Source organism: Candidatus Chlorohelix allophototropha (assembly GCF_030389965.1).
GTDB classification, from domain to species: Bacteria; Chloroflexota; Chloroflexia; order Chloroheliales; family Chloroheliaceae; genus Chlorohelix; species Chlorohelix allophototropha.
This window is the reverse complement of record NZ_CP128400.1, coordinates 288,358-749,730: the sequence shown is the minus strand read 5'-3', so window position 1 is coordinate 749,730 and position 461,373 is coordinate 288,358. Positions and strand designations below refer to the sequence as shown.

Annotated in this window: 366 protein-coding genes, 3 tRNA genes, 3 rRNA genes, 16 pseudogenes and 1 riboswitch (2 of these 389 cut by a window edge); of the genes and pseudogenes, 167 read left to right on the top strand and 221 right to left on the bottom strand. The window is 46.3% G+C overall.

Annotated elements, in window-relative coordinates; translation table 11 throughout:
- On the bottom strand, positions 1-150 hold the 5' portion of the coding sequence (locus tag OZ401_RS15925; protein ID WP_341471439.1) for a ubiquitin-like small modifier protein 1. It extends 129 nt beyond the left edge of the window; the window shows 150 of its 279 coding nt (coding positions 1-150); it begins with the start codon at positions 148-150; its stop codon lies beyond the left edge, outside the window.
- 15 nt (positions 151-165) lie between these two features.
- A complete protein-coding gene (gene moeB, locus OZ401_RS15920; protein WP_341471438.1) occupies positions 166-1,350 on the bottom strand; it encodes a molybdopterin-synthase adenylyltransferase MoeB in 1,185 nt (394 codons plus the stop codon).
- A 292-nt stretch (positions 1,351-1,642) separates the two neighbouring features.
- Between moeB and OZ401_RS15915 the strand changes: the two genes are divergently transcribed.
- Together OZ401_RS15915 and OZ401_RS15910 are read left to right on the top strand one after the other, a co-directional pair.
- Complete coding sequence (locus tag OZ401_RS15915) at positions 1,643-1,963, top strand: DUF5372 family protein (protein ID WP_341471437.1); 321 nt, start codon at positions 1,643-1,645, stop codon at positions 1,961-1,963.
- Between the two features lie 31 nt (positions 1,964-1,994).
- Positions 1,995-3,320 (top strand): recombinase family protein, encoded by a 1,326-nt coding sequence (locus tag OZ401_RS15910; protein WP_341471436.1) that lies wholly within the window; start codon positions 1,995-1,997, stop codon positions 3,318-3,320.
- 60 nt (positions 3,321-3,380) lie between these two features.
- Here OZ401_RS15910 and OZ401_RS15905 read toward each other — a convergent pair whose 3' ends face one another.
- The 6 genes from OZ401_RS15905 to hemG all read right to left on the bottom strand — a co-directional run bounded on the left by OZ401_RS15905 (position 3,381) and on the right by hemG (position 9,433).
- Positions 3,381-4,292 carry an IS982 family transposase gene (locus OZ401_RS15905; RefSeq protein ID WP_341469230.1) on the bottom strand — a complete coding sequence of 304 codons (912 nt, stop codon included), beginning with the start codon at positions 4,290-4,292 and terminating at the stop codon, positions 3,381-3,383.
- 83 nt (positions 4,293-4,375) lie between these two features.
- On the bottom strand, positions 4,376-4,618 hold the full coding sequence (locus OZ401_RS25940) for a transposase (RefSeq protein WP_425607636.1): 243 nt from the start codon (positions 4,616-4,618) through the stop codon (positions 4,376-4,378).
- 7 nt (positions 4,619-4,625) lie between these two features.
- Positions 4,626-5,054, bottom strand: coding sequence for an IS256 family transposase (locus OZ401_RS15900; protein WP_341471435.1), 429 nt, complete (start codon positions 5,052-5,054; stop codon positions 4,626-4,628).
- Between the two features lie 65 nt (positions 5,055-5,119).
- Entirely contained in the window at positions 5,120-5,566 is a 447-nt protein-coding gene (locus OZ401_RS15895) for a transposase (RefSeq protein WP_341471434.1), read from the bottom strand.
- Positions 5,567-5,734: 168 nt separating this feature from the next.
- Positions 5,735-7,732: a WD40/YVTN/BNR-like repeat-containing protein gene (locus tag OZ401_RS15890; RefSeq protein WP_341471433.1), complete on the bottom strand. Its 1,998-nt coding sequence runs from the start codon at positions 7,730-7,732 to the stop codon at positions 5,735-5,737.
- Between the two features lie 267 nt (positions 7,733-7,999).
- Positions 8,000-9,433 (bottom strand): protoporphyrinogen oxidase, encoded by a 1,434-nt coding sequence (gene hemG, locus OZ401_RS15885; RefSeq protein WP_341471432.1) that lies wholly within the window; start codon positions 9,431-9,433, stop codon positions 8,000-8,002.
- A 570-nt stretch (positions 9,434-10,003) separates the two neighbouring features.
- On the opposite strand from hemG, the gene OZ401_RS15880 reads away from it, so the two are divergent.
- Together OZ401_RS15880 and OZ401_RS15875 are read left to right on the top strand one after the other, a co-directional pair.
- Positions 10,004-11,287 carry a (Fe-S)-binding protein gene (locus tag OZ401_RS15880; protein WP_341471431.1) on the top strand — a complete coding sequence of 428 codons (1,284 nt, stop codon included), beginning with the start codon at positions 10,004-10,006 and terminating at the stop codon, positions 11,285-11,287.
- Positions 11,287-12,705 carry an FAD-binding oxidoreductase gene (locus OZ401_RS15875; protein ID WP_341471430.1) on the top strand — a complete coding sequence of 473 codons (1,419 nt, stop codon included), beginning with the start codon at positions 11,287-11,289 and terminating at the stop codon, positions 12,703-12,705. The genes OZ401_RS15880 and OZ401_RS15875 overlap by 1 nt, the downstream gene beginning before the upstream one ends.
- Positions 12,706-12,816: 111 nt before the next feature.
- Here the strand turns inward: OZ401_RS15875 and OZ401_RS15870 are convergent, their stop codons facing one another.
- A complete protein-coding gene (locus tag OZ401_RS15870) occupies positions 12,817-13,773 on the bottom strand; it encodes an aldo/keto reductase (RefSeq protein WP_342399026.1) in 957 nt (318 codons plus the stop codon).
- 45 nt (positions 13,774-13,818) lie between these two features.
- A pseudogene (locus OZ401_RS15860) lies at positions 13,819-14,711 on the bottom strand (IS982 family transposase).
- Between the two features lie 246 nt (positions 14,712-14,957).
- Between OZ401_RS15860 and OZ401_RS15855 the strand changes: the two are divergent.
- A complete protein-coding gene (locus OZ401_RS15855) occupies positions 14,958-15,749 on the top strand; it encodes an acyl-ACP thioesterase domain-containing protein (RefSeq protein WP_341471426.1) in 792 nt (263 codons plus the stop codon).
- A 96-nt stretch (positions 15,750-15,845) separates the two neighbouring features.
- Positions 15,846-16,619, top strand: a complete 774-nt coding sequence (locus OZ401_RS15850) for an SDR family NAD(P)-dependent oxidoreductase (RefSeq protein ID WP_341471828.1) — start codon at positions 15,846-15,848, stop codon at positions 16,617-16,619.
- A 5-nt stretch (positions 16,620-16,624) separates the two neighbouring features.
- On the opposite strand, the gene OZ401_RS15845 is transcribed toward OZ401_RS15850, so the two are convergent.
- The gene (locus tag OZ401_RS15845) at positions 16,625-16,897 is read right to left on the bottom strand and encodes a hypothetical protein (RefSeq protein ID WP_341471425.1); all 273 of its coding nucleotides are present in this window, start codon (positions 16,895-16,897) and stop codon (positions 16,625-16,627) included.
- Positions 16,898-17,084: 187 nt separating this feature from the next.
- Here OZ401_RS15845 and OZ401_RS25935 point away from each other — a divergent pair.
- Together OZ401_RS25935 and OZ401_RS15840 are read left to right on the top strand one after the other, a co-directional pair.
- Positions 17,085-17,147: pseudogene (locus OZ401_RS25935) on the top strand (IS1/IS1595 family N-terminal zinc-binding domain-containing protein); the annotation flags it as partial.
- Between the two features lie 42 nt (positions 17,148-17,189).
- Positions 17,190-17,426 (top strand): helix-turn-helix domain-containing protein, encoded by a 237-nt coding sequence (locus tag OZ401_RS15840; protein WP_341471424.1) that lies wholly within the window; start codon positions 17,190-17,192, stop codon positions 17,424-17,426.
- A gap of 41 nt (positions 17,427-17,467) precedes the next feature.
- Here OZ401_RS15840 and OZ401_RS15835 read toward each other — a convergent pair whose 3' ends face one another.
- From OZ401_RS15835 to bchG, 3 genes are all read right to left on the bottom strand, one after another.
- Entirely contained in the window at positions 17,468-18,037 is a 570-nt protein-coding gene (locus OZ401_RS15835) for a DUF1997 domain-containing protein (RefSeq protein WP_341471423.1), read from the bottom strand.
- 80 nt (positions 18,038-18,117) lie between these two features.
- Positions 18,118-18,348, bottom strand: coding sequence for a hypothetical protein (locus tag OZ401_RS15830; RefSeq protein WP_341471422.1), 231 nt, complete (start codon positions 18,346-18,348; stop codon positions 18,118-18,120).
- Positions 18,349-18,776: 428 nt separating this feature from the next.
- A complete protein-coding gene (gene bchG, locus OZ401_RS15825; protein ID WP_341471421.1) occupies positions 18,777-19,742 on the bottom strand; it encodes a (bacterio)chlorophyll synthase in 966 nt (321 codons plus the stop codon).
- A 514-nt stretch (positions 19,743-20,256) separates the two neighbouring features.
- Here bchG and OZ401_RS15820 point away from each other — a divergent pair.
- From OZ401_RS15820 to OZ401_RS15800, 5 genes are all read left to right on the top strand, one after another.
- The gene (locus tag OZ401_RS15820; RefSeq protein WP_341471420.1) at positions 20,257-21,825 is read left to right on the top strand and encodes an IS701 family transposase; all 1,569 of its coding nucleotides are present in this window, start codon (positions 20,257-20,259) and stop codon (positions 21,823-21,825) included.
- Between the two features lie 118 nt (positions 21,826-21,943).
- Positions 21,944-24,250 (top strand): ATP-binding protein, encoded by a 2,307-nt coding sequence (locus OZ401_RS15815; RefSeq protein ID WP_341471419.1) that lies wholly within the window; start codon positions 21,944-21,946, stop codon positions 24,248-24,250.
- Positions 24,251-24,254: 4 nt separating this feature from the next.
- Positions 24,255-24,722 (top strand): response regulator, encoded by a 468-nt coding sequence (locus OZ401_RS15810; RefSeq protein WP_341471418.1) that lies wholly within the window; start codon positions 24,255-24,257, stop codon positions 24,720-24,722.
- A 235-nt stretch (positions 24,723-24,957) separates the two neighbouring features.
- Positions 24,958-28,407 carry a PAS domain S-box protein gene (locus OZ401_RS15805; RefSeq protein WP_341471417.1) on the top strand — a complete coding sequence of 1,150 codons (3,450 nt, stop codon included), beginning with the start codon at positions 24,958-24,960 and terminating at the stop codon, positions 28,405-28,407.
- A 52-nt stretch (positions 28,408-28,459) separates the two neighbouring features.
- On the top strand, positions 28,460-31,702 hold the full coding sequence (locus OZ401_RS15800; protein ID WP_341471416.1) for a PAS domain S-box protein: 3,243 nt from the start codon (positions 28,460-28,462) through the stop codon (positions 31,700-31,702).
- Positions 31,703-31,831: 129 nt separating this feature from the next.
- Here OZ401_RS15800 and OZ401_RS15795 read toward each other — a convergent pair whose 3' ends face one another.
- The 6 genes from OZ401_RS15795 to OZ401_RS25820 form a co-directional block, all read right to left on the bottom strand.
- The gene (locus OZ401_RS15795; RefSeq protein WP_341471415.1) at positions 31,832-32,746 is read right to left on the bottom strand and encodes an ABC transporter permease; all 915 of its coding nucleotides are present in this window, start codon (positions 32,744-32,746) and stop codon (positions 31,832-31,834) included.
- Complete coding sequence (locus OZ401_RS15790) at positions 32,739-33,692, bottom strand: ABC transporter permease (RefSeq protein ID WP_341471414.1); 954 nt, start codon at positions 33,690-33,692, stop codon at positions 32,739-32,741. The genes OZ401_RS15795 and OZ401_RS15790 overlap by 8 nt, the downstream gene beginning before the upstream one ends.
- A gap of 144 nt (positions 33,693-33,836) precedes the next feature.
- A complete protein-coding gene (locus tag OZ401_RS15785; protein WP_341471413.1) occupies positions 33,837-35,522 on the bottom strand; it encodes an ABC transporter substrate-binding protein in 1,686 nt (561 codons plus the stop codon).
- Between the two features lie 18 nt (positions 35,523-35,540).
- Entirely contained in the window at positions 35,541-36,545 is a 1,005-nt protein-coding gene (locus tag OZ401_RS15780) for a uroporphyrinogen decarboxylase family protein (RefSeq protein WP_341471412.1), read from the bottom strand.
- 257 nt (positions 36,546-36,802) lie between these two features.
- A riboswitch (SAM riboswitch) is annotated at positions 36,803-36,919 on the bottom strand.
- Between the two features lie 275 nt (positions 36,920-37,194).
- The gene (locus OZ401_RS15775; RefSeq protein ID WP_341471411.1) at positions 37,195-37,461 is read right to left on the bottom strand and encodes an integrase core domain-containing protein; all 267 of its coding nucleotides are present in this window, start codon (positions 37,459-37,461) and stop codon (positions 37,195-37,197) included.
- A 15-nt stretch (positions 37,462-37,476) separates the two neighbouring features.
- Positions 37,477-37,680, bottom strand: a complete 204-nt coding sequence (locus OZ401_RS25820) for a transposase (protein WP_425607639.1) — start codon at positions 37,678-37,680, stop codon at positions 37,477-37,479.
- Here OZ401_RS25820 and OZ401_RS15765 point away from each other — a divergent pair.
- The 3 genes and pseudogenes from OZ401_RS15765 to OZ401_RS15755 all read left to right on the top strand — a co-directional run.
- Positions 37,636-38,084, top strand: a pseudogene (locus OZ401_RS15765) (transposase). The gene OZ401_RS25820 and the pseudogene OZ401_RS15765 sit on opposite strands and share 45 nt — an antisense overlap.
- A 56-nt stretch (positions 38,085-38,140) precedes the next feature.
- A protein-coding gene (locus OZ401_RS15760; protein ID WP_341471410.1) for an IS3 family transposase occupies positions 38,141-39,296 on the top strand; the annotation gives its coding sequence in 2 pieces (ribosomal slippage) (positions 38,141-38,416 and positions 38,418-39,296; 1,155 coding nt in all).
- A gap of 376 nt (positions 39,297-39,672) precedes the next feature.
- Positions 39,673-39,972 (top strand): annotated as a pseudogene (locus OZ401_RS15755) (ISKra4 family transposase); the annotation flags it as partial.
- Positions 39,973-40,222: 250 nt separating this feature from the next.
- Here the strand turns inward: OZ401_RS15755 and OZ401_RS15750 are convergent.
- From OZ401_RS15750 to OZ401_RS15720, 7 genes are all read right to left on the bottom strand, one after another.
- Positions 40,223-42,817, bottom strand: a complete 2,595-nt coding sequence (locus OZ401_RS15750) for a hypothetical protein (RefSeq protein ID WP_341471409.1) — start codon at positions 42,815-42,817, stop codon at positions 40,223-40,225.
- A gap of 77 nt (positions 42,818-42,894) precedes the next feature.
- Positions 42,895-43,749, bottom strand: coding sequence for a class I SAM-dependent methyltransferase (locus OZ401_RS15745; RefSeq protein ID WP_341471408.1), 855 nt, complete (start codon positions 43,747-43,749; stop codon positions 42,895-42,897).
- Between the two features lie 40 nt (positions 43,750-43,789).
- Complete coding sequence (locus OZ401_RS15740) at positions 43,790-44,179, bottom strand: DUF2304 domain-containing protein (protein WP_341471407.1); 390 nt, start codon at positions 44,177-44,179, stop codon at positions 43,790-43,792.
- Complete coding sequence (locus OZ401_RS15735) at positions 44,176-44,865, bottom strand: glycosyltransferase family 2 protein (RefSeq protein ID WP_341471406.1); 690 nt, start codon at positions 44,863-44,865, stop codon at positions 44,176-44,178. The genes OZ401_RS15740 and OZ401_RS15735 overlap by 4 nt, the downstream gene beginning before the upstream one ends.
- A gap of 32 nt (positions 44,866-44,897) precedes the next feature.
- Positions 44,898-45,263, bottom strand: a complete 366-nt coding sequence (locus tag OZ401_RS15730) for a DMT family transporter (RefSeq protein WP_341471405.1) — start codon at positions 45,261-45,263, stop codon at positions 44,898-44,900.
- A gap of 148 nt (positions 45,264-45,411) precedes the next feature.
- Positions 45,412-46,317 (bottom strand): IS3 family transposase, encoded by a 906-nt coding sequence (locus tag OZ401_RS15725; RefSeq protein WP_341471404.1) that lies wholly within the window; start codon positions 46,315-46,317, stop codon positions 45,412-45,414.
- Positions 46,314-46,655 (bottom strand): transposase, encoded by a 342-nt coding sequence (locus OZ401_RS15720; protein ID WP_341469227.1) that lies wholly within the window; start codon positions 46,653-46,655, stop codon positions 46,314-46,316. The genes OZ401_RS15725 and OZ401_RS15720 overlap by 4 nt, the downstream gene beginning before the upstream one ends.
- Before the next feature lie 107 nt (positions 46,656-46,762).
- On the opposite strand from OZ401_RS15720, the gene OZ401_RS15715 reads away from it, so the two are divergent.
- The gene (locus OZ401_RS15715) at positions 46,763-47,059 is read left to right on the top strand and encodes a hypothetical protein (protein WP_341471403.1); all 297 of its coding nucleotides are present in this window, start codon (positions 46,763-46,765) and stop codon (positions 47,057-47,059) included.
- A gap of 260 nt (positions 47,060-47,319) precedes the next feature.
- On the opposite strand, the pseudogene OZ401_RS15710 reads toward OZ401_RS15715, so the two are convergent.
- Together OZ401_RS15710 and msrA are read right to left on the bottom strand one after the other, a co-directional pair.
- Positions 47,320-47,925 (bottom strand): annotated as a pseudogene (locus tag OZ401_RS15710) (transposase); the annotation flags it as partial.
- A 161-nt stretch (positions 47,926-48,086) separates the two neighbouring features.
- Complete coding sequence (gene msrA / locus OZ401_RS15705; RefSeq protein WP_341471401.1) at positions 48,087-48,635, bottom strand: peptide-methionine (S)-S-oxide reductase MsrA; 549 nt, start codon at positions 48,633-48,635, stop codon at positions 48,087-48,089.
- Positions 48,636-49,060: 425 nt separating this feature from the next.
- On the opposite strand from msrA, the gene OZ401_RS15700 reads away from it, so the two are divergent.
- Positions 49,061-50,542, top strand: a complete 1,482-nt coding sequence (locus OZ401_RS15700; protein WP_341471400.1) for a phytoene desaturase — start codon at positions 49,061-49,063, stop codon at positions 50,540-50,542.
- Positions 50,543-50,582: 40 nt separating this feature from the next.
- Here the strand turns inward: OZ401_RS15700 and OZ401_RS15695 are convergent, their stop codons facing one another.
- Positions 50,583-51,431, bottom strand: coding sequence for a metallophosphoesterase family protein (locus tag OZ401_RS15695; protein WP_341471399.1), 849 nt, complete (start codon positions 51,429-51,431; stop codon positions 50,583-50,585).
- Between the two features lie 583 nt (positions 51,432-52,014).
- Here OZ401_RS15695 and OZ401_RS15690 point away from each other — a divergent pair.
- Positions 52,015-52,413 carry an RNA recognition motif domain-containing protein gene (locus tag OZ401_RS15690; protein ID WP_341471398.1) on the top strand — a complete coding sequence of 133 codons (399 nt, stop codon included), beginning with the start codon at positions 52,015-52,017 and terminating at the stop codon, positions 52,411-52,413.
- A 57-nt stretch (positions 52,414-52,470) separates the two neighbouring features.
- Here OZ401_RS15690 and OZ401_RS15685 read toward each other — a convergent pair whose 3' ends face one another.
- The 11 genes and pseudogenes from OZ401_RS15685 to OZ401_RS15635 all read right to left on the bottom strand — a co-directional run bounded on the left by OZ401_RS15685 (position 52,471) and on the right by OZ401_RS15635 (position 66,016).
- On the bottom strand, positions 52,471-52,959 hold the full coding sequence (locus OZ401_RS15685) for an NUDIX hydrolase (RefSeq protein ID WP_341471397.1): 489 nt from the start codon (positions 52,957-52,959) through the stop codon (positions 52,471-52,473).
- A gap of 21 nt (positions 52,960-52,980) precedes the next feature.
- Positions 52,981-53,961 carry an NAD(P)H-dependent flavin oxidoreductase gene (locus tag OZ401_RS15680; protein WP_341471396.1) on the bottom strand — a complete coding sequence of 327 codons (981 nt, stop codon included), beginning with the start codon at positions 53,959-53,961 and terminating at the stop codon, positions 52,981-52,983.
- A 77-nt stretch (positions 53,962-54,038) separates the two neighbouring features.
- A pseudogene (locus OZ401_RS15675) lies at positions 54,039-54,242 on the bottom strand (thioredoxin family protein); the annotation flags it as partial.
- A gap of 12 nt (positions 54,243-54,254) precedes the next feature.
- Complete coding sequence (locus OZ401_RS15670) at positions 54,255-54,755, bottom strand: hypothetical protein (protein WP_341471395.1); 501 nt, start codon at positions 54,753-54,755, stop codon at positions 54,255-54,257.
- A gap of 92 nt (positions 54,756-54,847) precedes the next feature.
- Complete coding sequence (locus OZ401_RS15665; RefSeq protein ID WP_341471394.1) at positions 54,848-55,714, bottom strand: PPK2 family polyphosphate kinase; 867 nt, start codon at positions 55,712-55,714, stop codon at positions 54,848-54,850.
- 979 nt (positions 55,715-56,693) lie between these two features.
- Positions 56,694-59,009, bottom strand: a complete 2,316-nt coding sequence (locus OZ401_RS15660; RefSeq protein WP_341471393.1) for a DUF3160 domain-containing protein — start codon at positions 59,007-59,009, stop codon at positions 56,694-56,696.
- 15 nt (positions 59,010-59,024) lie between these two features.
- A complete protein-coding gene (locus tag OZ401_RS15655; protein WP_341471392.1) occupies positions 59,025-60,770 on the bottom strand; it encodes a CapA family protein in 1,746 nt (581 codons plus the stop codon).
- A 361-nt stretch (positions 60,771-61,131) separates the two neighbouring features.
- Entirely contained in the window at positions 61,132-61,740 is a 609-nt protein-coding gene (locus OZ401_RS15650; protein ID WP_341471391.1) for a nitroreductase family protein, read from the bottom strand.
- Between the two features lie 111 nt (positions 61,741-61,851).
- On the bottom strand, positions 61,852-63,453 hold the full coding sequence (locus tag OZ401_RS15645) for a DHA2 family efflux MFS transporter permease subunit (RefSeq protein ID WP_341471390.1): 1,602 nt from the start codon (positions 63,451-63,453) through the stop codon (positions 61,852-61,854).
- 87 nt (positions 63,454-63,540) lie between these two features.
- Entirely contained in the window at positions 63,541-64,164 is a 624-nt protein-coding gene (locus tag OZ401_RS15640; RefSeq protein WP_341471389.1) for a TetR/AcrR family transcriptional regulator, read from the bottom strand.
- A gap of 292 nt (positions 64,165-64,456) precedes the next feature.
- Entirely contained in the window at positions 64,457-66,016 is a 1,560-nt protein-coding gene (locus OZ401_RS15635) for a serine/threonine-protein kinase (protein WP_341471388.1), read from the bottom strand.
- Between the two features lie 435 nt (positions 66,017-66,451).
- On the opposite strand from OZ401_RS15635, the gene OZ401_RS15630 reads away from it, so the two are divergent.
- From OZ401_RS15630 to OZ401_RS15615, 4 genes are all read left to right on the top strand, one after another.
- Positions 66,452-66,853: a transposase gene (locus OZ401_RS15630; RefSeq protein ID WP_341471387.1), complete on the top strand. Its 402-nt coding sequence runs from the start codon at positions 66,452-66,454 to the stop codon at positions 66,851-66,853.
- 242 nt (positions 66,854-67,095) lie between these two features.
- Positions 67,096-67,254: a hypothetical protein gene (locus OZ401_RS15625; RefSeq protein ID WP_341471386.1), complete on the top strand. Its 159-nt coding sequence runs from the start codon at positions 67,096-67,098 to the stop codon at positions 67,252-67,254.
- A gap of 92 nt (positions 67,255-67,346) precedes the next feature.
- Positions 67,347-67,787: a hypothetical protein gene (locus tag OZ401_RS15620; protein WP_341471385.1), complete on the top strand. Its 441-nt coding sequence runs from the start codon at positions 67,347-67,349 to the stop codon at positions 67,785-67,787.
- 544 nt (positions 67,788-68,331) lie between these two features.
- Complete coding sequence (locus tag OZ401_RS15615; protein WP_341471384.1) at positions 68,332-68,751, top strand: thiol-disulfide oxidoreductase DCC family protein; 420 nt, start codon at positions 68,332-68,334, stop codon at positions 68,749-68,751.
- A 6-nt stretch (positions 68,752-68,757) separates the two neighbouring features.
- On the opposite strand, the gene OZ401_RS15610 is transcribed toward OZ401_RS15615, so the two are convergent.
- The 3 genes from OZ401_RS15610 to OZ401_RS15600 are packed head-to-tail and all read right to left on the bottom strand — an operon-like array spanning position 68,758 to position 72,710.
- Positions 68,758-70,605: a MutS-related protein gene (locus OZ401_RS15610; protein WP_341471383.1), complete on the bottom strand. Its 1,848-nt coding sequence runs from the start codon at positions 70,603-70,605 to the stop codon at positions 68,758-68,760.
- Positions 70,602-72,098 carry a 4Fe-4S binding protein gene (locus tag OZ401_RS15605; RefSeq protein WP_341471382.1) on the bottom strand — a complete coding sequence of 499 codons (1,497 nt, stop codon included), beginning with the start codon at positions 72,096-72,098 and terminating at the stop codon, positions 70,602-70,604. Before OZ401_RS15605 ends, OZ401_RS15610 begins: the two co-directional genes overlap by 4 nt.
- A 27-nt stretch (positions 72,099-72,125) precedes the next feature.
- A complete protein-coding gene (locus OZ401_RS15600; RefSeq protein WP_341471381.1) occupies positions 72,126-72,710 on the bottom strand; it encodes a hypothetical protein in 585 nt (194 codons plus the stop codon).
- Positions 72,711-73,183: 473 nt separating this feature from the next.
- Here OZ401_RS15600 and OZ401_RS15595 point away from each other — a divergent pair, with 473 nt between their 5' ends.
- On the top strand, positions 73,184-73,972 hold the full coding sequence (locus OZ401_RS15595) for a type III pantothenate kinase (RefSeq protein ID WP_341471380.1): 789 nt from the start codon (positions 73,184-73,186) through the stop codon (positions 73,970-73,972).
- A gap of 112 nt (positions 73,973-74,084) precedes the next feature.
- Here OZ401_RS15595 and OZ401_RS15590 read toward each other — a convergent pair whose 3' ends face one another.
- From OZ401_RS15590 to OZ401_RS15535, 12 genes and pseudogenes are all read right to left on the bottom strand, one after another.
- A complete protein-coding gene (locus OZ401_RS15590; RefSeq protein WP_341471379.1) occupies positions 74,085-75,815 on the bottom strand; it encodes an alpha-amylase family glycosyl hydrolase in 1,731 nt (576 codons plus the stop codon).
- A gap of 193 nt (positions 75,816-76,008) precedes the next feature.
- Positions 76,009-76,800 (bottom strand): transposase, encoded by a 792-nt coding sequence (locus tag OZ401_RS15585; protein WP_341471378.1) that lies wholly within the window; start codon positions 76,798-76,800, stop codon positions 76,009-76,011.
- Entirely contained in the window at positions 76,742-77,407 is a 666-nt protein-coding gene (locus tag OZ401_RS15580) for an IS110 family transposase (protein ID WP_341471377.1), read from the bottom strand. The genes OZ401_RS15585 and OZ401_RS15580 overlap by 59 nt, the downstream gene beginning before the upstream one ends.
- A 216-nt stretch (positions 77,408-77,623) precedes the next feature.
- Positions 77,624-77,908 (bottom strand): hypothetical protein, encoded by a 285-nt coding sequence (locus OZ401_RS15575; protein WP_341471376.1) that lies wholly within the window; start codon positions 77,906-77,908, stop codon positions 77,624-77,626.
- Positions 77,905-78,318, bottom strand: a complete 414-nt coding sequence (locus OZ401_RS15570) for a hypothetical protein (protein ID WP_341471375.1) — start codon at positions 78,316-78,318, stop codon at positions 77,905-77,907. The genes OZ401_RS15575 and OZ401_RS15570 overlap by 4 nt, the downstream gene beginning before the upstream one ends.
- A gap of 56 nt (positions 78,319-78,374) precedes the next feature.
- Positions 78,375-78,917, bottom strand: coding sequence for a transposase (locus OZ401_RS15565; protein ID WP_341467997.1), 543 nt, complete (start codon positions 78,915-78,917; stop codon positions 78,375-78,377).
- A 75-nt stretch (positions 78,918-78,992) separates the two neighbouring features.
- Complete coding sequence (locus OZ401_RS15560) at positions 78,993-79,418, bottom strand: helix-turn-helix domain-containing protein (RefSeq protein ID WP_341467996.1); 426 nt, start codon at positions 79,416-79,418, stop codon at positions 78,993-78,995.
- A 136-nt stretch (positions 79,419-79,554) separates the two neighbouring features.
- Positions 79,555-81,366 (bottom strand): reverse transcriptase/maturase family protein, encoded by a 1,812-nt coding sequence (locus OZ401_RS15555; RefSeq protein WP_341467995.1) that lies wholly within the window; start codon positions 81,364-81,366, stop codon positions 79,555-79,557.
- A 500-nt stretch (positions 81,367-81,866) separates the two neighbouring features.
- Entirely contained in the window at positions 81,867-82,619 is a 753-nt protein-coding gene (locus tag OZ401_RS15550; protein WP_341471374.1) for an ISL3 family transposase, read from the bottom strand.
- A gap of 409 nt (positions 82,620-83,028) precedes the next feature.
- Entirely contained in the window at positions 83,029-83,925 is an 897-nt protein-coding gene (locus tag OZ401_RS15545; protein ID WP_341471373.1) for an SWIM zinc finger family protein, read from the bottom strand.
- Positions 83,926-83,931: 6 nt separating this feature from the next.
- The gene (locus OZ401_RS15540) at positions 83,932-87,006 is read right to left on the bottom strand and encodes a DEAD/DEAH box helicase (RefSeq protein ID WP_341471372.1); all 3,075 of its coding nucleotides are present in this window, start codon (positions 87,004-87,006) and stop codon (positions 83,932-83,934) included.
- A 320-nt stretch (positions 87,007-87,326) separates the two neighbouring features.
- Positions 87,327-88,118, bottom strand: a pseudogene (locus OZ401_RS15535) (ISAzo13-like element transposase-related protein).
- 370 nt (positions 88,119-88,488) lie between these two features.
- Here OZ401_RS15535 and OZ401_RS15530 point away from each other — a divergent pair.
- Entirely contained in the window at positions 88,489-88,845 is a 357-nt protein-coding gene (locus OZ401_RS15530) for a site-specific integrase (protein WP_341471371.1), read from the top strand.
- A gap of 332 nt (positions 88,846-89,177) precedes the next feature.
- Here OZ401_RS15530 and OZ401_RS15525 read toward each other — a convergent pair whose 3' ends face one another.
- The 3 genes from OZ401_RS15525 to OZ401_RS15515 are packed head-to-tail and all read right to left on the bottom strand — an operon-like array spanning position 89,178 to position 92,812.
- Positions 89,178-89,990 (bottom strand): SDR family NAD(P)-dependent oxidoreductase, encoded by an 813-nt coding sequence (locus tag OZ401_RS15525; RefSeq protein WP_341471370.1) that lies wholly within the window; start codon positions 89,988-89,990, stop codon positions 89,178-89,180.
- Between the two features lie 18 nt (positions 89,991-90,008).
- A complete protein-coding gene (locus OZ401_RS15520; RefSeq protein ID WP_341471369.1) occupies positions 90,009-91,433 on the bottom strand; it encodes an acyl-CoA reductase in 1,425 nt (474 codons plus the stop codon).
- A complete protein-coding gene (locus tag OZ401_RS15515; protein ID WP_341471368.1) occupies positions 91,430-92,812 on the bottom strand; it encodes an acyl-CoA synthetase family protein in 1,383 nt (460 codons plus the stop codon). Before OZ401_RS15515 ends, OZ401_RS15520 begins: the two co-directional genes overlap by 4 nt.
- A gap of 139 nt (positions 92,813-92,951) precedes the next feature.
- Here OZ401_RS15515 and OZ401_RS15510 point away from each other — a divergent pair, with 139 nt between their 5' ends.
- On the top strand, positions 92,952-93,158 hold the full coding sequence (locus OZ401_RS15510; protein WP_341471367.1) for a hypothetical protein: 207 nt from the start codon (positions 92,952-92,954) through the stop codon (positions 93,156-93,158).
- A gap of 455 nt (positions 93,159-93,613) precedes the next feature.
- Here the strand turns inward: OZ401_RS15510 and OZ401_RS15505 are convergent, their stop codons facing one another.
- The 3 genes from OZ401_RS15505 to OZ401_RS15495 all read right to left on the bottom strand — a co-directional run bounded on the left by OZ401_RS15505 (position 93,614) and on the right by OZ401_RS15495 (position 96,728).
- Positions 93,614-94,039: an Hpt domain-containing protein gene (locus OZ401_RS15505; protein WP_341471366.1), complete on the bottom strand. Its 426-nt coding sequence runs from the start codon at positions 94,037-94,039 to the stop codon at positions 93,614-93,616.
- A gap of 449 nt (positions 94,040-94,488) precedes the next feature.
- Positions 94,489-95,589: a hybrid sensor histidine kinase/response regulator gene (locus OZ401_RS15500; protein WP_341471365.1), complete on the bottom strand. Its 1,101-nt coding sequence runs from the start codon at positions 95,587-95,589 to the stop codon at positions 94,489-94,491.
- Between the two features lie 11 nt (positions 95,590-95,600).
- Complete coding sequence (locus OZ401_RS15495; RefSeq protein ID WP_341471364.1) at positions 95,601-96,728, bottom strand: hybrid sensor histidine kinase/response regulator; 1,128 nt, start codon at positions 96,726-96,728, stop codon at positions 95,601-95,603.
- A gap of 295 nt (positions 96,729-97,023) precedes the next feature.
- Here OZ401_RS15495 and OZ401_RS15490 point away from each other — a divergent pair, with 295 nt between their 5' ends.
- The 7 genes from OZ401_RS15490 to cheB (OZ401_RS15460) are packed head-to-tail and all read left to right on the top strand — an operon-like array spanning position 97,024 to position 104,943.
- Positions 97,024-97,410 carry a response regulator transcription factor gene (locus OZ401_RS15490; protein ID WP_341471363.1) on the top strand — a complete coding sequence of 129 codons (387 nt, stop codon included), beginning with the start codon at positions 97,024-97,026 and terminating at the stop codon, positions 97,408-97,410.
- On the top strand, positions 97,403-97,864 hold the full coding sequence (locus tag OZ401_RS15485) for a chemotaxis protein CheW (RefSeq protein WP_341471362.1): 462 nt from the start codon (positions 97,403-97,405) through the stop codon (positions 97,862-97,864). The genes OZ401_RS15490 and OZ401_RS15485 overlap by 8 nt, the downstream gene beginning before the upstream one ends.
- A 17-nt stretch (positions 97,865-97,881) precedes the next feature.
- Entirely contained in the window at positions 97,882-99,192 is a 1,311-nt protein-coding gene (locus tag OZ401_RS15480) for a CheR family methyltransferase (protein ID WP_341471361.1), read from the top strand.
- Between the two features lie 21 nt (positions 99,193-99,213).
- A complete protein-coding gene (locus tag OZ401_RS15475) occupies positions 99,214-99,858 on the top strand; it encodes a chemotaxis protein CheW (RefSeq protein ID WP_341471360.1) in 645 nt (214 codons plus the stop codon).
- 46 nt (positions 99,859-99,904) lie between these two features.
- A complete protein-coding gene (locus OZ401_RS15470) occupies positions 99,905-101,554 on the top strand; it encodes a methyl-accepting chemotaxis protein (protein ID WP_341471359.1) in 1,650 nt (549 codons plus the stop codon).
- Between the two features lie 35 nt (positions 101,555-101,589).
- Positions 101,590-103,908 (top strand): hybrid sensor histidine kinase/response regulator, encoded by a 2,319-nt coding sequence (locus OZ401_RS15465; RefSeq protein WP_341471358.1) that lies wholly within the window; start codon positions 101,590-101,592, stop codon positions 103,906-103,908.
- Between the two features lie 3 nt (positions 103,909-103,911).
- Positions 103,912-104,943 carry a chemotaxis-specific protein-glutamate methyltransferase CheB gene (cheB, locus tag OZ401_RS15460; RefSeq protein WP_341471357.1) on the top strand — a complete coding sequence of 344 codons (1,032 nt, stop codon included), beginning with the start codon at positions 103,912-103,914 and terminating at the stop codon, positions 104,941-104,943.
- A gap of 386 nt (positions 104,944-105,329) precedes the next feature.
- On the opposite strand, the pseudogene OZ401_RS25930 reads toward cheB (OZ401_RS15460), so the two are convergent.
- Positions 105,330-105,435 (bottom strand): annotated as a pseudogene (locus tag OZ401_RS25930) (IS481 family transposase); the annotation flags it as partial.
- Positions 105,404-105,559: pseudogene (locus OZ401_RS15450) on the bottom strand (helix-turn-helix domain-containing protein); the annotation flags it as partial. The pseudogenes OZ401_RS25930 and OZ401_RS15450, both read right to left, overlap by 32 nt.
- 735 nt (positions 105,560-106,294) lie before the next feature.
- On the opposite strand from OZ401_RS15450, the gene OZ401_RS15445 reads away from it, so the two are divergent.
- The 5 genes and pseudogenes from OZ401_RS15445 (at position 106,295) to OZ401_RS15420 (ending at position 115,004) form a co-directional block, all read left to right on the top strand.
- The gene (locus OZ401_RS15445) at positions 106,295-109,720 is read left to right on the top strand and encodes a PAS domain S-box protein (protein ID WP_341471356.1); all 3,426 of its coding nucleotides are present in this window, start codon (positions 106,295-106,297) and stop codon (positions 109,718-109,720) included.
- Between the two features lie 199 nt (positions 109,721-109,919).
- A complete protein-coding gene (locus OZ401_RS15440; RefSeq protein ID WP_425607634.1) occupies positions 109,920-110,264 on the top strand; it encodes a transposase in 345 nt (114 codons plus the stop codon).
- 162 nt (positions 110,265-110,426) lie between these two features.
- Positions 110,427-111,580: pseudogene (locus OZ401_RS25815) on the top strand (IS256 family transposase).
- Between the two features lie 230 nt (positions 111,581-111,810).
- Positions 111,811-113,814: a WD40 repeat domain-containing protein gene (locus tag OZ401_RS15425; RefSeq protein ID WP_341471354.1), complete on the top strand. Its 2,004-nt coding sequence runs from the start codon at positions 111,811-111,813 to the stop codon at positions 113,812-113,814.
- 206 nt (positions 113,815-114,020) lie between these two features.
- Complete coding sequence (locus tag OZ401_RS15420) at positions 114,021-115,004, top strand: ADP-ribosylglycohydrolase family protein (RefSeq protein ID WP_341471353.1); 984 nt, start codon at positions 114,021-114,023, stop codon at positions 115,002-115,004.
- Here OZ401_RS15420 and OZ401_RS15415 read toward each other — a convergent pair.
- On the bottom strand, positions 115,001-116,092 hold the full coding sequence (locus OZ401_RS15415) for an IS4 family transposase (RefSeq protein ID WP_341467879.1): 1,092 nt from the start codon (positions 116,090-116,092) through the stop codon (positions 115,001-115,003). The two genes, OZ401_RS15420 and OZ401_RS15415, sit on opposite strands and share 4 nt — an antisense overlap.
- A 355-nt stretch (positions 116,093-116,447) precedes the next feature.
- On the opposite strand from OZ401_RS15415, the gene OZ401_RS15410 reads away from it, so the two are divergent.
- From OZ401_RS15410 to OZ401_RS15405, 3 genes and pseudogenes are all read left to right on the top strand, one after another.
- The gene (locus OZ401_RS15410) at positions 116,448-116,573 is read left to right on the top strand and encodes a hypothetical protein (protein ID WP_341471352.1); all 126 of its coding nucleotides are present in this window, start codon (positions 116,448-116,450) and stop codon (positions 116,571-116,573) included.
- A gap of 64 nt (positions 116,574-116,637) precedes the next feature.
- Positions 116,638-116,811 (top strand): annotated as a pseudogene (locus OZ401_RS25925) (hypothetical protein); the annotation flags it as partial.
- A 51-nt stretch (positions 116,812-116,862) separates the two neighbouring features.
- Positions 116,863-117,264, top strand: coding sequence for a helix-turn-helix domain-containing protein (locus OZ401_RS15405; protein WP_341471351.1), 402 nt, complete (start codon positions 116,863-116,865; stop codon positions 117,262-117,264).
- A 165-nt stretch (positions 117,265-117,429) separates the two neighbouring features.
- Here OZ401_RS15405 and OZ401_RS15400 read toward each other — a convergent pair whose 3' ends face one another.
- On the bottom strand, positions 117,430-117,990 hold the full coding sequence (locus OZ401_RS15400) for a PadR family transcriptional regulator (RefSeq protein ID WP_341471350.1): 561 nt from the start codon (positions 117,988-117,990) through the stop codon (positions 117,430-117,432).
- A 125-nt stretch (positions 117,991-118,115) separates the two neighbouring features.
- Here OZ401_RS15400 and OZ401_RS15395 point away from each other — a divergent pair, with 125 nt between their 5' ends.
- Positions 118,116-118,991 (top strand): SDR family oxidoreductase, encoded by an 876-nt coding sequence (locus OZ401_RS15395; protein ID WP_341471349.1) that lies wholly within the window; start codon positions 118,116-118,118, stop codon positions 118,989-118,991.
- Positions 118,992-119,242: 251 nt separating this feature from the next.
- On the opposite strand, the gene OZ401_RS15390 is transcribed toward OZ401_RS15395, so the two are convergent.
- A complete protein-coding gene (locus OZ401_RS15390; RefSeq protein ID WP_341471348.1) occupies positions 119,243-120,919 on the bottom strand; it encodes an acetate--CoA ligase in 1,677 nt (558 codons plus the stop codon).
- Between the two features lie 203 nt (positions 120,920-121,122).
- Here OZ401_RS15390 and OZ401_RS15385 point away from each other — a divergent pair, with 203 nt between their 5' ends.
- On the top strand, positions 121,123-121,794 hold the full coding sequence (locus tag OZ401_RS15385) for a hypothetical protein (RefSeq protein ID WP_341471347.1): 672 nt from the start codon (positions 121,123-121,125) through the stop codon (positions 121,792-121,794).
- Positions 121,795-121,841: 47 nt separating this feature from the next.
- On the opposite strand, the gene OZ401_RS15380 is transcribed toward OZ401_RS15385, so the two are convergent.
- From OZ401_RS15380 to OZ401_RS15350, 7 genes are all read right to left on the bottom strand, one after another.
- On the bottom strand, positions 121,842-122,789 hold the full coding sequence (locus OZ401_RS15380) for a uroporphyrinogen decarboxylase family protein (protein ID WP_341471346.1): 948 nt from the start codon (positions 122,787-122,789) through the stop codon (positions 121,842-121,844).
- A 342-nt stretch (positions 122,790-123,131) separates the two neighbouring features.
- The gene (locus OZ401_RS15375; RefSeq protein WP_341471345.1) at positions 123,132-123,542 is read right to left on the bottom strand and encodes a PPOX class F420-dependent oxidoreductase; all 411 of its coding nucleotides are present in this window, start codon (positions 123,540-123,542) and stop codon (positions 123,132-123,134) included.
- A 249-nt stretch (positions 123,543-123,791) separates the two neighbouring features.
- Complete coding sequence (locus OZ401_RS15370; RefSeq protein WP_341471344.1) at positions 123,792-125,450, bottom strand: ABC transporter substrate-binding protein; 1,659 nt, start codon at positions 125,448-125,450, stop codon at positions 123,792-123,794.
- Positions 125,451-125,462: 12 nt separating this feature from the next.
- Positions 125,463-125,687 carry a preprotein translocase subunit SecG gene (gene secG / locus OZ401_RS15365; protein ID WP_341471343.1) on the bottom strand — a complete coding sequence of 75 codons (225 nt, stop codon included), beginning with the start codon at positions 125,685-125,687 and terminating at the stop codon, positions 125,463-125,465.
- Positions 125,688-125,869: 182 nt separating this feature from the next.
- Complete coding sequence (locus OZ401_RS15360; RefSeq protein WP_341471342.1) at positions 125,870-126,871, bottom strand: alkaline phosphatase family protein; 1,002 nt, start codon at positions 126,869-126,871, stop codon at positions 125,870-125,872.
- A gap of 180 nt (positions 126,872-127,051) precedes the next feature.
- Entirely contained in the window at positions 127,052-127,861 is an 810-nt protein-coding gene (locus OZ401_RS15355; protein WP_341471341.1) for a hypothetical protein, read from the bottom strand.
- 115 nt (positions 127,862-127,976) lie between these two features.
- Positions 127,977-129,410 carry a S1C family serine protease gene (locus OZ401_RS15350; RefSeq protein WP_341471340.1) on the bottom strand — a complete coding sequence of 478 codons (1,434 nt, stop codon included), beginning with the start codon at positions 129,408-129,410 and terminating at the stop codon, positions 127,977-127,979.
- 483 nt (positions 129,411-129,893) lie between these two features.
- Between OZ401_RS15350 and OZ401_RS15345 the strand changes: the two genes are divergently transcribed.
- The 4 genes from OZ401_RS15345 (at position 129,894) to OZ401_RS15330 (ending at position 138,478) form a co-directional block, all read left to right on the top strand.
- Positions 129,894-134,246, top strand: a complete 4,353-nt coding sequence (locus OZ401_RS15345; protein WP_341471339.1) for a PAS domain S-box protein — start codon at positions 129,894-129,896, stop codon at positions 134,244-134,246.
- Positions 134,247-134,268: 22 nt separating this feature from the next.
- Positions 134,269-135,393 carry a hybrid sensor histidine kinase/response regulator gene (locus OZ401_RS15340; protein WP_341471338.1) on the top strand — a complete coding sequence of 375 codons (1,125 nt, stop codon included), beginning with the start codon at positions 134,269-134,271 and terminating at the stop codon, positions 135,391-135,393.
- 124 nt (positions 135,394-135,517) lie between these two features.
- Positions 135,518-136,714: a sensor histidine kinase gene (locus tag OZ401_RS15335; RefSeq protein WP_341471337.1), complete on the top strand. Its 1,197-nt coding sequence runs from the start codon at positions 135,518-135,520 to the stop codon at positions 136,712-136,714.
- A 36-nt stretch (positions 136,715-136,750) separates the two neighbouring features.
- Positions 136,751-138,478, top strand: a complete 1,728-nt coding sequence (locus OZ401_RS15330) for an EAL domain-containing response regulator (protein WP_341471336.1) — start codon at positions 136,751-136,753, stop codon at positions 138,476-138,478.
- 95 nt (positions 138,479-138,573) lie between these two features.
- On the opposite strand, the pseudogene OZ401_RS15325 reads toward OZ401_RS15330, so the two are convergent.
- The 3 genes and pseudogenes from OZ401_RS15325 to OZ401_RS15315 form a co-directional block, all read right to left on the bottom strand.
- A pseudogene (locus OZ401_RS15325) lies at positions 138,574-138,677 on the bottom strand (ISAzo13-like element transposase-related protein); the annotation flags it as partial.
- 111 nt (positions 138,678-138,788) lie between these two features.
- Complete coding sequence (locus OZ401_RS15320; protein WP_341471335.1) at positions 138,789-140,165, bottom strand: polysaccharide deacetylase family protein; 1,377 nt, start codon at positions 140,163-140,165, stop codon at positions 138,789-138,791.
- Positions 140,166-140,377: 212 nt separating this feature from the next.
- A complete protein-coding gene (locus tag OZ401_RS15315; protein ID WP_341471334.1) occupies positions 140,378-141,190 on the bottom strand; it encodes a response regulator transcription factor in 813 nt (270 codons plus the stop codon).
- A 371-nt stretch (positions 141,191-141,561) separates the two neighbouring features.
- Between OZ401_RS15315 and OZ401_RS15310 the strand changes: the two genes are divergently transcribed.
- From OZ401_RS15310 to OZ401_RS15300, 3 genes are all read left to right on the top strand, one after another.
- Complete coding sequence (locus OZ401_RS15310; RefSeq protein WP_341471333.1) at positions 141,562-142,434, top strand: hypothetical protein; 873 nt, start codon at positions 141,562-141,564, stop codon at positions 142,432-142,434.
- Between the two features lie 299 nt (positions 142,435-142,733).
- Positions 142,734-143,081: a 2TM domain-containing protein gene (locus OZ401_RS15305; protein ID WP_341471332.1), complete on the top strand. Its 348-nt coding sequence runs from the start codon at positions 142,734-142,736 to the stop codon at positions 143,079-143,081.
- A gap of 31 nt (positions 143,082-143,112) precedes the next feature.
- Complete coding sequence (locus tag OZ401_RS15300) at positions 143,113-144,030, top strand: DUF4097 family beta strand repeat-containing protein (RefSeq protein ID WP_341471331.1); 918 nt, start codon at positions 143,113-143,115, stop codon at positions 144,028-144,030.
- 92 nt (positions 144,031-144,122) lie between these two features.
- On the opposite strand, the gene OZ401_RS15295 is transcribed toward OZ401_RS15300, so the two are convergent.
- From OZ401_RS15295 to OZ401_RS15280, 4 genes are all read right to left on the bottom strand, one after another.
- Positions 144,123-146,552 carry an NHL repeat-containing protein gene (locus OZ401_RS15295; RefSeq protein WP_341471330.1) on the bottom strand — a complete coding sequence of 810 codons (2,430 nt, stop codon included), beginning with the start codon at positions 146,550-146,552 and terminating at the stop codon, positions 144,123-144,125.
- A gap of 29 nt (positions 146,553-146,581) precedes the next feature.
- Positions 146,582-149,002: an NHL repeat-containing protein gene (locus OZ401_RS15290; protein WP_341471329.1), complete on the bottom strand. Its 2,421-nt coding sequence runs from the start codon at positions 149,000-149,002 to the stop codon at positions 146,582-146,584.
- 173 nt (positions 149,003-149,175) lie between these two features.
- Positions 149,176-150,939 (bottom strand): serine/threonine protein kinase, encoded by a 1,764-nt coding sequence (locus tag OZ401_RS15285; RefSeq protein WP_341471328.1) that lies wholly within the window; start codon positions 150,937-150,939, stop codon positions 149,176-149,178.
- Positions 150,940-151,211: 272 nt separating this feature from the next.
- Positions 151,212-151,511: a hypothetical protein gene (locus OZ401_RS15280; protein ID WP_341471327.1), complete on the bottom strand. Its 300-nt coding sequence runs from the start codon at positions 151,509-151,511 to the stop codon at positions 151,212-151,214.
- Between the two features lie 389 nt (positions 151,512-151,900).
- On the opposite strand from OZ401_RS15280, the gene OZ401_RS15275 reads away from it, so the two are divergent.
- The gene (locus tag OZ401_RS15275) at positions 151,901-153,079 is read left to right on the top strand and encodes an aminotransferase class V-fold PLP-dependent enzyme (protein ID WP_341471326.1); all 1,179 of its coding nucleotides are present in this window, start codon (positions 151,901-151,903) and stop codon (positions 153,077-153,079) included.
- 152 nt (positions 153,080-153,231) lie between these two features.
- Positions 153,232-153,999 (top strand): ZIP family metal transporter, encoded by a 768-nt coding sequence (locus tag OZ401_RS15270; RefSeq protein ID WP_341471325.1) that lies wholly within the window; start codon positions 153,232-153,234, stop codon positions 153,997-153,999.
- 56 nt (positions 154,000-154,055) lie between these two features.
- Here the strand turns inward: OZ401_RS15270 and tnpC are convergent, their stop codons facing one another.
- Positions 154,056-155,504: an IS66 family transposase gene (tnpC, locus tag OZ401_RS15265; RefSeq protein ID WP_341471324.1), complete on the bottom strand. Its 1,449-nt coding sequence runs from the start codon at positions 155,502-155,504 to the stop codon at positions 154,056-154,058.
- A gap of 150 nt (positions 155,505-155,654) precedes the next feature.
- Here tnpC and OZ401_RS15260 point away from each other — a divergent pair, with 150 nt between their 5' ends.
- Genes OZ401_RS15260 through hutH form a run of 4 tightly spaced genes read left to right on the top strand, consistent with a single transcriptional unit; the run spans position 155,655 to position 161,096 of the window.
- The gene (locus OZ401_RS15260) at positions 155,655-156,596 is read left to right on the top strand and encodes a formimidoylglutamase (RefSeq protein WP_341471826.1); all 942 of its coding nucleotides are present in this window, start codon (positions 155,655-155,657) and stop codon (positions 156,594-156,596) included.
- Positions 156,597-156,608: 12 nt separating this feature from the next.
- On the top strand, positions 156,609-158,264 hold the full coding sequence (gene hutU, locus OZ401_RS15255) for a urocanate hydratase (protein ID WP_341471323.1): 1,656 nt from the start codon (positions 156,609-156,611) through the stop codon (positions 158,262-158,264).
- A 14-nt stretch (positions 158,265-158,278) separates the two neighbouring features.
- Positions 158,279-159,553, top strand: coding sequence for an imidazolonepropionase (gene hutI, locus OZ401_RS15250; RefSeq protein ID WP_341471322.1), 1,275 nt, complete (start codon positions 158,279-158,281; stop codon positions 159,551-159,553).
- On the top strand, positions 159,546-161,096 hold the full coding sequence (gene hutH / locus OZ401_RS15245; RefSeq protein ID WP_341471321.1) for a histidine ammonia-lyase: 1,551 nt from the start codon (positions 159,546-159,548) through the stop codon (positions 161,094-161,096). The genes hutI and hutH overlap by 8 nt, the downstream gene beginning before the upstream one ends.
- Positions 161,097-161,117: 21 nt before the next feature.
- Here the strand turns inward: hutH and OZ401_RS15240 are convergent, their stop codons facing one another.
- From OZ401_RS15240 to OZ401_RS15200, 9 genes are all read right to left on the bottom strand, one after another.
- A complete protein-coding gene (locus tag OZ401_RS15240; protein ID WP_341471320.1) occupies positions 161,118-161,258 on the bottom strand; it encodes a hypothetical protein in 141 nt (46 codons plus the stop codon).
- Between the two features lie 169 nt (positions 161,259-161,427).
- A complete protein-coding gene (locus OZ401_RS15235; protein WP_341471319.1) occupies positions 161,428-162,171 on the bottom strand; it encodes a 3-oxoacyl-ACP reductase family protein in 744 nt (247 codons plus the stop codon).
- Between the two features lie 97 nt (positions 162,172-162,268).
- Positions 162,269-162,739 carry an acyl-CoA thioesterase gene (locus tag OZ401_RS15230; protein WP_341471318.1) on the bottom strand — a complete coding sequence of 157 codons (471 nt, stop codon included), beginning with the start codon at positions 162,737-162,739 and terminating at the stop codon, positions 162,269-162,271.
- 28 nt (positions 162,740-162,767) lie between these two features.
- Complete coding sequence (locus OZ401_RS15225) at positions 162,768-164,603, bottom strand: PHA/PHB synthase family protein (protein ID WP_341471317.1); 1,836 nt, start codon at positions 164,601-164,603, stop codon at positions 162,768-162,770.
- A gap of 113 nt (positions 164,604-164,716) precedes the next feature.
- A complete protein-coding gene (locus OZ401_RS15220) occupies positions 164,717-165,916 on the bottom strand; it encodes a thiolase family protein (RefSeq protein ID WP_341471316.1) in 1,200 nt (399 codons plus the stop codon).
- A 130-nt stretch (positions 165,917-166,046) separates the two neighbouring features.
- Positions 166,047-166,820, bottom strand: a complete 774-nt coding sequence (scpB, locus tag OZ401_RS15215; protein ID WP_341471315.1) for a methylmalonyl-CoA decarboxylase — start codon at positions 166,818-166,820, stop codon at positions 166,047-166,049.
- Positions 166,821-167,570: 750 nt separating this feature from the next.
- Entirely contained in the window at positions 167,571-169,145 is a 1,575-nt protein-coding gene (locus OZ401_RS15210; protein WP_341471825.1) for a PAS domain S-box protein, read from the bottom strand.
- A gap of 91 nt (positions 169,146-169,236) precedes the next feature.
- Positions 169,237-169,887, bottom strand: a complete 651-nt coding sequence (locus tag OZ401_RS15205; RefSeq protein WP_341471314.1) for a response regulator — start codon at positions 169,885-169,887, stop codon at positions 169,237-169,239.
- Positions 169,888-170,862: 975 nt separating this feature from the next.
- The gene (locus OZ401_RS15200) at positions 170,863-172,059 is read right to left on the bottom strand and encodes a thiolase family protein (protein ID WP_341471313.1); all 1,197 of its coding nucleotides are present in this window, start codon (positions 172,057-172,059) and stop codon (positions 170,863-170,865) included.
- Between the two features lie 168 nt (positions 172,060-172,227).
- Between OZ401_RS15200 and hslU the strand changes: the two genes are divergently transcribed.
- The 15 genes from hslU to OZ401_RS15125 all read left to right on the top strand — a co-directional run bounded on the left by hslU (position 172,228) and on the right by OZ401_RS15125 (position 192,362).
- Positions 172,228-173,727 carry an ATP-dependent protease ATPase subunit HslU gene (hslU, locus tag OZ401_RS15195; protein ID WP_341471312.1) on the top strand — a complete coding sequence of 500 codons (1,500 nt, stop codon included), beginning with the start codon at positions 172,228-172,230 and terminating at the stop codon, positions 173,725-173,727.
- 320 nt (positions 173,728-174,047) lie between these two features.
- Positions 174,048-175,472: a hemolysin family protein gene (locus tag OZ401_RS15190; RefSeq protein ID WP_341471311.1), complete on the top strand. Its 1,425-nt coding sequence runs from the start codon at positions 174,048-174,050 to the stop codon at positions 175,470-175,472.
- A 40-nt stretch (positions 175,473-175,512) separates the two neighbouring features.
- Positions 175,513-176,853: a protein phosphatase 2C domain-containing protein gene (locus OZ401_RS15185; protein ID WP_341471310.1), complete on the top strand. Its 1,341-nt coding sequence runs from the start codon at positions 175,513-175,515 to the stop codon at positions 176,851-176,853.
- A gap of 12 nt (positions 176,854-176,865) precedes the next feature.
- Positions 176,866-179,127 (top strand): protein kinase domain-containing protein, encoded by a 2,262-nt coding sequence (locus OZ401_RS15180; protein WP_341471309.1) that lies wholly within the window; start codon positions 176,866-176,868, stop codon positions 179,125-179,127.
- Between the two features lie 124 nt (positions 179,128-179,251).
- Positions 179,252-180,520: a vWA domain-containing protein gene (locus OZ401_RS15175; protein WP_341471308.1), complete on the top strand. Its 1,269-nt coding sequence runs from the start codon at positions 179,252-179,254 to the stop codon at positions 180,518-180,520.
- Between the two features lie 39 nt (positions 180,521-180,559).
- Positions 180,560-181,366 (top strand): double zinc ribbon and FHA domain-containing protein, encoded by an 807-nt coding sequence (locus OZ401_RS15170; RefSeq protein WP_341471307.1) that lies wholly within the window; start codon positions 180,560-180,562, stop codon positions 181,364-181,366.
- A gap of 3 nt (positions 181,367-181,369) precedes the next feature.
- Positions 181,370-182,581 carry a hypothetical protein gene (locus OZ401_RS15165; RefSeq protein WP_341471306.1) on the top strand — a complete coding sequence of 404 codons (1,212 nt, stop codon included), beginning with the start codon at positions 181,370-181,372 and terminating at the stop codon, positions 182,579-182,581.
- A 162-nt stretch (positions 182,582-182,743) separates the two neighbouring features.
- Positions 182,744-184,615 carry a methyl-accepting chemotaxis protein gene (locus OZ401_RS15160; RefSeq protein ID WP_341471305.1) on the top strand — a complete coding sequence of 624 codons (1,872 nt, stop codon included), beginning with the start codon at positions 182,744-182,746 and terminating at the stop codon, positions 184,613-184,615.
- Positions 184,616-184,626: 11 nt separating this feature from the next.
- A complete protein-coding gene (locus tag OZ401_RS15155) occupies positions 184,627-185,154 on the top strand; it encodes a chemotaxis protein CheW (protein WP_341471824.1) in 528 nt (175 codons plus the stop codon).
- Positions 185,155-185,177: 23 nt separating this feature from the next.
- Positions 185,178-185,885 carry a chemotaxis protein CheW gene (locus OZ401_RS15150; RefSeq protein WP_341471304.1) on the top strand — a complete coding sequence of 236 codons (708 nt, stop codon included), beginning with the start codon at positions 185,178-185,180 and terminating at the stop codon, positions 185,883-185,885.
- Complete coding sequence (locus OZ401_RS15145) at positions 185,882-186,250, top strand: Hpt domain-containing protein (RefSeq protein WP_341471303.1); 369 nt, start codon at positions 185,882-185,884, stop codon at positions 186,248-186,250. Before OZ401_RS15150 ends, OZ401_RS15145 begins: the two co-directional genes overlap by 4 nt.
- Positions 186,237-189,032 (top strand): hybrid sensor histidine kinase/response regulator, encoded by a 2,796-nt coding sequence (locus OZ401_RS15140; RefSeq protein WP_341471302.1) that lies wholly within the window; start codon positions 186,237-186,239, stop codon positions 189,030-189,032. The genes OZ401_RS15145 and OZ401_RS15140 overlap by 14 nt, the downstream gene beginning before the upstream one ends.
- 64 nt (positions 189,033-189,096) lie before the next feature.
- On the top strand, positions 189,097-189,504 hold the full coding sequence (locus OZ401_RS15135) for a response regulator (RefSeq protein WP_341471301.1): 408 nt from the start codon (positions 189,097-189,099) through the stop codon (positions 189,502-189,504).
- Positions 189,505-189,540: 36 nt separating this feature from the next.
- Positions 189,541-190,659: a chemotaxis-specific protein-glutamate methyltransferase CheB gene (gene cheB / locus OZ401_RS15130; RefSeq protein ID WP_341471300.1), complete on the top strand. Its 1,119-nt coding sequence runs from the start codon at positions 189,541-189,543 to the stop codon at positions 190,657-190,659.
- Entirely contained in the window at positions 190,656-192,362 is a 1,707-nt protein-coding gene (locus OZ401_RS15125) for a CheR family methyltransferase (protein WP_341471299.1), read from the top strand. Before cheB (OZ401_RS15130) ends, OZ401_RS15125 begins: the two co-directional genes overlap by 4 nt.
- An 8-nt stretch (positions 192,363-192,370) precedes the next feature.
- Here the strand turns inward: OZ401_RS15125 and OZ401_RS15120 are convergent, their stop codons facing one another.
- A complete protein-coding gene (locus tag OZ401_RS15120) occupies positions 192,371-192,640 on the bottom strand; it encodes a hypothetical protein (protein ID WP_341471298.1) in 270 nt (89 codons plus the stop codon).
- Between the two features lie 505 nt (positions 192,641-193,145).
- Between OZ401_RS15120 and OZ401_RS25805 the strand changes: the two are divergent.
- Positions 193,146-194,310, top strand: a pseudogene (locus OZ401_RS25805) (IS256 family transposase).
- An 18-nt stretch (positions 194,311-194,328) separates the two neighbouring features.
- Here OZ401_RS25805 and OZ401_RS15110 read toward each other — a convergent pair.
- Positions 194,329-194,613: a transposase gene (locus OZ401_RS15110; RefSeq protein ID WP_425607632.1), complete on the bottom strand. Its 285-nt coding sequence runs from the start codon at positions 194,611-194,613 to the stop codon at positions 194,329-194,331.
- 84 nt (positions 194,614-194,697) lie between these two features.
- Positions 194,698-194,996 (bottom strand): annotated as a pseudogene (locus OZ401_RS15105) (transposase); the annotation flags it as partial.
- Positions 194,997-195,023: 27 nt separating this feature from the next.
- Here OZ401_RS15105 and OZ401_RS15100 point away from each other — a divergent pair.
- Positions 195,024-195,365 (top strand): annotated as a pseudogene (locus tag OZ401_RS15100) (transposase); the annotation flags it as partial.
- Between the two features lie 219 nt (positions 195,366-195,584).
- On the opposite strand, the gene OZ401_RS15095 reads toward OZ401_RS15100, so the two are convergent.
- From OZ401_RS15095 to der, 4 genes are all read right to left on the bottom strand, one after another.
- Positions 195,585-196,088 carry a DnaJ family domain-containing protein gene (locus tag OZ401_RS15095; protein ID WP_341471296.1) on the bottom strand — a complete coding sequence of 168 codons (504 nt, stop codon included), beginning with the start codon at positions 196,086-196,088 and terminating at the stop codon, positions 195,585-195,587.
- Between the two features lie 179 nt (positions 196,089-196,267).
- A complete protein-coding gene (locus OZ401_RS15090) occupies positions 196,268-196,798 on the bottom strand; it encodes a gamma carbonic anhydrase family protein (RefSeq protein WP_341471295.1) in 531 nt (176 codons plus the stop codon).
- Between the two features lie 15 nt (positions 196,799-196,813).
- Positions 196,814-197,482 (bottom strand): glycerol-3-phosphate 1-O-acyltransferase PlsY, encoded by a 669-nt coding sequence (plsY, locus tag OZ401_RS15085; RefSeq protein ID WP_341471294.1) that lies wholly within the window; start codon positions 197,480-197,482, stop codon positions 196,814-196,816.
- 19 nt (positions 197,483-197,501) lie between these two features.
- Complete coding sequence (gene der, locus OZ401_RS15080; RefSeq protein WP_341471293.1) at positions 197,502-198,869, bottom strand: ribosome biogenesis GTPase Der; 1,368 nt, start codon at positions 198,867-198,869, stop codon at positions 197,502-197,504.
- 445 nt (positions 198,870-199,314) lie between these two features.
- Here der and OZ401_RS15075 point away from each other — a divergent pair, with 445 nt between their 5' ends.
- The 4 genes from OZ401_RS15075 to OZ401_RS15060 all read left to right on the top strand — a co-directional run bounded on the left by OZ401_RS15075 (position 199,315) and on the right by OZ401_RS15060 (position 204,163).
- Positions 199,315-200,634, top strand: coding sequence for a transposase (locus tag OZ401_RS15075; protein WP_341467900.1), 1,320 nt, complete (start codon positions 199,315-199,317; stop codon positions 200,632-200,634).
- Between the two features lie 524 nt (positions 200,635-201,158).
- Positions 201,159-201,968, top strand: coding sequence for an RIO1 family regulatory kinase/ATPase domain-containing protein (locus OZ401_RS15070; protein WP_341471292.1), 810 nt, complete (start codon positions 201,159-201,161; stop codon positions 201,966-201,968).
- 700 nt (positions 201,969-202,668) lie between these two features.
- Positions 202,669-203,334: an SRPBCC family protein gene (locus OZ401_RS15065; RefSeq protein WP_341471291.1), complete on the top strand. Its 666-nt coding sequence runs from the start codon at positions 202,669-202,671 to the stop codon at positions 203,332-203,334.
- An 82-nt stretch (positions 203,335-203,416) separates the two neighbouring features.
- On the top strand, positions 203,417-204,163 hold the full coding sequence (locus tag OZ401_RS15060; RefSeq protein WP_341471290.1) for a DUF364 domain-containing protein: 747 nt from the start codon (positions 203,417-203,419) through the stop codon (positions 204,161-204,163).
- 261 nt (positions 204,164-204,424) lie between these two features.
- Here OZ401_RS15060 and OZ401_RS15055 read toward each other — a convergent pair whose 3' ends face one another.
- A complete protein-coding gene (locus tag OZ401_RS15055; protein ID WP_341471289.1) occupies positions 204,425-205,813 on the bottom strand; it encodes an IS110 family RNA-guided transposase in 1,389 nt (462 codons plus the stop codon).
- Between the two features lie 447 nt (positions 205,814-206,260).
- On the opposite strand from OZ401_RS15055, the gene OZ401_RS15050 reads away from it, so the two are divergent.
- Both OZ401_RS15050 and OZ401_RS15045 read left to right on the top strand, forming a co-directional pair.
- Positions 206,261-207,397: a LysM peptidoglycan-binding domain-containing protein gene (locus OZ401_RS15050; protein WP_341471288.1), complete on the top strand. Its 1,137-nt coding sequence runs from the start codon at positions 206,261-206,263 to the stop codon at positions 207,395-207,397.
- Positions 207,398-207,424: 27 nt separating this feature from the next.
- Positions 207,425-207,787 carry a roadblock/LC7 domain-containing protein gene (locus OZ401_RS15045; protein WP_341471287.1) on the top strand — a complete coding sequence of 121 codons (363 nt, stop codon included), beginning with the start codon at positions 207,425-207,427 and terminating at the stop codon, positions 207,785-207,787.
- A gap of 65 nt (positions 207,788-207,852) precedes the next feature.
- On the opposite strand, the gene OZ401_RS15040 is transcribed toward OZ401_RS15045, so the two are convergent.
- The 21 genes from OZ401_RS15040 to OZ401_RS14940 all read right to left on the bottom strand — a co-directional run bounded on the left by OZ401_RS15040 (position 207,853) and on the right by OZ401_RS14940 (position 231,913).
- The gene (locus tag OZ401_RS15040) at positions 207,853-208,518 is read right to left on the bottom strand and encodes a DUF4230 domain-containing protein (protein WP_341471286.1); all 666 of its coding nucleotides are present in this window, start codon (positions 208,516-208,518) and stop codon (positions 207,853-207,855) included.
- 310 nt (positions 208,519-208,828) lie between these two features.
- A complete protein-coding gene (locus OZ401_RS15035; RefSeq protein ID WP_341471285.1) occupies positions 208,829-209,725 on the bottom strand; it encodes an NAD(P)-dependent oxidoreductase in 897 nt (298 codons plus the stop codon).
- 20 nt (positions 209,726-209,745) lie between these two features.
- The gene (locus tag OZ401_RS15030; RefSeq protein WP_341471284.1) at positions 209,746-211,080 is read right to left on the bottom strand and encodes a (Fe-S)-binding protein; all 1,335 of its coding nucleotides are present in this window, start codon (positions 211,078-211,080) and stop codon (positions 209,746-209,748) included.
- Positions 211,081-211,111: 31 nt separating this feature from the next.
- Positions 211,112-212,326, bottom strand: coding sequence for an FAD-binding oxidoreductase (locus tag OZ401_RS15025; protein ID WP_341471283.1), 1,215 nt, complete (start codon positions 212,324-212,326; stop codon positions 211,112-211,114).
- A gap of 9 nt (positions 212,327-212,335) precedes the next feature.
- The gene (locus tag OZ401_RS15020) at positions 212,336-213,823 is read right to left on the bottom strand and encodes an FAD-linked oxidase C-terminal domain-containing protein (RefSeq protein ID WP_341471282.1); all 1,488 of its coding nucleotides are present in this window, start codon (positions 213,821-213,823) and stop codon (positions 212,336-212,338) included.
- Positions 213,824-213,846: 23 nt separating this feature from the next.
- Complete coding sequence (locus tag OZ401_RS15015; RefSeq protein ID WP_341471281.1) at positions 213,847-214,788, bottom strand: HpcH/HpaI aldolase/citrate lyase family protein; 942 nt, start codon at positions 214,786-214,788, stop codon at positions 213,847-213,849.
- A 172-nt stretch (positions 214,789-214,960) separates the two neighbouring features.
- On the bottom strand, positions 214,961-216,145 hold the full coding sequence (locus OZ401_RS15010) for a class I SAM-dependent rRNA methyltransferase (RefSeq protein WP_341471280.1): 1,185 nt from the start codon (positions 216,143-216,145) through the stop codon (positions 214,961-214,963).
- The gene (locus tag OZ401_RS15005; RefSeq protein ID WP_341471279.1) at positions 216,142-216,807 is read right to left on the bottom strand and encodes a hypothetical protein; all 666 of its coding nucleotides are present in this window, start codon (positions 216,805-216,807) and stop codon (positions 216,142-216,144) included. The genes OZ401_RS15010 and OZ401_RS15005 overlap by 4 nt, the downstream gene beginning before the upstream one ends.
- Before the next feature lie 56 nt (positions 216,808-216,863).
- The gene (locus OZ401_RS15000; RefSeq protein WP_341471278.1) at positions 216,864-218,387 is read right to left on the bottom strand and encodes an aldehyde dehydrogenase family protein; all 1,524 of its coding nucleotides are present in this window, start codon (positions 218,385-218,387) and stop codon (positions 216,864-216,866) included.
- A gap of 145 nt (positions 218,388-218,532) precedes the next feature.
- Complete coding sequence (locus tag OZ401_RS14995; RefSeq protein WP_341471277.1) at positions 218,533-219,480, bottom strand: bifunctional riboflavin kinase/FAD synthetase; 948 nt, start codon at positions 219,478-219,480, stop codon at positions 218,533-218,535.
- A 31-nt stretch (positions 219,481-219,511) separates the two neighbouring features.
- On the bottom strand, positions 219,512-220,432 hold the full coding sequence (gene truB, locus OZ401_RS14990; RefSeq protein ID WP_341471276.1) for a tRNA pseudouridine(55) synthase TruB: 921 nt from the start codon (positions 220,430-220,432) through the stop codon (positions 219,512-219,514).
- Positions 220,433-220,562: 130 nt separating this feature from the next.
- Positions 220,563-220,934: a Rieske (2Fe-2S) protein gene (locus OZ401_RS14985; protein WP_341471275.1), complete on the bottom strand. Its 372-nt coding sequence runs from the start codon at positions 220,932-220,934 to the stop codon at positions 220,563-220,565.
- A gap of 102 nt (positions 220,935-221,036) precedes the next feature.
- Entirely contained in the window at positions 221,037-222,368 is a 1,332-nt protein-coding gene (locus tag OZ401_RS14980) for an IS4 family transposase (RefSeq protein ID WP_341471274.1), read from the bottom strand.
- A 194-nt stretch (positions 222,369-222,562) separates the two neighbouring features.
- Positions 222,563-223,582 (bottom strand): aminoglycoside phosphotransferase family protein, encoded by a 1,020-nt coding sequence (locus OZ401_RS14975; protein WP_341471273.1) that lies wholly within the window; start codon positions 223,580-223,582, stop codon positions 222,563-222,565.
- Positions 223,583-223,663: 81 nt separating this feature from the next.
- Positions 223,664-224,329, bottom strand: coding sequence for a PAQR family membrane homeostasis protein TrhA (trhA, locus tag OZ401_RS14970; protein WP_341471272.1), 666 nt, complete (start codon positions 224,327-224,329; stop codon positions 223,664-223,666).
- A gap of 13 nt (positions 224,330-224,342) precedes the next feature.
- Positions 224,343-224,891 carry a dTDP-4-dehydrorhamnose 3,5-epimerase family protein gene (locus tag OZ401_RS14965; protein ID WP_341471271.1) on the bottom strand — a complete coding sequence of 183 codons (549 nt, stop codon included), beginning with the start codon at positions 224,889-224,891 and terminating at the stop codon, positions 224,343-224,345.
- 4 nt (positions 224,892-224,895) lie between these two features.
- Positions 224,896-226,146, bottom strand: a complete 1,251-nt coding sequence (gene rho, locus OZ401_RS14960; protein WP_341471270.1) for a transcription termination factor Rho — start codon at positions 226,144-226,146, stop codon at positions 224,896-224,898.
- 540 nt (positions 226,147-226,686) lie between these two features.
- Positions 226,687-227,076 carry a DUF309 domain-containing protein gene (locus OZ401_RS14955; protein WP_341471269.1) on the bottom strand — a complete coding sequence of 130 codons (390 nt, stop codon included), beginning with the start codon at positions 227,074-227,076 and terminating at the stop codon, positions 226,687-226,689.
- A gap of 8 nt (positions 227,077-227,084) precedes the next feature.
- A complete protein-coding gene (locus OZ401_RS14950; RefSeq protein ID WP_341471268.1) occupies positions 227,085-228,215 on the bottom strand; it encodes a hypothetical protein in 1,131 nt (376 codons plus the stop codon).
- A gap of 57 nt (positions 228,216-228,272) precedes the next feature.
- The gene (gene uvrA, locus OZ401_RS14945; protein ID WP_341471267.1) at positions 228,273-231,164 is read right to left on the bottom strand and encodes an excinuclease ABC subunit UvrA; all 2,892 of its coding nucleotides are present in this window, start codon (positions 231,162-231,164) and stop codon (positions 228,273-228,275) included.
- 89 nt (positions 231,165-231,253) lie between these two features.
- Positions 231,254-231,913, bottom strand: coding sequence for an HAD family hydrolase (locus OZ401_RS14940; protein ID WP_341471266.1), 660 nt, complete (start codon positions 231,911-231,913; stop codon positions 231,254-231,256).
- Positions 231,914-232,035: 122 nt separating this feature from the next.
- Between OZ401_RS14940 and OZ401_RS14935 the strand changes: the two genes are divergently transcribed.
- Positions 232,036-232,902, top strand: a complete 867-nt coding sequence (locus tag OZ401_RS14935; protein ID WP_341471265.1) for an MOSC domain-containing protein — start codon at positions 232,036-232,038, stop codon at positions 232,900-232,902.
- 90 nt (positions 232,903-232,992) lie between these two features.
- Complete coding sequence (locus tag OZ401_RS14930) at positions 232,993-234,294, top strand: MFS transporter (RefSeq protein WP_341471264.1); 1,302 nt, start codon at positions 232,993-232,995, stop codon at positions 234,292-234,294.
- A gap of 65 nt (positions 234,295-234,359) precedes the next feature.
- On the opposite strand, the gene OZ401_RS14925 is transcribed toward OZ401_RS14930, so the two are convergent.
- From OZ401_RS14925 to folP, 7 genes are all read right to left on the bottom strand, one after another.
- Positions 234,360-234,575: a hypothetical protein gene (locus OZ401_RS14925; RefSeq protein WP_341471263.1), complete on the bottom strand. Its 216-nt coding sequence runs from the start codon at positions 234,573-234,575 to the stop codon at positions 234,360-234,362.
- Positions 234,576-234,917: 342 nt separating this feature from the next.
- The gene (locus OZ401_RS14920; RefSeq protein WP_341471262.1) at positions 234,918-235,379 is read right to left on the bottom strand and encodes a hypothetical protein; all 462 of its coding nucleotides are present in this window, start codon (positions 235,377-235,379) and stop codon (positions 234,918-234,920) included.
- A 2-nt stretch (positions 235,380-235,381) separates the two neighbouring features.
- Positions 235,382-235,630, bottom strand: a complete 249-nt coding sequence (locus tag OZ401_RS14915) for a hypothetical protein (protein ID WP_341471261.1) — start codon at positions 235,628-235,630, stop codon at positions 235,382-235,384.
- Positions 235,631-235,793: 163 nt separating this feature from the next.
- On the bottom strand, positions 235,794-236,621 hold the full coding sequence (locus OZ401_RS14910) for a hypothetical protein (protein ID WP_341471260.1): 828 nt from the start codon (positions 236,619-236,621) through the stop codon (positions 235,794-235,796).
- Entirely contained in the window at positions 236,618-236,866 is a 249-nt protein-coding gene (locus OZ401_RS14905; protein WP_341471259.1) for a hypothetical protein, read from the bottom strand. The genes OZ401_RS14910 and OZ401_RS14905 overlap by 4 nt, the downstream gene beginning before the upstream one ends.
- A 144-nt stretch (positions 236,867-237,010) precedes the next feature.
- A complete protein-coding gene (locus tag OZ401_RS14900; RefSeq protein ID WP_341471258.1) occupies positions 237,011-237,493 on the bottom strand; it encodes a 2TM domain-containing protein in 483 nt (160 codons plus the stop codon).
- A gap of 77 nt (positions 237,494-237,570) precedes the next feature.
- On the bottom strand, positions 237,571-238,431 hold the full coding sequence (folP, locus tag OZ401_RS14895) for a dihydropteroate synthase (RefSeq protein WP_341471257.1): 861 nt from the start codon (positions 238,429-238,431) through the stop codon (positions 237,571-237,573).
- Positions 238,432-238,566: 135 nt separating this feature from the next.
- Between folP and OZ401_RS14890 the strand changes: the two genes are divergently transcribed.
- Positions 238,567-238,872 carry a hypothetical protein gene (locus tag OZ401_RS14890; protein WP_341471256.1) on the top strand — a complete coding sequence of 102 codons (306 nt, stop codon included), beginning with the start codon at positions 238,567-238,569 and terminating at the stop codon, positions 238,870-238,872.
- Here the strand turns inward: OZ401_RS14890 and OZ401_RS14885 are convergent.
- The 3 genes from OZ401_RS14885 to OZ401_RS14875 form a co-directional block, all read right to left on the bottom strand.
- Positions 238,861-239,064, bottom strand: a complete 204-nt coding sequence (locus OZ401_RS14885) for a hypothetical protein (protein ID WP_341471255.1) — start codon at positions 239,062-239,064, stop codon at positions 238,861-238,863. The genes OZ401_RS14890 and OZ401_RS14885 overlap by 12 nt on opposite strands.
- Before the next feature lie 34 nt (positions 239,065-239,098).
- Positions 239,099-239,482 (bottom strand): ribosome silencing factor, encoded by a 384-nt coding sequence (gene rsfS, locus OZ401_RS14880; protein WP_341471254.1) that lies wholly within the window; start codon positions 239,480-239,482, stop codon positions 239,099-239,101.
- A gap of 84 nt (positions 239,483-239,566) precedes the next feature.
- Positions 239,567-240,166: a ferritin-like domain-containing protein gene (locus tag OZ401_RS14875; protein WP_341471253.1), complete on the bottom strand. Its 600-nt coding sequence runs from the start codon at positions 240,164-240,166 to the stop codon at positions 239,567-239,569.
- Positions 240,167-240,415: 249 nt separating this feature from the next.
- Between OZ401_RS14875 and galK the strand changes: the two genes are divergently transcribed.
- From galK to OZ401_RS14850, 5 genes are all read left to right on the top strand, one after another.
- The gene (gene galK / locus OZ401_RS14870) at positions 240,416-241,630 is read left to right on the top strand and encodes a galactokinase (RefSeq protein WP_341471252.1); all 1,215 of its coding nucleotides are present in this window, start codon (positions 240,416-240,418) and stop codon (positions 241,628-241,630) included.
- A 4-nt stretch (positions 241,631-241,634) separates the two neighbouring features.
- Positions 241,635-242,234 carry a guanylate kinase gene (locus OZ401_RS14865; protein WP_341471821.1) on the top strand — a complete coding sequence of 200 codons (600 nt, stop codon included), beginning with the start codon at positions 241,635-241,637 and terminating at the stop codon, positions 242,232-242,234.
- Positions 242,235-242,306: 72 nt separating this feature from the next.
- Entirely contained in the window at positions 242,307-243,221 is a 915-nt protein-coding gene (locus tag OZ401_RS14860) for a MurR/RpiR family transcriptional regulator (RefSeq protein ID WP_341471251.1), read from the top strand.
- A 39-nt stretch (positions 243,222-243,260) separates the two neighbouring features.
- Positions 243,261-243,950 (top strand): nucleoside/nucleotide kinase family protein, encoded by a 690-nt coding sequence (locus OZ401_RS14855; RefSeq protein ID WP_341471250.1) that lies wholly within the window; start codon positions 243,261-243,263, stop codon positions 243,948-243,950.
- Positions 243,951-243,969: 19 nt separating this feature from the next.
- Positions 243,970-244,548, top strand: a complete 579-nt coding sequence (locus tag OZ401_RS14850) for a Uma2 family endonuclease (RefSeq protein ID WP_341471249.1) — start codon at positions 243,970-243,972, stop codon at positions 244,546-244,548.
- A 3-nt stretch (positions 244,549-244,551) separates the two neighbouring features.
- Here the strand turns inward: OZ401_RS14850 and uvrB are convergent, their stop codons facing one another.
- Positions 244,552-246,591: an excinuclease ABC subunit UvrB gene (gene uvrB, locus OZ401_RS14845; RefSeq protein WP_341471248.1), complete on the bottom strand. Its 2,040-nt coding sequence runs from the start codon at positions 246,589-246,591 to the stop codon at positions 244,552-244,554.
- A 353-nt stretch (positions 246,592-246,944) separates the two neighbouring features.
- On the opposite strand from uvrB, the gene tssD reads away from it, so the two are divergent.
- Entirely contained in the window at positions 246,945-247,637 is a 693-nt protein-coding gene (gene tssD, locus OZ401_RS14840) for a type VI secretion system tube protein TssD (RefSeq protein ID WP_341471247.1), read from the top strand.
- A gap of 55 nt (positions 247,638-247,692) precedes the next feature.
- Here the strand turns inward: tssD and OZ401_RS14835 are convergent, their stop codons facing one another.
- Positions 247,693-248,949: an MFS transporter gene (locus OZ401_RS14835; RefSeq protein ID WP_341471246.1), complete on the bottom strand. Its 1,257-nt coding sequence runs from the start codon at positions 248,947-248,949 to the stop codon at positions 247,693-247,695.
- A gap of 190 nt (positions 248,950-249,139) precedes the next feature.
- Here OZ401_RS14835 and OZ401_RS14830 point away from each other — a divergent pair, with 190 nt between their 5' ends.
- From OZ401_RS14830 to OZ401_RS14815, 4 genes are all read left to right on the top strand, one after another.
- Positions 249,140-249,889: a metallophosphoesterase family protein gene (locus OZ401_RS14830; RefSeq protein WP_341471245.1), complete on the top strand. Its 750-nt coding sequence runs from the start codon at positions 249,140-249,142 to the stop codon at positions 249,887-249,889.
- A gap of 84 nt (positions 249,890-249,973) precedes the next feature.
- On the top strand, positions 249,974-250,426 hold the full coding sequence (locus OZ401_RS14825; RefSeq protein ID WP_341471244.1) for a universal stress protein: 453 nt from the start codon (positions 249,974-249,976) through the stop codon (positions 250,424-250,426).
- A 15-nt stretch (positions 250,427-250,441) separates the two neighbouring features.
- Complete coding sequence (locus tag OZ401_RS14820; RefSeq protein WP_341471243.1) at positions 250,442-250,852, top strand: potassium channel family protein; 411 nt, start codon at positions 250,442-250,444, stop codon at positions 250,850-250,852.
- Positions 250,853-250,866: 14 nt separating this feature from the next.
- A complete protein-coding gene (locus OZ401_RS14815; protein ID WP_341471242.1) occupies positions 250,867-251,535 on the top strand; it encodes a potassium channel family protein in 669 nt (222 codons plus the stop codon).
- Between the two features lie 64 nt (positions 251,536-251,599).
- Here OZ401_RS14815 and OZ401_RS14810 read toward each other — a convergent pair whose 3' ends face one another.
- The gene (locus tag OZ401_RS14810) at positions 251,600-252,553 is read right to left on the bottom strand and encodes an SGNH/GDSL hydrolase family protein (protein ID WP_341471241.1); all 954 of its coding nucleotides are present in this window, start codon (positions 252,551-252,553) and stop codon (positions 251,600-251,602) included.
- A 266-nt stretch (positions 252,554-252,819) separates the two neighbouring features.
- Between OZ401_RS14810 and carB the strand changes: the two genes are divergently transcribed.
- Together carB and OZ401_RS14800 are read left to right on the top strand one after the other, a co-directional pair.
- Positions 252,820-256,089 (top strand): carbamoyl-phosphate synthase large subunit, encoded by a 3,270-nt coding sequence (carB, locus tag OZ401_RS14805; protein ID WP_341471240.1) that lies wholly within the window; start codon positions 252,820-252,822, stop codon positions 256,087-256,089.
- A gap of 200 nt (positions 256,090-256,289) precedes the next feature.
- Complete coding sequence (locus OZ401_RS14800) at positions 256,290-257,699, top strand: tetratricopeptide repeat protein (protein ID WP_341471239.1); 1,410 nt, start codon at positions 256,290-256,292, stop codon at positions 257,697-257,699.
- Between the two features lies 1 nt (position 257,700).
- On the opposite strand, the gene OZ401_RS14795 is transcribed toward OZ401_RS14800, so the two are convergent.
- From OZ401_RS14795 to OZ401_RS14785, 3 genes are all read right to left on the bottom strand, one after another.
- Entirely contained in the window at positions 257,701-258,207 is a 507-nt protein-coding gene (locus OZ401_RS14795; protein ID WP_341471238.1) for a DUF1648 domain-containing protein, read from the bottom strand.
- A gap of 220 nt (positions 258,208-258,427) precedes the next feature.
- On the bottom strand, positions 258,428-261,343 hold the full coding sequence (gene ppc, locus OZ401_RS14790; RefSeq protein ID WP_341471237.1) for a phosphoenolpyruvate carboxylase: 2,916 nt from the start codon (positions 261,341-261,343) through the stop codon (positions 258,428-258,430).
- Between the two features lie 146 nt (positions 261,344-261,489).
- Positions 261,490-262,476, bottom strand: a complete 987-nt coding sequence (locus tag OZ401_RS14785; protein ID WP_341471236.1) for a threonine ammonia-lyase — start codon at positions 262,474-262,476, stop codon at positions 261,490-261,492.
- Between the two features lie 100 nt (positions 262,477-262,576).
- On the opposite strand from OZ401_RS14785, the gene OZ401_RS14780 reads away from it, so the two are divergent.
- The 4 genes from OZ401_RS14780 to OZ401_RS14765 all read left to right on the top strand — a co-directional run bounded on the left by OZ401_RS14780 (position 262,577) and on the right by OZ401_RS14765 (position 266,548).
- A complete protein-coding gene (locus tag OZ401_RS14780; RefSeq protein WP_341471235.1) occupies positions 262,577-263,347 on the top strand; it encodes a hypothetical protein in 771 nt (256 codons plus the stop codon).
- A 19-nt stretch (positions 263,348-263,366) separates the two neighbouring features.
- Entirely contained in the window at positions 263,367-263,795 is a 429-nt protein-coding gene (locus OZ401_RS14775; RefSeq protein WP_341471234.1) for a c-type cytochrome, read from the top strand.
- Positions 263,796-263,952: 157 nt separating this feature from the next.
- Positions 263,953-264,312, top strand: a complete 360-nt coding sequence (locus tag OZ401_RS14770) for a hypothetical protein (RefSeq protein ID WP_341471233.1) — start codon at positions 263,953-263,955, stop codon at positions 264,310-264,312.
- A 196-nt stretch (positions 264,313-264,508) separates the two neighbouring features.
- Positions 264,509-266,548 carry a hypothetical protein gene (locus OZ401_RS14765; RefSeq protein ID WP_341471232.1) on the top strand — a complete coding sequence of 680 codons (2,040 nt, stop codon included), beginning with the start codon at positions 264,509-264,511 and terminating at the stop codon, positions 266,546-266,548.
- 95 nt (positions 266,549-266,643) lie between these two features.
- Here the strand turns inward: OZ401_RS14765 and OZ401_RS14760 are convergent, their stop codons facing one another.
- A complete protein-coding gene (locus tag OZ401_RS14760) occupies positions 266,644-267,603 on the bottom strand; it encodes a universal stress protein (RefSeq protein ID WP_341471231.1) in 960 nt (319 codons plus the stop codon).
- A 234-nt stretch (positions 267,604-267,837) separates the two neighbouring features.
- Here OZ401_RS14760 and OZ401_RS14755 point away from each other — a divergent pair, with 234 nt between their 5' ends.
- The 3 genes from OZ401_RS14755 (at position 267,838) to OZ401_RS14745 (ending at position 273,301) form a co-directional block, all read left to right on the top strand.
- Positions 267,838-270,249 carry an ArnT family glycosyltransferase gene (locus tag OZ401_RS14755; RefSeq protein ID WP_341471230.1) on the top strand — a complete coding sequence of 804 codons (2,412 nt, stop codon included), beginning with the start codon at positions 267,838-267,840 and terminating at the stop codon, positions 270,247-270,249.
- A gap of 170 nt (positions 270,250-270,419) precedes the next feature.
- A complete protein-coding gene (gene cysS / locus OZ401_RS14750) occupies positions 270,420-272,807 on the top strand; it encodes a cysteine--tRNA ligase (RefSeq protein ID WP_341471229.1) in 2,388 nt (795 codons plus the stop codon).
- Between the two features lie 38 nt (positions 272,808-272,845).
- Complete coding sequence (locus OZ401_RS14745) at positions 272,846-273,301, top strand: Fur family transcriptional regulator (RefSeq protein ID WP_341471228.1); 456 nt, start codon at positions 272,846-272,848, stop codon at positions 273,299-273,301.
- On the opposite strand, the gene OZ401_RS14740 is transcribed toward OZ401_RS14745, so the two are convergent.
- From OZ401_RS14740 to OZ401_RS14720, 5 genes are all read right to left on the bottom strand, one after another.
- Positions 273,298-273,984 carry a Type 1 glutamine amidotransferase-like domain-containing protein gene (locus OZ401_RS14740; RefSeq protein ID WP_341471227.1) on the bottom strand — a complete coding sequence of 229 codons (687 nt, stop codon included), beginning with the start codon at positions 273,982-273,984 and terminating at the stop codon, positions 273,298-273,300. The genes OZ401_RS14745 and OZ401_RS14740 overlap by 4 nt on opposite strands.
- A gap of 27 nt (positions 273,985-274,011) precedes the next feature.
- Positions 274,012-274,809, bottom strand: coding sequence for an energy-coupling factor ABC transporter ATP-binding protein (locus OZ401_RS14735; protein ID WP_341471226.1), 798 nt, complete (start codon positions 274,807-274,809; stop codon positions 274,012-274,014).
- Positions 274,810-274,825: 16 nt separating this feature from the next.
- Entirely contained in the window at positions 274,826-275,695 is an 870-nt protein-coding gene (gene cbiQ / locus OZ401_RS14730; RefSeq protein ID WP_341471225.1) for a cobalt ECF transporter T component CbiQ, read from the bottom strand.
- Complete coding sequence (gene cbiM / locus OZ401_RS14725) at positions 275,692-276,996, bottom strand: cobalt transporter CbiM (protein WP_341471224.1); 1,305 nt, start codon at positions 276,994-276,996, stop codon at positions 275,692-275,694. The genes cbiQ and cbiM overlap by 4 nt, the downstream gene beginning before the upstream one ends.
- A gap of 164 nt (positions 276,997-277,160) precedes the next feature.
- Complete coding sequence (locus OZ401_RS14720; RefSeq protein WP_341471223.1) at positions 277,161-277,352, bottom strand: hypothetical protein; 192 nt, start codon at positions 277,350-277,352, stop codon at positions 277,161-277,163.
- Between the two features lie 174 nt (positions 277,353-277,526).
- Here OZ401_RS14720 and OZ401_RS14715 point away from each other — a divergent pair, with 174 nt between their 5' ends.
- Positions 277,527-278,000 carry an acyl-CoA thioesterase gene (locus OZ401_RS14715; RefSeq protein ID WP_341471222.1) on the top strand — a complete coding sequence of 158 codons (474 nt, stop codon included), beginning with the start codon at positions 277,527-277,529 and terminating at the stop codon, positions 277,998-278,000.
- Positions 278,001-278,100: 100 nt separating this feature from the next.
- Positions 278,101-279,516, top strand: a complete 1,416-nt coding sequence (locus OZ401_RS14710) for an AlbA family DNA-binding domain-containing protein (RefSeq protein WP_341471221.1) — start codon at positions 278,101-278,103, stop codon at positions 279,514-279,516.
- Here OZ401_RS14710 and OZ401_RS14705 read toward each other — a convergent pair.
- The 7 genes from OZ401_RS14705 to OZ401_RS14675 all read right to left on the bottom strand — a co-directional run bounded on the left by OZ401_RS14705 (position 279,513) and on the right by OZ401_RS14675 (position 291,129).
- Positions 279,513-281,120, bottom strand: a complete 1,608-nt coding sequence (locus OZ401_RS14705) for an alpha/beta hydrolase (protein ID WP_341471220.1) — start codon at positions 281,118-281,120, stop codon at positions 279,513-279,515. The genes OZ401_RS14710 and OZ401_RS14705 overlap by 4 nt on opposite strands.
- Before the next feature lie 370 nt (positions 281,121-281,490).
- On the bottom strand, positions 281,491-283,167 hold the full coding sequence (locus tag OZ401_RS14700) for a S8 family peptidase (RefSeq protein WP_341471219.1): 1,677 nt from the start codon (positions 283,165-283,167) through the stop codon (positions 281,491-281,493).
- 23 nt (positions 283,168-283,190) lie between these two features.
- A complete protein-coding gene (locus OZ401_RS14695; protein ID WP_341471218.1) occupies positions 283,191-286,097 on the bottom strand; it encodes a CHAT domain-containing protein in 2,907 nt (968 codons plus the stop codon).
- A gap of 293 nt (positions 286,098-286,390) precedes the next feature.
- Positions 286,391-287,275, bottom strand: coding sequence for a helix-turn-helix domain-containing protein (locus tag OZ401_RS14690; RefSeq protein WP_341471217.1), 885 nt, complete (start codon positions 287,273-287,275; stop codon positions 286,391-286,393).
- A 463-nt stretch (positions 287,276-287,738) separates the two neighbouring features.
- On the bottom strand, positions 287,739-289,310 hold the full coding sequence (locus OZ401_RS14685; protein WP_341471216.1) for a helix-turn-helix domain-containing protein: 1,572 nt from the start codon (positions 289,308-289,310) through the stop codon (positions 287,739-287,741).
- Positions 289,311-289,321: 11 nt separating this feature from the next.
- Positions 289,322-290,290, bottom strand: a complete 969-nt coding sequence (locus OZ401_RS14680; protein ID WP_341471215.1) for a ParB/RepB/Spo0J family partition protein — start codon at positions 290,288-290,290, stop codon at positions 289,322-289,324.
- Positions 290,291-290,295: 5 nt separating this feature from the next.
- Positions 290,296-291,129 carry a ParA family protein gene (locus OZ401_RS14675; RefSeq protein WP_341471214.1) on the bottom strand — a complete coding sequence of 278 codons (834 nt, stop codon included), beginning with the start codon at positions 291,127-291,129 and terminating at the stop codon, positions 290,296-290,298.
- A gap of 393 nt (positions 291,130-291,522) precedes the next feature.
- Here OZ401_RS14675 and OZ401_RS14670 point away from each other — a divergent pair, with 393 nt between their 5' ends.
- The 5 genes from OZ401_RS14670 (at position 291,523) to OZ401_RS14650 (ending at position 303,650) form a co-directional block, all read left to right on the top strand.
- Positions 291,523-292,509 (top strand): N-acetylmuramoyl-L-alanine amidase, encoded by a 987-nt coding sequence (locus OZ401_RS14670; RefSeq protein ID WP_341471213.1) that lies wholly within the window; start codon positions 291,523-291,525, stop codon positions 292,507-292,509.
- 318 nt (positions 292,510-292,827) lie between these two features.
- Positions 292,828-293,133: a hypothetical protein gene (locus tag OZ401_RS14665; protein ID WP_341471212.1), complete on the top strand. Its 306-nt coding sequence runs from the start codon at positions 292,828-292,830 to the stop codon at positions 293,131-293,133.
- 10 nt (positions 293,134-293,143) lie between these two features.
- Positions 293,144-299,620 carry a tetratricopeptide repeat protein gene (locus OZ401_RS14660; RefSeq protein WP_341471211.1) on the top strand — a complete coding sequence of 2,159 codons (6,477 nt, stop codon included), beginning with the start codon at positions 293,144-293,146 and terminating at the stop codon, positions 299,618-299,620.
- A 199-nt stretch (positions 299,621-299,819) separates the two neighbouring features.
- On the top strand, positions 299,820-300,545 hold the full coding sequence (locus tag OZ401_RS14655; protein ID WP_341471210.1) for a tetratricopeptide repeat protein: 726 nt from the start codon (positions 299,820-299,822) through the stop codon (positions 300,543-300,545).
- Positions 300,546-300,563: 18 nt separating this feature from the next.
- Entirely contained in the window at positions 300,564-303,650 is a 3,087-nt protein-coding gene (locus OZ401_RS14650; RefSeq protein WP_341471209.1) for a hypothetical protein, read from the top strand.
- Between the two features lie 22 nt (positions 303,651-303,672).
- On the opposite strand, the gene OZ401_RS14645 is transcribed toward OZ401_RS14650, so the two are convergent.
- The 4 genes from OZ401_RS14645 to OZ401_RS14630 all read right to left on the bottom strand — a co-directional run bounded on the left by OZ401_RS14645 (position 303,673) and on the right by OZ401_RS14630 (position 308,170).
- Complete coding sequence (locus OZ401_RS14645) at positions 303,673-304,089, bottom strand: YccF domain-containing protein (protein WP_341471208.1); 417 nt, start codon at positions 304,087-304,089, stop codon at positions 303,673-303,675.
- A 3-nt stretch (positions 304,090-304,092) separates the two neighbouring features.
- Positions 304,093-306,738 (bottom strand): ATP-dependent chaperone ClpB, encoded by a 2,646-nt coding sequence (gene clpB, locus OZ401_RS14640; RefSeq protein ID WP_341471207.1) that lies wholly within the window; start codon positions 306,736-306,738, stop codon positions 304,093-304,095.
- A gap of 74 nt (positions 306,739-306,812) precedes the next feature.
- Positions 306,813-307,262, bottom strand: coding sequence for a riboflavin biosynthesis intermediates N-glycosidase (ybiA, locus tag OZ401_RS14635; protein WP_341471206.1), 450 nt, complete (start codon positions 307,260-307,262; stop codon positions 306,813-306,815).
- Positions 307,263-307,450: 188 nt separating this feature from the next.
- The gene (locus OZ401_RS14630) at positions 307,451-308,170 is read right to left on the bottom strand and encodes a hypothetical protein (RefSeq protein WP_341471205.1); all 720 of its coding nucleotides are present in this window, start codon (positions 308,168-308,170) and stop codon (positions 307,451-307,453) included.
- Between the two features lie 196 nt (positions 308,171-308,366).
- On the opposite strand from OZ401_RS14630, the gene OZ401_RS14625 reads away from it, so the two are divergent.
- The 9 genes from OZ401_RS14625 (at position 308,367) to OZ401_RS14585 (ending at position 319,114) form a co-directional block, all read left to right on the top strand.
- On the top strand, positions 308,367-309,278 hold the full coding sequence (locus tag OZ401_RS14625) for an NAD-dependent epimerase/dehydratase family protein (RefSeq protein ID WP_341471204.1): 912 nt from the start codon (positions 308,367-308,369) through the stop codon (positions 309,276-309,278).
- A gap of 3 nt (positions 309,279-309,281) precedes the next feature.
- Positions 309,282-310,226 carry a lipoyl synthase gene (gene lipA, locus OZ401_RS14620; protein WP_341471203.1) on the top strand — a complete coding sequence of 315 codons (945 nt, stop codon included), beginning with the start codon at positions 309,282-309,284 and terminating at the stop codon, positions 310,224-310,226.
- Positions 310,227-310,235: 9 nt separating this feature from the next.
- Positions 310,236-310,790 (top strand): hypothetical protein, encoded by a 555-nt coding sequence (locus tag OZ401_RS14615; protein ID WP_341471202.1) that lies wholly within the window; start codon positions 310,236-310,238, stop codon positions 310,788-310,790.
- The gene (locus tag OZ401_RS14610) at positions 310,787-311,377 is read left to right on the top strand and encodes a hypothetical protein (RefSeq protein ID WP_341471201.1); all 591 of its coding nucleotides are present in this window, start codon (positions 310,787-310,789) and stop codon (positions 311,375-311,377) included. The genes OZ401_RS14615 and OZ401_RS14610 overlap by 4 nt, the downstream gene beginning before the upstream one ends.
- A gap of 21 nt (positions 311,378-311,398) precedes the next feature.
- Positions 311,399-311,677, top strand: a complete 279-nt coding sequence (locus OZ401_RS14605; RefSeq protein ID WP_341471200.1) for an Lrp/AsnC family transcriptional regulator — start codon at positions 311,399-311,401, stop codon at positions 311,675-311,677.
- Between the two features lie 5 nt (positions 311,678-311,682).
- A complete protein-coding gene (locus OZ401_RS14600) occupies positions 311,683-312,972 on the top strand; it encodes an O-acetylhomoserine aminocarboxypropyltransferase/cysteine synthase family protein (RefSeq protein WP_341471199.1) in 1,290 nt (429 codons plus the stop codon).
- A gap of 205 nt (positions 312,973-313,177) precedes the next feature.
- Positions 313,178-314,335 (top strand): L,D-transpeptidase, encoded by a 1,158-nt coding sequence (locus OZ401_RS14595; RefSeq protein WP_341471198.1) that lies wholly within the window; start codon positions 313,178-313,180, stop codon positions 314,333-314,335.
- 138 nt (positions 314,336-314,473) lie between these two features.
- Positions 314,474-316,117: a protein translocase subunit SecD gene (gene secD / locus OZ401_RS14590; protein ID WP_341471197.1), complete on the top strand. Its 1,644-nt coding sequence runs from the start codon at positions 314,474-314,476 to the stop codon at positions 316,115-316,117.
- Between the two features lie 111 nt (positions 316,118-316,228).
- On the top strand, positions 316,229-319,114 hold the full coding sequence (locus OZ401_RS14585) for a DNA polymerase III subunit alpha (RefSeq protein WP_341471196.1): 2,886 nt from the start codon (positions 316,229-316,231) through the stop codon (positions 319,112-319,114).
- On the opposite strand, the gene OZ401_RS14580 is transcribed toward OZ401_RS14585, so the two are convergent.
- Positions 319,046-320,308, bottom strand: coding sequence for a threonine/serine exporter family protein (locus OZ401_RS14580; RefSeq protein WP_341471195.1), 1,263 nt, complete (start codon positions 320,306-320,308; stop codon positions 319,046-319,048). The two genes, OZ401_RS14585 and OZ401_RS14580, sit on opposite strands and share 69 nt — an antisense overlap.
- Positions 320,309-320,384: 76 nt before the next feature.
- Positions 320,385-322,241, bottom strand: a complete 1,857-nt coding sequence (locus tag OZ401_RS14575) for a peptidoglycan DD-metalloendopeptidase family protein (RefSeq protein ID WP_341471194.1) — start codon at positions 322,239-322,241, stop codon at positions 320,385-320,387.
- Positions 322,242-322,636: 395 nt separating this feature from the next.
- Between OZ401_RS14575 and OZ401_RS14570 the strand changes: the two genes are divergently transcribed.
- Complete coding sequence (locus OZ401_RS14570) at positions 322,637-323,863, top strand: hypothetical protein (RefSeq protein ID WP_341471193.1); 1,227 nt, start codon at positions 322,637-322,639, stop codon at positions 323,861-323,863.
- A gap of 97 nt (positions 323,864-323,960) precedes the next feature.
- Here OZ401_RS14570 and OZ401_RS14565 read toward each other — a convergent pair whose 3' ends face one another.
- A complete protein-coding gene (locus OZ401_RS14565) occupies positions 323,961-326,087 on the bottom strand; it encodes an ATP-binding protein (RefSeq protein ID WP_341471192.1) in 2,127 nt (708 codons plus the stop codon).
- 348 nt (positions 326,088-326,435) lie between these two features.
- Here OZ401_RS14565 and cobO point away from each other — a divergent pair, with 348 nt between their 5' ends.
- The 4 genes from cobO to bchD all read left to right on the top strand — a co-directional run bounded on the left by cobO (position 326,436) and on the right by bchD (position 331,308).
- Positions 326,436-327,104 (top strand): cob(I)yrinic acid a,c-diamide adenosyltransferase, encoded by a 669-nt coding sequence (cobO, locus tag OZ401_RS14560; RefSeq protein WP_341471191.1) that lies wholly within the window; start codon positions 326,436-326,438, stop codon positions 327,102-327,104.
- Positions 327,105-327,174: 70 nt separating this feature from the next.
- Entirely contained in the window at positions 327,175-328,485 is a 1,311-nt protein-coding gene (argB, locus tag OZ401_RS14555; RefSeq protein ID WP_341471190.1) for an acetylglutamate kinase, read from the top strand.
- Between the two features lie 11 nt (positions 328,486-328,496).
- Positions 328,497-329,150 carry a hypothetical protein gene (locus tag OZ401_RS14550; RefSeq protein WP_341471189.1) on the top strand — a complete coding sequence of 218 codons (654 nt, stop codon included), beginning with the start codon at positions 328,497-328,499 and terminating at the stop codon, positions 329,148-329,150.
- A gap of 133 nt (positions 329,151-329,283) precedes the next feature.
- The gene (bchD, locus tag OZ401_RS14545) at positions 329,284-331,308 is read left to right on the top strand and encodes a magnesium chelatase ATPase subunit D (protein WP_341471188.1); all 2,025 of its coding nucleotides are present in this window, start codon (positions 329,284-329,286) and stop codon (positions 331,306-331,308) included.
- A gap of 124 nt (positions 331,309-331,432) precedes the next feature.
- On the opposite strand, the gene OZ401_RS14540 is transcribed toward bchD, so the two are convergent.
- Positions 331,433-332,227 (bottom strand): class I SAM-dependent methyltransferase, encoded by a 795-nt coding sequence (locus tag OZ401_RS14540; RefSeq protein WP_341471187.1) that lies wholly within the window; start codon positions 332,225-332,227, stop codon positions 331,433-331,435.
- Between the two features lie 423 nt (positions 332,228-332,650).
- Between OZ401_RS14540 and OZ401_RS14535 the strand changes: the two genes are divergently transcribed.
- Complete coding sequence (locus tag OZ401_RS14535) at positions 332,651-334,867, top strand: glutamine synthetase III family protein (protein ID WP_341471186.1); 2,217 nt, start codon at positions 332,651-332,653, stop codon at positions 334,865-334,867.
- Positions 334,868-335,199: 332 nt separating this feature from the next.
- Positions 335,200-335,553 carry a hypothetical protein gene (locus OZ401_RS14530; RefSeq protein WP_341471185.1) on the top strand — a complete coding sequence of 118 codons (354 nt, stop codon included), beginning with the start codon at positions 335,200-335,202 and terminating at the stop codon, positions 335,551-335,553.
- 112 nt (positions 335,554-335,665) lie between these two features.
- On the opposite strand, the gene hypF is transcribed toward OZ401_RS14530, so the two are convergent.
- The 7 genes from hypF to rpmH form a co-directional block, all read right to left on the bottom strand.
- On the bottom strand, positions 335,666-337,975 hold the full coding sequence (gene hypF / locus OZ401_RS14525) for a carbamoyltransferase HypF (protein ID WP_341471184.1): 2,310 nt from the start codon (positions 337,973-337,975) through the stop codon (positions 335,666-335,668).
- Between the two features lie 31 nt (positions 337,976-338,006).
- On the bottom strand, positions 338,007-338,864 hold the full coding sequence (locus OZ401_RS14520; RefSeq protein ID WP_341471183.1) for a PfkB family carbohydrate kinase: 858 nt from the start codon (positions 338,862-338,864) through the stop codon (positions 338,007-338,009).
- 52 nt (positions 338,865-338,916) lie between these two features.
- Positions 338,917-339,690, bottom strand: coding sequence for an RNA-binding cell elongation regulator Jag/EloR (gene jag / locus OZ401_RS14515; protein ID WP_341471182.1), 774 nt, complete (start codon positions 339,688-339,690; stop codon positions 338,917-338,919).
- A gap of 83 nt (positions 339,691-339,773) precedes the next feature.
- Complete coding sequence (locus OZ401_RS14510; protein WP_341471181.1) at positions 339,774-340,910, bottom strand: YidC/Oxa1 family membrane protein insertase; 1,137 nt, start codon at positions 340,908-340,910, stop codon at positions 339,774-339,776.
- A 50-nt stretch (positions 340,911-340,960) separates the two neighbouring features.
- Complete coding sequence (gene yidD / locus OZ401_RS14505) at positions 340,961-341,173, bottom strand: membrane protein insertion efficiency factor YidD (protein WP_341471180.1); 213 nt, start codon at positions 341,171-341,173, stop codon at positions 340,961-340,963.
- Positions 341,174-341,254: 81 nt separating this feature from the next.
- Positions 341,255-341,656 (bottom strand): ribonuclease P protein component, encoded by a 402-nt coding sequence (gene rnpA, locus OZ401_RS14500; RefSeq protein WP_341471179.1) that lies wholly within the window; start codon positions 341,654-341,656, stop codon positions 341,255-341,257.
- Between the two features lie 123 nt (positions 341,657-341,779).
- Entirely contained in the window at positions 341,780-341,941 is a 162-nt protein-coding gene (gene rpmH, locus OZ401_RS14495; protein ID WP_341471178.1) for a 50S ribosomal protein L34, read from the bottom strand.
- Between the two features lie 386 nt (positions 341,942-342,327).
- On the opposite strand from rpmH, the gene OZ401_RS14490 reads away from it, so the two are divergent.
- Positions 342,328-343,956 (top strand): L,D-transpeptidase, encoded by a 1,629-nt coding sequence (locus OZ401_RS14490; RefSeq protein WP_341471177.1) that lies wholly within the window; start codon positions 342,328-342,330, stop codon positions 343,954-343,956.
- 253 nt (positions 343,957-344,209) lie between these two features.
- A complete protein-coding gene (locus OZ401_RS14485) occupies positions 344,210-344,779 on the top strand; it encodes an EXPERA domain-containing protein (RefSeq protein WP_341471176.1) in 570 nt (189 codons plus the stop codon).
- A gap of 6 nt (positions 344,780-344,785) precedes the next feature.
- Here OZ401_RS14485 and OZ401_RS14480 read toward each other — a convergent pair whose 3' ends face one another.
- From OZ401_RS14480 to OZ401_RS14470, 3 genes are all read right to left on the bottom strand, one after another.
- Positions 344,786-346,081: an MDR family MFS transporter gene (locus OZ401_RS14480; protein ID WP_341471175.1), complete on the bottom strand. Its 1,296-nt coding sequence runs from the start codon at positions 346,079-346,081 to the stop codon at positions 344,786-344,788.
- 376 nt (positions 346,082-346,457) lie between these two features.
- Positions 346,458-347,066, bottom strand: a complete 609-nt coding sequence (locus OZ401_RS14475) for a hypothetical protein (protein WP_341471174.1) — start codon at positions 347,064-347,066, stop codon at positions 346,458-346,460.
- A 296-nt stretch (positions 347,067-347,362) separates the two neighbouring features.
- Entirely contained in the window at positions 347,363-348,316 is a 954-nt protein-coding gene (locus OZ401_RS14470; RefSeq protein WP_341471173.1) for a CPBP family intramembrane glutamic endopeptidase, read from the bottom strand.
- Positions 348,317-348,542: 226 nt separating this feature from the next.
- On the opposite strand from OZ401_RS14470, the gene OZ401_RS14465 reads away from it, so the two are divergent.
- Positions 348,543-349,952, top strand: coding sequence for an MFS transporter (locus tag OZ401_RS14465; protein WP_341471172.1), 1,410 nt, complete (start codon positions 348,543-348,545; stop codon positions 349,950-349,952).
- A gap of 344 nt (positions 349,953-350,296) precedes the next feature.
- Positions 350,297-351,151 (top strand): PHP domain-containing protein, encoded by an 855-nt coding sequence (locus tag OZ401_RS14460; protein WP_341471171.1) that lies wholly within the window; start codon positions 350,297-350,299, stop codon positions 351,149-351,151.
- A gap of 185 nt (positions 351,152-351,336) precedes the next feature.
- Here OZ401_RS14460 and OZ401_RS14455 read toward each other — a convergent pair whose 3' ends face one another.
- The 5 genes from OZ401_RS14455 to OZ401_RS14435 form a co-directional block, all read right to left on the bottom strand.
- Positions 351,337-353,253: an ABC transporter ATP-binding protein gene (locus OZ401_RS14455; RefSeq protein WP_341471170.1), complete on the bottom strand. Its 1,917-nt coding sequence runs from the start codon at positions 353,251-353,253 to the stop codon at positions 351,337-351,339.
- Positions 353,250-355,163 carry an ABC transporter ATP-binding protein gene (locus OZ401_RS14450; RefSeq protein WP_341471169.1) on the bottom strand — a complete coding sequence of 638 codons (1,914 nt, stop codon included), beginning with the start codon at positions 355,161-355,163 and terminating at the stop codon, positions 353,250-353,252. The genes OZ401_RS14455 and OZ401_RS14450 overlap by 4 nt, the downstream gene beginning before the upstream one ends.
- Positions 355,164-355,369: 206 nt before the next feature.
- On the bottom strand, positions 355,370-356,254 hold the full coding sequence (locus OZ401_RS14445) for a carbohydrate ABC transporter permease (protein ID WP_341471168.1): 885 nt from the start codon (positions 356,252-356,254) through the stop codon (positions 355,370-355,372).
- On the bottom strand, positions 356,251-357,204 hold the full coding sequence (locus tag OZ401_RS14440; protein ID WP_341471167.1) for a carbohydrate ABC transporter permease: 954 nt from the start codon (positions 357,202-357,204) through the stop codon (positions 356,251-356,253). Before OZ401_RS14440 ends, OZ401_RS14445 begins: the two co-directional genes overlap by 4 nt.
- Positions 357,205-357,325: 121 nt before the next feature.
- Entirely contained in the window at positions 357,326-358,774 is a 1,449-nt protein-coding gene (locus OZ401_RS14435) for an ABC transporter substrate-binding protein (RefSeq protein WP_341471166.1), read from the bottom strand.
- Positions 358,775-359,334: 560 nt separating this feature from the next.
- Here OZ401_RS14435 and OZ401_RS14430 point away from each other — a divergent pair.
- Positions 359,335-362,205 (top strand): DUF2961 domain-containing protein, encoded by a 2,871-nt coding sequence (locus OZ401_RS14430; protein ID WP_341471165.1) that lies wholly within the window; start codon positions 359,335-359,337, stop codon positions 362,203-362,205.
- Positions 362,206-362,282: 77 nt separating this feature from the next.
- Here the strand turns inward: OZ401_RS14430 and OZ401_RS14425 are convergent, their stop codons facing one another.
- On the bottom strand, positions 362,283-363,209 hold the full coding sequence (locus OZ401_RS14425) for a lysophospholipid acyltransferase family protein (RefSeq protein WP_341471164.1): 927 nt from the start codon (positions 363,207-363,209) through the stop codon (positions 362,283-362,285).
- The gene (locus OZ401_RS14420) at positions 363,209-364,213 is read right to left on the bottom strand and encodes an NADP-dependent oxidoreductase (protein WP_341471163.1); all 1,005 of its coding nucleotides are present in this window, start codon (positions 364,211-364,213) and stop codon (positions 363,209-363,211) included. The genes OZ401_RS14425 and OZ401_RS14420 overlap by 1 nt, the downstream gene beginning before the upstream one ends.
- Positions 364,214-364,411: 198 nt before the next feature.
- On the opposite strand from OZ401_RS14420, the gene OZ401_RS14415 reads away from it, so the two are divergent.
- Positions 364,412-364,774 (top strand): hydrogenase maturation nickel metallochaperone HypA/HybF, encoded by a 363-nt coding sequence (locus tag OZ401_RS14415; protein WP_341471820.1) that lies wholly within the window; start codon positions 364,412-364,414, stop codon positions 364,772-364,774.
- A gap of 19 nt (positions 364,775-364,793) precedes the next feature.
- Here the strand turns inward: OZ401_RS14415 and OZ401_RS14410 are convergent, their stop codons facing one another.
- A complete protein-coding gene (locus OZ401_RS14410) occupies positions 364,794-365,825 on the bottom strand; it encodes a bifunctional lysylphosphatidylglycerol flippase/synthetase MprF (protein ID WP_341471162.1) in 1,032 nt (343 codons plus the stop codon).
- A 146-nt stretch (positions 365,826-365,971) separates the two neighbouring features.
- Here OZ401_RS14410 and xth point away from each other — a divergent pair, with 146 nt between their 5' ends.
- Positions 365,972-366,757: an exodeoxyribonuclease III gene (gene xth, locus OZ401_RS14405; protein ID WP_341471161.1), complete on the top strand. Its 786-nt coding sequence runs from the start codon at positions 365,972-365,974 to the stop codon at positions 366,755-366,757.
- Positions 366,758-366,827: 70 nt separating this feature from the next.
- Here the strand turns inward: xth and OZ401_RS14400 are convergent, their stop codons facing one another.
- From OZ401_RS14400 to OZ401_RS14385, 4 genes are all read right to left on the bottom strand, one after another.
- Complete coding sequence (locus OZ401_RS14400; RefSeq protein ID WP_341471160.1) at positions 366,828-367,760, bottom strand: sugar ABC transporter permease; 933 nt, start codon at positions 367,758-367,760, stop codon at positions 366,828-366,830.
- Between the two features lie 15 nt (positions 367,761-367,775).
- The gene (locus OZ401_RS14395; RefSeq protein ID WP_341471159.1) at positions 367,776-368,807 is read right to left on the bottom strand and encodes a carbohydrate ABC transporter permease; all 1,032 of its coding nucleotides are present in this window, start codon (positions 368,805-368,807) and stop codon (positions 367,776-367,778) included.
- Positions 368,808-369,045: 238 nt separating this feature from the next.
- Positions 369,046-370,413 (bottom strand): sugar ABC transporter substrate-binding protein, encoded by a 1,368-nt coding sequence (locus tag OZ401_RS14390; RefSeq protein ID WP_341471158.1) that lies wholly within the window; start codon positions 370,411-370,413, stop codon positions 369,046-369,048.
- A 284-nt stretch (positions 370,414-370,697) separates the two neighbouring features.
- Positions 370,698-371,969 (bottom strand): ROK family transcriptional regulator, encoded by a 1,272-nt coding sequence (locus tag OZ401_RS14385; protein ID WP_341471157.1) that lies wholly within the window; start codon positions 371,967-371,969, stop codon positions 370,698-370,700.
- A gap of 263 nt (positions 371,970-372,232) precedes the next feature.
- On the opposite strand from OZ401_RS14385, the gene OZ401_RS14380 reads away from it, so the two are divergent.
- The 3 genes from OZ401_RS14380 to OZ401_RS14370 all read left to right on the top strand — a co-directional run bounded on the left by OZ401_RS14380 (position 372,233) and on the right by OZ401_RS14370 (position 374,412).
- The gene (locus OZ401_RS14380; RefSeq protein ID WP_341471156.1) at positions 372,233-372,985 is read left to right on the top strand and encodes an alpha/beta hydrolase; all 753 of its coding nucleotides are present in this window, start codon (positions 372,233-372,235) and stop codon (positions 372,983-372,985) included.
- 163 nt (positions 372,986-373,148) lie between these two features.
- A complete protein-coding gene (locus OZ401_RS14375) occupies positions 373,149-373,490 on the top strand; it encodes a hypothetical protein (protein WP_341471155.1) in 342 nt (113 codons plus the stop codon).
- A 214-nt stretch (positions 373,491-373,704) separates the two neighbouring features.
- Positions 373,705-374,412 carry a C39 family peptidase gene (locus tag OZ401_RS14370; protein ID WP_341471154.1) on the top strand — a complete coding sequence of 236 codons (708 nt, stop codon included), beginning with the start codon at positions 373,705-373,707 and terminating at the stop codon, positions 374,410-374,412.
- Here the strand turns inward: OZ401_RS14370 and OZ401_RS14365 are convergent.
- Positions 374,409-375,296 (bottom strand): alpha/beta fold hydrolase, encoded by an 888-nt coding sequence (locus OZ401_RS14365; protein ID WP_341471153.1) that lies wholly within the window; start codon positions 375,294-375,296, stop codon positions 374,409-374,411. The two genes, OZ401_RS14370 and OZ401_RS14365, sit on opposite strands and share 4 nt — an antisense overlap.
- 95 nt (positions 375,297-375,391) lie before the next feature.
- On the opposite strand from OZ401_RS14365, the gene OZ401_RS14360 reads away from it, so the two are divergent.
- Entirely contained in the window at positions 375,392-375,610 is a 219-nt protein-coding gene (locus OZ401_RS14360) for a hypothetical protein (RefSeq protein ID WP_341471152.1), read from the top strand.
- A 5-nt stretch (positions 375,611-375,615) separates the two neighbouring features.
- Here the strand turns inward: OZ401_RS14360 and rimM are convergent, their stop codons facing one another.
- From rimM to rpsP, 3 genes are read right to left on the bottom strand one after another with little or no spacing between them, the layout of a single operon-like run.
- Positions 375,616-376,311, bottom strand: coding sequence for a ribosome maturation factor RimM (gene rimM / locus OZ401_RS14355; protein WP_341471151.1), 696 nt, complete (start codon positions 376,309-376,311; stop codon positions 375,616-375,618).
- 18 nt (positions 376,312-376,329) lie between these two features.
- The gene (locus OZ401_RS14350) at positions 376,330-376,560 is read right to left on the bottom strand and encodes a KH domain-containing protein (protein WP_341471150.1); all 231 of its coding nucleotides are present in this window, start codon (positions 376,558-376,560) and stop codon (positions 376,330-376,332) included.
- Positions 376,561-376,592: 32 nt separating this feature from the next.
- Positions 376,593-376,877 carry a 30S ribosomal protein S16 gene (gene rpsP / locus OZ401_RS14345; protein ID WP_341471149.1) on the bottom strand — a complete coding sequence of 95 codons (285 nt, stop codon included), beginning with the start codon at positions 376,875-376,877 and terminating at the stop codon, positions 376,593-376,595.
- 229 nt (positions 376,878-377,106) lie between these two features.
- Between rpsP and OZ401_RS14340 the strand changes: the two genes are divergently transcribed.
- Positions 377,107-378,132, top strand: a complete 1,026-nt coding sequence (locus OZ401_RS14340; protein WP_341471148.1) for a DnaJ domain-containing protein — start codon at positions 377,107-377,109, stop codon at positions 378,130-378,132.
- A gap of 13 nt (positions 378,133-378,145) precedes the next feature.
- Here OZ401_RS14340 and OZ401_RS14335 read toward each other — a convergent pair.
- Positions 378,146-378,219 (bottom strand) — tRNA-Pro (locus tag OZ401_RS14335).
- A 182-nt stretch (positions 378,220-378,401) separates the two neighbouring features.
- Here OZ401_RS14335 and OZ401_RS14330 point away from each other — a divergent pair.
- Entirely contained in the window at positions 378,402-380,675 is a 2,274-nt protein-coding gene (locus OZ401_RS14330; protein ID WP_341471147.1) for a hypothetical protein, read from the top strand.
- Position 380,676: 1 nt separating this feature from the next.
- Here OZ401_RS14330 and OZ401_RS14325 read toward each other — a convergent pair whose 3' ends face one another.
- The 9 genes and pseudogenes from OZ401_RS14325 to OZ401_RS14285 form a co-directional block, all read right to left on the bottom strand.
- Positions 380,677-382,926, bottom strand: coding sequence for a glycosyltransferase family 87 protein (locus OZ401_RS14325; protein WP_341471146.1), 2,250 nt, complete (start codon positions 382,924-382,926; stop codon positions 380,677-380,679).
- A gap of 351 nt (positions 382,927-383,277) precedes the next feature.
- Positions 383,278-384,192: a hypothetical protein gene (locus tag OZ401_RS14320; protein WP_341471145.1), complete on the bottom strand. Its 915-nt coding sequence runs from the start codon at positions 384,190-384,192 to the stop codon at positions 383,278-383,280.
- A gap of 91 nt (positions 384,193-384,283) precedes the next feature.
- Positions 384,284-385,510: a CaiB/BaiF CoA transferase family protein gene (locus OZ401_RS14315; RefSeq protein WP_341471144.1), complete on the bottom strand. Its 1,227-nt coding sequence runs from the start codon at positions 385,508-385,510 to the stop codon at positions 384,284-384,286.
- Positions 385,511-385,529: 19 nt separating this feature from the next.
- Entirely contained in the window at positions 385,530-386,240 is a 711-nt protein-coding gene (locus OZ401_RS14310) for a tetratricopeptide repeat protein (RefSeq protein ID WP_341471143.1), read from the bottom strand.
- Positions 386,241-386,363: 123 nt separating this feature from the next.
- Positions 386,364-386,648, bottom strand: a pseudogene (locus OZ401_RS14305) (TlpA family protein disulfide reductase); the annotation flags it as partial.
- A 12-nt stretch (positions 386,649-386,660) separates the two neighbouring features.
- A complete protein-coding gene (locus OZ401_RS14300; RefSeq protein WP_341471142.1) occupies positions 386,661-386,942 on the bottom strand; it encodes a thioredoxin domain-containing protein in 282 nt (93 codons plus the stop codon).
- A gap of 23 nt (positions 386,943-386,965) precedes the next feature.
- Positions 386,966-387,853, bottom strand: coding sequence for a cytochrome c biogenesis CcdA family protein (locus OZ401_RS14295; RefSeq protein WP_341471141.1), 888 nt, complete (start codon positions 387,851-387,853; stop codon positions 386,966-386,968).
- A gap of 200 nt (positions 387,854-388,053) precedes the next feature.
- On the bottom strand, positions 388,054-388,818 hold the full coding sequence (locus OZ401_RS14290; RefSeq protein ID WP_341471140.1) for an SIMPL domain-containing protein: 765 nt from the start codon (positions 388,816-388,818) through the stop codon (positions 388,054-388,056).
- Between the two features lie 91 nt (positions 388,819-388,909).
- A complete protein-coding gene (locus tag OZ401_RS14285; RefSeq protein WP_341471139.1) occupies positions 388,910-393,079 on the bottom strand; it encodes an adenylate/guanylate cyclase domain-containing protein in 4,170 nt (1,389 codons plus the stop codon).
- 212 nt (positions 393,080-393,291) lie between these two features.
- Between OZ401_RS14285 and OZ401_RS14280 the strand changes: the two genes are divergently transcribed.
- The 5 genes from OZ401_RS14280 (at position 393,292) to OZ401_RS14260 (ending at position 396,665) form a co-directional block, all read left to right on the top strand.
- On the top strand, positions 393,292-393,669 hold the full coding sequence (locus tag OZ401_RS14280) for a response regulator (RefSeq protein WP_341471138.1): 378 nt from the start codon (positions 393,292-393,294) through the stop codon (positions 393,667-393,669).
- A gap of 51 nt (positions 393,670-393,720) precedes the next feature.
- A tRNA-Met gene (locus OZ401_RS14275) sits at positions 393,721-393,792 on the top strand.
- Positions 393,793-393,831: 39 nt separating this feature from the next.
- Positions 393,832-395,427 carry a tRNA lysidine(34) synthetase TilS gene (gene tilS, locus OZ401_RS14270; protein WP_341471137.1) on the top strand — a complete coding sequence of 532 codons (1,596 nt, stop codon included), beginning with the start codon at positions 393,832-393,834 and terminating at the stop codon, positions 395,425-395,427.
- A 22-nt stretch (positions 395,428-395,449) separates the two neighbouring features.
- Positions 395,450-396,028, top strand: a complete 579-nt coding sequence (hpt, locus tag OZ401_RS14265; RefSeq protein WP_341471136.1) for a hypoxanthine phosphoribosyltransferase — start codon at positions 395,450-395,452, stop codon at positions 396,026-396,028.
- A gap of 22 nt (positions 396,029-396,050) precedes the next feature.
- Complete coding sequence (locus OZ401_RS14260; RefSeq protein ID WP_341471135.1) at positions 396,051-396,665, top strand: HAD family hydrolase; 615 nt, start codon at positions 396,051-396,053, stop codon at positions 396,663-396,665.
- A 61-nt stretch (positions 396,666-396,726) separates the two neighbouring features.
- Here OZ401_RS14260 and sucD read toward each other — a convergent pair whose 3' ends face one another.
- Both sucD and sucC read right to left on the bottom strand, forming a co-directional pair.
- Positions 396,727-397,581 carry a succinate--CoA ligase subunit alpha gene (gene sucD / locus OZ401_RS14255; protein ID WP_341471134.1) on the bottom strand — a complete coding sequence of 285 codons (855 nt, stop codon included), beginning with the start codon at positions 397,579-397,581 and terminating at the stop codon, positions 396,727-396,729.
- The gene (gene sucC, locus OZ401_RS14250; protein ID WP_341471133.1) at positions 397,578-398,729 is read right to left on the bottom strand and encodes an ADP-forming succinate--CoA ligase subunit beta; all 1,152 of its coding nucleotides are present in this window, start codon (positions 398,727-398,729) and stop codon (positions 397,578-397,580) included. The genes sucD and sucC overlap by 4 nt, the downstream gene beginning before the upstream one ends.
- A 314-nt stretch (positions 398,730-399,043) precedes the next feature.
- Between sucC and OZ401_RS14245 the strand changes: the two genes are divergently transcribed.
- The 4 genes from OZ401_RS14245 to OZ401_RS14230 are packed head-to-tail and all read left to right on the top strand — an operon-like array spanning position 399,044 to position 401,466.
- Positions 399,044-399,688: an L-threonylcarbamoyladenylate synthase gene (locus OZ401_RS14245; RefSeq protein WP_341471132.1), complete on the top strand. Its 645-nt coding sequence runs from the start codon at positions 399,044-399,046 to the stop codon at positions 399,686-399,688.
- Between the two features lie 3 nt (positions 399,689-399,691).
- A complete protein-coding gene (locus tag OZ401_RS14240; protein ID WP_341471131.1) occupies positions 399,692-400,546 on the top strand; it encodes a DUF5656 family protein in 855 nt (284 codons plus the stop codon).
- A complete protein-coding gene (locus OZ401_RS14235) occupies positions 400,547-401,158 on the top strand; it encodes a ribonuclease FAU-1 family protein (protein WP_341471130.1) in 612 nt (203 codons plus the stop codon).
- The gene (locus OZ401_RS14230; protein ID WP_341471129.1) at positions 401,155-401,466 is read left to right on the top strand and encodes a hypothetical protein; all 312 of its coding nucleotides are present in this window, start codon (positions 401,155-401,157) and stop codon (positions 401,464-401,466) included. Before OZ401_RS14235 ends, OZ401_RS14230 begins: the two co-directional genes overlap by 4 nt.
- A gap of 2 nt (positions 401,467-401,468) precedes the next feature.
- Here the strand turns inward: OZ401_RS14230 and OZ401_RS14225 are convergent, their stop codons facing one another.
- From OZ401_RS14225 to OZ401_RS14190, 8 genes are all read right to left on the bottom strand, one after another.
- Positions 401,469-403,613, bottom strand: coding sequence for a glycosyltransferase family protein (locus OZ401_RS14225; protein ID WP_341471128.1), 2,145 nt, complete (start codon positions 403,611-403,613; stop codon positions 401,469-401,471).
- Positions 403,614-403,636: 23 nt separating this feature from the next.
- Positions 403,637-404,461: an NAD(+)/NADH kinase gene (locus OZ401_RS14220; RefSeq protein WP_341471127.1), complete on the bottom strand. Its 825-nt coding sequence runs from the start codon at positions 404,459-404,461 to the stop codon at positions 403,637-403,639.
- A 5-nt stretch (positions 404,462-404,466) separates the two neighbouring features.
- Entirely contained in the window at positions 404,467-405,351 is an 885-nt protein-coding gene (locus OZ401_RS14215; RefSeq protein WP_341471126.1) for a TlyA family RNA methyltransferase, read from the bottom strand.
- The gene (ruvC, locus tag OZ401_RS14210) at positions 405,344-405,871 is read right to left on the bottom strand and encodes a crossover junction endodeoxyribonuclease RuvC (protein ID WP_341471125.1); all 528 of its coding nucleotides are present in this window, start codon (positions 405,869-405,871) and stop codon (positions 405,344-405,346) included. Before ruvC ends, OZ401_RS14215 begins: the two co-directional genes overlap by 8 nt.
- A 10-nt stretch (positions 405,872-405,881) precedes the next feature.
- The gene (locus tag OZ401_RS14205) at positions 405,882-406,646 is read right to left on the bottom strand and encodes a YebC/PmpR family DNA-binding transcriptional regulator (protein WP_341471124.1); all 765 of its coding nucleotides are present in this window, start codon (positions 406,644-406,646) and stop codon (positions 405,882-405,884) included.
- 80 nt (positions 406,647-406,726) lie between these two features.
- Entirely contained in the window at positions 406,727-407,659 is a 933-nt protein-coding gene (locus OZ401_RS14200; protein WP_341471123.1) for a GNAT family N-acetyltransferase, read from the bottom strand.
- The gene (locus OZ401_RS14195; protein ID WP_341471122.1) at positions 407,659-407,976 is read right to left on the bottom strand and encodes a chorismate mutase; all 318 of its coding nucleotides are present in this window, start codon (positions 407,974-407,976) and stop codon (positions 407,659-407,661) included. Before OZ401_RS14195 ends, OZ401_RS14200 begins: the two co-directional genes overlap by 1 nt.
- A gap of 36 nt (positions 407,977-408,012) precedes the next feature.
- Positions 408,013-408,867 (bottom strand): 3-hydroxyacyl-CoA dehydrogenase family protein, encoded by an 855-nt coding sequence (locus tag OZ401_RS14190; RefSeq protein ID WP_341471121.1) that lies wholly within the window; start codon positions 408,865-408,867, stop codon positions 408,013-408,015.
- A 297-nt stretch (positions 408,868-409,164) separates the two neighbouring features.
- Here OZ401_RS14190 and OZ401_RS14185 point away from each other — a divergent pair, with 297 nt between their 5' ends.
- Positions 409,165-410,463, top strand: coding sequence for a glycosyltransferase 87 family protein (locus OZ401_RS14185; protein WP_341471120.1), 1,299 nt, complete (start codon positions 409,165-409,167; stop codon positions 410,461-410,463).
- A 135-nt stretch (positions 410,464-410,598) separates the two neighbouring features.
- Here the strand turns inward: OZ401_RS14185 and OZ401_RS14180 are convergent, their stop codons facing one another.
- From OZ401_RS14180 to OZ401_RS14165, 4 genes are all read right to left on the bottom strand, one after another.
- A complete protein-coding gene (locus tag OZ401_RS14180; RefSeq protein ID WP_341471119.1) occupies positions 410,599-414,498 on the bottom strand; it encodes a hypothetical protein in 3,900 nt (1,299 codons plus the stop codon).
- A gap of 369 nt (positions 414,499-414,867) precedes the next feature.
- Positions 414,868-418,026, bottom strand: a complete 3,159-nt coding sequence (locus OZ401_RS14175) for an efflux RND transporter permease subunit (protein ID WP_341471118.1) — start codon at positions 418,024-418,026, stop codon at positions 414,868-414,870.
- Positions 418,027-418,037: 11 nt separating this feature from the next.
- On the bottom strand, positions 418,038-418,529 hold the full coding sequence (locus OZ401_RS14170; protein ID WP_341471117.1) for a MarR family winged helix-turn-helix transcriptional regulator: 492 nt from the start codon (positions 418,527-418,529) through the stop codon (positions 418,038-418,040).
- A gap of 203 nt (positions 418,530-418,732) precedes the next feature.
- Entirely contained in the window at positions 418,733-419,443 is a 711-nt protein-coding gene (locus OZ401_RS14165; RefSeq protein WP_341471116.1) for a hypothetical protein, read from the bottom strand.
- Positions 419,444-419,763: 320 nt separating this feature from the next.
- On the opposite strand from OZ401_RS14165, the gene OZ401_RS14160 reads away from it, so the two are divergent.
- The 4 genes from OZ401_RS14160 (at position 419,764) to OZ401_RS14145 (ending at position 423,542) form a co-directional block, all read left to right on the top strand.
- Positions 419,764-420,279: a GNAT family N-acetyltransferase gene (locus OZ401_RS14160; protein ID WP_341471115.1), complete on the top strand. Its 516-nt coding sequence runs from the start codon at positions 419,764-419,766 to the stop codon at positions 420,277-420,279.
- Positions 420,280-420,288: 9 nt separating this feature from the next.
- A complete protein-coding gene (locus tag OZ401_RS14155) occupies positions 420,289-422,445 on the top strand; it encodes a molybdopterin oxidoreductase family protein (protein ID WP_341471114.1) in 2,157 nt (718 codons plus the stop codon).
- Between the two features lie 465 nt (positions 422,446-422,910).
- Entirely contained in the window at positions 422,911-423,102 is a 192-nt protein-coding gene (locus OZ401_RS14150; RefSeq protein ID WP_341471113.1) for a hypothetical protein, read from the top strand.
- An 83-nt stretch (positions 423,103-423,185) separates the two neighbouring features.
- Positions 423,186-423,542 carry a hypothetical protein gene (locus tag OZ401_RS14145; RefSeq protein WP_341471112.1) on the top strand — a complete coding sequence of 119 codons (357 nt, stop codon included), beginning with the start codon at positions 423,186-423,188 and terminating at the stop codon, positions 423,540-423,542.
- A 183-nt stretch (positions 423,543-423,725) separates the two neighbouring features.
- On the opposite strand, the gene OZ401_RS14140 is transcribed toward OZ401_RS14145, so the two are convergent.
- Both OZ401_RS14140 and OZ401_RS14135 read right to left on the bottom strand, forming a co-directional pair.
- The gene (locus OZ401_RS14140) at positions 423,726-425,063 is read right to left on the bottom strand and encodes an alpha/beta hydrolase (RefSeq protein WP_341471111.1); all 1,338 of its coding nucleotides are present in this window, start codon (positions 425,061-425,063) and stop codon (positions 423,726-423,728) included.
- 242 nt (positions 425,064-425,305) lie between these two features.
- Positions 425,306-425,557 carry a hypothetical protein gene (locus OZ401_RS14135; protein WP_341471110.1) on the bottom strand — a complete coding sequence of 84 codons (252 nt, stop codon included), beginning with the start codon at positions 425,555-425,557 and terminating at the stop codon, positions 425,306-425,308.
- Positions 425,558-425,892: 335 nt separating this feature from the next.
- Here OZ401_RS14135 and OZ401_RS14130 point away from each other — a divergent pair, with 335 nt between their 5' ends.
- The 4 genes from OZ401_RS14130 to rrf all read left to right on the top strand — a co-directional run bounded on the left by OZ401_RS14130 (position 425,893) and on the right by rrf (position 431,426).
- Positions 425,893-426,081 carry a hypothetical protein gene (locus OZ401_RS14130; RefSeq protein WP_341471109.1) on the top strand — a complete coding sequence of 63 codons (189 nt, stop codon included), beginning with the start codon at positions 425,893-425,895 and terminating at the stop codon, positions 426,079-426,081.
- 325 nt (positions 426,082-426,406) lie between these two features.
- A 16S ribosomal RNA gene (locus OZ401_RS14125) occupies positions 426,407-427,882 on the top strand.
- A gap of 376 nt (positions 427,883-428,258) precedes the next feature.
- A 23S ribosomal RNA gene (locus OZ401_RS14120) occupies positions 428,259-431,126 on the top strand.
- 183 nt (positions 431,127-431,309) lie between these two features.
- Positions 431,310-431,426, top strand: a 5S ribosomal RNA gene (gene rrf, locus OZ401_RS14115).
- Together the 16S, 23S and 5S rRNA genes form the textbook arrangement of a ribosomal RNA operon.
- A 467-nt stretch (positions 431,427-431,893) precedes the next feature.
- On the opposite strand, the gene OZ401_RS14110 is transcribed toward rrf, so the two are convergent.
- Positions 431,894-432,895 (bottom strand): ferritin-like domain-containing protein, encoded by a 1,002-nt coding sequence (locus OZ401_RS14110; RefSeq protein WP_341471108.1) that lies wholly within the window; start codon positions 432,893-432,895, stop codon positions 431,894-431,896.
- A 426-nt stretch (positions 432,896-433,321) separates the two neighbouring features.
- On the opposite strand from OZ401_RS14110, the gene OZ401_RS14105 reads away from it, so the two are divergent.
- The 4 genes from OZ401_RS14105 to OZ401_RS14090 all read left to right on the top strand — a co-directional run bounded on the left by OZ401_RS14105 (position 433,322) and on the right by OZ401_RS14090 (position 438,294).
- Complete coding sequence (locus OZ401_RS14105) at positions 433,322-433,615, top strand: hypothetical protein (RefSeq protein ID WP_341471107.1); 294 nt, start codon at positions 433,322-433,324, stop codon at positions 433,613-433,615.
- Between the two features lie 45 nt (positions 433,616-433,660).
- Entirely contained in the window at positions 433,661-434,086 is a 426-nt protein-coding gene (locus tag OZ401_RS14100; protein WP_341471106.1) for a hypothetical protein, read from the top strand.
- Between the two features lie 284 nt (positions 434,087-434,370).
- Positions 434,371-436,308 carry an McrB family protein gene (locus OZ401_RS14095; RefSeq protein ID WP_341471105.1) on the top strand — a complete coding sequence of 646 codons (1,938 nt, stop codon included), beginning with the start codon at positions 434,371-434,373 and terminating at the stop codon, positions 436,306-436,308.
- Positions 436,309-436,311: 3 nt separating this feature from the next.
- On the top strand, positions 436,312-438,294 hold the full coding sequence (locus OZ401_RS14090) for a DUF2357 domain-containing protein (protein ID WP_341471104.1): 1,983 nt from the start codon (positions 436,312-436,314) through the stop codon (positions 438,292-438,294).
- Positions 438,295-438,353: 59 nt separating this feature from the next.
- Here OZ401_RS14090 and OZ401_RS14085 read toward each other — a convergent pair whose 3' ends face one another.
- From OZ401_RS14085 to OZ401_RS14045, 9 genes are all read right to left on the bottom strand, one after another.
- The gene (locus tag OZ401_RS14085; protein ID WP_341471103.1) at positions 438,354-439,793 is read right to left on the bottom strand and encodes an MFS transporter; all 1,440 of its coding nucleotides are present in this window, start codon (positions 439,791-439,793) and stop codon (positions 438,354-438,356) included.
- 425 nt (positions 439,794-440,218) lie between these two features.
- Positions 440,219-441,058, bottom strand: a complete 840-nt coding sequence (locus OZ401_RS14080) for a class I fructose-bisphosphate aldolase (RefSeq protein ID WP_341471102.1) — start codon at positions 441,056-441,058, stop codon at positions 440,219-440,221.
- A gap of 20 nt (positions 441,059-441,078) precedes the next feature.
- The gene (locus OZ401_RS14075; protein WP_341471101.1) at positions 441,079-441,621 is read right to left on the bottom strand and encodes a D-lyxose/D-mannose family sugar isomerase; all 543 of its coding nucleotides are present in this window, start codon (positions 441,619-441,621) and stop codon (positions 441,079-441,081) included.
- Positions 441,622-441,708: 87 nt separating this feature from the next.
- Positions 441,709-442,875: a carbohydrate kinase family protein gene (locus OZ401_RS14070; protein WP_341471100.1), complete on the bottom strand. Its 1,167-nt coding sequence runs from the start codon at positions 442,873-442,875 to the stop codon at positions 441,709-441,711.
- Between the two features lie 83 nt (positions 442,876-442,958).
- Positions 442,959-443,897 carry a DICT sensory domain-containing protein gene (locus OZ401_RS14065; RefSeq protein ID WP_341471099.1) on the bottom strand — a complete coding sequence of 313 codons (939 nt, stop codon included), beginning with the start codon at positions 443,895-443,897 and terminating at the stop codon, positions 442,959-442,961.
- Between the two features lie 482 nt (positions 443,898-444,379).
- Positions 444,380-448,504, bottom strand: a complete 4,125-nt coding sequence (locus OZ401_RS14060; RefSeq protein WP_341471098.1) for a magnesium chelatase subunit H — start codon at positions 448,502-448,504, stop codon at positions 444,380-444,382.
- 2 nt (positions 448,505-448,506) lie between these two features.
- The gene (bchM, locus tag OZ401_RS14055) at positions 448,507-449,229 is read right to left on the bottom strand and encodes a magnesium protoporphyrin IX methyltransferase (protein WP_341471097.1); all 723 of its coding nucleotides are present in this window, start codon (positions 449,227-449,229) and stop codon (positions 448,507-448,509) included.
- A 240-nt stretch (positions 449,230-449,469) separates the two neighbouring features.
- Entirely contained in the window at positions 449,470-451,017 is a 1,548-nt protein-coding gene (locus tag OZ401_RS14050) for a glycosyltransferase family 39 protein (RefSeq protein ID WP_341471096.1), read from the bottom strand.
- A gap of 154 nt (positions 451,018-451,171) precedes the next feature.
- Positions 451,172-452,182, bottom strand: a complete 1,011-nt coding sequence (locus tag OZ401_RS14045) for a CHAD domain-containing protein (RefSeq protein WP_341471095.1) — start codon at positions 452,180-452,182, stop codon at positions 451,172-451,174.
- 258 nt (positions 452,183-452,440) lie between these two features.
- On the opposite strand from OZ401_RS14045, the gene OZ401_RS14040 reads away from it, so the two are divergent.
- From OZ401_RS14040 to OZ401_RS14005, 8 genes are all read left to right on the top strand, one after another.
- Positions 452,441-452,514 (top strand) — tRNA-Pro (locus OZ401_RS14040).
- 202 nt (positions 452,515-452,716) lie between these two features.
- The gene (locus tag OZ401_RS14035; protein WP_341471094.1) at positions 452,717-453,781 is read left to right on the top strand and encodes a molybdopterin-binding domain-containing protein; all 1,065 of its coding nucleotides are present in this window, start codon (positions 452,717-452,719) and stop codon (positions 453,779-453,781) included.
- A gap of 50 nt (positions 453,782-453,831) precedes the next feature.
- Positions 453,832-454,299 carry an SRPBCC family protein gene (locus OZ401_RS14030; RefSeq protein ID WP_341471093.1) on the top strand — a complete coding sequence of 156 codons (468 nt, stop codon included), beginning with the start codon at positions 453,832-453,834 and terminating at the stop codon, positions 454,297-454,299.
- Between the two features lie 56 nt (positions 454,300-454,355).
- Positions 454,356-454,850 carry an SRPBCC family protein gene (locus OZ401_RS14025; protein ID WP_341471092.1) on the top strand — a complete coding sequence of 165 codons (495 nt, stop codon included), beginning with the start codon at positions 454,356-454,358 and terminating at the stop codon, positions 454,848-454,850.
- 21 nt (positions 454,851-454,871) lie between these two features.
- Positions 454,872-455,351 (top strand): (2Fe-2S)-binding protein, encoded by a 480-nt coding sequence (locus OZ401_RS14020; RefSeq protein ID WP_341471091.1) that lies wholly within the window; start codon positions 454,872-454,874, stop codon positions 455,349-455,351.
- A 54-nt stretch (positions 455,352-455,405) separates the two neighbouring features.
- On the top strand, positions 455,406-457,733 hold the full coding sequence (locus OZ401_RS14015; protein ID WP_341471090.1) for a xanthine dehydrogenase family protein molybdopterin-binding subunit: 2,328 nt from the start codon (positions 455,406-455,408) through the stop codon (positions 457,731-457,733).
- A 12-nt stretch (positions 457,734-457,745) separates the two neighbouring features.
- Positions 457,746-458,606, top strand: coding sequence for an FAD binding domain-containing protein (locus OZ401_RS14010; protein ID WP_341471089.1), 861 nt, complete (start codon positions 457,746-457,748; stop codon positions 458,604-458,606).
- Positions 458,607-459,158: 552 nt separating this feature from the next.
- Positions 459,159-459,470: a DUF4258 domain-containing protein gene (locus OZ401_RS14005; RefSeq protein ID WP_341471088.1), complete on the top strand. Its 312-nt coding sequence runs from the start codon at positions 459,159-459,161 to the stop codon at positions 459,468-459,470.
- A gap of 309 nt (positions 459,471-459,779) precedes the next feature.
- Here OZ401_RS14005 and OZ401_RS14000 read toward each other — a convergent pair whose 3' ends face one another.
- Both OZ401_RS14000 and OZ401_RS13995 read right to left on the bottom strand, forming a co-directional pair.
- The gene (locus tag OZ401_RS14000; protein WP_341471087.1) at positions 459,780-460,937 is read right to left on the bottom strand and encodes a hypothetical protein; all 1,158 of its coding nucleotides are present in this window, start codon (positions 460,935-460,937) and stop codon (positions 459,780-459,782) included.
- A gap of 63 nt (positions 460,938-461,000) precedes the next feature.
- A protein-coding gene (locus OZ401_RS13995) for a tetratricopeptide repeat protein (protein ID WP_341471086.1) crosses the window boundary here: on the bottom strand, positions 461,001-461,373 show its 3' end. 509 nt of this gene lie beyond the right edge of the window; only the last 373 of its 882 coding nucleotides appear in the window; its start codon lies off the right edge, out of view; its stop codon occupies positions 461,001-461,003.

Here is a 461,373-nt window from a genome sequence, read left to right as displayed (position 1 = left end):
CCCATCTTCGGTTAAAAGCTGGTTTTTTATGGTGGGATACTTGCGGTCAAGGTTGTCCAGCAATTCGCCGACAGTCGCCCCTTCTACTTGCACTTCCTTTACGCCACCAGACAACTTTCGCAAAACCGGCGGTAGCTTAATGTTTGACATCAGTTCTATCCTCTCCTAACGAATATTGCAAGCGGGAATCAATACATCGCCGCGCCTGTGCTGTTCTAGCAAATCATCAATATCGGCATGCTCACCACAAGCAACACATTTGGGGTCACGCCGCAACTTCAAACTGGTGAACTCGGCTTCCAGCGCATCGAAAAGCAGGAAACGCCCTGAGAGGGTTTCGCCGATACCAAGCGCTAGTTTTAACGCTTCATTCGCCTGTAACAAGCCAATTACGCCCGGTAGAACGCCAAGCACGCCCGCTTCGCTGCAATTAGGTGCCATCGCGGCAGGAGGTGGGTCGGGATAGATGCACCGATAGCAAGGACCTTCAAAGGGAATCAAAGTAGTTAGCTGCCCGTTGAACGATAAAATACTGGCATGCACTACGGGTTTGCGATATTTTACCGCAAAGTCGTTCACCAGATAGCGCGTCTCAAAATTATCCGTTCCATCTACCACCAAATCGTACAGGGGCAAAATGTGCTCGATATTCTCGGCAGTCAAACGCTCTTTGTAAACCACCACACGCACATCCGGGTTCAGGTCGGCGATTGCTTGCGCCGCGCTATCGGCTTTATACTGCCCTACCCGCCCTTGGGTATGGATAATCTGGCGTTGCAAGTTGCTCTCTTCCACCACATCATTATCAATGATGCCAAGCGTACCGATACCGGCGGCAGCGAGATAGAAGGCGTTGGGCGCACCCAAACCGCCCGCCCCGATGAGCAGCACTTTGGTATCCAGCAATTTAATTTGACCCTTTTCACCTACTTCGGGCAGTAGGAAATGGCGACTGTAGCGTTTTTGCTGTTCTTTGGTAAGATTGCGGGGTTTGGTAATGGGATAACCGGCATTTTTCCAAGCATTATAACCGCCAATCATCGAACTGACGTTAGTGTAACCCAATTCATTCAGGGTTTTAGCGGCAAAAGCGCTACGAACACCACCCGCGCAATACAAAATAACCGGAGCATTTTTATCAGAAACAGTTTCTTCTATTTTACTTTCCAAAAAACCCCGCGCTACATGAAGTGCGCCAGGAATATAACCTTCATCCCATTCGTACTTTTCGCGCACGTCCACCAGCCATACCGATTTGTCAGCCTTGACTACTTCGGAGGTTTGGGCAACGGTAGTTTCGCGGATTTGCGCTTTAGTGCGCTTTAGCAATTCATTATAAGAATTTGCCATGCTGTAATTCCTTTAAATATTTGTGAACTAAGTTTATCAGGTTTTATAATATAGCACCGTGCTACAGCATAGTCAAGAAGTTTTCTATTGCTACTGTCAATTCTCTTGTAACTGCGAAACTGTCAAGTAGCGGGTAGAAACGGCTCTTAATCACTTTTGATGATCCAAATTAGCAAACCTTAAGCAGTACGCTGATATAGTACTCTGTGGCTCAGTAAATCGAGCTTCGCCCTACCAAACATGGCTCTTTTCAACCATTTTAAACGATTAACCTGACCTTCTGTCTGACCATTTGAACGGGTCGCCAAATATACCCAATCAACTCAATGAAGATGAATATTTTCAGGTTACCCATCCTTTTCACCCATTGACTGGTCAACGCTTCGTGCTTCTTTCTAAAACTAACACTTACGGTGAAAGCCGGGTTTTCTTCCTTGACCCTTCCTCGGCTAAACTTCGTTCGTTACCCGCCGCCTGGACTGACCAGGCGCCACTTGACCCTTTTACCCGTTTAACTGGCGGTCAAGCTCTTCTCCGCCTTAGTGACCTGCGGAAACTGGTTCAATTTCTTGAAAACTGGGATAATCACTTCCCCAAACCCCAATTTGAGTAGGTTTGCCACAAGGTTCTTCAGGAGGTAGGTTATGAACGCCCAGGAAATTAAACCGCGCCAGTTACAAAGGTTAGCTTGTTTGTATGTCCGCCAGAGTACTCTGCAGCAAGTCCTTGAAAATCGCGAAAGTACGGCCAGGCAATATGCCTTGCGTGACCGTGCTATCGCACTTGGTTGGATTGCCGAACGGATTGTGGTGCTGGATCAAGATTTAGGTCATTCTGGCACTTCTGCCAGTGACCGGGTAGGCTTTCAACGACTGGTAGCGGAAGTCGGTTTAGGTAAAGTTGGGCTGGTTCTCGGTCTGGAAGTATCACGGTTGGCACGCAGTTCAAGTGATTGGCATCATCTCCTTGAAATTTGTGCCCTGACTGGCACACTCATTCTCGATGAAGATGGCTTGTATGACCCAGCTACTTTCAATGACCGGCTTCTACTGGGACTAAAAGGCACCATGAGTGAAGCCGAGTTGTATATCTTGCGAGCACGCTTACTCGGTGGTATCTTAAATAAAGCCAGGCGGGCTGAACTAAAACTGCATTTGCCAATCGGTTTTTGCTATACTGAAGATAATCGGGTGGTGCTTGACCCCGACAAGCAAGCCCAGGCGACTATTAAACTCCTTTTCCAGACTTTCCGACGTACCGGCACTGCCAGTGCGACTGTGCGTGCTTTCCGCCAACAAAACCTTGCTTTCCCGCGCCGTTTAAGTAAAGGCGTGCATAAGGGGGAACTGGTCTGGAATGATATGAGACACGATGATGTATTGCGAGTGCTGCATAATCCGGTTTACGCCGGGGCTTTTGTCTTTGGTCGTACCAGAACCAACAAAACTGCTGATGGCAAAATTCATATTGTGGCTTTAGCACAAGAGGAGTGGCAGGTAATGATCAAGGATGCCCATCCGGCTTACATTAGTTGGGAAGAATACGAGGGTCATTTAAGCCAACTACGCGCTAACAGCCAGGCGTATACTCCCAAGCGCTTAAATCCACCTAGGGAAGGACCAGCCCTATTGCAAGGGCTGGTAATTTGTGGGCAGTGCGGTGAGCGGATGACGGTACGCTATCACCAGCGCGGTGGGCAGCGGGTCGTACCAGACTATGTTTGCCAAAAAGCCGGGATTAGTGCAGGAACGGCACCCTGCCAGAGGTTTTTAGGACGCGATTTAGATGCGGCAATTGGTCAAGTTTTGCTGGAAATGTTGACACCAGCTTTGGTTAATCAAGTTTTGCAGTGGCACGCGGAACTATGCAGTCAGTTGAGCGAAGCTGAACATTTGCGCCAAATGGAGGTAGAACGGGCACAATACGCGGCTGATTTGGCTGGCAGACGTTTTATGCGGGTAGACCCATAGGCGTATAGTTAAGCCTTTCACAAGTTAAAATCAGGCAACTTTGCATATTAAGCCCTTGTGCTAGATAGGGAAAGCCAGGGCTTTGATCTTCAAACAATCTGGCTTTCCTAATAAACGGTTTAGATAAATCGATAAGGTATGACCAGCTAACTTGCTGTATAACCGACTACACAAACCCCAGAAACTATGCGCCCGGTTAATCTCAAGCTTGAATTGCTGCGCTAACTGCCCATTGACCGTTTCAATTATTTGCCGAAAATGATTGATTAGCTTCGCTCGTTCAGCAGGCTGTTCCACTTTTTGATTTTGTCGAGGGTTAGTCAACAATTTTATTCCCTGCTCCTGTTCCAAGTGCTGCTGTTCAGACTGGCTGATATAAGCTTTATCCCCTACCACTGTTAAACCTGGGTGGTTTTCCAGTAATTCTAGCCCCACCCTTAAATCAGGCTGGTTCGCTCCCGCTAACTCAAAGTCTACTATCACACCATTGAAGGTCACCAGCAACTGCAACTTGTAGCCAAAAATAGTTTGTTTCTTAGTGGCGACCTTACCATAACGAGCTCCCTGACTGCTCCAATAAGAGCGTGCAGGCGAAAAATGAGCCTGCCTAAACTCGATAACCGGTAAGGGTAGACTATCCAGCACAGTTTGCTGATCCTGTGCCAGGTCCAGTAAAGCTAACAGAGACTGACGAATACTATTGATTGCTCCCATCAGATTACGTCTGCGTCGGTTGAAGCGGCTACGCTCTGGTATATGCGGGAACAAGTACTGATAGTTTCGCCAGTTGCTAATCAGTTCTGTTTCCTGATCCCAGCCTTTACACTCACCCACCACAGCCAGGGTAATAAGCTCACTATCAGAGCATGCTGGTTGTGGTCCAGTGCGTGTAAAGGCTGGGCTTAGCTCTTTCCACAGATCATCAATAATAACGAAAGCCCAAGTGCAAAAATCTTCGAAATTGGTTATCATGTTTTTATCCCTCCGATTGGTATAGGTTGATTCGCACCTTCTATACGTTTCGGAGGGTATTTTGTTTTATCTAGCACAAGGGCTCAATTAGGTATCGGCATGGTCCAATCGCTGGTAATATCACAATTTGCCAGGTAAAATAACTTCTTTACTGACTCCGCGGAGGGAAAAGCCCCCTTGGTTTTGATCACTTTACGCAATTGGCGATGGTAGCCCTCGACGGAATTCGTGGTGTAGATCAGCCGCCGGATATCAGGTGGATAGTTGGACAGCTCCGCCCAATTTTCTCCCAGCTCTTTACCGCAATGGCATACTTCCCACCCCATTTATCGGTCAGATATTTAGCAGGTTGAGTTCGGCTTCTTCCCGAGTAGCCGCCTTGTAAACCGTTTTCAAGTCAGCCATAAAGGCTTTCTGATCCTTCCAGACCACATAGCGCAGGCTGGTGCGGATTTGGTGAATGATGCAGCGCTGAACCTCGGTGTAGGGAAAGACAGCAGCAATCGCCTCGCTAAATCCGTCCACGCAGGCAATGAAAATCTCTCTTACTCCTCGGACCTTGACTTCTCCTAACACACTCAGCCAGAATTTGGCTCCTTCGCCGGTGCCTTCCCCAATCCAGTGACCTAAAATGTCGCGCCGTCCTTCCAGGTCTACTCCCAGGGCATTGTACACAGCCACATTTTCGACCTTATCTTCTCGCCGCAACTTGATGAAAATGGCATCCAGGTAGATGATGGTATGAAAGGCCGGTTCTGCCATTCTTCCACCAGAGGTCACACCTTGTCGGTGATGGTGCTAATGGTCGCTGCACTGACATCCATGCCCTACATCTCGACCAGGCTCTCCTGGATGTCACGAGTGGAAAGACCCCTGGCATAGCAGCCCAAAATCTTCTCTTCGAGCTCGTTGGTATTGTGAGCGTACTTTTTAAGAAGCTTCGGTTCGATCTCCCCGTTACGGTCTCTGGGCACGGCTATTTCGGTTTCACCGGCGCTGGAGCGGTTGATTTTGCCGTTGCGCGAGTTGCCACTGTTTCGACCTGCCGCTTCGTATTTGTCGTAGCCGAGGTGGTCAGTGAGTTCAGCTTCCAACAATTTTTCGAGGGTATGGCCGAAAACCCGGCAAAGGATGCCTTCTTTGCCGAAGAAATCGTCCATACTTTTGGCACTGCCCAACTGTTGTTGGATTAACTCCATGGGTGGTAAGGATGCCTGAATAATCTCCTGGGTCTGCTTCTTTTTTGAATTCGAGTTCTGGTTGCTGTCTGGCATAAATGGTTTTCTCCTTATTAGCTGGTTTTAATTGCTTTATTGTAGCAGCAGCTTTTTCCATTTACACACACTAATGTACACCCTCATGGATTGGTTTGGTGCCTTTCCTTCCGTTGCTTTGAATTTACTTGTCAAAAATATTATTCTCTGCAACGCCCTGAACCCTTCTTAAGGATTCTTCAATTCATCGGCGTTGGTTAAGATAAAGCTGGAACTATCATTTGAGAACTTAAATCCAACTAGAAAACAATAATCAGGAGTTGGGCAACTAACCTTTGAAATAATATAACCTACCCCAGGAAGTTGTTTTGTCCAAGATTTTCCGCCGTCATTAGTAAAAGACACCGTGCCGTCCTGATTAGCGGAATAACAAATCTGGGTAGTGGCGCATGTGATGTTGCTTGGACCGTTGGTTTCGGTTACTTTATCCCAAGATTTTCCGCTATCTTCGCTTTTAAAAAGCGTGACCCTCCACGGAAAGGCATCACTTTTTATGGAATTAGCAGCAAAACAAGTAGTTGTGGAAGGACAGCTAATCGAAATAAATTCTTGCCCTACCGGAGTAGTGGTGGCGCTCCAAGTTTTACCACCATCATCGGTGCTAACCAGTACTCCCTTATGCTTGTCATTTTTCCAATAATCTGTACCTTGTGCCCCTACCACATAGCAATTTAAAACACTTGGGCAGCTAATACTACTCAAACTGATAGTAGTACCCGTATTTTGTGTTACCCAACTTTTGCCGCTGTCAATGGTAGCAGAAACCTCACCTTTATCGCTTGTTGCAAAGCAAGTATTGGGGGAAAGGCAGGAAATATCATTAATTACGCCGTTTGCCGTTATGGTTTGCTCAATCCAAGTATCTCCACCATCGCGAGTAATAAAAACCGTCCCTTTATCGCCACTGGCAAAGCAATTGGTTGTAGTCAAACAGGCAATTTGCTTGATGCTTTTAGCTGTTATTTTTTGCTCATTCCAGTTTCTGCCACCATCGGTTGTTGCTAATATTGCACTGTACCAACCGCCAGCATAACAGACGTTTTTGGTAGGGCAAGTAATTGTTTTAAGGGATTCGACATTCTGTTTTCTTGGAGAGTCCCAGTTGGTACCACCGTCTTGAGTAACTAGGAATGTTCCACTTTCACCTACAACCACACAATTTTTAGCAGTTGTGCAGCCTATGCCTGTTACATCCACCCGTCCTCCAGACTTTTCCAATGGGGAAATTAGTTGCACCCAGTTTTTACCCCCATTGTTGGTTGCTATTATTGTTTTATCCCAACCAACCGCGTAGCAGGTAGCCTGACCGATGCAAGTAATCTTAGTTAACCGTGCAAGCCCTCCTAGGGTTATTTGGATATTCCAATTCTTACCGCCATCGGTAGTGGCTACAATAGTACCAATCTGACCGATAGCGAAGCAGGTTTTTTCAGTGGGGCAAGTAATATCAAAAAGATTATAGTCGACTGGAGAGTTAAGTTTATTCCAGATGTTTCCACCGTCTGTGGTGTTAAAAATCTCACCCTGACTACTTGTAGCAAAACAAGTATTGATCGACTTACAAAAAAGAGCACTTAGCTCTGACACTGCACCTTTGCCGAATGGTTGCCACGAAACCCCCGCATCTCTGGTTATTGACACGCTGCCATGCCCTACTACGATACACACTTTGGCTTCTGGGCAGGTTATACCATCAATTCTGTATCCTGACCCATCGGGGTAGGTAGTCCATTTACTTCCGCCATTCTCGGTAGCTACAAATGCTCCCAATAGCCCTGTTGCATAGCAATTTTGGGGAGTGGGGCAAATTAACTGATCTAAATTCTGATTGGTGCTGGAAACTTGCCCCTGCCAGTTTTTGCCGCCATCGTTGCTAAAAAGGATAACACCCAGTTCGCCTACCGCAAAACAGGCATCTGAGGCCGGGCAATTCACCGCGCTGAGTGTGGTAGATGGAGTGGCGGGATAGAGCCAGACCCAAGAACCATCGCCAGTACGCTGAACTTTAGGTATAGTTGCAAGGGCTGTGCTTGTAGGATTGACAACGGGGTTTTGCTTTACCGCAACTGAGGTTTCTAGGAGCTTACTGGCAATACTAAAAATGATTAAGGCTAAAACGGCAAGGAGACCAATCGCTCCGATAGTTATAATAACAAGCTTCCTCATTCGAAACGAAGATGCGTTTTTCTCATTCCGAAAATTGTCTGGGTTTTTCGACGGCATAGCAGAATCCTTTCACTTGCATCAAATAGCATTATTGCTTCCCGCTTAAATTCTGCCGTAAATTCGAATAGCTGACTTTCCTTTCATTTATCAATCGTAAGATATTATAACAAGGAATGAACCCAGATTAAAACAAGGGGCGTAAGCCCCTTGCCTCAGCAATCCTCTTTTAAGTAACCCATCTACTTTTATAGGTCTTGCTGGATACTTCTATTTCACCAGCGTTTTTGCCTTTTCCGCGATTAGTTGCGCTACCCGTTTACCATCAGCAATGCAATCGGGAACGCCGACCCCTCGGAAGGCTGCTCCTGCCATGTATAAGCCTTCGTGCTGTGTAGTTAACCGATCGATTTCGGCTACTCTCTCTTCGTGTCCCACATCATATTGTGGATTTCCCTTACGCCAGCGAAATACTTTGTTTAATATCGGAGTAGCATTAATGCCAAGCGAGTCGCGCATTTCTTCCCGCACCATTTGCAACAAACTCGCTTCATCTTGCTCTGCCAGTTCTTCCGCTGAAGCGCCACCAACAAAGGCACGAACCAGTACATAGCCTTCCGGCGCGCGCCAGTTGAATTTGGTAGATGACCATGCGCAAGCAATGATTTTGCGCTTTTCGCTACGTGGCACTACGAAGCCAAAGCCACTCAAGGAATGTTCTACTTCTCTACGACGGTAACCAAGCGAAACAGTAGCGGTCGAAACATAGCGAATCGTTTTCAGCTTTTCTGACAGCTTCGAATCCAACCCTTTCACAATGTCGGAAGTGACATATGTAGGAGTGGCGAATACTACCGCATCTGCCTTTATATGGGAACCATCATCCAAAGTAAGATCGTAAGTCGTGCCCTCGCGCCGGATCGTTTCGACCTTACGGTTTAGGAGCAACGACCGGGGATTGAGCTTTTCCACAAGGGCTTCGGGCAATCGCTGCAAGCCACCGCGCAAAGTTAAGAAGTTTGAATTAGGCGCTTTACCGGGAGTGTTGAGGCTATCTTTCTCTTTTTTCTTGCTACGGGCTGTTTCTAGCTTTTGTGTGATAATTCCCCGCAACAGGCTACCGTATTTTTTTTCCATCTCTAAAAAACGCGGAAAGGTGCTTTTTAGGCTCATATGATCGGCATCCGCCACATAAATACCTGCTACCATCGGACCCGCAATACGATCAAGCGCTTCTTTGCCCAAGCGACGGCGCACGAAATCCGCCAAACTGACATCGGAATCGTCCTTGCGTCGAGGTATAAACAAATCTAGCCCCATACGCAGTTTTCCGGGCCACGAAATCAAACCCGATTTCAAGAAAGGAGTGATTTTGGTAGGGATGATGAGCATAACGCCTTCGGGCATACGGCGAAGTTTGCCGCGACTCCATACGAAAACCTTGCGCGCCTCGGTGTTTGTCCCGATTAATTCTTCGTCCAGATTTAGGGCGCGGCACAAGTCAACTGCTGCCGTTTTTAAAGCATGGAACGAATCCGGTCCACCCTCAACCACAAAATTACTCTCGCGTATCGTACTTACCTTGCCTCCAAATTGCGACGAACTTTCGATAAGCACATAGTCTATCGCGCCCTGACCGAGTTGTTGCAGATAATAAGTGGCAGATAACCCTGCCATTCCTCCGCCTATAATTGCTACTTTCATCGCCTAACCTCGTATATTTGCTCTTTGAAGCGGGCAACATGACTGCAATGACGGAGTTGAATGACTATATGCAGTTCCGGTGCTTCAAGTTTCAGGTTCAACACAAAAAGTAATACACACTCTATACTACCTGAAAGCTGTATTCCTTTACAGTATTCATGACTACAATCTTAAGGATTTAATTTCTAAAGCGGCGCATATGCAAATGATAGTGTAATGCCATTTAAAACTCAAAATGAATTATACAGCGAAAGCCTTTCGCCCGGTACACTAGTCAATCTGCTAACCCAGTGTCATGCTGAACCAGAAAAGCTACCAAAGAGCAGGGTTTGGCAGCTATAACCCTTCTCCCCAAGTGGGTTGGTCTAATGGTAAGGAATGGCAAAGTGCAACAAAAGGTTTCAGGCTGTTTTCACAGTCAGGTGAGCGCCTGTTACTTTTGCCGATCATTCCATCCTTCCCAACCTACTCGTCTGAGATGTTACCTATTTTGTGATAAACTAAACCTATCAAGTTACCCCAACTAATAAGCGTTCCGCCTTGTAGCGGTAGATAACTAAAAAACAAAAAATGGCTGACAATATTTTTGACCAGAAAATAATCGATAATTGTGTACGTTGCGGACTTTGCCTAGCCTCTTGCCCCACCTATGTGGTTAAGGGCGTAGAAACCAGTTCACCACGTGGACGTATCTCCATACTTAACGCCGTCAACAAAGGCAACCTGCACCTAATGGATGCTGGCGTAGTTTCCCAAATTTACGAATGCCTCGATTGTCGCGCCTGTGAAGCAGTGTGTCCGAGCGGGGTGCAATACGGCAAATTGGTTGAAAGCGCGCGCGATCTAATTGAAAAAGAACGTGCGCCCCGTTACAGCTTGCAAGTGCGCTTGATAAGAGCAATTGCCTTACGCGGTCTGTTTTTCCGACGCTGGCTTTTTGTAGCTTTTGCCTTCCTGATGCTGCTATACCAGCGTAGCGGTTTACAATGGCTAGCACGCAAATCGGGTATTCTCAAACTCCTGCGCCTTGCCGCTATGGAAGAAATGCTGCCGCATATTGATTTTCCCTTCGTGCGTCCCGGTCAAAAAGGCTGGCAAGCGCAAGGCGTGGAAAAGCATAAAGTCGCACTTTTCGCAGGTTGTATAATGAGTACCGCCTTCTCCGGTATCGACAGTGCCACCGGACGAGTGCTGGCGAAAAACGGCACAACCGTTGAAGTACCAAAAGAACAATGGTGTTGTGGCGCATTGCAAATACATTCCGGCGATACAGCCGGGGCGCAAGATTTAGCCCGTCGAAACATCGCTGCTTTCGAGCAAAGTGACACAGAATATGTCATTATAAATGCAGCGGGTTGTGGGGCAGCGCTCAAAGAATACGACCATTTGTTGCATGATGACCCGGAGTGGCGCGAACGTGCCATTACATTTTCCCGCAAAGTGCGGGATGTGAGCGAATATCTGGCAGAAACCGGCTTTACCCCACCCACCGCAAACCTTGACCTAGAAGTAACCTACCAAGAACCCTGCCACTTGGCGCACGCGCAGCGCATTACCAGCCAACCGCGCCGCTTACTCAAAGCTATTCCCGGTTTGCGCCTCAAGGAAATGGAAGACTCCTCGCTTTGTTGTGGTAGCGCCGGAGTGTACAACCTGCTCAACCCGACCATCGCCAATGAATTGGTAGATCGCAAACTCAATAATGCCCTTGCCACCGGCGCAGAAGTGCTATGTACTGCTAATCCGGGTTGCCATATCCAGCTTGAAGCCGGGTTGAAGCGGCAAAAGAAGAGCATGAAAGTGCGCCATATCGTGCAGCTTCTGGACGAGGCGTACCGCAAGGAGGAAAATTAATGATAGAGGGAAAACCCAAGACTTTGCCGCCCGAAGTTATTGCGGCTCTACAAGCTATCACCGGAACGGAGCGCACCCTTACCTCGCCTGAAGACATGGTAGCCTATTCCTATGATGCCACTTGGATCGAAAGCCCCCCGCAGGTGGTAGTATTGCCAAAAAACGCAACAGAAATATCGGAAGTTCTGAAATTGGCGAACCGCTATAAAATCCCGGTTGCCCCACGCGGCGCTGGTAGCGGCTTGTCCGGCGGTTCAGTGCCGCAACAGGGTGGTATTGCCCTCGCGCTCACCCTGATGAATCGCATTTTGGAAATAGATACCGAAAATAGCGTGGCAGTAGTAGAACCGGGCGTCATCACCTTTGCCCTTCAAAAAGCGGTTGAGAAAGTGGGGTTATTTTACCCGCCCGACCCTTCTAGTCTCAAGCAATCGGCTATTGGCGGCAATATTGCCGAGAATGCAGGCGGCGCACGCTGCCTAAAATACGGTGTTACCAGCGATTACGTGCGCGCTTTGGAAGTGGTATTGCCTACCGGAGAAATAATCCATACCGGCGGCAAAATGGTAAAAATTGCTACCGGCTACAACTTGCGCCATCTCTTTGTGGGGGCGGAAGGTACGCTTGGCATTGTTACCCGTATTACTCTCAAGCTCATTCCACTGCCCAAATACAAACGCACTGCTCTTGCCACTTTCCCGACGGTAGAAAGCGCCAGCGTAGCCGTCACTCAAATCATGGAAAGCGGCTTGTTACCCGCCTCCATTGAATTGATGGACAACCTTACTATTCGGTGCGTGGAAGAATTTAAACCAGCGGGATTACCCCTCGATGCCGGAGCGTTGTTGCTGTTTGCACTGGATAGCAATTACGAGCAAATTCTGCTTTCCGAAACTGAAGCGGTGGCGCAAATCTGCCGCGAGTGTGGGGCAACCTCTGTGCGAGTAGCGGCAGATGACAGCGAAAATGACAAGCTGTGGGAAGCGCGGCGGGCAATCTCTCCGGCATTGGCGCGCCGCCGCCCCAACAAACTAGGCGAGGATATTTCAGTGCCACGCAGCGCCCTGCCCGAATTGGTACGCGGTATCGGCGAAATCTCCGAACGATATAAACTGCCTATTCCTGTTTTCGGACATGCCGGAGATGGCAATCTGCATCCCAATATGCTCTGTGATCGGCGCGACCCGCAAGAAATGGAAAGAGTGCATGCTGCTGCCACCGAAATCTTCCGACTAGCAATACGGTTGGGCGGTACTCTCTCCGGCGAACACGGCATTGGTTTGCTCAAAAAAGAGTTTATGCTAGAAGCTTTGGGCGCAGAACAGGTAGAACTTATGCGCCGTCTCAAATCAATTTTCGACCCGAACGGTATCCTGAACAGTGGCAAACTCTTTCCCACCGGAGAGAATAGCTGGTAATCTTTCCTGAAGATTTGCGCTTAGTGGTTTTGCAACTAGCGTATGCCTTTGCACAAGCTATCGGCATCTGGACAAAGAGATCGCCGATAGCTGTATAGCTTAGGAAAAAGCTTACTTCCACGCACTGGCAGCATTTAGTTCTGCCAAATCTTCTTTTTCTAACTTAATGGAAACTGCACCCATCAATTCACGGGTTTGCTCAACAGTTGTGGCGCTGGCAATCGGAGCAGTAATTACAGGGCGCGCCAATAACCATGCCAAAGCAATTTGAGCAAGGGTGGCATTGTGGCTTTCCGCTATTTTATCCATCTTTTCCAGCAAGGCAAAGCCTTTCTCATTCATATAACGAGCCTGGATATTGACAGCACGTGGCGTTTTTGGTAAGTCTTTCCCAAGTCGGTATTTTCCGGTCAAAAAGCCGCTTGCCAATGAGGAATAGTTGATTACGCCGACTTGCTGATCAAGACAGAGCGGTTCCAATTCTCGCTCAAACTCTGCCCGATTCATAAGGTGATAAACCGGCTGTAAGCAATCATAGCGAGCATACTCATGCTTATCGCTCTCCCAAAGTGCGCGAGTTAACCGCCAAGAGGAGTAATTAGAAGCCCCAAGATAGCGTACCTTGCCTTGTGTTACCAAGTCATCATAGGCACGTAAGCTTTCATTGAGCGGCGTATCAGTATCGTCAATATGTGATTGGTAAAGGTCGATGTAATCGGTTTGGAGACGTTTTAAAGATTCTTCTACCGCTTCGATAATACGTCGTCTGGAAAGACCGCGTCTATTTGGGTCTTTACCCATTGGATTGCCAACTTTGGTAGCAATTATGAGCTTATCGCGATTATTGTGGGCTTTCATCCAATTACCCAGAATAACTTCAGACTCGCCGCCGCTATTGCCGGGCACCCAAGCCGAATAAACATCGGCAGTATCAATGAAATTGCCACCCTCTTCTACATAAGTATCAAGTACCTTAAAGGAAGTAGCTTCATCAATCGTCCAGCCAAACACATTGCCGCCAAGGCAAATAGGCGCAACCTTTAACCCGGTGCGCCCCAATTTTCGCATTTCCAAGTTGGTTATCCTTTCATTTATTTTTATTAAGCCCTTGTGCTAGATAGGGAAAGCCAGGGCTTTGATCTTCAAACAATCTGGCTTTCCTAATAAACGGTTTAGATAAATCGATAAGGTATGACCAGCTAACTTGCTGTATAACCGACTACACAAACCCCAGAAACTATGCGCCCGGTTAATCTCAAGCTTGAATTGCTGCGCTAACTGCCCATTGACCGTTTCAATTATTTGCCGAAAATGATTGATTAGCTTCGCTCGTTCAGCAGGCTGTTCCACTTTTTGATTTTGTCGAGGGTTAGTCAACAATTTTATTCCCTGCTCCTGTTCCAAGTGCTGCTATTCAGACTGGCTGATATAAGCTTTATCCCCGTTAAACCTGGGTGGTTTTCCAGTAATTCTAGCCCCATCCTTAAATCAGGCTGGTTCGCTCCCGCTAACTCAAAGTCTACTATTACACCATTGAAGGTCACCAGCAACTGCAACTTGTAGCCAAAAATAGTTTGTTTCTTACCATAACGAGCTCCCTGACTGCTCCAATAAGAGCGTGCAGGCGAAAAATGAGCGTGCCTAAACTCGATAACCGGTAAGGGTAGACTATCCAGCACAGTTTGCTGATCCTGTGCCAGGTCCAGTAAAGCTAACAGAGACTGCCGAATACAATTGATTGCTCCCATCAGATTACGTCTGCGTCGGTTGAAGCGACTACGTTCTGGGATATGCGGGAACAAGTACTGATAGTTTCGCCAGTTGCTAATCAGTTCTGTTTCCTGATCCCAGCCTTTACACTCACCCACCACAGCCAGGGTAATAAGCTCACTATCAGAGCATGCTGGTTGTGGTCCAGTGCGTGTAAAGGCTGGGCTTAGCTCTTTCCACAGATCATCAATAATAACGAAAGCCCAAGTGCAAAAATCTTCGAAATTGGTTATCATGTTTTTATCCCTCCGATTGGTATAGGTTGATTCGCACCTTCTATACGTTTCGGAGGGTATTTTGTTTTATCTAGCACAAGACCCTTGTTTAATAATAACCTACTCTCCAGAATCCCTACTAAATTGGTAGTCTTAATTATTGTGACCTAGAACTTACCGTATTTTCCTGACACCCCTAACTGCCGCGTGATCTACTAGGGTGTGTAATATTTTGCGAAGAGGTCTCCAGCATGCGATAATACAGGTATGGAACAAAATGAAATCAAAACCAGAAGATTTGATTTTACCTATTCGGTGCGCTTCGATGAGGTGGATATGTTTGGCTACCTCACGCCTGCTTCCGCCTCGCGTTATATGCAGGATATTGCGCGACGTGATGCCGCTGAGGTGGAGTTACCGGCAGGGTTTAACTGGTTAGCCAAACGTACTTTGATAGATTTTAATTGTCCCATTCCGGCGTGTTCTAACTTTCAAACTGTCACTTTCCCGATAGGCTTCAGCCGGGTTACTGCTCAACGCGCTTACGAATTTAGGCTGGAAAGCGATAACGCCACTTTACCGGCTATAAAAGCTCGTACTTTATGGGTTTATGTTGATGCTAAGGGACACCCGGCGCGAATACCACCTGAAGCGGCTACAATCTGGCTGCACAACGGCGCACAACCGCAATTGAATGACCCGATGTGGTTACCATTCCCGACAACTGCGCCGCTTGAAACTACGGGGTCTGTACCTTTTTCCCGACTGGATATTCTGGCACATATGAATAATACCGCTTATTTTGAGGTGCTAGATGATGCAGGTTGGGGCGCGTTACTGACAGCTGGTATTAATCCGCTAAACCCACCCGGCGCATTGCTGCCATTACATTATGATATTGAGTACATGGGTATTGCTGAATTTGGAGACGCTTTAACCTTTTTGAACTGGTTTTCTCCCAACCCCGCATACTCAACTGAATTTGAGAGATTGCAACAGATACGGCGCGGAGATGTTTTGGTAGCGCGCGCTCGTTCGCGCTGGCGTTGGCTGAAATAGGGTTGAGCAGCTTTTTTACAGATTGTGGTAGTAGTAACGTTATACCGAAAGTTTTAGGATGGCTTTTAACTATTGGGAGGGGCGATTTTGAAAAGTGTGGTTATAACCGGTAGCACCAAGGGCATCGGTTTAGGAATGGCGCACGAATTTTTAAAGCGCGGACACCGGGTGATGATTTCTGGTAGTAATCAGGAAACGCTAAATCAGGCGTTGCAAAAACTAACGGCGCAATTCGGCAAAGAAAAAGTGCAGGGGCAAACTTGCGATGTGCGCTCTTATGAGCAGGTACAGGCAATATGGGATGCTTCTATCAAAGCTTTTGGCAAGGTGGACATTTGGATAAATAATGCCGGGGTTGGCGCTTCTCGCATACCCTTCTGGGAAATCAGCTTTGATAGAATCGAGCAGGTAGTACATACCAACGCGCTGGGAATGATGTACGGTTCAAAGATTGCTTTGCAAGGTATGATTAAGCAAGGCTCAGGTCAAATCTACAATATGGAGGGAGAGGGTAGCACGGGCGGAGTGCGGGAAGGGTTGATTCTTTATGGTTCGACCAAAGCGACGCTTACCTATCTAACCAAAGGCTTGATTAAAGAAGCCGCTAATACGCCAGTTCAGGTGTGCTATCTCAGCCCCGGTATGGTTATAACTGACCTGCTGATGGGCGATACCAAACCTGAAGATATGGAAAGAGTAAAGCGTATTTTTAATATACTCGCGGATACAGTAGAAACGGTTACGCCTTGGTTAGTAGAGCAAGTATTGGCGAATAACAAACATGGGATACGCATAGCATGGCTCACCAAGCGCAAGGCAATGTGGCGTTTTGCTAGTGCCCGCTTTAATAAACGCGATCTATTTGCCTGATAGTTTTAGTAACCGGACGGGGGTTTTTCCATCCAACTGGCTTCCTTACCCAATACCCCGTCCTTCCACCAATTTACCTGTTCCACCTGAAAGCCTGCATTTTGCAAGTGATTTATAGCTTGCTCTAATTCGCCGCTACTCATCATTCTGTGCGCGTCTTTTACGACCTCAGGAATATCTTCCGCTTTTGAACTGGTGCCGATATTACCAACCAACCCATGATTTATAATGTACTTGTGAGAACCATCTTCTAGCCATGCGGTTATAGAAACGTCCATTTTTAATTTTACTCCTGTTAAATACTGTTTTAGTCAATCTTTTCTTTGAAGCATAACAAAAACATGTTAAATCCAACCCATCTAATTGTAAATAGGGAGTAAAAAATGGGAGTGTCTAAGAAGCAAGATGTGGTAAAGTAAGAGAATGAACAAACCGAATTGTCCGCATTGCTAGCACAATGATAGAGTTGTTAAAGCTGGTTTCAATCCTAGTGGCTCACAACGCTTTCGCTGCCACAACTGCCGTAAATATTTTACAGCCAACCCCAGTCCACGTGGCTTGGAGCCAGCTTTGCAAAAGCAAGCCCTAAAACTTTACCTAGAAGGCACTTCTTTTCGGGTGATTGGTCGCTTGTTAAATGTGCATCATCAAAGTGTTATTAACTGGATTAACGCCCAAGCCACCAACTTGCCGCCCCAAGTCAGTGAAACTCAAGCCACTCACACTATTGAAATTGACGAACTGTTCACTTTTCCAACTTTAATTTCAAAAGTAAGTTGTGTCTTGCTTTTTAGACACTCCCAGTAATGATGGGCTGCAAATCCCTCCACTGCTCTTGAGGCACTTAATTATTTTTGGTTCCCTAACTGTTGCCTTTGCCGCAACCAAACTGGAAAATCATTTACCAGTTTGCGGACATAATTCTTGCTGGTTTGATCAACAAATTCTTGTAGCATTCTTTGTCCGGCTGACTCAAGAATGATAGGTGGTAGCAGTTTGAACATATCAATCTGGCTGGAGTCAAATCCAAGAATTAGCTGGCTGGAGATACTGGTATCGCCGTTCTCTTTAGGCGTTATATCAAGGTTAGCTCCGAAAGTTCCTACAATATAACCATGCGGCAAAGTGTCAATTAATTTAGTGGGCTTGAAAAATGAAATTGTACGAGTGGCGGAGTCAATTCTACTTTCAACATCCACCACTACATTCATTTTGAAAGCTAATACCGGCATGCTACAAAACAGGCGTGCTTGTCCGCTATTCTTACGCACTTGCACACGGCTAATATGTGGAATATTGACCAATAACATTTTTATATCACTGAGATATTCAAAAACATAGTCAGTTTTCGCGTTTATGGCGTAAGAATGTCTAACCTCGCTTCTTACCAGAAATTTGTTTCCATCGGGAGAAAACATAGCCTGTTTATCCTTCCTAACATGGATTAAAAGTGAGATTTGTTATATTGTAAGAACCGAATACCTAAACTTATTGGTTATTATGCCAAAACCAATTCTGGAACCTTTAATTTTTGGGGAACTACCTTCCAGTCAATTTTGTTGCTAGTCAGAATAGTCTGGAGCATTTCAAAATCATGACCTTCCTTTGCAGTTACTATTACATTTATAGTTGGAACGTAGCCAAACTGCGACAGCGCATGCACCAATTGCCCTGCGGTATTTGCGTCTATTGAAGGTAAATCTGTGCCAAGTTGGATAATAATCTCCATAACTTCACCCCCATCTTACTTAATGGAACTCGATCTAACATCAGGATTACGTAGTTAGTAAAAATATCTACAACGCCATTTATTAAACTAAATGTAGTATAGATAAGATATCCTACTTATAATTAGTATACCATTGCGCTTCAATAAAGTAAACAATAATACAAAATAATTAATAAAATCAATCTTAAATATAACATATGTAGTTATAGCTATTAAACATGTATGGATTTCAACTTGGGATAGGTGCGATACTTTATATAAGTAGCATTGTAGAAATAGAATGTGTTTTACGATATAAAGGTCGATTAGTAGTTTTTTTGATCTTAATTATATTTAATATTGAGCACTACAAACACACTTGCAGATTGCAAAAAAGGTAGCTATTGTACAAGCTACCTTCGCGCAAATTTTTGGTTTCTAATTAGAGATTACAGTGAATTAAACGGAGTGTATCCGCCAAAACTAAGCGCTGCTAGAAGAGATATAACGGTGATTAAGCCGTTCCCGGTTAGAAGATATTTCTTGTATTGGCTATGGGTGGGGGTAGTATAAAGGTCGCGTTGCGCTTTGAGTTGTACCAGCAAAGCAACCACCTGTATAAGACCAATCCAGAAATGACCAGTTGTAATCAAATAAATGGCAAAGAAGATTTGTACGCTATCTATAAAAGCATAGGAGATTTTCAGAGCATTATGCACACCGTAATTTACGGGTAGTGTATGTAAGCCCAGCTTTCGATCGCCCTCAATACTTTTAATATCGTTCAATATCAATAGCCCAGCAGAAATAGAAACGTTTACAAGTGCCGTAATCAGCACTTCCGTTTTGAAAGGTCCAAAAATGAGTAAGCCTGATAACCAAGTCAACAGGGTATAGCCAAACCCGACAGAAAGGGGACCAATCAAACCATTACGCTTAAATTCTACGGGTGGCATACTATATAAAACGCCCAGCAGCAACCCCAAAACTGTCATGATAACTAATATCGGACCACTTTTACTGGTAAGAGCCAATCCTACCGAGAGCAAAATTGCAAGTGCCCCTACTAAGCTGAAGTTAAGAATGGCTCCTCTTAAGGTAACCAAACCCGCCGGTATTGGTCTAGTTGGTTCGTTTATCGCATCAACATCGCGGTCAAAGAAATCGTTGATGGATTGGCTGAAACCGATAGTTAAAGGACCTACCAACACCAAACCGACAAATGCCAACCAGAAAGTTTGCCAGTCCCAGAGCATAGCGCCACTGGCAAGCGCACCACTGATAAATCCTTGCGGACCGGAAACCCAAGTAACAGGGTCGAGAAGGTCAATATGTCCACGAAGAGTAGAGCGGACATTCTTAGGTAAAATAGTTTGTGCCCGGCTATTTTTGGAGAGAGATTCTGATTGTCTCATCTTTACTTTAAATCCTATCTAATACTTTAAGAAGATTTATTTTGGTACTACGAATATCATCCGGGTATTCGTACTTTGGAATAATCTTTCGAGGATAAATATGAGCAATTCCTAGACCCTTATATACTTATAAACTCACTTAAAATGAATGTCGCCTAAGGTGTAACACCATTATTCACATATTATAACATATTGTCCAATTTTGAGTGGAAGAAGCTTGAAATATATATATAGATAATTAAATACCACTAAGTGGTATAATAAACTTTGATTAGCTTAGAAGTTGAGTTAAAATGCAGGTATAGTTCTAGTGTTAAGTGTAGTTGTAGGTGTATTTAAATATGAAAACCTTGTTTGCATATTGAAATTCGCTTGCAAATACACTTGGACAAAGGTAATATCCTAGTAAAAGGACTGATAATGTAATAATGAGGTTACCATGTGTAATACTCTCCCATAAAATCGTTTTAATAATCGTATTTTTGAGTTAGAAGAAGTTGAGTGTGGGTTAAGTATGGAAAGATATTCTCCCTCCCAAAGTATTTTAGTAGTAGAAGATAGTGATGAAGATTATGAGGCTATTTTATGGGCTTTTAAAAAGCTAGCCGCGCCTCAAACTGTTCGTCGTTGTGAAGATGGTGATGAAGCGTTGGATTATTTGCACAGACGTGGCAAGTATTCAGAAGAAGTAGACCCTAGCCTAATCCTTCTCGACCTGAATCTTCCCGGTACTGATGGCAGGGAAGTGTTACAGCAAATTAAGCAAGACCCCAAACTCAGGATGTTGCCGGTAGTAGTGCTGACTTCTTCTTCAAACCCGCAGGATATTGATCGCTGTTATATAGAAGGCGCGAATAGCTATTTGCACAAACCGGTTAATCTGGAAGGCTTTGTTAAATCCCTCAAGGTTGTGCTGGATTATTGGTTTGGGGCAATGGAGCGGGTGTTTGAAGGGTATAAGAATTATCGGGTCGAACAACAGCCAGTCTTTACAGACCCTATGTTAATCGAGTTACATTCCAGAATATCCAAATATTTTCTTCGTTCCGAAACACGCGCGCAGGTGCTTGCTTATATTAAGGCATTGCTAAGCGATGCCAAGCGTAAGAATTGCTGGCAACTTGCCGCACAGGCAGGCGATAGTAACCCTGCCAAGATGCAACGTTTACTGAGCCATGCGCAATGGGATGCCGACTTAGTGAGGAATCAATTACGTGAATATATGGTTGAGCGGTTGGGACATCCCAATTCGGTTTTGGTCATAGATGAAGTCAGCTTTCCCAAGAAAGGTAGTAAATCGGCGGGTGTAGCTCGTCAGATAAGCTATCAAACAGGTACCATTGAGAATTGTCAGAAAGGGATTTTTCTGACTTATAACAGTCCTTTAGGAAATGTTATTCTCGATCGCGAACTTTATCTACCCCAAGAATGGATTAATGATACCCAGAATCGCAGTTTTGCTATGATTCCTGAAAATATGAAACATCGTAGCAGACCTGAATTCGCGCGCCATATGCTTGAAAGTACTGTAGCGGCTGGTGTACCCTTTCGGTGGGTTGCCGGTAATATAATTTACGGCAATGATCGAACTTTGCGCCAATGGCTGGAAGAAAAATCTATACCATTCCTCTTCGAAATAAATCCTGAAATGATAGAGTGGCAGGGTATTCTGTCCAAAATTGCTGCAAAAGATATAGATAATTACCTTTCTGCGCTAGATTCTTCAACTTGGACACAGGTTAACTCCAAGCAAAAGCTCTTTGGCTATGATTATTACGATTGGAACCTTATAAGAGTTGACGGACTACAAAAGACTAATGGCTGGTGCACTTGGCTGTTAATTCGGCGCAAAGCTGGAACTCAAAATGAATACCGCTATTATTTGGTATTTGGTCCATCCTCTACTTCTCTACCTGATATGGTTCAAGTTGAGGGACAGTATCGGCTTAATGAGAAAATCTGGAAGATGGCTAAAAACGAAGTAGGGTTGGATCAATATGAGGTAAGATATTGGCATGGCTGGTATCGACATATTACTCTGGCGATGGCTGCTTACGTCTACCATATATCCGCTAACAGCTAAACGAGCTTCACCTTGAGCGAAAGTAATATATTTGAATTTTACAATAGGAGATTTAAAACTCACTATTGTAGAACCATCTTAAATTAATTGGGTATTTGCATAGAAAATATACGTGATTATGGATAATGAATCTAGTCTAGAATCTCTAATAACCAGCGATAATGTTGATTTAACCAACTGTGATCGCGAACCGATACATATACCGGGGAATATTCAACCCCATGGGGTTTTACTGGTAATTAAAGAGCCTGAATTAACTATTATTCAGATCAGTAGTAATAGTTACCAACATCTTGGTCTTCATCCTGAAGAATTGCTGAATAAGCCTATTGGCACTATTCTCAAAAAAACTCAACTTGACTATCTAAAAGCTAGTTTGAAACGGGAGAACTTCGAAAATAATCCCCTTTATATCTTTACGCTTAAGGTGCAGGGACGAGTTTTCGATAGTTTGGTTCATCGAATTCATGGCGTAATGGTATTAGAACTGGAACCTTCTAAGTTTGTGAAAGCGGGTAATTCCCCCGACGTATATAGTCGCATCAAATCTATGTTTTCCAATTTGTCCAGTGCCATGAATGTGCGCGAATTTTGTCAGGTAGTAACCGAGCATGTACAAAACCTAACCGGATTTGACCGCGTAGTAGTGTATAAATTTGATGAGGAAGGGCGCGGAGAAGTTTTGTCAGAATCTATCGGTGAGGGTATAAGCTCTTTTCTGGGATTGCACTATCCTGCCTCAGATATTCCTAAACAAGCCAGAGCGCTTTATATGTTGAGTTGGCTGCGCCTTATATGTGACGTTGAATATACGCCAGCGCCCTTAACTCCAACCTTGAACCCGGTAACGGCTAAGCCGCTTGATATGAGTTATTCGGTATTACGCAGCGTCTCGCCGATTCACATTGAGTATTTGAAGAATATGGGCGTAAAAGCCTCGATGTCCATTTCTTTAATTCAAAATAACCGCTTATGGGGCTTAATTGCCTGCCATCATGAGTCTCCAAAATTTGTACCTTACGAACTGCGTACCGCCTGTGAATTAATGGGGCAAATCATCTCACTCCAACTCTCTACCAGAGAGGAAAATGAGGATTTTGAATACAGGCTTCAAATTAAAGCGGTACACGCCCGGCTTATAGAGCACATATCAATGCAAGAGAATTATATTGAAGGGTTGCTTAACTATAATCCAAACTTAGCCAATCTTATTAAAGCAGGGGGAATAGCAGTTTGCGTTGATGGCGCTATTTCTAAATTGGGAGAAACTCCTCATAATACTCAAATTGCCAATTTAATTAATTGGCTTTCTGAGAGTGTTACCGATGATATTTTTTCTTCTAATTGTCTGTCTAAAGAATATCCGATGGCGCTGGAATTTAAAGAAGTTGCAAGTGGCTTATTATCAGTTGCTATTGTTCGTTCACAGAAACATTTTATTTTGTGGTTTCGCCCGGAGGTTATTCAAACAGTGAATTGGGGTGGCAATCCCAACAAACCAATGGAAGTATCTGACGATGGCGAGCGTTTGTTGCCGCGCAAATCTTTCGAGTTGTGGAAAGAAACTGTTCAACTGACTTCTCATCCCTGGATTGCCTACGAAATAAATGCAGCGCGCGAACTAAAAGATGCTATTGTCGATATTATTTTACTACGACAAGCTAATGAACTGGCGCGACTCAATCGCGATCTTGAGCAAAGTAATATCGAGCTAGATGCTTTTTCCTATATTGCCTCGCATGACTTAAAAGAACCTTTGCGGGGCATGCATAATTATTCCAATATTCTGCTGGCAGACTATGCCGACCAAATTGATCAGGACGGTAAGGATAAACTTAAGACACTAGCACGTCTTACCCAGCGCATGGAAGGGCTTCTAGATTCTTTGTTGTATTTTTCAAGAGTGGGAAGGATCGATTTCTCGGTAAGTGTTATAAATCTGGATGAAGCAGTACAGCAAGCTTTGGATATACTAAGTGCGCGATTGGAACAGGATAAGGTCGAAGTGCGTTTGCCCCGTCCTTTGCCCATGATCAAATGCGATAAAGTAAGATTAGGCGAAGTATATAATAATTTAATAAGTAACGCTATCAAATATAACAATAAGCCGAAAAAATGGATTGAAATCGGTTATTTTGCGCCGGGTGAGCCTACTACTTCAAACCAAAAACTGGCTGGTTTCGAGAATACTTATATATTCTATGTAAAAGATAACGGCATTGGCATCCGTTCAAAACACTTGGAATCTATCTTCCAAATTTTCAAGCGACTACATGCTAGAGATCAGTTTGGCGGTGGGACGGGTGCGGGGCTTACAATTACTAAGAAAATTATTGAGCGACATGGTGGCGAAATTTGGGCAGAGTCAGAATACGGTGAAGGCAGTATCTTTTATTTCACTTTGCATTCAAGGAAACTAAAGTAACCAAATGTACCCAAACGAAATAACACCAGTCTTTCATTCTATACTGTTGGTTGAGGATAGCGAGGAAGATTACCAGACTATTCTATGGGTATTTAAGAAACTGGAGATTTCTTATCCGGTTCATCGGGTTTTAGATGGAGAGGAAGCGTTAGATTTTCTCAACCACAACGGCAAATATAGTGTCCAGCCACGCTTACATTTACCTTCGATTATCTTGCTTGATTTAAATTTACCGGGTACTGACGGGCGTGATATTCTCTATTCCCTCAAGCATAATGAAAAATTCAAATTAATTCCGGTAATAGTGCTTACTACCACCAATAGCCCAAAGGATGTAGAGACCTGCTACAGAAGCGGAGCGAACAGTTACATCCTCAAGCCTGTAAATCTTGACAGGTTTTTGCAAATGCTGAAACTTATGATTGATTACTGGTTTGAAACTATAATTTTACCGGGCGAAGATTCTATCTAGCCATAAAATGGTTGTTTCCCGCTTCGCGGACTGCCAAGAGCCTGCCCTTCCTCGCTGTAATTATTCTTTGCATTCTTTTAATAATTTTAGTTGTTTAAGCACTGTTTTAAGAACCAATCGGTTATATAATTTTATAGTATGCGCTAAAAAAGATAAGGTCTCTATCTTTATAACTGCTGACTACAATTTTGAAGTTATACATGAATCACGATAGCACTTACCACCGGGAGGTAATATGGACACTGTGGTGTCAAACAACTCCTATACTGTTCTAATCATCGAGGACTCTGTAGAGGATAGAACCATCGTTAAGAGATTTTTGAACCAAGACCCCTACCACTCTTACCGATTTGAAGAAACCGATATGGGGGAAACCGGGCTTGAGCTTTGCCTATCTCGGCATCCTGATTTAATACTGCTGGACTACAGCCTCCCCGATTTTACCGGGCTGGAATTTCTGAAGGATTTGAACGAACGAATGAAGGAACTGCCTTGCCCAGTAATAGTGTTCACCGGGGTAGGCAACGCAACTATCGCTACCGAATGTATGAAATACGGCGCGCAGGATTATTTAGTTAAAGGCGCATTCACCCCCGAAAATCTTCAGCTAGCTATACAAACCAGCTACCAAACCTATAGACGCAAACTACAAGAGCGTTACCTACTGTCAACTTCCATTCTTGAAAGCATTAGCGAGGCCTTTTGTGCACTGGACGCGGAAGAACGCTTTACCTATGTGAACCACAAAGCAGAAGAACTGTGGAATATCCATCAAGAAGAGCTACAAGGCAAAAAATTTGAGGAAATATTTCCCCAGATGGCAAGCATACCAGAGTACCAATACTTGCGTCAGGCAATAGTCGATCAAACTCCGGTTAAATTTGAAAGGTATATACATGCCATCCAACGCTGGATAAAAATCAAAGTTTACCCGGCTGGAAGTGGGGTTTCGGTTTATTTCGAGGATATATCGGTACAGAAGCAAGCCGAAGAACAAATGAGACGCTGGAATGAAGAACTGGAAAGGAAGGTAGAAGAGCGTACCGCCGCACTAACCACCGAGATTGAAGGGCGTAAGCGGTCGGAGGAAGCCTTGAGCAAGAGCGAAGAGCGTTATCGCTTCCTGACTGAGAACCTCACCGACACGATTAGTCGTTTGTCGCCGGATGGGGTTTTCGAGTATGTGTCTCCGTCTTGCCAAAAAATCTTAGGCTTTACGCCGGAAGAACTAGTGGGGCATCACCTCCTAGAATTTATCCATCCCGATGACCACCTCAAGCTTCTAAAGCTCCAAGCAAATTGGCATGGGCAAAATAATTTATTAGTAACCTACCGCAGCCGCTGTAAAAGTGGTCAATATCTCTGGGTGGAAATCAGCGCTCACTTCACAATTGATTCTGATACCGGACAAGCGATTAATATCATCACCGTAACCCGCGATATAAGTGTGCGCAAACAGGCTGAAAAGGTACTACAACGCTACCAGCTACTTTCAGAAAATACTCTCGAAATCATTCTGTTTATCCGACCAGATGGAACACTGCTGGAAGCTAACCACGCAGCGGTGTTAGCCTACGGCTATAGCATAGAAGAGTTGCAGTCCTTAAATATTCGGGACTTACGAGCAGAAGAAACTCGCAGCTTGGTAATTTCCCAGATGCAAGAAGCTGGTAACAAGGGAGTAGTGTTTGAAACGTTACACCGTCGGAGGGATGGAAGTGTATTTCCGGTGGAAGTAAGTTCTCGTGGTATCGAACTAGATGATGAGATAGTATTGTTGAGTTTAATACGTGACATTTCAGAGCGCAAACAAGCAGAAACAGCTTTGCATGACAGTGAAGAACGCTTCCGGGCATTTATGGATAATAGCCCGACGGCAGCATGGATTATAGATTATGAGGGCAGGCTCCAATACATGAACCGGGCTTCTGCCCATAGTATGAAAATCGAGCTTGAAAACGCTGGCAGTAAGAATTTGACAGATTATATCCCACCAGAATTCGTCGATCTAATCTTGGCGAACATCCAAAAAACCTATGATACTGCTCAGGCTACATTAGTTATCGAACCTTTCCCCGGGGCTGTAGGAACTAAGCGACAGGCATTAGTCTCATTGTTTCCAATTCCTGACCCGTCCGGTCAGCGCCTGATAGGTGGAATAGCCACTGATATTACCGAGCGGGTAAGGATGGAAGAAGCTCTGCGCCAGAGCGAAAATAGATTCCGTTCGGTGGTTAATAATATTAAAGAAGTGTTTTTCCAAACTGATGCAGAAGGTCTTTGGTCATTTCTAAATCCAGCTTGGACGGAGGTGACCGGCTTTACAGTAGAAGAAAGTCTTGGTCAGAATTTCCTCAATTATGTTTATCCCGATGACCGTCAGCGCAATCTAGAGTTGTTTACCCCGCTGATCGAGCGAAAAAAAGAGTACTGTCGCCATACCATCCGTTACCTGACCAAGGCAGGCACACCTCGTTGGATTGAAGTTTATGCCCGCTTAACGTTCGATGAACACGATGTTGTACTAGGCACTTCTGGCACTCTCCGCGATGTTCACGAACAACGTCTAGCGGAAGCAGCGTTACGTGAGAGTGAAGAACGTTATCGCTTCCTTGCTGAGAACAGCACCGACACGATCAGCCGACTGTCATATGCGGGAGTTTTCGAGTATGTCTCCCCCGCTTGCCAGAAATTCATCGGCTTTGCCACTGAAGAATTGCGGGGTCATACCTTCCTAGACTTTGTCCATCCCGATGACCACGAACAGTTTCTAAAGCTTCTTTCAAATTGGCAGGGGCAAAACAACTTTTTAGTGACCTACCGTGCTCGCTGCAAAAGTGGTCACTACATCTGGGTGGAAGCCAGCGTGCATCTCACGAGCAATCCTAATACCGGACAAGTACTAAATGTCATCATGGTAACCCGCGACATCACCGAGCGACTAAAAATGGAAGAGGCTTTGAATGCTGAGAAACTGAAGGCTCAAAACCTTGAGTCGTTGGGAGTGCTGGCGGGGGGAATTGCCCATAGCTTTAATAATGCCCTGGTCGGAGTGACCGGCTATATGTCCCTCGCCAAGCTCGAACTAGAAGAAACCAGTGATGCTTATGCCTGTTTGGAGGAAGCCGAAAAATCCACTCAGCGCCTTACAGAATTGGCGCAACGGTTGGTGCCCTTTGCCAGTGGGGGCGCGCCTATTAAACAAAAAGTCAAGCTCGAAAACATAATCAAAAACGCCACCAGTTTTATGAACCAAAACTCTAACCTACGCTACCACTTTGATTTGCCTCCCGATCTCTGGCTTGTGCCTGCCGAACCTGCCCAGATTAGGGAAGCGCTCCAGAACCTGATCAAGAATGCGCTGGAAGCGATGCCGGAAGGTGGGATTATCGAGGTTAAAGCCGCTAATGTTACGCTGGAAGCAAATCAGGTTTTCTTACTTAATCCGGGTAGGTATGTAAAGGTGACAGTGCAGGATCAAGGCTGTGGGATTAGGTCGGAAGAATTAGCGCGGATATTCGACCCCTATTACACCAGCAAATTTATGGGTAATGGCTTGGGACTTACGCTAAGCTACTCCATAATCAGGCGGCACGGAGGTCAGCTAGTGGTGGAAAGCGAGTGGGGCAAGGGCACTACCATACACTTTTACCTACCTGCCCTCCCCGAAGAAGCAGGAGTTTGAGTTTTGAGGTTTGTCTACCATAAATTCACACCAACGAGGCTATCACTTTATTATGATTGAACCCAACATTCCAAATAACGAAGCGGAGCGCTTGAAGAGTCTCCAAGCTTTAAACATACTAGATACCTCTGCCGAAGAGCGGTTTGATCGAATAATAAAAATAGCCGTCGGTTTATTCAAGGTTCCAATTGCGCTGATCAGCTTGGTAGACGAACATCGGCAATGGTTTAAGTCCTGTTTCGGTCTAGGGCTTAACGAGACACCCCGGAATATTTCTTTTTGCAACTATGCCATTCAGGAAGATACAATCTTTCTGGTAGAAGATGCACTACAAGACCCCCGCTTCCAAGACAACCCATTAGTTACCGGAGAACCCTTTATCAGGTTTTATGCTGGTTGCCCCTTGAAGGGTCCCGGAGATTACCGGATTGGCACTCTATGCCTTATAGACCGAGTGCCCCGCCGGTTAAGCGCCGAAGAGTTAGAAAACCTCCGTAGTCTAGCGGTGCTGGTTCAAAGCGAGCTTAATTCGGTTGAAGTGAACAGGATAATGCAAGAAAAAAAGGCTGTGGAAGCAGCATTACAGGAAAATGCCGGTTTTCTTGAGCGTTACCGCCTACTCTCCGAGAATGCTCTAGAAATTATGCTGTTTATGAAACCAAACGGTAGCATCGTAGAAGCCAATAAAGCGGCAACTTTGGCTTATGGCTATAACGCGGCAGAACTACAGACGCTTAGCATTTTTGATTTGCGCGCACCCCATACCTATGCCCAAATTAACAGCCAGTTACAGGCTGCCCTACTAAGTGATGTGTTTTTCGAAACCTACCACCGCCGCAGGGATGGTACAACTTTTCCAGTAGAAGTCAGTTCGCGCAGTATCGGCATAAACCAAGAGTTGCTAATATTGAGCATTATTCGGGATATTTCCGAGCGTAAACAGGCGGAGAAAGCTTTGTACCAATCCGGGCAACGCTTCGCCAAGATTTTTGAGGCAAGCCCGATAGCAATGGCTATTTCTACCCTAGCGGATGGGCGGTATCGGGAGGTCAACGGCAGCGTTTTAAAGCTATTGGGTTATAGCCGTGAGGAAATGCTAGGGCGAACCTCCACAGAGATGGGTCTTTGGGCGAGAGAGAGCGATCGGGAAAAGATGCTTCGGCAACTTCGAGAGCAAGGCTACGTTAGAGATTTGGAGATAAAAGTCCAGAAACCCGGTGGTGAGATCATCGATTGCCTTGCCTATGGCGAGTTGATAGATTTTGACGGCGAAAGCTATCTGCTAACGATGATGAATGACATCACCAAACGCAAGCAGGCGGAAGAGGCGCTGGCAACCGAGCGAGATTTTGCCTCGCAGGTTATGAACTCATTGGGGCAAGGTCTGTGCGTAACTTCGATGGACGGCTTGATCGAGTTTGTCAACCCGGCTTTTGCGGCAATAGTGGCTCGAAAACCGGAAGAATTGGTTGGTTTGCGACCACTAGATTTATTTTACCAAGAAGAGGCTCCTAAATATTGGGAGGCTCTTTCAAAAAGAAAACTAGGCGAAACCGCTAATCACGAAGTCCGCTTGAAAAGCGCCGATGGCAAAGACCCCTATGTGTTGGTCAGCATGATGCCGCGTCGTCACAACGACCAAATAATCGGCTCGGTAGCGGTTGTCACCGATTTAACCGAACGAAAGCAAATGGAAGAAGCGTTGGCGCAAGCCCGTGATCAGGCATTAGAAGCCAGTCGCCTAAAGTCAGAATTTCTTGCCACCATGAGCCATGAAATCCGAACTCCTATGAACAGTATCATTGGGGTAACGGAACTGCTGCTGGAAACGCCTCTGGATGGAGAACAGCGGGAGTTTGCGGAGATAGTGCAGGATTCCGCCCAAAACCTACTCACCATCATCAACGATGTTTTGGACTATTCCAAAATAGAAGCGGGCAAACTAATTTTGGAGAAAATACCGCTTTCGACTTTGGAAGAAGTAGAGAACGCGGCAGAGGCATTGGCACCGCTTACCCACAAAAAGAGCCTTTCGCTGCTGACTTTTGTTGACCAGAATGTACCGGAAAGAGTAATCGGTGACCCGGTCAGGTTGCGCCAGATATTGCTAAACTTGATCAGCAACGCCATAAAATTTACTTCGGAGGGGGAAATTCTCGTAAAGGTACGCGCAGAATCAACCGAGAATAACACAGCGCTTTTGCATTTTTCGGTTTCAGACACCGGCATCGGAATCGCTGAAGCCGATGCCCAGCGTTTATTCCAGTCCTTTACCCAAGCGGACGGTTCAACTACTCGTAAATATGGTGGAACCGGGCTTGGGCTTGCCATCTGTAAGCGTTTAGTAGAACATATGGATGGGACAATTGGAGTGGAAAGCACTCCCGGCAAAGGCTCAATCTTCTGGTTTACCGCCCGGTTTGAGATTGCTGGAACACCTTTGGCAAAGGCAGCGGTTTCAGAGTTAGATTTAAGTGGTACTCTGGTTCTGGTGGTGGATGATCTGCCTTCCCACCTACAAATTATCCGGCAATATCTGGAATCTTGGGGTATTCAGAGTCAGGTAGCTACCAGCGGACAAAAAGCGCTGACCCTTTTACAGGAAGCCGCTGCCAAAGAGCCGTTTGACCTAGCCATTTTGGATATGGTTTTGCCGGATATGGATGGCTTTGCACTGGCGCGCACCATCCAAAAAAACCCTATTCTGAAAGATCTCCCTCTGGTAATGCTCACCGCTTTCGATGAAAGCGGCCAGGCTGAGCAGGCAATAAATGCCAAATTTTCAGCCTATTTGACCAAACCTCTCAAAAAAGCGCAGTTGTTGGAGACGCTTGAGCGCGTGCTTTCAGAAAGAAAAGCTCGTTTGGAGAAAGAAGGACGTAAGCGGTTACAAACACAGCCGCTAAAACCGGGCGTTGTGGTACTTGTGGCAGAAGATAATCCCCTCAACCAACGTTTGATAAAGACCCAGTTGACCAAGCTTGGGTATGCTTGCCGGGTGGTGGAGAACGGACAGGAGGCGCTTGAAGCTTTTGCGAAAGGTGGCTACAGCCTGATTCTGATGGATTGCCAGATGCCGGTGATGGACGGCTATACTACGACAGAACGCATCCGCCGTTTAGAGAAAGCTGGAAAGGGGCGGATACCCATCGTAGCCGTGACGGCAAATGCTATGCCGGAAGAACGGAAACACTGCTTCGAGGCAGGGATGGACGAATATCTGAGCAAGCCAGTGAAGCTGGAAACGCTGCGCCAAACCCTCGAAAACTGGTTGCCGAAGAAAATAGGAGAATAGAGCAACGCTTACCGCATAAAAACATTGCTTGGACACAAAACTGAGCGAGTCTGAGTATTAACGCCTTAAGCGTCGTGGCAGCGCCCTTGCTTACCACATCAGACAAGGCTTTACTCAAGCAGCAAAATTTCAGGCAACCCTTTCTTTCTTTTTAAGTCGAGGAGTAGCTACCAACGAACGAAAGTTACCAACTACCAATAGGGTGATACTTAAGGCAAAGCCCGGCGCTAACGCCAACCAAGGCGCAGTCAGCAAATAAACTTGGGCGCTGGTTAACATGTTTCCCCAACTCGCATTGGGTAATAGTATTCCCGCTCCCAAGAAACTAGCAGTTGCTTCCAAGATTACCGCTCGCCTTAGCTCAGAAACACCTGCAATAAATAGCACCGGACCGAGCGCCGGCATTATACCGCGAATCAAAATCCGGGACGAAGAAGCCCCTATCGATTGACTAGCTTCTACCCAGAGCATCTCTTTTAGCTCACGTACCTGACCACGCGCCAATCGGGCAACGGGCATCCAACCGGTAAGCCCGATGGTTAGAATAAGCTGGAATTCTCCTGCACCGTACACAGCCGCTACTAAAAGTATGATTATTATAGTAGGCACTGCCAAGCTGAAATCTACAAAACGCATTATGAGGTTATCCAGCCAACCGCCTCGATATCCTGCGAAACTGCCAAAGGCAGTGCCAAGAATCAGGGAAATTGCTGCCGAACTGAAACCGATTATTAGTGAAACCCGCGCTCCTGCCAACACCCGCGCCAAAACATCTCGCCCGTTTTCGTCGGTGCCAAGCAGCGCGTTGAGGCTAGGAGGCTCTACAAAACGATACAAGTCAATGCGATTGGGGTCAATGCGAATAAACAATGGGCCTGTAATGAGTAACACAAACCACAGTAACCCTAAAATAACCGGGATAGAAATACGGCGTTTTAGCAATCGGTTTGTCAGGGGCAACCTAATTTTAACCGCTTTACTATTACCCGGTAATATACGCAACAATGGGGCAGGACTTTCATTTCTTTCGTCAATTTCAACCATACTTAATCCTTGGGTCGGCTAGATGATACAAAACATCGGATAACCAGCTACAAAACAGCACAGTAACGGCTGCCAGCATACTTATTGCTAACACTACCGGATAATCGCGCCGCCCGAAGCTATCCACCATAAGTTGCCCTATTCCGGGCCAAGCAAATACTGCCTCCACCACTGCCGACCCACCTAGCAAATCCGGCAGCGCCATCCCACCAAGGCTGATTATGGGTATCAGGGCATTGCGAATAGCGTGTCGATATACCACCCAATTCTCACTCAAGCCCTTTGCTCTGGCGGTACGGATATAATCTGCCGACAGTGTTTCTGCCACTACTTCACGGGTGTTAAGCGCAAAAGTGGCGATATACCCCGCACTTAGGCTGAGAGATGGAAGTATCAAGTGGACGAGATGATCCAAAATGTTACCGGAATTGCCTAGAGTTTCCTGACCTGCCGAGGGTAATATCTTCAAAGTAGCGGCAAAAATCACGATGAGCAATAAGCCCATCCACACACTCGGCACTGCTAGAATAATTAGAGCGGTATTGCAGACGAGTTTGTCAAAAAGGCTTCCTGAAAAGTAAGCTGCCAGCGCACCCGCTCCAACCCCTACTACAATTGCTAAGGTAAAACAAACCAGCGCCAATTCTAGGGTGGCAGGAAACCGCTCGGAGATAACTGTCAATGTATCCTGTCGATGAAAGTAGGAATAGCCAAAATCTCCCTTTGCCATATTACCCAACCAACGCCAGAGTTGTATCGGCAGCGGCTGATCCAGCCCAAGATTCTTAGCAATAGCCGCTTCCCGCTCACGATTGGATTGATCTGGTCCCATCAGAAATGCCACCGGACCACCGGGTGCTATTCTTAGTGCAAAAAAGACCACTATTCCCAAAACAGCCAGAGTTAGCGTTGCATAGAAAAAACGTTTAACGGTGAATAAAAACATTTCAATTCCTGATATTAAGCTGGCGGAAGTTCTTCCCCTAGCTTACTTACAAATGAGCGGGAAAGCCTTTCTTTTTCCTTTTTAGGATTGCGCAAAGACTTCCCGCCTGATTTAATTAAAACTCTGCCTTTTCAAGCTACTAACCTATTTTTGAAACTGCCACTCCCGTAGGTTCCAGAAGATGTTAACCGGGTGAGTTTTAGGTCCGTTCAGGTTTACGTTAAAGGCGTGCAATTCGTTCTCGCTGTAGAGCCAGAGCTTGGCTACATCGTTGTCCAGCACTACCTGCAAATCAGCATAGAGCTTCTTGCGGGCTGCTTGGTCGGTAGTGTTGAGCGTGGCTGCGGCAAGGCGGTCAGCTTCAGGATTGCTGTAGCCGTAGAAATTGCCGGTTTTAACCAACGCAGCGTATTGGTCAGGGTCATAAACCGGGTTCCAAGCGCGACTAAGTCCGTCAAAGTCTTTTGCTTTGCGTTTGGCGCCAAAAACGGCGGCATCAACCGGGCTGACGGTGAGATCAATCCCTATATCCTTGAGATTTTGCTGAGCTACGGTCAGTGCCTGTATCAAGGCGGTATCGTAAGTATTGACCAAGAAAGAAATCTTAAAGGGCTTGCCGTCTTTTACCAGTATGCCATCCGAACCGGTGGTAAAGCCTGCTTCAGTCAGCAATTGCTTGGCTTTGGCAGGGTCGTAGGGATGCTTGGGCGCTTCTGAATTGTATGCCCAAGAAGCAGGGGTCGCGTTCGAGTCGATAACTACTCCATGACCTAGCAGCACTTTATCTACAATGCCCTGGCGGTCAATCGCGAACAATATTGCCTGACGCACTTTCACATCTTGCAGGAAGAAGTTCTGGTGATTGGGCGCAATGTCATAGAAGCGCGGCGTTGGGTTTTCCAGCACTTTAGAGCCGGGAATACTTTCAATTGTCTTCAGGTCGCGGGGCGTTACCGGGGCGTAATTAATCTCACCGCTTCTAAGTTGGGTTAGCAACACATTCTGGTTAGGCAGGATTTTAATAATCACCTTGCCAATGTTCGGAGCACCCAAGAAGTAATTAGTGTTGGCTTCTAGCACATAGCTGCTGCCCTGTTGCCACGATACCAACTTGTAAGGACCACTACCTACCGGCTTGCGTCCAAAGTCGGTCTTATTCAAATCCTGACCCTTCAAAATATGCTGTGGGACAATCCCGCGAGAGCAGCCTCTCGAAAGAAAAGTGGGGTCGGACTGGCTCAAGGTAATTTTGACGGTCTGCGCGTCAATAACCGTCGTAGATACTACCGCTTCAGCCCCTTCATTGCTACTGCCCGTATTGGCATCTATAAGAGAGTCGTAAGTGAATTTAACATCATCCGCAGTCACCGGCTGTCCATCCCACCAAGTAGCTTTGGGGTTTAGCTTAAAAGTGTATTCCTTGCCGTCCTTGCTAATTTCCCAACTACTGGCGAGACGCGGACCTATGGTGCTATCCGGCAAAAACTGAGTAAGTCCATCGAACAAAAGCGTTTGCGGAGCATGTTCCGGGAAATGATCTGCCAGAGTTGTTAGCGGGTTAAGGTTAGCTAACTCTACCAGCGTGCCGATGATAAGCTGAGAATTAGCCGGATTAGTAGCGGCAGCGGTAGTATTACCCGTTGCGGTAGTTGCGCCATTTGTCGCACCAATAGTATTACTGCTCGAGGTAGTCGCGGCAGTAGTAGCGCTACTGGATGTAGTAGTGACGGTAGCATCGCCGCAGGCTGCCAGTAATGCGGCAATCATCAACCCGATCAAGGTTAAGGCATAGCGGCGGGGGGTTTTGGTACTAAAACTTTTCTTGGACATAAAAATAAATCTCTCCTCTTAAGCCAGGGCTAACCGACCCTGTATAGTTTCTTTAACAGCCAGCAAATTCTCTTCTGGGGCGTTCACCGGGAAGCCACAGCCGGGAGTCAACAACAAGCCGCGACCTTCTAACTGATTAACCGCATCATTTACTTCAGCAGCGACCTCTGCCGGGGTTCCATTGGGTAAAGTTTCGCGGTTATTAAGTCCACCGGCTAACGTCTTGTTGGTAAAACGACGAGCTTCTTTCAAAGAAGGACCACCCCCACGGTCATGCCAGTTCAGAGCGTGGTAGGAATAATTCACAATCTCTTCAAAAGCGATAGTCTCACCATGCGCGTGCAGGAAGAAGAATCCGGTTGAGGGGAAGAGTTTTTCCAATACAGGGCGGTCAAAAAGGTCGCCCAAATTAGGTTGACCATCACCTGATGTTAAAATGCGTCCCGGTTCTTGAATGGCATAAAAGAGACCATCTGCTCCATTCTTTAAGGTAGCTTCACCAAATTTAAGAACCGTTTCAGCAATCGCAGAGAGTCCGGCTTTCACCGCTTCCGGGTCAGCTTTGAGATGTTCAGCCAGCCCTTCTTCCCCTGCCAACTTGAGACCAATCATCGAAGGCGAAAAAATAGTGGAAAGAATCGGGGCATCGCCCTCCAATTCCTTCGCCAATTTCTGCAACACGATAAGTTGCTCGCCCAATGTCCCATGTGTGGGGTCAAGCAATTCAAGCTTCCGCCAATCTTGGGGTGTTTTGATAACATAATCGGTAATCAGTAAATTACCAGCGGTAGGGTGGTAACCGTTAGGGCGAAATCCCCAATCCTCGGTGGTAAAGGAACTGCGAAACATTACCTTTACAAAATCCTGCTCGAACTTGCGGTGCAGTTCTGCCGTAGCCTTGACCAATTCATCTGGATTCTGATCAATAACCGGGAAGTGCCGCCAGAAAGCGTACGGTACGCGATCAGGTTGTCCGCCGGATAAGGCAGTTTCTACTCGTTTCCACTTTTCAGACGTAGCCATAACTCCTCCTGAGAGTCTTTTCTAATAAATTAGTTGCTAACCATATTTCTGGCAATACCTAACCAGACCCCACCTAGGCGCAAAGACCTACAGGGTTTTTTTGCAATACTCATAGAACCGGGGCATATGCTAAGCCACGGCTAATTCGATTGGTTACGGCTTAATAACGTGGGATAATAAAAACCCACTTATCAAGTTTAGATAAGGGGGCGGAAATTCCATTATTCTCTGCGTTTGTACGCTTTTTGAACAGGACTCCCTTATCTTGCGACCACCTGATGAACAGGTAGCGCCGGAATTGGCACCTTACGCTTACATTGCGCGGGTTGCCGGGCTTCACAGGGCCTTATACCCTCCACCTCTCTGGATAAGAGCAATTTTCAATTTTTGTAATCCGTTCAGATTACATGCTAAAGATAATCTAGTTTATTAACATTGTCAAGTTTAAATTTGGTAAACAAATCCGGTGGGAGTTGCTGCGCTATGAGTAGTAAATCAGCAATGGCGCTACCCTAATTGGGTTTGGAATTACCAAAAGATGGAGATTTTCGACCAAAGGTTGGTGGTATAGTCGGACTATCATTTTTTGTAATATCACACAAGCGGGTAGGAACACTGCTTGATACTCTTCTGAAAATTGGAATGCACCCTATATAACCAGACCACATTCTAGCCGCTTTTGAGCCAACCAATTATGTTCAAATTCTATCGGCGCTAAGTAACCCAAAGACGAATGTAAGCGACCTTCATTATAAATCCGTTCTAGCCAATCTTCCAAACCCACTGCTACCTCTGCCAAATTCTGAAATTCTTCTAAATAGAGTTTCTCATAACTAACCGTCTTGGTAAAGCTTTCAGCCATCCCGTCCGGGCATGTCAATAGTTTTGTGTAAATGGAATTGATTGCTGAATTCAAATAGTTACTCTTTCCTTAAAAACAGATCGAAAGCTGGTTCAAAATACATGCCCAATTAGGTATCGGCATGGTCCAATCGCTGGTAATATCACAATTTGCTAGGTAAAATAACTTCCTTACTGACTCCGCGGAGGGAAAAGCCCCCTTGGTTTTGATCACTTTACGCAATTGGCGATGGTAGCTCTCGACGGAATTCGTGGTGTAGATCAGCCGCCGGATATCAGGTGGATAGTCGAAATAGGTGGACAGCTCCGCCCAATTGTTCTCCCAGCTCTTTACCGCAATGGCGAGTTCGAACCCACCCTACTCAAAAAGTACGGTCATAACACCAACGAACTGGAAGAAAAGATCCTGGGTCTGTATGGCAAAGGGCTCTCTATCCGAGACTTGCAGGAGACTTTACAGGATCTGTATGGGGTGGAAATCTCGCCCGCTACCATCAGCGCCATGATCTGGCCGATGGTAGAAGCCTGGCAGAACCGGTCACTGGCCCGATCATCTATCTGGACGCCATCTTTGTGAAAATGCGCCGGGAAGGCAAAGTCGAGAATATGGCAGTTTACAATGTGTTGGGGGTCGATCTGGAAGGGCGGCGGGATATTCTGGGTCATTGGGGAATATAATGAACCAGAAGAACTGAACAACTAAAAAGGGTTTGGTAAGGTGTATACTTAAAAACATGACAACACCTAGAAAAAAGTATTCACCCACATTTAAGTCTCAAAGAGTGCAAGAAGTGCTGGAAGGTAATAAAACCGTTACCCAGATAGCTTCTGAATATGGTATTCATCCGAATATGCTCACTAAATGGAAACAACTGGCTCTAAAAGGTCTGCCACAATCCTTTGATGAGCGTACTCAGAAGCAAATCGCGCTGCTGACCGCACAGTACGAACAAGAAAAAGAACAACTTTACGCCGAAATAGGTCGCCTGACTACACCGCTCAGGTGGTTAGGAAAAAAAAGTGAAGCAGGCTTTGCCCAGGTCGGTCAGATTAAGCCTAATCGAAACCCAAAAAGCTGAACTCTCACTCTCAAAACAAAGTGAGTTGCTAGGAATTAGCCGTTCCAGTTTGTACTACCGCTCAGTAGCACCAACCGAACGAGAAATTGAGCTCAAACACCGAATTGATGAGATTTACACCGTTTACCCTTTTTATGGATATCGGCGAATTCATCAACAATTACTGCGGGAAGGCAAGCACCTCAACCGCAAAACGGTGCAAAACTATATGCGGGAGATGGGGCTAGAAGCAATCTATCCTGGTCCTAATCTTTCGAAACGAGATCAAAAGCAGCGGGTATATCCCTATCTCTTAAGGAACCTGGCTATAACCAGACCCGCTCAGGTATTCGGTACCGACATCACATATATCAAGCTCAAACACGGTTGGCTTTATCTGGTGGCTGTCATCGACTGGTACAGCAGATATGTGGTAAGTTGGGAATTATCTGATACTTTGGAAATCGATTTTGTGCTTAGAACTACCAAGCGAGCGTTGGCGAAAATAAAACCGGAGATCTTTAACAGTGACCAAGGTAGTCATTTTACTAGTCCCAAATACACTGCTTTGATATTGGGCGCAGGTGTAAAGTTAAGTATGGATGGACGTGGGCGAGCACTAGATAATGTTTTCACCGAAAGGCTCTGGCGTTCCTTAAAATATGAGTGTGTTTATTTAGCACAATTTGAGAACCCCAAAGAAGCAAAGCTAGGGATTGGTGAGTATTTCGATTTCTACAATAATACTCGACCTCATCAGGCTTTGAAATATCAGACACCGGCTCAGGTTTATTTCAATACCGTGACACCAGTAATTATGTTAAAGAGCTAAAAAGAGTTACTAGCTATTTAACATTATTAGTTCTATAGAAAGGACTGTATCACTCCTTAACCAAGCTTTTATTTTTGTCTTGACAAACTGGGTCATTTCACAAATGCACTATTGAACTTACGGGACACCCAACCATTCAGCGCGTGCGTAAGCTTATCGCGGATAGCCAGTCGCATAACTGCGCTGTAACAAGCCTAATTGCCGCTACTAGCGCTAATGGTCGGGGAACAGTCTTTGCAAGTCGGTCTTCTCCACTGCTATCCAGTTATGAAGCCGTAAGTCGAGACCTCGGTTCTCCCGTTACCATCAGTCTATTAGCTTTTGAGTACTTTGCTGTAGTCTAAGCTCTTCTTTGTTCAAAACTATTATATAAGGAGTGCGGGAAATGTCTGGCTACTTGAAAGCTAATCGGAACTACCTGGTTAATTACGGTGAACGGTATCGTAATGGGGAAAGGATTTCGACTGGGTTTGTAGAATCAACCATAAATCAATTAATTAGCCGAAGGTTTGTGAAGAAGCAACAAATGAAATGGCGACCTAGAGGAGCGCATTTGTTGTTACAGGTCAGGGTTAAAGTGATTGATGATGAATTGCACCAAAGATTTTGTGAATGGTATCCAGGGATGCAACCACTCAACACCGAAACGGTGGAGAAAGTAAAGCAAGCGGCCTAGCACACATTTGTTCTAAAAACCGCCCCCAGTTTGGAACGGTCTCCTTATAGTGCTCATTTTATAACCTTCGTTTGAAATTGCGGTAATGTTAGTAGCTTCACTTCTTGGTAGCGTACTGAATTTTAGACCTTTCTTATATTTTGTCAATCTGAATATAGCAGCTATCGGTGCGCAGCCCTGTATTCTAGCACATGCTGAGCTACTGAAATGGTCGGAGCGTACCGCTTAAGGTAAATTCCCCCGTAAAAGTTTATCCTTCTGGAGTTATATATCTATAAGTTTTTAAGTATAGTTGGTATTGAATATAGCTCTGACTTTTTATAGCACCATATAAATTTTTATACCCTTTAAGCAAATACCATGTGGCTCTACTTATAGCATCTTCCTTACCAGACCCATTCTTTAAACCTAGCATTCGATCTCCTGAATACACATAAATAAGTGCAGTTATATAATCTTTAGTCCCAACCAGCGTGTAGAAATCGGCGTAATTTGGTATTGAGCGTATATCCTTAAAGCCTTTTTGCTGTAGTAGTAAGGTTAAATCTCTAACAACCTTATCATAGGGGTCACTTGAGCTATAGTAATAATTTTGAGGATTAGTATAGCTAGAGCTCCCATTCAATTGGACTGCGCTAGGATATAGAGGTACTCCAGCTACTGTGTCAATATCATATTTTTCTGGGATTGCTACTACTTTTGGTGATACAGTAGCTGTTAGCATGTCTGACGGGTAATTTATTTTAAAGAGAAGTTCTCCAGTTCCTTCTTTATTAAAATAAACTTGCTGTAGATATTGGTTAATTGGGAATAATTGTAATGCGGGATACTGAGCTGCATATATAGCAATATGTGTAATATTAGTATCATGTAGATATTGTAGTGCATCTTCCTGAAAAATACTCCAATGTTGTAGACCAGTAGGTCCCATATAACTTAATCCATCAAATGCTTCGACTTTGCAGTAAAGATAGTAAGGTATAACTATACCTCCAGCATCATAAACCTTATCGGTATTTGGAGAAAGATTTGCATTTATATACCTAATTAATGGGATCCATCTTAATTGAACATTTTCTTCGGGATCTCCATGATATAAGTATTCCCAAGATATTTGTATCTTGGAAGCAGTTACTCCCGGCTCGGAATACTTTTGGAGTGGTAGAATAAGTTGACTATTTAATGTTGTTACTGCTAACAATACAACTAGTAAGCTAACTTGAAAAAATCTTCCTTCCCAACCTGTCCACTTAAAAGTTAATGCACAAAAACTGATTGCTATGGCAGCAATTGGGAGCACTGGAACCGCATATCGGCTCACCTGTGCCCCGGAAATAAACCATAATGCCATCCAGAGAGTGCAAAATATTCCCAATCCAAAGAATAATCTATTTTTAGGATTCTTCTTAATTATTAGATAAGCTGATAGCATAACTATAATCGGTAAAAAAATCAGAAATCCAGGTCCAATTAAGGTTTGAAACTTAATTCCCTGCGTAACTAATGACCAAGGCAGTATAAGGAAGTCTTGAAAGGATCGTCCAGTTCCATAGCCCTGATAAATAACTGAGACAAAGTTCTCTACATAGCTATTCCAATAGGGAGATTTGAAAATATTATTTAAGAAAGGGTATGTTGGGTTACCTGTTATTGCATAACTTCTAGTAAGCCATGGTAAAGCCCCTATAATAACTGCCAAACCAATTATACCTAAGGCAGGACATAAATTATAAATAACCTTCTTAAGATTAAGGGGTTTCTTATTCAAATCTAAAATAGACAAGGTAATAGTGCCTATAATTATTGCAAGAGTAAATGCCCCAAATGTTTTAATTCCTAAAGTATAGCCCCCTAAAATCCCGATCAAGAAAAGCCAATTAAGTGTTCTATTACCAGCTTTCCACCTCAAAAAAGCGTGTACAATTAATAGTCCATAAAACGCTAATGGCAAGTCATTGTAGCCAGTGGCAGAAAGCCAACTAACAACAGGTACGTTGATAAAAATAAGCGCAGCCAGAATACCTTGTAGAATAGACCCAAAGTAGGTGCGACAAAAATATATAATTGTTAGAACTGTAAGTACAGCCTGCCCCCAGTGGAGTAATTTTGCACCGATCACACCAAATAACTTAACAAGAGCGGTATAAAGTATCTCTTGATAAGGTGATAAGGCTGCTGCACCAAGCCCAGTTGTTTTCATTGGATCATAAATTCGCTCTTGGAGGGCGTAATGAGCAGGTGGTCCAAGATGGTAATATCGTGCATCCCAATTTATTTCTGGACCGAGAGCACCCAATAAAGCTATATATAAGTTAAATAGTAATAATAACCCAAGACCAAGTCCGATCCAAATCTTCCACTTGCTATGAAAGGTTTGTTCTCTTTGCTTAATTCTATTTTTAAGAGACCGGAATACCTTGAAGATGTACCACAAACTAGATAAAAAAGCTAGGACAAGCAAAGGAATCAAAAGCCCCAAGTTTAATAGACCTAAAACTCCAATTACTAATGTCACGAATGTAAAAATTATAAGACCTAGAGCCAATGAAAATAGAGTCTCCTCAAGAGGATCCCGCCAATTTAAATGCACAGGCTTGAGAAGCATATTGCCTGGACCAATTGCAGAAAAGAGAAAAAAAATAAGAGCCAATAGTAAATGAAGGTTAAGTGGTAGTCTGGTTATAATATCAGGATAATATTTAGCATCTGCTTTGATAGCTTCCCAAGCACTTGGGTTATTAGAGTAAATACTTTCTTTGAAGACATAAATACTCCACCCGACAAATAATATACCCAGAGGTAGTAGTAATAGACGTGCTTTAATCCAACCCAATTTACTATTCAAAGTAGCTATACTCCTTATAGGATGTTGTTAGAGTGTTGTGCTAGTTAGGAAAATCTACCGATTATGTCCCGCCACAATTAGTTTGCTACTTTCCTAGCTATCGTATAGGTGATATCAAACAAATTAAAATATAAGGGTAAATTGGTTAAGCCAATTTTCATAATAGACGAATATAGATCTGGTTTGTTATAACCTAAGACTAATAAATTATGAGCGGCATGTTGGATGCTTCGATAATTACCGCAATACTGGTTGTATGTTACTTCATAGCCGTAATTTGAAAGCATTTTTTGAAGAGTTTTTCTAGAAAAATAATGAAGATGGGTCGGAGGGTGGATTAAACGCCACTTTTCTCTTCTAAAGCGCGAGTTAAAGCTATCTAAGTCTCCTGTAGTTATTGCTAACAAACCTCCTTTTGGCATATTTTTAGCAAATTTTTCGATATATAAATGTGGATTACGAAGGTGCTCAATAGTATCCCACATACAAACTACATCAAAACTTTGTTCATTTATCGGATGCGTTAAGAAATCTGCTTGGATACAGTCAAGCTTAAGTACATCATGTGCATATTTGACGCCGTCTTCCGTAATATCTATACCCTTAGCAATTTCAAAGTAGGGTTGTGCAATTTCTAAGAAGAATCCATAAGCGCAACCGATTTCTAATAGGCTCTTATGTCTTTCTGCTTGAAGAAACCGCTGTAGAGTTTTAAATCTCAGACGAAAATTTCTTTGGAATAGTTTTCTATCACCCAAGTAATCGCTATATTCTTCCCCAAAAAAATAATTCTTCTTGTATATCGTGAATAACTCTTCATCGCTTAATTCCATGTCTGCCGTACTATGCCCACATTCTTCGCATTTGACAACCCCTTTGTATAAAGGAGAAAATTGTCGGTTTTTACATACAATGCATTCGAGGTTTCCCAATGGTGCACTCCTTACAGATTGATGGTTTGTGTCCTCTAGTTTAATGCTCGCTGCTATCTGAATCCTTAAATTCACCGTCTTCCATCAAAACTTGAGCGGTTATTTTATCTGATATGCCTTCCATAGGATTACTGATAGCTTGGTTCCTAATTAGCGAGGTTATTTGAGCTTCCATTTTTTTATAATGAGAGGCTTGATTAAACATTTGAAATAAGCTGAAAATTATAAAAGAATAAAAGATTAAATCAGCACCCCGTCCTATTTCCAACTTTTTTGCTATTGCTGTTGTCAACTCCGGATAGATAACTGCAATAATTCCAACCAATAAAATACTTAGATAGATAATTCTATCAGTCAATAGGCTCCTGAATCGAAACACATAAATTAGTAAAATGAGCAACCCGCTCAAAAAAACAAACTGACTGATCATTTGAGATTACCTCGTACTAAATCCCAGATAATGTTAATACTATTTAAGAGACTCTGTCCTTTAGCTTTAGAATAATCAGTATAAATTATGGTCACTGGTATTTCACAGTATTTAAGCTTATGGTCACTAATTTGAGATAATATTTCGGAGGCATGCGCCATTCGATTTTGTTTAATAGAAATTTTTGAGGCAGCTCTAGTAGTAAAGGCTCGAAGACCATTATGCGTATCTGTTAATTTTAGATGTGTGCTAAAGCGACTGAAAGCTAGGGCTAAGTGAAGCATTATTCTCTTGCTAAGAGGAAGATTAATAGTCCCATTTTTTTCTAGGAAGCGCGAACCTAGAGTTACTTCATGAGTACCGCTTCTTAGAGGATTAAGTAATTTTTCTATATCTTGCACTTGGTGCTGACCATCAGAATCGAAAGTAACAATATACTTTGTTGTGGAGAAGGTTAGTGCGTAGCTGATTCCTGTTTGTAAAGCGGCACCTTGCCCTAGGTTATAACAATGGCGTAGCAGGGTAACAGGGTATTTGAGGACTTCTTTTGCCGTATTATCATTTGAACCGTCGTCAACTACGACCACCCGATACCCTGTTTGCATCAAGTTTTGAAGTACCAACCCAATTACTGCTTCTTCTTTGTACGCCGGGACTACAATCCAGACATCTTCTTTATCGCCCATAAAACCCCTTTTAAGTTCAAGTATGGCTTTGTTTATCGGCTGCCCATCAATGCTACTCCTAAGCAAATAAAACCCACTGCTAATCCTTGCTGGAAAGTCACATCTTCTCTCAAAATAAATTTTGCTCCTAATAGGGTTACAACATAGGTCAGACTAATAAATGGGTATATATAGCTCAGATCAAAGCGCGATAGGAGATAAAACCAAACTAGCATTGAAATCCCATAAAAAATACAACCCACCAGAAAAGTGTAGTTAGTAAATAAATGGAAAAGGGAAATCCAAATGGATTCCCCATCTTTTAGGATTCCACCCGATTGGTCAATGCCTTTTTTCCACAATATTTGCCCACCAGCAAGAGCTAATATTTCAAGCCCGATGATAAGAAAAGTGAACAAGTAACTTAAGACCTCCTATGTATAAAAAACACTCCATTCAGTGCTTTTGGTTATATAATACCATCCGTTGGCTCACTTTGCGAAGGTGACAATTCCGTCAACAGGGGTTATGGGTTTAGTTTAAAAGAAGGGGTTCCTGGAATGCCCCCTATATGACCAGACCACATTCTAGCTGCTTTTGAGCCAACCAGTTATGTTCAAATTCTACTGGGGCTAAGTAACCCAAAGACGAATGTAAGCGACCTTCATTATAAATCCGTTCTAGCCAATGTTCCAAACCCACTGCTACCTCTGCCAAATTCTGAAATTCTTCTAAATAGAGTTTCTCATAACTAACCGTCTTGTTAAAGCTCTCCGCCATCCCGTTCTGCTGCGGTCGCCCCGGTTGGCTGTGGCTTACTACCGCCCCGATTGCAGTTAACTGCTCACGATACTCTCGACTGGTGTAGTTCGAGCCCTTGTCGGTGTGATGGATCAAACCTGCTTCTGGTCGCCTCTGCCCTATTGCCATTTGCAAGGCCCGCAGGGTCAACTGAGTATCATTGTGACGGCTCACTGCCCAGCCTACCACTTTCCGGCTGAACCCATCCAATAAAGTTGCTAGGTAACCTTCCTCTTTTTTGGTGGCTACGAACAACACATCCCCTACCCAAGCCCGATTCGGGGCGTTGATCTCCCCAGCTTGTTTAGCCGTCACCAACCGATTTGCCTCTCTGGCAGCTTTAGGATCATTGACACTGGTCAGTGGTTTTCTCCTTTTCCACCGTTTCCAGCTTAAACCCCATTTCTTCAGCAAGCGCCTCACTCGCTTGTGGTTGATCTTTTCCCCACCCTTCTGTAAGGCTTTGGTTACGCGCCGATAGCCATAGCCGCTGTAAGTACCTAGTATTTGCTCCACCCGTTGCTTCAGGCTTTCCTCCTCCGGGTTGGCTTTTTCCACCTTATTTTGGCGTTGGTAATACCAAGCCCGATTGACCCTAAACAGGTGACATAATTTCCTCAGAGAATAGCCCAGTCCTTGCTTTTGGCTGAGCCGGTATAACCCACCGATCATTTCACACCGTTGGGCGACGCTGAGGTATTCAGCATCTCCGAGACTTTTTTTAAGATAGAAATTTCAAGAGCCTGCTGACCAGCCAGCCGTTCCAGTTCTGCTACCCGCTGCCTGAGAGCGGTTATCTCCTGCTGCTCAGTGGTAGCAGGGGTAGTACGGGATTGGGTAGCAGTTGTGAAGGCGACTTCTCCCTTTTCCCGGTATAATTTCTTCCAGTTATGGATCAGGCTCTCACTCAGATTATGCTCTCGGCACACTTGGATTACGGTTTTCTCCCCGCTCAGTACTGCTCTCACTATTTTTAGCTTAAACTCGGGATTAAAGCTTCTTCCCTGCATTTTTCCAGTCCTTTCTCAAACTAAGCTCCTTCTATTCTACCCATTTCTTCTTAGTTTGTGGTCTGGTATTCCAGGGTTCACTCCAGTGGATAAAAAGCTGTCACGGCTTGAGATACCTGCGCAAAGCCGATCATAAGGGGACAGTTCGAGTAGATAAACACCACTACTATGTAGGAAAAGAACTGGCGGGGAAGTATGTGCAGGCGGAAGTGGACGGCGTACAAGGACAATTGGTGTTTTGGAATGAACAGCGTGAAGTGAAACGGGTAGCAATCAAGGGCTTGATCGGACAAGAGTTAGGTTATGAGGAATTTCTGAAGTTACGGTTGAAGGAAGCAAAGAGTGAGCGGCGGCTAGCGGGAATGAGAACCAGAGCGAGGCAGGGCATCGCCTTCGATAGCTAGCCGGAATAGCTGAAAAGGGAGAAAGGCAGCACGCCAGCCGGAAAGCCGGAAGGTTAGAGGTGTACTTTTGCGGTCTGGAAGCGGAAGAGGAGTGGTATGTACGGTGGGGAGTGTAATTGAAGAAGGCAAAAGAAGTGGAAAACGAATTTCCAGACAAATACCAGGGGGAAATAGCCTGATGGGAAGGAGCTATTGCTCTCTCAGGGGGGCTACGAAGTGTCGAAGAATAGTAGAGGGTGTTGCTACGGGTAAACAGTACACTGGCTGATATAAGCTTTATCCCGTACCACTGTTAAACCTGGGTGGTTTTCTAGTAATTCTAGCCCCACCCTTAAATCAGGCTGGTTCGCCCCCGCTAACTCAAAGTCTACTATTACACCATTGAAGGTCACCAGCAACTGCAACTTGTAGCCAAAAATAGTTTGTTTCTTAGTGGCGACCTTACCATAACGAGCTCCCTGACTGCTCCAATAAGAGCGTGCAGGCGAAAAATGAGCGTGCCTAAACTCGATAATCGGTAAAGGTAGACTATCCAGCACAGTTTGCTGTTCCTGTGCCAGGTCCAGTAAAGCTAACAGAGACTGCCGAATACAATTGATTGCTCCCATCAGATTACGTCTGCGTCGGTTGAAGCGACTACGTTCTGGGATATGTAGGAACAAGTACTGGTAGTTTCGCCAGTTGCTAATCAGTTCTGTTTCCTGATCCCAGCCTTTACACTCACCCACCACAGCCAGGGTAATAAGCTCACTATCAGAGCATGCTGGTTGTGGTCCAGTGCGTGTAAAAGCTGGGCTTAGCTCTTTCCACAGATCATCAATGATAACGAAAGCCCAAGTGCAAAAATCTTCGAAATTGGTTATCATGTTTTTATCCCTCCGATTGGTATAGGTTGATTCGCACCTTCTATACGTTTCGGAGGGTATTTTGTTTTATCTAGCACAAGACCCTTATTAGAACAAGCACATATGGTAGTGTGTATTCTAGCAGATTCAAGCTGAGAGGATATTCGCCAAGAGGCTAAAACCTACTTCTTGAGCTTATCAAGGTAATATTTGCGGAATTTGGCAACTTTAGGCGCTACTACCGCCCTGCAATAAGGCTGTTGAGAATTATTGGCGTAATATTCCTGATGGTAATCCTCTGCCGGATAATATTCTGATATAGGTACTACTTCTGTAACAATCGGCGCATCCCATATTTTGGAACTATTCTGTTCGGCAATGACTCTTTCGGCAATAACCCTTTGCTCGTCACTATGGTAGAAAATCGCCGAACGGTATTGAGTACCTACATCATGCCCTTGTCGATTCAAAGTGGTTGGGTCATGGATGGTGAAAAAGACCTGCAAAAGTTCCTCAAAGGAAACTACCGCTGGGTTGAAAGTAAGCTGAACTACTTCGGCATGCCCGGTGGTTCCGGCACAAACCTGTTTGTAAGTTGGGTTTTTAACCTTCCCACCTGCGTAGCCTGATACAACGTCCTCAACGCCTTTTAGCTCATCGTAAACCGCTTCCAAACACCAAAAGCAACCGCCCGCAAGGGTTGCCAATTCTTTTTTATTTCCATTTTGCATATATATTTCTATCCTTTAGCTTGATTAAGTTGCCATTCAGGCGAATAGCATAAGTTCTCCAAATTTTGTTGTCTAGGCATTATATTGAAGTAGGGCGCTTATGGCTATATGCCAGCGCTTTGTAACTTGGAAGTTGTAAGACCTCCACCGCTAAAGCTACCAAATTTCACTTGAATTGAAAGTTGCTTCCAACCGCTAGAATTTCATTTTGATATAAAATCAGTAAGGTCAGGCTGGTTTCAATGAACCGAACTGACTTTTCTGTTACTATGCAGTTCGCATACTGAAGTATGCTCTAAAATCACTTGTATATATTTTCACGATTTGTAAGTCTTGCTACCTTATCGCAATGAGATTTACATTACTATAAATCGAAAGCACTATAGGTGTTTTCCTAATTTGTCTAAAAGACCTAGGGGAATTTTATGAAAAAACGGATAATAGTCATTGGCAGTGGATTCGGCGGTCTGGCAGCGGCTATTCGCCTTGCTGCACAAGGACACGAAGTCGAGATTTTTGAAAAAAGAGATAAACCCGGTGGGCGGGCTTACGTTTTCGAAAAAGATGGTTTCAAGTTCGATGCTGGACCAACCGTAATTACCGCGCCATTCATGCTCGATGACCTTTGGAAGGCTGCCGGGAAAAAACGCGAGGACTATTTTGAACTAGTTTTATGCAATCCCTATTACCGTATCTTTGACCATATTGGCAGACATTTTGATTACACCAGTAATGAAGAAGATGTATTAAGGGAAATCGCTAAAATAAGCCCGGCTGATCGAGATGCCTATGCGCCTTTCATGAAATCATCTTACGCTATTTTCAAGAAAGGTTTTCTGGAACTATCGGATAAACCCTTTCTAAAATTTACCGATATGCTCAAGGTCGCGCCCGATCTCATCAAGCTAAAATCCTACCTAAGTGTTTATACCTATGTATCCAAGTTCTTCAAGGATGAATTTATACGGCGTTGCTTTTCATTCCATCCGCTTTTGATTGGCGGCAACCCTTTTGTAGCTTCTTCGATCTATGCGCTGGTGGATTACCTTGAGCAAGAATGGGGTATTCTTTATGCAATGGGCGGTACAAACGCTATCGTCTCTGCTATGGTCAAGCTTTTTGAAGAACTAGGCGGCAAGTTAAACTTAAATAGCGAAGTGCAACAGATACTGGTGCAGAATGGAAAGGCTACCGGAATAATGCTGCGCGGTGGTACGATTCACCACTCCGACATCGTTGTTTCAAATGGAGATGTGGCAAATACATATCGTGAATTGATAGCACCGCAAGCTAGAAAAAAGAATACCAACCAGCGTTATGAGCGGCGAACATCTTATAGCATGTCGCTAATGGTGATATATTTCGGGACAAACAAGCGCTATAACGATGGCAAGCTGGCGCATCACAATATCATTCTGGACGAAAGTTATAGAGGCTTGATACAAGACATCTTCAAGACCAAGAAGCTTTCCAAAAACTTTTCCCTGTACCTACACATGCCTACCAAAACCGACCCAAGCGTTGCGCCGGAAGGGCATGAAACCTTTTACGTACTTTCACCCGTACCTAACCAACGTTCCGGTATAGATTGGAGTACTCAGGCAAAGCCCTATAGGGATGCAATCATGAATTTCCTTGAAAAGAATTACTTGCCCGATTTGAGCAAGCATATTGTTATGGAACACATGGTAGACCCGCGCTATTTTGAAAACGAGCTTAATAGTTATCTGGGAACGGGCTTCTCAGTGCAACCGACCTTGCTCCAATCGGCGTGGTTCAGACCGCATAATCGTTCTGAAGATATTTCGAACCTGTATATTGTAGGGGCTGGTACTCATCCGGGTGCTGGTATTCCGGGGGTGCTTTCCTCGGCGGTAGTAACATCAAATCTCATAGGACCTGCCTAATAATAAGCAGCGGGGCGGTGGAGTTATTCCACCGCTTTTTTTACCACTCAATCATTATTTTTTTATGATATTCCGGGATGTCGCGACGAGGAGAAAATCCGGTGATATGATATTGCACCAGAGCAAGTAATCTGCTCATACGTGCCGTCTCGTCACCACCTTCTATGCGGGCGAAACTGATCTGAACCTCATTGTTATTAACCTCTATCACTGGAAAGTTCAGGCTGTTAAGGGGTGCGTTTAACTGAAGTAAAAACCAATTATTCTGGCGCACTAACTTATGAGTGTGGGTATGACCACAGAAATAAAAGCCGGGACCTTTATTCCAACCTTCGAGTATTTCCAATACTTCACTACTGTTGGTAATGTGGAAATCAGGAATGCGTGTGCGCTGTAATAATTCGTTTAAAGGGTGATGGGCAATAATAAAAACAGGACCACTTGAGGTGTTATCAAGTTGCTGCGATAACCAGTTTAGCTGCTCTGGGTCAACTATGCCCCTTGTATCGGTGCGATGTCTGGGAGTGGAGGTGTCCAGCACCAAAAACTTACTGACTTTACTTCCTTCTGTATTTGCCTCTATCTCATAATAACTGGGGGATGGATTAGAAGTATAATAAGCTACTTCGCGACGGCTCATTTTCCAGAGGTCATGATTGCCATTGGCTAGATATAGCTGCTCAATACCGGCACGGCGGGCACATGTTCGCAGACCATCAAACTCATCCGGGTGACTATTATTTGAAGCGTCTCCGGCAAGGAAAACCAGTTCCGGTTCGAACTTTTTGACTGTGCGAAAAAGACGTAAATAAAACTCATCTCGCAACTGTCTTAGCGAACCCAGCGAGTATTCAGAAAAATGCAAATCCGGCAATACGACGAAACGCAATTCTATCAACCTATTTTCTAGACATTATTTTAGCTCAGTATAGCATAGTAGGCAGAAAATGTTTGTAGCCAGAGTTAAAATACTTATAAAAACGGTAACACTCAAACTCTCGTAAAGATTGAAAGTTTAATCATCTATTAGATTAAAAAAGTTAAATAATATGGGCAACTGAATTTTAAAAAATTCAATCCAAAGTATTTGACAGACCGTATTCCTTTGCTATAATGTAGGTGGGGCGTGTACGCTCCACGTGGTTAAACCGCGTATTATTATTTTACCGCGTACCGAAGGATAGTTGGTTAGTAGAGTTCCATCCTCAAAAATTCAAGAGCAAGCCTGGCACTCGAACCTCGAATCTGATTCGTGTCCACCTCCCGGAAAACAGTGGGGCTTTCTGTATTACCGTCCCGCAAACAGGTTTAAGCCGGATCGAACCCGTTTTGAGTATGAGCTTATCCGGACTTGGTAGTAAAGTCTAGGTAAGGCTGTGAAAATGACACAGCCTGATATGCTTGTAGCTGTATATGGTATATTTTTTGTTATCACTTCCCTTTGGGGAAAGAAAGTGAAGGTTAGTTTTAGTATGACGGTTAAACTGTTTGTCGGCAACTTGTCTTTTAAAGCGACCGAGGACTCTCTGCAACAACTGTTTGAGCAGGCAGGTGAAGTTATCTCTACTCGCATCGTGACTGATCGCGATACCCAACGTCCACGCGGCTTTGGCTTTGTAGAAATGAACACTAAAGAAGATGCCACCAAAGCAATCCAGATGTTCGATGGTTATATGCTTATGGGTCGTCCTATTGCAGTAAACGAAGCTCGCCCTCGTGAAGAAGGCGCACCTCGCGGTGGCGGTGGTAATCGCGGCGGCGGTGGTCGCGGCGGTTACGGCGGCGGCGGCGGTTACGGCGGCGGTGGTGACCGTGGCGGTGACCGCGGTGGTTACGGCGGTGGTGACCGTGGCGGTCGCGATCGTTACTAGAAAATAAAAAAAGAGGAGGGTGTTTAGAACCCTCCTTTTTTAATTCACAATTTATGGTTAATCTAGCGCTATTTGGCGGTCGCCTGTGGCAAAATGGTGTATTATTTTGCCATCAAAGGGGAAAGCCAGCTCAGGTAAAGCATCCAAACTGAAGAAAGCCAGTTCACTTACTTCCTCAGGTTCAGGAGTCATATCAAGAATACTACCCTTTACCTCAGCCCGGTAAACTATCAAAATATTCGGGTTGCTAGTATCGCTGTAAACACCCAATAAAGCTGTTAGGGTTACATCAAGGTTGGTTTCTTCTTTTACTTCACGGAGGGCAGCTTCTTCTACTTTTTCGCAGCGATCAACAAAGCCGCTGAGAAAACTCCATTTACCTAAACCGGGATTGATATTGCGCTTGCCCAGCAAAACTTTACCCTCATATTCTACCAACACCACCGCTACTACTTTTGGGTCTTGAAATACTATATAACCGCACATTGGACAGGTGGGACGGATTGTCCCGAAATTCAACAGGGCTTTCAGTGGAGTAGCACACATCGGGCAAAATTTCATGGTAGCCTACGCTTTGGGTTGCACTACATTTTTAGCCAAATTGCTCAAAATTTCTTCAGCGCCATTAGCCATTCGTTCCAATAACTCTTGTACGGTGGGTATATCATTTATCAATCCGGCAATTTGTCCCGCCCACACAAAGCCTGCATCCATTTCGCCGGATACTGCCGCTTGTTTATTGACTTCCCCGGAAATAAAGGGTAATAACTGCTCAAGGCTAGGATTGGTTGCTTCCAATTTTATAATATCTTGGGATACCTTACCCCTTAACGCCCTGCCCGGTCGCCCGATAGAACGTTCAATAATTTCGGTGTCAGTTTCGCGAGCAGCCACAAGCGCTTCTTTGTAGTTCTGATGAGCAATACACTCGCGGGTAGCAACAAAACGAGTCCCCATCTCAATGCCAGACGCGCCAAGCGCCAACGCCGCCGCCAAACCTCGCGCATCACCGATACCGCCGCTTGCCAGCACCGGAATTTTCACTGCATCCAATATTCTTGGAACCAGCACTAATGTACCTATATCATCGCGTCCTAAATGCCCGCCGCCCTCGTAACCTACCGCAATTACACAATGTGCCCCAAGGCTTTCGGCTTTCTGCGCAGCACGAATACCTGCCACCAGCACTAGAATTTTTACTTCCTCTGCAAGCCCGGCATTACGCACATGCTGAATCATTGTATCGGGATTTCCGGCGGTGATACTGATACAACGCACCCCTTCTTCCAATGCCACATCAAGAAGATCAAACATCGGGCGATGTCCAAGCGCAAAGTTTATAGCAAAAGGCTTATCGGTAAGGCTCTTACATAGGCGTACTTCCTCCCTGAAAGAAATCGGGTCGGGAAAAGCCGCCGCGGTTATTTGTCCCAATCCCCCCGCGTTAGAAACGGCGGCGGCAAGTTTGGCAAGCGCAAGATGCTGCAACCCACCCTGTACTATAGGTCTCTCAACTCCAAAAAGCTCTGTAAATCGTGTTTTCAACATATATTCTCCGGCAATATTAAAAGGCGCAGACATTTTCTACGCCCTTACTTTACAGTATTCTGGCAGCCTTTTTCAAATCAGCTAGTGGCTTGCACTATATAATTCATAAAAGCCGATTCGGGTACAGACCCCTCAAATTGAAGCAGATTGTTTACTACGGTTTTTGGTACGCCAAAAACATAGTATTGCTGCGAAAATTCCATAAATTCGTTAGCTTCGACCACTTCCGCCTTAAAATGGGGATTCAACATTGCCATCTGATGCGCCATACTGGCGACGGGGGGGCAATGCGGTCAGGTAGGGGTTACGAAAACCAGCAAAGAAACAGATTTATTCATGTGCTGTAGCTGTTCCTGTGCCTTCTGGCTCAACTCGGCTTTTCCACTGGATAGCGATATTAGATTATCAATCATTGTGCCAAACTCGTAGCCGCTTGGCAGCCCATAATAATGCGACTTACCCTTGAGGCTGGTGGCTTTATAAGCCAGCGCAGGTAACATACCCGGATTAATTCCTTCCAGATTAGCGGTTGCGACACCTTCAGGAGTTTCCATATCATGCATTACTAATTGTATTTTTCCTTCGGACACATCAGAAAGCTCGGCTAATAATTGGCGAGTTAGCCGACAGGCTTCCTCTTCTACTACCTCGAATTCTTCGCCATCATTGGTAACTTCCTCATCCGAGGTATGGTACTTCCCAAGCGTGTAAAGCTCTATATTCACCGGGTCTATTAGCTCTTCGGAAAAGCGTTTTGTAAGAAAAGCCCGATTCTCTTCTGATATAAGCTTCATCTTATATGAGACCTTTCTTGTATATGTAAGGTTTATATTATCCGACTAATAATAAGGCAGGAAAGGCTATATCGCAAGCAAATCCTTAAATTTCAAGAATGGTTATTATTAATCTCGCCTCTCGCGCGTGCCGCTTGCAATTCCTTTATAGCAGCCTGCCCACGTTCGTCCAGAGCTTTCTTCCATTTGTCGCGATACGGTCTCAAATGTTCCACCAATGTTTCGGCAACTGCTAAGTTCCGATACCACTTGGCATCAGCAGGTACAATCCACCAAGGGGCATGACTGGTACTACAACGGCTCAAGGCTTCTCCATAATAGCGTTGGTACGTGTCCCATAACTCGCGCTCTTTGTAATCCGCTACCGACATTTTCCATCTTTTTGAAGGATTCAATTCACGTTCTTTAAGACGCGCCAGTTGTTCTTTCTTTGAAATATGCAGGAAGAATTTAAGAATTATCGTACCAGAATCGGCAAGTAATCGCTCGAAATTGTTGATGTGGTCGTAATATCTTTCAACATCTTCTTCAGGCTTAAGCCCATGCACCGGCACTACCAACACATCTTCGTAATGGCTGCGATTGAAAATCCCAATTACGCCTTTTTGTGGAGTTTCCAGATGAATTCGCCACAGAAAATCATGTGCCTGCTCATTAGCGGTAGGCACTTTAAAACTGGTCACGCGGCAGCCTTGCGGATTCAAGGTACTCATAACATGGCGTATAGTGCCATCCTTACCACTGGTATCCATGCCTTGTAAAACTACCAACACACTATGCGAACCGCTGGCAATCAATAATTCCTGAAGCTCTTCCAGTTCTGCGCTATATTTGGCGAAATGGGCAGCGGCATCTTCCTTTTTCAAACCGGAGGTAAAATTCGGGTCGTATTCATGTAACTTGATTTTCTCGCCCGCCTTAACCTTGAAAGCATAATCGATCTGATTATTATTTCCCATTGATTTGCACTCCGCAAGCTATAGTCACTGTCAATAATTCCAATTATACCTGTTTTGTCTATAACCATAGAAGATCAATAAATGCTTGTTATCACTTATGTAAAGTTCACTGGAATTGAAAACCTCTCCCCGTAATAACGGAGAGAGGCTAAACTAGTGCGCTCGATTAGCGCTACACCCGGATTAATTTCCGGGGCAGCCATTTTTGCACTCGATTGCCCTATGCAGAAGCTCTAAGACGTAGTGGCTTACAGTTGCCGCAATGCCAGGATCGAGTATAAAGATCGCCAGAACGAACGCGAGGAAGAAGGCGACTTTCCACCCTAAAGGAAGGCGGAATTCATTTCTCTCCATTTTGCGATCCTGCATTTTTTTGCATCCTTTCTGCTAAGGCGAGCCTAATAAACCGGTAAAAAGATTAGCCCGGAAAGTAAGAAAATTAAATTGGCTAGTGGTGAAAATTCCCAGTTAAGGCTACTTCAGGAAATTGTGCTAACTTCCCCGTTTATATATCTTCAACTTGAGATTTTTGTGCCAGATTTGCTTAAAATTGCCTGCAAAATCCCAATACAAGTGGTATCAGACGCAAAGCACATTAAACAAACGCTTAAAATAAAGCACAAATAGCCAAATTATTGGATTGTAAGTTCGCGCTAAAATTAAAGGTTCTGGGTTATTTACCGGACGTAAGAGGCTGAACTGAAACAGGTAAAGTCAACCGATTTGCCCGGATTTTCGATATAACCCCACAACCGCATTGGAAAACGCGATTCGAGATATTTTTTTGTACTACCGAAATGGGTCAAAGTAGTTTCCTTCCTGCCTAAAGAGGTGTTGGAAAATACAAACAGGCACACATTTTTAGCTGACCAATCTTGTTTGATTAGCCGAATGTAGTATACGATAACTCCGGCACTTTGTCAAGCCTATTTTGAAGCTTTCAAAATGCCGGAGCTAAAATAGTTAACAGCTATTAGTATTAGGGTGCAGGTTGCACCGCTACACCGGGCGCAGTGTAGCTCTTCTTCCAATCCTCCAAAGCTGGAGCTTTGCCATCATTGAGGCGTTGCTGCCATGCTTCATCGGTTAAACGTTCGTTAGGTTTTACCGTGAACTCATACTGGCTATAAACCGCCCCTTTGGTCAATATGACTTTACCGTTTATCGGCACAGCCACATAAATGAGATTTACACGTCCGGTTGCTTCGGTCAATACCTTATCTATACCAGTAGCTACATCGGCTACCAACGCCGCATCTTGCTTGTCGATATACTTGCGACCGGAAGAATCCGCATCGGCTGCTTCAAGGGTGTAACTCTCAATGGTAGCGCCCCAATACGCGATAAAGGTCTTTTCTTCATCGGTAAGCTTCTGGTTGGTTAACTCTTTCTCAGCAATCGTTTTGAGAGTTAGAGCAGTTTTTTCCAACCTTTGCAAAACATCCGAATTGGACTTATCAATCAGGTTGCGCTGTTCGAGTCCGGTGCGGGTCAGTTGCGCCAACGCCGCTATACGTGCGTAGAAGGTTGGTTCTGGCTCTACAAATCCAGTTGGTAAATCTTCTGGGCCACCGCCGCGTTCCGCATAAACTTGCTTGGCATAAAGGATAGTATCGTGCTTTAATTCCGTCCAGCTTGCCAACCCGGTTACAAGTTGTTTGCGCTGCCACAGTTCGTTTTGCATATATTTCGGATAACCATCGCTGCGCTTTTCTGCCAACGGCTTGAGATTATACAACCAACCCCAATAAAGGTTCTGAGTCCAAGTGTCGTTGCTGATAGCAGCAACTTGCGTTTTTACCTTATCCAATTGGGTAGAGAAATTGGCATAATTGGTTTCGCCTTTTTGCTGCAAAAGTTTCTGCGCCTGATCACTGCCAAAAGCGGCAAACACATCCAAACCCGTAGGTAGGTCACGCGGTTTTTCCAAAGTGCCTACCCTGCGCCAGATGAGGTTCTGGAAAATATAGGCATCCAGCGTAAAGCGTTGCCCCATCAACCGCATACCCTTAATCTGGGTTTCCTGACTTTCGGTTATCAGAGTGTACATCGAATTAATCTTGGGAGGCGGCAGCGTATCCGCCGATTTTTTGAATTGAGCGAACTTTGTAGCATCGGCTAGAGTTTTAAGGTCTTTCAAACCGTTCTCACCCCAGATTGCATTTGCCAGATTCGCATAATCTAGGTAGGTCAAATCATCCGAAGAACCCACAAAGAAAGCGGTTGGCTCATATAGCAGTAGCCAAAGGTCTTTGGCTTTCTGATTGCCAAACTTACCATTTAAAATTGCTTGTGATAGCAACAAAGCGGATTGAGTTTCGCTGTCATTCTTGAGCCTGAAATTCATGCGCCCGATCCACATCATCCCCCTAAAATAATTCTTCAAATCATCCGATATAGTGTAATGTCCACGAGGGATATACTGGCTGTAATCTTCCTGATAGTCACTACCCATGATAGGGCTGAGAGCAAAGCCGCTCGTGCCACTGATCAGCTTCATTTCAGCATCCACTAACTTAGCGGCGGTGGCAGGAAGCGAATTCAAATCGGCTTTAGGGTCTGCCAGTTTGCGCGCTACCGCCGTAAAAGCTACATTCCGGGTGACAGCGCCATCTAACGCCGTTCCCTTGAGGTCGTTATATTGCGCCAGCGAAGCATCATATAGCGCGGTGGTAAGTCCAACCAAGTCTTTGGTTAGAAAGTTTCGTTCGGTATCGCGTAATAGCTTATCAAATAGCAGGTGGTAAACATGGGTTACGCTGTCGGTAGAAATGTAAGTTGGAATCTGGTCATACCGGAAACTCTCATAAGCCTGAAAAAATTGCTTAAATTGAGCCGGTTCCACTGCAAAATAATTCTGTTCGAGTAATTTCTTCTGAGCATCGCTCAATTTAAAGTCCGCAAGGTTAGATACATTCGACAGCCCGGAATTTACCGTGTAGGCAGGAAAGTTCGGTTTAATAGTCGAGGGCTGTTCTTTGTAGGTAGCAAAATTCGGGTTATAGCGCTGGATTGCAACCGGAGTAGCCGCTGCGGTTGTGGTAGTGGCAACGGTAGTAACCTGACCCACCGTAGTAGCAAGCGAGGTAGCCGCCGTGATAGCCTGTGTCGTAGCCACCACCGCCGTGGTAGGAGTGGCTGTTTTGTTTTGTAAAAACGGAATCCCGCCTCCGGTCTGGCTTACACCCGAAGGGGTAGCGGTAGCATCGCCGCATGCTGCCAGCAACAAATTTAACGTTAGAGCTACCAACCCAATTATTCCATAAATTTTTAGCCATTTGACTCGATCACTCATTAGCTTCTAGTCCTTTCAATTATGCCTGAAAAATACATATGGTTGACCCGGAAGTTCTGATAAAGCCGTATAGCTACCGGCTTCACTTCGGTATAACAACTCATAGCCCCAACCCATCCAACGCCAGATTGTAAAGTAACGCGCCGGGGTAGTGCGTTCATCCGAATATTTTCCCTCAAGCACTACCAGTTCGTTACCGCCATCGTCGGCAAGGTCGGTCAGCGCAAATTCCCTGATGGGGTCTGTTAGGGCTGAACCTGCCCAAACAGGACGAAAAGCATCCCTTCGCCAACCATAAACAAACGGATGGCTGCGATATTGCCCTGCGTCATCCCAACCATCGTTTTTCCACATGCTGAACATCAACTCAGGTCTGCCGTCCGCGTCTGCATCTCCAAAATCAAATTGCTCTACTTGCCAGCCCGCCTTAGTTTCCCAGATCAATTTCCAGCTTGCGCTATTCAAGTCAAACCGCCAAATTCGCAACGTACCGTTCTTCAACTCAATCCGTTCGGCCGTTTGCAATTCCTTGCTGAAATCTTCAACGGCGCGTCCGGTGGTATAGCCGCCCTTATCTGCCACAATATCCCTGACTTGAACGGTTCTAGAAACGGGCAAGCTTACGCTATCCGCTTTCGACTCACGCATATAGGCAAGCGCGGGAGTAGTTCGCCACTCGCTACCATTCCAGAATGCTGCTTCGGTGGGTGGTAAGTTAAGCGAGTGTCCCGAAAGAGCAGTAAAAGCGGTTTCAAGCTCACTCGGTTTATAATAATCTGGGCGGTTTGCTTCAATCTTTAGCGGTACGGCTGACACGGCGGATACTCCGCGTTTATCCAGCTTTATGTAAAGTCCTACACTTTGGCGGGTTTCTGGCGGGAAGCGACTATCAAACACAAAATTACCGAGACTGTATGCTACAAAGGTGTGATTCATAATCTCAAAATCACCGACCACATGCGAATGTGCGCCTATTATAAGGTCTGCCCCTGCTTCGGAAGCCTGTGTAGCAAAATCACGTTGGGCTGTAGAAGCCGCCGAATTATACTCATCGCCCCAATGCAAAGCTACAATTACCGCATCTGCTTGTGTACGCGCTTGCCGAATCGCTTCAAGAATCTTTTTGGGTTCAAATAGCGCGACCGGAGAACTAGCCGCCTGCAGTTCATCCAACCCGGAAGGATAGACCGAAGTAGCCGCAATAAACGCCAGCTTCAAACCGTTCCGCTCTATATACACTACCTGATTTGCCGTTGCTGCATCATCACCAGCCCCAACATACGCCACCCCCGCAAACTTCAGATTGCTTAGAGTATCACGCAACCCTGCGATTCCATAATCAAGGCTGTGATTGTTTGCAAGCGTTACTATATCAAAGCCGTTTCGTTTTAACGCTCCCGCCGATTCATGGTCAGCCGGGAAAAGATAGCCGCCTGAACTGGCATTTGCGCGGTTCACAGGTGCGACTATGGGCGATTCAAGATCCCCGAATATCAGGTCAGCGCCTTTCCGCAGTTTGGACATGACCGCAAAGGGATAATCACTTTTCTCAGGCGCAGCAGCAGAAGATAACGCTACATCTCTACCCAACATTACATCACCCACCGCTAACAAAGTAACCTGTGCATCAGGTTGCGGTATGAGCGGGTTAGCCTGCTCTTTTGGATGGGAAAGGCTGAACCACAACGCAAGCCCTGCCAGCAAGTATATCAGCAGCGATACAAAGCCTATTCCCGCTTTTTTCAAAATGCCATTACTCATAAAATTTGTTTATCCGGTACAATTTACCCTCTTATTTCTATCTTACATCAATAAAAACGAAATAAGTCTGGAAAGTTCTCTTTTTGTTTCTCGCTAACGAACAACCGTACAAAAAAAGGGTGGAATCCCGAAAAGGGTGTGGGAGGAAAGCTTAATGAACCCAATATACGCAGAAGTAGGCAGGAAAAGGCGGAACAATCGCCAAAATGCTGGCAGTAATGGGAATCAACGATAGTTTAGTTTTGGACGGCATTGCCAATGGTTCTCTAAAAAAGACTTTCGTCTTAGAAATGTTTCAGATTCATCCTTAACATTCCAGACGAAAGTCCTTTAATAATTAGAAGGGCTGGAAAGAATCTCCCTAAATCTCAGTTTCCGGTAGCTTCAATGGTTGATTCCAGCTTCCTTTAAATACAAACTCCGAAAGAGATTTGCGAGTGCGCGGCGCTAGTTCGCGTTCCCGAAGAGGTTCAGACAATTGGTCAGCATCGCCGGGATAGCCGATTGCAATTGCGGTTACTGCCTCATACCCTTCCGGTATCTGGAAAACTTGCCGGGCTTTTTCAGGGTCGAACCCTGCCATTTGATGGACATACAAGCCTAAAGCTCCTGCTTGAACCGTCAGGTGTGCCACCGCCTGACCAACATCGTACAAAGCCCAGCGATAGGGCTTTTCGGGTTGGAGAGCCATTTTTGCCACCGACAACACCAGCACTGGAACGTTTTTATTCCAAAGCTGATTTCCGGGAACTAAAACATCAAAAATCTTTTGGTGCGTTTCCGGGTCACTTTCAGTACCGACAATGAAAGACCACGGCTGACTGTTCCCGCCGGAAGGCGACCAACGTGCCGCTTCAAAAAGACTCAGAAGTTTTTCCTCTTCCACCGGTTGGCTGGAAAAGGCGCGGGGACTCCAGCGATTTGCGAGAAGTTCGTGAATTGCATAACTTGTTTCTGCAAGTTTGGTCATTGGTTTTTCTCTTTTCTAGTTAATAACTATATATCTGCTTCACAACTTGCATTCTTCTAACTACGCTGTTCCATAGAATAACAAGCTTAAGACTAAAATTCATTTGGGTTATTATCCTATATGAATAGGCGCAACTTCCAGACTACCGTGCAATCGCTCGGCTTCTTCCTCCATCGCAATGACATTCTTGCGACTGGGTAGGGCAAAGGAGAGCAAGAACACCAGAACTGTACCGATTGCCAGATAGATAAAGACATCGTTAATGCCGTTGGTTCCCGCCTGTGCGCCTAGTTGCTGCATCGCTTGCGCATATTGCGGGTCTGCCGGATTCGGAGTGGGTGCGCCTGCCGGTAGATTCTTGATAGCATCAGCCTGCAACAAATTAAAGTGATAAGTAGTTTGTTGACCCAGCAGAGTAATTGTAATTGCTGTAGCCACCGAACCGGCTATTTGACGGGTGACATTAAGCAGCGAACTGGCTTTGGTCAGAGCCGTTCCTCGCAACGAAAGGAAAGCCAACGTTTGCGAAGGTATAAAGGTCAGACCAAGCCCCATCCCAAGTAAGAAGTTCCAAGGAGTCATCGCCCAACCATCGGTAGTAGGTGTGAGATTACCGAATTGCCATAGCGCAATTATTACAAAAATTGCACCTGCTCCGGTTATAATGCGTCCGCCTAGCTTATTGAATAAGGGTCCGCCCAACCCTGCTCCGATTAATGAACCTATTCCCTGCGGAATCAATGCCAATCCGGTATCTAGCGCAGTAAGATGAGGCGTACGAATTTGTTGCAGGAATACGGGCAGCAGTAGCAATGCCCCAAACACTGTGCCACTGATAACGCAGGAAACAATCGTAGCAATAGTGAAACTATATTTCTTAAACATTCTTAAATCCAGCATCGGGTCTGGTCTGCGCAACTCGTAAAGGCAGAAAGCAGCAACCAGCGCCGTTCCAACCCCCACCAACGTCCACACCAGCCAGTAACCCCAACCATAGGCTATACCAGAAGGGTTAAGTTGGGTGCGGGTAGCCGGGTCAACTTCATTTACCAGCGAAAAGCCATATACTATGCCCAACACACCCATAGTGGAAAGCACCAACCCCACATAGTCGAACTGCTTGCTCTTAGCCAGTTCTTCGGGGGTACGATGATGATCGTGGGGCATAACTCGCCAAGTCAGGAAAACGGTTATAAAACCGATTGGCACATTAATCAGGAATAGGTATTGCCATCCAAAGCTATCGTTCAACCAACCACCCAGAATTGGTCCCAATATCGGTCCCAACAGGATAGGAATTACCAGCAAAGACATTGCGGCGGGTCTTTCGTGTGGCTCGAAAGGGTCGAGAGCAAGCGCCTGACCCAACGGGAAGAGCGCACCCGCGCCGATACCTTGCAGCACGCGGAAAGTGATCAGCATTGTAGGGTCTTGTGTAACGCCACATAATAGCGAGCCAAGGGTGAATATCGCTACAGACCCCATGAATATGCGCCGACTGCCGAAACGATTTCCCAAATATCCGGCTACCGGGATTACTGCTGCTTGCGCCAAGAAGTAACCGGTCACCAGCCACTGCACAGTGCTGAGATCAATCTTTAGCTCCTTAGCAATCGGCACCAGCGCGATATTCACAATTGTATTATCGAGTATGCCCATTATTAAACCTAACGCAGCAGTTAGGGCGATGGCATACTTTCTCCCTTTTGTCATCAAAAATGATCCTTTCGATATTCAATTAGATATCATTTATTTGAGTAAACTGACTTACAGTTAAGTCAGTTTTAAAGCCGCGAATAATTAGGTAGTACAACGAGCAATTATGCCCTCGAACCAAAGCTCAAGCAGTTTATCGGCTAACTCTTCCACAGTATCAGGAAATTTATTGGCAAATTCCTGAGGAAGTAATTGACGTATAACCGGCAATTTTTCAACCTGATGGCATAAACCTGTAAAGCTGATAAATACAATGTTAGGGTCAACCTGCCGTAACTCTCCCTTGCAAATACCTTCCTCGATTACACCGGTAATTATTCGGTTAATCGAGATAATAAACAGGTGCATCTGTTCCTGTGCTTGCTGATTAAGATGGCATAGTTGCGCTTGGGCTATTTCTTTATCATCGGGAAGAGGTAAGAGCGTAACTCCGTACATGATATGCTTTAAGCGAGTTCTGACATCTTCATTTTCTCGAATTGCGGTTTCCACCTGCTTGATTACTTCTTCACCCCAAGATTTTATAACCTCAATTATGAGTTGGTCTTTGCCGCCCGGAAAATGAAAATAAAGAGCAGGACGGGTAATCTTGAGAGTTCTGGCAATATGATCCATATTCAGATAGCTATAACCGCCAAGCTGATAAAGCCGCAGTGCTTCGGCAATTACCCGCTCTTTCGTATCCGTAGTTCTTAAATCAGATTTCATAGGTTCTGGACAGCTCCAATAATTTAGCTAACTAACACGTAAGTTAATATCATTTATTTGTTCCATTGTCAAGTTTGAACTTGAAATTAAGATGCACGGCAGTTTTTCGCGTTTAGTTATGCTGGGTTAGGGAAATATAAAGCTCGACATTCTACGATCTAGGAAAACACATATATAGTTGACCAAAATGGGGTTTCAGAGACTTTTGGAATTATTTTTCACTGCAAGTTAGGAATTCTGTAACCCCCAAAAACGTCAAATGAAGCTAATCTCCAAAATTTACATCGAATAATTAAGAGATTATATCTCCACAACCGGCATTATAAGTCGGTGTACCCGTTTCATTATGGACATTCAGATACAAACCGCCCCTGGTAACTTCGGCGAAACTGGCGGAAACAACTGTGACAGTTTGTGCTTTGCCGCTCGAATCTGCTTGTAAAGGGTTCAGCGCATATTCGATTGGACCGAGATTTGCGCAAGAACCACTATGAATGTGAGAATTATGCGCACCGGGTTCTAGTCCGGTAATATTCATTTCAACTCGAACCTGTCCATTGCCCATATCCGTAATTACACCAAAACCTGAAACTTTAGTGCCACTAGCAGGATTAATTTGCACCTTTAAAGAAGGGGCGTTACCTGCCACAGTTGTCACTACCGTCACATTGCTATTACTGGCAGTTTTGGCAGTAGAATTGCCGAGGAAAACAAACAATAGTAGCGCAGTAACAGCCACCAATAACATTGCCGCTACACCACCTATGATAAGCGGCATAGAAGATTTTTTAGCAGGGGCAGGTGGTGGAGTAGGAGTGGGATAAGGCGGTACCGCCGCGCCATAATTTACATTTGGTTGCAACCCGGTAGGAATACCGCCTGAATTCGCCGGATAATAGGTGGCGGGATGATTGGGTGTAGGCGTTAACGGTATTGTATAAACATTAGCAGGGTTGGAATATTGTGGTGCGGAAGAAGGAGTCGCTATCGCCCCTTGCGCTTGCCTTACAGGTCTAACCTGCAAATCGGCAGAAGTGACTCGGCGGGCAGCTTCATGAAACGCAGTTTCCATCTCTTGTGCGCTTGCAAAACGTCCTTCGGGACGCTTGTGCAAAGCACGAGTAAGAAATTGCTCTAACGGGAGCGGCACCATCTGGTCGGGCAGTGGTAAAGCATCGCTGAAATGCTTTGTGGCAATTTCCCACGAAGTAGTACCGGAATATACTACCCTGCCAGTGAGAAGCTGAAACAGAATAACACCCATCGAATAGAGGTCACTGCGATAATCGGCTTGCCCCATAAATTGTTCTGGTGCCATATATAGCGGTGAACCTACCGCTGAACCCGTTTGGGTAAGATTGACATTTTCTCCCAGTGTTTTAGCAACCCCAAAATCGGCGATCACGGCGCGTCGTTCATCATATAGCAGTATATTAGCGGGCTTAAGATCACGATGAATTATTCCGCGAGAGTGGGCATAAGTCAACCCGCTCAAAACTTGCCCGAAAATCTCGAAAGCCTGCACGCGGGTTAGTGTCTCGCGCTTGATACGTTCCTGCAAACTACCACCACGTAGGTAAGGCATCACCAAATAGAGATACTCATCAGTGTTACCGAAATCAATCACAGGCAGGATAGCAGGGTGGTCAAGACGAGCAATAGCACGTGCTTCACGTTCGAAACGAGCGGTAATATTAAGCTCGTCATTGGTATCATTACGATTGGGAATAATTTTTATGGCGACTTCACGATTCAAATTAAGTTGATTTGCTAGCCATACTTCAGCCATTCCACCCCGACCTACGGGGGAAAGTAACCGATATGCACCAAGCTGAGTATTTTCTAAAGGCATAAGACCCCGCTTTCCGACGCTACCCATTGTCGTAAATAAAGGTTAAAATCTAGTAAAAATATTATACAATTAATTCACAGTATTAAAATACCCTTTTAGGGTTAAAGTTCAGTCATGCTAAAGCTTTTAACCGCTACTCTGGACTTAATATGCTATGCTATTCTCAGAAATAAAAGCGGAAACTCGCGCTCAAACGCTCTAATTTGAAGGTGGTGCAGCGGTGGCAGAAAACTTTATTCAAAAGACTCTTCATCGCGACTAGTTTAGTATAAGACTAATAATAATTGCGGTTGTTTCAAATGATTTATCTCACAATTCTACTCTGTCTAAGCTCGAGTTTGAACAAAAATAGGACTTTAACAAGCAAATAAAAAGGAAGGAACAGAGCTCTGCTAAGATAGTAATCACCAAACCACTATCGAAAGCGAGGAGAAAATGTTCCTTCCAACTGAAATTATAACCGTGTTGGGGCATTTCCGCCCACATTTTACCCGCCCTACTTTTCAGAAAATGCTGTTGTTGTTTTCCGGGGTAATATTAACCAGGGGTCGGCATACGGTTAGCGCGGCTCTGCGTTACCTGGGATTAGCCAATAACCCTAATTATGCCAAATTCCACCATCTGCTCAACCAGGCACGTTATTCTACCCTTTTGCTTAGCCGTACCTTATTGGCAGTCCTGCTGCAACAGTTTGTAGGTTCTGACCAGGAAGTTACCCTGGTAATTGATGAAACGTTAGAACGGCGTTGGGGTCGCAAACTAAGCAAACGAGGTCATTGGCGGGATAGCCTGCTTTCCAGTGGTGGACTTAATATAACCAATAGTGGTCTGCGATAGCCCTAGCGGTAAAAGTGCCCTGGAGCGCTTTGTACTGGGCTTTACCTTTTTTAACTGCTACCGTTCTTACCCCTAAAACCAGCCAGAAATTAGGGGTGCGGCATAAGACAGTATTGGAGGTAGCGGCTCAACTACTCAGGGTAATGAGACGGTGGTAGCCCAAGCTAAAACTGAAACTGGTGGGCGATAGCGCTTACAGTGCCCTTAAATTTGGGCACCAGTGCCGGGAGCTTGATATTACATTGATTGCCCCGCTTAGACTGGATGCTAGGCTATTCGACCCGGTGGGAGATTTGCGAGCCTGGACGGGCAGACCAAGAGTGGTAGGCAAGCGGCAACCAAATCTAAACGAACGCCTGACAGATGCAACCACCAGTTGGCAATTTAATTTAGCCAATTAGAATGGTATGGAGGAAAGCTCAAAAGGTTAGAACTGAGTAGCGGAACTGCATTATGGTATCACACCGGGGAGACCCCACTACCGATCAGGTGGGTGTTGGTACGAGACCCGGAGAAAGAAGAGCAGGTTCGAGCCTTTTTCTCTACCGATCTGGGGCAACCAACCGGGGAAATAGTAGTTGAATTTGTGAAAAGGTGGTCACTGGAAGTAACATTTGAAGAAAGCCGAGCCCATTTAGGCTTTGAAACCCAGCGGTACTGGAGTGACAGGGCGAGTGAGCGAAGCACTCCATTACTATTAGGGCTATACAACCTGGTAGCATTGATAGGCGAGAAGCTGTATCAGGCAGGGAAATTAAAACCAGCGCAGAGTGCCTGGTATCGCAAGGAGCATTTGACTTTCGGTGATCTTTTAGCCGGGGTAAGAAGGGGATTGTGGAGGGAATTTAGTTTTCAGACATCCCCTTCTTACCCAGAAATCTGTTTAGTTACCCGGGCTGAACTTGAACGGCTAGCTTTTGCCGCTTGTTATTAACCTGTTTTGTTCAATCTCGAGCTAAGCTCGAGATTGTAAAGTAAAAACGCTCAGCCCTAACAATAAAAAGAATTATTACACATCAGGGTAAGCGAATTTAAATAAATTCACTAGGTGTGGAAACCTTTCAAATGCATAGAAGTTAGTTGGTTTTATTTCAATACTTCTGAGAAAAAAAACTTGCCGACTAAGCAGTTATTGGAGATTTTGAGTTCAAAATACTTTTTTCGCAGTTATGAGAGAATCTCATACTTTTTCGCAGTTATAAAAAATTATTTCGCAATTGGAATGTTATTTTAGGATTCGTTTGAGCCTATTTCATTTCGCAGTTACAAGAGAATTGACATTACCTTCTTTATTCCTCACCGCAATGCTCAAAAAGTCATTGAGTTTGAAACAGCGCCCAGAGGTTTTGAACCAACGGAAGATATTGGACGGTGGGGTAGTAGGGAAACGATTTTTATCAATAGTTCTGACCTGTTCACTCACTATAATGATTGACATCAATTCCGATGGCTGCTAGCATTAGAGCGAGGTATATAAAATGAGTATTATTAAAAAGCCCCCGGCGTTATTGCTATACGATGCCACCTGTCGCTTTTGCACCGCCAGCAGTCAACAGGCTTTGAAGCTGGCTCCAAAGGGTAGTATAAAGCCACTTGACATAAATAACCCTGAAATTCAAGCGCGTTACCATATCAAAGCAAAAGCGGCGCAACGTGAAATGCACATTGTGACCCCTGAAGGCAAAATTATCAAAGGGGCGCAAGCAGTTCGCTATATTTTGTATTTAAATAAGGGGCTTAAACCGCTATCCTATCTCTGGAAAGTGCCGGGTTTCGATGTGTTGGCGCAATCGGCTTATTTGCTGGTAGCCGACAATCGCTATTTGCTGATGGGCAAGCAAGAAGTGGCATGTCAGGATGATGCTTGTGAGGTTTATCTGGGGAAGTCGAAGAGTTGATGCCGTTCAATCTTCTCCAACCGGAAGACCCTCTAAACGCATTATCAACAAAGCATTAGTGGTGGGGCAGGGTCCCGACCTGAGCTTGAAATCGAACAACATTTTACCCTCGCGAACATCTTCTTTGAAATGGTAATTCTTGAGCAAGGCGGCTTCGGTTTCGAGTTTAACCAATTCGAGATCGTGTGTAGCAACCAAGCCCATGCAATTCTCGGTGAGTAGTGTTTGGAGGTAAGCTCGACTACCCACTAACCGTTCGCGGTTGTTTGTGCCTCGGAAGATTTCATCAATTAAATAGAAAAGCGGTTGTGCTGAGGCAGCACGCGCAGATTCCAGCAAACTTTTCAAGCGCCGCACTTCCGCATAGAAATAAGAAAAGCCGTCTGTCACCGAGTCGCTTACTCGGATGCAACTGTAAAGCCGGAAAAGCGAGGTGGTAAAGTTGGCGGCGTTTACCGGCGCACCGGCGTAAGCGAGGCTCAAATTTACGCCCACTGCTCTCAGGAAAGAGCTTTTGCCTGCCATATTCGACCCCGTTATCAAGGCAAGTTGTGTATGCTGCCAACGCATCGAAAAGTCATTGCAAACTTTGGCATCCGGGGCAATCAAAGGATGTCCTAAACCCTCCGTTTTGATTATTGGCTCACCGGAGTCCTTTATTTCGGGGAAAGTATATTCAGGATTCAGATAGCAAAAGCTTGCCAGTGAATTGAGCGCTTCCAGTTCATACCATACTTCCAGCCAACCCGGTAAATCCGCCAGAATTTCGGCTTGAATTTTGCCAAGTAATAAAGTGGCATAGTATCGCCAAGGTATAACTGCATTCAAAGCTAACCAAATAACCCCATTTCTTTGGAGCGCTATTCCGGTTACTATGCGATTAAGTCTTTTGATTAAAGCGGAGGGGCGCTTTTTGCTTTCCAGCAAGGGTTGGCATAACTCATACAATGCTTTATGATGCCCGTAACGGTATTTTTCCAGATATAGTAACACTTCTTTGAGGTTACTCAGCCCGTCCAGAAGGCTATAAGCTTCCTCGTATATGCCTCTGGTTTCCAGACCTTTCAGGTTATAAATGATTATATAGAGTACGAAAGTGGTTAGCCACAACGCCGGAACTAACTGAATTACAAACAATCCCAGTAGCAATAGGTTGAGGAAAGCTAATCCGCTCAGAATTAAGGTGACAGGGACAAGTGATTTTGAGACTACATGGCGTTGTAGCCATTCCAGCAAACGACGACCATTCCAAACCTCAGAGAGATTATTGGCATTCAAACTCGTAATCAGTTGTAACTTGCCACGAAAAAGAGTGAGTTGCGCCAGTTCGGTTACTAATTTCTGACGTTTCTGGATTTCTTCTATGCAAGGGTTGGTTTGTAAAAGCCAATCACGCAAGCGCAAACTGCCTTCCTGAGTATAGGCAGTGTTAATTAATTGATGTAGCGAAAAATCGCCACAAATATCGAGGTCTCTATCAAAAGGATGGTCAAAGCCGGAGAGAGCCGGAATTTTAAAGGAGGGGATACCAGACCAAGCAAGGCGGATTCGGGCTATATCCTGTCGGGTAAGGCGCATCCAGCCGTTATAGCGTTCGATTGACTTATCAAATCGTTGGTTTATTCGCACAATCAAGACGAAGGGTATCAGTGACAGCGCTAAAACTGACAATGCCAGCCAAATACCCCAACTATACCCGGCAATACTTGCCAACAGGATTGATCCGAAAAAAAGGAGCGTGCGTATCCACAAAAAACGCTCATTTGCAGCTTTGAGTCTTTTAATTTTTAGTTCCAACCGAATGGTTTTGTTCTGAAGCGCTTCTAATCGCGCCTGTTTCGCGGGCGCTATCATGCTCCGAAAGTACCGCGTGCCTGCATCGGCTGTAGCAAAATGAGGATTCCGAATACCGCAATTAGCAATGTTAAAAATAAGAAAGGTAACGCTGCCTTACCGGCTACCTTGCGCTTATACATTTTATGGCTGATTTGCCAAATACTAACCCCACTGACCATAAAACCTACGTAAACAATCAGCACTTGCATTGGGGTGATTGCCCCTAGCCAGTCGCGGGGAATTACAGTTGAGATTGCCCAATCGGGTTGCCCGAAGACAGGTATTCCCATCTTTACAAAAAAATTCTGGAAAGCGGGTATGATACCCAAGCCACCGATTAGAAAGTGATAAAGATAATGTGCAATCCACATCCCGAAACTTACCGGAAAAAGTCCTAGCGCGTAGCGTTTGAAGATGTTGTGCAAGGTATCGTTAGTATTAGCCAACGTTCTAGTGAGCAGGCTTGCCAACCATCCCAGAGTTAAAGGTACTACCACCAAACCAAACAAGAACATCAAGGTATAGGTTATAATCGTATCTTTCAAACCGAGAGTTTCAGCAAAGGAGCGTTCAAACTCCTGTACCGGTGCAATCATTCCTGCTGCGTTGAACAGCGAGGCAAACGAGATTAGTAACGCCATCACTGCTAGAGAAAAGTCCCGCTTTTTGAGATTTCCCTTTAGCTCTTGGGTAACCGGACGCACCTGTAGAGCAATATTGTCGTGAGGGCAAGCCCGAATACAGTCCAGACAATAGCTACAATCCATATTACTGGTCTTTGTACCAAGATACAGAAAAGTTTGGCAACCGGTGATTTGCTTGCCGCTATTGCCGTTTATACATTCCTTACCTTTGCAATGGTCGTGGCAAAAGGTGAAAGATTTGCTCTTGACTTCGGTGGGGGCTACCATCGAATATGCCTGAGTAAATAAACCTAACGGGCAGACGTATTTGCAAAAGGCGTTGCCTTTATAAACGCTATCCACCGCAACCGCCCCACCAAAATATACCAGTGTCACAACTGCCGTCAATAATGGATTGCTCCACAAGCTGAAAACCTCGTAGCAATAGAGAATAAGCAACAGCAAGATGGTGGGAAGCCATTTGTTTCGCAGGAAGTGAGGAAAGGGCAGATTACGCCCGATTCGCTTTTGTATCTGGCGACTTACCAGCACAAAAGGGCAACTCATGCAAAAAACCCCGCCGATTACCAATACACTCAGCGCCAAAATCATGCGGTAATCAATCCAACTCAGGGTAGTGGCGACATTTTTGGGGGCAAATTGTTCACCTAGGAAGCCATCCAGAATAATCATAACCGAAAAAAGTAATAGAACGGTCTGAAAAACGCTGCGGGTGTGTTTCCACAGCATTATTTTCCGCAACCAGCGAATTCCAAGTAGGTCAAAACCGTGATTTTCCTTATCAGGTTCACCTCTTCGAGGATGTGCATTACTAATATCGGTGGAATCAAAGATGGGTTGAAGTTGAATAACTCTTTTATTTGCCACTGAGATTTCCTTCCCAGTTTAAATAGGTTAGCGTTTTTTACTTTCGGGTGTCGGCTCAGAAATTGTCTTTTCCTCGTCTTCATCGTCCGAAGAAGTTTTACGGAAAAGAAGGAACCATGTCACGCCCGCCATTATAGGTAAGCCTACCAGAATCGCAATGATAATAATCCAAGGTGCGTCGGCTTTCTCAACTTTGTCTTTCACGGGAAAATTACTTTCGCCTAGTTGAGGGCTGATAACCTGAATATTATAAGTCCACTGCCCTTCCATGTTCACCGGAATATCCACATCATAGGTGTTTTCGGTTTGACCGCGATAAGCTCGAACCGGAGTCACACCCGGCATATCCATACCCGGCATAGCTGGATTTACAATAACAGTGGCATCTGTAACTTTCTGGGGATTGCTGGCTTTGGTAATGAGAATGCTCAAATGTACAGAAGCGCCAATGGTAGGCGGAGTAGGGCTGCGAGATACGATAACGTTAAATGGTCCCACATCCTGCGCAAAGATGATGGTACCGCCATTGGCGAAAACAGTGTTCGCACCGAAGATGAAAAGGCAGATAGTTAAAATAAAACTGGATGCAATTTTTAGTAGTTTATTCTCCATAATTATTAAGTATTATAGCATCATAATGGTCTATTTAAATCTTATAATTTTGTTAAATAATTCTCTGAAAATAGAATAATGTTAGCAATCCTTCGGTGATAAATGTATGGCTTTTCGTCAGTAATGCATTCTTTGTTATGATTCAGAAAGTTAAAAACGGATGATATCAATTAGATTGACTTTCGTTAAAAACTCGTTAAAAAATGACACAACCGTAATTACGCTAGCCGCCTTTGTAATGGAATTTACAAGCTCATACGGTAAAGTAGTATTAGCACGAACTGGCTTGTGCTGATAACCCTGTTCTAAACCAACACTGACCGTAAAGACCGACAGGCTTGCCTGCTTAGTCTTCACGGTCTTTTTTTTATTCCTGAACTGATGCGGATATAACCTGCTTCAATGCCGCAGAGTATTGTATAATTGAGCATACATTTTCCAAAATATTCTGTGAGCCAATAGGAGGAGATAACGTGCTGCTGGCAATTGATGTGGGTAACACCAATGTAGTAGTCGGTGTTTTCATCGGTGATGAGCTTAAAGCTAGCTGGCGTGTCCAAACTGAACGTCGGCGTATGCCGGATGAATGGGGCTTGATGTTTTTAACTCTGCTGGAGCATCGTGGTATAAATCCTAAAGAAGTGCACTCGGTTGTAATCAGTAGCGTAGTACCACCTTTGACAAATGCTCTGGTTGAAATGGCGGAAACCTATTTTAAGGATAAAGCGTTGGTGGTTGAACCGGGTATCAAAACCGGAGTGGCGGTGCGCTATGAGAATCCACGTGAGGTCGGCGCAGACCGCATTGTAAACGCGGTGGCGGCATTCCATTACTACGGTGGTCCTGCGGTGGTGATTGATTTTGGTACTGCCACTACCTTTGATGCGCTTTCAGCCAACGGTGAATATTTAGGCGGCGCAATTGCGCCCGGTATTGGTATTGCTGCCGAAGCCTTATTTCAGTTAGCCAGCCGACTTTATCGGGTGGAATTGATTCCTCCAGCCAATGCTATTGGTAAAAATACGACCGCCAGCATGCAATCTGGCATAATGTATGGCTATATCGGCTTGGTAGAAGGGTTAGTGCGCCGTTTTCGAACCGAGTTAGAAGAATTATACAATCCAAATGAAACCAGAGTAAAAGTGATTGCTACCGGTGGTCTGGCAGAGATTGTTTCAGATGGTGCGCCCGGTGTAATTGATGTAGTAGATCAGGATTTGACACTGCAAGGCTTGCGTCTGATACACGAATTGAACAATTAGAAAGTTGCCGCGTCTTTACAAGGCGCGGTTATACTAAGTTCGACTAAATGATTTGGAGGCAAACCCGCAGCCGGGGGTTTGCCTATTTTGATGCTTATGCAAGGCTCTCAATTTATTTGAGCTTGATGATATAACCGCTGGTTGCGGGAATATTTGCCAATGGGGCATACCCAACGATTGCACCGTTCGCTTGAACGGTGAGCGGCGCAAGGGCAGGATTAGTGCCATCCAGACTCATTAGTAAGGTGGGGCTATACTGACCAGAGGCAAGACTGGATTTATCTATATCTAGCTTCAGGTCGGTGATAGGTTGGTCACTCATATTCAGCACTACTAGCACATCGCTATTCTCGGCGTGACGTAAATAGGTAGCTACTTTGTAATAATTAGAGTTGAGCGGGGTATAATCGCCCTGCGCTACTGCTGGAGTTGTTCGCCTAATTTGAATCAGCTTGCGGTAGAGGTTTAGTAACGAAGTGGAATCGCTATCCTGCGTCTGTACATTGACCTTCGCTACATCCGGGTTGAGCGGTTCCCAGGGTGTACCGGTGCTAAACCCGCCTTTTGAATCGCCACTCCATTGCATAGGCGTGCGAATTTGCTCATCCGGCTTTGTCCCAAGCATCCCGATTTCCTCTCCGTAATAGATAAAGGGCAAACCTGTTGAAGTTAGATAAGCGGTAGCTGCCAACTTCATCATCGCCATATCATTTCCCAGCGCATCCATAATACGTGGCTGGTCATGATTGGTAAGAAAACTACCATAGCGTTGGTTAGGCCAGTTCTTATTGGCATCTTTAATCAGGTTTACAAAGGAAGCTTGCCCACGCTTGGCGCTATTTACAAAACTTAAAGCCAGCGAAAATTCGAAATAGCTGTCCAGTTGGTCAGGATAGTAACCAAGTAGCGATGACCCTGCGGAAATCTCACCGATGGTATAAAAATCAGGCTTGAGCGAGAGGTAGTATTTGCGATAATCACGCAACCATTGGTGAGTTTGCGGGGTATCCACTTGCTTCTGCCCATCCTCGATAAAATGCTTGATTGCATCCATACGGAAGCCATCTACACCCATCTCTTTAATCCAAAATTCGGTTACTTTGTAAAGCTCTTTAGTAACATCCGGGTTGGTCAGATTTAAATCGGGTAGGTTTGAATCAAACACACCGTAGTAATAGCCCTCGCCTAATGGATTTTTATGCCATGCTTGACCTAATGGACCCGGATAACCCGGATCGGTATCGCTGAAAATGTACCAGTTACGGTAAGGAGATTTGGGGTCGGCTGCTGCTTGTTGGAACCAAGGATGCTTTATCGAGGTATGATTGAACACCATGTCCACCAGAACATTGATGCCGCGCTTATGCGCTTCCTGTACCAACTTCTTAAAATCATCGTTTGTGCCGTAGTCCGGGTTAATTTTGTAATAATCGGTGGTGTCGTAGCCATGATAAGTAGGTGATTCTGTTACCGGCAATAGCCAGATGCAATTGACTCCCAGACTTTTGGAAGAACCGGATTTGCCATCATTCAGATAATCCAGCTTTGCTATAACACCTTGCAAATCCCCGTTGCCATCCCCGTTACTATCAAAAAAACTGCGCACAAATAGTGAATAACAAACCCCGTCTTGCGTCCATGCCGCTGCGGGTGCCGCGTTGGTTGTGGTAGTGACAGTCGTATTAGTGTTGGTAGTTACAGGTGTTGTTATAATAGTCGTAGCCGCAGTAGTTGTGGCTAGAGGAGAGGGGGTCGCGGTATTGTTATCACCACATGCGCCAAGCAACATCAGAACTAATAAAAAATTTGCTGCCAGCGCACCGAGTCTCTTTATCTTTGGCATCGCTTTTTATTCCTCCTGTTTTTTAATTGTTGTATTATAGCGCACAACCGAAACATATGCCCTTAGACAGAGTTTGAACAAAAATAGGACTTTAACAAGCAAATAAAAAGGAAGGAACAGATCTCTGCTAAGCTCGACTTATATAATAGTTTTAGGTAGTAACAGTTAGGTACAAAGAAGCCATCGTAGTTTGTCAAGCCACCTGAGCAACCAATGGTAACTCTTTGGCCACAAACTTAGCACCGATCCAGACTTTTTTCGGGTCGAAGGTGCTGTCGTTCTTTAACAAAGAGTAAGCTGTGATTAACATCTTACGCATAACCGCCATCAATGCACTGCGCCCATTCATGCCACGCTTCCTTAATTCGCGGTAATAGTCCCCAAAGGCAGATACTTTAAGACGCAAACTGACTAATGCCACCATGTATAACAGGCGCCGCAACCGACCACTGCCACGCTTGGAAAGTTTCACCTTGCCTTTCCATTTTCCGCTTTCCTTCACGGTTAAATCTAGCCCAGCGTAGGCCACCACCTGATTACAATTGGTAAAACGTCCAACTTCGCCTAGCTCTGCCCGTAACCCTGCGATGGTTTTTGGTCCAAATTCGGGGATTTCAGCCAACTTCTTGGCTGCTTCATCTTTTTGCAGTAGTTGAGCAATTTCACTTTCTAAAATCTCAAGGTTAGCCTGGGTATGTAGCAATTGGTCGCACAAAATCACTAAGCCATGGGCACGGGCATTACTGGCAAGCCCACTACTGGCAGATTTTTTACTCAATGTAAGTAGCCGTTCAGCGGTTTTCAAACCATAATGACCGTTACTTAATTCAATGAGTTTAGCACTTAGAATTCCTATAGGAACTTCTGCAATTGCTTGACGGCTAGGATATAGCTTTAATAAGGACAGGGCAGTGGGGCGGCAGGGGTCAGCAAAGACCTGAGTATATTCTGGAATATATAACAAAAAGTAAGGCGTGAATTTCATTTCGATAGCGACCAATTTCATCGGCTAGGTTGGAATGAAGCCGAACTAATTCGCGATAGGTCGCCACCAAATCACCTGGCACATAAGCTGGTCGAGCCTCATCGCTTAGGACTACCCTGGCAATCGTTCCAGCATCCAAGGCATCAGTTTTAGCCCGTAAACCACGACGTTGTGCGAACTGATGGGTTTGGACCGGATGTAAAAGAATTAAATTATAACCCAATCTGGCTAGATAGTGATACAAGTTTTCCCAGTAACGTCCAGTCGCTTCCAAGCCGATGGTGATTTGAGCTGGTATTACCCCTAAACTTTCGAGCTTAGTCAGCACAAAAGCATAACCTTGCGCGTCATTAGTAAATTCGAGAGGCTTGATGACTACTGTTTTGTCAGGGCGAAGTACACTTATACTACACTTCTCACAACCTACATCAATACCCACGGCAAACAGCCGACCTATTGAGGCTTGCTTTGGGGTTTCACATGGAGGAGTAATCATTTTTTGCACCTTAGTCCAGCTAAAAGGGCTGCTACACAATACACTATTGAACTTACGGGACACCCAACCATTCAGCGCGTGCGTAAGCTTATCGCGGATAGCCAGTCGCATAACTGCGCTGTAACAAGCCTAATTGCCGCTACTAGCGCTAATGGTCGGGGAACAGTCTTTGCAAGTCGGTCTTCTCCACTGCTATCCAGTTATGAAGCCGTAAGTCGAGACCTCGGTTCTCCCGTTACCATCAGTCTATTAGCTTTTGAGTACTTTGCTGTAGTCTAAGCTTTTCTTTGTTCAAAACTATTATATAAGCCGAGCTTAGTGTTTCAATTAAATATTGGAATAGAGTGGTGGCAGGATGGAACCTTGGGCAATACCTCTGGTGCGTTCTAAACTCAACCGACCCTCTTCCTGTGGCGTGGCGCTTAAAGAGTCTTTGGCGTTACGGTAGCTCTGCCGATTTTTCCAGATCCGATGCGCCAGTAGCCCTAACGAGCCAACAGTTCCCAGCGCTGCGCTAGCGCAGGCTACCTTACCCAGCGCCCCACCATGCCGCACGAACCTTTTTGCCAACCACAATCCGGTCAAAGCTCCTTCCATTCCCAGACGTTTCAAGGCTTCCTGCCCGGTATGCCCTTCGGAGCGTTGCCGCGTGGGCGTGCGCCACTCGTCTCCCTCTTCGTCCCGAAACCAGCCGAAGCGCGGTAGTACCCGGAATTTGAACCCGCCTGTCCACTGCTCAAGGCGGAAATGCCCCAGTCCAGCCCCCCCTCTAAGGCCAACCGGGTGAATTCAGCCAACCGATCAACCAAATTCCCTTCCGGTTGTGACGGTGTAAGTTCTGAAGTTGGGGTTGGCGCAAGACCCGGCTTGTGTGGGGCAGGTTGGGACGGCATTTCCGGTTCTCGGTTAAGTTGCCGGGGGTTGTTGAGCCAGAGTTTTAACAACTGTACCAGAACAGGGTCTGAGATTTTCTCCTTGAGTAGGTGCACCAACCGCCCCCGCTCGATATTTATTTTTGTCAAGGGAAAAAGGGTTCTGGCGCACTTTGCGTGAAAATATGGGCGATAACCCAGATTAGTTAAGCCGCAGTAGGACGTAATACCCTCGCCCTTAGCAACGTGAATCTAGCGCGACCGAACATTGTTTTCTTAATCGTTTTCAATCGATTAACCTGACCCTCTACCTGACCTTGGCTGAACTCCAAGGTTAGACCAGCTTTCACTGCTGCCTGGTCTTGCCTTATCCCATTCGCAAAACTTCCCAATTCCTGTAATTGTGCCAGCCCCACCTGCTGTTCCACCTTTTTCAGCCACTCTTCTAAATTCTGACCTTGCCGCCCTCGCAGCATTTTCACAAATTCCTGACTGAGTTGGTAAGCTGTCTCTATTTCACTATCAAAGGTTCGTAGATGGATCAACAACTCCTGCTGCTTTTCGGTTAAATCCTCTGTATTCTTCAACATTACAAAACTGGCTTTTCTGGCACTTAGCAGTGGTTGTGGTTTTAGCTTAGGGAGCGCCTTACCTTCTGCACTACTTGCTCCAGGTGGTCTTCCACGACCAGTTTTCAGTGGTTTTGGCGGAGGATGATTCAATCGGTATTTTGCCAGATATTGAGCCATAAGTGCCCACGACCCGGTGTAACCACGCTCTTTAATCTCAAGGAAAAGTTGTACCCCTTTGTAAACTCCTTCTGCCTATCTCAGTGCAATATAAGGTTTGTACAAATCCAATATACTTGGCCCGGAGGCACGGGGAGTGTAACGTGGTACTTGTTCGGCTATCAAATATTTCTTTACAGTTTGCCTGCTAATTCTTAATTCCCTGGCAATTCTGCGTTGGGTTAAGCCCTCCTCACATAGTGCCTTAATATGTTCAAATAAATAATCTTTGCGACTAATTGGTATGGTTAGTGGCGTTTCTTCAGCAGAAATTTCCTTATCTTCATTTTCTAGGGTGGTTAAAGCAGTCTCAAGTTTTAGCCCTACCTTCCTTCTTTGTTCGTTCTCTGAAAGAATTACAGGCTCAAATTCTTGGTTTTCAACTTGTTCTACCCGGCTACATTCCAGTTGCTCCGTCTTAACTTGCCTGGGGAGTAAACAAGCACTTTTACGCTCAAACATAGTTTTGAGATGGTCTCCCAGATTCACGTGAGATGGGCCGCCAGCGAGTTACTCTTCCAAAGAAAAGCACTTTTCCAACGGCCTTCTCCCAAACGGTGCGGGCATCTTTCAATGCACACCGCTTTCCAGCATCGGTCTAGCCTGTCGCGGACTTCGGTACTCGTCGAAATGGTCGTCCATAGGTTACATCTTGATGGCAACTTTCACATAAAACTAAAGTTTTGCGCTTTCTTGCCGCCATTACTTTGACCCAGCCTGGCTTCTCTCGCCCAGGGTATCGCTCAAGCTCTTTTAACGCTCTAATGTGATGGACTTGTATTCGCTCAGCTTTTCCGCTGGCTCCACAATTTTCACATTTGTCCGCTAAAAGTCGTTTGACCAATTCCGTTCGAGGTGGCCAGTTGAAAACTTTCTTCTCGTCTTCAATCGAGGCTTTAATATCCCACTTCAGTGAAATATCGCCCCAGCGTGCTACCAACGGTTTCTTCCCTGGTCTTTCAATGGTTTCTTCCAAGACTTTGTAACGTTTTCCTTCTAACTCATATTCTGTCTGGTATTTCTGGTAGATTTTAGGTACCGACAATTTGAGTTTTGCCGCTATTGTTTTGGTTAAGGAAGTTTCCATTACCCCATCTAATCGGGTAAACGTGTGGAGGTTGTAGGCTAGTCGGTAGTATTCGACTAACCCTCGAAACTCATAACGATACAGATTTATGATGGTGAAAACGCTATCGTTAATTAGTTCCGTTCTTTGTAAAACTTTGCGGCTGTGTTGTTTGTAACGCTGGCATTTACTTTTCACAACCTCCTTTGGCACTCTGAGGCCAATGTTTCCATTGACACAACGACGACCAGTTGTATCGCGCCGACTGTTTTCGTGGATTGTGTGTATCTCGTAATTGAGAAAGTTGGCTTTTTGGGTTTTGGCATGCGTGATCAACGTTTTAGCCTCGGATAATTTTAATTCCAATTTCTGGCTTAAAAACTCTCCGATTTTTCGCTTAATCTCTTCTGCTTCCGCCTTAGAGCCAATAAAACCTAATAGAAAGTCGTCGCAATACCGAATGTATCTTAAACGTCGGTAGTTTGGATCATCAGGGTCTTGCGAAGGCAGTTTTTGAACCTGTTTCCATAGTTCGCGTCCTATTTCCGTTCGCCCTTTGGAAGTTTGGTAATAGGCACTGTGCTTGATCTTCTCGTATTGTGGATTAAGTCTTCTTCGTTCGCCCCTGGTGTATTCTGGAATAAGTGTAGTTTCGACCCATTTGTCCAGTTGGTCTAAAAGTAGGTTCGACAAAAGGGGGCTAAGAATTGAACCCTGCGGTGCTCCGCTATAGGTGGCATTCCATCGCCAATTTTCCAGGTAGCCTGCTTTTAGCAATTGGCTGATGAGCCGAACAAACCTCTCATCTTTAATATCCTCTCTGAGCCTGGCCTCAATCTTTTCATGAGACAGACTCTCGAAGCATTTTGAGATATCTCCTTCTATAAACCAAACTGTGCCAACCCAATTATGATAGATTTGTTGTAAAGCGGTATGACAACCTCGTTTTGGTCGAAATCCATGTGAGAAGTTGCTGAAACTTTGCTCATAGTAAGCTTCAAGAATGAGGCGAATTACTTCTTGTAACAGTTTATCCGACCAAGATTGTAGACCGAGCGGTCTCTGTTTGCCATCTTTGCGTGGAATGTAAACTCGTTTGGCTGGTTTCCAATGGTATTTCTCCTGACGTAATTTCTCGATGATAGCTTCAATTTTAGTCAGGCTCATCCCATCAGCGGTTTCTTTATCCGCTCCTGCCGTCATGGCTCCTTTGTTCCGATATATCTTACCGTAAGCCATTAGGTAGAGATTAGGATTGTAGAGAAGGCGATACACTCTTTCTAGTGGTAAGTTTTGAGTACCGCGCTTTTGGATGAGTTCGAGGATATTACGGGCTTCACGCATCACGCGCCCCTTTCTATACTCAACTCGCCGACACCTACCCTGCTGACCTTTGTCAAAGGGTCAACTCTGGCCTTCTTTCAAAGGCTGCCCCTTCGCCATGTACTGAGTTTTCCTCAGCCCGGACTACTATGGGGGTTCCGTGACCGTAGGTCTCGCGACCCGTAGGTCATCCCGCATCCCACTTGTTAGACGTTCTAGCTCGCCTTAGGTGCCCTTTCATCTCCTTGAATGGGTTCATTACCCATCACTCACCGAAGAGAGTGTTTTGCATCCCTCGTAATCTGATGCATATTTCGGTGACAGCGCGATAAACGTTATTAACGCTGAGTGTTCCTTACCACCGTTGGTAGATTAGGTTCGGCAATTCAGCTTCACCATAGCGAGCAGGACACCCTCAACCAGACCTAAACGTCTTCAGTCTGCTGAGGTTTTGTGGCATGCTACTGTCCTGTCTGGGTTTTCCCCATCGAGTAAGCCACCGTCCTAACGGTCTGTTACTCTCAACCGCTCCTTTCTCTAAAAGGTATCCAACAAGCGTCTATACGGCGCACCAAGAGGTGAAATCTATCAGCCACCTGAATCGCTTCTGGTGCTCCTCGCCTGGCACCATCAGCATAAGCACTGGCACGATCCCTACTGATTACCTCCACCCCTGGATGTTCCTCCAGCCATTTAGCTAATGTGTCGGCTTTTCGGTCAGCTAGTAAATCTACCGGGCAATGTTGCTCTAAATCGATCAAGATCGTGCCGTATTCGACCCCTTTCTTGTAACTCCAATCGTCCACTCCTAGAATTCGAGGAGTAGGTTGTAAAGGGATCGGCGTTTTTCGAATAATGCGTAATAGAGTATCACGGCTTACTTTTACACCCTCTTTAGCAGCTTGCCGAACACCCGGTCTACCTCCCAGCGCAAAAGCCAGATTTTCGAGCAAATGATATTGGCGAATGGTACGCCTGGCTTTTCTTTCGAGCAGAATTGGTACTTGTTCCGCAAAAGTGCGACGCGGGCAACCAGAATTATCACAAAAGAAACGGCGTATGGTTAAACTCAAGCTTACTTGTTGCCCGATTAACGGCAAGTCTGTCGGTTGTCTTTTGTAACGGCTATGCACCCGCTCCGCCGTAAATCTACAACTCGGACATTGTGTAGTCTGGTATGTTAAATGTGCTTCGAGAAGCAGGGTACTGCCTTCTTCTTTACAGGCATCAAGCTGAATTTCCCAGCGTGTAGGTAAAACAATTTCTTCTAACATAGGCTAGCTATTTCTAGGAATTAGAACACAATTACTACCCCCCTAAATTATACCAATAATAGCTAGCTACCCTTTCCACCGATTCACGCATAGTGCGCCAGAACCATTTTTAAATTATCATAAACATAAATGTGACCTATTATCACAAACTGAGACCAAATGAATGGGTACAACGAGTTTATACGGGCTTGGGAGAAGTAGTAGTTCTTGAAAGTCTACAAATCGAAGTATCGCTAGAGCGCATCTACGCTAAAGTAGAATTTGACCCCGAACCACGACTTTTACGGGAGTAGCGCTAATCCACTTGGGTTCTATCCAATGGTGCTGTTCTGTTTCATCTGACTCCAGTTTTGACGCACCTCTCGGCATTTCCTGTTTCTTAATATTTCTCAGCAGAAAGCTGCCAGTTTCAACGGTTGGCTTTGTGTAAGGCAGCCTCCGCTATAAGGGCGTAACCTTTAGCCAGTAGTGTCAGTACATCCGGGGTTTTCTCGGCAAAGCTAGGTGTTCCCAAGCGTTTTAACAAAGCTGCGTTTATCGGTGGCGCTTCAATCGAGAGCCGAAATTCGGACAGACTCTCCCCCATCAGCCAAAATGTAGGCAATCTGTCTTCAAGTGGCAAGCTTTCTGCTATGGCTTCAGTCTCGGAGATGCCCGTTTCTGACCCAAGTTCGGGGTTACCTACCTCTGCTACTACCGCCCGTTTCTCTCTAAGCGCCTGGATTATTTCCTCTTTCTCTCGCCCCCTCAGTTTGAAGATGAGGAAGGGGTCTTCATCGAATTGCTCTGCCAACAGATAATATACGGCTGCCAGATGTTTGCAGGGATTAGACCAATCCGGGCAGGAACATTTAGTATCTAAATCGTCCAATTCTTGGGGAAAGAGTGAAACCCCCGCGACTGCAAAGGCTTCCTCAATATTCTGGGGCATCTCCCCTGCCAGCAACTTAGCTGCAAAGATGGCTTGCTCTGCCATAGCCACAATTACCCGCTCCCATTCCTGCGGGTTCAGGGGAGTCAGTTTTATCGTGACGTTATAAGGTTTAGGTTGCGAACCCTGTACTTTTGCCTTTACCTGCCCCTTTTCCAATAAAAGAGAAACCACCTGCCCCTTGCGAGCATAACTGCGCCCGCGCGTTAGACGATTGCCCAGTTCAAAAGATTCTAACACTTCCACCCAGCGTTTTGACCACCAACTTTCCCCGATAGCCCCTCGCTCGCTTTTCGCCTTTATACCGCCCACTACCGGGCGTGGTCCGCTGCCATAATCGTAGTAATCCCCCCAACCTCTCCTATTACGCGGCATAAATCTTTACTCTCCTATCGCTTCCCGGCTGAGTGCAAAAAGTTCCCGCAACTGCATCGTACTGAATTCGGTAATCCAGCCCTCGCCACTATTCACAATGCTGTCAGCCAACTCCTTTTTCTGTTCGATCATCATATCGATGCGCTCTTCCAGAGTTCCGGCACACACAAATTTATGCACCTGCACATTCTTTTGCTGCCCGATGCGAAAAGCCCGGTCGGTAGCCTGATTCTCCACCGCCGGATTCCACCAACGATCGAAATGGAAAACATGATTGGCAGCGGTCAGATTCAAACCAACGCCACCCGCTTTAAGCGAGAGTAGGAAGATGGGCGGAGCATGTTTATCCTCCTGAAAGCGTTGCACCATCTCGTCACGTTGTTTCTTGGTGCTGCCCCCGTGTAGAAAGAGAATTTCACAACCCAACGTCTCCTGTAAATAGCCCCGCAATAGCCCTCCGAACTCGCTGAACTGAGTGAAAACTAAGGCACGATCTCCCTCCGCCAACACCTCTTCCAGCATTTCTTCCAACCGCGCCAGTTTGCCGGAACGTCCCGGTAAGGGGCTACCATCTTGGGCGAAATGCGCCGGATGATTGCATACCTGCTTCAGTTTCATCAAAGTGGACAGCACCAAACCCTTGCGCTGGATACCTTCTTCCGCCTGCTCAATCTGTTCAAGCATATCTTTGACCACCGCTTCATACAGAGTAGCTTGCTCACGGGTCAGGTTGCAGAACACTTTCATTTCCAACTTGTCGGGCAAATCGCTGATAATACTTTTGTCGGTCTTGACCCGTCTCAGCACAAAGGGCTGTATCAGCTTTTTCAGGGTTTCGGCTTTATCCCGGTCACGGAACTTTTCGATGGATAGCGAATAGCGATTGCGGAATTCGGTAGCCGAACCAAGATAGCCCGGATTCAGGAAATCCATAATTGACCATAGTTCTGAAAGACGATTTTCCACGGGAGTGCCGGTAAGGGCTACCCGGTAGCGAGCAGTTAGCTTTCTGATAGCCAGACTTTGTTTTGAAGCCGAGTTCTTTATATTCTGCGCTTCGTCCAACGCTACCCGTTCCCATTCCACCGCAGTAAGGGTCTCGGTGTCGCGATGCACCAGCGAGTAGGTGGAAATCACCAAATCGTGTTGCAACGCTTCGGTTTTGAAATCCTCTCCCGACAAACGCTCGCTGCCATAATGCACCATTACTTTGAGAGATGGCGCGAAGCGGGACAATTCCCGCTGCCAGTTGCCCACAATCGACATTGGGCAAACTAGCAGAGTTGTTCCGGGAGTATTGCCTTTTTTATTATGCTCGCGTTCGTATAGCAAGAGGGAGATTAACTGGGCTGATTTACCCAACCCCATATCATCTGCCAAAATCCCGCCCAAGCCGTATTGTCTGAGGAAGGCAAGCCACGCCACCCCCTTTAACTGGTAGGGACGGAGTTGCCCCTTGAAAGAGACGGGTTGTTTTATCGCCTTTATCTGCGCTTTTCCGTTGAGCTTTTGAAGTAGTTCGCCAATCCAGCCTTCCCCTGCTACTTCCACTACCCGAAAGGTATCACCCTCCTGCCCCAACCCCCACCTGAGCGCCTCTCCCAAAGATAGTTCGCCGCGCTGCTGTTTCTCGAAAAAAGCAATGGCGGCTTCAATATCCTCCGGTCTTAGCTCGACCCACTGACCGCGCACCTGTACCAGCGGCACTTTCATTTGCGCAAGGCGGGCGAATTCTTCAAGCGAGAGGGTTTGGTCACCTACCGCCGCTTGCCAGTCATAAGCCACAATTCCGTCCAGACCCAGCAAGCCGGAGGTAGTTTTGCCGCTGTCCTTCAATTTCATCTTGACCGCCACTTTAGCTTTGGCTTTTTGCCACCAAGGCGGTAAAAACACCCCGAAACCGCTCTGCTCCAAAAGCGGCGCACCTTGCCGCAGAAATTCGTATGCGCCAGCCGTATCGAGGGTTAATTCCACCGGACGGGCGGTGGTCATACTGCGGTCTAGCGGTGGGAAAAGGCGCGAGGCTTTCCCCAAATCTGCCAATAGCCGTTCTTGCGGGTTTTCAAAGCGGCGTTTAAGGAAGGTCAAGGCGCTACCGCGTGTTTTCCAGACTTGTTCAGCGGGAACCAGCAAACTTCGGTCATCATTGGCTTGTAAATGGAAGTTGAGCGACCATATTGGATTACTGCTGGTTTCCGGGGGAGGGTCGAGACGAAAACAAGTTCGAAAAGCTGCGGGGTCTGGTTTCAATTGTTCCAGCCATCCCGTTACGGTTTTGGCGAATTGCTTCAACTCGGAAGGGGAGGCATCGAGGTTAGCGGAAACAGGTGAAGCCAAGCCGTTGAGCCATTGCCGATAGAGAGAGGGCTTACCCCGTGTGGCAGGTAGTAACCGGCTATCTTGCAGCGTTTGTCGCACCAAAGTATCTACCGTGCGGCGCAGGAAATCTTTCAGGAGTAAGGTGGGAGAGCAGGTTGCGCCTGTAAGAGCTTGGCATACCGGCGGCATAGCTTTTGCCAATATTTGTAGTTGCTTCTCTAACTCTTCTTCCAGATGCGGTTCCCAGATAGCGCGGTAACTGCTACCTTTACCCGCTTGCCTTTCTTCCAGAGAAGGTACAAAATGCTGCCCGGCTAAAATTACCAGCGCCAATTTTGCCGCTTCTTCCCAGAAAATTAGGGAAGCACCTGTTCCAAGCCACAGCGGGGGGTTATCCGGTAAGCCAACAAGTAAATCCAGCGCCGAAGAAGGGGTAAAGGTTAGGGCTGGAACTTGCCATTCTCCCAGTTTCTGGGGTGTTTCCTCAACCCGGTTCGGTAGTCGCAGTTCAGGGGAGGGCAAGGGGTGTTTGCCACCGGTGGGCAATCTGAGCTTGATTATTTTCGGTTCACCACACTCGACCAATAGGCTACCGCAAAGTTCGCCTAGCGCTTCTTTTAAACGAGCGGTAGTCAGGGCGTAGGGATGCAACGACAACGCCTTTTTGCTTTTTACCGCAGCTTCAAAGAAAGCAGCCTCTTCTCCCCATAGAAGTAAACTGCCCTTATCTATGCTATCCCAGAGGGCGTGAAGTGTAATCATTCCTTGCCTGTTAGTTTCACTGAGCTTTTACACTACTAAATACGACGGATTGCTTCGGTGGCAGACCAAGTTTGAAATAAAGAGACAAGCTTCAAGCTTCTGATTGCATAGAAGTTCCTATTCTTATTCCAAGTACATATTTTAGTATACACCTAGAAGATAAGCATATAATGGGAACCAAAAATAATTAAGTATTCGGATCAAGAACAGGGCAAGGAATGGTAACAAACCAATTAGGCAAAGTAGGCAGGCGAACCAGAAACCCTTCCACTGTAGCCATAGCTTCCCTAGAAAGCTTAACCCCCGCTTGATACAGCTTGTCAATAAGGGAACTTGCCCTTCCAAGACATACTCTGAGCAAATCTTTTCACTGTTTCCAGGCAGTCTGGGATGTCGCCATTCCAATGCTGTTCCAGAATACCCCAGCATCTTTCCACCGGATTGCACTTGCTATGATAGGGTGGATAGTAAGCCAGCGTGATGGTTAAACCCTCTCGTTTACCGAACTCCACCAGCCGATACATAAATTGAGTTCTCCGGCTGTTGTTCTCGGGACCATTATCCAGGTTCAGCACTATTTCACCTACCTCTGGGAACCGTGCTTTTACCTGCTCCCACCACTGTTCCAAAATATCTACCAGGCAGTCACTCGTCACTTTGGAAAGTACCAGATAAAGAAACAATTCTCCCAAACCAGGTAAGAGCAGTCCTACCGGGGTAACGGTGCCTTCCGGCTTAAAATCGTGATCTAGCGTTTTTACTGCTACCCGGTTCTTGCCTCCTCGGCTGAAATCCCCTAATTTGACTACTGCTTTGGCATCCAGTGAGACCCGCAACTGGCTGGGGGCATTATCCGCCCTGGTGGATTTCCTCGAAAATATCGTCAGTTTGGGCTATCTTTTTTTCGGTTTACTTTTCTGCACTCGATTGGGATGATACCCCATTTTATTTAGCTTGTAGCCAATCGCAGTAGCGGTGGGCAAGTCCTCCTCCAGGTAACCCTTTTGGGCGATCAATTGTCGCCTTACTTCTGCCGCACTCAAGCGAGTATAAAGCCGGTTACTCTTGAATTGAGGGTCAGTTTGGCTTTGCTTATCCACTATTTCCTGCATATCTGTCAATAGGTTTGGCAAATGTTCCTCAGCCCGTTTACGCCCTCTAGCTTGGTAATTATCCACAATAGGCACCCCACTTTCTAATTCTTTGGTGCCTTTTCTTAAGGTTTTACGGTTCCAACCCAACTCTTTTTCAGCCTTGGTTTGACCCCCTGCTCCTAATTCTCTGGTAATCCGGGCCATAAATATTCGTCGGTCACTACCCTTTAGTTGCTTAGCCGTTGTGATAAATGTTTCTTTTAAGCTTTCGGTTAATTCCACTTTTCTTCTCCCAATCTCTTTACCGGAAGAAGATTATACCAGTTCCTCAGGATACCTTTTTCTTTTTAATTCCCTTAGAGGAGCCAAGGGCGGCAAAGACCGGCTGGTGTATGTCAAAGGTGGAGCCGCTAAATCTCTGGCAGTCTGGTTAGGACAACGGGGTGACACTGCCGGGGCGCTCTTCTGCCCATTGCATAAAAGTGGCAAGGTCAGAGTGGAAATTATGACCGATCAGTCGGTAATGAAGGTATTAAAAAAGCGTGGTTTAGCCAACCGTAGCTACCTTCGTAGAGGCTCAAGCTGCTTGCGGGGAAACTCGCACGAGCAGATTCACGGGGTCGGGAGAGCAGTAATGCTCTCTTGCTACCCGGAAGTAAAACCTGGTCGATTAGTACTAGCAGGCGATCGAGATGCAAACCGGTTGAAGCCGGTAATAAAAATTCAAAAGGATTCAAAGGTATAAATTTAGCTCCTTATCATTTGGTTTAGGTTCCTTGAGAGATTTATCTAATATACGTTTAGCTCCGCCAAAAGTTCCCACATAAAATTCGGATGAAACCCACACAAAGTGCGGATGAACCACTTCTTCCCGTTTCCGGTAAGTAACCCCTAGTGAGAAGATAATCGCTGTTTTGCTTTTTCGGGTAGGATAAAACACTTCAAATAGTTTTGGATCGTTCAAGTCATATTAGAAAGGTGAGCTTCTGATAATAAGCAGTAGCATCATTTCAAGCTTACCGCCCAAAATTATTCCAATGTTGTACGGAAGGTCATATGGTGCAGTTTTATCCGCAACTACCGCCTTTTCCCATTAGGTTTGTAGATGAAAACGGTCATAAAATGCACAACCCGACTCATCAAGGTGCGTGGCAGAATTCTCGTAGAAAGTGCCGTTGCTTTGGTAAACCAGCCTACCAACTTATAGGGCTTTCCTTTTTCGAAAGCTTTTAGACCGACCTTTACTACTCTTTCCGGTTTATCCATTAGCCCCATAAAATTCAGCTTTGCATCTGCCCCCATCACCTCGAAGAAACCGGTAGCTACCGGACCGGGACATAGCGCAAACACCCGTATTCCACGCTTCCGATAGTCTGACCACAGCGCTTGGCTCAGGGAAAATACAAAAGCTTTGGTGGCGGCATAAGTCGCTTGTCTGCCGCCCCCTACGAAACTCAGCACCGAAGCCATGTTTATAATAGCCCCTTCGCCCTGTTCTAGCATGTCAGGAATATAGGCGTGGGTTAAATCCAACAAAGCTGCGATATTCACCATCACGCACTGTTGTTCCAACTCAGGCGGTATAGTTTCAAATGCCCCAAGCGTAGAAAAACCGGCATTATTCACCAATAAATCTACCCGCCACCCGGCATCGCGGGTAGTTTGGCGAACACTTTGCGCCGCTCCGGGATTTCCCAAGTCTATCGAAAGCACCTCCACGTTAACCCTATATTGGCTGCCCAATTCCTGTGCCAAAGCTCTCAGTTTACTTTCGGTACGTGCAACCAATATAAGGTTCATTCCACGCTTCGCCAACGCTCTGGCAAAAACTTCCCCGATACCGGAAGAGGCTCCGGTGATTAACGCAGTTTTTCCGACGTAGTGGTACATTTATTTCTCCATTCTCTATTATGCCTCTATCTCATTTACAATCCACTTACAGGCTCGCCGCATCGGCTCTATCGCATCGCTGGGAACACCGATACCGCCCTCAGTGGCTTTGCCCAACGAAACGAAGCGTTGCACTCCCTGTGCTACCAGCGAATCCATTAACGCCTCTTTCAAAGGTTCAGGATAAATCCCCACACATTGGGTAGCAACCGTTATATGCGGTAAAATCTCGGTTATTTCGTTAAAGGGTATTACATTTACGACCTTGCAGGAGGGGAAGAAATCTACCGGGTCACCGGTGAGACTGGTGACAACCGCCCCTTCACCCTTTTCGCCCCCCGCCACATGGTAAAAATCATACATATAGCGCAAACTTTCCAGATTCTCTCGCAAGTGCGCGGGAAAGTGCTTGGGGCGAGTGCTTATGGATGGGTGCAGTTCCTGTAATGCTTGATAGAGCAACTCACCGTAGCGAGCCGCCTTTTCTGGGGTGGTTTGTACAAATTGGGTGCGGGAATTGACACATGCTTCTTGATTAAAAGTGCCAGCATCTAACGCCGCCCGCCCTGCCGCTTGTCGCATCACATCTTCCGAGGTGAAGGCTTCTGCACCAATGACGGATATGCTGAATTTGGGGTCAAGTGTAATCAGGTCGATGCCCGGTCCAACTAGATTCTTGATATGCTTGACCGAATTGTGACCGCCCCACGCAATGATTTTTTCCAGATGTTGTGGTGTAATAAGAGGACGCTCAACCCGACTATCTCCGCCCTTCCAGTAAACCGAAACAAAATGTTTGACCAGCGGATGACCGGGGTCAAACTCGTGCATGGTAGTGAGAATAGCGGTAGCGGTAAGCGGGTCGTTGGAAGGGAGTTTGATAATATTATCCGCTTTGATTAATGCCCCCCGAATGACACTAATTGCTGCAATCAGCGGTACATTCCCGGCGATAATGTGCAGGGTTTTCGCACCATAAGCCCTCACTTTAGCACGTCCCAACGGTACAGGCACTTCCACCCAACCATCTAAAAAGTTGATGCCTACTTCATTTTCCACGAGGCTTTCTAACGCCGGGCGCGAGAAAACTAGTGGAATCCGGCGATAACAACCTTCAAGGATAGAAGGGGTTAGACCGCTAAAGAGTGTGGAAACACGGCACGCTTCTTGCATCAAGGGGTTGCGGTCAAACTCCAACTTTTCCCCCAACGCTACCAGAAAATCAACAATATCAGAGGTTTTCAAACCTTTAAAATCGCTCACCATCGATTGGGGGTCGCGCAGAACTATCCGATTCAGGAGTTTGGACGGGTTGGCGGAAACGAAAGTTGTCTCTCCTCCTCTGCCGGAAAATTCTAACTCGGCACCTTCAATCAATTCGCCCCGTATGAAAAACTTGACCGGGATGGGTTTGGCGCTGGCTTCCGCCAGCACCTCTTTCATACTCCCAACTCCATTTCTACATTGACGTAGTATGCCATTTCGGTAGAGCAGGATAATTTATCGTCGTCAGGAGCGTCAGGCAGATCGGAATAACGGGCAATCTCTAGTATTTGCGGACCTTCCCGACCGCATGGACAACGCTCAAAGCTGACCTTAACCTGATCCCCAGTGGTTACGCCGCCCCAATGGGATTGCGCTACTAGGTCAACAAAGGCATACCGACCCACAATTACCTCGCCGGAACCAAACTCAGGATTCAGAAGCTTTTCCCCTTCCCGATCGAGGATAAGCGGAATTTCCCAAGGCGCAACATGATTGCGTCCGTACTGGCAAAAGAGGGAGGCAGAGCCTTTTTCGGACATGGCATAAAAGTTAACCACGTTTTGCAGCGGAACACCAAAGAAACGCGCCATCTGTTCTTGATAATCCGGGGGCAGTTTAAATCCTTTTGCGCCACCTGCATGCATAATAATTGAGTCGGGGGCGAAGAAATTTTCCAGCCCTAACGCCAGGCCATTAGCTGCCATCTGATACATCACCGAGGTTTGCGCCAGCAAAAAGATTCTTTTACCCTTATTAACCATCACCTTCTGGATGAATTGCTGGAATACTGCCCCTCTGATCGCTTTTTGCTCTTCTGCCAATTTCTCAAAAGCTGCTACTTCGTCGGGTGAAAGTTTCCCTTCCGCAATCATTCTACGCATTTTAATTTCTTGACGAATAGTGGTAGGAGAAAGACGACCATCAAAAGCAAAAGTCACTCCCCAATCTGGCAGTTGCCTTAGCAATTCATTGGCAAACAGGTTCAAGACGTGCCATCCCTCTCGGAAGAAACCTAGCAGAATGGGTATTTGCACACCTTCATCAAAACCCTGTCCGAGTTTGGGCATGGTAATGAAACTGCGGAAGAAAAGAGGCCCATCCTCGGCTCTTCGAGGAATAAAGGAGGGTTTGCCACTGGTACCAGACGAGACGCTCATAGCAAAGCCCTGCGCTTCCACCGCTGACAACCAATCGTCCAGTCCCGAAATTCCTTCGGTATTCATCTGTTTTAATTTGTCGCCATGCACCGTTAAAGTAGCCAGCCAAAGGTTCAGCTTATCCCACTGTCCCTTCTCCAAAAAAGATTCCGGGTAAGTCTTATAGGTGGAATGCGAGAAAAGCAAGGGAATGGCATCTTCGGCTTTCTCGATACGTGTAATGCCCTTGCGGTCGGCGGCTCTTTGTAAAACAGGAATCTGCCGATAATTCTGGTCGAACCATTTTTGCAAGAGTTTCAAACGCAAGGCTTGCAACTCTGCGTAGGGGATGCTATAGGGGTCGGGGTGGTTAATTAGCTCAGATACATGCTCAATTTCAGTCGCACTATTTCCAGACATATTACCTCCTCTACTGCAACTAAAGTTTAGAGAAATCTACACCGAAGTATCTTTATTGTAGCAAAAATTGTGCTTGAGAACGGTAGTATTCTATTCTGAGCTTTGCTATCGTACAGAAAAGAAGTTCTAGGAAGAGGAGGTGATTGGCAATCCGGAATTGGTAGCCCGCAAACTAATGAACTGGGGTGCCAAATTGAAATTGGAAGGGCGAGGTCGGTTGACTACTCGAGAATTCCTGCTCCAAAAGCTTCAATGTTTGAAGTTGGAGGATAAAATAAGCAGTTTCAACTGGAATGGGCAAGCTTACACCCTGGTAGCAGCGCGAGCCACGGAAGTAGCTGGTTAGCGCTGAGAACAATCTAAACGTAAAGCTGGCTGGTTGTGTTACTTTCAACCAGGTTTGTTTTGTGTATGCTTAAAAAAAGAAAAGCGGCGCTTATTCAGCACCGCGCCTGCGTCCGTGAAACAGTCGGTGGGGAGGGGCTAACGTAGATAGAAGCAATGGGCTGTTTCACTCCCTCGGCGTTATAATTTTTCAAAATCCAGGCCCTGACCCCTTGACAATTTAACTCATCGGTACACGTATCCTGTTCCTAGGTGATATTGGGCACCAACCCGGTAAAACTAGCATTGGTGGTGAGGATTTCTAAAAATTGATATAGATGTTCAGAAAAGGTTTTTGAAAAATACGGCGATGGTTAAGCACAAAACCTGCCAGAAGATTCCAAAACCAAACCTGAAGATCTATAGCTTAGCATCTCTTTTTGCTCAAAAGTTTGTGATTTTTCCTTAGCGTCGCTTTTACCCGAAAGATTGTAAGTATCCCAAAATAGGCATCAGGTTATTTACTTCCAAAACGTCTTTCACTCTTTCAAATTCCAGTTTTAGGCGGTTACAGATCGGCTCAATTCCGGTTAAATCCCCGGCACTTAGCTGGTTTTCAATCTCGGTACATTGCGCAATAACCGCAAGCGCCCCGACATTCCCGGAACTACCCTTGATGGTATGTATATTAAACTTAAGGGCTTTGGCATCATGCTCTATCAAATTATGATCTATCTCTTTGAGTAACTTTGCCGTGTCTTCCAAATATAGCTCGACAATTGATAGTACAAATTCTTCGCTACCGTCTGCCAGTTTTAACAAATTTGATAGCATGGTGAAATCCATATTGGTATTGCTGCTATCTGTCACCGCCGCGTTCACATTTAATTTATTCTCGTCCATTTTTTACACTCTCTTAGTGAGGCTATGTGCTATTAACCGGTTAGTGCTAAGACCATAGTTGACAACTTAAGGTTCCACTGAAGTTGTCAAGCTGATTACGATGATACTCAAAGTGGTCAATCTTCGGTAAAAATAATTGTTTGGCAACAAAAAGCCTGTATTTTGTCCGAGTAGTAATTGCCAAAGCAGTCACATTTGAGAAACTTAAGAACATATCAGCCAAAATTGGTATGAAATTCAGGTTCTGGTGCATTTTGCGTGAATCGGTGGAAAGGGTAAGGGTAGTGTGAACTAATATTAGTTAAATACGCTACTAACTTGGAAAATTTTCATACCCTGTGCACCAGAACCGAAATTCGGCTAAATATTCCTGATTTTGTACTTGACAAGTCCGTCAAATCCTTAAGTTGTCACCTATGTGCTAAGACGAATACTCCACCGGAGGATTATTAAAGCGGCAACCGGGCTGCTACCACAGTTTGCCTTCCTGAAAGGTAGTCTATAATCAGATCCCCGTTGTAAAGTTCGAGAATGCGTTTGACTACTGTTAAGCCCAGACATTTTGCATCATCAGAGTCTTTAAAAATGCCGCCGCCTGAAAATTTGGTTGAGATTTCTCGATCAAACTCTTTACCGTAGTTATAAACTGCGAAAATATAACGGTCGCGCCGCTGGTTGTAACCGCTCACCACTGTAATTGCGGAACCTGCTCTGGAGAACTTAAAGGCATTTTCTACCAGTTCCTCTGCGATTCTCTTTAGATGTTCTTCCGAGATATGCACCGCCGCCGGGTTTAACTGCAAGTCAAGGTCGGTCATGCGGTGGTGCTGGCGCGCCTTTTCCTTCAGCATCGTTGTGAACCTGCCGTTGACCGCCGCCATAGTGACTTCATTAATTTGCAGGCTGCGCAATAAATTGACTTTTGCAGGCTCTTTTGCCAGCAGTTCAAGTTTGGAAATCAGCAAACGGTTCTGGATCATACGATTCAGGCGGGTGGCGGTACGATTAATGTTTTGACCCAACTCTTCCAACTGACCAGCCTTCATCGTATCGGCGTGCTTGATCAAAATCTCAGAAGACATCATAATCACCGAGAGCGGTTCAACGAATTCTTCGGGTAAACTGTCACTTAATTTGCCGAGCAATTCTTTAAACTGCTTTTGATTGGCTTCGCTGATGGCGGCTTGCTTGTTCAAGCGCGTTTGGATTGCGCGTAGTAATTCATCGCTATCTACCGGTTTGGTGAGATAATCATCTGCTCCCAGATTCATGCCCTGCCGCAGGTGATCCTTGTCGACCATTGCTGTCAGAAAAATAAAAGGGATTAGCTGCGTTTCTGGTGTTTTCCGCAACTCTTCCAGCACTCCGTAGCCGTCCAATACGGGCATGGTGATGTCGCAAATAATCAAATCCGGCAGTTTGAGGCGGGCAGTAGTAACCCCAACCGCGCCGTTTTCGGCAGCGGTGGTTTCAAAACCCTCCGCCTCCAGCAAATCCAGAATATCGTCCCGGATTGCCTCTTCGTCTTCAATTACCAGAATTCTTGTCATAAATATACTTTCTAACCTTGCGCTACCACCGCCGGGCTTGAAGCAGGGATACGCGGCAGTGTCACAATAAAGGTAGTGCCAACCCCTACCTGACTTTCCAGCGTAATGCTGCCCTGATGCAAATCCACACAACGTTTCACAATTGAAAGACCAAGACCGGTACCGGAGATATTGCCGACATTTTTTGCGCGGTGGAAACTCTCAAACATGCGCACCTGATCCGCTTCCGGTATTCCAATTCCCTGATCTATTACTTTCAGCACCACATTATCGCGCTGATAATCGAGCGCAAGCGTAACCTTTCCGGCTTGTGGCGTATATTTGATGGCATTAGAAAGCAGGTTGCCGAGGATATGGTGCAGTAATTTTTTATCACCGCTGAAATCGTTGTAATTGACGGCGTGCTTTAGTTCCAATTGCAGGCTGTATTGTGCCCCCGCTCTTTCCTGAAATTCCTCGATTAAATCGCGGCAGTATTCGCTCAAATCCAACGGCTCAGCTAAGAAATCGAGCTTGCCTGCCTCAGCCTTACCCACCAGCAAAACCTCATCCAGCAGTTCTATCATGCTCTTTACCGAATCTTCGATGCGCACCTGATGTTTCAATTTTTTATCGGCGCTGGCGGTTGTTTCGTAACGTTGCAAATACTGTGCCGAAAATAAAATACTGCTAAGCGGTGTTCGGAACTCATGACTGACAATTGAAACAAACTCGTTTTTTAGTTGATTTAATCGCTTTAGTTCTTCGGCTTGTTGTGCTAGCTTGCGGTGTAGTTCAGTAATCCGCGCGGCTACATGGAGTCGAATCTTTAATTCTTCAGCATCGAGCGGTTTAGCTAAATAATCGTCTGCCCCTGCATTAATACCGTCCAACAACTGGCTTTTGTTATCCATCGAAGTGAGGAAAATGAAATAGGTATAAATGCTTCGGGGTAAAGAGCGGACGCGTGTGCAAAGCTCGATGCCGTCTATTCCCGGCATCATTCTGTCGCTGATAATTACATCTACCTCGTTGCCCTGAAACAACTCCCAGGCGGTAAAGCCGTTATCTGCTTCATAAATCTGGTGTCCGGCTTTTTGTAGGACAGTTTTAAGTATCAGGCGTGAGACATTATTATCTTCAGCGATAAGAACACGCATATTAGTTCCTTTGCCTTCTCTGGATTAATGCCTGTATTTCTAGGTTGCTTGTTATTGAGCAGTATGTAAATCAGATTATCGCAGCCGAGTGAGTGCGGCTGATAATGAAACCCATATTCAATATTATTTTATCATTTAACACAAGAGTTATTTGATATTTAATCAATATTATTAAATTATTTTTATAAATATGTGAAATTATTTTTATATATTATTTACATATATAATATACTAATAGTGAGGACAGGCTCAATTTCAAGAACGCTGGCATATATCGAAAGGCTCGTACCGAATTATGCTAAATATTCTACTCATTGATGATAGTTCTTTCTTCCTGAAACTGGCGGGAATGCAATTTGTACCTCCTACCTACTCGCTTGATACCGAAACGAGCGGTAGCGCTGGGCTGGAAAAAGCCTTGAATTCTCAATATGACCTAGTTATTACCGACCTAAATTTGCCCGACCTGAACGGTCTCGAATTGATTCGGAAGTTGCACGCACATAATCAGGACCTGCCGATAATTTTGAACACTACCAAAGATAGCCTTGAAGCTCTCAATATAGCCGATCTGGATAGTAAAGTATATTTATGTGACAAGCAACTCACCACCCTTGTGGCGAGGGTTGGAGCAATAATGGCGCAGCAAAAGCGGAATCGTAAAAATAAAACCGATGCTTAATTTGATGACTTTTGAAATTGGGAATAAATTTTACGCTCTCGAAACGGGGATTCTGGTGGAAATCATTCAAGCAGTGCAAATTACCAATGTGCCGGGTTCGAGCGAATCGATTTGTGGCGTTATCAACTATCGTGGAAACTTGCTCCCGGTCATTAGCGGCAGCAAGGTACTTGGCGTAGATTTCGGGATCCCCTTGATCCAACAACATATGCTGATTTTAAGTAACGGTACAGATTTAATTGTACCGCAGCTTTGCCTGCTAGTAGATCAGGTGCTAAAGTTCGAAAGCCCTAATGAAGTTAAAAATATCTCAGAGGTGATAACAGATACGCAGGATAACGAAATTATTGAGTTTATCGCAAAACTGGAGATTGGACTCGTGCCTGTTCTGAATAATGCAGCATTGATAAGAAGATTCAATACTAATGCTTTTACTAATATGACCGCAAATTGACGAATTGACAAATTGATATGAAGCTGAACAACGAACAAGTAAAAGCTCTGGTAAACATAATTAGGCATTATACCGGCTTTAAATTCCCGGATGGTCTAAATGCCGAGTTACTCTCGCACCTTGAGAGCGGTTTTGCGCATATAAATAAAGACCCTGAAGAATTGATTGGGCTGGTCGAGCGTTTTTCATTTAACCCTTCCAGAGTGCTGGAACTGATTCAGCCGATTCTGGATGAAGTGCTTATCGGCGAAACCTACTTCTTCCGGGATTATGAAGCTTATGATCTGCTGGCGGCAGAGGTATTGCCGGAACTGGTCAAGCAGTTTGGCTCGTATAAGCGTAGCCTGCGAGTTTGGAGCGCCGGTTGTTCCAGCGGCGAAGAAGCGTACTCCCTCTCTATTTTTCTCAATAAATATTTCGCGGGCAAGGATTGGCAAATAGATATTCTGGGCACCGATTTAAACAAAAGCCGTTTGGAAAAGGCGCGGCAGGCAGTGTATGGCTTGAATAGTTTCAGGCATCAAAGCAGATTCAAGGAGGCTTTTACCCCGGTAGAAGGCAGGGGAAATTTACAGGTTAAAGAAGAATACAGGCGCAATGTGCAGTTTAAATTCCTTAACCTGCTGGAAAACACTTCCCAACCCCTAAAAACTGACCTTTACATGTACGACCTCATTTTTTGTAGGAATGTATTTATCTATTTTGATCAAAAAACTATCAAAGCGGTAGCAAAACGGTTGTACCAGACCCTTGCGCCGGGCGGTTTTTTGGTAATCACCCCAAGCGAATATTCAAAAGAACTTTTCGCAGATTTTGAGATAATCGATACGGTAAACTACAGAATTTTACGCCGCCCACTGCTGGTTAAAAATGAATTTCCGGTTTCGCCCAAAATTTCGCACATAAAGGCGGAAAAGGTGCAGGCACATATGAGCATTAACCCTACTTCGCAGCCTGAAATAATTTCTGAAATCAGCCCTTTTGAAGAAAAGCTGGTAAAAGACCCGCTGAACTCCGCGCTATATTTGCACCTTGTCGCTTTGTATCAGGAGCAAAACGCCCCCGTCAAAGCGCTGGAAATGGCGAGAAAGTACGTATATCTGGAACCGCACAAACCGGAAGGCTATTTTTACCTTATCAACCTTGAAGCACAAGCCGGAAATAAACAACGTCAGGCGCGCGCTTACAACCGCATAATTTCTATCCTCGAAAATTCAAATCCTGCCGAGCACAGCCCTAATCTGCCCAGTATTACCTACGGTGAACTGCTGAATCTGGTACGCGCGGGGTTAAAAGAAATTCAGTATCAGACGGAGTTTGAAAATTAATAGATACAGGTTATAGAAATCATGAATCCCAATCTAAATTCAATCGCCGCTACCCAATACCGTTTGCAGCAATATCTTGCGCAACATAATTCACGAAAGTTGGATTCAACCGCGCCTGAGGTTGAGGCTAAGCTGACCGATGCAGAACAAGTAGAGAAAACACTATTAGAGCGCGCCCGCGAGATAGCCAAAGCCATTGATCTCCCCTATTCTGACCAGAACAAATATATGCTGGTCATTTTGAACCAGGCTCATTGCCGAATCGGTATAAATGTATTGGAAGTAAAGGCAATAATCCCGCTCGAATCGCTCACCATCGTACCCGGTGTGCCCGCCCATATCGCAGGTGTTATCAATATGCGCGGGAAAATTCTAACGCTGGTAAATCTTGAGAAATTTATTCAAAAGAAGGCTGTTTCCCAGCCTGATAATTATGACAGGGATTGTACGGTAGTTATAACTGAAATATCGGGGATGGAATTTGGTTTGTTATCTTATGGATACCCGCTGATTAGCCACTACAGCCCGGATAATTTTACGCAGGCGCTTGATATGATTTTGGACTACCATAATGAATATATCTCAGGGATTGATCTGACCGGGATTATACGGGTAGATTTGCTGGCAATTACTAACAGTAATACCTTTACAGTTAATCAAAATTAGTGGGGATTTCAAAAGGTCGGCAGACACTAAAAAGAAGGATAAAAGGATGTTAAACCACCGCTCACTTACAATCAAGAAAAAATTCGGGCTGTCAGGTTTTGTCATTCTAACCTTGGTTATCTTGATAGGAACGCTGGCTATCATCGGCACCAGTGCCATGAAAGATAATCTGGACAAGTTGAATAGCGAGCAAATTACCAGCCTGAACCTGCTTAATGCCAGCCTTGAAAGCTTGCAATCGGTACGGGTAGCCGTCAGGCAAGCAATGCTTGAACCGAATCAGATTAAAGTTCAAGTTTTACTCAATAGTACTAAGAAGGATTTGCAGGATTTCTCCGCCAGTTGGGAAGCATACAAAAAATTCTCTATAAGCGCAGATTACCGGATTGTGATAATGGAAGTTGATAAAGAGTGGCTGAGTTGGAGCGGCTTTGAGCAGGAGTTGATAACTCTGATTTCAAGTAATGACCCCACCTCCAAACAAAAGGCTATTCAAGCCATCAGCATGACAAACCAGAGCGATTCTATTATAGACTTGCTGAACAAGTTAAATTTTAACGAGCAACAAGAAGGACAGCAGATTTTGGCGCAAGGGCGAGATTTATACTCAAACCTGTTTTGGTCTATTCTGGGTGGTTCGTCGCTGCTGGTAGTAATTATCCTGCTGGTGGGCTACATGCTCTCCAATTCGATTGTGCGCTCTATCAAAAGGTTGCGCTTGGTCACTAAAGCAGTGCTGGCGGGCGACCTCACCCAGACCATTGAGTCCAATCGTGGCGACGAAATCGGCGACCTCGCGCGCGATTTCAAGGAGATGGTGAATAATTTAATACAGCTTAACCTTGAAATCAATAAATCCGGCAGTGAACTGAAAATCTCGGCGGAACAATTGGCTGAGTTGGTCAACTTGCAAAATTCAGGCGCAACTGAACAGTCCGCCGCTATTCATGAAACCGCCTCAACTGTAAACGAAGTAAGGGCGACCATTGAACAGACCAGCAAACGGGCAATGGCGATTTCGGAAAGCGCTCAACAATTTTCGGTGGTAGCGGAAGATGGGCAGAAGGTGGTGGCAGATACCATCGAAGGCATGAGCCAAATCAAAGAGAAAGTGCAGATTATTGCCGAGAATATTCTTGTGCTTTCGGAACAAACCCAGCAAATTGGCGAGATTATCACCACTGTGAATGACCTCGCCGAGCAATCCAACTTGCTGGCTTTGAACGCAACCGTAGAAGCCGCGCGCGCCGGAGAACACGGCAGGGGCTTTTCGGTGGTGGCTAACGAGATTCGGGTGCTGGCGGAACGCTCTAAACAGGCAACCGCGCAAATTCGTACCATCCTGTTCGACATTCAGAAAGCTACCAATGCAGTGGTAATGGTTACCGAAGAAGGCACCAAAGGGGTAGAAAACGGGGTTAAACTTGCCAATCGCACTGGAGGAGCTATTAGCCAGTTGAATGAAGTTTTGAAAGAAAACATCGGCAACACCCAACAGATACAGGTGATGGTACAGCAACAAACAATTGGGATTGAACAAATTTCGCAAGCGATCTTCAATATCAATGAAGTCACTACTCAGGGTGCAGTCGGTACGCGCCAGATTCAACAAAGCGTGGAAAGCCTCAAACTTATTGCGACCCGCTTTAATGCGCTCAACCAACGCTTCAACCTGTCTAACGGTTATTATCAATAGCAACACAGGGCATGCTAAGTACAAGCAGGTGGTAAATGTCGTTTGAAGCAGAGTTGCAAAAATCCATGCAGGAGAATTTTCGCCAGGAAATGAACGAGCGCATCCTGGCTATTTCCCAGCATCTAAGCTCTTTAGAAGAATCCTTCCAGGCTCCCACTTCTCTATCTGAGGGGCTGCCAGCCGAGTCTTATAAAGCTTTGCTACGCGAACTGCACAACCTGAAAGGCGCTGCCAGAGTTCTTTCCTATACCCAAATCGAACAACTGACCCATGCCCTTGAAGCGCTGCTGCTGCCTTTCAAAGCTGCCGCTTCCAAACCGGATTTTTCTATGGATGGTTGGTCGTGGGCGATAGATCGCCTTTACGATGGGGTGAACTGGCTCGACCAACTGCTCAACCGCCTTACGCTGGGGCAACCGCCTGAAATCAACACCTTGCTGGATTTCATTGCCGAGCTTGAGCAGAATAAAAAGCCCGGAGATGCGAAAAAGGAGAGCAAGAACGGCGCAACTTCTCCAGAACAAATCAAGGCTGAGACCACCAAAAGCGTAGCCCGCCCGGTTACAACGGCGGTTGGGGTGGATACCTCCATCCAGATTAACGGCGCAAAACTGGATGATTTACTGGCGGTTTCAACCGAACTATTGGTAGCGCATCTGCGCGTCAGTAATCACCAGCAAGACCTTGCCGAAATAAAAAATCAACTACGCAACTGGTCAAAACTATGGCGCGGTATGCGCGGGGCATATACACGCACGCTTCAGGGTCACTCGACCAGCCCTGCCAAAAAAGAAGAAGACCTTTTAAATCTGCTGCACTTCCTTGAACAAAACCAGCAGCAACTTAAGGAACTGGAAACTCGCGTTAACAATTTCAGCGAGCATTTTGAGCGCAGTGTGGATCACCTCGCCCAAACTTCCCGGCAAATCCAGTTTGAAACTCGCCGCTTGCGCCTTGTCCCGCTAAACCTACTGGTGGAAGAGTTAGAAAGAGTGATAAGGCAGCTTTCGCACTCTCTTGGAAAGCAAGCTTATCTGGTGGTTAGCGGGGCGGAACTGGAGTTGGATAAAAAACTTTTGGGTGAGCTGCGGGTGGTGCTGTTGCACCTGATCCGCAACGCGCTGGATCACGGAATTGAAAGCCCTTCGCAGCGCATCTTCAAGGGCAAATCGCCCGAAGGACAATTAAAGCTGGTATTTCGGCAGCAAGGGCACCGGATCGAGTTTGAGCTTAGCGATGACGGCGCGGGCATTGATAGAGAACAGATAAAGCAGGTCGCCGTCAAACGTGGTTTGATAACTCAGGAGGAAATCGACACCCTGAGCGATAATGAGATTATTCGGTTCATTTTTAACTCCGGCTTTTCCACCAGAAGCACTGCAAACGAGATTTCAGGGCGTGGGGTGGGCATGGATGTGGTGCAAGAAATTGCCACCCATCTGTCGGGAAGCATTGATGTGGAAAGCGAGAAGGATAAAGGCACGAGCTTTATTTTCTCGATTCCAAATTTCCTGTTTACTACCGAGGGGATTTTGGCTAAATCCGGCGAGCAACTTTTTATTTTCCCGGTTGACAGCGTGGTTCATGCTTACCGGGTCAGCGATGTAAATCTGGTTAATATAGGCAGCCGCCAATATTTATTGTATAGTGGGATAAAAGTTCCCGTAATTTCTATGGCGCAAGTACTGGGTTTAAAAAGCAGCGGTAAAAATAATATTATTCTGGTACTATATAATCGGAATCATTATGGCGCAATTTATCTGGACGACTTGTTGGGAAATCAGGAAGTGGTGGTTAAAAACTTCAGCAAGCCTTTAATGCAAGTGCGATATATGGCAGGAGCTACCGTTCTGCCCGATAAAACCGTTGCCCTGATTGTAAATACCGCCGACCTAATGAAGATTTTTATGGAGGATGATTTAGCGCCTGCCGTCTCGCTTAAGGCTAATGCACCGGAGACACAGGAGCCAAAAGTTGCCAGCCAATTTCAAAAAAACCATATTTTAGTGGTGGATGACTCGATTACCACCCGCACCCTTGAAAAAAATATCCTTGAGGTGGCAGGCTTTTCTGTACAAACTGCCCGCGATGGGCTAGAAGCGCTGGAATTTCTCAAGCATGACCATTTTGACCTAGTTATCACCGATGTTGAGATGCCGATAATGGACGGTTACCAACTCACGCGCGAAATTAAACAAAACCCGCATCTGGCAGAACTGCCAGTAGTAGTGGTTACATCTCTGGGATCAGACGAAGATAAAGCCAAAGGATTGCAAGCCGGAGCAGATGCTTATATTGTTAAAAACAGCTTTGACCAGCAGAGTTTACTTACTACCATCAGGCAGTTGGTGTAAAAAATGATCAAGGTATTGCTTTGTGATGATTCGCCTGTATTTTGCCGCTACATGTTTGAAATATTCAAAACCGACCCCCAATTATTTGTGGTAGGGGTAGCGGGCAACGGTCAGGAAGCCATACAACTCAACCAGAAATTCCATCCTGATATTATCGTGATGGATATTCAGATGCCGATAATGGATGGTATAGAAGCCACCCGCTCAATTATGTCCGATATGCCAGTTCCAATTGTCATTTTATCTGGGCTGCTGCAAGAAGAGGTCAATTTGGGGATGCTTGCACTGGAAGCAGGCGCTTTAACGGTAGTGCCAAAATCGGGAGCATTAAGCGGGACGGGCGCGGAAAATGCCGCCCGGATATTGATTAACACTGTAAAGTTAATGTCCGAGGTCAAAGTTGTCAGGCGTAACCTGCTAAATCGCATCAATACTAACCAGTTGAACTTTAGTGTCCCAAAACCGGGTAACAAACCCCCCGGCTTGATTGCTATAGCGGGCAGTACCGGGGGGCCTCCGGCGCTTCAAAAAATCTTGAAAGCCCTGCCGCCCAATTTTAAAATACCCATCCTGATTACCCAGCACATTCTGCCCGGCTTCCTCGAACAATTGGTGGTGTGGTTGCGCCAAACCACCGGGCGAGATATTGCATGCGTCCGTAACGGCGCATTCCTAGAGTTTAATTCCGGAAAAATCTGGTTTGCCCCGGATAATGCCCATCTGGTTTTGAATCCTGGTTTTAAACTTACGTTGGACGAATCCCCCGGTCTTAATGCGCACAAACCTTCCGCAGACGTGATGTTTGAATCCGTTGCCAGAACCGCCAGGGCAGATGCGCTTGGCATAATTCTGACCGGAATGGGGAATGACGGCGCGCGCGGTTTGAAAAAGCTGCATGATGCGGGTGCAGTTACGGTAGCGCAGGATGAATCCACTTCGGTTGTTTTTGGTATGCCCAAAGCTGCCATAGACCTGAAAGCTGCTACCCTGGTACTTTCGCTAGAGCAAATCTCATCATATTTAAAACATCTTTAACATACAACACCTAGCAGCTTGTCGGAGTAATCGAAATGCCTACCACTTATAGACAAGTCTGCTAGAATTTTACTATCAGTGGTAGTGTCTACGCCAAAATAAGGCTTTCTCCGACAAACTTCTAGGAACAGGATACGTGTCCAATGTGTTAAATTGTCAAGGGGTTTGATACCTTTGACGTTCTTGTGAAAATAGCCACCTACCAGTAGGTGGAGAGTGGTATTCGATTAGTAATTAAGAAAAGATCAGGGTCTGCGTAAAATTTAGTGGTAACGCGGGAAAAATGTAGTAGACAGGACTAGATCGGATACTAGCGACTTAACTGACAAGAGGGGTAGTAACCGCCTGACTTCTGGTGGCGGTAGTTTCTAACAGTTTATCCAATCGTTTCTGATCTGCCAAGTGCTTGCTATCTCGAAAAGTTTGTAAAGGGGTCTTGCCGTAACAATACCGCCCAATATGCGCGCGCTCCCGATTGTAATACTCCAACCATGTAGCGGTAGAAAGTATCGCGGGAATAGCCCAGGACTTTGCAGGCCTGGCTGACATTGCCTAACTCCTCGGCTAGCTTCAGCAGTCCTACTCGCCCTTTGATGATTTTTCGTTCGACTGACATCGGACACTCCTTCTGATAATGCTTGTGTTGATTTTACCATACGTGTCCGATCTAGTCCTAATCATTACATTTTATAATTTCAACACTGGGAGTGTTCGAAGTAATTCGTGACCGTTTAGTTCGCCCGAATAAGCCACAAGCTTAAAATACCTGCATCATTTTAGGGCACGCTAAAACTGGACTGTACCCAAGCCCTAGATATGTGCCTGGCGTTTGCACACGCAGACCAGACCCGCCGGCGCTATCCTGCCGCCTTCTCCTCGGACGTGAAACCGTAATCGCACGACATTTCTGGAAGCAAGCTCAACCCGTTTTAAGGATTGCGCCCTCTGAAGGTTAGACAGGTCATCGGAACACACCACCAACCGAAACCCAATATTGTTGTTACTGTTGTTAGGGTTGTTGTTGCTGTGGTACACACAGGACACATTAGCTTCATTGTTGTTGAAAGAACCGCCCCGCAGCACCTACCCAGTAGCCTGACCGGGCTAATAAACCCCGCAAACCCATTATATTACGAGCCAATAGGCTGACTACCACTTTTTAGGGCGGCGCTTCGCGCTTTCGGAATTCTCTTTACGCCTTACCCCATCTCCACATTTCTTCGTGGGACTTCTCCTAGCCTTTACTTTTTCCAGCCGGAAGTATTCCAATAGGAAGTATAATTGTAAGTAGGGCATCCAAATAACTGCTTAGTCGTAATACAAATTTGCTAGGTTTTCAAAAGGTATGACCATGCGCCATTCAAAGGTTGTAGAACCCGAAAAAAACAATATTCTCCTTATCACTGATTCCCCGTCCGATGTTGACTACTTGGTTGTATTACTCAGAGATTCTGCGAAAATCAACTTCGAATATCGCCTTGTCCTAAATGCCCTTGAGCTTGAAATAGCCCTCAAAGAGCGCGAGTGGGACTTAGTTTTGTGCAATTTTGTATTAGCTACGCTAAGCTCGGTCGATGTGATTAAGTTAGTCAAACACTCCCAACCCACCACCCCAATTATCCTTGTTTCAGAAGGGGCAACGGTGCAGGTCGCAGTAGATATGATGCGTCTGGGGGCAAGCGGGTTCGTTGAAAAGACGGATTACCTTCGTCTTATAGAATTTGTCAGACAAGCGCTTGAAACGAGGCATTTAACAAAAGAATCGGATGAATCGTATTACGAGAGCATTATCAAATATCAGACAGAGCTTATCTGTCGTTATGATGCCGATTTTCGGCTGACCTTTGCCAACCGCGCCTACAGCGAATGGTACGAGCAGCCTATTGAAGCTCTATTGGGTAGTAATATTCTGGATAATATTCCGGCAGAGTATCGAGAGCGGGCAATTGCCCATGTCAAAACCTTAACATTTGATAGTCCCGTTGCAAAATTGGTATATCAAGATAGCCTACCCGGGCAGAAACTTCGCTGGATTGAATGGACAAACCGGGCTATATTCGATAAAAGTGGTCGCTTTATCGAATATCAAAGTGTCGGACGCGACATCACCGAACACAAAAGAATTGAAGAAAAGCTACTCTACAGCGAAGCTCAACAGAAAGCTTTACTTTCGGCGAACCCTGATTTATTGTTTCGTATAACGCCTGAAGGAATATTTGTAGAATTTCATGGTCCCCAAACCGATTTGCTAGTTCCGCCGGAAGCTTTTATCGGCAAACATATTCAGGACATTTTACCCTCGTGGGTTGCGAACCGCTCGCTGGAGGCAATCAAGCAGGTTGACCTCACGAGACAACCTGTAATTTTCGAATATGAGCTGTTCTTTCAAGCAGATATGCATTTCTTTGAAGCGCGGTTTGCACCGTTAGATAATACTGAGGAAGTGCTGGCAATTATTCGCGATATAACCGCTCGCAAAAGAGCGGAAGCAGCCTTGCGAGACAGCGAAGAAAAGTATCGCAGCCTGATTGAAAGCTCGGATGGTGCATTTTCGATGGTTGATTCCACCGGACGTTATTTGTATTTGAATAGAATCGCTGCCGTTCCTTTTGGTGTAGAGCCTGAGCAACTGATGGGCAAGACCGTGCATGACTTATTCCCGCCCTCACAAGCCAACAATATAATGGCTGATATAAATCGGGTTATAACCCTCGAAAAAGGCTTAGTCCTTGAACCTGAAGTGACTCTTGCCGGGAAATCAGTTTGGTTTCGTACTAGCCTGCAACCGATACGGGATAGCACGGGAAAGCCTTATGCGGCGCTGATTTACGCCAGCGAAATTACCGATAAGAAAATGGCAGAACGAGAAATCCTTATGCAGAATGAGTTATTGCGCCAGTCAAGAAATCTCATCGCAATGAGTAATCTGGAAGGACAAATTACCTTTATGAACCGGGGTGGCGCAATTATGCTCGGTTACGACCAACCGGAAATGTTTATAGGTAAGCAAATCGCCGATTTTCACTTGCCGGAAGATGCAGAACGCGCCCTTAATGAATATTTGCCGTATGCCTTAAAAAACGGACAATGGAGTGGAGAAAACCGTCTTAAAACCCCGGATGGTCGGCTAATTGATGTGGAACAGACCATCTTCCCTATTCTCAATGACAGCGGGAATATTCTACAAGCGGCTACCATTATGGTGGACATCACCCAGCGCAAGCATGGAGAAGAAGCTTTGCGCCAAAGCGAAACCCGTTTTAAGGCGCTGGTGGAAAACTCTCCAGACTTTATCGTCAGACATAATATAGAATTTGAGTTGCTCTATGCTAATCCGGCAGCAGCTCAATTATATGGTGAGTCGGCAGAGTCTTTAATTGGAAAAACTCCAGAGAAGCTTGCAATAGACCAAAATGTTTTGCAACCTTGGCAGGAATTTGCCCTAAAAGTAATCGAAACCGGGCAAGAGCAGGTGCTAGATTATGAAATCACTTTATTTGGGCAAGTGTTTTATCTCCAAACCCGCATAGTCCCAGAATTTAACACCAAAAAGCAGTTAGTATCCTTACTTTCTATTACTCGCGATTTAACCTCGCTCAAACAAGCGCAAAATGAGGTAATCAGGAGCAAAGAACAACTTTTCCATTCTCAGAAAATGGAGATGGTGGGCAGGTTGGCAGGGGGCGTGGCACACGATTTTAATAATCTGCTGACCGTAATCCAAGCTTACGCCGAAATAATAGCTAACGGTTTGCATTCACAAGACCCGCTGCTTGAAAATGCGCAGGAAATCAAGAAGGCAGGGGAAAAAGCTGCCGCTTTAACCAAGCAACTGCTGGCTTTCAGCCGTCGTCAGAGGCTTCAACCAAAGGTGCTAAACCTCAATAATACGATTCTGGATATTGAGAAAATGTTGAAGCGTTTGATTGGGGATAATGTTGAGATAATGTGTGAACTTGACCGCAACCTAGGTATGGTGATGGCTGACCCGGTTCAGGTAGAGCTAATTATAATAAACCTAGCGGTTAATGCTAGGGATGCAATGCGCGGAGTCGGTAGCTTTAAGCTGAAAACTTCCAATGTGCAGTTAGATGAGGGACACACCGGCTACTTCCAGACTATAAAACCAGGACAATATGTTTTGCTAGAAGCAAGCGATACAGGCTGCGGAATGGATAATGAAACGCTAAGCCATATCTTTGAGCCTTTCTTTACTACTAAAGAACCTGGAAAGGGCACTGGTCTGGGGCTTGCCACTGTGTACGGGATAATCCAGCAAAGCCAAAGTTATATTTCTGTTTACAGTGAACCGGGATTGGGTTCTGTTTTCAAAATCTACTTACCAAAACTGGAAGGGATTTCAACTCCTGAAGTGGTTGAGCAACCAGTCGTAAACCTGCCCACGAGCGGTTCCGAAACGATACTCTTAGTGGAAGATGAAAACCTCATCCGAAAATTAGCTAGAGCGCTACTGAGAAAAAACGGCTACACGGTTCTGGAAGCAGAAAACGGTCATGAAGCTCTAGAAATGTATCGGAATTACGGAGGTAAAATCGACCTGCTGATAAGTGATATGGTGATGCCCCGAATGGGTGGGAAAGAACTTTCTGTAGAACTGGCAAAACATTTCCCCGACCTGAAAATACTTTTAATGTCAGGTTATTCGGAAGACATGTTTTACGATGATAGCATTCTCCTATCAACGGATTTTATCCAGAAACCTTTTTCGTCTATAGAGCTTGTTAGGAAAGTGCGCTTGCTACTGGATAGGGTATAGAATCTATGGTGTTATCTGACCACCAAAGCCATTATCTGGTCGGACAGAAGAAGCTACTAGGGCTTCGTGGTGTATCCCGATTACCGAAGGCTGAAGCGGCGCAACACCGTAAATGAGGGTGTACATTAGTGTGTGTAAATGGAAAAAGCTGCTGCTACAATAAAGCAATTAAAACCAGCTAATAAGGAGAAAACCATTTATGCCAGACAGCAACCAGAACTCGAATTCAAAAAAGAAGCAGATCCAGGAGATTATTCAGGCATCCTTACCACCCATGGAGTTAATCCAACAACAGTTGGGCAGTGCCAAAAGTATGGACGATTTCTTCGGCAAAGAAGGCATCCTTTGCAGGGTTTTCGGCCATACCCTCGAAAAATTGTTGGAAGCTGAAATCACCGACCACCTCGGCTACGACAAATACGAAGCGGCGGGTCGAAACAGTGGCAACTCGCGCAACGGCAAAATCAACCGCTCCAGCGTCGGTGAAACCGAAATAGCCGTGCCCAGAGACCGTAACGGGGAGATTGGAATGCCCCCTATATGACCAGACCACATTCTAGCTGCTTTTGAGCCGAGAGTGTATCCTAACGTGTGTAAAAGGAAAAAGCTGATGGTAAGATAGCCGAAAATAAAAACAGCTATTAAGGAGAAAACCAGTGGCGGCTAACAACAAACTAGCAAATCCAGCAATTTGCCATCAGTAGAAGTGGTCCAGCAAGAACTGGACAAGGCTAGCTCCATCGAAGATTTCTTTGGTCGGGAAGGGATCTTCGCCAAACTGTTCGCTCGCACCCTGGAGCAAATGCTGGAGGCGGAACTGACCGACCATCTGGGTTATGAGAAATATGAGGCTAAAGGTCGTAATAGTGGTAATAGCCGAAACGGCAAAGTTACTCGCCAGCTAAATTCCTCAGCCGGTAGCACCACCATCCAGGTGCCAAGGGATCGCAATGACGAGTTCGAACCCACCCTACTCAAAAAGTACGGTCATAACACCAACGAACTGGAAGAAAAGATCCTGGGTCTGTATGGCAAAGGGCTCTCTACCCGAGACTTGCAGGAGACTTTACAGGATCTGTATGGGGTGGAAATCTCGCCCGCTACCATCAGCGCCATGATCTGGCCGATGGTAGAAGCCTGGCAGAACCGGCCACTGGCAGCTATTTACCCGATCATCTATCTGGACACCATCTTTGTGAAAATGCGCCGGGAAGGCAAAGTCGAGAATATGGCAGTTTACAATGTGTTGGGGGTCGATCTGGAAGGGCGGCGCGATATTCTGGGTCATTGGGGAAGGAGCTAAATTCTGGCTGGGAGTGATCAGTGCTCTGAAAGGGCGTGGGGTCGAGGATATTTTTATCGCTTGCGTGGACGGGCTAAGCGGTTTCAGTGAGGCGATCCAGGCGGTCTTTCCCTACGCCCAGGTTCAGCGCTGCATTATTCATCAAATCCGCACCAGCCTGCTCTATGTGGTCTGGAAGGATCAGAAAGCCTTTATGGCTGACTTGACAAGGCGGCTACTCGGGAAGAAGCCGAACTCAACCTGCTAAATCTGACCGATAAATGGGTGGGAAGTATGCCATTGCGGTAAAGAGCTGGGAGAACAATTGGGCGGAGCTGTCCACCTATCCACCTGATATCCGGCGGCTGATCTACACCACGAATTCCGTCGAGGGCTACCATCGCCAATTGCGTAAAGTGATCAAAACCAAGGGGGCTTTTCCCTCCGCGGAGTCAGTAAGGAAGTTATTTTACCTGGCAAATTGTGATATTACCAGCGATTGGACCATGCCGATACCTAATTGGGCATGTATTTTGAACCAGCTTTCGATCTGTTTTAAGCAAAGAGTAACTATTTGAATTCAGCAATCAATTCCATTTACACAAAACTATTGACATACCCGGAACGGATTTATAATGAAGGTCGCTTACATTCGTCTTTGGGCTACTTATCGCCGATAGATTTTGAACATAATTGGTTGGCTCAAAAGCGGCTAGAATGTAGTCTGGTCTTATAGGGCGCATTCCAAACACCCCGAAATGGTGTACTGCTACAAGAGACCTAGCACAACGAAAGGAACGTTTGTTTTATGAAGAGGTTTCGCTTATCTCTACTAGCTTTAGTGTTATTGGTTTCAACCTTACTGGTAGCGTGTGACGATACTACTGCTACCACCATCGCCCCTACTGCTACCGCTCGCCCAACCGTAGCTAAAACCGCACGGGCTACTGCCTCATCAACCGTTACTGCTCGCCCAACCGTAGCTAAAACCGCCACTGTAGCAGTATCTGGTACACCGGCGGCTAGTAATCTGCCCGCTCTGAAGCTCCGCTACTCTACGCCTTCCCTTCCCGGTCACTCTGCCGGGGTCAGTTCGGTAGCGTACAGCCCGGATGGGAAGACGCTCGCCAGTGGGAGTTGGGATAAAACTATTAAGCTGTGGGAAGTTGATTCTGGTAATGAGCTTAGCACTTTTTCTGGGCATTCTGCCGCTGTTACTTCGGTAGCTTTCAGCCCGGACGGGAAGACCCTTGTCAGTGGGAGTAATGATAAAACTATCAAGCTGTGGGAAGTTGATTCTGGTAATGAGCTTAACACTCTCAAGGGGCATTCTGACGTTGTTGCGGCGGTAGCGTTCAGCTCGGACGGGAAGACAATTGCCAGCGGGAGTAATGATAGAACTATCAAGCTGTGGGACGTGGCTTCGGGCAAGGAACTTAACACCCTCAATGGGCATGCTGGCTATGTCGTAGCGCTAGCGTTCAGCCCGGACGGGAAGACCCTTGTCTCCGGGAGTTATGATAATAACCTCAAGCTGTGGGATGTGGCTTCCGGTAAAATGCTCAACACCCTTAAGGGGCATGCTGCTAGGGTTATTTCGGTAGCGTACAGCCCAGATGGAAAGACAATTGCCAGCGGCAGTTATGATAAAAATATCAGGCTGTGGGAGGCGGCTTCTGGCAAGGAAATACGCACCCTCAAGGGGCATACTGACTATGTTACAGCAATAGCCTTCAGCCCGGACGGGAAGATGCTGGCTAGCGCTAGTCGGGACACTAGCGTGAAGCTGTGGGAAGTGGCTTCCGGCAAGGAGATTGATACTCTGACAGGGCATACTGACATGGTCTTTTCGGTAGCGTTCAGCCCGGATGGCAAGACCCTTGCCAGCGGGAGTTGGGATAAAGATATCAAGCTGTGGGATGCGAATTCTAGTGAAGAGATAGGTACACTCTCTGGACATTCCATTGGAGTTACAGCGGTAGCATACAGCCCGGATGGCAAGACCCTTGCCAGCGGGAGTTGGGATGCTAGTATCGAGCTGTGGGAGGCGGCTTCTGGCAAGGAAATACGCACTTTGACGGGGCATGCTGACTATATTACAGCAATAGCCTTCAGCCCAGACGGGAAAACTATTGCCAGCGGGAGTTGGGATAAAAATATCAAACTGTGGGATGCCGCTTCTGGCAAGGAAATACGCACCCTGGCGGGTCATTCTGACTATGTTACAGCGGTAGCGTTTAGTCCGGATGGGAAAACTATTGCCAGCGGGAGTTGGGATAAAACTATCAAGCTGTGGGATGCCGCTTCTGGCAATCTGCTCAACACTCTCTCTAGCCATTCTGCCTATGTTACAGCGGTAGCGTATAGCCCGGACGGCAAGACCCTTGCTAGCGCTAGTTGGGATGCTACTATCAAGTTGTGGGAGGCGGCTTCGGGCAAGGAGCTTAACACTCTCAGGGGTCATGCTGACTATGTCAATGCGGTAGCCTTCAGCCCGGATGGCAAGACCCTTGCCAGCGGGAGTAAAGACAAAAGCGTGAAGCTGTGGGAGGTGGCTTCTGGCAAGGAACTTGGCACTCTCATGGGGCATTCTAGCTATGTTACAGCGGTAGCGTTCAGCCCAAATGGAAAGACGATTGCCAGCATAAGCGCTGATAGCAGTGTCAAGCTATGGAGTATGGCTTCGGGCAAGGAGCTTAGCAACACTGTCGCTGACCTAGTTTCTGCGCTTACTCTCTCGCCGGATGGTAAGCTTTTGGTGACAGGTCATGAGGATGGTTCTATCAAGCTATGGGAAATTTTGGGGCTTTAAGCTGCCATACCGGGAGACAGAAGTTTCCTCTCACAAAATCCCTTGTGGGAGGTTACTCTTATAGAAAGCTAGCTATATCTTACCTTCAGGAAGAGCTAGGGAAAAGACGAAGGGGCGAATAAGATGTTCAATAAATTTGAGTTCATGATTAAAATTGAAGGACACCTCGTTGACGCTGACCCTATTGCCGGAAAGAAGGTAAAATAATGCTAACTTCCCAGACAAATTTAGAATATCGGTTTTTAGGCTGCTTGCTAGGTGGCGCAGTAGGTGACGCTCTTGGCTTTACCACCGAAAATTTAAGCCCTCAACGAATAAAAACAAAATATGGCCGCCTGACCGAATATAAGGTAAGACCTGGCCGAGGCTACTTCACCGACGATACCCAGTTAACGATTGCCCTTGCTGAAACCCTGCTCGAAGGTCAGGGTTTCCAGTCCAGGATTTTCAAGCGGAAATTAGCCCGCTGGTGGTTGGTGCCACCCCGCTTGAGTGGACGTAGCATCAAAAATGCTTCTTTTAAATGCTTACTGGGTTTGAAAAATACCGGTAGCAACCGACCGGGCAGCGGAAGCGCGATGCGCTCGGCCCCTCTCGCCCTATACTACTATAATCAGGAGTCTACCCTTTTTGATATGACGGTTGAATGCAGCCGCATCACTCACACTCACCCCGCCGCTATCGCTGGCGCGCTGGTAAGTACCTTCTCCATTGCCTACTGTCTCACCCATAGCCAATTAAACAGGCAAGAATATCTTCATAAAATCGCCGGAGTGGCAGAGCAATTCGATAAAACTATGAGCAAGAATCTGCTGGCTCTAGAAGAAATGCTGGGTCAGCCCGAAGAAGAAGCGCTAAAAGAGTTACTAAAGAATAGCCGAGCCACCGGTAGCCCGGTTGGTGATGTAATGATGACGGCTGTCTACGCCTTTCTAAAACACCCGACAGATTTCGAACAAAGTGTGCTATTGTGCGTAAATGCGGGGTGGGATACCGACACAATGGCGGCGATTAACGGCAATATATCAGGGGCCTTTAACGGAGTTAAAAGCATACCTGAAAGCTGGGTAAAAGGATTGGAAAACGGCTATAAGGGTCGGGATTACCTACTGGAGTTGGGTAAAAGCCTTCATTCGCACACCTCTCAGGTAAAAAAACCAAATCTTTTATTTGCTACCGTACACAATTAGAAATCCTCTAAAAGAAAAGGGATAAAGGCGACTGGTAAGGGTAAATGTTCATTCAAAAAATGCTCAAGCAGGTTCAAACCTAAATTGAACAGGCTCAAATCCAGTCGTTCGGTGCGATGAATGACCCGGTTCCAGCCTTCAGCTAAAGCTATCGTACCCAGATGTACAATCCAAAGATAAGCCAGACAAGCCGCTAACAATAACCTTTCTAGCCGTTTAGGGTCATCCAAATGGCTCTTGTCCAGCCGAAACCCTCGGCTCTTGCTATCGGAAAAGAAGGTTTCAATCCTAAACCTCTTTTTGTAGTACCGGATTGCTTCCTGGGCTAGAGCCAAATTACTCACCAGATAAAGTGGCTCACGGTAAGGCTTTTGCCAGACCGCTATGACCAGTACTGGTCCGTACTCGTGTTTGCTGAATGCTACGCCGCTCTGACTCACTACCTGACCAGGCTGAACCCCTAACTTACTGATGGCATAATGAGCTTGTTCATCCAACCAGACCTGGCTATTTTTAGCAGTACGACAGACATACTGCCAACCGTAATAATCTAACCGTCTTAACAAACGACAGCCATCGAATTCACCATCACCCAAAAAGACTACTTGGCTACCAGACGGAACCAACGAGTGAACTTGCTTTAACAATCTGATGTGCAAAGCTTGAGCTAAATGTCCCTTTTTAGCCTTAACCACCAACCAACCCAAAGGTAAAGCCCGCCCCTGATATACTACACTGATTACTAAGCCCATTCCACCAGCACCAACCTGACTGCCATCTATCACCAGTACCAGTGGACAATGACACAGGCTACTCAGCAATTGTTTGGCGAAAGGAGCATACACCACTTTTTGGTTAAAGTTATCATTTTTGAGCAATCGGCGCATTCGGATGATGCGGCTTTCCCGTTTAGTTTTATCTGGCACTTTGGCGGCGATATTAGGCAACGCACTATGCCGACTACCTACAATCCCACTGATCACCATCGCTAGAATTGTTAAATATTGTAATTCGCGCCCCTGCGCTTGTGGGTGGAGTTGCAACAATTGCTGTTTTATGGCACGATGTCGGCGAAGGTTGTCACTCATTTTGGTATCCTTTTGCTTTCTACTTTGGTCGGTAAGAAAACTACAGTTTACCACTCTGCCTCAACCTTCTCCTCCTTTTCCTCTCCTTTATATCTGTACGGTAGCAAAGTCAGATTTAGAAATAATCCCTACCAATCAAAAAAGCGTGAACCTATAGTAGCAAAGGAGGCATTCTGATGGATGGGTTAAGACCCATTTGAGACGGTAAATGCAGAACTTAAGGCTGCCCTAATGGCGGAACCTGGGCGAACAGCCAAATCGTTGTTTGTTGAGTTGCAAGAGCGTTACCCTGGTCAATACCGCGATGTGTTGCAAAGAACTTTACGGCGGGCGGGTACACGAATGGCGGGTGAGTATGCTAGTCGAGTTTGATGATGGCTGGATAGAAGATGAAGTAATCTCGGTAAAAACATTACCGAAACCATTGCGGGGGAAATTTACCGAAGCAGTGCCAGAAGAAGCCAGCTTACCGGACAAGTAGATTGACACCTGGGTGGGTATGATCTTAAATGATGCAACAAGGGCAAATCGGGTTACATTTTTAGATGATGCAATACGCCCTTCTTTCTTATTATCCGTCAACAACATTCTTGACTGCCTCAAAATTCCTAGAGGGTAGCTTATCTCCTCATCTCCGTTTTTGCCCCTTCTGTTTAGAGCAATATAATTATTATAAACTTGTTTGGCGTTACAACCAGAATATCGGTTGCGCTGAGCATCACTGTCAGCTATTAGAGGGTTGTGGTCATTGTAATCGTGAAATTCCTCTGTTGACCAACCCCCTCACCCTTGGCAAATGTCCCTACTGTAAAAAGGAATTGAAAAGTAGTGTCGTCAAGAAATTGGCTGAAAGCGAAAACATAATTAAGCTGGAGACAATAAATAATGATCTTGAATTTCTGCTCTCACCTCATTCAAATGAAGAAGAAGGGGAGAAGGTAATAATTGAACTAGGAGAAGAACTCAGAAGGAGAAGGGTAGCGAGGGGTGAGACAATAAAGGAAGTTGCAGATAAGTTAGCGCTGAAGAGTTCTGAAATATTCTTTGTGGAAGAAGGAAGAATAAAGAATGGAACCGCGCCGTTTAGAGCGTACGTGGAGTATACATATTATAATGGAATAAGTATCAAAGAGATGTATTTATTGGTAGAAAAAAGAGAAGAGAATATCTAGCGACAAGCTAAATGAATTGATTTAAATTCAGTCAGCTTGAAAGTCTCCAAAAAGAGGCGTTTTTATTTTCCGCTATAGCGATGGAAAATTAAGAAAGCACTTATACTTTTTCCGCGATAGCGATGGAACTGACAACAGTAAAGAAGCCAATCCCACTGGATATTGCTAGAAGAAATCGGGCTTTTCCAATTGCTCAATAACCCAGCGACACCACTCGGCATATTCGCGTTCATGACCAATACCTCGCGCTAGGCTTAGATACTTGCCAAACAAAGAGCTATGCTTACTGCGTTGCTCCCTTTGCAGATTTTCTTCTCCCCAAATATATAATTGCTCATAGTGAGCTAGTTGCTGACGATGGCGAAGCTCTTCTTGTTTGAACAGTTCAATTGCTTTCTCAGGTTCGGCTAACCAAATACAATACGCTTTTAATATCAGTTCATCCCGCACCGGGGCTGATTCAGCCGGAGTAGTTACCCAATTTCGCAAAATTTCTAAGCCTGCTGGCGTAATATGATAGAGCTTTTTATGCGGACGGTCTTGCTGCTCAATTACCTCAAAAGCTACCAGACCTTCGCTTTCCAAGCGGGCGAGTTCAGGATATATCTGGCTATGCTTAGCGCTCCAGAAATATCCAACCTGTTGTTTCATTAGCTGAGCCAAATCATAGCCCGTTCGAGATTCATCCGCCAGCATACCCAACAAAGCATAACCTAAATTTGTCATTTTCTATCCTTATGTAATAATTTACATATAAAAGCATTGACATATTAAATGATATGTAATAATATACATATGTAAAATGATATATATAATTCTATGTCTTGTCAAGAACAAAAGGAGTTAAAATCATGGCAGAAAAAATATTGGTTATTGGAGCAACAGGGCTGTTGGGCGAACCGGTGGCACGCAAATTAAAAGCGGATGGTTATACAGTTCGTATTTTAAGCCGCTCTGTGGAAAAAGCCAAAGCGAAATACGGCGCTAATTTCGAAATTGCCGTTGGTGATGTTGAAGATACCCGCACACTCGAAGCGGCTTTGCGTAATTGTGATGGGGTTCATATCAATTTGGACGGTGGGCAAGACCCTGATTTGGAAAGGCGCGGCGTTATCAATATCGTCGAGGCAGCAAAAAAAGTTGGTGTAAAGCGACTAACATATTTGTCCGGCGCAAGTGTTTGCGAGGAAAATCGTTGGTTTGCCGGTACAAATGCAAAGTATCAGGCTGAAGCGGCTATAACCTCATCAGGTTTAGCTTATACCATCTTTAAAGCCACTTTCTTTATAGAATCACTTCCCCGCTTTGTTCAGGGAAAGCGAGCCAGTGTAATCGGTAAGCAACCCTCTAGCTGGCATTGGGTGAGCGCAGTTGATTATGCCGAGATGGTTTCCAAAGCATATAGAAGTTCTGAAGTTGCTGGAAAAGCTATTTATGTGCTAGGTCCAGAAGCTTACACTTTGGAAAATGCCCTGAAAATCTATTGTGGAACGTTTAGCCCGAATACAGCTGTTTCGAATCTTCCGATGGGAATGGCACGACTCATTGCCCTAATGAGCGGTAACAAGGAACTAAAACAGGTGCTTCCATTTTTCAACTATACTGGGAAGGTGCGCGAAAACGGCGATAGTAACGCGGCAAAAGCTCTTCTTGGCAGACCCTTCATTACCCTAGAAGAATGGTGCAAAGCCCGCTCCGGTGAACTTGCCGCCAGTATAAAAGCATAAAGCAATCGCCAAAACTTGATGGTGTGCGCCCTGTTTTTTACGCTCATTGATTTGTGCATAAATACGGGTGGTGGGCATGGTTGGTATGTCCTAGCAAGTCCTGTGTAGGGGCTAAATCGCCCGTAACTGTCATTTATGAGGTTATATGGAGATTTCTAGCTTCACAAACGTATCCCTTCAAATACAGGATGAATAGGATAAGAACCATTTTAATTCCACCCTGTATTTGAATAAAAATTGAAACCGACTTATTAATTGGCGGTTTCCCTACGTAGCAAAAACCGCTGAATTTTCCCGCTAGGTGTTTTTGGAAGCGCATCTGTGAAAATAATTTGGCGAGGGAAAGCATGCTTACCGACGTTTTTCCGTACAACCTGCTGCAATTCTTCTACTAGTTTTTCACTTCCCTCACTTCCGGTTTTTAGAGTCACATAGGCTTTAATGATTTCGCCGCGCTGCTGATCGGGCACACCGATAACCGCCGCTTCTGCTACAGCCGGATGTTCCAGCAAGGCGCTTTCTATTTCAAACGGTCCTACCCGATAGCCGCTAGTATTGATCAGGTCATCCGACCGTCCTTCAAACCAAAAATAGCCATCCTCATCTCGGCGCGCCATATCTCCGGTTAAATGCCAATCCCCTGCGTATAGCGCTTCGGTTTTTTCAGGCTCTTTCAGGTAACCCTTAAAGACATAACCCAAACAGGTTTTATTTAGAGCAATTTGCCCAACAGACCCGGTAGGCACAATATTGCCCTTCTCATCAACCAATTCAACCTCAAAACCGGGCATTGGGCGACCCATCGAACCCGGACGAATTGGGTCACTGAAAGCATGGTAATTATTTACAATCATCAGCAATTCGCTTTGCCCGTAATGGTCATAAATCGGTACATTTAACTCACGTTGGAACCAATCAATTACTTCAGGGTTGAGTGGTTCACCCGCGCTGCTGGCAACTCTTACGCTTGGCTTATACTTACGAGCAATATCCGCGCCTGCCGCTGCCAACGCCCGGTAAGCGGTCGGGGCGTAGGCGATATTTGTAACCCCATAGCGCTCTGCCACTTGCCAGAATAGTTCAGCGCTAAAGGTCGGTTCAATCATTGTAGCAGCGTTTCCGATCAACAATGGTCCAAGCAAGCAGATAATCAAGCCATAAGCCCAACCGGGATCCGCACCACCCCAGAAAACATCATCTTCACGCACACCCATTGCATAAAGCACATAGGGCAGGATAGACAGACCAATTTTATGTGAAATCATTGCGCCTTTTGCTTGTCCGGTTGAGCCACTGGTATATTGGATTTCTGCCAGATCATCCAGTTTCGTTTCTACTATGGCAAATTCAGTGGAAGCTCCATTAACTGTTGCCCAGAAGTTAGTTATACCCACACCCGAATATGCCTCTTCATCCCCGATTACCAGAATATTCTTTAACAGCGGTAACCCTTCCGCTTCATTTAGCCCCTCCTGTATTTTGGGAAAATTTGTGACATCGGTAATTACAGCGCTTGCCTCGCTATGGCGAAGGCGGTAGGCTACGGCAGGTCCCGCAAAAGCGGTAAATAGCGGTACATAAACGGCACCCATTTTCCAAATTCCAATTACAGTCGGCAAAATAGCCGGTGTTTTTGGCAACAAACCCGCTACCCTATCCCCTTTTTTGACACCAAGCGCAGTCAGCGTATTAGCTACTCGATTGGAGAGATCGCGTAACTGGCGATAGGTGTAATTTCCATGCGTGCCATCCTTTAACTCGAAACGCAAAGCTGTCGAATCGGCTTTTGCCGGGTCTTCTGCCCAACGATCACAAACTTCGTAGCCAAGGTTATAACGTTCACGCGGATTCCAACCACAACGCGCCATTAGTAAATCCCATGTGAAATTATCGACAAAATCATGATACAGGGGGCGAGTATCTGCCATCTTCTTCCTCCAGAATATATTTTTCGGGTGGTATAAAATTACTTGTCAGGATTATACGTACAGCCAATAATCCGGTCAAACTAATCTGGTAACTTCAAATTTCTTAAAATATATAGTAGCCTAAAATTTTTCTGGTATTATTGTAGTAGCAGTATCATTTTATGCTCAGTCAGCAGTAGATATGATTTAACCGGGAGGTTAACATGTCCCAAGAAAATCCCATCCAAACTACAACAAAAGCTGTGAAGTCCTTTAATCCGGACAAAACTGTAAAGGAATTGGTAGAACAAATCCGGGAACTAGCCGGAGAACGGAACGCCGGTACTTTTAAAGCGCTAGGCGAAAATGCCAAGAGACGATTTGGTACAAAGGAAGGAAGCGATCTTAAAACCCCTCTGAGCTTGCTCAAACTTAAAGTGGTGGACTTGGCAACTATTGCTGGCGTAGTGATATATCTCGATAGTGCGGGAGTAGGCAACAAGACCCTGAACATACTGTTAGCCGAACAAGGTTTGGGGAGAATTGATGGGCAACTTAACTTCACCCGCTATGCCTCTCAAGTAAGCATTCAAAATCGCGAGAAAAAACTAACTACCGTAAAATCCACCGCAAGGGAAGTACCGACAGTAGCGAAACCGGCTGAACCAAAAATACAAAAGCCAGTCGCCAAATCGGTTGAACCGAGAATGCAAAAACCTCCCACTAAGTCGGTTGAACCGAGAATACAAAAGCCTCCCACTAAGTCGGTTGATGCGGAAAAGCCAAAAACCCCCGCAAAGCATTCTGCTGGTGGTATTTTATCAAAGGCTGTAAAGCGTTTTTCCTCGGCAGAGACTAAGGATGAAAAAGCCCCTGCTGAGGCTAAAACTAAGTGATTTAAATAATTGAACAAATCCGGGTGTAGTTATGCCCGGATTTATCTTTAGCTGCTCCGCCTGTAATTGTGCGCTAGGTCAATTACGTATTTTAAGTTATCCCATGAGACATCGGAAGGCACTGTGCAATCGGCTGCCAGAATAAAGCGTTCCGGCGCTTCCTCAATAACCTTTTCAACATTCTGGCGGATTTGGTCGGGTGTACCGTTGGTAATAATCCCCTTGCGCTCCAAACCACCCATATAGGGTCGTTTGAAAAATTGTGCGGCTTCTTTAGGAGTCAATTCTTTATTTCCTACATTTAGTGGCGCGTTTACCACCGTACCGGGATAATCCACGAACTTCCCAAAATCATCATAATCGAGGTGGTAATCACAAACATGCAGAATATTGAACAGGCATTCCCGGTTTGCTTCTTCCATTAAAACCAAATCATAGGGTTTGATATATTTATCGAAAACGGTTGGGTCGTTAAAGCGTCCGATTTCACCGCCCTGAGTTGAGGTATAGAAGCCGTCCACTCCTAACTTAATACACTCGCGCACGAACAGCAAAAGGCTTTCGGTAATTGTTTCCAGAGCTTTCTTGATTAATTCAGGCTCGTTATTTAAAGCCTTACTGACAATAGCATCGCTGGTAGAATGCACTGCACACATAAAGGGGGAGTAGAGGGTAACTACTACCACTGCCTCATGTTTAATAGTTTTAACCAACCCCTCTATTGCTTCCAATTGTCCCTCATAAAACTCTCGACCATAGTAAGGCATTTTAAGCCAATCGGCAGGAGACTGGATTTCTGGAAGCGTAGGATATTTACCCTCATATTGTATTTTTAGCAAGTCCATACCCGTATAGCGGAAATACTCTAGATGCTTTTCAACTGCTGCACGTCCAGCGTGAAATTCATCCGGAAAGTGCAGAAAAAATGCAGCGGGGATGTAGGAGAACGGTTTGCTACTATCGACCACACTCAAAATTGCATCGCGTTTGTTCATGTTAATCCCTTTCTGAAAATTTGGCTCAGGTAAATTCTAGCGCATACTAATGCTAGAAGTAACCCGAAATTTAAGATTATGCTACTCTCATTATCGATTGATAAACTGTGGTGCGTACCCGTTGCTAGAGTCTTCTTTACACTAAAACTTTCAATGTTGTTCCACTCTTGAAGAAATTATTTATTTGATCAAAACCATTGCAAAATCTCGAAGCGCTTTCAAATCTCTGAATCCTCGAATCAGCTAATATCTTACAGTCAATGGCTTGTTAGGGTAAAGTTTATATACAGCTTACCATAAATAATAACAAACTTGCCAAACTACCCTCATTCCCGACAAAACCTAACCCACACCAACAGATGAAGCCTTTTCGATGCTCAAGCGTACCGTGTAGTGGTGTTTGTCCCCACCACCCAAGAACTCAGCCTGTTTCAAGCCTTCTACCGTTCCATAATAGCGTGTACCAAGCCGCACTAAATCGTTCCAGCCCTGGTCAAAATCCTCGATAATTGTTACAGTACCCTTGACTGACACAAAGCGACCACCGTTAGGAATACTCGCCGCGCAGCGTGGGTCTCGCAACAGGTTTCTAATTTTAAGGCTATCTGCTTCTAGGCTAAAAAGTAATTCATCGCCCTCTAGTTCAAACCAAACAGTGCTGAGTTGGGGAGTGCCATCTTTATTGATAGTTGCCAGCACGCAATAATGCGGGTAAGCAAGGTAAACCCGATGACTATCCGATAGTATCGTCATTGTTTATCTACCTTTATGATTATTTTCCTGTATAGCGGAGATGAAATACTAATTTGGCTATAAATTTATGCTTGCGGAGATAATTTGTCAACGTTGTGGGATAGACGTAAATAAAAAGAGGGTGGCTTGTTTGCTGCTAACCGAAAGGAAATCCGCACTTTTGGGACTATGCCGAAAGCACTATTTTAAACAGCTTACCGTTTATTTCCTTTTCCGTCTGAATTTCCGCGAACCATGATTTACAAGGGTTTAATTGCCAAACCTTGTATTACTAAGCACATAACGATTGGCTATATCTTTTAGACGATCGCTGGTTTCATTAACTACCTTTAGTTTGGTACTATCCAACCCTTGTACACGATCGCTGACAGCGTAGGTATATAATTGGTAATATAATGGCACGGCGGGTAAATCCTCTATCCACAAATCTTGCCACTGGTCGTAGCGTTTCTTGCGCTCGTCCTGTGCCAAAATCTGACGAGCTTCTTCTAGCAAGCGATCGGCTTTATCATTTTTCCAGTTGCTGTAATTGAATACCCCTGAGCTAGACCAAATCTGGAATACATCGGGGTCATTAGTTACCCCTTTTGTTGCCAGCATAACAGCATCATAGCGTCTTTTATCAAGATCATTAATAAATTCACGAGGGCTTGCCGAGAGCCGTACCGCCGCTACAATTCCAACATCACGCAGATTTGATACTAGTCGTTCGGCTATCACTTGTTCATCGGCACTGCCAATAAGCAAAGTAAAAGTTAGGGTTTGCCCGTCTTTTACCCTGATGTTTTCTTGATTTAGTTTCCAGCCTGCTTGATCCAACAAGTTTCGTGCGGCACTAGGGTTAAAATCGAAGGTTTTTATATCGGCTTTATAAGCCCACAAAAAGCTGAGGATAGGTGAGTTACTAACGACTGCTTGCCCTGCAAATTCTTCCTTCACCAGCGTATTTCGATCAATTGATTGAGTTATTGCTTGCCTGACCTCTTTCTGCCCGAAAAGGTCAGTCCGATTAAGGTTGAAGAAAAGGAAAGTATTGGCAGCATAGGGCGCGGTTAGTTCGCGTATATCGGTACGATTGAGTATTTTTGCTTGATCTTCGGGTGAGACCGAAGAAATACCATCTACTTGATTGGATTCAAGCGCAGTTAACGCTGCCCTTGCACTAGGATAGAAACGAAACCAAATCTTTTCCAGATAAGGTTTTTGACCGTAGTATAGAGGATTTACTTGCAAAGAAACACTATCCGGTGAAATACCGTCTTTCTGAAGGCGATAAGGTCCTGTACCGATTGGGGTCAGGTTAAAATCGGCTCGCCGTAATTCTGTTACTGGTACTGATCTTAATTGATGCTCTGGCAATAGTCCAACGCTAGTGTAATTCAGAAAAGGAGTCCAAACACTTCGGGTCAGGCGGAAGCGTACCGCGTAATCACCCAAACGGTCAACTTCTATATCTTTCCAAATATCGTGGAGCGCACGGGCGGAGGGGCTAAAAGTGGCAAAATCATCGCTTTTAAGCACATTTACAGTGAAAATTACATCTTTGGATGTGACAGGGAAACCATCTTGCCAGTAAACATCATGGCGAAGGTAAAATTCCCAAACCTTGCCACCTTCGAGGTCGTAATGAGCTTCGGCTATATCATCCTTAACTGTACCATCTGCCTCATTGCGTGTTAGACCGGTAAACACCAATGAAGAAATATCACGGCTAAGATCGTTAATCTGTAAGAGCGGGTTAATAGCAACTTCAGGAATGCCCTCTACCACCAACCCTTCAACATATGTTCCACCTTGAGCGGGTGTAGAAAAACGTGGCACTGCCAACAAGAAGTAAGCCAGCGACAATGCAATAGCAAGGAAGCCGACTCCAGCTACAAAAACCTGAAGCCGTAGTCGATTAACCAAATGCCAGTTCCTTTATTGCTTAATCAAGCTGTTTGACAGCGCAACCAATGCAAAAATAATCGAAAATAATATGGTAAATTGGAAAAGTCGCAACTCAAAGCCACGGCGTGAGCTGAAAATTTTGCTGCTATCAGCCGCTGACGAGCTAGTAATGCCACTACCCTTGCTTTGAAGCAATATCAGCACGATTATAAAAATAGCCAAGATAAGCTGAATTACGTTTAGAAATCCGCCCAAAATTATACTCCTGTGAATAAGAATCTTATGTCTGACAAAGTGCGATTATACCAACCTCTGAGTACAGATGCAAATAGGTAACTGTCCGGTAGCTGTAATGGTTTTTGGGTTGGTAATTCTTGGTTTTTATCATCACAATACCTTAAATCCAACCCATAGTCATCCATACGCTATCCTATTAACTAACGGGCAATATTCCAAATACCACTTATCGGAGTAGCAGTGGCATCCTCACGCCCCAAATTCCCCAACTGGAAATTATCTTCAATTGTGCGCAGCAAATCGTAATGAGTATAGCGTTTGTCGCTGCTACTCCCCGCTTTTACCATATCACCCGCTAGTACGGTATAAACTTGATTTGAGCTACCCGCTAGCCCTTCATCAAAAGTAACTACAAATAGCGTGCCTTGACTGACCTGTGGGTTATTCAGCATGGGAGGCAAGAAGCCTTGCAACCAAGTTGAAGTGTATTTTGGTCCCGTATCGTGCCCATCATTTTTTTGGTCCGGCACATACAGGATATAGTGGGCGAGGCTATTTGCTGTTATATCAGACTGCAAACGGCTGGCAGGTACAATGTTGGCACAGCGATTCGGATTATTCTGCACATTCAGGAAAGATACAAAAGGTTCGTGCTTACGGGCATAATCACCGGAAAGCACACCCTTATAGCAGGGTGTAGTGGGCAAACCTTCCGCATAAACTTTCCAGCTAATCCCGGCAGCATCCATTAAATCCGCCAAATTGCTTTTATCAAGGTCGGTTTGACCATCGCTGGTAACTCCAAAAGTGCTGCCACCTACTAACGCCAAATAATTTGGGTACGAAGGGTGCGTTACAGCAAAATAGTTTTTCAGCAAAGCGCCTTTACCCGCCAGTTGCCCCAAATAGGTTTGTCGTATCGCTTCGGAATAATCGGTATTTTCCAGAATAATAAGAAATACCCTCTTGAAAGCTTTAGGCGAAAACTCACTGGAAAAAACCGGAGAAGTTGCCGGAATGGGAGTTGGGGTAATGGTGCTCACGATTGGCAAAGTGGTGGGAATAAGCGTAGTTGCTGGAATAGTTGTTTGCACCTGAATTTGAGTAGGCGTAACAGCTATTGGGGTAGCGGTAGCATCTCCACAAGCTGCCAGTATCATTAGAATAGCTGCGATCAAGCACACCGATATTATTTTTTTCACAAGTATAATATTTAATCCTCACAACAAATCAGTTTCACATCGCCACTAGAAACATATTATAGCAGTATGATTGCTGGCATGTTTGTGATTCTATTCAAATAATTATGTAAAGTACATGGTAATAAAGAAAGGTCTGGCGGCACACACGTACTTCCAGACCTAAAAATGTATGAAAAGAAATTATTCTATAACGATAGCAACCGCAGTGATTGTACTGCTTTGACTCGTTACATAATTTACGCTAACTGTCACACCTGCTTTAAGCTCGTCGGTTGTTCCGGCAGCCCGTTTCAACACAGTGGTTGTAGCGCTCAGGTTAACAGTAATAGCTTGTCCGGCGAAGTCAGTACCGGTAAGCTTATTGCCAGATACAACCGCGTTCTGGACTACGATACCGGGAAAGCCTGCTCGTTGACTCCCATTACCGAACGTACCATTGGGAGTGCCGTTACCATTATTAGGGACATTATTACCGGGCGTGCCAGTGCCAACAGGACGTTGTAGTCTGCCCGCTGCGCCACCGTTACCACCTACAGCGTTGGGGTCTAATACTGTCAACTGAGTGGCATTGTAACTACCATCGCTGGCTTTATCACCCGTTACCTGAATTGTTTCGTTTGCCACAGCAAGTTTAGTCAATTCATCAAGGCTAATCTTATCGGTTTTGGTGAGGCGCACATTAGAAACATCAAATTTCTGAATTGTGCCGTCCGCCGCTTTTACAGTCAAAGTTTTGGCTGTTGCGTCATAGCTATCGACTGTGCCACTGATAGAAGGATTGAAATTGCCCTGTCTAAAACCAGCGCCCGGAGTTTGTCCGGCAGGTGAGAGGTTGTTGTTACCTGAAACAGCGGCAGTAGTTGCATTGTTGGCGGGAACCGGAGTGCTGGTAGGTGCATCGCCACAAGCTACCAGAGCAATAGTTAACAACAAAAGAAACATTAAACCTACAAAACTCTTTTTTCTAAAAACCATAGAACCTATACTCACAGACAAATCTCCTTAAGCTACTTGAAATAATAAATTTTATTTATCCAAAGACCGGTCGCCCTAGATATTTTCCAGAGATACCGGTCTTTAGAAGAGAGAAAAGAAGGTTAGGAAGTTAAGCTGAATTTCGCAATCCTAGGGTCACTTCTACAGTCCGTGACTGTGAGTTACTGCCGATGATTTCGAGCTTTACTTTATCGCCCGGTTTGTGCTGGCTGATAATCTCGCCCAAAGTCGATTCACCGATTATTTTCTGACCATCTATCGAGATGATTACATCTCCGTTGCTAATTCCTGCTTGAGCTGCCGGTGAACCACTTTGTACTTGCATCACAACCGACCCACCCTGACCCGTAGCAAGACTAAGCTTTTTAGCTTCCGCCGGGGTTAGAGGTTGGAACGAGATGCCTAGAAAGGCATGATCTACCTTGCCCGTTGCTACCAGTTGATCAATTATTAGCTTCGCCTGATTGATAGAGATGGCAAAGCCGATTCCCTCTGCCTGATAACCAGCTTCTGCCTGACCAGCTACCAGTGTATTGATACCGATTACTTTACCCTGCATATCTAGCAAAGCGCCACCACTGTTGCCGGGATTGATAGCGGCATCAGTTTGAATTAAGTCATAAAGTTGGGGACCACTGGCAGTATTACTTCGCAGGCTATTACCACCGGATGTACTTGGTTCAGTTACGCTACGGTCAAGCGCACTAACCACGCCAGCGGTAACGGTAGGACCACCCGGCAAAGCTAAGGCATTACCAATTGCCACTACACCATCGCCGACTTTAAGCTGTGAAGAGTCGCCAAGCTCAGCTACCGGTAAGCTTGCGCCACCAGCATCAATCTTGACCACGGCAAGGTCAGTTATCATATCTTTACCAACCACTGTTCCATCAAAAGAACGCCCGTCCGGTAGCGATACGAGTAGCGAATCCGCTCCGTTCACCACATGGTAATTGGTAAGAATATAGCCAGAGGCATCATAGATAACACCAGAGCCAACGCCAGTTTGTATAGGACTTGAGCTTGAGTTTCCACTGAAGGGACTAACTCGAGATGAGGTGCTAGCGTTTTGCATTGTAGTAATCTGCACTACAGCAGGGCGATTCTTTTCTGCGTTTTGTGTAACGGTTAATTGTCCTGCCGCAGTAGTGGAAAGACTTGCCGGAACTACTTTTGCCGGGATATTATTGTTTATAGTGGCTACTGACCCTGCGGGTTTAGAACTATTATTTACGTTCAAAAACATGTTTGAAGCTACCATACCAAATATCAACGCCAGCAAGAACAGTGCAGGAAACATGACAAAACGTAGCACTTTTCCGGCTTTGCGAGGCGCACGATTGTATGGTGCAGTTGGATTCTGGAAATTTTCTGGTGTAGGGTTATACCAATTAGCAGTTTGCTGCGTGTAGCCATAATAAGCCTGACTCGTATTGCCTATGCCAGTGGTTGGCTGTGGTATTTCGTTAGTATTATACTCTTCTGGATAAGGCGAGAAGCTTTCGTTTCCTTCCTGGGATGGAATTTCATTATTATAATTCATACTAATTGCCCTTCATTTTAGATTGATTAAACCTCGTTCGAGCACACTGCTCGTATTCCTTTACAGTTCTATCTTAACTAATAGATATTTCAAAAGATTTGGCATTTTGTAAAAAGGTATTATCCAATTGCAAAGAAAGTATTATTTTCATAACAATTGAGCGGAAATCCGAATGTGTGGCGGTCTAATCAGGAGGGTTTGGAACGTTTAAGTGAGGATTTATATTGATTAGCATCTATTCCGATTTCGATTTCTGCTTTTAGTAGACTATTTTCTTCTTGGGATGTCATTTCTAAAGTTTACCAAATCAGTTTGATCTCAAGATATTTTGGGCATTAAAATATATATACACTACCCACATAATATAGTTTGATGTATATAATTGTTGAAGGTAATCCTAATCATTCTGGATTTATTGAATTATTTAACTTTCGCATATTATTTCTTTGTTAATAATTTCCCTTGTAAAAAGAAATATAGCATATGGACAAAACAGTTAGGGTATTACTAGTTCAAAGTAACATTGATGACCAAGCGGCAATTGAAAATTTCATTTCACAAGAAATGCTACCTTATAACTATTGGATAGCCTCATCGGTGGTAGAGGCTCTAATTCTACTTCAAGCGCATTCCTTTGAGCTAATTATAACCGCGGATTTGTTAAAAGATGGCACTGTCTTTGATATACTTCGGCTAACCGGAGATATTCCAGCTATTTTTATCACCGAATCTGGTAATGAGGAATTAGTGCTCAAAGCTTTAAGAGAGGGCGCAGCCGATTTTTTGATAAAAGGGCTGGATAATTCTTATTTAAAACTTCTTCCCTATATTGTGGGTAAAAACCTACGGCAAAAAAGTAATGATGCCCAGTTAAAATTGCTAGAATATATTGTTGGAACATCAAACGATCTTTCCGAACAAAAAGAGGCTGAAAGCGCTTTGAAAAAAAGCGAAGAGCGACTACGACTAATTACCCGCTCTTCTAATGATGCCCTTTATGATATCGACCTCGCTAACCGACTGGTATGGACAAATGATGCTTTCAAGCTTCTATTTGGAGAAATCAGTTTTGATGCCCCTTTGATTAACCTGCTCATCCAACCTGAAGAAGCTTTACCAAACTCTCGGCATTACGAAGGGCATAGTGAAAATGAATGGTCTAGAGAAATGCTAATGCAGGATATAAAAGGTGAATCCATTTATATTCTGGGTCGGGGTTTTATTGAATGGAATGAAGCTGGGGTTATGATTCGGGTGGCAGGCGCGCTAACCAACGTTACCGATTATCGAAATGCCTTGAAAGATATAGAAGAAAATGAACGCAAGTTTAGGATTCTAACAGAAAAAGCCAATGCAATTTTGTGGGAAGCAGATTTTGTTGAGAAGCGCATTGTTTATATTGGTCCACAGGCAGTATCCATATTTGGATATACTCGTAGAGAGTGGCTTAATAACTATTTTTGGGAGAATCATTTACATCCTGAAGATAGAACCCCTACCATCAATTTAATGAACGAGATGATGTACAAAAACTCTGATTACGAGCATGAGTACCGTTTCATAGCGGCAGATGGCAGAATTGTCTGGATTTACGATACGGTACATATATTAGAAGATGAACAGGGTGGCAATCGTCATCAAATCGGCTTCATGATTGATATAACCAAGCGTAAAATTGCAGAGGAGGCGCAGATTATAACCGCTAAGCGCCTTGAAGGATTACATAATCTTGATCGCTCTATACTTGGTGAGCATTCTCCGCAAATAATAACTAAAAAAGCGTTGGCACATATAAAAGAATTTGCAAACTGCCAGAACGCAGGTGTAATCGGTTTTGACCTGAAAAGATCAGAAGCTTCTATTCTTGGTTATCAAAGCGACTGGCTGAATAATATTGTGATAGGAAGCCAAATACCGCTAAATATATTTGATATTGAGAATTTAAGCGAAGGTTCAGATTTACTTTTAGATGATATAAATTCTATCAAAGATAGAAATACTATTCTCTATCCTAAAGACGTGCGCTCAGTTCTTCAAGTGCCCTTGATCCGACAAGATGAATTGTTAGGTGTTTTATGGATTAGTTCGTCAGTTCCGTTTTCTATTTCCCCTTATGACCAACAAATAGTTCACGAAGTAGCTGATTTGCTAGCAATTGCAATTTCACAGGCAAGCTTACACGAACAAATAGTAACTTATTCACAGGAACTGGAAAATAGGGTTCTTGAGCGCACTAATGAACTTAAACGCTCAAAAGAACGGCTAGAACTCATATTTCATAATAGTAGTGATGCAATATTTCTGGAATACATTGGGAAAGGGATTGCACAGATAAATCAAGCCTTCATCACAATTTTTGGCTGTAGTGAAAGAAACTGTATCGGCAAGAATTTTATTGAGCTGGCTAGCGCTGAATCACAAGCTCAACTTCAATTAATAATGCAAGAAGTGTTGGTAAATGGAATAACACAGCAACTTGAGTTTAAAGCCACACGTATGAGTGGTGATTTTTTCGAAGCCGAACTTTCCATATCATCAATAACCGATGAATCCGGCGAAAACGGTGTAGTTGGCATTGTGCGGGACATTACTCAGCGCAAGCAGTGGGAGCAGCAAATGCTCTACCACGCCAGTTTGCAAAATAACGTTCAAGAAGCGGTGGTTGCTACGGATGCAAGCTTTAAAATTCGCAGTTGGAATAAAGCTGCTGAGCGTATATTCGGTTTAAAGGCGGAACATGCAATAAGCCGCGACTTTTTTGAAGTATTCGGTGAAAAATCCGAATTATTATTACGTCGTTACGAGATTCTGCAACAACTCGAAGATAAAGGTAATTGGAATGAAGAAATCTGTTACATGCGAGCAGATGAAATAGAAATAAACCTGTTGTCTTCAATAGAAGTGCTGGAAAATGATGAAGGTGAACATATCGGCGCAGTATGTGTAAGCCGTGATATTACTGCTCGCAAACGTTACCAAGAAACCTTGCGCAAAACTACCGACCAATTGCAAGCAATAATGGATAATTCCAGTGCAATTATCTATGTGACTGATTACGATGGCAATATGCTGCTGCTAAACCGTAGATATGAGGAACTATTTATAAAAGATCGTTCCTTTTCTGGAAAGATTAATCTTTTCGATATATATCAGACTGAAAATGCTCGCCAATATTTAGAAAATAACCGGAAAGTGATGGAATTAAGAAAACCAATTCAGTTTGAGGAAATAGTGCCGCAACCGGACGGGATTCATATCTACCTATCTATTAAGTCGCCGCTATTTGATTTGGATGGAAAAGCCTATGCCATTTGTGGTGTTTCCACTGATATTACCGAGCGTAAGTTGATGGAAGAACAACTGCGAGAAAATGAAGCAGTTCTTGCGGAAGCTCAACGTATGGCAAGCATTGGAAACTGGTCTTTGGATTGGGAGCAAAAAAAGTTTAACTGGTCAGAACAGGCGCACCGAGTGCTAGGATACGAACAGGCAATAGACATCCCTGATTTTAACGCTTTAATCAATTCATGCCATTCAGAGGATCGCCAATTACTAATAAATGCATTTGAGGATGTTGCTACCAATCAAGTGAACTTTGATGGGGAAATTCGCTTTATAAATCCGCAAGGCGATGGAATTTATCTCTACAATAGAATCAAGCCAATTATCAAGAATGGAAAAGTAACCCATTTATTTGGAACATTCCAGGATATAACCGAGCAAAAAGCGGTAGAGCAAGCGTTACGCGAAAGTGAAGAACGTTTTAAAGTATTGTTTGAATATTCGCCAGACCCTTTGATGCTTTCCACTATGGATGGCATAGTGTTGGATGTTAATAATGCTTTTACCGAACTGAGTGGTTATAGTCGTTTTGAAGCAGTGGAACAACCGATTGTGCAACTTGCCATTGTTTCTGAAGATGATATGCAGCTAATTAGAGCATTGTTCCAAAAAATGGAAGGAACTATTGCGATACCAACGCTTGAGGTTAATTTCAAGAGAAAAGATGGCGTAAAGCTGGTAGTTGAAATACGCGCTTATAAAATACATACACGTGATAATAACTATATTTTTGGTTCGCTCTATGATATTACACAGCGTAAAGAAGCTGAAGTAAGCTTACGCCAAGCACTGGAAAAGCAAAAGGAATTAACCGAATTAAAATCCCGTTTTGTATCAACCGCTTCACACGAATTTAGAACTCCTCTTGCCACCATTCAAGCTGCCAGCGATGCGCTGCAAGATTATATAGAACGAATGAATATTGAACAGGTTCATAGACGTGTGGATAAAATCCATAACGCAGTAAAGCATATGACCCAATTATTGGATGACGTTTTATCAATAAGCCGGATTCAAGAAGAACGTGTACCGTTTAACCCGGTGCTGGATGACTTGAGATTGTTCTGCTTGGATATAGTAGATGAAATAATTACGCTTGATGAAAACCGCCATAATTTTTCTTTTAACGCATATGATGAAAGCTTAGTAACTCTTTTTGACCGTAAGCTAATGCGGCAGGTAATAAATAACTTGATGACCAATGCCTGTAAGTATTCACCCGTAGGTAGTAATATTATCTTTGAATTGGCAAGGGTAAATAGTAATATAATAATTAAAGTTAAAGATTTTGGCATAGGAATACCCGAAAAGGATAAATCGTTGCTCTTTGATGCTTTCCATAGGGCAGCAAATGTCGGCTCTGTGGCAGGAACCGGATTGGGCTTAACAATTACGCTTAACGCCGTTGAGCAACACTATGGCACAATTTCTTTTGAAAGTCAGGTAGGGGAAGGCTCTACCTTCATTGTTGAATTACCAGCATTTCAGGTTTGAGCATTATTTGGAGATTTAGCGCATGACTTGCATTTTAGTAATTGATGATGAAGCTCCTCTATTAGAAGAGGTCTCAGAGAATCTGAGATTCGAAGGCTATGTGGTGCTTAGCGCTTCGGATGGGCAGCAAGGACTCGAATTAGCAATAGGCGAAGTTCCTGATCTAATTATTTGTGATGTGCTGATGCCTAAACTAGATGGATATGGAGTTTTATTAGGCGTTCGCGCTGAACCCAAACTGGTAAATGTACCATTTATATTTCTTACGGCTAGAACCGAAAAAAACGATATTCGGCGGGGGATGGCGTTGGGTGCAGATGACTATCTCACCAAACCTTTTACTCTCTCGGAATTATTGGAATCAATAAAAGCGCGGTTGGAAAAAAAGCAGATTCTGGAAAGAGATTATGAGCAAAAACTTGAGGATTTGAGTCAGTCTCTAATACAAGCTGAAGAACGCTTCAAAATAAAATCAAAATTTATATCTATGTTTTCTCATGAATTTCGAACTCCCCTAACTGTAATAATTTCTTCTATAAATTTAATACGAGATTATAGTGATAAATTAACGCTAGAAGAGCATCAAATCTATTTAAAACATGCAGAATCCGCTGCTTTGCGTTTATCACAGGCTTTAGATGATATATTGCTAATAGGGCAGCTTGAGACTTCACGCTTTAATTTTAGACCAGAATTAATAGATATTTCAAACTATGCTGAAAGTATTATAAGTGAGATGCGCCTTACAATGGGAGCAAAGCATAAAGTAGTTTTTGCAAGTAATTTTCATGGGGTGCTACTAGCAGATCTCAAATTAATCAGACAAATATTCTCTAATCTAATCTCAAATGCCATTAAATATTCCTCATTCGGTAGTAAAGTGCTAATCGAAATAGTTGCTGAAGGTGATAATTGTGTAATCAAAGTTAAAGATGAGGGTATCGGAATCCCGCCTGAAGATCAGGCTAACTTATTTGAGCCATTTCATCGTGCTAATAATGTTGGAGAGATAACCGGTACAGGCTTGGGTTTATTGATTACCAAACAGGCTGTAGAGATGCATAAGGGTGTAATAACATTTGAGAGTACCTCCGGTATCGGTACAACTTTCTATATATCGATTCCATGCAATACCACAAGTAATTAAAATATTGCTGATTTGATTACCCGCGAAATGTAGTAAAATTGTATATGAAAGCATTAATTATGAATCTGGTAAAAATTGGATTATTGCTTTGCAGCATCGAAACCGATCCATTGAGGGCTAAGTGATGAGCTATTTCGAGCAGGAAAAAAATACAAATTATACTGCTAAAGCAATATCGGAGAATTTGGATGAAACCAGATTGCTTTTGCAAGAGGCGTTAAGGGAAAAGGAGCGGTTAGAAGAGGCTTTAAAGTTACAGGCATATCAAAATAAAACTTTGATTCAGAATATGCCTTTTGAACTAGTGGCATTACTGGATAATAACCTGATTTATACTATGGTTGAAGGTAGATTTGTTACCCAAAATGAACCTTTAGCCGAGTTACATGTAGTTGGAAAGCACATTAGAGAAACTTTACCATCAGAAATTTATTCTAAAATAGAAACATATTTATCAGATATATTTATTAGAATAGAATCTATAATCGAATTTCACTATGAGAATAAATCTTATATAATGAAACTTATTCCATTATTAGATCAATCAGGTTATCAGTTAGGGACTATTGAATTCATTTTTAAGGGCACAGATCATAAAATATTTGAAGTATCAAACTCGTTACAGGAAACTGAGAAAGAGCTTACTGAACTTAGAAACAGGTTTATATCGTTGGTTTCCCATGAATTTCGCACTCCGTTAACCACTATTTTATCTTCAGCTGAATTAATGGAGTTTTATGGAGAGAAATGGGCGTGGGAGAAAGTTTTAAAACACATTGGATTTATCAAGTCAAGTGTAACAAGCATGACGACTTTGCTTAATGATATACTTATTATCGGGAAAGCAGAATCTGATAAACTAAGCTTTGATCCTTATGAATTCGATATTGCAGCTTTCGGCTTAAAACTTGTTGAAGAGGTGCAATTTGCAGATGAGACAAGCCACAAGATAAATTTCAGTCAGGAAGGTTCGGATTTTAATGTATTTGCCGATTGGAAATTGATACGCAATATACTTTGGAACCTGTTGACTAATGCTACAAAATATTCTGCACAGGACACTATCGTTGAATTCGAGTTAAAACGTGAGCCTGATAAGATTGTTTTCACTATCAAAGACCAAGGTATTGGCATCCCACAAAATGATCGTTCCCGCTTGTTTGAACCTTTTCATCGTGGCAACAATGTGGGTAATATTCCGGGTACAGGTTTAGGTCTAGCCATTGTCAAGCGCTGCATTGACCGACATTTGGGAGAAATTAATATTTCCAGTATCGAAGGGGTTGGAACAACTATTCAAGTGGTTATCCCTCTTACATAAAGTTCTAGCATACGTTAACAAGGCTTAAAGGTAACTATGGTTAAAATACTGGTAATCGAAGATGAAAAACACGTCCGAGCAAACCTCGTTGAACTCTTACTGGCAGAAGGTTATGAGGCTTTTGATGCAGAAAATGGACGGTTTGGGGTTGAAAAAGCCAAACAAGAACTGCCTGATTTGATCATTTGTGATGTGATGATGCCCGAATTGGACGGTTATGGGGTTTTAACCACCCTTAGAAATGATGCCACTACAGATACAATTCCTTTCCTTTTCCTGACAGCTCGCGCTTCTAAAGCCGATTTCAGGCAGGGAATGAGCCTTGGCGCGGAAGATTATCTAACCAAACCTTTTACTCGTATTGAAGTGCTAGACGCTATCCGAACCCAACTTTCCAAGCAACAGACTCGCAAACAAAAATATCAAGCAGAAATAAAAGAAGAAATGGATCGCCTGTTGCTTTTCGATAATCTGACAGGGTTACCCAATAGTCGCCAGATGTACAGTCGTTTCAGAGATGCTGTGGCAAACCTAATTGATCTTGACCTGCTCTCATTGCCAGTTTTAGTATTAAGTATCGAAAGGCTGAATGAAATAAACAGCAGCTTAGGTCAGGAAGCTAGTGATACCATAGTTCGAACTGTGGTGGAACGATTGAACGATTTGCTTGATCAGAATCAAACTCTTGCCCGTGTCGATAATGATAAATTTGCGGTCTTATTTAGCTCATTGCCCCAACCAAAAGACTTTATGGAGGAGTTCTCCACAATTATTGCCGAAACGGTTTTCAAACCATGCCAACTAAAGGATCAAGAAGTTTATATTAATACCAATATAGGCTTTGCATTTTATCCAGAAGATGGCGATGATTTTGATATTGTGCTGAGACGGGCGGAAGAAGCTTTGCTGGAAGCCAGAAAATTAGGCGCAAACCGAAGCCAGTTTTATAGCCCATTTATACATAATAAATCTATTGAAAGCCTTAAGCTCGAAGCTTCAATGCATCGGGCTTTGGAGAGGAACGAGTTTGAGGTTTATTTTCAGCCTCAAATAAATCTGAAAACAGGAAAAATCGTGGGTGCGGAAGCTTTGATACGCTGGTTACACCCAGAAGAGGGGATAATTTCCCCAGCTAAATTTATACCTATCGCCGAAGATACCGGCTTGATTATCCCATTGGGGGATTATATTTTTCGGGTCTCCTGTTTGAAAGCAAAAGAATGGTGCGATAAGTATTTCTCCGATTTTCGAATTGCCGTCAATATCTCAGCCCGCCAATTTTCTGACCCTCTATTGAGCCAGAAAATCAGAGATACCCTTGAAGAAAGTTCCCTCAATCCCCATAACCTTGAATTAGAATTAACTGAAAGTATTCTGGTTAAGGATTTTAGTACGGTCAGTCGGATACTTAGTGAGCTTAAAATGTTGGGTATTGAATTGGCAATTGACGATTTTGGAACCGGTTATTCCTCTCTGTCATATTTAAGGCAACTGCCTTTCGATATACTCAAAATCGATCGCTCCTTTGTAATACATTTATCTCAAGACCTTGAGGCGCAATCGATCGCTAAATCGATTATCCAATTAGGACATAACCTAGGGTTAAAGATAGTAGCTGAGGGAGTCGAAAACGAATCTGAAGCACGCTTCTTGTCGCAACAGAACTGCGATGAGATGCAAGGCTACTTGTTTAGCCGTCCAGTGCCAGCCGCAGATTTCGAAGTATTATTGCAAAGTGAAAAAACACTAGTTTTATCCGAGTAAAGTTACAAAACGCAGGGGTCGTAAAAAAACAACTTCCCGTTTTCTCCTAAAGCAGCTTCTTCAGGATGGACAGATTAGATCAACCCTTCCTGACCGAAATCATGGACATTTACATACTCTGGCTTTTGCTGCATGTTTGTCCACTTTTCTTGAAGTTACCGATCAACTCCTTTTTCTTGCTGTCCACACTGAGGAGCGGTCAACCCGCTGTTAGCGATTCCAGCAGCTTTTTTCTTTGTAAATCTAAATCTTTTTAGTGGATAAATGTGGGATAATTATTCCTGTGGAAAGTTGGTGTGACTGCGGTAAATCAACGGGTTCCGGCTTTTACTTTATTGATAAAGTCCTGCATAGTATCGTCTCCGGTTACGCTAATCGTGGGTTGCTTGTACATATTATTCAAGAGGAAGTTATAGCCGCCATCGGTGGAAACCGCCATTTCAATCCCGCTATCGGTAGTGGCTTTAATAATAGCATCGCTGTATTTGCCATAGGGGTAAGCAAAAGTGCGGGTTGGATGCCCCAACATCTCTTCGAGGTCTTGTTTGCTACCGCTTATTTCCGCGTTTAGATCGCGCACTGTCCGCAAATCTGGGTGAGTACGGGTATGCGGTGCAACCTCAAAACCATCTTGGTCAATTTGTCGCCATTGTTCCGGCAACAACTCAAGCCGTTGGGTGATTACATAAAAGGTAGCAGTCATGCCGCGCTCTTTTAAAGCGAGGTAGGCAGTCCACATATCAGCATGTCCGTCATCGAAACGTAGGTTAATCGCTTTTTCAGGCAGTTGCACTCCATATTTAAGCGCATCCATAACTTGCGCGAGCGTTACAGTATGGTAGCCATTCTCCTTGAGCCAGTCCAGATATTTACCAAAAGTTTCGGGAGTTACCGAAAGGCGATACCCAAGCAAATCTTTCTTTCGATCTACCGTTCTAACATAATGGAACATCAGCGAGGGTATTCTTACCTGACGCTGTTCAGTCAGACGTGCCAAAGGAGCAGTAGCAAAAAGCTGTGAGTCAAGCTCAGACTCTGCTCTCTTTAACCCGGAATGGGCAATTTGAATCCCTTCCGAGTCGGCGTGATATTCGAGCTTGGCATACTCAAAATATTGTACCAGCAATTTAGAATCGTCAGGTTGAGTTTCTTCGAAGGGTTCGCTCAGTGGCAGACCAAGAGATTGACGCTCTCCATTATTCCGCCAGAATGACAGGAATTCTCCCGACACACTATGGGAAGTTTCTGGGAAATACCAGCGATCAGCTGTGCTTTCAAAAGCTTGAACCGTAGCTTTATCACCGATATTATCGGCTCCAAATAAAGATACTGGGGCAACTTCTTGGGGAGTACCGCTGTAATCTGGGTAAAACTCTAGCACACTTCGCTCAAAATATTGGACGTAATGACCATCGCGCAAAAGGAGTTCAGTAATAGGATAGCCATGACGGGTAATTCCACCGGTACTGCGGTAATATCTCAATAGCGGTCCGCTTACACTATGCCCCGTTTGATTATAATATTGGAATTGACGAGGGTTTCGAACATTAACGGCTGCTGCAACTTCTGCGAGGTAGGAAAATCCGTTTTCAGGGCTTGCGGCGGTTACAGGTAATAGGGTTGCAGAGAAAAGCAATATAATAGCAAGGCTGACCCCAACTACAATATTTTTCGGCTTTCTCTTCACTTATATAATCCGTATCACTAGAATGTTTGGTATAACGTTAGTAGATAAACAATAATTTAGCGCATATTTCTGCTCAATGAAATAATGCGCACAGCGATGTTCGCAAATCGAGGGCATTATACCATATTTATTTAATTTAGCATAAGTTAAAACACCGGATATTTGTATTGCAACATTGCCGGTGCTTAGAAACGCATGCTGATTCTTAATAATCAATCAGACTCGCGTATTAGTTTATAACCAAGCCCATAACAAGTGACAATCAATTCAGGATTAGGTAGTTTGTTGCGCAGATTTGAGATGTGAACTGAGATTACTCTAGATTCTATCGCATGATCTAACCCATAAATTGCCTCAGCCAATTCATTAGAAGAATAGATTCTACCCGGATACCGTGCCAATTGTACGAGCAATTCAAATTCCATTTTGGTCAAGGTTGTTATTTGCTGGCGTAGATAAAGCACTTCCCGGTTCTGAAGATTTATAGAAAGCTTACCGATTTTTAGTATTTTTGATTCGGAGAAATGATCAACTGAAACGTGCTCTAATGATTTTTCGGTTACCCCTCTTTCATAACGACGTATAATTAACCGGATTCGTGCCATCAACTCACGGGGACTAAATGGTTTGGTAAGATAATCATCCGCCCCTGTCTCTAGCGCCAGTATTTTATCTACTTCCTCATGACGTGCCGAAATGACTATTATGGGTATTTCACTGGCATTTCGAATTCGACGACAGACCTCTAAGCCGCCAAGCCGCGGAAGAACGAGGTCGAGCAATATCATTGAGGGTTGCAACGACTCAAACATCTCAAGCCCTTGCTCACCACTATTTGCTCTTTCTACGTAATAGCCCTCCTTTTCACAATAAGGTGTAATAAAATCGGTAATATCAGCCTGATCTTCTATTATTAATATTTTCTTTAATTGCTGCGACTTTTCAATAATTTCAGGTTGAAATATTCTCTCACTCGGCTTTGCTATATCAGCCTTTACACCGAGATTAATCCATCTCAAGACCATAGCATTTTAACCCTACCAAACTATTTTACTTTTTTACAAAGTGCTTGTGCTTTTTACATTGATTTTGCAGAAATGTGTGCGCCTCAAAATCATTTTAAGGTAAAAATAATATGAAAAAACTAAGTAAATGCAAAGACAATTCAAATTTTCTGAGCAAATTTAATATTTACTAGATGGTTCTAACTCCCCTGTAGGCTCAAAAACCCCACATAAAAGTAAAAATACTCCCGATTATATTAAAAAAGTTTTTATTAAATCTTGTCGGTTACTTAGCAAATTCTGACCGAAATCTTAAAACTACAGGGTTATATTGATCTTGGCAATAGCCAAGCAGTAACGAACACTAAAGAATATACGAAAGGAGCAATTTAATGTTTTCAAGCCAAATTTCCCGTAGGCGTACTACCTTACAAATGGGGCTGGCGGTATTGTTAATGCTAGGAATGATTTTTTATTCGCTAGGTGCTTTTACAGCGCATGCTGCCAGTAATGCATCAACTGGATTGGAAGGAAGTGTCTTTACACTGAAGGGGAGCGGGTTTACACCCTTCGAGAAGGTAGACCTCTGGACTACCGACCCTTCTGGGGCTGCACTTTCTGCTAGTTATGTTCTAGCAGATCAAACTGGGAGTTTTCTAATAAAGGCACAAACTTCTGACCCTGACGGCTTAGCACAAGCTTTAGGAGGTAACTACACCCGCTTATTTACTGATTTTGACGTAAACGGGGTCGTGGTTGATACCTACCTGCAACTAATTCTCTTCAAACCATCTGTTGGTACTTGGAGTGTAACCGGACACGGCGAACTTAGCAGTGTACAGCAAGTTATGAATTTCCAAGTGCTTGGTGGCGAAAAGAGTAGCAGCACCATTATCGCTACACCTGCCACTGGCGCACTTGGTACTATCTTTACCATGAAAGGTAGTGGCTATGGCGCAGGCGAACGTGTTAGTTTGTGGACAACTGATCCCAAGAACGCAGCGTTAGATGCCAGTTACATTACGGCTGATGACAATGGCAACATCCAAGTACGTGTACAAACTACCGACCCTGAAGGCTTGGCTCAGACTTTCGGCGGCAACTATACCCGCTTGATTACCGAGTATGATACAAGTGGTAATGCAGTTGATACCTATCTACTGGTTATCCTTTACAAACCCTCAGTTGGTAACTGGAGTTTAAGCACTATGGGTAATCTGACCGGTACTTCGCAGATATTTGGTTTCGCTACTACCGCGGACTAATAACTAGGAATTGGCTACACAATGTTGTGAGCTAAACCCAAAGGCAAGAGTTGTAATCAATGCAACTCTTGCTTTTTGTTATTCTGGTTTTAACTCGCTCAATAAACGTTCACTGACTCTTTGGTAGGCAGTCTTATTCTTTACCCTACATTTAAGTAATCCCAAAGACCTAGATTCGGTTCACCCCTCTTCCCTACTTAACCCAAGCTTCAAGACTGATGTAAAACCTTACAATCTCTAATAAGATAAATATGTGAGCAGTAGTATAAAAATAATCAGAAATCAAAAGGAGAAATTTTATGTACAATTACGATCCTACACGAGTACAGTATGAAACAGCTTATCGCCAAGCTGAGCGCCGCGTCAAAGCTAAAGTCGGTTTTTACTGGCATCTCGCCTCTTACTTGGTAGTAAATGGGCTTTTAATTGGGATTTATCTCTTGACCGCCCTAGCCGCGAGTGGACTCTACTACCCTTGGTTTATCTGGCCCTTAGCCGGTTGGGGTATCGGATTAGTTTTCAATTTCTTGGCAGTATTTATCTTCGGTGATGGCACTTACAACACCAACCGAATGATCGATGAAGAAATGCGCAAAATGGGTGTAACCAATTATCCGACCTATCAAACACCTACTGATCAGAAATAAATAAACTTCTAAAATTGAAAGGTTTAAAACGATGCGTAAGGCAGGCATTTTATTAGGTATTGCCCTAGTAGTGTTGGTAAGTGTCGCGCTAATAATTGTTGCACTCGCTCCCGGCAGTTTTGGTAGCTTAATTAGCGGTCTTGGGCCTGAACAAAGGCAAGATGTTAATAAAACCTTCGAAGTAAACGGGAAAGGTCAAATAGTAATTGAAAACGATAACGGCAAGATTGATGTAAACGGCGTACCCGGTACTACTGTAGTTACAATAAACGCCGTTAAAATCGTCAATGGTACAGACGCTACAGCGATAGATCGTCTTACTTTTACCGCAGAGCAACAGGGTGATAATATTATTATTAAAGCGGGTAAGGCGCAGGGTTTTGAAAATTGGTTTATCGGCAACGCTAGAGTTGAAATCAGCGTAAGTTTGCCTCAAACGATGGCTGCCAACCTGACATCTAGTAATGGTGCCATCACTCTGCGGAATTTTAACAACAGCGAAGCTACAAATTATCTTAAAACCAGCAATGGCACAATTCGGATTGAGCAAGTTAAAGCGAAAGTTTTGGAGCTTCATTCCAGTAACGGCGCTCAAACTATCAATAATTCAACCGCTTCGTTAAAAGCTTCTACCAGTAATGGCAGAATCGAAGCCAATAACAGCAACCTGAACCTTGAACGGGTCAGTACCTCCAACGGTCAGGTTGATATAAACGGTACGTTGGTACAGACTTCAGCCGGAATGATAGAAACCAGCAACGGTTCAATCCAATTGAACTTGGACAAAACAAATGCCGTAATATTTGATGCTACTACGGGTAATGGCAATATAGATTTTCAACTGAGCGGCGTTAACTTCGAAATCAAGGATAAACGCCATGTTCTAACCACCGCCGATGGACCTACCTTACGAATTAGCGCCGGTAACGGTAGCGTAACGATAAAATAGATTTCCAGCTTTCCTCGCAAGCCCTGCCTTTTACAAGGTAGGGCTTTTCATGTACGCTACTTTATATCACGATGAAGATATTGCCGATTTTATTACCTCAAAACTAGCTTTTGAACACGTTCACTATAATCGCCTACGAACAAATGCCCGGCGGTATCTATAGCTATACTTCGAGAGAAAAAACTTCCATCTGCCGATTCTATGGAATAATCATCTGTTGTTTTGATGTTAATAATTAGGTTACCGTTGCTGTCATATTTTTGTAAATAGCCTGCAACTTCTACATACACCTGACTTTTATTATCAACGATCAAATTGTTTGGAGTCATATCTTCACGTTTATAATCCGGTGGTATGAATAAGGACCATTGCGCCAGAAATTTACCTGTGCTATCAAATTTCTGGATTCGGTAATTACCCAAGTCAGTAACATAGCAATTGCCCTGTTCATCCAAAGCAATTTGCGGTATATAACCCGAACCTGTACCATCAGGGTTAATAATTTTAAATTTGAATTGCCCATCACCACTGCCGTAGCTGCCCCACTCTGCCAGCAACTTGCCGGTTGAGTCAAATTTCTGAATACAATCCTTTTGCTGCCCCGGATAACTCGAACCCGGGTCGTAGGAATAAAGGAAATATAGATCTCCCTGACGATCTACACCGGAGAAACGTTGCCCACCATAAGAATAGCTTTTACAAGGCTGGTTTTTTATCGAGAACTGAGAGATTTGACCCCCCGTAGTATTAAGTACCGTAACTCGTTCATATGGCTGGGTATCGGTATCTCGAAGTTCCTCGCTATAATAGAACTTGTCATTACCGTCAAAATAAACTGCCCAAGTTTGACTAGGAGGATTCCACGCCTGCAAGAAATGACCTTTATTGTCGAACTTCCGCATAGTTTGATTATCAATAATGTATAAATTGTCCTGACGGTCAAGCCATAAATGATTAATAAAATCAAAACGGGTATTGGGGTCTGTGCTGTTTCCCCATGAAAGTAGTAGTTGCCCATCGGTAGAATATTTTGATACCAATTTGGTTTTGTAACTACCTATATATAAATTCCCATTCCGAACGGTAATAACCGAACTGTTGTTGTTTTGATTATTCAATTGCACCGTTAACAGCACAGTGCCGTTGCTATCCAGTTTCAACAGGGAATAGTTGAAATTGGTAGAATTTAAGACGATGTAAGTAGTTAGATAAAGCTGACCTTGTTCATCTACCGCAAGTGAGTCTGCTCTTCCAAGATCGATACCGGAAACTTTAGTGATTTTTCTTAGAAAATTCCCGTTATTATCGAAAATCTGAATTCTGCTGTTAACCGGGTCAAGCACATATAAATTTCCTTGAGCATCACAACCCAAACCATTGATAAAATTATAGCCGTATTTGGAAAAACCGAACTGCCCATCTCCAGCCCCTTCTCCACCAATCGTAAGAAGAAAATTACCTTCTCCATCAAACTTATGAACCTGCGCAGTATCGGGATCGGCAACAAACAGGTTGTCATACGGATCTATTGCAATAACACCGAGTTGGATATTACTTCTATAGTTACTATTATTAATCGCATATAAATATTTTTGGTAAAGTAAACTACCATTCGAGTCATATTTGGCTATTTGCGCTGCCGAACGTCTAGCTACGAATAAATTATCGCGACTGTCTATTGCCAGCGCTGAAGGACCGTCCACCGACCACCTTGCTTGAAACTGTCCATTACTGCCGTATTTGAATACCCGCTTGCCAGTAATATCTACCACATAAACATTGTCGCTTTTATCAATTGCCAACGCATCCGGCCTTCTAAAATTATTGGCAGATGCGCCGATCTTCCACATAAATTCCAACTTGTTTTGAACCGGATTCTTGATTTGTTTGCCAAGCAAGCCGAGCAGAACATCATAGGGACGCTGGTTTTCAGGGTGGTATTCAAAACGCGCCCGTTCAAACCACTGCATCACGTAGCTTTTACCTGTTTCAGGGTCAACCTCGCGATGTTCCTCACTGATGGGATATCCAAAACGCTCCAGACCGCCGTTAGCCATCCAGTATTCCAGAAAACGGAAACGCAGATTATGCCCGGTTTGCTCAAAATACCATTGCTGCTCTTTAGGCTGAAGCACGTTATATAGAACATCGGCTCGTTTAAAATCGGGGTCAACCTCTAAAGCCTCGCGCCGCAAGTCTTTTCCCAAAAGCCCGGTGAGTATCTCAAAGGGAGTGCCGGCTTTTTCTGGATGCAATTCGAAGCGATGTCGTTCAAACCATTGCGTCAGATAAACCTGTCCATCTTCGGGATTCACTTCCATTTGGGCTTCTGTAATGGGATAGCCAAAAACCGATAACCCACCGTTTGAATGCCAATATTGCAGAAACTTGCCGCTTACAGTTTTTCCGGTTGCCTCAAAATATTCGCTATCGTCAGCCAAGGCGGGGGTTAAAGCCGACACAAATAAACCCAACATCAGTAGTACGCTAAAGAACACTCCTGCAAATTTAATGCGGTTCATTGACTTTCCTCTGCCTGCTAATAGTTTGGTTAACGTATTCTGAACTTTTGAATTGCCGTATATGTTTTAACAAAAATAGCGCCGTTAGAGGTGGCAACAATATTGCCATAGGGAACCCCGAAAATGTCACCTTGGTCGGTATTCTTCGGATCATTGACTTGCCAGAAAGCCTGCAATTGCCCGTCAAAAGATAATTTTATTATTCCCTCTACGATACCAGAACTCTGGTCATAACTTCTGGCAGTCAAATACAGAGAATTTTTGTGGTCACTTACTAATGAAAAACTTGGTGAAGCGGTAGAAGGCGCATGTATTGCGGCTGCCAAATCCCATTTGCCCAGCACATTGCCATTGCCATTATATTTGGTGATAGTACCTCTATCAGTACCTTTATCTGCATCAGAGTGTGAAAGGATGTACAGATTCCCTTGCGGGTCAGTAGTCAGATTTAACCCGATATATGAAAAAGGTACTAGCCATTTTGCCATGAAATTTCCACGGTTATCAAAGGCTTGAACGCGAAGTAGGTTAATAGTGGAGCTGTAATTGTGGTTAGCATCATAATTGTAGTAATCTATCAAATAGAAATTGCCGTTGCCGCCCACTTCGAAATCATAGATTTGGTCTATCTTGCCATCCTCCCAACCGCAACAACTACCCAAAGTCCATTTGTTGAGGGAATGTCCTGCGCTATCAAAAACTTGCAAGTATTTTGTTGACTCTGTATTACCCAGTAGCACATAAATGTTCCCGTTATTATCAAAACTAAACCTACCAATTGACTGGTTGAACTGCCCACTCGTGAGGCTTGCAAAATCAACTCGCTGGGTTTCTCTTAAGTTTTCGTCCAACCAAACAATGCTGGAATTATCAGGATAGTACAAATTCCCGGTATAATCCGCGCTGATGTTATACCAATTATTTATTAGACTTGATTGAGAATTTTGAGCGCCCCATTTGAGAATGAAATTCCCGCTGCTGTCATACTTATAAACCATTTCACCTGAAAGATATAGATTTCCTACACCATCAGTCGCACTGTTACTGATACCACCCAATGGAGTCCATTTTTTTAAGATAGTTAAATTGGAATCCACCACATAAACCATATTATTAATCCCATAATATAAGGAAAAATACCCTTCAGGGGTAATTTGTAGGAGCGTAAGCCGTGAAAAAGGGACTTTATCTGTATAAGTTGGAAAAGACAACTCAAAAGCCGTACCTTGCCATTTTTGCAGAGCATTCCCCTCCTTATCAAACTTTTGAAGCGAGTCTCCCGCCTGCACAAAAAGATTCCCCTGAGAGTCCAGCTTAAATCTTTCAGGGTACTGCTGGAAGTTACTATCCTGAGTACCTAGCCCGCCAAATTTCTTGAGATATTTACCGTTACTGTCAAACTTCTTGATAAAGTATTTTGATCGTTCTATTATGAATATATTACCTTGTGGGTCTATCACCATTTGAGTCGGCGTATCCAATACAGCGTCATAGCTACCTACCGCACCGAATTTAAGCAAGAAGGTTCCATCACTGCTAAATTTTTGCACTCGGTTGGTTTCAAGCACATATACATTATTTTTGCTATCTATAGCTAGGGAATTAATACCATTGAATTGCCCATCCAAGAGACCTGCCGTACCCCAACGCGCTAAAAAGTGTCCATCCCCATCGTATTTTTGAATACGTGTACCACTATCCGCAACATAAACGCTACCATCCGGTCCGACTGCAATAGGTCCGGGCGCGCGCAAATCGTTTTGAGCAGCGCCAATTTTCCAAAGGTAATTTAGGTCGCCCGGTTTTGCATTTTTTATCTGTTTTCCCAACAAACCAAGCAAAACATCGTAAGGTCGCTGATTTTCAGGGTGATATTCAAAACGCGCCCGCTCGAACCATTGCACGATATATACGTTCCCGGTCTCAGGGTCAACCTCTTTATATTCCTCACTAATGGGATAGCCAAAGCGCTCTAAACCACCGTTAGCCATCCAATATTCGAGAAAACGAAAGCGGAGATTGTGTTTGGTCTGGTCAAAATACCATTGCTGCTCTTTAGGCTGTGCAGTGTTATACAATACAGCCGCCGGTAAAAAATCGGGGTCAATGGAAAGTCCTTCCCGCTTTAAATCCTTACCAAGTAATCCCGTCAAAATTTCAAAGGGTGTACCCGCTTTCTCTGGATGTAATTCAAAGCGATGGCGTTCAAACCATTGTGTCAGATAAACCTGCCCATCTTCCGGGTTCACTTCCATTTGAGCTTCGGTAATTGGATAGCCAAAGACGGGTAACCCGCCGTTTTTGTCCCAATACTCAAGAAATTTCCCGCTTACGGTTTTATCGGTTTGCGAAAAATAACGGCTATCCTCGGTAGCATTCGCCGTTCCAATAGAAGTAAAAATGGAGAATAAAATCCCAAGTATTATTAAGATATTTGCAGGTTTTCGCATGTACATTACCCTTCCAAAATTGATGGGGAGTTATTGAGAATTGTTAAAGCAGAATGACAGATAGAATTATACTAATTTAAAAATAATAATGCATTGGAAAATTGCATAAATACGCCTTACAAATTCAGAATTTCACAATGTGTTTACTAAATAATAGAAAGTGAGTTGGTGGGTTAACATTGCCCCGGTGGGCAGACAGTTTTAGTAGTTGGCGCAGGTATAGGCGCAGTTGTACGGGGTGTAGGTGCTGTAGTAGTTTGAAGCGGTTGCTGGTTTACAGGGCGCTGAGTTGGGATTGCTACAGTAGTGGGTGGCGCTACCACTTTAAACTGAGGTTGATTTGGTAATAACTGCCCATTGTAGCGCAATTCGATTCGATAAGAACCGAGTTCCAATTTTCCAAGCGACAAAATCTGGAATCCAGATTTTTTGGTAATTGTTATAGTAATGGGAGTTCGTGTAACCGAATCCGAAATTATGGACAGTTCCACTTTATCCAAATCCGGTCTGCCGCCATCGAAATTTATATAGCCAAAGGCTTCACTTCCAAGCGTAAAAGTATCGGTAGCATCGGCAGGTTGGACTGTTTCAACATCACCTCGTTGAGTTGTGCCAACCCCAAATATAATCAATGAAGGTCCAGGAGTGGGTGTGCTAGGGATTTCAGTCGCTGTAACGGAATCGGTCAAGGGCATTGTGGCTACAGTATTAATATTTGAAATGGATAAAGTTGTATTATCCGTAACAGTTGAAGTGGTTTTTGAAGTTGATTCTACTGCTGCCGCAATAGTTGCAGTTAAATTGTTGTTATTTTGACCATTACCCGCCAATAAAACGCCGACTATTCCTAGAAATAGAATAACTGCTGTAATTGCGCCTACCCATATAAAGTTTGGTCTGCGTTTGTCGGTAGTCGGTAAAGCGGTAGGCTGTTTTGATAAAGCAATTGTCTCAGTCAGAGTTTCAGGTAGTTTTTTATCAGATATATCAATTGTAGGAAGTTCATTGTTTACTGCCCCTTCTAGTGGGGTAGTCCGTATTGCTTCTATCGGAGGGGTTACTGGCGCAGAACTATGCGGTATTATTCTGAATTTTTCTAATTCAGGTATATTTTCCAGCAATAGGTGGCTTATTTCTTCGGCTTTCTGCAAGCGCTCTTCTGGCAGAATACTAAGTAGGCGGGTTACTAAGTCATCCAACCATGCTGGAACTTCAGGATTAACCGAACTTGGGGGCATGCGTTTGTATTTGGCATACAGCATACCGGTCAGCATTTCATAAATAATCAAGCCTAGAGAATAAAGATCAGAGGTTGGCGAAAGATAGCTATATTCCTTAGCCTGTTCGGGCGACATATAGGGTAATGAACCCGGATGTCGTGCGCCAATCGTAGTGCGTTGGCTTTCGTGACCGACCTGCGCGATTCCAAAATCTGCTATAAGCGCCTGCCCATTTTTTCGTAGAAGGATATTACTGGGCTTTAAATCACGGTGTACAATATCGGCAGGATGATTGTGAATATCAACTAACGCCCTAGAAAGATCGAGTGTAACTGCGCAGGTTTCTTCGATAGTTAATTTTTTATTATTACGGATATAATCGGTTAGGGAACCACCCTCGACAAACTCAAGGATTAGGTAATAATCCCCATCTTCGTCTTCTTCCAGACCATAAACCGTGATAATATTGGGATTTTGAGTAAAGTAGCTACTGACGGTTGCTTCTCGTTGGAAACGACTCAGGAATTCTTCAAATGCCCCGACTCCATAACGATTATCCAGCCTACTCTGCGTATAGAGTAGAGTTTTTATAGCAGCCCAACGTTTGAGTTTTAGGTCATAAGCCTTATAGACTGCACCAAATCCTCCAGTACCAATGATGGAGTCGATAAGATACTTATTTAATATGGTAGAGCCTAATTTTAACTGATCTGACATCGAATTTTGAGCAGTATTTTGAAGTAGCTGACGAAATATTCAAACCGCATTATAAGCGCAAACCGCATTAAGAGCAAAGAGTCATAACACGAGAATCAGACCCTAGCTGGTTGGGCATTTCACATACTAAAAAAAGAAAACCCGACCCAGAGATATTAGCTCAGGTCAGGTTTATCTTAATCCCGCATTATCAGCTTATTACGACAACAAGGGGCAATAACTACTTTTATGGTACTCGTCTAGTCTTACCTAGCTAAAATACCAAAAACAAATTAATCGTGACCCTCTTTTTCATTTTTATCATCGTCTTCACTTTCATGAGATGCCTTTTTAGTGACGACAGGGGTAGTGACAGTGGAAGCATCGGGCGTACTATTGATCACCTCCGGTTGTGTGGTGGTAACCACAGGGTCAGCCGAGATTCCTCCAGAGTTCGGAACTACCACCGTCGAGGCAGGCGCAGAAGTGGCATTACTTGTGTTGCCATTATTTAGGAGGGCGATACCAAAAAAGAAGGCTACTACAAAGATTACTCCCAATATTAAGCCTGGTATCAAGTTTTTCATGGTCATTTTTGCTCATTCTCCTTAACATTTTTATTTAGTTAGCTATGAATAGACTAACAAGTTTTTATTGGAATACTATTAGAAGTTTCTAATAATTGGATTAATTTCCGCAACTACTGTTAAGCTTAGCTGTAGCATTCTAAAATGGGCAGCGGAAACAAATCGCTATGTTCTAAAACAAACGAGGATAGGATGTGCTATGATTCGATCAGTCGAAATCTTTCCAAGTCCCGGAACAACCGCTAATATTGAGCCTACATTCGGGATAGCTGGATTTATTTCCAACCTCAGCCGAAAATAGAAATCGCATTAAGCCGAATCTTGGTTTGGCGTGTTTTTTTGTTTTCTTGGCTAATTTGGTTCTATCAAGTTCTTGAAGGGCAGGAGTTATAGAAATGGATGCCGAAAAAATCGAGCAAATAAGGGCGAATTTTCCAGCCGTTCTAGCCAAGGCGTATTTGAATACCGGCACTAATGGTCCATTCCCTGAGTGTGGTCATAAAGCTACGCTTGAATATGCGCAGAAACAATACGAAAGTGGCAGAATCGGCTTTGAGTCTTTTACTGAGATGTTTCGCGAATTTACCCTTGCTACCAAAGCAGTGGCTACCTTGCTTGGGTGCGATTCCGAAGAAATAGTCTTGACTCACAATACCACCGAGGGGATGAATATTGCCCTGATGGGGATGGATTGGAGCAAAGGCGATGAGATAATTACCGCTACTACCGAACATCCCGGCGGTCTTTATCCCGCCTATCTGCTCAAGCAACGCTACGGCGTGAAAATTCGACAGACCAGTATAGGAAAACCCGGTGTAAACCCAATTACGGAATTAAAACGAGTATTGAATAGCAGAACTAAGGCGGTGGTGCTTTCGCATGTTTCGTGGAGCAGTGGCATGGTATTGCCCATACGTGAAATTGCCGACTTAGTGCATCAAACCGATGCGCTGCTGATTTGCGATGCCGCCCAATCCTGCGGGATGGTTCCCAGCAACGTTTACGAACTAGGCGTGGATGCTTACGCTATATCAGGTCAAAAGTGGCTTTGCGGTCCTGATGGAACAGGCGCGTTGTTCATTCGTAAAAACCTTATCGGGAGTTTGGCACAAACTTTTGTTGGGTATTTTGGAATAAAAGCCAGTGATTACTCCGGTAACTTTGTACCAAACGATGGCGCAAAACGCTACATGGCTGCAACCCTATACCCTCCCTCGGTCAAGGCTTGGCGTGTCACGCTGGAATGGCTTGAGCAGGAGGTGGGCTGGGACTGGATTTACAAGCGTATAGCTGAATTAGGACAGTATTGCTACGAACAAATCTCAGAGCTTCCGGGTGTCTCAATGTACACTCCCAAAGAAAGTATGGCGGGTTTGGTTCATTTCTCTTTTGAGCAAATAACCGCGCCTGACCTAAGCACAAAACTGGCTGAAAAGGGCATACAGGTAAGACCAACTCCAGACCCGGTATTAGTCAGAGCCTCTACGGGATTTTACAATTCGGTAGAAGATATTGACCGCTTGGTTAAGGGTATTGCAGAGGTTATTGCCGAAACTGCTACCGCAAAAGCATGATATATTAATGCGAGATTCCTCATTTTAGGCTCTTTAAAATTCAACCTACCACATAGATAGTGCAGTACAAACAAAGGGGCTTTCTGTATAAGTTAGCCCCTCTTAGAGAATTGCAAACACCTAACCTTAGCTAAGTTTGAGAGGAGCCAAAATTGCAGGCTAATATTCTGACAAGCGTGATGGCGCAAGCAGTGGAACACACCCCGATTACCGAAGTGCTGCTATACGTACTGATTCCGATGGCAGCGATTGTGGGGGGTGGCATTCTTGCCAGTTTTATGATACCGGGTCCGGTATTTACAAGCACGGTACAACATTTTGCTGCCGGAGTAGTGTTTTTTGCGGTAGCGGTGGAATTATTGCCAAAAATGATGCGGGAGAAAGAGCCGATCGCTATTATCATCGGCTTTTCGGTTGGCGTAATTTTGATGCTGATAATCAAAAAGTTTGCGGAAGGCGCGGAAGGAATAGAAGAAGGGACGAAGCAACCCACTAGCTTGTTTATCACCGTAGCAATTGATGTTTCGATTGATGGCTTGTTGGTTGGATTGGGTTTTGCGGCTGGTGGACGTGAAGGTATTTTGCTAACCGTTGCGCTCGGCATCGAAATATTCTTCCTAGGTTTGGCTACATCTAGCGCAATGAGCAGAGCTAAAGTATCAAGACAAAAAACTATTCTGCTACATTTTGGATTGGCATTATTGATAGGTATAGGGGGTGTACTCGGCGCAACCTTACTTGGCGGGCTATCGGGAGCAGTGCTTGAAGTCTTTCTGGCTTTCGGGGTTGCCGCGCTTATGTTTCTGGTCACCGAGGAACTGCTGGTGGAAGCCCACAAAGAGCATGATACGATTTTCGGCACTGCAATGTTCTTTGTCGGTTTTATGCTCTTTTTATTGATAAGCCTTGCCTCTAGCTAAAAAGCCGACTTTCGTTTAAATAGCTTTCGGGGATTGGGTAAAACATTTGTAACAGTTCAGACCAAAAGCTTGGGAAGGGGAGGTTGCCCACAAAAAGTGTCAAGGAGCGCAACCAACAAATTTTCACCTTGCTTTTTCATGGTGGAAAGGTAGCCTCTTATCCGACAAAAGAAGCTGGCACCTTCCTGGCTGCGAAAACAACCTGAAACCTTTTGTTGCACTTTAACCATCCGAATATCACGCTCGGCCAGATTGTTATCAAAAGGCACATCAAAACGGTAGGCAAACAGCAGCACTTGATGACGCTGTTTATCCAGCCGATCCAGTAAGTTCTTAGGCTTGCTCTGCCGGGGCTTGCCCCGTTTTCCACAAGGCCAGCCACCCTGGGGAGGAGGATTAGCTGCCAGACCCTGTGCGATCAATTGCTGGTAGCGCTCTTCGAAATGCGCTAACCGTGCACTGCTTAAACTGGTTTCAGACCTAGCCCTGGCGACTTCCACTTCTTCTTTCAAGTCCACAAGAAGGGTGGTGAACTCAGCCGCCCACGCCTGCTTGAGTTGTTCGTGGACAAAAGCAAGTTCCCTGAGATGATGGGCGTTACACAGACCGTGGGTACAGGCATAGCGCAGATAGTTAGACCAACCATCGTGGATCGCTGCGCCCTGGAAAGCCGGTAAAATCCCAATCTCGTCTGTGGCTTTACTACCTCGCCGTAAATGGTGAGCATAGTGGGTTAAATGTGGTGTGCTGGCTACGTGCAACCAGTGGCGCTTGCCTTCTACGTACAACCCGGTTTCATCGCAATGTAACACTTTGACCTGGGTAAGCGCTGTCTTGATGGTTTTTTCTGGCTCAGCCAATTGCTCGTAGCACTCCGCTATCATATTGACCAAACTGCCGGGTGAAAGACTTTCGCTGTAGATTTCATTAAGTAGCTCGCACACCCGGGCATAAGGCAGCAGTTGATAAGTGATCAGGTAAACTGCCAGAGCCCGAAACCCAGGTCCGTATTGCACCCAATTCTTGACGGACTGCGGGAATTTGGCTTTGGTAACAGTCTGACAAGTAGGACACTTTTTGCTGTAAGTGCGGTGTTCGGTGACGTGCAGTTTGAGTTGAGTAGGCAGCTCAAAAACCTGACGAGGCTCGAAGTGAGGTAGCGCTGCTTCTTTGGTTAAGTCAGTCTGGCACTTTTCACAGGTGGTGGGCAGATGCGCAATCACTGTATCCGGGTTTTCGCTTTGTTTAAGAGCCTGACCCTCGTGACCAGGTTGACCACCCGGTTTCTTACCGCTGGATTTGCGCAAGCTGCGTTTTTTGGGCGAGCGCTTAAACCCGTCGGAAGAAGGCGGTTTGGAAGAATTATGGCTATCTTGAGAGAGCCGGGCTTCAAGGGTTTGAATTCGCTCTATCAGTTGGGCAATCAAAGCTGCCTGTGAAGCGGCTTTAGCTTCAAGTTGGGCGTAATCGTTTTGAAGTTGGGCTAATTGCTCTTCTAATGTCATTTTATTAGTCTACCAGCCTCGTCAACTGACCCTGGCTGAATTGTTACAAACATTTACCCTTCCCCTCTTCTCAAGCATAGCGTAATAAGCTATGCTGAACACAGCGAAGTTTCACCTCTGATTTTTGATTGTGGAGTTTGCAGCGTGGCAATGCTCAATATTTTTGATTTAACCCTCAGACCGGACGAACAAATTCTATATAAACGCAATGACCCAAACGACCCGCGCTTCGGCGAAGTAACGCTTACCAAACGGGACTCCTATAGGGCTGCCAATCTGGTAATTTTGGGCTGCCCACAGGATGAGGGCGTAACGCGCAATAAAGGGCGACCCGGCGCAAGATTAGCCCCTGACGAAATCCGGCGTTGCTTTTACAAGTTGCCTATCCCTAATAGTTTCAAACTTAACCTTTTCGATTTAGGGAATCTCATAATCGCGCCTACGCTGGAAGAGACCCACGCCCTTCAGCAAAGTATCATAGAACAGGTTTTGGGCGATGGGAAGCGACTGATAGTGTTGGGCGGAGGCAACGATATTTCTTATCCCGATTGTGCTGCTGTTTCGGTTGTTTTTCAGGAAGTAATGGTATTTAATATTGACGCTCATTATGATGTGCGTGCCGATATACCCCGCAATAGCGGCACGCCCTATCGCCAACTGCTGGAAGAAGAATATCTACAACCGTCAAAATTCTATGAAATTGGCAACCAGCCGTTCAGTAATTCGGCAATCTATCACCGCTACTTAGAAGCAAAAGGGGTGAATATCCACGCTCTTGAGGAGCTAAAATCCATAGGCGTGGAAAAGCTAATTCGTTCGCTACTCTCTCAGCAAACGGCAAAGGCTATTTTCTGGGGGTTTGATGTGGATGCAGTAAACGTAGCGGCTGCGCCCGGCGTAAGTGCGCCTAACTCGTTGGGTTTGAGCGCGGAAGAATTTTGCGCCATCGCTCGGATAGCGGGACAGGATAATCGCACTAGGTTGGTAGAATTCAGCGAAGTAAACCCACTTTTCGACCTTGATTTGCGCACCAGCCGTTTGGTGGCAACCGCAATATATTTTTATTTAACGGCTTTAAATAGCGTGGTTTGAGAGGAGTCAGCTATGCACCGGGAAATACATGCGCCACGAGGCACGCAGCTTAGCTGCAAAAACTGGACTATCGAAGCGGCATATCGCATGCTCCAGAACAACCTTGACCCGCAAGTGGCTTTCGACCCCGATAACCTGATTGTATATGGGGGGCGGGGCAAAGCTGCCCGCAACTGGCAATCCTATGATGCTATCCTTAAATGCTTACGTGAACTTGAGCCGGACGAAACGCTGTTGGTACAATCCGGCAAGCCCGTAGCCATTTTCAGGACACATACCGATGCCCCTAGAGTGCTAATCGCCAACTCCAACATCGTACCGGCATGGGCTACCCAAAAGAATTTCGACAAGTGGGAAGCGGAAGGGTTGATAATGTACGGTCAGATGACCGCCGGGAGTTGGATTTATATCGGTACGCAAGGGATTTTGCAAGGCACTTACGAAACATTTGGCGCATTAGCGCGCAAACACGGCTGGGCGGATTTGAAAGGGAAATTCGTGGTAACTGCTGGGTTGGGTGAAATGGGTGGGGCGCAACCGTTGTCGGTAACTATGAACGGTGGGGTGGGTCTTTTCGTGGAAGTTGACCCTTGGAGAGCGGAACGGCGCAAGTCCATGCGTCAAGTGGATGTGGTTTATGCTAACCTCGATGAAGCGTTGGAAGTAGCGCAGGAATATCTGGATGTAAAACGACCGCGCTCAATTGCGGTAATCGGCAACGCTGCCGAAGTGCTGCCCGAACTGGTCAGGCGCGGAGTCGTACCCGATATTGTTACCGACCAAACCGCCGCGCATGATATACGCTATGGCTATATTCCGGCTGGCTTGAGCCTTGATGCTGCAAAAGCCCTGCGCGAAAGTGACCCTGACAGCTACGATAAGCGCGTAATGGATTCGATTACGCAGCATGTGCAGGCGATGCTGGATTGGCAAGCTAAAGGCAGCATCGTTTTTGACTACGGCAACAACCTACGTCAACGTGCTTATGATAATGGCTTGAAAAACGCTTTTGATTATCCCGGCTTTGTACCTGCCTATATTCGTCCGCTTTTCTGCGAAGGAAAAGGCCCGTTTCGTTGGGTGGCATTATCTGGCAACCCGCAAGACATCTATAAAACCGATCGTGCCATAATGGAACTCTTCCCGGATGACAAGCACCTGTGCAACTGGATAGAAATGGCTGCCAAACAGGTGGAATTTCAAGGGTTGCCCGCCCGTATCTGCTGGCTCGGCTACGGCGAGCGAGTGAAAGCTGGCTTGAAATTTAACGAGATGGTGGCTTCTAGCGAACTGGAAGCGCCTATTGTAATAGGACGTGACCATCTCGATTCAGGCTCGGTTGCAAGCCCCAATCGCGAAACCGAAGCGATGCGCGACGGCTCGGATGCTATCGCCGACTGGCCCTTGCTAAACGCCCTGATAAATGCGGTAGGTGGCGCAACGTGGGTTAGCTTGCATCATGGGGGTGGAGTGGGTATAGGTTACAGCATCCACGCCGGACAAGTGATAGTAGCAGATGGCACACCCGAAGCGGCACGCAGGTTAGAGCGCGTGTTGACCACCGATCCCGGAATGGGCGTGGTGCGTCATGTGGATGCAGGCTATCCCGAAGCAATTAACTTTGCCCGTGCAAACCACCTGAAAATCCCGATGATGGAACAACAATAAAGGTTAAGCAAAGTATGCAAGCGGATTTGATAATCTATAATGCAGGGCAATTGGTTACATGCGCCAGCCAACACGCGCCTAAACGCGGTGCGGCAATGCGCGAGGTTGGGAAAATAGCCGATGGAGCGGTGGCAATTAAAAACGGGCAAATTCTAGCGGTGGGGGCTTCTCCCGAAATCCTTGGACAGTACGATTCTACCGATAAATATGATGCCGGGGGGCGCGTAGTCTGCCCCGGTTTCGTAGACGCACATACCCATGCGGTGTATGCCGGAGAGCGCGTAGATGAATTTGATATGCGGATTGCCGGAAAAACATACCTCGAAATTATGCAGGCGGGAGGCGGGATAAACAGTACGATGCGCAAAACCCGCGCTGCCAGCCCGGAACAGCTTTACAAGGAAAGCCTAGCACGTTTGCAAACTATGCTAATGTTGGGAACTACCACCGCCGAAGTAAAAACGGGGTACGGCTTGGATACGGACAGCGAGCTAAAAATGCTACGGGTAATTGAGGAACTAGATCGAACGCAGCCAATTGAACTTATACCAACCTTTTTGGGAGCGCACAGCATTCCGCCTGAGTTTGCCGGACGCGCAAACGAGTATATCGAACTGGTGATAGCACAAATGCTGCCAGCCGTAGCAAACTGGTATGCTCAAAGCAGTTTTAAAGCGCATGGTAAACCCTGTTTCGTGGATATTTTCTGTGAACAGGGCGCATTTAGCGCAGAACAAACCCGTCAATTGCTGGAAGCAAGCGCAAAGCTCGGTTTTAAGCTTAAAGCGCATGTGGATGAATTTGTGCCGTTAGGGGGTACGAGCATAGCAATTGAGTTGGGTGCAACCTCGATTGACCATCTCGATTTTACCCATGCCAACGAGATAGCAAAACTTGCCAACTCGGAAACAGTGGCAGTGGTTATCCCGGCAGTCAATTTTAACCTTGGCAGTAACCATTTTGCCAACGCCCACGAAATTATAAATCAGGGAGCGGCGTTAGCACTGGCAACGGATATTAATCCCGGCTCTGCGCCTTGCCCCTCTATCCCGCTGGTTATGGCGATAGCTTGCCGCTATCAACGCTTGTTGCCTTCCGAAGCCTTGAATGCGGTGACGATTAATGCGGCGTATGCAAGCGGTATGGGCGAGCGTATCGGCTCTATCGAAGTTGGAAAACAAGCAGATTTGCTGGTGTTAGATGTATCAGATTACCGACATCTAGCATATCAATTTGGCGTAAATCTGGTGAAACATATTTTCAAGAAAGGCAAGCGGCTGAATGGCTGAAACGGTTATTCTGGACGGTAGCAACCTCACCATTGAACAGGTAATTGCGGTGGCATATGGCAGCCCCAATAACCCAAGAGTCGAAATCAGTGGGGAGAGTAAAACGAAGATAGCGCGGGCAGCCGCAGCGGTAAACACATTGGTAGAGCGCGGGCAAATTGCCTACGGCATCACTACTGGCTTTGGCGCACTAAAGGATCGGCTGATTCCGCGTGAAGAAGTTGCGCGGTTGCAGCAAAATATCCTTGTTAGCCATGCGGTTGGCACAGGGCAAATTTTTGACATCCCCACCACCAGAGCAATCATGCTGATTCGCGCCAACACCCTCGCCAGCGGTTATTCTGGCATCCGCTACGAAACTTTGCAACGGCTGGTTGACCTTATTAATAAAGGGATACATCCCTGCATACCGGAGAAAGGTTCGCTAGGCGCAAGCGGGGATTTAGCGCCTCTGGCGCATATGAGCTTGGTGCTAATCGGTGAAGGTGAGGCAGAGTTCTACGGAGAAGTGCTGCCGGGATTAGATGCGCTCAAACGCGCCGGGCTAGAGTCGGTAAGCTTGGTAGCAAAAGAAGGTCTTGCCCTCACCAACGGCACCTCGGTTATGTGCGCGTTGGGTGTGCTTGAAACCCATCGCGCCGAGTTATTGATGCGTGCGGCTGACTTGATTGCATGCCTGAGCCTTGAAGCTTTGAACGGCACGGTGCAGGCTTTTGATGAGAGGATTCATCGCTTGCGCCCGTTGCCTCGCCAAATGGAATGTGCCGCACATCTCCGCCGGATTCTGGAAAACAGCAATTTTACGCGCCAGCCTGACCCCAAAAATATACAGGATAATTACTCACTGCGCTGTATTCCGCAGGTGCATGGAGCTATTCGCGAGGCAATCGCTTATCTGGATTGGATGATGCGAATCGAACTGAACTCAGTTACGGATAATCCCTTGATCTTTGTAAATGAAGAGGACGAATCTATAGAAGTGCTATCGGGCGGCAATTTTCATGGCGAACCGCTGGCAATTGCGCTGGATTATCTGAGCATAGCAATGGCAGAGCTTGGCAATATTTCTGAGCGCAGGCTCATGCGCCTTCTGGATGAGGGAGTGCACGGTACTTTACTCCCCGCCTTTTTGACTCGAAATAGCGGCTTGAATTCAGGTTTTATGATTATGCAATATACCGCTGCTGCTTTGGCAACCGAGAATAAGGTGCTGGCGCATCCTTCCAGTGTTGATACCATTCCAACCTCTGCTAACATCGAAGATCATGTAAGCATGGGCTGTAACGCTGCCCTACATGCGCGTCAAATCATCAGCAATGTGGAACATATCTTGTCGTTGGAACTAATGTCGGCAGCGCAGGGTATCGACTTTCGCAAAGAAAAATTGCCTCCGGGCGCGCAATTGGGCAACGGTACACGCGCGGTTTACGAATTGGTGCGAAAGCATGTCCCCTTTCTTGAAAGCGATACGGTGCTATATCAGTATATTGAGAAGGTAAAGGCGCTTGTTGCGGGTGGCAATCTGCATTATTCGGAATCATGACCTCACAAGGGTTGCTTGTACCTAGCGTTTAGCCACTTCCAAAACTGCTCCGGCATAATCGGGTAGATAGGCTTTCATTTCGCTATCGGCAATATCCAGAAGTTTAAGGGCAGTTTGAAGCGGCTTTAAGGTCGGTATTTTTGCCCAAAGCAGGGAATACAAATTTAGGTTGTCCAATTGCCCGAACAAGTACGATTCATTGGGTGCATGAAGTTAGAAGGCGGAACAACTTAGTTGCATTATCCCACCGACATCAATTTGCCGGACAGGTTGCCGCCTTCTATTTGCAATCGTTTAAGGCTTTGCCAAATCTATGGCAAAGTAGGGCATGCTACATAGTGTAGCCACCGTTAATATTAATCTGCTGTCCGGTAATGTAACTGCCTTCAGTGACCAAGAATAAAACTCCTTTAGCCACTTCCTCCGCTGCGCCCAAGCGATTCATAGGAATCTTTGCCCTTATCTTATCCAGAACGTCATCCGGCATCCCTGAAAGCATATCGGTGCTGGTAAAACCGGGGCTGACTATGTTTACTGTTACACCACTTCTGCCCAATTCAAGCGCCAAACTTCGGGTTAACCCGATAATACCGGCTTTTGATGCGCTATAATTGGTCTGCCCAAAAGAGGCAACCTGCCCATTGGCGCTACCGATGTTTACGATAAAGCCACTTTTTTGATTCAACATAGTCGGTAATACCAGATGAGTGCAGTTAAAGACACCGCCAAGATTGGTGGCAATTACCTCATTCCAGGCATCGACCGTCATATTCTTGAAAGATTTATCGCGATTGATACCAGCGTTGTTGACCAAGATATCAATCCGACCAAATTTCTCTAGAGTTGCCGTCACCATTTCGGCGATTTCTTCGTGGTTGGCAACATTTGCTCTTATCGCAACCGCCGGGCTATCATATGCCATGATTTCTGCCACTACCTTATCGGCTTCATCCTGATTACGGGCATAGTTGACCACTACTCCCGCACCCTCTTTTCCCAGAGCTAACGCAATATCGCGTCCAATTCCTCTGGAGCCTCCTGTAACAATCGCGACCTTACCTTCTAACTTTCTCATAACCAACTAAACCTCCTGTACATCACAAAAGGGCTTTTTTAGCCTCAATAAGAATTACAACTCTATTGAACAAATTGGTTTACTAGTAATTACACCTTTAGTCTTGTAAATTGTCATGTTCACTGTAAGTCCCGGTCTGATAACTATTGCTAACCTCCAAAAGCTTTAAAACCATCTCTTCGGGAATCGGTACAACCACAATACGCCTGTTATTTTCCGGCTGATCAATCCTCACCCAGATTCTCACCTCATACCCGCTGCCCAATAGCATGTCACCGCTGAAAATGTCGTGCTGCAACTTGAAAGAATGTTCCTTTAATTCGGTAAGGCTGGTAGCAACCTTAACCGGTCTATCGTAGTGCATGGTATTAATGAATTGGCATCCACATTCGGTTACCGGGTAGGCATAGTGATATTGGGATAATAACTGTCCATAGTGCAGTCCAACAGATTTTAGAAAAGCATTTGTAGCCGTATCAAACCAGAAGAGATATTTGGGATTGAATGCAGCACCTTGCATATCGGTATCTTCGTGCTGTACTTCAAACTCAATAGTATGGGTCTTCATTCTTCTCTCCATAGCATCTGCACAAAAGTTATTTTTCTAAAACATAGGTGCCCGGTGCAGGAACCAAAGGCTGATACTTTTCGTTGCCCATTGAAGGTACATCCACTAACTTACCCGAGCGGATTTTTAGCCACTCCACCCAATCTGTCCACCAACTACCCTTATGTGCTTCTGCTCCTTCAAACCAATCTTCAGCAGTTGAAACGGGTTTATCATTTGTCCAGTACCCCCGTCCTTTGGAAGGGGGGTTAATAATCCCGGCGATATGCCCGCTGCCTCCCAGAATAAATCGCACCTTACCTTTGATAAGCTTTGTTATACGCCAAGCCGATTTCCAGGGTACTAAGTGGTCTTGCTCAGTACCGACTGAGTACACATCCTGTTTGATAGTGTTCAGGTCAATCGGCACACCATTTAGCACTATCTTGCCCGGTTTGATGAGGTTATTTTCAAGATAAATGTTATGAAGGTAATAGGAATGTGCTTTGGGAGCCATCCGAGTACCGTCTGCATTCCAATAAAGCAGATCGAAAGCGGGCGGCTCTTTACCGAGCAGGTAATTGTTAACTACATTGCTCCAAATAAGGTCATTATCTCTTAATAGGTTGAACATATTAGCCATCTGGCGACTATCCAGAAAGCCTTGACTTTGCATTTGCCCGTCCATTAAGGCAACCTGTGGTTCGTCAATAAATACGCTGGTTTCGCCTACATCGCTGAAATCTTGCATAGAAACAAAGAAGGTTCCTGAATTTACGGTATCATCGTGCTTTGCCTCTAAATAGGGCAATGTCATGGCAAGTAACGAACCGCCAATGCAATAGCCAACTGTATTTACCTTTTTCGAGCCGGTTATATCCTTTACAATCTCAAGGGCTTTGAGAGAACCCATTGTGAGGTAATCATCGAAAGTAATATCCGCACAAGAAGCATCCGGATTCTTCCAGCTAATTACAAAAACGGTAAAGCCCTGATCGACCAAGAACTTAATCAGGCTATTATGGGCTTGCAAATCCAGAATGTAATAGCGGTTTATCCAGTGCGGTAAAAATAAAATGGGAAACTCATGTACTTTCGCAGTGGTTGGGGTGTACTGGATTAACTCTATCAGAGTATTGCGATAAACCACCTGTCCGGGGGTAATTGCCAGATTGCGACCGGGAGCAAAAGCTTCGGTATCGGTCATTTTAATTTGCCCAGCTTTTATGTCCCTAAGTAAGTGTTGCATACCGGCAACCAGATTTTGACCACCACTTTTGACGGTTTCTTCAATCACTAGCGGATTGGTAAAAGTAAAATTAGTCGGGCTGATTGCATCAAGGAACTGGCGAATATAGAAAATTAGCTTATGCTGCTGTTTTTCATCCAACCCACGCGCCTCTGAGGTGGTTTTGAGCAGGGTAGTAGCCGTAAGCAAATAAAACTGTTTGAGAGAATCGAAAACCGCATATTCATCCCATTCCGGGGCGTTGAACCGCTTGTCTCCCTTTTCTGGTTGTGCTACCGCCTCCAACTTATTGCGATTGCCCCAGAATTTCATGGTTTCGGTGGTCATTAGCTCGGCATATTGCTGCATAAAATGGCTGTAGTTATTCATTGTATTGAAAGCATTAGCCATTGTGTCTGTCCACAATTGCTGAAATGCCTCTGTGAACTCTGCCGGTTCAAGGGAAAGGAACTTTTTGTAGGGATTTGTTTTCCAAGCCTGATTAATCATACTCAGCCAAGGGTCTACAAATTTACTACCATCCAGAATCGGCAAGGGCATAGGTTGAACCGACGAACTGGTTTTGAGAGTGGTTTGAATGAATTTGTTCCAAGCTTCAAAAGGATAGTTTTGACTTTTATCCAACGAATCTACCATTGTATTATCTCCACAGCCTTATCAGGGAATTGCACCCCTTAAAATTAAGAGGAGGGAAGAGGAAGGGTTCAGATAAAAAAGCTTGTGACCCTTCCTACTCAACTCCTCTGCTATTAGAGGCTCAGGTTCTCCAAGATTGTTGCGATACCTTGACCACCACCTATGCAGGCTGTAATCAGTCCAAAACGTGCGCCGCGCCGTTCAAGTTCGTACATCAGCTTGACGGTTAGAATTGCACCGGTCGCGCCAATAGGATGTCCAAGCGCAATAGCGCCACCGTTAATATTTACTTTGTCCATATCCAAATCAAGCTCGCGAATACAAGCCAACGCCTGGGTAGCGAATGCTTCGTTCAACTCTATCATGTCAATCTGGTCAATGGTCATTTGCGCTCTGGAAAGCACCGAATATATCGCCATTACCGGACCAATTCCCATAATCTCCGGTGGTACGCCCACTACCGCTTGCGCCACGATGCGTGCTTTTGGCTTCAGCTTAAGTTGCTGAGCTTTTGAAGCAGACATCAGCACTACCGCTGCTGCCGCATCGTTTATACCGCTAGCGTTACCGGCAGTCACAACTCCGTCTTTTTTGAAAGCCGGTTTTAGTTTGGCAAGCGTATCCAGCGTTGTCTGTGGGCGAGGATGCTCATCGGCAACTATTTGTAATGGCTCGCCCTTCTTCTGGGGTATGGTGACCGGGGTTATTTGATCCTTAAAATACCCTGCTTTAATTGCCGCATCGGTTAATTGCTGGCTACGTAAGGCAAAAGCATCTGAGTCTTCACGGCTAATGGAAAACTTCTCTGCCAAATTCTCGGCAGTTATTCCCATATGATTGTTGGTGAAAGGATCACTGAGCACGGTAGTCAGGTTATCCATTAATGGTGAGTCGCCCATTCGATAGCCGTACCGGGCTTTTTCTAGGAAGTAGGGAAAACGGGTCATATTCTCAGTGCCGCCTGCTACCATGATTTCGGCGTTGCCGCTGCTGATTTCCAAGGTAGCTTGGTTAATCGCTTGCAAACCGCTACCACAAAGCCGATTGACTGTTACAGCCGGAACCTCGATTGGCAAACCCGCGCCTAGACCGGCTGCGCGTGATACATAAGCATCCTTGCCAACTTGTCCGGCACAACCCATTACAACCCCGTTTATATCTGCGCCATTTATACCGGCGCGCGCAACTGCCGCTCTAATCGCGGTAGCGCCCAATTCTGCGGCTGGAACTTCACTAAATTGCCCACCAAAAGTGCCAACTCCGGTGCGTGCTCCTGCTACTATTACCACTTCTTCCCGTGCGCTCTGCGCCATGATCAATTCTCCTTGTTGTTCTATAGAACGTTGCTAGTCTGGGAAAAAGCAAGCCAGACTAAGCAGACACCAATTACCTAACAAAATCTTCTGTTTCACCTAGGGTAAGAGACTCCTAAACCCTGTCAGGCTAGACAAAGTTCGGAGAGCGTTTTTCTAAGAAAGCCTCGATACCTTCGTGGTAATGCCGTCCCTGATAAACCCGCCTACGTAACTCTTGAATGTATTCCCAAGTTTCGGTATTAATCGAAAAGGAGTCGGCTATAATCCGAGCCTGTTCTTTGATTACCGAAATGCTATGGTGTGATAGGGTGCAGATATGGGTGGCTAGGTTATAAGTGAAAGCTTCCAACTCATCCTCACTTACCAAATGGTTTAGAATTCCCACTTGTAATGCCCGATCGGCGTTTAAGGGTAAAGCTGTGAAGAACATTTCTTTGACGACATTCAAAGGTAACCGCATCAAAAAGTGCATAATGCCACTTGGGTTGTAGGGAACGCCTAGCTTGGCGGGAGTGATCGCAAAAGCGCAAGTGGGGTCGCCTACAATTAAGTCGCAGTTAAAAGTCAGGTCGCAAGCCCCACCCCAGACTGTACCATGCACCATAGCAATCACCGGCGTAGGAAAGCGGTTAATGGCTCGAATGCCTTCTTCCAAGGGGTCACTCCAGCGCAGGGGATCAGCATTATTCCGAGGCAACTCCGATACATCATGTCCGGCTGACCAAGTTTTGCTTTTGCTTGAGGCTCGCAAAATTATTGCACGAACATTACTTTGTTTCATAAAATCCAAAGCTGCGACTAGATCTGAAATTAGTTCCGCGGATAGAGCATTACGCTTCTCTTCGCGGTTCAGGGTTATCACCCCAAATTTATCAACCAGCTCAGTATGCACGCTACTCATATTCCGTTTCGCACCTCTCTTATTAGAAATACTTCAAAGGACATTCGTGTGTTTTTCTTAAAGGGTTTCAAGCATTTTGCTCAAGCCCCTTGCTTCTACTCTAGGCTCATTTCTACTACAATTGAGCGAGAGTTCTAATTGGGAAATTCTTCGATAACCTTTCTTGCCATTATTTAATCTATAGAAAACTCTCCTGACCTCAGGCTTGGATGTTATATTGCAACACTGCATTGGTGGATTGAGGTGAGTGGAGTAACTGGTCAAAAACCCTAATGAGACGTTAAATAATGAACCGTCAATTGGCACAACTAAATCTAAGGATTACTGTTAGCAGCAACCCTAAAATTAAATAAAAGCATTAAATTGATTTCGAAACTAATATTTTAGGAAGATATACCAGCTTAAGGGGAACTAATCTAATGCTCCATTGCACTTGAATTAGTTAACCGCTTAAGTTGGTACATATCTTTCTCTCCCAAAGAACATCCCATTTCAAGTCTTTTCTGATATTGGTAAAATTCACCGAATTTTACTTAAAACTCAGATATAGAATGAAGTGTTATGATTCTATTAATTTTCAGTATAAAATCATTATAGAGGCTTGCTAAAAGATTTGTAACAGGCGAAAGGACGGTTCAAACTGTATAGAAAGTATCAGGTTTCCGGCTCTATTTTTGTCATAATGGCTTATAAAGCGTCTAGTCCTAAAGTCGTAGTGTTCTAGTACCAAAGTACTAGAACCACTTCCCTTTAACCCTCAGAAACAGGCATTTCTAGGGGCAATTTTATGCTAAGATACGTCCCAACTCCGGGGGAACTATTGACATCAAGGATACCGTTCAGTTCGGCTACTCTTTCCCTGATGGTCAATAAACCCTGATGATTCTTGAACAAGTCTATGATCTTAAAGCCCCGCCCATTATCGCTTACCTTCATCACAACAACACTTTTATTTTCTTCAGGGCATTGAATGGAAATTTTTACAGAGGTTGCATGAGCATGCTTGACTACATTGTGCAATGCCTCCCGTGCAATCCAATAAAGCGCTTCCTGTATTATTAGCGACAGCCCTTGCATTTCGACTACGTTAAGCTCATCTGTTACTTCGATACCATGTCGGGAACGCAAAGAGCCTATCTCGCCTTTCAAGGCAGCGACTAACCCTTTCTTTGCCAACGTTTCTGGGCGTAATTCATAAATTAGGGTGCGCATTTCTTCCAGACCCCCTTCTGCTAACGCCACTACGTGGCTTAGTAAGGTGAGAAGTTGGTCTGGTTCATCCAGTTTTTGTTCAACTAATGAACGCGCTGTTTCGGATACCAATAAAATACTGGTGAGTACCTGTGAGGTTGAGTCGTGTAATTCACGCGCAACCCGCCGGCGTTCCTGCAAGGTGGCTAATTCACGGGCATGCTGATAAAGCCGGATATTTTCCAACGCTACCGCTACTTGGTTGCCAATGGTTAGCACCAGATTGGCATGTTCTTCGGTATAATAATTCGGTTCGTGATAAACTAAGCTTATTACTCCGATCACTTTATCCTTAATGACCAACGGAACGAACATCTGGCTACGCACATAGGAATAAATCAAGGTATGCGATTCGCCAAGTTCGGGTAGCTTAAGCGTGGTACGCCCAGATTCTTCTTGTACATCCGCAATTATTAGCGGTTTTCGTTTCTGCAACAGTTGGTTTGCGATAGCCAAATGTTCCAGAGGAGAAACCATTACCATAGCTTGCTCTTCAGATAAGGGCGCTTGCTTAAACAAAAGTTCAAGTTCGTTTCCCTTATAGGAAAAGAGCATAGCTCCGGTGTAATTTACAATACGCTTTAGCTGTTTAAAAACGACATTTTCAAGAGCTTTCAAGTCAAGAGTGGCTACAATCTGCTGCGAAATTTCCAACAGGGTAGATAATTCTTGGGTACGTGCTGCTACCATTTGCTCAAGCAATTGGTACGTTTCTATTTGCTGAGTTACATCCTGAATTACCATAAGAAGATGGGTACTACTAGAGCGGTAACTGAGAGTTGTTGCAAAAATCTGACTATTAAAAGAAGCGGTATTGGTGTGTTTCAGACAGAGAAATTGACCCTGAAATTGATTTTGGGTCTTAGCCTTTTCAGTAAATTCCTTGAATGCTTTTAGATAATCAGGATGAATAAAACTATCGAGACTTTGCCCGATTAACTCCTGCCTCGAACAGCCAAATAACTTACAGCAAGCATGATTAACTTCAGTAATAAGATTGCTTTTCAACTCATATACCAGCAGGTTATCACTGGAATTCTCAAAAATTTGCTGGTATCCTTTTTCGCTATCCAGTAATTTTTGCTCCGGTTGTTGAGAGGTGTTATTTTTTTCCCGACTGGTTTTTTGCGTGTTTCCGCCCCCTTTCAGTGCTCGGTCGCTGTGGCTACTCCTTCTTTTGAGAATGAATCATTCCCATTTGGATAGCCTGATAAGCCGCTTGGGTACGACTTTGTACTCCTAATTTTGAGAGAATATTGCTCACATGGGTTTTGGAAGTTCTTTCGGTAATACCCAAACTATCGGCTATCTGTTTATTAGAATAGCCCTGAGAAAGCAACTTCAGTACGCATATCTCTCGCTGGGTTAGCTCGGCGGGTTGCACAGCATGTTCGTCCCCGCGCATCTCGCGCATTATTCGTACCATTGCATCCGAGGATAGTTGCACTTGCCCTGCCGCAGCCGCTCTAATGGCTTGGCACACATCTTTTGCCTGCCTATCCTTAACTACATAGCCGATTGCACCGGCGCGCACCGCATCTACCACCGAAATCACTTCGAGAACACTGGTCAAAGCCAGTACTTCGGTATCAGGCAATTCCTTACGAATAATTGAGGTAGCTGTAATCCCATCTACTATCGGCATCAAAAGATCCATCAATACTACATCGGGCTTAAGCTTCCGCGCCAACGATATAGCTTCTGCACCATCCGCTGCTTCTCCCACTACTTCCAGCCCACGATCTAATTTAAGAATTAAGTGTAGTCCTTGTCTTACAATGTTGTGATCATCAGCAATCATTACACGAATAGTCACTGAGTTGCCTCCTTCCAGGTATACCGGCTATCCAGTACATTGGTGCCCAGGGTATTTGTTGTTAACCGGGTAGCTGTATCAATGAAAGTATTAATTAGTTAGTTCTAACGCAATACAAACAGTTCCAAGTGGTTGTATTTTCAATTATTATTACTTTTAACACTTCACGGAACCAAATTTTAATGTCTTTATTGACATCTTTGAAACGGTAGTTATTCTGGCTAATTACTAAATGTGGTGTAGTAATTTTGAAGTCAAACTTTATCAGAACATTGTAAAATCCCGAATACTAAAACATTAAATCCTTTTTACCATCTGCAATAATTGAAGCGGATATACCCAACTATCACTATAAATCAGGTTCAGCAGCTTATTTACTTGCCAATCCACCTGCTTGGAAAATGGATTGGGTGGGGTGTAATGGAGAACTAGCAGGGCGAATGTAACCACAAAATAAGACTGAGTTTAATATCTCACAGAAAAGAATAGTCTTTATAGATATTCTGATTAAACAATAATTAAAACACTAAGCTTTTTACGTTCTTAATATAAGCAGGAAAGTACAAAATCGGGCTAAAAACCTATCGAAGTCTCGTAGTATAGGCTCAAGCAGGCACAACCTTTAATCTTGTGTAAACGGATATATAACAGATTATAAATGGCTCATATTAATCTCTGCTAAAGAGATTAAATTATCATTAATAAATTCTCTGTGTAAACCTTAGACATTCTATGATATAAATCTAACAATTACAATGAGTGCATTTTGCATTGTCCTTGTTCGGAATAGTGCAGTGGATTTATTTTTACTTTCTAAATGTAACAGATCAGGGAGGGTCAAAAAAAGGGCGGTGCGCAAACTTGACTGCTTTGGCAAACTTTAGCGATGACAGCAGCCTGTGAGTCTCCCGCTGAGCAGCAAAATTGAATAAATAAAAAGGGATACCGCTTAAGATATCCCCCGGATTCCGGTTATTAGATAAGTTCGATGCTAAGCGCCACCGCACCACCACCGCCCAGACACAACGTTACCAGCCCGCGTTTGCCGCCGGTATCTTGCAAGGCGTGAATCAAGGTAGTCAGGATTTTCGCGCCGCTAGATCCGATTGGATGCCCTAAAGCGATAGCCCCACCCCGCACGTTTACACGAGAGAGGTCGAAGTGCAGTTCTTTGTGGTTTGCCAGAACCTGCGCGGCAAACGCTTCATTGACTTCTACTAAATCAAAATCGCCTAACTTTAAGCCGGTTTGCTCAAGCAATTTATTTACTGCAAGCGGTGGTGCAGCAAAGACATATTTAGGCTCAAGTGCGGCGGAAGCATACCCCGTGATGCGGGCTTGTGGCGCAATCCCGTATCGTTCGGCAGCGGTGCGGCTGAGTACCACCATCGCACTGGCACCATCGCTCAAACCGGGGGCATTGCCAGCGGTTACCGAGCCGCCCTGTGGCTTGAAAGCGGGTTTCAGGGCTGTTAACGATTCGAGAGTAGTATCAAAGCGCGGCGGTTCATCCACCTCAAACAAGGTCACACCTTTTTTGGTCTTAATTTCCACCGGAGTAATTTCGCGTTTGAACACTCCTGCTTCAATAGATTGCGCAGCTTTACGCTGGCTGTTATAAGCAAATTCGTCCTGTGCTTCGCGGCTGATTTCGAATTTATCAGCGATTAGCTCCGCGCTCATACCCATATGCAGATTTTCAAAAGCGCACCACAAACCATCATGGACAACAAGATCAACCAGTTCGCCATTACCCATCCGGTAGCCATTACGAGCTTTGGGCAACATATAAGGGGCGCTGCTCATGCTTTCCATGCCGCCCGCGATCATTACATCCTGCTCACCCGCTTTGATGGAATTAGCTGCCAGCATTACCGCTTTTAAGCCACTCCCACAAACTTTATTGATGGTTAGCGCCGGAACACCATCAGGAACACCGCCTTTTATAGCAGCTTGGCGCGCTGGAGCTTGCCCTTCTCCTGCTTGTACCACGTTTCCCATAATTACTTCTTCGACCAATTCGGGGCGTATCTCAGCGCGTTTCATAGCAGCACGAATAGCGAGTGCACCTAATTCTGGAGCGGTAAACCCACTCAGTGCGCCGAGAAACTTACCGGTAGGCAGACGAGTTGCGCCTGCAATTAACGCTTCGTCACTTTTTAATTTTGCCATATTAGCCTTCTTCCATTTTTATGACCTAAATCGTTATTCTATGATAGCATGAGCTGCAAAAAATTATTGGCGAAGGAAGTGCCATAATCTTGTCATATGTTATAATTATGTACTAATCAGGTTTTTGGGATAAACCTGAATATTGGATAAGATGAGGTTACTGTTTACTTGAACGATATACTGAAGAACACACAAAACCCAGAGAGCGTCCATCGCCCTCCTGAGTTAACTACCAATTTAAATACCCTTGCCGATCTAACTCCACCACAGATTGTAGCGGAACTAGATAGATTTATTGTTGGTCAGGATAAAGCCAAACGCGCTGTTGCGATTGCCTTACGCAATCGCTATCGCCGTTTGCGTCTGAGCGAGGAATTGCGCGAGGAAATAGCACCTAAAAATATTATGATGATTGGACCCACCGGGGTTGGCAAAACCGAAATTGCGCGGCGGGTGGCGAAAATTATTGATGCACCTTTTATCAAGGTAGAGGCAACTAAATTTACCGAGGTGGGATATGTAGGGCGCGATGTTGAGTCAATAATTCGTGATTTGCTGGAAGCTAGTATCCAGATGGTGCGCGAAGAAAAGCTCAAGGAAGTAAACGAGAAAGCTGAAATTGCGGCTAACGAAAAGCTGGTAAACTATCTGGTGTTGCAACTTTACTACAAAGATAAAGACCATAAGAAACCCGCCGAACTGGAAAAGCAAGTTGAGATTGTCGAGAGTGACGAAAAGCAAGCTGAACCGGAGCTTTCGCCTGAAGAAAAACGTCGCCTGAAACGCCGTCGTCGCCATGTTGCTAATATGCTAAACCAAAAGAAATTGGAAGAGCAGACCATCGAAATTGATCTTGACCATGACGGGAGCTTTGGCGGAATAATTGAATTTGTTGCTAGCATGGGAACTGATGATCATAGTGATGGCTTTCCAGATTTTATGGAGAGTCTTGGCTCACTCAACCGCCGCCGTACTCGCCGCCTTTCCGTTAAGGAGGCGCGGCGGGTGCTAATCAACGAAGAAGCCCACAAGCTGATCGATTTCGATGAGGTAGTGGATGAAGCCTTGCGGCGCTCGGAGCAAATGGGCGTGGTATTTCTAGACGAAATCGATAAGATTGTCGGAAATGGTAACGAAACCGGTCCAGATGTTTCGGGTGAGGGGGTACAGCGTGATTTGCTGCCAATCGTTGAAGGTTCTACCGTAATGACTCGCTACGGCTCGGTAAGAAGCGACCACATCCTTTTTATCGCGGCAGGGGCATTCCATAACGCCAAGCCTTCCGATTTGATTCCAGAGTTGCAGGGTCGTTTCCCGCTCAGGGTTGAACTGGATAGCCTCGATAAGGAAGATCTCAAGGAAATACTGGTTAAGCCTCATAATTCGCTAACTCATCAGTATATCGAGTTGTTAGCTACCGAAGGCGTTAACCTAACATTTGAAGATGACGGTTTGGATGAGATTGCTTACGTAGCCAGCGAGGTAAATCGGCGCAACGAGGATATCGGGGCGCGCCGTTTGCATACCGTAATGGAAAGAGTGCTGGAGGAAATTTCTTTCTGTGCTGCCGAGCGGAAGGGTGACTGTTTTGTGGTCAATCGCGAATACGTACAGCAGCAGGTAGGCGATCTAGTAGAAGATGAGGATTTGAGCCGTTATATTCTGTAGTTCAATCTGGAATGGGTTGGGTTGTGCTGTGAATCCTCGAAAGTCACAGCCCCGCTCATTTACCCTCTAAAATTTGCTAATTATTTCTCCTGTACCTTCACAACGGCTTTTGGTGAAAAATAATCATACGCGAAGTAATATTTACCCACGAGCGGCTGGTATAATGATTCAGATTCAAAAAAAGTGCGGTTCATTCAAACTTTTTACTAAAAAAAGCGTAAATCCTGTATAATAAAAGTACCATTTTTTAATAATAGCGGTGTGCTACAAATTCATCAATTTTTGAGTGTTGTAGCTAACCTTGTGGAGTGTTTAAATACTTGGATACTGGTTCCATATTTGGGCTGTTGGCGGTTGTTTTGCTGGTCAGCGCTAACGGCTTTTTTGTAGCGGGAGAATTTGCACTGGTAAAAGTACGTACCACCCGCATTGACCAGCTTGTGGCAGAAGGAAAACGTTCAGCCTTATTAGTTCAATCCGAATTGAATCGGCTTGATAATTACATTGCAGCAACTCAACTTGGTATTACGCTGGCAAGTCTCGCCCTGGGCTGGGTTGGAGAACCCGCAGTGGCACATTTGCTCGAGCCTCTCTTTATCGGGATTGCAGGAGAGGCAGCAGAGCCGGTTGCCCATAGTGTAGCAATTGCAATTGGCTTTGCTCTAATCACCTGTTTTCACATCGTGTTGGGCGAGCTTGTGCCGAAATCCATTGCTTTGCAACGAGCGGAAAACGTAGCTTTGTTTGTTTCTCGCCCGCTTTATATCTTTGCCGTAGTCTTCAGACCGTTTATTATTTTCATGAACGGGGTTGCCGGTACAGTGGTACGATTGCTGGGGTTGTCGATTTCTGGCGAACACGCTTCAGTACATTCGGTCGAAGAACTGGAAATGCTGGTAACGCAAAGCCGTGAGGCAGGGGTGCTGGATCGGCAGGAAGAAAAATTATTAAGGCGTGTATTTGATTTCGGTGACAAAACAGTCAATCAGATAATGATGCCGCGCACCGAGATTGTGGGTGTCTCCAAAGATAGTACACTCGAACAGCTAGTGGAAATGGCTGCGGACGAAAGATACACCCGTTTCCCGGTTTATGATAATACCCTTGATAATATTATCGGGGTAATCCATGTTAAAGACCTTTTCCCGCTTTTGCGTAACCGGGTATTGGATAAACCTTTTAACCTATTGAATGTTATGCGTCCGGTTTTAAAAGTGCCGGAAACAGTGCTGGTCGAAGATTTGCTAACCCAGATGCAATCTAAGCAGGCGCACTTAATCGTAGTGATTGACGAGTATGGTGGGACTGCGGGCATTGTCACGATGGAAGATATTATGGAGGAAATCGTCGGCGAGGTGCAGGACGAGTTCGATACCCGCGAGGAAGGGTCGCGCCTTGAAGTAGAATTGTCGCCCGATGGTTCTAGTTCGGTGGATGGGCTTATGGCGTTACCTGATTTTGCAGAACGTTTCGGAGTAGAATTTGAAGAAACCGATTACGAAACCATCGCCGGTTTTGTGTTTGGTGAACTGGGGCGTACTGCCGGAGTTGGTGACGAGATTACGTTAGGACAATATAACCTCCGAGTAGAGGAAATGGACAATCTGCGAATCGCTCGTTTAAAAGTCGAGCGGCTGGAAACTCATTCAGAAACGGAAGAGAAGCCAGCCGATTCGCCCGAAGCTTTGTCTAAAAAGGTTACTACTGACAAGCTGAAAGATTCCCAGAACAGCAAAGTGGCTTAATTCTGATACTTATAACCTGAAACGGCAAGAGAGAATGAATATGGCGTTGACCTGTCCTACCTGCAAACGTGATGTTAACGAAGACGATGCCTATTGCGCTAACTGCGGACAGTCTCTAACAGGACCCAGAGCGCCAAATTTAATGTTAAGAGAAATGCCAGTTGCGCCGACCCACCAGTTGGAATCTCCTGAGCAACTTGCAGAGTTAGAATCGCCCGACACACCTTCAGAACCACTCACCCTTGGTTCTTTTGCCGATTTAATACCCCCGCCAATCTCGCAAGCGAAAGCTGAATTGCTTGAAAGTTGGGTGTGTGTTCAGTGCAAAACTGAGAACCAGAACGCGGGGGAATACTGTGAAAGCTGTGGTGCGCTAAGGGTTACAACCGGGCTACCGGAAATTGAACAGATAGAGCCTTTGTTATACCCACAACCAACCATAAAGATGGTGGAAGGTAGTGGAGTTAGATTGGGGTGGCGGTTGCATAGCGCCAGTAATACCAATGAAGGCATTTCCCGTCGCGGTAACGCCGACGAAGATAGCGTTTTTACGCTTGAAACTCGCCGAATGTACGAAGCGCGTCCGGAAAGCTTCGGGTTTTACATGGTTGCAGATGGAATGGGCGGGCAGGCAGCCGGTGAGGTTGCCAGTAAAAGCGCAATCAAAACGGTTTCTTCGATTGTAATAACCGAATTGTTGCTTCCTTGGCTCGATGGACAAACTATGAGCAAGGAAAAAATCGGTGAGGTGCTACAGCGAAGCATGATCGAAGCTCATATGTTTATCCGCCAGTATAATGCCGACCACAATTGTGACTCCGGTACTACTGCCACACTTTGCTGTGTAGTGGATGATCTGGTGGTAGTGGCTAATGTGGGGGACAGCCGCACTTACCTATGGCGGCTTAAGCCGGAAACAACCGCAGACGCGCCTACTCAACGCCTCTCTCCGGTTTCTACCAGCGCAAAAACCCAGAAATTGACTAAACCCGGTTCTCCATCTTTCACTCCTGCCTCTGAATTAATGCATCTTGAGCGTGTTTCCCGTGACCAATCGTTGGTTGAGGACTTGGTACAACAAGGGCTACTTACCCGCGATGAAGTTTATACCGACCCGCGCCGCAATGTGGTTTTACATGCGCTTGGCTCGCCGGAAGAAATAATCGTGGTAGATGTGTATGACCGCACCCTCTATACGGGCGATAAACTTCTTTTATGTTCGGATGGGTTATGGGAAATGGTTAGAGACCCTGCAATTGAAAAGATTTTGGGCAATGAAAAAGATTTACCCCAAACTGTCGAGCATCTTATACAAACCGCTTGCCAGAATGGTGGTCAGGACAACGTTAGTGTTATCATCGTAGAAGCTATTTACAGTTAATGAGGTTGGGTGATGAACTGCCCTAATTGCGGTGTTAAAGTTTCGCCGAAAGATGATTTTTGCGATAATTGCGGAGTTGTTCTTAATGTAATGGCGGGCAGTCCTATGATTCCGCCTTCAAACAAGGCTGCTACTCCCGTTGTGGCTACCGCTGCCGGATTACAGTGCAAAAACTGCGGGAAAATACCCAATCCCGGGGACGACTTTTGTGAAAATTGCGGGGCGCAACTCACCAAAAATGGAGTGGTTAGCGTTGCAAGTGGCGGGCAAAAGGCTGTTTCTAGCACAACCGGATCGGCGCGTCCGATTTCAGGGCGTGTTTCCAGACCGATAACCAAATGCCCCAGTTGTTCCGCGCCCTTGCAAGAAGGCGACCGTTTCTGCCGCAAGTGCGGTTTTAACTTTGTCGGCGCGGGCTTGATAACCAGCAGCAAGCTTTCAACCAATTCTCCACATCTTACCACGCAAGAAGCGCCTCGCACCGAACTGCGCGAAGGTATGATGCTGGGTGAAAACGGCAAATACCGGGTTACGCGCATGGTCGGTAAAGGCGGTATGGGAGCAGTCTTTCTGGCGGACGATACTATCCTGAAACGTCAGGTCGTTATCAAGGCTTTATTGCATAGCGATGACCCCGACTTGGTAGCTGCCAGTATCAAAGAGCGCGAGTTCCTTGCCGCCGTGAAGCATCACGGCATAGTTTCCATCTACGATTTCTTCAACATCGGTACTGAAGGTTACATCGTGATGGAATTCGTGAACGGGCGCACTCTCTATCAGATTATGGAGCAGCAAAACCGTCCCTTTGACCCGGCTACCGCAGTTCGCTATATTAGTGAAATTCTGTCCGCTTTTTCTTATCTGCACAAGCTCGGTTTGATCTATTGTGACTTCAAGCCTCAGAATGTGATTGTCGAAACCCTCAAAGATGGTTCCCAAACGGTTAAACTGATTGACCTCGGTACGGTAATCAAATACGAACCAGACCCCGAAGCGGTTTACGGCACAACCGGATTTTATGCTCCCGAAGCGGTTGATCATCCCTCTCCCCAAACCGACCTGTACACCATTTGCCGCTCGTTGGCATGGATGGTTACATGGATGGATTTGAACAAACCCCAGTATGGGATGCCTGCTATAGATGTCTTCCCAGTGTATAAATCGCTACCCTCTTTGTATTACCTGTTATATCGAGGTACTCATCCTGAACCGGCGCGTCGTTTCCAAAGCGCCGATGAACTGTATGATCAGCTAAATGGGCTGCTTCGGATTATAGAGGGCGGCAAACCCGGCGTTCCGATACGTAGCAAGTTATTTGCGTCCGGTTCGCTCTATCAAACCAATCGGCTGGATGCGGAAGGTTATACCCTGCTAGATGAAAGTGACTCTGCTATTGATTTCTTGCGTCAGGGCGATATGGCAATGATGCGCGGAGATTTACAATCGGCAGAGCGGATTTATAACGAGGCTGTCGGTCGCAACCGGGATAGTGTGGACGCGCATTTGCGTTTGGCAGAAGTTTCAATCGAACAACGGAAGTACGGAGAAGCCAAAACCCAACTAGATGTGGTGTACGGAAAGTCCGGTTTTAACTGGAAAGCGGTTTGGCTTAGTGGACGTTTGCTGGAGGTGCAGGAAAATTTCCCAGCCGCCTGCCAGACTTATATGGAAGTGGCAAAGCATCTGCCCGGTGAATTGCCTCCCCAACTGGCGCTTGCACGGGTGCAACTGGCGATGGGTGATATTCCAGCCGCGCTCGCTAGCTATAATTTGGTTATGACTACTGATTTGGACAACACCGACGCTATTTTTGGAGCCTGCGAAGCGACGCTGAAACAAAATCGGTTTGACGATGCGGCACATATTCTGGAACGGGTAAATGAAAACTCTTCATGGTATATCGAAGCACGTTTGCAAATCTGCCGGATTCTTCTGTATCGCAAGCCGCAAAACGGTCCTGATGATTTGGCGGTTGCTTCCGAATCGCTGAGACGACTCAGCCAGTTGGGGATAGATACTCCCGATTACCTGCTGGTTATGGCGGATTTTTACCGCCGTGCTGCTGAGTTGGTGGCTGAAAACAAATTACCGCCTCAATTTTCCTTGCCTCACCAACCCTTATCCCCAACACCGCCACCTACGCCCTCGCGTCGGGTGTTGGGTAAACTGGCAGAGGAAAATTATCGGGCATATCTGCACCGTGTTCCACAATCTCTTAATCGGGAAGCGATAGTGCGAGCCAAGTTCAAGGTTGCACCATGGCGACTGATTTAAAGCTTAAAATTTGTTAAGTGAATTTTGAAACGAGATGCGACTATTTGGTGTCATATTCCGTATAAATATAGATAGCTAGGCGCTATCATGCCATTTTCGAACTAACACCGATGAGGAGTCTCCGATGTTCGATGTTTCGGCTTATCAGAACCCATATTTACGTACCGGCGCATCTACGATGCAGGCTGTGGTGTCACTTAGCCTCGAAGATAGTGGTCCGGTCAAAACTGGTTCTATGCCACTTGCACTGAGTATAATTATTGATCGCAGCGGTTCAATGGAAGGGCAAAAGATTGAGGCGGCTAAGGATGCTGCCATTCGAGTAATTCAATCGGCTGACCCTAGCACCGCTTTTATGGTAGTTACCTTTAATGAAACTGCTAATGTGATTGTTCCACCCACTTCGGCAACCACCGAAAGTAAGACACGCGCTATTGCGGCTATCCGCAATATCTATAGCAATGGCGGCACCTGTATGTCCACCGGGTTAGCGGCGGTAGCCCGTGAAATGTCTTCAGCGCAAGGACGCGCTCGCAAAATCCTGTTTCTGACAGATGGCAAGAATGAAGGAGAGAAGCGCAATATCCTTGATAAAGCGGTACAGCGGGTGAAAGAAGCCGATATTGAGGTTAGCGCGTGGGGCATGGGAGTAGATTGGGATGAAAACGAACTAAAATATATTGCCAACGAAACAAAGGGCAGCGCCGATATAATCCCATCTCCAGACCAGATCGCTGGAGCTTTTGGTTTTGCCTTTTCCGAGATGCAAAAAATTACCGCTACCAATGTGCGGTTAAATCTCTGGACACCTGTGGGCGTAACTATTAAAGCGGTGCAGCAGGTTTATCCCAGTATTTTGCCTTTGACAGGTACGCCAAATCCGGATAGTCCACGAATTACCGAATTCAAGCTCGGTTCGTTCGGGCGCGATGAAAAGCGCGATTATGTAGTAGATTTAACCATTCCCACTTACACCCCGGGTCAGCAATTTTTGATGGCGCGTCCAAGCCTGTTGTATTATGTAGCCGGACAGGGTGATATTGAGGAGAAAACCGATAAAAAAGGTTGGATATTCGCCCAATGGACTGATGATCCGGTAGAATCTTCTAAAATTGAGCGGCATGTGGCACATTACACCAATCAGAGCGAGCTTAGCACTATTGTTGAAGAAGGTCACAAAGCGTTAGCACAAGGTGACAACGAGCGCGCTACTCAATTACTGGGACGTGCCCTGCAATTGAGTGAGCAAACCGGCAACGAGAATATGACCCAGATGCTCAAGAAAATTGTAACGAATGAGCCGAACGGTACGGCACGATTGAACAAATCTGCCAGCGCCGTTGACCTCAAGAGTGTGGCGGTTAATAGCGGTAAAACTAGCCGTTTGAAGTAAGCATCTGACAGGAATATATAAGTTACCAAGAGGAAAAAAATGAGCGTAAAATGCCAGCAGTGCAACCATCAAAATCCTGATGACGTGGAATTTTGCGAGAACTGTGGCGCACAACTTCCGGTGAGCGTACCGACAAGCGGAATAATTGCCACAGCGGTCGCCACCCCTGCTTCTGCTCAGGTTTCTGATATTCTGATTTGTCCAAATTGTAAAGCGCCTTTTACCATCGGCGATGTATTTTGCTTCAATTGCGGTTACGATTTAACCAAGCAGCACGCCATACCCGCTAGCTCGATTCAAGTAGCAGCGGCAGTTTCCAATCCGCCAACGCAACCCGCCACTGCGGTGAATAGTAACTCACAGCCAGATATTAGCGCAGATGAGTTTGAGAAAATGTTATCTAGCGGTGCGCCCCTGCCTGCGGCAGAAATCGCCCAACCGACTCCTGTAGCGACTCCTGTTCAACCCGCTTCGGGTTTTGCCGCAGTAGCTGTACAAGAGGTAGCCGCGCCTGCCATAGCCGTTGGAAATTTAATTCTCACAATTTCAGGACCATATGGCGTGGAAAAAGTTACTTACATAGGTCGTGAATTGTTACTGGGACGGCAGGATATAAAAACTCGCATCTTCCCAGATGTGGCGCTAGATGATGCAGCTAGTTCACGCCGCCATCTTGCTATCTGGCAAGAAGCGAGCGATGAGAAATTCTATGCTCAGGATTTAGAAAGCTCTAATGGCACTCTTCTAAATGATTCAGATATGCCACCGGGCGAACCGGTGCAACTCAAGAATGGGGATGTGATTAAAATCGGCACTCGCTATAATATTCAGATCACAATAGCTTAATTTATGTTTCCGGGTGGGGGTAAAAAGGAAGCACAGGATAGGGCGGAAGCGGTTTCCCGGCGGCGCAATGTGGCGGCAGCACAGGTAACCGACCTTGATTCGGCATTGGCGGAAATTCGGATTAGCACAGAACTAGATGCACCCTATTATCGCCCTAGCGAACTGGATAGCCTGAAAAAGCTGGTAGAGCGCGGACAGCTAATGCTAGATGACCTTTTCAAAGAAGTGGCACAGATGACCGCTTCCAGTGTTGGGGAACGCATAACCGATCAAGAAGCTTATATGCTGGTGCAGCCTGCTATGCGCATTGAAGCGAAAGCCGCCGAAATGCGCCAGCATCTACAACATGCCACCGACCTCAAAAAGAAACTTGATCGCTCTCGCCAGAATGTTGATCAGAGCCTTGTTAATGTGGAAAAGAAGAAATTGAACGTTGATTCGGCATTGGCGAGCGCTCGTCCAGTAGTTGAACAAATGGGGTTAGCACACGCTGAAAAATACCCCGAAACTAGCGCAGCCTTGCTAACTTCAGAGCGGGAAACTTCAGCGGCGGCTCAGCTTCTTGCAGCGGCTCGTCAAGCACATCAACGTTCGGTTTTTCATGAGGTGTTGGATTTATGCCAGCGCGCCGATTCCATGCTTGACTCGGCTATGAGCAAACTGGATAGTATCAAACTGGCGGGAAAAGAATTTGAAAAGGCTGCGGGGGAAGCCGAACAAAAGCTGCAAAAAGCTCTCAGTCGATTACAAGAAGTTAAAAACGAACTGGAGAGTCTTACCCCAATTATCAAAATTGAACCCAACACCTATTTATTTGAGGCGATTCAGCGCATAGGCGAAGCGCGTAGAGCTACCAAAGCAAACCCTCCCCAGAACCTTACTTGCTACCGACTTTCGGTAGAAGCCCTTAATTTGTTGGAGGATGGCTTACAACGCGCCGTTCAAGAAGCTAACCGCGTTAAAGAGCTACTGGCTAATTCGCGGAGTCTGGTTCAGCAATTGCAGCAAGCGGTTATCAGCCTGCGAGTGACTATAAATGAAAAGCAGGCGGTTCCGGTGCGCGCCAGCGAATTCTATGCTAAAGCCAAAGATGAGCGAGATCGTCTGGTTCAAATCAATATTGACTCTCTAAATCTGACCGAGCTTGAAGAACTGGCTTCCTCTGCTTCTTTTGCCCTTAAACTGGCAGAGAGTGGGCTTGCTCTGCTGGTTTAAACCTTAAGAATCATTACTGTCAAAACCCTCTTTTTATGGTAGTATTATTTTTATAATGATTATTAATTAATGAAGCTTGTAAAAATTGTACTATATTTGCCAAGTTTTAACTTCATTACCTACTACATAAATCTGACCTGGAAAGGCAGGTAATCAGAGCAAATGAACAGGTTGTTGCGCTGGCTGGAATTGTGGAAAGCCAACATTTTTTTTAAATTGCTCAGTGGTTTTTTTGTTACCAGCCTTTGCATTATTATCATTGCCATCTTCGGAATTTCTGTAAGAGTTAATCTGATAGATAACCTGAATCAGGTCTATTCTTCGCAACTTGAAGTTGATAAAGCGCTCAATCTAATGCACTCTGCTGATAACCTTGAGAATGAGCTTTCCCGTATTAGAGTTGACATAAATACAATCAATCGGACTAATGAGTTGGTTTTGACCAATATGGCTCAATCTACACAAGCCGTTTCTCTTATAAATGGCTATGTGATGGATTTTAAGGGACAACGAGTTCAGATTGATTCAACTCTCCAGCAAATTCAGGATTTGCCCGCCAATTTTGATTTGCAAGGTGCGAAAACTAACCAGCTTGTGCAGACAGCGCAAAACCTGATAAGTGATTTGCAGGCTCTTTTATCGGATTTAGATCGGGTTGTAGATTTAAGTGTTACTAACCATCCTGAAGTGGCTCGTACTCTATGGGTACAGTCTGATACAAAACTTAGCGCGATAACTGTTAATTTATCCAATTTTCAGGATGCGGTTCAGAAAAACCAAATAAAAATTCAGGGTCAGAATGCCGAGACTGTGCGGCAAGCTAATGTATACAAGGAAACCGCCCTTTGGATATTATTATTTGCAGGTCTTTTAGCCATAACGTTGGCATTGGGTCTTGGGACAGTTTTCAGCTATTTGTTTACACGTCCGGTTCTGACTCTTAAAGAGCACCTTAAAGGATTGGCTGAAGGTGATTTGGTTACTTCGCTAGAGATAATCAATCGGGATGAATTTGGAGATCTTGGCAAAACCTACAATGAGACAATCCATCGCCTTGCCAAATCCTATAGCCAATTACAAGAAAAATCCATCCAGATTAGTGCATCTTCAGCGATGATTGCCTCTGCCAGCCGCTTTTCTGCAACTTCCAGTAATGAACAGGCTGAAGCGGTGCTGGAAGCTACCCTGACAATCGAGGAGCTAAATCATACTGCCGGAGAAATTGCCGAAGCAGCTTCACTGGTGGTAAAAGCGGCTGAAGAAGCTCTGGTGGATGCTGGTGAAGGTCAGATTACTTTAAAGGAAAGCATTAACAGCATAAGCCAGCTAAAACTGAAAGTGCAGGATATTGCCGAGAAAATTCTAGCTTTGAACGAGCGTTCACAGCGCGTAGGTCATATAATTGAGCAAATTACCGGAATTGCTGACCAAACTCATTTGCTAGCACTTAATGCTGCTATCGAAAGCGCAGCGGCGGGAGGAAGCGGGAAACGCTTTGCGGTGGTAGCAGCGGAAGTTAAAAAGCTGGCAGAGCGCAGTCGGGCAGCTACTCGTGAGGTTCAAGAAGTATTAACCGAAATCCAATATGCTACTGCTGCCAGCGTAATGTCTACCGAACAGGGTATGAAACAGGCAGAATACGGTGTGGTGCTGGCGCATCGTTCCGGCGATGCTAACGAGAATATAATCCAGCAGATTGATCGGACAGCCCAACTATCTAATGCTATTTCTCTGGCGACCCAGCAACAACGTAGCGCCAGTGAACAAGTGGTTGCAAACATGCGACAAATAGCTATAGTAATTGAAGATGCGGCAGCTTCTGCGGTACACAATAGCAAACTGGCAACCTCACTAGATGAAGTAGCTAAAACTATGAAACAGCTTACTAGTCAATTCAAAATACGACTTGATGAAACGGGCAGCGGTGGCACTTCCTCAACAAATGGCATTACATCCGGTTTAGAGCCGGAAAATGAGGAGATACCCTATCGTGACAAATTGGATGCCCCTTCACTAAATCCGGAGGGGATATAACTAAAGTGAGCATGCAAGGCGAAGAATTTACCGAGGCAGAACTCCTTGCCCTTGAGTTAGAAAAACGCAACAGCGAGCGCGCAGGGGAAAACTCCCCTGAACCGGATGTAACTCTGCTAACTTTTTACCTTGGAGATGAGTGGTTTGGAATACTGCTAGAGCAGATAAAAGTGGTAGCGCGGATGTTGGAAGTGACACAAGTTCCGGGAGCATCAAACTACATACTGGGGGTTGTTAATTACCGAAGCGCTATATACCCATTGATTGATTTGCACAAAATGTTTGAATTGATTCCTTCGCTGCCGACTCGTGCCAGTCGCATAGTAATAATCAATCATGAACACCACCCTTTCGGAATACTGGTTGATTCGACCACCGAAGTTAAACACGTGCGTCAAAGTGAGTTGAACAAACAGGTGGATAGCAGTTCCGGTATTAGCAACTATATTAATGCTGAAATCAGTCTTGACAGTAAAATGCTTGGGGTTTTAAATATAGAAGCAATATTAAGAATGATAGCCGGTGCAGATCAGTCGTAATCTAACGAAATGAGTTTGTAAGCTTGCCTCCTGACTTTTCTTCTTTTTCCAAAGGGCTAACTGAGCTAATGCTCAAAGGCGCTGCCCTAACTGGCAAACCGAATACGCTCAAGCAGGTTTCCCTTATGCTTGGTTATGCCGGAAATCAACCGGTGGCGTTGCTCATGAGCCAGATTTATAACATTATTGTTTCTGGTATTCAGGTGTTACACTCACCACAACCCAATGATGAAACTCTATGGGCTGAAGTAGCATATCAGGACAGTAAATTGCCAGTGTTAGAATTAGCGCGTCTGTTAAAATTACCACTCGTGGAAACGCTTGATCGTTCTCGTATCTTGGTTAGTGGTACATCCAGAGCAGGTGACAAGATTTTACAACCCTTCGGTATTGCGTTGGATGACCTACTTACAATCCAAACCTTCCGTCTGTCCGATATTCATACGCTACCCGACTGGGTAGCCCCTGCGCTCAAAGGTATTTTGATGGGAATGGTGCTGGTGGATCATGAGTTGCTGCTCTCGGAAGATGAACCATTACTAGATTCTGGAATATTACAGCCGGTTAACTTGATAAGCTCAATTGAGAATAAGGCTATTGTGTCCGGCAAACCGGAATTAGAGGGGGCAAATGTGGGTAGAAATAACATTGCTACCGATACCCGCCGCCCGATAGCCTTGATTAATCTAGCTACCATAAAAGATATTATTTATTCAGGCAAGTTGCAATGAGTGTACCACCAACAAGTTTGAAATGGGTGCTTCGTTTCAAGCAGGAAGCAGCAGCGCATTTGCAACTGCTTGAGCAGGGCTTGCGCCAAGTGCAGCCTAACATACCATCCCAACCTGTCGAAAATACTGACCAACTTACTGCGCTCAATCCTGAATTGCGGGAATTTTTCCGTTTGGGGCATACTATTAAAGGCTCAGCGGCAATGGTGGGGTTGCAAGAAATTGCCGATAAAGCCGAGCGGCTGGAAAATAGCCTGCACAAAGTTTTTAAAAGACCCAATCTTTTCTCAGAATTGAAGAGACAAAGACTCCTTGCTCTAGTAGCAGAACTGACACGGGAAGTGGACGAAATTGGAAAGGGATAGATTTCTACCAAAGTTCAAAGAAGAAGCCGATAAGCAACTTCTGCAAATAAGCCAGCAATTGGTTGACCTTGAACGAGATTCGCAGAACCTGGGATTGATTAATTCCATTTTCAGAGCGGCGCACACGCTTAAAGGTAACGCCAGAATGTTGAATATTATTCCGGTCAGCAATTTGGCGCACGACATGGAAACTATTTTCGGTGATATGCGTGATGGCAAATTATCTATGCGCCCGGAAATAACCGATCTGCTGTTTGAAGCGTTGGACATTTTGCAAAGCTGTGTAGACGCTTCGGTTACTTCGGGCGCAACCATGCCGGATATAACTTCAATAACCAATAAACTGAAAGTACTCTTTAAAGCGCCTCCAGCGGTTAGCACTACTCAATCACACAATGAAAGATTCTCCGAAGAAGCGCAAACGCAACTCCTAAAAATCAGCCAGTTGCTGGTTGAAATGGAACGTACGCCCGGCAATGGCGCGATTTTGCAAGAGATATTCCGGTTAGCACATACCTTGAAGGGTAACGCCGCGATGCTTGGGTATCATAGCATCAAGAGGGTAGCCCACGAACTTGAAGAAATCTTTGCTGCTGCACGCGATAATGGCTTGAAGCTACAGTCCGATATGCTCGATACTATCTTTGAGGGATTAGAATACATCGAGCATGCGGTATCTAATTCACCTTCCGATGAGAATACCAGCGAGTTAGTTCAGAAATTACACAGCTTGCTTGGTAACACGCATGAGATAGAGATAGAAGTACCTCCCGCTATTTCCGTTCAGAAAAATCCACCTCAATTGACAAATCGCCTCGAAGCGCAAACTTTAGCGGTGCATGTCAACAAGCTGGACGACCTAATGAACATTTCCAGCGAATTTGTACTGAGTAAAATGGAAGCAATGTCGGTACTGGATAAATTGCGGCAGATTATGGATTTGTTAAGGCGCAAGCAACGCTCTGGACCGTTATCGCGCGCGCTTATTACAAATAACCGCGACCCCTCCGAGATTGCAACCCTTTTTGAATTGCGCGATGAACTGTTCGATGTTAAGGAAATTGATACTCTCCTAGAAGGACTTTTGCGCTCCACCTTTAGAGTTTACGAGGAACATGCCAATCACCTGCAAAATACAGTAGATGAACTAGAGCGCAATGTTCTGAGTATTCGGATGCTACCAATCGGCACGTTATTTGAGGAATTCCGCCCCTTTGTACGTAATTTGGCGCGCTCTTTGGGGCGTGGCAACCCTACGCTAACCGTAATGGGCGGTGAAATTGAAGTTGATAAGAAAGTACTGGAAGATATTCGCGACCCGATATTACACCTACTCAGAAACGCGCTTGATCACGGGATAGAATTTCCAGAACAGCGGCTTGCGGCGGGAAAACCAGAAGAAGGTCGCCTGACAATGGAAGCGGCTCAGGAAGGGAGCTTTGTAACGATAAGAATCTCGGATGATGGCAACGGTATAAATCTGGATAGAGTCAGGGAACGTGTCATAATGAAAGGCTTGGTTTCGGAAAACCGGGCGCGCAGCATGTCCAAAGAAGAGTTGATCACAATGATCTACGAACCCGGTTTTAGCACCAGCGCAATAATTACCGATGTCAGCGGGCGTGGCGTAGGGATGGATGTAGTTAAGAAGAACGTGGAGCGGTTGGGTGGTCAGGTTTCAATAATAAGCGAAGAAACAAAAGGCACCACCTTTAACCTGAAAGTACCTTTGACAATTGCCACCAGTCGCGCTTTGCTGGTTAAGGTTGATTCACAGGTTTATGCTATTCCTGCCCCCAATATCGAGTCGATGCTTTATCTTGCGCCGGAAGATATCTTAACCAGAGCCGGACGAGATGTAGTAATGCACCGGAATATACTGGTTCCGATTATACGCTTGAGCGAATTATTGGGGGAATTTGCCAACGCCAAACATCCTGTTTTCCAATGGCAACTAGCTGCTATGCAACGAAACCGGAATGAAACTACAGGAAAGGGTTTAGCGGTTAAGGGTAGCTATAGCACAGGTATCTCAAGTTCGAAAGAGGCTATTACCGATACGCTAAGCGGGTTGACACTGGCTGACCCTACCGCGAGTACCCGTATTAGGATGATGAATACGGAAAGCGAGCGCCGGAATCCAGCACGGTTTAATTTTGAGCGGATGCCAGCCGTTGTAGTTGGTTCAAGCGAACGCCATTTCTGCTTGTTGGTCGACTCCCTCGAAGATGAGGTTGAGATCGTAATAAAGAGTCTAGGAAAGTTGTTAAAAGTTCCGCATGTCAATAGTGCTACTATTCTAGGTGACGGTAAAGTGGTAATGATTCTAGATGTTCCAAATCTGGTTTCAACTGCCCGTGTAAAAATAACCACTACCCGCAGCAGCTTGAGGTTAAAAGAGGAAAAACCGCGTCAGAAGCGTATTCTGGTAGTGGACGATAGCATTACTACCCGCGAACTGGAAAAGAGTATTCTTGAGGCAAATGGCTATCTGGTGGATATTGCCGATGATGGTACTCGCGCTCTTGAGGTTCTATTGGTCGATAACCGCTACGATCTTGTAATATCTGATATTGAGATGCCCCATATGAATGGATTTGAGCTAACCACTAGTATAAAATCAAATTCTAAACTCCGTCATTTACCTGTTATAATTGTATCTTCACTGAATAATGAAGAACAAAAACGTAAGGGTATTGCAGTTGGTGCGCAGGCTTATATTACAAAAAGCGATTTTAATCAGAATAGTTTACTTAATACAATTGAATATTTGACAGATTAAAGTATTCAAATTTTGCTATAATTACAGATATTTGTGCGTGTCTCATTATCTTAGGAGATCATTGATGCCAAAACGAAAAATACTGGTAGTGGATGACAGCACTCTGGTAGCAGAAGCGGTGAAAGCTAAGCTAGAGGCAAATAACTATGAGGTGCAACTGGCTTTCAGCGGTGAAGAAGCCCTTGATAAAGTTGGCGCCGAAATTCCTGATCTAATGATTCTGGACGTATATATGCCGGGTATAGATGGTTTTGAGGTGTGCCGTCGCCTTCGCGAAAAGCCAGAAACTCAATCCTTGCCCATTGTTATGCTAAGTTCGCGGGGCAATATCAAAGAGAAACTGGCAGGTTTCAGAGTAGGCGCTGACGATTATCTGGTGAAAGAATTTGACCTTTTAGATTTACCTTACCGCGTTAAGCTGGTTTTCCGCTTGCGTGGGCTTGAAGAAGAAGAGGGAAAGCCCGCCAATTAATTTTAGCAATTTTAACAATTACTCCTCGGCTTCCTGATGAATATAATTAAAGTTCTTGTAGTCGAAGATTCTGACATGGTAGCTGAAATACTTATTCAGGCACTGGAGAGTGACCGGTATATTAAAGTTGCCGGGCGGGCTGCCAACGGTCGGGAGGCGCTTGAGTTACTGCCCCGCTTAAATCCCGATCTTATTACGATGGATGTCTGGATGCCTGTTATGGATGGTTTTCAGACGGTCGAGCGGATTATGGCGACTAATCCAACCCCTATTCTGGTGGTTACCTCTACCAATCTTAAGGAAGATGTGCAATTATCTTTGCGCATGATGGCGGCTGGCGCGCTGGATGTCATTGAAAAGCCCGTGATGAGTGGTTGGGATATGTGGACGCGCCAGAAAAAAGAGCTGATTGCAAAAGCTCGGTTATTGGCAGGAATAAAAACCTATATCAAGTCTTCTCCGATGCAATCTGAATCTAAACTTGCAGAAACCACACCTGCCTATGTGACAACTAACACTGAACCGATTCAACTTGACTTTCATTCTAATAAAGCGCTTGTTTATGAAGATTATCAATATCAGCTTATCGCCATCGCTTGTAGTACCGGCGGACCTAGCGCCCTGTTGAAAATATTGACAGACCTTCCTTCTGATTTACCTATTCCATTTATTGTGGTTCAACATATTTCAGAAGGATTTACTCGTGGTCTAGTGGAATGGCTTAATCGTGAGGTTCCGCTTGAAGTGCGAGTAGCAAAGGATGGCGAATTACTAGAACCGGGTGTGGTTTTGTTTTCCCCTGACCGCTATAATATTAAGGTTACACAAGATAGGCGAGTCTCCCTTATTGCGGTTGGCAAGGTAATATTGTGTCCAAATGCCGATATACTAATGCAATCGGTTGCAGAAAACTATGGCAACCGCGCGATTGGCGTAGTATTAACCGGAATGGGTGATGATGGTGCAAAAGGTCTTTCCGCTATGCACGCTGCGGGAGCCTGTACCCTAGCGCAGGATGCGGTAACTTCCCTGATCTACGGGATGCCGAAAGCTGCTTTTGAAGCGGGTGCAGTAAGCGAGGTTTTGCCGCTTGAGTCTATTGCGCCACGGTTAAATGTTCTCAGTAAGCAGTTATTACGGAGAACAATACTATGACCGATTCTAGCGCTAGCGGCGATGAATTTAACCTAGATGATTTTAACCTGCTTTCCTCAATACTTCAAAGCAAGTTTGGATTGTATTTTGATACCTCCAAATTCCCCACTCTAAAGAGCGCCGTAAAAGAGAGGTTCAAGGAAATCAAGCCTAAGAACATTGCTGCTTATATTGAGCTTATTGCCGCAGCCGAGGCGAGTTACTCCTTTCCTATTGACAGCGAGATTCGAACATTCGGTGAATCTAAACAAGCGCTTAACTCAGCTACTCGGGAATCGCATTGTTTGGTTGAGTTACTTACGGTAAACGAGACGAAATTTTTCAGGAATAAAGAACATTTTAGGGCAATACGTGAGAAAGTTTTGCCTGAACTTATTGAAAGCCGGGCAAGCGAGAAAAAACTGAGGATATGGAGTTCTGGTTGCTCGACCGGGCAAGAGCCGTATTCGATAGCAATGCTTGTTACCGAAGCTATTACCGAGATTCAGAACCGAAAAGGTACAAAAGAGAATTGGGAAGTTCAAATAATTGCTTCCGATATTAGTGAAAAAGCCCTGAACATTGCAGCAGAAGGTCGTTATCGCAATGATGATATTAGTCAGATAGAGCGCACGCTGGTTGATAAGTATTTTTTTGCGCCTACCCATGAACGTGTTGCGACTGCTCCTTTGGAATTGGAGCAATTTTCAGGGTATGGTCGCGCCCCGCATGCGCGTGGCAAGAGTCGCGCCACATATCTCATAAAACCAGAGATTAAAGCGGCAGTGACATTTTACTATTTCAACCTTGCCTCAGATAATTATCCGGTCGATCTGTTTTCTAATTTTGATTTAGTGATATGCGAAAATGTAACTATTTATTTTTCACAGGAAATTACTCGTCGGGTTATCGATAATATTTATCGAGCTATGAACGAGGCTAGTTATCTTTTCATAGGTTATAGCGAAACACTCTGGCAAATTTCTGATAAATTCAAACTGATCAATAATTTTGACACTTTCTATTACCGTAAACCAACCGCCCTAGAAGATCAGGCTCAAACTCTAAAGTATAGTTCGCGTATTACTGCACCGTTGCCACCGGATATTGCAAAAACTAGCGCTGCGCAATCTACCAAACCCCCACCAAGAGTCGATACTGCTCCTTTGCAAACCGGACAACCTATAGCAGCAACACCTCCCCCTCTTAGCTTTGGTGCGGATAGTAACTGGCAGGCGCTTCTGAAAGATGGTTTGACGAGGATGGCAAAGCATGAGTTTACAGAAGCGGGTCGTTATTTGGAAAAAGCGGTATATTATTCAAATGGAAACTTAGAGTCATTGATAGCGCTAGCGCGATTAAAGGCTAAAATTTCAAATTATACGGAAGCAGAAGAATTATGCCGACGTGCTATTTCAGCAGACCCACTCTGTGAAGAGGCTCACCTGATTTTAGGGCTGATTATGTACCGCAAGGGAAATCTAGCGGAAAGTATTTTTGAATTCCAGCAAGTAATTTATATAGATATTGAGTCTGTTCCGGCACATATGTATCTTGGAGATATCTATCGCAATGCCGGACAAACCGCCGCCGCCATTCGTGAGTATCGCCATGCGCTGTCAGCCTTGCGAAAATATGCTTCGGAAGATATGATCGAAGACCTTCCCGTAAGCATCCTCAAGCAATCCTGTGAGCAAAACTTATCAGTATTAAACCGCGCCTAATTCATCATTTAAATTACAGGGTGCAGGCGGAATAATTTGATAAATAAAGTTGTGGTTACTCTATATAAATACAACATTCCATCGATTAGATCGCGCCGCGCCCATTTCGGTTTGCGTCGGATTGGGCAGAGTGGTGGTAAATGCGGCAATATGATTTGCCACGCAGTTTCGGTCAAATTGCTTGTGTAGGCTTTTTTGTTAGTGCTGTCATAGCCAAAGTTTATCCATTTGCTCTTTTTTTTCAACTGCAGTGCTTTGTTTTTTGTTTGCTTCTCCATTTAAAACAGATTCTAATGCGGACTAGCAATCAAGGTAACAATATAGATAGTCATCTTTACGCAGCCATAAACACTATAATTTGTGCAGTTTGCGCATACTATAAAAAAGGGGCACGTAAATAGAACATATATTCTATTTGTTATTGGAAGCGTCGTATCTACAACAACTTGAGTCGCTGGTTTCACAACACTTTCGATAAGGTATCTACATTTTAATTACTCCGACAAACTGCTAGAGCTTGAAGAAAAACCTGGTTGTAATTAAAGATAGCTCCAGGCAGCGGTCTGTCGCTCGACAACTTTGAGCGAAAACAAGTTTCACCCAAAATTGCCGGAAGTATAAAAGAAAGGGATTTCACCGGACTGGCTTTTGAGAGTGTAAAATAGTGTGTGTAAAAGGAAAAAGCTGATGGTAAGATAGCCGAAAATAAAAACAGCTATTAAGGAGAAAACCAGTGGCGGCTAACAACAAACCAGCAAATCCAGCAATTTGCCATCAGTAGAAGTGGTCCAGCAAGAACTGGACAAGGCTAGCTCCATCGAAGATTTCTTTGGTCGGGAAGGGATCTTCGCCAAACTGTTCGCTCGCACCCTGGAGCAAATGCTCGAGGCGGAACTGACCGACCATCTGGGTTATGAGAAATATGAGGCTAAAGGTCGTAATAGTGGTAATAGCCGAAACGGCAAAGTTACTCGCCAGCTAAATTCCTCAGCCGGTAGCACCACCATCCAGGTGCCAAGGGATCGCAATGGCGAGTTCGAACCCACCCTACTCAAAAAGTACGGTCATAACACCAACGAACTGGAAGAAAAGATCCTGGGTCTGTATGGCAAAGGGCTCTCTACCCGAGACTTGCAGGAGACTTTACAGGATCTGTATGGGGTGGAAATCTCGCCCGCTACCATCAGCGCCATGATTTGGCCGATGGTAGAAGCCTGGCAGAACCGGCCACTGGCAGCTATTTACCCGATCATCTATCTGGACGCCATCTTTGTGAAAATGCGCCGGGAAGGCAAAGTCGAGAATATGGCAGTTTACAATGTGTTGGGGGTCGATCTGGAAGGGCGGCGCGATATTCTGGGTCATTGGGGAAGGAGCTAAATTCTGGCTGGGAGTGATCAGTGCTCTGAAAGGGCGTGGGGTCGAGGATATTTTTATCGCTTGCGTGGACGGGCTAAGCGGTTTCAGTGAGGCGATCCAGGCGGTCTTTCCCTACGCCCAGGTTCAGCGCTGCATTATTCATCAAATCCGCACCAGCCTGCTCTATGTGGTCTGGAAGGATCAGAAAGCCTTTATGGCTGACTTGAAAACGGTTTACAAGGCGGCTACTCGGGAAGAAGCCGAACTCAACCTGCTAAATCTGACCGATAAATGAGGTGGGAAGTATGCCATTGCGGTAAAGAGCTGGGAGAACAATTGGGCGGAGCTGTCCACCTATCCACCTGATATCCGGCGGCTGATCTACACCACGAATTCCGTCGAGGGCTACCATCGCCAATTGGGTAAAGTGATCAAAACCAAGGGGGCTTTTCCCTCCGCGGAGTCTGTCCGGAAGTTATTTTACCTGGCAAATTGTGATATTACCAGCGATTGGACCATGCCGATACCTAATTGGGCGTGTATTTTGAACCAGCTTTCGATCTGTTTTAAGCAAAGAGTAACTATTTGAATTCGCAGTCAATTCCATTTACACAGCACTATTGACATACCCGTTTAACTGGCGAGTAACTTTGCCGTTTCGGCTATTACCACTATTACGACCTTTAGCCTCATATTTCTCATAACCCAGATGGTCGGTCAGTTCCGCCTCCAGCATTTGCTCCAGGGTGCGAGCGAACAGTTTGGCGAAAATCCCCTCCCGACCGAAGAAATCTTCGATGGAGCTAGCCTTGTCCAGTTCTTGCTGAACCACTTCTACTGATGGCAAGTTGATCGGTTTTGCTGGATTAGCTGGTTTGTTGTTAGCCGCCACTGGTTTTCTCCTTAATAGCTGTTTTTATTTTCGGCTATCTTACCATCAGCTTTTTCCTTTTACACACACTATTTTACACTTTCTCACCTTGCACATTAACCTCACCGGAAATTCCTGCTTGTGCTCATAAATGAACTGAAACTTCACTTTTGGTTCTGCGTGAAGATGGCTATGGCTTTTTTTAAGATATCCCTTTCCATCCGCAGTCGTTCATTCTCCATTCGCAGCCGACGGAGTTCTTCTTCAGCCTCAGTTTGGTGACCTTTACTAGGAAAAGCTTGCGCCCCTTTTTCAGCCAATATTTTACGCCAATGGTAAAGTACACTGTCCGATACCCCTAATTCTCTAGCGATTTGTACCGCTGTTTTACCGCTGGTTTCCATTAACCGCACGCTTCTCGCTTAAAAGAGCCAGCCTTGAGCCATCTAAAAACAGTTATAGAAGCAGATGCTACTTTAGCGCAAGCATATGGTTTGATCCAGGCATTCGGTAAAATGATACAGGAGCGAAAGGCTGAAAAATTAGCTGAATGGTTAGTACAGGCTGAAGAAAGTGGCATAACAGAATTACAAAGTTTCGGGGGTGGGATCAAACGGGATGAAGCGGCGGTAAGGGCAGGGCTAAGCGAAATATGGAGCCAAGGAGTGGTGGAAGGAAAAGTAAATAAGCTGAAAATGATCAAACGCAAACTTTATGGGAAAGCAAGCTTTGATTTGTTGAAGCTCATAGTTTTAGGGGCGGAAATGGCTTAGCCAGTTTGACCACCGCTGTCTGCCTTTTGATCTTTTACCACCAAATTTTACGCAGGTCCCGATCCTTCTTAATTATTAATCGAATACCGTTGCCTTGCCAATAGGCATTTTACGCGAAGGCGGGAGGTCACTTACCAGAAACGAGAAAAAGTGTATCAGTACAAAAGTAGTGATAAAAGACAATAAAAAAACCCCATAATGGGGTAAACATCATTTTATTTAAAGAAGGGGAATAGCAGGACAAGCAAGGTCAAATTGCCTGATAAGTTCATCCACAATCATAATCTTTTTCTGCAAACTTACTACCGGGCAGATCGAGTTAAATCGCTCAATCTTTGAATTCAATTCTCTAATTTTCTCGGCATGCGCGCGTAGAAAATGCTGGTGTGAGGAATGTAACCGTCGCATATCTCTCGCAAAATATTGGATAGGACCAGATTTTATATCAGCAAGCCGTCGCCTTAGCCACCTCAGATGTTCTAATCGATCACGATAAGTTCTTTCCAAATCGTTCTCGAGTTCCTTGTCCATTTCAATCCAAGGTGGGCTATAACCTCCATTTTCAAGAACTTTAAACGCCATTCGCCATTCATCAGCTAAATAAGGATTTTGATCCTCAATGCGCTGCGGCATTCCTTGCCCGGCTAAATTAACAAACTTGCCTTGTTCTTGAGCCTCACGTATAAGTCGCTCAATATAAATTTCGTGATTTGAAAGACCCATAGTCCCTTACTCCTGTGTTACATGACCCGTAGCGTAACTTACTTGCAGCAACACTGGCGCAAACTACAAACAAATTTGGTCTGAGAAGAATACAAACTAAGAGAGACTAATACTGCTATTTAATTATACTATAAGTGTGAATTAATCAAGGTATATTTCAAAATATAAAGAATTAATGATTAGAAAATTTTATCAATACCTTTGGCTAAATATGTATCTCTTAAATGTGTATATTCTTTCCAATTTTCTTCCACTTGTTTTCGGCTTTGCCCACTCAACTCTTTCTTAACCTGTGCCGGAATTCCGGCAGCCAGATTCCATGCCGGTATTTTTGAACCAATTGTCACGACCGAATTTGCGGCTACCATCGCGCCTTCACCCACCACAGCTTTACTTAGCACGGTAGCATTCATGCCAATAACCGCATTTTTCTCAATAATACAGCCTTCCAGCACCGCGCTATGCCCAATAGTTACACAAGCGCCAATGGTTGTGGGAGGGTCGTCATCGTTGGTATGTACCACCGTGTTATCCTGAATATTCGCATTCTCTCCGATGATAATGCGGTTATTATCAGCACGTAACACTACCCCAAACCAGATACTCGCCCCGTTTTCAATTACTACATCTCCGATTAAAGTAGCGTTTGGGGCAATAAAAACATTTTCGCCTATTTGTGGGCGATTGCCATTGTACTCGATTAACCACATACTCAGACCTCTTTATTAATGGGTTGGATTCTGTTCAGAAGATGGTTTTACTTTCGAGGCTTTATCTCCAAGCTTACGTTCGGTGCCGTTGAGCAATCTGGTAATATTATCACGGTGCATTACTATAACCAGCAAGGCTGAAACAATGGAAAAACCTAAATAACGTGGATCCAAATTGATCGCAAATATTGCTACTACTGTAAATACAACGGTGAAAACTGAGCCTACAATCGAACCTAAAGATACATAACGGGTAATAACGATTGTAGGAAAGGTGACAAAGAATGTCAATATCCAGATAAACGGAGAGACTACCAGCAACTCACCTACACCTACAGCCACACCACGCCCACCCTTGAACCCGATCCATATCGGGAAGTCATGTCCTAACATGCATGCAAAAGCCGCCAACATGCGAACCCATGGCAGCCAGTTGTCGGGGGCATCGGTGAAATACAACACTGGTAGCCACACAGCAATTCCACCTTTGAGGGCATCGATGAGGAAAACAGACAGTGAGATTTTCCAACCAAGCGTTCGCAAGGTATTGGTTGCGCCGGTTTTGCCACTGCCAAACTGACGCACATCAATATTCTTCAGCCATCTGCCTAATATTAAGCCAGTGGGAATAGAACCAAGCAGGTATCCCACCAGCAAAAAGAGCAAAAAGAGCAGCCAATCCATAATGCTCTAACCTGCGGCGTTAATCATCTGATTCGTCGCGACCACGGAATATCATTTTAAGAGGAGTACCTTCAAAACCAAAGGCTTCGCGAATCTTGTTTTCAAGATAGCGTTGGTATGAAAAATGCACCTGTTTTGCGTCATTCACCGAAAACACAAATGTTGGTGGATCGACTTCCACTTGTGTTACATATAGCAACTTCAGCCATTTTCCCGGCTTAGTAGCAGGACTATGCGCCGCTATTGCATCTCGCATCACCTTATTCAGGGTAGCGGTAGGGATACGTTTATGGCGTTCTTCTGCCACTGTAAGGGCAGCATCCAGAACTTTGTTGACACGTTGCCCAAATTTTGCGCTGATAAAAATCATCGGGACATACGACATGAAATCCAGTTGTTCACGTATCTTAGTGACATACTGGTTCATGGTAGTGTTATCCTTCTCAACTTTATCCCACTTGTTCACTACCAGCACGATACCCTTACTTTCCTCAAGGGCATAACCGGCGATATGGGCATCCTGAGCGGTAATTCCTTCACTAGCATCGACCACCAACAGCACCACGTTAGAGCGGTTAATGGCGCGAAGAGTTCGCATCACACTCCATTTCTCTACACCGATGTCTATGCGACCCGGACGACGGATACCGGCGGTATCAATCAAGGTTACTGTTTTGTCGCCAACTATAATCTCAGTATCAATGGCATCGCGAGTTGTACCCGGCACGTCCGAAACTATAACCCGCTCTTGCCCTAGCAAAGAATTGAGCAAGCGGCTTTTTCCAACATTCGGGCGACCGATTATCGCAATTCTAATTTGAGCTTGTTCGATAGTTTCAGGTATTGGAGGTAGGTTTTCGGTAATCGCATCCAGCAAATCTCCGGTATTAGTGCCATGATAGCTACTAATCGGAATGGGGTCGCCCAGTCCAAGTTCATAAAATTCGACTGAATTTTGGCGACGCTCTTCGCTATCGGCGCGGTTAGCAGCGAGAAGCACCGGCTTTTTAGTTCTTCTAAGGATATCGGCAATGTCCCGGTCAGTTGAGGTTAAACCGGTTTTTGCATCTACCATAAAAACAATAACATCGGCTTCTTCAATTGCCACAGTTGCTTGAGCGCGGGTCTGACGTGCTATTTCTCGAATAGAGTCTACCCCTTTGTTTTCACTTTCCTTCTTTTGCTCATCCTCGGATTCAAATTCGAGACCGCCAGTATCAATCAAAGTGAAATAACGCCCATTCCACTCACCGTCACCGTAGAGTCGGTCACGGGTAGTACCGGGTAAATCCTCAACAATTGCCAATTTCTCGCCAATTACGCGGTTAAAAAAAGTAGATTTGCCCACATTGGGACGACCAACAATGGCAACGAGTGGTTTTGTCATTCTAGCTATTCTGCCACATGTGAATTTTTCGATAATGTTCGTTAAAATACGCCGTTTTTAGTACGGCTTATTATGCCTTTAGCAAAAAGTAAAGTCAAGTCAGCTAGAAACAATGTCTATATTGTCTTCGGGGGTGTGTAGGCTTAATAACTTCAAGATTGTGACCAATGATAGCATTTTGAGCAGTTATTTATACAAGTAGCACTCAATGTATATTCGATTATTTCTAAATAGTGTGCAACAGGCAAAACCTCGGCTTCACCAATATTTAGTTGTTCGTTTAATCTTTTAAATCTAGCGGAGTTGTTATTTAATTATACCATTTGAGTTTTATTAATTAAATATTAATCTACCTATTTGACGTTTAGATAAACCAAAGGGCAAGCAGTGTTGGCACAACTTGCCCAGACGAGTAATGTTCTAATTGAGAAAGGACACTACTCGTATGAACCTTAACACACTTAAAGAATTTCGGCACGAAATCTATGACTGCTTTGAATACGCCAGTGACGCATTGTTTAATCTGGCGGATGCCCTTATGACAGAAAGCCAGGCTCAATCGGTACTGGAACTGACCCTTTCGCCCAATTTTGAGCGAAAATGGCCCAGTTTGTATGAGGCTTTGCAAATGGGTCAAGTTAACCAAACTCGCTTCGAGCAAACCATGGTGCGCTACGCCCCTCATCCCTTCGATGGTGAAAGATTGGTACTGGCAGTGGATGCTACCAATATCGAGCGACCCTTTAGCACTACATCTGCAGATCGTGGCTGGCTTTACAAACACAATCTGCCCAATTGTGATAAGCCCGTGACCGTGGGTTGGCAATTCTCGACCGTGGTGGTGGTGCCGGCTCAAACCAGTAGCCATACATACATTGTCTCCAACCGCAGGATCAAAACCAGTCAAACACCAGCAGAGGTAGCCAGCCAGCAACTGAGCGAATTGCGCCCATATTTTGCTGAAAGACCGCTCAATCTGGGAGACCGGTACTACCCCACCAAAGCATTTATTCAAAATAGCAGTAAGGACTATGACTTGCTGCTGCGGCTCAAGTCTAACCGAGTATTCTATCGAAAAGTGGTGAGAGATGAGCAGAAACGAGGTCGCGGCGCTCCCGCTAAACACGGTGCTCGTTTCCAATGTAATGATCCCAATACGCACGGTTTGCCGCAGCGAGTGTGGGTTGGGACGGACGAAAATGGACACAAACTGGTAGTAAGCGCATGGACTGAGCTGCATTTGAGGGAAGCACCTGAACTGGCACTGAGCATAATCCGAATACAGCGTGAGGCAGCCAGTGGTAAAACCCATGACCCTCTGGAAAGTTGGTATGTGTGGTCGGGTCAAACTGAGCTTGACCTGACGCAAGTCTGGTCGTATTACAAGAGGCGTTACTCGATAGAACACGGCTATCGTTTTGACAAACAAGATTTGTTGTGGGAAAAACCACGCTTGCGCTATCCGAGCCAGTTTGAGTTGTGGACGGCGATAGTCAGTTTGGTACACGACGAATTGCAAATCGCTCAAGGCTTGGGCTTGGAAGTGTTGCGACCTTGGGAAAATAGTCAACGACAGCCAAGCCCTCAGCAAATTCGACGAGGCTTGTCCGGAATAATTGTGCAGTTGGGCAGTCCGGCCAAAGCCAGCAAAGTGCGAGGAAATGGGAAGGGTCGAGCGGTTGGCACCAAAGTAAGACCGGCTACCCGCTATAAGGTGGTCAAAAAGGGGTTTTCTACCTCTAATTTGACGAATATTCGCTGTTAAATTTGCTGGTAACTGGCTACAAACTGTCATTCTTTTGTAAGTTCCGATACGGGTTTCTATTTCCTATAGCCCCGTTTATCTAAACGTCAAGAATCCTATTAACAATATGACGTTACTAAATATTAACGTTTGATTTATTATTTTTAGCTACTCAAAAGACCTATTGACGTTTTTACAATCTGTGCGTATAATACAAACAGCTAATCAAAGTATTGAGTTATACCCTATTAGGAGGAAAGCAGTATGAAGAAAGTCCTTGTTAGTACCTTACACCGCCTAAAAAGCATACTCTCGCGCTCTTGAAGGTTGATAATTTTCTATCCTGAGAAATCCCCATTCGGTTTTTCCTCATAAATGGATTGAAGACCGCAGGCGCGAACTATTAGCCTGCCGGTTTTTTGGTTAAATCTATTCGTTGAAAGCTCTGTTGTTTCAGAATAGCAACTCGATTAAAAGACCTTTTGCAGGTGCGGCGGTGTATTACCAAGCCTACTAAAAATTTTAATTCTACTGAGGTGACTATCTTGAAGAATAAATTTAATTACAAGAGCGAAGAATCAGAGCTACTAGACCAGTTTGAACAATTTAACCGGAAAAAGGGTCGAGAAGAACCCGAATCTAATCCATTCGAGCCTTATGTGAAAGAAAAAATGATCACGCAGATGTTGCGTTTGGTTAAAAGCGGCAAGGAAGCGAAAGTTTATTGCTGCGAAGCCACCCCACAAATGGATTCGGATTATCTGGCTCTAAAGGTTTATATCCCGCGTGAGAATCGCAACTTCAAGAACGACGCTACCTACCGAGAGGGGCGGGTTGTGCTAAATCAACATGATGTTCGCGCCATGCGAAAAAAGAGCGAGTGGGGCAAAGTGATGTCCAGCGGGTTGTGGAGTAATCAAGAATATATCTATTTGCACATGATGTATAGGGCTGGTGCGGACGTACCAAAACCCTATGCCCAACGTGGCAATTCTATATTGATGGAGTTTCTGGGCGAAGGCGATCTGGCAGCCCCGATTCTTAACAATGTCGAATTGGAGAACGCGGAAGCTAAGATTGTTTTCGAGCGTTTGATGCACAACATTGAGTTATTTCTAAGCCTGAATATCGTCCATAGCGATTTGTCTCCCTTCAATGTGCTTTACTGGCAAGAGCAAATCAGGATTATTGATTTTCCGCAAGCGGTGGATGCACGCTTTAACAAGAATTCTGAATGGCTGTTGGAGCGCGATATTACAAACCTATGCCGCTATTTCAAGCGTTTTGGCGTTATTGCCGACCCGGCGAAACTTAGCGGGAATTTCTGGTTGCGCTTCCAAAATTCGCAGTTCTGATCGTCAATATTGCTTCGTTTTGAATCAGGGTGATTCACAGAATAACAAAACAAGCAAAAGCGGCGGTTTGCTATCCTGATTGGGTTAAGGCGAAAAATTGGCGAGCACCCTACTAGGCAAGGATTCGCTTGTTTGGGTATATTTCAAACTCTACTGTAGAGTTACAAGAAATAGATGTTCAGATTTGGTTTTGGAATCTTCTGGCAGGTTTTGTGCTTAAGTATTGCCGTATTTTCCAAAAACCTTTTCTGAACATCTATAACGTTATTCCCAATTCAGTATACTAGACAGTTACATTTCCTCGATACGCAAGCAGGGAATCAGTGCCTTTTATACTTCGCACCAGACCTTCTTGGGAAAGTCTCTCATCCCTGCTTGCCTTAACTGAGTAATTACTCCATTTTATCGCTTTTGAATTCGCTATTTTAATTGTCAATCCTCTTTAGTTGTGCTACTATCAAAAAATTGAGAGTTGCCCAAATCCACTTGTTCGGTTATTTATAACAAAGGAAATGTCAGGGGAGGAATCCCAGTCTTTTATCCTGTTTATACATTTATAAGTGAATTTCCTCAGCAGCATTAACAATAAGGGGTTTTAATTTCAGCTTTGTTGTTAGGTTATTTTTCCTCTCAACAATTTAGGCAGCTACACTTGAGATGACTAGTAGTAAAAATAATAAGTTTTAATCGAGGATTGACTGTGAAAATTGATGGTAATTATACATTTGAAGCACCTCGCGAAATGGTCTTTCACATGCTACAAGACCCCGAAGTTCTTTCCAAAATTATTCCGGGTTGCGAACAATTAACCCTTGTGGGTGATAATGAATACGAAGCCGCTTTGGAAATTAACGTTGGACCTGTAAAAGGAAAATTTAAAGGCAAGGTATTGCTTTCCGACCTTAATGCGCCTGAGAGCTATACTATGACTATCAATGGTAACGGCGCACCTGGCTTTGTAAAAGGAACCGGACATGTTAAGCTGGAACAGCAAGGCGTGAATACAACGCTGATGACCTATGAGGGTGATGCCCATGTGGGCGGTCGTATTGCCAGTGTAGGACAACGCCTCGTTGAAAGCGCCGCAAAAGCTCTTACCAAGCAAAGCCTCGATGGTGTTAATCAATATATAGAAGCAGTCGTTAAAGCTAAAGCCGAGAAAGAAAGCCTCCCACCACCAAAAATAGAAGCTCCTAACCAAACTGAATTTGCAATGGGAGTGGCTAAAGGTGTGATTTCAGATATTGTTCCCCCCAACCGTCGTCCTCTATATGTTGGTGCTGCAATTTCATTGTTGCTACTATTCATTATATTGCGCTCAAGACAATCATCAAAAAAGAAAAGCACCCAAAATAGCGATAGCTAGATTCTGATTTTGCGCTGCCAGATGCAAAATGGCTTTTGATAAAGCTTTGGCTGATTTCATACAGGTTGCAGGCTCTTAAGCTATGCCTATAATACTTGACTCTATAATTGAAACGCTGCCCAACGGCTGGAAAATAAAACAGATCAATATCGGGGTTAACTGGACACTGGTTGAGATTATTAACCCGGAGGGGTTAACTCGTGCTGGCATTGCTGCTACCCCCGGACCAGAGGAATTTAACGCGCAAACGCAATTTCATTACGGCTTGAACCAGTTGCCTATTAGCGATGCACGCATATTGGCAGAGAAAGTTAGGGAGGTTGCGCCTGTTCAGGCAGCATTAGGACTGGCGACACTGAATAGTATGCTTTCTCCAGACCCAACGACGCTTACCGACATTGATGCCGGCGATTGGTTGGTTGAACATTCTATTGGGCGTAAGGTTGCAATTGTAGGGCATTTTCCATTTGTGAAAGAGCTTGTACCGATAGCGAACAAGCTTTGGGTGTTGGAACTAGACCCGCGCGAAGGAGATTTGCCTGCTTCAGATGCTCCCAAAGTGATACCCTACGCCGATTTGCTGGCAATTACCAGCAGCACTTTGATTAATCACACCCTTGAGAGTATTCTTGAGCTTGTACAACCCGGAACTAAAGTTATTATGCTCGGTCCCTCTACTCCCCTCACGCCAATACTTTTCAAGTTTGGAGTAAATTTGCTGTCAGGCGTGCAGGTTTCCGATATGCCCACTCTACTCAAATCGATTGAAGCTGGCGTATCCTTCCGAAAAATGCGCGGGTTACGCCGGGTAAGTTTGCTAAACATATAGGCATATTGCTCTACTATTTTCTGAAATTAACAGTAGCACTATTCTTAATAGTATCTTTGCAAGAAATGTGTAGATACACTTTGTATATGCGATAGTGCTATGAAATCAACTTGCTTTTGCATAAATTTGCGTAGGGCATCCGGGATATAAAATAGTTCCCACAAATCCTTTTTACATCCTAGGGGATATATTTGCGCTCTTCTTGAGCAATCCGCTCTGATCTCGATTTATAATATTGTGCGAAGAAGCCATCGTAGTTTGTCAAGCCACCTGAGCAACCAATGGTAACTCTTTGGCCACAAACTTAGCACCGATCCAGACTTTTTTCGGGTCGAAGGTGCTGTCGTTCTTTAACAAAGAGTAAGCTGTGATTAACATCTTACGCATAACCGCCATCAATGCACTGCGCCCATTCATGCCACGCTTCCTTAATTCGCGGTAATAGTCCCCAAAGGCAGATACTTTAAGACGCAAACTGACTAATGCCACCATGTATAACAGGCGCCGCAACCGACCACTGCCACGCTTGGAAAGTTTCACCTTGCCTTTCCATTTTCCGCTTTCCTTCACGGTTAAATCTAGCCCAGCGTAGGCCACCACCTGATTACAATTGGTAAAACGTCCAACTTCGCCTAGCTCTGCCCGTAACCCTGCGATGGTTTTTGGTCCAAATTCGGGGATTTCAGCCAACTTCTTGGCTGCTTCATCTTTTTGCAGTAGTTGAGCAATTTCACTTTCTAAAATCTCAAGGTTAGCCTGGGTATGTAGCAATTGGTCGCACAAAATCACTAAGCCCTGGGCACGGGCATTACTGGCAAGCCCACTACTGGCAGATTTTTTACTCAATGTAAGTAGCCGTTCAGCGGTTTTCAAACCATAATGACCGTTACTTAATTCAATGAGTTTAGCACTTAGAATTCCTATAGGAACTTCTGCAATTGCTTGACGGCTAGGATATAAGGACAGGGCAGTGGGGCGGCAGGGGTCAGCAAAGACCTGAGTATATTCTGGAAATATAACAAAAAGTAAGGCGTGAATTTCATTTCGATAGCGACCAATTTCATCGGCTAGGTTGGAATGAAGCCGAACTAATTCGCGATAGGTCGCCACCAAATCACCTGGCACATAAGCTGGTCGAGCCTCATCGCTTAGGACTACCCTGGCAATCGTTCCAGCATCCAAGGCATCAGTTTTAGCCCGTAAACCACGACGTTGTGCGAACTGATGGGTTTGGACCGGATGTAAAAGAATTAAATTATAACCCAATCTGGCTAGATAGTGATACAAGTTTTCCCAGTAACGTCCAGTCGCTTCCAAGCCGATGGTGATTTGAGCTGGTATTACCCCTAAACTTTCGAGCTTAGTCAGCACAAAAGCATAACCTTGCGCGTCATTAGTAAATTCGAGAGGCTTGATGACTACTGTTTTGTCAGGGCGAAGTACACTTATACTACACTTCTCACAACCTACATCAATACCCACGGCAAACAGCCGACCTATTGAGGCTTGCTTTGGGGTTTCACATGGAGGAGTAATCATTTTTTGCACCTTAGTCCAGCTAAAAGGGCTGCTACACAATGCACTATTGAACTTACGGGACACCCAACCATTCAGCGCGTGCGTAAGCTTATCGCGGATAGCCAGTCGCATAACTGCGCTGTAACAAGCCTAATTGCCGCTACTAGCGCTAATGGTCGGGGAACAGTCTTTGCAAGTCGGTCTTCTCCACTGCTATCCAGTTATGAAGCCGTAAGTCGAGACCTCGGTTCTCCCGTTACCATCAGTCTATTAGCTTTTGAGTACTTTGCTGTAGTCTAAGCTTTTCTTTGTTCAAAACTATTATATAAGCCAAGCTAAGCGAAACCTTTGATTACCTTGGCACGTTCTTAAATAAAGAGTCAACACAGGTTATTGTCAAGTTAAAAAATGGTGCTATAATTTACATATAGAATTATGTAAAACTATAGCGCGCAACTCCAGGTTTGCTCGGAAAGCCATGAAAAATAGGCTCGCCGAAATGTTAAAAGAGAATGCTAAATATCTAAATACAGTGTGGGGAAAGACACGCATTTTGAAGACCGAAGGAGTGTAAGGCACATGCGCCACCGAATCTCAGTGTTATTAATTATGGTGCTTATATCTGCCTGTTTTCTGATGTCTGTGGCAGCGCCAGCACAGGCAGCGGATTCAACCTACCGGGTGCAACGCGGTGATACACTGAGCGATATTGCAGTCCGTTTCAATGTAACCGTTAGCGAAATCGCACAGGCAAACGCCATCGTCAATGTAAATAACATTTACGCCGGGCAAGTATTAAAAATCCCCACGCAAGGGCAGACTACTAACACAGCTTCTAACACTTCACAAACTACGGGCGATGAAGCTTATATCGTACAAGCGGGTGATAGCCTCACTTCTGTGGCTGCTAGATTCGGTGTCAGCATTTCCCAACTAGCCAGCGCCAATAACCTGTCTGTGATGAGCTACCTGTATATCGGGCAAACAATCCGCATACCGGGACAAGCTGCTGCCCCCAAACCACAGCCTACCACAGCGCCTGCTACTCCTGTGCCTACTACCGTTCTTACCACTATGGTTGCAACTACCGAAGCCCTTGCCAACACAAAAGCCTCTACAGGCAGTGTTAAACATAAGGTAGTAGCAGGGGAAACGCTCTCGTCAATCGCCGCTTATTACCACGTTAATGTATCGGACATTGTACAGGCAAATAACCTCGCAGACCCCAATGTCATTAACGTTGGACAAGAACTAATTATACCCAGCGCACAGGGCGGGCAAGGTGGTGCCCCAGCACCTACCAAAACACCTGAAACACCACAAGCGGCAAACAGCGTTAACCCGCTTTCAGATGGTAAATGGATTGACGTAAATATTAGCCAACAGAGGTTGGTTGCCTATGAAGGCGACAAGGCAGTTTTCAGTTCGCTGGTAAGTACCGGAGTGACCGGACTTGCCACCCCGGTTGGTACTTTCCAAGTGTATGTAAAATATCAGTCACAATTGATGACCGGCGGTAGCGGAGCAAGTTATTACTACCTGCCGAATGTACCTTACGTGATGTATTTCTACCAAGCATATGCTATTCATGGCACTTATTGGCACAACAATTTCGGTCATCCGATGAGCCATGGATGTGTTAACCTACCTACTCCGGCATCACAGTGGATTTACAATTGGGCGCCAATGGGTACTCAGGTTAATATTCATTACTAATTCTACATAAAAGGGGGTCTTGATCAAATGACGTTCCAGGAAATTCTAGCAGAGGCAATTCAGAACGTAGATGGCATCATTGCTGCCAGTCTGGTAGGACTGGATGGGATAGGTGTTGATACGATACTGGCAGAAGGCGTAGAAGGAATCGATAGTGTAGAGGTTGAGGTTGAAATTGCCGGGTTGGTTAGCAACATCAACCGCACCCTTGGTGTCCTAAAAGCTGGAAAAGCACGTGAAATTATACTCAGCGCTGATAACTTAAGTTATCTCATTTCCAGCGTAGATGCCGATCACCTGTTGGTATTTGTGCTTACCACTGGAGGAAATCTAGGGCGCGCTCGCCTCGAAGTTCGCCGAGCCACCCAACGTTTGAACGAGAATTTCTAACAACCCTTGACCACCCCTAGAAATCAAAACCCCCTTCTCCAAACCGGGAAGGGGGTTGATTCATGTTATCGAGGTGGGGCAGTCAAGCTAGAGGTTGGTGTAGTCGGCGTGATAGTTGGCTGATCAGCATAATCAAACTTGACCTGTCGATAACCCAATTGGAGAATAAAATTCCGCAACTGAATTTCGGCGTTCAGACGCGCCTCTCGAAATAACTTCCCATCTTGCAAAATGCCATCTAGTATTTTCTGCTCACCCGTAGCCTGCATCTTATCTACAATATTCTTGTCGGTGCTAGTACCGCTAAATAGCTGTGAATCTTTACTTACAACCCAACCGTTTCTTTCTTTTGTTAAAATTTCTGGAGCAGGTAAGGTTATTGATGCCGTCAGATTCTCCATATCGGTTTTTATATCTGTATCTTTCATTTTGGTCATATCAATTCCGGCTGTAACAGTCATAACCATCTGATAATTCCATTTTTCGGTGGAAAACGGTATTAGATTTTTAGTTTCACCCTCTACCGTAGTAGAGCCGGTTACCTGAGCCGTAATCAGCTTGTACTCGCGGGTAATATTTCCAATCAAAATCGGCGCGGGAGTATTCACCACGCTTTTGCTAGTAAATGGATTGGAACCCGAAGTAACATACAGGTAGCCAACAATCCCCACTGTAGCGATAACCAACACACCTATCAGCTTGGCAAAAAATCCGCCTGAGCTTTTTCCCATTAGAACTTACTCCTATATCGCATCGTTTATTTGATAACGGTTTGGGCAGTATTATTCACGATAAAGGCGACAAACATACCGATAATTATAAGAATAGCTATTATAATAAGTCCATAAAGTATGACACGACCCATCTACTTGTCTCCTTATATTCTACAAATGAGACCAATTACTCCGAATAATACTTGTCATAAATAACACTTTACATGTAATTATAACAGAGAAATATTATAAATATAGTATGAATGTTCTGTTTAAAATAAGATTCCCTCTTCCCAGCCCGGAAAGAGGGAGAAATAACACCATAGCTTTACGCAATCGGTTTCCCGGTAACATCGGTGTAGAGCGTTGCTAATACGGTGTAGTCATCACGGTTATGCCCCGTAGCCTTCAGGATACCAAAGAGTTGTTGCACAAACGCCGTACCCATCATCGGTACGCCCATTTCTTTACCAGCGCCAAGTGCCGCATTCAAATCCTTATACAGCAGTTCGGTGGCAAAGCCCGTGGAAAAATCGCCCTTGAGCAAATTGTTGGGAATCCATTTGTCCATCAGGTAAGAGGCGCTGGTAGCGTTCAACAATACCTCGCGCAACATATGAGGGTCTGCGCCCGCCTTTACCCCAAAGGCAAAGCCTTCCGCAATTGCCAGTGTATTCAGGGAAATGATAATTTGGTTTACCAGTTTTACGGTTTCGCCCATACCCTGTGGACCAACCCGCACCGGAGAACCCATAGCGCTGAGTACAACCTTACCACGCTCAAAAATAGCCTCGTCTGCACCCGCCATAATCGCCAATGTACCGGTGGCAGCGCGGAAAGGCCCGCCGCTAACCGGAGCATCTATAAAATCAATGCCCTTTTCTTTCAAGCGTGCTGCGATTTTCTGACTGGCAACCGGGGAAATTGTACTCATATCAATTACCAGCAAGCCGGGTTGCGCCCCTTCGATAATCCCATTAGCGCCAAAGCAAGCTTCCTCTACTTCAGGCGCGTCTGGAACCATTGTCACGATAACTTCGACCTTACCCGCTAAATCAGACGCATTCTCCGCTTCTTTCGCCCCCAGAGCAAGCAACTCTTCTAATGGTTTACGGTTGCGATGCGCTACCACGTAAGTTTCAAAGCCCTTGCTCACTAATTGCTCTGCCATCGGGCGACCCATCGCGCCCAATCCAATAAAACCCACTCTTTTTATATCTGACATTCTTCTCTCCCCTTTTAAATTTATTCTCCGGCTTTATAAGCGCGTTCTAACAGTTCAGCAAGGTGTAATACTTCGGCTTTTTGACCGTCCTCGCGCAAGCCATAGCTGATTTGAATAGCGCAACCGGGATTACTTGCCACTACGATATCGGCGTTAGTTTGGCGAATATTGGCGGTTTTCCAGCCAAGCACTTCGTTCGCCATTTCCGGCTGAACCACATTGTAAATACCGGCGCTTCCGCAACACCAATCACTTTCTTTCATTTCCACAAATTCCACGCCCGGAATCTGCTTGATAAGTTTGCGTGGTTGCTCGAAAATTTTCTGCCCGTGTCGCATGTGGCAGGCATCTTGGTAGGTAACGCGGGCTTTTAACCGACCTTTAGGTGGCACAAAACCTACTTCCACCAGTATTTCGGAAAGGTCGCGCACTTTAGCCACAAATTTTTTGGCGCGTTCAGCGTAAGCAGCATCACTGTGCAGCAAATGAGCATAATCCTTCATGGCAGAACCACAACCGCTGGCATTGACGATATAGAAGTCTGCGCCTGTCTGCTCGAAAGCCATAATATTCCGGCGTGCCAACTCACGAGCATGCTCAATATCGCCCGTATGAGAATGGAGCGCACCACAACAAGCCTGATTTTTGGGCATCAGCACTTGGCAGCCGTTACGGGTCAAAACGTTGATAGTATCGGCGTTTGTACCACGGAAAAGCTCATCTTGGATACAGCCCGTCAGGAAAGCCACTCGCGCTTTTGTTGCGCCTTTTGCCGGGATTATCTCGTCAAATTTCTGCTTTCGGATTCCGCCCTGCGCATCCGGCAGCATCTTTTCCTTTTCATCCAGTTTGCCCGGTAATACATTGAGAAGTTTAGTAGCGTGTACCGCTTTCTGTACGCCGCCCTTCTGGTAAAGGCGCAAACCGAATCCGGCAGAATGCATCGCCCAAGGACGCATGAACAGAAATCCAAGAGTTACCTTTCGTATAGCGCGTTCAGTTTTAGAATTTGGCTCTAATTGAGCGCGTGCCGCTTCTAGCAACGAACCATAAGGCACGCCCGAAGGACAAGCAGTTTCACAGGCGCGACAGCCGAGGCAAAGGTCAAGATGTTTGCGTAAATCAGGGTCATCTGCGGAGATTTCGCCCGAAGCCAAGCCGCGTATCTGGTAGATACGTCCACGTGGTGAATCCATTTCTAACCCGGTGGCTTTGTAAGTGGGGCAAAAGCTAAGGCACAACCCGCAATGCACGCAGGTTCTTAGCTGTTTTTCGGTGATAATGTCCAGAATCGGGCTGCCTTTATATGGCGAGAGGCTTTCCCCCGCTATGGCATTTTTATTGACAGTTTTCATATTGCCTCTATAATTTATGCAATAATTTAGCTTAAAGCCCCTTCAAGAACTTACCGGGATTTAGCAACCCTTTACTGTCAAGGCTGTTTTTGAGCACCTGCATACTTGTGAGACTGTTAGTACCGCCGGGATTACCCCACACCTCGACAAGTTTTTTCAAGCCATCCGGCGCTTTTTCTAAAACGAGGCTGCCACCTCTGGCTTGTATTTGCGAACGCGCCTGCTCTATTAATTCGGCGGCATCTTTGAACTGTTCCTCTTCCAAATCACCGTAGAGATATACCAAGCCCGTTCCGGCGCGTGCCTGTAACTCCGCGCTCATTTCCAATTGACCGGCAATCTTTGAAGCTAGTTTCCAAGCTAAAGGTATATCTAACGGTAAGACGCTGAAACGCAAGTTTACTGTGTAACCCTGAGATAAATTTCGCAACTTTTCCCAAGTAGCATGGGCTTCTGCCGATTCAGTCACAAGATTCACTTCGGCAGCGCCGTTCGCTTTGCATAGCGCCACCATATTTTCTATCTGGCTGATTACTGCCACTTCTACGCCGTCCGCTGCACCGTATAAGGCTACTTTGCTTGAGCTTTCCGCGATTAGCTCAAGAGCAGAAGGGCTGTTATTGCTACGCGCCAGTTTACGAGCGGTCTCCAGCGCCTTTTCATAGCTGCTAAAATGGGCAATAAACCAGCGACTGGCTTGAGGCAAGGGCAATACTTTAAAGGTAACTTCGGTCAGCAAGCCCAAAGTACCGAGCGAACCGATTAGCAACTTGTGCAAATCGTAGCCGGTTACATTTTTTACCACCCGCCCACCGTTATGCCCAAGCGAGCCATCCGCCAACACAAATTCACAGCCAATTACCAAGTCACGCAGCGTACCATAGAGCAAACGCTTGGGTCCGCTCACATTGGTTGCCACTACCCCACCCACCGTTGAGTCGGGGAGTTCGGTAATATCCAGCGGTATCCATTGTCCCCGCTCTGTCAGAATTTTTTTAACCTCAGACCAACGCGCCCCGGCTTGAAGAGTAATGGTCAGGTCACTCGGTTCATAAGCTATCAACTTGTTCAGTTTTAAAGTGGAAAGGGTAATAGTGGGCTTGACGGTAGAAAGATTACCGATATATTGTCGTGTTCCGCCACCCTGAATATTAATCGCGAGGTTCTTTTCCCAAGCTGCCCTCAGTATAGCAGAAGCCTCTTCGGCGGAGGTGGGCGTGATAGTTTTCAGTTCCAAATCTTGCATCTATTCCTCCTACCAGGCTTGCATACCATCGCGTTCGTAAGTTTTTTGCGCTGTACCTTGTTTTGGGATGCGGGTTTCGCCGCAACGACCGGGAGTTGGGAAAACCTTGCCGGGATTGGATAACCCCCGCGTATCATAAGCATCACGCACCCGCCGCATCACTCCTAAATCTTCTTCGTTAAAGACAAAGCACATCATGTCGCGCTTTTCCGCACCGATGCCATGCTCTCCAGACAACGCGCCACCAAATTCGGCGCAGGTTCGCATAATTTCCGTTCCGGCAGCAACCGCTTTTTCGGTATCGCCCTTTTTATTAGCATCGAACATTATCAGGGGGTGCAAATTGCCATCTCCGGCGTGGAACACATTGGCAATGGGTAGTCCAAATTCTTTGGAAATCTCGGAAATGCGTGATAATACTTGCGGCAATACACTGCGTGGCACTACCCCATCGCAAACGTAATAATCGGGCGACATGCGCCCAATCGCGCCAAATGCACCCTTGCGCCCCTTCCACAGCTTTTCACGCTCGGCATTATCTTTCGCTACCTTAAAGGAGAGCGCTCCTTTGCTAAGGCAAATTTCCTCGATAGCTTGGGATTGTTGCTCTAACGCTTCGGAAAAGCCTTCCACTTCCACCAGTAACACTGCCGCTGCCTCAACAGGGTAACCCGCTTGGACAGAGGCTTCCACCGCCCGTATCGCCAAATTGTCCATCATCTCCAGTGCGGCGGGAATCACACCTGCCTTGATAATTTCTGAAACTGCGTCCGAGCATTTCACAATATCGTCATAAACCGCCAGAAAGGTTTTAACTCCCGGAGGGAGCGGAGTGAGCCGCACCGTTATCTGCGTGACTAACCCGATTGTCCCTTCGCTGCCCACAAAAAGCCCGCACAGGTCGTAACCGGGCGCATCGGGCGCACCCGCGCCGCCGAAACGTCTAATTTCTCCGTCAGGGGTTACAACTTCCAAAGCTAGAGTGTGGTTGGTGGTTACACCGTAAAGCAGGGTATGAGGTCCGCCGCTATTCTCGCCCACATTTCCGCCGATGGTACAGGCTTTTTGGCTACTGGGGTCAGGCACATAGTAAAGATTCTGGGCGGCTACCGCCTGAGAAAGATGCAGGTTCACCACGCCCGGTTCTACCACTGCCCGCAAGTTCTCTACATCCACTTCAACGATGCGGTTCATGCGGGTAAAGGTTATCAGTACACCCCCTCGCAAGGGGATACTGCCCCCGCTCAAGCCCGTACCTGCTCCTCGCGCCGTGTAGTAAAGTTTCTCGCGGTTGCAATATTTAACGATTTCGGCTACTTGGTGAGTGTTGCGCGGGAAAACCACCACTTCCGGCATATGGCGGTCAATAGAGCCGTCATATTCGTATAGCTTCAGGTCGTAGGTTTTCCACAGCACGCCGCTCTCCCCCACGATTTGCATGAGGTCGCGTGCCAGTTTTTCCCGGTCAATTAGCTTTGTATCCTCAACAATTGCCATAAATCCTCTTTTGCGCTCTCTGTCTAAACCAGCCCCGCGATTCTAGCCTTTTCCACGATGTTGCGTGCCATCCGCAACGAAGCAGCATCCACCATTTTGCCGCTCACCGTGATTGCGCCGCGCCCCTCTGCCAGCGCTTTCTCATATTCGCTCACTACCGTCTGCGCCCATTGAATATCTTTTTCCGGTGGTGAAAACACTTTATTGGTCGCTTCAATCTGGCTAGGGTGGATACACCACTTACCGTCAAACCCCATCGCGCGGGCAACCCGACAAGAGTGCAAATAACCTTCCGGATCTTTAATTCCGGCGAAGGGTCCGTCCATACAGCGTAGGTCGTAGGCACGCGCCGCCGAGACGATGGCATGCATCACATAGTGCCAACGATGACCGGGGTACAGCTTGTCGTTCTCGTCCAGTTCCCCGATGTTATCCATCGGCATCTGCACCGAAGCAGCATAATCGCCCGGACCGTAAATCAGCGTTTCGAGACGCTCGGAGGATTTGGCAATCTCTTTTACATTTACCAAACCTAAAGCAGTTTCAATCTGCGCCTCAATCCCGATTCGGTTGCCAAATCCTTTGTAGGCTTCAATCTGGGAAAGCAACGTTTCCACCACATACACATCTTCTGGGCGATTCACTTTTGGAACCATCACCAAATCGAGCTTATCGCCTGCTGCTTCTATCACTTCGATTAAATCACGGTAGGCAAAATATGTGTCTAGCCCATTGATGCGGTACAGGCGCAGCTTTTTGCCCCAATCCAGTTCACGCAAGGCTTTGACCACATTGGCGCGGCTGGCTTCCTTTTCGCTGGGCGCAACCGAATCTTCCAAGTCGATACAAACAGCATCGGCAGAACTGGCAACGGCTTTTTCGATTATTCTGAAATTGGCAGCCGGAACTATCAAAATAGAGCGTTCAAGGCGAGTATCTATACGAGTGTGGGTGCTTACGCTCACAAGCTTCCTCCTGATAAATTTTTAAGCATGCAACAGGAATAGCGCTATATTACACCTCATAACCCTGCGTTTCAAATCGTGCCGTCATGTTTTTCATTATTTGAAATAATGTTGGGCTATATTTTACAATGTGAAATGTAGCCCAACGAGCAGTGGTTGTCAATCCACAATTTTAGGGGATGTCTAGCACACGGGCAAGAACGAACTTAAGATAGCGTCCTTCCATAAAATGGACGGGAACGGGGTGATCCAGAGGCTGCCCGGCATCATGTTGCAATAACAAACGTTTTCCGGCACTCATCGCAGCTTGCGCCAGCATATCACGGAACATATCAGGGCTGACATAAGCGGTGCAACTGGCGGTAGCCAGCAAGCCACCGGGTGCGACACATTGCAGCGCAAGACGGTTCAACTTCTCGTAACCGCGCAAGGCAGCATATACATTCTTGCGGTTGTGAGCAAAACTAGGCGGGTCGAGAATCACAATATCAAACTTCTGACCTTCTGCCACAAAACGGGTTAGTAGTTCAAAGCAATCTTCAGAAAGAAAGTCATGCTCCCATGCATCAAAGCCGTTTAGCTCAAAGTTTTGGCGAGCATCAGCGGTAGCCGCCGCCGCAATATCGCAACTGACCACTTTAGCAGCCCCGCCACGCGCCGCATATACCGAAAACGCTCCGGTATAGCTAAACAGATTTAGCACTTTCTTACCGGAACACCAATCCTGCATAAGGCGGCGGTTTTCGCGGTGGTCAAGAAACAGCCCGGTTTTTTGCCCTTCAAAAAGATTGGCACGGAAACGCAGCCCATGCTCGGTAATTACCAAGTTACGGGGCGGCATATTACCCCACACCAACCGAGATTTGACCGGGCTTTCTTCGTCGCCTTCACCGCGCCACCTTTCCAGTACTCCCTTGAGCTTGGTAGTCTTGCATAGGGCTTCGATTAGCATAGGCTTGAGGGTTTCGAGGCTTTCAGCGTAGGTCTGTATTACGGCAAATTGCCCGTAGAGGTCAACCGTAATACCCGGCAAGCCGTCGCCCTCACCGAATAACCAGCGATAAGCGGTGGTTTGTTGACGTTCGCGAATAGGGGCGCGGTTCTCCCACGCTTCCTGTACACGCGCCTGTAGCCACTCTGCATCCGGTACTTGGTGCTGAGAAAAGATGCGAATTGCAATGGCACTGGAATTATCCCACAAACCAAAGGCGGAGAAATTGCCGCAGCGTACCTTAACCCATGCCCCACTTGGTAATTTCACATCCTGAGTAATAGCTTCACGATAGACCCACGGATGCCCTTGTGCTAGTTTTGGACGCAGGCTAGCGGGTAGCGTTACCTCAAATAGTCTGCTCATAAGGCTTGCTGCCGAGCGCGACTCTCAATATCACGGGCAATCTCGGCAATGTGGGTGAAGCGTACCACATTGGAGGGATAAGGCAATCCGGCATTGCGCCGCCAATCCCGCAGATAGACGTGGGAGATTCCGCATTTTGCCAGATAATACACAATGCCACCGTCATCATCGGCATGCTCGTTGATTTCAAACTGGCGTAGCAGATGAAGTTTGTACTTACGGGTGGATTGGTCAGTATAATTGGCAAAAACATCCAAAATATACTTATCTAGTTGATAACGTTTAAGCCACGCTTGCACGATTTTGCGTGCCAGATAGCTACGCCCGGTAATAATTATCAGGTTACGATGTTTATACACTTCGGCAATTCCCGCATGTGCTCCCGGCATTGGTCTGCGCCCAAAATACCGCAACTGTTGGGATAAATCTTTGAATTTTAGCGAAACTCTGCCGGGCAAGCCTGAAACTGCCCTATCAACCCGTCGCACCTCGCCGATTTCATCATCGGTCAGTTTGCGGCTCAAAGTCCAATCCAACCCAAGTAATGGAGTACCTATTACTCCGTCAAGGTCAAACGAAAAGAAAGGTTTTGCGAGATCACCCGGTGGTAATTTGATTTCCCGGAATCCCCCCACCCTCATGTTTTTATCGGTAGTCGTCATCAGTTCCAATTGTTAAAGGTATGCGGGCAGGTTTAGAATCGCCTGCCCTTGTTTGATTATCGCTTGAATAAGAAATCTAATACTTTGCCTACTAACTTCTCACTGCGGCGGTTGTAGGGAAACCAGTATAATTCGCGCTTCATCCCCACTCTGTCCGACAAAATACCTTGCGCCCGGCAAAACATTCGGATACCATCCTCCGCACCATGCCGATAGCCAAAACCGCTTTGCTTGATAGCACCCATCGGTAATTCGGGGATCACATAGTTTATTGCCACATCATTTATACAGGTTGAACCAGCTTCAATCTGACGAGCCAACGCCATACCCCGAACTTTGTTAGAAGTCCAAACGCTGCTGCTTAGTCCGTACTTGCTAGCATTGGAAAGGCGCAAAGCCTCTTCCGCGTTTTCAACCTTGATGATGGGCAATACAGGACCAAAGGTTTCTTCTTGCATCAAAAGCATATCGTCGGTGACATCGGTAATAACCGTAGGCTCGTAGAAATAGCCGCCTAAATCTTCACGTCGTCGTCCGCCGATTAGTATCTTTGCGCCTTTGGCACGGGCATCTTCCACCTGCCTATCTACGATAGATAACTGGCGTTCAGACATCAGAGGACCCATATCTACGCTATCCCCGCTGCATGTTTCCACTCCTACCCGTAATTTTTGTACCTGTTCTACTACTTTTTGCACAAAACTGTCGTAGATAGACGCTTCCACATAAACCCGCTCTACCGAGATGCACACTTGCCCGGAATTAAACAAAGCCCCGTAAACTGCGCCATGTACTGCACGTTCGAGATTAGCATCACTTAGCACTATCATGGGGTCTTTTCCACCCAATTCCAGCAATACCGGTTTAAGAGTACGGGCAGCGCGTTCCATTACCTTTTTGCCAGTAGGTACGCTGCCGGTAAACGAAATTAGATCGGCTTCATCGATTAACGCGCCTGCGGTTTCTGCTATCCCATTGACGATTTGTAATACATCGCGAGGAACTCCGGCTTTATGACAGAAATCCATCATCAAGTGAGCGCAAAGTGGCGAAAACTCGCTCGGTTTTATCACTACTGCGTTCCCTGCCAGCAGCGCGGGTACCGTATCACCGAAGGAAAGTAACAGCGGGAAGTTCCAAGGAGAGATATTTCCCACTACTCCATAAGGGTTATACACTATAGTGCCGCCCTTATTCTTCAGTAGGTGAAATGATACTTTGCGATCTGCCAAAAACTTTTCAGCCCTGCGCCCGTAATAGCCTATAATATCGCTGACATAGAGCAGTTCCATCAAAACTTCGGGGGCAGGTTTGCCGGTTTCCAGCACGACAGTTTCTATCATTTGTGCTTTGTTTTCCAACAAAAGCTTCCGTGCGGCATATAAACGATTTGCGCGTTCTTTGAAACTCAGCGCTGCCCATTCTTTCTGAGCAACACGGGCGCGTTTTACCGCCAGCGCCACATCATCCGGGCTATCAATCTCAACTTCGGCGATTACCTCACGGTTTGCCGGATTCAAAACCTGATAAGTAGGGCGTTTTGCCGAATCGGTTTCTTCACGTACAACTTCGTACAACATAAAACTTACTCCTGGTACATTACTGCATGCGCTTCAAATAAACCTTCGGTTATAAGCGCATTATTACTGGGCTTACTGCAAGTTCGTTATACTTTTTACTCGAACGGTTGTCAAATAATTCTTCCAACTGAATATTATTGAGGAATCAGCCGTGCCCGTGTGCTGCCAGCACCTCGCGCCCCTTCATTACATCCAATTGGAGTTGGGCGCGGATTTCCTCGATTCCCGAAAACTTGCGCTCATCTCGTAATTTAGCGACAAATTGCACTTTCAGATGCTTGTCATAAAGGTCGTCTGAAAAGTCCAACAGATGGGTTTCGATACTGCGAGAGCCGTTATCAAAGGTGGGGCGCACTCCAATATTTGTAACACTAGAATATTCGTGTCGCCGATTCCCTTCCAGGATAGTAGTAATAGTGGCATAAACGCCATTGCCCGGAATGGCGAAATTTGAAGGGATTTCGATATTAGCAGTTGGAAAACCGATAACTCGCCCACGCTGCGCCCCATGTAAAACTATGCCTTGCACACTGTGAAAACGGTCAAGCAAACGGGAAGCATGATCTACATAACCTGCTATTAAAAGCTTACGAATACTAGTGCTGCTTACTATCTCATTGCCAACTTCAAGCGGGGCAAGGCTGTGCACATGGAAACCGCGTTGTTTACCCATTTCGCGCAATTTTATAATATTTCCCGAAGCTTTGTGCCCAAAAACAAAATCTTCTCCCACATGAATTTCGGTTACATTGGCGGGTGTGATAAGCCACTCCACGAACTGTTCAGGGGTAAGTTGCATAAAGTCTGTAGTAAAGGGCTGGATTATCAGATAATCGGCACCGATTTCAGCGATAAGCTCGGCTTTATCTTCCAGCGTAGTGAGATAAATCATGGGATAGTTAGGGCGCACTACAGTATCAGGATGCGGATTGAAGCTAATAACTGCGGACTTCACGCCTTGTTCACGCGCCCGCATTACCGCACCTGCGATTAGCGCGCGATGTGCTACATGTACACCGTCAAATGCGCCGATTGTTATGATTAATTTTTCATCGCGCTGCTTTAACTGGTACAGGTCGTGCAGTAACTCCAAACCTAAAACCTCCAAACCTAAACCGGATTAATTAAATAAAGACTTTGGCAGGATGCCATTCCTGCCCTTCGCGTTCCAATAACGCCAGCAAATCACCCTCATCAGTATAAACTCGTCGGTAGGGTAGATCGGTGCTGACATTTAAATTTACCTTCCACTGGGAAAGTGGCAAATCTTCTTCTAGTGGCAAATTTCGTCCCTGTCGGATTTTTTCTGCGGTGCGTGGGTCAACTATAATTGCCGGGAAAGTGCCTATAGCGCGGTCGGCATGCATAAGTACTTCTTCTAGGGTATCCTCTTTAACTCGCGCTGCCAGTTCGGACAGGGTAATAGCATCCTTAATATGAAAACCACCACTCTGGACTCTTACCAGATGTTGCATATAAGCGCCGCAACCCAATTCTTTTCCTATATCATACACCAGTGAGCGTATATAGGTGCCCTTCCCACATTCTACCCACAAGCGCAGCCAAGGAGATTCCCACAAGGTGATTCTGGATTCATAAATTTCCACCGGGCGAGGGACGAGTTCAATATCCGCGCCTTTACCTGCCCTTGCCGCCTTGTATAACGGCTGTCCTGCCACCTTGATAGCCGAATACAATGGTGGAACCTGCATAATAGCGCCCCGATACTTTGCCACCGCTTGCTCAAGCTCATCACGGCTATAATTGCGCACTTCGCCGATAGCCTGAATTATACCTTCGCGATCGTAGGTATCGGTTTCAATTCCCAGAACCAAATCGGCGCAATAGATTTTGCGGGAATCGCTGAGGTATTCCACCACACGAGTAGCATGCCCCACACAAACCGGCAAAACACCCTCGGCGGCGGGGTCAAGAGTACCGGCATGCCCTACCCTTTTTTCGTGTAATATTCGACGCACCCCCGCCACCACATCATGGCTGGTCATGCCGATCTCTTTGTAGATATTCAGGATGCCGCTGATCATTGCAGCCCCATTTGCCCGCTTCCTTCTTTTTTGTTATTCACGGGCGTAATTTTAGCACAAATTGGGGGAAGGTGTGGCGCAAAGTAAGGGGCTGGTTCATGAAAGAACAAAGCGAAACCGGACGAACATTTTAAGAGGGGCGTGCGAGCTTTAAATAAATCTGATCACCTTGTAGTTGCACCGGATAGATATCAAGTTGGTATTCAAAAAGACTAGCTTGATTCATCCCTACGAGAGTACCGTCGCGCACATCGAACGGCCAGTAATGCAGCGGGCATTCGATGGTATAACCTTCAAGATAGCCGTATTTTAGATGACCTCCAGCGTGCGGGCAGAGGCTAGAAATCGCAAATATTTCGCCATCGATATTTAAAAGCAATACATTGCCAGTATCAATATGCACTACTTTACGGCTACCGGGGGGTAATTCTGGCAATGAATATACTCGCACAAGTTCAAAAGAAGAAACGGTTTTTTCAGCAAAATCTTCGGTGTTTTCCATAAGCTATTTCAAAATCTATGTGATTAAGTAACTATTCACCCCCTACCCCCTCAAGGGGGAATAGAAGAGAGGAGTTCAAGGGGTGTTCCCATCAGTTACAAGTTAAGAAATTAAAGGGAAAGTCAAATCAGGTTTAGGTCTGGGTCTTGGACGTTTGACAATCCCTAAAAGTTTGGCATTAGTGGCCAAATACTGAACCACACTAACTTCTAGCCCTCTAGCCCTCACACGGCTTATATGACCCAGCCCCAGATATACCATTTCTACCGAAATTCGGCTCAAAGGCAGTTCCAATTCCTCCGCCACCTCATCACTCAAATCAATCAAGACACTGTACATTAACCAGGTTGTCCATAACTGTAATAATATGGCGTTTTGGCTACTGCCATAAAAATAAGCTAAGCCCAGCAACCGTTTTACCGTTTTGAAGGCATCCTCTATCCGCCAGCGTTGCCGATATAGTTCGGCGATTTGAGTGCCACTTAACCGCTCTAGCTCCAGCACATTGGTGACATAACTGTACCATTTACCCGCATATTCTATTTCCACTTGCCTTAATATTAACGGTTGCCTAGCCGCATCTTTCACTTGTATTAGCCATTCACGCTGCCCCTCTCTCCAGCTTAACTTCTGGAGAACTTGATGCACCATTCTGCTCTTGACCCGACTGATAAAGTATTTGCCTTCTGAGCTTAACTGAGCGTATCGCCCATAATTCACGAAGCCTAAATCGAACAGCAGTAAAGCTCCACTGGGCAGGCTTTCACAAATTTGTTCCCACCAGTTCTGTTCGTGGCAGTAACTATCCTCCTCATACCATACTTGGGTAGGTAATTGACTACGCAAGTCTAACATTGCTAACATTCGCCCACCTAATACCGTCTGCTCAGTTTCCCGTAACAAACCCACTTTCTTTATCAAGGCATCCAAACTGGAAGCGTCCACTGCCACTATCTGTTTGAACTCAGCCAGTCCCTTTTGCAACTCTTTCGGGAGGGGACGTTGGCGAGCTTGGCTACGTTTTTGTACTTCTGACAAGACCTCCCTTAAAATACTTTCAAATAGACTAGCGGGCAACTCTCGCAAACGTTCACTCACGGCTTGCTGGCTTACTTTAAGGGCTGGTTGCCACAGTTGTCCGTACTGATTAAGTTCTCTAACCGCGGCACTGACCGAACCCAATTGTCGCCAGATTAGACTAATCAGGAAACAAACCATTACTGGTAGGGTGAGGGTACGGCAACGTAAGCCTAAGCTTTGATAATGCTGCGTCAGATTTAGAATTGCTGGTTCGATCAACTGATTGAGCAGTTGCTCTATTTCCTGCTCGGTTGGGGCGGGGACGGGTCGTTTTGAGCGCTCCAACATTATTGCTCTGGTCTGACGTGAATGGCTCGTTTTGGTATTCTTTTTATTATTATTTTGGGTACTCATACCTCAAATTATAAGCTATTTTGCTTCTTTTTTGCTTGACAATCCTTTAGAACCCTTAACTTGTAACCTATGGGGACACCCCTTGCCACCCCGCACAGTGGTTGCACCCCTGAGAACCCCGCTCGGATTCCGTTAGTTACATAGGTCTATTTTCTATCTGCCCGAATTGTTACGTGATTAAATAACTAAAGCTTCTATCTTAATATCGTAGATAGGTCAAAAACTTCATCAATCAAGCTTGAAACTGAATAATTATAAGCAACCAGACCGGAAGGAATATAATGCAAACCGCATTGGTTAAACCAACGAATCATGCTCATTTTCTTTTCAATCTGCGCGCTCACCAACGCTTCTTCGAAATCTTCCACCGGAAAGGGAGTGCCACTAATTGCGCGGTAAGCCTCCCGGTAAGCCTGTGTTACCCTCGGCATCATCTCATTGCCAAAGGTAGTAACCGCAAAATTGGTAATATCTACGAGATCAAGCAAACCAGCGCCAAAACAGGCAGTTGACCAATCCAATATTACAACGCGACCATCCTCCGCGCTAAATATTATATTATCGGCATCAAATTCGCCATGTACCAGTGTTTGCGGCAATTGTACCAAAGTGCTAACAATTCTGGAATATCTATCCACCACTATTTCAAGCTTGGCAAGATGGCGAGAAGTCACTGCCCGATATTTGCCTTGTTTTACCAGCAATTCGGTGGTTCTGAGCGCATCCACTGCGCTCTGGCGATATTTATCCGCATCATAAAAGGGCAAGTCTAAATTAGAAGGCAATTCGCCCGTTTTTACCTGTGACTCAAAAGAGGTATGCAAACCAGCAAGAGTGGAAATAGCCCGATAAAGATTTTCAACGGAGTTCTCCTTATTCAAAGTGCGGTCACCTAAATCTTCCAGAAAAAGCCAGACTTCGTTACCCACTTCAAAGGTACCGTAAAGCAAAGGAGTCCAGCGATTACGCTGGGCAAATAAATACTGATAAGTTAATAATTCGGTGTGGAGGGGAGGTAAAATGGTTTTGAAAATCAAATTAGGCAACTCTGAGCTTCGAAACTTAAGACGTTCAACTCGCGAGAGCGGCCATTGATGGAGAAGGGTGCGACTTTTGAGATTGCTATTAACACCCGCTACGCCCGACCCTTCATTCTGAAGGCTGAAAAGGCTGGCTACTGCTTCGCGAACTTTTGAGTCACCGGGTCTATTCATAGGGATATGTCACCACATTGGAGAAAAGACAACTACATTTAATCCCTATTATTCTAGATAATGCCCCGAATAAAAGCAAACTCAAATGCGCGGGTAGGGCAATACCCAGAAATAAATGCACAAGGTAAATGCCGTTCCACCCGCAATCACAAATATATGAAAGATTTCGTGGAAACCAAAATAGTTAGGAAATGGATTAGGACGGCGTAGCGCATAAACCAGCACACCAACTGTATACAACGCGCCACCAAGCACTAAGAAGCCTACCGCATACCAAGGCAATACCGAGATTAGCGCGGGAAAAGTTAGCAACGAAACCCAGCCCATACTCAGATAGAATCCGGTTCGTACTCCTCTTGAAATGCGATTTCCCAGAATTGAAATGACTATGCCTGCCAGCGCCATCAGCCAAATTGCGCTCAAGGTGATGATGCGAACCCAATCGGAAAGCACGTTAAAGCAGATAGGAGTATAGGTTCCGGCTATGAGTACAAAAATATTGGCGTGATCAAAAGTGCGCCAAATCTTATGCCAAATACCGCGCCAATCAAAAATATGGTAAATCGCGCTAACGGCATATAGTATAAAGGTGCTGACCCCAAAAACCAACACACTGAACATGCGTGGCAAATCTTCGGAAGATTCCCAGCATAGAAAAATAATTACCCCAATCCAAGCAATCGCGGCAAAAGCATGAAACCACCCTCTGAGAAGTGGCTTTAGAATCTTTTCAGCGTGTTCTTGCAAAGACGCTCCTCCTTTATTGGAATTTATCCGGAAAAAGTTCTCGCAACCGGGGGTTCTGCTTATCGCGTTCGCTGATTATCGGGTTTGTAGTGGGCCAAGGAATAGCGAGATCGGGGTCGTCCCACGCTACTGCAAAGGTATCACTGCCATCATAAAGTTTGGAAACCATATACATATAATCTATTTCGGTGATGGCGTAGGCGGAATTAGCAAACCCTTCCGGGATATAAAGTGCAAGGCGATTTTCATCACTCAGTTCAAAAATCTCGTATTTACCAAAAGTGGGCGAGTCCGGGCGAATATCCACAATCACGCTCATTACTTGCCCACGGGCTATCCAAGTAATTTTATCCCAATGCTCGGCGTGCAACCCACGCAAAACATTCTGCATAGAATGTGAATGGTTTATCTGGAGAGTCTGGAAAGTTTTACCGCTAATACGGCTAAGCTCGGCAAGGTCTGCAATTTCCACAAAGGGATTTTTTGCATCTTCCGCAGGCTGCTCTGGACGTTGTATCTTGAGCAACCCGGGAAGTGTGGTTGTGAAAATTCGCGTAGTCACAGCTCTAAAGTACATCCTTGGTTAGAGTTGTGAGGAACTCAGGGTTATTGTGAGTTTTAGCCATACGTTGCAATAGCAGTTCGATACCTTCAGTACCACCCAGAGCCGAAACCATTCGGCGCATTGTCCAGACTTGCTTGAGCGATTGCTCGTCGAGCAACAATTCTTCGCGACGGGTACTGCTGCGTTGGATGTCGATAGACGGATAGATACGACGTTCCGCCAGTTTGCGGTCAAGGTGCAATTCCATATTGCCGGTTCCCTTGAACTCTTCGTAAATTACATCGTCCATACGAGAGCCGGTATCTACCAGACAAGTAGCGATAATGGTCAAACTGCCGCCTTCCTCGATATTACGGGCTGCGCCGAAAAACCGCTTCGGTGGATATAGCGCTACCGGGTCAATACCGCCGGTAAGGGTACGACCACTGGGAGGCATTGCTACGTTATAGGCACGGGCAAGGCGGGTGATACTATCCAGCAGGATAACTACATCCCTGCCGCCTTCCACCAAACGCTTGGCACGTTCCAAAGCCATTTCCGCCACTTTAGTGTGGTTATCAATTTCTTCGTCAAAGGTACTGCTGATAACCTCGCCGTTTACACTCCGCTTCATATCGGTAACTTCTTCTGGACGCTCACCGATGAGTAATACCATCAGGTGTATGTCAGAGTAGTTAGCGGTAATGCCGTTGGCTATTGATTTTAGCAGCATCGTTTTACCAGCTTTGGGCGGCGATACAATCATACCGCGCTGCCCCCGACCGATAGGCGCTACCAGATTCAAAAGACGGGTGGAAAGTATATTTGGCGCAGTTTCAAGATCAATAAGCTGTCGTGGAAATATCGGGGTCAAGCTGTCAAAATTCGGACGGCGGCGCGCCACTTCAGGGTCCATGCCGTTGACTACTTCTACGCGCAAAAGGCTGAAATATTTCTCATTATCCTTTGGCGGACGTACCTGACCGGATACACGGTCGCCAGTGCGCAACCCGAAACGCCGAATCTGGGATTGGCTTACATAAATATCATCAGGACCGGGTAGGTAACGATCCTGGCGCAAAAAGCCAAAGCCATCTTCCATTGTTTCAAGGATACCGGCAGCGAAGATGTTGCCTTGTTGTTCAGCTTGCGCCTGAATAAGTTTCATTATCAGGTCTTGCTTCTTCATGGTGCTGAACCCGCTCATACCAAGCTCACGCGCCATATCACGAAGGTCTTCAACTGTTTTGGTTTCTAACTCTGCGAGGTTCACTAAATTAAACTCCTGAATTATCAAATAACATAATTAGCGGCTGGCTCATACACACGCTAATTTCAACTCATGCATATCACATCTAACATAATCTATATTGACCCACTCTGAGAAGCAGGTTAACCTTCAGCATTGAGGTTAACCGGGCAATTGAGTGAACAGTGGGATTAACCATTATTTTTAGCTTTCGCTATGATTAAGCAGGCTGTTAGCGGCGCAGAAGACATCTAAAATGAGCTTATACACTTTTATCAGGCTACTAACCTGGTAAGAGGGAAATTTATTTTCAATATTTCGCCGGGCATTGTAAATCAGGAATGAAAATGTGCTATGCTGCAAGTTTTTGTTGGGTTTCTCTGGGGCTGGCTCTTAATCAACATTGGCTTTTTTCTGGAATTTGTGAAACCGTGAACAGAAGGAATAATTGAATGAGCCGAGGCAAAATTACGAGAAACACCCGCAACCTTTTCGCATTATAACTAAAGCTAGCCAGTACGTCAAGCGGATTAGGCGAGTATTATGTTAGATTTGTATATTACTTTACCCAATTTGAGAGATTTCGTTTAGAGTCGGTATCAGCGACGAGTCAAAGTTAGCAATATGCTCCGTACCCAGCTCTTTAATCCTACTTAAAGCAAGTTCCGTTTCTTTTATTAGCGCTTCCAGATTTAGCCCGAATTGTTGTGGCGCAAAAGGGCGACATTTATCAATCCCGTTTTGCAGAAGCGTAACTGCGCCCCGATAATTTTGACGAGTGAGGCAGTGATAAAAACCCACCCCGATTTGCAAGATACCCTGATACAGCTTCCGGATTTCGCCGGGTTCTTCCAGCCAGATTTTCTCAAGGGTTTCGTGACATTCAAAAAACTCACGAGCATTGAACTCAGCGACACCTTTGAAGAAATCTGGCGGAGGTAACTCGCGCTCCATAACCCGGCTTATAGCCTTCTGAGCTGCCGGGGAGGTTCGCTGCCATCGTGCTTAGAGTCGCCGTTCGGTTGGAAGCGTTCTCGAAAACGCGCAAAGGCAGCGCTTAAAAGCATAGATAACTGAGCAGGGGCAGTGCGCCCACCCGCATAATAATAGCGCGCCGCCTGACCTACCGCATAAGTAGCAGTATAGGCGATACCGGCTTTGGGCAAAATGTGTAGTAAACGCGGTAATTTAGCGGTCAACACCTGCGAAATACTGCGCCATACCAGCGCGCTGGCTATAATCGGAGACACTTCAAGCCAGATTTCAAAACGACTTGAGCGATTTTGACCGTAAAGAGCGGCAAGCCGATTGCTCAATTCAAATTGGTTTTTACTTAACAGTACAAAATCCGCCCCGCCGCCAAAAAGGTCGGAAAGAATCGGTATAAATGAAGTGGCATTCGAGAGTAATACCAGTTCTGCATTTTCACGGGCGGCGCGGCTTATAAAGTAATCTGCGACAGAATTACGGAATAGAGGCGCGCGCTTTGCCAACGCCAGCAAGCGGTCGGGCAGGCGTTGCACAATAGCGGGCAACAGTTGCTTTTGCAAATCCTCGAATTCCAGTGAGGTCAGTTTGACCATTCCGAGTCGGTCATTGTTCTGTGTAAAGCGTTCCAACTCGCTTTCCCAGTCCGCTGGTTCATTTTCAGAACCTTTTTCGGCGCTATTCTCACCGTTATTACCGATCAGGCGCAACAGATTAAAACGGCTTTTTCTATTACGGTCAAATGAATCATCTCTCACAGGCGGGATTACTACGACCAACCCCGCCACCGAGGTATTCGCTACTACGCCTTCCAGCCACAACTTCTTGGCTTCCGGGATACGATCGCCCGCGTAAAGCACATACAGTAGCAGACCACCTTCACTGTTTTCCTTATCCAGTCCCGGATTCTCGTTAGTCTCAACCACTCTGAAAGGGCTAGTTGTCCAGAGGCTTTCAAGGCGCGAACTTAAAGCGCGTTGTAGTCTATCACGCACTTCACCGCTGTTACCTGCCAGAGCAATTATTACATCGCGTCCAGCTTCTTCTTCTACCTGTAAACTGCTATTATCCCGCAATAGCTCAAATAAATCTTGAAGTATGCCCATTGTTCTCACCTCGTCTGGAGATAATTTAGACAGAGTTACTATAACAGGCTGGTAAAGCTAGGGCAAGTTTGGAGTTAAATTCTTCTCAAAATTCTGTCTCAGGAATTTGCCGGTATAACTACGCTCAACCAACGTCACCTGCTCTGGTGTGCCTTCCGCCAGAATTTCACCGCCGCCCTCGCCACCTTCTGGTCCTAGATCAATTAGCCAGTCAGCGGTCTTTATTACATCGAGGTTATGTTCTATCACGATGACTGTATTCCCCGCATCTACCAAACGATGCAACACATCCAGCAAGCGTTGAATATCAGCAAAATGCAACCCGGTAGTGGGCTCATCCAGAATATAGACGGTACGCCCGGTGGATACCCGGCAAAGCTCCGAAGCCAACTTTACACGCTGCGCCTCGCCACCACTTAGAGTGGTCGCGCTCTGACCGAGTTTAACGTAATCCAACCCAACATCGTGCAAAGTTTGCAGAACGCGCGCAATGGAGGGGATATTGGCGAAAAATTCGAGGGCTTCCTGTACATCCATATCCAAAACCTGTGCAATATTCTTACCCTTGAAGCGCACCGAGAGAGTTTCGCGATTATAACGCATCCCTTTACATTCCCGGCAAGTCACCCACATATCTGCCAGAAAGTGCATCTCAATCCGTTTTAGCCCATGCCCTTTGCAAGCCTCGCAACGCCCACCCTTCACATTAAAGCTGAAACGGTCTGCACCATAGCCATGGGTACGTGCTTCTGGTGAGGCGGCAAAAGTTTTCCTTATATCATCAAACAAACCTACGTAGGTGGCAGGATTCGAGCGTGGGGTGCGCCCTATCGGTTCTTGCGTGATGTTAATTACCTTGTCGAGATGTTCTAGCCCTTCAAGGCGATCATGTAACCCGATTCGTTGTTCGGCGCGGTGTAGGGTATGCGCCAAAGCAGGATAGAGCGTTTGCGAAATCAGGCTGCTTTTGCCGCTACCGCTTACGCCAGTAACACAGGTAAACAAGCCGAGTGGAAAACGGGCGGTCACATTTTTAAGGTTGTGGAGACGCGCATTCACCAGCGAAAGATATTTCCCGTTGGGAGTTCGCCGCGACTCGTTCGAGGCACTCACCACCAAATCGCCCCTCAAATATCGCCCGGTTAGAGAGAGCGGATCATCCGCTACTTGTCGAGGCAAACCCGCCGACACTACTTCTCCGCCCAACACCCCGGCGCGTGGTCCCATATCAATTAACCAATCCGCGCTCATCATCGTATCTTCATCATGCTCAACCACCAGCACCGTATTTCCCATATCGCGCAATTGCAGCAAGGTATCCAGCAGGGCGCGGTTATCGCGAGGGTGCAAACCAATACTCGGCTCATCCAGAATGTACAACACCCCTACCAAGCCACAACCAAGTTGGCTGGCAAGGCGAATACGTTGCCCTTCACCACCCGACAGGGAAGGCGCAGGGCGATCTAGAGTCAGGTAATACAACCCCACGTTCAGCATAAACTGGAGGCGTTCTCGAATCTCTTTCAGAACTTCGCCCGCTATCTGAAACTGTTCTGGGTCAAGTTGCCGATACAGCCCTTTAACCCATTCGAGCGCGTTAGCAATAGTCATTGAGCCGATTTCGGTCAGCGATATACCGCCAACTTTTACCCCACGTGCTTCTGCCCGTAAACGCGCCCCGCCACAACCGTCACAGGGCTGTTCACTCATAAAGCTGGCGTAGAAACGCTGAGTATATTCGGAGGAAGTTTGTCGGAAAAGACGTTCGGCGTGATACACAATGCCTTTGGTAACACGCAGACTCTCGCCAGTCCAAGTGCTATCGGCGGTGCGATTCTCATAGCTGAATTTAATCTTGTCATCGCCCGAACCGTACAAAACTATATGGCGGAACTTTTCAGGCAAATCTTTCCAAGGTGTTTCTAGGTCAACTTCATAATATTCTGCCAGAGTCTTGAGTTGCTTGAAAGTCCAGCCTTCTTTTTTCTTTCGCAGTTCACCATACCAACGCGATGCCCCATCCATTAATGAAAGGTCGGGGCGCGAAACAATCAAGTTTGGATCAACCGACATTTTTGTGCCAAGCCCATGACAATCGGGGCACATCCCAAGCGGTGAATTGAAGCTGAAAAGCTGTGGTGATAACTCCGGGAAACTGGTAGAGCAATTCGGGCAGGCGTTTTGCTCGCTTAAAATCAAGTCCTTACCCTCGCCCAAATCGGCTACCAGCAATCCATCTCCAGCTTGCAGCGTAGTAGAAACCGAGTCTGCCAACCGCTTTTCAAAATCCTGCCGCACTTCCCCTTCTTCGTCCGGCACTTTGAGGCGATCAATCACCAACTCGATATTATGTTTTTTGGTCTTTGCCAGCTTGATTTCGCCGCTCAAATCCAAAATTTTGCCATCAATACGGGCGCGTACAAAACCATCCTTACGCGCCTGTTCTAGCAGTTCGGCATGTGTGCCTTTGCGTTCACGCACGATTGGCGCAAGAAGTTGTAGGCGCGTACCGGAGGGAAGGTTTGCCAATTGATCGGCAATTTGCTGTGCCGTTTGCGCTTGCACCACCCGACCACAGTCCGGGCAATGCGCAGTGCCTATTCGGGCATACAGCACCCGCAGGTAATCCAGCACTTCGGTGACTGTGCCTACGGTAGAACGGGGGTTTTTGCTGACAGTTTTTTGCTCTATCGCAATCGCAGGGCTAAGCCCACCAATGAAATCAACTTTGGGCTTTTCCATCTGTCCCAGAAATTGCCGGGCATAGGAGGAAAGACTTTCTACATAGCGGCGTTGTCCCTCCGCATATATAGTATCAAACGCCAGCGAAGACTTGCCGCTTCCGCTCACTCCGGTTAGAACTACCAGTTTGTTACGGGGTATTTTTACATCTATTTTCTTCAGGTTATGCTGCTCTGCGCCCTTAATTACAATATTTTCGGGTTCCATAACGCTCCTGATTAACCTCTTGAATGCCTTTTAATTTATCCTTACATATAGATTATAGACTAAATGTTCGGTTTTTGCATGCGTCAAGGCTAACCGTTTCGGGTGTGGATAATTTCCCAGCCTCTGCTTATGGCTTCCGCCGCAAGTTTCGCATCAGGGTCAACCGCGCAAGGATGTCCGAATAATGCGAGGAAAGGAATATCGCTTCCGGTATCGCCGAAAGCGTAGCACAAAGCCGGGTCAAGCCCCATTTCATTTATGATTTCGCGGGCGCGGGCTGCTTTGCCTTCCCCCTGACAGATGCCGCCTTCCACTTTAGTAATATAGCGACCTCCTTTTATACGAATATGCGTTCCCTCGCCTCTCCCGTCCATCTCTTTTCCCAAATGTACCACCGCTTGATGCATCGCCGCACTCACCAAAATTAGCGGCAAACCTTCTTTACGATGCGCCTCAATTCGCCCGACTACCTCCATTTTCAACCGCTTTATCAATTCTGGATTTACTTGCTCTATCAGTTCTTGTACCTGTCCGGGGGTCTCGCCCTTGATGGCAATTAACAGGCTGATTAATTGGGAATACCGTTGGAATTTGCTCGGCAACAACCGCGAGAATAAACCAATCGCGTCAATCTGAAAACGCTTGAGTTTTGAAAAATGATGCAGGCTTTTGCCCATCTCAAGAAAGGTAGCGGGTAGGCTACCGGATACCAGTGTACCTTCTACGTCGCTAAATACTGCCGCTTTCATTAATTTATAGCCTCTTTCTGTTTAATGCCGCAATTTTCAGATAGATTTTAACAGATTGCAATGGTATTATTTGCAAAACCCGAAAATAAAGCTACCTTCAAAATTATAGAAAGCTGAAAATAATGAGCAGCGTTACAAAAAAAGAGGATAAAAAGGCGCAACTGGAAAGAGCCACCGTTGCGGCATTGTATTATTACCCTATAAAATCATGTGCCGGAATCAGGGTAGATGAGGGAACTATAGGCGCAAAAGGTTTTGAACACGACCGTGAATTAATGGTGGTATCTTCAGATGATATGCTCTTCCTTACTCAGCGCGAATTACCCCGCATGGCATTCATAAAACCGGAAATCCGCAACGAAACGCTGTTTCTCGTTGCGCCCGGTATGCCATCTCTGCAAGTGCCGCTGGTAAACGAAGGGGGAAAGGTAAAAGCTACGGTCTGGAAAAGCCGTTGTGAGTGTATAGATCAAGGCGAGGTTGTCGCACAATGGCTTGGCGAATTTTTACGAGTCGATTGTCGTCTGGTCAAAATGGCACCCGACTTTGTGCGTGGCGTTAATTCTTTGTACGCTGTGAGTGATAGCGATGAAGTGGGTTTTGCCGATGGATTCCCTTTTTTGTTGCTCTCGGAAGAGTCGCTTGAAGATTTGAACGGGCGGCTGGAAACTCCTTTGCCCATGAATCGCTTCCGTCCCAATATTGTGCTAAAAGGCAGCGGTATTCCCTATATGGAAGACCAAATAAAACGATTTCAGCTTGGAGAAATTACCTTTAGTGCGGTCAAACCCTGCGCCCGCTGCCCGATAACCTGTACCGACCAAAGTAATGCCGCCGTTAGTAAAGAACCGCTCCGAACCCTTGCCACTTTCCGACGTGCTCAAAACGGTGGGGTACTTTTTGGGCAGAATCTCATACATGAGAATCGGGGAACTATCCGAACAGGGGACAAGCTAACCGTTATCCAAACCAAAAACCCGCGAGTGTAAGGCAATCAGAATCCCGACCAGAGGCGCGTCCGGTGACACTCATTGCACGCAGATGTATAATTGATCTACAGGAGGAGAATCAATTACCGAATGGCAGATCAACCAAGCACGGACTTTGAATCCGGCGGGGAAACTTTAACTGCTTCACCTGCATTCCCAACTATTCCAGCAACCAAAAAGCGCAAACCCAGCAAAATGTTCGTGGCTATGCAAAACCGCAATTTCCGGCTGTTCTGGAACGGCGCATTTGTCAGCAACATCGGCAACTGGATGCAAACCATTGCCCAGAATTGGCTGGTACTTTCGCTTTCCCAATCCCCTTTCATTCTCGGTCTGGTCAACTTTATCGGTAATTTGCCTATGCTATTGTTCGGACTTTACGGGGGAGTAATCGCGGATCGAAACTCACGGCGAAACGTTTTGCTGGTAACCCAAAGTCTTATGCTTATTTCTATACTGGTAATGGCAATTTTGACTTTTACCAACCTGATTAATATCTGGTTGATAGTAATAATTGTCAGCTTTGTGGGAATGGTGTCTGCCTTCAACGCACCGGCATACCAGACTATAATGCTCGATTTGGTGGGGAAAGAAAACCTGATGAATGCAATCGCCATGAACTCAATCCAGTTCAACCTGAGCCGAGTGATCGGACCGGCAATTGCAGGGGTGATAGTAGTAATCTTCGGGGTAGCAGCCTGTTTCTTTATAAATGCTCTGAGTTTTGGAGCAGTATTACTCGCCTTGTTTATGGTACAAATTCCGGCGATTACTACAACCACACAGAAACATACTGTCACCTCTGAAATTCGAGAGACCTTTTCCTTCCTGTGGAGTAACAAGCCTATGTTGGGCTTGATAGCGTCATCAGCCGCCTTCTCAATTTTTGTTTTCCCCTATTTAAGCTTACTTTCGGTTTTTGCCAAAGACGTGTACAGATCAGGCGCAGATTCCTATGGGCTTTTAATGGGAGCGGTAGGAGTTGGGGCAGTTATCGGTGGGTTGATAATAGCGCGCTTGAGCGAGCTTGAGAAACGAGCGCGCTTCGTACAAATTGGCACATTTATAATGGTTCTCTCGCTGGTAATTTTTTCATTTATGCCGATTATACTTGCTTCATTACCTTTCCTAGCTATTGCAGGTGGCGCAATGGTAACGGTACAATCCTCGGTTAATACTATAGTTCAAACCAACGTACCAGACAATATGCGAGGCAGGATAATCAGCGTTTGGCAACTAGCCTCAATGGGACTGCTACCAATCGGAAGTTTGTTAGGGGGTACAGCTGCCGAATTCATAGGCGCACCAATGACAATAGCTGTTGGCGTGTTAATATTCGGGGCAATCACCCTAGCCGTATTTATATTTATTCCCAAAACTCGATACTTATAAAAAAGTAAAACCCCTGCCATAACAAAGCAGGGGTCAATAATATTTAAATGAGTCCCTAAAAGTCCCTAGTTTTTAATGCCTGCTACCTTACCTGAATCCTGAGATTGAGAAAATGCGGCTTCAGCATTATTATCCCTGCCACCCATAATTACTTTCAAAGTTTCAAAGTCGTCCGGGAAGTACATCTCGGCCCATAAAGGACCCATTTCAGCATAGTCCCGTGAAGCGGCTTCATAGTCATCAATGTAATCATTAATGTTATTGGTACGTCCACGTGCCATAACTGCCCACCTTTCTCAATCATTTAGGTATTTTTGGCGAAAATCACTATCCCAAAATGTGACAATGATATTGTCACGAAGTGTATTGATTATACGTAATAAATAACGTACATGCAATAGAATGGTTGCACAATTAATAAGATTTAATTTTGATATCTTAATAATCGGCATTGTAATTAAGATATAATCGGTTTGAGGTCATGTATTTATGAACATGTATGCGAATCAAGTTCTAGAATTAATGTGGCAAATAATCAATTTAATTATAGTTTCTGAGATTAATTATTTGTAATAAAAAAAGCTCTCGGAATGTTTTCCGAGAGCCAACCAGCACTATTTTTTTTACCAGAATGGGTCAGTCTGGCGATCAAAATAATTAGCGCGGCGTAGATATTCGCGCTCGTTCCCTTCAATCATCAACTTGTGCATAACCACCACATCAGCATCCGGTATAACTTCAGTAGGTTGTACGCAAAGGCTCATTACAAGACGACCCATTTCATATACTTCCACACTCCCGCGATGACGAGGAATACGATAAGTACGATAAGGATACATCCCGCTCTGGACTTCCAGATAGCCTTTACGAACAAGGTGATTATATTGCTCGGAAGGGAGTAGGATCTTCAAGAGTTGCTCTGCACGTTGCTCCGCTTCCTGCTTGTTAACGTAGTAGCGGGCAAAAGCCGCATGACGATTTCCAAGCGGGTATCGAAGCCCAAGCCGCCCGTAAAAGACCATATATATTGAGATAGCGAGTAGCGCAAATACTCCAAACGCAATAAAGCTACTCAATAAATCCATTATTAGCCCCCGGCGACTCGCGGCACAACGATAATTTGCTCGGCAGTCTTATCGAATTTATCAATTCGTTCGGCAGCCTTATCAGGAGCATCAACTCGGAAAGCGGTCGCACCACGAGCGCGAGCTTCCTTGAAAATTCTTTCCGCTTCTTTAACAGCTTTTATTGAATCAGGATCACCCTCAGTGGCTTTCTCGACATCATAAACAACGACAGTATCGCCGAGGTGTGAGAGAATCCGCATTTTTGCCATGTGTTTCCTCCATTTACTACATCCGAACATGCGTGGGTGGTGTACCAGAATCGCCTCGTAGGGAGTGAGGAATGCTGGTTAAGTCACATTATAGTATATATATCTGCTTTTGCAAGACTTAAACCGCAATAATTCTTCTTAACAAATTAATCAAGAATTATATTTAGCGTTTAAAGTAACCCGGAATAAATTGGTTAGAGTAGGGGGGACGATCGTAGAAGTGTTGTTCAGTTTGGTAAGGATCGTAGTTGCGTCCAAAGCTAAGCATATTATATGTGTACAAGGCATCATTAATATCGGGTTTTCGGCTGCGTCCTTTGCTATCGAGCAAGTCAGGAAGTGCAACCCATAAACACCCTGTTTTATACATCCGATAGAGTTGTTCTTTAAGCCAGTTTTCTATTTCACTGGGAGCCAAACGCTCAAATTCGGACAGACTATCAATTGCATGCAAGTTCCAGAGATTGTAATCGTTAGAAAAATCGGGTTTTAAGGCACAATCAAAAGTGATCTGCCAAAAGTTAAAGAGGGTGTAGTTATTGGGAGTAGGATTCTCCGGTAAGATTGCTTCCCCAGAAGAGTGTACTCGATAAATAACCCAACCCCAACCGTTTATAGACTTGCCTTTTTTCTGAATGAGGCGTGGCTTAGAAATAAGCCGATTCCACCGGGAAGCCCCCGCCATATCCAGCAAAAGTTTTCCAACCATCGAGTCATAGCGTTGGAGAATAATTTCGTAGTGGTTAAGTGTTTGCTCTAAGGGAACAACTAAGGCTTTAACATCTCTGGATTGTTTTTCTTCCAACCAAGATTGAGAAGCTTTACTCTCAGTTAAACCCTTAACCAACGGATTTGAAGTAGGCAGTAGTGGATTTTCAAGGAGAGTGTCTTGTACCTGGAAATTATGAGTATAGGGATAATTAAGAGCGTTTTTTTGTTTACCGATCTTGAACCCAACTCCTAACTTCTTAAGGTTCAAAGTGAACTTCAATTGCTTACTCTCCTCAAATGATAAACCGGATACTCGCGCTCTATGTAACCATCCACCTGAAACACAATCCAACCGACCTCACCAAGCGTTTTCAAAACCTGGAAAACATCGACTCGGATACCTTCGGCGCTAGAAGATGCTTTCCGCTCGATATTTTGAGCCGAATCGGTAGCAGTGAAATTAATTATCCAGGCTTGTGGTGTTGGGTAGTAATTTAACACCCCATATTCATATTTTGCAGCCATACTATTATGACAAACCCTTAGCCTAGAATATTGAGCAGTTTGATAATCTCGAAGTTATACTACTCATGCTATAAATAAAAGCATAGCATAATTTTTCAAGGTTGGCAAAGATTTGTCATTTAACTTTTTATTAGACTTTAAGCCTTACCGCCTCAAACGGCGTAGCTCTTCATCAATCATCCGCTGCTGAGTAGATTCGCCCAAACCGAATATTTTTATATAGTCCGACACTAACCCGATTCCCCAGAAAACGGTAACCCAAATCGGCCAAATCAGAGTCCAGAGGTTGTGTGAACCGTTGCTCAGCCAACCGATAAACGCGATCGCCCACAATAAAGCATTTACCGTCAGGTAGCTGGTCAGATGCTTGTAAAAGCGCATCTTTTCCTTGACTCTTTTCTCGGCAAGCCGATAAAGGTCGACCGGTGTTTTCTGGTAAGGTGGTACCGGATTAGCATTATAAGGATTTGGATTATAATTATCTGCCTGATACGAGGTGGCGCTTTTCCACTCAGGCGCCGAGTTAGCCGGAACATAACCGGTAGGTGGTGAATAACGCGGGTTAGGTTGTGGGTTGGGCCAAGTTTGATTTACTTCCGAGACTTCAGTTTTATTATCTTCGCTCATAATTTTTCCCTCAAGTTATCTCAATTTATATCGCTAAAAACTAAGACACAAGCTTTTCGGGTTTTGTTTCATTACCGCTAACTACGGGTTATAGCATTTGCGAGACGCACTACTCCCATCATTTCGGCTACATCGTGAACCCTGACAATATCGGCACCGTTTGCAATGGCAAGCGCCACTGCCGCCGCCGTTCCTAGAATTCGGTCTTGGGGTGGAGGAGGTTCTTGCCCCGGTTCTACCATACCTCGCCCGATAAACCCTTTACGCGAAACCCCTACCAGCAACGGTAAACCCAGTGTCTTGAAAATAGGAAGGTTATTCAGCAATTCATAGTTTTGTACTATGGTTTTGGCAAAACCAAAACCGGGATCAATTATTAATTTATCAAGAGCTATGCCGGCAACTTCAAGCTCGGATATCCTTCGCTTAAAATAAGCAAACAGCGCGCCTACCACATCACCGTTGTAATCGGTCATTTGCTGCATTGTAGCAGGCGTTCCGCGCATATGCATTGCAATCACCGGAGCGCCTGTTATTGCCGCCAATTCCTGCATTTGCGTATCTTCCAACCCATGAATATCATTAATTATATCTGCGCCTGCCTCAAGCGCGGCGCTGGCAACTTCTGGTTTATAGGTGTCAATAGAAATAGGCAAATCGGTCACAGCTACAATGGCTCGAATAGCAGGAATAACTCTTCTCAATTCTTCTTCTGCCGTAACCGGGCTGGAATGATATGGATTGGTACTTTCACCTCCTATATCAAGTAAATCCGCACCGTGTTCAGCAAAGGTTCTTGCCTGTGTGACAATTTTTTCAAAATCTACGCCCAACCCATCGCCGGAAAAAGAATCGGAAGTGAGATTGAGAATGCCCATCACATAAGCGCGTTCGCCCCAAACAAAAGTTTTACCTTTTATAGTTAAAGCGTGTTTCATTTATCGAATTTTCACCAGCCTTTTACTTGATGCTCTTGCAACAGCATTGCTTTATCCTTATCAAGGTCTGTATAATCAGCCTGTAGTATTTGTGTAATATTATACAAACTCAAGGAATTTATAGAGAGATTACCCTTGCAAAAGAAACATAAAATACTTGAAGTTCAAAATACGGTTTTAAATCAGGAAATAAAAAAACTCTACGCTGAGCTAGCTCATAGCCAGCAACTAAACGCAGAGTACCTCATCGAACTAGAAAAAGAGCGCATCCGTTTCCGAAGGCTAGCTCACAAAACCGAGATCATTGCTACAAAAATACAGGAAGAACTAAGCATGTTTGTAACAGTTCTTTCACAAGGAAACAACGAACAAGTGGCAACCCACACCAACAAGCTTTGTGAGCATGTGCAGCAACTTAAACCTTCCGAATTATTGCAATAACCAGCGAGGGTCAAACTTCTGATCGTCGAGATGCAAAACCTTACGGATTAGACCAATAAACAGCCGCGCCAATATAGTAGCAAGCGCGCCGACTGCTACCCCTAATGCTCCACCTATTAAAACCCCCGTGAGAAGTTCCTTACTATTTTCGGGATTACTGATTACTTTTGTGGCATTAGCTTCTTTACTCATATTGCTCCCTAAGTCGTTATTCCCTATTACCCGCTTATTGTACCACAAGCACAGTTTGTGCGCCTGACCAGAGTTTCTCCAACCGATAGTAATCTCGCTCGGTAGGGGTGAATACGTGAACAATTACATCGCTATAATCCAGCAAAACCCACCGACCTGGATCCATGCCTTCCCGGTGTGCCACCATCACTTCTTGTTCTTTTAGGCGTTCTTCAATATCACGCGCGATTGCCTTAACTTGTCTTTCGCTATTACCGCTGCAAATTACAAAGTAATCGGCAAGTATTGAAACATTTCGGATGTCCAACAAAATGATGTTGCTGGCTTTTTTGTCCTCGGCTATTTCAACAATCAACCGAGCCAATTCATTCGATTCGATAGTATCTACTCCTTGGTAACGAAAAGGGCGAACGCACAACGAGTCGCTCGCCCCGTATCTAACTATTCCGGCATCTCATTTACGCCAAAACAGGTGTAAAGCAACATGCCTTCGAACCCCACCTTATGATTTATTGCTATCGCCGGCGGGCGTACCGGTCGAATTAGTGGGAGTGCTGGGATTTTCTGGAGCACTAGAGCGACGCCGAATTACGAAAACTGCGGCTCCTGTGCCCAAAGCTGCCAGCCACACCAAACGCGGCAAACCCAAAAATTTACCGCCTTTTTTCTTTTTCTGTAATTCGGTAACCTTTTGATCCAGTTTGGTCACATTATCTACGGTATCGGCGAGATGGCGTGCCATCATGTTCACCAATCCCTCATCCTTAGTATTTTTCAGGATTCCCTTATAATCGACAAGGGCTTCGCGTTCTTTTTTCTGGAGCAATTTAATAGCATCTAAAGCTGTTCGAGATGTAGCTACCGATTCCCACCCCTTTTTAAGGGTGTCCCGCAAACCGGGAGTGGGATATTTTCCGCCCAACTCTTTTAACTTTGTTCCGGCGTTAACTGCATTCGTTTCATGTTTAGTGCTAAGTTCAGTAAAGAGTTGCTGTAAATCCAGTTCTTTTGCTTTACTAGCAGCTACTGCTAAAGCGTTAGCTGCTAAATGCTCACCTTCTACGACTTTACGCAAGGTTTTTTTAAGATTTCCGTTTGCCATTTCTCTATTCTCCCTTCGACTGTATGCCACATAAAACCGTACAGCCAAGTATTTATAGCTTCCCGGTATTACCATCATATAGTTTCAAGGTCAACAGCAAGTCCAACTCTTAACCTTATACACAATAAGTTTACCCTATAGACTCCTAAATTGCAAACATACTGAGCTTGCACTAATAATAATTTTCCGGTTCAGGCTATATTAGCAGAGGTAATGCAGATTTTATCCAGACTCGCTATAATAAGGATTATGGAAGAATCAATTAGAATAGAACAAGTAAAAATTGAATTCAAGAAAGCGTTTGGGGTAGCTCCTGCATTTGTAGCGCGCGCTCCCGGTCGTGTCAACTTGATAGGTGAACATACCGACTATAACGGTGGGTTCGTACTTCCAGTAGCAATTGATCGCAGTGTTTTGATAGCAATTGCGCCAATTACCGATGCCCGGCACTTTGAACTGGTATCGCTCGAATACAACGATAGTGCCACATTTGAGCCTGCAAATCTGGAACCCATTGTCGGTAAAGCCCCGATGTGGGCTAAGTATGTGCAAGGGGTGATGTGGGCATTGGCGCAAAGCGGGTTGCTGGATTTAAATGGGCTACCGGGAGCGCAATTGCTGATTCAGGGTGATGTCCCGCGTGGAGCAGGTTTGAGCAGTTCGGCAGCGCTTGAAGTTGCCGCCGCATTAGCTTTCTTACATTTGGGGGGTAGCAGTTTCGAGCGAGTACAAATGGCGCTGGCGTGCCAGAAAGCCGAAAACGAGTATATTGGAGTTAAAAGCGGCATAATGGATCAGTTCATTTCTGCAATGGGCGAACCGGACTCGGCTTTACTCATAGACACTCGTTCGCTTGAATTTCGCACTATCCCGCTTGGGCTAGAGGAACTTGGTTACAAAATCGTGGCAGTGGATAGCGCCGTGCCACGAACCCTTGCCGGAAGCGCCTACAACAAACGGCGCGCCGAGTGCGAGGAAGCCGCTAGAATTCTTTCGAACCAACTAGGCTTGCCTAACCGTTCTCAATTACGTGACATCAGCCTTTCCGACTTTAACAATCAGGCTGAAACATTACCCGAAACTTTGAGAATGCGCGCTCGCCACGTAATCACCGAAGATGCGCGGACGCTTGAAGCAATTGAACGTATGCAAGCCGGTTTCACAAATCCTGCCAATCTCCGGCGCTTTGGAGAGTTGTTAAACGCCTCCCACACCAGCCTGAGCGATGATTACGAGGTTAGTTGTGCCGAGCTTGATTTGCTGGTTGATCTAGCACAAGCTGTCCCCGGAGTAATCGGGGCTAGAATGACCGGTGCGGGCTTTGGCGGTTGTACCGTCAATATCGTAGCCACTAAGTGCTTGCCCGATTTCGAGGAAAAGGTCGTACAAGAATACCGACAACGCACAGGTTTAAATGCACAGAGCCATATTTGCAAAGCAGTCAGGGGAGGTGAAATTGTCTGAGTACATGGGGCAGGAAAATCCGCTTCTTATAATTATCAGTGGTCCCAGTGGAGTAGGCAAAGATGCAGTAATTGATGAGTTAAAGCAGCGGAAAATACCCTTTCATTTCGTGGTTACTGCCACCACGCGCTCTAAACGACCGGATGAAGTGCATGGCAAAGATTACTGGTTTTATACCCCTGAAGAATTCTATCAATTACTCAAATCGGGTGAACTGCTTGAAAATGCAGTAGTCTATAACAATAGCTACGGTGTACCTAAACACGATGTACGCGATTCGCTAAACCGGGGCGAAGATACCATCCTACGTATCGATGTACAGGGTGCAGCACACATCAAGCGAGAAGTGCCAAATGCCTTATTTATTTTCCTTGCGCCCCCTACCTTTGAAGCCTTGATAAATCGTCTAGGGAATCGTAATACCGAAACGCCCGAAAGCCTCAACCGCCGTTTGAATACTTACCAAGTCGAAATGAAAGCCATACCCACCTTCGACTATGTTGTAATAAACTACGAAAGCCGCCTAGCCGAAACGGTTGATAAAATTATAGCAATCATCACTGCCGAAAAACTAAGAACCCATCCGCGCCGTGTAAAGCTCTAACTTATGGTATAATTTCCTCATTCAGCAAGCTTCATGAAATCTAGTTTCTCACAAAGGAAAAGACCTAAGGAGATGAGTGAAATAATTAATACTAGCGGTGAAGCAGATACCATCCAGCTTACCAGTTGTATTGCCCGCATTGAAACTGCCCTTATAAATAACACTCTCTTCCCGGCTGAACGTAAAGTTGCCGAATATATAATTGGACATCCACACGAAGTTACCACCTATTCGGTTAATGAATTGGCGCGCGTGGCTAGTGCCAGCGAAGCGACTGTAGTTCGATTTTGCAGGGCGTTGGCTTTCACCGGATACAAGGATTTTAAATTGGCGCTGGCAGCCGAATCCAGCGGGGCAGTTTCTATAATCCATGAGGATATTTCGCGCAACGACGATGTAATGACCATCACCGGTAAGCTGTTTCGCAGCGATTTGCAGGCAATTGCAGATTCGTTGCAAACTCTTGACCGTCAAGAGATGGAAAGAGCAGTTGACGTTTTAAGCTCAGCTCTCAAAATTGAATTTTATGGCAACGGTAGTTCTGCCCCTGCCGCAATTGATGCTTATTATCGCTTTATACGCATCGGTTTGCCTGCAACGGTTGTTACCGATAGCTATATGCAGGCTGTTTCTAGCACTCAACTGAAAAAAGGTGAGGTTGCTTTTGCCATTTCCCACACCGGACGCACAGAAGAAGCTATGTTTGCTTTGCGTAAAGCCCGCGAGAATGGCGCTACCACCATTTGCCTGACCAGTAATGTGCGAGGACCTATCACCGAATTCTCAGATATTAAGTTGATTACTACTGCACGCGAAACCGCTTTCCGCAACATGGCAATGGCAAGCCGCATTGCCCACCTGAGCGTGATTGACGCACTATATGTTAATCTAGCAATGCGGCGGTTCGATAAAGCGCAAGAGAAAGTACATCAAGCCGATAACGCGCTTAACGAACGCCGAAAACCCGGTGGAGCTTACCGGATTTAACTGATAAAATCTCTTTTCTTGCTAGAAAGTTTTTCCTCAATGGAGCCAAAAGGCAAAATTATCGTTCTGGAAGGGTTAGACGGTAGCGGTAAATCGGTGCAGCACAGGCTGTTGCTGGAGAAATTAACGTTACTAGGCAAAAAAATCGCCAGCGCCGATTTCCCCGACTACGATTCCTTCTACGGTAAATTGGTAGCACGCTACCTTAATGGTGATTTTGGCGATGTAATGGAAGTAAGCCCTTATATTTCCTCGCTACTATATGCAGAAGATCGCAAAGATTCCGCAACCAAGCTATGGAATTGGCTAAACAATGGCTATATAATACTAATTAATCGTTACGCCAGCGCTAACATGGCTTATCACAGTGTGAAATTGCCCTCTGATAAGCGTGCAGAATTTGTCGAGTGGATCAAGCAACTTGAATATGAAACCCATAGTGCCATCCCACGCGAGGATTTGGTAATCTTTTTTAACTCGGAAGTGGCTGTAGCGCAAAGTATGGTTGATCGCAAGGAAGCCCGCAACTATACCACGCATCAGCGCGATATTCACGAGCGCAATAGCGGTTATCTATCCGAAGTAGCGCAGATGTACTTACAATTGTGTGAGAGTGAACCGCATTGGGTGCGCCTTGATGTAATTGACCAAGCCACCGGAAATATGTATCCACCTGAACAAATACACGAGCGCGTTATCGCCGTGTTGCAAAATCGCCACTTGCTATAAATAATCAGGAGTAGTTTTAATGGCTTTAGTTTCAAGATTTAAGGAACTTAATCGCACTTATACCTGCGCTGAATTTGAGCAATTACCCGAATTTGAAGAGCCTGTCGAACTGATCGAGGGGAAACTGGTTGAAAAAGTAAACGATGATGAGCATTTGCTGATTGTTAGCAACCTCTCTTTTTACATCTCATCGTTTGATCAACAACGTCGTCAAGGACGTGCTTGGGTGGATTCTGCCTTCAAACTAAGCGAATACAATGTAGCATTGCCGGGGTTAGCATATATTACCAATGAACGCTTACCCAAAGGGGTTAGCAAAAGCGCGTTGACTGTGATTCCTGACCTTGTACTTGAAGTATTATCAACCACCGAAACTTCTACCAGAGAGGGCACGATTGCCGCTTGCGCCCGCATAAGACGCTATCAGGTAGCAGGGGTGCGACTGATATGGCTGGTTGACCCTGTTAGCAAGGCAATCGAGGTTTTTCAGCCAAATAGCCTTGAACCTGTGGCTTCTCTCACCGAGAAAGACATGCTCGAAGGTCACGATGTCATACCCGGTTTTACTCTCAAAGTTAAAAAGCTTTTTGAAGAATAAACCCTACAATATGTTCCTTTTGGGTTGGGTAACCGGATCCTCATCAATAATTAGGCGGCGCAACTCCACAATCTGATCGCGGAGCAACGCTGCTTTTTCAAATTCAAGTTGCTTGGCAGCCGTTTTCATCTGGCTTTCAAGGTCTTTGACTAACCGCATAATTTCGTCTTTTGGTAATGCGCCGGGCAACGCATCTCCGGCTTCTGCCCCTGTTGTATAATCGGCACGGCTTTCAGCCACCGCTCGCACCCGGTCGGTAATATCTTTAATCTCTTTAATAATAGTTGCAGGCTGGATATTGTGTTTTTCGTTATATTCCATCTGAAGGGCGCGACGGCGATAAGTCTCGTTGATAGCACGTCTCATAGAATTAGTAACTGTATCGCCATACATTATTACCAGACCTTCACTATGGCGCGCAGCGCGTCCTACAGTCTGGATTAAAGAGCTTTCGGAACGTAAGAAACCCTCTTTATCGGCATCAAGAATCGCCACCAATGATACTTCGGGTAAATCCAAACCTTCCCGCAATAGGTTGATGCCCACCACTACATCAAAAATCCCAAGCCGTAAATCGCGTAGAATCTCTACCCGCTCCAGCGTTACAATATCGCTGTGCAAATATTGGGTCTTGATACCGGCTTCAATCAGGTAATCCGCCAGTTCTTCCGCCATGCGCTTAGTGAGAGTCGTTACCAGCACACGTTGGCGTTTCCGCACCCGTGCCTGAATCTCACCTATCAGATCATCAATCTGGTTGCGGGTGGGACGCACGCTAATTTCAGGATCGAGCAAGCCGGTGGGACGAATTATTTGTTGCACCACATTTTCTTCGGCGGTATTTTCCGTTTCGTAAGGACCGGGCGTAGCGGAAACAAAAATTACCTGATTGGTATGCTTTTCAAACTCTTGGAAAGTGAGTGGACGATTATCGGCAGCGCTAGGCAAACGGAAACCGTAGTCAATCAGGGTTAATTTGCGCGAACGATCGCCTCCGTACATACCCCGCACCTGTGGCAGCGAAATATGCGACTCATCCACAAACAGAAGGTAATCATCTGGAAAGTAATCTAGCAGTGTCCAGGGTTGTTCTCCCGGTGCGCGGCGTGCCAAATGGCGGGAGTAATTTTCTACCCCACTACAATAGCCTGCCTCTTCCAGCATTTCCAAATCGTACAAAGTACGTTGCTTTAGACGTGCCGCTTCCAACACCTTGTCCTCTTCTTCTAATTCTTTGACACGAGCTTCCAGTTCATCGCGGATATCTTGAAGCGCAAGCTTTACTTTCTCGGCAGAAGTTACAAAGTGCTTGGCAGGATAAATATCCACCGAATCCAGTTCGCGAAGGATTTCTCCGGTAAGCGGGTCTACTTCGGTGATTCGATCTACCTCATCACCAAAAAGCTCAACTCTGATCGCCAGTTCCTCGTAGGAAGGGTAAATTTCGAGCGTATCGCCACGCACGCGGAAAGTGCCACGAGTAAGAGACATATCGTTGCGGTTATACTGCACATCCACCAAATGGCGCAACACGCGATCTCGCCGGATAGTTTCGCCCTTGCGTAATTGCACCACCACTTTGCCATATTCATCGGGCGAACCTAAGCCGTAAATACAAGAAACGGAAGCGACAATAATCACATCGCGCCGTTCCATCAAAGCACGAGTAGCAGCGTGACGTAATTTATCTATTTCTTCGTTAATATCCGCGCTTTTCTCAATATAAGTATCATTGCGGGGAATATATGCTTCAGGTTGGTAGTAATCGTAATAGCTGACAAAATATTCGACTGCATTATTAGGAAAGAACTCTTTAAATTCTTGGTACAACTGAGCAGCCAGCGTTTTATTATGCGCTAGAATCAAAGCGGGACGTTGTACTGCTTCTATTACATTTGCCATAGTAAAAGTTTTGCCGCTACCGGTAACACCCAGCAAGGTTTGGGCTTTCACACCCTTTTTCAGGTGGTTCACCAGCTTTTCAATCGCCTGCGGCTGATCTCCGGTTGGCTTGAAATCAGATACTATTTTAAAATCGGGCATATCTGCCTCACTCTCGCTTTCTATTGATACCGGCGCAAAAAACCTGTAAACAACATTATCTACGAGAATTTATAAAAGTGCCACCAATGTAGTTTTTAGTAGTTCTCCAATAACTAATTATACCCACCCAGAAAAAAATCACAATGAGTATAGCCTTTGTCATGAGTTTGAAAATTTAAAATCGCTAAAATCCGGTAATGTGAGGTTCATAATAGTATGAATGTGAGTTAGCACATAATGAATCAAGCATATAAGTCCTAGAATTATCTCGAAATTTCAATTCAAAAAAACGCAAGAAGTTTATAAATTTAGAATTTAAGTGGTTTCATAGCAAAATTAAGGAGTTAACAGAAATGGGACACATTTTTTCTGGCAACAAGTTCAAAACGAGATTCTGGAGCATTTTGCCAGTGCTGGTTTTAACCCTTTCCCTGACGCTGGCGGCTTGCGGCGATAATGCGCCTGTTAGCAGCAGCGCCACAACCACTACTAGCCCCAACGTAACCCAAGATGACGGCAGCCAGCTTAACCCACTGGTCAGTAAGCTCGCCACCAACGGCATAACACGCTTCTACGTTACGGTGGAAGGCACCAAGCAAGGTAAGTTCAAGGGCGAATCATTGCAGAGTAAAAATGCCAATAAAATAGATGGCATTCGTTTTAGTTATGGAATCACTTCTCCCCGTGATGCAGCTTCAGGGTTAGCTACCGGAAAGCGCTTGCACAAACCGATTTCATTCACCAAAGAATGGGGTGCAGCTACCCCACAGTTTTTCCAAGCTATGACTACTAATGAAAATTTGAAATCAGTACTGTTTGAGTTCACCAAAACCAACGCCAATGGCGAAGAATATGTGTACTTTACCATTAAATTAACCAATGCGAATATAGCTAATATCAATTACACTGAAGATAGCCTAGCTAAAAGCGGTGATCCTAGCAATGGGCTACAGTTGGAAGAAATCTCGGTTACTTTCCAGAAAATAGAAATAGAGAACAAAGACGGGAAAACAATAGCCACCGATGATTGGTCGGTAAATAATTAGTCAGCCGTAAGTTTGCAAAGAAGCTTCACCACACTTTACAGGGTGAGGCTTCTTTTTATGAGTAACGCGGTATCTTGACCATTGTGGAAAGCAATACCCCTACCCAAGCAATACAAGAAGCTACTATCAATGGTATAACCAACGAACCGCTCACATCCTTAAGCCAGCCCGCCAGCAACGGTCCGATTACCTGCCCAACACTAAAACAGACAATTACCATACCGAGCGCGGGAGCGGTCATTTTAGGTCCCGCAACCAACGCAGTGGTATAAGATATTACTACCGGAATACCCCATAAAGCTAAACCGTATAGCATTGCACCCAAGTAATAGCCGAGCGTATTGTTGAACAGACTGAGAATCAGCAATGCGGTTGCCTGAATCGATAACACCGCCATTAGTGAGAATCGAGAACCTCTCCGATCTGCTACAATACCCCAAAGCAGCGAACCACCAACGCTTACAAAGCCACCAGCACTCCAGATAAACCCGGCTTCCTGATTACTCAAGCCATTGCTGACCAGATATGCCGCAAAATACACAGTATAAACCACGTAAGATAGCCCAAAACAGGAGAAAATTATACCGAGATGCCAGATTCGGATAGAAGTATAAACACTCTTTAGATTGGCAAGTTGTGAAGAACGAGCGTGAGTAGGATGAGCCACCTTTGACGGCTGATTTTTACTGCCAAAAGGGGATAACCCCTGCGCAGCCGGGTTATTTCTGAGCAAGATTGCCGCCAAGAAGCTGACTACAAATATCAGAAGACCAAGCGCATACCAAGCATAACGCCAACCTGATTCGCCTCCGGCATTTTGCAATTGCGGCACCAGAAAACCGCCTACCAACAAACCAAGACCCGAACCCATTTGCACAATCCCGGTCGCTAGACCGCGTTTGTGGGGCGCAAACCAAGGATTGGTTATAGCATAAACCGGACCAACTGCACCGCCAGTACCTAAGCCGCACAAAAATTGAAAGATAGCCGCTTGCTCTACACTTTGAGCCAAGCCTGTGCAAACTACACCGATGGCGCATAATATTAGAGCGCAGGTTATTACTACGCGCGCCCCAAAACGCCCGGTCAAGATACCGCATACCAGCGCTGAAATCATATATGCCAGCGCATTGGCAGTTGCAATCGAACCCATTTGGGTATAGCTGGTATTAAAATCCGCCCTCATTGCCGGGAGCAATAGTGCGTAAGAGAAACGCCCAAAGCCTAGCGAGCTAACCAAGCATAACATGCCTGTGCCGAGAATAATGTAAGCGTAATGCCAACGGGTAGAATTATTTCCAGATTTACTCACTGTAATATTGGATTTGTGAACCTTGAGTGTTAAATACTAATTTTAACCTGTATGTAATTGAGCATGGTGTAAAAGTATGTTATATTCATTTGCAAATAATACCAGCACTCTGTTAAGAGTGCCATGTGCACCGGAAACAAAACCAGTAACAGCCACATTGTAACTGCTTATCTAGGAAGTTTGCGATAATATGCGCTTCGGGCTTATCTCGGACATACATAGCAATCTAGCTGCCCTTGAGGCTGTTTTAAAAGACCTTGGTAAGGTAGATGGCTTGCTTTGCATGGGCGACATTGTCGGTTACGGACCACAGCCCAACGAAGTAATCGAGCGACTCCGTGAATATAAGTTATTTACTATCCTCGGCAACCACGACATGGCAGTGTTGGGCTTGCTCGAATTGCAAGAATTTAATCACGATGCGATTGAAGCAAATCTCTGGACCCGTGAGCAGCTTACCAAAGGAAATTGGGAGTGGCTAGAGTCACTTAAAACCAAAGCAAAATTTGATGAAAATGTTACCTTAGCACATGGTAGCCCACTTGAACCTGTCTGGGAATACCTCACCACCCCCCATGCTGCTTCAAGAAATTTTCCTGAATTTGATACCCCGCTCTGTTTCGTAGGGCATACACATTTGCCGCGCCTATTTCGCATGCTCGAAGGTAAGCGCCCCGGTACTAATCTACCCAAGGTGGAAATGCATATACCTGACCCCGGTCAGACTATTATCATTGGTTTCGGACGGCTGATTCTCAATCCCGGCAGTGTGGGACAACCACGCGATGGCGATTCCAAAGCTTCCTATGCTATTTACGATGATATTGAGGAAACTATAGTTTTCAAACGGGTGATTTACGACATCAAACGAACCCAACAATTGATGCAAGACCAAGGTTTACCTCAACGCCTGATTATGAGATTAGATTATGGTCTCTAACTCCACCTTCTCAAAAGTGCTATACTAATTCTATGATGGAATTTTTGATTCTATAGGCTGATACTATCAAGGTATTTTAAGAAAATGGTCGAAACTAATCTAATTGATGGCACAATATTAGTACCGCTTTGTGGCAAAGTTTCCGAAACAGAAGTATTGCGGCAAGCAGCACTGGCAGCAAAACGCAACAAAGCAAAGCTGTATGTCGTCCACGTTATTGTAGTAAAACAACAACTCCCACTCGAATCCGAAATGCCCAAAGAAGTGATAGTCGGTGAAAAGGTACTAGCTGATGCTGAGCGTATCGCGCATGAACACGGGGTGCGAATTGAAACCGGCATGTTGCAAGCGCGTTCAGCCGGAGTCGCAATCGTAGAAGAGGCTACTGACCGACAAGCAGATTTAATAATGATGGCGGTTAATTTCCGGACACGCTTGGGCGAATTTAATATGGGTAAAACCGTGCCCTATGTTTTGAAAAATGCCCAATGCCCTGTCTGGATCTATCGGGATTCACTTAATAGAATTCAACAATAACGGAGTAGTTCAAATATGAACTTCGTAATACTAGGTTGCGGGCGTGTTGGTGCGCGAATGGCGGCAACCCTGGACAATATGGGGCATCACGTAGCAGTAGTTGATAAAAGCGCCGATTCTTTTAAACGCCTCCCTTCCGATTTCAAGGGTAAAGAGGTTGTCGGTACTGGTATCGACGAGGATGTACTGCGACGCGCCGGTATCGAGGAAGCCGATGTGTTTGCCGCTGTCACCAATGGCGATAATACCAATATTATGGCTTCACAGGTCGCCAAAGAAATTTTCAATGTACCAAGAGTCATTGCTCGCATCTATGACCCGGTGCGTGAAACAACTTATCATATGCTGGGACTGGAGACGATTTGCCCTACCACTCTTATAACAGCCCAGATCATTAAAGACATTTTACCCGATGAGTCAGAGTAAGTGAGGAAACTCGAATGTATATTATAATCGCCGGGGGCGGTAAGGTTGGGCGATACCTAACCGAAGCGCTGGTTAACGATGGTTACGAAGTGCTACTCATCGAAAAAATTAAAGCCAAGGTTGATATGTACACCGAACAACTTGGTGGAGTAGTGGTACAGGGCGATGCATGCGAAGCGCAGGTGCTAATGGATGCCGGTTCTGCCAGAGCAGATGTAATAATTGCCGTTACCGGAGACGATGAAGATAATCTGGTCATTTGCCAGATGGCTAAGCGCAAGTTCGGGGTAAAACGTGCTATTGCGCGCGTTAACAATCCCAAGAACGAAAAAATCTTCCACAAGCTTGGTATTGACGCAACGGTCAGCCATACCGATGCTATTCTGAATTTGATAGAACGACAAATTCCACTCCACTCGATCTGTTCAATGATGAATCTACACGACTCGAATCTGGAACTGGTAGATGTGGTTATAGAAGATGACTCACCCGCAATTAATCGTGCAATCAGCACCCTTAGTATGCCTGCCGAAACTTCTATTCTTATTATTGTGCGAAACGGCAAAGTGATCGTACCACGCGGTGAATTGGTTTTGAATCGACACGATGAGGTTCTTGTAATAGGTCCAAAACAAACGGAGAAACAGGTGCGACTGCGTTTGCTAGGGGACGAACAGAACTAGCAATTACGGTTTGTTTGGGGACGCTATAGATTGCGTCCCCTTTTTATTCTCCAAGATTAATAGCCTATTTTGTAATTCCATTCCATCCGGCTAAACGAGCGGTCAGCCACCACCACGCTTGCGCCACCCTTTGTGAACCTTGCTCGTTCAGATGTCCACCATCGGAGGAATAATTGTTAAACAATGCCGGATAATTATTATTGGTGACAGCCTTGCCCGAAGGTTCGTGACTTTCAATATCGGCAATATCAAACAGGATTTTGTTATTGGCTTTAACATAATCCCGAACTAACTTATTGTACTGGTCTCGAATCTGGTTGCCATCGGTAATAAGCGGCATAGTCCACCACACAAATTTAACTTTAGGATATTTCGTTTCAAGGTAGTTCATGCCATCCCGATAATTTTCCCATATTTTTGAAGCGGCAGAAGTATTGTCCACGAAACAAAACTTCATCATGGCTACCTGTACCCGATCTGCATAGCCTTCATTATCAAATAACTCTTTGAAGCCCACGACTTTTGAGGCAGGATTCTCATTCTCGCCTCTGGTAAAGCCTCCTACTCCATTATTTTCAAGATACCAGTTCGCTTGTTCCACATCGGCAGTGGTAAGGCTGTAGCGGTCAGGGTTACTCTGCGCGAGTGCGTCCAACCCCTCCAGCACGTTATAACCCACCGACTGATGGTTGAAAAGGATTTTCAGATTTCTAGCATTGTCGAGATATTGCTGCGGGATAAGCGAATTAGAGGCATCAATAGTGCTGGAATTGATTACAAAACCACCCGATGCAACCACCGCTACTTTTGGAAGCGGAGTAGGCGTAATAGTATCGTCAGAGGCAGTTTCAGCAGGAGTAATGGTGACCTTAACGGGAACGCCTGTTGTCGTATCTCCAGTAGTGGTGGGTTCGGACGCACTAACGGGAGAAGCTGAATCGCCACATGCGGAAAGAGTAAGGCTCAATAACACGATAAGTATACAGGCAGTAGAAAGATAATAACGGTATAATTTCATGTGAAACCTCCCACAAGGATAATGTAATAATAGCAATTCCTTAGGTTTGTCACATTAATTATAAGCCATACAGGAATAACTCAATATGACTAAGTAGACTGTAACCCCTTTAGTACAAAATTTCGACCAAAACATTTCACTATTGTAAGGTTAAATCGGGTTCTGGAATTTGTGAAGAAATCGCAAATTCTTGTTATAATAGGCTGATTTACAGGGCAATGCCGCCCCGCGTTTAATACTTTAGGTCTTAAGGCGAACGGGAGAAAATGAGCGTTAAAAAAGTGCTGGTGATTGGCAGCGGACCCATCGTAATCGGGCAAGCTGCGGAGTTTGATTACGCGGGTACCCAAGCCTGCCGCTCTCTGCGGGAAGAAGGTATTGAAACGGTGCTGGTTAATAGCAATCCGGCTACCATTATGACCGACGATGGCATTGCAGATGTAATCTATATCGAGCCGTTGACGGTCGAATCCCTCACCCGAATCATTGAGCAGGAACGACCTGACGGCATACTGCCTACATTGGGCGGTCAAACCGGGTTGAATATGGGCGTGGCATTGCACGAAGCAGGGGTGCTGGATAAATATCAAGTGCGCTTGCTCGGCACTAGCGTGGATACCATCAAAAAAGCTGAAGACCGAGAGCTTTTCAAACAGGTTTTGTTGGATATTAACGAACCCGTAATCGAAAGCGACATCGCCAGTGATTATGATTTCGCTATGGAAGTCGGCAAAAGCATTGGCTTACCCATCATCATTCGCCCCGCTTATACGCTTGGCGGCACGGGCGGCGGTATTGCCCGTTCATGGGAAGAGTTAGATCACTTTATCAAAAGCGGCTTGAGCGCCAGCCCGATTCATCAGATTCTAGTTGAAAAATATCTGGGTGGCTGGAAAGAAGTTGAATATGAGGTGATGCGCGACTCGAATGATACTTGCATCACCATCTGTAACATGGAAAATCTCGATCCGCTTGGGGTACACACCGGCGATAGTATTGTGGTTGCCCCTTCCCAAACCCTTTCGGACAAAGAATATCAGATGCTTCGTACCGCCAGCATCAAAATTATTCGCAAACTGGGCATAGAGGGTGGATGCAACATCCAATATGCGCTCGACCCCGTCTCCTTCCAGTATTACGTAATCGAAGTAAATCCGCGGGTCAGTCGCAGTAGCGCGCTCGCCTCTAAAGCTACGGGTTATCCGATTGCGCGGGTTGCTGCCAAAATCGCCATCGGCAAACGTCTCGATGAAATTGAGAACGCTGTGACCCGCAAAACACAAGCAGCCTTTGAGCCTGCCCTTGATTATTGTGTGGTCAAAATCCCGCGCTGGCCCTTCGACAAATTCCCCACCGGAGATCGCAGCATCGGCACACAAATGAAAGCAACCGGCGAAGTGATGGCGATTGACCGTAGCTTTGAAGCCGCTTTCCAGAAAGCAGTGCGTAGTCTCGAACTCGGCGGCAAGTCCCTCATGTGGGAGGAAGCCGAATGGAGCAAAAAGGTTGAGGGCGAAGAAGCGCCCTACTGGAAATATATTGATAAAGCGAATGATCGGCGTATGTGGGCAGTTTTTGCCGCCTTACGCCGCGATGAGACCATCGAAGAGCTATACGCCCGCAGCAAAATCGATTATTGGTTTCTGCGCAAATTCCAGTTGTTGGTTGAAATGGAACGGCGTTTACTCAAAGAACCGATGACCTCCAACCTATTGCGGCAAGCGAAACGTTTGGGCTTCAGCGACGACCAGATTGCCGCACTTACCGATGACTTGCCGGAGAGAGTGCGCGAAATGCGTCACCGTCAAGGCATTGTACCGGTTTACAAAACCGTAGATACCTGCGCTGCCGAATTTGAAGCGGTAACCCCTTATTTCTACAGCGCCTATGAGGAAGAAAACGAAGCCCCCTCTATCACCGGTCCCAAAGCGGTGGTTATCGGTAGTGGCCCTATCCGCATCGGACAAGGCATTGAGTTTGACTATAGCAGCGTACACGCCGCATGGGCTTTGCAAGAAGCGGGTGTTCAAAGCATCATGGTTAACAGCAATCCTGAAACAGTCTCAACCGATTTCGACACCAGCAACCGCCTTTATTTTGAAGCGCTGGATGTAGAAAGCGTGATGGATATTCTCGAAAACGAAGGGCAGGATTTATCCGAAGCGCCCGGTAACACTATGAATATGCCTCCGTTGATTCTCCAATTCGGTGGGCAAACCGCCATAAACTTGGCGGAACCATTATCGCTGGCGGGTGCGCCGATTCTCGGCAGCAGTTTTGACAGCATTGATATTGCGGAAGACCGCAAGCGCTTTGAAAACTTCGTAGCAGGGCTAGGCATCAGTCAGCCCCCCGGCGCAACTGTAAATTATTACATGGATGCCTTCAAAGTGGCGGAAACCGTCGGTTATCCGGTGCTAGTACGTCCTAGCTATGTGTTGGGCGGACGGGCTATGGAAATCTGCCATAACATAGAAGACCTTCAACGCTATACCAGTACAGTGGTTAATATCAGCGAGAAACACCCAGTGCTGATTGATAAATACCTTGAAGGCAAAGAAGTTGAGGTTGACGCAATCTGCGATGGTAAGGAAGTGCTTATTCCCGGCGTAATGGAACACATCGAGCGAGCGGGGGTACACAGTGGTGATAGCTTTGCAGTATATCCGGGCGTAAACCTTTATCGCCATGAGGTTGATACCATTGTGGATTACACTACCCGTATTGCGATAGGCTTACAAGCAAAAGGGTTGATTAACATCCAATATGTAATCTGGCAGGGACAGGTCTATATTCTGGAAGTGAACCCTCGCGCCAGTCGCACCGTACCATTCCTGAGCAAAGTTACAGGTGTGCCGATGGTTAAAATTGCCACCAACATAATGCTTGGGAAGAGTTTGCAAGAGCAAGGCTACGCCCCCGGTTTGTGGCCTAAGCAGCCTCTCGTAGCGGTAAAAGCCCCGGTCTTTAGTATGGCAAAACTCTCAGGAGTAGATACCGCACTCGGACCCGAAATGAAATCTACCGGAGAAGTTATGGGCGTGGATTTAACCTATGCGGCAGCAATGCACAAAGCGCTCATCTCCGCCAACATGAGTCTGCCAAAACCGGGGGCGGCGATATTATTTAGCATTGCCGATCGCGACAAAACGGAAGGTCTCGAACTCATTCGCGATTTAGCCGAGATTGGCTACCGTATCCACGCTACTTCGGGAACCGCCGCTATGATCGAAAATGCCGGGATGGTTGTGGATGCAATCGCAATCAAAATCGGTGAAGGACATCCCGATACGGTTGAGCTTATTAAAAGTGGGCAGGTAAAAGCAGTGGTCAACACTATCAGCGGACGGCGGCGACCCTTACTGGATGGTTTTGAGATTCGGCGCGCCGCAGTTGAAAATGGCATCCCCTGCTATACCTCGCTGGATACTTTCCGCGCTGCCGTAACTGCTGTCGCTGCCGCACACAACGAGGGTGCAGATTATAATATCAAACCGCTCTCTTGGTATCGCCAGAAAGAGCATTCAGCAGATTAGCCCAAAATAAAACAGGACGAAGCAATTCAACTAGGATATTTAAAGACTAGAGGCAGGGGGTTAAGCCCCTTGCCTGAAATTATCTCTACCTATAATCGAAGCTAAAAGTTGTGCTATTGCAAACTTATGTATAGTGGGCTAAAATACGGTGGGATACTTATATCAACCAAATTGTAGTTTTGTAAAGTTATGACCGCCTAATGCCCGACAACTTGAGCGGCAGAGACACCATAGAAAATGATAAAACCTCGCCCGAACAGGTTGAGGAATTTTTGTATTTCTACGATAGCGCCGCCGATAGCGGAGACCCCCCTCCTGAAGCACGTAAATCTCGCTCGAGAATCCGCGAAGCAATTCGCTCTGTTTACGGGTCTCGTCCCCTACCGACTCCAGAACCGGAACCTGAATATACGCCACCCCCTGAACCGATTCTTACACCTGATAGGAATGAATTGGATCGCCTCATTCATGCGCAAGTCGATGCAATGGTAGAGGAAGCGCGAGAACTAGCACATAATAGCCAGAAAGAACAAGCGCTTAGAATCCTAAGCCATGCCGTCCGTATTGACCCTGATCATTCAATGGCATGGACATGGTTAGGCGGTTTGCTGATAGACCGCAACCCCGAACGCGCACTTTACTGCCTAGAACGCGCATATACCCTTGATCCTGATAACATCCGCGCCGAAAAAGGGCTGGAATATATCCACGAGATTATGTACCCGCCCGAACCTGAACAGCTTGAGCCAGAAATTCTAGAACAGCCTGAATATGTCCCTGTAGCCGAAGAAATGGCGCTGGTCAAGTTTGAGGAAGAGCAGGCGTTGTCGGTAGAACAGCCAGACCCTTCCAGCATCAAAATTGGGATGAGCGAAGCACTGGAAATCTGGCGTGAAAAATACCCTGATTTACATGTGGATGACCTCCCGGTGGGTGGTGCACAGGTTACTAAACCACGCTGGCGACGTTCCCGCAAGAAAAAAACGCCTCAACTTCATCACCGATTAAAACTATCTATCGGGTTGCTGCTGGGCTTAATGGCTTTCTCAATACTCAGCATGTGGATTCTAGTAGCGCGTCCCAATTTTGAAGCGCAACCTACACCCATTCCTACCCTTGCACCCATTCCCACTCCCGCACCCACCTCCACGCCACTTCCCAGCGCAGAGGAAACCTATGCATTGCGATTGCGGGGACAATTGGAACGCTATAATTCATTCCTCGAAAGGTCAAGAGAACTTTATCGCCAATTTGACGCAGGTAAAATGCGTTGGGAAGAGCTTAAAAAGGGCTATCACGATTTACAAGGGGAAATTAAGGATCAGAAAAAGCGTGTGGATGAACTTGCCGGACCGACTACACCACAGCTTTTGACGGTGTACAAGGGCTTACAAGAAATCTCGCTGGTTTCAATAACCGCCATAAATTATATGGTTAGCGGCACCGACAATATCTCTGATGAAGACTTGAACGAGGGTACACGACAGCTTACACGGGTAAACGGTTTGCTGGTAAGTCTGGTACACCAACTCGATACAGTTGCGCCGTTGCCCACCCCGGCACTTACGCCTACCCCCGATATAACACGCACTCCAACCCCTGCTAACTAATTTACTCGCGCACTTTTGCCATCCTAATTATATATATTATCAAAGTGCCAAACACCAGCACCAAAAAAATCGGCAAGAACCATACACCTAACCCGGATGAGCGCCCGAAAGATACTTCCAATCCTTGCCAATGGATGTAAAAAAATACGATGGCAATTTCTACTCTCAGCAGCAATAACATTTGCCGTGCCAGTCGGTACTGTCCCTCAGCATTTTGCGGTGTAATATTCCAAGGATAGTTGAAATAATGCGGTATGCGGCTTACCCCTATCAAACTCAGATAGAGAATTGTCAGGATAACCGGCACTATTATGAAAGTGCCTTTTTCTCCATAACTGTCAGGCTGCCCCAATACATTAAAATGAGTCGGCACACGCTCAGGCAAACTTCCCCAAGAATTGATAGTAAAGCCAATTGCCAACCCAACCAGCACAAGCCCTGTCGCTTCCAGAATTTTTTCACCAGTACTGTAGTGCAAGTGCAAAACCGGACGTTTACTGGTCACCATATACGCAGCTTCCTTGTCTTATCAATAGCAATAGCAATCTTTTAAGTAATTACTCACCCACTAACCCCCGCAAGGGGGAAAAGAGAGATGAGTTCAAGGGGGACACCCCTTGCGACCCCGGCAGGGATTCCCCTGCACCCTTTTTCGTTCAAACGACCTGAGTAATTACCCTTTTAAATTTACGTACCATGCCGAGCAATGTTTCAAGCACAAGGCTACCTCAACCCGTGGTTTGTGCCCCCGCCGCTATTCCATTGATACTGTGCAAAACTATACCGAGTATTTTTTCAAATTCCTCACGATCCTGATCAATCGCAAAATTATCCTGCGATTTCTGTCGCAGTCTTTTCAGCAAGGCTACTTGAATAAAACTTATAGGATCGATATAGGGGTTACGCAAACGAATACTGCGCTGCAAGACCGGGATATTATCCAGCAAGGTTGTTTGCCCTGTTATGAGCATAACTGCGGCACATGTGCGGTGATACTCGGCTTCGATCAATTCCCAAATTTCCCGACGCACTTTCTCATCCGTCACCAGCGTTGAATAGAGCCGAGCAATTTCTAGATCGGCAGCGCCCAAACTACGCTCCGAATTTAGCAAGATGGTTTGGAAAAAAGGCCAACCGTTGTACATTTCCTGCAACAAAGCTAAGCGGTGTTCGTCCAGCGTGGCGCTATTATTCGGGTACATATAGTTATGTAAAGCTGATCCTACGCCATACCATCCCGGTAAATAGTGGCGATTCTGAGTCCAGCTAAAAACCCAAGGGATTGCACGTAAATCCTGGATGCGTCCGGTAGCACGCCGACTAACAGGACGTGAAGCAATATTCAAAAGCCCGATTTCGTTGATGGGTGAGGCTTCAAAAAAGTAGCGGGCAAAATTAGGGTTTTCAAAAACCAACTCCCGATAAGCCTTGAAAGCCGTTTCGGACATCCCCTCCAAAGCCGGAAACCACTCCTCCTCTGCACCGGTGCGTAATGCCCGCGCTTGGGGGCTGAGAGTAGCTTTGAAAACGGCATTGGTAACTTGCTCAAGATGGCGATGCGCAATTTCAGGATTGGAATACCGCGCAAATATTACTTCGCCCTGCTCGGTCATTTTGAGTTTACCACCCAAGCTATGACGCGGTTGTGCCATTATTGCCCGGTTTGCCGGACCGCCGCCACGCCCAATTGCGCCACCGCGCCCATGAAACAACCTCAGATCAATGCTTTCCTCCCGGCAAACTTCCGCTAACTGCCGCTGGGCTTTATATAATTCCCAGTTAGCAGTAAAGAACCCTCCATCCTTGTTACTATCGCTGTAACCGATCATAATCTCTTGCAAGTAACTATAGCCGGCAAGAGAACTGCGATAAAGCGACGTTTTGAAAAGCTGGCGCATAATATCCGGCGCCCGCCGCAAATCCTCGATACTTTCAAAAAGCGGCACAATATGTAAATCGCAGTCAATGGTGGCGGAAGTGGGGTCGAGACGTGCCAAACCCCCTTCCTTTGCCAACAACAGCAAGGTTAAGACATCGCTAGGTTGGTTAGTAAAACTGATTACGTAGTTTTCGCAAACCTCGCGGTTAACTTCAAGCTGCATACGACGCATCACCCGCAAGGTTTCCAACACTTCTTGCGTATCCGAGCTATAATCTGCATCGGGGATAACCAACGGACGCGGGTCGCCTAATTCGCGCTCCAACAAACTATATTTTTCTTCTTCTGACAAAGCGGAGAAATTATCGCAAACCGCAGCGAATCGGAGAACTTCAGCTAAAGCAGCAGTATGGCGTGAACTATGCTGCCGCACTTCCAACCCGGCAAGATGGAAGCCAAAAACCTGCACCTGAGTAATCAAATCTGCCAGCGCACCGTCCGCAATACGCCGACCCCGATTCTCACGCAAGCTTTCCTCTAAAATGGCGAGATCGGTCAGTAATTCGATCGGAGAAAAATAGCAATAATCGTTTTGTCGAACATTTGCGAGACCAGTGGCTGCCTGCGAGGGTGGAATCCCGGCTTTTATAGCCTCTTGCTCAGCATCGTAAGCAGCCTGATTAAGTTCTATAGTGCGATCAAGGCGCGCCAATATGAAATTGATTTTTTGGCGATAAACTTCAAAAACACTTTGTTTCTCGAATTTTATGGCTAAGTCAGGCATCAAACGGCGGTCACGCGCCAGCGAATCGAGTAACGCCTGATTAACCTGAATGAGGCGTAGGCTAGGCGACAACTCTTCGGCAAGTCGCTCTAGGCTACCCCGATATAGTTTGAGAATCGTTTTTTTCTGCCAGCGGGAGGTCATCGCAGTAATGGTGGCGGTAATATGCGGGTTTCCATCACGATCTGCACCAGTCCAACTATTAAAGCGCAAGAAAGTAGGAATCATAAAAGACTCACCCGGATAATAACGTAGCAACGCTTTCTCAAGGTCTCGGTACAGACGCGGAACCATTGGATAAAGCGTACTCTCGAAGTAATAGAGAGTATTGGCAACTTCATGGAGTGGAGTGGGACGAGAGGCTCGAATTTCGTCAGTTTGCCACATCGAGGTTACAGCCCGACGCAGTTCTTCTTCAAGGTATTCCTGCTCAGATTGGAGTATTTCGTTAGAGGAAAGATCAGCTACAAGACGATTAATATTGCGTAGGTGGAAAAGGTTGGCGCGCCGTCTGCTTTCGGTAGGATGGGCAGTAAAAACCGGCTCAACAAGCATGCGACTCAACAAGCGGCGAATCGATTGTGCGCCTACACCCTCTAGCTTTAACTCCTTCAACGCCATAGCTATACTCTCGCTGCATGGTTCAGGGTAAGCAGAACGCTCACGTCTAGCAAGAGTTATTAAACGGGCGCGTTCTTCTGCCAGATTTAATAGATGGAAATAAAGTGTAAACGAACGCACCAGCGCAAAAACCATATCTGGATTGAGATTTTCTATCTGTTGAATGATAAGGTTTTGCTTTTCCTCACTCCAACTGGCGCGCAATTCAATGTTATATTTGCGTACTTCTTCGACTTCTACCAGAAGCGCTTCGCCCACCTGCTCGCGTAAAACATCACCCAGAATCGAAGCAAGGCGACTTACCAACCCTCGCAGTTGTTCATCCAAGTGTTGAATATCTCGTTCTCTCCCACCGCTCATGAGACCACTCCCCTAGAATAAAAAAAAAGACGCGATATCTCGCGTCTTCGCTGAGAATAATAATTTTACTGATTTTACCGCATATATTAGACTTTGGTAAAGGCACTGAGCAAAATACCCCGAAAGTTTTTCAGGCAGCGTGATTCTCAACTATTCAGGATTTCTTTCAAGCGCGTAGCGGAAATATTTCGCCCGGTCACAAAATCTATAATTCTGGGTTTCTGCTTCCCAAGGTTTTGCAACGAGATTTTACCAGCCAGTAACGCAGCCATACCCACCGCTGCTGAGCCTTCGACAATATAACGTAGCTCAGAAGCATGATATCGAATTGCTTCCGCAATTTCAGATTCCTTAACCAATATTGCTTCATCCAAATATTGCTGCGCAATTAAGAAGGTAAAAGCATTCTCTTCAATATTGCCGGATAACCCATCCGCCAGACTTGGCAAATCTTCAACCTGTACAATTTTTCCGGCTTTGAGCGATTCGTAAAGAGCAGGAGAGGCTTCGCTTTGAACCCCGATAAGTTTTATATTAGGCGCAATGGTTTTAGCCCAAATCGCAATGCCCGATACCAAGCCGCCCCCACCCAACGGCACAAGTAGCGCATCTGCTTCAGGCAAATCTTCCAACGCTTCCAGTGCCAAAGTGCCCTGACCCGCCGCAACATCTGGATCATTATAAGCGGAGATAAACGTGTAACCGCGTTCTTCCGCCAGTTGTAGGGCAGTATGCTCAGCTACATCGTAATTACCAGCAGCAATTATTACTTCTATCGGATAGTGACGCAGACTTTCCAGTTTAGCCGGAGATACATCACGCGGTACAACCACAGTGAGTTGCGCTTTCAGTTCTCGCGCCGAATAGCTCATACCTAGCGCATGATTCCCGGCAGAGGCAGTCACAAACCCACGTTTGAATGAATCCGGGGATTCTTGTGCCAGCTTTAGCAATTTATTGGTAGCGCCGCGCAATTTAAAAGAACCGGTGCGTTGGAATATTTCCAGCTTTTGGAATATTTGCGCCCCAGTGCTTGCACTAAGTGATTCACACTCTTCCAAGGGGGTACGGCGCACATAACCACTGGCGTGAAGGCGTGCTGCTGCTTGTAAAACTTCCTGCGCCGATAGCATGACCATTCTCCTATTGCAGTTACAGCATCTATGGCGAATTAATAAGCTTGTAATATTGTAGCACATGCTATAATGAAGCAGTTAGAAGGAGGTAACGGGCATGGTAGAAAAATCTAAACAATCGAACATCGAACCGTTTAGCCCCGCTGATGGGCTGAGCGAGTCCGGAGAGACAGACCTACTTCCCCCATATACCAGTACCGGAGAACGTGGCGAGACGGTACTTGCCTGCGCTATGTGTAAAACTCCTACGCCTGTGGAAGAATTAACCGTTACCTCTAAAAGCCGTTGGAGCTACGAAACATCACTGGTAGTCTGCCCTGAATGCCTTGAGCGTATGCAATTAGAGACGGATAAACAAACCCCCCTTGGGGATTTGATTATGGCGTCAGTTTGGGGCTTGATTGCCTTTATTATAACTACTACCGCGCTTGGCACGCTTATCTGGCTAAATCGCTCCGAAACTTTCGAGGTAATGTGGGGTTATATTGGGGCATACTTGCTGGTTATACCCGGCTTTGTAATCGGTAAAGCTATCTATTTTGGCTCAGGTCGCCACGACAGTACGGCGCAGCTTTGGATAGCAATGGGTTACACTGCCTTAAGCCTCTTGATAACCAATTATATCAATCAAATCAGCTTTGTAAACCTCGCGCTGGATATTGCCCGACCTGATGGGCATGCACTGGCATATATAGACCCGCTACCCTATTTCACTAATTATATTATCCAGCCTTTGTTCGACTTGTTAGCTAATGACCCTCTGGTACTTCTTTTCGTAGTGATCGGTACAGTGCTAGGTCTAACAGTTGCATATATAAGCAGTGGCGGACCTCGCCTTTATACACGCCCGTTCAAAGGTGGGCGGTAGGCTCAATCTGTGGAACACAATGAAACTGACTAAACTTGTTAGTTTGTTGGTGTTAGTCGCTGTTATGCTGGCAGCCTGTAGCGAAGATGCCCTTACTAACCCCACTGCCGGACCCGATATTGTCAAAGCCTTCAAAGCTGAACCTCTTACCAATAACGGTAAAGCCACCAACGGCGAGTTGGTTTTTTATCGCCTACCTTGCCTTTCCTGCCACCTTCTGAATGGTAGTGGTGGGCTAGAAGGTAGAGCGCCTGCTCTAGACAAAATAGGTACGACTGGGGCAACTCGCGTTGAGGGTGTAACGGCGGTTCAATACCTCCGGCACGCTATTCTAAAACCTGAAGATTTGCGCTTGCCCGACCTTCGCAATATCATGCCGAGCTTCGCCAATACCTTAAGTCCTTCCGAACTTGAGGATTTGGTGGCGTATCTTCTCACCTTGAAATAATCCCACCTGCGCAACTTTCTCTTTTTCAGCATCGACAAAAATACTAGATAATCCAAGCGTATAACCCTGAACAATAAGTTTGCACACCTGAATGTATATGTCTATACTCATTGAGTAATAATCTTTAGTAGCAAAACCATTATTTGGGAGAGGGAAAATGGAACTTACTGAGGAACAAATAACATCGGGATTAGGTGTAGCGGCGGTAGGTCTGGGTGGCATGTTTGCCCTATTACCCGGTTTTATGAATAAAATGGCAGGTCTTAATTTATCTGAAAACATGGAAAGCCGCTTGATGATCAGGCTGCTTGGTATGCGCGATATTTCAATGGGAGCAGGCATGCTACTGAACCGCACCAAACCTGAAGCCTCGCAACAATGGAGGCGAATACTAGCATTCAACGCGATTACCGATGTAGCCCTGTTTGGATTAGCCTTACCACGCTCAAAATCTAAGCTCAAAACTCTGATGGCAATTACAACCTCAGGGGCGGTAGCTTTCTTCTCACTACGTTAAAGCCACAGAAAATCCAATGCCTTAGAGACTCTCCGGCGTAACTCACAGTATGCGCCGGAATTCTTCTCGCCGAATCGATTGTTCAGTTTCAAAGCAACATCTCCCGGTTGAGTTCGTTGAATCTATATAGGACAGGAAATGTGGATAGCAGAAAGCGAGAAAATTTAATATGTTGAGCAGAACAAAATCAAGAATCATGTCGTCAGCAATTGCTTTGATAAGCACCCTCATGCTGGCAAGCCTGATTCTACCGAGTTTCACAGCACAAGCGGTAGACTACAGCCCGGTAGCCCCTTTTGTAAAACTCGGTAACGGTCACGATTCGGTCGCAGTAACGGATGCCAATGGCGCAATTCATATAGTCTGGATAAACTTAAATTCAAAGTTAGAAGAGGTGGTATATGCCAACGGCAAAGTACAAACCACCAAAGCATTGCCCCTAGATTATGAATTTGTGCAACAGATAAACGGGCGGCTTGCCGCTACTACCAGCAATAATCGGCTGCATCTTTTTTATACTCAGTTGCAAACTGTTTGCTATGCCAGCCGTCCTCTGAACAACTTTGAATGGAGTCAACCAGATTGCACTTTTGTGTCCGGTGCAACTCCACTAAGTAGCCCGAATATAGCGGCGTTGCCCGATGGCAGATTGGCATTTGCTTGGCAAGCAGGCGGGCAAATGAAAATCGCAGTGCGGGGACTGGATAACCACATAAGCTACCTACCCGACCCGGGTGACCAAAGATACGGACGTTACAGACCGTATCTGCTGGCTACCGGCAGCCAGAATTTAACCATCATGTGGGAACAAGGACATGAACCCGGACCCGGCGGCAGCTACCGTAGCGAATTGCTAGGGAGTGAGTGGCTTGGTAATAACTGGAGCACACCTGTCAGCATATCCGGCTATACCAACGACACCTTTAATCCATGGACGGTAGGTGGACTATCAGCAGTAGTAGCACCTGATGGTACGTTGCACCTCGCGTATGTATTGTTTGCGCCTGATCCGCAGTATATCGGCATGCCCTACCGCCTTTATTACAAACGAGGCACTTTGAATAACCTGAGTGCAGGCGAGATGGTAGCCGGTAACGTTAGTTCACCATCGTTGGCAGTAAGCGGCAATCGAATAGAACTGGCATGGGTTGCAGGAGTAGGCACAAGAATAATTAATTTCAGAATCGAGAATCAAGAGATTCTGTGGAGCAGGCGTGGCGATAACGGCTGGAGTTCTCCGGTGAATATCTCTTATACGGCAGGTAGTTCTTACAATCCGCTTTTGTTCATTGCGCCGGACGGAGAAAGCCGCGCGCTTTGGTCAGAATGCAATGGAAACCTATGCTATGGGGAAACGCTCTTAGCGCAAACTGTATCGAAAGGACAGGCTTGGGGACATCGCGCTGAAACAGACAGTGCGGCGCTTTACGATTACACGCGCCGAGCCGATGGACCTTTAATGGATGGCTTAGCCAGCCGATCATGGTTATGGGGACCTAAAAACTGGTTCACTACTTCCGAAGAGTATATTGAAGCGCCCGAAGGTAAGCGCGTGGTAAATTATTACGATAAGGCGCGTATTGAAGTAAACGACCCGAACAAGCTATCCTCAGACCCCTATTACTTTACAGGTGGTTTGCTGGTAACCGAGATGGTTTCGGGAAGAATACAGTACGGAGATGGCTTTTTTCTAGGTAGCTATCCCAATACCATACAGGTAGCAGGCGATTATTATAACAATGCGGATGCACCTAGTTATGCATCTTTCAAAAAATTAATTTATGTTCCCGAAAGTGGGCAGGCTGACAAAGCGCCCAACCTTACCGCAAGAATTATCCACGAGTGTCTCAACAAAGATGGTATGGTAGTCAGATGTTCTAGCCCTTCAGTCGCCAATGCTGCGTATATTAGTGAAACCGGACATAACATTGCTGCGCCTTTCTGGAACTACCTGAATCAGAGCGGAATTGTTTATCGGAACGGTCAAGCGGTACAGGAAAAGTTATTTGATTGGGTTGCCACGATGGGATTTCCCATAAGCGAACCGCTATGGGTTAAAACTAAAGTGGGTGGGGTCGATCAAACCGTGTTGGTACAGCTTTTCCAACGTCGCACCTTAACCTACACGCCTTCTAATCCAACTGGGTTTCAGGTTGAGATGGGCAATGTGGGACAACATTATTACTACTGGCGTTACGGTGGTCAGAATATACCTTGGTTAACTAACAAAAGCTGAGTAATTCCAGTAATTTATGTCAGTACCACAAAAAAGACCCTCGCCTTTATAAACGAGGGTCTTTTTGAATCATTCAAAAAAACAGCTGCTTTATTTTATACCGGGGTTGCCACTTCCTCTGTGGATTTGAGGTTATGCGGATGCGACGCAACATGTACCAACATCACAGGCACATCAGAATGCTGGAATACTTCATCGGCAACACTGCCAAGCAAAAACATATATATATCACCGTGACCCTGAGTAGCAATAACCAGTAACTTTGCCTCCACCGCTCGTACATATTTGGTAATTTCTTCAGAAGGGTCACCTACCACCAACGCGGTATCGCATTGCACCAGTTTAGCTTTTAGCGGTGCGGCTACTTTCTCTAGATAGTTCATGGCTTTAAGCCGATACGAATCAAAAGCATGCGAGTCCAGATAATCCTGACCCTTATTTTCATTCTCAGCGAACCATTCCTCCAGTTCATCTACCGGCACAAAAGGCTTTAGCACCCGCAATAAGAGCAAAGGGCAGCCATATTGTTGTGCCAACTCAAAGGCTGGTTCAAGCGCAGACTCAGCGGTTGGAGTACCATCCAGCGTTACTACAATCGGCGTTAGCAAAGGGTTTCCGACAAACTCTTCTCGTAGGCGAGAATGGCGGATAATCACCGGCACAGGAGCTTTTCTTACTACCTCCGCCGCAACACTATCCATAATGAGCCGCGACAAACCGCTACGCCCGTGAGAAGCCATTACAATCAAGTCGCATTTTTCTGTATGCGAAAACAAGGCTATTTCTTCAGCCGGCTCACCGGAAACCATTCTTAGTTTTACCAATTCGGAATTAAATCCGAAGTCGTTAACCAAACGCTGCTTAATAAGCTCAAGATACTCGCGAGTTTCAGTTTCAAAGCCTGAGTCGTGAGTATCTCTTTCCAACAACCCACGCTCTAACACTCTAAATAACAACAATTGGGCATTTAATCTGGAAGCAAGATTAGCGGCAAACGGGACTGCTTCTTCCGAAAGCGGTGAACCATCCAACGGAACCAAGATTTTCTTAAACATTTCATCTACCTCCCGATTTAACGGTGCAAGAGAAAATCAAAAATTGGCACGTTACTGCACCTTCTTTCCTTATAAATATTAATACGTAGAAGTTAATATGATAGTTGCAGAGCGTGAAAAACTGGCTAATATAACTGTCGTTATAGGAAATAGCGTGTGAAAAAGTTTACAGAAGCATAAAGCAGGTATATAATCCCCTTGCTTTTAGCTTAGATTATTCAAGGGTAAGTATTGGTGCTTGAAGAAAAAGAGAGTCTGACACAGAAAAATTCCTTCCGGTTGCGTCCATACGTGATATTACGTGCTATTGGCATAGCGCTGATAAGTTTTGCTGCGTTGGGATGGCTTAGTATTTTTCCCTTCTTTCAACTTATCAAAGCGAGCCTGAATGGGGGGCGTTATATTCCTGCCGAAGACCGCATTCTCTCCGGGTTCAGCAACTTCCTAATCAGCAACCCTCAAGCCCTTTGGTTCAGCTTCATTGCCGGAATAATTCTCCTGTTCATATTTACGCCCTACCAAATAGCCGAATCTACCGATAAGCAAAATTCGACATTACGGATTGCCGGGTTGGAATTCCGGTTGCCGCAATGGGCTAATTTTAGCTGGCGTTTGGTAGGCATAGCCGCGCTGGTGTCTATTCTAGTGCTGGCAGCTATTTACCGAATTGCAGACGCGCGCGATATTGGCGTAACCGACTTAGTACGCACCGATTATGACGAAGGGGTACATGCTGAAACCGCTTTGTTACTGGCACACGGCAAACAACTTTATCATGATTTCTTCTTTGGACATCCCGCCGGGGGGGTGCTGCTATGGTCTTTGCCGCTACGTCTAGAAGGAGCAGAATGGGGCAGCCTGTATGACTTCCTGCGGGTGCGTCTTTTTACTTCGTTGGTTTCGTTGCTCACCATCACGTTGGTATATCTAACAGGGCGGCGAATCGGTGGTAAATGGGCGGGACCCGTTGCCGGAGCGGTAGCAGCCTTGGCGCTGGCAATTGACGGGGGCGCAGTACGGGCAGAGCAACAGATATTGCTCGAACCACTGGTAAATTTTTTCAGCGCACTGGCACTTTGCTTGTTCGTCCATTTTGATTTCAACCAAAACGGGCACTCGCGACTCTATTCTTTTGGCACACCTGCTTTAGTTGGGTTCGTTGCGGGAATGGCTTTCTCGGTTAAAGTCCCCGCGATAACGCTCATATTAGCGCTTGGTCTAACGTTGGTTATTTGGCGACGCTGGAAAGCGTTGGGTTTCTATACAGCGGGTGGGGTGGTAGCCTTCTTGTTGGTAAACGGCTATTATCTGCTTACCACCGGAAGCGACTTTATCAAGCAAGTATATATATGGCAACTGCTGCGCCCTGCCAATGATATAGCCGTTACGAGCGGGTTTACCTCCCTCACTACTACCAGCGCGTTAGATTATATGTATGGACGACCTTACCTTGCTTTTACCTTGCTAGGTGCATGCTTCGGGTTGGTTGCCATCGCAATTCGCTGGATTTCTGGTAAAGGCGGGCAAGGCTGGATTCCGGTAGTATTGTTGGCAATTTTTACCACCTATCTTTATACCGGAAAAGCCTACTTCTTCCCGCACTATTATGACCATATGGCGCTACCGTTGGCGTTACTGGCAGGTGGTATCGTCAATTTCTGGCGGGTTGAGTGGTGGTGGGGCAGACTTGGCGCATTATTGAGTGGGGCGATGGGGCTTGCGTTGCTGGTGGTACTAGCCCCCTCAGTGTTACAGTCAGATGCAGAGCCAAGCAAGCCGGAATGGAATTTGCAAAGAGCAGTAGCAGACAACTTTGAGAAGTTGCAATTGCCTGCCGGTTCGGTTATGGCGCTGGACACCCGCTACAATTTCATTTTGGGCAGACCTTTACAATTAGACGGTTACAACCGATATGCGGTTGACGGTGTGGGATATGTCGAGCATGTTGGGCTAGGGCTGGATCAATTGAGCTTGAGCGCAGCTCTCAAAAAAACCTTTTTCGAGCCTAAACAATCTCGCAGTGAACTTCAGCAAATAAGGGTTACTGCCGAGGCACAGGAAAACTGGTATAAAAATGCCGCCAACTCCGATTTTATTGTAATGGGCGATTTTGCCAAAACCCTGATAGCGCCCAATACGCTCAGCCGAATAGGTAGCAGCTTCATTAACCGGGTTCATAGTGACCAAATTGACATTCTGAGTAGCATACGCTTTATTGGTTACCAATCGGGTGCGCTCTTTGGGGATAAGATCAGGTTATTGGGCTTTGATACTGTGCCTGAAATCAAACTCAAAGCGGGAGAAAACAAAATTCCGCTAACAGTTTTTTGGCGCAGTGAAGCGCAGAGTAGTGAGAATTATACCGTTTTTATTCACCTACTAGACCAAAATGGGCAGAAGGTAGCCCAACGCGATACCGAACCACGCTACGGCGCAACTCACACCGCTAGTTGGAAACTCGGGGAAATACTAGATGACGACCAGAGTTTGCCGATTCCCGCAAACTTGCCGCCGGGCAAATACCGCCTAAAAATCGGGCTATATCGCGCCACCGATTTCAAAGGATTAGAGGTTACAGAAGTACCAACCACCGAGAGAATCGAGGAAGGCAACCTGATTCTGCTAAATGTGACCATCACTAAGTAAAAGTAGTTCACCCCTCGCCTATAACCAATCTCTAAACCAGCCTAATATTCGGCAAGGGGATCAGCTTCGTGATTAATTGACAAAGCTCGACCTGACGCATATCATACCTGTTGTTGAATAGTTGTTCAATTACCCGATTTGACGGTTTGGAGGTCATTTTCCGGCAAACCATGAAACTTTATAATACACTTACCCGACAAAAAGAAGAGTTAGTTCCGCTTGAAGCGGGACATTTCAAAATATATAGTTGCGGTCCCACAGTTTATCGCTTTATTCACATCGGCAACCTGCGTACCTTTACAATGGCGGACTGGCTGAAACGCGCCCTCATAATGGAGGGCTATAAAGTTACCCATGTAAAGAATATTACCGATGTGGGGCACATGCGCGTTGAAATGCTAGATCGGGGTGAGGATAAGCTGATTGCACAGGCACGCAAGGAAGGCAAATCCAGCGCCCAGATTGCCGCTTTTTACACCGAAGCGTTTATGCAGGATGAAAGCAAGCTGAATATCATCCCCGCCGATATTTTCCCCCGCGCCACCCAACATGTGCCGGAAATGCTTGAAATTGTGCAAGGTCTGGTAAAACGCGGCTATGCCTATGAAGTGGATGGCAATGTCTTTTTTGACATCAAGAGTTATCATTCCTACGGCAAACTGAGCGGCAATTTGCTGGAAGGGTTGCTAGAAGGCGCAAAGGATTTAACCGATAAACTGCGCCACAACCCGGAGGATTTTCCGCTCTGGAAAAAAGCCGAACCGGGTCGCGAAATGGCATGGGATAGCCCATGGGGGCAAGGCTTCCCCGGTTGGCATATCGAATGTAGCGCAATGGCAATGCGTTATCTTGGAAAGCGCTTCGACATCCATACCGGAGGCGTGGATAATATCTTCCCGCATCACGAGGACGAGTTAGCTCAGAGTGAGGCTTTCACCGGCACAACCTTCGTGAATTACTGGGTGCATTCGCAACATCTTCTCGCAGATGGGCAGAAAATGGCAAAATCCACCGGCAACTCCTACACGTTGTCCGAGATCGAGGCGCGTGGTTTTGAACCGTTGGCGTTGCGCTACTTTTTCACCACCGCGCATTTCCGCGCCCGCATTAACTTCACCTTTTCCGCCTTGCGAGCCGCCCAAACCTCATTAAATCGCTTGCGTGGGCTTGCCGTGCGTCTTGCAGAACAGGCAAAGGGTTTGGACAACCACGAAGCAGGCAACGAGTGGGACGAGGCTTTCCGCGCCACATTAAGAGACGACCTGAATATGCCCCGCGCTATGGCGGTAGTTTGGCAAATGTTGCGCGATTCGAATCTTAGTCCCGCCAAACGCTTAGAGCTGTTGCTGGAGTGGGACAAAGTGCTGGGCTTTGAGTTAGAGCACTATTTAAAGAGCGGTGTCTGGAAAGAGCAATTCGATAGAGCATTAAGCCTGTCCAATCTCGAATCCACATTGGCGAATTTGGTAAGAGAGCGCGAAACCTTGCGACAAGCGCATGATTATAAACGCGCCGACTCCATTCGCAATCACCTCAAAGAAGTCGGCTACACGTTGGGGGATATTCCGAAGGGAACTTTGGTGCTTCCTCGTCGCCCAGAAGAAGACTTTAAAACTATCAGCCGCTCCAGCGATGCGCCAGATTATGGCAATCAGCCTGACCTGTACGAGTTCTCAATTAACCTGATTTCACACAACAGCCGAGCAGACCTTGAGCGTTGTGTTAATAGTATTGTAAACCACAGCTATGGGCGCAACCTCGAATTAGTGATTCTCGATAATGGTTCTACCGATGACACCCTTGAATACTTACGCAAACTTGCGGCAGATACGAAAAGCATTCATGAGTGCGACCTAGCAGTGCAAGTTATTTTCGCCGACCACAATCTCGGTTTTGCCACCGGACGCAACGCTTCTTTCAAAGCCAGTCGCGGACACATCATAGTAATGCTGGATACTTCAATTGAACTTAACGGCAATATTTGGACTGAGCTTGAGAAAACTCTTTCCGTTGAGGAAGTGGGTGCAGCTGGTCCTTATGGTTTGGTAACTTACGATCTGCGGGAATTTATGGAAGAGGAAGGCGAGGTGGACGCGATTGAAGGCTATATGTTGGCGTTCCGCCGCAAATGTCTGCCAGAAATCGGCTTGATAGATGAAAAGTTCCGCTTCTACCGAATGATGGACGTTTACATGAGCTTCTTCTTCAAGGCGGCGGGTTATCGCGTGGTGACAACCCCTCAGGTTAAAGCTAGAGTCATCAAACACCCTCATTTAGAGTGGTATAGCATGACCCCCGAAGAACAGCAAACCCGCAGTAAGAAAAATTATGATTTGTTCCGGGCGCGCTGGCATCACGGCGAAAGTTTGCTAGTACACAATTACAAGGAGGGGAGTCGCTGGTTTGGGCATGACCATGCCGGACATGTAAAAGGTGAGCATTATCACACTCCCGAAGAATTGCCACCACCGGGTGTGCCTCACCACCACCCTCACCAACATTGGGTGGAGCACGACCACGACCACCCGCATTATCACAGCGCGATGAACCCGGTTTGATTTACCCTGTCGCACCGCGAGAAAGGATTTCTGTTCAAATGTCACGGCACTATCCCGATTTAACCGAACTTGCTACTTTTTTTGAAAAGCGTGGTTTGCGATGGACGGTTCAACGGCAGCTTATATTAGATACAGTACAGCGTCATTCCGGGCATCTCTCGGTAGAAGAAATTTACGCTGAGGTTGCCAGAGCTTTTCCTTCAGTGAACCGTTCTACCGTTTACCGTACGCTGGAATTACTCAGCGAAATCGGGATAATAGTGGAGATACAGGGACGGGACAACCTGCGTCGTTATGAGATCGTTTCGGCAAGCCCACATTATCACGCCCTATGCGAAGGTTGTGGCGGCGAAATCGAGCTAGAAAATGGCATGGTTAAGAAACTCATCCATCAGGTTTGGGAACAATATAAAGTCAAACTGAATATTGGGCATTTCGTAGGGATGGGAATTTGCCCACATTGCCAAGAATTGGTTGGGTTGCCTACAGGTTAGAGCGAAAAACTATTACCCGCAGAATAGACCATGCTTTGCTCACCTTTCTGAACCGTAACCGTACCGCCGCCATACACTTGCCAGCGATTCGGCGCTTCTGAAAGTATGCCCGTAACCTCATCAATGCCGAGCAGGTTAGTTTGAGGAATTAGCTGGGCGAGGCTCTGAGTCCATTCGCGCCGGAAATTGTTGTAATGCGGTAATACGCAACAACCCATCACCAGCCCAAGCCCATTTACAACCTGCTTTTTGGAATAGTCATACCAGTATTCGCACAGCACCATCGCCCCCGCGCTACTGCCTGCTATCACCGCGCCCTTTCGATAAGCCTCAACACAGGCTTGCCAGCACAAACTATCCATTAGCGTTTCATTCAGATAGCCCGTGAAACCACCTAACAGGTAAATCAGACGCGCTTGAGCCAGTTGTTGCGCCAGCGCAGGGTCATTAGCAGAGCTTTTATCTATAATGGGAAGGCTTTCGACCTGCTTTGCGCCAAGCTTGCGAAACCAATTAACGCCGTTTTGTCCGGCACGCCGATGATTATTATCAGGGGCAGCAGCGGCAGGAATAATCACTACCGCCGCATCGAATCCACCCGCCAACACAAGGGCGCGTTTGTCCGGCTCTGCCATTTTGCCGCCGAATTCCGCGCCCCCTTCTAGCAATATATAACCGCTCATATAAGATTCCCTATGTAACGAGATTACTCAGGATTTAACCGAATAGTTAACCGCCCCGAACTCGTGCAGTTGCGGATGAATCAGATTGGCTTTAATCAGCAAATCTCTATCCCCTAGAATTTGCTCTGGAGTACCATCTGCCAAAATACGCCGTTCTTCCCCTATAACCACTACCCGATTGGAGATAATCGGCACAATCTCAAGCTCGTGCGTGGTGGTAATGATAGTTTTGCCGGATTGCCCCAACCGGGTTATCAAATTTACCAGCACCCATTTGGTACGAGGATCAAGCGAAGCAGTCGGCTCATCCAGTAAGATAACGTCGGGTTGCAAGGATAGCACCGAAGCAATCGCCGCTCTTTTCTTCTCTCCACCGGAGAGTTCAAAAGGAGCGCGTTTCGCCAAATGATTAATCTCCATTTGCTCCATCGCCTGTTCGCAACGGCTACGCACTTCGTCTTTGGACAAACCCAACTGGAGCGGACCGAAAGCCACATCATCAAAAACTGTCGCACTAAATAGCTGAATGTCAGGGTCTTGAAAAACCAACCCCACCTCGCGATGAAATTTGAAAGATCCTTCACCCGCTGCTACCGCCGCCACATCTTGCCCAAGCACCCGCATAGTGCCGCTGGAAGGAGCGATTATTCCATCCAGCATTTTGAGCAGGGTAGATTTGCCGCTACCGTTCGCGCCTAGCAAAACTACCTGCTCACCCCGATGTATATCAAGGTCAATTCCACTTAACGCTTCCTGCCGCCCGTTATACAGATACCGCACGTCACGCAAATGAAATACAGGCTCTAAATCTTTATTTATATGCATTTTCAGCTTTCCGTAATTATTTAACAAGTTGTCCTAATGTCAGGGCAACTGCTGCAATTATAACGGTAACCGCCAAAGCAAGCCAGTCCCCGCCCTTCATCCGGTAAGAATTATAAGAACGCACTTGTCCACTAAAGCCTCGCGCCAGCATCGCGGTATAAACCTCATTGCTCATTTTGAAAGAACGGTGCATCAAGCCGCCCATCGAGGCTGTAATCCAACTACGCTGTTCTCCGCCACTGGTACGCCCCACCATGCGACTCTTGCGTGCTTCAAACAACCCGGTAGCCGAACGCAGGAAAAGGAAGATATAGCGATAGGTCATGGATAGCAGCAAGATAAATATTGACGGCACTTTAAGGGCTTGCAAGCTTTTTAGCACATCCGCCCAAGGCGTAACCAGCACCAGCAACACCGCCAGAGAAACGCTTACCCCCACCCGTGCCACAAAAATAATCGCGCTGATCAGCCCCGGTATCGAGAAGAACAAAAGGCGATCGCCCGGAATAAAGAACAGCGAAGGTATTACCACGATTCCGGCGAAAAGTGGGATACCAACCCAGACTCTCTTAACAAAAAAATCGAAGGGAACTTGACTGGCGCGAGCCGCTACCAAAGTAACGGCATAGAGCAATGCCAAAGCCAGAATTGAGCCGGTGATACTGGCTGCCAATACCAACGCCAAAAACATTATCAGCTTGGCGCGTGGGTCAACTTTTTGCAACCAGCCGTCCTTGCGCGCGTGTTCTTCGGTAAACACGGCGCGTTGGATAGACTCGGCGATACCCGCCACGGTTTTCTCAAGCCAACTCGGTTTTTCCTTTTTCGGGCGGGCTTTAGCAACCGAGTGACTCAAACCACTTCTTTCCTCAGTAGTTGCTGTCATCGGTTTGGCGCCTCTCCGGGTTTCTTTATAACCCCTAGGGTTTCTTCAACCGCACCACGTTTCTTGAGAAGTAGCGCCAACCCGAACATCAAGCCGCCCAACAACAGGATGCCCACTATACCAGCCACCTCGTATCCGACCCCCTGCTGCCATAGCTGGGAATTAGCGCCATTAAACGGCGGGAAGGGCAGTTTGTAATCTGCCAGCGGGGCTTTGAAGAAATCAGAGAAGTCTTTAAGACCCTGCGGCACATAGCCAAAGGCTTTATTCACATCTTCGGCGCTACCTTCGCCATAGGCAAAGCCGGGCGCAATCAAACCGAGGGGGGCAAGCACGGCAATAGCAGTAAAGTATGTGCCTACCTTCTTCATATTGCGTGGCAGTACAAACCATGCCAGTGGCACTAACACCACAGCGATAATACCCACTATTAATAACATTAAAGCCACATCCGACCAATTAACCTGTGACCAATCGGCGCCGAAAAGCCTACCTAAATTCCAGTCTCCGGCAATTAGCCCGGCAAACACTATAATCGCCAGCCCAACTACTCCGCCGATTATTGCAACGGGCAAGAAGGGTTGTTTGCCTGTTGCACCCTCGCTTATGTCTGCTCCCGCTACGATTTTTCGCAAGGAGGTAAGATATACGGGATAATTTTTCTGGAGATATGCCACGCCCAATGCTGTTACCAGCCCTTCTACAATTGAAGCTGCCAACATATGCGCTACTAACATGGTAGGTATCGCCGCCTCAAGTCCATAAGGGCTGTAAAGGGGGCGACCATTTTCGGTGAACAATAGCGGCTGAAGTCCTAGCTCAATGCCTACCGCCAAACCGGATAAGGTAATGCCAATATATGCGCCAATACCCGCCGCCCACACTCGCCGAACCGACAAAACAGGGGCGCGCCCGGCAATCAGGCGATAGCTGAAATAACCGGCGAAGGGAAGCAATACTCCCATATTCAAGCAATTGATAAAAATCGCCAGAATGCCCCCATCTCCAAAGAAAAGAGCCTGCAAGATCAGCGCCATGCTGATTCCTAGCACCGCCGCCCACGGACCTAGCACTACAGCGATTAATGTACCGCCTACTGCATGCGCCGTAGTACCACCCGGTACCGGAATATTGAACATCATTATGGTAAAGGCAAAAGCCGAAAATATCGCCAGTAAAGGTACAGTTCGCTGATTTAGTACGTTGCGAACTTTCTGAACTGCAATCCCCCACACCGGAACGGTAACTACCGCTGCGCCCAGTGAAACCACCGGACTCAGATAGCCATCTGGTATGTGCATCTATTTATCTCCTCTGTTCTTAATAATATTCGTTACGGCAAACGTTTGCATTTACTAATAGTTGTAACAGATTATAACAACTTTTTCAATAGAACTGTTTGTATAATATCTGTTTAATCTGGATTTTGGGGGGAGAATGAGAGGATAATTAATTTACAAAGCTGCTACTCATCCGAACGATGTTTTGTTACCAACCATGCAAGGTACACCGCACCCGCTACAAACAGCAAGCCATACAACAAGATTACCATTGGACCATCTGTCTGAAAGTCAAGAAAAATGACTAGCGCCACCCCTGCCAGAATCACTATTTCTGCCAGTCGGGCAATTTTATTTTTTGTTTCCGGTTCTTTCATAGGGTAGCATTCTAGCAGACCATGAAGGTTATAGCGACTCGAATACTTTGTGGGGCGCGATGTTTAACGTTATGTAAACTTGGCTTTCTACTATTCAGGTTGAGCGCACGCCCAAAAAATGCTATCCTTCCGCCTTGTAGCTCTTTATTTTATCTTAACAGTAGGGGTGTAAGTATGAGCGATATTTTCAAAATCCAGCATGACGGGATTGAAGGCTATAATTTCGTAATTTTCATTCCAGTGCAGTTCGGTAATGTTGATGGAATGGGACATCTTAACAACGTTTCTTATTTTACTTTCCTTGAAACAGCGCGTATTGAATACTTTATACATGTGATGGAAATTAAAGAGCAATCGCCCGCGCTTCAGGATATGCCCTTTATCCTTGCAGCGCAAAGCATCAACTACCGCTTGCCCGCTTTCTATCGGGAAATGCTGATGGTGGGCTTACGCACCAGTTGGATAAAGCGTAGTAGTTTCGGGTTTGATTTCCAAATGGTTGATGTTGCCTCTAAACGATTGGTGGCAGAAGGAAACGGCACACACGTAACTTTTGATTACCGGGCAAACCGCACTATTCCGGTGCCGGATGAATGGGTCGCACGCTTTGAAACCTATGAAGGACGCAGTTTACGACAGCCACAATGAGGGTTATTTCCTTCAGTTTTTCAATCATGAGCGATATATTTCCCTCGTGATGGATATATTTCCCTCACGAGCGATAATTGAGCGATAAAAGAAGGTTATTTTGGAGCGCGAATTTCTCAAGGAGCTGATAAGGCGTGGTGAGAGCCAAACCACCGAGTTCAAAATCGCTGCGCCGCGCCTCCCCGAATTGGCAGAGCGCATTTGCGGCTTGGCAAACGGGCAGGGTGGTTATCTCGTCATAGGAGTGGAAGATGGCACATGGCGGGTGGAAGGGGTTAAAAACCCGGCGCAAGCAATAGATCTACTGCTGAAAGCGGCACGCAGTTGCAAGCCTATCCTTAAATTTGATCCTGCCACCCCGGAAGTGGTGGAACTAGATGGTAAAATGCTGGTAGTTGCCACTATCTCTCCATATCGTGGACAGCTTTTTCAAGCAGGGGGGATTTTCTGGATTAGGCGTGGCACTTACACCATCCCGCTCGAATTGCACGAAATAGGCGAATATCTGGGTAGTGCAGGGGTGCTAGATTGGGAAACGCGCCCCACCGACCTTGCCAGCCTTGATGACCTTGATTTGGAACTGGTACAAAGCTTTCTAAGCCACCGCGCTGGAAGGCGCACTCGCGAGAGCCGAATTACGGATATTGAGAGCTTCTTGCTCAAAAGTCGCTGCGCTGTGAATGTGGAAGGTACTTTGCGTCCTACCCACGCGGGATTGTTGTTGTTCGGCAAAGAACCGCAAGAGTTTTTACCACAAACCGAGGTAGTTTGTGTGCTATATCCTGATACGCTAGGACTGGAACGCTACCAAGACCGCCAGAACCTCAAGGGGGCGCTTGCTCGGCAGATTGATCAGGCAGAACAGTTCTTCCTAAGTAACACCCGGCAAGCCGCTATAATCGAAGGCTTCCACCGCAAAGACCGTTTTGAATATCCTATGGAAGCGCTACGCGAAGCGGTGGTGAACGCAGTAGTACATCGCGATTATTCTCTCAAAAGTGAGAAAGTGCGCGTCTTTTATTATCCCGACCACATCGAGGTACATAGCCCCGGCTTGTTGATGCCCGGCATAACACTCGAAGATTTGCAGCAGGGGCGCGAACGCTCCAAGCCGCGCAACCCACTGTTGGCAAACCTGCTTTCCGAATTTCCCGGCGGCTATATGGAATATCTTGGTACGGGCATCAGCTTTATGATTAACAGTATGCGCCAGCAAGGTAGTCCCGCCCCGGAGTTCAAGCTACAAAACGAATTTATTGTGACATTTCGTAAAACTGCCGCGACAGCAAAAGAAACAGAAACGCCTATTACACCAAAAGAAAATCTGACGCTGGAAGAGAGGTTGAAAAAAGCGCTGGAATACGTGCATGCGCATGGTGCCATCACCAACGGAGAATACCGTAAACTCACAGGTGTATCGGAGGCAACTGCCCTGCGTGATTTTGAAATGCTGGTAGCACAGGGCAGCCTAAAAATAGAAGGCAGCAAAAAGGGTCGGCGTTATACTTTGAATTAATCCTCCAGCGGGAATAATGAGCTTACCAGCCATGCCAGTACCAGCGCATCATACGCCCCGGTGGTTACAAAATCGCGGTTCTGGCGATACTGCCACAGGGCGTACCAATCCATGAGCAAGTAGGCAAGCGACATGGGCATTGCCAGAATCGCCAGAAAATTCTGCTCATCCTTCAAACGTGCCGCCACCATCATAGAAGCGGTTAGGCTGAACTTGGTGAGGGTGCTGGCAGTATAACCGGAGAAACCGGGCATGCGCCTGAAGGTCGCTTCACTGGCGAGGAAATAGGGCAAGGCACATGCAGTCAGCATCGGCATAGTGCGGGCGCGTTTCCCGTTCAGTGCAAAGCTAAACCATGAGCGACGACTAAAACGACCGAGCGTAGCATAGCTATAAACCCACAAAGCCAGCGGTAGCCCCACCCAATTGAGCAATTTAGCGCGTGTGGAGCCTTTTGCCCCGGCGCTAATGTCGGACAGGTTCAGTTTGCCACGCCGTACCACTGCTAACCCCATCCAACTAAGCAACCCACTCAGTGCAAAGAACGCGGCAAGATAGTCGCCCAACACTAGCGATACCAGATGCGGTTTTTTAAGCTTGTGCAGCAGCAACACACTGGCAAAAGGAGCTACGCCAAGCACGCCTATTGCCGCGAGGTTGTTTTTGAAAGCCAGTTGAGGAGCTTTAGCAGGTGCCGCTTTCAAGCCCAACATGCGCGTCAGCAAAGCCGAAAAAGGCAAGTAGGAGAGAATAGAAGAAATTAAGCCCGCCCCAGTCCAGCGCAATCTGCTTACCATCGCTTTATTATCGCCGGGTGTCAGCCCGAATGTCTGCCCTAGCCATTCCCTGATTTCCTGAGCGGTTTGAGGTGCAAGCATGATGGAAATATGGTCAAGGCGGGGTAAAACCTTGTGAAAGCGGGCTGTGCCAGTTTCAAACGCGCCGAACAGAGTTGATTGTGGTTCTGGCAAACCGGTTGCCGCCTCGTATAGTTGCTTTGCACTTGAAAGACAAATTGGAATATCGCGTTCGCCCACCAGCAGCAACATGTTTTTGGGATTCTCAGGAGTAGCCGGTTGCCGCCCCGCTACCGACACAGGAATCGCTACCGCCAGTTCGGGCTTATCCACCGCAAAATTCAGAATTGCGCCGCTGCCCATCGAGTGTCCTAACACCCCTATCGGAGCGCGAGGGAATTTTTCGCGCACATAGCGATAAAGCTGCTCCAATTGCGCCACGTTGCCCCCCACTACATTGGAGAAATCCTGAACCGGAGTGGCAAAAGAGGCATTACTAGCCCCATGTCCCGGCAAGTCAGGCATGAAAACTCGTAAGCCCATACCGGCAATTTCCGAACCGATGAATTGCATATACTCTTTATTGGAAACAACTCCATGTGTCGCCAGCAAAATTGGAGATTCGGGCTGCACCGCTTTTGATTCAAGAGCAAGCACCGGAACAGGCGCTTCACCCGCCCTGCCCGGTATAGAAAGATAGCGGCGTTTCAAGCCCTTCTCACTACGCCGAATACCATCATAAGCTGCCGCCAGCGTTACCACGGCACCACCAAGCGTTGCTGCCCACCGTTTCCAACCTTTATCCATCTTTGCATTTGCCTTTCGGTTGTGGATTGTTGCTCGTTTCAAAGCCGATTAACGTAATTGTAGCAAGGAAGATTTAGGCTGTAGGTGACAAAAGTTACTTATGAAAATAAAAAAGGCTACCGCTGCTCATCAGTAGCCTTCTGAATTCTTAGGAGGAGTTTAAGAGAAGATGTAAGAAGTTTTAGAAATACTTGTAAGCTTGTCGCTTACATTACTATTCTAGGCTACTTGCTGATAATCAGGTATGCAGTTCATCACAAAAGAAATGTGTCGCACATCACATCGTTCTGATAGTTATCGCTTTTTAAGAAAATAGACAAGGAGCTTGCACACCTTGTCTAAATTCAAGCGGATTAGCCTAAACTTCAGGTTAGAGGGAAAGCGCCAGATTGATTATCGGGGCAGCCTTCCAAGTAAAGTTTTTATTAATAGCGTTCTGGGTTGCGCCTTTCCATAGCTGATTTTTAATAATATCCGGTGTATAGCCCTTCTGAAGCAAAAACGCTGCCGCACCACTAACAAGCGGAGTGGCAAAGGAAGTGCCTGCCCAGTACACATAGCGCCCAAATGGAGCATCATCGTTGCCGGTATCCATCAAGAGGTAGTCGCCGGGAGCCGCCAAATTACCCTGATTGCTGTACAAGACATATTCTTCTGATTTTATCCTGCTTCCCGCCACAGCAATAGTTTTGTTGTAAACGTCCCAATCATCGTTGTAAAAACCATAAGCGGCGGGTTCTTCCGGATTAAACATATGCAAGTAGTAGCTATCATTTCCGGCAGCCGCCACAATAACTGCTCCGGTGGTCTGATCCGGTTTTTCATGAGATTTATACATGCCTTTCTTGCAGGCACGCTTGCAAGCCTTCAGCAAATAACCGGCATCCACATACTCAGCCAAGCTACGCGGTATCCCCAAACTCAAGTTGTAAACCAGTTTGCTCGGATCAATTTTCAGATACTCCTCGCCGTAAATTTCCACAGGGTTGTCACAAATTCGTAAAATTAAATCCAACGCGCCCGTGAGAGTGGAACCGGTAGTTTCGCCATCGTGGTCGAAAACGTTCACCAGAATTATTTGTGCGTCAGGTACGATATGATGGATAAGGCTGGCAGCCAATACACCATGATACGGAACCAGATCTTCAGGCTCAATATCCTTACCCTTATCGGTAAAGATAGGGGGAGTTTCCCGAACAGAAGACCAGCGGTGAAGCATTTTCAAATCCATATCCTGCGGCTTTTGCGAAGGAATGAAAGTACCCGGCTTCATATCAATATAATACTGGATGATGTTATTCGTAAGGGCGCTATGGATTGCTTTAATATCGGGCGCAGTATCAAAAATCACCACGGTTGCTTGTCCGGTAATCTCCCTATTAAGTGATTCGTCGGAGAAACCGATTTCGTCCCAGCAGGGTTGATCTCTAAACACATCCTCCACAGTCTTCTGATTTTGGGTGGTGGCAAAAGGCGTAATATTTAAAGAACCGCCTTTGATTCGGAAAGGGCTGAGAAATGGCACACGTTTCAGGCTAAATACATGGTCATGATTTACGCTAAAACCCTTTACCTCATCTTCGGTATCTTGGAAAAAGCGGCTTTGCTCAACCAGTTCCTGCGCCAGTTTTTTCAGGTCTTCGGATTTCGCCGGAGGATCAAAGCTAACCACATAGCTTTCCAATACTTCATTATCGTCATCATCATAGCCTAGCAAGGCTTCATCTTCATCCTTGGTCATATAATTATCAAGCAGGATAGGAGCAATTGGCTCACCTTTAACTAAAGTATGCAATACAGGTACATTATCCCTAAAAAGATCGCCGCCTACACGCACTACGTCGCGAATCCGATAGCTCTTGCAACCATCCAATTCCAGAGGTTTAGCCATGTAACGTTTGAAGAGTCTTTCAAGACTCTCGCCCTGCCCAGATAAAATTAAGCGGTTCTGGGCAAAAACAGGGCCGGTGCTATTGTCCTGTATATGCCTTTTACGCTCCAGTGGCTGGGTTTGCAGAATATATTCGAAATCGGGTTTCCTGCTCATCTGTTCTAAACCTCCGTAAACTATTAGAGACTACCGCTATCACCAATTAAAATAAAAGGCGCCCAGTAAAATGGATGTCGGTATTGTGGCTCAGACATCAACCAGAGTTGAGCTTGCCTTAAAGCGGCTGCTTTACCCATACCATCAAGTAGGTTTCGGTAAAACAACTGCATAAGCTGCGAACTGGATTTATCTTCTACTCGCCAAAGAGAGAGAGCCAAACTACTTGCTCCGGCATACAAGCATGATCGGCTTAAACCCATTACTTCATCGCCACCACCGATAACTCCAAGACCCGATTCGCAACAACTAAGCGTCATTAATGAAGCCTCAAGTTGCAAGTTGTACAATTCGTGGGCAGTTAGTTCGCCACCTTCAAGTTGAATTGATGAAAAGAGCGGGGCGTTTTCACGGAAACTGCCGTGTGTAGCCAGATGCAAGAGTCTTTTCGAAGACGCTGCTTGCCGGAACAATTCCAGATTAGCATCATTCTCCAATGCCAACTCTGTATCAATTTTACGACTCAGAATGCAATTAATTTCCTCAGCTTCTTCTAGCGTAGAAGTTAGCTTTCCATTACCAGAATATCCCAACACCAACGCTCCACTAGCCGTTGAGTTTTTAGCACGTTCGCGGCAGGATAATAATAGTTTTGCCGCCGGTACATAGCTGATTTCGCTAAAGCGCTCTAGCAAATAAGTAGAATCGCTAGGACGATATAAAGCATGGAAAGGCAGATAGTGTAAGGTGCCATGCGATACAATTCTCAGTTCGGTAATCGGCGCAAGCTCTAACTCAAGCGGTTCAAACACCAAAGCATACAGCTTGCTAAGAAAGTTCTGACTATTAAGCAAGAGTTTTTCAGCGCCAAGCTTGGGAGTCTGGTTAAAATTCTGGTGCAACAACGAAACCAAACGATTTACCTGTGAAGGAGTAGCAGATAAGGTAATCGCTTTGATACCAGCCCTTGTTACAACAAAGGCTAACATCTCTTCGCGAGCTTGGTAATATTCGATTATTGCTTCGTTCGGGTTCAACAACCCAAAATCAAAAGATATATAAGACTGTATAAGGCTGACATCTTCAGCATAAAGCGCATTCTTGACTTGAAGTATCTCGGTTAGTTCTATAAGACGTTTTTCACAAACAAGCACTTCGCTTTGAAGCAATTCACTTTCGTTTTGGTTTTCATTACTGGCAACTGGAACCAATTCACCCTTATCATCTTGTCCATCCTGCCAACGCGCTAACCGCATTGTTAAATCGTTATGGCGTGCCCGCAAATTTTCCAACTCTTCTACCAACGGGCGATCACGTTCAGAACGTATTTTTATTTTTATGTCAAGTTGATTGCCGACCAACTCTACCAACGCTCTAGACTTAACCCGCTCTACTAAATCAAAGGCTTTCTGTGAATCGTTGAAACGTAGAGCTATTCTAACTGCGTCCTGGTAAATGGTTTCTTTCTGAAGCAGAAAACTATGGCGAGTCTCGGCGGCAACCTGAGCGCGCAATTGTTCAAGTTGCTGAATACTTAAATCAAGATAATCCGAAGCTTGATTTAATTCGCCTTGTTGCTCACAAATTTTAGCCAGTTGCCAATAAACACTGTAAAGTGTGTTATAAATACCCTGCGATTCAAATTGTGTCAGAGCGCTTTTAGCCAATTCAATTGCGGCGCTATATTGCTCCCGGTTTGTTTCCAGACGCGCAAGCAAAAGTTGGGCATTGGGTAAAATGCGTAGGTCTTGAGGGTTACTTAGCAAAGCATTGAGTAATTCTTCCGAACGATCAAGGTCTTCCGGGTTGTCGGTTGAAAGATAAGTCTCAGCCAAACGCAGATCGGTGCGCTGTTTAAATCCTGATGCGCCCAGTTGCTCAGCAATTGATTGTGCCATCAACAAAGCAGCAGCAGCTTCGGAAGGCTGCTCCAAACCAGCCAAGGCGCGTCCCAACACATGATAAGTGCGTGTCCCATTCCAGCTATTAACCAAGTTGCGCTGCTCTAACAGGCTGATAAGCTCTTTTGCCTGATCTGCCGCATCCTCATAACGACCCAGTTCAAGATAACCCTCGCTGATAAAATATTCGCAAGCAATAAGCTGAGGAATAAGACCATTTTTTTCAAAAATATCTCGCGCTTCAAGGTGCAAGCGCAAAGCGCGGTTATAATTGCCCATCAAGCTGTAACAAATTGCGGAGGCTTCTTGATAAAGCGCTTCATCATTGCTTAATTCATAACGGCGTGCAATCTCGCTGGCGCGCAAGGAACAATCCAATGCCTCGTGGTAACGTCCCAAATCGCATAATGTAACGGATAAATTGTAAAGCAATAAGCCAAGTCCGGTTTGAGCCTCCCGACTATCATGCTTCTCAAACAGAGTGCGTGCTTTCTGTAATTCCTCAACCGCTTTTTCATTTTGCTCAAGCTCACCGTAACAGATTGCCGCATTAGCATAGGCTTTGGCAGCGGGGAAGTAATCACCGAAAGCTACCAATGTTTCAGCGGTATGTTGGGCTATTTCGATGGCGGATTTATAATCTCCCAGATACATCAAAGCGCCAATTTTCCCCACCTGTGAACGCGCTGCCTCAATTGGATTGTTTGCCCGAAGCGCCGCTACCTTTGCATCATCATACAATTCAATCGCCCGTTGCAATTCACCGCGTCGCATCATTACATTTCCCTGAACCATCAAACCTAACGCCTGATAGAGCAGGTTATTTGCCACCACGCCAGCTTTAATCAAAGACTCGGCAATCTTCAGGCTCGCCTGATTATCCGAAGAAACGAGTTCGTTAGCGCGGCTTTTTACTTGTTGAGCTAGAGTATCATTAAGAGTTGGGGCAGTCTGTTCAAGGACATAGCACAGATTAAAGTCATCTTGTGCTGCGAGTACAGCGCTCACAAAACTTTCAGCGCTATCCATTTTACTTTCTCCAAACTAGCGTAAGTCCCAATTTTTACTACGTTTCCTAATCCTCAGCAAGATAAAATTCGCCCCTTCTGGATTAATAAACTGAAATCTGGCAGATTTTAGCGATTAGTTTGCCCCTAATCGGCAAAAGAGGATTATAAAAGTGAAATCTGGCTACCGATTGTAAAGTCCGGTAAGTTAAGTTTCACGTTCCCGATAATATAACTTGGCTTCAGTTTAACACAGGTTCGCAATAAAAAAGAGTAATTCATATCACAAGTTATCCAAAATATTACTTCTCGAATTCAGTTAGCTCGACTGGCAACCAGATACCAATATTTACCGCCGGGAGCGTATTTACTAAAATCAGTGGGTTTTTCGTGCTTTATATTACCCGAATGTAACCCAGAACTGCTATTCCTATTTGGTGAAAGGTGGGTGTTCGCCCGATTAAAAGCGCCTAGATTTAAGCAATTGATTTCAACCAAGCGTGAAACGTAAGCCGGAATACTTTCAACTCTTTCATTTCCACGCACCGTTTGAATCAGTTCCTCAATCTCTTTTGCGCTGCGCTTGTTTTGAAACGCTATCTTGGCAAGTTTTTTAGCGCTGTGGGTAGTAATTCCACATTGAAGTAATAACGAACAAATCTCTCGTTGGGATTGATTCTCTGAATCGACACTAATTTCTGAGGAGTGATCTATTTTTTTGTCGGTAACATCTAACGCAACAGGAGTTGTTGTATTTAACTCATGTAATTTAGATTCATGTATATTGGATGCAGAATCTTGCAGACTATCATGTGTTTTTCCCTGCGTAGTCCCTTCGCAAGATTTTGCATAGCTTTGGGTAGTTTTAGGCTTACTCGCACGCCTTTGCAAGCGGTAGATATTGGTCTGACCTTCCCTAGCACGACTCTCAACGCTGATAAGTGCAGCCGCTTCAAGTTCTTTAATCAGATCAATAACCCGCCTAGGCTGTAAACCCATTTCTTCGGCGAGGCGACGATGGCTCGCCCAACAACTAACGGACTGGCGGGCAAAACTGAGCATTACCATATACAGCTTTAGGGCAGCCGGACTGATATCAGCTTTCAATACATCAAGCGGTACTTGTACGAATTGTTCAGATTCGTGCAGTGAATATGAAAATTGCTCACTATGGGTACTTGAAAGTTGGGTGGAAGGCATAGTAAAATCTCCTTATATAAGGCTAGAACATACGCATCCAGAGCAAGATGAGTTAGTCGCTCAATATCTCTCAAGGATGCGCAAGCATATTGAATTAATCAATCGAGTTATGTGACCGCATAGCCCGATTTTTTTTGCCCATTAGTCGGCTATTTTTGATCGCCGAATATATTTCACTTCTGCGAGGAGATACTTAATTAATAAGTACTCAACGCCCGAATAGCTGTGTACCACAAACTAAACCGCGCAACAAAACTCCAACGAAATAGACGATACTATCCCTATTTTGAGTCGCATGATACAACATCTCTTTTTTTATTACTGGAAAATTATTGAGGAAAATACGAGTAAATTGGGAATATTTATAACGGGTTTGAACCTAAATGCTGTAAATCCGGTGAAGGATAACCCCGACTCAAGTCATAAAAATATGAATCACTGTGAAGGATAACCCCGACTCAAGTCATAATTTCTGATCATAATTCTTGCCGGAAAGCCATTCTTCCAACCGTTTTCTGAAAGCATTGGATAGCTCTACTTGATTTGTCTCAAGCTTTGACAGGTAGCTTTGTGTTACACCAAGTTCCACCGCTGCCTGTGCTTGCGATAATTTTCTATCTTTGCGAGTTTTTCTTACTAGCTCTGCCATTCCTTCGCCATCGTTAAACGCTAGATCAATACCGGCATTCTCATCACCATGCCGTTTTAAGAAGCGATAAGTATCTCGGATAGCTTGCGGAGGTATTATTAATATAGTAGCTTCCAACCATATTTCTGCCCAGCCGCGTTGCTCGACTATCTGCTCTTCCCACTTTTCGTACTCCCACCCGGCGATTACTCCATCTTCTTTAAGAGCTTCCAACGCTTTTTCCAGCCGCTCTCTGGTTTTAGCAGGGTATCGAATATTTAATTCTTCTCCAACGGCTTCTAAAAGTGCCTGTACTTGGTAAGGTTTATTATAATCGCCTAGCCGTGCCCGAACCCGCCATTGCCAGCTAAAATAGCGGGCGAGTCGCTTTTCCCACTTCTGACGATAGGGGTCATATTGCACTGCTTTGGCAGAAAGCAACGCGGTTTGACGACCGGGTCCAAACAAAAAGCGGGCAAACAAAATACCGGGTCTAAACGCAAAGCGTTGTACATCCATATGCCCATCCAACCGTGTTTGTCCCATCCGGTCGGTAATTACGAAGGCGCGACTTTGTACTGCCTGTTTGGAACTTCGGTTCAATTTCCTTTTTTTGCCGAGTTCCTCGTTCACTTCAACTTCACCCATATTCAGCCACAGGTTTTGAATATGCGCAAGGGCTTTAAGCATATCGGTGCGTTGCTCTGGTTCATAACCACCGCGCCTGCCCCCTCCGCCTCGCTTTGGCTTTAAACCACGCATTTGCAGAAAATCATCCACACTTGCTACCGCATAATTGTCTGCCGTGTTAGCTTGCTGTAACCAGACGTGGCTTAACATGTCCAGTGTATCGGCATCGAGGTCACTCAATTCTTCGCGTTGCTTCCACATGAGGGCAGACCATTTTTCAACCTCTTCCGGTGGCATCAAAGGTTGTTCATCTAGCATAGCAGGCTTTAACTGCGCCTGACCTTTAGCTTCGCCTTCTTGCAAAACTGCGGTAGGCCAAGGAGTATTATCAAGCTGCATGAAGGTGTTTTTTGCCAGCGCATCCCGGATTGCTTCGTAAGGTGAAATGCCCGGTACAGTTATATTATTGCGTGCCAACTTTTCTGCCAGTAACGCAATATCCTTTTCCAGTCCGGGAACATCGCGCGTAAGATTTGCTAGAATTGGCAAGATTGCTTCTATTAACTCAGCTGCGCTTTCTTGATCAGAAGAGTAGTGTATTAATTGTTCGAGTTGTTTAACGCCACCCGATCCCTGCACCACTTCCAGCACAAATGGAACCAAGCCTGCCATTCTTTTTGGCAAATCCGGTTCCTCTTTTCTGAGTCGCTCAAAACGAGTCAGGAGTGTTTCAAATGACTCGCTTATGTCTTCATTCTCACGTTTGGCTTTGGGCATAAGGGGAAATCCTACTCACCGCTATCCTGAATTTGTTTCACGGTGAACATAATATCTTTGGCGGCATCCACAATTCGCCTGCGTTCAAAATCGCTTAAGCGCGGCATCGCAATTTGCCAGCGAGCTAAGGTTGCCAGTATCAGGTTAAGATCGCGCCCTATCTTACGGCTGTTTAGTTCTCGCTCGCTTGGTTTGGGAGGGTGTTGTACGTCCAGACGTACAGGCTTTTCATGTGTGTCATCAGTGGTCACACTGTCTTCATCAAATCCGGTACGTACTGCTTGAACGATGGTGCGAATTTCTTCTTTACTGAGCTTACCCATCAGTAGCGCTTCAATCAACAAACGCCTTTCTTCAGGGTCGTTCAATTGCGCAATGCGTCGGGCAGCGGTCACAGCATCGGGTTTTTGCTCTACCAGTTTTTGTACATCTTCAGGTGCTTCCAATAAACGCAATCGTCCGGCTACATAATCTTTGTTCTTGCCGATCCGGTTTGCAAGTTCGCGAATAGTGAGACTACCAAAGCTCATAAACGAACGAAAGGCACGCGCCTCTTCCATCGGATTCAAATCCTGTCGTTGGATATTTTCTGCTAACCCGATTTCCATCATTTCCGGGTCGCTATAATTGGCTACGTCACAGGGCACTTCTTTTAGATTAGCCAACCGCGCTGCTCGAAGCCTTCGTTCACCGTAGGTAAGCTGGAAATAGCCTTCTTTTAATGGATGTGGGCGTACTCTGAGGCGAGTGGTAAAACCTTGCGCTTTTATGGTTTCTGCCAGTTCATCAATTCCATCGAAGTTGCGACGTGCCTGAAATGGACTGGCTTCGATGCGCTCTACCGGAACATTCTGGCTGAATACGGGTTTGCTGGCGATACCGGGACTGATAACGCCCACTACCAGTTCGAAATCTTCGTCCGAAGCGGAACTGGGAGAAGTTTCACGGTTTCGCAAAAAGCTTTTGGGCTTGCTTGCCATCTGGCTTATACCTCGCCTTGTCCGCTATCGTCAAGTGTTACTTCCTCGACCGCATCCGGACCATACACCAATTCCCGCGCCACGTTACGATAGGCAACTGCCCCTTTATCACGGGGTTTGTAACTCAGAATAGTGCGGCGCAAAGCTTGCGATTCCGCAAACTGCACCGACCGCTCGATAATGGTTTTAAACACCGGAACCTGCTTGCCGAATTCCTCGCGGGTGAAATCAATAATTTCGCGATGTAATTTGGAGCGGGTGGTTTTGGTCAGCAGAATACCTGCTACCTTTAGTTCTGGATTAAGCTCGGAACGGCGTATAATATCGATTTGTTTGAGCATCATAGCTACTGCTTCAGCGGAAAGAGGTTCCGACTCGTGTGGAATAATCACTTCTTGCGCCGCAACCAGGGCATTTTTGACCAATACTCCCAAAGAGGGGAGGGTATCGATCATAATAAAATCGTAGCTCCCACGAACCGGACGCAGTAATTTTTGAAGAATGAAAACTCCCTGTGAATTAATCAAAAGCTCGTCTGCAATACCTGCCAATCGAATATTGCTCGGTACAAGGTCTAGCCCGGCAGGTGATTTTATTATGGTATTAGCCAGTTCAGAATTGTATGTTGCCAGATAGTGCTTTATGGCAGTGTCAAGACCATTCTTTATATTGCTGGCTTCCACACCGGCACTGAGTGTTAGATTTCCTTGTGGGTCACAATCCACCAACAATACTTTGTAACCCATCTCAGCCAAAGCCGCACCAAGATTCAAGGTAGTGGTGGTTTTGCCGGTTCCGCCTTTAGGGGCAGCAACCGCGATAACACGCGCAGGACCCATTTTATCTCCAGAAAACACACTTATTTTAAAAAATTAGCTCAAAATGCCGCCTAATCATAACACATTTTTGGATGCATGAGAACATCAAATCTACTGATGTAACTTGTACGTCCGGACGTACAAGCTATAGAATGACATATCCCTTAGAAAATAAGTTTTAATAATGTAGGGTTTACAGATTATAATTAGTATGGTTAAATTGGTTTGAGATTACTATAACCAGAACCTCTGAATTTTTCGGGTCTATTTCTCCGGGTCATTTCTAAAATTAGGGCTTGCCTATATTCCGTCAGGTGTTTTATTTGCACACTTGTATTATTTACCCTGAAGGAAATCCAAAATAAGGTAAGAAGTGCAGAGAACTTTTGGTGATATTCTCAGGAGGAGAAATAAATGGTCGCTTATTTGATTGATTACAAAGTTGAGTGGAGAGGTTGTTCGAACTTTTGGAGTGGTCGAGATGGCAATAAACTTGTGGCTATTGTTGACCATATTATGCAAGGTACGATGGAATCAACCGATAGTTGGTTTAAAAATCGGCGCAGCGATGCCAGTAGTCACTTCGGAGTAGCGCTGGACGGACGCATCTGGCAATGGGTGAAAGAAGATGATGCCGCATGGGGCAATGGTATCCCCGGAAACCCGGACACCTCAATTCCTTGGATTGCCGATTGCACCACGAAAAATATCAACTATAACAATGTTACTATCTCGATTGAACATGAGGGCTTCAGTGGTAAAGCCATGCCGGATGCTCAGTATTATGCCTCGCTCTGGCTGCATCGTTACCTGTGCAGCAAATACAATATACAGCCCAATCGTCAGTATATTATTGGGCATTACCAAATAGACAAGATTAATCGAGCGGCTTGCCCCGGTAACACCTTTCCTTGGAATAAGCTTATGAGCGATCTGGCTGGCTTGATACCTCCGGTCTCAATACCTGTGTTTACTCCACCCGTTGATACGCCCCCAATCACTCCAACTGATACCCCTCCAGTGACTACGCCACCAGTTACTCCAACCGATACCCCTCCAGTGACTACGCCACCAGTTACTCCAACCGATACCCCTCCAGTGACTACGCCACCGTCCACCCCACCTGCCGGGGTTGATTATAGCCGCTGGATAGAAGGCGTGACAGGTGTGGTCTATGAAAAGAGTGGTCCGCATTCAGTACTGTATAACAATACCTATGTGCGGTTACGTCCCTCGATTTCCTCTTATGACGGCACATTGTTGCGCACTCTTTCGCGTGGTGCCACGCTGAATTTTGTAGCTTACACCGATCTTGGTCCGGTCTATCAAAATAGCTCGCGTTGGTATCTAATTTCTGATGACAATAGCGGTGGCTGGGTAAACTCACGAATGGTGAGCTAATTCAGGTAAAATAGAACGAAATATATATTGACAAGCGTAATAGAGTCGGATTATACTCTCGAATAAGCTTCTGCTATCGGTCTCGTATTATCGTTTCGAAACCGGGTCCTCTTTTTGCAGTATCGGGTCCTCTCTTTTTTTTAACGGGTCTCCATTGTTTTATTAAACAAATTTCGGGTCAGGCTCTTTCCATTTCCTTTTAACCCTAGTAGATTTATCGGTTGGTTTAGTGCATCTTGCACTTTCCTTAGCCACATGTTTTATTCCTACTATGGTGATATTTCAATTGAGCCTGTTCGATTCAGGATGGGGTTTGATATGCAAGCGGTAAAGATAGTAATGGGCTGCTTAATTTTCATATTGGGAGTAATTGCATCCCTCTGTGGACTTTACATAATCTTAAGAAAAGAATATCAGGAAGCTGTTCGTACCCTTTCCTCACAAAGTCCCAAGCTGGCGATTAAATCACCGATGGAAGAATTGGTCAAGCCACTTGCCGATACATCAGTCCAACTAATGGAAACGCTCAATAAGCTTATCCAAACTGCGGTAGGGGTGGGTGCATTTTTGTGTTTACTTGGCTCTGGTTTGTGCATACTGGGTTACTGGATGATTTCGAATTAGGTGTAACAACATGGCATCTCCGGATAATAAAGAGCAAAAGAGCGAAATGGATATAACCGGTTGGCTGGAAAGTTATTACCGGTCGGTTGAAGGAACAGTTGCTAGTGGCAACCAACAGACTGCCGCGAGCTACGAACTATTTGCCTTCAACCTGAACCCGGAAGAAAGCGGCGATTTCGTTGCCCAGTTTGATCGCTTGCTGGCTTCGGTTGTTGCTAAACCCGGCTTGGCGCTGGACGAAATTGCCCGAAATAATCGCCGCGTGGTTTTGCTGGGTCGCCCCGGTAGCGGTAAATCTACTATGCTTCGCGATTTCTGGGTAAAACAGGCACAGCTTGCAAGGGCTACCTCACCCAATCCTGCCCCGCTACTCCCAATTTATCTAGAGTTGGAAAAAGGCACAAAACAACAGGATGTTTTCCAGAGTTCATTACAGGTTGCTTTGGCGCGTGCCGGTTCTGCTGCTGCCCCCGCAACCCTGTTCAAGCAAACTACCCCCTTATTGCTGATTGATAGCCTCGACCTCCTGGAACCGGCTGTTGCGCCTGCCTTTATGTATGCGCTAAACCGCTGGTGTCGTGATGAAGCTCCAGATGCACGAGTAATTATTACTTGCCGCTATCTTAGCTTTGCGCTATACCATCCTTGGTTCCGTGAAGAACAGCAATGGAACTTTTTTGGTGTTATTGGGTTAGCTCTCGAACAAGTCCGCAAAGTGTTGATTCCACGTCTGAGCGACACAGATGCGAAAATCCTTGAACAATCCGGGCTGATGTCGCTATTCACCAATCCGGCGCTATTGCGTTCCACACTTGAATCGATTCCGGCTTTCGCAAATTTAAGGTCGTTACTCCAATCACTCCTGAACACGATTTTCGATGGGAAAAGCGAATGGGCAACCGGATTGTTGCGTTGGCTAGGCTTTGCCGATGGGCATAGCAAAGAGATAGAACCGGAATGGCTGGATAGAATGCTGAACCTCGGCATTTTCGAGAAGCATCCGGTTGCCGGTTGGACTCGCTTGCTTGAACCGTCCCTTAAAATTGCGTTGGGCGCATGGTATAGCCTTGCTGCCAGCCACGAAGCTTTGCCCGCTACCCTTGAAAGAGTTTTGTCAGGACTCGACAAGAACGAAGCTGCAAAGTTGACCCGCTTGCTCTACAGTCTTACCAGAGCGGATGAACGGCATAATCTGTTCGATGCTATATTGGGAAATAAGCCGGATTCTGAACGCCTCAATATGGCGTTCGGCGCTGGTCAATCCGACCCCGATTTATTGGAGCGTTTTGGTGAGTATCTTACCCGTAAAAGTACCGAAGCGCCCGAATTATTGCGCTCTTTTGCAACCATAAACGAAGCTAACCCTTCTCACCAACGTTTGCGTATTGCCGAAAAAGCCCTTGAATTACTACTCCAAGACGGGCATGCCGATGATACTTTGCACCTGAATCTTGCTCGTGTTAAGGAACAATTGGGCAAGCGCGAAGAAGCGCTGGATACCTTTATGAAACTGTCCCGTCCGGGTAGCGTACCTGCGCTTGAAGGCGAATTAGGCGCGGTGCGGTTGTTATCCAAAGGTGGTTGTACCGAGCAGGCTACCAATCGCCTAGAGGAAATGCGGCGTAATCTTCAGGAATATCAGGCTGAAATTGACCACCAAACTGCTCTGCTTTATCGCGATCAGGGCAATCATGAAGAAGCGTTGGTTTATGCCAAACGTGCCGGATTTAAGGGAAATCGCCCGCAACGCGCCGCTGTTTACCGTCACAACATGGCGCAAATCTTGGCGAAACTCGGCAAAAATGATCGCGCTGAGCAAGAACTCACTGAACTTATACTCGAATCCCCCGATTTTGCAGAAGCCTATTGTGATTTAGGTAAGCTTCAACTGGAACGTGGTGATACCACAAGCGCACTCAACCATTTCAAGCGTGCAATCGAGTTGAACGGCACTTCCTCGCGGTATCTCTATGAGATGGGTCGCGCATGGCTGGCGGAAGGTCGCTATGACGAAGCCTTTCAGTATTTGCAGGCAGCCGTAGATAAAGAAGATGTTGAACCGGAATATTTCACCCTGTTGGGTCTAGCTGCCTTGAAATTGGGCAAAGCCGCTGAAGCGCGTGAAGCCTGTAGTAAAGGATTGAGCGAGCTTAAATCCGAGATGGGACGGCTTAATCCAGAAACCTTAATCTATCTGGCGGCGGCTGAATACAATCTTGGTAATTATGCCGAAGCTTCTTCTGCCCTATTCCGAGCTACCGAACTTGAACCGGCTAACCCTTTGTTGCATCTGATTTCTGGGGTTGTGACGGAAGCAGGTGGTTATATGCTACTTGCAGCAGAAAGTTATCGCAAAAGCATTAATTTAGCTTTAACCGACGAACATGCTCCGGTGGGACACGTAGCAGTTTTGCACTTGTCGCGCCGTATGCGTCAGGAAGGGCAGCACCTAGAGGCTCAGGAAGTGCTGGCAGATGTAAAATCTAATACGCCTGAAATCTTGCATGAAAAAGGGTTGTTGGCATTAGAGCAGAAACGCTACCGTGATGCCGCCGATTACTTTGGGCAGGGGATAGCGCAATTGAATAAAGTCGCCCCGCCCTTATCGCTGCTCACCCTATTTTCTCAGCCGCAAGAGCTTGTCTTTGAATTGCCTTTCCGGCAAGCAATTGCCTTGCGCGAACAGGGGCAACATACGCAGGCACAGAAGATGCTGCGCGCTTTGTTGGCAGAGAAAGAGAAGAATAATAGCGCGGATTTACCGCAACGCCGCGCGGCTATTCACCACCAACTTGGCAAGAGTATGCTGGAACAACAGAATTTGCGCGAAGCTTTGCCCTTCTTGCGAGTGGCGGCAGCGGACGTTCCGAATAATGCCGAATATCGTCTCTCGCTGGCAAAGGGTTGGCTCATCGGTGGCGATTTTGAGCGTGCCCAGAATGAGTTGAATGCTGCCCGCGACCTTGCGCCTGACATGCCCGAAATTTACGCCGAGATGGCAGAATTGCAATTGGCGAGTCGCAAGCTCGATACACCTACGTTATTAACTACGCTGAATTTGTACCAGAAGGCGTTGAAGTACGCGCCAAACAATTCTGTTTATCTAGCACGTGCTGCTCTGCTTGCTTATCGCCTTGAATATCGTAACCAATCCGCCGAGATGGTACAACGTTTATTGAAACTTGCCCCGGAAATGGCACAAGCGCATTTGCTGGCAGCGTGTTTGGCAGAGCGTTCAGGCGAAATTGAAAAGGCGCGATCTGAGGCAGCGTTAGCGGTTAAAGCTCCCGAAAATCCGGGCTATTATCTGGTGGCAGCTCGCCTTGCCCGTAAAGCCCGCGCTTTCGACCAAATGGAACGCTATTTTGAACCCCTGAACGAACGCAATCAGTTGCCTCTAGCTTTACAGGCGGCGCTTCGTTATGAAGAGGGGGAACGCGCAATGGCTGAAAATCGCCAACTGGAAGCGGCTGGCTTTTTCCGTCTTGCCATTGAACTGCGCCAACATGCCGAAACTGAAGATGCTCCTCGTCGCTTGGAAGATATTTATTATGATGATGAGGGGAATTTCGAAGATGAAAGCGCCGCGCTCGAAGCTGCTTATCGCATGGATTACGCCCGCGCTCTACTGGAATTAGGTAAACTGGAACAAGCGCATACCGAACTCGATGCGATTATCAGTCTCAATCCTGATAGTGCAAAAGCTCATTCCTCCTTAGGTGAGGTACAGGAATTGCTGAATCTGAGCCGCGATTCGCTGCTGAGCTTTAAACGCGCCGCCGATCTTCGTCCTACTCCTTCAAATCTCTACCGCTTGGGGCAAGCATATCTTAAAAGTGAGGGCGAGTCGCAAAGAGCAATTGAGCATTTAGAACGTGCCGCAAGTCCTGAAATGGCGAACCGAAGCGACTATCATGCTGCCCTTGGTCATGCTTATCGTCAGGCAGCCCGTTTTGGCGAGGCACGCGCTGCTTATACTCGCGCTCTGCAACTAGACTCCCGGAATCCAGAATTGCATATGGCGGTGGCGGATACCTTCCTTGGAGAGGGTGATCGCTTTGCGGCAGTGCAACCTTTGCAGGAAGCGGTTCTCAGTGCACCCGATAATCCGGCTTATCGCTTTGAACTGGCAGCTTTATTTGAAGAACTGGGCTGGTTACAGGAGGCCTCTGCCGAATACAAGCAGGCTACCGAACTAAGCCCTACAGAAGCCAAGGCGTGGTTGAAGAGCGGGGAAGTGCTCATTCGCACCGGTAAGATTGATGCTGCTCGTAACGCTCTAGAAAAGGCAGTGGCACTGGAAGATCACAATGCAGCCGCGCGTCATGCTTTGGGCAAATTGTATCTGGACTCGTTCGGTTCGACTCAGAAGCTTTCCAATATATTGCCCCCCGATTTAGCGGGAATGTTCGGAACTTTGCCCGGTGTGGATACCAACGAATCGAAGAATGGGACTCCTGCGCAGGAGAGTAATGCGCCCGACCCGGCTTCGTTGCAAAAAGCGCGGGAGCATTTGAGTCAAGCAGCCGCGCTCAGCCCTCAAACTGAAGAATATTTGATGGGCATGGCTCAAGCCGAGTTCCTGACCGAGAATTACGAAACTGCCGAAATTGCTTGTCAAAATGTGCTGAGAATAAACCCTGATAATTACGAGGCATCGCTATTACTGGCGGAGTCGAGTTTGAGGTTAGGGCGACCCAATCCTGCTTGGAACGCAGCCCAACAAGCCATCAAACTTTACAAGCACCGCGAGGATGCTTGGTTGCTGGCAGCACGCGCCGCTTCTATGGGTGAACGTGAGGAACGGGCGATTGATTGCTTGCATTTATATCTCAAACTAAACAAAGGACAGATAGTTGGTCCGCTTGCCTACATATTGATGGCGCGCTCATATCTTGCTTTGAATCAAGCCGAAACTGCGCTTGAACAAATGGAACATGCTCAGGCGCGTATGAAAGCAATGTTTAGCTCTCCCGGCTATGCTTTTATGGCGTTGCAGGCGCGTATTATGCGGCAGTTGGAGCGCGGCTCTGAAGCTCTCGATTACTACCGTCAGGCGCTACAACTTAACCCGCAAGACCCTGCCCTGCATAATGAGATGGGTGAGGCTTATCTTGAGCAGCAAAAACTTGAAGATAGTGTCAAAGCCTTCCGACAGGCTTTGCAGATTGAGCCGAACAGCCCCATTTATCATTACAATGCCGGAGTAGCCGCCTTGCGCATTGCTACAACACCGGGTCAATACTCGCGGAGGGCTGAAGCTTACCGTCAGCAGGCGATTGATTTCCTCAGCAAAGCTACTCAGCTTGACCCTGAGATGGCAAATTACTGGTACGATTTGGCACAGTCATATTCGACCATAACCGATTATCGTCAGATGAAAAAGGCGCTTGAACAAGCAATTTCTCGCTCTGCTGCCTTCGAAAGTGCGGATGCGCCCCAAGCAAAATATATGCGCTTTTATGCTTTCACCTGCCTGAAACTAGGCGAGAATGAAGAAGCGCGTGAGACCTTGCAGAAATTATTGGAAGCTCTGCCGGATGACCACCAATCGGTGAACGATCTGGGTGAAATTGCCTTACTCTCCGGGCGTTACAGCGAAGCGTATAACTTCTTCCGACGTGCCGAACATTTGGCAAACGACCATCCGCGCTATCTCGCCAATATGTCGCGTGCCTTACTCAAAATGAACCGTTTGCACGAAGCGCGTGAATTGGTTGAAGATGCCCTGAAGTTTGGGGCAGACGATCATTATGTGTTGCATCAGCATGGGGCAGTGTTGCTAGAAAACGGCATGGCAGATGTAGCGCTTGACAAATTGCAGGCGGCTGCCGAAAAAGAGCCTTCCAATCCTGAGTTTCGCTATTATCTGGGAAGGGCATATCTGGAACTGAACCTACTACCTCAAGCTGCCAATGAGTACATGGATGCGGTGCAACTTGCGCCGAATCAGCACCGTTGGCACGCTGAGTTGGGTGAAATCTATTTGCAAGAACGTGCTTATCTGCATGCTTTGGAGAGTTTTCGGGTAGCGGTAAACCTTGACCCTCTGAATATAGATTATCGCTATAACATGGCAATTGCGCTTGGCGCAAATGGTGAGTTGCAACAGGCTATTCAGGTGGCGCGCGAAGTGCTAGATCAAAAAGGCGAGCGCGTGGGGGCTGAGTGGCACTACTTGATCGGGCGGTTGCTCTGTGAGTTGGGACGTTATGATGATGCGCAGGGCTATTTCGAGTATGCAAACCAGTTACAGCCTAACAACCCGCACTATAAAGTTGATTTTGCTCGTATCAAACGCTTGCGGGGTGGTCCAATAGAGGATGTACGCACTTTGCTAGAGGAAGCGGTCGAAGCTTTCCCCGGTGACCCGCATTCTCTGCAAGAGTTCGCTTATCTCCAAGAGATGGAGGAAGACCTAGAAGGGGCACTCCAAACCATGGAGCGGGGTCTTTCTGACGTTTTAGAAACAGTTCGAGCATCCTAATTTGCAACGAAGGTGTTTTTGCTCACTCACCTTCGTTGTTCCTCATAAGCTTTACCGGGTTCCTGGGACATTTGGGGGTAGACTCACAATCTGTTCGGATAGAGAAGATTTATGTAGCTTAGGTTTACATCCTTAAACCTTATTCCTTTCTACCATGCCGCATGTCCGGCGCAGGAAAAACGGAGGAGTTTACAGAATTATGGCATTTGATTTATCTAATCTGGCGAAATATTTTGCTACAAGCAGCAACACAGATCGCAACACAAACTGGCAGGCTAACGACACCCCTCAAACCGGACAATATAGTCGGGATTTTCTGTTAGGGTACTTGCTCCATTATTGCCGCTTGACTAACCGCATCAAGCGACAGGGTACTATTCCGATTCTGGAAGCTTTACTGGAAATTGAACCTGAAAATGGTGAAATTTATTATCTGTTGGCGCGTCAGTACGAGCTTATCGAGAAAATCCCAGAGGCGCTGGAGTGCTTTGAACAGGCGGCGGCTTTGCGCCCTGATAAACCGACCTATATGTTGGCGGCAGTACGCGCGGCTTGTTACCTTGGCGAACGCAGCAAAGCGCTGGCATTGGTGGGAACAGTTATTTCTGCGTATAACTTGCCGGAAGCCTATTACGAGCGCGGCTTGATTTATGAAGCGGATGAGAATTGGGATTGGGCGCTACGCAACTATGAGTGGTGTACCCGACTTGACCCTGAAAACCCGCATTATCATTGTGCCGAAGCTCGTATGAACCGCTTTTTGAAACGCTACACTATGGCTAAACGAGCGGCATCAAAGGCGTTGCGAATAGACCCTGAATTTGCCGAAGCACACGAGGAGTTGCGGCAAATCCCTTTCTTCGACCAGTTCATTGATATGTTCCGCAACGAAAAGCTGGAAAAAGAAGCTATACAAGCCGGGTAAACGGGATACAGGTACAAAATGACAGCGACTCAAAGTTCTGCGCTCAGACTCGAAGTCAACTTATTTGATGGGATTACACTGGTTAGCCTCCTGTTACGTATGGGACATAGTTCGGAGGCTGCCAGTCTTGCCCGTCAGTTGATGGTGCATTTTCCACAGGCGTTACCATTGCATGTAGCGGTGGGGCGGGCGTTATCTATAGAACCACTTCCGGGGGAGAACGCCCGCCGCGCTGCTTTTCATCTCAGGCGCGTGTTGGACGCTGACCCGGATAACTGGCGTATGCGACTTGAAACAGCATTGCTCTATCTGCGCAGCGGTACTGCTAACCACCAGCGTGCCGGAGAAGAATTATGGCTGGCGGTACAATCTGCGCCGGATAACTTGTGGCTGCGTCGCTGGTTGGAGAAACTTCCAGACCATCCTGCTTTTGCCCCGGCGCGCCGCTGGTTAAAGGCAGTTGAGCGCAACACCGAACCAGAACCGGGCGATCTTTTTGAAGATGATGCGGGTGGGTTGGCGCGGCTATATTTGCGTCGGCGCATGCCTTGGATGGCTATCCAGTACTTTGAGAAGGCGCTAAACCGTTTTGCTCATAACCAATCTGCTCCTTTGAGTCTTAAGACCGGGCTACTTCTGGCTTTTTGCCAGAACGATGAAGAGAAACGTGCCAGTGCGCTTGCCAGCGAATTATTACTAGAACAGCCTCAACTAATTCTCCCTCGCTTGTTCCTGACCTCTTTTCTGGGTCGCAGTTCGCTGAGCAAGAATCATGAAAACTTGAATCGGATACTTGAGCCAGTTTGGAAAGCCGATCCTTTTCTGGAACGTGCTACCGAAATGTTGGATGGGGCAGGCTTTACCATGCCTGAAGGGTTGTGGGTTCCGCGAGGGGCGATGGAACAGGGTAGCGCAATTCCGGTAAGAATCTCACTTGAAACCCTTGATCCGATTTGGTTGGAAGACCTGCTGAGAACTGCACGTCGTCAAGAAGACGCGCGGCGTGAGGTGGGCTTTAACCTACGACAGGCGGATGAAGCGCCTGTTATCGGTTTGAATGCGCTGAGTGCTGCGGTAGAACCAAAAGGTGATTCTGGTTCGGACATCAGAGAAATTGCGGCAAAACTGGCTGAGGTGGAGAGCTTGCTATATGGGAAACCAAAACCGCCTGAACCGGTAGTGGCAGTCCCAAAGGGTGGCGCAACTACCCAGAAACGCGGACGGTCAGCAAAAGCAACGGACTTTAACCTTGCGCTTCCCCGTGACCATAAAACTGGAATACTGGAACAGACTACCGTTTTGCTGGTCAGTAGTGAACGCAATTTGCTTTCCAAATACGGTACAAACGGCTACGCCCAAATTAAAGACATGCTGCAAGAACTAGTGCAGGTTATGCGTCGGCGCGGTTTCGATAGTCGCTTGCTCATGGTGGATAGCGGCAACTCTTTACGCGAGAACGGTTTCGATTTCCTCGACCCGGTGCGCGCCCACGAGCCCGAACTGGTTTGCAGCCTTATAAACGCTGCCTTGCCGGGTGAAGCTAAATCCTCGACTATCAATGTGGTTTTCATCATTGGTGGACCGGATATAATTCCATTCTGGAAACTTTCCAATCCAAGTTTCGATTCTGATAGGGAAGTTTTCAGCGATAACCCCTATGGTTCGCAGGACAGCACTTACCTTTTACCCGAACGCATTGTGGGACGTTTGCCGGATGATGGTAGGGGTGATCTTTCATTCTTCTTGCGCCGCTTGCGTGAGGTTGTAGCTCGTCAGCGTGCCGATTTAATCGCTCCCAAAATTGCGCCTTCCTTACCGCTTCGAGTGATGGATAATATTTTGCCCGCTCGCGCTCGTGCCGGTTTGCAGTCCATAGAAAACGGTTTGCAGTTCGAGCAAAAATGGTTCAAATCGGCTTCCGGTGAGAAATTTCTGGACAAGAATGCTGCCGCCCGTTGGTCGCCTTTCTTTTATAGCGCGGAAGCTTGGAAGCGCAGCACCGATACCTTACGCAGCTTTATCAACTCGGATTATCCGGTTACGCTTTCGCCTCCTACCAATGCCGGTTCGTTAAACCCTAATCTATTGCGTTCAGCCCGTCTTTTGCACTTTAATCTGCATGGTTTCCGCGATAACCCGAACTGGTACGGGCAAGCGCAGGGTGGTCGAATTATGCCCTCCCTCTCTTCGCTGCCTCTGGCTTACACCCCCTCCCTATCCTCGGAACTCGAAGCTGCCGGGGCGGTGGTGTTCTCAGAGGCTTGCTACAGTGGCAACCTGATTAACAAGGGTGTAAACGATAGTATTGCGCTTTCTTTTCTGGAGAGAGGCGCGGCGGCAGTGGTCAGTTCCACCGTTATCAGCTATGGTTCGGCAGGACCTGAACTTTCATGCGCCAGCCATCTGGCATATTATTTTTGGAAAGGAATTTTGCGGCAGGGTTATTCTTTCGGGCAAGCGTTGCAATCTGCCAAAACCGAGTACACCCGCGCTCGCCTTGCGGCAGGGCATAACCTGACCGGAGATGATGCCAAAACCCTGCTCGAATTTGTAATGCTAGGTGACCCAACTATTGGTTTGCGTGCTACCGGACCGAATTTCGTTTCAAATATGCACGACCCACCGTGGGGTGAACATAGCTCGATTCAACCAAAGGGTTGGTTTTTAGGCAATCGCGAAGAAGATTTGAAACTCAAGGATATGGCTCGTGGTTGGTGGGATAAGTTAGTGCGACCCCGCGCGAATTACCAACCGATTCAATATAACCGCTTGCCACCCGACCTTTTGCAAAAAATCGAGCGAGTGCTGGAATGGCTTTTGCCTGAACCGGTTTCTAACGATGCTGAATTAATTCAGGCGCTGGTTGATATGAGCGGAGATTATCGTCGTCCCGGCTCAAATTCTGCTCGAATACTACGTAAAGGCGGAGAAGGCGCAGCAGATTCCGGCACGCCCGATTTTATCGGTGATAGTGGGCAAGTGCTGCTGTCCGGGCAACGTTCGCTCAACACCGAAGATGGCTATCGCTATCGGCAGACCTTTCATCTTGCTACCGATTTTGAAGGAGAGCAGATGAGCCTGAATCTTTCGCGAGGCAGGGGTTAAACTCCCCTGCCCCAAATCCCCTTTACAGAAAATATAGACGAGGGGTTACAAAGAGCATCGCAACGCCCAATGGCAATCCGATTAGAGTAATGCACATCGTTATCGCCAACGCCAACCAAATTGATCCCAACCAACAACCTATAAATAGAAAGTAGAGCAGGCGCACCGCTAACGATGGATGCGGGTTGTAACGCTGATAGTAATAGCGATACTCGTGTCTGATTCGCTGCGTAGGATAAACAGGTCGGTGATAATCAGCCGCTCTTTGGTAGTAAACTTGCGGCGGTGTCGGGTAAGCAACCTGTGGCGGAGTATAGGTTGGACGATTTACAGGCGCAGAGTTGGAATAGTAGCCCTCCGGCATCGGTGTAGGTGCGCTCTCACGCCCAACATAGGACTCTTCAGGATTGGGCCATTTGCTAAATCCATTCGGATTCATAACTTATCCCTCCTTGTTTTTGCTGGCAAAACGCAAAGTGCGTTCGGCAATCGGAACGCCGATTTTTTCGTCCCCCAATACCAGAACAGTTTCTCCATCCTTGAAACGCCCGCCCAATAATTCTATCGCCAATGGGTCTAACACCAATTGTTGGATAGCGCGGCGCAAAGGACGTGCCCCGAATGCAGGGTCATAACCCACTTCAACCAGAATTTCGCGAGCTTCGGGCGAGATTTCCAGATTAATTTTGCGGGTTGCCAATCTTTTCAGCAGCATTTTCAGCTGAATATCTATAATAATGTTAATTTGTTCTCTTCCAAGCGGTTTGAAGACAATAATTTCATCAATCCGGTTCAGGAACTCAGGTCGGAAATGCCCACGCAACGCAATCATAACCGCCTCGCGCATTTCTTTGGAATTAGCCGGGATGCCATTTTGGGTCATTTCCATGATGCTGTCGCTACCGAGGTTTGAGGTTAGGATGATTACCGTATTCTTGAAATTCACGGTACGTCCCTGACTATCGGTAAGTCGCCCGTCTTCTAGAATTTGCAGCAGCATGTTAAATACATCCGGGTGAGCCTTTTCCACCTCGTCAAACAGCACCACAGTATAGGGTTTGCGGCGTACTGCCTCGGTAAGTTGCCCGCCTTCCTCGTAGCCCACATAACCGGGAGGCGCACCCACCAGACGGGCGACTGCCGCCTTTTCCATATATTCACTCATATCAAGGCGTACCATCGAATGCTGATCGTCAAACATGAACTCTGCTAAGGCGCGTGCTAGTTCGGTTTTACCCACGCCGGTAGGTCCAAGAAACATAAAAGAGCCAAGCGGACGATTGGGGTCTTGCAAACCGGCACGAGCGCGGCGAATCGCATCCGCTACCGCTTTCAAAGCCTCTTCCTGCCCTACCACGCGCTGTCGCAACCGTTCTTCCATATTTAGAAGCTTGGTGATTTCGCCTTCCATCATACGGCTGACCGGGATGCCGGTGCGCCTCGAAACAATTTCGGCGATTTCTTGCTCATCTACGTTTTCGCTTAACAAGCCGTTGCCCTGTTGCACCTCGATCAATTTGGCTTCCTGTTCTTTAAGTTGCCATTCGAGCGTGCTGAGTTTGCCGAATTTAAGCTCGCTGGCTTTGGCGTAATCGGTTTCGCGTTGAGCTTCTTCTACTTCGCGCCGAGTCTGTTCTATTTGTTCGCTCAATTCGCGAATCTTCTCAATCGCCTGTTTCTCGTTTTCCCATTGCAGGCTTAGTTGGTGGTCTTTCTCGCGCAGGTTCGCCAATCTTTGCTCAACTTCCACCAGTTGCTCGGCACTTTCGGTATCCAGTTCCTTCTTTAAGGCTTCCCGTTCCATTTCTAGCTGAGTATTATCGCGGCGCACTGCGTCCAATTCACCCGGCAAGCTATCAATTTCGGTACGCATGCGGGCAGCGGCTTCATCAATCAGGTCAATGGCTTTATCCGGCAGAAACTTGTCGGTAATATACCGCTGGCTTAATTCTACTGCCGCCACCAGCGCCGAATCCGTAAATTTTATGCCGTGATGCACTTCGTACTTGTCCCGCAAGCCTCGCAAAATACTGATACTATCCTGTATGCTCGGCTCGTCTATCTGAATAGGCTGGAAGCGGCGTTCTAACGCGGGGTCTTTCTCGATATTCTTGCGATATTCATCCAGCGTGGTTGCTCCAATCAAGTGCAGTTCACCCCTGCTCAACGCCGGTTTAATCATTTGGCTGGCATCCATCCCGCCATCACCGCTACCGCCCGCGCCCATAATCATATGAAGCTCATCCACAAAGAGGATGATTTTGCCATCGGCTTGCTCGACCTCTTTCAGTACCGCCCGCATGCGCTCCTCGAACTCGCCTCGATAACGCGCTCCCGCTACCAAAGAGCCTAAATCGAGCGAAATCAGCTTTTTATCCTTGAGCGTAGTTGGCACATCGCCCCGCACAATACGCTGCGCCAGTCCTTCCACAATGGCGGTTTTGCCCACACCGGGTTCGCCTACCACCACTGGGTTATTTTTGCTACGGCGGCTCAACACCTCAATTATCTGTCGCATTTCCTCATCACGCCCGATAACTGGGTCAAGTTTGCCGTTTTTAGCCCGTTCGGTGAGGTCGCGCCCATATCGTTCTAGGGTTTGGTAAGATGCTTCCGGGTTTTTGTCCACAATGCGCTCAACTTTAGGTCCGCGAATGCTGCTCAGAATGCCAAAAATAGCGTCACGGTTCACCCCTTCCTCGCGCATAATACGCCCCGCTTCATGATTAATCAGCGGTGAAGCCAACGCCATCGCCAAATGTTCGGTGCTGACGTAATCATCCTTCATGCGCGAGGCTTCATCCTTAGCCTGAGTCAGCACGCGCTTAGTGGCAAGCGAAATAACCGGATTTAGCTTTTCAATAAAAACTTTGGGCAATCGCATCATCGCTCCTTCCAACCTTACCTTGATTCGCGCCGGATTTGCGTTGAGCTTGCTAATGATACGGGTGGTAATGCCATCGGATTGTTCCAGCAATGCTAGTAGCAAATGTTCCGGTTCAAGCTGGCTATTGTTGCGCTGCTCGGCAAGGGTATGCGCCGCTGCCATTGCTTCTTGCCCTTTTTCGGTCAATTCTTCGAGTTTCATTCCGGCTCTTTCTTATTTTATAATTAGATTGCTTGTTTATAGTCAGACACTGCCAAGCACACTTTTGTTTCTACTTAACCCCTTGATTTGCTTCTTAAAATCTCGCGTGTTTCCATTAAAATAATACCCAGCATATTTTTACCATCGCCGCGTGAACCTCGTCCCCAATAATAATCTCCAGTTGTATTTTCAACCAGCGTAGCGTTAACGGTAGAAAGCAAAATCTCACGAATATCGGCGTGTGTTTCAAATTTAGTCAGCACTGCTTTTCGCATAACCTCGTCTTTTATAGCTTCCCAATCGGAGCGAAGGGGGAAATCGCGCCGCCGTCCGAAGTTGGCGGCATCTTTGGGGGTGTAAGCAATTCGCACTTTTTCCTCGTAGGGTGTTCCGGCGAATTTTTGCGCTTGAAAGTAATGTTCGCTGGTTTTCCACCACTTCCCATTCAATTCAAAACCATGCGGCGAGAAGTTCGAAAAGCAGCCATAGGGGATTTCGTGTATGCTATAAAAGAGAATTTCCATTGTGCCTGTTCTTAATTATTTTGAATGTGCCATCTTTATAAACTACGCAGCAACAGCTACAAGGTCTCAAAATAAAACTCTCAATTTAATTATGACAGCATATTGCACTACATACAATTGGTATTTGGTCGAAAAAAAGCCTCTTCCCAGCTTTGGGAAGAGGCTGCGAATATTGCGATAATGCACCGCTAGGAGGGCGGGTCAATGTTGATCGCATAAATTTTGAAATCCTCCAACTTGCTCTGGTTTCCTTCGGGTATTAGAAGAACTTGGAAGGTGCTGGATTTTCCATCCTTGAATTTCATCTTACCGCGCAATTCGGTTGTAGCTAGATTGCCGGTGCTATTTACGCTAATATACCAATCAAGCTGAAGACTATCATAATTTTTCACTGTGCTATTATTTGCGAAAGTTGCCAACTCATCTCTGGATACAACAGTGGCAGAAATAGTGGACATCTTGCTTACATCGCCGGAAACGGCAGCCTTCATATACTGGTCAATGCGCCCCTCAACCTGACCTTTGGCAAAAAATAGCGTACCAAGCGTAGCCGAGAAAAATACCGCTATACAAGCGACAATGGCTATCACCGGAATCAGGATAATCAGCAGACAACCCCACCAAGGCAACCCGCCTTTCTTCTGCGGAGGAGGAGGTGCTGGATAATAGCCCGGTGGTGGTGCACCATATCCATATTGCGGCTGCCCTTGCGGTGGCATTCCATAAGGTGGTTGTCCTTGCGGCGGCATTCCGTAAGGTGGTTGCCCTTGCGGTGGCATTCCGTAAGGTGGCTGTCCTTGCGGCTGTCCCCCATAAGGTGGTTGCCCTTGCGGTGGCATTCCGTAGGGTGGTTGGTCAGGTGGTTGACCACCATATGGAGGTTGTCCGGGCGGCGGTTGATTTGACATAATAAACCCTTCTTTCTTCACAAGCAAGCTAATTGAACGTCTGAATTCAGCATATTATGAAAATGAAACACTGGCAAGCTATTAATCCGAAATTGCGACCACAATATAATAGTTGTATAATTTTTCGACAATCAACATAGTCTTAACGGTTAGACCCGTAAACAGTTGCCTTTGTTACAGGTAAAAGAGGTCGGTTATGCAAAAAACGATACTGGTAACCGGTGGAGAAGGCTTTATCGGCAGAATGGTTTGCCGAACTTTGCTGTCTTCCGGTCTGGCTGTTGTTTCGTTGGATTTAGCGCCTTATGCTGATCGTGCAGGGGAGGTAACGTTTTATCAGGGTAATATCAGCGATAAGGCAAGCCTGACTACTCTTTTTCAGGAAAACAAGTTCAATTGTATTATACATCTGGCTTCCCTACTTAACTCAGCCTCCCGCAATAATCCGGTAGCTGCTACAAGGGTTAATATTCTAGGTAGCCTGCACCTGCTGGAACTGGCGCGAGATTATCAAATACCGCGCTTTATTTACGGTAGTTCTATCAGTATTTACGGTTCTTATCCGCCTTCTCAGGTGGTTTCAGAGTCCAATCTCACTCTACCTGAAGATGTTTACGGAGCGTGCAAGTATTATGTAGAAACGTTGGGTAAAAGCTTAAGCTCTCAGTATGGCTTTAACTTTGTAGCTTTGCGAATCGCAACGGTGCTTGGAGCAGGTTCGATTGTCACCTCGTCACCGTGGCGCGCGGAGCTTTTCGGGAAGGCAGCTTCCAATACACCTGTTGTGGTACATATCCCGTATAGAGCCGATCAGAGGTTTCCCTTTGTCCATGCCGAGGAGGTGGCGGCGGTGTTGGAAAAACTGGTTAATGCCGAAGAAATTCAGCATGAAGTTTACAATACTCCGGCAGAGACATGGGAACTTGGAATGCTCAAGCACTTTCTTGAACAGTTAAACCCCAATATTACTATAACATTGGGTGAGGCGATGGTAACCGGATTCCCCACTATGATAAGCGGCGAGGTCTTACAGCAAGAATTTACTTATACACCTACGCCTTTAAAAGAACGCTGGTTGAAGCAATTAGAAGTTTTGCAAGGGAAGTAATATATGCCTAGACGTACCATAGAGATTATTCCGCTGGTAAAAGGCGATGAAGTTTACCAGAAGGCGACCCCGCACCCGGTAGATTTGCCACGTGAAAGACGACCGGAGTGGCTCAAGAAAAAGTTACCGAGCGACCCTAACTATTTCGCTCTGAAACGCTTGATGCGTGAAAAAGGCTTGCATACCGTTTGCGAGGAGGCGAATTGCCCCAATATCACCGAGTGTTGGACAAACCGCACCGCCACTTTTCTCATGTTAGGTAATATTTGCACCCGCGCTTGCGGTTTTTGTGATGTGATTAGTGGTAAGCCTTTGCCACTTGATGAAAATGAACCACGCGAGGTGGTTGAGGCAGTGAAAGCGTTGGAACTAAAGCATGTAGTAATTACCAGCGTGAACCGGGACGACCTATCCGAAGGTGGGGCGCATATTTACGCCGAAGTTACACGGCTGATTCATCAGGAAGTACCCGGTTGCCGGGTGGAATTGCTCATCCCCGATTTTGTGGGGAATTGGGATGCCCTCAAAATGGTGTTGGATGCTCATCCCGAAATCCTTAATCACAACACCGAAACAGTGCCGCGTCTCTATCGCCATGTACGCCACAAAGCCCGCTATCCTCGCACCCTTGAATTGCTGCGACGCGCCAAAGATTTGGGGCAATCCTACAATGTAATTACCAAAACTGGAATGATGGTAGGATTGGGCGAGACAAAAGAAGAACTAGTCGAAGTTATGCGCGACCTGCGTGAGGTGGATTGTGACGTGCTGACGCTAGGGCAATACATGCGTCCTTCGCCAAAGCATCTGTCAGTCGAGCGATATTATACCCCAACGGAATTTGAGGAACTCAAAGAAGTGGCGCTGTCATTGGGCTTTAAATATGTAGAGAGTGGTCCGCTGGTGCGCAGTAGTTATCATGCACACCAACAAGTGCCGAATGCTTAGGACGAAGCCGTGTTGCTGGTAAAACCTGCGCCACCGCTTGCAACAAAAGCAACGCAACCTTTTCGCTGGTGGTTTTTGCTGTATCTAGTGGTACAGAACGCACTGGTCATGGCGGGTTTAGACTGGCTCTTTGCATGGCTGTTGCATGGGAAATTTCCTACGCTGAGTACATTTATACTGGCGGGAATTATAGTGGCGCTAACCGTGGTGGGCTATATAACCGCTACCAACTCGGCGTTGCGCCCGAAACAACCGTTGCGTCCGGAAATGGAATTGACGCTTGAAGCCGATAATCTCACCCTGCGCTACTTTAATTATCCGCACGAAACGGTACAATGGCGAGATGTGGCGTTGCTAGAGTGGCAGGAGGGTAACTTTCCACCTATGGCAGTTATGCAACTTTACCCGAATAGCGCCTTATACAAAGCGCGTGCTGCTGCCGACCGTCCGCTCTTTGTAGTGCTAGAGCTGACTGGATTTGAAATTCGCGCCCACGCGCTTTACGAGCAATTAGAGCAACATTGGCGCGCCGCCAAACAAAGTAGGAGTAATTCACAGAAGTGATCATAAAACCGGATAATCGTTTTACCCGTCGTTTCGCATTGATGGCGCGTGTACTCCCTGCCACCGTATTTGTGTTGTTAGGCGGGGGGCTTTTATACTATACCACACTTGGTTTGCTATCCGGTTCGAGTAACGATGGTTGGGTAGGTGGCTTGGTGAGCTTTGCGCTTGTGGGGCTGTTGTGCTTCTTGATGAGCATGATGATGTCACGGCGGGGCTTTGCCCGTTTGCTGGAGCGCATATCCACGCGCCTCTCGCCCGAATCCATCCTTTTCGACAATCACTATTTCGGAAGCGTAGAATTGAACTGGAATGATATAACAGACGTTAGGCTGTGCGAGGAAAAAGGCAATGAGGGGATATTTTTCAAACTGGAAACTGGCAGCAATACCGCACAAGACTTTGCCGATTTGCTATTGCGGGGTAAGGATTTAGAGCGGGCGCAGGGCTACCAATGGCGTATGACTCCCGACCTATATGATCGTCCTGCCGCCGAAATGTACGCCCAAATAAGTCGTTACTGGCGCGAACCGTCAGCCCGCCATGAATTAGCTGAGGAAATCAGCCGGGAAGTTACCCGCAAATAATTTACTTAAGAGGATAATAATATGATACAAGCGCTAATTTTGATAAATGTAGAGCGGGGCAGTGTGCCGCAAACCGCTCAGCAATTGCTGAAAATTGACGGGCTATATGAAGTTTTTTCGGTTACAGGCGAGTTCGATTTGGTAGCATTGGTACGGGTTAAGGAATACGATGACCTTGCCAATGTAGTAACTGCTAAAGTAGCCCAAATCCCGTCAATTATACATACAACTACGATGGTGGCTTTCAAGGTGTACAGCCGCGACGACATTGAACAGAGCTTTAATATAGGGGTGGAGTGATCATAATGGCAGAAGATCGCAAATTCGGTTTTAATACCCGCGCCCTGCATGCTGGGCAACGCCCAGACCCTACCACCGGGGCGCGTGCCATGCCCATTTACCAAACCACCAGCTATGTGTTCGATGATACCGAGCATGCTGCCAACCTGTTCGCCTTGCAGCGTTTCGGCAATATTTATACCCGTATCATGAACCCAACTACTGCTGCTCTGGAAGAGCGGGTTGCCTCACTGGAAGGTGGGGTTGGAGGGCTGGCGTTAGGTAGTGGGCAGGCGGCGCAATTTATCACTATGTTTACGTTGCTGAACGAAGGCGATGAAATCGTTTCTAGTAGTACCCTCTACGGCGGTACTTATACCCAGTTCGACATCAGTTTCAGGAAGTGGGGCATAAATACAACTTTCGTTGACCCGGAAGACCCTGAAAACTTTCGCAAAGCCATTACTCCGCGCACCCGCGTGTTATACGCCGAAACGCTCGGCAATCCCAAGATAAATGTGTTGGACATCGAAGCAGTGGCAAAAATCGCGCACGAAGCGGGTTTGCCGCTGGTAATAGATAATACCTTCGCCACCCCCTACCTGTGCCGTCCGATAGAATGGGGCGCAGATTTGGTGGTTCATTCTGCTACCAAGTTCATCGGCGGGCATGGAACGAGTATCGGCGGAATCATTGTGGATAGCGGCAAATTCGATTGGGGCAACGGCAAATTTCCCGGTATTACCGCACCAAGCAAAGGCTATCATGGCATCCGATTCTATGAAACCTTCGGGGATTTCGCTTTTATCATGAAAGCGCGAGTAGAGAGTTTGCGCGATATGGGACCCGCTCTATCGCCTTTTAACAGCTTCATGTTCCTGCAAGGTCTTGAAACCTTGGGTTTGCGAATGGATCGGCATGTGGCAAACACACTGGCGGTGGCGGAATACTTAAATGAGCATCCGGCGGTTTCGTGGGTAAATTACCCGATGCTTCCAGCCAGCCCATACTATAAACTGGCGCAAAAATATTTACCCAAAGGAGCAGGCGCAATCTTTACCTTTGGTATCAAGGGTGGACTGGCAGCCGGACGCAAGTTTATCGAGAGCGTACAACTACTGTCGCACCTTGCCAATGTAGGAGATGCCAAATCACTGGTAATACATCCTGCCAGCACTACCCATCAGCAAATGAGCGAAGAAGAGCAATTGGCTGGTGGTGTTACTCCTGACATGGTGCGCATCTCGGTGGGGTTGGAAGATATTGAAGATATACAGTGGGATTTAGCGCAGGCGCTCGAAAAATCACAAAAATAGTGCGATTAACCTAAAAAACTGCTATACTATTAAGTGGCGTCCAAGCTCGGTGGATTGCCGTTTTTATATCAAATTTGCAAAATATATTAATATTGGATTTGCGCTTGACTCCTGCTTTTGGCAAGAAGATTAATCTGCTTGTATATAAAAAGCCCTGTCTAGGTTTAAGCGAAAAATCGGAAAATAATAACTGGAGGTTTCACCGGTGTCCTTACTGGCTAAACAATATCGCTGGTTATTAGCGTTTGCCCTTACGCTGATATTTGCCAGTAGCGTTAGTACGACCTTTGCGGCTTCGGAGTCAAGTTCAACTACTTCTGCACTGCAGGTTAATCAGGTTAAATCCTTCGTACCCACTATACCCTACGCTAATAATTTTTCGCCGACCCCCAACCCGGATAAAATCTATTTTTCCGATTGTGGGCACTACCTCAGTTATGGTTTCTTGAAGTTCTGGCAAATGAACGGCAAATTCGACTCGTTTGGCTGTCCTGTAACCGATGAAATTACCGAGAATGGGCGCACGGTACAGTATTTTCAAAAAGCGCGTATGGAGTATCATCCTGATTTAGCCGGGACACAATGGGAGACAAGTCTAGGCTTGCTCGGCACGGAATTATATTCAGCTTCTTCACCGGAAGAACGCGCTAACCCGGCTTACCAACCAATCACCGCTTTCCCAAATAGCGATACGCGGGTTTACTTTGAACCTACCAAACATAGTTTGGGGGGGGGCTTCCAGCAATTCTGGAATGCACAAGGCGGTTTATACTTTTTCGGTTATCCCATCAGTGAGGAATATCCTTTGCTGGTAGGCGATACATGGGTAGCGGCGCAGGATTTTGAACGGGCACGTTTCCTATTCCATCCTAGCTTTGGGGTGAAACTGGCAGAACTCGGTCCGTTGGCGGCGGCAGCCCGCAATGTAAGTACCAAAGCAAGTGGGCTTGATCCGAGCGTAATGTCGGTAACCAAAGATACTTCCATCTGGGAACATTGGGTGGATGTAAATCTGACCACTTTTAATGCTACCTTTATGGAAGGCGATACTCCGGTCAAAACCATATTAATTATATCTGGTAAGCCCGGACACGAAACCCCAGTAGGTACTTTCGCTATCTTCCGTCGTGTTCCGAACGAACATATGAAGGGCGGCGACATTGGCAGTGAGGATTATTACGATCTGTACAATGTGCTGTACACTCAGTATTTCACCAGCGAAGGGCATGCGTTACACTACGCTTGGTGGCGTTCCTCTTTTGGTTATCAGGCAAGCCATGGCTGCGTTAATATGGGTCTGGACGACAGCTTTTTCGCTTGGAACTTCCTTAGTATCGGCTCACACGTGAACATTCATTTCTAAAACTAATACGGCTTATAGGCTATTACCCCTTGCTACTTTAAAGGCAAGGGGTTTTTAATTGACTCTAAGCTTTTCATCCCATATAATCGTTAGGCTAAACCTAAATGGGGAATTTCTATTCAAGCAGGAGTCTGTAAATTGCACCGGCGAAGAAATAATATACTGTCGCTCTTAGGGATTTTAATATTACTACTGGCATCCGCCTACATGGTATTTGGTGGAGAAACGCCCGTAAGTATCTTTGGATTAAACCTCAGCCGCGAAACCAAACTGGGGCTAGATCTCAAAGGTGGTTATGAAATCACCTTGCAAGCTCGACAGGCAAATGTCTCTAAAGACCAAATGAACGGGGCGCGTGGTATTATCGAAAAGCGCGTGAGCGGTCTCGGTACCAACGAACCTGTAGTACGTTTGGTCGGTGATAACCGTATTGGCGTAGAATTGCCCGGTGTCACGGATGAAGACCAAGTAAAGAGTGTAATCGGCAGCACCGGCAGACTTGAATTTATCGATGCGGGTTCCGATGATTTGCAGACAGGGCAATTGGTGAAAACCACCTACTGCACTACCGGCTCGCTTTATTCTTCAGTGCCCGGGACTTGTGGGAATGTAAAACCGCAGATTGTGCCTAACTTCATTCCGACAATAACTACTCCGGCTACCACTGCCGCCGCAACAACTGCTGCTGCAACTAACGCTGCCGGAACACCTATACCCACTACTTCTGCTAGTACCACTCCCACCCCTAGCGCTACAGAAACGCCTGATCCTAACGCCAAAGTTTATCAGACTATCATTACGGGTAACGAGTTGGATCCAGCTAAGATTGACAAAGGCTTTAACTCTACCAGCGGCGCAGCGCAGGTTAACTTCGGTATCCGCGCCGATGCCGCCAACACCTTTTATAACTTTACCAGCGCGGGCATCGGTAAGAATATGGCAATTGTATTGGATGGACGGGTTCTTTCCAGCGCCGTGATCCGCGCCGCTATTCGCGACTCCGGTCAGATTACCAATGATACTCAATGGGGTACTACCCAAGGTAAGCTAGAAGTTGATAGCATAGTACTCAACCTAAAGTATGGTGCATTACCGGTAGAACTAGATATTTTGCAAAGCCGCAAGATCGGCGCTACCCTCGGTCAGGACTCGATTGATCGCAGTTACATTGCGGGTGCAGTTGGGCTGAGTATCGTAGCGCTCTTTATGCTGCTCTACTTCCGCCTTCCCGGTCTCATTGCCGACCTCGCGTTGGTAGTATACGCAGTTCTAACCTTTGCTATTTTCAAGCTTATCGGTGTGGTGTTGACTCTTGCCGGTATCGCTGGTTTTATCCTCTCGATTGGTATAGCGGTAGATGCCAATATCCTTATATTTGCGCGTATGAAAGAGGAGTTGCGGCAAGGGCGTAGCATCGAACGTGCTGTCGAAGCCGGCTTCCGCAATGCTTGGCTCTCCATCCGCGACTCCAATATGTCCGGTATCATTACCTGTATCATTCTGTACTGGTTTGGCGATTTCACCGGAACAAGCGTAATCAAAGGATTTGCCATCACCCTTGCGCTTGGTATTTTTGTCAGCCTTTTCAGCGCAATCGTGGTAACACATACCTTCTTGCGTACCATGTTCATCTTCACCGGCAATACCTCGCTGGTGCGAAACACCTATTGGTACGGTTTGAATCGGTTGGCTAACCGCGTGGCGAAACCCAGCGCCGATTTGCCCTTGCCTACATCAGCAGAGCTTGCAGAAGAAGAAACCAAGAGCAAACCCCGCAAATAGTTTGGGCGCAGTTGCATGCGCAAAGCTGCGAGAGCCTAGATAGATTAATCAGTAAATTCATACCCCCTTCACCCTACCGGGTAAGGGGGATTTTTTCGGAAGTAAAAAACAATGGAACAACCTTTCTCCGCTTTTTCCGATTTGAGAGTACACTCGCACTATAGCTATCGCGATGGCGTGTGTTCGGTGGCTGAACTTGCCCGCTGTGCCGCAGAATTGGGTCGTCCGGCATTAGCCTTGACCGATCACAATCATGCGGCGGGTTTCATCGAGTTGCAAGAGGCGGCAGATAAATATAGCCTCAAACCTATCTTTGGGGTGGATGCAACCGTAGCAGATGAAAATGGGCAGTTTTACAAGCTGGTATTATTGGCAAAGAACGAAGGCGGGTTACAAAACCTCTTCAGACTATTGACATGGGCTGGTACTGAAGGTTTTGATTTATACGGTCAAAATAAACCTGTACTGGCAGAAAGCAAGTTGCTGGGAAAAGCAGACGGAATAGCGGTAATCGGTAGCGATTTCCCTGATGGACTTGGTGCGCAGCGTGCTTCCCGTTTACGTGAAGCCTGTGGCGAAGATTTCTATGTAGAATTGCTCTCACACCAATCGGCAAATGTTGAGCGTGTGCGGTTGGCAGAATTTGCGCAGCAGCATAACTTGCCGATAGTGGCTACTTCTGATGTACATCACATATCCCCTGAACAAGCTAGAACCCGCGACCTGTTGTGGGCGATTGCCGATAACGTGCGCTTTGATGATCCAAACCGCCGTCGCCCTGCTTCCTCCGAAGCCTACCCGCGAACACTGGCAGAACTGGCAGAAATTTACGCTGCCGTTCCTGAGGCATTGCGCAATGCCGCCACGCTTGCGGCTTCTTGTGAGGTGCGCTTGCCAAAATCCGGGCTAATTATCCCTGATTACGTCTTGCCGCCCACTTTTCAACCTGACACCGGAGTAACTTATTCAGCGGTAGGGCAATATCTGGCACAAGTGGCAGCCGCAAATTTGCAAGCGCGTTATGGCGAAATACCCACGAATATGCAAACACGGCTGGATTATGAACTGGGAGTAATCGAAAAAGCAGGCTTTAATCAGTACATTTTGATAGTAGCTGATATTGTGCAGCGTGCGCACGAATTGGGTATCCTGTGCGCACCGCGTGGTAGTAGCGCGGGTTCGTTGGTGTGTTTTGCTTTGGGTATAACCCCGCTTAACCCACTAGATTTCAACCTCGTTTTTGAGCGATTTTTAAATCCTGAACGCCTATCCCCACCCGACATTGATCTGGATATTGCCGACGAAGACCGTCCTCGTCTGTTGGATTATGTGGTGCGAAAATATGGCGTAAATAATGTAGCGCATATTATTACGCATAATTTTGAGGGCGCAAAATCGGCGTTGCGGGATGCGGGGAAAGCTTTGAATATTGATAGCGGATTGGTAAATCGTCTTTCCGGCTTAGTGCCTCTCGAATTTCAACGCCCCTATACTCTTGCGCGTACACTTGAGGAAGTTAAAGAGGTGCAGCAACTTTACAAGCGCGATAAAGCGGCTAAAGAATTGATAGATGCTGCTTTGTTGCTCGAAGGTACAGGGCGCAATAACGGCACACACGCGGCAGGTGTAGTGATTACCCCGCGCCCTACTCAAGAATATGTGCCGCTCATTCGCACCGAAGGCTTGGCGCAGCAACAGCGTGATACCTCGCAACCGAATACCGAAAGTACGGGCTGGTTTACTCCTACCGTTATGACCCAATGGGATATGCAAGGGGTCGAGAAGCGCGGTCTGCTGAAAATAGATTTGCTGGGTTTAACCGCTTGGTCAACTATTACTCGCACCCTTGATTTTATCAGACAAGAGCGCGATATTGCGTTGGATGTGTGGCAATTGCCGTTGGATGATGAAAAAACCTATGATACTATCGGGCAGGGTTTTACCACAGGCGTTTTTCAGCTTGAGAACCGGGGCATGACCGATTTTGCGGCAAACATGAAGCCGCGCAGTATCGCCGACCTCGGTTTCCTGATTGCGGCTTACCGCCCCGGTCCGATGCCCTTTCTGGGCAAGATAATGGCGGTGCGTAGTGGTCGCGAAAAACTGGAAGCGCCTCACCCTTTTCTTGAACCCTTATTGGCGGAGAGTTATGGTGCGCCGGTTTACCAAGAAACTATGCTGCGAATTGCGGTGGAAGTTGCCGGTTATTCGCTAGGTGAAGCCGATGCTTTGCGTAAAGCAATCAGCAAGAAGAATCAGGTGGAGTTGGAAGCGCAACACATTCGCTTTGTGGAAGGTGCGCGCAAAACCAAAGAGCTATCCGAAGCGGAAGCAGAAGCAATCTGGCAATTTTTTCCACCGTTTGCCTTTTACGGGTTTAACCAGGCACATGCCATCATTTATGGCTATCTGACTTATATCACCGCTTATCTGAAAACCAGTTACCCGCTCGAATATATGGCAGCCTTGCTCGGGGCGGCGGGGGGTGATTTGGCGGCACTGGGAAAAGCGGCTGCCGAATGTCGCCGCCTGAATGTGCCGTTGCTCGCCCCGAATATCAATCGAAGTATGGCGCGTATCACCCTTGAAAACCTGTCGGATGGGCAACGAGCTTTGCGGCTGGGGCTATCAGCAGTCAAAGGATTAGGTCCTACTGGCGTGGAAGCAATAATTGCATTGCGAAATGAGAGTGGCGATTATATCGGGTTGGTCGATTTTGTGAGACGAGTGCCGGGACGCTCGGTTAATTCACGGGCGTTGGTGGCATTGGCACGGGTTGGGGCGCTACCCTTTGGAAACCGGGCGCAGCTAGAAACAGCTATTCCGGCGGCACAAAAAGCGGCAAAGGCAAAGGAATTTCAGGAAATTGTGCTACCTGACTTAGCGGAATATCCTGACGAAACGGTTCAAGCTTACGAAAACGAGTTGTTAGGTTTTGCTCTTACGCTTAACGAAAGTGGGCTTGCGCCAGATGGCGGGAGCAATGGAGTTGCTTAGAGCTACCCCAACTCCTATTGCTCCGCCTATAAAAATCGCTTTGAACAACAAAAACAGACCTTGTAGGGTGTCGTTCTGAGTCAGGGCAGACATTCCATCAAAAATGGTCAGACCGGGCAAGAGTGGTAATACCCCCGGTAGAATATAGAGTGTAACGGGGGAGTGTTGTCCGCGAGCAAATCCCCAACTGAGCGTACCAACCAATGCAGCGGCAATAAATGCTGAGATGAGTTCAGTCACACCTAGCTTTTGCAAGCTCAAATGTGTCAACCAACATAACGCCCCTGCTATACCCGCTAATGCAATGTTTCGGTGTGGCAAGTCAATTGAAATCCCGAAGAAGATTGAGGCTAGGAAAGCTGCGACTACCTGAATAGGGATTTGCCACGCCTCGTCCGGTTTCAAATTAACCGGGCGTGAAAAGCCCAATGCTGTGGCTGCGCTCAACGCCGCACCCACTCCACTGGCAACTGCTGCCCCTTTGAGAAATGCCTCCAATCCTCGCGCCACGCTGCTCAAAAGGTCTCCTGCAATGCCATCCTGCACACTTGCCAGCAAAGCTGCACCGGGAACTAATCTCAAAATACAACCCGCAATTACTAGAGTTGTACCGACTGGAAGCCCACTTGCAGCAATTGCCAGCGCGAAAGCAGTTGCCAGCGCTGCGCCGAATAATTCTATAAAGATGTCAGGGTATTGACTGCGTTCTAGTAGTTTGGTGAGAAACATTACCAACAGTGTACCGGCGAAAGCCACTGCGGCATCTAACGCCCCGCCGCCTAGAAGTAAAGTGCCGCCGGAAGCCGCGCCTGCGCCAGAGAGTAGCCATAGCCAGAAGGGGTATAATTTGTCCTGCGTGTTTACCTTCTCCAACGCTGTAAAGATTTCTCCCACCGTCAGAGAGCCTTGCACCGCACGTCTTGACAGGTCGTTAACTGCCGCAATTTTGCTGAAATTAAAAATACGTTTGTGAACTCGCCGGACTAGGGTAAAGGGTGTCGTAACCTCGTCCACATCTACTGAGATATACATGCCGGTGGGCGTTACGAGGCAATTGCTGTAGGGTATGCCAAAAGAGCGCAACAAAATAGATACGGTTTCCTCCACTCGCGAGGTTTCCGCTCCGTTGCTCAACATAATTTCACCGGCAAGGGTCGCCGTTAACAGCCCTTTTTTTAAATCTGATTCGTCCATTATTCAAAATATAACCCCCTTCCTAAAATGTAGAAAGGGGGTTACAGCTTTATGTTATTTCTATTCCGAGTTTTGTCTATCGTAGGAAGCGTAACGGATCGTAAGTTTGACCGTAAATGCTTCCCCAGCGTACCTCAAAGTGCAAGTGCGGTCCGGTCGAATTACCGGTACTACCCTCCAGCCCTAAACGCTGTCCTTTTACAACCTGTTGCCCTGCTCGAACCGAAATTGAGTTGAAGTGCCCATATAACGTGTACAGACCGTTGCTATGCGCTATCAGCACCATTATGCCATAACCATCGTTCGACCAACCGGCGGATAGCACCACCCCACCGTCTGCTGCTACAATCGGGGTATTAACCGTCGTTGAAATGTCTAATCCCTGATGGATACCGTACCAGATGCGTTGCCCGTAATAGGTGGTAATAAGCCCACGCATGGGCCACATCATACTCCCGGTAGTACCTACCGGCGCACCCGGTGGTGGAGCAGAAAGCGCTCCAAAGGGGTTGCGACTGGCGCTAGAGGAAGAGCTACTAGGCGCAGGCGGTATGTACACATAACGGCTCGACTCGCTTGCTTTCGCACCACCACTGGTGGTTGAGCGTGGGGCAGCGACAGCCGCTGCCGGAACTATGCCGTTAGGCACTATCAGATAATCGCCTACGGTAAGCGGTGTATCCTTACTTTGCAGGTTATTGAGGGACAACCCTACAATGTTTTCCACCGGTACAGAGAAACGTTGCGCTATTTTTGTTACATTATCGTTCTGCAATACTCTTACCCGTATCCCGCTAACTGGTAAGATGGTAATCTCTAGACCGGGTGTAACCTCTTGCAATGGCGCTTCGTCGGGACCGTTAAAAATAGCAATGGTCTCGCGGGAAATGCCAAATTTATCGGCGATAGATTGCATTGTTTCGCCAGCACGCACCTTGTAAAGTAATAGGGTGTCGCGTAAGGGTTTGACCCCACCGGGAACCATAACATCATTACCGGGTTTGAGGGGTTGTTTAATGTCCACTCCGGCTAGCTGATTAGGGGCGTAATCTATAATTACTTTGGGATCAACATTATACCGCGCCGCTATAGAGGCAATAGTGTCCACCTCAAAAGAGCTACGAGTTACTACGTGCCACATACCGGTAACAGGCGGAATTACCAGTTTGTCGCCCGATTTTATTTCCTGATCCGGGTCATCTATCTGATTGGCATACAGGATAGTTTCAAGGCTTATATTGTTTCGGGTGGCGAGATTGCGCAGGGTATCGCCCGATTGTACGGTGTACACTTTGACTCGCTTGGTTCCGGTATCGGTAGTACCGAGGCTATTTAGTACGATACCCTTCATGTTTCCGGTAACCGTTAAATAGCCGCCGTCGGTAAGTTCATTGCTGACGGGCATATGCGCTTCGGGATTAAGAATCTGTTTTACCGCACCACTGAAACCGCCTCCGGCTACTACCACCAAAGCTAAACCCATAACCGCGACATGCGCGGCATAACGACGGGCATGGTGAGTCATTTCATCGGTTGAGGTTGTTCCAAAGTGTTGCGCGGCTGCTTCAGGAGCAAGCCGATTAAACCAGAAAAAAGTACCGGGGTGTTTTAAGAACCTTCGCATCTCGCGTAACAAGGCGAGGTCGAGCTTTATAAGAGGTCGTAAAATCAGTTTGAGAATCCACAGCAGCGATGTAAGAGGAGAAAAAACAACTTTACGAATTATTCTAAGGGTATTGTGGTCAGATGGTTTGCGGCGCTTGGCAGGCGCAACCCCTGCGATCTCATCCAACAATAGTCGGGCTTCGACTCGTGGGCTGCTTACAAATTTATGGAAATGTTCACGATCTTGATTATCGGAATTTTCTTCGGGTCTTGGAGCTTCCGCAGTGCTACTACCACCTCTGGAGTCGGGTTCATCATATTGAGACACCGTTATGTACTAACCTCCTACTAACCCTGCCCTTTTCTCGTAACGCAATTACTGGAACGGCGAAAAGGCAAGGATACTACACTCTTACCCGTTAGTGTTATCAGGACGGGTATCGGGTTCGAGCAGTTAAGCGTTGGCACGGGTGTGAGCTAGCTTTCTGAAGGCAGAACCCCACGTAAGTATTTATACTAAACGTATGCTGCATTATAGAAATAAAACCATTACATTGTCAAACCCCTTTTAACTTGCTTGAGTTCAAGATGTACCTGGCATACATGAAAATGTTACAATCTTGCTATGTGAACTTTCGCTTATAGTTAAAAAGAACCTTAAATACCGTCAAATGGCTTAGGCTCTTTATTTTAAAATAAAATCCGTGAAGGGAGAAAAATACAATGGAAAATAAATATGATGCTTGGTCGCGAGGCTTTATCCGGCTGGCATTGTTGATAAATCGACATTTTGAAGGGTTTGTGGATGCCTATATAGGTCCTTCTTTTATTAAGGAAGAAGTTGAGCAAGAAAGTTCTGTTGAACCCCCCGCTTTATTGGCAGAAGCAGAGCGATTATTGGATACTTTACCCAGCGCGGGCTATGCTAACCGTCGTACCGAATATCTCAAACGACAAATGCTGGCAATTCGGCTGATTTGTGCCAAACTGTGTGGGCAAAGTTTCAGTTATAGCGAAGAAGTAGCCACTTGTTTTAATATCAAACCGGAGCGGGTGGCAGAGCAGGTTTTTGAAAATGCGCTAACTGAATTGGATGAATTGGTTCCGGGCAAGGGTAGCCTAGTTGAGCGTCTTGAGGAACGCAAAAAGTGGTTGACTATACCACCCGCTCGTTTGATGGAAGTTTCTACCTTTGCTTGTGAGGAAGTACGCAAACGCTCTGCTCAATTTCTGGATTTGCCGGAAGGTGAAACCCTCGAAATTGTGGAGGTAAAGAACGAGCCGTGGAATGCTTATAACTGGTATTTGGGTAATTATAAATCACTTATTGAGATAAATACCGATTTGCCGGTGCAAGCCACCTATATTAGCCGTTTGGTGTGCCACGAAGCCTATCCCGGTCATCATATCGAGCATGCGCTAAAAGAACAAAAATTATTTCGGGAAAAAGGTTATCTTGAAAATTCTATTATGCTTATTAATACGCCCGAATGTGTGATCAGTGAAGGAATCGGTAACACTGCCGAGCGTATTGTTTTTGATGGCGATGAGTTATTCGAATGGCAGGTTTCGGAGATATTTCCTCGTTGCGGGATTGTGGGTGGTAATGCCACTGAAGAAGCGCGTATTGCCAGAGCGCAAGGTGATTTGAACTGGGTTCGTGGGAATGTGGCTTTTATGATCCATGAAGACGGCGCAAGTGATGCTGAGGCGGTTGCCTACCTGAAACGCTATAGCCTTCGCAATGAAGACGAAGCCCGCAAAGCCTTGTCATTCATAAAATCGCCTTTGTGGCGACCCTATATCTTTACTTATTTGGTGGGTGAGCCACTCTTACGGGTAATTACGCAGGGAGAACAACGACAACCTGTTTTTCGCAAGCTGTTAGGCGAGCAAATCTATCCCGATTTATGCCTTGAATGGGCGACGCAGGGAGTACCCGCAGATTAAAGCCAGTAATTGTATACCTATTTGATAGCTGTGGAATGACAAAGGGTTCACAACTGGAAATGGTGGTGAACCCTTGTAGCTGAATGTTCCGTAATTATTATGAGAAACGTTTTTGAATTTTCCGCAGGGTATCTTGTAAGTGCTGCGAAGTATAAGGTTTTATAATAACTGCGTCCGCGCCTTTCTCTTGCAATTTCTCCGGTGTATCATCAAGATACCAACCTGTGACCACTATCACGGGGGTTTTGGGACGTACTGCCTTAATTGCCTGTGCTACTTCCCATCCGGTTATTTTTGGCATACCTAGATCGGTAATGACAACATCAAAATCATCTGGATTATCTTTGAAAACTTGGATTGCCTGTCGAGGATCGCTGAATGTGCGGGCGGCATGCCCCATACTTTCCAACATTCGCCCCAGAATATGCCCCAGTATTGGCTCATCATCTATAGCTACGATCCGGAAAGAACGGTTTAGATTTTCCACAGGAGCAACTACACTTTCCAACGGTTCAAGAGGTTCAACAAAAGCAATTTTTGCACTCGGTAAAAGGATGGAAAAAGTTGTACCATGGTCAGCGATGCTTTGTATTTGAATAGAACCTTCCATTCGTTCTACAATGTTGCGCACGATAGCCAACCCCAACCCAGTTCCAGAATTCCCTTTAGTAGTAAAAAATGGTTCAAATATACGGTTCTGTAGATGCGAAGGAATACCACAGCCATCATCTGAGAACTCAATTTTGATTGTGTCCGGATTAACTCGACTACCTACTATACTAATCTGTCCCTCTTTCTTTCCAAGCGCATCTACTGCATTGAGAATCAGATTGGTGAATAGCTCTCGCAATTCGGTTGAATTCCCCTTAACTTTCAAATCAGTTGGTACGGTAGACTCAATACTGATGGCAATACCGCGCATAGCCGCTTCTGCCTTCCAGCGCGATTCGGTGAGTTTAAGCGCTTCATAAACTGAAGTATCCAGCGAGACAACCTCATCATCCCCTTTTTGAGTAGTACGGCTGTAAGTCTGGATGCGCCTCACCATTTCTGCCCCATCACTACCCACTTGCTGAATTAATTTTAAGGCTTCCCCGATGCGCGGATGTTCAATGAGAATGTTTTTGGTTTCGGTACGAATAATATCAGCAGCTCCCATAATGCCAGATAGCAGGTTATTGAGATCGTGCGCTACTCCTCCAGCCAATTGCCCCAATGCCCGTAGCCTTTCTTGGTGCGAGTCAAACTCCTGATTATGCCGTTGTGTTGTTACATCTCGCAGAGTTATGACTGCTCCACTTATCAAGCCATCTGGCTGGCGAATTGGAGCAACGTTAATATTCAGGGTCAGTTGCTCTAACTCGGCTTGGTACAATATATCTTCGCTGGCGATGGTTTCACCTTTACTAAGTGCGCGTCTGACAAGGCAATTGTCAGGAGTTATTGGAGTGCCATCTTTATATTTCAGATAACAGCGTAATTCGGCTAAATTAGTTTCAACCATCGATTTCCACGGAACACGGAAAAGTGTCCCTGTGGCGGGATTAGTTTGTATAATTTTTTCTTCTTGGTCAACTACCAGTAAAGCGTCCGCCATTTGTTCTAAAACAATTTGAACCAGTTTCTGTTCGTAACTACGACTGATTTGTATTTCAGTTAACTCGGCTACCCGTTGTTTTTCACGGCGGAAAGCTAAAGCGTTTTTGTAGGCTATCCCGATATAATAGGCGAAGGATTGGAGCAAGAAAAGATCAGAATCATTGAAAACACGTCCCGGCTTAAAAGTCAAAACGTTCAGAATACCGACGACCTGCTTGTTGCAAAATATGGGTATGGCAGCCACCGCGCTCAGAGTTCGATCCGGTTTAAGCGCATCGCCAACCTGCTTATCATAATCTGCCCCGGTCATTGCTATCATACCCTCTTGTTGCCATGCTCTACCGCTCAACCGCTCACCTCGTTTGAAGGTATCACCTATAACATTCTTTGCAGAAGTTGAGGCGGCTTTGACTACCATAATTTCTTCAGCGGTGAACGGGTTAACTTGTATAAATGATAGAAGAACGGTTTCAATATCAATGAAGCGGACGGTATCCTCAATAACCAACTGGTAAAGCTCAGCTAGCTCTTGCTCATCGAAAATGTTAGCAGATTGTTGTGCTAGGTCAGAGAGTCTATCCAGCAAATCATTCTGACCAGATTTATCAGGGAGTTCCTTTAACATTCATTCATACCGACGCTTATTGGCTTTGTACAAAAAAAGTATTTAGGGTTTTCTCTACAGGTACAGAACTTTAGAACATTATCCTCATTAATTTTTATACTACTTTTCTAAGCGAAAATCCTGATTTTAATCTAAAGGTAGAGACTTTACCAAAAGATTTTAATTAGATTCTATAAAACATTTTACTCTAATTCAATTCTAAGACAATACTAATATTAAATCTTAATGTGCATTTCCCACAAATTTCTATTTGCTTGGACTTTGACCTGACATGTATAATCTATTAATCAATCGCCCTTGTTCTTAACAACTGAGGGATCGTACATGTTAATGAAAGGAAGTTTCTGGATGTCCACCGAAGATATAGATGAAGAACTTGAAGAACTTGATGAGGATGCGCTAGACGACCCTGAAGCCGATCTAAATCTCACCGAAGAAGAGCGTCTAGCCCGGCAACGCTCTAGTCATGAAGCACGTTTGAAAAAGACTAAAACCGCGATTCGCAAAGGTCTGGTGCTTGTCAATACTGGCAACGGCAAGGGTAAAACCACCGCTGCTTTTGGTTTGTTGATGCGCGCATGGGGACAGGGCTTGCGGGTGTGTATGCTCCAGTTCATTAAAGCCAAAACCGCCAACTGGGGAGAAGAGAAAACCGCTCGCAAAGTAGGCATTGAGATGCTACCCTTGGGCGATGGTTTTACATGGCTTTCTGATAATATTGAGAATGATAAAAAGCTGGCGCGCGAGGGTTGGGAGATTTGCAAGCAGAAAATTCTTTCCGGTGATTATGATCTCATTGTAATTGATGAGATGACCTATCCTTTGAAATATGGTTGGCTGCCTTGGGATGAAGTTAAGGCAGCGTTGGATAATCGCCCTAAAAACTTGCATGTGGTTATTACAGGACGTTATGCTCCACCCGAATTGATAGACTATGCCGATCTCGTTTCTGAGATTGTGGAAGTAAAGCATCCCTATAATGCCAATGTAAAAGCCCAAAAAGGCATCGAGTTTTAGCCGGATACGGGCGCAGTATAAATATAAAGCGAAAATAACCAATTAGAATTGAGGCTCTGGTTTGGATAGGATGAATAAAACTATTGTAGTTAAGTTGGGAGGCAGTACCCTTGGGGGGCAATCCGGTACTGCTTCACCTGATACTACTCTGGATGATTTAATCAAGCTTACACGCGAAGGTCATCAGGTTGTGGTTGTACACGGTGGAGGTAATGCCACCAGCGACCTCCTTCGCAAAATGGGTGAACAACCCCGCTTTTTGAACGGCTTGCGCGTGACCGATGAATCTGCCTTACAAGCTGCTACAATGATGATTCGTGGGCAGATAAATACAGGCTTAGTGGAGAGCTTTAATCGCGCTAACCGCTTTGTTGAGGGAACTCCAGTACTGGCTTTGGGTTTGAGCGGAGTGGATGGGAATATCCTCGAAGCGCGGCGCGAAACCCGTTTTGGTGACATCGGTTACGTAGGCGAGGTGGTGAAGGTAAATATTGATTTGCTAGTTCAAGTATTAAGTTCTGGTTTTATGCCTATAATTGCGCCGCTCGGTGTTTCTGTTGAGGACGGAGCTAGAACTTTTAACCTGAATGCGGATACCGCTGCTGCTGCGATTGCGGCTACCCTTGAAGCCGATGCCACCGTCTTTTTGACTGATGTGCCGGGAGTGCTGGATGAGCAAAAACGCACTATTCGGCGGCTAGGTAAAAAAAGTAGCCATCATTTAATCGAAAGTGGCGTGATAACGGGTGGTATGATTCCCAAAGTTGAAGCCGCGCTGAAGGCTTTGGAAGGTTCGAGGCGGGTCATGGTTATTGATGGGCGTAAGCCGCACGCTCTTTACAACGCGGTTGAACATTATCTACCAGATGGCACTACTTTTGTTAGGCGCAAGCTCATGCGGGTTAATTTGAGTGGTGCGGAGATTTCGCCCGCTTCTGCCCAGAATTACACGCTTGCCACTGCGCCAATTGAAGCTGATATTCTCGGAGAGGCAATGCATCGCGCCTATTACGGCACTATTGACTACGATTGGAATACACCCTTAGATGCTATTGAACTTATCAAGCGTGAACTTGACCCGGATTGGGGCGATTACATGCCAGAACTTTCGGTGTCAGCTACTGATGGCGATAAATTGGTGGGTTTGTGCCAAGTGGTTTGTGAAAAAGAAGATTCAAGCGAACCTTGCCTGACCAATGTTTTCACCCTACCCGAATTTCGGGGACAAGGAGTAGGACGTGCCGTAGTGGAGGAATCTTTGCGCCGTATCAAAGCGGCGGGCTATCCTTCGGCGGTTTTGCGGGTTACGCTTGGCAATGATATTGCGGAAGCGCTTTATCGCAGTTTGGGTTTTGAAGTAGTGGAGCTTTATGAAGTTTAGAGGTAGTAAAAATGGGGGCAGCAAACCGACGGGCGTTTCTCGTAGATATTTTACGTTATACCGGAGAATTTCTAATTACTTGTTCACTAAGCTTTTTCCTATATGGTTTGCTGCTGGGTGTCTGGGAAGACTTTCGCGCTCCTTTTCAGGGCTATATACCCTTGTTAATCCCGATAATTTATATCACTTCTCGCGCGGTTATGAGTCTGTTCAGGGTGTATCAGCAAGTGGTAGATTTGTTGCAGGGTCCCGAAACACTGGCTTGCTACGTAACTTTGCATGATTTGCAAACCATTTGGAAACAGGAGCGAGGGCGTAGTTGGGCGTACCGTGAAGCGATTGGGCAACGTTGTATTGTAAATATTGTACCGGCGGAATCCTTTGCACGGTGGTTGGGCAAACCAGACTGGCAAATCCACAGCGATGTGGCTGAAGCCGAATATCGTTTTGCGCCAGACCCTACCGCCCTTTCAACCGAACTTCTGGAGCAAAAACCCGAAACTATTTCGCGGAGAAATCACGGGGTTTACCCGATTACCCTTGAAACTCCGCGCTGGGTGTTTGATCTGGTACAATTGGGTGACTTGATTCGTATCACTTTGAGTCGTCGCACTCATCGCATCTACAATGTGGAGGTGTTACTGAGCGTTATGATGCCCGAATAAGTAAGTCTAATTTTTCAACTTATTGAATTGGTGAGAAACTTCACGGGTTACTGTAACTATAGCTACACCGTAAATTTCAATCTCACAGTACTATAAGTTTGCGCTCTTATCTATCATGCGAGGGTTGATTGTGATGACTTCTACACAAAAAAATGGTTACAGAGATAGTGTCCTATATCCTTTTGCGGCGGTTGTGGGTCACACGCTGGCAAAAAGGGCTTTGCTAATTTTGGCAATAGAACCACGTCTAGGTGGTGTTATTATTGCAGCGCGTCCCGGTACGGCTAAAACCACGCTGGCGCGCAGTTTCCACGATTTGCTACCGGACATACATGCAAATGTAGGTTGTGCTTCGCATTGCTCTCCCGATAAACCAACTGATTGGTGCAGCGATTGCAAGCAAAAAACCATTGAGCAGACGGTACACGTGCGTCCTCCCTTTATTGACCTCCCTTTGAATATAACCGAAGATCGTTTGCTTGGTGGGTTGGCGTTGGAAGCGACTCTTCAAACCGGCAGGCGCGTGGCAGAACGCGGAGTGTTGGCAGAAGCTAACCGAGGCGTTTTGTATTGCGACGAACTGAACCTGCTCGATACCGGTCCAAGTAATTATCTGATGGATTCGCTCAGTCGTGGCAGGTTAGCCCTAGAGCGGGAGGGTTTAAGCGCCGATTATCCCACTAACTTTATCCTTATCGGTACTTTTGACCCCGGTGAGGGCGAAGTACGCTCCGGTTTGACCGATCGGGTTGGCTTGATGATTTCTATGCAACCGACTAACGGTACAGAAATGCGCGCCCAGATTATGCGGCAAGCCATAACCTTTGATCGCTTTCCAGAACAACTCGAGGCTGATTACGAAGAAGAAACAAACCTACTCAAATCGTTAATCGGTGCCGGACGTGAAGTTCTACCCAACGTTAAGCTGACCGATGAACAGTTTAGCGCGCTGTCCGAGGCGGCATTACGTTTAGGGGTAGTGGGCAATCGCGCCGACATTTTTGCAGCCTATGCTGCCAGAGCTTCCGCTGCTTTGGAAGGGCGCACCGAAGTAGATGATGATGATTTGAAAACGGCGGTGCAACTGGTACTATTGCCACGTGCTACTCGCTTGCCCGAACCCGAACCGGAAGAACCTGAGCAACCGGATGAACCTGAACCGCCTCCGCCCCCGGAACAAAATGACGAAGATGAAAGTGAAGACGAGCCACCCGAACAAAAACAAGAAGAACCGGAATTGCAAGATTTGGTGATGAGCGCAATGGATTCGGAAGTGCCGGAAGATATTCTGTCTATGGTGCAGGCACGAAACCAACGCAGTAAAGCCGGTAGTCGTGGCGAGACCTATAACTGGAAACGCGGCAGGCATGTGCAAAGTGTGGCAGGGAAGCCCGGTCAGGGACGGCTTGCTATTACCGCGACGCTTCGAGCAGCAGCGCCTTTCCAGACTCTGCGTCGGGAAAACGACACTAAAGAGAAAAAAGGCAAGTCCGCTAATGATAATCGCGTTCGTATCAAACCCGATGACTTACGCATCAAACGCTACAAGGACAAAGCAGGCGTGTTGTTTGTGTTCGTAGTGGATGCGAGCGGTTCAATGGCGCTCAACCGTATGCGCGAGGCAAAAGGCGCAGTTACTAAGCTATTGCAACAAGCCTATGTGCATCGTGATAAAGTGGCTTTGATTTCTTTCAGAGGTAGACAGGCAGATGTGTTGCTACCGCCAAGCCAAAGCGTGGAACTTGCCAAGCGTTCGCTTGATGTGCTTCCGGTGGGTGGTGGAACTCCTCTTGCCTCTGCGCTGCTCTCCGCCTATAACATGAGCGAGAGCGCCAAACGACAGGGTATCAATAAAACGATGGTGGTATTGATTACCGATGGGCGCGGCAATGTGTTGCTGGAAGAAACTGAAGATACCGTTGGGTTGGGCAAAGAAGAGCGTAAGTCTCGCGCTACTCAGGAAGTAGAGCAATTGGCAGGGGTGCTGTCAGGCAATGGCTTGAACAGTGTGGTGCTGGATACTCAGACCAACTTCTTGAGCAAAGGGGATGCGGCTAATCTGGCGCGTCGTCTCGGTGGTCACTATATCTACTTGCCACGAGCGGATGCGCGGCTTATCGCCAACACCGTATCGAATGTAGCAGAGGATATGCGCTAACGGATTGAACTATAGGCAAGTAGGCTTAAAATCCTAGCCTGAAAAAATAAATAAAAAAAGCGCGGGTAGAAGTAGTGAACTCACTATAATCCGCGCTTTTTTTATTGGCTGCTAATGCTGTGAATTATTTTGTACTACCGATTGTAACCTTTGGTAAGCTAAAGAATATTTCATCTCCCTCCAGCTTTATCTCCAAAGCCTGTACCAGTTCAGGAGAAGCGTTGCGAAACAGTTCGGTCAGTTCTGTTACTGCGGCGGGCGGAGTACGCATACGTCCAGTCCAATTGGCAAAATTCATTTGACCTTGCTCAGTGTAATAATCCACCTCATTGTAAAAGATTTTCAAACCCGCTTCTTGCAGCATTGAAACCCATTCGCTGGAACGGTAGTTTCTTACATGTGATGGGTCTCGCAGCTTTTCGATATAATTTATTTCTTGATCAAGAGTATCATCTTCTGGTACGGTAGTATCCACCACCACCACGCGCCCACCCGGTTTTACCACGCGCCCCATCTCAAGCACTGCGCTTTTGATACTCGCAAAATGATGCGGCGCAACTCGCACCGTCACAATATCGAAAGTATTGTCGGGGAATGGCAAAGACTCCGCCGTGCCTTGTTTTGTGACAAGATTTGTCAAGTTGCGCTTGGCAGCGTTTTGGGCGGTTTCCTCCAGCATCTGGGATGTCAGGTCGTAGGCAATTACCTCAGCCACATGTGGCGCAAGTGCCATCGCCGTATGCCCTGCGCCTGTGGCAATATCTAGGGCGCGGTCGGTGACAAGCGGCTGTGCTAGGTTAACCACTATCTCAAGCGCATCACGGTTGGCATGCCCAACACTTATGGTATAAGCGGAAGCAACCGGTCCGAATTGGGCTTGTACCAGTTTATGAATATCTTCTTGCGGATTATTGGTCATTATTTCCTCCTGCATTAAAATTGCCGCTAGTTGAGAATATAATACAGTTCTACAAGGGTTTTGCCCATACCTCACGTTAATAATAAATTAATATAGAAATGATTTATTATTCCACTGGAAACATTAAGACAGATAAGCGAGCAGTCCTGATTCATTAAGGTGAAGGTGCAAGAATCAGGCAGAGTACAAAGCTCTCTAACACCGCTATTGGCTTTAATAAAGCGGAGTTTCAAGTCTAGCATCTTAGCACTAATCGCTCGTTGTTAAAAACATAACTATTAGACTGTTTGCCCAATTGATTATCGAACTCAAAAAATTCATTGTGCAATATGCTCATGCTTTTTAAAAAACCTGTTATAATATGGGAGAGATTTTTTATGCCACAAAACTGCTACATCAAATTTTTTTCAGGAGGAACAGCAAATGGCAAATTTGCCTAGCGGCAATCCGCGTTTGTGGGCGCTAAATCAAGTAAGTCATCGGCAAACTCGCCAATTCGATTGGCCCCGTAACGCCGATGGTCAGTATCTGCGTGTTACCGATATTTATGGTATCAATACATTCAGCACCAAGGCTATGAAAGAAAAGCTCTCCAAGCAAACCTTTCAGAAGCTACAAGCCACTATCAAGCAAGGCAAAAAGTTGGATCGAAGTATCGCCGATGAAGTGGCACATGCCATCAAAGAGTGGGCGATTGAAAACGGCGCAACCCATTTTTGTCACTGGTTTCAACCACAAACTGGCTTGACCGCAGAAAAGCATGATGCTTTCTTGAGTTTTGATGATGAAAACCAGCCTATCGAGCGCTTTAGCGGCTCTCAGCTGATCCAAAGTGAGCCTGATGCTTCCAGTTTCCCTTCCGGTGGACGACGCAGCACTTTTGAAGCACGTGGTTACACCGCTTGGGATCCTTCCAGCCCGGCATATATTTCGGAAGAGCCGAATGGAAAGACCCTATGTATTCCTTCGGTGTTTATTTCCTATCACGGTGAGGCGCTGGATCACAAAACTCCTTTGCTTCGCTCAATCGAAGTACTCAGCAAGAGCGCGCTGCCGGTTTTAAAACTCTTTGGCAACAACTCTGACCGTGTAGTGGCAACCCTTGGTCCTGAGCAGGAATACTTCCTGATTGATAAAGCTTACTATATGCTTCGCCCTGACCTAATCGCCACTGGTCGTACTCTTCTCGGTTCGCCACCGCCAAAGGGTCAGCAATTGGAAGATCACTACTTCGGTTCGATTAAAGACCGAATTCAATCTTTCATGCAGGAAGCGGAATTCGAACTCTACAAGCTCGGTATTCCCATTAAAACCCGCCATAACGAAGTAGCGCCTAGCCAGTTTGAAACTGCGCCTATCTTTGAAGAATTGAACATTGCTTCCGACCACAACCAGATGGTGATGGAATACTTGCGTGCCGTAGCAGAACGCCATGACTTGGCGATGTTGTTGCATGAAAAACCTTTCGCAGGGGTTAACGGCAGCGGCAAGCACAACAACTGGTCTATGCAGGATTCTGATGGTAACAACCTACTCGAACCCGGCAAAACTCCTAACCAGAATCTGCAATTCCTAGTATTCTTGGTCGCAACCTTGAAGGGCGTTTACAAGCGTTCTGGTCTGCTGCGCTCGGCTATTGCCGGTAGCGGTAACGATCATCGCCTCGGCGCGAATGAAGCTCCGCCCGCCATTATCTCCGCCTTCCTCGGCGAGCAACTCACCGGAATCTTGGATGCGATTGAGGCTGGTACACAAGCTGAGAACGGTACCGAAGAGCGTATCATTGGGCTTAGCATTTCGCACCTGCCCGATGTTGCGCGCGATTACACCGACCGCAACCGTACTTCGCCTTTTGCTTTCACCGGCAACAAGTTCGAGTTCCGTGCTGTCGCCAGTTCTGCTGCTATTTCTCCGGCAATGACCACTCTCAATGCTGCTGTCGCCGAAGCGCTGGATGATGTTTATGCCCAGATCAAAGCTAGCTTAGATAAGGGTGTTGAGTTCAAAAAAGCAGTGCTGGAAGTAGTTAAGAAAACCATTATTGAAACCAAGGCGATCCGCTTTGAGGGCAATAACTATTCCGAAGAGTGGGTAGAAGAAGCCGCTCGTCGGGGTCTGCCCAATCTGCGCAAATCTCCTGAAGCGTTGGCTGAGATGGTCAAGCCTGAGTCCATCGAGTTCTTCGTAAATTCCGGTATTTTCACCAAGGAAGAAGTCGAAGCCCGCTATGCAGTCCGTGTTGAGCGTTATGTCAAAGACGTGGACATCGAATTGCAAACCTTGAAGGAACTGGTTAAGACTTATGTGTTACCGGCTGCTTACAAGCAACAGCAACTCTTGGCTACTTCGATCCAATCCCTGAAAGACGTGCTTGGTGGAGATGCTCCTGAGCATCAGGTAGATGATCTCAAGTCCCTCAGCAAGTTAATCAACAAGCTACACAAGTTGATGGACAAGTTTGAGGAACTGACCACTGAACATAGCGGTCATGAAGATCTTGATAAAGAAGCGCAAAAGATGGGCTATAAGGTACTACCCGCGATGTTGGAAATCCGCGAGGTTTGTGACGCGCTGGAACTGGTCATTTCTGATGACATTTGGCCTTTACCTAAGTATCGCGAAATACTGTTCTTGAGCTAGTTTTAAATCGAGGGTTTCCTGTTTTTATGACGGGAAACCCTTACTCCTTCGATAAAACCCTGCTTTTACTCCCGATCTATCGCTTATCTATATAAACTAAGTATTAATGCTTCCCAAAACTAAATCGCTTGAGCTTTATTCTTAGTGTTGCCCACTTCTACGAAATAAATAAAACACTCACGTTTAAGGCACTCGAAACCAAAAGCCTGATTTGTGCAAAATGCACAAAACCACTTATGCGATTTGTACCAAATGTGGATTGCAAAAACTCAAAATCAATTATAGAATTTCTTATAGAGATTTTTAGGTAATTTTATTGAAGGAATTTAGCGATGAAACAGTTATTCAACTTTCGCGGCACGAACAAGAAATTTTTACTGCTCATACTGAGCTTAACCCTCATTCTCCCTTCTCTTGGAATTTTTAATGCGTCTATTCAGACCGGGATGATAGAATATGCGCTTGTAGCCGCGACTTGGTTCGCTGTATCAATGTCTCTATTAGAATTGATTTCAGATCGAAATATTAAATTGGCTGTTTTGGCGCATTTATGTGGTGGATTGCTATTGTTCTTTGTGGCGATGGTGCAAATCCGGTCGCTGGCTTATCTGCCATTGTGCCTCTTGCTAATGGGGTGCGCCGGGTGGTTATACCGCCGTTCGTGGGTAACCGCAGAAGCACGCTAGTAAGTTATTTGTAAGTATCCCTTACTATTTTCCCTTTTAAAAGTGGTGCAATAACGCGCCACTTTTTGCTTTATTTGCCCGCTTGACCCAACCCTACTTATTACTTACTTAACTATATCATTCTCTCTTTCAAGCGTGCGGCAGCTACCGCTGCTTGTCCATAGCTCAAACCCCCATCGTTGGGTGGTACTTTACGGTTGATGTAAACCTTAAAATCCAGTTCTTCCAACCGAGCCATCAGTTGTGTGAGCAACAAGCGATTCATGAAAACGCCTCCACTCAAGGCAACTTGCGCCAACCCGCTGGAGTTTCGCGCTTCTACGCACGCTTGCGCCAGCATTTCTGTAACGGTGCGATGGAAACGTCCGGCTATTTGAGGTGAGCTTACGCCCTTTTGCAAATCTTCCACGATAGCTCGTATGACAGGGGAGAAATCCAAACGCTCAGCTAAAATTTCAAAAGGATAAATGGTTTCGGTACTTTCTGCCAGCATTTCCAGTTCAATCGCTGCCTGACCTTCGTATATTACCTCTGTTCTGACTCCTAAAAGGGTGGCAACCGCATCAAATAGCCTGCCCAAGCTGGAGGTTTGCGGACTGTTCAAGCTCCGCTCAATCATTTTTGAAAGTATTTCCCACTTTTTCAAATCCAGTTGTCGGGTGAAGGGTATTTCTAGTGCGGTAAACTCGTGCCCGTATGCCTTCTGCAAATAGACTGCCGCCATGCGCCACGGCTGCAAAACCGCCTGTTCGCCCCCCGGCAGCGGTACATAATCGAGATGGGCGAGTCGTTCGAAACCGGACAGATTCGCCACCATTATTTCGCCACCCCATATTTTCCCATCCGTGCCATAGCCTGTGCCATCTGCCGCTACGCCGATAACCTTACCTTCCAGCCCATGTTCGGCGATTACGCTTGCTATATGGGCGTGGTGGTGTTGCACCCCTATTTTATGGGGCATTTCCAACGCCAGCGCGTAACGGGTGTTTGGGAAATCGGGATGCAAATCGTAGGCAACTGCTTGGGGTTCAATATCAAACAGGCGTTTGAAATGGTCAATTCCTTCGGTAAAAGAGGTAATGGTCTCTAGGTTTTCGAGGTCGCCGATATGGTGACTTATAAATGCTTGCTTGCCTTTTACTAAGCAGAAAGTGTTTTTCAGGAATGCGCCTACTGCCAGCACAGGCAAGGGTGACTCAAACGGCAAGTTTATCGGTTCAGGGGCATAACCGCGCGAACGTCGGAAGAATTGGATGTCACCCGCTACGATGCGTGTAACCGGGTCATCACAGCGCATATGAATGGGGCGATTATGGGTGAGAAAGCCGTCAGCAAGGCTTGAAAGCTGCCTAAAGCCCTCTTCATCTCGATATGCAATTGGCTCATCGCTCAGGTTGCCGCTGGTCATGACGAGGGCTGGAACACGCCCTATCGCCGCGAAATCGTGAAGCAACAAATAATGAAGTGGCGCATAAGGAAGCATCAGTCCTAGTGTTTGTATACCGGGTGCGATACCCGGTGCAGCAGGGCTATCCTCGCGTTGTTGCAACAGGGTTACCGGGCGACGATAGGATTTAAGCAATGCTTCTTCGTCCTTGTCTAAAACACACAGTTTGGCAGCAGTTTCGAAGTCACTTACCATCAGCGCAAAGGGTTTTGCTTCACGGCGCTTGCGCTCTCTCAAGCGCGAAACCGCCTCAAAGTTATATGCATCGCATGCCAGATGGTAGCCGCCCAGACCTTTGATAGCCAGAATTGCGCCGCTTGCCAACTGTAGCGCGGCTTCGTGGATGGAGTCGGCTGTTTCCACTATTTGCCCTGCCGCATCTAGCATTTGCACTTGCGGGCCACAAACCGGGCAGGCGTTGGGTTGGGCGTGAAATCGGCGGTTAGCCGGATTGGTATATTCGGCGTAGCACTCCTTACACATCGGAAAATGCTTCATGGTGGTTTTAGCCCGATCATAGGGGACATCTTCCACGATGGTAAAGCGCGGTCCGCAATTGGTACAATTAATAAATGGGTAGCGATAACGTCGGTCTGTGATATCGAAAAGCTCTTTCAGGCAGTCCGGGCAGGTGGCAGTATCGGGCGAAATCAAGGTTAGCCGCTCTGCGCCCTGTACGCTTTCGTGAATACTAAAACCCTTCTCACCTGACAGTTCGAGCGGTTCGGATGTTATAGAATCGATGCGGGATAGAGGGGGCGCTTCTTCGGCAAGCAATCGCTGAAACAGGGCGATGCTTTGCTTTTCGCCCTCCACTTCGATTGTAACGCCCGCGCTATGGTTTAGCACAAAGCCGCTCAAGCCCAAGCGCAAAGCCAAACCATATACGAACGGGCGGAAGCCAACCCCCTGCACGATGCCGCTTACATTGAGGCGTTGCCGTTCGTTGCTGGTATTACTGTGCTGCTCTGACATTTAGACCTCAGAAAGATAAAGCGAAAGGGACTTAGCGGGTAGGATTGGTGAGACGATGTAACACTTCGGCAAGAGAGGGCGCACCGCTCAAACCGGGTCGCTCGATGTTGATAGAAGCGGCTGCATTGGCAAAGTGGGCTGCTTCAGGCGGGCTGCCGGTTTCGCGCAATTTGATGAAGAAAGCAGCGGCGAACACGTCCCCTGCTCCGGTGGGGTCAACCTCTCGTGCTGGATATGCGGGTGAGTCAAAGGATTGCCCTTCCCAATAGACGGTACAACCATGACTACCTCTGGTAAAGGCTACCACCGGGCAGCGGTCAATGTAACTTTGCAGGAGTCTTTCGCCCTCGTCATTTCTGGGCAAATCTTCCTCGCTTAGCACCAATGCGCCGGAATACTTGAGTATTTCTTCCGCTTTTTCCCATGCTACAGGACGCACGCGATTGTCGCTGCTATCCCATGCTCGCATCCAGCCTTGTGGGGTTATACCAATCAGCGCGTGTTTGAAAATGGTTGCCAACTCTGCCCCACATTCCTGCGCAATCGGTCCAATGTGTACAATATCGGCTTGTTGTTTCCATTCTTCTGGAACATCGGCAATATCTATGATGGGCGCGCGTCCCCGTAAATATTGGATGCGCCCCTGCGGGGTATAAATATTCTCAAAACGGGTGGAAATTTCAGAGATGCGCCCTCTGATTTCAATATCGTGGAACAGGTCTAGATGTCGCAAATGATCGGGAGAAACGGTCAGAATTGCAGCGCGTTCTCCTAGGTTACGAGCGGTTAGGGCAGCAAAAGAAACGGTTCCACCGGGAGTAATGGAACCATCAGGCAACAAATCTTCGGCTATATGCCCGATAGTAAGAAAGAACAGCGAAGGGCGCATAAAACCTCATACCCCCTTCTCTTCAAAAGAAGGGGGTTAAATTGAGTTTAAATTATTTGGGGAAGATAGTAACCTTGCGTTCTTCACCCTCACCGAAGCTTTCGGTGCGGATGTACGGGTGGTCAATCAGCGCCATGTGAACGAGCCTGCGCTCATAGGCGGGCATCGGTTCAAGCGTGATAGACTGGCGCGTTGCCATAACCTGTTCTGCCATGCGACGTGCCAAGTTAATTAGATTATCCTTGCGCCGAGTACGGTAACCTTCCACGTCTATCATAACCCTACCCCAAATGCGAGTCTTTTTGTTCAGGATAAGGTTAAAGAGGAATTGGAGATCGGTCAGGGTTTCGCCGCGCCGCCCGATAAGCTGTCCCAGGTCGTTCCCAACCAGATTAATAGTAACAAGAGGACTTTCGCTCTCTTCGCCACTATTGGGGTCAATTATCTGCTGGTGAATCTGAATTTGAGGACGTGCCTGTAAACGCATCCGCCTTAACATCTGCATGATTACCTCACGTCCGATTTCAGCCAATTCCTGAGGGCTAAAACTCTGACGTGGTGGGGGGTTGATGCCAGCGGGTGGCATCGGTGCACCATAAAAGGGTTGTCCCGGTTGAGGCATTTGCTGATAGGCATTGTGTTGAACCATCGCCGGATTGCGCACTGTAACCCGAACCAGTGCATCTTCTGCACCTATGCCCAAAACTCCCGGGCTGCCCGGTCTCAAAATCTCAACATCAACTTCATCAAACCTCCGTCCAAGCCGCCCAAGGGCCATGCCAACCGCTTCATCTACGGTGCGAGCCTGTACTTCAACGCTCTGCATATTGAAATTTCATCCTCCCGGTTGTTTGCAGCGATGTAATAAGGTGCTGCTTATTTGCCTGATTTCCCCCAACTTTTAAAAAACTACTTCTTACCCTTACGCCCATTTGTAGGTTTTTTGGGCGGGCGCGTACTGAGTTGCCGATATGCTTCTTTGACTGCTTCTTCGGTTTTGCCAGAACCTTTCTCAAGGTTTACACTTTCGGCTGCTACTTTGCTGGTAATTGGTCCAGAACCTTGCTTACGTCCAAAATTGTTAGGAGTGGGTCTACCGGCATCAGCGGCAGCTTCAATGGAAGTTCCTTCGCCGGAATTCTGAACCTTTTCAGATGCAATTTTATCCTGTTGTGCTGCCATTCGCTCCATAAAAGTTTTTTTGCGCGGCTGGCTTTCATCAAATGCTTTCTTTTCCAACTGTGGCAATTTGATTTCTTTGGTAGGTAGCCATCCTAAACCGGGTATATCGGTTAGCGATTGGAAGCCGGTTATAAAGTATTGCTGGATAGAACTAAAGATACTGCTTGCAACCCAGTAGATAACCGGACCAGATGGGAAACTTAACGCGGTAAAGCCAAATATAATCGGCATCCACTGCATAATACTGTTTAGCCGACGCTGTTGATCGTCTGCGCCACCACCTTTGGGCATTGCCATACGCTGGGTGGCAAACTGGAAGATAATCATCAAGACGGGCAGTATATATAAGGGATCTGGTTCTTTTAGCGTTTTAATCCAGAGAAAGCTGGAGTCCAGATTTACCGCTTGACTGGTAGCACTAAGTGCGTCAGGCGCAAATTGGTTCCATGTGTTTTGGGCAAACTGAATTAGCGGGTCACTTGTGCCAATTGACTTGGAAACCGCGCCGTAAACCGCGAAGAAGATCGGTATCTGGATAGCTACCGGCAAACAACTAGCCAATGGGTTAACGCTATATTCGCGATATAGCGCCATCATTTCAGTCTGTTTGGCTTGCGCTTTTTCAGGTGAAAGACGTTCGCCCGCTTTAGCTTTGTAGCGTTCGTTTATTTTCTTGATTTCGGGTTGTAACGCCTGCATTGCACGGCTACTACGTACTGCCTTCAGTGTCAGAGGCAGTATGATGAGGCGGGCGGCAATAGTGAATAGGATAATGCCAATAGCAGTATTGTTGCCTCCTAGGGTGGCGAAAAACTTGACAATACTTGCCATTCCTTCAACTATGGCGTCCCATATTTGTGACACTAAGACTGCCTCCTTGTGTGCATTTATTTACGAATAAGAATTATTTTAACTTAATCTATAGGATCGTAACCACCCATATTAAAAGGGTTGCAACGCAACACTCTGGTGATTGCCATCCAGCCGCCTTTAAGCGTTCCATATTTCCGTACAGCCTCGTATCCGTAATGGGAACAGCTTGGATAGAAACGGCAGGTTCCCGACGGTATCAGGCGGGAAAAGGTTAGCTGGTAGAGTCGGATTATCCCTAGAAAAGCGTATCTCATTTAACAAGCAGTAGCACAGCTACAAATTTATTATATACTCTAAACGGCGCAAAATAGATTAAAAAAATAGAAGAGCGTTAGCTAAGTGCCGTTTACCGGCGCTGTTTGCTCACCCTTTGGTCTGGATGCGACCTCTGGAGGAGTAAATTCTAGCAAACGCGCTCTTTTCAACAAATTTTCAACTGCCGAATCAATTTCCCAAAACGAGGTTTGCTCGTTCAGTTGGCTGCGCGCAATCCAAACTAGGTCATAACCAATTTTAAGACCTGCTTGCCGCACTCGTACCGCTTCTCGAATTTCTCGTTTGAGGCGGTTACGGGAGTGCGCTTTACCAAAACGTTTCCCTACCGCAAAGCCATGCCGGGTAACAGCTAATTGGTTAGCTGTGGCTACAAGTACCAACAGCGGATGTGACCAACTTTTGCCGGTTACACGCACACGTTGAAACTCGCGTCCTTTTTTTAACCGATATAACTTATTCATAGGCAAGTTTATTTAGGGCTACCAAAGCCTTGTATATTATAATACACAAGCGCAAAATAAGATAGTCATCGTAAAAAATTAAAAAGCGAGCCGGAGGCCCGCTTCATAACATTCCAGACCCAACTAGCGCGGCTCTCGCGGCTCGTTGCTGACTGTCAAGCTCCAGCGACCCTTTCGGCGGCGGCGCGCCAATACTTCACGTCCGTCCGAAGTTTCCATACGAGACATGAAACCGTGTTTGCGGCGGCGTGGTATGCGCTTGGGTTGCCAAGTTCGTTTAACCATTACTGAAAGCTCACCCCTTTAGCTAAATACGGTAATTCTACCGGGATTTTACAGACATAACCTTGCAGATTATACAAGCTTACCCATTTTTCGTCAAATCAAGGAAGTTATAAAAATTAATTAATTTAACGTCTAGCCAATATTTCCTATTTTTCTCCAAAGAATCACTCTATTTGCGTAACCACGCTGGAATTTATCCGTTTATTACAGTAAAATACTTTGTACTAGGCTTAATCACTTAAGTCGCTAACTTTGCACTTTTGGCATTTTAAGATAATTTTAATGGACTCACTGCTATTAAGCAGTAGTTACCGTTTTTGAACTAGATTGTTAGTAGAAAGTGCAAGCATAGTGACTTAACTTGAAACGTAGAAATAGGTTAGATAATGACTTTCTTGGCGAGCAAAGCCCCCACAAAACCCACAATATTTCTGACTATCACACTTTCCCTCACCGTTATACTAAACTCTTTAACCTCAACACCTGCTATGGCTGCTAATTCTACGAGCCAAGCTATTAATTCCTTTGCCGATCCCAATTTCTACAATGTGTGGCAGCATTCTGACCAGGCAATAGTAGATAATAAGGCTTCTCGAAGTTGGTATTGGGGTCCTAAACCATTAGGTGATGGTTTCTACGAAGAATATTCTGACTCAACCCCCTATGGAAGTCGGCTTGTGCAGTATTTCGACAAGTCGCGTATGGAGATCAACGACAGCAGTAAACCTGAAGCGATTACTAACGGTTTGATTGTCGTTGAAATGATTACTGGGGCATTACAGAAGGGTGATGCCTCTTTTGAGGCTCGTACTCCGGCTGATATTTCAGTTGCGGGTGATCCGGGTAATGCTTTTCCGACTTATGCTTCCCTGAATAAGTATTATAATATCTCGCTTGGTTATCAGGTTGGCGCAACCGTGCAAACCACGCTTGCCTCTACTGGTATCCAGCCTCAGTACGCCTTTAATGACCCGCAGGCTAAAATTGCCACGATTCAGCATAATATGGGTATTCCGGCTGCCTTCTGGAATTTCTTGAATAAAACTGGCCCCGTTTACAATAATGGGCAATACACCGATGCGCTAATCAACAATTGGCTTTTCAGTACCGGCTATCCTATCACCGAAGCATATTGGACAAAGGTGAAGGTGGCAGGTAAAGAAAAAGATGTGTTGTTCCAAGCTTTCGAGCGACGTATCCTGACTTACACTCCCTCTAATCCAGACGGCTACAAGGTTGAGATGGGCAATGTGGGTCAGCACTATGTAAAATGGCGGTATCAGGGTAAATTACCTGCTTACAACTCTCCCATTTTGCCGATTTTTGCTGGCACGCAACCGGAGTGGTATGAAGTGACTTCGGATATGCTGAATGTCCGCACCGGTCCCGGCACTTCCTTTCCAAACCCGACTCAAACTGATGTCTTGCCTTACCTGCAACAGCTATACAAGGGTAATCATATTCAAGCTTTGAAAACAGTTAAGGGCGAAAAGCTGGATGGTGCTAACGACAACTGGCTACAGTTTTATGAAAATCCCGACCTATTCGTATATAGCGGCAATGTCAAGAAACTCACGTTGCCGGATATGCCTACTCCACCTCAAACTTTTTCAGGACCTTGGGTTGCCGTTTCGTTGTCCAAGCAAATGATGGCGGTGTACGATGGTCCGAAACTGCTCTATAAAAGCTTGATTTCCAGCGGTGTTTCGCGTCCCGGCGACCCTACCCGTGATTTCAGTACCCCAACCGGCTCATTTAAAATCGAAGGTAGTTACCGACCGAAAAGTCAAGCAATGACGGGTGGAGCGAGCGATAAAGCCAATCCCGATTACTATCGTTTGGAGCAAGTTCGGAATGTGAGCTATTTCCACGAGGATTACTCTATTCACGGCACTTACTGGCATGCTAGTTTTGGCATCTATCCCCGCAGTCACGGTTGTGTGAATGCCACTGTGTACGATGCCGGGCTGATTTATCAGCTTAAAGCCGGGACTACTGTATTCATTTATATGTAGCGTTTGAGCGATAAAGGGGACTTGAAGTACGCATATTCAAGTCCCCTTCTGAATCTATACCACCGGAGCGATCCCGTTTTTTTCTAATCCAAACCGCAAGATGGTTCCCTCGCCTCAAAGGGCTGAAGTATATTTGCAATAACCACATTGTAGGATTATTCAAATTTTCCCCTATCTATGCTACGATTAGGCTATCGGTTACCCGTAACAAGTTTTACCCTCGCAGCTACTTGACCACTTTAAGGAGATAAATATGAAACAGGTGATTCCACTCCGTCGCCGCTTGATAGATTTGCCGCTGATAATCTTTTTCAGCATTAATTTGCTGTTTATAACTTATATAGTAGATATTGAGCAGATTATCATTCCAGATCCCAATAATTTTAGTTATCCGATATGGCCCCTGCCTTTTATGGTGGATATTATTCACTCGTATGGACGCAATTTCGACCCGTTACTAATGGCACGCCCTACTTGGTGGCAGGTTACTATCTGGATAGATGCGCTTCTCTTTGGGCCCTTTTATGTGGTAGCGCTTTACGCTTTTATCAAAGGGAAGAATTGGATTAGGCAGGTTTGCTTTATCTACGCTTCGGTAATGGTGACCAATGTCACGATTATTCTTGGGGAGGAAATATTCGGACCTTATCGCACCCCTCAATTATGGTTTGTGCTACTAGATAATGCCCCGTGGTTTCTAATGCCGCTTTATCTGATTGCTCGGATGTGGAATAACCCGCAACCGTTCACGCAGACCTTGAGTAGCGCCGAAACGCAAGTTGATTTTTCAGACCGACGAGATGGCTTAACTGATGTAGCCTGAGAGTTATTAATTGTTTTCAAGGGAAGAAGTGGGGGTTAATATATCATTTGTTAGTGCTACTTTAACAGCGGCAATCCGCCGCTCTTCCCAGAATTTGAACACTACAACGCCGATGGTGACAACTCCACCCACTGCTCCGAAAACCATCCAGCACAGAACTGGAAAGCCGATTCCTTTTCCGGTATCGTATAGCCAACCGCCCAGCAAGTTGCCCGCCATCCCGCCAAATGCCAGCGCCAGCGAACTAAAGCCGAAGAAACTAGCCAGCGTATCTTCGGTAGCATAGCGCGAGGTGAGCGTAAAAGCCATCGGGTCAACTAGGAGACGACCAAAAGCGTAAACCGCTACACATAGTATTAAAAGGAAATAGTTTGAAACGAAGGCAATGGCGAATAAGCCCACAGTGCTAAAGGCGATGCCGATACCGATGATGCTAATCGGCTTCAGCCATTTGCTGATTAATTTTACGCTAAAGAATTGCAGTAGGATTGCCATACCGCTATTGATGGCGAAAATCAAGCTCACGCTGTCCTCTGTACCGGTCAATTCAACCGCCATTAGCGGTAGGCAGATATTAATTTGCACATATAGGAAGTAATAACCGATCAGCAGCGCATTAACCACTACAAAGGGGCGATTACTCCATACCAACCCTAGTTTGCCGAATATATTGCCGGGTTTGGCGCGGTTTTCTGCTTTTCCAGTTTTTTCTACTTCAGGTACGAATATCAGGATGAGCAAGAAACACAGCACATAGATCCCGCCAGAAACCATTCCCACTACTATAAAATTGAATTTGAGTAACAATGAGCCTACCAGTGGACCTAAAGCCATACCCACATTGCCCACGGTGATGGAGAGCGAAAAAACACTTTCGCGGTTGTAGCCCTTGCTATAGTATGCTAAGGACGCTTTGCCGCTTGCTTCAAAGCATGCGCCGCCTAGCGCCGCCACAACGCCGCCTAGAATCAAACCGATTGGTTCGGTTGCCACTGCAATCCAGGCAAAGCCCAACGCTCTAACCAGATTGCCTAGCATCATCATTTTGGAATAACCCACCCAATCGGCTATCGGACCGGCGAATGGGCCAAGCCCTTGTTGCACAAACTGTCGAATAGCTAGTACCAGCCCTGCCATTCCTGCTCCCAATAGCAGATCATTGGTAATATGTACTGCCAGCAATGGTATCAACATAAAAAAACCGAACCACATTAAGCCGGTGTTGAGCAACAGCACCAGAATGGCAGTTAAATTACGTCTGTTTTGCTTGGGTTTAGTTCTACTTTTTGGCGGTATATTCACGCTAGACCTGTTTGAGAGCTATATAGCTTGGCTTATTTTCTTGCCGATTATTATAACTTTAACACAATTGAAGCTTCATTAAATCAGGGTTTTTGCGTAATTTCGAAATTAAGTAGGTCTTTTAAAATTCTGAGCTTTTACCTAAAATAAAAGTACCTATTCAGCCGGATAGAAAATAGACCTATGTAACTAACGGAATCGGAGCGGGGTTCTCAGGGGCGCAACCCCTGTGCGGGGTCGCAAGGGGTGTCCCCTTGAACTCCTCTCTCCTACTTCCCCTCTTGAGGGGGTAGGGGGGTGAATAGTTACGAATAAAAAACAGACAAGAGGTATAAAGCCCTTGTCTGCTTTTTGCGATTATTCTACTAATTCGTAACTACTTGGTAGGAGTAGGGGTAGCGCCCATATCGGCGAAGCCCTTTAGCATGGCTGACATCACGCCGGGTGTGGTTAAAGCCACCAGCATGGTTTTCTTGCCTTTCATTTGGTCAACCAACTTTTTAAGTCCGTCGGCATTCAATCCAGGGATGTTCATTTGGGTTGCCAGCGCTGAAGGGTCATCGGTGACTGGAGCAACGACGAAAAGGATATCAGAAGTATCACCTTTGGCATATAGCCCGCCAATTGCATCACCTTGTTTAGTGGGTTTGGTTTCTCCCGGTAAGGCAAAGACAAAGCCTGCCTTGATGGCGGCAGCGTCAAACGTGCTGGATACCTTGTCGGCGGTATCGTCGCAAACGTAGATTTTAAGGGCTGCGCCCGGTATTTGCTTCAAGCTATCGCCCAACGCCGCTACATCCACCGTAATCTCTTTCAAGCCGCTTATTCCTCCCAAACTGACCCCGCTTATATCGGCGGCGGCTGGAACAGGTGTAGCAGTAGGCGCGGGCGTAGCAGTGTTATCACCGCAAGCTGCGAGCGCAATGGAAAGAAGTAGAGATAAAGCTAATACGAATGATACTGCCACTTTCTTCTTGAGTAACATGAAAGTTCTCCTTGAGGGAAATGAAATGATGAATAGCGAAATACCTTCACATAATGCTTTCATCTATTATTAGCCCTAATTTTATCTAAAGCAATACCGATATGCTATGGACATGAGAATCCATTAGCGGTAATATTTCTCTACTTATTTGCTTTGGAGAGCTAAGAAGGTTTATAAAATAGAAGACTCGATCCCTGGAGAAGAATCGAGTCTTGTGCAGTTTTGCCCGTAACACTGTGGAGTAGTGTGAGGGGAATGGAACTATAAAGCTTTTGACTTCACAGCCCCGATTTGTTCTAAGCAGCTTTATCTTTTTTAACCATCTTCGGTATTACGAAGACATCCAGCAACATTGAAAACATGGTCATCATATGGATGATTACGCCAGTCCATGTGTTTTTGGTTTTATTGGTCAGATAACCTGCGATAAAGCCGATGGGAATTGCCATCGGACCAGCCATTAGAGCGCGTTCCTTGAAACTTACCGGCGCTACAAAGAAATGATTCAGCGCGTAAGGCAGAGTGGTTAGCATTAATGATTTACCGGTGCTAACTTTCTTGTCCTTGAGAGCCGAGATCATTATGCCGCGCCATAAAAATTCTTCTGCAAAGATGAGAACAGGGAACAGATACATCATTTTCTGTTTTACCAGAATGTTCTCCATCTCTTCCATTACTGCGCCACCACGTTTGTAATAGACGTAGGTATTGCCGACATCTGAGATGAACAGAATGCTGCCACCTATAAGCCCTAGCGCGGTTGCCTTACCGATATTATCTTTGGTAATATAGATGTCTTTCCAGCCATTTTGTTTTTTACCTAGATAAGCGGCAAGCCCGAACGAGCCAAACACATACAAAAACAGTGCAGGCCATTCTTTTAATTTGGTAAAGTGCCCTATTGCTCCTGAAGCCCAGATTGCGCCTACCAGTCCGCCCACCATTTTCAGACGTTTGTCTGCGCTTTTATTCTGATTTACTATTGAACCAGCAGCAACCTCAGAAGCCGATGCTTTGAGTAATAAACTAAGTTGTAGTGCAGTTTTAACGCTTTCGGTAGCAAGCTGAAGTTCATCATTAACTTTGGTCAGTACGCCCGGTTTCACATCAGAAAGAAGATTTTCTTCTATCGGATTACTGGTTTTTTTACCTGGCATTGAGAAAAGTTTTTTGGATTTTAACAGCTTGTACAAGCCAACTCCTCCTGCCAATCCGGTAGCTAGACCAGCGGCAAGCTTCATCTTCGACATCGTGTTTCCTCCTGTCCAGTCTGGCGGGTGGACTCCAATGCTTGAATAGTTATATCATCAAAGGTTAAAAATAACCGTAAAAAGAAGTAGAAAGTTGGTAAATATTTATTATGTTTGTGAAAATAGCTACGTTGAAATAAAATACACTATTATTTACCAAAATTTACATTTTTCTAGGTTATTCTTTGAAAAAACAAATGATTAGGAATGGAGGAAATAAAGCTGGATGGAAACCAACTCTCGTCGTCAGGTATTAATAATCCTGTTTCTTGGCGTGCTAATGGGTGCGCTCGATATTGCAATCGTTGGGCCGGCGTTGCCTGCTATTGGGCAAGATTTCGGAATTGACGAGCGGGGGCAATCTTGGTTGTTTACTAGCTATGTACTGTTAAATTTGACCGGCGCACCTTTGATGGCTAAACTGAGCGACCGCTACGGACGGCGCAATGTTTACTTATTGGATATAGCTTTGTTCGGGGCAGGTTCTTTATTGGTGGCGCTTGCTCCAAGCTATTGGCTATTGCTGGTCGGTCGTGCCGCACAAGGTTTAGGCGCAGGTGGTGTGTTCCCGGTGGCAAGCGCAGTTATAGGCGATACTTTCCCGGAAGATAAACGAGGCAGCGCTTTAGGTTTAATTGGGGCGGTATTTGGCATTTCCTTTATCATCGGACCGATTCTGGGCGGCATTTTGCTCTTGTTTAGTTGGAAATGGCTGTTCCTAATCAATGTACCGTTCGCATTATTTACTATCTGGATGGCAGCGCGTAAATTGCCAACCTCTCGCCCTGCTACCCGCCAACCTTTCGATGCTATGGGTATGCTGGTGCTGACGGTAATGTTGAGCGGCATGACCGTTGGTATCAGTCAGCTTGAAACTGGGGATTTGGTTTCCAGCCTGCTCTCATGGCAAGTTGGACCGTTCCTGCTGCTTACTTTAATTTGCATTCCACTCTTTATCTGGCGAGAAAAACGCGCCTCTGACCCGATCATTCATCCGCGCTTGCTGGGAACGAGACAAATGTTGCTGGTGAATGGGTTGTCCATTGGGGCGGGTGCGGGCGAGGGTGCGATGGTGTTTCTGCCGGCGATGGCGGTTGCCTCTTTTGCGATTACCAAATCTACCGCCAGTTTCCTTTTGATGCCGGTAGTGCTGGCAATGGCGGTTGGTTCACCTATGGCAGGTCGCTACCTCGACAAATTTGGCTCAAAAAAGGTTTTACTATTCGGTACTACTGCAACCACACTCGGCATCTTCGTTTTGGCATTGTTGGGCGACCAACTATGGGCTTTTATTGTCGCTGAAATGATAATCGGGCTTGGTTTGGGTGGGTTGCTGGGCGCGCCTTTGCGCTATATCTTGCTGGCGGAAGCCTCGCTAGAAGACCGCGCGGCGGCTCAGGGCATGCTTCCGGTCTCCTCCAGCGTTGGGCAACTCCTGAGCGGGGCGTTGGTAGGCGCAGTGGCGGATAGCTTGGGAGGCAGTGCAAGCGGCTACAAAGCAGCCTTTCTATGTGTGGCAATAGTGGTGCTGGTAATGGTGTTCTTGGCGCTGCAATTGAAGAATCAGCAGCAGGAACGAGCCGATATTCAGGCAACTAAAGAGTTGGAAAGGAAACTTGCGTTAAATCAACCCTAAAGCACCAAATACCAGACGCACAAAGAGAGTACGTATTTGCGCCAATTTCCCATTATTACGCCTGAATCGCGTCACGAATACACTTAAGGAAAAGCTTAGCTAAAACTTGAGGTTTGATTCAGGTCATAAAGCTCTTGCAATGGTATAATGCAATGGCTTTTTAAGTTTTGAATGATTATTGCTTGATTCAAGCTTTGTTATAGCATACATGCCTGAAAACACAATAAGACTTTAATGTTTTTTCACAAATGATATGGTAGAATGGTTTATGTGCTATAGATAAAAGCTATGAATAAGAAGAATTACTGCGATTTTTCGCATAATTAAGGAGTTGGTCTCTAAAAATGCAATTACAAACTAAGATGCCGGGGTTGGGTGTGGACTTCCACATGCATACCTTGGCAAGCGATGGGTTGTGGACTCCGCATACGTTGGTAGAAACTGCTGCTGCGCAAGGTGTGAGAATAATAACTGTAACCGATCACGATACTATCGGAAATGTTGAACCGGTGCGTTTGAAAGCTCAAGCGCAGGGCATCGGTTTTGTTCCCGGTCTGGAATTAACGGTAGGCTGGAAAGACTCGAATTATCACCTCTTGATGTTCAACTTTGATTCCTCTAATCCACATTTGAACGCCTTGCTAGAAGATACTCAATATCGGGTGCTTCAGAAAAAAGAAAGAATACTCAATTACCTTTACAAGTTAGGTTATAAGTTACACGGTCTTGATCAGGTACGCCGTCCCGATGGCGATTTTATGATTTACGACATTCCTCGCGCGTTGGTGCGTGGCGACGAAGTGCAAAGTTACGATCATGCTTATTCGGTTTGTATGGGCGGTGGTTTCGACGAAATCATTAACCAACCCGCCGAGTTAGGTTTTGAAATCGGTAATATGGCTGGTGCGGTTATGGTTTTGGCGCATCCCGGTAGAAGCGATCCCGGTATCTCCTATGCTTCTGACCATGTACTAGATGAGTTCGTTGAAATGGGCTTGGCTGGTGTAGAAGCTTACCACTATTCTCATGGCGGTGATGCCATAGAGCGGTTGGTACGGTTTGCTCGCAAACGCGATTTGGCGATCAGTTGCGGTTCGGACAGCCATAATGAGGCACGAAAACCAATGCCGTGGAACCCAGAGTTATGCCGTTCTTTGTTGGAGAGGCTGGATATAGATATATCCGAAGTAGCCGCCTAACCTATTTGAGAGATTCCAAAGATGCAGTAAAATTCTCAACGCCGAGAAATAAGGGTTCTTGTATCTGCTTCGGGACATACCACTGGTTAGAATTTTCCCACAACTAACCTGAACCACTTACGGAAATCAAAAAGGCTCACAACTCAACTGAGCGGCAAGCCTTTCGGATTTTTAAAGACTTCTTTTTAGGCGGCTGCCTCTTGGCGGCGGAACTGACTCATATACAGGTTGTAGAAGACTCCTTCAGCATCCAACAAATTCTGGAAATTGCCTCGTTCCACGATTTCGCCATCTTTCAGCACCAAAATCTGATCGGCGTTTTTGATGGTACTGAGCCGATGGGCTATTACAAAGCTGGTTCGCCCTTGTAACAACTTTTCAAGCGCGGCTTGTATCATGCGTTCGGTGCGCGTATCCACGCTCGAAGTAGCTTCATCCAGTATCAGAATACGCGGATTTGCCATTGCCGCCCGCGCAATGGAGATTAGCTGACGTTGCCCCTGACTCAAGCCCCGTCCGCGTTCGCCCAACACCGTATTGTAGCCTTCCGGCAGATTTTCAATGAAGGTATCGGCACGTGCAAGGCGTGCGGCTTCTTTCACCTCTTCATCGGTAGCAGACGGATTACCAAAGCGGATATTGTTCATAACGGTGTCGCTGAACAGGAAGCTATCCTGCAAAACAATACCGATTTGGCGTCGCAAACTGGCAGCGGTTACATCGCGCACATCTTTGCCATCAATGCTGATTTTGCCGCTCGTTACTTCGTAGAAACGTGGAATCAGATTAATAATCGTGGTTTTACCCGCTCCGGTTGGACCTACGATGGCGATAGTTTTGCCTGCTTCAACCGAGAAGCTTATGTTTTTCAGCACCGTTTCGCCCGCTACATATTCTGCGCTAACCTGCTCAAATACAATATCGCCCTTGATGGGAGGCATTTGGATTGCATTCGGCTTATCCACAATTTCCAGCTTTTCGTCCAGCAAGCCAAAGATACGCTCTGCTCCCGCGATTGCGCTCTGGATATTTACCCACAACACTGAGATTTGCTGAATTGGCTGGTTCAATCGCTGGATGTAGTTCAGGAAGGTTATGACCAATCCTAGCGAAAGCGACGTACCTAACAAATCTTGCCCACGCAGCAACAAAATCCCGCCAACCCCGGTTACTATGGCTAGCGCGATGTAACCAAGTCCTTCAAGAGTAGGCGCGAGTGCACTGGTGAAAGCTACCGCTTTGATATTGGCATCGCGGTTAGCGGCGTTGACATTGCGGAAATTCTCCAGATTTTCGTCTTCGCGTGAGAAAGCCTGTACCTCGCGTACTCCCGATATACTTTGCTGCAATTCGGCGTTTACGTTGCCCATTTGCAAACGAGAGCGGCGGAAGGCTTTACGAGCTTGCCCAGAGAACCATGTGGTGGAAATAATCATGAATGGCACAATGGTAAGGCATATTAAGGCAAAAATTAAGCTTTTGGTGAGCATATTAAAAATAACCCACACTATCAGCATTACGCCTGCCATTACGTTTACCAAGGCAAAGCTGATTGCCTGCTGGATAGTTTCCGAGTCGTTGGTAATACGGCTCATCAGGTCGCCTACTTCGTGTTTCGAGTAGAAGCCTAGCGACAGGTTATGCAAGTGATCGAAAAGATCAACTCGCATGCGCTTCAACACTTTCTGACCAGCCCAACCCATGGCAAAGAAGACCATACCATTGGCAATCGCGCCTAGCAAAAATAGCCCCAACAATTTTGCTACCAGCCAGCCCAACCCTGCAACCCGGTCTGCACTGTTCAAATTGTGAGCGTTTGGATCATATGTGCAGTTGGGCACGCTTTGAGCCAGTAAGCTGCCTCCTTCGCCCTGTTGTGCGGCAGCAGGAGCGGTAAGATAGCAGTCCACCGCTTGTCCGATTAGGTCTGGTACCATTACTTGAGACCAGACCGAGATAATTACCAGGGTGATTGCTATTACCAGCACGAGACTATAGGGTTTGAAATAACCGGCAAAGCGCTTTAACGTTTTGCTGATACGCTGTGGTTTAATGAATTCGCGATCCATCAAACCACGTGCATGCATGCCCCCTCCCATCATAATCGAGCCTCCTGTTCTACCAGTTCGCCCGCGTCTTCGGAATGGGCGTCATCTACCAGTTGTGATTGATAAATCTGGGCATATATTTCGCTATTTTCCATCAATTCTTCGTGAGTACCACGTGCTACTACCACACCTTTATCCAGTACTAAAATCTGGTCTGCATTCAATACAGTGCTGATACGTTGCGCAATTACAAAACTGGTGCGTCCTTGCATCAAGCGATCTAGCGCCTTCTGGATGTGATATTCAGTTGCCAAATCTACGCTACTGGTAGAATCATCCAGTATCAGGATGTGCGGGTCTAGCAACAGCGCTCTGGCGATGGCAATACGTTGTTTCTGACCACCACTAAGGGTCGAACCACGCTCTCCTACAATCGTATCGTAACCGTCCGGGAATTCCATGATGAAATCGTGGGCAGCGGCAGCTTTTGCTGCTTCAATGACTTCTTCCATAGTAGCATCGGAACGACCGAACGCGATATTATCGTGGATAGTGCCGGTAAAGAGGTTGGTTTCCTGTAGCACAATTCCGATTTGTCGCCGCATAGATTCGATAGTTACATCGCGAATATTGATACCGTCTATCAATATCTGACCTTCGGTGGGGTCATAGAAACGGGGCAGCAGGTTTATAATGGTAGTTTTACCGCTTCCGGTTGCGCCAAGTAAGGCGAAAGTTTGTCCCGGTTTGGCTACCAAACTGACCCTGCTCAAAACAGGCTTATCCCCACCGGGATACTTGAAAGTAACATCGCGGAATTCCACCTCACCTTGAATTGTGGGTAAAACCGATGCACCGGGTTTATCGGTCACATCATTTTGAGCATCCAGAATTTCAAAAATGCGGGTGGCTGATGCGGCAGCTTGCGACATTTGCGTAATAATCATGCCGAGTTGCGCCAGCGGAAAGAACACAAAGCTGAGGTAAAGGCTGAACTGCTGGTATTGTCCTAGCGATAGAGTGTTATCAATAATCATCCAGCCACCCACAAATAGCACCAGCGCTTGCCCGAAGTTTGCAATAAAGAAGACCATCGGGAATAGAAAGCTGAAAATTCGCGCTACCCGGATTTGCTGCTGCATTTGTTCTTCGGCAGCTACATTAAATTTAGCGCGTTCTTCCGGCTCACGCGCAAAGGCTTTTACCACTTTGATGCCCGCTAGGTTTTCCTGCAAAATGGTATTAAGGGCTGACAGCTTTTGCTGTAATATCATAAACAAGGGGCGCGTAAACATACCGAAGCCTAAAAACAAGGCGAACGCCAGCGGTAGGATTGGAAGTATTGCCAGCGCCAAGCCGAAATTATTTAAAAACAGGATTAAGATAGTGCCGAGAAACAGTACCAACGCGGATACTGTCATTAGTAAACCTTGTCCGATAAAGAGGCGCACCTTTTCCACATCGTCGGTAGCCCGAATCATCAATTGCCCAGTTTGATGCTTATCGTGGTAGCTGAAGGAAAGGCGCTGGATTTTTGCGTACAAGTCGTTACGCATATCGTAAGAAACACTCTGGGAAAGTTTCTCACCGTTATAGGCTTGTAGGAAGGCGAAAATCCCTCGTATTAGCGCGAATCCTACTATTGCCAGTCCTGCAATAATAATATTTCGTTCGGCATTCCCGTTATTATCAAGTATTTGCTGGTGCGACAAACCCAAACGGGTTTCAATTGCAGCTTGAAAGGTGGTTGGTACTGCCAGAATCTTTTGAGCAAGTACCCCATTAGTTACTGCGTCAATGACATTACGTACAAGGGTAGGAACTGCAAGTTGTGCAATTGAAGCCAGCACTAGCGCACCGTAAGCTATCCACATTATACGCGGATAGTGGTTGTTATAGCTGAGCGCACGCCGTAATGCCTTCATGCTAGGCTTTGGTTGGTCAGATCGTCTTCTCATCATCATTTGTATAATATGCTTTCTTTGGACTTACCGACAGCTTATACTAACTGCTCTTAATCAAAGGCTAACTTATTATGGTTGTTTTTGTGATTTAAATCAATTTATGCAAGTGTACACAATCGTACTGGCTGCAATAATTTATAATAGCAGAACATATGTAACGGCTAATGATAGATTTATAATAGAGATTGTGCAATCGGCAAAAATGATTATTTTATTCCAGTGAGGGTGATGCCTTCAATGAAGAAACGCTGTGCCAGCAAGTATAAAATTACCACCGGTAGCATGGCGAGAAGCGCCGCCGCCATCATTAGTTCCCATTGTGGATTGATGCTACCACGCAAAAAGCGAATCCCTTGTGCTACGGTGTAAAGCGACTGGTCTCTGATGTAAATCTGGGGGGTGAGGTAATCGTTCCAAGTATTCTGAAAAGTCAACACCGCTACTGCCGCTTCTGCCGGAAGAATGAGCGGCATCATGATGCGGAAAATGATTTGCGGTGTGTTTGCGCCGTCAATACGGGCAGCTTCCTCAAACTCAATCGGTATGGTCATCAGGAATTGGCGCAACAGGAAGATATTGAAAGCGTTGCCGAAGAAGGCGGGTACAATTACAGGTAAGAGCGTATCTATCCAGCCCAAAAAATTGAAAAGTGCGAAGGTGGGAACCATTGTAACCGGAAAGGGAATCATCATGGTTGCCAACAGAACGATAAACAATAGGTTTTTGCCGGGGGCGCGTAAACGGGCAAAGCCGTATGCCACGAACGTACTGGAAACCATTGTACCGACCACGTTTAGAATGGTAATTACAAAGCTGTTCAGGTAAAGTTTGCCGAAATCCAATCCGGTGTAAGTGAAAGAGCGCGGGTAATTGCTCCACTCAAACGGGTCGGGCAACCAATCCGGCGAGGATACCTGATAGGAAGGCTTGAGCGAGGTTAGAAACATCCAGACCAGCGGTAAGATATAGAGCAGTGAACCCACCGCTAGGACGGTATAAATTACAAACAGTCCCCCGATTCTACGCCATGAGCGTGTACCGCTGAGCGGGATAGCTTCGGCGGCAAAGCGTTTACCGAACAAGCCTCTCACTTGCGCCTCTCCTTTCCAGCCTCATTTTCGTAATAAACCCATGCGCTAGATGAGCGAACAACCAGCAAGGTAAACAGCAAAATTATTATAAACAGTATCCATGCCAACGCTGCTGCGTAGCCCGCTTCCTGATTTACAAAGGCGCGGCGGTACAAATACACCAGATAAAAGAGTGTGGAGTCGAGCGGACCGCCTCCAGTTGCCACCGCTGCGGTGGTATAGCTCTGGAAGGTTTGAATTAGCACCAGCACCAGATTAAAGAAGATGGTGGGCGAGAGCATCGGGATTGTGATATACCTGAAGCGACCGAATTTTCCTGCGCCGTCCAGTTCGGCTGCCTCGTAAAACTGTTCGGGGATGCCTTTCAAGCCCGCGATATAGGTTATCAGGCTGCTGCCCAATCCCCACAAGCTCATTATTACCAGCGCGTACAAAGCGGTATTGGGGTCGGAGAGCCAGCGCGGACCTTTGATTCCCAAGCCATCTAATAGGTTGTTAATCAGCCCTTTGTCCGGCTCGAACAGCCAGACCCACAGCACTACATAGGCAGTGCCGGAGAGAATGGCGGGTAGGTAGAAGATGGTACGGAAGAAGCTAACTCCCTTGATTTTCTGCGCTAGTAGTAATGCTACCCCAAGCGAGATGATTTGCGAGAGCGGTACATATAGGGCGGCAAAGGTGAAAGTTACCCGTAAAGATGTCCAGAAAGCCTCGTCCTCCATTATGCGTTCGTAATTGCGCGTCCCTACCCACTTGATAGGGGTAAAGTAATCCCAGCGCGTAAAACTGAGCAAGAACGAAGCCAGCATAGGACCTGCCACGAACACCACAAAGCCAATGAGCCAAGGGGAGATGCAGAGGTAAAAGGCTATAGCTTCCCGGCGGTTGAAGGCGGCTCTTTTGTTCCAGACAGGCTCGGTTGCTGCAAGAGGTTTAGCGGATTTTATCATTTTCAAACGGAACTCCTGCTCGGTAAACAGGTTTGTTTACTGATGGTTCTGACGCGAGGCAATTATACCAGTAAAAGAGACACCCTGCGTTTCCACAGGATGCCTCTTGCTGTTTTAAGAGCTACTTATTTGAATCAATCTTGTCTTTAAGGGCTTTATCGGCTTTGGTGGCAGCATCTTTCAAAGTCGCCGAGATGTCAGCTTTGGGGTCGGTGATGACTTTGGTAAGAGCGTCGCCCAATTCTTTCGCGCCCGCGCTGTTCCAGTACGGGGTGAAGTTAGCCGTGATGGGCTTGAAAAACTCGGTTTGAGCAGTCCAAACTTTGTCCAGCGCGTTGGTGTTCTTGTCGGCAATGGATTTCAGCGGAGTCAAACCCCAATCCTTGAAGAACTGCCCGCCACCATCAGGACTGACGAAGAAACTCAGCACTTTCCAAGCTGCGTCTTTGTTCGCGCTCTTGGAATAGATGCCGAAACCGCCCCAGTTGATGGCGTTTGCTTTTTGAGTGCCTTTAGGCAACCCAACTACCCCAATATTGTTGGTCAACTTGGGATTTTTTAGCAGGGTAGCTTGTGGCCAGCGTCCGTCAATCAATAAAGCGGCAGTACCGTTCGCGAAATTGTCATTACCACCCTTCCACTTGTTAATGTCCGAAGGGGGCGCCGCGTAACCGTTGCGATACAAATCTGCTACTAGGGTCAGGGCTTTAGCTGAGGCTTCGCTATCCAAAAAGCCGGAGTATTTGGAACCGTCTGCTGCAATCAGGGTTGCGCCCTGAGTGAAAGCAATTGCTTCAAAACCGCGCTGCCAAGCGGCGGTCAGTTGCGCCCCATATTGGGTCACCTTACCGCTGCTATCCTTCACGGTCAGCTTTTGGGCGGCAGCTTTGAAATCGTCCCATGTCCAGTTTTCGGTAGGTTCGGCTACGCCAGCCGCTTTCAAGAGTTCCTTGTTGTAATAAACAGCTACCGGGCTGAAGTCTTTGGGGAACAGATACTGCTTACCGGCTTGCTGCCCCGGTTGTAAAGTGTTGGGCAGGAAGACCGAAGTATCAAGCTTTACGCCGGGAACGGCAGTACCGTTGATATAGGGGGTTAGGTCTTCGTATGCGCCTTTCTTCACAAAGTCGGCAACCTCATCATCCCCGATGAAAATCAGGTCGGGGGCTTTGCCGGAGGCTACCTGAGTTAGTAGCGAACCGTAGTAGTCAGAGTCGGTTACCGGCTCAACTTTAATGTCGATTCCGGGATAGACTTTCTTGAAGGCTTCAATAGTTTGGTTGTAGGGGGCTAAACCATCCCCGCTGTCGCCTGTACCGATGCGAATCGTAACAGTCTTACCGGATGCAGCGGTGGTGGTAGCCGCCCCTGCGGTAGTAGCGGCGGCAGTAGTGCCAGCCGCAGTAGTAGCGCCTGCGGTAGTGGCTGCCGCTGCGGTGGTAGCAGCTTTGGTAGCGGCGGCGGTAGTAGCCGGTACGGGAGTGGCAGTATTATCCCCGCATGCGGCAACTGCCAGACTTAACAACAAAGTAATCAGTGCCAACGCTAACAGCCGTTGTTTTGTACGCATTACTTTTCTCCTTCCTTTTGTTTTCAATTTGTAGGTAATGAAACTCTAAACATACTACTGATACTTATAAATGCGTTCTAAACATATTAAAAATAACATCTATTGCAAATAATTGCAATTAACTATTTTTGCGTTCTGTACTGACATTTCTGACAACCGCTCCAGATTAAAATGGCATACGAGCTTCGTAATAACAACTATAATAAGATAACTTAGTTTACCAACTTTGTCAAGAATTTGTTTTAGGGCATCAGGGCTGTTGCAAGAAACATTTTTAGGGCAATAACCTGCTGCTGCTGTCGGAGGGGTGGAGAGAGGGCGAGTTCAGAGGACACCCCTTGCAACTGCCCTATTTAGAGCATTTTGGATTGTAATATACACCCTAATTCAAAGGTAAAGGGTGTGCTATAATTGCTAAAATCAAGGGTTTAATTAGTTAGTCTTAGGCGTTTTAATTTTCATAGGCATCGTTTTTCCTAATTGTATTAGTGTTGGAGTATTTTCCATTTACAGGGAAGTAAATGGAAAAAAGGGCAAAGCACCTAGAAAGTCCTGAACACATGAAAAAAATATCGTTTCTGCTTCTAATGTTTGAACTTGGTTTGCTCACCTTATCGGCTTATTCACCCCCTCTCACAAAAGCTTCTACCACCCCCAATTTTATTGATACTTCCTTTGCCGATACCTGGAACAGGAGTGACAAAGCGGTGTCAGAAATGCCCGGTGTGGGGCGAGGTTATACTTGGGGTCCTGAATATTTCACCGATAAGGCAGTTTATTCTGAAGCCTATAACCAAGGCAATCGGCAGGTGCAATATTTCGACAAGGCGCGCATGGAAATAAACTCCAATGCCAAGCCGGGTGACCTTTTCTACGTAACTACCGGGCTGTTGGTAAAAGAATTGGTTACCGGGATGCGTCAGGATGGTGACACAACCTTTACGCCCTACCCCCCTAGCAATATACAAGTAGCGGGTGACCCGAACGATAACGGGCTGAACGCGATTGCGCCCACTTACGCCAGTTTTCGAAAGGTAATAACCTTTAACGGCACTGAAAACAGTGCACCCAATCGGGTTTCTGCAATAATTTCCGAAAACATCGATCGCTCTGGAACGGTAAAATCGGTTACTCCGCCCGAAGTGCGCTATCTAAAAACATTCGATAATAATACCAATCACAACATTGCTGATGTTTTCGTAGATTTTGGCAATCAAAATGGATTGGTTTGGCAAAATAATAGTTTCATACAAGACTCGGTTTTTTACCATAATCCCACTTATGTGCTTGGTCTGCCTGTTACCGAGCCTTACTGGACGCAAGCGATGGTGGGCGGCGAGTTACGTGATGTATTGGTGCAACTATTTGAACGCCGTACTTTGACTTATACGCCCTCCAACCCGCCCGGTTTTAAGGTAGAGATGGGCAATGTGGGGCAGCACTATTTTCGCTGGCGTTATTTAGAGAATAATACACAGTCCACCCCTGCTACAACTCCATCTACCCCAACAACAGCGGATATTTCAGGGCTTGATTTTGGCTCAAATGCGCTGACGAACCTGTATAACCTGCCTAATATCGGCGCATATACCCAAACCTATGTAACCTCAAGCCATGATCCCTATGGCGGAAACTGGGATCGTACCAATGTGTTGTATCGCGAAGGCGATAGCCGATATGTGATTTTTGATGAGAAGGGCGCTGGTTCTATCTATCGCATCTGGATGACCAAAGAGCCGACTAACGATACCATTGGAAATATCCTGTTCTATTTTGATGATGAAGATACTCCTCGTGTGAATCTGAACTATCAAGATTTCTTCTCCGGTAAAACTGCGCCATTTCTTACCCCTTTGGTTGGCAATAATCAGGTGTCGAGCGGTGGCTTTTATAGTTACGTTCCGATTAGTTATGGCAAAAGGCTGAAAATTGTCACTACCAAATTGCCCGAATTTTTCCAGATTGATTATCAACGGCTGGCAGGTGTAGCAAATGTTCCTTCCTTTACCGGAAAAGAAGATCTTAGTAGCTTAGTCAGTTACTTTTCCGGTGTCGGTGCAGACCCAAAACCTGCCAATCCCGGCAGGCAACTCATCAAGGGTAGCGGAACTCTGAACGGCAATGGAGAATTAATCTTGCCGCAATTGCAAGGTCCTGCGGTTATCAGTTCCATCAAGCTCAAAATGAACTTTAACAATAATGAAGTCGTCGCTCAAACCAACCTTAAAATCTGGTGGGACAAGCGCCCATGGACACAGGTTGATGCACCGCTCGACTTCTTCTTTGGAAGTGCCGAGGGTGAGCAACGGGTAAACGGTTTGTTGGCAGGTATGGATCCCACCACTCACCAATATTACTTTTACTTGCCTATGCCTTTCCGATCTGAGGCTAAAATAAGTCTTGCCAATCATAGTACTACCCCCGCAACAGTGGAATGGGAAATTGCCGTTGACCCTGACCCTGATGGCAAATTGGTAAAAGCAAACACGGGCTACTTTAATGCCACTTTTAAAGATCAATCTGATCTCCCCGATGGCTCAGATTACAAGGTTCTGAACCTGAAAAACACGCGCGGCAAGTTCGTGGGGTTGGTAATGCGTTACTGGTCGCATTATTCGGCGATGGAAGGCGATGATCGCGTTTATATTGATGGTAGCGCTACCCCTCATATTTACGGTACAGGTTTTGAGGATTTCTTTAATGGCGGTTGGGGCTTTGAGAAAGGTCCATTCTCGCTTCCTTTGCATGGTTCTATGGCTCCTTACTGGCCCCCGCCATTCCCGCTATATTTTGGTAGGTCGGGTTATCGTTTTATGCTCGGTGATGCAATCACTTTCAACTCTGCGCTGGAATTTGGCTTTGAACATGGTTATATGGGCAAGAATACCGGCGCACCCAATGAAAATTACCGCAGCCTTGCGTTCTGGTATGGTCTAGACAACAGCACTTTGCAATTAACCGACAGCCTGAATGTTGGTCCAGAAAATAAAGTAGCCGAAACGGCACATTCCTATACTGCTACCGGCAAGGATTTCAGTGGTAGGCTTGATACCTTCTACGAAGGCGACCGTTATCTCAATAGAATCGGCGATGATGGCTACAAATTACACGGTTACAGCGAGTTTACCATTAGCATCCAACCTGACAACAACGGGGTAATTTTACGCCGCCGGATGGACTATGGCGATTTGAACCAACAAGGTAGGGTTTACGTGGATGGGCAACCGGTGGGACTGTGGTATTCTGCTGGTCAGTTTACCAGTTCTATTCGCTGGCGTGACGAGGATTTTGTAATTCCCACCTCTTTCACTACAGGCAAATCTTCGATTAAGGTTCGAATCGAAAATGCCAGTACTTCGCCTTGGAGTGAGTTCTATTATTGGGTTTACACCCTTAAAAAAGGGCTTGGTTACTTACCGGGCAACAACTAACCCGCTATTTAATGAGTGCAACAATATCAAAAAATACAAAGCAGGCAAGGATTTATACTCCTTGCCTGTTTTGCCTATTATATGATTTTATTCTTGGTAGTTTGATGTATTTGTATGTCAGCGGCTAACTCAGGAAATTCCCGATCAATCCGAAAAGCGTAACCGTCCCAATAACCGTCACGTTCAGGTATAAAACGGCGGGGAGCAGCTATATTAGTGGAGAACGCCGTTGCTTTCATCCGTTTTTGAGTTTCAAGCCGAAGTTCTTCAGGTTTACGGCGCAGCACCTCCTCAACCGATATCGGTGGCAGTATATGCATGTTCATATGCTGACCGTAACGCAACTGTGGAGAGAAGGGATATTCCCACACCCGATGGCTTCCGGTCAATACCACCGGTAGGATTGGACGCTTGAAGTGGCGCGCCAACGCAAATGCCCCGGCTGTAAAGTCTATTTCTATTCCAAGAATGCTGCCTTGTGGGAAAATTACCAAGCTTTCGCCATTTTCAAACACTTTCCCGGCTTGGCGCAATAACTGGCGGTAGCTACTGACTCCTCGTTCGGGGCAGATTTCAACTTGTCCGGTGTCGCGCAGAAACGGACCGAGCCAGTCCCATTCGTGAAAAAGCTCATCTCTGGCTACAAAGCGCATTTGCAACGGTAGCTCTACCAACCCCAGAAAATCGGCAAAGCCCTCATGCAGCGGTGTAACAACATACTGCTCTAGCGGGTCAATCAGGTTTAATCCCTTAATCTCTAACCGAATGTCGAGATGATGACGCATACGACGTGCTAACCAGCGTAAAGTATTCCACATCGCTCTGCGCTCTCCTCTTCGCCCTAACCAGCGAATCATCTGGGCGGGAACGCCCATATATAACGCCGCCCCTGCCAGTGTACGCAGATAAGTAGCGGTATTAGGCAGCGCTATTTTGCCACCGGGCAACTTATAAGGTAGCGAAGGTTTTGGCTTGCTTAGAGATTTATCCAATAAGGATGTCATCAGGTTAGTTTAACCACTTGTTTGCCGAAGTTTTCGCCTTTCAACATTCCAATGAAAGCGGCGGGCGCATTCTCCAATCCTTCTGCTACGCTCTCACGGTATTTTAACTGACCTTCTGCTACAAGTTTTTCAAGTTGTGGCAGGATTTCAGCCCACTTTTCGAGGTGATCTGAAATGATAAAGCCTTGTAGCCTAGCTCGATTTACCAGCAACGAACGCACATTACGGATGCCGTGAGGCTCACTTTGGTTGTACTGCGAGATTACGCCACACAGGGCGATGCGGGAAAATGGGTTCAGGCTGGCTAAAACCAAATCGAGAATCTCGCCGCCCACATTATCGAAATACACATCTACCCCATCCGGGATAGCCGCTTTAAAAGCTTGCCTGAAATCGGGGCTTTTATAATCAATGCATGCGTCAAAGCCCAATGTTTCTGTCACATAATCGCACTTGGCTTTCCCACCTGCGATTCCCACTACCCGGCAGCCTTTCAGCTTTGCCAATTGCCCGACTACACTACCCACTGCGCCGGAAGCCGCCGAGACAACCACAGTTTCGCTCGCTTTGGGTTGTCCTATTTCATTTAATCCATACCAAGCGGTTACACCGGGCATCCCCACTATGCCCAAATAAGCGGAAAGCGGTACTTTTGTAGTTTCCACCTTACGTAGGTTTTTGCCTTTAGTAACGCCATAAAGCTGCCAACTCAATGAACCCGTAACTAAATCACCCGGTTTCAAGCCGGCATAGTTTGATTCGAGTACCTCGCCTACCGTTCCGCCTACCATTACCTGCCCGAGTTCGACATAAGGTGCGTAAGATTTAACCGCATCCATGCGCATTCGCATATAAGGGTCAAGCGAGAGATATGAATTTCTTACCAATACCTCGCCCTCATCCGGCGCATCTAAAATCGTTTCGACCAATCTAAAGTTGCTTTCTTCTACCCACCCGATTGGACGGCTCGCTAACACAATCTGTTTATTCTTAATCTGCTCCATTTTATCTCCTCTGTTATATTCATTGAAAATGATACAATACCACCAGTACCATCGATGGGTACAAAGAATTAAGGTTTAAGTTGGAATGCCGATGAAAAGTCACGCGGCAGCGGGAGTATAATACCGATAGAGAATAATGGTGGTGGCGCGTTTGAATTATAACAAACGTTACACCTTTTACTGAGAAAGGTTTTGGCGATGCATGAAGCGGCGGCAATGAAAGGCGTAATTACGGCGGCGTTGGAAAATTTTGTCCAATCCGGTGCGATGCGTATTCTTGAGGTAGAGATGGTTCTGAGCAGAGCCGACCACTTTACCGAAGAAGCCGCTCGTACTTATTTTGAGGCTCTTACTCCCGGTACGCCTTTGGAAGGTGTGCCCTTGCGAATTGCATGGCAACCGGCAACCTATCGCTGTTTCAATTGCTTGAAGCAATTTGAAAGCGATCTCCCTTCCGAAGAAGCGGTTTGCCCTGAATGCAACGGCGCTGCAATTGAGGTCGAGCATCGCCACGATTGTTACCTGAGTGGTTTGGAAGTAGAGTTTAGCGATAAGGTATAGACTGAAGGGTAATTTTGCGTCAGTTCGATAAATACAGGCGCAAAATTGCCAGCCCGCCTTGCGTTAAACCAAAGCCACCCGGATAGAAAGCGTAAAGCGGTTTCCATGTAGGTAAAAACTTCCGCTTGAAATCGTGCAACCCTTCAAAGTCATAATAATTATGTAAGTACTGCTTGACTTGTTTGAGCATCCAACCCGCGCTTAGCATGCCTTCCTGCTTATTGTCAGCAGTGAGCGGTGATGCGCCCAGCGATATTGTGCTGTAACCCTCTTCTCGAAACGCAAGCGCCGAACGCGCAATCAGAAATTCCATTATGCCCGGCATCGCCTCGTTTCTACGCCGCATCAGGTCAAGTGTCCAGCCGTTGGCAGTATAGCGCGGCAACCAGCTCACCATTCCGTGTACCTTGCCTACCTTGTCTATGGCGTAATAACTTCTGACTTCGGGATTTTGCAGGCTGGCGATAGTACCGAGCGTGAAGCCCAGTTCGGGCATGTTTTTATTGCGCACCCACTCCCGCGAGATTTGCCGAAACTGAGCCATTATTTCATGATTTTCTGGAAAAAATTGGCAAAACTGGATTTCTTCACGATTGGCGCGATTCAGTGAAGTGCGTACATCCTGCCAATTTTTACCCTTGAACTCTAGCAATTCCAGTTCGATGGCAGCATCCTCCGCCACCTGCACTCCTTTGTAACCCAAGGTGCGGTAATGCCGATGCGGTTTTTCTATGGAGAAAAAAACCGGAATCCATCTTTTGCGGCGACAGGCAGCGCTGAACTCTGATATGCACCTTTTGATTGCTTCCGGTTGTCCGGTTGGGTCGCCTACCGTAATTGCTGCGCCGAAATTTACCCGATAGGCTACAAAAGCCTGCCCGGTACTCTCAAAAAACAAACGGTTATCAGGGTTTAGCATTAGGTAGGAAAGGGAGTGATTTCCCCACTCTTGCAGAAGTTGCCGGGCTTGTTCGCGGCGCGTTTCCATTAGAAGTTGCAGGGGAGAAAGTAGATTGTCGCTTGCTATTTCCGAAGCTTCAAGGTTTACCATGTATTAGAATTGTCCGCCCGATCGCTATTATAAGATGTATTTGAGATATAATATTGCTCACTATATTTTAAGGGGCAAATTAGGTTGTAAAATTTAATTAGCGTCAATAAACCGAATCGTTAGAGTGGTATTACATAGAGGTAAATTTGAAACTAACACTGGCTAGTTGGAACGTCAATTCTGTAAATATCCGGCTTCCACATCTCGTGCGTTGGCTCGAATCGCGCCAACCCGATGTGCTGTGCTTGCAGGAAATTAAATGCACCGATGATAAATTTCCCGTAGCGGCGATTGCGCCAACCGGATATAGCAGTTTTGTGTTTGGTCAACCGGGCTATAATGGCGTGGCATTGCTGGTTAAAACTTCGCTGGCAGAGCAAGTAGCCGATTTGCAAATCGGCTTTCCCGGTGATACCACTGATCCTTCACGCCGTTTAGTTGCGGCTACTGTCGCCGGGGTGCGGGTAATTAATGTATATGTTCCAAACGGGCAGGAAGTAGGCAGTGAGAAATTTGCTTATAAGCTGGATTGGTTCACAAAGCTTCGGGAAGATTTAATTTCTCACTGGAATCCGGCGCAAAAGCTGGCAATTCTCGGAGATTTTAACGTTGCGCCTGCCTCTGTGGATGTGCATGACCCCAAGGCACGCGAAGGGAAAATTCTTGTCAGCCAACCTGAGCGTGACGCGCTGGAGAGTTTGAAAACTTGGGGTTTGTATGACTCTTTCCGCACATTGAACCCGGATAAAGTGGCGTATTCGTGGTGGGATTATCGCGAAAACTCGTTTCGGCGCAATCTGGGGTTGCGGATTGACCATATTTTGGTGAGCGAGAGCTTGCTGCAAAGTTGCCGTGCTTCTGAGATAGACCCAGAACCGCGCAGTTGGGAACGTCCTTCCGATCACACTCCCGTTTTTGCCGTTTTTGAGTAATTTGCAAATAAAAACCCCGCTTCGGTTCAAGAAACGGGGTTTTTTAGGTCTAGGGCTTGTTTCTATCAGATTAGCCTTTAACGCCTCCGGCAGTTAAACCGGATACAATATAGCGTTGCAGAGCTAGATAAACTATCGAAACGGGCAAAGCCACCAATAAGGCGAAAGCGCAGAATTGATCCCACGGTGTGGAACGAGCATATTGTCCTGACATCTGCGAAAGTGCCATTGCCAGCGTAAAATCTTTCGGGTTGGTGAGAAACTGCCATGAAAAATAGAATTCAGTCCAGCCACCGATAAAACCAAACAGGGCGGTTACTGCCAGCGCCGGAGTCGAGAGTGGCAGAATTATCTGGAAAAAAATCTGGTTGCGGTTTGCGCCATCAATCATGCCAGCTTCCTCAAGGTCTTTTGGAATAGTATCCAGAAAGCCTTTGAGGTTCCATGTGGCAAAAGGCAAAAGACCGGAAGTAATAGCTAGACCAACCCCCCACAGAGAGTTGCGCAGATTAAACTCGCCGACTTGTATCCGGTTCATAAAGGCGAAAAGCGGCGCAATAGTGGCTACCGAAGGAAGCATCAATACTGCCAATATTGCCAAAAACACAACACTGCGTCCGGGAAACTTAAAGCGGGAAAAGGCGTAGGCGGCGCTGACCCCTAGCAAGACTGATGCAAAAGAAGCGCCTGCCGCTAGCTTGAAGCTGTTGAAGGTTAGCTCAATAAAAGAGATAGGGTTGGTAGTAGGCTTATCCAGCACTTTCTGATATGCCTCAAATGTAATCGCGCCTTCCGGTAAAAACCCGGTTATACGTTTTGAGGTGCTAATTGATTGGCTTACCACCCATGCAATTGGGAATAGTACGGTAAAGGCAACAAAAAGGCACAAAGCCTGATAAAGTAATTGCTTATACCATTTGAGTGGGCGACCAATTGCGCCCTTCATTTTAATTTCTGCGCTTGTAACGGCTTTTGTCTGTACGGCTGTAGCGTCAACTGTCATTGTTCATACTCCCTTCTAATCTGCCGATGCGGTTGCTTTGGTTATTCTGGTGGTAATCAGGCTGATTGTCAGCAGAATAAAGAACATATAGATAGCAAAAGCCGCGCCGATGCCGTATAGCTGATTAACATTAACCAGCTTAAAGGCTTGCGTCACCAGCAATTCGGTACGCCCAAAGGGACGACCTTCCGACATAAAGTAAGAGAGATGGAACAGGTTAAAGGTGGTAATGAAACCGTACACTGCAAAAGGTATCATTGCAACCCGCAACATCGGTACTGTAATATTGAAAAACTGTTGGCTACCACTCGCGCCATCTACAGTCGCTGCCTCATAAAGGTCTTTGGGAATACTCTGAAGTGCGCCTGTTGCCACCACCGAGTTAAGCGGCCATCCCAACCAGATATTCGTAAATAAAAGCGCGTAGTAAGCAACCGGAAGCCACATGAAATCGCCCTGTGAATTTTCCAGCCAAGGGATATTTACGATGCTTACTCCATTGACATTTTTAGCCAGCCCTATTGGGCCTAAAAAGAAACCGAGCAGAATATTAAAGACACCGGTATCGGTATCAAAAATCTTTTTCCAGACTGTTGCTATAATGATGGCGGGAATAACCACCGGTAGAATATAAACCGCCCGATATATTCGCTTGAACCACAGCCCCTCAATATTCAGTAAGACCGCGATGAGAACCCCTATTACCACGTGAAAAATCACGTTAGAAAGCGCCCACCACAGGTTGAAGGTTAGAGTCCCTACGAAATCAAAGGAAGGAATAACGTTTTTAATAGTGTCCCCGTTCAGGATATGGATATAGTTATCCAGCCCAACCCAGTTGGCAGCCGGGGCATCGTACTTCAGGTTCTTTAAACCGTAATCGGTAAAAGACATATATATCTGAAAACCGAGCGGAAACAGCGTAATAACTGCCATTACCAATACTGCCGGCAGAATGTACATATAAGCGGTACGGGTATCTCTGGAACGAACCCAGAAACTCGCGCGTTCAGCCTTTGGTACGGCAGAAACGTTTTTTATAGCCATAGACCTATCCTCAAGAGCAGATTTATTTAATAAAATTGGCTTTGCCGTGACGGGCAGAGTTTAGAGTGTAGGGTTTAAGCCCGTATTATTTTTTGGTCAAACGTGAAAAAGGTGAGAGAGGTTGAGCAACCACTCCATTAAAGGAACATAAAAACCTTATCATAATAAAAACGATTATGCAATTCTAATAGGAATGGGTCTTGCTGCAATACAGCAAAACCCATTTTCCTAACTAACGCTACTTGCCGTTAGCCTTATTCATCTGAGAGCAGGCATCTGCTACCGCTTTGACCGGGTCTGAACCCTTGTCAAGGACGAGCGAGTAAGCATCGCCGAAAGGAGTCCAGAAGTTATCCAACGACTTGGATTGCGGACGAGGCAGCCCAGTGGCTACCGCAGTGGCAAAGCCCTGTGAAATCGGGTCGGTAACTTTCAGGGTTTTGTCAGCCGGGATATGACCAACTGCGATAAAGAGATTCTCAATCTTGGGAGAGGTCATATAGAGCGCGAAGTTAATCGCGTTCTGTAATTTCTCGCCTTTGAGGTTCGGGTTGATGTACCAACCGTCAACGCCGGTTAATGGGTTGGCAGCGCCTTTAGCCCCGGCAGGAATTGCTGCAATACCGAGTTTGTCGCCTAGCGCCTTGGTGAAGTCGGCAGTCATCCAGGGACCTTCTACAACCGCGTCAATCTGACCGTTCTGGAAAGCCTGATGCAATTTGTCGGCATCAGAAAGGAACTGTGCGCCAGCCGCTTTCAAATCTTGAAGATACTTGAGAGCATCGGAAAATCCGCCCTGATCGGCTACGCATTTGCCGCTGTCATCCAGCAACTTTCCACCGAAAGCACCAGTCCAACCGAAGTTGTGATACGCGCTGGTTTGGAAGCCGAACTTGGTTCCGGCTTTAGCAGCGGCGAGCAATTCATCGGTGGTTTTGGGAACGGTTTTAACCTTGTCCTTGTTGTAGAACATTGCTACGGCTTTGAGCGATTCAGGCACCATATACAGCTTGCCATCTACTTTAGAACCGTTTACCGCTACCGGCAAAATGTTATCTAGCTTGCCCTTCAACGCTTCGTCAAGGTTCGCAACTAAGTTAGCGCGGGCTTCGGAGCCGAGGCTGTCGTTAGGGCCGATGAACAGGTCAGGTCCGCCGCCGGCGGCAACTTCGGTTTCCCACTTTTTGTAAAGTTGGTCGAACGGAACATCCAGCGGAGCAGTCTGAAGGCTTGGGTAATCCTTCTGGAATTGAACTAGCCCTGCTGCCAGAGCATCCGCTTCGCCGCCTTTACCGCCGGAGCCGTATGCGTGCCAGAAGCTAATATTTCCGGTTATAGCGGGCAACGCTGCTGCCGCCGCAGTGGTGGTAGCCGCTGCTGCAGTAGTAGTCGCAGCTGCGGTGGTAGCCGCTGCCGCAGTGGTAGCTGCCGCTGCAGTAGTCGCAGCTGCGGTGGTAGCCGCCGCAGTGGTAGCCGCTTTAGTAGCTGCCGCAGTAGTAGCCGGTACGGGCGTAGCAGTGTTATCACCGCAAGCCGCTAACATAACTGTGATGGTTAAAGCTACCATCAATGCCGAAATAAACTTAAACAACTTTTTAGTTGCCACTTTTCTCCTCCTTGCAAGAGTGAGACTACAAAATTAAATTAACAAACGTCAACCGGAATCTTTTAGATTCCGGAGGATAAAATTAGCGAGGAGAGATTTGCTCAACCAAGTGAGCAAGCCGACCTTTGCAGTTCGTTTAGGAGAGATATTGGTATGAACTGTCAAAAGTAAAAATTATGGCTTAGAGAGGTGGAATTCGTAGATGAAGCTATCTAATAAAAAACAAAAACCACTATAAGGGGCTTCTATGCCCTACCAGACGGCTTCATTCACTGAAAACCACACTAGCCTGTAACTAAAGATAATTGCGGGCCTTTAAAGACCTCTTGTAATACCAGCATTGCGGCTCCAACTGCAACCGCTTCTCTCCCCAACTTTCCGGGTACAATTTGCATTCCTTGAAACGATGCCACCAGACTACGGTCTTTAGCCGTTTGTTTTATCTGATTAAGTATTACCTCACCCACAGCAGCGACACCGCCGCCAAGAATAATCATACTGGGGTTAAAGAGATTTACGAGTGTGGCGAGAGCGATACCAATATATCGTCCTGCATCACTAATGACCTCCACTGAAAGGCGATCACCAGAGGCTGCTGCTTCCCCGATTACAGCTACGGTAAGGTCATCTGGCTCGCCAATTTTGGTCAGAATAGTATCTCTACCTGCTTGAATCGCCAGCTTAATGCGATTAATAATTGCTGGAGCGCCTGCCATACTTTCCAGACAACCAAAACTACCGCAACGACAGGGAGGCCCATCGCGTGTAATGGTAATATGCCCGATTTCACCGGCACTCCCGTTTGCCCCGCGAAATATTTTCCCATCTACAACCATGCCACAGCCAATACCGGTACCGATTTTAACATAGGCAAGATTGTTTTGTCCTAATCCTGCGCCGCGCCATCTTTCGCCAATAGCGCCCAGATTAGCATCGTTATCGACCAGTACCGGAAGCTGGAATTCTTCAGAAAGATAACGGCGTAAAGGAAATTTGTTCCAACCCGGCATCAACGGTGGCATTACCACCGTGCCAGTTTCAAAATCAAGAGGACCTGTTACACCTAACCCAATTCCATATAGCCGTTTATTTTTGAGGAATTCACTCTCTAAAATTTGTCTTATTAGCTCTACCAGAATTGGTATGCCTATTTCTGGCCCATTTTCTACCGAGAACTCGGCGTTAAATTCGGCAACCGGGTTTCCTTCAAGATCGGCGAGTAATGCCAATATATGGTTTGCGCCCATATCAATACCCAGCACATATGCGACGCTGTAATTGAAATTAACCATTATTGGGCGACGGCCACCCTTGCTTTCACCGATTCCAGATTCTTGGACTATGCCTTCATCAAGCAGAGATGAGATAATATTACTAACGGCAGAGCGACTTAGTTGCGTACGCAATGCAATTTCTGCTCGCGAAATACTACCTTCCTGACGGATAAAATTCAGCACTATGCTGCGATTTAATTCGCCAATTAGTCCTGCATCGGCTTTGCCTTTATGGGTACCGTTAATCCAGCTTGTTGTATGATTAACGCTATCTTTTACCATCTATTTGGCATTATCAGGATATTTGTCAAAACGTAGGGTCAAGAAATTTATGTGAGATGTGCCAAAATTATACTACTGTAAACTTTGTTTGTCAAGTAGAATAACAAAGTGATTTCACAAGAATTACTCATTTGGGTTTAATTAATCTTCTTTTTAGCTATGCGCTTCACAAAGTGCAATTTAAGATTCCAAGTTATTTATGTGTTAAAATCCTACTATTAGTAGCACCATCGCTTTTGATTTTTCAGCGAGGAGAAGAAAGAATGAGCGAAACTCAAATTATCCCCGGAGCCGAGCCGTATTATCATATTGGCAACAGAATCGGCGTTTTGGTTTCACATGGTTATACCGGCTGCCCACAAAGTATGCGCTATATCGCAGAAGGGTTGGCGAAAGAGGGCTTTTCGGTAATCTTACCCCGTTTGAAGGGACATGGTACTTCCCCTGCCGATATGGCTACAGCCACCGCTTCTGACTGGACTACCGATATTCTTACCGCTTACGGCTGGCTTAAAGAACGCTGCGACCACATCTTTATGACCGGGCTTTCTATGGGCGGTACTTTAACTTTGGTGGCAGCTGGTTTAAATCCCGAAGGCTTCAGCGGGATAATCCCGATTAATGCATCAGTGATTCTAAATAATCCGGATTTGCTGGGGTTAGCGTTTCTGCCCGGAATGCCTTCAGAAATACCCGGCATAGGCAGCGATATTAAAGCGCCCGGTATTACCGAAATTGCCTATCCGGTTGTGCCTGTTCCCACCATCAAGGAGGTGCTGGCATTGACGAAAGGTGCTGACGAATTGATGGCACGTATCACTTGCCCGGCGTTGATATTTTCTTCAACCGAAGATCATGTAGTGCCACCAATGAACGCTGAGTATATTCTAAATAAGCTATCCAGCGCGGAGAAGCGTATCGTTAAACTTGAAAATTCATACCATGTAGCCACATTGGATAATGATAAAGACCTGATATTGCAGGAGAGCATTGCCTTTATCAAAGCTCATTCCTGAATCTGATTTTAAGGTTTAGCAAGATAGCAAGGCACTGAATTACATACCGCCCTGCTATGGTTTCAAATTCGCCCGACCCATTCTAATTATTGAAAAATTGTTCTTGTGCAGGTACAATGAATCGGTAGTTTGCATAAAGGACGATCAGAAAGGTGACTAGGTAATGCAGCCACTAGATGATGAGCAGGATGCCGATACAGTTGATACTGTATTATTGATGGTTCACAAGCGCATTCGTAAGAATGAGGGCTATAAACTTGATAGCATAGAGGTATTTAAGGCGCTAGAGCAAAACGGTTACCCACTTACCGAAAGTGAAGTGTTGGATAGCCTTACACAGCTCAAGGATTCAAAGCTTATACGCGCCTACGATGATTCTACTGATGTAGACCCCTCTACCGGTAGGCACATCCCCAAAAAGGTGGTGCGCTATTGGCATATAGAAATTACCCCTGAAGGTGCAATGCGAGCCAGCAGTGTTATGAATCGTTACCGCAACGGCTAAAGCAGAGATCATGATATATGTCAAAGCAAAGTTCAGGACAAACTCCGAAGCAGCGTAATCAAAATCCTTCATCCCGTAGAGGATTTCTTGAAACCAAACGTCAATTAGACAAGCAACCTAAAGCAAGCCCATTTGAAGATAGGTTACTGTTAGGTTGTCTTGGTATAATTGTAGTAGCAGGTCTGCTTTTTCTGTTAATGGGGTTTTTGGTTAAATGAAACGCCAGTCTAATTTCAGTTTTTTAAATATGCTGATATTACTGGGCTTTATAGCGCTGGCGTTGTTAATAATCAGCAGCATGTTGAGCCGGAAGGAAGGCGATAAAGTTGCTTTCTTTGGCGGTGACTCTGGAGGACTATTTCGAGCGCAAGTAGCCGGAATATCTTCTGATTTGGGTGGGCTAACACTACCGGCTTTTTCTCAGCGGGATCGTCAGCAATATCTCGATGATGCTGAATACAATTTGTGGAGCGCCAGTGCGTGCTCTGCTACTGCCACTGCCGCTTTACTTAATGGACTTGGCAAGCAGGTACGCACCAGCGATGTGTTGGCTATTATGCGTGAAAACAACGCTATCAGCCCTGATAGGGGTTTGTATGACTATTCGGTATTCAAGAAGATTGGCGACCGTTTTAACCTACGTACCGATTACCGAGAAGGCGGAGACCTGAACAGCCACTTCAATTCAATTATTAGTAATTTGAAAAGTGGCACACCCGTAATAATTAATGTAATAGATGCCCAATTCTTTCCAAATGGGCATTTTATAGCGGCGTTTCGTTACAATTCCGATGATACGGTGAGTGTGGTAAATCCTGACCCACTACCGGGTCGCCCGGTAATTCAAAACTGGACTGTGGACGCTCTGAAAACTTACTTCTCTCGTTCCCCGCGTAGCGCCGCTTTCTTCTTGCGTACCTAGTCTTCGTTTAGAAATTCCAGCAAAAGCTTGTTAAACTCGCTCGCTTTTTCAATTTGTGGAATGTGTCCGCATTCTTCAAATATGTGCAAGCGCGAGTTTTTCAGCATGCTTTTGGCTATTTCAGCACAGCTTATATGAATAATACGATCTTGCCTACCCCAAACAATCAAAGTGGGTTTTTCAATTTCGGGCACTCGCTCAATCAAGCCGGTAAGTCGCATGCTGAGAGAAGGGTAGTTCTGATTTAACGCCTTGAGCGCGTCAATTTGATCAGGCATTGTCAGCATACGAACCCCCTCTTTTAGCTTTGCATCGCCCGGTATAAAGCTTTTATCGTGATATGCCTGCGAAAAGAAGGCTTTGACTAGACGTGGGCTACCTAGCGCTTTAAGTTGAATTGCCTGAATGGGCTTAAACCAAGGCTTGCCGCTAGAGTTCATCATCCATGATTCGGTAATAAAGCCGTCCGTATCCACCAGTACAAACTTCCGAATGTATTGAGGATAAAAGATTGCAAAGGCGAGGTTGTGTTTGCCACCCATGCTGTGTCCTACCAAGTCAAAGCTTTCCAGTCCCATAGCAATTGCAAAATCTCGTAAGAAGTCGGCAAAGAAATATAGCGAGTAGGCGCGATTGCCCTTATCGGATAAACCGAATCCAGCCCAATCCAAAGCGATGAAGCGCAAGGGCTTGGGCGAATTTTCTGCCAGAGGCAGCATGTTCGCCTTCCAATCTCTAACCGAGCTTAAAAAGCCATGTGTGAGAAGCACCACGGGCGCATCCGGCGGTCCTGCATCTATATAATGGGTACGGATACCGGATTGTAGAGTTATATATTTGCTTTCAAGTTTATTTTCTTGTTTGGGAAGTGTTGTTTTTATCAAGGTTTAAGCCTCACTTAAAATAACCTGTATGGTATAATAATCTTTACTCTTTTCAGAGTAAATTATAACCCATAAACAGGATGGTTAATCGAGAAGTGGATAAAATTAAAGCAGTTTTTTTGTATATATTAGCGTTGGTAGTCTTACTTGCGCCCGCCATATTGTTAGGTTGGATCGGATGGTCGCTGCTGGATTGGTGGGGTGGCGTGTTGGGAATAATCGGCGGGTTGCTTATTTTCTATTCCAGCATTACTAAGATTGCACGACAAGAATCAACCGAAGAAGAACCGATAACAGCAGGAGACGCTGAATAGTGTGGCTAGATTAACCCTTCGATAAGGTTGATTGTTAGGCGTTGGTTTTCCAAATCAATCTCACGGATGAAATCCTCAACGGCGGGAATAAGCACCGAGTTTGGTGATAAGGGACCCTTTACCTCGTAAACATCGTTGGCAGGATACTCCAATACATTAATCACCTCGCCCACATAATCGCCTTTTTCAGAGTAAACTTTCAAGCCGATTAGCTGAAAAATGTAATATTCGCCTTCGGGCAGCGGCACTACTTCCCCACGCGGTACAGATACAATATAACCCCGCAATTTTTCCGCTTGTTCGATTTTGGTTAGCCCTTCAAAGCGAATAACCACTTGTTTTTCATTTTGTGCTCGCGCGGAAAGAACTTTATAAGCGGTACGTGGCGCATCCGGCAGTGCGCCGGGGGGTAATAACCACGCTTCCTGCAAATGTTCGAAACGCTCCGGAAAATCGGTTCGTATGCTGGCTTTTACTGCCCCACGCAAGCCAAAAGTCGAAACGATCTCTGCTATCGTTATAAAATCGGTACTAAAAGTCTCGATCTCTGGTTCGGTAGGTACAATTTTAGCAGGTTTAGGGGGGATTGTTTCTTCAGCCCTAACCGGGCGGTTGCTAGGACGAGAAACATGTTTTGGACGAGGCGCGCCCTGTTTCGTTTTGGAATGGAAATAGGGGCGCGAACCTTTTTTTTGTGGCATCAGAACTCCGGTTTGAGATTAAGACTGGATTTCCAGTGTGGCGCGCTTGCCTTCACGAGCAGCCGCTACTGATAGTAAGGTACGCAAAGACTTGGCAATTTTCCCTTGCTTTCCGATTACCTTGCCCATATCTTCCGGCGCGACTGAAAGTTTTATAATTATAGAACGGCTGCTATCAATCTGACGGACATGCACTTCTTGCGGGTTATCCACCAGTGATTGTGCCACATACAGGATGAGATCTTTCACCAGATATCTCCTTGCCGCTAAGGCAAATTTAATTACTTGGAATCTGCGGCTACGTATTCGCCTTTGGGATGTCCTTTGAATTCGACACCATTCCGACGGAGAATACCGGCAGCGGCGGCGGTAGGCTGTGCGCCAACGCTAATCCAATATTTCGCACGCTCGCTATTCAATTGAACAGTTTCAGTAGCGCCGATAGGGTTATAAGTTCCGATTGTTTCGATGAAGCGACCGTTACGAGCCGAAGCGCTTTCAGTGACCACTAAGCGGTACACCGGCATCTTCTTCCGACCCAACCGCATCAACCTGATTTTTACCACGAGATTCTTTCCTCCGGATAATCTTTATGCCTATACATAAAAAAACCACGCAAACTTGCGAACGTTAATTATACTAGATGGTTTGGCTGAAGTCAATTTCGTTCCAACCCCGTTCAAATTTGCTCTGACTACTTGACATATAGAAAGGATGTTCGTATAATTACTAGAACATTTATTCTCTGCTGTGTCTCAGGTTAAAATTCAAAACCAATAGTCAGGATAAGCTTAAATGCAATCTACTGCGGAACAATCCCGGTATATACCTAATACTGATGAATGGCTTGCTCACGACCTTTACGAAATCTTACAGGTCAGCCCTAGGGCTGAATTCGAGGTGATCGAAGCCGCTTTCCGTCGCTTGGCGTTAAAATACCATCCCGATCGCAACCCTACTTCGCCATCTACCGAACGAATGCAGGAAATTAACCGCGCTTTTGCGGTGCTTAAAGACCCCTTGCAGCGTACTCAATACGACTCATTGCGCACCCAAATCGCACCTGAGCCTTTTTCTCGTTATGATAGCGCTCCGGTAGAGTCTGCGGCAGTAGCAACCGAACCAGTACCATCGGAAACACCGGAAGAGTATGTCGAATCCGATTATGATTGGGAAAGCCTCTCATGTGAAAGGTCGGAATTTATCCCCCTTTGGAAGCGCAATCTGTTATATCTGATGGTGGGCTTTATCCTGACGATTCTGCTCATAACCGCTATTAGTGTGTTCGCGCAAAGTAGCTCAGCAGGTACCCCTACACCCAGACCTATGCAGATGCAGACGGCTAATACGCTTTTTTCTGACAATTTTGAGGAAGTCGGTACTGCCAACTGGACGTTGGATGAACCGTGGCATCTCACTACTCGGATGTCTGCCAGTGGGTCTTATGCACTTTGGTTTGGCGAAGAGAACTATGGGCGGTATCGCATCGGTTTGAACACTTCCGCTACCCTCTTGCGTCCGCTTGATTTGGGCGGTATCGAGCATCCTGCGCTCTCTTTCCAGATAACCGGGCAAACCGATAGCCCACAACGAGCAAGCGATCAGGATACGTTGCTGGTAGAGATAGCCCAAGCTGGTCAAGCTTTTACTACGGTGGAAACGATTAGTGGATTAATCAGCAATTGGGAAACAATGCGAGTAGATTTGAGCAAGTGGAGCGGGAAAGTAATACAGGTACGACTACGTTTTGTGAGCGGGGCGGGAAATGTAGGAAACGGTTATGCCGGGTTCTTTGTGGATGATTTCAGAATAGAGCGATAGTTGTTAATTTAAGTCGGGGCGAGAGGATTTGAACCTCCGGCCTCATCGTCCCGAACGATGCGCGCTACCGGGCTGCGCTACGCCCCGACGTTTTTAACGCACGAAGTATAGCACTTAACCCCACTCATTGCAAATAAAACGACCGAGTTATTTCTTCTCTCCATAAATCTCCTTTTGCATATGCTATAATGTTGCTCAGTATTTTGAAGTTAGCTTTGCAATAATAAATAAACTTCTAAAAATAATCCTGTTAAGGTCAGTAACTATTGATGAGCCTTTCTCGCCTCGTTTTTTCCCGAATTGAAAATTCTGATAAAAATACACCTGTTGCTACTATTGCTCGAAAAAAATCATTTTCAGAACTGCTTGTCTCGACCCGGCATGCGCTCTGGGCTGGTTCTGAATCACCTGTTCCTATGCAACGTACCGAACGTTTTAAACTGCTTGCGCTCCGCCACTTGCTGCCTTTTGGTATATATCTGGCGATTACTATAGTAATCACTTTCCCTCTAATCCTGAATTTTAACTCTCAGGTACAGGGCGATAACTCAGATGCGTGGCAGAATATCTGGAATTACTGGTGGTTGGGTAAATCGCTAGGTGAGTTCAGACTGCCCTTTACTACCGATATGCTGTACGCCCCGTATGGAGTGCCGCTATATCTCGACACGCTGAATATTTCCAATGGGCTGATCGGCTTGCCGATAATGATTTTATTTGGGGCGGTGGCAGCCTACAACTTTATTGCATTGGTGGCGTTCAGTCTTGCGGGTTACTGGACTTATCTGCTGGTTAGCTATGTGAGCGGAAACCGTTTGGCGGGTTTTGTGGGTGGCATCATTTACGCTTTCAGTTCGTACCAACTAACCCAATATTATTTGGGGCAGGCGAACCTTTACGCTTCCGGCTGGCTTCCCGCCTATTTTTATAGCCTTATCGCGGCGAACAACACCAAAGGGAGGCAGCGCACGCTCTATACTTTGCTTGGTTTGGCATCGTTGGTGTTGATAATGTTGACCGATTGGCAGTATGTCATTTTCGCCGGATTATTTACGCTATTCTATACTTTTTATATTGCTATAGGGCGGCGTTCGTTTGTGCCCTTTGTTATTGCTGCTTCAATTGGGTTGGTATGGTTGGCTTTAGCTGCTCCGCTCATTTTTAAAACCTTCGATATTATCAATTCAAAAATTGTAGATACGCCTTATTACGCTTTTTCTGTTTCCTACTCGGCTGACCTTTTTTCTTTTGTTTTGCCAAGCCCCCGCCATTTTATCTGGGGTGATTGGTCAAAAGGGATCAACTCCGGCGCAACCGACCTTGAGCATAATAAAGCGATTTTTATCGGGCTACTTCCGGTGTTGCTTTCGCTAATCGGTATCCGTTACCAGTTCAAGCGCAGCCTTTTTTGGGTTTTCCTGGCATTGCTCTTTGCGATTTTGGCGCTTGGTCCATTGTTGCAGACGGGCGGCACGCTGCACGAAGATATTTCGCTGCCCTTCTCGATTCTGCAAAATATACCCGGTATAAATTTCGCCAGAGTTCCGGTGCGCTTTGTGCTTATCACGGTTTTGAGTTTTTCGATATTAGCAGGCTATGCTATAGCCACGCTTTTACCCAAAATCAAGAATATTAAATGGCAAGTAGGGCTGGCGGGGCTAATCGCTGTATTGTTGCTAGGCGAACATTTACCCGCGCCTTACCCGATAAATGCTGCTTTGTCACAGCCCTATTACCAGCAAATCGGGAGTTCTACCGAAAAAGGGGCAGTGCTGGAATTGCCCTACACGCGCACTCGCGCCCAATCGCTTTACAACCAGACTATTCACCAGCATCCGATAATCGGCGGCTATCTTTCTCGAAATATAGAATACCCGATAGTGGATTTGCCGCCGCTTGGGAAAATGCCTACGGGTTCTAGCAACGACATCATCTTAAACCCGCCCTCTGAGCAGGAAATCGGCTCACGAGCGTTGGCATTTGCGGGGGTGCATTGGCTTTCTTTCCTGCTGGATGACCCTACCCTTACCACTCCATGGATGGAGAATTTTGTAAAACTGTTTGCTGTTCCGACCCCCTTGTATCAGGACGACAAGATGGCGGTTTATCGCCCTACTCAAGTGCAGGATATGAGCAAACCCCTGTTTGTTTTTGATCTCAAGGGTGGTTGGCATGAAGCTGAGAACGCCCCCGACTTGCAGCCTTCCGGCAAGGTGCGTTGGTTTGATAAAAGAGGCGGTTCCTATGTCTGGAACCTCAGCGATAGAACCCAATCTGCGAATCTTGAATTTGAAATCTGGAGTTTTAACCGTCCCCGCACTCTCACTATCAGGGTTGACAACGTTGATATTGGAAGCTGGCAGATAAACGAGAAGAAGAAGCTGAGTATCCCACTCACTCTGAGCGCCGGGCGACACCAACTTGAGTTTCGCTCACCGCTTGAAGATTCACAAAGCCCTGCCGATCTTGGACTAGGCAATGATAAGCGCAAGCTCTCAATGGCTGTTACCAATTTAACGCTTAAAACGGCAAATCAGAATTAGCTCACTTGGAAATACCCACCATTTTGTTTGCTTCGTAGGCGGGTTGGGCTGTGTCTGTTTTTGTGTCAGGGCGGTATTTTAGAATTATGCTGATATGGAGCGCCCATAGCGCGAAGAGCGCGAAAAAGAACGTACTACTGGCAATTCGCCCTAATCCGTAGGCTCTATCGGGGAAGAACAGAAAATCCTGATCGAAAGCCATTATCCCGTAAGCCATGCTAAAGACAATCAGCGACCAACCGGAGCGAATACGACTGAGATATAACGCCATCACCACGATTGCACCTAAAAGCATTACCGTATAGTGTTTCCATATAAAGGGCGAAATCACCATGCTTGTCACTAAAAGCGCATTGAATTTGAGCAAACTTGCTTGCCAATCGTGGGAAGAGTTGCGCCAGAGAGCGAAAAGAGTAAGCCCTAGCGCACAAAGGCTGAAGGCATAACCAATTGGCATCAATGCAGTGGGGAAGTCTTGGGTGAAGCTCTTCTGCACCTCGTCAACGCCCATTCGCCCTAGAAAGCCCCAGAAAGATTGCCCCACCAGCCCGATTTCAGGCTGATTTACCCCCCACATAGCTTTTGAGTAGTAATACCAGACGTTATCCCAACCCACCGCCGCTATCACCAGACCGTTTACCACCACCGATCCGGCTATCAGTCCGAGTAAGCCGCGCCAGCGTCGCTCTACCAGATAATAGAAAGCGGTTATACCCGGCAATAACTTTAGCCAGATGGGAAAAGCCAGTATTGCGCCGGAAAGGGTATCGCGTTTATTTTTTATGAGTATCGCGGTCAATGCCAAAAACAGTAGCATTACAATGTTGGGCTGTGCCAAATCCATGTTAAATGCCAGTTGGCGGAAGTTCAGCACCAAAAACAGTACCAACGGCAGGCGATATTTAAGCGTTCCGGTTAGCTTGTAAAGGATGAAAATAATTGGGATTAGCAATAATTCGTTGACAATACGCCATACGTATAAAGCACCCTGCACATCTGCACTGTAAAAACGTAGCAAAAGCCAGTTTAGTAAAGCGAAGGTGGGGGGGGTGCGTACCGATGATCCCGGCGAAGCTATAATATCATTGAGATCGAATAACGGTGTGCCGTTCTGTTCCATCAAAACTTGCGGGTTATAATATACCCGGAAGTCGAAGCCGTGATAAAAGCTGTCAAAGACCGCAATCCAGTTGAGGCAAGCGAATGAAATCACTGCCGCTATCACAAAAAGCCATACCAGTAACGGTTCAAAATATTTGCGGGCAAAGAGATAGGCGGCGAGGGCAAGCAGTAATGCCCCGGTTTGTGCTGCAACTACTGCCGTATCGCCCCATTTATTCAAATCGAGGCGATTAAAAACGACTTGGACTACTGGCAGCACTCCCATGAAACACGCTGCATATATAAAAGGTGCGGGTACACTGGGCGCACGTTCGGTAAAGAGTTGCGCCAATCGGAAAGCCAGCCATGTTACCCACAGCGTTATTGCCCACGGCAAGTAAGCGGTTTCCACCAACTCTTGCCAGCTTATCAGGCTGGAAATCATGATAATGGCGGCAACAATCTGAATCCCGCTGCTCAAGCGTAAACCTGCCCCAAAAAGCCGTATCCATCTCTCAATCGCCAGCGCAATCAGGCTGACCAGTAAAGGCAGTAGTAGGGTAGCCCCCCAGTCCTTTATTCCGTAAGCGGTATAATCCGGCTCGAATTTGAGGTTGTAAAGAACCAGACCTAGCGTGCGTTTGTCGCCGTTGCCCGGTTGGAAACTTGTGCTGGATTCTATCAAGAGATCTACTGATGAATTGGGAAGCGAATAACGTGCCGGGATTGCGAAAGTGATGTCCTTGCCATCGGCGGAAGCGGGCAAGGGAAATTGCCCCAACTCGTACACGCTGCGGTTATCGGCAAGGCTGATAATTAAGGTGGTGGTAGGCTGTTCCGCCGGGCGTGGTGCGCTTACTTTGATGGTGGCTTTCCAAGGAGTAAGCAGCAATATCTCCGGCAAATCCAGTATTGCTTCTTTGCTAGTCCAGCGGAAGGAATTATCTTCATTGGGTTTTGCATCTTGGCGCGTTTCGGGGATATAAAACCCGTTATTGTCGGGCGGCATATACATTTTATCAATGCGGTTTGATGCGCCTATGTCTATAAAGAATGTGTTGGTGGCAATATTCGCCATCCACGCAATTATGAATATTATTACACTTAAAAGCAGAGGAATAATTAATGCCTTGTGTTGCTTAAAGAGCATCCGCCAAACCGCCTCCGCACCCCTTGTTTGGATTACTTCGCAATAGTTTCTATCCGGTACACGCAACTATATTTCCGCTAGAGAATACCACATTCGGCTATTCATTTTCTACTATTAACAAAAAACAAGAGTCGCTACGGAGAATTGGCTTATTGCAGAGCCTTATTCATTATCGCTTTTCTGGATTAGCGGTAAGAGCCAAATGAATCTAAAAAGACAATTTGAGCTAAAGGGGAAGTTAAAACAAGGCTTGCCGACTCATTTTGTCAAAGCAGTGTTCCTACCCGGTAATGCGGTCGGCGCGTCATAACCCTATATTTTAGCTTGAGAGCAAAGCATTAAAACATACTGCTAGGGAGCTTTTGCAGGTAACTTGCCACAGTCGTTAATTAAAAATCCTACGTGAAAACAGGAATAGTCATAATCTTTAAAACCCTGCCAGGGCTGTAACCATTCATCCCTTATTGTTATCATCAATCTTAAATTATCTAAACTTTTACCATCATAAATTATCATTCCAAAAACAAGTTTATCCTCCAGTATTAGTGGGTTTAGTCCTCCAGTTATTAACATAAAGCCTTTTTCAGGGTAAATTAGTTTTATACCGTAACTTTGTCCATTTCCACTAAGGTGCTCCATTTGCGTAGATGCAATTATATATTGAGGTTCCCCATATGCTTTTATTACATCTTTTAAAAGGAAATCCCCGTTAGTGTTTGGCGTAATGTATCTTACTAACTTATTACCAGTTGGATAAGCTAGTAACTCGCCAACCCCGGTATTATCTTTCCCATCCCAAGTTACTACTTTTATTTCCTCATATTTTGGAGGTTCATTTAGGGAAGATATATCGTTGGAATAAGTTTCAAACTTTATATTGGATACCTGGGGAATACTTTGTAAAATTTTAACCGCCTCATCAAATCCGGTTATCCCGGGGGTAATACCTTCCCAGCAAGGTAATTTACAAGGAATGCCCTGCAATATCCTTTTCTGCAAATCCAGAGTGGTCAAGGTAGCGGTCGGAGAATTAGCAATAGGATTATTGACGGGGCTAGTAACTTGAGCAGCCGTTAGAGGTGTAGTAGTTGCATCTGAACAGGACAAGAGAAATAACTGTATCATTAACACCAGACTAATATAAGTAATAAGTTTTTTAATCATTTTGGCATCTTCTTCCCCAACATTCATAAAAAACTCTATTCGACCATGAAAAAGCAGGGTTACAACTTGTTGGTTGCGCTCATTAACACTTTTTCTGGTCATCCCTCCCTTTCCAGCCTACTTGCCTGAACTGCTAAAAATCCCCATTGCAATTACTTGCTTTTGGGGATTTTTGAAAATCTGAGTTTGCAATCTAAATGGCTTTTTCTTTCTTCAACCGCTCGATTTCAGCAGCAGAAAAGCCCAACCCACGGAGTAATTCGGCGGTATGCTCGCCAAAACTAGGCGGCGGTACGCGCAATACATCGTTAGCGGGCAACTCGTCCATTTTCATTGGGCAGCCCAATTGCTTGATAAGCCCGGCTTTGGGATGCTCTATCTCTGTTACGAAGCCCCGCGCCTGCATTTGCGGGTCGTTGAGCGCCTCGTCAATCTCGTAAACAGGTCCCACACAGGTTTCTTCTCCTGCCAGCAGCGACAGCCATTCTTCTCGCGTTTTCTGTTTGAAGCGGGTAGTGAAGGCGGCTCTTATCTCATCCGCGCGTGCGCCTTCGCTTTGCACATCATTTTTATATTGAGGCAATTCTATCAAATTGCACATGCGCTCGAAGAATTTCTCCTCAAGTGCGCCCACCGTGAGCCATTTACCGTCTGAGGTTTCGTACACGCCATATTCTGGCAACCCCCCGTTTAACCTACCGCTTCCGCGTTTCTGAGTCTCACCGCTAGCAAAATAATCACCCGCCATATAGGTTAGCCAACTTGCCACACCCTCGGTCATGGAAATATCCACGAAACGCCCTTCGCCGGTGCGGTGTCGCCCTTCCACTGCTGCCAGAATCCCAACCAGCGAGAGCATGCCGCCTCCCCCCAAATCGGCAATCTGCACCCCCGGCAAGGCTGGCGCTTCCCCGGCGCGTCCGGTTTGCCCCAAAGCCCCTGCGTAACCGATATAATTCAAGTCGTGTCCGGCACGTTGGGCGTAAGGCCCATCCTGACCGTATCCGCTGATGGCGCAATAAATCAAGCGCGGGTTGATTTCTTTCAATTGTGCATAACCCACTCCTAGTTTGTCCAACACGCCCGGACGGAAGCTCTCCATCAAAATATCTGCATCGGCGACCACCTTCAGAAAAATATCGCGTGCCTCTGCGTGCTTTAAATTCAGGGTCATGCTGCGCTTGTTGCGATTCAGCACCAGAAAACTTGCTCCTTCGCCGTTGATATAAGGACCGCGCCAGCGCAAATAATCCCCCAGTTGCGGGTCTTCAATTTTCAGCACATCTGCGCCGAGGTCGCCCAGCAACATAGTGGCGTAGGGACCGGGCAAAAGCCGAGTCATATCAATAACTTTAATACCCGCCAACGGCAAATTTGGTTTTTCTTTGAGCAATTTTTCGGCGTAAGGAAAAGTATCCATTCTAAAAATCTCCTGCGATTTAAGCCTCGTTATCCAGCACTTCAATTATTTCGCGCGCCTGCGTAGCCAGCAACCCATCCGAGTCATCGGTCATCAGCAGGTAAGCCTGCAAGTCGGCGCGCGCGGGTAAAGCTTCTTCCATGTCAATATGAATCAGCGCGCGGTAGAAATAGGCATCAGCCGCTCCGCGCGGGTCAATTTCAAGCGCCTGCGAATAATCCTTCAAGGCATCAGGGTATTGTTCTAACTGATGATAAGCCAGCCCTCGCGCAATATAGGGACCCGTAACCGCTTCGCCGCTGTGTAATTCGATAGCGCGCGTGTTATCGGCAACGGTTTCTTCAAACTGATGGCTCTGAAAATATATGCCACCGCGCCGAAAATAGGCTTCAGCATCGTCCGGTTTAAGCTCAATCGTCTGGTTGTAAAAAGCCAACGCTCCCTCAAAATCGCCGATACTCTCGCAGATTAAGGCGCGGTTGAAATAAACTTCAGCCTTTCCCGGTTCTAGTTTCTGCGCTTCTTCCAGCACGGCGATTGCTTCTTCGTAGCGTTCCAGTTTTAGCAATGCCACCCCGCGCCCGTTCAATACTTCTGCGCGTTCTGCGGTGTCAGGTGCAAGCGGTAGCAACTGTTCGAACAATGTTAGCGCGTATTGCCACTCCTCATTAATCAGCGCCCGTTCAGCCTGCTCTATCAGCGATTTATAATCCGAGTCCGATTGTGCCATACCAACCTTTCAGGTTTGAAAAAATCCGGTTAATTTTCCGACTTTATATTATCACAAAGCGCGGAAGGTAGCCCAATAAAAAAGCCCGTCTCTATAATTGGAGACGGGAGGCAGAACCCACGCTTAAAGAATTTTGGAAAGTTGGCTTTTCATCATTTCAGGCGTTACCAATCCCGGCACAATTCCGGTTATAACCCCTTCCTTGTTGATGAAAACGCTATAGGGATGATATGGGGCGCGAAATAAAGTTACAAGGTCGCCCGTTTTATCAATCGTCAGCGGAAACGGGATTTTGAACTCGCTTTTGAAGCTCTCCACTTCTTGCTCGGTTTCTCCCCAATCTACGCCCACTATTGTCAGATTGGCTTTGTTATCATTATAAGTCTGCACGAAGTCAGGAAACTCCTGACGGCAACTCGGTCAATAAACCGACCAAAAATTGACAATAACCCCTTTGCCTCGTAACAGGCTTAATTGTACTGTTTCGCCGCTAATTGTTTGCGCGGTAAAGTCAGGGGCAGTGAAGCCTATCGCAACTTTTACCGGTGGCATTTCTTTTGTTGAATTGGCGCTTGCTGTTACTTGTGAAGTGGCAGCAGGCGCGATAGTGGCGGCAGTATCACCACAGGCAACCAACGCTAGCGCAACTAACAGGCTTACAAGCGTTGCCGCCCACCCCCTGCTCTTGTGTCTGAAATACATCTAATCTTGCAAACCCTCCTGTGTTAGAAAAATCTGAATTTGGAAAGTTCTTGAGTAATTGCGCTCAAGTTGTTGGTAATCAATAGAAATCCGACCAGCAGTAATAGAATCCCGCTCGCAATTTCAATAATCTGGTAATGGTGGCGCAAACGAGCGATAAAGCCCAGCATGCGATTAAAAAACAAACCCGCCAAAATAAAAGGAATGCCTAACCCTGCCGAATAAATTAGCATCAAGGTTGCGCCTTCCCAGCCATTACTTTGTTCAGCCGTGAAAATAGCGGCGGTGAGAAAAGGTCCCACGCAAGGTGTCCAGCCGAAAGCAAACGCGCCTCCCAAAAAGTATGCGCCGATATAGCTGGCTCGCTTGATGCGATTCAGGTTGAAGCGGCGCTCCATATCCAAGAAGCCGATTCGGAAGATGCCCAGAAAATGCAAACCGAAGAATATTACCAGCAAACCTGCCGCTAACCGCACCGGAGTCCGAATGTCGCCGAAAGTATCCGTAATGAAGTTGAAGAAGCCGAAAAACAGAATAAAAATAGTGGTAAATCCGGCTACAAACAGCAGAGAGGAAAAGAGAACACGCCGGGTATCCGCTCCACTGATTTGAGCTACTTCCTCTTCAGCTTCATGTGGATTTGTTTGCAACGCCACTGCTCCGCCATTGTTTGCATTCGTAGAAATCGCCATTGCCGGGTTTTTGACGGTGCGGGCAGCTTTTGCTACCGATACCCCGCTTATGTATGAAAGATAGCCCGGTACGAGCGGTAAAACACATGGCGCAAGGAATGAGAGTAGCCCTTCAAAAAAAGTGGCTATGTAATCCGGTGCACTAGTGGTTTGCGCTACGAGGCTTGCTCCCAAACCTTGATTTGCTGCCAGTTGCTCCCAGAGTGGCTGTAAAACCATAAACAATTTCCTCTGAATCTGCATAAGCTATTGGGATACATTGGGCAAAAATTCTTGCTGAGGATTAGTATAATACAACTTTCATACAAAATCCTTAAAGATTGCTATACGTTGTATTTCAGGAACATTGCAAAGCGTGGGGCGGTAAATAAAAATGCCTCCATCCTGCTACAGGACAAAGGCATCGTTAGCATATCAGCTTACTTGATAGCGTAAGTTACCTGCACATTTACCACTACTTTGAATTGTCCACCCTGAATGGTTGTAGAAGTATCGCCGCCACCGGAGGGCATGGCAACCATTTGGTCTTTGGCGTAATCATTGGAACGACTTGCCCCAATTTCGGTTACATTAATCACGCCACCTAGCGTAAAGCCGCCCGCTTGCGATAATTGCTCGGCTTTGGTGCGGGCATCTGCCATTGCGCTAACGCGAGCCTGTTTAATCAGGTCAATTTCTTTGTCGCGCCCGAAGGCTATACCATAAATCTGGTTTGCGCCTGCTTTGCCCACTTCATCCAGAATTGCGCCTGCTTTGTTCAAATCGCGCACTGTAACTGCGATGGTTGAGTTGACATTGTAGCCGTCTAAGATTGGAGATTGCCCTTGATTATAGATATAGTTAGGGTTGACGCTGTACCCCGAAGTCTGAATGTCCTCATCTTTAATGTTTTGTGCCTTTAGAGCAGCGGTAATAACATCCATCTTGTCGGCGGTTTGTTTCTGTGCGTCCGTTACGGTTGCCGCTTTTAGAGTGACACCCACATTGAAGCGTAGCAAATCCGGCTTCACCAATACCCAACCTTCGCCGCTGACCGCTACGCCATTCTGTGAGCCATTGGCGGAGACACTTTGTGCTACAGCATTATTTGAAGGCTTGCTGGTAAAAATCAATCCCCCCAACACGCCTGCTATTGCTGCAACCAATACCACACCGATAAATAAACTTGCCCGTTTCAGATTCATAAAAATCATCCTTTCATCTATTTTTGCAGTTCCTGCCCTACACTATTTATAACGTAGCTGGAAATTGAAAAATCACAGGATTCTGAAACAATTATTTCCCGTACAAAATGGTTCTGGCTCGTTCGAGGTCAAAGGGGGTGTTAAGGTGGTCGAATATTTCAATAGCACAATTCAAATGGGTTTTACGTTCTTCGCCATGACTGTGTCTGCCGATTTCAAAATGTGCTAGCCCTTGCTCGTAGGGCATATCCAATCGCATAGCATGGCTAAGGCTATTGTTCCATAGTTTATGTGCTTTCACTGTGTTTTCTGAAAGCCAGTAGTACAAGCCACGATACAGTGTAGCGCGTGGTAAACCAATCGGAAAAATGCGCGCGTATTTATCCATAGCTTTACAGGCTTTTAAAGTCGAGTCACGTATTTCGCCAAGTGAAAATCGAAACCCTTTAGCTGCGCTGGTGCTTGATTCACTCTCCCAAAGTCCCAGATACACTTCTGCCACACCGCTATAACCTTCATAAGAATATACGGTCGAAGGGTGAGATTGTGCTATTAACCGGGCGGCAGTAGCCGCTGCTTGCCGAGCAGCATATTGCCATTCCTGCAAACGCAAACGAGCCGAAGCCAGCAACCCATAAAAACGGATTTCATCCACTTTATCAAGCGCTTCAGTCAACAAGCTTGAAGCCCTTTCCAAGTATCCGGTTACCTCACTGCTTTTTCCGGTGCGTAAAGTACAAGCTGCTTGTCCTAATAGCGCCCATGCCTGTGCCTGTGCATGTCCGTTGCTGCGTGCCCTGTTATAAAGCTCGTTATAGTATTCTGAGGCTTCAGCATACTCGCCTCGATATTGTGCCACATATCCCAACAAGGCTACACTTTCCTCCCAACTGCGGCGGTTGCCAAACTCCTCGTTAATATGTACCGCATTTTCAAGGGATTCACAGGCTCTTTTCCAATCTCCTTTGCCCAGACGATAGGTTCCGGTGGCTTGAAAAACCCATGCTTTAACCGGAGATTGTTCAATATTTAGTACCATTTTCCCGGCTTTCTGGTCGTAAGCTTCGGCAAACTGTCCTAGTCCCATCAAACTAAGCGCCACACACATATTTGCGTAAAGTCGGGCGCGTTCTGGAGTTTGCTTAGTATATTCCGCCAGATTTATTGCCTGAAAGGATGCATAAACCGTAGGCAATGTAGCGTTATCAAAATAATGAACCAGCCCTAATCCTTCATAAGCCTGCGCCGCTTGCAATAAGGTTTCGGAGTCGAGTTCTGATTTTGGCGGCAATAAGCGTCTTACCAGCCCGGATTTTCCCCTAACGCGGTGCAAAGTTTGTAAGCCCGCCTGTTTTATTAGGCTTAACGCCAATTTCCGGCGCGTTTCAGGAAAGGGTACGCCCAGAATAGCCAGTGCTTTTTCAAGATGCACTCGGCTTTCCTCAAGATTACCCAGCCCATAATGCGCCTCTCCAAGTTGACGTTCCCATTGTGCATGTAACGAGCCTTGCGGATTCAGGTTATTCTCAGCGTTAACCCCAAATCGCTCACCCGAAATTACCAACGCTTCACTGAAAAAACGCACCGACTCTTGGTATGAACCGCCTCGAAGCGCTTCTTCTCCAGCTTTAGCCAGATATTCGAGTGCTTTCAGCCCGACTTCGGCTTTACTCCAATGGTGTGCCAGCAACGAGTAAAGCGGCGTTAGGTCATCCGTATAGGTTTGCTCATACCACTCTCCGATTGCACGATGCAATTGCCGCCTTTGCGAGAAAAGCATGAGATTATAAGTAACTTCCTGTGTAATTACATGCTTGAATATATAGGTAAGATCGGGGTCTGGCGATTCCAGCGGTGTTAAATCTAGTTGCGCCATTATTGAAAGGTGGTCGGGTAACTGCGCCCTATCTTGTTCTACCGGGTAGATATCACGCAGGATACGGTAGGCGAAAATGCGCCCGATTACACTGGCAGTTTTAAGAGTTAATTGCTGTTCTGGGCTAAGTAAATCTATGCGGCTAGTGATAACTCCTTCAACCGTATCAGGCAAGTTAAGATTGCTCAAGTCTCCGGCGGAAGGCGCAATCCGGCACTCGTTTTCAATGATTTGGATTACCCCTGCATCTCTTAAAGCGTAAGCCAGTTCCTCTACAAAGAAAGGATTACCCTGCGCTTTGTTGCGTATTAAATTTGCCACCGGTTCGGGTAATTCTTCTACCCCCAACCGTTCACATGCCAATTCAACTACGTCTTTTGGTGACAAGGTATCCAGTTGTAATGCTATAGCTTCTTTAGCTTGGGCTAATTGCCGCAAATCAGAGGCATTTGTTTCTTCAAGCGGACGTAAAGCAATTAATAGCAAAAGGTGCGGTACTTCACGGCTGGCTTGTACTGCCAAGTCCCACGAAAGCGAATCTAGCCAATGCGCGTCTTCCAATACTGCTACTTTAGGGGAACGCGCCGTTGAAACTTGTAAAGCTTTTAGCAGCATATAAAGAGTATTGTCGGCGCGTGCTTGCCCTGTAATTTGGGTGGTTATCTCATTTTCAGGCAAATCAAGCATCAGAACGGTATTTAGTAATGGCGCAAGTTTCAGGAGGTCAGGCTCAAGCTCTAGCAGGTCGAGAATATGGCGGCGGCGGTCTTCAGGTTCAGCCAAAACCTCAAGGTCGAAAAGTTGGCTGAAAATACTGCGCCAAGCATAATAAGGCGTGGATTTCTCAATCGAGTCACCTGCCCCTGAGAAAACCGTGACACGCATTTCACCAGCCTTGCGTATCAATTCCTGTACGAGGCGCGATTTTCCGATGCCAGCCTCGCCCTCGATTAGGATAACCCCTCCTTGTTTCTCTGTTTTCAAAACTACCAGCTTTTCTTCAAGCGGTAGCAATTCTTTTTTGCGCCCTATCAGCGTATTAAACTGACGGGAGTCGCGTTTTACCGTTTCGGTAGGACGAAATACTGCAACCAGTCCACGTTTACCCTTCAAGGTGATAGGCGAAAGAGATTCAAAATTAAAATTTGATTGGCTTGCGTGAAAAGTAGCGGTGTCACACAGGATTTCGTCTTCGCTTGCTTGCATAAGTCGCGCCGCAAGGTTTACCACATCCCCTATTATGGTGTATTCGCGCCGCATTTCGTTGCCTACCAGTCCGCAAAAGACGCGCCCGGTGGATACTCCAATAGGCTTGCGGTATCCCAATTCCTGCATCTTCGCTTGAATTGTCAGAGCGGCTTTCAAGCCTCGTACCGGATCATCTTCATGCGCCAACGGTGGCATACCAAACCCGGCAACCAATGTAGCGCCTTTATCATCTACGCTTAGCTTATTGATGCTCCCTTCATAATGGTAGATGATTTTTTGCAATTCTTGTAATAGGGATTGCGCTTTTTCTAACGTTCCTTTTTCAGAAAAATTAAAGGTGGGAAGATTAATGAATAGCACTGTAATGCGCCTTAACTCTTCCAGCCAATCGCTTTGTCCGGTATTGAGGCGTGCCAACACCGTTTCCGGTATATAAGAACGAATTCTAAGTTCAGCTTCAGGCGAGGTTTCCGGTAAGAAAAGAATCGCGGGTTCAGGTGGTTCTAGCACCGCTGAAAGGTTAACATTCCCACCTTCTCGAAGCTTTCCACGGCATTTTTGTCTTACCAGTTCCCATGCTTCGGGTGATAGAAGCACTTCACCGGGTCGAGCAACTCCGGTAGCCTTGTTCATTTGAGTCAAAGGAGTGCCAGTGAGTTGTACTTCCCAGCGTGGCGGTAGTTGGTTGCCATTTTTGTCCTGAAAATTAACCCCACCCAAATGGATGGTGAATAGCTCTCCTGCCCCAATACCGATTCGCATGAACAGACGGGCTACTTCAGAGGGGGCGTAATCGTTCAGCCTGCCTTGAATCTCGATAGCACATTGGGTAGCACGTAAGATGGCAGTTTCAAGGTTATCTTTGGTGTTGCGCACATTCCATACCGCTAACACCCCGTCTCCGGCAAATTTTACTACATCCCCGCCGTTTAAAAGCACACATTCGATTAGTTGTCCGAAGTAATTGTTAAGCAAGGCACTGAGAATTTCAGCGCCAACCGGTCCGCGCTGCGCCAATTGCTCGGCGAGGGTAGTAAAACCTGAAATATCGGCGAACAGAGTAGCGGCGGGGAAATGATCAACTTGGGGTTGATCATAAATGGCAAAGGGATCAAGTCCTCTTTGCACTACCAGAAATGGAACATAACTGGCGAGCGCTTCCGGTAGCGTTGTCATTTTAACTCCGTGTTACCCGAATTGAAGTACAACTTAAAGCCTACTTAACAATTAACGAAATAGCTACTCTTATTGTACACCAACAAAGATAACATTAAAATTTAACAATTTTCAAGTGATAATATCACAAGATTTATAGTATTAATGTCAGGTGAATTTGAGTTCTGAATCCGATATAATATGCTTTAGGAAGTAATAGAGGAGTGCTCTAAATGGTGAAAATTCTTCTTGTAGAAGACAATGAAATGAACCGGGATATGCTTTCCCGCCGTCTTGAACGTAAAGGCTATGAAGTAATACATGCGGTTGATGGCGGGCAAGGTCTAACGGTAGCCGGTGTTGAACAGCCTGACCTCATTCTGATGGATATGAGCCTACCTGTCTTGGACGGTTGGGAGGCTACCCGCCGCTTGAAGTCGAACCCGGCAACCAGAAAAATCCCGGTTATTGCCCTTACCGCCCATGCTATGTCCGGCGATCGCGAGAAAGCTCTTGAAGCGGGTTGTGATGATTACGATACCAAGCCCATAGAATTACCACGCTTGTTGGATAAAATGCGGTTATTGTTAGGGAAAAAGCCTACTGCTTGAGCATGTTTGACTCAACCTCTTAAAAGGAGTATGATGCATTTGTAATAACGACGCGGGGTGGAGCAGTGGCAGCTCGTTGGGCTCATAACCCAAAGGTCGTAGGTTCGAATCCTGCCCCCGCAACTTATCTTTTTACTATTCTCACACATACGCCAAGTTGCGATGTGTGATTTTTATTTGACCACTATTATGAGCTTAAATACCACTTTAGATCAATTTTTTGATAAATATGCCGAGCGGATACTTAGTCCTATCCGTGTGTTGGTTGGCGTTTCGGGTGGACCAGACTCGGTAGCTCTTTTACATGCGCTAGTTGGCATGAAAGAAGCCTTGAATCTTGAAATTCACGCAGCGCACTTAAATCATGGCATTCGTGGCGAAGAAGCCAAAGACGATTACGATTACGTCATAGAACTGTGCAACTTGCTATCGGTGCAATGCCACTTGAAAGATCAAGATGTCCCCGCTCTGGCAAAGTTGCTGAGCGTGAGTTTGGAAGAAGCTGCCCGCCGCGCCCGCTATGAGTTTTTCGGCGAAATAATGACCAATTTTGACTTTCCTTTACTATTAGTAGCGCATACTGCCAATGATCAGGCTGAAACGGTGTTGATGCGTTTATTACGCGGTTCAGGCTTGCAGGGGTTAGCGGGCATATTGCCGCTTTCGCGCTTGCCCTATAGCGAAGCCGCTAATTTATGGGTAGGTCGCCCTCTGTTAGAGATATGGCGTAATGAAATTGAAGATTATTGCGCTGTTCACAAGCTGACACCACACCATGATTCTACTAACCATGATATGCGCTATACCCGTAACCGTATTCGGCATGAGCTTTTGCCATTGCTGGAAGATAAATATCAGCATGGGGCTGCTGCCAATCTTGCTCGTTTCGCAACGCTGGCAGCGGACGAGGAAGAGTGGTTGGATGAGCTAACCGGGGCGGCAATTTCCAGCGTTGCAGTTGAGCAAGAAGGCTGGATTAATCGGGCTTCTATGGGGCTTACTTCGTATGAGGATTGGGCGAACATAGTTGAGGGCAACCAAAGCGGTAGTATTTTCATAGACCCTAGGATATCCAGAGATTGGGATGACCGCCACATTGTAATCGACCTTGCCGGGTTTTCACGCTTTCCGTTGGCTTTACAGCGGCGGGCGCTTCGACTGGTTTATTTCCGGCTCAAGGAGCGTTTAGAGAACTTAGAACATAAGCACATTGAAAGTATTTTAACCAACCTCGATAAGGCGGGCTGGAAAATTATATTACCGGGGAATGTGCAAGCGCAGGTTTATAGTGAGAAACTGGTGTTGGGTTTTCGCGGGCAGCTTATTCCCGATTTTGGATTGCTGCTGGATGAAGCTCAATTAATTGAAATAGAGGCTCCCGCCAGCATTAACTTCAAGGGGGCATTGCTTGAATGTGATGTGTTTGAAGTGGATGAAGAAACTAATTGGATGACAGACCGTTGGGTTGCACTATTGGATGCTGATAAAACAGGCACAAAGCTCACGATCAGAGGAAGAAAAGCGGGAGAACGGTTTAAGCCTTTAGGTGCGCCCGGTCGCAAGAAATTGCAAGATTACATGGTGGATGCAGCAATTCCACGCCAGTTGCGAGAGCGCTACCCTTTGGTAGTGCGGCTACCGCAATCTGCCGGAGATAGTGATAAAATTGTATGGGTGGTAGGGTTTGCTATCGGGGATGAATTCAAGGTGACAGATGAAACCAGCCGAATTTTAAGGCTTTCAATTAGTTTTACATGAATCCAGGGGGAAGGGCTATTGCATGCAGCAGCAGAACAATATTGAGGATAACATAGCTCGGATTTTGATTGATGAGGAAACTTTACAGGCGAAAATAACGGAACTGGCGCTAAAGATTACCAACGATTATAGTGGGCAAGACCTTTTGTTAGTTGGGGCGCTTAAGGGTGCGGTAATGTTTATGGTTGATTTATCTTTGCAAATCAATCTTCCTCTGGAAATGGATTTTATGGCAATATCCAGCTATGGCTCCAGCACCCGGTCAAGCGGGGTTGTGCGTATAATGAAGGACCTTGATAAGCCCATTGAAGGGCGCAATGTGCTTATTGTAGAAGATATTGTGGATAGCGGGTTGACGCTCAATTACCTTTCCGATAATCTGTGGGCGCGTAACCCTAACTCTTTGCGTATCTGTGCTTTGCTCAATAAGCCATCCCGCCGTATTAGCGATGTGGAAATTGATTATATCGGCTTTGATATTCCAGATGAGTTTGTAGTTGGGTATGGGCTTGATTTTGGCGAACGCTATCGCAACCTACCTTATATCGGGATTCTCAAGCCTGATGTTATTGCGGACGCTCTTGAAGAAGAAAAGAAGTAAAATTAGTTCATAACAGGAATTTATGATTAAAGCTATAGTGGTTGATTACGGTGGCGTGCTGGTTGAAGCCCCTTCTGGTCGTACCAACCTTGCTAAATATGCCGATAAGTTGGGAATTGACCCCGTACAATTTAAAGCGGGTATTTTTGGTGAGAATAATACATTATGGAATCGGGCAAAAGTTGGGTTGATTTCAGAGGCAGAGTATTGGTCAGGGGTCGAAAAAATCTTGCAAATTGGCAAGGATAAAATCGAGTGGGTAAGGCTAGGCTTTTATCATTCGGTGCCGATTCAAACCGAGTTTGTCGAGTATCTAAAATCTTTGAAAGGTAGCTACAAACTTGCCATACTGAGCAACGCTATTCCTTCTTTTACGGAAAACTGGAAAGCTTTAGGATTTTATGAGTGGTTTGATGAAGCGATAAATTCCAGTATAGTTGGTCTTGCCAAACCAGACCCCGCGGTTTACCGCTTAGTCGCCGATAGTTTGGGAGTTGCGCCGGAGGAATGCGTTTTCGTGGACGATCAAAGTAAGAATTTAGAAAATGCCAAGAACCTAGGTTTTAGCGTGATTCATTATCAGAATACAGCTCAGGTAATTGTGCAGCTAAAGGCGCTTATTTCGGACAAAAAATAACCGCTAGGCTACCGGGTTATACTTCTTCCCGGCGTTTTCCCCTAGCGGCTATTACTCAATCTTAAATCAGGTCGGCGATTTGCGCCGGGCTATCTGCAACCTTAATACCATACTTCTTGAAAGCGGCAATTTTCTCAGCCGCAGTTCCCTCACCACCGCTGATAATTGCACCTGCATGCCCCATACGTTTGCCTGCCGGAGCGGTTTGTCCTGCGATAAAGCCTAACACCGGTTTGGTGACATGATGTGCCACGTATTCGGCTGCTAGTATCTCTGCATTACCACCGATTTCACCGAGCATCACTATTTTTTCGGTGTTGGGGTCTTTCTCGAATAGTTCCAGTACATCAATAAAGCTAGTACCGATAATCGGATCGCCACCGATGCCCACCGCAGTACTCTGCCCGAAACCTTTTAAAGTGAGCGCATTTACTACTTCATAGGTAAGTGTCCCGCTTTTGCTCACCACCCCGATATTGCCGGGAGTATGAATGTAACCGGGCATGATACCTACTTTAGCTTCGCCGGGGGTGATAACACCGGGGCAGTTAGGACCGATTAGGCGCGCACCCTTGCGTTTTACATGGTGGAAAACCTTGATCATATCCTGTACTGCAATACCTTCGGTGATGCAGATAATCAGTTCAATGCCGGCATCAGCCGCTTCCAAAATTGCGTCTGGCGCGAATGGAGCAGGCACATAAATGATCGAAGTATTGGCGCGAGTCTGGTCAACTGCTTGCTGCACGGTGTCAAAAACCGGCACGGTTTCAAATTTAGTACCACCCTTGCCGGGAGTAGTGCCTGCCACAACCGGAGTGCCATATTGTAGCATCTGGGTGGTGTGGTATCCGCCCTCTTTTCCGGTGATACCCTGCACCAGAAGCCGGGTGTTTTTACCTACCAGTATGCTCATTTGCCCGCCTCTCTTTCCTTGGCAATGCTCACTACTTTTTGCGCTGCTTCTGATAGAGTCTCGGCGCTGCGCAGGTTCGCTTCCTCTAAAATCTTGCGCCCTTCTATACTGTTAGTACCGACAAGGCGAATGACAATCGGGATACTGGTTTTGATTGCGTTCAATCCGGCAATAATACCCCTTGCTACATCATCGCCACGAGTGATACCACCAAAGATATTGAACAAAATTGCCTTAACATTGGGGTCGCTCAGGATTATATGAATTGCAGCGGTTACTTTTTCGGCTTTCGCGCCACCACCAATATCGAGGAAGTTGGCAGGTTCGCCCCCGTATAACTTAAGCGAGTCCATAGTTGCCATCGCCAACCCAGCACCGTTGACCACACAACCGATGTTGCCATCTAGCTTTACATAACTCAAACCAGCACTACGTGCTTCAATTTCAGCTGGTTCTTCTTCACCAAGATCGCGCAGTGATTCAAATAGTTTTTTGTGGCGGAACTCCGCATTATCATCGAATACCAACTTGGCATCTAAAGCCAACCACTCGCCCTGCTCGGTAATAACCAGCGGGTTAATTTCGAGAATCTCGCAATCATTTGCTATGAAGGCTTTGTAAAGTTCTTTAGCAATAGTCATAAAGCCGCGTTGTTTATCGGCAGGCAACCCCAACCCGATGGCGATGTCGCGTGCCTGATAATCGAGCAACCCCATGAAGGGATCGGCTAATACTTTGATGATTTTTTCAGGGCTTTCTTTGGCAACGTCTTCAATTTCCATACCACCTTCGGCGCTAGCCATAATGGTAATTCCTTTGGAAGCGCGGTCTATAATCATACCCAGATAGTATTCCTTAGCGATATCGGCGGCATCCGTAACCAATACCTTCTTGACGATACTGCCTTTGATATCCATTCCCAGAATTTTGGTAGCATTTTGTTCAGCCGCATCGACGGTGGGGCTAAACTTCACGCCGCCTGCCTTGCCACGCCCACCGGCATGTACCTGTGCTTTAACGACCACTGCTTTACCGAATTTCTCGGCAATTGCTTTGGCTTCAGCAGGAGTAGTGGCAACTTCGCCTTTCTGCACCGGTATAGCGTATTGGCGCAGAATTTCTTTGGCCTGATACTCATGTATCTTCATGGCCTCTCCTTTTTAAATTAATTATTGAGGTTAACGCAACAAGTTGCGCCCCTACCGAGAAAATTATTTTTTCACAAACTCTGGCTAAATTGTACCTTAGCCACCATTCCTTCGCAACTTATTGGGTTGACGTTAGACTATACAATGTTGCTAAATTATATATAGATTAGGTTATGTAATTTACATTAGGATTTTGTCTAGGCATGGGTATGCTATAATGAGCCTAGACTTATTAACTTTAGGATGTATAGTTATAATTCTAGCTTACCAAATGTAACATAAATGTATCCCAAACATTCATTTTATTATTAAGCATGAATTCTTTCCCAGCAAATCTGAAAACTCGTATTATCAATGCCGATGATGCTCGTGCAATCTCTATTGTAGCTGATGAGATTCGCCGGGGTAATTTAGCCGCTTTTCCGACCGATACTGTGTATGGGGTTGGCGCTATCGCTTCCAATGCCGAGGCTGTTACACGCCTGTACAATGTAAAGGGGCGGCGTATGCAAAAGCCAATTCCGATTCTGGTAAAAGATGCCGAACAGTTGCTATTGGTTGCCAGAGAGGTAAACGATCTAGCGAATCGTTTGATTGAGAGATTCTGGCCCGGTGCGCTTACCCTCATTCTACCACGCCACCCGGACTTGCCTGATGTTATTTGCGCCGGTGGTGATACCATAGCGGTGCGGATGCCTGCGCATGTACTAACATTGGCGCTTATTCGCGAGGTTGGCTCGCCTCTAGCGACTACCAGCGCCAACCAAAGCGGCAAGGATAGCCCTTTGGATGTGCCGGGAGTGCTAATTAACCTTAAAGGGCGTATCGAGGTAGTGCTGGATGGTGGTATGTGTCCGGGGGGCATTGATTCAACAGTAGTGGATACCACCGGGGGAGTGTTGAGGGTATTGCGAGAAACCGCTATCCCCGCTCGCGTCATTCGAGAGGCTCTGAAATAGAAAATGCGAATAGATCGGATTATAACTCTTGTTTTCCTGATAGCAATAACCCAAGCCTTCTTGCTGGTCTTTGACCCGGCGGGCGGTTTTTTTGCTACTAATATTGACCAAAATCTTATTTTCCCCCTGACTGTCATTATTCTGTCAGCGTTGGTGCTTATTACAATGGGAATCGCCGACGCAGTTGTGCGCAGTCACCCGCAGATTTATCTGGTCAAATTGCCGGCGTTGCGTTTTGGCAGGAATAAATTTGAAATTGCCCCCTTTGCTTGGATAGTACCGGGTCTATTGGTAGTGGGTTCATATCTGTTTATCAGGTTGTTTGCCGATGCGGTAGTACAGATAAGCGGAACGGTTCTATTTTCTCTACTCATTTTATTGGTGGTAATCGCCCAATATTATAGTATTGGACGGCAAAGTCGCTACTATGGGTGGGCGGTAATCGGACTGAATATCACTACCTACCTTACCGGGTTTCTTATATTCAGTTCGGTGTATGTAAATAAATGGCGCGCTTTTATCAGCGCCCCGCTCATCGGGTTAACCGGATTGCTGCTGGCATACGAACTTTTGAGGCAGACTCGCGCCCCACGTGGTAAGGTATTAACAGCTTGCCTGATTGCTGGTATTACCCTTGGAGAGGTGGCATTAGCCCTCAATTACTGGGCGGTTAGTGCGCTGGTTGGGGGAATAGTACCACTTTTGATATGCTATATCTTAGTCGGATTACTCCAAGCGCATCTTACAGGCAACTTGAATAAAGCGGTGCTGCGTGAATATCTGGTGGTATCAGTAATCAGCATTGCGTTGGTGGTCTGGGCGGTATTGGCGAATATTAAACTTGGTTCCGGTTCATAAATGAATAATTTGCTACGAATCGAATCATTTATATATCCTGATATAGATCGTTATTTTTATCCGGCACAACTGTTGGAAGATACCGCCGATTTATTGTTGTCTTACACCCCCTCAGGTGCGCCTTTCTGGAATGGTAAGAAACAACGGCTTGAGCACTATGAAAATCATAATCTAACGCTCCTATTTCCCAAAAAAGATTTCAACATCATTATCGCGTGGCGTGCCAACTGGGATTTTCACCACTACTATATCAATATTGCGCTGCCGCCTGAAAGAGACGGTTCTTTATGCCGCTATGTTGATCTTGACCTTGATGTAATGCTATTAACCGCTAATAGCGATCGAGTTCTTAAAGGTGATCGTACTGCGGGAATGTTCGTGCTTGATCGTGAGGAATTTGAGGAGCGCAAACAGGAATTAATTTATCCCACCGAGATTATAGAACGCGCCGAAAAAGCGCTGGAAGAAGTTCTGTACAATATTAAGCACAGGATTTTTCCTTTTGACGACTCTTTGTTGAATTGGCGACCTGCCGCAGCAATTCCTAATTTCAAAGGGCTGTTGGATCATAAGGGGTTGTGGTTAACAAAGGTAAAGGAAGGTAATGTATGACAAAGAAACCGGGTGATGATCAGGCTCCAGAGGAATACGCGCTACTACTTGCATTGGATAGGTTGGAAAGCTTGCGGGAAGATTTGGATGAAGCAGGCTTTAGCACTTTGCAGGAAGTGGAAGCGGTTCTTTCTCTTTCGGGGCGCGGGCAAAATGGAGAAACCAGCGACTTGGCAAAACGTCTGTCTTTGCTGGAAGAAATTCGCGATGAAATGCAGGATTTAGGGTTAGATACCTATCAGGAGATAAACGACCAGATTAATTTGCTACACTCTCAACTTGATTTGGCTGACGATGAAGATTCCTAAGTCTAACCGCATCTTGGATTAGCAAAGTCGCTGATTACGAACGGCAGAAATGCAATAGCCTGCGTGCGGTTGCCCTCTTTGTTACCGGGTTCGAGGGTTTTGAACTGCACTCGGTTATCGCCCGGTTGCAAGGTTAGTTCAAAATGCAAGGGGGCGCGTTCGGTTCCAATCTGGGTTTCATAGGCAATACTTTTATTTTGCCAGAGTTGTAAATGCCGCGCCTGATTCCAACTATACGCAGCAGTATCGAATTCCACCCGTAATGACTGTTTGCTAGGGTTAAAGAAATTTACTTCCGCGTTACCGTCCATCCATCTGAAAACCTCGCCCGAATCGGTAAACTGACGTTCGTTCCAGCCTCCTAACCTACCCGGCAATATTGCTTTAGCACCGCAAGGATTGGACGCGCCCGGTAAATCTGGGACGTGCCATACCACTATTTCCGAATCTCGATAATAGGGCGGCGCAGCCTGAAAGATTTCGTTGATGTATTCAAGGTGTGCTTTACGATACGAATCGCTGACCGTGTCTGTCAGGTTCAAATGATAAATTACGTAACGGATATTGAAATATTGCAAAACCGCCGAAGTATTTTCGAGAGTGTTAGGGTCAAATATATCGCGAGAGAGCGCAGCAGGGGTGGTGCTACGCAATTCCTTGATGCCGGGTGTTTGCGCAAAGGGATAAGGCAGCGCGCGCGCAATATACCCACCTACCATTGGCTTTTCGTGCGTGGTTTGATAGTACATTGCCAGCACATCGCTTTTATCCGGCAGATCAATAACCGCAAAATTGTCCGGTGAATCTGCCAGTTTTTGATAAAAGCTATTAATAGAAGCATCTGCCATTGGACGGGGGATAGGCATGAACTCCAGAAAGATTAGCAAGACAGCAAGCGCGGGAAGTGCTGCTTTAAGCTTGTAGTTTTGTAGCCGTTTGACCAAAAAATCCAACCCGTAAGTTGCCAATATCCCGCAAACCAGCATCACCAGAATAAGGCTAACCAACGGGCGGCGTGCAATATCCCCGAAAGGGAGGGCATAGAGTAAGCGGTTGGGAGTGGGGATGCCGTTTTCAGCGTCGGTGGCAGTGGCGAATAGGTTATTGCTGGAGTCGAGGCGCAATGTAGGTCCAAGCGCTAGTTCAAGAAAAACTACTCCTGTTAATCCCCAGAACCATTGCTTTTTGAAATTAACCGCCAATCCCAATAGCACCAGCGCCAACGCAATGCTTCCCAGAAAAAGCCAGCGTTGATCTGTATTATCGCTAAAGCCGAAGGCTTTCCAAATAAAGGTGGGTGCAGGTTTTATCAGGTCGAGGAGCGCTACCGAATTGAGCCAGAAATTCAGGGTACTCTGTCTGCCCACATTTTGTTCGCCCCCTACCGCGCCAGTTGTACGCAAAACTATCGGTAGCAGCGCAACGCCTGCCAATAGCAGCGTACCAATCCCACGCAATAGTAAGCCACGCAATTTTTCTTCATGGCTAAGTAAACGATAAAGCAGTAAAAGTCCGGCGAAAATCAGCCCATAATAGGCAAAATACCAACTTGTCAGCGACATCAGCACAAAAGAGAAAGCGGCAAACCCGGCGTACCATTGCCAGCGTCCTTCCCCTTTCAGCGTTTTGAGATACAGCAAAGCAAAGAGCGGCAACCAGAAGGCGGTAAGAAGTTCTAGTTGTCCAAGATTGAGCCACAGCGAGATGAGGGGGCTGAAAGCAAAAATAACTCCGGCAACAATGGCAGCGTGATAATTATCGCTCAGATAGCCTGCCAATAGGTAGGTGCAATAACCTGCCAGTGTAATTGCCAGCAAAACCCAAATATTAAAGGTGGCAACCAAACCGAAAAGATATTGAAGGGGAATGGAAAGCGTTCCGGTAGTAACATTAAGCGGGTCTAACAGCAGATCAATGCGCTGCGGGTAGTAGAGCATCTCGGTGTAATAGGGCAAGGCTCTGAGGTCAATTAGACTGTGCCTTACCCACCAGAGATGCCAAAGGTTTTGCCAACCGTCACTACCGGGCGTACTGATAATGCGGCTGCCCAAATTTAAAACCAGCGGATAAGTGAAAATGATGGCTCCCAGTAAGTAAAGCCCGAAAGGTATGGCGTGACGAAACCAGAAGCCCGACCTATTTTTCAACTTACCCGTTTTCCGCTCTCAAATCACCCGCCGCGTCGCAAGCGGTTGGCAAGGTTTTTGTAGAAGTAGGTTTTATCTTGGAGGCGTGCAAACCGAGCGGTAAAGGGTGCGAGGGTTACTCGCAGCATATCCTTATCCTGAATTTGGAAGTCAGGTTGCCCATCCACTGTAACGGCTGCGCCTTTGCGCGTTCCCACATGCAACGTGATGGTAGAATCACGCGGTACTACCAAATGGCTTAGGTGTGTAAGATGCGGTGCAAGCGCGGATAACACAATCGCACCCATATTTGGAGCTAGTACCGGACCACCAGCTGCAATATTGTAAGCGGTTGAGCCGGTGGCGGTACTTACGATTAAGCCATCGCCGAAATAGGTAGTGACGTATTCACCGTCAACGACCAATTGCACGTCAATAATACCTGAGAGATACGCGCGACCCAATACAATATCGTTCAAAGCCTGATATTGCCCCATTACTTCGCCGCTCCGGATATGCTCGGCTCTTAACATGACGCGCTCTTCTACCCAGTGCTCACCTCTTACAAAAGCCGGAATCTTATCGAGGGCTTCTTCACGACTCAATTCAGCTAAGAAGCCGAAACGCCCGAAGTCCACCCCTACGATTGGCACACCGTTTGCAGCAGCAAGATTTGCAGCGTGCAAAATTGTACCGTCCCCGCCTAGCACAAAAACTAATTCACATTCTGCCATACGCCGGGCATACTCACCCCCGTCTGGTACAATTCCGCGCCAGACTTTGATGCCTTCTTGTGTCAATAGCCTTTCAACTGCATCTGCCAACCCTTGTGCTTCGGGTGGAGGTGCAGGGCGGCTAACTACTGCCATATGTCTCACAGTTCCATTCTCCCTAATAGTTGTTCAAGTCCGTGTGCAGCCGGGGTAACCCAGTTATCAACTACTTCCTCCACAGCTTTCAGATGCGCCAAAAATTCGAGATTACCCTCAGTTCCCAAGATAGGTGAGCGGATTAGTCCTTGTAGGGTAAACCGATTGGTATTCCACCATTCTATCAAATCTTCAAGCACGGCGCGATGCACTAAGGTGTCCTTTATTATACCACCCTTTCCCACCCGTTCTTTGCCTGCTTCGAATTGCGGTTTTACCAGAACCACTAGGGGCGCATCGGGAATAATAAGGTTTCGTACTGCCGGTAGCACCAATTTAAGTGAAATAAAGCTCACATCTACGGCGGCTACGTCTGCTAGCGCTGCACCCCTACCGGGTTCAACTTCAGGCAGGCTTTCACTATAGCGCACGTTGGTGTGATCCAAAATATAAACGCGGGAGTCTTGCCGCAAACTCCAGGCTAATTGACTATTGCCAACATCCAGCGCAATCACTTTACGTGCGCCATGCTGCAAAAAGCAATCGCTAAAACCGCCCGTACTTGCTCCTACATCCAGCGCCAATTTTCCGGTTGGGTCAATCTGGAAAACATCGAGGGCGTGTTCAAGTTTAAAACCTCCGCGGCTGACATATTTTAAAGCGCTGCCTTCTTTTAGGTTAAGAGTATGCGCTTCGACAGGGTTCAGGCTTTGCCCTGCTTTATCAATACGGCGCGTTCCAGCCAGCACCTGCCCCGCCATTATCAAGGCTTGCGCTTTCTCGCGGGTGGGGGCGATACCCAGTTCCACCAGCCATTGGTCAACCCGCTTTTTAGTGGATTCAATCACAACTTCTGGTCGTTTTTTGGTAGAAGGGCGCGGTTTAGCCATTTTGCGCCTCCAACCGGGACATAAAGCGGCGACTACGTATGTGGCAGATTGCAATCGCTAGCGCATCGGCGGCATCATCCGGTTTCGGAATCTGGTCGAGGTTCAGCAGAATCCGCACCATTTCTTGTACTTGGTCTTTCTGGGCGCGACCATAACCTACCAGCGCTTGTTTAACCTGTAAGGGGGTGTATTCGAAAACGTCAATATTATGATCGGCGGCAGCTAGTAAGGCTACTCCTCGCGCCTGACTTACTGCTATAACAGTAGTGGTATTTTTATTGAAAAAAAGCTCTTCAATGGCTATCTCTGAGGGAAAGGCTGTTTCAAGCAAACCTGTAAGCTGACGATAAATTTGCTGCAACCGTTGTGGCATTGGCAGGCGCGGCGAGGTGCTGATCGCGCCATAATTTATCATTTCCAGCGAATCGTCCGGTCGTAAATGCACCAAACCCCAGCCCATTAAAGCCGAGCCAGGGTCTATGCCAAGTACCAGATTCTCATCTTTGTATGGTGTGGGCAAAAGTGCTAACCTATTGGAGAGCCGCAACCTCATCCCGAATATTCAGGTTGCTATAGACGTTTTGTACATCGTCGAGGTCTTCAAGACGTTCCATCAACCGTAGCACTTGCAGCGCTTTGGCATCATCCAAATCCATAGTAGTTTTGGCATTGAAGATCGCTTCACTGGAAATTATTTTGATACCGCCATTTTCCAACGCTTCTTGTACCTTGCGCATTTCTTCAAATCCGGTATAAACTTCCAGTTCAATAACCTCGTCATCTTCGCTGACTTCTTGCACATCGTTTGCGCCCGCATCAATCGCGATGAGCATCAGTTCTTCTGGATCATACTTGCCAAGTTCGATGCGAATTAACCCTACATGCTCAAACATCCAACTTACCGAGCCGGGTTCACCGTGATTGCCGCCGCCTTTAGTAAAGGCGCTACGAATCTCAGAAGAGGTGCGGTTGCGGTTATCGGTCAGCGCCTGTACCAGAATTGCTGTTCCGCCCGGTCCGTAGCCTTCGTAGAAAATTTCTTCAAGCTGCAAACCGCCTTCACCGCTGCCCATGCCTTTTTCAACGGCGCGTTTGATATTGTCAACGGGCATGTTTTCGGCGCGCGCTTTCTGGATTGCTACACGTAACTTAAAGTTGGTGTCAGGATCAGCGCCGCCACCCTCTCTAGTCGCAATCGAAATTTCGCGAGCGAGCTTGGTAAAAACTGCGCCTCGTTTGTTATCAATGATGGCTTTCGATCGTCGGATTGAATGCCATTTACTGTGCCCTGACATACTTTATTTCTCTCCTCAACATCGGATATGCTTACCTGTATTGATCCGTGTTAACTGATATATTTAGCGGACTCGATTAATTATACCATTCTGTTACGAACCTTTTCAACCGCTAGAGACAATTCGTAAAGTCGCATACGATCTTCAGATCTGAGCACGAATCCTGTTTGTTCTAGAACTTTGTCCAAATCCGAGTTTGTCGGCAACATCATAACCAGCGAATATTCCAATGGCTTTGCTATTGCGTTGTGGACAAGATGTTGTGCCAATTGAGCTTGTGTTTGCACATCACCACCCAGCCAACTGACAAATATCTCCTGCTGATTTTCCCATTCATCGTAGTTAAATACACTCAACGCTTTAAGTTTATCACCCTCAAAGCCTCCGGTCACAGCATTTCTCGCCAACTTACCTTGCAAGTCGGTCAGTTCCAACTTTCGCCATGTCCATGAGTCACAATGAAACCCCTCGTCAAGCTGCCATTCTCTCGAGTTAATAATAAAGTCCCAAGCTAACTTTAACTCATCAGGCTGCAAGGAACGAAAAGTGATATTTGTATTTTCAGGCAATGGGATAATATTCTTCTGTCCTATAGCATAACTGTAGGAAGCTACAAGACGGAAACCGAAACGTTCAGCTACCCGGTGCATTGGAATATTGTCTTCCGCGGTGCTGTAGCGCAACACGTTTATTTCCTCTTGGTTTACTACATCTATCGCGTGTTCGAGCAATCGATAGGCTAAGCCAAGCTTTTTATATGGGGTAGCAACCCGCACTCCCGACCACCAACCGGTTTTTAAGCCTGATTCATTCATTGTTTTGAGGCAGTAGAGTCCGGCAAGCTGTTGCTCAATCTCGGCTACAAATACCTTTATGTTCGGTTCGGAAAGTCTTTCCTCCCATACAAAAGGCATGTAATCGTTACCGCCCCATACATCTTTGCAAACTTCTTTGACGGCAGGCAAATCTTCCAATTTACCTGCCCTGAATTGTAACGCTAAATCGGGTTGCATCAGGATTCGGATTCTTCCGGTCTTTGGGACAATTGCTTTTGCTGGTGATCTACAAAATAATCGAACATTACCAGATACAATTGCTCCACAAAAGAGGGGTCAATGCCATGTTCAACGGCAAGCTGGCAAGCTCGCTCAAGAACCTGACGTTCGCGTTCGGGCACGCGCACCTTATCGGCGCTCGGTTTCAGCTTGCCAACCTCTTCGACAAACCGGGCACGCTCGCCAAGCAGTGCAATCACCTGTGCATCAATGCGGTCTATTTCCTTGCGAATAACGGCGAGCCTTTGCCCGCGCTCCTCCTCGGTCAAAGCCAATCTTTCCCCCTTAAATATCAAGCAACCACAATGTGGTTATTTACTATAATCGTAGAAGCCTTTGCCACTCTTGCGTCCCAACATACCGGCTGCCACCATCCGTTTTAACAGAGGCGGCGCAGCGTAGCGGGTATCCTTAAATTCATCAAACATGATATTGGCAATGTAGAAGGTGGTATCAAGCCCTACAAAGTCCAGCAAGGTAAGCGGTCCCATTGGATGCCCACAGCCGAGCTTCATACCCTCGTCAATATCTTCTTTGCTGGCAACGCCCGACTCAAAGGCGCGAATTGCGTCCAGTAAATAAGGAATCAGCAGCAGGTTTACGATAAAGCCAGGAGAGTCTTTTGCCAGCACAGGTTTTTTGCCAAGTTTCTGGCTGAACTCCAGCAAACTGGCAATGGTTTCTTCGTTGGTAACGATAGTTTTGACTACTTCCACCAGCTTCATCAACGGCACCGGGTTAAAAAAATGCAATCCGGCAAATTGTGCCTGCCTTTTGGTGGCGGAAGCCATTTCTATAATGGTAATTGAAGAAGTATTGCTGGTGAAAATAGCTTCAGGCTTAACTATTTTATCCAACGCCGAATACAGCTTGCGCTTTTCATCAAGGTTTTCAATTATCGCTTCAATTATCAAGTCGCAATCTGCCAAATCTTCAAGGTTAGTAGTACCCTTGATGCGTTTTAGAGAGCTATCGGCTTCTTCTTTAGAAATCTTATTTTTCTCAAGTTCTTTACCGATAAAGCCCTGAATGCGTCCAATGCCTCTTCCTAGCAAATCATCGTTAATCTCATGTACTACGACCTGAAAACCAGCTTGGGCGCTGATCTGGGCTATGCCACTACCCATTAAGCCACAACCGATAACGCCCACTTTTTGAATTGCCATGAACTGGCGCTCCTCCTAATATAAAATTTTGTCCTCCGCGAATAATCCAACGGGTTATAATTTTAGCATATTTTACGGTGACAATTATGCGTAACCTGTGTCAGAAGGTGCATCACCTCAACCAATTTGAAGCAAAAAACCCTTGAAAGTAGCGCCACTTAGCCAAAAGTCGAATTGACAACCTTTACTTGGTTGGCTATATTTTACCATGCGAAAAATAGAGTGATTTTTCACTTTGGCAGTACATCACCGGGGCTGTTACTGCTGAGTTGGTTTAGTGTAACAGCAAAGGTAGGAATGCAAACATATTCTGAAGTCAGGGGACTAATTCGTTCCCTATCTCCCGGTTATAATTTTAGACGCGATTGGATGGTGCTTGCCTCAGTGGGCGCACTGACAATTGCCTTTCTCGTTTTCACTATCGGGCATGGAATAATGCCTACCCCTGATGATGTGGATTTGTATTACCAATACGCCAATAGGATTTTAGGCGGTGCTGTTCCTTACCATAATTTCAATCTTGAGTACCCTCCCTTCGCGCTACCCTTTTTTATTTTCCCGGCGATTTTCAGTAATTCGGTGGGCGCATTTTCACCAACCCGCTATATCTTGCTGTTTCAAGCTCAAAGCTACCTGCTAACGCTTGGCACTCTATATTTGGTTTGGAATCTGCTTCGCAAAGTGTATCCTTCACTAAAAATAAACTGGCGCATTTTTTATTTTGGCTTTTCCAGCCTGTTAATTTGCCTTTATATTTTCCGCCGATTTGATATAGCGGCTACATTTCTGGTGGCGCTTGCTTTATATATGTTATATATATGGCAAAAACCGGGTTGGGGGGGGGCAATTTTAGGCTTGGCGGCAGCAGCTAAACTATATCCGGCAGTGTTGCTACCTGTAATGCTTATCTATTTCTGGCGCGGCAAGGGTGATCGGGAATTTGCACTGAGAACCTGCGTAGGCTTCGTCATGGCGGGCAGTATAACCACCTTACCTTTTGTGTTGAGCGGTTTCCCCGGTATCCTCGAATTTTTGAAATATCATAGCGAGCGGGGAGTACAAATTGAGAGTCTTTTTGCCAGTATAATCTGGCTGGGAAGCGAATTTGGTTTAACTAATGCCGTTTCTTCTGTTGATCATGGCTCAGTAAATTTTGCTTCTCCATGGGGTTCTACCCTTGCCAGCCTTTCCACTTTGCTAACGGTGGGTGGGCTTTTAGCCTTTTACGGGTATCTCTGGTGGATTACCAGATCGGGAGGGCGCAAGTTGCGTTCCGATTGGGTATTTCAAGCTTCCACTATTGCAGTGTTCTGGTTTATTATCTTGAATAAAGTATTATCGCCTCAATATTTGATTTGGTTGTTGCCATTTGTGGTGTTCTGGCGTGGTTCGCAAGCCTTGGTTTATTTTGCGGCACTTAGCCTGAGTTTTATCGCTTTTCCTTTCATGGTTTTAGGGGTAGTGGCGTTGGACTGGCAAGCTATGCTAGTAATTCTTATCCGAAATGTCCTACTACTAATACTATTTATTCTTACAGTTCGCGGCTTTATCCGTATTTCTGGGTTTCCACCACTTCTGCGAAAACGATCCGAATAACTTTAGCCTACTCAAAAATAATAAAAGCCTCCTGCTTGTTATGCGGAGGCTTTTTATTACGATTAAAACTTTCGCTTCAGTAGATTTTCAGACAAGGGGTTTACGCCCCTTGCCTATCGCAAATAGAACCTTAGCTTATTTTAGCCCTTCGGCTTTGCGCCGTACCAACAAACCAAGTGCAGCTAGTATTGATAACATTAACAAGCCTAGAATTGCCACCGGCGTATAGCCTGATGCCAATTCCCCTTGTTGATGTCCCGCTCCGGTATTAGGGAAGCCCGGTACACCGGGTTGACCGGGTGTATTTGGATTTCCGGGAGGCGGGGGATTGCCACCCGGTGTTGTACCACCATCGGGCGGAATCGTTACAGTAGCGGTACTGCTCTTACTGAAGGGCGTTCCACCGATGTCACCAGTAATGACTGCGGTGTTGTCGAAACTTCCGGTTGTACCGGGTTGCACCTCGGTAGTAATAACTAGTGTGCCGGATGCGCCGGAGGCAAAAGTACCGATATTAACCTCCACCGCTTGCCCGTTTACCGACACAGTACCGAGCGAAGAAGTAGCGCCGGTTACCTTGAAGGGCAACGGCACATTATCCTTGACTACCGCATTGTTGACGACATTTTGACCAGCATTGGCAAAATTGATGCTAAATTTGACAATCTGTCCTGCTGTCGCTGAACTTGCATCGGCAGTTTTGACGATGGTAGGGTCGGTTGGTGGCACGCTAACGGTAGCAGTACTGGTTTTCGTAACTGGTTTCCCGTTTACATCTCCGGTCAAGATGGCAGTATTATCAAAACTGCCAAAACTTCCGGGTTGTACTTCGGTGGTAATAACCAGTGTGCCGGACGCACCCGCCGCAAAATTACCAATACTGATTTGAACCGATTGTCCGTTAACCGAAGCAGTACCGAGCGTGGTGGTAGCGCCGGTTACCTTGAAGGGCAACGGCACATCATCCTTGACTACCGCATTATTAACCGCAACCGCACCGGGATTGGTAAACTTGATGGTAAATGTGACAGTTTGACCGGGTACTGCTGAACTAACATCGGCAGTTTTGACAATAACCGGATCAGTAGTCGGCACTTTAACCGTAGCGGTGCTGTTTTTACTAAAGGGTTGCCCGTTAATGCTGCCAGTCAGGAACGCAGTATTATCGAAACTGCCACTATTCCCTGGTTGCACTTCGGTAGTAATAACCAGTGTGCCGGATGCGCCTGCCACAAAATTACCAATACTGATTTGAACCGATTGTCCGTTAACCGAAGCAGTACCAAGGGTGGTGGTAGCGCCGGTTACCTTGAAGGGCAACGGCACATCATCCTTGACTATCGCATTGGTAACATCCAACGGACCGGGATTTATAAAGTTGATGGTAAATCTAACCGTTTGACCGGGTACTGCTGAACTAACATCGGCAGTTTTGACAATAACCGGATCGGTTGGCGGTATTGCTACAGTAGCGGTACTACTCTTAGCTATAGGGTTTCCGTTTACATCACCTGTAAGAATGGCAGTATTGTTAAAGCTACCACCGCTACCCTCTAATACTAGGGTAGTAATGGTCAGAGTAGCAGAAGCGCCTGCCTCAAATGTACCGATATTTACCCTGACTGCTTGCCCACTAATCGAAACAGTTCCAAGCGTAGAAGTAGCGTTTTGTACTTGGAACGGTAACGGCACATCATCGCTAATCAGGGCATTGTTGACTACACCGGGACCCGGGTTAGAAATTACAATATTGAATGTAACAGTCTCACCGGGTTTAGTAATTCGCTTGTCCGCAGTTTTAACTATAGTAGGATCGGTGGTAAGTATTGGTGGTGGAGCAACAACGCAAGTAACGTTCACGCTACTACTATCATTACTCGTGTTGGGGTCGCGATTATCCTGATGAGTTTTAGTCGCTATGTTAGTAACCGGAGTACATTGCTGGTTTGCAAAAGTTGCGGCAATTTGCAATGTGACTATCCGCCCTGCTCCCATAAGTCCGATGTCCCATACTCCGGAGGTCGGGTTATAAGTACCTTGTGATGTAGAACTGGTGACAAGGTTCAAGCCGGCTGGCAATACATCGGTTACCTGCACGCCGGGTGCGTTGCTAGGACCACGATTGGAAACTTTAACAGTGAAGACTAGAGTCTGGCTACCGCTAGCGGTCAGGGTATTGGCAGTTTTAATAACTTCTATATCAGCACTATCATCTATGATATTTAGTAACGCTTGTGTGGTTTGGCTGGGGAAGCTAATCCAGATATCCAGCCCCTTACGGTCACCAAAAGCGCCATTGCAATTGTCTGTGCCATTTTGTAGGGCAGGGTTACCAAAAGCACGCTGATTTGTATTAATGCTACTATTAAAACCGTTGTTACCGTCAGATACAGCAGGAGGAGCTTGTCCGCATAGTTCAGTGGCAATAGCGCCTACCAATGTTCCATTTAGGGTGCGATAACCTTCATCATCGTAATAGGCAGTAGCGCAGCCAAATGGAAGCGTATTACAATTGCCTGTTGGTGAGTTCATTAATAAAAAACTCGGGCCGCCTCGAATACTATTTTCTACGTCTAACATGGGAAAGTGATATTCACCACCGTTCACTGAGGCTCTAACCCGATAACCGGTTCCAATTGGGAAGAAGTTACCACTGTTATCCCGACCATCCCAAGTTACAGACTGGTTACCAACTCCACGAATACCGCGTAAAACCCGGTTTTGAGGCTTACCAGGATCAAAATTAACTCCATCCCGGCTAATAACCAATTGGTAACTACCAGCTACGTTTGTGTTATAGGTGAAAGTACCACCAGTACTGTAATTACTGGTATTTCCAGAAACAGTACCGATAAAGTTTAAATTACTTATTGAAGGAGTAATCGGGTTGTTACTGATTCCTAGTTGCGCTCGTAGCGTACTGTCTATTGGAAAGTCCGTTGAGTTACTGAAGAACATAGGGAATAGTGGCGGAGCAAGGGACACATTACCCACAACACTTGAGAGTGTATCGTTATTACCTTGCACATCATGATACAGAGGGCTTTTTCCGTCACTATCAAAATAGCCTTGATTATTGGCATAAATCAAGAAACCATTCGGATCCATAAAGTTCAGGTTAGTTTGGTAACGGTAGCCATCCTTGGTGTATACATACAAATTGGAGTTCATCGGACGATGATTTCTACCGGCAAATAACGCTAGAGAGTAAGTAAACAAACGTTCTTTGATGTCCGTTACCGAATTAACATCAGCCCGCACGGTTACATCCCAGGCAGAAACACTGGACACCTGATTTGCATCATTAACGAACGTGTTCACAGGACCAAGCACAGAACCAAGAAAATTATCAGTGCTGAATCCGTCAGGACCATAAATAACTACATCATAAATGCTGGGCTGGGCATTGGCAGGAATTTGATAGTAACATGGCAAATAGTTAGTGCCTGTTGCTGTTACTGCTGAAGCAGCGGTAGGGCCACCTAATTCACGCGCTCTTGTATCGATTATACCCCTGCTGGACTGTGAACTACATTTAAAAACCGGACCGGGTTGGCTTGGATTTGGTACATTTTCCCGTCCAATTGCTCCAGTAACCACACCTGGAGGGTAAATAACAATATCGCCAGATATAGCTGGGTTACTACCTACAACACCCATAGCACTGGAACCTGTCAAAATTACTTCACCGGGACGCGCAAATACTTTCAGTAATGTGCGTCGAGCGATTTGGGAGCCGCTAGGTCCGTAGAAACTGGTACGCCACTCTAGGTTTGCGCGGCAGAAATTAGTCGGATCTGCAAATCCAAATTGAGGTCCGGTAGCAGAGACGCAATCGACAGCCGGATCAGTTGGATATAAATCCCTGCTTCCTTCTGCTTTGGCTGTGCTTGGGTGTAAAGTACAAAAACCCAATACCAAAACAACGCTAGCCAGAAGCCACCATTTACGAAATCGGTTAGTTTGTTTAACCGTCATGCTTTCAAGTCCTATTGACCCGTTTGCAGGCAAAAAATTACCTGACGATAATTCCATAGTTTTGACCCTCATCACCTGTGAATTTACTCAACTAATTGAAGCACAAACACTTATTTTTCATGCCAACAAGATTCTACGCAAATAGAATCCCCATTATTACTTTTCTGGAAATGTTCGGATAAATTATCCTTGAACCTTAGTGAAAATTATTAACAAACGGCAAATCATACTCAAAGGAAAGTTGTAGTCGGGAAACACCAAATCTTTGAGCTAATATTAAAAAGTATTAAGATTATACCATACAATTTCTTGCCTCTATCATTAAAGTTTTGAAATCAATCCTAATAATTCAGTCATACAATGGCAAAAAAACGACCGGCAAGGTAGCCGGTCGTACGTTTATAATTGTCTTTTTGCCGTGTATAATCAAGCAGCGACTTCTTCGGGTTTTTCAACCGGAATAGTATCGAGAACATTCTTGCCGCTTCCTTGATTGAATTTGTTACCAAACCATTCCTTCCAGTCTTCGAACAAGCTCAAAACCACCGGTACAACTACTAGTGTAAGGAAGGTGCTGGAGAACAAGCCGCCTATTACCACAGTGCCCAGTTCAGCCGCAATAATGCTTCCTTCGCTGAAACCAAGTGCCAATGGTGTTAGCGCAAAAATCGTAGCGATAGCGGTCATAATAATCGGTCTGACGCGGGTGCGTCCCGCTTGTACCAGCGCATCGTAGCGTTTGTAGCCCTCTTTAATAAGCTGATTGTAGAGGTCAACAAGTACAATCGCATTGGTAACAACTATACCAATCAGCATGAGCATACCGATTAGCGCAGGCAAGCCCAACGCGCGTTGAGTTATAACCAATGCGCCAAGCGCACCGATTAAGGCTAATGGAAGGCTGAACAGAATTGCCAACGGCGCAATCAAGCTACCGAAGGTAATTACCATTACGATGTACACCAACGCAATCGCTGCCAACATTGCCACGCCCAGACCGATAAAGGCTTCTTGCTGTTGCTGACCTGCGCCTGACAAACTGTAAGTGACCCCAGCGGGCAACGCAAGTGCCTTTACTTTGTCCAAAGCTACACGAGTGACTCCGCCGGTATCTTCTACTGTAATATCGGCGCTAACAGTTCCAGCCAAAGACTGATTAATTCGGGTAGTTGAATTTGCGCCATCCACCCGTTCAACCTTTGCTACATCGCCTAATTTTACCGCACCAGCAATAGAAATCTGCTTGAGCGAGTTGATGTACTCATCTAGATTTCCTGCGCCGGGAGGCGGCAATAGCAGGATTGCATCAAGTTGCTGCCCATTCGAGAACTTGATAGTACCAGCGCTCTGCCCCTGTAAGAGGTTGCGTAATTGCGAACCGATTAGAGCAGTATTAGCCAACGGACTTTTGGTCGGGTCGGGTGTTACTACTATTTGTGGAGTACCGTTGGTAACGTCACTCTTTACATTAGCCAGTTTATCTACAGTGGACAACTCATTGACGATTTGGCGGGTAGCATCCCGCACTGCTTGTGGGTTCGGTCCTTGCACTACCAGCGAAAGGCTGTTGCTGCTGAAGCCGCCTTGTGGCGCTACTGAAACGCTACCACCCGGCGGGAAAATTGGTTTCATTTTCTCGCGCATTTCGGTAGCAACATCGTTAGTTTTTGCCGAAGATTCGAGGCGCACCAGAATGTTTGCGCTGCCCACATTGCCCCCAAAAGCGCGTTGTGAACGGGAGAAACTGGTATCACCTGCTATAGTTGTTTGGTATAGAGTAACAGTACCCTGTTGTTTGTACTCATCCAACACCTTCTCAACCTTATCTGTTACAGCTACTACGGTAGCGGTATCGGTGCCGGGGGCGGTATTGACTACTACATTTAGCAATTTGTCGCCGCTTTCCGGTAAGAAGGCGAAAGGTATTTTGAAAATACCGACGCTGGCGATACTGCCTACAAACAGAATGAAGCATAATAGTAAGGTAAGCCAGCGATGTTTCAAACTCCACTTCAAGCCGGGAGTGTAGGTGCGTTGTAGTAAGGTATCGTGACGCTCTTTGCCAACCGATTTATGAGTAATGAAGAAACTGGCGAATACCGGAACGATAGTAATTGATACTAGCAAAGAAGCCATCAAAGCAAAAGATACGGTTAGGGCGAAGGGCAAGAAGAATTGTCCTGTAATGCCTCCCACGAAACCAAGTGGCAAGAATACCGCTACAGTAGTAATGGTGCTGCTGGTAATAGCGCCTGCCACTTCGCGAGTCCCTTTCCGTACTGCAATCACTACCGGTTCGCCGTTCTGCACATGGCGATAAATATTTTCCAGAACTACGATTGCATCATCTACCACCCGTCCCACTGCTATAGCCAGTCCGCCGAGGGTCATTATGTTGAGGGTAATATTCTGAGTCCATAGCAGAATAAAGGCTACCACTACCGAAGTAGGGATAGAAATAGCGGTTACTAGGGTGCTGCGGACGTTACGTAGGAAGATGAAGATTACCAACACAGCAAAGAGTGCGCCTAAACCACCCTCTTTAAGCAAGCCTTCCACCGATTTGCGAACCTGCAACGCTTGATCGTAAATGACATCAACGTTTAGGTCGTTGGAATATTGGTTGTTAAGCTCTTGATTCTTTTTCAGCACGCCGTCAGACACGGTCACAGTATTACCGGTTTGGGTTTTGAAAACCTGTACCAGAACACCGGGCTTGCCGTTAGCGCGGCTGATGCCGCTAACGTTGGATTCTACCACCTTAACATCAGCAATATCTTTCAGGCGGGTAAGTTGAGTTTGGGCTGCCCCACCAAAACCGCCACCTGAAGTAGGTACAATAATCAAGTTGGAAATATCATCGGGGCTTGAAAAGGTGAAAGCGGTGCGTACCGGAACAGATTGCCCGGCAATATCGGTAGTTCCGGCGGGGAAGCTCAGGTTAGCGCCCTTTAGTACGTTTGATACGTCATTGATGGTCAAGCCGCGCGTTGCCAAATCCTGCGGGCGGAAGCTAATGGTGAGCATTTGCACCGAATCGCCTACTACTTCTACATTGCCGACATCGGGCAGTTTGGAGAAGGCGGGTTTGGCGACTTCACGCGCCCACTTGCCCAGTTCAAGGCTACTCTGCCCCTGCTTGCCTTCTACCGTTACCCAGATAATGGGTTGGCTACCGAAGCTAAAGTTACTGACGGTTGGCTGTACCGGAGTACCGGAAAGCCCGTTGGGCAAGCTCACATTGCGCAACTTACTATTAAGCTGTTGTTCTACGTTCTTCATGTCTGTGCCAAATTCAAATTCAGCAAAGACGAGGGAGAAGCTTTCCTGAGAGGTAGAGCGAATAGATTTGAGGCGGGGCAATTGCGCTACCGCATTTTCAACTGGAAGTGAAACCTGATTGGTTACATCGTCGCTACTAGCGCCGGGATATATGGTGGAAATGGTTATATAGGGGAAATCTATGCTTGGCAGCAATTCGCTTTTAAGCTGCGTGACGGAAAATACTCCGAAAAGTATCACAATAAGACTTATTAATATAGTGGCGGCTCTGCGTTGCAGAACCCACTTTGTTAAGGAAGTCAACGGCTCCTCCTCTATTTATTTACTTTACAATCAGTTTGGAATTTAGTTTTGGCGTGTTCCAGCGCAGCATTGAAATAAATCTCCATGCCTTGTTGTACAATTTTCAGTTCATCAAAATTAAGCGAACCCAGCACTTCGTTGGTTTCTTCTGTACCGACTTTAAGTAATGAGTCGCAAAGTTCGCGCCCTTTATCGCTAATAGTGGCTATCACCACCCGGCGATCATCAGGTTCAGTCTCACGGTTTACCAAGCCATGCTCTACTAGATGTTCAACTACCCCTGTAGTAGTGGACATGTTTTTACCGAGTACCCGTGATAACTCGTTCATCCGCATGCGAGTGTGCGCATTAAGCAAAAAGATGATTTTCAACTGGGGCATTGTGAGGTCTACTTCCAACCAGTCGGGCGAGACTCCTCCCTGCATAACTTGAAAGACAGTTTTCTGTTTTTCGAGTATTGCATTAACAAGGCTTGACCTTTCATCATTTTGCTTAAGTATCACAGGTTAATCCTTTCAGTTTTCACCGAATAGTTCGGTGTCGCCCAATAATCATATCATTCCAAATATTCTGTCACAAGACTAATAATATAATATTTGTGTAAATATTTGTTGATTAATGTCGATATATTGTCTAGTATTTGCTTAAGAAATGAAATAAAAAAAAGCCCCTTCCCAAACATTGGGAAAGGGCAAGCGGCTAAATTTTACGGGAGCTTGGGTTTGCCAATGAAACCGCCTATAACCGGGATAGTGTAGAGTTCCTTGTTAAGGAAGGCTCGTACTCCGGCGAAAACGGCAGCAAAAGCAAAGGTAATTTGGATAAGAGGTTCCAACAGCCCGGTCAATAATACGTCTTGGAAGCCACGGGCGGGGATTAGGTAGAACAATTGCAAAATCGCTCTAACTACTACATATCCAATTGCAAGGAAGAAGGCTTGTTTGGAGTGGAAGCCAGCCAAAGGGTTATTCCGAGAAGCTAACATAATTGCAAATGGGGCGATCAGTCCGAAGAACCCTTTGAAATCCCAGCCGAAGGAGAATTGAGTGGTACTCACTCCAAAATCCACAATCCTGATTCCTAGAAGTGGCGTGAAGCCAAAAAAGATTATCCACAAATAAGCAATCAAGCTTAAAACCCGGTCGTATGCATCAGCGGCATCAACCTTGGCAACCGGTGCAGTCAGATTCTTCATTGCCTGAGCTGCTTGTTGCTGATATTGGGGAGGCTGTTGGTAAGGTGGTTGTCCTTGCGGAGGTTGCCCGTAAGGTGGTTGTCCCGGTTGCCCATAAGGCGGCTGTCCTTGCGGAGGTTGCCCGTAAGGTGGTTGTCCCGGTTGCCCATAAGGTGGTTGCCCTTGTGGCGGTTGCCCGTATGGCGGCTGCCCTGTGGGTGGCTGGTTTGGATATTGAGCCATGGTATCTCCTTTCTGTACCTAAGTATTCGACTCACACTAACTCGGGAAACAACAATTACTGCTTCAGAAAAACATTGTTAACATAATTATAGCGCAAAACATGTGGCTGTAAAGCCATATACCTCTATTGAAAGCGGTGGAATCAACTTTGAGGAGCTCAAAACCAACAATTAAGAGCAGTAGCAACCCTAATCAGTTAAAAAAGTTGGGCTTATTTTATCTATTTATTAACCAATTAGGTCTAACTGCTTATTTCAGCGTTACCAGACAACTTGTATAATAGCTTCACCTTATAGTGCATTTACCACATGGCATATAAAATGATGCAAATTAGACCATTGGATGAAAAGGATGCCGCTGCTTTTTGGGCGCTGCGACTGCGCGGTTTGCAGGAACACCCTGAAGCTTTTGGCGAAAGCTACACCCATGCGCTGGCTACACCGTTGGGAGAAATAGAGCAACGCTTACGCCCTAACCGTGATTTACCCGATAACTTTATTTTAGGCGGGTTTAATGATAGGCTGGCGGGAGTAGTGGGGTTTCGGTGTGATTTGGCGGAAAAGGCGCATCACAAGGGCTATATCTGGGGCATGTATGTTGCACCTGAAGCGCGTGGTATGGGGCTGGGAAAAGCCTTGATGCAAGCCTTGCTAGATAAGCTTAAAGCAATGTTGGGGATGGCTCAGGTTGCCTTAAGCGTAACAGACGGCAATGAACCCGCGCTTGCTTTGTACCGTTCTTGCGGTTTTGAAGCCTACGGAGTAGAGCAATTGGCTATCAAAGTGGGCAATCAATATTATGATATGGTTCATATGGTTTTGCTCTTAAATAAATGAGAGGTTTGTATGACGATTGTGCCTGATAGAACCCGGCAATTGCCATTGGTTGAGAAAAAGCGGGTGGTTTGTCCACACGATTGTCCCGATACCTGTCTAATGAATGCAACGGTACAAGACGGGCGGGTTATTAAGGTTGAAGGTGACGAGGAAATGCCTTTTACAGGCGGTTTCTTATGTGTCAAAACCCGCTATTATCAGGAGCGCATTTATAGTCCCATTCGCATTACTACGCCTCTAAAACGGGTTGGCGCAAAAGGCGCAGGCGAATTTACCCCGATTAGCTGGGACGAGGCTTTGACTACAATTGCCGCACGTTTCAAGGCGATTATTGCCGAGCATAGCGCAGAAGCAATTTTGCCGTTCAGCTATGCGGGAAACATGGGCAAGTTGGCGTATGCGAGTATGGACAGACGCTTCTTCCACTATATGGGCGCGAGTCTGCTTGATCGTACAATCTGCTCAACTGCCGGAGGGGTGGGCTATACCTATACAATGGGCGCGAAAATCGGCACCGACCCTGAGACGGTTGGCGAGAGCAAGCTCATCATTGCATGGGGCGCGAACCCGGTTTCCAGCAATGTCCACTTGATGCCTTTTATAAATGAGGCAAGAAAGCGCGGCGCGAAATTTGTAGTAGTTGACCCGCATCGCAGCAAAACCGCCGAGCAAGCCGACTTGGTTATCCAGCCTTACCCCGGTACTGATGCGGCGCTGGCGCTTGGTATGATGCGAGTCATAATTAATGAGAATTTGTATGATAAAGCCTTTGTAGAGCAACATACCTTTGGTTTTGAGCTTTTGCGCCAGCATGTTCAGCAATTTACCCCTGAGCATGTAGAAGCTATTACCGGGGTCAACGCCACTCAGATGATTGACTTTGCACGAATGTACGCTGCTATTAAGCCTAGCTTTATACGGCTTAACTACGGTCTGAACCGCCATACCAATGGTGGCATGATGGTACGTACCGTTGCTTGTTTACCCGCTCTGGTGGGGGCTTGGGGTGTGCCGGGTGGCGGCGCTTTGCTTAGTACCGGGGGCGATTTCCCGCTAAATCTGGCAGCTTTAGAGCGCACCGACCTGTTAAACCGCCATCCTAAAAGACCACGTACCATCAATATGATTAAATTGGGCGAAGCGTTGCTAGAATACAGCAATCCGCGTGTGATGGGGCTATATGTCTATAACTGCAACCCGGCTTCGGTTGTGCCTAACCTAACAAAAGTTATTAAAGGTCTAGAACGCGAAGACCTGTTTACAGTGGTTCACGAACAGGTTATGACCGATAGCGCGCGTTACGCCGATATTGTCTTGCCTGCGCCCACCACCTTTGAGGATACCGATATTTTTGCCGCTTATGGACATCTGTATGTGCAGCTAAACCGTCCTGCTATAAATCCGGTAGGCGAGTCCAAACCCAACATCGAAGTATTCCGTTTGCTGGCTGAGCGTATGGACTATGAAGACCCTTGCTTTAATGATAGCGCGGAGGATATGATTCGTCAGGCGCTTGCAAGCAAAGACCCCCGCCTTGAGGGGATAACCTACGAGCGTTTGGAGAAAGAATCGTTTGCGCGTCTCAATTTGCCGCGTCCCTATGTCCCGTTTGCCGACGGTAAATACCCGACTCCCAGCGGGAAAATAGAGTTTTACAGTGAAAAGATGCTGAGAGATGGTCTCGACCCTCTCCCGAATCATAACCCTTCGGCTGAAAGTGCCGATGGTTCGCCTGAGTTGTTCAGTCGTTATCCAATTCGGCTGGTAACACCTGCTGCTCACCATTTCCTGAATAGCAGTTTCGCCGATATGCCCACCATGCTCAAGAAACAGCGGTTTCCTACATTGGAACTGAACAGCAGTGATGCAGCCGAGCGTGGCATTCAAAATGGCGATTGGCTACGTGCTTTCAATGATCGGGGGCAAGCCTATTTCGTGGCGGAAGTAGGCGATTCGGTAACTCAAGGGGTTGCTTGCCATCTTAGCATCTGGTGGAACAGCCGGAGTCCAAAAGGTTGGAATTGCAATGTACTAACCAGTGATGCAGAAGCCGATATGGGAAAAGGCGCAACCTTTCACACTAATTTAGTGCAGGTGGAACTTGCCTCCCGCACACTTACCATTGCTGAAATTGCAGCTATGCAAGCTTTATACGAGAGAAATTAACTCATTTATAATCAAAAGAATCCTTGAATTCAGGGATTATGCAAAATCGATGGGCGAGCATAGAAACTTTTGCGGTTGCTTGGCGTTCAATACTATATGTACATAATTGAAAATTGCAATGGTAATTACGAATTATGAAACATTGACAAAAAATTCACGTATATTTGTTATGAAAGTTACCGCATAAGTGTATTACTTCTGTTATAATAGCAGTGAGTGAAATCTAAAAAGCTTTCTGCTTGGTAACGCAGTTCTTAATTTTCTAACAATGGGTTCTTCGCTAAACTGGAAATTACCTCTAGCCAGCTAATAAAACTATTGCCCCAACCAAGTTTGTCTCATGCCGGTGTGAAGTTCCGATGGGTTATGGTTAGTAGTTGCATACGCTGATTCTGAACCGTTAACCTTCAAGCGATTGACTCGTTAGATATAATGTTCTAATTCTTAATGTGAAAGGAAATTTTAATGGCTTTTGTCAAAAGACCTACCGGTCCGAGATGTCCCGGCTGTGGTAGAATTTTTCAACCGCGTGTGCTTCGCGATGGTAGCATGTCCCAAAGTTGTGGGCAAACCTCTTGCGTCGCATTGATAAATCGCCGCAAAACTGTACAGTTTGACCGAAAAGTTGGTCCACGCTCTCTCAGCAACGTAAATTAGTCGTAATAAATAAGTACATTTCTAGGTAATGAGCTTCGAATACCACGAAACTCATTGATTAGTGTTGGAGTAGTACAGGTAGTATGGCAAAACCTATTCAGATTACTATTTATCGTATAACCGGAAAGCAACTTTTCTTCAATGTTCCTGATGAAATGTGCGAAGAATGTGAATTGACAGTCGGGCTAACTAAAAGTGTACTGAAGGAACTCGGTGTTGGTAGAAATGACCAGCGCGTCAAACTTACAGTCAAACCTTGGATAGAATTTTCTATAGAGGCACTGGCTAAAGGGGGTTGGCACGCTCCGGTACTTATGATCGACGGTAATATATTTACGCAAGGTGTTGTTCCTCACCGTACAAGGCTAAAAGAACGGCTTGCTCAAGAGCTTAAACGCTTTGAAACCGGGCAAACGGAAAATCTTTCAAAGACAGGTTAATAAAATTAGCCCTATGCTCAGCGAAAAGGGCTTATAATGGTTGAGATTAGTTTACATTAATGCAATGCCCTGCTCCACTTTGTGTAAGTGGCGAGTTAGGTATTATTGGATTGGTGACTATTTTCGATGGGTTAACCCTCTCTGATTAGGGTAGACGCGGATTTTTAGGATAGTTCAAGTCCTTTAACCTGCTACTACGTAAGCCAAAAACCGCTCGGTAAAATATAAAATCGGTTGGTTGCTTATTCCCTCGAATGTTGAGTCGAAGGAATGTCCTGCCCAAGGTAGGAATAGAAGCGCAACTTTATTACCGTTTGCTCTTAGCTTGTCCGCCAGCAAAGTGGATTGGTTACTTAAATCAAGCTGATCACGCCCGCTTTCTATCAATAGACTAGGTGGCATATTTCCCCTAACGTTGTTGATAGGCGAAGCGAGGCTATATTCTTCCGGTTTTTGGGATGGCGTTCCACCTATATATCTAGCTACGATTGGTTGAATTCGCCCACTCGTATCTTTGTTGTACCAGTCGGTTAAATCGGTGGGCGGGTAGTAGGCTACTACCGCTTTTACCGAAGGTAGTTGTTGCCTACAACTAGAGTCAGTTGGTAAAATATTAGGGTTATAAGCGGCTGAAAGAGCAAGATTTCCCCCTGCGCTGCGTCCCATTAGCACTAACTTGTTTATATCTGCTCCATATGTTGCGCCGTTCTTGGCAATATACAGAAGTGCGCATTGTACATCTTCCTGTGGGGCTGGATAGGTATATTTTGGGGCAAGCCTGTAGTTTATTGAAAATACTGTCCAGCCGCGGGTTGCTAGGTAAGCGTTAAATTCTGGGTATTCTGACTTGTCCCCTTGTTCGAAACCGCCCCCGTGAATTACTACTAAAGTTGGATTTGACGCTGTATTATTACTTGAAGTAGGGTAGAAAACATCCAATTGTAGTTTTTCATTACCCACAGTCCGAAATACCAAATCCTGCTTGAAGGAATAGTTTCCGGTGTTTAACCCGACTATATAATCGGTTAAGTTGAAATAGCTATTGCGAAACCCGGCTTTGACACTATTGGGAATGCGGCTTATGTACTCATCTCCCAACGCTTTACGTAAATCTGCTTCGAATTGCTCGTTGCTTGCCAGCATTTGCAACAAGGGCAACATGGTTAGGATGGTAGCTACCAGAGAGAGGCTACCGCCACTCACCCCGGCGTACCAGCCCCACTCTTTGTTTTTGCTGAGCATTATCACCCAGCTAATATTAGCCAGCGTTCCTCCGAAGGCAAAAGTAAAAAACCACAGAGACTTTTCAATATAATTTGTAGCAAATGGCCAGGGTTGCCCGGTAAAGATTATGATGCCAAATATCAAAGAGGTAACGCTTGAAAGCGTCAGTACAAGACTTGTAACAGTGGGTTGGTTGATAAAAAAACTGCGGAAGTTGGGGATAAACAGGTTCAAAATAAAGAAAGCCAGACCTACAAGTCCGGCTAAAAGAACAAGGTTCAATAGTAGCTTATCCATTTTCCTGAGATTTCGATTGGCTCGCAGGAGACTAAACCTGCGTGGTATTTTAGTATAGAACTGCATAAATATTACCGACATAAGAGTATTTTCATCTGTACACTTTCCACGATAGATGAAACCAATCGCGAGGCAATTCGGTTGTTCGCTTTTTCATAGGCATGCCACATTAAGAGCAACTACAATGTCTCCTTTCATTCGTGTAAGGTGGCAAATGTAGCGCTACTACGCTTTGGCATAATCTATTGAGGGATTGGTCGGGTGGCGGCGTAACTGTTGGCAGGTTGGTGAGCTTTCCCCAGATGTATTACTCCCGCTAGTTCTATAGCCCAACCCTCCTTCTCAAGCTCTAGGCGAAGCTCGGCAAAGGGCTGAAAATTGCCAGAACGGGAGGTTTTCATACTTACAACCAGTCCATCATCAACTATCAGGCTTTCAATCTCAAGCACCCGGTCATCCACATCACAATGAATTAATTGCTTATCATATTGCATAATTAAGCTAACTTGGATAGAACCAATATCTCAATATTAATTCCATTGAAAATTTAAATTCAAACTCTTTAAAATCACAAGTATGTTAGGCGTAGGTGCTTTGGAGAACTCCATTTCTCGATCAATTTCCGGTTAGTGGACTCATCAATAGCATCCGCCTATTATCCACTACCTTTATACCATATAAAATTTGCTACAAGCAACAGTCTTGCACCTACCTACCAAAAAATTACACGAGTCTAATATAAATTAAGGCACGGTAGCGCCTATGGAATACCGCCAAATGAGTATCAGTAGCGAAATGAAGGACTTATTTAGGGGAATGTTGCGTAGGGGTGGAGCGCCAGATTTTAGAAGCATGGAAAAGAAAGACAAGAAGTAGTGTAGGGGATATCAGTTTATCAGCTGAAATAGCCAGTGCTGAAAGAGTGCTGGACTACCTCAAACAGCTTGGAGTCTTTCCTTCCATTGGCTTGAATTTACCTATCAAAACCTTCCTAGAAATTGACCCTAAAAAGGCTTGACAAAGAGAGGGCGCGGTGGTATATTATCCAAGCACTCCGAACAGGGGTACAAAACAAGCTCACAGAGATACACCAGAGGGAAATAACTTCCCAAAGCCCCAACCCAAAAACATAAGGTTGAGGAGCGTTGAAAGAAACGCTGGTATTTATGTCGGACGCAACTCGCAGGAGACAAAGGCTGGATAAGGCTTTGAGGAGAGCGGGCGTGAAGGTGGTACGTTAATAATCGAAGAGTGATAGAGAACATATTCAAGCAAGGTTTTTTTAGCTCTGTCAATTCGCCTTTTGAGCTTCGGGACCGCAAGGTAACGAGGTAAAAAGAAAAGGTGTGAAGAGTTTGATCCTGGCTCAGGATAAACGCTGGCGGCGTGCCTAATGCATGCAAGTCGAACGGGAGTAGCAATACTCAAGTGGCAAACGGGTGAGTAACACGTGGGAACCTGCCCTTTAGTGGGGGACAACCTTTCGAAAGAGAGGCTAATACCGCATACGGTGGAGACACTAAAGCAGCAATGCGCTGAAGGAGGGGCCTGCGTCTGATTAGCTAGTAGGTGGGGTAAAAGCCTACCTAGGCGATGATCAGTAGCTGGTCTGAGAGGATGGTCAGCCACACTGGGACTGAGAAACGGCCCAGACTCCTACGGGAGGCAGCAGCAAGGAATTTTCGGCAATGGGGGAAACCCTGACCGAGCAACGCCGCGTGGGCGATGAAGTCTTTCGGGATGTAAAGCCCTTTTCTGTGGGAAGAGCAAGGACGGTACCACAGGAATAAGCACCGGCTAACTACGTGCCAGCAGCCGCGGTAATACGTAGGGTGCAAGCGTTGTCCGGATTTACTGGGCGTAAAGGGCGCGCAGGCGGCTTGTTAAGTTACTCGTGAAAGCCCCCGGCTAAACCGGGGAGGGTCGAGTGATACTGGCAGGCTAAGAGAGCAGCAGAGGATAGTGGAATTCCCGGTGTAGTGGTGAAATGCGTAGATATCGGGAGGAACACCAGTGGCGAAAGCGACTATCTGGGCTGTGTCTGACGCTGAGGCGCGAAGGCTAGGGGAGCAAACAGGATTAGATACCCTGGTAGTCCTAGCAGTAAACGATGAACACTAGGTGTGCGGGGAAATTGACCCCCTGCGTGCCGTAGCTAACGCAATAAGTGTTCCGCCTGGGGAGTACGGTCGCAAGATTAAAACTCAAAGGAATTGACGGGGACCCGCACAAGCAGCGGAGCGTGTGGTTTAATTCGACGCAACGCGAAGAACCTTACCAGGGCTTGACATACTACGTTCAAGGGCGGAAACGTTCTGGTCGCAAGACGAGTAGTACAGATGCTGCATGGCTGTCGTCAGCTCGTGTCGTGAGATGTTGGGTTAAGTCCCGCAACGAGCGCAACCCCTAGTGTTAGTTGAAAGATCTAGCGCGACTGCCGGTAGGAAACCGGAGGAAGGTGGGGATGACGTCAAGTCAGCATGGCTCTTACGTCCTGGGCTACACACACGCTACAATGGCTGGTACAAAGCGAAGCGAGACGGCGACGTGGAGCGGATCGCAAAAAGCCAGTCTCAGTTCGGATAGCAGGCTGCAACTCGCCTGCTTGAAGTCGGAGTTGCTAGTAATCGCGCATCAGCACGGTGCGATGAATATGTTCCCGGGTCTTGTACACACCGCCCGTCACGTCATGGAAGCTGGTAACACCTGAAGCCGGTGTGCTAACCGCAAGGAGGCAGCTGTCGAGGGTGGGATTAGTGACTGGGACGAAGTCGTAACAAGGTAGCCGTAGCGGAAGCTGCGGCTGGATCACCTCCTTTCTAGGGATTAGAGCTGATCTCACGATCAGTTATCCCAGGTCAATATCGTAACCGGTGAAGGTAACGAGGTTGTCAGAGTAAGTGCGAAAGTAGGCATAGCCGAAAAGTAGCCTCAACTCGGATTTCTTTACTGGAGGAAACGAAAACCTGTACGGTTCTAAAAGAACCAATGAAAAGAGCGGTGGGTTGTAACAGGGCATAAAACAGAACCTGCAAAGAAGGTTCTCTATCACTCTTCGGTTGTTAAAATAACTACCGAACAAGCACATTAAAAAGCGAATAGAGGATTTGAGGTCCAAAGAAATAAAGAAAATTGTAAGAGTAACCTGTAAAAGTGTCTCGGAATAAGCGAGGGACTTAACGGGGGAGTTAAGCAAGCAAAGGTAGTAAGGGCTGACGGGGGATGCCTAGGCATCAAGAGCCGAAGAAGGACGTGGCTAAGCTGCGAAAAGCTACGGGTAGTCGCTGGCAGACGTAACCGTAGATATCCGAATGGGGCAACCCAACGAGCGTGATGGCTCGTTACTCCGCAAGGAGAGGCAAGCGGCTGAACTGAAACATCTAAGTAAGCCGAGGAAAAGAGAATATTCCCCAAGTAGTGGCGAACGAACGGGGAGGAGCCTAAACCGAGAGATTTATCTTTCGGGGTTGTAGGACCGCCAAATATGATACGATGGAAGCTAGACGAAAGGTCCTGGGAAGGCCTGCCGGAGCGGGTGATAGCCCCGTAGTCGAAAGCAGAAATTGGTCAGGCGGCACCTGAGTAGCGCGGGGCACGTGAAATCCCGTGTGAAGCTGGGGAGACCACTTCCCAAGGCTAAATACTCTTGATGACCGATAGTGAACAAGTACCGTGAGGGAAAGGTGAAAAGCACCCCGACAAGGGGAATGAAATAGATCCTGAAACCGTCAGCTTACAAACAGTCAGAGGGAGCAATCCTGATGGCGTACTTTTTGTAGAACGGACCGGCGAGTTAATTTCTGTAGCAAGGTTAAGGGAGATACACCCGGAGCCGGAGCGAAAGCGAGTCTGAATAGGGCGTGAAGTTGCAGGGATTGAGACCCGAAACCAGGTGAGCTAACCTTGGTCAGGTTGAAGCCGCTGTAAAAGGCGGTGGAGGACCGAACCCACCATTGTTGCAAAAATGGGGGATGAACTGAGGTTAGGGGTGAAATGCCAAACGAACTTGGAGATAGCTGGTTCTCCCCGAAATGTATTTAGGTACAGCCTCTGAAAAAGGCTGGTGGAGGTAGAGCACTGAATAGGCTAGGGGGCGCAAGCTTACCAAACCTAACCAAACTCCGAATGCCATCAGCTATGTCAGGGAGTGAGACGGCGAGTGCTAACATCCGTCGTCGAGAGGGAAACAACCCGGACTGGCAGCTAAGGTCCCTAAATAGTGGCTAAGTGGTAAAGGATGTCTCAGCGCGTAAACAACCAGGAGGTTGGCTTAGAAGCAGCCACCCTTGAAAGAGTGCGTAATAGCTCACTGGTCAAATGTGATGGGGCGCCGACAATTTAGCGGGGCTCAAGCCACTTACCGAAGCTCCAGGTGTGCGAAAGCACGCGGTAGGGGAGCATTGTAGGAGCGACGAACCACACCGTAAGGTTAGTGAGGGAGCGACTACAAGAGAGAATGCCGGTATGAGTAGCGTATTGCTTGCAAGAAACAAGCACACCGAAAGTCTAAGGTTTCCGAAGCAAGGTTAATCCACTTCGGGTCAGTCGGGCCTAAGGTGTAGGCGAGAGCCGAAACCGATGGACAACTGGTTGATATTCCAGTACCGCTCTTAATCGTTCGGACTGATGGGGTAACGCAGGGAGCTAGCCGGAGTGTGCTGCGGCACATCGAAGCTGGTAGATCGATGAGGCTGGGGAGAAAAGCCCTGGCGGAGGTCGAGAGGTGACAGTGAGGGTGCGGCTTGCCAAACCCAAGTCTGGTGAAGCTGAACTGCCGAGAAAAGCCTCTAAGGAGAGAGAGAGCGACCGTACCGCAAACCGACACAGGTAGACGGGTAGAGAATACCAAGGTGAACGAAAGACCCTTCGTTAAGGAACTCTGCAAAATGACCTCGTAACTTCGGGAGAAGAGGTGCTGTTTGGGGTGTAGGTCTATACGACCAGAGCTCTGGACAGCCGCAGTGAAGTGGCCCAGGCGACTGTTTAACAAAAACTTAGGTCTCTGCGAACGCGAAAGCGGAAGTATAGGGGCTGATGCCTGCCCAGTGCTGGAAGGTTAAGAGGAGGGGTGCAAGCTCTGAATTGAAGCCCCAGTGAACGGCGGCCGTAACTCTAACGGTCCTAAGGTAGCGAAATTCCTTGTCGGGTAAGTTCCGACCCGCACGAAAGGCATAACGATCTGGGCGCTGTCTCAACGAGGGCTTCGGCGAAATTGAAAAACCCGTGAAGATACAGGTTACCCGCAGCAGGACAAAAAGACCCCGTGGAGCTTTACTACAACTTGACATTGGACTAGGGCGTTAGATGCGTAGGATAGGTGGGAGCCTGAGAAGCCTGACTTTTGGGTTAGGTGGAGGCAACGGTGAAATACCACTCTTCTGACGTTTTGGCTCTAACTCTTCGGAGGACAGTGTCTGGTGGGTAGTTTGACTGGGGCGGTCGCCTCCCAAAAGGTAACGGAGGCGCCCAAAGGTTCCCTCAGGCTGAATGGAAACCAGCCAATGAGCGCAAAGGTATAAGGGAGCTTGACTGCGAGACGCACAGGTCGAGCAGGTACGAAAGTAGGGCTTAGTGATCCCACGGTGCTGAGTGGAAAGGCCGTGGCTTAACGGATAAAAGCTACCCCGGGGATAACAGGCTTATCTTGCCCAAGAGTTCACATCGACGGCAAGGTTTGGCACCTCGATGTCGGCTCGTCGCATCCTGGGGCTGGAGTAGGTCCCAAGGGTTGGGCTGTTCGCCCATTAAAGCGGCACGCGAGCTGGGTTCAGAACGTCGTGAGACAGTTCGGTCTCTATCCGCTGTGGGCGTAGGAAGATTGAGGGGGGCTGTCCTTAGTACGAGAGGACCGGGATGGACGAACCAATGGTATGCCAGTTGTCCGCAGGGCACGGCTGGATGGCTACGTTCGGAAGGGATAACCGCTGAAAGCATCTAAGTGGGAAGCCCGCCCCAAGATAATTCTTCCCAGACCGGTGGTAGACTACCACCTTGATAGAGCGGAAGTGGAAGCGTCGCGAGGCGTTAAGCTAACCGCTACTAATGGTCGTATTCCTTTCTTCTAACTCCCCTGTTAAGTCTATCGCTTAATTATGGGAGACACTACAGTAAAGGGTTACTCGCTCGTATTGAATGAAGTAAGTTAAAACGCAATAGAATGAAACAATTTTCTTTGAAAAGCTTTGGATTGATGAAACTCTATTCGACAGAGGGGTTGTGCCTCTCTACCAATTTAGAAAACGAAAAAGCCGTGGCAAGAGCGTGGTGGACCCACCTAGCTCCATCCCGAACCTAGAAGTGAAACGCCTCAGCACCGAAAATAGTCCTACCGCAGGGTAGTGCCAAGATAGGTCGCTGCGGCTTTTTCGTTTTATACCCCTACTCGCCTATTTCCTGTATTGACCCCTTCTTTGTGCCAAATTAAAAAACCCTCCCCGAAATTGGGAAGGGTTACATAATTCTGGGAGTGTCTAATCAGCAAGTTATCTTTTTTCAATTACGCCGATCTGGTAGGCAATTTCACCATGTTGCGCAAATAAGGCGCTAATTGCTGTGGCATCCGAAGCTAGCACTGGAATGCGAGTCAGTGAATTAAAGGAAGAAACCTTTACCATCGAAGGTGTCAATGCTGATTTACGGACCTATTTGAAACGGTTGGCGAGGAGGTGCCGGTGTTTTAGCAGGTCGCTATTGGCTCCTGCTAAATCGGATAGTTATAAAACCAGCCTTATTGTATACCAAATTCAAGGGGATGGTAGTAGCCTTTGAGCTTGGGTAATTATATTTTCAGGCAGTTATAGCTGAAGCCAACTTACTTTATGGAGTAATTCTTAATTATTCTTTTCAATCTTAAACTGCTCGACCTGGAAGCGGTTGTGTCCTTCTAGCCGTTTCAGTTCATTTGTCAGACCCTCATCGATGTCTCCTGTCTCTTCTAGCAGATTTTCGGTATTTTCCAACAGGCTTTTTTCGCGCCCGATAGCCCAATTATTAAATTCTTCAGGTTCAACAGGGACTTTTGAAAGAAATGCGCTGCTGAAATCCAGTTCCATTTCTGGGCGAGTTTCTAATTCGGCAACTGCTTCTCCTAGCGTACCCATGTGAGTCATATGCCAGACCGCCCGGTCGCTGATAAGATGGTCACGCTGGGTTGGGTTGCGACTGATAAAGGCTTGATGCAAATAGATTAGGATAGTTTCGTATTCCATTTGAACGCGGGAATTGAGCATTTTAACTAGGGGATGGTCATCACGGTTCTTGCGCTCTAGGTCGGCTGCCACCACTTGTCCTGCGCTATTAAGCTCTAGGTCTTTGGATAGGGGGTTGGGGTTTTTATTCCAAGGACCTGTATCATTAGAGGCTGCCTCTTTAGCCTGATTGCCGCCCATTTCCTCAACAAAATCTTTGAATTTACCCTGATGAAATAACTCATCCATCAGAATACGGTTGAGATAAAGGGTTACTTTAGGATGATCAATTGCGGCGATATGGTCGCGGTACTGGTCAATCGCTCGCTGTTCGGCATCTACATCGAGCGACAAAAGGTCGTTGGTGGAGGGACTGTCCAAGAAGATTGGGTCGCGCTGCATGTTAGGTTCGCCCCCCAACTCAGCTACCAGTTCACCCAACCAACGGAAATGACGCATCTCATCGCGGGCAATTCCCTCGATTTCGGAAGGGATTTCGCCCCCTGCTTCACCGATTTTATAGGCGTGTTGCAAGTATTGGATAATAGCGGCGTGTTCGCCTTTCATATCTTCCAGCAGCAACGCTACGATTTCTTCATTAGAGGTTGCTTTTTTAGCCCGTGCATCTTCACTTGAAAAAGCCATTCGCACAATCCTTTCGATGTTTTCTTTATGACTGTTTCAAAATTCTGGTTAATTATAGCCTGTAGTACCCCAACCGTAAATGTTGTTCGACTATTTATTCTATACCAGAGAGCGGAGTTGGGTAGCGTCAGGCAAGTTGTGGGAAGGGGCATAGGTAAAAAAGGCTGGAGGCAGTTGGGGACGAGTAGAGGACAAGTTGGTTTGTAAATCCAGCTATTTTACATACACTTCGGGATGTCATCCAAGCGTGTTTTAAGCCAGCTCCTGAGGAAAGGATGCCCCTTGCACCCATTGGTGCGGTTGCTATAAGAACTCAAAAAGGATATAATTGTACACCGGGTCTGTAATAAAACAGATAGCCGGGCGCTCAAAATAGGAGCAAAGGCTATGTTGAATTTTTTTAGAATGAGGTGGTTCCTCACTTTATTGCCTCGCACTATAGGCAATTTGTCAGACAAGCGAGTGCCATTCCTTTATAAGCTAATACCATTTCTGGTAATTCCGTTTTATTTTACTCCGGTAGGCAGATTGTTCAATGCCTATGCTGTATGGGGTCTTGCAGACGATTTTACAATAATACTGCTGAGTGCGGCACTGTTCACCTGGCTTTCCGACAATTATTTACGCAAGAAATATCCGGATGGTAATAAAGGCGAAAGCGTGAAAACCACTATTGAGGGCGAGTTTACTGTAGTTAGCGAAGAAACCCGTCCTAGGTGAGTCAGAATGCCCCGAAAATAATATATTGAGGAGATAGTAACTTTTATGCCTAAAAAGAGCCGCTCGGCTCGTGCCCAGCAAACTACCAAGCGACAATCGGCAACTCGCCCGCTGGTATCTACCGCCTATGCGGATAATGATGAAAATGAAGAGCAAGAGTTTGTAAGTAGCAATACACTTGCCCCCGACATTAATTTACCTGAAGAAAAAGTTGAAACAGTGATACGTCAGTCTTTACCTCTACGTCCGGTACAACAGAGCGATATTAGCGCTGAGTCGGAGGCACGTAGTGCTGCAACAAACCGCGCGGTTTCGCGGCGTATCGCTTCTGCAAACGCTTCTCGGCAGCAGCAAAGCACCTCGCGCCAGCAGGAATATACTTTTATCCGCTCTGATATTATAACCGTAGCAGCCTTGACTGTTATGATGATAATATTGCTGATAGTGCTGGCGTTTATACTGGCACGTTAACTTGAAATAATCCAATAATATTTACCCCTATCCACTTCTTGGCTTGGGGTTTTTTATTTCATGGAAATGTCTGCTGCATAGATGGTTCGCGCCTTTAGGCTTGCGTTTACCCCTTTAAAAGGGTAAACTTTAGTAATGACTCTGCCGGTTAGGGCATAACCGATACTTCGGCACCGTCCCCTGCGGAACTAAAACATCTCACTGTTGTGGCGCGCGCCTGTGCGCCTTTTAAATAATAATTTGTGTAACCGGAAACCGGGAAAGGTTTGAAAGGAAGTAGCGTGATGTCATTTGAGACTACCGCCTCTGACCATGAGCCTTTAACAGGCGATACCCAAATAGAGGAAAGTAATGAAAATAAAATGATTGATGAAAGCCCCCCCGAAATACCTGTAAATGAAGCCATGCGCCAAGTGTTTAGCGCGGTAGATATAACTAAATTACCGATTGAAACTAAACATCCCCCACGAATGAATTATAATATTACTCTAGATAATTGTTTATTATTAAAAGTAAATCGCCATATAAACGGATTTGATGGAACGATTTGTCCTAATGCAGTAAGAGTATTGTGTGGCGCACCTGAATATTTCCGCCAAATGTATTGTGAAAAAGGTGAATCCCGTTGCTACGATTTAGGGTTATTTGGTAAAGATGAATATAAAGTATGGAAACCCGCTGATGATGAATATAGTGAATTTCTATCAACTGTAGCGCCCGGCAATATAATGCTCTTTTGGACGAATCGCGGTATCTTCAATTACTTGGTAGGGGTTTATGTAGTTGATAAAGTGGAAAGGCGCGATAGCCGAGACGGAATGTTGATGGGTCGTCCCCACTACCTTATCACCGGTAGGCAAGACCTTTCGGTTCGTTTCACCGACAGCCTTATTGATAGCACCCCCATCTGGAATCGGAGCGTTCGCAGCGAAACCTTTAGTAAATATGTCCGCAAAATTGACCGCAGCGCTATAATTCCCTTTCTCCAACGCATTCAGGAACAGCATGAATTGAAATCGGGCGAAATGCGCACCGCCGGGCGTATTTCTGATGCAGAGCATTGCGATCTTACGGTAGATCGGCTCACAAAAATCATTGATTTGGTGGGCGAAGGCAACGACACCAATCGCCACAAAAGCAGCCAAAGCAACGGGAGTTCCAAGCCTATTTTGCAGGTTGCGCCCCCACCCGCCCAACGCCTTAACAAAGCGGTGGCAGTTGAGGTGGAACGGGTTATCAAATTCCTACGCGAAGAAAAATTATACTACCCGGACGAGCTTATCTGGCGCTACCACATATCCCTCATATCCAAGCCTTTTGTAATCCTAACCGGTGTATCGGGCGGCGGCAAAACGCGCCTCACCGAAGTTTATGCGCACGCGATGAACGGCAAATACTGTTTGGTTTCGATACGCCCGGATTGGCAAAGCAACGAGAGCTTGCTTGGTAGCTACGACATCCTCAACAAACGGTTTATCCCAACCGAATTTTGTCGCCATGTCTCCAACGCTGCCATCGAGTGGCGGCGCAACGGTAAAAACGCCCGTAAATATTTCGTCTGTTTGGATGAAATGAACCTAGCGCGCGCCGAGTATTACTTCAGCGACTTCCTGAGCCGTTTGGAAGTGGAAGGCGATCTGCGCAAGATTCGCCTATACGACCAACCGCAAGGCTCTGATGATGATATTGAGCAGGATTTATATATTCCGCCCAACCTGTGCATTACCGGAACGGTAAATCTGGATGAAACAACCCATACTTTTAGCCGGAAAGTGCTGGATCGCGCCAATATCATCAAAATTGACCGCATCGAAATCGGGCATATGCTGGATTTACTGCGCAGCGATTATGACGAAGTGCTGCTCGATTTTGTCGGTACGCACCTCAAGGAAATTAATTTGCGTCTTGCCGAAGCCGGGCAGCAGTTCGGCTATCGCACCGTACACGAGATACTCGATTGGGTAAATGAAGCCTATCAGTCGGGCTATTTTTCGATGGCTGCCGCTCTTGATATTCAGGCAGTACAAAAGATTCTGGTTAAATTGGAAGTGAGCAGCGACCACAACCGCCAAACTTCTATGCTTGAAAAGCTCAACACCTATTTTGATCAGGAAACGCGCAACGCTGAAACCGATCGTCCGCTTTTCGAGCGTAGCAGCGAAATGGTGAATGAGCTAATCGCGCGGTTACAGGAAGAAGAAATAGTCATAGGGCAGTTGTAGTTTATGGCATCTTCAGGTTTAAACTCTTCTTCAAACCAGCCTTTTATAGCCAGCGGTTTGAGTGACTTTGAGATCGAGATGCTCTCGCGGATTAGGGTGACGGTCAATCGCCGCACCTTACACTGGCGTAGCGAAGTAGTGTTGAGCGAGCGAGAGCGTCTTGAGTTTGAAATAGATACCGGCGACCTGCCGCTTGATATTTACGCCATTACCCTTGAACTGGAACGGGATGATGTTACACAGGGTATTCCGGTGCATTGGAATACGCGCCGCGCCAATAACAAGGTCAGCACCCGCGAGTGGCAGCAGCGTATGCAAGAGGAACAGTACGCCGGAGACTGTAGCGTAACTTTGCTTTATCGCGGTATTCCGGTGTCGGGTTTCACTGCCAACATCTTGTTTCAAGTATCGCGTTTGGCGGAACAGCACTATGAATATATGCGCGATGAACTGCGAGAGCAGAATGAAAAGGTGCTGTACAGTGAGCGTGGGCGTACCCATGAAATAGCGGTGCTAACCAGCGGGAAAAGCCCCGCCGCAGTGCGCTATGAAGTAGTGAAAGCGCATTACGATCGGTTGATTGGGGTGCTGCCGTTAATCCTAGATTGCCCACACCGCGAATTGCGCCGTTATATCTCGATTGAGCCTGCCAGCACTATGCGTTCCCTGAGCTATAGCGCGTTGCAACTGGCTGCTCGCAGTGGGGCAAGTTGGAGTCCAATCGCAGTTCCAGACGAACGGGCTATTGATTTGCCAGAAACTGAGCTGTCCTTGCCTAAATCGGATGCTGCTCGGAAATTGCATATTCCGCCTACCTCTCCGGTAGCCGCATGGCAGGAAAAGCTCAAGAAGATGCAAGATCGCTACAATGCTACCCACAAAAAAAGTAAAGAACCGCCCGTCAGAGCTTTGCCAAATCGCCTACCTGTGCCACGTCTCGAAGAATCTTTTGATACCTATGAGAATAGATTCCTAAAAATGGTGGTGCGTAAGCTGGTAGAACTCATGAAAATGATTGAGAAGCAGCTTCTGGAAGAAATTATATCGGCGAAACGCGAGCAGGAGCGCAGTAGTCGCACCCGCAATGCGTTGCTGGCTGCCCGAATCCTAACCAATCAGGGCTATATCAAAGATTTGCATCGGATGCACAAACGGTTGGAAGATTCGCTCACCGGCACTTTTCTGGAAGATTTGCCGCCACCCGGCAAGCGTCGTTCTAGCGTGGTGTTGCGCGAAAACCGCTATTATCGGCAAATTCGACTCATTGAAAGTGCGCTGGATAAGGATATGAATCTTTCTTCTAGCACCGTTGGGTTAGAGCGTTTGGATAGGGGCTTGCGTCTCAGCAGCGTTAACCAGCTTTATGAATATTGGACTACCGTAATAATTTTGCAAACGATGGTAGAGCGTTTGGGCTTTACGGTTGTAGCTAAAGAGGGGCGACCTGTTAACCTAAATTCGATTTTGAGCAAGAATACCCGCTTTAACTATATCCTGAATAGCGGCGGTTCGATGGAATTATTATCCTCGCTAGGCAAGCGGGTAGTGGTATATTATGATCGGGAATATCGTGGGCGCGAAGATCAATTGCCGAGTGATGGCCCTTTATACTACGGCTACTATTCGCCCCAAGGTTTCGGCTCTACTAAGCGTCGCCCGGATATAGCTATCGAAATATTCAGCGAAGGGGAGCGTGTACCCCGCATTGTTATCTTTGATGCAACCTATAGCCGTGACTCGCGCACCCTTTATGCCAAGTACCAGTACCGCGATAGTATCCGCGATTTCACCCGCTCGGATGTGCTTTCCAGCACACCCGCCCGTGCGGTAATTGCCGCTTGGGCGATTTTCCCCGATTTCCCTAATCGGCTTGAGCATGACGAATACCGTTTCGGGCAATTGCCTTTATTGCCCGGTCCCACCGCTGCCAGCCAACTGACCCCGATTCTACGCCGTTTGCTTTTTATGGCAGGCGCTATCGAATAATGAATCAAAAAAGGGGCTTTTATGCCCCTTGCTTATATTCCAACTAGTTCAGGTAACGCTTAACTTCTAACCAATTCTGATTCTTCTGAGACTTTCTCGGTGGTGCCATGTTCAATATGACGACCTTTCAAACCGAGCGCTATCACAACCATCACTGCCGAGAGTACGCCCACGCTTAGAAAAGCCAGCATATAGCCATCAACCCCTCCATGGCTGGAAGCAACTGCTCCCACCAAGGCGCTGCCTAGCATTTGCCCGATTCCGGTATACACCGTTATCAAGCCTTGCGCCGAAGCTCTGAATTTTAGGGGCGCTTCCGCCAGCATTATATAGCGTAAAGGTGAACCCAGTACCGCGCCCATTCCCAAACCGATGATAATGTTGGCGAGGATATAACCCCACATGGTTTGTCCGGCTACAATCAGCAAGGCGAACCCAACTGTAGCAATCAAGTTACCGACTACCAGCACCGCTTTTGAGCCGAATTTGTCCAGCATGCGCCCGGTTAGCGGGGAGGCAAAAGCCATTGCCATTACCAGCGGCAGCATCAGAAAACTGGCAACGCTCTCGGTTACGCCGAAGGCTTTTACTGCTAATGGTGGCAAGAAGACGGTGGCTACCTCGCCTAAACCAATACCTGCTCCTAGAATACCTGCCAGAATTAGCTGTCGCGAAGCGGTTAATTGCGGAGGCATTACCGGGTCTAGCGCTCTTCTCTCTGCGAAGAAGAAGAAGGGTAAACCAACCAATGCTACTAGCAAGAATATCCAGACTGATGGTGTACCGAGGCTGCCGATCAAATCTTTGGCATCAATCTGGCTTACCCCAACCGTTAAGCCTGTAATCCAGATTGCCAGAAAAATAGTACCGGATATATCGAAACGCCCCGATTTAACGCCGGTGCTAAGCACAGGTAGAGTTTTCAAGCCATACCAGAAAACTATTGCTGATATGGGGATATTTATGAGGAACAACCAGTGCCAGCCCGCTAGTAGCAGCACACCACCGATAATTGGACCAATGATAAAGGCGATGCCGAAAACTGCGCCGATTAGACCAAGGGCGCGCCCGCGCCGTTCTGCCGGGAAAATATCGCCGATGATCGCGCTCGCAACCGGGAAGATACCACCAGCTGCGCCACCTTGTAGGGCGCGTCCGACCAGCATTACTGCTAGATTAGGAGAGAGTGCTACAACCAGCGAACCTACTCCAAAAATTGCGATGTTCATCAAGAAGATATTACGGCGACCGTAACGATCACTCAATTTGCCCATGATCAGGCTGCAAATCAGGCTGAACAGCACATACATGGTAAAGACCCATGCCAGCCCGCGTTCATCAACATTGAACGACTCACCGATGGCGGATAAGGCAGGTCCTACAATAGCAATATCCAATGCGCCCATTAGAACGCCAAAAAATAGCACGGTTAGCACCCTACGTTGCATTTTAGCTTCTGGGGTTTGCTCTTTTTTCTCTTTTACTTTCTGCTGTTTCATTTCTTTTGTGTTATATTTCCTCAACTCTACAAGCATTCTATTATTCGTTATTGACTAGTCAAGATTGACTATTATTTGTATATTAGCACTTTTGACAACGGGAGTCAAGGGATTATCCTTCTCTCGCTGTATTTTCCTTTGTTCCATTATCCCATTCGATCAAATTCATTCTGTTCGAGCGTGAAGTTGTTCGATTTCTTTTTTGTGCTGAGCTTTGAGAGCCGCGGAGTGGTCTCGTCGAGAGCGTCGGGCAGGGTACCTTAAATTCGGGTTTGTAACTTTTTCTGGGTGTCATTTACCAATTGTATCACCTTAATTCCCTGTCATTTCGCGTCCGAATTCTTGGGGCTATTATAAGTTACAATTAAGACGCTTCCGGTGCAAAATCGGAAGCGCTTAATCAGGTTGGTTACTTGGGAGTGGGGTTAAAGTAAACTTAGGGCTTCGTCTATGCTGATATTATCATGAATCAGCCGGGCACTGGCTTGCATCATTCGCGCGGGGTCTTTCGCTTGGAAGATGTTACGCCCGAAGAAGATTCCCTTCGCGCCTGCCTCTAAGGCACCTGATACCATTTCTAGCGCCTGCCGTACCCCGCTGGTTTTCGGACCACCCGCGATAAACACAGGTCGTCCCACCCCATTGATCGCCGCCTTAAAACTGGCGCTGTCCCCGGTGTAATCTGTTTTAATAGCATCCGCTCCTATTTCCACAGATTGGCGCACGTGGATTTTTACGTAATCTGGGCTATAGATAGCCTGACCAACGCGAGTACCACGTGCCATCGGTTCGATAAAGCAGGGTATCCCCAAACGTTCGCAGTCTCTAGCTACTTGTGCAACATTCATAACCAGTTCCGCTTCCGCGTCTGGATTATCTAAACCCATGAAATAATAGACCAGCACACCATCCGCACCATAACGCAAGGCATCTTCCACTGAGGCAATCAAGCGAGTACGCCCTTCCGGAAAACCGAGTTCGTCAGGGGAACGCCACATATTAGCCCAATCAAGGCGCACAATGACCGCAGGCGCTTTACGTCCTAATGCTTCAGCTACCGGACGGTAGTCGCGCAGTAGTCCCGGCGCTAACAAGAAGGCATCTGCCCCATTATCCGCCAGCGTTTTCATCAAGGCAGATGGGTTTTCAAGTCCGGGAGTTGCGCCTAGGTGCAACCCATGATCGAGTGCAACCAGAACTGCCCTCCCGGTTTGAGGGTTTACAATGCGGCTATAGCGTAGAGCTTTGCCGGTTTCAGCAGACATCAGTCTTTATCTCCTTTGTGTTAGTTTACCTGAGTGGTGCGTTGGATTTGCGGGTCAACAAAAATATCGGTTTCATCGCGGCTACGGGTAGAAAACTCCGAAACTACCGCCCCTTCCGATCCCGGCTGGAACCAATGCCATGTGTTAGGAGGCAAAGTGTACTGGTCGCCCGGATTTAGTACAACTTCATGCCAGACGGTATAGAATTTTTCTCGTCCTTTGGGCGGTGTGCCTTTGGGATTAGGCGTTGGCTCGCCCTGTACATAAAGATATACCGTACCCCAACGACAGCGGAAAGTTTCTTCTTTTCCGGGTTCTCCATCAACAGAGGGGTGACGGTGCTGTGGACAGGTTTGACCCGGAAAAAGTATTAGTTCTTTGGCACAAACCCGCTCGGTGTTGACATATACTACCAGTTCCAGCCCGGTAGATTCCAGTTCTCCCAGCCCCAGATCGGCTACCTCTATATTTGCCGCTTCTTGTGGTGTTAGCACAATTCCGGCTTTTGCCAGATACTCGCGTGCCCTTTCTTGGGCAGAAACAAGTTGCTCTTGCGTTATCATTTTATACCTCCCGTGGTGTTAGTATCATAATGACACCACCAATTAACTTGATTTTTTGCTACAGGAAAATCTCATGTGATGGGTTTATTACCCTTGGTTTAGTTTATCATAGGGACCATACCAAATACCCGAAGCGGTATTCCGAAGCCAGCCCGGTGATTCAAAATTAAGTTCCAATTGAGACCAACCCGCACTTAGCCGGGCTTTTATTTCCGACCAACTGCGCACCCCGCTCAAGGCATCGGCGGCTTCAACGTTACAAGCGCCGGTAGCACAGGCGGTTCGCAAGGCTTCCTCTGGCGACATTTCATGTAGTAAGCCTAGAAAGAACCCGGCGATAGTAGAGTCACCTGAGCCGGTAGTACCGACCACTTGAGTGGCGAAACAGGGCGACCACAATTCACGATTCGCCCAAAGCGTTAGGTCAAGTGGCGCTGCCCTGCCTAACCCTGCCAGCTTTTCTGTTCCGGCAGTGCGTAGGTACATCCCGCGTTCTCCCGCTTTTAATCCGACCATTTTTGCGCCCATTTCTAGCAATTGAGCAGCTAAAGCCCCGACCACTTCAGGGGTAGCACCTTCCGCCAACTTTTCCGTTTCCCTGAACAATACTAGCATCTCTTCTAAACCGGGCAGGAAAATGTCAACATAGGGTAACAACTGCTCCAACAACCGCTTCCAGTTTACCTGCCCGGCAGATCCACTCATATCAGGCATTGCCATATCAAGGGCGGTAGTAACTCCGGTAGCCTTGACTCGCTTGAATAGTTCGATTAATTCCTTCCCTTCGTCCCGGTAGAGCCTCTGCATAAGAGGGGGATAGCCGAAATGGAATAAACGTACCTCCGCCAGCGATTCAATATCAATATCTTGTGCTGTAAAGCTGGAATTACAACCGGGATTGTGCAGGAAAGCGCGGTCTGAACCGGGTGGATTCAGAACAATAGAATATGAAGTGTTGTCACCGGGCGAAACTAATAGGTTATCAGGAAGGTCAGGCGCATAGGCTTTGAAAAGCTGCCGGATAATCTCACCAGTAGTATCCGCACCGATTTTACCGATCAGTCGCGGCGTAATACCAAGTTTGTAGAGGGCTAGTCCGGTATTGGCAACTACCCCACCTAGGGCAAGGGTTAGTGGACCGGCTTCAGTGACGTGTGCAGGCAAAAGCAAGGCGCTGGTATCGCTACTCAGCAGGGAGGGAATTATATCTAGGCATAGTAGCCCAGCCACTACCACCTCGGGCTTTTGAGGCATTCGGGCTTTCCTCCTTGAAAGCAGAATTATAATTCTTGATAGTATAGATAAATTCGAGCAAACTATCCAATGTTGGTTTTTGCTTATACTTCAAATAGAGGTTTATTAATATCAAGATATAGAAAACCATCAAAACTTTCTGTTTTGAACTCGCTAACTTTCGAAAGTTGGTCTAAAATCCCCTTCAGGCGTTCACTCAAAGAGAGTAAAGTATTCAAGTCCTCAATATTAAGGAATTTCTCGCCCTTTAATAATTCAAGCTGCATCAAAAGTGAAGTGATAGGTTGTCCAGCCTCGTGTAGTAGCCGATTTATGGTCGCGCGCATCGCAATTTCCTGATCAAGTCGGCGTAGTAAGGGACGATAGAAAGCAGCTTGTTCTATAAACTTTGAAGTAATAATCGAAAGATATTTGGGCGTGGGTAAACAAGGCGGGAAATTTTTACTGCCTTCTTTCACTATTTTAAGCTTTTCGGGGCGATAATGTTCCAGTACAGATTCGATTAAAGCAAGAGCAATTGTTATCACTGCCGGATCGAAAGATATAATCGTCTCGAACTTCCGCTCTGCTTCCATTGAAACCGGCTCATGCTTATCCAGACCACACAAAAGGACGCTAAATTCTTTAGTTAGCACTATTAGAAACCATTCCTGCCGCATAGAATCGTTATCAGCCAGCGTAATATTGATAGTATTTGCAGTTAAATCTTCGGCTGATCCGGGAAAGGGAATCTCATGGTTTGTTTTAGAATTTGGAGAAACCCCTATAGGAGGACCTGAAAATACGGCAACTGAATGTGCTATTCCGGCTAACTCCCGGTAACGCTTGATTTCTTTTAGCCAATATTTGCTCTCTTGAAAGCCGGTAAAAACCATTGCAGGTAGTTTGTTACTAATAACAGTGTCTTCCAAAACATGGCTAATTTCAATTAGGGTGGGCTTAGGCAGTTCAATTATCTCAATTTCATCTTTCAGCACTTTTTTAAGCGCTTGAAAAAGCGATAAATTCAAAGGTTTTTTCATCTTGAGAGCCTTTCGAAAAAACCACTCCTGCGAAATTTATAAATGCCTAATAATATCGCGATGATTTATTGGTTTATATTTAGGTGACGATCAAATGGTTTTAGCAAATTTTAGAGTCTGATCAACCTCAAAACGAGTTTGAGAGAATTTGTACAATAAATTGTGCAAATTTTGTTGGAAAGGTCAAATGAAACCCAAACTCGCGAAGTGTTAAGTAGTATAGCAAAAATCTCACCCATTGACCAACTTACAACAGGCTATCAGACCCGTTTTTGGCTGATCAAAATGGAATGGTCATTTGGTGGTATTTTTTCAGACGCTTACGCCATTTTTTGATCTAAGCGAGGGAACGATTAATGGTCAGGTCAGGTAGGGAATTATTCCAGTGCTCCTATCGTGTTTGGTTTTAGTTTAGTCACTAAAACTTTAACACGAAGGAGCTTTTAAGGTACTGGTCTATTTATGAAAGGTTCTCATTCAGCTTAAAGGTTGCGCCCGGCAGTACGTGCGTTAGGGTTTGCGCCCATTATACCGGAGCCTTTTTCGCCAAGTCCTTCGATTTCATCTTCTAGACCGGCATAAATATCTTTGAGTCGTTCAATAGTGGAGGCATCGGCTTCCCAGAAACCACGCCCGTTAGCTTCCAGCAACCTGCCCACGATGCCCTTAAAGCTGTAAGGGTTCATCTCGGTCAGCCTTTCGCGCATATTGGCATCGGCGATAAAAGTTTGGTCAATATCGCTGTAAACCCAATTATCTACTGCACCGGCAGTTGCGCTCCAGCCGAAAGTATTGCTGACGCGGGTTTCGATTTCTCGCACACCCTCGTAGCCGTATTTGAGCATGCTCTCGTACCATTTTGGATTCAGCAGTTTGGTGCGAGATTCTAGCCGTACCGCTTCATCTAGCGATTTGATACCGTTGCCCTGACTTAACCCGCCACTAGTAGAGGAGATGCTATCTGCAACCAACGCCGCCGGTTTCTTCCCACCTGTCAGCTTTTCTACCGCTTTGGTCACGCCACCCAGATACTCGTAATAGTGATCCACATCGGTGATACCGACTTCAGCACTATCCACATTCTGGAAACTCAATTCAACGCGGGTGAGAGCAGCTTCCATCAGTTTGCGGGAATTTTCGCCACCGCTCTTGATGCCGTAAGCAAAGCTCTTGCGATTCAGGAAGGCTTCACTCAACTCATCATCATTTTCCCAACTGGAATTGTCCACCATAAAGTTGACGTTTGCGCCATACTGACCCGGCGCATTGCTGAAAACGCGAGCGCAGGCTTCATCGAAAGTCATGCCTTTGGAAACCTCTTCCAAAACATGCTTGCGCACGTAGTTCATTTCAACTGGCTCATCCGCTTGCGCTACCAGTCGCACCGCTCGGTCGATCAACTCCATTTGGTTTGGCATCAGGTCGCGGAAAATACCGCTGACCGTACACACAATATCAATGCGAGGGCGACCAAGTTCTTTAAGGGAGAGCAACTTGACATTGCTAATCTTGCCCAAGCCATCGGTAGTGGCGCGTGTGCCAAGCAGATATAGCGCTTGGGCTACGCCTTCACCATCACTCTTGATGTTATCAGTACCCCACAATACCATTGCGATAGTTTCGGGATACTGACCTTCCGGCAAGTTAATTTCTTCGCGGGCGCGATCTAGCATTGCCTTTGCGCTGCGCTCACCGTTGCGGCGGGCGATTGGGCTTGGCACTAACGCCGGGTCTAACCCGTGAATATTGCGTCCGGTAGGTAGCACTTCTGGGTTGCGCACAATATCGTTGCCGGGGCTAGGCTCGATATATTCGCCGTTGAAGGCGCGTATAATCTGCTTGATTTCGGCATTATGCTTTAGGGTTTCAGCCACTTCTGCCAGATATTCAAACATTGGTTCGCTGTGATGCGTCTCAACTCTTGCCATTGAGTGCAAGTAACGTGCTGCATCTTTTACTGACTTCTCGGTATGCCCTTGCGCCAAGCCTTCCACCAAAATCTTGAGTGACTGCCGTTGAATATGCTCGATCTTCTCCCAGCGCGCTAACAAATTGTTATCTTCACGCGCTTTTTCGCGGATTTCTTCAAGATCAAAGCCCAATCCGGTTGCAATCAACTCGGTTAGAGCTTGCGCTTCTTCATCGCTACCGGGTTTCCCGCGTGAGAAACTGCCGATTGAGTTGAGCATATCACCAAGCATCGCCACATCAGGCGCTTCATCAATGATGTGCAAACCACTCGGTATCAGGCGTTCTTCAATTTCCAGCAAGTCGTTGTACAATGCCAACGAATATTTTTCTGGTTCATTGCGCGGGTCAACATCACGCGGTCTCAGGTTGATTGCCTCAGCCTGTTCCACGATAGATTCAATCAGCATTTCCAGATGACCCTGCTCTTTATCTCCGCCGCTATCCGCTGCATCGGTTTGTGCTGTCTTCTCAGCACGTGCCTTAAAAGTATAGCCATCTCCCAGAGCTTTACGGAATACATTGAGCGTATCCTTTAGCTGGATTAGTTGGCGATACAATCCGGCAGTTTCCATCGGCGGCGAAAGGTAGCTGATAAGCGTAGAGTAGCCGCGCCGCTTGGCGATAGTACCTTCGGAAGGGTTGTTGACACTATATAGATAGAAGTTAGGCAAATCACCGATTAAGCGATCGGGCCAACATTTCGCGCTCAAACCCACTTGCTTGCCCGGCATAAACTCCATTGCGCCGTGTGTCCCGAAATGAAGCACCGCATCCGCTCGCCAGATTTTATCCAGATAGGCATAGAAAGCGGCAAAACCATGATGCGGTGAAGCATTGGTAGCCATCAAGAGGCGCATCGGATCATCTTCGTAGCCGAAAGAGGGTTGGATACCCACCAACAGGTTTCCAAATTGGCGACCAAGCACTTGCATACCGCTACCATCGCTCAGCAACGCGCCGGGGGGTGGTCCCCAATAAGGCTCGATTTCACTCCAATAAGGGAAGTGACGTTGGTAATCGGTAACACTCAAATGAGTGTGAAGGTTTGCGCTGGTTCCATAAGCAGCCGAGTTGCCTTCCACTACCTGATTGCGTAATTCCTCCGCATTAGCGGGTACTTCGACGTTATAGCCTTCTTGTTTCAGGCGTTTCATGAGGCGATAAATGCTTTCAAATACCCCTAAATAAGCAGCAGTACCTACGTTGCCTTTGTTGGGGGGGAAGCTGAAAAGCACCACCGCGATTTTTTTGCTGTGGTTCGGTACGTGCGATAGGGTTGCTTGTCGCGCTGCCCTTCGCGCCAGTCTTTTAACCTCATCCGGTAGCGGATACATGCTTTTATCAGGTCCGCGCTCTACGCCCGCCGCAAATACGCGCGGTTCAGAAGCGCCATCCAGTTCGGGGACTGCCACCTGTAGCGCAGCCTGTACCGGGTTCAAGCCTGTTCGACTTGCTCTCCAGTCTTCCTCACTTTGGAAGAACAGCGAAATAACCGACCACAGCGGACGATTTACGCGGTTAAACTGGGCAACTGCCGCCGAAGCATCGTTTTCGGCAGGACCACCGACTAAGGAGAAACCACTCATGTTGATTACCAAATCAACAGTCGGGGTTACATGCCCCTTCTTGTCCTCATCCAGAAAATAATTCTCGATAGTAGGGCGGAAATCCAAACCTGCCGCATAGCATGGCACTGCTTCTGCGCCGGCTTCTTCCAGTTGCTTAATCAGTTCAATAATATGGCGACGATTTCCGGCAAGATAGAGCGCACGCATAACCACGATGCCCACACGGGGTCTTCCCGCTTGCTTGGGATGCGCCTTTGCCAGCCATTTATCGTAATCATCGCGGGTTTCCCAAGTTTTATCGGGCGCGTCGGGATGGAAGATAGCAAGACGCGGGTAGATTACCGGGTCTTTGGATTTGAGCTTAGGTCCTTTGTATGAAGGGATGTAATGGTCAATGGCGAATTTGAAAAACTCCTCAAGGTTTTCCGGCGAGCTATTCACCCAATAGAGCATAATCATTAGGTAAGCGCGTACATCCTGAGCCTGACCGGGGAGCAGTTTCAGAATGTTGGGAAGGGTACGCATGAGGTTGACCATTCCGTTGTGCATGCCCTTCTTGACCGCCTTGTGACGTTTCAAGCGGCGGCGCGGGGTACCCTCATCTGGGTCAATATCTTCCAATTCTTCAACTTTGGCTTCGGCGCGTCCGTCTTTAGTAACTAAGCGCTTCAAGCTACCCACAAAACCGGAAATTTTAGCAACCGGATTATTCTTCATGAACTGGAGCAAACGATTAAACTCAAAATCGCCTAACCGAGTCAGATTCATCAGAGAGGGCATCGAGTTCATAATTACAATCGAGCGTTCGGGCTTCAATGGCCCGTATTGCTTGATTATTTTTTCTACTCCTGCAACCTGATGTGACAGCGTGACCATGTTCCCTACGAACATATCGCACTCTTTGAAGTCCTGTTCAAACTCGGGCCAACCCGGAGAACCTTCGCTTAATTGTCGCAGTGTCCAGAATTTCAAATCGAGCTTTATGCCGTGTTTACGGGTAACTTCCGCAGCGGCACGTTCGGCGGCACTTTGTACACTATTCTCTATAAGCAGAAAAACAAATTTCATTTTTATCTCCTGATAGCTTCAGCCAGCACTACATGGTAAAAACCTTTACTGAAGTGATGCTGGCGTGAAAGTTCCAATCCAGCCGTAGCAAGCCCACGCCGTACCGCCGCTTCGCCAATAATTTGCATACTGGTGGAGCGATGTCCGCGTGGAAATAGCCTGCCAATCCGGTGCATTGCCTTAAAAACAGGATGAGCAGGAGCATATGTAAAGATAAGGCGATTAGGAGTCAAAGCGGTAAGATGTTTCATAATTTTCCCAAATTGGTCTTCGGGATAGTAGATCAACACATCTAGGCATATTGCCAGATCAACTTGCTCCTGTACGAGATTACCAATAGACTCAAGATCGGATACTACAAATTTCATGCGCTGTGCTATTTCCGGTGGTTCTTCAGCGGCAAGTTGCGCGGCGGTTTCAACCATTTGTTCTGCTAGGTCACAGCCTATTACCGTACAACCGGCACGCGCCAACGCTCTGGAAACTAGACCGGGTCCGCATCCGGCATCTAGCACACGTTGATTTGAACCATTTTCCCAAGCCCATGCTAAGGCTTGGGCTACCATTGCGTTATGTCCTTCGCGCACGGTACGACGAATAAAGGAGACTTTCTCACTGCCATATATCTTGCGCCAGCGTTCATAACCATCGACTCCGAAATAGCGGCGCAGTTCAAGCTTGCGGGTGTCAAGCGGGTAATGCTCAGGCGCGTCGGCTACTGCCATCCACAAATCCTCGCTTCCTTAAAATATGAGGAATACAGAAAAAAGACCGCATTTAAGCGACCCGTAACGGGAAATTTATATATAGTGGAATATAAACCAGTTTCGAGTGAGGCTATAAGGCAAGCAAACTAGCCTAGTTAGTTGGCGTAGTGCGACCTTGATACTACTCGCCCACATTATCCTGAATATAGCAGAGTGAGTAAAAGAAGTATGTAGTACGAACTACTAGAAGAAATAGCATTATTCGGGAGGGAGAAAGTAAAATACTTGAGCGCCGGGAAATGGGTACTGCCCCATCTTACGGTTATAGGTCTGGAGATGTCCGATGAGTCGTTTTATATCCCAATCAAGGTCAGCAAACCGTTGGTCAAGCGCAATCACCAACCCTTGCGGCGGCACTGTCGCCGATTCTGGTGGTTGGGGCAAACGCAAAATATCTGTCAATTCATCATCTCGCATGTAGAAGCGCAAAACATCCTCAACCGGTTTCATCGGTATCATCAGAACAGGGCGAGGCTGTTGGCTTTCCAATTGCCGGATTTGTGCCACCATCACGCGGTAATCATCCCCATGTGTAGCAGTACGGTAATAATATTGGAGGCTATAAATCGAGATTACTGAAAAAAAGAGTAAAACTACCGCGCCTGCCAAACGTTTCCATTGCCATAAACGCTCACCCATCAACAAGAGCAACGTATAGATTGTCGCGCCAGCCCCGCCCAGAAAGTTCCGAGTTTCAAGCTGGCTGTTGGTATAAATCATTACCCCGATATAGGGAGTGATAATGGCAGGCAATAGAATCCACAAAGCCAACACTCGGTTTTTGCCAGTGGTGCGTCGGCGCAAACGCCATGCGGCATAACCTGCCGTCGCACCCCCTACCACCAGCGCCAAAGCCATGCGAAGTAACCATTCATCTTTTAGCGGCAAGCCTAGAAACAAATTAGGAAACCCTGCTGCTTGACGGTAAAAGAAATCAAAATCGAGCTTGTAATACAACCAGCCCGGGTCTGAAACCCGCTCATGTAGAGAACGCAACGCTACAGGTAGCCACGGCAAGTACAAAATAAATGATGCCAGCAGGGAACCGAAAGTATAGAGCAAAGTTTGCAGGCGCGGGAGTCTACCAATTACTATTAGCAACGCTAACGTCACATATTCGCCGATTACCACATATACGCTAAAATAATGGGTATAGGCAATCAGGGTATTAAGCAAAGCCCAAACCGCCCAACGCCAATCCAGCCCAAATTTGCCCGGCTTGAAATCCGAGATGATTTGCAGAAATAGTGCCAGCGAAGCAAAGGCGAAAAGCGTTACCAGCACATAGTTCTTGGCATATTGCGAATAGTAAAGATGGTAGCCATTGACTGCTACCATTGCAGCGCCCGCCAATGCCCACCAACGCTCAACCAATTGCCGGAACAGCCAGTAAGAAACCGGGATAGTAGCAGTACCAATCAGCACCGAGAGGAAGCGCACGTTAAATTCGTTATTCGCGCCCCCGCAAAGAAAAGCCCAAAGGCGAAACAGAAAATAATATAGGGGCGGTTCGATTGCATTTGAAACAGTGTTTACAATAGTAGAAAGGTCTTGCCGCGCGACATTGTAGTTGAACACTTCGTCCCATACCGCCGGAATACTCTCGATGTGATAAAGGCGCAACCCTAATCCCACTAGAGTCAATAATCCCAGCGTCAACCAGACAAGCGTATTCTCTCGTTGCTTTATGAAGTTTTGTGCCGGGAGAAGCCACGTCACCTGTAGCTGCCCCTTAGTCTCTACCAAATATACACTCCTGAATTTTCAAGCTAACAGCGGGTTAATATAAGTTACCCAACCGCGCTTGTCAAACTATAGTAGCTAAATAGCTGTCCAGAGAGGGAGTATAGGTAATTCTCTGAGGTGGCTCAGGATGGGGTACAGCGCGATTCGTAGGATATTAGCTTTTACTTACTCCGGCTATAACCATTGCCAGATTTTGCCTGAATGCTTCACCAACCAGTTTCTTCCAAATCAACTCAAACCCATTTCTCTTTTCTTCCAAAGCTGCCAAACGTTCATCCCGATAATGCAAAATAGCTTCATTATCGGGGTGTTTCAAAAGTAAATGTTCTGCCCGCGCAATACCTACCCAATGATCTTGCATTTGCCCTAGATAATCCTGAATATGGGATACTTTATCAACTAGTGTGTGCGCTTCTTCTGGTAAAGCCTCTTCGAAAAAATTAAGGGTATAACGGAATTTTTTGCATGCCACTCTCAACCGATGTAATACAGGTAAAGGAGCAGGCATTGCAGTTTCGTATGCCAGCACCGCCTCATAACTTTTCCAAATAAAACTACCCGCAAAGTGTCGTACTAGGGTTGGTGCAACCTCATGTTCAGCTATTCTCGGTTTTAGTTCCCCTTTTCCGTACGTTTCGATAAGTGCTTCTAATTCAAGCAAAAGCCGTTGCACAGCTTTAGTTCCTAATGTATCAAGCATCGCAACGCGGGCTTTTTGATTTATTTTAACGATGGCTTGGCGGAATTCTTCCAGTTGCGTATGAGTTTCAGGAAGTTGCTGGCTTATATATTCATTGAGGTGTTGTAGCAATACATCACTATCACGGGTTGCGCCCAAAGCGTTTGCCAGTTTGCGCAGATGTTTTCTGAAACGGCGCGTTATTACCGGATCAAAGACGCTTTCTTCTAGCAATTTCAGAGTTGCGCGGAGTCGCCGAGTCGCCACCCGCATATTGTGTACCCCTTCCGAGTCATTTGCGTCACGTGCAAGCGTTTCATTTTCCAAGAATTTCTTCAGATTACGCCTTAATATTTGGCGACCTGCCTCAGACATGAGCATTTCAGAATGTAGTTTGAATTCAGTAGAAGCATTAATAAGAGGGTTATTAGTAATTAATAAGTGAGAAAGTTGGTCTTTTTCATTTTCCAATTCATTTTCTTGCATTCTCTTTCCTTATTAAAAGACGTGCAGTTCTAAGCCTAATAAATATTTCCAATCGGTACGGCTCTGCCCATTTCGGTAGCTTGTCGGTCAGAAACTGCTCTACAAACTAAACTGTAAAATTGTAATCAAAATTTTTTCTTTTTCTCTCCAACTATTTTAGCAAACGTTCCCTATTCTAGACAGTATCATCCCGGCTGAGATAGTGATCTCGCCTTGACTTTTGAGGCAGGTTGCATTATTCTAAGCGAACCGAATAATCGGGGCGTAGCTCAGCCCGGTAGAGCGCTTGCTTTGGGAGCAAGAAGTCGGAGGTTCGAATCCTCTCGCCCCGATCTTTTTATTTTAAATAACTTTTTCCTATATTGTATGCCTTTTAGAGCTTGCTAATCGCATTTTACTTTACAAATCGGTATACATCTGCTACTATCCTGACCATAAGGGCTTGACGGAGAGAACTTTACAAGCAACCAAACAAATACCTTCATCTGTTATTTAAGATAGCATCACAATTTACCGGCGAAGATAGGCGGGAAATTGGAAGTAATTACTTTGCCGCTTGCGCGTATAAATGCGGTCCCTATTGAACTTGTTTTGCCTGAGTTGCAAAATAAAGTTGTGGCTGCAAATGTTCCTGATTTCGGTAAAGGTAGCGGTTATCTTTTCCGCAAAGGTCAGATATTATCTGATAATGTTGAAACCAGAGCGGCAATAAAGAGTCTGGGGACTAATGCCCCACAAGGTTTTGAACTGCACTTAATTGTACCGGGGGCAGGCGATGTCGGCGAAGATGCCGCAGGCTTGGCGCTTGCACAAATGGTCGCAGGTTCTGGCGTGGAACTTTCAGGACCGAGCGAAAGCCGCTATAATCTACTTGCTACAGCACGAGGGTTGCTGAGTATTGATCTGGAGCGGTTGGAGCGCTTGAATGAATTACCCGGAGTAGCGGTTTTTACCCTTTACAATCATATGGCAATTGAAGCCGGGAGAGAGGTAGCGGGCGCTAAAGTTACCACGCTGGTCTATCCCGAAGAACACCTGCGAACAGCGTCACTAATTTGTGAGGGTGCGCCAATCATCGATGTAAAACCCTTCTTGCCACGAAAAATCGGGGTAATTTACCGAGAAGTTCTTAAAGAATCGGTACGTAAACGCTTTGTAGATTCTGTACGTAACAAATTGAATTGGTTTGGGGCAGAAAACTTGGGTGTACAGCAAGTGCAAAGTCTCCAATCCGAGTTAGTGGAAAGACTCAGGGCATTTAAGCAGCAAGGAGCAGAACTGGTATTGCATGTGGGGGGTCATTCCTCCGATCCGCTCGATCCCATCTTTGGCGCATTGCAAGAAGTGGGGGCGCGGATGGAACGTCAAGGAGCGCCCGCCCACCCCGGAACACTCTTTTGGTTAGCTTACTGGGACGAAATGGCAATATTTGGTTTAGCAAGCTGTGGCATGTTCTCGGAGACTACATTGGGTGATCTATTTTTGGCTCGGTTTTGTGCCGGAGAGCGGTTAACCAACCGGGATATTGCCCGGATGGGTCACGGTGGGTTATTTATCCGCGAAATGGCTTTTCGTTTCCCGGATTACGGGCGCAAATAGCGATTTAAACAATACTAATCTGGCAAAAAATACTAAAAAGAACTACGGCTATGGAAATCAACGGTAACGTTCCTATGAAAATTGACCGCGAAGAAGTGTGGAAATCACTTTTTAGCGCGGAAGCATGGAAAAATGCGGTTCAAGCAGAAAAATTTGAGCAGGTTGGCGTAGCGCTCTTCGATGTTGCAGTAATGGTGGATTTTGCGATATTAAAAGGGTTGCACGATGCCCAACTTATGTTTAACGATATAATCCACAATTACAGCAGCAATTTTAATGTTGAGAATAAGCTGGTCAAAACAGTTGAAGGAACCTTCGAGCTAAAGCACCCTGACGAGGTTGAACCTGAAGAAGGCACAGATAGCCATCCCGAAGGCACTAGGACTATTCTCAACTATCGGCTCAATATGGATGCCGGTAATCCCCTTTTTAATGCTGCCTTTGAAGGTTTCAAGCACAAAATACAAGAAGCTTTTGAAGAAATCTTGGCACGTCTAGAGACTGCCGTTCATTATTAGGGCAGTTTGCAGTATTAAAAAATAACCCACCCGAATACTTTAGAAGGTTTTACTAGGTGGAAATCAACGGCGATTATAAATTAAAAGCGCCTCCTGAGCTTGTTTGGAACAAGATTATGGACAGAGAAATTCTAGAGAAATCTCTGCCCGGTTGTGAAAAACTGCTTCAAATTTCCCCTGAAGAATATGAAGCCACCTTGAAAATTGGGGTTGGTTCGATTAAAGGAACCTACAACGGAATACTTCGCCTTACAGAAATTCAAAAACCTTTCCACTATATTTTATCAATAGAAGGTGGCGGTACGCATAGCCACCTCAAAGGTCAAGCTGTTTTTGATTTTGAGGAATTTGACGCAGGCAATAAGCTCTATACCTTAGTTAAATACAAAGGTGAAGTGCATATTGGTGGGAAACTTGCAGATATTGGAACCCGCATGCTCTCACCGCTCGCCAAATTGCTGATCGGGAACTTTTTTAAAAGTGTCGAAAAGCAACCTTATAATCAAGATATGCTTAATAAAGAAGTAGTAAATCCTGGTATTCAATCTTAGTTAGTAAGAGGAGTAAAACTCGTGAAGAGGACTATTACATTGACCGTAAACGGGACTACTTATACTCGTGACGTTGAACCACGCACTTTGTTGGTTCATTTTTTGCGAGAAGAGTTAGCATTGACCGGAACCCATATCGGCTGCGATACCAGCCAGTGTGGTGCATGCACAGTTCTTCTAAACGGTAATAGCATAAAAAGTTGTACTGCCTTTGCAGTTCAAGCAGATGGGGGGGAAATTACCACCATTGAAGGTCTGGCGGCTGAAGATGGGAAATTGCACCCGCTTCAGGAAGGTTTCTGGGAAGAACACGGTTTGCAATGCGGTTATTGCACACCGGGCATGATTCTATCCAGCGAACAGCTTTTGCAACGCAATCCTAACCCCTCCGAAGAAGAAATCCGCAAGGGTATTGAAGGTAATCTGTGCCGCTGCACCGGCTACCAAAACATTGTGAAAGCAGTACAACACGCCGCTAAAAATTCCGCAGCAAAAGCCTAAAGCAGTATCGGGGTAAAACCCAGTTTCATAATAACGAGGAGGTTATAAATATATATGGGAGCTATTTCCGGTATGGTCGGCGCACGCATTAAGCGCCGAGAAGACCCCCGCCTTATCACCGGTAATGCCAGCTATACCGATGATTTCAAGTTTGTAAATATGTCCTATGCCCACTTCTTACGCAGCGATTATGCGCATGCTCGTATCAAAAGCATTGATACTTCTGCCGCTAAAAAGCACCCCGGCGTTCTGGCGGTGTTGACGGGCGAAGATTTGAAGGGTAAAGCTGGTGAGATGGTTGCAGTGCCGTTTGGAGCTAATTGTATAATTCCCCCTCATTCTGCCATTACCAGTGATAAAGTTCGCTATGTCGGTGAAGTAGTCGCGGTGGTAATTGCCGATGACCGCGCCACTGCTCGCGATGCTTCTGAGCTTATAAGTGTGGAATATGAAGAACTTCCCGCAGTAGTTGATATTGAAGAAGCGGCGAAGGGTTTACCCGCGCTGGTACACGATGGCATTCCCAACAATATCGGTGCAACGCTCGAATTTGGCGATGCTGCCAAGACTAAAGAAGCTTTTGCCAATGCGGAAGTAATCGTGGAGCAGCGCTTTAACAACCAACGCCTTGCCCCTAGCCCAATGGAAGGGCGCGGTTGCGTGGCGGTTTGGCAAAAAGGCGAGGATGCGCTTACCCTCTATACCAGCACCCAGATTCCGCACTATACCAGAACCTTCTTGGCATTAACCTTGAGCATCCCCGAACATCAGGTGCGAGTGGTTGCACCGGAAGTAGGTGGCGGTTTTGGCGCAAAACTTAATTACTACCCTGAAGAATTGGTTTGTGCATATGCCGCCCGCAAGCTAGGTCGTCCGGTAAAATGGAGCGAAACCCGCAGTGAATCGTTGGCATCTATGATTCACGGGCGCGGTCAGATAGATTATGTGCGCATTGCTGCCAATAAAGACGGCACAATTCTCGGCATTGATATTACCGCATATCAGGATATAGGCGCTTATTATCAGGTGCTGACTGCCTGTATCTCTGCCCTTACCGGCTTGATGGCAACCGGCGCATACGATATGCCCGCCGCTTATTTCAAGGTTTATAACGTCATTACCAACAAGGTTTCAACCGATGCCTACCGAGGCGCGGGTCGCCCTGAAGCAACCTATTTCATCGAGCGCATAGTCACTTTGTTGGCGAATGAACTTGGGATGGATCAGGCAGAAATCCGCCGCAAGAATTTTATTCCCAAAGAAAAATTCCCCTTTGCCACTCCGGTTGGGCTTACCTACGACAGCGGCGATTATGATATTGCGTTGGACAAAGCGCTGGAAATGTTTGATTATGCCAATATGCAGAAAATGGCGGCAGATGCTCGCGCCAACGGTCGTTACGTTGGTATCGGGATGAGCAGTTATTCTGAGGTCTGTGGCATGGGTCCTAGCAAGGGCATGTTTACCAGTGGCGGTTGGGAATCTGCCACCCTGCGCTTTGAGAAAACCGGGAAAGCCACCGTATTCAGCGGCGCTTCTCCCCATGGTCAAGGACAGGAAACCAGCTTTGCCCAGATGGTCGCAACCGAATTCGGCTTGGATTATAACGACGTTATCGTTAAGCACGGCGATACGGGCAATACATCCTATGGTTTAGGAACTTACGGTAGTCGCGGTACTGCGGTTGGTGGCGCGGCGTTGGCAATGGCAATAGAAACCGTTAAAGAAAAAGCTCGCAAGATAGCTGCCTCTATGCTGGAAGCCAGTGAGGAAGATGTGGTATTCGATACCGGCAAATATACGGTGAAGGGCGCTGCCGGTGGTAAAAGCGTGACGATTCAGGAAGTGGTATTTCGTGCCTATGTAAATCCGTTCGATGGTATCGAACCGGGTTTGGAATCCACTCGCTTCTTTGAGCCTACCAACTTTACCTTCCCGTTCGGTACGCACATTTGCGCGGTAGAAATTGATGCCGACACCGGCGAGGTGAAATTCCTCAAGTATGTAGCGGTGGACGATGTGGGCAACCAGATCAACCCTTTGCTAGTGGAAGGACAGGTTCATGGCGGCTTGGCGCAAGGTATCGCCCAAGCTTTGTATGAGGAAGTAGTGTACGATAGTGACGGTCAGTTGGTAACCGGTACTTTGATGGATTATACCGTACCGAATGCCACCGAACTGCCGCACTTCGAACTCGGTAGCACTTGTACACCTAGCCCGGTTAATCCGATGGGCGTAAAGGGCGTAGGCGAGGCAGGTACTATCGCCAGCACTCCTTGCGTGGTGAATGCGCTAATGGATGCTTTGATTAATACCGGAATAAAAGATATAGATATGCCGTTGCGCCCTGAGAAGTTGTGGCGCGCAATCCACGGAAAATAGGAGAGAAAATAGATGATACCTAGCACTTTTGAATATTTTGCTCCCGCCGGTTTGGATGAGGCACTTGCGCTTCTTTCCGAACATGGCGATAACGCCAAAATCTTGGCGGGTGGGCATAGCCTTATTCCGGCTATGCGCTTGCGTCTTGCTCAACCGGGCGTTCTGATCGACATAAAGGGCTTGCGCAGCCAACTTTCTTATATTAAGGAAGAGGGTGGCAGGATTAAACTCGGCGCAATGACCAATTACTACACGATTGAAACTAGCGACTTGCTCAAGCAGAAAGCTCCTATTCTACCGGAAGCCGCCAGCGTTATCGGCGATGTTCAGGTGCGAAACTGGGGTACTATCGGCGGCAGCACCGTACACGCCGACCCCTCCAGCGACCTTCCCGCCGTATTATTGGCTCTGGATGCCAGCGTTACTCTCAAGAGTAGCAAGGGTGAGCGCGTAGTAGCCTTGAGCGATTTCTTCGTATCCATTCTGACTACCAGCATTGAACCGGGTGAAATCCTTACCGAAATCAGCTTCCCTACTCCGGCGGGTAAGAAATCAAGTTACAAGAAGCTTGCCAACAAAGCCAGTCACTATTCGGTGGTTGGGGCGGCAGCGATTATCGGGGTCGATGGCAATGGTGTTTGCACCAGCGCCGCGATTGGTTTTAGCGGTCTGGCAGCGATTCCGATGCGCAGCGCAGTAGTGGAAAACGCATTGGTTGGCAAGAAGCTTGACGATGCTACAATCGAGGCAGCTTGTAGCGGAAGCGCCACCGATGTGGATGCACTCTCGGACTTGCATGGTTCACACGAATATCGTAGGGCGATGGCGGACGTGTTTGCCAAACGCGCTATCAAAGCGGCGTTAGCAAGCTAATATAGCGAAAATTCAAAAAAGGGCGAACTTTCAATGTTCGTCCTTTTTTTTCGTTGGTGCAATAGAGTCGTAATGGTCATAGAATAATCCCAGCGAGCCAATAACTGGCTTAGAAATTTTTGCGTATCCCGCTTTAAGGGAACCAGTGTGCACGATGATTGGAGCAGTTACTGAGCTTATAGCCAGTGTCTGTGCGGCATTTTCGGTTCTTAGTTGCAATTCTTCTGTTGCTATCAGACTTTTTATTTTACAGCCTTGTCAAGGACCTGCGTAATTACTCCAAATTAGGGATAAAAGCTGATTTCGCAAACAGTATCGAAGTTGCGGAAGAGCATTTCTTAATATCGCTCAACAAAAACCACCGATTTGTTCTTTATCTCTTACCATTTCTCAGAATTTTCATACCGAAACTGTTTCTAATCACGGCTTACATAAGATTTACTAAAGCGACAGTTAAGTGCAAGGTATCTGCCAAATATTTTCCCAGAAATTTTCTAAAATTAGAGCAAATAAAGAAGATTAGTTAGCATTATAACTGAAAGGATATCAAAAATGGAAGCAGGCTTAACTTATCATGCGACTCGTCGTATGCGACAAAGGAATTTCAACCAGCAAGAAATATATTATATCCTAAACCATGGTCGCATTGAGAGAAAAACAGGTATTTGCTTTTATTTCTTAGGTGAAAGAGATATTCCTAGAGAAGATCGAAACTTGGACTGGGTACAAAAACTGATAGGTGTCACTGTTCTTTTAAGCGCAAATCAGCAATCAATTATCACCATATATAAAAACCCTAAAGCTCTTCGGACTATCAAAAAGAAACTCAAACACCGTATTTTGCCAGCAGACAAAGCAGCTTAATTTAGTTATCCCATTTAATAAGCTCTGAAATTTCCCCCCCAAGCTTTTTGCATAACCACTTCGCATTTTAATCGGTTTCAAACTGCCGTCTTATAGGCGGCAGTTTGTATCGCTAAGCAAAACACAGGCTTTATGAGCCTATACTTAATTTTAGACTCTTTCAAGATTACCGTCTGGTGCATAAAGGCTGCCCCGGTTACGTTCCAGCGGTTCAAATCGGTACAACCCTTCAAGGCTGAACGTTCGGGAAGCTAACACATTGCCCCTAGTTTTTGAATGACTTATCCACTACCTTCAATGGTTTTCTAGCTAGCGTTGATCTCGGATATTCACATTAAGATTGCTTGTACTTTCAGTTTTAGTGGGCATAGACTTGAACAAGGCTTTTACCCCAACCGTAGCAGCTAACCCGGTTGCAGCCACTCCCGCCGCAATTTTTGCAGCGTTAAACATGTCCTCACGTCGGTTCTCACCTTCACTCTGCTTGCTCCGGCGTATGCGATTAATTCGCTCCCGCTCTAACTTGGGAAATCTAATGCCCTTAAAGGCAGTGAAAGTAAGAATAAACCCTACTAGGAATAAAGCAGCTATTACTAATACCACTACTCCGGCAGTGCCATTTCCAGTTGAATAGTATCTTTCAGAATAATAAGAGTAGCTGGATTCAGTAGAAACTAGTGCAATACCTATTATAGCCAGGAAAGCCGTGATTATCCCCAGAATTATTCTTAACGGTATAAGCCACGGTTTGCGATCGCGCTTTAAAAGCTCTACCACTTCATCCCGGTTGTTATACTCAAAATTGGTAATAGGTAAATCCAGCAGATTAACTTCCTTTTCAAGCAAACTTATCTTCTCAATTGCCGGAGACTGGATCCAACCCAGCACATTCTGACCGATGGTGCTGGTATAAATCACGTTGAACCACTTCTCGTTGGGGGTACGTGCAATCATAATCAAGTTTGCACTTGGTGGAACGCTAGCACACACCATTCCTTTTACATGAGGAATGGTAAAGAGGTTATAACGCTCGGTGCTGACTACTGTGCCAGTTATATAAAGCTGTTCACCATTCTGGATTTGCACTAGCATATCCAGACGCTGATCATCCGGCTTGAGTGGCACGACCTTACTGTCTGTTACCTGCTCCAAATTGCGGGTGGCTTCCTCCTTAACCTGCCTCAAAATGGCAGCAGATTTATCCTCTTTACGATCAGGAATTACAGGTTTATCCAAGGTAACGGTCTTATTTTCAAGTGTCCGGTGTGCCTCCTCGTGAAAAGGATCAAGCTCAATGGCTTTTTCCAGAAAGCTTTTTTTCTGGCTCTCACTGATGGCTACCAAGGAAGCTAGGTAATAAGTCTCGCCATCAGGGTTTTGCTTAAAGGCATCGCGTAATAATTTGCGGGCTTGATCAATTTCAAATGAGTCAATTGCGTTGCGAATCTCAATATTATTTTCTGCCATAACTTTTGCCTTTCTACTTGATAATAACCAAGCTACAAATGGTTGCGTTAGATTTACCCAGCTTTATTCTGGCGTAAAAATATTCTCATCTGCTTTGGGTGTGTACTGTATCTTCTTGCCAGACGAGTCAAAAAAGGTGATATCTACTCGTACCGGATAATCAACCGTGATAACTCCGGTATTGACCCTTATTCTCGCAATGCCGTCTGCATCCGTAAGACTATTTAGACTTGCTGGAAAATATCGGTAATTAAAATAAGCATATGCCCCTAGTCCAGAAGTAGGCTGACGTTTTTGTAAAATGCGGGCATAAACCGTGACATCACTGTATTGACCCGGATTTTTCGGTGTTACACAAACCTGCATCATCGGCTCGGTAGTATAGGTCTTGTCGGTAATTTCAGGTAAGCACCCTACGCTTCTGGCGATAACAACC

What these genes read in the sequence shown, in the direction of transcription:
- OZ401_RS14045 (WP_341471095.1), bottom strand. Translation starts at nt 452,182, where the DNA reads ATGCAAGAAAATGAATTGGAAAATGAAAAAGACCAACTTTCTCACTTA.
- OZ401_RS14565 (WP_341471192.1), bottom strand. Translation starts at nt 326,087, where the DNA reads ATGTTAAAGGAACTCCCTGATAAATCTGGTCAGAATGATTTGCTGGAT.
- OZ401_RS15400 (WP_341471350.1), bottom strand. Translation starts at nt 117,990, where the DNA reads ATGACAAATTTAGGTTATGCTTTGTTGGGTATGCTGGCGGATGAATCT.
- carB (WP_341471240.1), top strand. Translation starts at nt 252,820, where the DNA reads ATGAGCGTTAAAAAAGTGCTGGTGATTGGCAGCGGACCCATCGTAATC.
- OZ401_RS14150 (WP_341471113.1), top strand. Translation starts at nt 422,911, where the DNA reads ATGGCTTTTGTCAAAAGACCTACCGGTCCGAGATGTCCCGGCTGTGGT.
- OZ401_RS15835 (WP_341471423.1), bottom strand. Translation starts at nt 18,037, where the DNA reads ATGTTTTCTCCCGATGGAAACAAATTTCTGGTAAGAAGCGAGGTTAGA.
- OZ401_RS14090 (WP_341471104.1), top strand. Translation starts at nt 436,312, where the DNA reads ATGGCATCTTCAGGTTTAAACTCTTCTTCAAACCAGCCTTTTATAGCC.
- hpt (WP_341471136.1), top strand. Translation starts at nt 395,450, where the DNA reads ATGCAGCAGCAGAACAATATTGAGGATAACATAGCTCGGATTTTGATT.
- OZ401_RS14605 (WP_341471200.1), top strand. Translation starts at nt 311,399, where the DNA reads ATGATACAAGCGCTAATTTTGATAAATGTAGAGCGGGGCAGTGTGCCG.
- OZ401_RS14985 (WP_341471275.1), bottom strand. Translation starts at nt 220,934, where the DNA reads ATGGAAAACACCGAAGATTTTGCTGAAAAAACCGTTTCTTCTTTTGAA.
- OZ401_RS14425 (WP_341471164.1), bottom strand. Translation starts at nt 363,209, where the DNA reads ATGACATCCTTATTGGATAAATCTCTAAGCAAGCCAAAACCTTCGCTA.
- OZ401_RS15800 (WP_341471416.1), top strand. Translation starts at nt 28,460, where the DNA reads ATGATTGAACCCAACATTCCAAATAACGAAGCGGAGCGCTTGAAGAGT.
- OZ401_RS15495 (WP_341471364.1), bottom strand. Translation starts at nt 96,728, where the DNA reads ATGCGTGTTCTTATCGCTGAAGATAATAATGTCTCACGCCTGATACTT.
- OZ401_RS15875 (WP_341471430.1), top strand. Translation starts at nt 11,287, where the DNA reads ATGATAGAGGGAAAACCCAAGACTTTGCCGCCCGAAGTTATTGCGGCT.
- OZ401_RS14720 (WP_341471223.1), bottom strand. Translation starts at nt 277,352, where the DNA reads ATGAAAGAACCGGAAACAAAAAATAAAATTGCCCGACTGGCAGAAATA.
- OZ401_RS15075 (WP_341467900.1), top strand. Translation starts at nt 199,315, where the DNA reads ATGAACCTTAACACACTTAAAGAATTTCGGCACGAAATCTATGACTGC.
- OZ401_RS15565 (WP_341467997.1), bottom strand. Translation starts at nt 78,917, where the DNA reads ATGGCTCAATATCTGGCAAAATACCGATTGAATCATCCTCCGCCAAAA.
- OZ401_RS14865 (WP_341471821.1), top strand. Translation starts at nt 241,635, where the DNA reads ATGGGGCAGGAAAATCCGCTTCTTATAATTATCAGTGGTCCCAGTGGA.
- OZ401_RS14670 (WP_341471213.1), top strand. Translation starts at nt 291,523, where the DNA reads ATGGTCGCTTATTTGATTGATTACAAAGTTGAGTGGAGAGGTTGTTCG.
- OZ401_RS15010 (WP_341471280.1), bottom strand. Translation starts at nt 216,145, where the DNA reads ATGAGCAGACTATTTGAGGTAACGCTACCCGCTAGCCTGCGTCCAAAA.
- OZ401_RS15555 (WP_341467995.1), bottom strand. Translation starts at nt 81,366, where the DNA reads ATGCGTGAAGCCCGTAATATCCTCGAACTCATCCAAAAGCGCGGTACT.
- OZ401_RS25940 (WP_425607636.1), bottom strand. Translation starts at nt 4,618, where the DNA reads ATGGGGTGGGAAGTATGCCATTGCGGTAAAGAGCTGGGAGAAAATTGG.
- OZ401_RS15285 (WP_341471328.1), bottom strand. Translation starts at nt 150,939, where the DNA reads ATGTCAGATCAGTTAAAATTAGGCTCTACCATATTAAATAAGTATCTT.
- OZ401_RS14685 (WP_341471216.1), bottom strand. Translation starts at nt 289,310, where the DNA reads ATGCCCAAAGCCAAACGTGAGAATGAAGACATAAGCGAGTCATTTGAA.
- OZ401_RS15660 (WP_341471393.1), bottom strand. Translation starts at nt 59,009, where the DNA reads ATGAGTGATCGAGTCAAATGGCTAAAAATTTATGGAATAATTGGGTTG.
- OZ401_RS14295 (WP_341471141.1), bottom strand. Translation starts at nt 387,853, where the DNA reads ATGGTTTTACAGCCACTCTGGGAGCAACTGGCAGCAAATCAAGGTTTG.
- cysS (WP_341471229.1), top strand. Translation starts at nt 270,420, where the DNA reads ATGAAACTTTATAATACACTTACCCGACAAAAAGAAGAGTTAGTTCCG.
- OZ401_RS15165 (WP_341471306.1), top strand. Translation starts at nt 181,370, where the DNA reads ATGTTTCCGGGTGGGGGTAAAAAGGAAGCACAGGATAGGGCGGAAGCG.
- OZ401_RS14140 (WP_341471111.1), bottom strand. Translation starts at nt 425,063, where the DNA reads ATGGATAAGCTACTATTGAACCTTGTTCTTTTAGCCGGACTTGTAGGT.
- OZ401_RS14915 (WP_341471261.1), bottom strand. Translation starts at nt 235,630, where the DNA reads ATGGCAAAAATGCGGATTCTCTCACACCTCGGCGATACTGTCGTTGTT.
- OZ401_RS14745 (WP_341471228.1), top strand. Translation starts at nt 272,846, where the DNA reads ATGTCACGGCACTATCCCGATTTAACCGAACTTGCTACTTTTTTTGAA.
- OZ401_RS14490 (WP_341471177.1), top strand. Translation starts at nt 342,328, where the DNA reads ATGACTTTCTTGGCGAGCAAAGCCCCCACAAAACCCACAATATTTCTG.
- OZ401_RS15340 (WP_341471338.1), top strand. Translation starts at nt 134,269, where the DNA reads ATGACTTGCATTTTAGTAATTGATGATGAAGCTCCTCTATTAGAAGAG.
- OZ401_RS14700 (WP_341471219.1), bottom strand. Translation starts at nt 283,167, where the DNA reads ATGAGCAGGAAACCCGATTTCGAATATATTCTGCAAACCCAGCCACTG.
- OZ401_RS14795 (WP_341471238.1), bottom strand. Translation starts at nt 258,207, where the DNA reads ATGGTGACCAGTAAACGTCCGGTTTTGCACTTGCACTACAGTACTGGT.
- OZ401_RS14300 (WP_341471142.1), bottom strand. Translation starts at nt 386,942, where the DNA reads ATGTATTTCAGACACAAGAGCAGGGGGTGGGCGGCAACGCTTGTAAGC.
- tnpC (WP_341471324.1), bottom strand. Translation starts at nt 155,504, where the DNA reads ATGACATTAGAAGAGCAATTAGCCCAACTTCAAAACGATTACGCCCAA.
- OZ401_RS15665 (WP_341471394.1), bottom strand. Translation starts at nt 55,714, where the DNA reads ATGGGAAATAATAATCAGATCGATTATGCTTTCAAGGTTAAGGCGGGC.
- OZ401_RS15890 (WP_341471433.1), bottom strand. Translation starts at nt 7,732, where the DNA reads ATGAGGAAGCTTGTTATTATAACTATCGGAGCGATTGGTCTCCTTGCC.
- OZ401_RS14085 (WP_341471103.1), bottom strand. Translation starts at nt 439,793, where the DNA reads ATGAAACAGCAGAAAGTAAAAGAGAAAAAAGAGCAAACCCCAGAAGCT.
- OZ401_RS15465 (WP_341471358.1), top strand. Translation starts at nt 101,590, where the DNA reads ATGTCGTTTGAAGCAGAGTTGCAAAAATCCATGCAGGAGAATTTTCGC.
- OZ401_RS15120 (WP_341471298.1), bottom strand. Translation starts at nt 192,640, where the DNA reads ATGGAGAAGCAAACAAAAAACAAAGCACTGCAGTTGAAAAAAAAGAGC.
- OZ401_RS14765 (WP_341471232.1), top strand. Translation starts at nt 264,509, where the DNA reads ATGTCGTCAGCAATTGCTTTGATAAGCACCCTCATGCTGGCAAGCCTG.
- OZ401_RS14520 (WP_341471183.1), bottom strand. Translation starts at nt 338,864, where the DNA reads ATGCGCCCTTCGCTGTTCTTTCTTACTATCGGGCATATAGCCGAAGAT.
- OZ401_RS14735 (WP_341471226.1), bottom strand. Translation starts at nt 274,809, where the DNA reads ATGCATATAAATAAAGATTTAGAGCCTGTATTTCATTTGCGTGACGTG.
- OZ401_RS15680 (WP_341471396.1), bottom strand. Translation starts at nt 53,961, where the DNA reads ATGTTGAAAACACGATTTACAGAGCTTTTTGGAGTTGAGAGACCTATA.
- OZ401_RS15440 (WP_425607634.1), top strand. Translation starts at nt 109,920, where the DNA reads ATGCCAGACAGCAACCAGAACTCGAATTCAAAAAAGAAGCAGATCCAG.
- OZ401_RS14600 (WP_341471199.1), top strand. Translation starts at nt 311,683, where the DNA reads ATGGCAGAAGATCGCAAATTCGGTTTTAATACCCGCGCCCTGCATGCT.
- OZ401_RS14430 (WP_341471165.1), top strand. Translation starts at nt 359,335, where the DNA reads ATGAAAAAAATATCGTTTCTGCTTCTAATGTTTGAACTTGGTTTGCTC.
- OZ401_RS15505 (WP_341471366.1), bottom strand. Translation starts at nt 94,039, where the DNA reads ATGGACGAGAATAAATTAAATGTGAACGCGGCGGTGACAGATAGCAGC.
- OZ401_RS14690 (WP_341471217.1), bottom strand. Translation starts at nt 287,275, where the DNA reads ATGCCTTCCACCCAACTTTCAAGTACCCATAGTGAGCAATTTTCATAT.
- OZ401_RS15870 (WP_342399026.1), bottom strand. Translation starts at nt 13,773, where the DNA reads ATGCGAAAATTGGGGCGCACCGGGTTAAAGGTTGCGCCTATTTGCCTT.
- tssD (WP_341471247.1), top strand. Translation starts at nt 246,945, where the DNA reads ATGGGACACATTTTTTCTGGCAACAAGTTCAAAACGAGATTCTGGAGC.
- hutH (WP_341471321.1), top strand. Translation starts at nt 159,546, where the DNA reads ATGGCTGAAACGGTTATTCTGGACGGTAGCAACCTCACCATTGAACAG.
- hypF (WP_341471184.1), bottom strand. Translation starts at nt 337,975, where the DNA reads ATGTCAGAGCAGCACAGTAATACCAGCAACGAACGGCAACGCCTCAAT.
- uvrA (WP_341471267.1), bottom strand. Translation starts at nt 231,164, where the DNA reads ATGGAACCCGAAAATATTGTAATTAAGGGCGCAGAGCAGCATAACCTG.
- OZ401_RS15295 (WP_341471330.1), bottom strand. Translation starts at nt 146,552, where the DNA reads ATGAACCGCATTAAATTTGCAGGAGTGTTCTTTAGCGTACTACTGATG.
- OZ401_RS14310 (WP_341471143.1), bottom strand. Translation starts at nt 386,240, where the DNA reads ATGGCACAATCGGACTCGGATTATAAATCGCTGATAGAGCAGGCTGAA.
- OZ401_RS14585 (WP_341471196.1), top strand. Translation starts at nt 316,229, where the DNA reads ATGGAACAACCTTTCTCCGCTTTTTCCGATTTGAGAGTACACTCGCAC.
- OZ401_RS14110 (WP_341471108.1), bottom strand. Translation starts at nt 432,895, where the DNA reads ATGGCTTTTTCAAGTGAAGATGCACGGGCTAAAAAAGCAACCTCTAAT.
- OZ401_RS15645 (WP_341471390.1), bottom strand. Translation starts at nt 63,453, where the DNA reads ATGACAAAAGGGAGAAAGTATGCCATCGCCCTAACTGCTGCGTTAGGT.
- OZ401_RS14145 (WP_341471112.1), top strand. Translation starts at nt 423,186, where the DNA reads ATGGCAAAACCTATTCAGATTACTATTTATCGTATAACCGGAAAGCAA.
- OZ401_RS14775 (WP_341471234.1), top strand. Translation starts at nt 263,367, where the DNA reads ATGAAACTGACTAAACTTGTTAGTTTGTTGGTGTTAGTCGCTGTTATG.
- OZ401_RS15690 (WP_341471398.1), top strand. Translation starts at nt 52,015, where the DNA reads ATGACGGTTAAACTGTTTGTCGGCAACTTGTCTTTTAAAGCGACCGAG.
- OZ401_RS15740 (WP_341471407.1), bottom strand. Translation starts at nt 44,179, where the DNA reads ATGATCAGTCAGTTTGTTTTTTTGAGCGGGTTGCTCATTTTACTAATT.
- OZ401_RS14955 (WP_341471269.1), bottom strand. Translation starts at nt 227,076, where the DNA reads ATGGAGCGCGAGTTACCTCCGCCAGATTTCTTCAAAGGTGTCGCTGAG.
- OZ401_RS14220 (WP_341471127.1), bottom strand. Translation starts at nt 404,461, where the DNA reads ATGGCAGTAGTTAGCCGCCCTGCACCTCCACCCGAAGCACAAGGGTTG.
- OZ401_RS15290 (WP_341471329.1), bottom strand. Translation starts at nt 149,002, where the DNA reads ATGCGAAAACCTGCAAATATCTTAATAATACTTGGGATTTTATTCTCC.
- OZ401_RS15280 (WP_341471327.1), bottom strand. Translation starts at nt 151,511, where the DNA reads ATGACCATGAAAAACTTGATACCAGGCTTAATATTGGGAGTAATCTTT.
- OZ401_RS15805 (WP_341471417.1), top strand. Translation starts at nt 24,958, where the DNA reads ATGGACACTGTGGTGTCAAACAACTCCTATACTGTTCTAATCATCGAG.
- OZ401_RS15040 (WP_341471286.1), bottom strand. Translation starts at nt 208,518, where the DNA reads ATGGGAAAAAGCTCAGGCGGATTTTTTGCCAAGCTGATAGGTGTGTTG.
- OZ401_RS15395 (WP_341471349.1), top strand. Translation starts at nt 118,116, where the DNA reads ATGGCAGAAAAAATATTGGTTATTGGAGCAACAGGGCTGTTGGGCGAA.
- OZ401_RS15415 (WP_341467879.1), bottom strand. Translation starts at nt 116,092, where the DNA reads ATGAGTGACAACCTTCGCCGACATCGTGCCATAAAACAGCAATTGTTG.
- OZ401_RS14860 (WP_341471251.1), top strand. Translation starts at nt 242,307, where the DNA reads ATGAGTGAAATAATTAATACTAGCGGTGAAGCAGATACCATCCAGCTT.
- jag (WP_341471182.1), bottom strand. Translation starts at nt 339,690, where the DNA reads ATGCAGAGCGTTGAAGTACAGGCTCGCACCGTAGATGAAGCGGTTGGC.
- OZ401_RS15330 (WP_341471336.1), top strand. Translation starts at nt 136,751, where the DNA reads ATGGTTAAAATACTGGTAATCGAAGATGAAAAACACGTCCGAGCAAAC.
- OZ401_RS14370 (WP_341471154.1), top strand. Translation starts at nt 373,705, where the DNA reads ATGAAACGCCAGTCTAATTTCAGTTTTTTAAATATGCTGATATTACTG.
- OZ401_RS14875 (WP_341471253.1), bottom strand. Translation starts at nt 240,166, where the DNA reads ATGGCAAACGGAAATCTTAAAAAAACCTTGCGTAAAGTCGTAGAAGGT.
- OZ401_RS14785 (WP_341471236.1), bottom strand. Translation starts at nt 262,476, where the DNA reads ATGCTATCGGCGCAGGAAGTTTTACAAGCAGCAGCACGCCTTCACGCC.
- OZ401_RS14660 (WP_341471211.1), top strand. Translation starts at nt 293,144, where the DNA reads ATGGCATCTCCGGATAATAAAGAGCAAAAGAGCGAAATGGATATAACC.
- OZ401_RS15590 (WP_341471379.1), bottom strand. Translation starts at nt 75,815, where the DNA reads ATGCCAAAGATAAAGAGACTCGGTGCGCTGGCAGCAAATTTTTTATTA.
- OZ401_RS15005 (WP_341471279.1), bottom strand. Translation starts at nt 216,807, where the DNA reads ATGACGACTACCGATAAAAACATGAGGGTGGGGGGATTCCGGGAAATC.
- OZ401_RS15135 (WP_341471301.1), top strand. Translation starts at nt 189,097, where the DNA reads ATGCCAAAACGAAAAATACTGGTAGTGGATGACAGCACTCTGGTAGCA.
- OZ401_RS14810 (WP_341471241.1), bottom strand. Translation starts at nt 252,553, where the DNA reads ATGAAATTATACCGTTATTATCTTTCTACTGCCTGTATACTTATCGTG.
- OZ401_RS15515 (WP_341471368.1), bottom strand. Translation starts at nt 92,812, where the DNA reads ATGTCTGGAAATAGTGCGACTGAAATTGAGCATGTATCTGAGCTAATT.
- OZ401_RS14400 (WP_341471160.1), bottom strand. Translation starts at nt 367,760, where the DNA reads ATGACAGTTGACGCTACAGCCGTACAGACAAAAGCCGTTACAAGCGCA.
- cobO (WP_341471191.1), top strand. Translation starts at nt 326,436, where the DNA reads ATGTCCACCGAAGATATAGATGAAGAACTTGAAGAACTTGATGAGGAT.
- OZ401_RS14705 (WP_341471220.1), bottom strand. Translation starts at nt 281,120, where the DNA reads ATGGATAAAGGTTGGAAACGGTGGGCAGCAACGCTTGGTGGTGCCGTG.
- OZ401_RS15185 (WP_341471310.1), top strand. Translation starts at nt 175,513, where the DNA reads ATGGCGTTGACCTGTCCTACCTGCAAACGTGATGTTAACGAAGACGAT.
- OZ401_RS14380 (WP_341471156.1), top strand. Translation starts at nt 372,233, where the DNA reads ATGAGCGAAACTCAAATTATCCCCGGAGCCGAGCCGTATTATCATATT.
- OZ401_RS15485 (WP_341471362.1), top strand. Translation starts at nt 97,403, where the DNA reads ATGCTTAATTTGATGACTTTTGAAATTGGGAATAAATTTTACGCTCTC.
- OZ401_RS15780 (WP_341471412.1), bottom strand. Translation starts at nt 36,545, where the DNA reads ATGGCTACGTCTGAAAAGTGGAAACGAGTAGAAACTGCCTTATCCGGC.
- OZ401_RS14015 (WP_341471090.1), top strand. Translation starts at nt 455,406, where the DNA reads ATGGGAGCTATTTCCGGTATGGTCGGCGCACGCATTAAGCGCCGAGAA.
- folP (WP_341471257.1), bottom strand. Translation starts at nt 238,431, where the DNA reads ATGAAACACGCTTTAACTATAAAAGGTAAAACTTTTGTTTGGGGCGAA.
- OZ401_RS14630 (WP_341471205.1), bottom strand. Translation starts at nt 308,170, where the DNA reads ATGTCAAATCAACCGCCGCCCGGACAACCTCCATATGGTGGTCAACCA.
- OZ401_RS15055 (WP_341471289.1), bottom strand. Translation starts at nt 205,813, where the DNA reads ATGCGACTGGCTATCCGCGATAAGCTTACGCACGCGCTGAATGGTTGG.
- OZ401_RS14395 (WP_341471159.1), bottom strand. Translation starts at nt 368,807, where the DNA reads ATGGCTATAAAAAACGTTTCTGCCGTACCAAAGGCTGAACGCGCGAGT.
- OZ401_RS14550 (WP_341471189.1), top strand. Translation starts at nt 328,497, where the DNA reads ATGGGGGCAGCAAACCGACGGGCGTTTCTCGTAGATATTTTACGTTAT.
- OZ401_RS14885 (WP_341471255.1), bottom strand. Translation starts at nt 239,064, where the DNA reads ATGAGTAAAGAAGCTAATGCCACAAAAGTAATCAGTAATCCCGAAAAT.
- OZ401_RS14920 (WP_341471262.1), bottom strand. Translation starts at nt 235,379, where the DNA reads ATGGATTTATTGAGTAGCTTTATTGCGTTTGGAGTATTTGCGCTACTC.
- OZ401_RS14080 (WP_341471102.1), bottom strand. Translation starts at nt 441,058, where the DNA reads ATGTCTGCTGAAACCGGCAAAGCTCTACGCTATAGCCGCATTGTAAAC.
- bchG (WP_341471421.1), bottom strand. Translation starts at nt 19,742, where the DNA reads ATGAGACAATCAGAATCTCTCTCCAAAAATAGCCGGGCACAAACTATT.
- OZ401_RS15830 (WP_341471422.1), bottom strand. Translation starts at nt 18,348, where the DNA reads ATGGAGATTATTATCCAACTTGGCACAGATTTACCTTCAATAGACGCA.
- OZ401_RS14740 (WP_341471227.1), bottom strand. Translation starts at nt 273,984, where the DNA reads ATGAGCGGTTATATATTGCTAGAAGGGGGCGCGGAATTCGGCGGCAAA.
- OZ401_RS14180 (WP_341471119.1), bottom strand. Translation starts at nt 414,498, where the DNA reads ATGGAATTATCGTCAGGTAATTTTTTGCCTGCAAACGGGTCAATAGGA.
- der (WP_341471293.1), bottom strand. Translation starts at nt 198,869, where the DNA reads ATGACAAAACCACTCGTTGCCATTGTTGGTCGTCCCAATGTGGGCAAA.
- OZ401_RS15260 (WP_341471826.1), top strand. Translation starts at nt 155,655, where the DNA reads ATGCTCAATATTTTTGATTTAACCCTCAGACCGGACGAACAAATTCTA.
- OZ401_RS15000 (WP_341471278.1), bottom strand. Translation starts at nt 218,387, where the DNA reads ATGTTGTACGAAGTTGTACGTGAAGAAACCGATTCGGCAAAACGCCCT.
- OZ401_RS15020 (WP_341471282.1), bottom strand. Translation starts at nt 213,823, where the DNA reads ATGGCAATTGTTGAGGATACAAAGCTAATTGACCGGGAAAAACTGGCA.
- OZ401_RS14760 (WP_341471231.1), bottom strand. Translation starts at nt 267,603, where the DNA reads ATGTTTAAGAAAATCTTGGTTCCGTTGGATGGTTCACCGCTTTCGGAA.
- OZ401_RS14245 (WP_341471132.1), top strand. Translation starts at nt 399,044, where the DNA reads ATGAATTCTTTCCCAGCAAATCTGAAAACTCGTATTATCAATGCCGAT.
- OZ401_RS14820 (WP_341471243.1), top strand. Translation starts at nt 250,442, where the DNA reads ATGAACTTCGTAATACTAGGTTGCGGGCGTGTTGGTGCGCGAATGGCG.
- clpB (WP_341471207.1), bottom strand. Translation starts at nt 306,738, where the DNA reads ATGAAACTCGAAGAATTGACCGAAAAAGGGCAAGAAGCAATGGCAGCG.
- OZ401_RS15525 (WP_341471370.1), bottom strand. Translation starts at nt 89,990, where the DNA reads ATGTACCACTACGTCGGAAAAACTGCGTTAATCACCGGAGCCTCTTCC.
- OZ401_RS14075 (WP_341471101.1), bottom strand. Translation starts at nt 441,621, where the DNA reads ATGATAACGCAAGAGCAACTTGTTTCTGCCCAAGAAAGGGCACGCGAG.
- OZ401_RS15810 (WP_341471418.1), top strand. Translation starts at nt 24,255, where the DNA reads ATGTACCCAAACGAAATAACACCAGTCTTTCATTCTATACTGTTGGTT.
- OZ401_RS15520 (WP_341471369.1), bottom strand. Translation starts at nt 91,433, where the DNA reads ATGAAAGAGGTGCTGGCGGAAGCCAGCGCCAAACCCATCCCGGTCAAG.
- OZ401_RS14070 (WP_341471100.1), bottom strand. Translation starts at nt 442,875, where the DNA reads ATGCCTCAAAAGCCCGAGGTGGTAGTGGCTGGGCTACTATGCCTAGAT.
- OZ401_RS15160 (WP_341471305.1), top strand. Translation starts at nt 182,744, where the DNA reads ATGAACAGGTTGTTGCGCTGGCTGGAATTGTGGAAAGCCAACATTTTT.
- scpB (WP_341471315.1), bottom strand. Translation starts at nt 166,820, where the DNA reads ATGAGTAGCGTGCATACTGAGCTGGTTGATAAATTTGGGGTGATAACC.
- OZ401_RS15635 (WP_341471388.1), bottom strand. Translation starts at nt 66,016, where the DNA reads ATGCCTTTAGAAAATACTCAGCTTGGTGCATATCGGTTACTTTCCCCC.
- sucD (WP_341471134.1), bottom strand. Translation starts at nt 397,581, where the DNA reads ATGAGCATACTGGTAGGTAAAAACACCCGGCTTCTGGTGCAGGGTATC.
- OZ401_RS15335 (WP_341471337.1), top strand. Translation starts at nt 135,518, where the DNA reads ATGAGCTATTTCGAGCAGGAAAAAAATACAAATTATACTGCTAAAGCA.
- OZ401_RS15880 (WP_341471431.1), top strand. Translation starts at nt 10,004, where the DNA reads ATGGCTGACAATATTTTTGACCAGAAAATAATCGATAATTGTGTACGT.
- OZ401_RS15155 (WP_341471824.1), top strand. Translation starts at nt 184,627, where the DNA reads ATGCAAGGCGAAGAATTTACCGAGGCAGAACTCCTTGCCCTTGAGTTA.
- OZ401_RS14280 (WP_341471138.1), top strand. Translation starts at nt 393,292, where the DNA reads ATGGTGAAAATTCTTCTTGTAGAAGACAATGAAATGAACCGGGATATG.
- OZ401_RS14825 (WP_341471244.1), top strand. Translation starts at nt 249,974, where the DNA reads ATGGTCGAAACTAATCTAATTGATGGCACAATATTAGTACCGCTTTGT.
- OZ401_RS14320 (WP_341471145.1), bottom strand. Translation starts at nt 384,192, where the DNA reads ATGACCAGAAAAAGTGTTAATGAGCGCAACCAACAAGTTGTAACCCTG.
- OZ401_RS15145 (WP_341471303.1), top strand. Translation starts at nt 185,882, where the DNA reads ATGAGTGTACCACCAACAAGTTTGAAATGGGTGCTTCGTTTCAAGCAG.
- OZ401_RS15785 (WP_341471413.1), bottom strand. Translation starts at nt 35,522, where the DNA reads ATGTCCAAGAAAAGTTTTAGTACCAAAACCCCCCGCCGCTATGCCTTA.
- galK (WP_341471252.1), top strand. Translation starts at nt 240,416, where the DNA reads ATGGAAGAATCAATTAGAATAGAACAAGTAAAAATTGAATTCAAGAAA.
- hutI (WP_341471322.1), top strand. Translation starts at nt 158,279, where the DNA reads ATGCAAGCGGATTTGATAATCTATAATGCAGGGCAATTGGTTACATGC.
- OZ401_RS14900 (WP_341471258.1), bottom strand. Translation starts at nt 237,493, where the DNA reads ATGAGCGAAGATAATAAAACTGAAGTCTCGGAAGTAAATCAAACTTGG.
- OZ401_RS14010 (WP_341471089.1), top strand. Translation starts at nt 457,746, where the DNA reads ATGATACCTAGCACTTTTGAATATTTTGCTCCCGCCGGTTTGGATGAG.
- OZ401_RS14435 (WP_341471166.1), bottom strand. Translation starts at nt 358,774, where the DNA reads ATGCGTACAAAACAACGGCTGTTAGCGTTGGCACTGATTACTTTGTTG.
- OZ401_RS14440 (WP_341471167.1), bottom strand. Translation starts at nt 357,204, where the DNA reads ATGATAAAATCCGCTAAACCTCTTGCAGCAACCGAGCCTGTCTGGAAC.
- rpmH (WP_341471178.1), bottom strand. Translation starts at nt 341,941, where the DNA reads ATGGTTAAACGAACTTGGCAACCCAAGCGCATACCACGCCGCCGCAAA.
- OZ401_RS14135 (WP_341471110.1), bottom strand. Translation starts at nt 425,557, where the DNA reads ATGCAATATGATAAGCAATTAATTCATTGTGATGTGGATGACCGGGTG.
- OZ401_RS15795 (WP_341471415.1), bottom strand. Translation starts at nt 32,746, where the DNA reads ATGGTTGAAATTGACGAAAGAAATGAAAGTCCTGCCCCATTGTTGCGT.
- moeB (WP_341471438.1), bottom strand. Translation starts at nt 1,350, where the DNA reads ATGGCAAATTCTTATAATGAATTGCTAAAGCGCACTAAAGCGCAAATC.
- OZ401_RS14855 (WP_341471250.1), top strand. Translation starts at nt 243,261, where the DNA reads ATGGAGCCAAAAGGCAAAATTATCGTTCTGGAAGGGTTAGACGGTAGC.
- ppc (WP_341471237.1), bottom strand. Translation starts at nt 261,343, where the DNA reads ATGAGCGGTGGGAGAGAACGAGATATTCAACACTTGGATGAACAACTG.
- OZ401_RS15035 (WP_341471285.1), bottom strand. Translation starts at nt 209,725, where the DNA reads ATGTCAGATATAAAAAGAGTGGGTTTTATTGGATTGGGCGCGATGGGT.
- OZ401_RS15060 (WP_341471290.1), top strand. Translation starts at nt 203,417, where the DNA reads ATGCCTATAATACTTGACTCTATAATTGAAACGCTGCCCAACGGCTGG.
- OZ401_RS14030 (WP_341471093.1), top strand. Translation starts at nt 453,832, where the DNA reads ATGGAAATCAACGGTAACGTTCCTATGAAAATTGACCGCGAAGAAGTG.
- OZ401_RS14100 (WP_341471106.1), top strand. Translation starts at nt 433,661, where the DNA reads ATGCCTAAAAAGAGCCGCTCGGCTCGTGCCCAGCAAACTACCAAGCGA.
- cheB (WP_341471300.1), top strand. Translation starts at nt 189,541, where the DNA reads ATGAATATAATTAAAGTTCTTGTAGTCGAAGATTCTGACATGGTAGCT.
- OZ401_RS14230 (WP_341471129.1), top strand. Translation starts at nt 401,155, where the DNA reads ATGACAAAGAAACCGGGTGATGATCAGGCTCCAGAGGAATACGCGCTA.
- OZ401_RS15895 (WP_341471434.1), bottom strand. Translation starts at nt 5,566, where the DNA reads ATGCCAGACAGCAACCAGAACTCGAATTCAAAAAAGAAGCAGACCCAG.
- OZ401_RS14815 (WP_341471242.1), top strand. Translation starts at nt 250,867, where the DNA reads ATGTATATTATAATCGCCGGGGGCGGTAAGGTTGGGCGATACCTAACC.
- OZ401_RS14235 (WP_341471130.1), top strand. Translation starts at nt 400,547, where the DNA reads ATGAATAATTTGCTACGAATCGAATCATTTATATATCCTGATATAGAT.
- OZ401_RS15560 (WP_341467996.1), bottom strand. Translation starts at nt 79,418, where the DNA reads ATGTTTGAGCGTAAAAGTGCTTGTTTACTCCCCAGGCAAGTTAAGACG.
- OZ401_RS14980 (WP_341471274.1), bottom strand. Translation starts at nt 222,368, where the DNA reads ATGAGTACCCAAAATAATAATAAAAAGAATACCAAAACGAGCCATTCA.
- OZ401_RS15910 (WP_341471436.1), top strand. Translation starts at nt 1,995, where the DNA reads ATGAACGCCCAGGAAATTAAACCGCGCCAGTTACAAAGGTTAGCTTGT.
- OZ401_RS15200 (WP_341471313.1), bottom strand. Translation starts at nt 172,059, where the DNA reads ATGGCAAAATTAAAAAGTGACGAAGCGTTAATTGCAGGCGCAACTCGT.
- OZ401_RS14675 (WP_341471214.1), bottom strand. Translation starts at nt 291,129, where the DNA reads ATGGGTCCTGCGCGTGTTATCGCGGTTGCTGCCCCTAAAGGCGGAACC.
- OZ401_RS14485 (WP_341471176.1), top strand. Translation starts at nt 344,210, where the DNA reads ATGAAACAGGTGATTCCACTCCGTCGCCGCTTGATAGATTTGCCGCTG.
- OZ401_RS15050 (WP_341471288.1), top strand. Translation starts at nt 206,261, where the DNA reads ATGCGCCACCGAATCTCAGTGTTATTAATTATGGTGCTTATATCTGCC.
- OZ401_RS14650 (WP_341471209.1), top strand. Translation starts at nt 300,564, where the DNA reads ATGACAGCGACTCAAAGTTCTGCGCTCAGACTCGAAGTCAACTTATTT.
- OZ401_RS15305 (WP_341471332.1), top strand. Translation starts at nt 142,734, where the DNA reads ATGTACAATTACGATCCTACACGAGTACAGTATGAAACAGCTTATCGC.
- OZ401_RS15470 (WP_341471359.1), top strand. Translation starts at nt 99,905, where the DNA reads ATGTTAAACCACCGCTCACTTACAATCAAGAAAAAATTCGGGCTGTCA.
- OZ401_RS14460 (WP_341471171.1), top strand. Translation starts at nt 350,297, where the DNA reads ATGCAATTACAAACTAAGATGCCGGGGTTGGGTGTGGACTTCCACATG.
- OZ401_RS15545 (WP_341471373.1), bottom strand. Translation starts at nt 83,925, where the DNA reads ATGCCGCGTAATAGGAGAGGTTGGGGGGATTACTACGATTATGGCAGC.
- OZ401_RS15610 (WP_341471383.1), bottom strand. Translation starts at nt 70,605, where the DNA reads ATGATAGCGCCCGCGAAACAGGCGCGATTAGAAGCGCTTCAGAACAAA.
- OZ401_RS15720 (WP_341469227.1), bottom strand. Translation starts at nt 46,655, where the DNA reads ATGCAGGGAAGAAGCTTTAATCCCGAGTTTAAGCTAAAAATAGTGAGA.
- OZ401_RS14415 (WP_341471820.1), top strand. Translation starts at nt 364,412, where the DNA reads ATGCATGAAGCGGCGGCAATGAAAGGCGTAATTACGGCGGCGTTGGAA.
- plsY (WP_341471294.1), bottom strand. Translation starts at nt 197,482, where the DNA reads ATGGATTGGCTGCTCTTTTTGCTCTTTTTGCTGGTGGGATACCTGCTT.
- OZ401_RS14060 (WP_341471098.1), bottom strand. Translation starts at nt 448,504, where the DNA reads ATGAAATTTGTTTTTCTGCTTATAGAGAATAGTGTACAAAGTGCCGCC.
- OZ401_RS14185 (WP_341471120.1), top strand. Translation starts at nt 409,165, where the DNA reads ATGCAAACATATTCTGAAGTCAGGGGACTAATTCGTTCCCTATCTCCC.
- OZ401_RS14155 (WP_341471114.1), top strand. Translation starts at nt 420,289, where the DNA reads ATGACGATTGTGCCTGATAGAACCCGGCAATTGCCATTGGTTGAGAAA.
- OZ401_RS15585 (WP_341471378.1), bottom strand. Translation starts at nt 76,800, where the DNA reads ATGAAATTCACGCCTTACTTTTTGTTATATATTCCAGAATATACTCAG.
- OZ401_RS15815 (WP_341471419.1), top strand. Translation starts at nt 21,944, where the DNA reads ATGGATAATGAATCTAGTCTAGAATCTCTAATAACCAGCGATAATGTT.
- OZ401_RS14470 (WP_341471173.1), bottom strand. Translation starts at nt 348,316, where the DNA reads ATGTCGAAGATGAAGCTTGCCGCTGGTCTAGCTACCGGATTGGCAGGA.
- OZ401_RS15475 (WP_341471360.1), top strand. Translation starts at nt 99,214, where the DNA reads ATGAATCCCAATCTAAATTCAATCGCCGCTACCCAATACCGTTTGCAG.
- OZ401_RS15385 (WP_341471347.1), top strand. Translation starts at nt 121,123, where the DNA reads ATGTCCCAAGAAAATCCCATCCAAACTACAACAAAAGCTGTGAAGTCC.
- OZ401_RS15025 (WP_341471283.1), bottom strand. Translation starts at nt 212,326, where the DNA reads ATGCAAGATTTGGAACTGAAAACTATCACGCCCACCTCCGCCGAAGAG.
- OZ401_RS15735 (WP_341471406.1), bottom strand. Translation starts at nt 44,865, where the DNA reads ATGGGCGATAAAGAAGATGTCTGGATTGTAGTCCCGGCGTACAAAGAA.
- tilS (WP_341471137.1), top strand. Translation starts at nt 393,832, where the DNA reads ATGTGTGATTTTTATTTGACCACTATTATGAGCTTAAATACCACTTTA.
- OZ401_RS15345 (WP_341471339.1), top strand. Translation starts at nt 129,894, where the DNA reads ATGGACAAAACAGTTAGGGTATTACTAGTTCAAAGTAACATTGATGAC.
- argB (WP_341471190.1), top strand. Translation starts at nt 327,175, where the DNA reads ATGAATAAAACTATTGTAGTTAAGTTGGGAGGCAGTACCCTTGGGGGG.
- OZ401_RS14925 (WP_341471263.1), bottom strand. Translation starts at nt 234,575, where the DNA reads ATGGCACGTGGACGTACCAATAACATTAATGATTACATTGATGACTAT.
- OZ401_RS14260 (WP_341471135.1), top strand. Translation starts at nt 396,051, where the DNA reads ATGATTAAAGCTATAGTGGTTGATTACGGTGGCGTGCTGGTTGAAGCC.
- OZ401_RS15855 (WP_341471426.1), top strand. Translation starts at nt 14,958, where the DNA reads ATGGAACAAAATGAAATCAAAACCAGAAGATTTGATTTTACCTATTCG.
- OZ401_RS15310 (WP_341471333.1), top strand. Translation starts at nt 141,562, where the DNA reads ATGTTTTCAAGCCAAATTTCCCGTAGGCGTACTACCTTACAAATGGGG.
- OZ401_RS14420 (WP_341471163.1), bottom strand. Translation starts at nt 364,213, where the DNA reads ATGGAGCAGATTAAGAATAAACAGATTGTGTTAGCGAGCCGTCCAATC.
- OZ401_RS15630 (WP_341471387.1), top strand. Translation starts at nt 66,452, where the DNA reads ATGTTCCTTCCAACTGAAATTATAACCGTGTTGGGGCATTTCCGCCCA.
- OZ401_RS15375 (WP_341471345.1), bottom strand. Translation starts at nt 123,542, where the DNA reads ATGACGATACTATCGGATAGTCATCGGGTTTACCTTGCTTACCCGCAT.
- OZ401_RS14340 (WP_341471148.1), top strand. Translation starts at nt 377,107, where the DNA reads ATGCAATCTACTGCGGAACAATCCCGGTATATACCTAATACTGATGAA.
- OZ401_RS15650 (WP_341471391.1), bottom strand. Translation starts at nt 61,740, where the DNA reads ATGACCAAACTTGCAGAAACAAGTTATGCAATTCACGAACTTCTCGCA.
- bchD (WP_341471188.1), top strand. Translation starts at nt 329,284, where the DNA reads ATGACTTCTACACAAAAAAATGGTTACAGAGATAGTGTCCTATATCCT.
- OZ401_RS15900 (WP_341471435.1), bottom strand. Translation starts at nt 5,054, where the DNA reads ATGGCAGAACCGGCCTTTCATACCATCATCTACCTGGATGCCATTTTC.
- OZ401_RS14570 (WP_341471193.1), top strand. Translation starts at nt 322,637, where the DNA reads ATGGAAAATAAATATGATGCTTGGTCGCGAGGCTTTATCCGGCTGGCA.
- OZ401_RS15230 (WP_341471318.1), bottom strand. Translation starts at nt 162,739, where the DNA reads ATGAAGACCCATACTATTGAGTTTGAAGTACAGCACGAAGATACCGAT.
- OZ401_RS14285 (WP_341471139.1), bottom strand. Translation starts at nt 393,079, where the DNA reads ATGACAACGCTACCGGAAGCGCTCGCCAGTTATGTTCCATTTCTGGTA.
- OZ401_RS14375 (WP_341471155.1), top strand. Translation starts at nt 373,149, where the DNA reads ATGCAGCCACTAGATGATGAGCAGGATGCCGATACAGTTGATACTGTA.
- OZ401_RS15445 (WP_341471356.1), top strand. Translation starts at nt 106,295, where the DNA reads ATGCGCCATTCAAAGGTTGTAGAACCCGAAAAAAACAATATTCTCCTT.
- OZ401_RS14530 (WP_341471185.1), top strand. Translation starts at nt 335,200, where the DNA reads ATGAAACAGTTATTCAACTTTCGCGGCACGAACAAGAAATTTTTACTG.
- OZ401_RS14000 (WP_341471087.1), bottom strand. Translation starts at nt 460,937, where the DNA reads ATGGCAGAAAATAATATTGAGATTCGCAACGCAATTGACTCATTTGAA.
- OZ401_RS14190 (WP_341471121.1), bottom strand. Translation starts at nt 408,867, where the DNA reads ATGGCAATTCAAAAAGTGGGCGTTATCGGTTGTGGCTTAATGGGTAGT.
- OZ401_RS15350 (WP_341471340.1), bottom strand. Translation starts at nt 129,410, where the DNA reads ATGAATTATAATAATGAAATTCCATCCCAGGAAGGAAACGAAAGCTTC.
- OZ401_RS14330 (WP_341471147.1), top strand. Translation starts at nt 378,402, where the DNA reads ATGAGCCTTTCTCGCCTCGTTTTTTCCCGAATTGAAAATTCTGATAAA.
- uvrB (WP_341471248.1), bottom strand. Translation starts at nt 246,591, where the DNA reads ATGCCCGATTTTAAAATAGTATCTGATTTCAAGCCAACCGGAGATCAG.
- OZ401_RS15235 (WP_341471319.1), bottom strand. Translation starts at nt 162,171, where the DNA reads ATGAGAAAGTTAGAAGGTAAGGTCGCGATTGTTACAGGAGGCTCCAGA.
- OZ401_RS14940 (WP_341471266.1), bottom strand. Translation starts at nt 231,913, where the DNA reads ATGAAAGCGGCAGTATTTAGCGACGTAGAAGGTACACTGGTATCCGGT.
- hutU (WP_341471323.1), top strand. Translation starts at nt 156,609, where the DNA reads ATGCACCGGGAAATACATGCGCCACGAGGCACGCAGCTTAGCTGCAAA.
- OZ401_RS14455 (WP_341471170.1), bottom strand. Translation starts at nt 353,253, where the DNA reads ATGATGGGAGGGGGCATGCATGCACGTGGTTTGATGGATCGCGAATTC.
- OZ401_RS15380 (WP_341471346.1), bottom strand. Translation starts at nt 122,789, where the DNA reads ATGAACAAACGCGATGCAATTTTGAGTGTGGTCGATAGTAGCAAACCG.
- OZ401_RS14850 (WP_341471249.1), top strand. Translation starts at nt 243,970, where the DNA reads ATGGCTTTAGTTTCAAGATTTAAGGAACTTAATCGCACTTATACCTGC.
- OZ401_RS14325 (WP_341471146.1), bottom strand. Translation starts at nt 382,926, where the DNA reads ATGCTCTTTAAGCAACACAAGGCATTAATTATTCCTCTGCTTTTAAGT.
- OZ401_RS14385 (WP_341471157.1), bottom strand. Translation starts at nt 371,969, where the DNA reads ATGGTAAAAGATAGCGTTAATCATACAACAAGCTGGATTAACGGTACC.
- lipA (WP_341471203.1), top strand. Translation starts at nt 309,282, where the DNA reads ATGCCTAGACGTACCATAGAGATTATTCCGCTGGTAAAAGGCGATGAA.
- OZ401_RS14800 (WP_341471239.1), top strand. Translation starts at nt 256,290, where the DNA reads ATGCCCGACAACTTGAGCGGCAGAGACACCATAGAAAATGATAAAACC.
- OZ401_RS15700 (WP_341471400.1), top strand. Translation starts at nt 49,061, where the DNA reads ATGAAAAAACGGATAATAGTCATTGGCAGTGGATTCGGCGGTCTGGCA.
- ybiA (WP_341471206.1), bottom strand. Translation starts at nt 307,262, where the DNA reads ATGGAAATTCTCTTTTATAGCATACACGAAATCCCCTATGGCTGCTTT.
- OZ401_RS15045 (WP_341471287.1), top strand. Translation starts at nt 207,425, where the DNA reads ATGACGTTCCAGGAAATTCTAGCAGAGGCAATTCAGAACGTAGATGGC.
- OZ401_RS14645 (WP_341471208.1), bottom strand. Translation starts at nt 304,089, where the DNA reads ATGAATCCGAATGGATTTAGCAAATGGCCCAATCCTGAAGAGTCCTAT.
- OZ401_RS14535 (WP_341471186.1), top strand. Translation starts at nt 332,651, where the DNA reads ATGGCAAATTTGCCTAGCGGCAATCCGCGTTTGTGGGCGCTAAATCAA.
- OZ401_RS15490 (WP_341471363.1), top strand. Translation starts at nt 97,024, where the DNA reads ATGCTAAATATTCTACTCATTGATGATAGTTCTTTCTTCCTGAAACTG.
- OZ401_RS15220 (WP_341471316.1), bottom strand. Translation starts at nt 165,916, where the DNA reads ATGGCGCAGAGCGCACGGGAAGAAGTGGTAATAGTAGCAGGAGCACGC.
- OZ401_RS14930 (WP_341471264.1), top strand. Translation starts at nt 232,993, where the DNA reads ATGGCAGATCAACCAAGCACGGACTTTGAATCCGGCGGGGAAACTTTA.
- OZ401_RS14240 (WP_341471131.1), top strand. Translation starts at nt 399,692, where the DNA reads ATGCGAATAGATCGGATTATAACTCTTGTTTTCCTGATAGCAATAACC.
- OZ401_RS15410 (WP_341471352.1), top strand. Translation starts at nt 116,448, where the DNA reads ATGCTAGTCGAGTTTGATGATGGCTGGATAGAAGATGAAGTAATCTCG.
- OZ401_RS14715 (WP_341471222.1), top strand. Translation starts at nt 277,527, where the DNA reads ATGAGCGATATTTTCAAAATCCAGCATGACGGGATTGAAGGCTATAAT.
- OZ401_RS15095 (WP_341471296.1), bottom strand. Translation starts at nt 196,088, where the DNA reads ATGGGTCTTTCAAATCACGAAATTTATATTGAGCGACTTATACGTGAG.
- OZ401_RS14200 (WP_341471123.1), bottom strand. Translation starts at nt 407,659, where the DNA reads ATGCAACCCGATTTAGCGTTACAATTCAGGGCAGGTAAATTGGAAGAT.
- OZ401_RS15315 (WP_341471334.1), bottom strand. Translation starts at nt 141,190, where the DNA reads ATGGTCTTGAGATGGATTAATCTCGGTGTAAAGGCTGATATAGCAAAG.
- sucC (WP_341471133.1), bottom strand. Translation starts at nt 398,729, where the DNA reads ATGAAGATACATGAGTATCAGGCCAAAGAAATTCTGCGCCAATACGCT.
- OZ401_RS15500 (WP_341471365.1), bottom strand. Translation starts at nt 95,589, where the DNA reads ATGACAAGAATTCTGGTAATTGAAGACGAAGAGGCAATCCGGGACGAT.
- OZ401_RS15550 (WP_341471374.1), bottom strand. Translation starts at nt 82,619, where the DNA reads ATGTTAGAAGAAATTGTTTTACCTACACGCTGGGAAATTCAGCTTGAT.
- OZ401_RS14905 (WP_341471259.1), bottom strand. Translation starts at nt 236,866, where the DNA reads ATGGCTGCAAAATATGAATATGGGGTGTTAAATTACTACCCAACACCA.
- OZ401_RS15820 (WP_341471420.1), top strand. Translation starts at nt 20,257, where the DNA reads ATGGAAAGATATTCTCCCTCCCAAAGTATTTTAGTAGTAGAAGATAGT.
- OZ401_RS15845 (WP_341471425.1), bottom strand. Translation starts at nt 16,897, where the DNA reads ATGGACGTTTCTATAACCGCATGGCTAGAAGATGGTTCTCACAAGTAC.
- OZ401_RS14290 (WP_341471140.1), bottom strand. Translation starts at nt 388,818, where the DNA reads ATGAATCTGAAACGGGCAAGTTTATTTATCGGTGTGGTATTGGTTGCA.
- OZ401_RS15170 (WP_341471307.1), top strand. Translation starts at nt 180,560, where the DNA reads ATGAGCGTAAAATGCCAGCAGTGCAACCATCAAAATCCTGATGACGTG.
- OZ401_RS14410 (WP_341471162.1), bottom strand. Translation starts at nt 365,825, where the DNA reads ATGGTAAACCTTGAAGCTTCGGAAATAGCAAGCGACAATCTACTTTCT.
- OZ401_RS15685 (WP_341471397.1), bottom strand. Translation starts at nt 52,959, where the DNA reads ATGTGTGCTACTCCACTGAAAGCCCTGTTGAATTTCGGGACAATCCGT.
- cbiM (WP_341471224.1), bottom strand. Translation starts at nt 276,996, where the DNA reads ATGCACATACCAGATGGCTATCTGAGTCCGGTGGTTTCACTGGGCGCA.
- OZ401_RS15030 (WP_341471284.1), bottom strand. Translation starts at nt 211,080, where the DNA reads ATGAAAACTGTCAATAAAAATGCCATAGCGGGGGAAAGCCTCTCGCCA.
- OZ401_RS14205 (WP_341471124.1), bottom strand. Translation starts at nt 406,646, where the DNA reads ATGTCAGGGCACAGTAAATGGCATTCAATCCGACGATCGAAAGCCATC.
- OZ401_RS14095 (WP_341471105.1), top strand. Translation starts at nt 434,371, where the DNA reads ATGTCATTTGAGACTACCGCCTCTGACCATGAGCCTTTAACAGGCGAT.
- OZ401_RS15180 (WP_341471309.1), top strand. Translation starts at nt 176,866, where the DNA reads ATGAACTGCCCTAATTGCGGTGTTAAAGTTTCGCCGAAAGATGATTTT.
- OZ401_RS15125 (WP_341471299.1), top strand. Translation starts at nt 190,656, where the DNA reads ATGACCGATTCTAGCGCTAGCGGCGATGAATTTAACCTAGATGATTTT.
- OZ401_RS15655 (WP_341471392.1), bottom strand. Translation starts at nt 60,770, where the DNA reads ATGAGTAATGGCATTTTGAAAAAAGCGGGAATAGGCTTTGTATCGCTG.
- OZ401_RS14975 (WP_341471273.1), bottom strand. Translation starts at nt 223,582, where the DNA reads ATGAATAGACCCGGTGACTCAAAAGTTCGCGAAGCAGTAGCCAGCCTT.
- OZ401_RS15300 (WP_341471331.1), top strand. Translation starts at nt 143,113, where the DNA reads ATGCGTAAGGCAGGCATTTTATTAGGTATTGCCCTAGTAGTGTTGGTA.
- bchM (WP_341471097.1), bottom strand. Translation starts at nt 449,229, where the DNA reads ATGGCAGTAGCCGACGCGCCTGAGCATTACCCGCTTGACACCCGCAAG.
- OZ401_RS15905 (WP_341469230.1), bottom strand. Translation starts at nt 4,292, where the DNA reads ATGATAACCAATTTCGAAGATTTTTGCACTTGGGCTTTCGTTATTATT.
- OZ401_RS14950 (WP_341471268.1), bottom strand. Translation starts at nt 228,215, where the DNA reads ATGGGCATACTTCAAGATTTATTTGAGCTATTGCGGGATAATAGCAGT.
- OZ401_RS14655 (WP_341471210.1), top strand. Translation starts at nt 299,820, where the DNA reads ATGGCATTTGATTTATCTAATCTGGCGAAATATTTTGCTACAAGCAGC.
- OZ401_RS14315 (WP_341471144.1), bottom strand. Translation starts at nt 385,510, where the DNA reads ATGGATACTTTTCCTTACGCCGAAAAATTGCTCAAAGAAAAACCAAAT.
- OZ401_RS15790 (WP_341471414.1), bottom strand. Translation starts at nt 33,692, where the DNA reads ATGTTTTTATTCACCGTTAAACGTTTTTTCTATGCAACGCTAACTCTG.
- OZ401_RS15725 (WP_341471404.1), bottom strand. Translation starts at nt 46,317, where the DNA reads ATGATCGGTGGGTTATACCGGCTCAGCCAAAAGCAAGGACTGGGCTAT.
- OZ401_RS15580 (WP_341471377.1), bottom strand. Translation starts at nt 77,407, where the DNA reads ATGCGACTGGCTATCCGCGATAAGCTTACGCACGCGCTGAATGGTTGG.
- OZ401_RS15600 (WP_341471381.1), bottom strand. Translation starts at nt 72,710, where the DNA reads ATGGAGAATAAACTACTAAAAATTGCATCCAGTTTTATTTTAACTATC.
- OZ401_RS15640 (WP_341471389.1), bottom strand. Translation starts at nt 64,164, where the DNA reads ATGAAATCTGATTTAAGAACTACGGATACGAAAGAGCGGGTAATTGCC.
- rnpA (WP_341471179.1), bottom strand. Translation starts at nt 341,656, where the DNA reads ATGAATAAGTTATATCGGTTAAAAAAAGGACGCGAGTTTCAACGTGTG.
- OZ401_RS15090 (WP_341471295.1), bottom strand. Translation starts at nt 196,798, where the DNA reads ATGTGGTTAATCGAGTACAATGGCAATCGCCCACAAATAGGCGAAAAT.
- OZ401_RS15670 (WP_341471395.1), bottom strand. Translation starts at nt 54,755, where the DNA reads ATGAAGCTTATATCAGAAGAGAATCGGGCTTTTCTTACAAAACGCTTT.
- OZ401_RS15425 (WP_341471354.1), top strand. Translation starts at nt 111,811, where the DNA reads ATGAAGAGGTTTCGCTTATCTCTACTAGCTTTAGTGTTATTGGTTTCA.
- OZ401_RS14770 (WP_341471233.1), top strand. Translation starts at nt 263,953, where the DNA reads ATGGAACTTACTGAGGAACAAATAACATCGGGATTAGGTGTAGCGGCG.
- OZ401_RS15275 (WP_341471326.1), top strand. Translation starts at nt 151,901, where the DNA reads ATGGATGCCGAAAAAATCGAGCAAATAAGGGCGAATTTTCCAGCCGTT.
- OZ401_RS14665 (WP_341471212.1), top strand. Translation starts at nt 292,828, where the DNA reads ATGCAAGCGGTAAAGATAGTAATGGGCTGCTTAATTTTCATATTGGGA.
- rimM (WP_341471151.1), bottom strand. Translation starts at nt 376,311, where the DNA reads ATGCCACAAAAAAAAGGTTCGCGCCCCTATTTCCATTCCAAAACGAAA.
- OZ401_RS14695 (WP_341471218.1), bottom strand. Translation starts at nt 286,097, where the DNA reads ATGGATAGCGCTGAAAGTTTTGTGAGCGCTGTACTCGCAGCACAAGAT.
- OZ401_RS14475 (WP_341471174.1), bottom strand. Translation starts at nt 347,066, where the DNA reads ATGTTACTCAAGAAGAAAGTGGCAGTATCATTCGTATTAGCTTTATCT.
- OZ401_RS14450 (WP_341471169.1), bottom strand. Translation starts at nt 355,163, where the DNA reads ATGATGATGAGAAGACGATCTGACCAACCAAAGCCTAGCATGAAGGCA.
- OZ401_RS14465 (WP_341471172.1), top strand. Translation starts at nt 348,543, where the DNA reads ATGGAAACCAACTCTCGTCGTCAGGTATTAATAATCCTGTTTCTTGGC.
- OZ401_RS14830 (WP_341471245.1), top strand. Translation starts at nt 249,140, where the DNA reads ATGCGCTTCGGGCTTATCTCGGACATACATAGCAATCTAGCTGCCCTT.
- OZ401_RS14160 (WP_341471115.1), top strand. Translation starts at nt 419,764, where the DNA reads ATGATGCAAATTAGACCATTGGATGAAAAGGATGCCGCTGCTTTTTGG.
- OZ401_RS15390 (WP_341471348.1), bottom strand. Translation starts at nt 120,919, where the DNA reads ATGGCAGATACTCGCCCCCTGTATCATGATTTTGTCGATAATTTCACA.
- OZ401_RS14215 (WP_341471126.1), bottom strand. Translation starts at nt 405,351, where the DNA reads ATGGCTAAACCGCGCCCTTCTACCAAAAAACGACCAGAAGTTGTGATT.
- OZ401_RS14540 (WP_341471187.1), bottom strand. Translation starts at nt 332,227, where the DNA reads ATGACCAATAATCCGCAAGAAGATATTCATAAACTGGTACAAGCCCAA.
- OZ401_RS14065 (WP_341471099.1), bottom strand. Translation starts at nt 443,897, where the DNA reads ATGAAAAAACCTTTGAATTTATCGCTTTTTCAAGCGCTTAAAAAAGTG.
- OZ401_RS14625 (WP_341471204.1), top strand. Translation starts at nt 308,367, where the DNA reads ATGCAAAAAACGATACTGGTAACCGGTGGAGAAGGCTTTATCGGCAGA.
- OZ401_RS14935 (WP_341471265.1), top strand. Translation starts at nt 232,036, where the DNA reads ATGAGCAGCGTTACAAAAAAAGAGGATAAAAAGGCGCAACTGGAAAGA.
- OZ401_RS14680 (WP_341471215.1), bottom strand. Translation starts at nt 290,290, where the DNA reads ATGGCAAGCAAGCCCAAAAGCTTTTTGCGAAACCGTGAAACTTCTCCC.
- truB (WP_341471276.1), bottom strand. Translation starts at nt 220,432, where the DNA reads ATGATCAGCGGCATCCTGAATATCTACAAAGAGATCGGCATGACCAGC.
- hemG (WP_341471432.1), bottom strand. Translation starts at nt 9,433, where the DNA reads ATGAAAGTAGCAATTATAGGCGGAGGAATGGCAGGGTTATCTGCCACT.
- cheB (WP_341471357.1), top strand. Translation starts at nt 103,912, where the DNA reads ATGATCAAGGTATTGCTTTGTGATGATTCGCCTGTATTTTGCCGCTAC.
- OZ401_RS15420 (WP_341471353.1), top strand. Translation starts at nt 114,021, where the DNA reads ATGCTAACTTCCCAGACAAATTTAGAATATCGGTTTTTAGGCTGCTTG.
- OZ401_RS14005 (WP_341471088.1), top strand. Translation starts at nt 459,159, where the DNA reads ATGGAAGCAGGCTTAACTTATCATGCGACTCGTCGTATGCGACAAAGG.
- msrA (WP_341471401.1), bottom strand. Translation starts at nt 48,635, where the DNA reads ATGCAAAATGGAAATAAAAAAGAATTGGCAACCCTTGCGGGCGGTTGC.
- OZ401_RS14780 (WP_341471235.1), top strand. Translation starts at nt 262,577, where the DNA reads ATGGTAGAAAAATCTAAACAATCGAACATCGAACCGTTTAGCCCCGCT.
- OZ401_RS15175 (WP_341471308.1), top strand. Translation starts at nt 179,252, where the DNA reads ATGTTCGATGTTTCGGCTTATCAGAACCCATATTTACGTACCGGCGCA.
- OZ401_RS15615 (WP_341471384.1), top strand. Translation starts at nt 68,332, where the DNA reads ATGAGTATTATTAAAAAGCCCCCGGCGTTATTGCTATACGATGCCACC.
- OZ401_RS14165 (WP_341471116.1), bottom strand. Translation starts at nt 419,443, where the DNA reads ATGGCTCAATATCCAAACCAGCCACCCACAGGGCAGCCGCCATACGGG.
- OZ401_RS15225 (WP_341471317.1), bottom strand. Translation starts at nt 164,603, where the DNA reads ATGGTAGATTCGTTGGATAAAAGTCAAAACTATCCTTTTGAAGCTTGG.
- OZ401_RS15480 (WP_341471361.1), top strand. Translation starts at nt 97,882, where the DNA reads ATGAAGCTGAACAACGAACAAGTAAAAGCTCTGGTAAACATAATTAGG.
- OZ401_RS15540 (WP_341471372.1), bottom strand. Translation starts at nt 87,006, where the DNA reads ATGATTACACTTCACGCCCTCTGGGATAGCATAGATAAGGGCAGTTTA.
- OZ401_RS14580 (WP_341471195.1), bottom strand. Translation starts at nt 320,308, where the DNA reads ATGGACGAATCAGATTTAAAAAAAGGGCTGTTAACGGCGACCCTTGCC.
- cbiQ (WP_341471225.1), bottom strand. Translation starts at nt 275,695, where the DNA reads ATGACAGCAACTACTGAGGAAAGAAGTGGTTTGAGTCACTCGGTTGCT.
- yidD (WP_341471180.1), bottom strand. Translation starts at nt 341,173, where the DNA reads ATGAGATACGCTTTTCTAGGGATAATCCGACTCTACCAGCTAACCTTT.